This window comes from Saccharothrix syringae (assembly GCF_009498035.1).
GTDB lineage: Bacteria > Actinomycetota > Actinomycetes > Mycobacteriales > Pseudonocardiaceae > Actinosynnema > Actinosynnema syringae.
Genome location: NZ_CP034550.1, coordinates 4003129 through 4464501 on the forward strand (window position 1 = coordinate 4003129; position 461373 = coordinate 4464501).

The following is a 461373-nucleotide window of genomic DNA, read 5'->3' on the forward strand; positions in this document are numbered from 1 at the left end:
TGCTGGCGCGCCCGGACCGGTAGCCCGCCCTCAGCGCGCCAGGAGCGCGAACACCAGCGCGACCGCGGCGGGCACGGCCTGCACGAAGAGGATGCGGCGGCTCGCCGTCACCGCGCCGTACAGGCCGGCCACGATGACGCAGACCAGGGTGAAGGCGGTGAACGCGAACCCGACCGGGTCGGGCGCGACGAGCCCGACGACCAACCCGGCGACCAGGAAGCCGTTGTAGAGGCCCTGGTTCGCCGCCAGGACCTTGGTCTCGGCCGCGAACTCCGCGGTGGTGCCGAACGCGGCCCGGCCGCGCGGCGTGGTCCACAGGAACATCTCCAGCACGACGATGTAGACGTGGACGGCCGCGACGAGCGCGGTCAGGACGTCGGCGATGATCTGCACGCCCGCAACATACAACCGGGTCAGCCGAGCAGGCCGACGACCTTGCGGGCCAGCTCGACGAACAGGTCCTGCTCGTGCTCGGTCAACGCCCGCGTCGACGCCCGCTCCAGCTCCGCCCAGGCCGCCCTGGTCGGCTCCTCCAACGCGCGCCCCGCCGGGGTGAGGGACACGATCCGCACCCTGGCGTCCGTTGGGTCGGCGGTGCGGGTCACCAGGCCCGCGTTCTCCAGCCGCCGGACCGACTTCGCGATCGTCGAGTGGTCCAGCCCCAGCGCCTCGGCGAGCTGCTTCTGCGACCGGCCGTCCCGGGTCCACAGCCGCATCAGGATCAGCTCCTGGCCCGGGAACAGGCCCAGGTCGGCCAGCAGCGAGGCCGCCAGCGCCCGGTGCGAGCGGGCCAGCGCGAAGATCGTCGAGCTGACCGGGTGCTCGCCCGCGACGGGGTCCACCCCCTCGGCGGGCTCCTGCGCGGACGCGGTCATGACGCGACCGTAACCCACCTCAGGGCCGCGGCGCGCCCGATCGCCGCACGTCGGTGGTGACCGCGACCCACCCGCCGACCGCGGCGCGTGATCACCGGACCACGCACCGCAGCCACACCCCGCCCGCGAGCCACAGCCCTCGACCGCCGGACCGCAGGCCACCACCGCGCCCCGCCCGCGAGCGGCGGCCCGACCCCCCGCCCGCCGAAGCTCAGGCCGCGCGGTCGGCGTTGCGCCTGATCCCGCGCACCAGGGTGGGCCAGATGGCCGGCGGCAGGTCGTGCCCCATGCCGTCGACCAGCAGCAGCTCGGCGTCGGGGATGGCCGCGGCGGTGGCGCGGCCGCCGCTGGGCGCGACCAGGGTGTCGGCCATCCCGTGCACGACCAGGGCGGGCAGCCGGAGCCCGCGCAGCCCGGGGGTGCGGTCGGGGGAGGCGACGATCGCGGCGTACTGCCGCAGCCCGCCGGCCGGGCGGAACGCGCGGTCGTAGGCCGCGGCGGCCCTGGCGCGGACCTGCTCCTCGTCCGCCTCCCCGCCGGGCGAGCCGACGACCTTCCACGTCGCCACCGCGGCCTCCACGGCCTCCTCCCGGCTGGTGGGCGGCGGCTGCGCGAGGCGGGCCCGCGCCTCCGGGGTGGCCTGGCCGACCTCGCGGTCGCCGGTGGTCGACATGATCGAGCACAGGCTGAGCACCCGCTCGGGGTGGTCGATCGCGCACTGCTGGACGATCATGCCGCCCATGGACGCGCCCACCAGGTGGGCCCGCTCGACGCCGAGGTGGTCCAGCAGCCCGACCAGGTCCAGCGCCAGGTCGGCGAGCAGGTAGGGCACCGTGGCGCGGTCACCGGCGGCGATCGCCACCGGGTCGGGCGCGGGCAGGTGGTCGAACTGGGTGGACAGCCCGCAGTCGCGGTTGTCGAACCGGACGACGTGGAACCCCTCCGCCGCCAGCAGGTCGCACAGCCGCGGGTCCCACGAGGTCATCTGCGCTCGCAGGCCCATGACCAGGACCAATGTCGGATCGGCCGGATCTCCGAAGGTGTCGTACTCCAGTTCGATGCCGTTGGAGCGCGCACGGGGCATGGACCTGACCTCCTCGTCGACCGTCTCCCACCACGGTAGTGATCACGCGCACCGCCCGCCGTCCGGGTAATCGCCGGTTCCCGCCCCGGTGGCCGGGGAGGAGCCGGCGTTTCCGGGTCACCGCGCCGGTCGAGAGGCCGCTCCCGGCCGGGTGGGCGCGGGCTGCGGCTGCTGCGGGGCGTTCGACGGCACCGACCTGTGCCGGGGCCCGGTCGCGCACGGCGACGTGCTGTCGGTGCCGACCGTCTTCTCCGACGGCCGCGTGACCGACCCGGCCACCCCGCGCGGGGTGCTGCCGGCCACCGCGGAGCTGCTGCTCAAGGCGTGGTCCCGTGGGCCACCACGTTGTCGGTCAGCTGCCGCAGCGAGAGGCGCAGCCGGTCGACCTCGTCCTCCGTCAGCCCCATCGCCTCGCCGATCGCGACGGGGATGTCGGTGGTCGACCCGCGCAGCGCCCGGCCCTCCTCGGTCAGCCCGACCTCCACGGACCGCTCGTCGTCCGCCCGCCGCCGCCGGGTCACCAGCCCCGCCGCCTCCAGCCGCTTGAGCAGCGGCGTCAGGGTGCCGTAGTCCAGTTGGAGGTGGTCGCCCAGCTCCTTGACCGAGATCGCCCCGTGCCGCCACAGCACCTGCATCACCAGGAACTGCGGGTAGGTCAGGCCCAGCTCCTGGAGCAGCGGCCGGTAGGCGGAGGTGACCGCCCGGGACGCGGCGTAGAGGGCGAAGCACAGCATGTCGTCCACGGCCGGGACCGTCTCGTCCGAGTGCATCTGCATGCCAACACCCCTCCGCCGCGCGGCTGTTCCCGGGCCCCCATGGTGACACGTGTGCCATTGATCACGACACAAGTAACTTGTGCACAAGTTAATCGCTCACTAGCTTTAGCCGTACCAACCCACGGAGGAGAGCACGATGAGCAGCGAGAACCCCACCGTCGTCCTGGTGCACGGCGCGTTCGCGGACGGCTCGAGCTGGGCCCGGGTCATCGACCGCCTGCGGGCGCACGGCGTGGACGCGCTCGCGGTGAGCAACCCGCTGCGCGGCCTCGCCCACGACGGCGACTACGTCGCGAGCGTGGTCGACCAGCTCGACGGCCCGGTCGTCCTGGTCGGCCACTCCTACGGCGGCCCGGTCATCACGCACGCCGCCACGCGGGCCCCGAACGCCAAGGCGCTGGTCTACGTGGCCTCGTTCGGCATCGACAAGGGCGAGAGCGCGCTCGGCTCGGTCGAGGGCTTCCCGCCGGTGGAGCTGAACACGTCCCTGGTCCAGCACCGGTTCCCCGACGGCCAGGGCACCGACGTCGAGCTGACCATCCGCCGGGACGCGTTCCCGGGCGTGTTCGCCGCCGACCTGCCCGCCGACTTCACCGCCACCGCCGCGGTCAGCCAGCGCCCGGTCGCGGCCCGCGCCCTGACCGAGCCGCTGTCCGTCGAACCCGCCTGGCGCACCCTGCCCTCGTGGTTCCTCGTCGCCACGGCCGACAACGCCATCCACCCGGACTCGCAGCGCGCCGCCGCCGAGCGCCTGGGCGCCACCGCGGTCGAGGTGGACGGCTCGCACGCGGTCGCGGTGTCCCGCCCCGACGAGGTCGCGGACCTCATCCTCGCCGCGGTCCGGGCCACCGGCTGACGGTCAGAACCCGCCGGTCCGGTGGTTGCCCAGCGCGACCAGCTCCACCGGACCGGGCGTGACCGGCTCGGTGGCGATCACGGCGAGGGTGAGCGCGTTGTGCCGCCCGAGCACGCCGTTCGGCAGCACGAAGTCGCGCTGCGGTGACAGGTCGCCGAGGTACTGGCCCACGTTCCACCCGTTGACGAACACCAGCGCGCGGTAGCCGCGGGCCGGGGCGAAGCGCAGCGCCAGGGACACGTCGTGGTCGCGCGGCAGGTCCAGGGCGAAGGTGGTGCGGTACCAGGACACGCCGGGCTCGACCCGCGACGGCGGGCGCCGCCAGTCGCCGCCGGCGCCGGGCAGGTGCCAGCCGGACAGCTCGCCGTGCAGGCCGCCGGTGTTGAGCGGGCCCCGTTCGTCCATGCCGCGCGAGCCGCTGATGCGCCACGTGACGGGACCCGCGCCCGCCACGGTCGCGCCGATCAGGCCGCGCGGCTGCTTGAACCGGGTGTCGTCGGCCGTCCAGTCGTCGTTGTGGCCCATGTTCTCCACCAGCACCGACAGGGTGGCCGGCGCGCCGGGGACGAGCAGGCCGGGCGGGACGGCGAACTCGCCGCGCCCCGCGTCCGGGTTGACCGGCTCCGCGTCGGCCTCCGTGCCGCCCGCGGCCGACCCCAGGTACCGGCCGTTGAGCCAGACCAGGTAGATGCCGCGCCGCCCGGTGATGGCGTTGAGGGTCACTGTCGTCTCGGCGCCGGTCGCGGTGAACTCGCCCCGGTACCGGACCGCGCCGTTGTGGTGGCCGTACTCGTCGGCGTAGAGCACCGGCAGGTCCCTGGGCTTGATCGGGCTCTCCGTCGTGGTCTTGTCGGCCGTCGTCCAGCCGGTGCCCGCGCCCGGCTGCTCCGGCCGGTACCCCCACGGGCCCGGCTCCGGCAGCCGCACGGGTGCCGGGCCGGCCAGGTGGGCGACCAGCGAACCGGCGGGCGTGCGCCGCGCCGGCACCGCCCGCCCGCCGACCGACAGGCGCGAGACCGGCGCGAACACCTCCACGTCCCCGGCCTCGGCGGTGTCGGCCCGCAGGTGCAGCCGGTCGCCGCGCACCTCCGCCGAGCGGGCCAGGGCCGTGCCGCGCACCAGCACCGGACCGGCGGAGGTGGGCAGCCGCCAGAACTTCGCCGCCTCCTCGTCGGTGCCCAGGAGCAGCAGCGCGGGCCGCCGGCCGCCGCCGGAGACCAGCACGCGCGCCAGGCCGGTGTGCGGGTAGTCCAGGCGCAGGTCGCCGTCCGCGTACGACGACCGCACGTCGCCCGCCAGCACCCGCACGGTCGGCGCGGACGCGTACCGCAGCACCGCGGACCCCTGCTCGCCGGCGCGCCCGTAGAGCACGGCCACGTCCCGGCCGCCGTCGTCGGTGTGGGTCAGCAGCTCCGAGGTCGACCACACCAGCCGCTGCCCGCCCAGGTCGTACCCGGCGAGCAGCACCTTGGCGTCCCGGCCGCGCACCCGGACCGGGACCCGGTAGCGGCCGTCCGGGGTGGCCCAGTCCAGGGTCGTCGCCACGTCGGCGGACGAGCGGTGGTCGGCGTGGCGGACCAGCACGAACTGCGTCCCGGTGTCCGGGTTCGCCCGGGCCCGGGTCGCCACGGCCGGGTCGGCGGGCGCGGGCGCGTCGGAGGCGTCGGTCTTGGTCAGCGGTGCCACCGTGGCGGCGAAGTAGCCCTGCCGCTTGAACTCGTCGTACTTCGGCGTCAGCCCGCGCGACTCGGTGATCGCCGCGCCGTAGTCGTAGGAGGTGTAGACGTCGTTGGGCTGCGGCAGCCAACCCCAGGACGTGCCGCCGAACGTCATGTAGTAGCCGAACATCGTCGCACCGCTGGTGACCAGGTTCGTCTTGTGGAACACCTTCATGTAGTCCGGCCCGGTCAGGTCGCGGCACGCCCCGTAGCCCGCGTCGTGCAGGTCGATCGCGCCCGCCTGGTACTCGGCGGCGTACACCGGGGCGTCCTCGCGCAGCCTGCGCGTCACGCCCTCCGCCTCGCCCCACGCGTCCGGCGCGCGGCAGTCGAACCCGACCGGGTAGTCGTCCACGCCGGGGATCTGTACCGCGCCCCGGCCGGACGACCAGTTCGCCAGGTAGCCGCCGCAGCAGTTGTTGTGCACGATCGGCACGTCCACGCCGGCCGCCCGCGCCCGGTCCTGGAGGTCGACCACGTACTCCGGGTCGACGTTGACCGCGTACTCGTTCTCCACGTTGTAGGCGATCACCGACCCGCCGCGGCTGACCTGGTGCCGGGCGAGGATCGGGTTCACCCGGTCCAGCCACTCGCGGTAGGCGCGGGTGTAGCCGGGGTCGCTCGACCGCGCCCGGCCCGGCACGGTCTTGAGCCACGCCGGGAACCCGCCGCCGGTGGTCTCGGCGTTGATGTAGGGGCCGGGGCGCGCCACCACGTACAGGCCCAGCTCGTCGGCCAGGCGCAGCAGGCGGTCGATGTCGCGCACGCCGGTGAAGTCGTAGACGCCGGGCGCGGGGGAGTGGTAGCCCCAGTGGAAGTACAGGGACACGCCGTTGAACCCGGCGGCGCGGATCTTCTCCAGCACGTCCCGCCACAGGTCGGGGCTGGGCAGCCGGAAGTAGTGGAACTCGCCCGCCCACAGCAGGACGCGCTGCCCGTCGACGGTCAGCGAGTACCGGTCGTAGCCCACCTGGTGCCGGGGTCCGGCGCTCGCGGGGGCGGTGACCACGCCGAGGAGCACCAGCAGAACCGCCAACAGCCTCATGGGACCCCCGCTCGGGAAGCGTTTTCCACGCTCGATGCTGTCGGCTCGCGCGCCGGCCGCGCAAGGGCTGCCGGCCGTTCGACGGCTCCTTCGACCGCCTTCGACGACCTTCGACGGTCTCCGGCGGCGAGCGGGTCCGGCGGGCGTCGGTCCCGGGTCGGGTGGCGTTCGGGGCGGTCCCCGGGCCGAGCGGGAACTCCTCGCCCGAGCAGGCCGGAGCAGGCCGGAGCAGGTTCGAGCAGACTCGGCCCCGGGCGGCGCCTGCGTACGTGGCGAGAAGCCCGTTCCTCGCCGGACCGGCCGGCCTGCCCCTGCGGTCGCCGGGACCCGCCGGCGCACCGCAGCCGTCACGTCCCCGCCGGCGGGCGAGGTGGTGCGCTGCCGGCCGGTGCCCGGCGTCCACGAGCGGGTGACGTCCCGCCTGCGGGATCGGGGCCGCCCACCACCACGGCAGGCGGCCCCGATCCCCGGGAACACCTCACCCGCAGCGGATCCGCAAGGCCGTGGAGTACGGGTCGCCGCCCACGACGCCGTACACGTCACCGCCGTCGGTCAGCAGGCCGTGCCACGAGACCGCGGGCACCGGGTCGACGACCCCCTCCCCGCGCCACACGACCGTCTGCGCCGGCCACGCCACCTGCCCCACCACGTCACCCGCCGCGTTCACGTCGTAGACCTCGGAGGCCGACTCCAGCACGCGCTCGACCCGCCCCGAGGAGTCCCACAGGACGGCCGCCCGCCCCCGCTCACCCGTCGAGTACCCGACCACGTGACCGTTGCGGACGGCCACGACCTCGGTGGAGCGGTGGTCGGGCAGCGGCTCCAGCGCGACGCGCCCGCCCGAGGCGTCCCACAGGTAGGCCGCGGCGCCCTCGGCCGCCTGCTCGTGGGCGGCGACCCGCCCCTCGTCGTCGATGCCGGCCACCGCCCAGTACCCGCCGTCGTCGGTGCCGGGCAGCACGCGCGGCGCGGCCGGCGCGCCGGCGGGCCACACCACGACCGCGCCGGTGTGCTGCCCACCGGACACGCCCACCACGTCGCCGGCGTCGTTGATGCCCTCCGCTCGTGCGTAGTGGTAGCCCGCGCGGGGTGCCAACTGCTCCCAGTTCCCGTCGGCGCCGCGCGCCGCGGCCCGGTCGGTCGAGGCGATCACCACGCCCGAGCCGTTGACGTCGGAGACGTCGGTCTCGTGCCGGAACCACAGGGTCCGGTACTCGCCGCCGTGCCAGACGACCGCGGTGTCACCGGCGGGCGTGCGGCCGTTGCCGACCGCCCAGCCGCCGTCGTCGGAGACGCCGGACACCCCGCCCAGGACCAGCGCCGGCGGCACCGGCAGCTCCTCCTGCGCCCAGTCGCAGTAGTACGGGCCGGCCTGGGCGACCGCCGGTAGCACCACCGCCGCGACCACCGCCACCGCCGCGGCGCCCGCGGTCGGGCGCCATCCCCCCACAGCCATCGGAAGTCCTCCCGTCTCGGATGAGGAGGACGTTAGCGAGACCTACCGACAAACCGCCGCTTCCGCGCGGACGCCCCCGCGGTCCCCCGGCCGACCGACCGGGGAACCGCGAGCACGACGGTGGGCGTGCTCACGCGTGCAGGGCGTCGCGCAGGAAGTCACCGGCCTGCTTGACCGCGGCGCGGGCGGCGTGGGTGTCGCGCAGCGCGTCGAGCAGCACGAAGTCGTGGATGATCCCCTGGTACCGCACGGCGGTGACCGGGACGCCCGCGGCGCGCAGCTTGGCGGCGTAAGCCTCGCCCTCGTCGCGCAGCACGTCGGCCTCGGCGACGATCACCAGCGCGGCGGGCAGCCCGGCCAGGTCCTCGGTGCCGGCCCGCAGCGGCGACGCGGTGATCTCCGCCCGCTGCGCCGGGTCGGTGGTGTACTGGTCCCAGAACCAGCGCATGCCCTCGCGGTGCAGGAAGTAGCCGGTGGCGAACTGCCGGTAGGACGAGGTGTCGAACGAGGCGTCGGTGACCGGGTAGAACAGCACCTGGGCGGCCAGCTCCGGCCCGCCGCGCCGCTTGGCCAGCAGGGTGATCGCCGCGGACATGTTGCCGCCCACGGAGTCGCCGGCCACCGCGATCCGCGACGGGTCCAGGTCGTGCTCCGCGCCGCTCGCCGCGACCCACCGCAGCGCCGCGTAGACCTCCTCGATCGCGGTGGGGTACTTCGCCTCGGGGGAGAGGCTGTACTCGGTGAACACCACCGCGGCCCCGGCGCGCACCGCGATCTCGCGGACCAGCCGGTCGTGCGTGTGGGAGTTGCCGAACACCCAGCCCGCGCCGTGGGTGTAGAGGACCACGGGCAGGGCGCCGGTGCTGCCGGCGGGCCGGACGACGCGGATCGACACCTCGCCCGAGGGGCCGCCGGGGACGGTCAGGTCGGTGATGTCGGCGTCGGGCCGCTCGACGCCCTCGCCCGCCTGCACGGCGTCGACGGTCTTGCGGCCGTCGACCGGGCCGAGCTGGTAGAGGAACGGCGGCACGGCGGTCGCCTCGACGAACTCCTGGGCGGCGGGTTCGAGGACGGGGGTGGGGAAGGGGTGCTCTTCGGTCATGCCACCGACCCTGGCAGCCGCGGGCCGGTCGACGCATCGGTCGATCGACGCAAGTGCTTGGCGCGGCGGAAGTTCGGTCGATCGACTTATGTCGCACGTCACAGACCGGCCGGACGTGGTGGACCGGCTCGGAGGGGGAAAAGGCGTGGTGGAACCAGAAACCGGTGAGTCAGGTCACGCGAGTTCGGCGCGCAGGAACGCGCCGCCCTCGGCCACGGCGGCGCGGGTGGCCGGGATGGCCTCCAGCGGCCGGAGCGAGGCGAAGTCGTGCGTGGTCCCGGCGTACCGGGTGGCGGTGGCCCGCACCCCGGCCTCGCGCAGCCGCTCGGCGTAGCGCTCGCCCTCGTCGCGCACCACGTCCGCCTCGGCGGAGACGACCAGCGTGGCCGGCAGGCCCGCCAGGTCCGCCCGCGACGCGCGCATCGGCACCGCGGTCGGTTCGTCCAGGTCCGCGGGGCGGCTCGCGTACTGCTCCCAGCACCACCGGGCCTGGCCACTGGTCAGCAGGTAGCCCTCGGCGAAGCGCCGGTGCGACGGCGTGTCGCACCGCGCGTCCGTCAGCGGGTAGTAGAGCAGCTGGGCCCGCAGCCGGGGCCCGCCGCGGCGCTTGGCCAGCATGGTCAGCGCGGTCGCCATCGTGGCACCGGCGCAGTCGCCCGCGACGGCGATCCGCGTCCCGTCCACGCCCAGGTCGGCCGCGTGCTCGACGGCCCAGGTGAGCAGGGCGTAGCACTCCTCGACGGCGACCGGGTAGCGCGCCTCGGGGACGCGGGTGTACTCCGGCACCAGGAACGCCGCGCCCGAGGCCAGCGCGAGGTCGCGCACCAGCCGCGAGTGGGTGCGGGCGTCACCGAGCATCCACCGTCCACCGTGGACGTACAGCACGGCGGGCAGCGAGCCGGCGGCGCCGGCGGGGCGGACGTCGTGGAAGCCCACCAGCCCGGACGGGCCGACCGGGGCGACGGAGAACCGGGCCGGCGCGCGGTCGTCGTCGACCGAGTAGCCCTGCGACTCCAGCAGCGCGAGCCGCCCGTCCTCCGGGCCCAGCTCCTGCAGGTGCGGCGGCGCGGCCGAGGCGCGGACCAGCCGCGCCACCGCGGGGTCGAGCACCGGCGGCGGTTCCGGGGGCTGCGCGCCCCACCCGACCTGCTCCGATCCCATCGGCCTCACCTCTGACGCGGATCCTACAAGCGGTGTCGTCGAATCCACTATCGACAGCGTCACGTTTCGTTCCGCCGGCCGGGGACCGTCGGCGAGACTGGCGGGGCACCACCAGTTCCGGCCCGGGAGGACGACCGTGGACCTCATCGGGAGGGACGAGGAGACCCGCCGGGTCGTCGATGCCGTCGACGCCGGCCGGCACGGGCCCCGCTCGCTGCTGCTGCTCGGCGAGGCCGGCGCGGGCAAGACCAGCCTGCTCGACCTGGCCTCCGCCCGCGCCGCCGCGACCGGCCGCACCGTCCTGGCCGCGGGCGGCTGCGCGGCCGAGTCCGAGCTGTCCTTCGCCGTGCTGCACCAGCTGCTGGGCCCGCTGCTGCCCGGCGCGGGCGCCCTGCCGCCGCACCTGGGCGAGGCGGTCGCCGCCGCGTGCGGGCTCGCCGGGGTGCCCGTCGCGCCGGACCCGACCGCGCTGCGCCTGGGCGTGCTGGCCCTGCTGGGCGCCGCCGCCCGGCAGCGGCCCGTGCTGGTCACCGTGGACGACGTGCAGCTGGTCGACCGGGACACCTGCGAGGTGCTGTCGTTCGTGCTGCGCAGGCTCACCGACGAGCGGCTGGTGGTGCTGCTCGCCGCCCGCGCCTCGGTCCGGCCGGCCCGGGTCGAGGCGACCGTGCCCGCGGTGGTGCTCGGCCCGCTGGGCGAGTCCGCCGCCGCCCGCCTGCTCGACGGGCTGCCCGACGCGCCCACCGGCCGGGCCCGGATCGACGTGCTCCAGCAGGCCGCGGGCAACCCGCTGGCGCTGGTCGAGCTGGCCCGCGCGGTCGCCTCCGGCGCCGCCCTGCCGGGCCGGGACCTGCCGCGCGGCGCCCGCCTCCGGGAGATGTTCGCCGACCGGCTCCGCGAGCTGCCCGAGGAGACCCGGCGCCTGCTGGTCTACGCCGCCGCGGCGGAGCAGGAGGACCTGGCCACCACGATGGCCGCGGCCGGCGTCGGCGACGACCTGTCGGGCTGGGCGCCCGCCGAGCGGGCCGGGCTGGTCGTGGTGGTGCGCGGCCGGGTCGGGTTCCGCCACCCGCTGGTCCGGGCCGCCGCCTACGAGGGCGCGCCCGCCGAGCTGCGGGCCCGGGCCCACCGGGACATCGCCGCGGCCGTCGTCGGCGACCCGGCCCGCCGCGCGTGGCACCTCTCCGAGGCCGCCGTCGCGCCGGACGAGGCCGTGGCGCGGGCCCTGGAGGAGACCGTCGCGCTCGCCCAGCTCCGCGGCGGCCGCTACGCCACCGCCCGCGCGCTGGAGCGGGCCGCCGAGTGCACCCCCGACCCCGGGCGGCGGGCGCGGCGCTACGCCCGGGCGGTCACCGCCGCGGACGACTTCGGCGACCCGGCGTGGATCCGCGACCTGTACGCGCAGGTCACGCGCCTGACCACCGACCCGGACGTGCTCGGCGTGGCCGCCGCGGGCGCGGGGCACGGCCTGTCGCTGTCCGGGCACCAGCGGGAGGCGTTCGAGCTGCTGCGCGCGTCGTTGCAGGACCACCGGCCGCGCGACGGCAGCACCGCGCTCGCGCTGACCGGCGTGCTGGCCGCGGTGCGCGTCCAGTCGGGGCTGCCCGGGCACGGCGCGTCGCTGCGGGCGCTGCTCGACCGGCTCGGCGGTGACCCGCCCGGTGACCCGGCGGGCCTGGTCCCGCTGCCCGTGCGGCCCGCGATGCTGGAGAACGTGCTGGTCCAGAGCGACCCGGACGCGCACGCGAGGCGGGTGCTGGAGGACCCGGGCGCGGCCGTGCACCGGCGGCTGGACGGCCCGGTCGACGTCGCCCGCCTGCTGAGCCTGTCGTCCACGGCCTGGTTCGCCGACGAGCCCGAGGCGGCCGTCGAGGCGTTCCGGCAGGCCCGCGGGCGCGGTTCACCCGGCATGATCGTCATGTGCGTCCCGGCCCTGGCGTCCGCGATGCTCGACACGGGCCGCTGGGCGGACGCGGAGCTGCTGCTCGCCGAGGCCGCCGAACTGGCCGTCGTGCACCGGTTCCGCTACCTGGCCGCGGACGTCGCCGCGCTGCGCGGCGAGCTGGCGGCCCTGCGCGGGCAGCCGAGGCCGGTCGAGGTCCGCGCGGCGGTGGACCTCGACGAGAACCGCGCCACGCACGCCCGGCTGCTGCGCGCCGCGGGCCTGGCGGCGGCGGCCGCCGGCGACCACGAGGGCGCCTACCGCCACTTCCGCGCACTGTACGGAGTGGACGGCACGGCGCTGCACTACTTCCTGTCGCCCAGGTCGATCGCGGAGTTCGCGGCCGCCGCCCGCGCCGTGCGCGCCCGGGACGACGCGGCGGCGGTCGTGGCCGCGGTCCGGGCCGCGCAACCCGAGCGCCCCACGGCCCGGCTGCGCCTCCAGCTGCACCACGCCGACGCCCTGGTGGCCGAGCTGGACGACCACGCGCCGCGGGCCCGGGTCGAGCGCAGCTACCGGCTGGCCGTGGTGGACCCGGCGGGGGAGCAGTGGCCGCTGGAGCGGGCGCGGGCCCGCCTGCACTACGCCCGGTGGCTGCGCGGGCAGAGCCGCCCGCTGGACGCCCACCGCGTGCTGGCCGCCGCCCGGGACACCTTCGCCCGGCTGGGTGCCACCGGCCTGGCCGACCGGGCGCGGCTGGAACTGCGCGCCGGTGGCGGCCCGGTGCCGTCGGTGTCGTCGGTGCAGTCGGTGCACGAGGCCGACCCGCTGGCGGAGCTGACCGCGCAGCAGCGGGAGGTCGTGCTGCTGGCCGCGCGCGGGCTGCGCAACCGGGAGATCGCGGAGCGGCTGTTCCTGTCGCCGCGCACGGTCGGCTCGCACCTGCACAACGCCTACCCGAAGCTGGGTGTCAGCGGGCGGCACCAGCTGCGGGAGGTGATCGGGGACCTGCCGCAGGTGTGAGGTGTTCGGTGCCGAAATGAGACGCGCACCCCGTGTCGCGCGCCCACCGAACGGGTAATGGCGGTGGAGGGCGTTCGCGGCCATGGTGGGGTGCGCGGTCGGGTGCGGAGGAGCGTCGTGCTGGAAGACGTCGAGGAGTCGGTGACGGTCGAGGTCGTCGAGGGTGGCGACGCGTTCGTCGCCGCCGTGCACGGTGATGTCGACGTCGACAACTTCCGGCGGGTCCGCGAGGTGCTGTTCACCTGCCTGAACCGCGGCGCCCCGGCCCTGGTGGTCGACCTCGACGACGTGGGGTTCTTCGGCTCGATGGGCATCGCCGTGCTGGTGGAGGCGAGGCAGCGGGCCGACGTGCTGGACGTCGGCTTCGCCGTGGTGGCCGGGCGGCGCGCGGTGGCCCGGCCGATCCGGGTGGCCGACATGGAGGAGCTGCTGGGGCTGCACCGCACCCTGGACGAGGCCCTGGCCGCGGTGCGCGGTGGCGGGTCGGACGGCTTCTCCTGGTGGTCGTCCTGAGCCCGGCGGGCGTCGTGCCGGCTCATCTCCCGGGTCAGCGCCTCGCGCCCGGCCGGGGTGATGCCCACCCGGGAGTGGGCGCTTGCCCTCGTACCCCTTCTCCACCCGGTGGTTCAGGCGGGCATCTCGTACACGACCGCGCACCAGGGGCTCGCGGGTGGCGCGGCGCAGCAGCGCTTCCAGGGCCGCGCGGGCGTAACCGTGCCGCCGGTGCGCCGGGGTGACGCCGGTGACCCAGGCCGCGGCGGCGGGGTCCCGCTCGACCTGCCGGGCCCGCAGCCGCCACACCCCGCGCCAGTCCGGGTCCGCGAAGTACGCGGGCAGCGGCACGGGCGAGGGCTTCGAACGTGGCGCCGTCGAGGTGCACGATGCGCACTCGGGGCGCGGTGTGGTCGATCACCGGGCGAGCCGGCCGTGGCCGGAGATCGTCACGCGTTCACCCGCGCGGATCCGCGTCGCCGCGATCCGGGTCCGCGGTCGTTCAAGGCCGAGCACCCGCCCGGGAACAACGCACGGAGCAACAGCGGCGGTCGTCGCGCCGGCTTTTCCCGAGGTCGTCCACATGGCCGCCTCCCGGACCAGTAGAGCACGCAAACCCCGGCCTGCCCGTGTCTTCCGTTGGGGGGCGCCGAGTTGCCGTTGACACCGGGGGACCGCCGGACCGACCACCAGCCCGTCACCGACACCCCGCCCGCGCCCGCGGTCAGAGCGGGTTGGCGTCCGCGGCCGCGCGGACGAACTCGCGCACCCTGGCGGTCGTGTTGGTCTCCAGCCACACCGGGCCGCGGCGGATGGGCGGCGCGTCGTGGATCGGCACGTAGGCCAGGTCGGGCCGGGAGGAGTACCGGGCGGTCAGCTCCCCGACGGGCAGGACGCCACGACCCAGCGCGACCAGCGACAGCATCTCGGGGACGGTGTTGCCGACCGGCCCCTTGGGCACCGGCCGGCCCGACGGGGTGCGCTCGGGGGTGCGGTCGCGCTTGAACGCGGCTGACGTGACCTCCGGGTACTGCACGACCGGGTGGTCGGCCAGCACTTCGAGCGACACGGACCCGGCCGCGGCGAGCGCGTGCCCCGCCGGCACCGCCAGCACCCGCCGCTCCAGCAGCAGCACCGGGCCGTTGGCCATGCCGTCGAACGGGAACGACGCGATGAGCACGTCGACGGTGCCGTCGAGCAGGCCGGAGCGGGTGTTGGCCAGGTGCGCCTCGGTGACGACCACCTCGCAGTCGGGGTGCCGCTCGGAGAACAGGGTGATCGCGCGCAGCAGCACGGGCGCGGCGGTCTCGCCGACGAACGCCACCCGCAGCCGCCCGGTCACCCCGCGCCCGGCGTCCACGGCCCGCCGCACCGCGGCCTCCACCCCGGCCACCAGCGGGCGCAGGTCGTCGGCCAGCCGCGCGCCGATGGGGGTGAGCCGCACGACCCGGCTGGTGCGCTCGAACAGCGGCGCGCCCACCCGCCGCTCCAGCTTCTTGACCACGTGGCTGATCCGGCCGGTGGTCACGCGCAGGCGCTCGGCGGTGCGCCCGAAGTGCAGCTCCTCGGCGAGGGTCAGGAACGTCTCGACCTCGTGCCGTTCGAGCACCCGCCCCACCCCGATCGTTGAACCCGGTTCAACGATCGTAGTCCGATCACGGCTTGGTCGGCGCCCGCCCGGAGGAGATCGTTGATCCCGTCGAAAGGAGCGAACCCCATGACCGTCACCGACTACCTCGCCGCCCTGGACGCCCCGCTGCGCGACATCGGCGAGGAGCTGCGCGCCGTCATCGACCGGGCCCTGCCCGGCACCACCGCCGCGATGTGGCACGGCCACCCGACCTGGAGCGCCGGCGACAAGCCCGGCCGCGACCCGGTCTGCCTGGTCAAGGCCCACCGCGCCCACGTCACCTTCGGCCTGTGGCGCGGCCAGGACGTCGACGACCCGTCCGGCCGCCTCACCCCGGGCGCCAGGCGGATGGCCTCGGTCCGGCTCACCGGCACCGGGGACGTCGACGCCGCCCTGTTCACCGCCTGGCTCCGGCAGGCCCGCGACCTGGACCGGGGGTGACCGCGGTGCGCGTCACCGGGTTCGACCACCTGGTCCTCAACGTCGCCGACGTCGACCGGGCCCTGGACTTCTACTGCGGCACGCTGGGTCTCGAACCGGTCCGCGTCGACCGCTGGCGGGCCGGCGAGGTCCCGTTCCCCTCCGCCCGGGTCAGCGCGGGCACGATCATCGACTTCGTCGCGAGGCCGCGCGGCAGCACCAACGTCGACCACCTCTGCCTGGTCGTCGAGCCCCTGGACTGGGCGGAGGTGATCCGCGCCGGCACCCTGACCGTGCTGGAGGGCCCGGTGCCGCGCTTCGGCGCCCGCGGCACCGCCACCTCGGTCTACGTCGCCGACCCCGACGGCAACACCGTGGAGCTGCGCTGGTACCCGGAGGACGCCTGACCGGTCCGGCGCGCGGCGACGGCCCGCGTTGGGCATCCTGGGGGCGGCGGAAGGAGCGGCGCGTGGGCGTGGGCAGGCCGGTGAAGCGGGTGGCCGTGCTGGTGGCGGGCGGGCTGCTGCTCGTCGTCGGGGTGGCGCTGCTGGTGCTGCCCGGACCGGGGCTGCTGCTGGTGCTCGCGGGCCTGCTCGTGCTGGCCTCGGAGTTCCCGGCGCTGGAGCGGTACGTGGACCCGGTGCGCGACCGGGCCATGAAAGCGGCGGAGGACAGCGTGGCCTCGCCGCTGCGCATCGCCGGTTCGGTGGCCGCCGGCCTGCTGCTGATCGCGGCGGGCGTGGTGTGGGGCGTGGTGGACTCGCTGCCGATGAGCGGCTGGAGCACCGGGTCGAGCCTGGTCCTGTCCGGCCTGGTCCTGCTCGCGCTGCTGGTCTGGAGCTACCGCCGGACCCGGCGCCCGACCTCGCGGTGACCGGCCCGCCACCCCGGTCGACGTCCGCCGCGACCAGTGGGAGTTCGCCGCGACCGCGGTCCGGGACATCGCGCACGGCCCGTCCGCGCCCCGGCCCGTCCGCGCCCCGACCCGACGGTGCCCCGACCCGACCGCGCCCCGCCCCGACCGCGCTCCGCCCCGACCGCGTCCCGACCCGACCGCGTCCCGACCCGACCCGACCGCGCCCCGACCGCGCCGAGGCCGCCCGGTGCCTGGCCAACCGGAGCGCGACCTGTGCCGGGCCGAAGCCCGGGCCCTGCTCGTCGAACTGGAGCTGAAGTGGTGAACCCGGTCCCCGTGACCCCGTTCCGCATCGACATCCCGGAAGCCGACCTGGCCGACCTGAGGGACCGCCTGCTGCGCACCCGCTGGCCGGACCCCGAACCGGTCCCCGACTGGTCGCAGGGCGTGCCGCTGGCCTACCTGCGCGACCTCTGCCACCACTGGGCCACGGCGCACGACTGGCGCGCCACCGAACGACGGCTGAACGCGCTGCCCCAGTTCCGCACCGCGATCGACGGCGTCCACGTCCACTTCCTGCACGTCCGCTCCCCGCACGAGGACGCCCTGCCGCTGGTGCTCACCCACGGCTGGCCCGGTTCGGTGCTGGAGTTCGAGCGGGTGATCCCGCTGCTGACCGAACCGGACGACCCGGCCGACGCCTTCCACCTGGTGATCCCGTCGCTGCCCGGCTACGGCTTCAGCGACCGCCCCGCCGAACCGGGCTGGACGGTGCAGCGGATCGCGGCCGCGTGGCGGGAGCTGATGGCCCGGCTCGGCTACGACCGCTACGGCGCGCAGGGCAGCGACTGGGGCACCAGCGTCACCACGAGCATGGGGCAGCAGGACACCGGGGAGCTGGTGGGCATCCACGTCATGCCGCCGATCGCCGCGCCGGACCCCGCCACGTTCGACGACCTGACCCCGGCGGAGGAGGCGGCGCTGGCCGACCTGCGCCGCGCCCAGGTCGACGGGTCCGGTTACGCCGAGCAGATGACGACCCGGCCGCAGACGGTCGGGTACGCGCTGACCGACTCCCCGGCCGGGCTGTGCGCGTGGATCGTGGAGAAGTTCGCCGCGTGGACCGACAGCGGCGGCGACCCGGAGTCCGTGCTGGGGCGGGACCGGGTGCTCGACGGCGTCTCGCTGTACTGGCTGACCCGCACGGCGGCCTCGTCGGCCCGCCTGTACTGGGAGAGCTTCCGGCAGGTCGGCGCGTGGTTCGGCGAGGCGACCGACGACGTGGTCGCGGTGCCCACCGGGGCCACGGTGTTCCCGAAGGAGGTGCCCCGCCCGTCGCGGCGCTGGGCGGCCAACCGCTACCCCGACATCCGCCACTGGGGCGAACCCGACCGCGGCGGCCACTTCGCCGCGTGGGAGCAGCCGGACCTGTTCGCCGCGGAGCTGCGCGCGTTCTTCCGCCTGGTCCGCTAAGCGGAGGCGGCGGCGCGCGCGACGACGTCCCGCAGGTAGCGGTGCGCGGGGTCCTCGTCGTGCACGGGGTGCCACCACATCGCCTCCAGCAGCGGCCCGACCTCGAACGGGCAGGGCAGGACGCGCACGCCCAGCTCGTCCGGCAGCCGGTCGGCCAGGCGCCGCTGGAGCAGGGCGACCCGGTCCGTGCCGGCGACCAGGCCCGGCACGGTCAGGAACGTCTCGGTGACCACCTGCACGCGCGGCTCGATGCCGTGCAGCCGCAGCCGGCGCGCGGCGGGCGTGGAGGCGGTCGGGCCGTGGTAGGAGGCGACCCACGGCATGGTGCGCAGCTGCTCGACCGTCAGCGAGGCGCCGACCTCGGCGTTGTCCGCGGACACCAGGCAGGCCCACTCGTCGCGGTAGAGGTCCTGGTGGGGCAGGTCCTGGAGGAAGCCGTGCGGCATCAGCAGCAGGTCGACCGCGGCCAGCGACTGCGGGACGGCGTCGACCACCTGCGGGGTGTTCGGGCTCAGCCGCAGCCGCGTGCCGGGTGCCTCGGCGGCCAGCAGCGCCGCGACGGTCGCGCCGAGCACGGCCACCCCGTAGTCGCTCACCAGCAGCGAGAACTCGCGGGTCGAGGACGCGGGGTCGAAGTCGGCCTCGGCGGCGAAGACGCGCTCGACGCCCTGGAGCGCGGTCCGCGCCAGCTCCTTGAGCTGCGCGGCCAGCGGGGTGAGCCGGTAGGAGTTGCCGACCCTGGTCAGCAGCTCGTCGTCGAAGTGCCGGCGCAGCCTGGCCAGGTGCGCGGACACCGCGGGCTGGCTCAGGCCCATCCGCTCGGCCGCCCGGGTGACGCCGCGCTCCTGGAGCAGCGCGTCCAGCGCCACCAGCAGGTTCAGGTCGAGGCTGGTCAGGTTCACAGCCGCCGAGGGTATCGGCCCCGCTGATGTCCGGCATCACCGATTGCATCTTTGCTGATGATCCAAGACGGTCGACAGTGAGGTGCGTCGCTCGAAGAGGAGGACCGACGTGCCACCACCGCTCGACCGCGCCGACCCCGAGGGCGCCATCGCCGCCGCGGCCCGGCGCTGCTCCAACCGGCACCGCTGGGGTGCCGACGACGTCCTGGGCACGCTGAACTTCCTGGACGCGGCCAAGCGCCGCGAGGGCGCCGCCCTGGTGCGCCGGGGCGAGACCTTCTCGCTGGCCCAGCCGTTCGACGCGCACGGCCCGCAGCAGGGCTGGCGCCGCCGCACCAACCCGGTCCACACCATGCTCGACACGGGCCTGGACGCCGAGCGCGGCACCCAGGGCTTCCCGCACGGCTTCGGCGGTGCCGACGACGTGGTCTTCATGCCGCTCCAGGCGTCGACCCAGTGGGACGGCCTCGGGCACGTCTTCGACCACGGCACCGCCTACAACGGCCGCCGCGCGGGCGACGTGGTGACCAGCGAGGGCGACCGGGTCACCGGCATCGAGACCGCCGCCGCGCACCTCGCCGGCCGCGGCGTGCTGCTGGACGTGGGCCGCGTGCTCGGCGACGACGGCGAGCTGCCCGACGGGTTCGCCATCACCGCCGAGCACCTGGGGGCCACCGCCGCCGCGCACGGGCCCACCGCCCGCGTCGGCCGGGGCGACCTGGTGCTGGTGCGCACCGGCCGGCTCACCCGCGCCCGCCGGGAGGGCTGGGGCGACTACGCGGGCGGCGACTCGCCCGGCCTGTCGTTCACCACCGCGGACTGGCTGCACGGCACCGAGATCGCCGGCATCGCCACCGACACGTGGGGCTTCGAGGTGCGGCCCAACGAGTTCGACCACGCCTTCCAGCCCCTGCACCAGGTCGTCATCCCGCACATCGGCCTGTACGTGGGGGAGCTGTGGGACCTGGACGCCCTGGCCGCCGACTGCGCGGCCGACGGCACGTACGAGTTCTGGCTGACCGCCGCCCCGCTGCCGGTGACGGGGGCGGTCGGCGCCCCGGTCGCGCCCGTCGCCGTGAAGTGACCCGGAGGAGATCCCCGTGCCCGCCGCGCACAACGCCCTGGTGATCGGCGGCGGCCTCGCCGGGACCGCCACCGCGGCCCTGCTCGCCGGGGGCGGCGTCGAGGTGGACCTGGTCGAGGTCAGACCGGACGTCACCACCACCGGCTCCGGCATCACCCTCCAGGGCAACGCCCTGCGCGAGCTGCGCGCCCTGGGCGTGTGGGAGCGGGTCCGGGCCGAGGGGTACGGCTTCGACAGCGTGGGCCTGCGCGCCCCCGACGCCCGCGGCACGCTGCTGGTGGAGTTCCCCGACGCCCGCACCGGCGGCCCGGACCTCCCCGCCGCGATGGGCGTGCCCAGGCCGGCGCTCGCCCGCGTCCTGCACGAGCGGGCGGGCGAGGCGGGCGTGCGGACCCGCTTCGGCGTCACCGCGACGGGCCTGGCGCAGGACGGGTCCGGTGTGGACGTCACCTTCTCCGACGCCTCCACCGGCCGCTACGACCTCGTCGTCGGCGCCGACGGCATCCGCTCGGCCACGCGCCGCGCGCTGGGCGTCGAACTGGAGACCCGCCCCACCGGCATGGGCATCTGGCGCGCGTTCGGCCCGCGCCCGGCCTCGGTCACCCGCACCGACCTCTACTACGGCGGCCCCAGCTACATCGCCGGCTACTGCCCGACCGGCGAGGACTCCCTCTACGCCTACGTCGTCGAGGACGCGCGGGACCGCTCCGCCCTCAGCCCCGAGCAGCGGTTGGCGACCATGCGGGACCTCGCCTCCGCCTACCACGGCCCGTGGGACGACATCCGCGACGCGCTCACCGACCCGGCCCGGATCAACTACACCTGGTTCGAGACGCACGTGCTGCCGCCGCCGTGGCACCGCGGCCGCGTCGTGCTGGTCGGCGACGCCGCCCACGCCTGCCCGCCCACCCTCGCCCAGGGCGGCGCGCAGGCGCTGGAGGACGCCGCCGTGCTCGCCGGGCTGCTGCTCGCCGCCGACGCCCTCGACGACGGGCTGCTGGACGCCTTCGCCGCCCGCCGCTTCCCCCGGGCCAGGGCCGTCGTCGAGGCGTCCAACCAGCTCGGCCGGTGGCTGCTCGACCACGAGCGGGGCGACGTGCCCGGCCTCATGGCCCGCATCGCCGCCCTCGTCTCCGAACCCGCCTGACGTGAGGACCACCGAAGTGACCGACCGCCTGATCACCCACCTGCGCCACGTCGACCTCGCCGTGCCCGACCTCGCCCGCCAGCGGGACTTCTTCACCGGCGCGTGGGGCCTGACCGCCGAGCACGGCGACACCGGCATCTCGTTCCTGGCTGCCGAGGGCTCCCCCGAGCAGTACGTGGTGCGGCTGCGCCGGGCCGCCGAGAAGCGGATCGACCTGATCGCCTTCGGCGCCGCCACCCCCGCCGACGTGGACGCCCTGGCCCTGGGCCTGGCCACCGCCGGCGTTCCCCTCGTCGGCGAACCCGGCGCGCTGCGCACCCCGGGCGGCGGCTACGGGTTCCGGTTCTTCGACAACGAGGGCCGCACCGTCGAGATCAGCGCCGACGTGGCCGTCCGGGACCACCGGAGGATCGAGGAGGGCGAGTCCGTGCCCGTGCGGCTGTCGCACGTGGTCGTCAACTCCGCCGACCCCGAGGGCACCGTGGCGTTCTACCGGCGGCACCTGGGCTTCCGGCTGTCCGACACCCTCGTGCACCCGCGCATGGGGGAGATGATGTGGTTCCTGCGCATCAACTCCTGGCACCACAGCATGGCCGTCGCCCGCGGCCCGCACCCCTCGCTGCACCACGCCTCCTTCGAGCTGCGCGGCCTGGACGAGTACATGCGCGGCACCGGGCGGCTGCTGCGCGCCGGCGTGGAGAAGATCTGGGGCCCCGGCAGGCACCTGGCCGGCAACAACACCTTCAGCTACTTCCTCGACCCGCACGGCAACACCGTCGAGTACACCACCGAGCTGGAGCACGTCGACGAGGACACCTGGCACCCGCACCTCTACGACTTCTCCCGGCCGGAGGTCTCCGACCAGTGGGGTACCGCGAACGCGATGAACGAGTTCGTCGCGGCCAGGTCCTTCAACGACCCCGACGCGGGCCTGTTCACGGCCCCGCCGGTCTGATCGGGGGAACCGTGCGCTTCGCGACGTACGAGCTGGACGGCACCGCGCGGGCCGCGGTCGTCTCCGACGACGGCCTGCACGACCTGCCGACGACCGTGCTCGACCTGGTCCGGACGGGCCTGCCCGCCGCCCTGGAGGCAGGCGGTGCCGCGCTGCGCGGACCGGCCGTGCCACTGGACCGGGTCCGCCTCCTGCCACCGCTGTCCCCGCCGAGCATCCGCGACTTCGTGGCCTTCGAGGAGCACGTGGAGGGGGTGGTGATGAGCGTGTCGGGCGGCAGCGGCGTGCCACCGGAGTGGTACGAGGCGCCCACGTTCTACTTCACCAACCCGCACGCGCTGCTCGGCGCGCACGACGACGTGCCGGTCCCACCGGGCTCGCGACTGTTCGACTTCGAACTGGAGGTGGCCGCCGTGGTGGGCCGCGACGGCGCGTCGCTGACCCCGGAGCAGGCCCGCGACGCCCTCTTCGGCTACACCGTGCTCAACGACTGGTCGGCCCGCGACCTCCAGCGCCGCGAGATGCGGGTCAACCTCGGCCCGGCCAAGGGCAAGGACTCGGCCACCACCCTGGGCCCGTGGCTGGTCACCGCGGACGAGCTGGAACCGTTCCGCGACGACGAGGGCTTCCTGGACCTCGCCATGCGGGTGAGCGTCAACGGGACCGAGGTCGGCCACGACCGGCTGGCCAACATGGGCTGGCCGTTCGAGGAGTTGGTCGCCTACGCCTCGCGCGGCACGTGGGTCCGAGCCGGCGACGTGCTCGGCTCCGGCACCTGCGGCAACGGCGGCTGCCTGGCCGAGCTGTGGGGCCGCCGAGGCGCGCAGGACCCGCCACCGCTGCGCCCCGGCGACGTGGTGGAGATGACCGTCGAGGGCATCGGCACCACCCGCAACACCGTCGTGCCGGGCACCGACCTGCCGCCGGTCCGCCCGGCCCGCCCCCGGCGGCGCACCCGGTGACCCGGTTGGACGGCGAGGTCGTAGTCGTCACCCGGCGAGCCCGCCCGACCGGCCTGGACCCGACCGACCTGACCCGCGCGCACGACGTCAACGTGCGCGGCGCCCCCGGTCGCATTCCTGCCGGGCGACGAAGCCTCGTGCACCACCGGCGCCGAGATCCCCGTGGACGGCGGCGTGAAGTCCATCAGCGAAGCCGCGCGCCGAGCACCACCGAGAGGACAACCGTGTTCGAGTACTTCCCCGGCAACTACGTCTGGAACCTCAGCGTCGTGGCCACCCTCAACAGCGGCGGCCTGATCGACGAGGTCGACCGCGCCTGCCGCCCCCTGCGCGAGGCCGCCACCCGCGGCGAGGACGCGGGCACCGCCGAGTTCCTGCAAGCCTGGACCAACCTGGCCGACACCCTGGTCGCCCAGGCCGACGAGGCCGAGGAGGAAGGCCACCCCCGCACCGCCGGCCGGCTCTACGCCCGCGCCTGCAACTACCTGGCCCAGGCCGAACGGATGCAGAGCGCGTCCGCGCCCAACCGCGTGGCCACCTACCGGCGCTGCCTGGACCTGGCGCAGCGGTCCTTCGACCTGGCCGACCCCCGCACCACCCGGGTCGAGGTCCCGTTCGAGGGCACCGCGCTGCCCGCGTACTTCACCAAGGCGCCCGCCGCCGACCGCGGCCCCGCCCCGGTGCTGATCATGTGGAACGGCCTGGACAGCACCAAGGAGCACATGATCGCCTCCGGCGTGCACACCGAGCTGGCGGCGCGCGGCGTCTCCACGCTCATGGTCGACACCCCGGGGTCGGGCGAGGCGCTGCGCCTGGGCGGGCTGACCGCCCGCATCGAGACCGAGGGCTGGGCGAGCGCGTGCGTGGACCACCTGGAAACGCGCGACGACGTCGACCCCGCCCGGATCGGCCTGGCCGGGTGGTCCCTGGGCGGCTACTACGCGCCGCGCGCGGCCGCGTTCGAGGAGCGCCTCGCGCTGGTCGTGGCGTGGGGCGCGAACCACGACTGGGGCGCGGTGCAGCGGCGGCGCCTGGAGCGCGAGGGCGAGCGCCCGGTGCCGCACTACTGGGAGCACGTGCTGTGGGTCTGGGGTTTCGACGACCTGGACGCGTTCATCGAGCACGCCGACGGCGTGACGCTGGACGGGGTGGTCGAGCGGATCACCGTCCCGTTCCTGATCTGCCACGGCGCCGACGACCGCCAGATCCCGCTGGAGCACGCCCACCGGTCCTACGAGCAGGCGGTCAACAGCCCCAGGCGGGAGCTGCGGGTGTTCACCGCGGAGGAGGGCGGGGCCGAGCACATCGGGCTGGACCACCTGCCGCACGTGCGCGACTTCGTGGCCGACTGGGTGGCCGGGACGCTGGGCGCCACCCCGTGAAGGCCGGTGGCGCGGACCGCGGTCGGTCCGCGCCACCGCGCGTCAGGACCGCACGACCCCGCCCACGACCGTGACCACCATCAGGCGGACCGCCTCGACGTCCGGCGTGCTCTCCCGGTCGGCGAACAGCAGGTGCGCGGCCCCGATCAGCGTGGGCGCGAGCGCCTCGACCACGGCGTGGTCCGCGATGCGCCCCAGGTCGCGCTCCGCCGTGAGGTAGTCCGAGATCAGCTGCACGGCCTCGGTCAGGACCGGCACCCCGGCCGGCCACACCCGGCGCAACCGGGTGCGCAACCCGTCCCGGAAGGTGATGAGCGCGACCACCGCGACGGCGACCGAGGTGAACAGGTCCCGCAGGGCGTCGGCGAGGTTGTCGACCACCGTGCCGCTGCCGGCGGTCGCGCGCAGCTCCTCGACGCGGGCGCTCACCCGCGCGGCGCGGGTGAGGACGAACTCGGCGAGGAAGGCGTCGAAGTCGTCGAAGTGGCGGTGCAGGACGCCTTTGGCGCAGTGCGCCTCGTCGGTGACCGCCCGGCTGGTCAGCGCGCTGGGGCCGTCGCGCAGCAGGACGCGTTCGGCGGCGTCGAACAGCTGCTCGCGCACATCGCGCAGGGCGAGTCCCGTTGGCACCGGCGCATCCTCCTCCCACGTGATGATACGCACCGCTCGATCTTCGTCCGCACCTCGTCGGCCGCCTGGACGCTCCGCTGCTAGCTGGGCTCGCTGTCGCCCGCCCGGCTCGCTGTCGCCACCTGGCTCGCTGTCGCCCGCCCGGCCTGCCGCTGACCGGCCTGCCGTCGTCCGACCCCGCTGCCCGGCCCGCGCTGCCTGCCCGACGTCGCCCGCTCGCCGCCCTGCCGCCGCCTGCTTGCCCGCCGCCCTGCCGCCGCCTGCCTGCCCGCTGCCTGACCACTGCTGCCTGCCCACCGCCCTGGCGCCGCTGCCCGACCCGCCGCCCTGCCGCCTACCAGCCGTTCACCCCGGTTCTCCGCACCCCCCGTCGTCATCAGATTGACGAGTGGGCGCTTGCCCACTCATAGTGGGCAGATGCCCACTCCAATCGCAGCCGCAGGTCCCGGCCAACCTCAAGAACCCCAAGCACCCCAAGAGTCCCACCAGCCCCACCAGCCCCACCAGGCCCGCCAGTCCGACCAGTCAGACCTGTTCCAAGCCCCCCACCGGCAACGACAGGCGGCGGAGTCGTTCGGCGCGGACCCGGCTCGCTACGACCGCGCCCGCCCCGCCTACCCCGAAGCGATGGTCGAAGCCGTCGTCGCCGCGGCTCCCGGTCCCGATGTCCTCGACGTCGGCATCGGCACCGGCATCGCCGCCCGCCAGTTCCGGGCGGCTGGCTGCCGGGTCCTGGGAGTCGATGCTGACCCGCGGATGGCGGAGTTCGCCCGCCGCGACGGCTTCGAGGTGGAGGTGTCCACGTTCGAGTCCTGGGACCCGGCCGGCCGGGCGTTCGACGTGGTCATCGCCGGTCAGACCTGGCACTGGGTCGACCCGGCGGCGGGTGCGGCGCGCGCCGCGGGGGTGCTGCGGCCCGGTGGGCGGCTGGCCGCCTTCTGGAACGTCTTCCAGCCACCACCGGACGTCTCGGCGAACATGGCCGCCATCCACCGGGAGTTCATGCCCAGGCCGATGGCCGAGATGTCGTCCAAGTCCGCCCTGGAGGTGTACTCGCTGATGTTCGCCAAGGCGGTCGACGGGATTCGCGGGTCCGCCGCGTTCGACGAGCCGGAGGAGTGGCGGTTCGAGTGGGAGCGCCACTACACGCGGGACGAGTGGCTGGACATGCTGCCCACGCAGGGCGGCTACACCCACCTGTCGCCGGAGCGGTTCGCCGAGCTGACCGCGGCCATGGGGGACGCCGTCGGTGACGGTTTCACCGCGCAGTACACCGCCGTGGTGGTCACCGCCACGATCAGGTGAATTTCTTCCACTAACAGGCGTCACTCGAGCGTGTGACACACACTATTACTTCAGTGTTGGCTGAAATCAGCCTTGGTCAGCACCTCGGCCAAGGGCGTGGCGGGGTGGCCGGTGAGGCGGGCGACGTCGCCGGTCACGCCGGCCAGCTCGCCGGCCGCGATGGCGGTGTAGGTCGACACCCAGGCGTCGACCTGCCAGTCCGGGACGCCGTGGGACGCGCGCGACCGGTACGCCTCGTCCACGGTCTCCGCGCGGTAGGTGACGGCGCGGCCGGTGACGCGGGTCAGCACCTCGGCGACCTCGGTCAGGGTGAGGGCGTCCGGGCCGGTCAGCTCATAGGTCGCACCAACGTGGTCGGGCGCGTCCAGCAGCACGGCGGTGGCGGCGTCGGCGATGTCGTCCTGGCCGACCACGGCCGCCCGCCCGTCCCCGGCGGGACCGCGGATCACACCGTCCTCACCCACCAGCATCGGCATGAAGTCGGCGTAGAGGTTGTCGCGCAGGAAGGTGTGCGGCAGGCCGCTCGCACGGATGTGCTCCTCCGTGGCGAAGTGGTCGCGCGCCAGGGTGAACGTCGCGTCCGGGGCGGCGCCGCAGAAGGAGACGTAGACGAGGTGCCCGACCCCGGCGTCGGCGGCCGCGTCGACGAACGCCCGGTGCTGGTCGACGCGGTCGGCGCTCTCCGATGCCGAGACCATCAGCACCCGGTCGACCCCGCGCAGGGCGGTGCGCACGGCGTCGCGGTCGGCGAAGGCCGCGCTCAGGGCGGTGGCGCCGGGCAGGCGGGGTGCGCGGGAGGGGTCGCGCACGAGCAGGCGCTGGGCGTGCCCCGCGGCGGCCAGGCGGCGGGCCACGCGCCCGCCGAGGCGCCCGGTGGCGCCGGTGACCGCGATGGCGGTGCCCGGGTGGTGGGTCATGGCCGGGGCTCCCTGTGGTGGGTGTGCTGGTCGGGGCCTACCCGGGGACGCCGACGGGCATGCGCCCCGGACAGGTGACCCCGGCAGTGCTCAGACGCTGCGCAGCACCGAGACCACGACGCCCAGCACGACGGCCCGGTCGCCGTCGATGACGTCGTAGTCGGGGTTGCGCGGCTCCAGGAAGACGTGGCCGTTGCGGCGCTGGTAGACCTTGACGGTGGCCTCGTCGTCGATCATCGCGGCGACGATCTGGCCGGAGTGGGCCTCGGGCTGCTGCTTCACCACGACGATGTCGCCGTCGCAGATGGCGGCGTCGACCATCGAGTCGCCGCGCACCCGCAGGCCGAAGACGGTGCCGCGCCCGGTGAGGTCGCGGGGGAGGGTCAGCACGTCGTCCACGTGCTCCTCGGCCGCGATGGGCACGCCGGCGGCGATGTGGCCGACCACCGGCACGGGCACCGAGTCGCCGCCGGTCGCCGGGGTCGCGGGGGGCAGGAACAGCCGCACGTCGATGGGGCGCGACAGGGTGCTGCCGCGCCGGAGGAACCCCTTGTCCTCCAGGCTCGCCAGGTGCCGGGACACCGTCGAGGGCGACAGGCCGACGGCCTCGCCGATCTCCCGGGTGCCGGGCGAGTACCCGTGGCGGGTCACCCAGTCCCGGATCGCGACCAGGATCCGCTGCTGGCGCGGTGGCAGGGTCGAGGTGTCCAGGTGCTCGAAGGCGTCCGGGTCGTAGGCGGTCACCCGGGCGATCATAGAGGTGCGGCCGCCGGGGGCGGGTCCCGGTGCGGGCCGGGTGGGTCATTCCCCCGGAGTTGGAACCGCCGGCGGTCCTCTTGCGTCATGATCTGGGCGTGTGGACGTGGCGACTGCGAGGGGGAGCGTGCCGGTGACCAGGGCGACGTGGGGCCAGAGCCGAACCAGGGGTGATGGCTGGTGACCGGTCCGAACCCCCTGGTGGCCCAGGCGCCCGCCGAGCCGGGCGGTTTCTTCAACAAGGGCACCGGTGACAACGGCTGGGCGACGGGCATCTCCATCGCCGAGTCCGCGATGGACACCTACAACGGCATCAAGGACGGCAACTGGATCCAGGGCGGCCTGGGCATGGTCGGCCTGGCCGCGGACGCCGCGGCGATGGCCATCGACCCGTTCGGGACGCTGCTGTCCTCGGCGGCGGCGTTCCTGATGGAGCACATGCAGCCGCTCAAGGACATGCTCGACAAGCTGGCCGGCAACCCGCCGGTGATCGAGTCGTACTCCACGACGTGGAACAACGTGGCGACGGAGCTGGGCAAGGTCGCCGAGGAGTACGCCGCAGCGGTGAGCTCGGGCACGCAGGGCTGGACCGGTCCGGCGGCCGAGGCATACCTGGCCAACTCCAAGCAGCACTCGGATGCGTTGTCGGGTGCGGCGTCGGCGGCGGGGACCGTGGGCACGGTGGTCGGGATGATGGGCATGGTGGTGGGGTTCGTGCGCGAGGTGGTGCGCGACCTGATCGCCGATCTGGTGGGCAAGCTGATCGCCTGGGTGTTGGAGGCGGTGTTCAGCCTGGGGTTCGGCACGCCGGTGATCGTGGCGCAGGCGGTGACCGCGATCTCGAAGTGGGCCGCGAAGATCGCGAAGATCGTCCAGGACTTGTTGGACACGATCAAGAAGGTCTCGCCGCTGCTCAAGCGTTTGGTCGAGGTCTTCGAGAAGATCATGAAGGTGGTCGGCAAGCTGGCCGGCAAGGCGACGGGCCTGGACGTGCTCTCACCGAGCAGCATCAAGCACGGCGGTTTCCTGCAAACCGGCCGCACGCGCGTCGACGGCCCCGGTGGCACGCCCGGTGGAAGCTCGTCCCCGGACGGCGGCTCGTCCACTGATGGCGGCTCGTCGTCCTCCCCGGACGGCAACCCTTCGTCCTCTTCGGACCGGCCCGGGACCACGAACACGTCCTCGACCAGCACACCGACGGCTGACCCGGCCACGCGCCCGGGGCGGAGCGAGCCGGGTGACGTGCCCGGCGGTGCGCCGCGCCCTGGGCGGGGTGACGGGCCTGGTGGGTCGGACGGCGACCTGCCGCGCGGTGGTGGCAGCACGCCGAGCGGCCCGGGTAGTCACAACGCTCCGGGAAGCCCCCACTCTCCGAGCAGCCCCGGCACCCCGAATACCCCGAACTCCCCGAACGCGCCCAGTCCGTCGCGGGTGGACCAGACCACGGCGTCAACCGCGGCCACTCCGGAGGCCCCGTCGCGCCCGCGCCAGCCGGACGTGCCGCACCGGGACCCGAACGGCACGCCGCAGGGCAACCAACCGACTCCCTCCGCGGGCCCGGCCCACACCGGCGCGCCCGGTGGCAACGCGTCTGGCAGCAGCGCTCCTCCGCCCGGCGCGCGTCCCGGCAACGGCGGCTGGACGGGAACCCCGGGCAGTAGGGGCGACCTGGGCTCCAGCACCCCGCCCGCTCGCACCCCCGACCAGCCGCGCCCGTCCTCCTACGCGCCGCCCGCCGGTCCCAGCCACACCAACCCGAGTCACGCCGCGCCCGGTCATGCCGGCCCGAGCCCTGCTGCGCCCAGCCACACGAGCCCCAGCCATGCAGGGCCGGGCAACACCAACCCGAGCCACAGCGCACCGGGCAGCACCGGCCCTTCCCACGCCGGTCCTCCTCACGCCAACCCGCGTCCCGCGGGCCCGGGCCCGTCACACCCCAACGCGCCGCACCCCAACACGGCCCTGCCGCATCAGCGGGGCCCGCAGGGTGGCCCGTTCCCGAACACCCACCCCGGCACCCCGCACCCGGACACCCCGCGTCCCCGAGGCGGCGACACCCCCGGCGGCCACTCCGCGCCCCCAACCCGTCCGCGCCCCGACGCCCCCACCCCGCACCGGCCGTCCCAGGACGGCGTGCCCGGCCCGCGTCGTGACCCCGACGCCGCACCCCCGCCCCGCCGCGAGCCGCAGCAGTGGACCCCGCCGCACCGCGACCCCGACGGCGCCCACCCCGACGGCAGCCCGGACCACACCCCGCACCACACCACCGACCAGCCGCACCCCGACCAGCCGAGCATCGACGAGGCCCCCGCCCGCCACGGCGAGACCACCCCCGCCGGCATCTCCCACCACCGCGGCGACCCCACCATGGGCGACCTCCCCCACCGCGTCCCCCACGACCCCCGCTACTTCACCGCCGACGTCCACATCACCCCCGACGGCCACGCCCGCATCGGCAACCACACCTACACCCCCGAGCAATACGGCGACCTGCTGCGCCGCCACGGCTGGGACGGCCGCACCCCCGTCCGCCTCATCGGCTGCGACGCCGCCACCAACGACTTCGCCCACCGCCTCTCCCGCCACACCGGCGCCGACGTCCTCGCCCCCACCAAACCCGCCTGGACCGACACCCACGGCCGCGTCTACACCAGCGACGCCCACACCACCCCCGACGGCACCCGCCACCCCCGCATCCCACCCAACGGCGAATGGCACACCCACCACCCCGACGGCACCACCACCAAAACCAGCCACGACGGCTACGCCCCCAACACCCCCGACAACCACAAAACCGACCACACCACCCCCGACGACGCCCGCGACCGCGCCGACGACGGCACCTCGAACCCCTACGAACGCGACGAGAGGTTCTCCCACCAGCCGGACAGGCTGCCGGACCCGCCGGACCGGCCCCAGGTCCTGGAGGAGTTGCCGATCCACGACCGGCAGCAGTTCGAGTTCGACGAGAACGGCCTCATCACCCACTACCGGGGTCAGCCGATCGAGGACTACCTGCGCGACGTGCTCACCGACCGCGCGAAGATGGTCCAGAGCAAGATCACCTCGGGTGAGTTCAGCCGCCGCTGGGCGGGGGAGAACGTCATCTGCACGTCGGTGTCGGTCGACCGGCGGACCGGCAAGATCTACGAGTCGATCAACGGTCCGGTGGATTCCGTGGTGCGCGACCCGCACCCGCGGCTCGCCGAGCGCGTCGTCATGCCCAACCCCCACCCGGACGCGGTGAACGGGAAGTGGCCGCAGTACGACCGGCACCCCGACCGGGCGGGGCAGGTCGCGGTCGACCCGCACACGGGGCAGCCGGTGTACACCGACACCCCGTTCCCCGACGACCCGCTGCGGCACGCGGAGGTCAAGAACCTCAACCAGATGCTGCGCGACCGCGGCGTGCCGGACGACGTCAGCCCCGAGGAGTTCCGGCGCGTCCTCTCGGAGCTGCGCGTCGACAACGCGCTGCCGCACATGAAGAAGCCGTTCCCGAAGATCGCGCCGTGCTGTGCCAACTGCTGCCGGATGGTCGACGGCGTCAACACGAAGTCGGGTTACCTGCCCTACCCACCCGGGCACCCGCGCTTCGTGGAACTACCTGGAGACTGATCACCATGAGTGTCGACTACGACGAGTTGGACTTCGACGAGTACGGCAGCGTGCTCCACGAGGGCGTGGTGTTCACCGGGGAGGCGCACGAGCCCAACCCGAGAGGGGGCCTGCTCGCCCGCGCCTCCTACCTCAACGGCGTCAAGCACGGCGAGTACCAGGAGTGGCACGCCAACGGGCAGCTCGCCCGCGAGGGCCGGACGCGCTACGGGCGCGCGGTCGGCGTCCACCGGCAGTGGCACCCGAACGGCCGGCCGGCGCGGGAAGCGGTCTTCGACGACGACGGCCGGTTTGTCTCCGAGCGCCGGTGGGACGAGGACGGCAACCCGGTCCGCGATGCGGGCTGAGCCGCGACGACGAGGCCCCGGCCGCCCACCTTCGGGCCACCGCCTCCCGGGCCACCGACCCCGAACCACCGACCCCGGAGCCGACCCCGGAGCCGACCCCCGAACCACCGACCCCCGGTGAACGCCCCGAGGGCGCGCACCGGGGGCCACCCCGCGCTCACTCGTTGCGCAGCACCTCGGCGATCGGCACCCGCCCCGCGGCCCGGGCCGGCAGCAGCGCCCCGACCACGGCGATGACGACCCCGGCCACGGGCAGCAGGACCAGCACCGGCACCCGGTAGACGTCGAGCATCAGATCCGCCACGTCCACGATGTCCACGCCCCCCGCGCTCACCATCGCCGGGACCAGCAGCCGGTGCGCGAGGACCCCGAGCGGCAGCCCGACCAGCCCGCCGACCACCCCCAGCGCGCCCATGGACGTCACCATCATCACCGCGACCTGGCCCGGCGTCATCCCGATCGACTTGAGCATGCCCAGGTCGCGGCGGCGTTCGCGGGTGTTCAACACGACCGTGTTGAACACGCCGAGCGCCGCGACCGCGCCCAGCACCAGCGTCAGGACCGCGGCGGTGCTGAGGATCACCGCGGCCTGGTCCGACCCGCCACCGCCCGCGGGCACGGCCCGCAGGCCCGGGTCGCCCGCCCTGACGGCGTCGAGGAAGGCCGGGGGATCGGTGCCCGGCGCCAACTGGACCTGGTAGCCGGTGGCCCGCGTGCCCGGCGCGAGCCGGTCCAGGGCGTCCCAGTTCGCGTAGACGTCGCCGGCCCGGTTGGCGAGCACGACGCCGACGATCCGCAGCTGCGCGCGCCGACCCTCCAGCTCCACGGTCAGCACGTCGCCGAGCGCGACCCCCCGCTCCCTGAGGAACCGCAGCGGCACGGCCACCTGGTCGGGCGCCTCGGGCCAGTGCCCGCGCGTCACGCGCGGGGCGAACTCGGCGGTGTCGCCGCGGAGGAACACGATCCCGGCGTCGTCCCGCCCGCCGATCACCTGCACCACCTGCAACGTCGTCGCGACCACCCGGACCGCGCCGGGCAGGGAGCGCAGCAGCGCCTCGTCCTCGGCGTCGCCCAGCTCGGCCCTGGCGTCGTCGCCGGGCCTGGCCCGCTGACCGGCGCCCGCGACCAGCTCGACCCGGTCGGTCCGCTCGGGCCTGACCGCCTCGCCGTAGCCGGTGACCGACAGCGTCACGCCGATCGCCAGCGTCACCGTCGTCACGCCGAGGACGACGGCGGCCAGGGTCAGCGCGCTGCGCGCGGGCCGGGCGAAGGGCACCCCGAGGCCGAGGCTGACCGGGCGCGGCAACCGGGTGCCGCCCAGCCACCGCTGCACGACCAGCGCCCGCCCGGTGCGCGGCGCGCTGCCCGCGCTGACCGCCTCCGCGGCCGGCAGCCGGCGCGCCCGCAGCGCCGACAGCAGGGCGGCCAGCGCCACCACGAGCGGCGTGCCCAGCAGCGCCGCGGCGTTGACCCCGGCGTCGATGCCGACGTCGGTGGCGCCGAAGGACTCGAACGCCTCGCTCAGCAGCGGGCGCGCCGCCGCGTTGCCCAGCAGGGTGCCGAGCACGCAGCCGACCGCGGCCGGGGCCAGGACCATCACCAGGTACACCGCCATGACCTGGTTCGGGGTGAAGCCGACCGCCTTGAGCACCCCGATGTGCCGGAACCCGGCGACGACCGCCCCGCTGACCACGTTGGCCACGATCAGCACGGCCACCGCCAGGCCGAGCACCCCGAAGAAGGCCAGGAACGGGATGTAGATCGCCACCTCGGCGCTCACCTGCTCCTTGAGGGCCAGGTAGGACTGCGCGCCGAGCAGCGCGCCGGCAGGCAGCCCGGCGGTCACCGCGTCCCGGCCCGCGTCGACCTCCGCGGCGGTCGCGGCCCGGGTGAAGCGGTAGAGCACCTGGGTGCCGGTCGGCCCCAGCGCCGCCACCTGCTCCGGGGTGACCCAGGCGTCGGCCGACGCGCTCACCGAGTGGGCGTAGCCGACCACGGTGAGCCCGACCCCGCCGCCGACCTCGATCCGCTCGCCCAGGGCCGAGGGCCCGGCCCAGCCGAGCGGCCGGTTGAGCACGACCTCACCCGGGCCGGCGACCCACCGGCCCCGCCACACGGTGAGCCGGTCCACCGGGCCGCCGGGGTCGGCCCGCCCGACGGTGGTGGGCGCGGGTCCCAGCAGCGGGGCCGCGCCGGCCGGCAGCGACAGGGTCAGCTGCCCGAACGGCCCGGCCACCGCCTCCACCTCCGGCCGGTCGGCGGCGGCGGTGAGCTGCGCGTCGGACACGACCCCGCGGTCGAACGCCGCGACCAGGTGCGCGCCGCTGCGCTGGCCGTGGACCCGGTCGAACGGGGCGGAGGTCGACACGAGCAGCCCCAGGGCCAGCACGATGGTCCCGGTGGAGATCGCGACCACCACGCCGATCACGACCGTCTGGAGCAGGCGCCGCCGCACCGCGGCCCGCGCCACCCGCCACACCGCGCTCACGGCGTGCGCTCCAGGCTGTGCTCGCGGGTGATCCGCCCGTCGACGACCTCGACCAGCCGGTTGGCGCAGCGCGTGGCCAACCGCTCGTCGTGGGTGACCAGCAGCAGCGTCTGCCCGATCTGGTTGAGGTCGAGCAGCAGGTCCATCACCTGCTCGCCGGACCGGCTGTCCAGCGCGCCGGTCGGCTCGTCGGCCAGCAGCAGGGCCGGCCGGTTCACCAGTGCCCTGGCCACCGCGACCCGCTGCCGCTCCCCGCCGCTGAGCTGCGCCGGGTAGGTGTTCCGCCGGTCGGCGATGCCCAGCTCGTCCAGCAGCTCCAACGCGCGCTTGCGGGCCCGCGCGGCCGGGGTCCCGGTCAGCTGCGCGGCCAGCGCGACGTTGTCCAGCGCCGGCAGGTCGTCGAGCAGGTTGAAGAACTGGAAGATCATCCCGATCCGCCTGCGGCGGAACAGGGCCAGCCCGGCCTCGCCCAGGCGACCCAGGTCCTCGCCGTTCACCACCACGGACCCCGACGTCGGCCGGTCCAGCCCGGCCACCATGTTCAGCAGCGTCGACTTGCCGCTGCCCGACGGCCCCATCACCGCGACCGCCTCCCCGGCGCGGATCTCCAGCGACACCCCGTCCAGGGCCACCGAATCGCGGTACTCCTTGCGCACGGCGGTCAGTTCCACGACCGCCCTCTCCCCACTGGTCACGGTCGGCCATCCTGCGGCAGCGCGCCGGGCCGGGCATCAGCCCGGGGAGGTAACCGGCCGGGCGGGTCATCCCGGGGATGTAGGCCGTGGTCCCCCGGGACGACCGGACCGGGCGGTGGGTGGTGCGCCCGCCCGGGGCGCCCTGGCACAGTGGCCGCATGTGGGTTGCCGGATCGGGGTGGCCGGTCGTCGCCGCGGTGGCCGGCCTGGCGGTCGCGGTGCTCGCGGCGCGGCTGGTCCGCGCCCGGCGCGCGTTCACCCGGGCGCTGGAGGAACGCGGCTGGCTGCTGGAGCGCGAGCGGGAGGGCGCGGCGCGCGCGGCCGTCGACTCCGAGCGCGCCCGGATCGCCCGGGAGCTGCACGACATCGTCAGCCACAACGTCAGCGTCATGGTGGTGCAGGCCGGCGCGGCCCGCCGGGTGCTCGACGCCGCGCCCGAGCAGGCCGCCGAGGCGCTGCTGGCGGTCGAGGCGGCCGGGCGGGACACCATGACCGAGCTGCGCCACCTGCTGGGCGTGCTCGCCCCGTCCGCCGACGGCGAGGACGGCGGCGACCTGTCGCCGCAACCCGGCCTCGCCAGGCTCGGCTCCCTGGTCGACCGCATCGCGTTCGCCGGGCTGCCGGTGGAGGTGCGCGTGTCCGGCGAACCCCGACCGCTGCCCTCCGGCGTGGACGTGACCGCGTACCGGGTCGTCCAGGAGGCGCTGACCAACGCGCTCAAGCACGGCGACGGCCGGAAGGCGGAGGTGACCGTGCGCTACGCCGAGCACTACCTGCGGGTGGAGGTGCTCAACACCGGCCCCAGCGTGCTGTCCCGCGACCGGTCCGCCCCCGAGCCGGAGCCCGCGGAGCGGGAACCCGCCGGGAGGGGGTCGGCCGGGAGGGGTGCGGCCGAGAAGGGCTGGGTCGGGAGGGGCCCGGCCGAGAAGGGTTCGGCCGAGAAGGACTCGGCCGAGAAGGGCTGGGTCGGGAAGGGGCCGGCCGAAAGAGGGACGGTCGAGCGGGGCGGGACCGGGCGGGGTTCGGTCGAACCAGGCCGCGGCCTGCTGGGCCTGCGGGAGCGCGTGGCCGTCTTCGGCGGCGACCTCGACGCCCGCCGGCGCCTCGGCGGCGGGTTCCGCGTCCGGGCCCGCATCCCGCTGGGCAAGCCGTGACCGCCCCCGCGCCGCGCGTGGTCATCGCCGACGACCAGGCCCTCGTGCGCACCGGCTTCCGGATGATCCTCGCCTCGGGCGGCATCGACGTGGTCGGCGAGGCGGCCGACGGCGCCGAGGCGGTCGCGGCGGTGCGCGAGCTGCGCCCGGACGTCGTGCTCATGGACATCCGCATGCCGAACGTCGACGGCCTGGAGGCCACCCGGCGCGTCCTGGCGCACGTGCCCGGCTGCCGCGTGGTCATCCTCACCACCTTCGACCTCGACCGCTACGTCTACGACGCGCTCGCCGCCGGCGCCAGCGGCTTCCTGCTCAAGGACGTCACACCGGAGCACCTGGTCGCCGCGGTGCGCCTGGTGGACACCGGTGACGCGCTGCTCGCGCCGTCGATCACCCGGCGGCTCGTCGAGCGCTTCGCCGCCGGCGACCGCCCCCGCCCGCCGCGGCCACCGGCCGTGCACCGGGACCTCGCCGCCCTGACGCCCCGCGAGCGGGAGGTGCTGACCCTGATGGGCCGCGGCCGCTCCAACGCCGAGCTGGCCGAGGAGCTGACCCTCAGCGAGGCCACCGTCAAGACCCACGTGGCCAGGATCTTCGCCAAGCTGGCGCTGCGCGACCGCGCCCAGGCCGTCGTCCTGGCCTACGAGACCGGCCTGGTCTCCCCGGGCGACCCCGACGAGTAGCCCGACCGCGCGCCCCCCTGGGACCCGGCTCACTTTGACAGGCGGGCCGGTTTTCGCCACCCTGGAGGTGCGGAGGGGAGTACCCACCCGGCGCGTGATCGCCATTACGGCCGCTCGGCAGCGGCCCGGTCACGCCGCCACCTTCTCGTGGTGGCTGGGGAGACCTCTGGTTCGGCACAGAACCGGAGGTGCGCTCGTGGTCGTCCCGCAGTAGACCCGGTCCGTGACCCCCGGTCACGGCACGCCCGAGGTCCCGCGCCCCGCAGCGAACCCGCAGTGCTCCGGCGGCAACCGGGCAACCAGGCGACCTCGTGCCACGTCCACCGAGTCCCGGCGCACCCAGTTCCGGCGCACACCGCGATGTCCAGGAAGGACAACCCATGCGCTCCGCCACCCGCCTCGCCGCCGTCGCCACCGCCCTCGCCGCCGTCACCGCGCTGAGCGCGTGCGGCACCCTCCAGGACGCGGCCGACACCGCCAACGCCGTCGCCGACACCGCGTCGACCGTCCAGGTCTGCACCGAGGCCCTCGCCCAGGTCTCCGCCGTCCCCTTCGACACCTCCACCCCCGAGCGGGCCGTCGACGAGGCCCACGACGCCGCCTCCAAGCTCGGCGACCTCGCCGCGAACGCCGCCGACACCACGGTCAACGAGGCCATCACCGCCCTCGCCGCCACCATGCGCGACGTGACGCTCCAGGACCTGGTCAGCAGCCCCGCCGAGTGGCTGGCGGCCCAGGCGAACCAGGTGGCGACCCTCACCGCCGCCTGCACGAACTGACCGGCGCGCGGCGCGGCCCGGAACCTCCCCCCTTCCGGGCCGCACCGCCCACCGGCGGGAGCTGCCGGTCGGCACTTCGTCGGACAAACGCAAGCCCCGCGCCCCTTGACTGCGCTACCCCGGATGGGCTAGTCGCGCGCGACCCCTGCTCGGAACCGTTTTGCCTGCTCAGTAACCGTCCCTAGTGGAGAGAGCGGTCACACGTCACCCGGCGTTGATTAGGCCGTTCGGACGCTGCGCGAAACGTGATGAACAGTCATGCTTCCTCCTCGGGTCGGGGGACCAGGCACAACCGCGTGATCCACGCGGTCCGGCGGGGGGCAGTCAGTTCATGCGTTCGCGCGTTCCTGCGCGGGGTTCGACCCTGCGCGCATTCGTGGTGGGGCTCGTCGCGGTGGTCGCGGCGGGCACGGTGGTGCCGCAGACCGCGGCCGCCCGGGCCGAGGTGCCCGATTCGGCACCCGACCAGGCGACCGCGGTCCGGTACGCCGAACAGGGGGACAAGCCGGTGGTGGTGGAGTCGGCCACCACGGAGACCGACGAGCTCAAGGCCAACCCCGACGGCACCATGACCTTCACCCAGCACCTCCAGCCGGTGCGGGTGCGTCGCGGTGACGGGTGGGTGCCGGTGGACCTGTCGTTGGAGCGCAAGCCCGACGGCACGTTCGGCCCCAAGGCGTCCACCGTGGACGTGGCGTTCTCCGACGGCTCCGGGCCGGAACCGCTGGCCGCGGTCGCCCAGGGCGGCCGGGAGGTCGGCCTGGACTGGCAGGGCGACCTGCCCGAACCGGTGGTCGACGGGCCGACCCTGACCTACCGGAACGTGCTGCCCGACGTGGACCTGAAGGTCGAGGCGACCTACGAGGGCTTCACCGAGCTGCTGGTCATCAAGACCCCGGAGGCGGCCGACCACCCGGCGCTGGACCGGGTCGAGTTCCGCACGCACGCCGAGGACGTGGCCCTGGAGCAGGGGCCGCGCCCGGACGGCGACCTGGTGGTCAAGGACGACGCCGGCAAGCCGGTGTTCGTCGGCGACGCCTCGCGGATGTGGGACTCCTCCGGCGGCGAGGCCGCCGAGGGCGTGGACGTGGCGGGGCTGGGCGACCGGCAGGCCGCGATGGACGTCGAGGTCACCGCGGACACCGTGGCGATCACCCCGGACCGGGCGTTCCTGGACGCCCCGACGACCACCTACCCGGTGGTGCTCGACCCCGAGTACAACTGCACCAACTGCGGCAAGGTCCACCACGTCGTGGTGCAGCAGCCCTGGCCCAACGACCGCAACTTCGACGCCACCGGCGGCAACCTCGGCGACCTGAAGGCCGGCTGGCTCACCGCCGCCGACCTCGGCGCGCCGTCGAGCGGCAGCTCGCGCACGTACCTCCAGATGAACACCGAGCCGATCATCGGCAAGTACATCCACTCCGCCTCCCTGCACGTGAACGTGATCCACTCCTACTCGTGCTCGCCGACGTCCACCGAGCTGTACCTGGCCAACTGGATCGACGCCAACACGACGTGGAACAACCAGTCGGGGTGGAGCGGCAACCGGCTCGGTGCGATCAACAAGGCGAACAACGCCAGGTACTGCCCCGGCGACGGCGGAGCCGACTTCGACGTGCTGAGCGCGGTGCGCTCGGCGGCGAACGGGTCCTGGGGCTGGACGACCTTCGTGCTGAAGGCCGAGAACGAGGGCAGCACCAGCGGGTGGCGGCGGTTCGACCTGAACCCGTACCTGGTGGTCAAGTACAACAGCTACCCCAACCAGCCCCGGGACATGAGCATCGGCGGCACCGACCCCTCCACCTACCTGCCGTGCCGGGTCGGCGCCGACCGGTCCGTGGTGGGCACCTTCAGGCCGAGGCTGCGCGCCCGGCTCTCCGACAACGACCCCGGCCGGCTCGACGCCGGGTTCCGCCTGATGCACGGCCCGGCCGACGCCTACTCGTGGAACGGCCAGGACATCTACGCCGGCGACATCGCCAACGGCGAGTTCGCCGAGGTCGACGTGCCCGAGGGCTGGATCACCCGGGACGGCGTCTACACCTGGCACCTGTGGAGCGGTGACTACCAGCTCAGCAGCTGGTCGCCGAACTGCGAGTTCGAGGTGGACGCCACCAAGCCCAACACGCCCGAGGTGACCTCCGAGGAGTACCCCGCCACCGGCGTGCACGGCAGCGTCGGCCGGACCGGCGCGTTCACCTTCAGCCCCAACGGCAACACCGGCCCGGGCGGCAGCATGGACGTGCGCAAGTACGGCTGGTCGTTCAACAACGACACGTCGATCACCGACTCCGTCGACGTGACCTCCGCGGACGGCAGCGTCACCGTGCCGATCACGCCGCCGAGGGCCGGGCTCAACACCCTCTACGTGACCGCGTTCGACCGGGCCGGCAACCGGTCCGTGAAGAGCGCGGAATACCTCTTCGAGGTCGCCGAGCCGGTCGGCCCCACGGGCTCGTGGGCGCTCGACGAGACCACCGGCGCGGTGGCGGCGGACGAGACCACCGCCAACCGCCCGCTGACGCTCAACGGCGGCGCGTCGTTCACCCCCGGCTACTCGGGCAACGGCCTGTCGTTCAACGGCACCACCGGGTTCGCCGCCACCGCCACGCCGGTGCTGGACACCACCCGGGCGTTCACCGTCTCGGCGTGGGCGAAGCTGAACGGCACCGGCGGCTACCACACCGTCGTCGGCCAGGACGGCGACTGGGGCAGCCCGTTCTTCCTCCAGTACAGCGCGGACGTGGGCCGCTGGACGTTCACCACGGGCGTCGACGGCCAGAACTTCAGCCGCCTGGCGTCGACGACCCCGCCGCGCGTGGGCGTGTGGACCCACCTGCTGGGCACCTACGACCCCGCCGCCCACCAGCTCAAGCTGTACGTGGACGGGAAGCTGGAGGGCACCGGCACGGCGACCATCCGTCCCGCCGGCGGGAGCCTGACCGTGGGTGCGAGTTGGTGGGACAACAAGCGCACCGACTTCTTCCCCGGATCGGTCGACCGGGTCCGCACCTGGGACCGGTTGCTCACCCCGGACGAGGTCGCGGCCGAGGCCAACACGGCGGTGCTGCGCGCCCACTACGCGCTGGACGAGCGGACCGGGACGACGACCCGTGACGCGGTGAGCGGACAGCAGGCCACCCTGGCCGGCGGCGCGAACTGGGCCGGTTCCACCGACCCCGACGCGTACGGCGAGGAGAAGTGGCTCAACTACAAGTCGACCCCGGGCAGCGTCACCGGCCCCCGCCCGGCCGAGCTGCGCACCGACCGCTCGTACTCGGTGTCGGCGTGGGTGCGGCTGGGCGACCTCCAGTACGCGCGGTCGGCGGTCAGCCTGGGCGACTCCCAGTACGCGCCGTTCATGCTGATGTACCGGCCGGAGAACAAGCAGTGGGGCTTCCTGATGACCCAGAACCCGGTCAGCAGCGCCTGGTGGGTGGCCCTGTCGAACTCCTCGCTCACGGACCGGGACCTCAACAAGTGGGTGCACCTGGTCGGCACCTATGACGCGGTGACCGGCCGGATCGCCCTGTACGTCAACGGCGCCAAGCAGACCAAGAACTTCTCCGTCACGCCGGACGGCAGCGGCGTCACCGGCTGGAACGGCACGGGCTCCCTGTCGCTGGGCCGGGGCTTCTGGGGCGGTCAGCCGGCCGACCCGTGGCTGGGCGACGTCGACGACGCCCGCGTGTACTCCGGCGTCCTGACCCCCGGTCAGGTGTCGCAGGTGTACTTCGACACTTTCCACTTCTGAGCTTGCTGGTGAAGGGTTCCGTCATGCGTGCTGGGGTGCGTGAATCGCTCCGCAGGGCTGTAGCGGTGGCCGTGGTGCTGGTGATGACCACCTCGTCCGGCCAGGCGTTCGCGGTGGACGAGCCGTTCGACTGGGGTGTCCCGGAGCGGCAGCGGGAGAAGTCGGTCACGACCACGCCCGTGGAGATCGCGCCGGTACCGGCCGATCCGGCGGCCGGTGCGGTGCTGGGGGGCGCCGAGGCGCCGGAGTGGCCCGAGGCCGCCCGCGGCGAGGTCGACTTCGCCGGGCGTGGTTCGGCGGCGCAGGCCGCGGCGCGGGCGGCGGGGACGCCGATCCGCGCCGCGGGTACGCCGGTCGCCGTCGGCCTGGAGCGTGCTCCGGGGCAGGCGCGGCAGGCCGCCGCGACCGGCAAGGTGCGGGTGGAGGTGCGCGACGCCGCCGCCGGCGGGGTGGTGTTCACCCTGGCCGACGCCGGTGGCGCCCGGGACAAGCCGCTGAAGGTCACCTTCGACTACGCGAAGTTCGCCGGTGCTTTCGGCGGCGACTACGCGGCCCGGCTGCGCCTGGTGCGGTTGCCCGGGTGCGCGGCGACGACGCCGGAGAAGGCGGAGTGCCAGGTCGCGACGCCCGTGGAGGGCGCGGCCAACGACACCGGGGCCGAGGTGCTGTCGGGCACGGCGACGCTGCGCTCGGCGGAGCCCGCGGTGTTCGCGGCGGCGGCCGCCCCGGCGAGCACCGGCGGGTCGTACGCGGCGACCTCGCTGGCCCCGGCGGGGTCGTGGAACGCGGGCGGGTCGTCGGGCGACTTCACCTACGGCTACCCGATGCGGGTGCCGCCCGCGATCGGCGGCGGTACGCCGTCGGTGTCGCTGGGGTACTCGGCGCAGAGCCTGGACGGGCGGACGTCGTCGACGAACAACCAGGCGTCCTGGGCGGGTGATGGTTGGGATTTGTCGCCCGCGGGGTTCATCGAGCGGCAGTACAAGCCGTGCTCGTTGGACCTGGGCGGCAACAACGGTCAGACCAAGACCGGTGACCAGTGCTGGGCCACCGACAACGCCACGATCAGCCTGGTCGGGGTGTCGGGCAAGCTGATCCGTCGCGGTGACACGAACGAGTGGCGCACCGAGTCCGATGACGGCGCCCGGATCGAGCGGTTGACCGGTGCCGCCAACGGCGACAACAACGGTGAGCACTGGAAGGTCACCACGACCGACGGAACCCAGTACTTCCTGGGGATGAACCGGCTGCCGGGCTGGAGCGCGGGCAAGCCGGAGACGCAGTCGGCGTGGACCGTGCCGGTGTACGGCAACCACACCGGTGAGGAGTGCAACCAGACCGCGTTCGACGCCTCGTGGTGCCAGCAGGCGTACCGGTGGAACCTGGACTACTCGGTCGACGTGCACGGCAACGTCACCACGTACTACTACAACCGGGAGTTCAACCGGTACGGCCGCAACGGCGACCCGGCCAAGGGCACGGACTACGTGCGCGGCGGCTGGCTGGACCGGATCGACTACGGGCTGCGCAGCGACAACTTCTTCGCCCACCCCGGTGCGCGGGTGAGCTTCGAGACGGCCGAGCGGTGCCTGCCCGGCGGCGCGGTGACGTGCGACCCGTCGCAGCTCAATGCCTCGACCGCGAAGTCGTGGCCGGACGTGCCGTTCGACCAGATCTGCAACGCCGGCGAGTCGTGCACCAACCGGTTGACGCCGTCGTTCTTCACCCGCAAGAAGCTGACCAAGGTCGTCACCCGGGTCGCCAACGGCGCGTCGTCGTTCCAGGACGTCGACTCCTGGACGCTGGAGCACCAGTTCCTGGCCACCGGTGACGGCCTGGCGCCCGCGCTGAACCTGAACAAGGTCACCCACACGGGTCTGGTGGGTGGCAGCGCGTCGTTGCCGCCCACGGTGTTCGGGCACACGGCCATGGACAACCGGGTGGACAGCAGCACCGACGGTCAGCTGCCGCTGACCCGGTACCGGATCACGTCGATCACGAACGAGACCGGCGCCAACACCACGATCACCTACAGCGATCAGGACTGCAAGCCGGGTGCGCGGATGCCGGCCTCGCCGGAGTCCAACACGCTGCGCTGCTACCCGTCGTGGTGGGCCCCCGAGGGGGCGCTGGAACCGCAGTTGCACTGGTTCCACAAGTACGTGGTGGTGTCGGTGATCGACACCGACCGCACCGGCGCCTCCACGCGCATCCCGACCACCTACGAGTACAAGGGCGACCCGGCCTGGCACTTCGACGAGGCCGAGTTCGCCGAGCCCAACCGCCGCACCTGGTCGCAGTGGCGCGGCTACGCGACCGTGCGCACGGTCAAGGGTGACACCACCGGTCCGCAGAGCGTGTCCGAGACCGTCTACGGGCGCGGCATGGACGGCGACAAGCTGCCCGACGGCACGCGGGAAGCCTGGGTCGACACCGAGGACGGCGACCCGGTCCGGGACGTGCAGCGCCTGCGCGGCTTCGTCCTGGAAACCAGGCAGTACCAGGGGAACGACGTCGTCTCGGCGTCGGTCAACGACCCCTACCTGCCCGACACCCCCACGGCGACCGACGCGGCGGGCAACAAGGCGTACGTGACCGGCAACGCCTCGGTGCGCGGCCGCACCAAGCTGGAGAACGGCACCTGGCGGCGCACCCGGGTGGACAAGGAGTTCAACGCCGAGGGCATCGTCACCCGGGTGGAGGACCACGGCGACCTGGCCGTGACCGGTGACGAGTCCTGCACCCGTTCCACCTACGCGCGCAACGAGACCGCGTGGATCCTGACGACGGCGTCGCAGGTGGAGACGGTCAAGGGCACGTGTGCGGTGACCGCGTCGCCGACCACGGTCCTGTCACTGGCACGGTCCTACTACGACAACCAGGACCACGGCGTCGCACCGACGCGGGGCCTGGTGACCAAGGCCGAGGCGCTGGACAAGTGGGACGCCACCGGTCAGACGTGGGTGACCGCGTCGCAGGCCGCCTACGACTCCTACGGCCGCCCGACCGAGGTCGTGGACGGGCGGGGTGAGAAGACCACCACCGCCTACGTCCCGGCCTCCGGCCCGGTCACCGAGATGACCAGCACCAACCCGCTGGGCCACGTCACCCGGGAGTACCTCGCCCCGGCGTGGGGCCTGTCGACGGCGTCGGTGGACGTCAACAACCGGCGCGCCGAGCTGGCGTACGACCCGCTGGGCCGGCTGACCAAGGCGTGGACGCCGGGTCACGCGGGCGCGGCGAACGCGGACGCGGTGTTCGAGTACCAGTACAACACCGACAAGCCCAGCGTCGTGGTGTCCAAGCAGCTGCAGGACAACGGCGGCTACCTGACCGCCTACACCCTGTACGACGGCCTGCTGCGCGAGCGGCAGACGCAGATCCCCGCGCCGGGCAAGGACGGCGGCCGCCAGATCACCGACATCCTCTACGACTCCAGGGGTCTGCCGTACAAGACCAACGGCATCTACTGGAACAAGGAGGCGCCCAGCGGCGAGCTGACCGGCATCCGGGAGAACGAGCTGCCGGCCCAGACGATCACCGAGTACGACGCACTGGGCCGCCCCACCGCGGCGATCTTCAAGAAGTTCGACGTCGAGCAGTGGCGCACCACCACCTCCTACGGTGGCGACCGCGTGCACACCACCCCGCCGTCGGGCGGCACGGCCACCACGGTGATCAGCGACGCGCAGGGGCGGACGCTGGAGAAGCGGCAGTACACCGCCGGCCTGGGCAGCACCTACGACACCACGCGCTACGCCTACAACGCGGCGGGGCTCCTGGAGACCCTGACCGACCCGGCCGGGAACACCTGGCGCTACCACTACGACCTGCGCGGTCGCGTGGTGGCGACCGACGACCCGGACACCGGGCACTCCACGGTCACCTACAACGCGGCCGGTCAGGTCCTGACCACCACCGACTCGCAGAACCGCACCATCGCCAACGCCTACGACAAGCTGGGCCGGACCACCGCCCGCCACCAGGGCTCGCTGACCGGCACGAAGCTGGCGGAGTGGGAGTACGACACCCTCACCGGCGGTGTCGGCATGCTCACCGCGTCACGGCGTTTCGTCGATGGCCAGACCTACGAGCAGCGGGTCAACGGTTATGACGACGCGGGTCGGGCCACCGGCCAGAAGGTGATCATCCCGGCGTCCGAGGGCGTGCTGGGTGCGACCTACGAGCTGCGGCAGAGCTACACGGCCACGGGCAAGCCCAACGTGACCTCCTACTCGGCGGTCACCTCGGGCACCAAGCAGATCTACCCGCGCGAGAACGTGGGCACGGTCTACGACGCCATGGGCCTGCCGATCCAGCTCATCGGCTCCCAGGTCTACGTCGGGTTGACCGAGTACTCCAGCTTCGGCGAGGTGCTCTACACCCAGTACGCCGACGCCACCGACGGCGCCGCGCCCAACGTGGGCATCACCGACTTCTACGAGATCGGCAGCCGGCGGCTGGAGCGCACGGTCGTGAGCCGGGAGACCGCCACGGGCAACCGGGTGGCCGACCGCAACTACACCTACGACGCGGCGGGCAACATCACGAGGATCGCCGACACCCCCGAGGGGCGTGCGGCGGACATCCAGTGCTTCGCCTACGACCACCTGCGCCGCATGAACGAGGCGTGGACCCCGTTGTCGGGCAACTGCTCGACTGCCCGGTCGGCCTCGGCCCTGGGCGGTGCGGCGCCGTACTGGCACTCGTGGACCTTCGACAAGACCGGCAACCGGCTGACGGAGACCCAGCACGCGGCGGCCGGGGACACCGTCCGCACGACCGCCTACCCGGCGGCGGGGGCGGCCCAGCCGCACACCGCCACCTCGGTGACCACGAAGGGCCCGAACGGCACGGCGCTGGACACCTTCACCTACGACACCAGCGGTAGGACCAAGACCCGCAAGGTCAGCGGTGACGAGCAGGTGCTGGACTACGACGCCGAAGGCCGGATCTCCAAGATCACCAACCCGGGCAACAAGGTCTCGACGTACCTCTACGACGCCAACGGCTCGCGGTTGATCAGCCGGGAGCCCTCGGCGACGACGCTGTACGTGTTCGGGCAGGAGATCCGCCTGGAGACCGGGACGTCGACCCCGTCGTGGACGCGCTGGTACGGGCACAACGGCAAGACCGTCGCGGTGCGCAACAGCGTGTCGGGCCTGAAGTGGTTGATCCCCGACCACCAGGGCACCAACCAGGTCTCCCTGTCCACCGACGCGAGCCTGGCCATCACCCAGCGCCGCCAGAGCCCCTACGGCGCACAGCGCGGTGCGGCACCGGCCTCGTGGCCGGACAAGCTCGGGTTCGTCGGTGGTCGGAACGACGAGTCGGGCCTGACCCAGGTCGGGGCGCGGTTGTACGACAACGCGTCGGGCCGGTTCCTGTCCGCCGACCCGGTGATCGACAACAACGATCCGCAGCAGCTCAACGGTTACGCCTACGCCAACAACAGCCCGGTCACGTTCAGCGACCCCACCGGGTTGATCCGCGACTGCGGTCCCGACGGCGTGATGTGCGGGACCAAGGAAAAGAGCATCCAGGGCCCGAACTGGGAGGCCGAGAAGCGCACCTACCAGGCGCGCGAACGGGCGTTGCAGCAGGCCAGGCGCAACGCCGACGCCGAGGTTCGCCAAGTCATGGCCAACCAGGGCATCAGCCAGGAGGACTACGCCCGTGCGCTGGCCGACGCCCACAAGACCAAGTGGGACGTCATCAAGGAGGTGGCCTGGGACGTCCTGAAGGAGATCTCGGGCTGGAACGACATCGTCGACTGCTTCACCAAGGGCGACATCTGGGGCTGCGCCGGCATGGTCGCCGGTCTGGTGCCGTGGGGCAAGGTCGGCAAGATCCTCGAAGCCGGTTGGAACGCCATCAAGGCCGTCGACCGCTTGGCCTCCATCGTCAGCAAGGCCCAGGGCATCCTGCGGCGGGTCCAGTCGATCACGGACAAGGTCCAGGAAGCGGTCACCGACCAGTTCCAGAAGCTGATCTCCCGGGGCAGTGGCGCCGGTGAGAGTTGCGTCAAGCACAGCTTCGTCGGCACCACCCTGGTGCTGATGGCCGACGGCTCGACCAAGCCGATCTCCGAGGTCGAGATCGGCGACAAGGTGAAGGCCACCGACCCCACCACCGGCCAGACCACCGACCGCGAGGTCGTCGCCACCATCGTCCACGACGACGAGGGCGACATGACCAAGCTGACCGTGGTCGGTGAGGACGGCACCACGGGCAGCGTGGACGCCACCTCCTGGCACCCGGTCTGGGTCGACGCCGAAGGCCGCTTCGTCAAGATCGGCGACCTCGAACCCGGACAGCGGCTCACCTCGGCCGACGGCACCTCACCCGGGGTCGCCGACGTCGACCGCTACACGCGCTTCGAGCCGGTCTACGACCTGACCGTCGACGGTGTCCACACCTACTACGTGGCGACCGGCGGGTTCGACTTCCTGGTTCACAACTGCGGTGAGGGCAAGCTCAAGGAAGGCGAGCAGTACATCTACCGCGCGGTGAAGGAACAGGAACTCGACCAGCTCCTGGACACCCGGCGCTTCCAGAACGCGCCGGGCATCGAGTCGAAGTACTTCTCGGCGACCCCGGAGGGAGCTGCCCTCTACGCCCGGACCGCTCATGCGAACTTCCCCGAAGAAGGCCCCTACACCCTGGTGCGGGGTGTCATCAGGACGGAGCACATCCCCGCCGAGAGCAGGATCGACCACCTGGCCGACGGCGGTGGCGGGATCGACGCGTTCGCGCTCTGGGAAGACGCGATGAGTACGATCGGCCGAGTCAGGATCATGCCTTCCATGCCGGTTCCGAGGTGAGTCGATGAAGATCTGCGTGACTTCCCTTCGGCAGTCCACCTTGGACCTCTGGTCCAGGCTCCTCCCCGCCTCGACGGCGATCCGGTTCGTCAACGGGGGCAGCCGGTCGGTCCAGGCGGACGTGCTCGTGATGTCCGGGGTCTGGGCCTTCGACCGCTACGGCGGCAGCCCGGACAGGGAGGCGGCGCAGGTCCTGCCGAACGCGCGGGGCGACGGTCTGCCGGAGTGGATCGTCGTCCCACCGTTCCGCCCGGTCGTCGAACGGGACGGGGAGTTCGTCACCAGGGAGGATTTCGCGGAGGTCAGTCCTGCCTACTACGGGATCCTCCGGTCTCTCCAGGCGGTGAGGGACGGATTCGGGGACTCGGTCAGCGTGGTGCTCGACCTGTCGTTGCTCGGGATGGACGATCCGAACGACGAGTCGACCCCGGCTTCGGTGGCCCGGGCGATCGAGGAGTTCCTGACCGGGTGAGCGGTGGGACCTCACCGGGGCGGTGCCCCGGTGAGGTCCCACCGGCGAACCGGGAACACGTCCCGGCGGGATCGTCCGGCTTTCGACGGCCTTCCGCGTGAAATCCCGGCATCACACCGAAACGCCGCGCGCCCGCAGCTCCGCCAACGCCCCCAGCAACCGGTCCCGCAACTCCGGCCGACAGATCACCAGATCCGGTATCAGCGGATCGCGGTTGCCGTACACCATCGGTCCACCGTCCACTCGGGACGCGTGCGCCCCGGCCGCCAAAGCCACGGCGACCGGCGCCGCGCTGTCCCACTCGTACTGCCCACCGGCGTGCACGTAGGCATCAACCTCCCCGCTGCACACCGCCATCGCCTTGACCCCGGCCGACCCCATGGGCACCAGCTCCACGTCCGCCACCTCGGCCAACCCGTCCACCAACGCCGGCCGGTGGCTGCGGCTCACCGCCACCAGAGGACGCCGCTCCGGGACCGCCGCCAACGGCTCGGGCGCCCCGGTCCACCACGTCTTCCCCGACGACAACGCCACCGCCCCGGCCACCACCCGTCCACCGACCGCCAGGGCGACGTGCACCGCCCAGTCCCCGCGGCCGCGTTCGCAGTACTCCACGGTGCCGTCCAACGGGTCGACGATCCACAACCGCCCGTCACCCCCGGACACCGCACCCCCCTCCTCCGACCGCACCGCGTCCTCGGGCCGGTGCACGCGCAGGGCGGCGACCAGCAGCTCGTGCGCCTGCCGGTCACCCTCCCGCCCCAACTCCCGACCGCTCAACCCGCCCCGCCGCACCTCCACCAACAGGTCACGGGCCGCGGACGCCAGGTCGCGCGCCAGCGCGTGGTCGTCCACCGCTCAACCCCCCACGGTCAGCGCGACCTTGTCACCGACCACCGAGAACCGCACATGCGACAGGTCCGGCACCACCAGGTCGGCATCCAACGACCCGGGCTCGCCCAACCCCAGCGTGGTGCACCCCGCCGCACGCCCCGACGCCAACCCGGACGGCGTGTCCTCCACCGCCAGACACCGCTCCGGCGCCAACCCCAACCGCGAAGCACCCAACAGGTACGGCGTCGGCGACGGCTTCCCCTTGTCCACGTCGTCGGCCGTCACCAACACCTCCGCCACCGGCAACCGCGCCGCGGCGGTACGGGCCGCGGTCACATCCCGCGAACACGACGTCACGATCGCCTTGTGCTCCCCGACCGCCTCCGTCGCCTCCCGCGCCCCCGGTAACACCACCACCCCCTCCAAATCATGGGTGGCGATGTGGGAGTAGTGGGCCAGCCCCTCCTCGTGCCGCTCCGGCGGCAGCAGCATCGCGACGATCTCCTTGGCCGGCTTGCCCGCCGTGCCGTCCAGCAGCGCGGGGTCGACGCCCTCCTCCTCGGCCCACCGGCGCCACGCGCGGCGCACGGCGGCGGTCGAGTCGATGAGCGTGCCGTCCAGGTCGAACAGGACCGCGTCGAACTCGTATCGCAGCATCATCATCCCTTCGAAGCGGAAGTGGTGACGGGCTCCCGGTCGGGAGCCCCGGTACCGCGCCTGCCCGCGTACCGCGCCAGCAGGACCACCAGGCCCAGGGCGACCACGCCGAGCGCACCGCCGAGCACGGCCACGCCGGGCAGCCCGGCGCGGTCCAGGGCGACGCCGCCGAAGCCCGCGCCGGCGACGATGCCGATGTTGAACGCCGACACGGCGAACGACACGGCCAGCTCACCGCCCTCGCCCGCGGCCTGGAACAGCGCGGCCTGCACCGTGGGCACGAACGACCACGCGGCCAGCTGCCACACCGTGACCAGGGCGATGGCCTGCGCCTGGCCGGTGGACAGCGGCAGCACCAGCAGCAGCGAGCCGGCGGTGACGGCCGCGGTGACCAGGAGCGTCAGGCGCGAGTTGGTGTCGGCGCCCTTGCCGCCGATGAGGTTGCCCAGCACGGCGCACACGCCGGCGATGAACAGCACGACGATCACCATCGTGTTGCCCATGCCCGCGCGCTGCTCCAGCAGCGGCACCAGGTAGGTGTAGACCGTGAAGGACGCGCCCCAGAACACGGTGATCGCGGTCAGGCCGATGATCACCGGCCTGGTCCGCAGGGCGCGCATCCGCTCGCCCAGCGACGGCCCGTCGTCGGCGCCGGTGGGCGGCAGCACGGCCGCGATGAACGCCAGCGCGGCCAGCGCCATCGCGCCGATCACCAGCATCGGCACGCGCCAGCCCATGTTCTGGCCCAGCAACGTGCTCACCGGCACGCCCAGCGCGGTCGCGGTGCTCACGCCCGCCACGATGGTGGCCATGGTGGAGGCCCGCCTGGCCGGTTCGGCCAGGCGCCCGGCGGCGCCGATGGCGGTCGCCAGGTAGAGGCCCATCATGCCGCCGGAGAGCACCCGGGAACCCAGCAGCACCGCGTAGTTGGGCGCCAGCCCGGCGGCGGCGTGGCCGAGCGCGAACACGACCAGGCAGCCGAACAGCACCTTGCGCCGGTCGGCCCGGTGGAACACCGCGGCCAGCACCGGGGCGCCCACCGCGAACGCCACCGCGTTCAGCGTCACGAGCTGCCCGGCGACCGCCTCCGACACGTCGAGGTCGGAGGCGATCTGGGGGAGCAGGCCCACCACGACGAATTCGGTGCACGACACCGCGAACGCCCCCGCGAACAGGGCCCATATCCAGATCTTCTTCACCGCACCCTCCAGCGTGCACGGGATCGGGGATCACCATCAGGGTTGACGCGTGGCGCCGCGCTCATGCGGCGGCGGCCGGCGACGGGTACGCGCTCATCGGCGTTCATCGGATCGCGAATTCGCGTATTGCCTGGAAAAGGAATCCCCGCGACACTTGCCCGCACACCGCCGAGGGGCCCGGATTCACCGGATCGGATCAACGCGGCGCGGAGTCCCGAAGCATCGTCCAGACCATTCACGTCGGCTGCGGTACGGAGGGGTACTGCAACCAAGGGCCCGTCGGCGCCACAGGTGTGCCCACTGCAATGACAACTGGGGAGGAATAGTGCTGGACGACGGCATGGAGCCGGTCGGGTCGGGGACACCTGGAGGGCGATTAGCGGGCCACGACGTGCTCGACGCGGCGTTCACCGCGCTCGCCGGGGGACGGGGGCGGGTCCTGGTCGCCGAGCACCCCGGCGTGCTCGGCCGCAACACCGCCGTGGAGCGGGCCCGCGCCGAGGCGGCGCGGCGGGGCGTCCGGGTCGCCCACGGCCGGGCCACCGCCCTGGACCGGGTCGCGCCGCTGTCCACGCTGGTGGCCGCGCTCGGCGGCGGCGGCGCGGTCGGGCGGGCGGACCTCGCCGACCTGGACGGCGACCGGCTCACCGTGCTGGAGCGGTTGCGCTGCGCCCTGGAGGGCGCGGCCGCCGGGTCGGGGCTGCTGGTGTGCCTGGACGACTTCCACCACGCCGACGAGCTGACCGCGCTGGCCCTGCGGGTCCTGGTGCCCGCCCTGGCCGACGAGCCGGTGCTGTGGCTGCTGGCCCTGCACCCGCCGCTGGCCTCGGTCGCGGTCCGCAACGTGATCGACGTGCTGCTGGAGGCGGGCGCCCACCGGGTGCCGCCCGACCGGCTGACCCAGGACGCGGTGCGCGGCATCTGCGAGGGCGTGCTGGGGCACCGGGCGGGCCCCGGCCTGGTGGCCTTCGCCTCGGGCGTCGACGGCGACCCGGCGCTGGTCGCCCGCGTGGTGCGGGCGCTGGACGCGGCCGGGCACGTCGAGGTGCGCGACGACCTGGCCGAGGTGGTCCCGGACGCCGACCGGCGGCCCCTGCCCCGCGCGGTCGTCGACGCGATCCGGGCGCGGCTGGCCGACCTGCCCGAACCGGTCGCGGCGCTGCTGGAGGCGGGCGCGGTGCTGGGTCGGCCCTTCACCGTGCACGAGGCGGCGGGCCTGACCAGGCGTTCGGTGCCCGAGCTGGCCCGCGCCGCGGGCGCCGCGGTCGAGGCGGGTGTGCTGGGGCCGCAGCCGAGCGGGCTGGGCTTCCCGCACGAGCTGGTCCGCCGGGCCGTGTACGCGGGGGTGGCCGAGCCGGTGCGGGTGGCGCTGCACCGGGAGGCCGCCGACGTGGTCGCCGCCGAGGGCCGCGACCCCGAGGAGGTGGTCGGGCACCTGGAACGCGCCGGTCACGTGGGGTCCGCCGCGGTGGTGGACGTGCTGCACCGGGCGGTGCGCGAGCGGGTGCCCCGGGACCCCGGGGCCGCCACCCGCCTGGTGGTGCGGCTGCTGGACCTGCTCGGCGACGCCCACCCGCGCAGCGACGAGCTGACCGTGCTGGCCGTGCACCTGCTGACCGCCACCGACCAGGGGCAGCGGGCCTGGGAGCTGGCCGTGCGGGCGCTGCACCGCGACCTCGACGCGGAGACCGAGACGCTGCTGGTGTGCGCGCTGGCCGAGCTGGCCGACCCGGCGCACGGCCAGGGCGACGACCACGCGGTGGTCGAGTACACCCGCCGGGCGCTGGCCCGCGCCGACCTGGCCGGGCACCACCGCGCGGAGCTGCGGGCAGTGCAGGCGCACCGGCTGGCCGGGACGGGCCAGGCCGCCGCGGCCGAGGAGGCCGCCGACGAGGTGCTGGCCGCGGGCGCCCGGACCGAGCGCGGCGAGGCCCTGATGCTGGCCTGCGCGGCCAAGGGCATCGCGGCGCTGCACCGCGGCGAGTTCGCCCGGGCCCTGGAGCACGGCCGCGCGGCGGTCCGCGAGGCCGACCGGCTGGGCCCGTTCGTCCGGCAGCGCCACGCGCGGCTGTGGCTGTGCCCGCCGCTGCTCGCGCTCGACCGCTTCGACGAGGCCGACTCGGCGTTGCGGCTGGTGGAGCGCGAGTCGCGGCGCCTGGGCACCTCCTGGGTGGCGCCCGAGTGGCACTACCACCGCGCCCGGGTGCGCGCCGCGCGCGGTGACCTGGCCGGGGCCCAGGCGGAGGCCGAGGCGGGGGTGCGCGCGGCGCGGGAGCGGTCGGCGGGCGGCCTGCTGGGCAAGGTCCTGGGCCTGCGCGCGGAGGTCCGCGCCACCCGCGGCGACCTGGCCGGCGCCGAGGGCGACCTGCGCGAGGCCGAACGCCGCGCCGACGCCGCGCGGTCGGCCTGGTGGCGCGTGCGCTGGCTGTGCGCGGCCGACCGGGACGACGAGGCCGCCGAGGTGGCGGGCGGCCTGCTGGCCGCCACCGACCTCGTCGCGTTCATCGCCACCACCGCCGCGTGCGCCGTGCCCCTGCTGGCGGGGCTGGCCCGGCGGTGCGGCGACCTGCGGGCGCTGGACCGGCTGGTGCGCGTCACCGGCGAGCTGGCCGACCGCAACCCCGGCGTGTCGTGGCCCGCCGCCACCGCCGCCCACGTCCGCGGCCTGGCCGAGCGCGACCCGGCCGCCCTCGTCTCGGCCGCCGAGCTGCACCGGATGAGCGGGCGGCGCCCCGCGCGGGCCGCGGCCCTGGCCGACGCGGGCGAGCTGGCCCGCGAGCTGGGCGAGCGGCAGCGGGCCGAGGAGCTGCTGGCCGAGGCGGAACGCCTGTGGCTGGCCTGCGACGCGCTGCCCGCCGCCCGCCGGGCCGGTCGCCGGCTGGCCGGGCTCAAGGCGCGCCCGGGTCCCGCGGTCGACGGCGTGGTCCCCGACCGGGCGCCCGAGCAGTGGGCCGACCTCACCGAAACCGAGGTGCGCGTGGCGCGCCTGGTCGCCCGCGGCCTGACCAACAAGGCCATCGCCACCCGGCTGACCCTCTCGCCCAACACGATCAACACGCACGTGCGCAACGCGTTCACCAAGCTCCGCGTCACCAACCGCGTCGAGCTCGCGTTGCAGGTCATCGCGCACGACGAAGCCCGGCGCGACACCGACCAGCGCTGACACCCCCTCCCCGCGACGCCCGCCGGTGACGCGCCGGCGGGCGTCCGCGCGCCGGGCCGGCCCCTCACCCATTCACGTGAGCCGACCGGTGCGCCGGTGCGGATTCCACCCGGCGCCGCCCCGCGGAGTTCATGGATTTGCGCGAGCGAGAGCCGCGGAAAACGGGGGAACCCGATTAGGGACGGAATCGAGCCCACAACAAGACGTGTCAGGTGCTCGGACCGCGACGCGGACGTCGAAAACCCCCTCGGAATTCCCCGAACGGAGTGGCATGGACATCTGCATCCAGAAGTACGGCGGCAGTTCCCTGGCGCACGACGTCCAGGTCGCCGAGGTCGCGCGCCGGGTGGCGCGCGTCCGCCGCAGCGGCACCGCGGTGGTCGTCGTGGTGTCCGCGCGCGGCGACACCACCGACGAGCTCGTGCGCGCCGCCACCGCGGTCAGCCCGGCGCCGGACCCGCGCGAGACCGACAAGCTGCTCGCCACCGGCGAGCTGGCCTCCGCGGCCCTGCTGGCCATCGCGCTGCGGGAGCTGGGCGTGCCGGCGGTGTCGCTGTCCGGCCCGGAGGCCGGGCTGCGGGCGGTGGGCCGGCCTGGTGCGGGCGTGATCGCCTCGGTCGACGTCGAGCCCGTCCGCTCCTGGCTGGCCCAAGGCCACGTCGTCGTCGTGGCGGGCTTCCAGGCCCTCGACCGCGACGGCGAGGTCGTCACGCTGGGCCGGGGCGGGTCGGACACCTCGGCGGTGGCCCTGGCCGTCGCCCACGGTGCCCGGGTGTGCGAGATCTACACCGACGTGGCGGGCGTGCGGCGCGCGGACCCCAGGGTGGTGCCCGACGCCGGGCTGCTGGGCGGGGTGCCCGCCGGGGTGATGGCCGAGATGGCGTTCTCCGGTGCCCGCGTGCTGCACCCGCGCTCGGTCGAGCTGGCCGCGGCGCACGGCGTCGACATCGTCGTCCGCGACGCGTCCGGGGTGGGCGAGGGAAGCACCATCTTCGGGAGGGAACCAGCCATGCTCGACTCGGACGTGCTGGAAGGGCGCGCCGGTGTGGTCGCGGTGACGCACGACGACCGGGTGACCCAGATCGTCGTCGAGGCGCGGTGCGAGGTGGCCGCGGGCAGCGCGAGGGCGCTGGACGCGGTCGCGCGGCGGGAGATCCCGGTCGACTCGGTGACCTGGTCGGCCGGCGGCGGATCGTCGTTGCGGATGGCGTTCTGCGTGGCCGACGACGCGGTCGCCGGCGCGCGGGCCGCGGTGGTGGAGGAACTGGCCGGGCACGACTGCGCGGTGGTCGAGCGCCGGGACCTGGGCCGGGTGTCCGTGGTGGGCACCGGGCTGCTGAGCCGGCCCGGCCTGACCGCGCTCGCGCTGGACGCCCTGTCGGGCGCCGGCATCGCGGCCGAGTGCGTGCTGTGCAGCCAGGCCAGGACCACGTTCCTGGTGCCGCGCGACCGCGTCCACGACGCGGTGCGGGCGCTGCACGAGCGCTTCTGCCTGGACCGCGAGGACAGCGGCGCGCACGGCGACCCGGCCGCGCCCGCCGTCCCGGCCTGACGACAACACGAGGAGGAAGCCTTGAGCCAGCCACAGTCCTTCGGCGCGTGCCTGCGCCTGGACCGCATCAACCGCAACGGCGACGGGAGGTTGATGATCGTCCCGCTGGACCACTCCGTGGCCGACGGGCCGGTCACCCCGGACGACTCGCTCGACGAGCTGGTCGGCGAGCTGGCCGGCGCCGGCGTGGACGCGGTGGTCCTGCACAAGGGCACCGCCCGCCACCTGGACCCCAAGAGGTTCGTCAACACCTCGCTGATCGTGCACCTGAGCGCCAGCACGTCCCATGCGCCCGACCCGGACGCCAAGTACCTGGTGACCACCGTCGAGGCCGCGCTGCGGCTGGGCGCGGACGCGGTGAGCGTGCACGTGAACATGGGGTCGCGGCAGGAGGCCGCGCAGATCGCCGACCTGGCCCGCACCGCGGAGGAGACCGACCGCTGGGGCGTGCCGCTGCTGGCCATGATGTACGCGCGGGGCCCGCAGATCACCGACTCCACCGACCCCGAGCTGGTCAAGCACTCGGCCACGCTGGCCGCCGACCTGGGCGCGGACATCGTCAAGGTCAGCTACCCCGGTTCGGCCGAGGCGATGGCCGACGTCGCGCGGGCGTGCCCCATCCCCGTCGTGGTGGCCGGCGGTCCGCCGGTGGACGAGAAGAGGGTCCTGCTGGAGCGGGTCGCCTCGGCGGTGCGCGCGGGCGCGGCAGGCGTGGCGATGGGCCGCAACATCTTCCAGCACCCCAAACCGGGCCGGTTGGCCCGCGAGATCGGCGACGTCGTGCACGGCCGCATGGCGCTCGCCGCCTGAACCGGACAACGGTACCGCCCCAGGCGAGGAAGGCAGTGATGACGACCCAGACCAGCTCCCCGATCAACCAGACCCGGCAACTGCTGGCCGACCCGGCGATGACCGAGAGCACCCCGGGCTCGGAGTTCGCGCAGGCCGCCGCGCTCGGCCGCGGAGGCGACGACGTCACCGTGACGTTCCGCGCCTACCTGCCGACCGCGTTCCCGCTGTTCGCCGAACGCCCCCGGTACACCGTGCGCCAGCTGATGAAGATGGCCACCATCCGCGACGGCAACGCCTACTACGTGCACGAGCCGCGGCCCGAGCGCGGTCGGCGCGAGCTGTCCGGCACCACGTTCGACACCACGCCCGAGTCCCAGTTCGAGCTCAAGCTCGGCGAGGCCGCGCTGACCGACATCGGCGTGTCCCTGCCGGTGCCCGCCGGCCTGCTGGAGCACCCGCGGCTGCTGGCGTCGTTCATCGACTACCGGCTGCTCGTGCGGTTCGGCACCACCGAGAACCAGGTGCTGCTGCGCGGCAGCGACGACGGCGCCGTGCCCGGCCTGCTGGAGCTGCCGGACCTGCGCCGGATCACCACCGACCGCGCCCCGGTCGACCTGCTCACCCAGGCGGCCGCGCTGGTGGAGGAGACCGGCGGCTCGTGCGACGGCATCGTGGCCCACACCGCGGTGTACTGGCAGGCGGTGGAGTCCGGGCTGCTCGGCAGGCTCGCCGAGGCGGGCGTGCGGATCTCCCGGACCCGGATGATCCCGAAGAACCAGGTGCTGCTGGGCGACTTCCGCGCGGCCACCACGTTCCTCGACCCGGGCGTGGCCGAGCTGAGGCTGCGCCGCGGTGCCGCGCCCGACGGCGGCGACCTGCTGGAGGCCACCAGCCGCATGGGCCTGGCCGTGCACCTGCCGCAGCACTTCGTCCTGCTGGAGCAGGAGGGGGCCGGCTGATGCGGGTGCTCTACATCACCGGCATGATGCGGTGCGGCAGCACCATGATCGGCAACGTGCTCGGCGAGACCGCGGGCACCCTGCACGTCGGCGAGCTGCACTACCTGTGGCGCAACGGGGTGCTGCGCAGCGGCACCAACTCCAGCTGCGGCTGCGGCGAGCCCGTCACCGCGTGCCCGCTGTGGTCGGGCGTGCTGGGCACGGGCGTCGCGGCGGACCCGCACGCGGCCGCCGCCGTGGAGGCCGTGCAGGCGGCCCGGCTGCGCGCCCGGCACACGCCCGCCCGGCTGGCCGAGGCGCTGGGCGCGCGCCGCACCCCGCCGGACGTCGAGTGGCTGACCGGCGTCACCGCGGACCTGTACCGGGCCGCGGCCGCCGCCGCGGGCGCCGAGGTGCTGGTGGACGGCTCCAAGTACCCGGCCGAGGCCGCGGCCCTGCTCGGCCGCGACGACCTCGACGTGCGCGTGCTGCACGTGGTGCGCGACGCCCGCGCCACCGCGTTCTCCTACCGCAAGGACAAGAGCTACGTCACGCGGATGAGCGCGGGCCGCAGCACCGGCTACTGGACGGCGGTCAACGCCGCCTCCGACCTGCTCGCGCTCGCCGGGCGCGACCGCTACCTGCGGGTGCGGCACGAGGACTTCTCCGCTAGCCCCCGCGAGGTGATCGGGCGGGTCATGGACTTCGCCGGCATCGCCGGGCCCAACCCGGTGGCCGGGGACGGCACCGTCGAGCTGGGCGTCAACCACACCGTCACCGGCAACCCCGACCGGTTCCGCTCCGGCCGCGTGCCCATCCGGTCCGACGGCCGGTGGCGGACCGACCTGGACTGGAAGCCCAAGGCGCTGACCACGGCCGCGGCGGCACCCCAGCTGCTGCGCTACGGCTACCGCGTCCGCGCCGGGAAGGGGAGCTGATGGACCTCGGACTGGACGGCAAGGTCGCCATGGTGGCCTGCGCCAGCAGCGGGCTCGGCCTGGGCGTGGCCCGGGCGCTGGCCGCCGAGGGCGCCGACGTCTCGATCTGCGCCCGCGACGCCGACCGGCTCGCCGAGGCGCACGGCAAGCTGGAGGCCGTCGGCGGCGGCCGGGTGCGCAGCCAGGTCGCCGACGTGGCCGACACCGCCGCCGTGGAGCGGTGGGTGGCCGACACCGCGGCCGAGTTCGGCGGCGTCGACGTCGTCGTCGGCCACACCGGCGGCGTGGTGCAGGGCCCGGTGGACGAGTTCGGGCCCGACGACTACCGCAAGGCCGTCGACACCGCGTTCATCCCGCACGTCGCCCTGGTCACCGCCGCCACGCCGCACCTCAAGCGCGGCGGCTGGGGCCGGGTGCTGCTGATCACCTCCGAGTCGGTGCGCCAGCCGATGCCGCACAACGTGCTCTCCGGCGTCGCCCGCCTGGGCGTGCTGGGGTACGCGCGCAACCTGGTGCACTCCTTCGGCGACAGCGGCGTGACCGTGAACGTGCTGGCGCCCGGCTACCACGACACGCCGGCGCTGCGCGGGCCCTCCGGCGAGGACGCCGCCGCGGCGGCCGCCGAGGTGCCCGTGCGCAAGGTCGGCGACCCGGACGACTTCGGCGCCCTGGCGGCGTTCCTGGCCTCGAAGCAGGCCGCGTTCGTCACCGGGGCGCTCCTGCTGGTCGACGGCGGCAACACCCGAGCCGTGGTCTGACCGCGAGCAAGACGACGACCCACAGGAGATCCACATGTCGGACCAACCCATCGAGATGCACGACCCGGAGGAGTACCTCGCGCAGGGGTGGTGGCGAGCCGAGGAGACGCTGGTCGACGACCTGCGCCGGGCCGCCCGCGAGCACCCGCAGCGCCGGGCGGTCGTGGTGTGGCACACCGACGGCCGGACCAAGGAGACCCTCACCTACGCCGAGCTGGAGCGCAAGGTCGAGCGCATCGCCGCGGGCCTCGCCGGCCTCGGGGTCGCCCGCGGCGACGTGGTGACGCTCCAGCTGCCCAACTCCTGGCAGCTGCTGGCCACCTCGCTGGCGTGCTTCCGGATCGGCGCGGTCGCCGGTCCCGTGCTGCCGATCATGCGCAAGCGCGAGCTGACGTTCATGACCGGCCTGACCGAGAGCAACGTCTACATCGGACCCGTCCGGCACCGCGGCTTCTCGCACGCGGAGCTGAGCGAGGAGGTGGCCCGCGAGGTGCCCACCCTCCGCCACCGGGTCCTGGTCGGCCTGGCCGACGAGCCCGCGGGCACCCCCGGCCTGGACGGCGCGCTGGACTTCGACACCGCGCTGCTGGGCGAGCCCGGCACCGAGGGCGCCCTGGTCGGCGACACCGAGGGCCGCGAGGCGCACCCGGACGACCTGGCCTACGTCATGTTCACCTCGGGCACCACCGGCGAGCCCAAGGGCGTGATGCACAGCCACAACACGCTCCACGCCACCAACCGCATGCAGGTCGACGCGCTGCACCTGACCGGTGACGAGGTCACCGCGATGGGCTCGCCCACCACCCACAACGCCGGGTGGACGTGGAACTTCACCATGCCGCTGCTGATGGGCGCGACCTGCGTGCACATCGACAACTGGGACGCCGACCTGATGCTGCGCGTGCTGGAGGAGGAGAAGGTCACCTTCTTCATGGGCGCGCCGCCGTTCCTGGTCGACCTGATCGACCGGCAGCGCGACCAGGCCCGCGACCTGTCGCACCTGAAGACCTTCGCCACCGGCAGCGCGCCGATCCCGCCGGTGCTCGTCGAGCAGGCCCGCGACGTGCTGGGCTGCCGGCTCTACGCGCTGTGGGGCATGACCGAGAACGGCGCGCCGACCATCACCCGCCCCGAGGACCCGGAGATGCGGGCCGCCGAGAGCGACGGCTCGGCCGTGCCCGGCATGGAGGTCCGCATCGTCGGCGACGACCTGCGCCCGGTGCCCGCGGGCGAGACCGGCCGGCTCCAGGTCCGCGGCGCCACCCAGTGCCTGGGCTACTTCCGCCGGCCCGACGTCTACGCCGACAACGTCACCGACGACGGCTGGTTCGACACCGGCGACCTGGCCCGCGACGACGGCCACGGCGGCATCCGCATCGCCGGCCGGGAGAAGGACGTCATCTCGCGCGGCGGCGAGAAGGTGCCGGTGGTCGAGGTCGAGGCCGCCCTGCTGCGCCACCCCGGGATCAAGGACGTCGCGGTCGTCGGCTACCCGGACGACCGGCTGGGCGAGCGGGCGTGCGCGGTGATCGTGCCGCAGGACGAGCCGCCGCAGCTGCCCGACCTGCGCGAGCACCTCGACTCGCTGGGCATGGCCAAGCAGTACTGGCCGGAGCGGGTCGAGCACACCGCCGAGCTGCCCAAGACGCCCAGCGGCAAGGTCCAGAAGTTCCGGCTGCGCGAGCAGCTGGTCGACAGCTGAGGAGGTGGGACGTGGACTTCGGGTTCACCGACGAGCAGGAGGCCCTGGCGCGCAAGGTGCGCGACTTCGCCGAGGAGCGCATCGCGCCGGGCGCGGCCCGCAACGACCGGGAGCGGACGTTCCCACCGGGGTTCTTCACCGAGCTGGGGCGCGCGGGCCTGACCGGCCTGGGCATCCCCGAGCGGCACGGCGGCCGCGGCCTGGGCGCGGTCGAGGTCGGCATCGCCGTGGAGGAGCTGGCCAAGGCCGAGGTGACCGCGTGCTACCCGGTGCTCAACGCGGCGCTCATCGGCGGCATCATCGACCGCAACGGCACCGAGGAGCAGAAGGCGGCCTGGCTGCCGCCCGTGGCCGCGGGCGAGTCCGTGGTGGCGCTGGTGCTGACCGAGCCGGACCACGGCACCGACGCGGCGGCCATCGAGCTGCGCGCCGAGCGCGCCGGCGACGGCCACGGCTGGGTGCTCACCGGCACCAAGACCTCCATCATGCTGGGCGCCCACGCCACCCACGGCCTGGTCTTCGCCCGCACCGGCGACGACGGCGCGCGCGGCGTCACCGCGTTCTACGTGCCGCTGGACCGCGAGGGCGTGAGCCGGGACCGGCTGCCCGACCTCGGCGCCCGCGCCGGCGGGCGCGCCACCATCACCTTCGACCGCTGCGCGGTGAGCGCGGACGAGGTCGTCGGCGAGGTGGGGGAGGGGTTCGTCGGCGTCATGCGCGGCTTCGACCACTCCCGCGCCCTCATCGCGGTGATGGCCGCGGCCTCCGCGCAGGCCGCCCTGGACGACGCGATGGCCTTCGCCCGCGAGCGCACCGCGTTCGGGCAGCCCATCGGCAAGCACCAGGGCGTGGCCTTCCCGCTGGTCGAGCACGCCACCCGGGTGCGCGCCGCGCGCCTGCTGGCCTACGAGGCGCTGTGGCGCAAGGACGCGGGCCTGGACCACCGGGTCGAGGCGAACATGGCCAAGTGGTGGGCGCCGCGCGTCGGCGTGGAGGCCACCCACCAGGCACTGCTCACCTTCGGCCACCGCGGCTGGCACGACGAGCACCCGATCAGCCGCCGCATGCGCGACGCCATCGGCCCCGAGATCGCCGACGGCACCGAGAACGCCACCAAGCTCGTGGTGGCCCGACAGCTGCTGGGCCGCGAGCACGCCCCGTAGACGGGCCGGAGCGGACACCGAACGGACGAGAGGGAGGAAGACCTGTGACCACCACGCTGTGGTTGACCGGGCTGCCGAGCTCCGGCAAGTCGACGCTGGGGCGGGAGCTGGTGAACCGCTACCAGGGGCAGCGGGCCGTGCAGCACCTGGACGGCGACGTCATCCGCCGGGAGTTCTTCCCGGAGCTCGGTTTCACCAAGGAGGACCGGATCGAGAACGTGCGGCGCATCGGCCGGCTGGCCGCCATGCTCGCCGCCCAGGACGTGCTCGTGGTCGTGTCGGTCATCGCGCCGTTCCGCAGCGCGCGGGCCGAGGTGCGCGAGGCGCACCAGGAGGCGGGCCTGAACTTCGTCGAGGTGCACGTGCACGCCCCCGTGGAGGTGTGCGTGGAGCGCGACGTCAAGGGCCTGTACGCCAAGGCCGAGCGCGGCGAGGTGTCCGGCATGACCGGGCTGAGCGACGTCTACGAGGCGCCGACCACCCCCGAGGTGCGGGTCGACACCTCGGAGTACGGGATCGACGAGTGCCTTGAGCTGATCGACCGAGCCCTGACGCGAGCCGAACAGGACAGCCGGGAGGTGGTGCTGCGATGAGCGCGCCGACGAAGCAACGCCCCACGACCGACGAGCGCGCCGCCACGGGCGTGGCGACGCTGGAGGCCGAGGGCATCCACATCCTGCGGGAGGTCGCGGGCGAGTTCGACCGGCCCGCGCTGCTGTTCTCCGGCGGCAAGGACTCCACCGTGCTGGTGCACCTGGCCGTGCGCGCCTTCGCGCCGCTGCCGCCGCCGTTCACCCTGGTGCACGTCGACACCGGGCACAACTTCCCCGAGGTGCTGCGGTTCCGCGACGAGCTGGTCGAGCGGTACAACCTGAAGCTGCACGTCGCGGAGGTGCAGGACTGGATCGACCGGGGCAAGGTGCAGGAGCGGCCCGACGGCCTGCGCAACCCGCTGCAGACCGTGCCCCTGCTGGACACCATCACCGAGCAGCGCTACGACGCCGTGATCGGCGGCGGCCGGCGCGACGAGGAGCGCTCGCGCGCCAAGGAGCGGGTGTTCAGCGTCCGCGACGCGTTCGGCCGGTGGGACCCCCGCCGCCAGCGCGTGGAGCTGTGGAACCTCTACAACGGCATGCACAAGCCCGGCGAGCACGTCCGGGTGTTCCCGATCTCCAACTGGACCGAGCTGGACGTCTGGCGCTACGTGGCCGAGCGCGACATCGAGCTGCCGTCGCTGTACTTCGCCCACCAGCGCGAGGTCTACCAGCGCGACGGCATGTGGCTCACGCCCGGCCAGTGGGGCGGGCCGGACGACGACGGCGAGCTGGTCGAGAAGACCGTGCGGTACCGCACCGTCGGCGACGGCTCGTGCACCGGCGCGGTCGAGTCCGACGCGGCCACCGTCGAGGACATCATCGAGGAGATCAAGGCCAGCAGGCTCACCGAGCGCGGTGCCAGCCGGGCCGACGACCGGATCTCCGAGGCCGCCATGGAGGACCGCAAGAGGGAGGGGTACTTCTGATGACGACCGACCTGTTGCGGCTGGTGACCGCGGGCAGCGTGGACGACGGCAAGTCCACCCTCGTCGGCCGGCTGCTCTACGACACCAAGTCCGTGCTCAGCGACCAGCTCGACGCGGTGCTGCGCAGCAGCGCCGAGCGGGGCCTGGACAACCCCGACCTGTCGCTGCTGGTCGACGGCCTGCGCGCGGAGCGGGAGCAGGGCATCACCATCGACGTGGCCTACCGGTACTTCGCCACCGCGCGGCGCACGTTCGTGCTGGCCGACACCCCGGGCCACGTCCAGTACCTGCGCAACACCGTCACCGGCGCCTCGACCGCGGACCACGCGGTGCTGCTCACCGACGCCCGCAAGGGCGTGCTGCCGCAGACCCGCAGGCACCTGGCGGTCATGGCGATGCTCGGCGTGCCCGGCATCACCCTGGCGGTGAACAAGCTGGACCTGGTCGACTTCGACCGCGGCACCTTCGAGTCCACCCGCGACGAGTTCGTCGCGCACGCGGTCTCGCTGGGCTACCGGGAGGAGCAGGTCACCGCGATCCCGCTGTCCGCGCTGGCCGGCGACAACGTGGTGACCGAGTCCGAGCACACCCCCTGGTACGACGGGCCGACGCTGCTGGAGCACCTGGAGACCGTGGTGCCCGACCCGCGCGGCAGCGACGTCGGCTTCCGGATGCCCGTGCAGTACGTGCTGCGCGACGGCACCACCGACTACCGCGCCTACGCCGGCCAGGTCGTGGCGGGCGAGGTGGCCCCCGGCGACCACGTCGTGGTGCTGCCCGACGGCACGACCACCACCGTGGTCGAGGTCGGCACGCCCGACGGCCCGGTCGACCGCGCCCACGAGGGCGAGCCGGTGACCCTGGTGCTGGCCGACGAGATCGACATCACCCGCGGCGACCTGATCGCCGCCGCCGACCGCAGGCCGCGGGTGGCCGAGGAGTTCGACGCCACGGTGTGCTGGCTGGCCGAGGAGCCGCTGCGGCCCGGCGCGCGGGTGCTGCTGCGGCACGGCACGCACACCACCGACTGCCGCGTCACGGGCCTGTCCACCAGGTTCGACGAGCAGGAGCTGGCCGTGCTGGACGGGCCGGAGGAGCTGGCGCTCAACGAGATCGGCAAGGTGCGGCTGCACGTGGCCGACCCGCTGCCGGTGGACGACTACCGCGACTGCATCGCCACGGGCGCGTTCCTGCTCATCGAGCCCGGTGACGGCAACACGCTGGCCGCGGGGCTGCTGGGCGACTCGCTGTCGGTGATGGCGCACGGGGCGCGGGATGACTGAGCCGGGCGGGCTGCGGGTGGCCGTCGTCGGCGCCGGCGCGAGCGGGACGCTGGCGGCGGTCCACCTGCTGCGGGCCGCCGCCGACCGGGGCCGGCCGCTGCGGCTGGTCCTGGTCGACCGCAGCGGCGAGTTCGGGCCGGGGCGGGCCTACCGCACCGACGACCCCGCGCACCTGCTCAACACCCCGGCGGCGCGGATGAGCGCGCTGGCCGACGACCCGGACCACTTCGTGCGCTGGAACCGGGAGCTGGGCCGGGACGTGGACGGCGGGGCGTTCCTGCCGCGCGGCGAGTACGGCCGGTACCTGGGGGAGGCGTTGCTGGCCGAGGAGCGCCGGGCGCGCGGGGTCGCGGTGGTCGAGCGGGTCGCGGCCACCGTGACCGGGCTGTCCGACGACGGGTCGGGCGGTGGTGGCCTGGTCGTAGAGCTGGCCGGTCGGGCGCCGGTGCGCGTGGACTTCGCGGTGCTGGCGCCCGGCGTGGGCGGCGGCGACCCGTTCGCCGGGCTGCTGCCCACCGGCTCGCCCCGCTACGTGGCCGACCCGTGGGACGGTCCGGTGGCGATCACCGACGACTCGCCCGTGCTGGTGCTGGGCACCGGTCTGTCCATGATGGACCTGGCCATCTCGGTGACCCGGGCGCACCCGGCCGCGGTGGTGCACGCGGTGTCCCGGCACGGCCTGCTGCCCCGCCCCCACCGCACCGGTCGCGCGCCGGTGGCGCCGCCACCCGGTCCGGGCCTGCCGGAGCACGTCGGCTCGCTGCGCGACCTGCTGGGCTTCGCGCGCCGGGGCGTGGCCGCGGACCCGGACCGGTGGCGCGACTTCGTCGACCGCCTGCGGCCGCACGCCCCGCGCCTGTGGCAGCAGCTCGACCTGACCGACCGGCGGCGCTTCCTGGACCGCGTCAACCGGTACTGGGACGTGCACCGCCACCGCGCCGCACCCGCCACGCACCGGCGCGTGCGGGCCCTGATGGGCACCGGCCGGCTCCACGTGCACCGCGGCCGGGTGGCGTGCCTGCGGCCCGTCGCGGACGGCTTCGAGGCCGACCTGGTCACGCCGGCCGGGCCCCGGTCACTGCGCGTCGGCTGGGTGGTCAACGCCACCGGGTTCCGCGGCGACGTCACCGACCGCCCGGACCCGCTGCTGCGCCGGCTGCTCGACGACGGCACCGCCCGTCCCGACCCGCTGGGCCTGGGCCTGACCACCGGCCGCGACGGGCGCGTGCTCGACCGACGGGGCGCGCCGAGACCGGTGTTCGTGCTCGGCGCGCTGCGCCGGGGCGAGCTGTTCGAGAGCACCGCGGTACCCGAGATCCGAGCCCAGGCCCAGGCCGTCGCCGCGACCGCGATGGCGGTTCCCGGAAGAGAGGTGACGACATGACCACGCGTGAACCCGTGATGTACCCGGCGTACATCGGCGGCAAGGACGTCGAGCACCCCGAGGGGAAGTACGTCCACACGGTCGCCGCCCGCGCCGTGCTGGAGGACACCTTCCCCGCCCTGGCCCTCAAGCGGGACCTGGACGCGGGCCTGGTCGACGCCCGCTCCGCCGGTCCCGCCGTGGTGGGCGGCTGCGCCCTGGCCGACGACGACATGGCCCGGTACGCGCTGGAGTCGGCGGCGCGCGCCGCGCCCGAGTGGGCCCGCGTGCCGTTGCAGGACCGCATCGCCGTCGGCGTGCGCATCGGCGAGCGGCTGCGCGAGCGGCGGGACGACATCGTCGAGCTGCTGGTGGCCGAGGGGCAGCCGCGCGACCTGGCCGGGCCGACCCTGGACGAGTACTGGTACGCGGACTACAGCCTGGAGACGCTGCACTGGTGCGCCGGGCAGATGGCGTGGACCCGCGACCGCGGCGCCGGGCGGGCCGTGGTCCGCCGCGTGCCCGACGGCGTGGTGTGCGTGAACCCGCCGCAGAACGCGTCCACGCCCAACGCGCTGTTCGGCGTGTCGGCGCTGCTGGCGGGCAACGCGGTGGTGGTGCGCGCGCCGCGCGGCGTGCCGCTGGCCACCACGTACGCGCTGCGCGAGGTCGTCGTGCCGGTGCTGGAGGAGGCCGGCGCGCCGGCGGGCGTGCTCAACATCCTGTGCGGCCCGCCGATGACGGACCTGTGGCTGGAGAGCCCGCACGTCAACGACATCGTCTACGTCGGCGGCAGCGCCAAGGGCCTGGAGTTCGAGCGCGCCGCCGTGGCCGCGGGCAAGAAACCGGTGCTGGAGCTGGCCGGCAACGACTGCGTGGTGGTGTGGAAGGACGCCGACCTCGACGGGGCGGTCCGGGCCATCGCGGAGAACTTCCGCCAGTCCGGGCAGATCTGCAACATCCCCAACCACGTGGTGGCGCACCCGGAGATCGCCGACGAGCTGCTCGACCGCCTGGTGGGCGAGGCCGCCGCGACCAGGCCCGGCTACCCCGACGAGCCCGGCGTGGTGCTGACCCCGGTGCTCATGGCGCGGGCGCACTTCGCCAACGTCGCCGACGCGGTCAGCCGGGGCGCGAAGCTCCTGCACGGCGGCCGCCGCCTGGAGGTGGACGGCACGCCGTCCGACACCGGGCTGTTCGTCGAGCCGACCGTGCTGCGGGTCGACGGGCTGCGGGTGGCCGACGGGACGCCCGCGGTGCGCGAGGAGACGTTCTCCCCGCTGGTGCCCGTGGTGGTGCCCGAGCCGGACGACGACGAGGCCGTGTTCGACGAGGTGCTGCGCTTCGTCGGCGGCAACGCCTACGGGCTGCGCAACTCGTTCTGGGTGCGCGACGAGCGGCTGGTGAACCGGATCGCCGCCGAGGTGACCCACGGCGGCGTGGTCAACGTCAACGACTCGCACTCGGCGTTCCGCCCGTTCCTGCCCACGCACGGCGGTACCGGGTTGACCGGCGGCGCGTTCGGCGAGGCGAACTACCTGATGCTGAGGACGACCCGGCTGCAAGGAGTCAACATCGTGCGAGGAGGAGCGTGGCGATGACCGAGCACAGCGTGGTCCTGACGGCCTCGGTGCCCGCGGACGAGGTCTTCGCCCTGCTGCGACGGCAGGAGCGGTTCCCCGACGTGTCGGCCGACATCGAGTCGGTGGCGGCGGAGGGGGAGGACCGGTACCGGTACGCGCTGCGCTTCCGCGGTGGGGTGGCGCACTGGGTGCAGCGGGTCGAGGTCGAGGGGCGGGTGCTGCGGTTCGAGCAGGTCGAAGGCGATTTCGTGGCGCTCGGCGGTGCGTGGGAGGTCGTGCCGGTCGAAGGGGGGAGCGAGGTGACGTACCGGGTGTCGTTCCGGACCAGCGTGCCGCACCTGGCCGGGGCGATCGACCCGATGATCGCGCGGGTGCTGCTGCGGGCCGCGGTGGCCGTGGTGACCGGGCTGGCCGGGCCGGCGCGGGTGGTCGAGGGTGCGGCGGCCCTGCACGACGAGATCTCCGTGGTGGGTTCCTGATCCACCGGGAGCCCAGGGTTCCCGGTCCACCGGGAGTCGTGGGTTCCCGGCCCACGGGTGCTGTGGGCTTCCGGCCCGCGGGGTGCCGTGGGTTCCCGACCCGCCGGGTGAGGGAGCGGCCGCAGGGGTGTGGCCGCTGCTGCCGGGGGGCCGCGTGGGTCCGTCGCCGTCGGGTCGTCCGGTGGCGGGCACGCGTTGGTCCCCCGGCAGATCACTTTCTGCTCAGCACCCGCCAAGCTTCCAGCCCCGCCCTGCCCCACGCTGCCCTGGCCCGCCCTGGCCTGGCCCGCCGCAGCCTGCCCTGCCCCGTCCCGCCTCAGCTCGCCCTACCCGCCCCGCCCTTGTCCCTGCCCGCCCCACCCTCCTGCCTCGAACAATCACCCTCCGCAATCCCAGCCCCACGAAATTCCCACTTTCGTGGCAACACGATGAGGTGTTTGGTCCCCCTCCCGCTGCGAAACCTGGTGGTATGACTCGTTCGCACGAACCCGTCACCGTCAGCCACCGCACCGTCGACGTCGACGGCATCGAGATCTTCTACCGCGAGGCGGGCCCCGAGGACGCGCCGGTCCTCCTCCTCCCGCACGGCTACCCCTCCTCCTCGTTCCAGTTCCGCAACCTCATGCCCGCCCTGGGCGACCGCTGGCGGTGCGTCGCGCCCGACTACCCCGGTTTCGGCTACAGCGCCACCCCCGCCCCCGACCGCTTCTCCTACACCTTCACCGGCTACGCCGACTTCCTGCGCCGCTTCACCGAGGTGCTGGGACTGACCCGCTACGCGATCTACCTCCACGACTACGGCACCCAGTTCGGCCTGAAGCTGGCCATGCACGCCCCCGACCGCGTCACCGCCCTGATCATCCAGAACGGCGACGTCTACGAGGACCAGCACGGCCCGAAGTACAAGCCGCTCAAGGACTACTGGTCCAACCCCACCGACGAGGGCCGCGCCGAGTTGGCCACCGCGGTGACCGAGGAGGGCTTCCGCGACGAGTTCGTCGGCGAGATCCCCGAGCACCTGGTCGACCGGGTCAGCCCCGACCTGTGGCGGCTGTCGTGGTCGCTGATGGACCGGCCGGACCGCCGGGAGAACCTGGTCAACCTCATCGCCGACCAGGCGCGCACCCTGGACTGGTTCGCCGACGAGCAGGCGTACCTGCGCGAGCACCAACCGCCCACCCTCATCGTGTGGGGCCCGCACGACGGGTACATGCCCGAGGGCGCCGCCCGCGCCTACCTGCGCGACCTGCCCGACGCCGAGCTGCACCTGATCGAGGGCGGCCACTGGGCGCTGGAGACCAACCTCGACGAGATCGTCCCGCTGGTCCGCGACTTCCTGGACCGGACCCTGCCCACGCCGTGAGCCACGACCGGTCGCGGGGGCGCGAAGTGGGGGAAGCGGCCCCGTGACCGGTCGTGCCCCGGCGACGGCACCCGGGACCGTTGTCCGACAAGCGGGTCCGCCCGCCCCCTGCGGCCGCGCGAACTCAGGCTCGTCTCAGGAGGCCCGCTCGATCCCGGTCAGCATGGCGACCACGCTGTGGGGCGCGTCGTCACCGAGCATGACCTCGTAGGTGTCGTCCCCTCCCGCAGCGGCCGCACGCGCGAACACGGCCTGTTCGTACCCGGCGAGCGCGGCCTCCACGTCGTCGGGGCGCGCGGCGATGGCCCGGCCGAGTTCGGCGCCGTCCAGCATGGCCAGGTTGGCGCCCTCGCCGTTGGGCGGCATGAGGTGGGCGGCGTCGCCGAGCAGGGTCACCCCGGGGACGCGGTCCCAGCGGTGCCCGGTCGGCAGCGCGTGGAGGCGGCGCAGGACCGGCGGGGTGTCGCTGTCGGTGATCAGGGCGGTGAGTTCGGGGGCCCAGCCGTCGAACTCCTCGACGACCCGCGCCGTCACGGCGGCGTCACCGGCGAGCCAGTCCCGCGGCTTCAGCAGTTGCGCGTACGCGTGGAGCGTCCCGTCCCCCTCCCGGTGGGCCAGGATGCCCCTGCCCGGCGCGAGCGCGAAGAGCGTCCCGGCGCCGACCGCCGCCGCGGCGACCACGCGCCGTCCGCGCCGACGAGCAGGCTCGTGACGACGGTGGTGCCGTCGGCCAGGCCCACCTCGTGGCGGCCCTCGCCCAGTGCCCGCGCACCGGTCACCTCGCGCCCCCACCGGACCGCGCCGCGCGGGAGCGAGTCGAGCAGCAGGTGCCGCAGCTCGCCGCGCTGCACCTCGGGACGCTCGCCGGTGCCGTCGTCGGGTCGGTCGAGCAGGACGGTCCCGTCCGCGTCGAGGACCCGGTAGGACTCGCGGCCTTCGAGGACGAGTGCGCGGAACCCCTCGGTCAGGCCCGCCGCCTCCAGCGCCGACTGGCCGGTCCGGGGGTGGATGTCGAGCATCCCGCCCTGGCGGCGCGAGGTGGGTGAGGGTTCCGCCTCGTAGACGGTGACCGGGATGCCGTGCACGTGCAGGACGCGGGCCAGCACGAGGCCGCCGAGGCCGGCGCCGATGATCGTGACCGGTGTGGCCATGGGGTCCCCCTTGTTGGGCGGACGCGCTGTCCAAGGAGCTGATCGTCGCGGTCGCGACCGAACTCCTCGACGCCGGCGGCGAGGCCGCGCTGACCTTCCGCGCGCTCACCGCCCGGCTGAGCACCGGTTACGGGGCGATCTACCACCACGTCGCGAACAAGAGCGACCTGCTCGCCGCCGCCACCGACGACGTCATCGCCGCCGTCGTGACCGGGGTGGTCGTCGACGCGGAGCCGCGGGAGGCCCTGCGCGCCCTCGCCCTGGGCCTGTTCGACGCGATCGACGCGCACCCCTGGGTCGGCGCCCAGCTCGCCCGGGAACCGTGGCGCCCCGCGCTGCTGGAGGTCTACGAGGGCATCGGCGGGCTGCTCGACGCGCTCGGCGTGCCCGAGCGGGCGCTCCTCGACGCCGCGGGCGCGCTCGTGAACTACGTCCTCGGCGTCGCCGGGCAGAACGCCGCGAACGCCCGGGCCCTGGCCGGCGGCGAGGAGGACCGGGCGGACTTCCTGGCCGGCGTCGCCGCCCGGTGGTCGCGGCTCGACCCCGACAGGTACCCGTTCGCGCACAAGGCCGCGGCGCGGCTGCGCGAGCACGACGACCGCGAGCAGTTCCTCGCCGGTGTCGACATCTTTCTGGCCGGGATCGCGGCGCTCCGGTAGGCGGGGCACGTCGTCGCGGCACAGCGTCCTCGGCAGTCGTTGGGCCGGCCTGCCCGAGGCCGACACCGGCGGGTTGCTGCCCGCCGCGCGGCAACCCGCCGGCGCTGCTGGAGCTGCCCGGGACGGATGGGTTCGACCTGCCGGGGACGTCCTCCGCGTCGAGCCGGGGCGGTGACCCGACCCTGCCGTGGGCCGCCGCCCGCGAGCTGGGCATCGACGTCGGCGCGGGGGCCGCCGCGGGGGCGTCCGGCCCTGTCTCGCCCAGGTGACCTCCGGTGCCGTGCACACCGGCGACTTCGCCACGGCGATGTCGACCATCGCTAAGAGGCGATCGCCGATGCCGCCGGCGCACCACCGATGACGTACCCCCGCCAGCACCTGGCGACCGTGCGCGGCCGCCTGGGCGGCGTGCGAGTCCCCGGCCGAACGCGCCGTGTATCGCGGACGTATCCAAAACCGCATACACCGCCGCAACGGCCCCACCTCTCCAATAAGGCCATGACGCAGAGCGCACCCCCGTCAGCGCCGCCCCGCCGCACGCGCGGGATCGTGCTCGTCTGCCTGGCGGTCCTATGCCTGGCGGCCGTGCTGTTCGTCGTGCGGCGGCCGCTCATGATGTCCGCTCCGGCGTGCCTGGCCGGGCGGTGGCACGGCTGCCTCGACACGGAGAACGGCGTGCTGCTCATGACGCTGGTCACGCTCCCGCCGGCGTTCCTGGTGGCGTGCGCCCTGGCACTGCGCCGGCGTGCCGCCGGGGTCGCCTTCGCGTGGCGGAGGTCGTTGGCCGAGGTGGGCATGGTCCACGGGACGGTGCCGTTCGTGTGGATGACCCTGATGCCGGGCCCGGGTGCCGGCACCGTCCCCGGTCGGGTGAGCCTGGTCCCGCTGCGGGACCTGGTCACCATGGGGCCGCTCGGGATCGGCGGCAACCTGCTGGTCTTCGCGGCGCTCGGGTTCTTCGCCCCGGTGCGGTTCGCGGCGCTGGCGTCCGTGACGCGGGTCCTCGCGCTCGGGGCGGGCTGCTCGGTCCTGGTCGAGACCGCCCAGTACGCCCTGCAGCTCGACCGGGTGTCCTCCGTGGACGACGTGCTGGTCAACGCCGCCGGCGCGGTGCTGGCCGGGCTGGCGTCGCGCCGCTGGTGGCACCCCGGCGGCCCGACCCCGCCCCGCGACCGGGCCGGCGGGTTCAGTGCGACTCGCGGCTGACCCGCGACCCGCTGGAGCCGAGGAGGAAGTCCAGGTCGGCGCCGGTGTCGGCCTGGAGGACGTGGTCGACGTAGAGGCGTTCCCAGCCGCGGCGGGGGGTGGCGAACCCGGCGACGGTGGCGTCGTTGGGCGTGCGGGCGGCCAGCTCCTCGTCGGGCACCTCGACGTCGATGCGGCGGGCTTCGACGTCCAGGCTGATCACGTCGCCGGTGCGCACCAGGGCGAGCGGGCCGCCGGCAGCGGCCTCGGGTGCCACGTGCAGCACGACGGTGCCGTAGGCGGTGCCGGACATGCGGCCGTCGCAGACGCGGACCATGTCGCGCACGCCCTGTTCGAGCAGCTTCTTGGGCAGCGGCATGTTGGCCACCTCGGGCATGCCGGGGTAGCCCCTGGGGCCGCAGCCGCGCAGCACGAGGACGGAGTCGGCGTCCACGTCCAGGTCGGGGTCGTCGACGCGGGCGTGGAAGTCCTCGACGGAGTCGAACACGACGGCGCGGCCCCGGTGCCGCAGCAGGTGCGGTGACGCCGCGGCCGGCTTGACCAGCGCGCCGCGCGGGGCGAGGTTGCCGCGCAGCACCGCGATCCCGCCGCGCTCGACCAGGGGTGCCGCGCGGGGGCGGATGACCTCCGGGTCCCAGGTCGGGGCGTCGTCGAGGTAGGAGACCAGGGGTCTGCCGGTGACGGTCAGCGCGTCGGGGTCGAGCAGGTCGCGGACCTCGCGCAGCACGGCGGGCAGGCCGCCGGCGCGGTGGAGGTCGTCCATGAGGAACCGGCCGGCGGGCAGCAGGTCGACCAGCACCGGCACGTCGGAGCCGATGCGGTCGAAGTCGTCCAGGGTCAGGTCGATCCCGAGGCGGCCGGCGATGGCCAGCAGGTGCACGACGGCGTTGGTCGAGCCGCCGATCGCGGCCAGGGCGACGATGGCGTTGTGGAAGGAAGCCCTGGTCAGGAACGTGCTGGGGCGGCGGTCGGCGGTGACCAGCTCCACGGTCAGCCGACCGGTGCGGTGGGCGGCCTCCAGCAGGCGGCTGTCCGGGGCCGGGGTGCCCGCCACGCCGGGGACGACGGTGCCCAGGGCCTCGGCGACCAGCGCCATGGTCGAGGCGGTGCCCATGGTGTTGCAGTGCCCCCGGCTGCGGATCATCGCCGACTCCGACCGGGTGAACTGCTCGGCGGACAGCGAGCCGGCGCGCACCTCCTCCGACAGCCGCCACACGTCGGTGCCGCACCCGAGCGGCACGCCGCGGAAGGTGCCGGTGAGCATGGGGCCGCCGGGCACGACCACGGCGGGCAGGTCGACCGAGGCGGCGGCCATGAGCAGCGACGGGATGGTCTTGTCGCAGCCGCCCAGCAGCACCACGCCGTCGATCGGGTTGGCGCGCAGCATCTCCTCGGTGGCCATCGCGGCCATGTTGCGCCACAGCATCGCGGTGGGGCGGACCTGCGTCTCGCCCAGCGACACCACCGGCAGCTCCAGCGGGATGCCGCCCGCCTCGTGGATGCCGTCGCGCACCGACGCGGCGACCTCGGTCAGGTGGGCGTTGCACGGGGTGAGGTCGGAGGCGGTGTTGGCGATGGCGATCTGGGGGCGGTCGAAGGCGTCGCCGGGCACGCCCCGCCGCATCCAGGCGCGGTGGATGTAGGCGTTGCGGCCGTCCCCCGCGTACCACTCGGCGCTCCGGAGCGTCACGTGCGACCGCCTTCCACCCGTCGAAACGATGGTCTGACCCGTGGAATGCGAGCAACGATAACCACCTGTCGGCGGAAGCGACAGAGCCCGCGACGTCGGTGCCCGCGGCCGGCGGTCGACGTCCACGTGCTGGCTGGCGCGGCTGACGGTGGATACCGTGGTGACGGGAGGTCGGTTGGTGGAGCCGACGCAGGCGGTGCACCGCACGATCGTCGTGGTGGACGTCGAGGGCTTCGGCGACCCGCGCCGGACCCTGCCCCACCAGCTCGGTACCCGGGCGGGCCTCTACCGGGTGGTCGCCGACGCCGTGCGCGCGGCCGGCGTGCCGTGGGAGGACTGCTACCACGAGGACCGCGGCGACGGCGTGTTCGTGCTGGTCCCGCCGGGCTACGCCAAGGCCCCGCTGGTGGAGGTGCTGCCCGGGGCGCTGGTGGCGGCGCTGCGGGCGCACAACGACGCCGGCCCGGCCGCGCAGCGGGTCCGGCTGCGCGTGGCGGTGCACGCCGGTGAGGTGGCCTTCGACGGGCACGGGACCACGTCCACCGCGGTCACCACGGCGTTCCGGCTGCTGGACGCGCCGGCGGTGCGCGCGGCGCTCGCGGACTCCCCCGGGCTGGTCGTGCTGGTGGTGTCCCGCTGGGTCTTCGACGAGGTGGTCCGCCACTCCGCGGTGCTCGACCCCGCGACGTTCCGGCCGGTGGCGGTGTCGGTGAAGGAGGTCCGCGACACCGCCTGGATCGCCCTGCCCGACCACCCCCACCCCGCCGACCCGGCGGTGCTCGACCGGCCCGCACCCGCCGACGGCGACGCCACGGCGCCCCGGCAGCTGCCCGCGCCGCCGGTCCCGTTCGTCGGCCGCGAGGAGCACCTGGCCGACCTGGACCGCGTCCTGACCGCGGCCGACGACGGATCGGCGGTGCTGATCTCCGCGCTGGGCGGTGCGGGCGGCATCGGCAAGACCTGGCTGGCGCTCCACTGGGCCCACCGCAACGCCCACCGCTTCCCCGACGGGCAGTTGTTCGTCGACCTGCGCGGCTTCAGCCCCGACGGCCAACCCCTGCACCCCGCGGCCGCGGTGCGCGGGTTCCTCGACGCCTTCGGCGTCGACCCCGGCCGGCTGCCCACCGACCTGGACGCGCAGGCGGCGCTGTACCGCGGCCTGGTGGCGGGCAAACGGGTGCTGGTCGTGCTGGACAACGCCGCCACCGCCGACCAGGTCGTCCCGCTGCTGCCCGGCACGCGCACCTGCACCGTGCTGGTCACCGGCCGCACGACGCTGTCCTCCCTGATCGACCGCTACGGCGCCCGCCACCTGCACCTGGACGTCCTCACCCGCGACGAGGCCCGCGCCCTGCTGGCCTCGCGCCTGGGGGACCGGCGGGTCGAGGACGAACGCGCCGTGACCGACGAGCTGGTGGAGCTGTGCGGGCGCCACCCGCTGGCGCTGGCGATCACCGCCCGCCACGCCGCCACCCGCCCGCAGGTGCCGCTGGCCGAGGTCGCCGCCGAGCTGCGCGAGCTGGGCCTGGACATGCTCGACGACGACGATCCCGCGGCCAGCCTGCCCGCGGTGCTGTCGTGGTCCCGGCGCCACCTCGCCGACCGGCAGCAGGAGGTGTTCGCGCTGCTCGGGGTCGCGCCCGGCCCGGACATCGACCTGCCCGCCGCCGCCTCGCTCACCGGCCTGGCCGAGGCGCACGCGCGCAGGGCCCTGCGCGGCCTGGTCGACGCCTCCCTGCTCGACCAGCACCCGCACGGCCGCTACGCGATGCACGACCTGGTCCGCGCCTACGCCGCCACCACGGCCCACGACCTGCCCGAACCGGTGCGGCGGGCGGCGCTGGCCCGGGTCGTCGACCACTACCTGCACACCGCCTTCGCCGCCGAACGCCTCCTGACCCCGCACCGCGAACCGGTCCGGCTCGACCCGCCGAGCCCCGGCGCCCACCCCCACCCGCTGCCCGACGTCCCGACCGCCCTGTCCTGGCTGGACACCCACCACCCGCACCTGCTGGCCGCCCAGCACACCGCCGCCGCCCACCACCGCCACCAGGCCGTGTGGCAGCTGGCCTGGAGCCTGAGCACCTTCCACCAGTGGCGGGGCCACCGCCACGACGTGCTGGTCGTGTGGCAGGCCGCCGCCGACGCCGCCGACCACCTGCCCGACCCGGCCACCCGTCCCCACGCCCACCGGCTCCTCGGCCTCGCCCACGCCGAGCTGGGCAGGCACGACCAGGCCCTCGACCACCTGCACCGGGCCCTCGCCCTGGCCGAGCACCACCACGACCCCGGCCAGCAGGCCCCCACCCACCACGCCCTGGCGTGGGCCTGGGAGCTGCACGGGGACGACCGGCGCGCCCTGGGGTACTCGCGCCGCGCCCTGGACCTCTACCGGGCCCTGGACCAGCCGGTGTGGGAGGCCAACGCGCTCAACACGGTGGCCTGGCTGGCCGCCCACGTGGGCGAGTTCGACACCGCCCGCGACCATTGCCAGGACGCCCTCGCGCTGCACCGCCACCACCGCTACCTCATCGGCGAGGCGCACACCCTGGACACCCTGGGCTACATCGAGCACCACACCGGCCACCACCGCCGGGCCGTCGGGTACTACCAGCAGGCCACCGCCCTGTTCCGCACCCTGGGCGACACCGCGTCGGCCGCCGTGGCCCTCGACTACCTCGGTCACCCCCACGCCGCCCTCGGCCACCACGACCGGGCCCGCGCGGCCTGGCGGGAGGCCCTGGAGCTGTACCGCCGACTGGGCCGCGAGGCCGATGCCGAACGCGTCCAACGGCAGCTCGACGGCCTCCGCGGCACCGTCGACGACGGTGCGGACAGGACTCGTTGACCGCTGGGGGTTGTTCGGCGGGGGAGTTGCGGTTCGGGCAGGACCTGGTGTGGGCGCTGCCGCGGGAGCAGCACCCGGACCTCGCACTCCGGGACGTCGAGGGTGGCCGGGACAACCAGCAGTGGCGCCTCGGGGCGGAGCTGGGCGTGCGCCTGCCGCTGCCCACGCCCCCGCCCTGCCGCGCACCGAGCAGGAGTGGCTGCCCGTGTTGGGCGTGCACCTGCCGCTGCCCACGCCCACCCTGGTACGCGTCGGCGAACCCTCGGCCCTGTTCGGGCACACCTAGACGGTCACGCGCTGGGTCGAGGGCGAGCCGGCGGACCGCGCGCCGGTCACCCGCGCCGACGCGGCCGAGGCCCTCGCCGGTTCCCTCCGGGCCCTGCACCGGCGGGCACCCGCGCACGCCCCGGCCAACCCCGGGCGCGGTGTCCCGCTCGCCGGGGTGCTCGACTTCGGCGAGATGTGCGCGGGCGGTCCGGCGACCGAACCTGTCGGCCGCCCGGGTCCTGCTGCCCGCGGGTGCGGCGAACCGGTTCTTCGACGCCTACGGGGACGTGGACGGGGCCACTGTCGCGCGGGCTCGCGGCCGGGCCGTCCCCGAACGCGCCCTGGCCGCGAACCGACGGCACGGACCCCGGGCCGCTCGGGCATCGCTCGCGCGGGTGGTCACGGGCGCTGCCCGGCCGCGTCGAGCGCGGGTGCCAGCGGTGCCAGTGCGGTGCGGAGCAGGTCGGGCAGCGAGCCGGACGGCACGACCAGCCCGCCGGGCGCGGTACCCGGCCGCACCCAGCCCTGGAGCGCGACCCGGATCGCGGCGGCGACGCTCGCCGCGAGCACGAGGGCGGTGTGCGGGTCGATGCCGTTGACGCGCCGGGTGATCGCGTCGGCGAGGGGGTGTTCGAGCGCACCGGTGGTCGCGATGAACGCCTCGCGCAGCTCGGTGTGGGTGGTGATCAGCAGCAGCGCGTCGCGGTGGTGCTCCCCCGGGTCGGTGTACTGCTCCACGACCGCCTCGACCACGGCGCGGGAGAGGCGGTCGCCGGCGGGGCGGGCGACCACCGCCGCCGCGATCCGCGCCTCCCGCTCGGCGGTGACGGCGGCGACGATCGCCTGCTCGCGGCTGGAGAAGTAGTTGTTGTAGGTCCTGGGTGAGACCCCGGCCGCCTCGGCGATGTCGTCGACGCGCACGTTCGCCGGTCCGCGCGCCAGGGCCAGCCGCAGGGCCGCCTCGCGCAACGCCTCCCTGGTGGCCTGCTTCTTCTGCTCGCGCAGCCCTGCTCGCCGTGTCGTCACGCCCGGAGTGTGCCAGCAGAAGTGCGTGCGCGCAAACTTGCGTGCACGCACTTTTCTGCCTAGCGTCGGCGCCCTCACCTCACGACCGGAAGGGACCAACCCCATGCGCGCCAAGGGCATCGCCTACGACACCGGCTTCGTCCACAACGGCGAGACCTCCCGCGAGGTCTTCGACCCCGACCTGGTGCGGCGGGAGCTGGCCGTCATCCGCGACGACCTGCACTGCAACGCCGTCCACCTCGTCGGCGGCGATCCGGAGCGGCTGGAACTGGCCGCCCGGAGGGCGGCCGAACTCGGGCTGGAGGTCTGGTTCTCGCCCTACCCGCTGAACCTCACGGCCACGGAGATGCTGGCCCTGTTCGACGACTGCGCGCGGCGGGCGGAGCGGGTCCGGCGCGACGGGGCCGAGGTCGTGTTCGTCACCGGCGTCGAGCTGACCCTCATGGCCCGGGGGTTCGTGCCGGGGGACGACATCGCCGAGCGCCTTGACTGGATGCTCGGCCGACCCGACGGACTCGGTGAGCGGATCACCGAGGTCAGTGCGCGCCTCGGCGACTTCCTCGAAGACGCCGTGAGAACGGTCCGCGAGCACTTCCGGGGGAAGATCACGTACGCCTGCATCCCGTTCGAGCGCGTCGACTGGGCGCTTTTCGACATCATGTCGGTCGAACTCATCCGGTCCGCCGAGGTGGCCGACCGGTTCCAGGAGGGCGTGCGGACCCTGGTGGCGCAGGGGAAGCCGGTCGCGATCACCGGCTTCGGCACGGCCACCTGGCGCGGTTCGGGCGACCGGGCCCCGCGCAGCATGGAGATCGTCGAGCGCGACGAGACCGGCCGCCCGGTCCGGCTGAACGGGGACTACGACCGCGACGAGGACGGACAGGCCAAGTACCTGCGCGAGTTGCTGGAGATCTTCGACGCCGAAGGTGTCGACAGCGCCTTCGTGTACCTCTTCGCGCTCCACAACTACCCGCACCGACCCAACGACCCCCGCCACGACCTCGACCTGGCCAGCATCGGCATCGTCAAGGTGCTCGAAGGGCGTAACGGCGACACCTATCCGGACATGCCGTGGGAACCGAAGGCCGCCTTCACCGCGCTGGCCGACCACTACCGCGGCTGACAGCGGAACGCCTTCGCCGCCGGGCACGGCGTCCGGCCGCGAAGGCGTTCCGCGGCTTCGGATCAGGTCGAGGTGGTGAGCGAGATGTCCGAGACGCCCCAGTAGCAGTTGGAGTCGGCGGTGGAGTACCAGGTGCCGCCGCTGTTGTTGTGCTGCCAGTTGCCGTAGTAGGTGAAGCCGAAGCTGCACTTGACCTTGGCCCGCCAGGTGCCCGCCTGGGTGCCGGTGCAGGCCAGCGTGCCGTCACCGCCCGCGGTCTCCCAGGTCTGGCAGTTCAGCGACCAGTACTGGAACCCGGCTCCCGGGGTGACGGCCGAGGCCGCGGGCGCCGCGAGGGTCGTGGCACCGGTCAGCACCGCGGCGACGGCGGCGGCGGTGGCGAAACGGCGTGTGGGGTGCCGCATGGCTTGCTCCTTGATCGGTCGGCGGTGCGGGTGCGCCCCGCTTCGACACCGATCCTGCTGCGGCAGGGCGGCACGTCCCAGGACCACTACGCGATCCCTTGTGGTGCACCACTCCACCGGGGTGGCCTGAGGTCGTGCGCGGTGCCACCGGCGACGGCCCGGAGCTTGTCCGGGTTGGCCACGTTGTGGATCGCGGTGACCCGGCCGTCGGCGTCGAAGTCGAAGGTGACGGTGGCGATCACCCGGTCCGGTCCGCGGAACACCACGCCGGGCCCGCCGTTGACCTCGACGAGTTCGGCGTTCATGTCGGCGGGCTCGACCCCCTGGTAGCTGACGGTGCCGATGGCGGCGAACCAGGAGGCCACCGCGGACGCGCCCACCACCGGGCGCAGCGCCTGGCGGACCTTGCCGCCGCCGTCGGTCCACAGCGCGACGTCCGGGGACAGCAGCTCCATCAAGGCGTTGATGTCGCCACCGGTCGCGGCGGCGAGGAACCGCTCGGTGACCTCCTGCCGGCGCGCGCGGTCCGCGGTGAAGCGCGGGCGCCGGGCCCGCACGTGCTCGCGCGCGCGGTGCGCGGCCTGCCGCACCGCGACCTCGGAGCGCTCCACCGCCTCCGCGATCTCGGCGTGGCTGAAGCCGAAGACCTCCTTCAGCACGAACACCGCGCGCTCCAGCGGGCTCAGCGCCTCCAGCACCACCAGCACCGCCATCGACACCGACTCCGCGTCCGCGGCGGGGTGCTCGTCGGTGAGGACGGGCTCCGGCAGCCACGGCCCCACGTAGGTCTCCCGCCGGTACCGGGCGGAGCGCAGCCGTTCCAGCGCCTGGTTCGACACGATCCGGGTCAGGTACGCCTTGGGGTCGGCCACCCGCGAGCGGTCCGCGGCCGACCACTTGAGCCAGGCGTCCTGCACCGCGTCCTCGGCGTCGGCCGCGGTGCCCAGGACGCGGTAGGCCACCGAGAACAGCAGGTTGCGGTGTTGGTGGAACACCTGCTCGGCGGGGTCCGCGGCGCTCATCGCGCCACCCGGGTGACCCGGCCGCCACGGGGCCAGAACGCGCCCGAGGCGGGCATCTTCTTCATGCGGCCGTAGGTCGGCCAGGGCGAAGCGGTCACCACCTCCTTGTACCTGACCGCCGCGCGGCCGGTCAGGTGGATGCGGCGCGGGCTGTCGTCGGGGTGGGTGAACTGCACCACGGCGTCGTTGCGGCCCAGGCTCACCGGCGTGTGGTAGTAGCCGAAGCGGAACGGCTTGGGCTGCCTGCCCCGCAACGCGCGGAGGATCGACAGCGCGGCGTGCACCCCGGTCGGCATGCCGCTCTGGCAGGTGCCGTGCACGACGCCGTAGCCCTGGCGGATCGCGGCCGCGTCGCCCACGGCGAACACCTCCGGGTGCGACACCGACCGCAGCGCCGCATCGGTGACGATGCGACCGCGCTCGTCGGTGGTGAACCCGGCGGCGGCGGCCAGCGGCGACACCCGCGTGCCACCGGTCCACAGCACCACGTCGGCGGCGACGCCCTCCCCGTCCGCGAGGTCGACCGCGCCGGGGCGCACCCCGACCACCTCGACCCCGGCGCGCACCCGGACGCCCAGCCGGTCGAGCGCGGCCCGCAGGTACGCCCGGGCCCTCGGGTTCAGCTCCGAACCGGGTTCCCGCCGGCCCAGCAGCACGACGTCCAACCCCGGGTGCCGCTCGGCGATCTCCGCGGCCGACTCCACCCCGGTGAGCCCGCTGCCGACGACCACCACCGCGCCGCCGCCCGACCGCGCCAGCCGGTCGGCCAGCACCTCGGCGTCCCGGGTGCTGTCCAGGGTGTGCGCGTGGTCCTCGACCCCCGGCACGGACGCCGTGTCGGTCACGCCGCCCAGCGCGTACACCAGCGTGTCGTAGTGCAGGACCAGGTCGTCGTCGACCCGCACCGCCTTCGCGCCCGCGTCCACCGCCGTGACCCAGCCGCGCACGAACCGCGCGCCCGTGCCCTCCAGCAGCTTCGGGATGTCCAGTTCGGACAGCTCCTGCCCGGTCGCCGCCATGGGGAGCCGCAACCGCTCGGTGAACCGCTCCTGCGCGTTCACCAGGGTCACCCGCACGTCCTCGCGCCGCCTGACCCGGGCCGCGAGCTGGACCGCCGCGGCCATGCCCGCGTAACCCGCTCCCAGGACCACCACGTGGTGCGCGCTCATCGTTCCGCCTTCCTCTTCCCGGTTGCCGACGACCACGAGATGGGAGCGACCCGGCCGTTCGTGACCTGACGTCGTTGTGATGCCCGACACAGGGGGTGGGGCCGCCGCGCGGCCGGGTGGTCCGGTGCCGCGTGGCGGGGGTGTCCCTGTGGTTGTCAAGCCGCGGCCGGGGTGGGAGCGGGTCGGGGTGTCGGTAGTGGGTTTTGGTGCGGAGCATGGCAGGACGTCGTAGCGTCGTCGGGCCAGGCGGATCAGGGCGGCGTAGGCGGCCGGGTGGGCGGAGCCGGCGAAGCCTGTGGCGTCGCCGGCTTCGAGCAGGATGCGGGCGGCGGTCGGAGACCCCGGTGCCGGGTATCGGGGTCAGGACCTCGGCGAGAGGGTGCGCATCAGGCGTCCCTTCGACCTCGTCGGCGATGTTTTTGTGTTGGTGCAGCACGGTTTTGAGGCTGTCGGCGAGCCTGGGCAGCACGGTGTCGGCGGCCGTGGTGCCGGGAACGGTCACGGTCTGTTCGTCCAGGGCTGTCCAGGTCTGCTCGACCAGCCTGGCGTCCATGCGGGGTGTGTGGGCGGTGGCGATGGCGATGGCGGCGACTTTGCGTCGCCCGGCTTTGCGGATGCCGGCGGGCAGGCTGCGGGTGCGGTGGGAGACGTGGGTGGCCTCGGCGGCCGGGGCGTCGTCGAAGCCGACCGGGACGCCGGGTTCGGCCGGGGTGTCGTCGCCGGTGTCGACCTTGGGCAGGGTGTGGGGCAGGGTGCGGGCGGCGTCGGGGATGACGTGGGCGTCGCGGGCGTCGGTCTTGGCGTTGCCGGGGTGGAGGTCGGCGATGCGGCGCATGGCCGGGCCGGGCAGGTAGGCGACCTGGTGCCCGAGGGCGCGGGCGGCCGTGACGGGCAGGGCGCCGATGGTGGCGGGCTGGTCGACCACGACCGGCGCCGTCCCGTGTCGGGCCAGCTTGTCGAACACCGCCCGGAGTTTGGGTTCGCTGTTGGGCAGCGGTGCGTCGTGCAGGCGTTTGCCGGTGGCGTCCAGGGCGACGGCGTGGTGTTCGCCCTTGCCCACGTCCAGGCCGAGGAACACCTGGTAGCCGCTGGTCATGCTGGGGTTCTTCCGTCTCGTGCCGGGTGGTCGCGGGTCGGGCATCGTCGGCCGGCGGCCACGTTACGACGAGACCTGCCCGAAGGTGGCCGTGTCCCTGTCGGCGGTCCGGCGATGCCACCGGGTCTGGTGACACCACCTCCCGGATCATGCGTTCGACCCGGGGGCGCACGTCATGCCGGACCCGGCGACCACAGCTCCTTGATCAGGAACCACGAAGAAGGCAAAGGGGGATCGGCAGCCGGTGGAGGTCGAGATCCGGTCGGTGCCGCCGGGAAAGGCGGCCTGCCTCGCGACCTGACCCCGGCCACCGAGCCGGGCTTCGGCCGAACCCCGTGCTCAGCCCGGAAAGACACGCTGGCAGGACCGAAGACCCATTCCTGCCGAAAGGCTCTTTCCCGCCGCGGTCGGGACTCTGCGTGACAGATCCATCCGCTGTGGCAACGGACATCGGGCCAAGAGCGAGTGACGCACGGATGGGACCACGCACCACGAGGAACTCTCAGTCGCGGCGCTGCTCGCAGAACAGGCGGTCGACGATCCTGTCCGAGGCGGCTGCCAGGGCGGCTATGTCCTCCAAGCTGTTGCCGTGGGCGCCGGTGTAGGCCAGGGCGATGCCGTGCTCGCCATCGGGGGAGACGCCGCCCCGGCTGATGGTGCCGGTGGTGTTGCCGCCGTGGTCCCAGTAGTAGCCCCCGCAGGTCAGGGGTTTGCGGTAGAGGCCGAGGCCGTACTCCAGGCCGTCGTCGGCGGGCCTGGTCCGGAGCATCTCGGCCAGTTCCGCCGGGCGGAGGAGGCGGCCGGACATCAGGGCCCGGAAGAACCGGTCGAGGTCCCTGGTGGTGCTGATGACCTGGCCCGCGGCGTCGCTGGAGCTGGGGTTGAACTCGGTGGTGTCGCTGAGCTCGCCGCCCAGGGTCCACTGCTGGTAGGCCCGGGCGTGCGGTTCGGGCAGGCGGGGGTCGTCGCCCGGCACGCTGGTGCCGGTCAGGCCCAGGGGCCGGATGATGCGCTGCCGCACCTCGTGCGCCCACGGGTGGCCGGTCACCGCCTGGATCACCAGCCCCGCCACCACGTAGCCGGTGTTGGAGTACGACCACGCCTCACCGGGCCGGGAGGTGGGTGGGCGGGCCAGCGCCAGGGCGACCAGTTGCCGCGGCTCGTAGTGGTCGAAGCGGTGCTCCTCGAAGCCCGCGCGGTCCCGGCCCGGTAGCGCGGCGCGGTACTCGGGCAGGCCGCTGGTGTGCTGGAGCAGGTGCCGCACGGTGATCCCGCGGTCGGGGAGCAAGCCGGGCAGGTGCTGCTCCACGGCGTCGTCCAGGCCCAGCCTGCCCTCGCCGACCAGTTGGAGCACGACGGTGGCGACGAAGGTCTTGGTGTAGCTGGCCACGCGGTAGTGGCCCTCGGCCGGCACGGGGCGGCCGGTGGTGACGTCGGCCAGGCCGCTGGTGGCGGTCCAGGTCCTCCGCCCGCTGGTGACGCGGGCCTGGATGCCGATGACGCCCCGCTGCCGGAGCGCGTCCACGTCGCGCTGGAGCTCGGCCCTGGTGTAGCCGGGGCTCGCTTGCGCGGGTGGCGCGGGGGAGAGGAGGGCGAGGCAGAGGGAGGTGACCAGGGCGGTGATGGCGGTGGGTTTCATGGGGATCATGGTCTTGCGGGACGGGGGTGGAGCACATCGGACCGTGGTCCGGACTTCGAGGTCGGACCGTGGTCCGATGGGAGTCGTCACCAAGCGGAATCGACGGGTCACGCGGTGGCGTCACCCGCGCTTTTAAGTCAGTCGCTTGACTCAAAGCAAGCGGGTTCGTTTAGCTGGTCCCAGGCCGCGATGAGCGCTGCCCGGACGACGGCGCACGACGCGCGAAGCAAGACCACGTCGCACGCGAGCCCACCCAGAGAGGCAGGCATGTCCACCACCCAGAGCTCCCCCCGGGTCCCGGCCGACCCGGGTTTCGACCTGGACGCCCTCCGGGCCAGGTACCGGGCCGAGCGCGACCGCCGCGTCCGACCCGACGGCAGCGCCCAGTACCGCCGCGCCGAGGGCGAGTTCGGCTACTACGCCGAGGACCCCCACGTGGAGCCCGGCTTCACCAGGGAACCGCTGCGCGACCGGGTCGAAGTGGTGGTCGTCGGCGGCGGCTTCGGCGGCCTGATCACCGCCGCGCGCCTGCGCCAGGCGGGTGTCGGGGGCATCCGCGTGATCGACAAGGCCGGCGACTTCGGCGGCACCTGGTACTGGAACCGCTACCCCGGCATCCACTGCGACATCGAGTCCTACATCTACCTGCCGCTGCTGGAGGAGGTCGGCTACGTCCCGAAGTGGAAGTACGCGCCGGGCGAGGAGATCCGGCAGCACGCCCGCGCCATCGGCCGCCACTTCGACCTCTACCGCGACGCCTGCTTCCAGACGCAGGTCACCGACCTGCGCTGGGACGAGGACACCACCGAGTGGGTCGTGCGCACCGACCGCGACGACCGGATCCGCGCCCGCTACGTGGTGATCTCCAACGGCACGCTCGACCACCCCAAACTGCCCGGCATCCCCGGCATCGAGGACTTCCGCGGCCACACCTTCCACACCAGCCGCTGGGACTACGGCTACACCGGCGGCGACGCGAACGGCGACCTCACCGGCCTGGCCGACAAGCGCGTCGCCCTGGTCGGCACCGGCGCGACCGGCGTCCAGGTCGTGCCGCACCTGGGCCGCGACGCCCGCCACCTGTTCGTGTTCCAGCGCACCCCCTCCACGGTCGACGTCCGCGGCAACCGCCCCACCGACCCGGCGTGGGCCGCCTCGCTGACCCCGGGCTGGCAGCGCCGCCGCATGGAGAACTTCCTCACCGTCGTCACCGGCGGCCAGGCCGAGGACGCGGTCGCCGACGGCTGGACCGGCAGCGCCCGCCTGCTGGGCAAGCTGATCCCCACCGACGCCTACGGCGACCTCCCGCCCGAGGAGCGGGAGCGCGTCGACGAGATCGTCGACGCGCAGAAGATGAACGAGCTGCGCGCCCGCGTCGACGCCGTCGTCGAGGACCCGGCCACGGCCGAGCTGCTCAAGCCCTGGTACCGCTACATGTGCAAGCGCCCCACCTTCAGCGACCACTACCTGGAGACCTTCAACCGGCCCAACGTCACGCTGGTCGACACCGCCGACCACGGCGGCGTCGAGCGCGTCACCGGGAACGCCGTGGTGGTCGGCGACCGCGAGTACGAGGTCGACTGCGTCGTCTTCGCAACCGGCTTCGAGGTCGGCATGTCCGGCGTGATGACCGGGCGCGTGCCGGTGCGCGGCCGCGGCGGCCTCCCGCTGCTCGCGCACTGGCGCAACGGCCCGCGGACGCTGCACGGCTTCTACAGCCACGGCTTCCCCAACCTCTTCCACCTCGGCCCCCTGCAGAACGCCCCCTCGGTCAACTTCGTGCACGTGCTGGAGGAGCAGGCCGGGCACATCGCCGCGGTGGTCGCCGAGGCCCGCGCCCGCGGCGCCCGGTACGTCGAGCCCGGCGAGGCGGCCGAGGGCGCCTGGGTGGCCACGATCCGCGCGACGGCACCCGACCAGTACGGGTTCTTCGCCGAGTGCACCCCCGGCTACTACAACGACGAGGGCAGGCCGCGGGAGCGCGGCGAGTCCTTCGGAGACGGCCCGGTGGCGTTCCACCGGCTGCTGCGCCGCTGGCGCGCCGAGGGCGGCATGGACGACGTCCTGGTCGGTGCCCGGTGACCGCTACGCCCAGCCGGTTCGACCGCACGGGCCGCCACCGCGCCACGAGCACCCGCGCCGTGGACCTCGCCTCGGGCGACGTCGAGGTGGTGGTGCCGGTGGACGGCCCGGTGCGGTCGCCGGACGACCTGGCCTTCGGCGCGGACGGCTCGATGTACGTCACCGACCTGGTGCCCGGCCAGGTGCGGCGCCGCGACCCCGCCGGCGGGTACGCCTGGTGTCCGACCGGGTGCGGGTGCCCAACGGCATCACCTGCGTGGGCGACCGGCTGTTCGTCAACGAGATGAAGGTGGACGGCCGGGTGCTGGAGCTGTTCCCCGACGGCTGCCTCTACTACCCCCACATGCTCACCGACCAGGTGTTCCGGCTGCCCCTCGACGGCGGCGCGCCGGAGCTGGTCGCCGAGGACGTCCACGAACCGGTGGCGGTGCGCTTCGACCGGGGCGGCGCCCTGGTGGTGCTCTCGCGCGGCGCGGAGGGCATCGTGACCAGGATCGACCTGTTCGGCGGCGGGGGCGGTCGGTGGTGGCCAGCGGCGTGGTGGGGCTGGACAACGCGGCGTTCGACGACGAGAACCGCATGTTCGTGTCGAGCTTCGCCAGCGGGGGCATCGCGGAGGTTCACCCCGACGGGCGAACGAGGGAGGTCGTGCCCGCCGGGTTCGACGGCCCGTACGGGGTGGCGGTCGACCTCGGCGGCACGGTGTACGCGGCCGATCACTACCGCCTGGCGCGGCCGGAGGCCGGTGGCGTGGCCACGCACGAGATGCTGATCTTCGTGCACGGCATCGCCGCCGACCACGGCCTGCTGCACGTCACCTCGCAGTACGGCGACGTGCGCACCTACGACCCGGCCACCCGCACCGCGCGGGTCCGGGCGGTCGGCCTGGACCGGCCCGCGGGCATCGCGGTGCGCGGCGACGGCGCGCTGGTGGTCGCCGAGACGGGCACCGGGCGCGTCCTGGCCATCGGCGGCGACGACGAGGTGACCGTGCTCGCCGAGGGGCTGGACTCGCCCGTCGACGTCGCCTTCGACGCCGAGCAGCGCTGCTACGCCGGCGACGACCGGCGCGCCGCGGCAGTTCGCCGGCCTGGCGGTGGGCCCGGACGGCTCGCTCTACGTCTCGGCCAACGGCGAGGGCAGCGTGCTGCACCTGTCCCCGGCCTGACCACCGGCCCCGGCCGGGGACAGGCGGTCACCACGCCACGGGCAGCTCGTGGACGCCGTAGACGAAGCCGTCGTGCTTGAACGGGACGTCCGCGAAGTCCGCGGCCAGGCGCAGCGTCGGCACCCGGCGGTAGAGCGTGCGGTAGACGATTTCCAGCTCCAGGCGGGCCAGCGGCTGGCCCAGGCACTGGTGGACGCCGAAGCCGAACGCCACGTGGTGGCGCGCCTCGCGGGTGATGTCGAGCCGGTCGGGGTCGGGAAAGGCGTCGGGGTCGCGGTTGGCGACGTCGTTGGGCAGGACCAGCCCTTCGCCCGCCTTCACCGGGCAGCCGGCGACCTCCAGGTCCTCCAGGGCGACCCGGCGGCGGCCGTTGTGGGTGATGGTGAGGTAGCGCAGCATCTCCTCCACGGCGCGGCCGGCGACGGCCGGGTCGTCGGAGTCGCGCAGCAGGGCCAGCTGGTCGGGGTCGCGCAGGAGCAGCAGGGTGCTCAGCGCGATCATGTTCGCGGTGGTCTCGTGGCCGGCGATGAGCAGCAGCACGGCCATTTCGGTGGCCTCGCGGTGGCTCAGCTCGCCGGCCTCGATCCGCGCGCCGAGCCGGGACAGCAGGTCGTCGCCGGGGCGCCCGACCTTCGCCGCGACCAGGCCGCCCAGGTACTCGGCCAGCCGCCGGGACGCCGCGGCCCGCTCCTCCGGGGTGGAGTCGCGGTTGATGACGGCCTTGCTGTTCGCCTGGAAGAAGTCGTGGTCGGCGTAGGGCACGTCGAGCAGGTCGCAGATCACCAGCGACGGCACCGGCAGCGCGAACGCCCCCACCAGGTCGGTGGGGTTGGGCCCGGCGAGCATGGCGTCCAGGGCGTCGTCCACGACCGCCTGCACGGCCGGGCGCATGGCGGCGACGTTCTTGACGGTGAACGCCGAGCCGACCATGCGCCGCAGGCGCGCGTGCTCGGGGTCGTCCACGCCGATGAAGCTCAGCGAGCCGCCGCCGGGCGCGGAACGCGGGTAGGCCGGGTGGGTCATGTCCGCGCTGACCCGGCGGTCGGTCAGCACGGCGCGCTGGTCGGCGTAGCGGGTGACCAGCCACGGCGTGCTGCCGTCCCAGAGCCGGACGCGGGTGAGCGGTGTCCGCCGCTGGAGTTCGCGCAGCTGCGGCGGCGGGTCGAAGGGGCAGCCGGCCGCGCGCGGCATCGGGTACTCGGGGACCTCGGGGGTGCTCGTCATCGCGGGTGTCCTCCCGGTTAACGGATCGGCGCGAGCAGCCGGGCGCGGTGCTGCCGGGTCTGCTTGGGCATGTTCCAGCCCAGGACGCCCACCACCCGGCCGTCGCGCTCGTAGCGGGCCACGAACCGACGTGCCTCGACGTCACCGTCCACAACGGACACGTCCGCGCCGGAGGGCACGCCGTGGACCTGCAGCCGGGCGTCGAACTGGTCGGTCCAGAAGTACGGCACCGGCACGTAGGCGCGGTCGGTGCCCAGGATGTTGTCGGCGACGGCGCCGGCCTGCTCGGTGGCGTTGGTGCGGTTCTCCAGCCGCAGCGCGACGCCCAGGTCCTCGTGGTGCCACCGCGCCACGTCGCCCACCGCGTACACCCCCTCGGCGGCACGGCACCGGGCGTCGCACACCACGCCGTTGTCCAGCTCCAGGCCGCTGCCGGCGAGCCAGTCGGTGTTGGGGATCGAGCCCAGCGCCACCACGACCACGTCGGCGGGCAGCACGTCACCGGCGTCCAGGCGCACCCCGGTGACGCGGCCGTCGCGCGAGGTCAGGCCGAGCACGGCCGAGCCCAGGCGCAGCCGGACGCCGTGCCCGGCGTGCAGGTCGGCCAGCAGGCCCGAAGCGAGCGGGCCGAGCTGCGCGGCCAGGGGCGCGGCCTGCGGGCCGGCGAGCGCGGTCTCCACGCCCAGGCCGCGCGCGGTGGCGGCGACCTCGGCGCCGAGCACGCCGTCGCCGACCACCACCAGCCGCGCCGGCGGGCGCAGGTCGGCGCGCAGCGCGAGGGCGTCGTCGAGGGTGCGCAGCACGTGCACCCCGGCCAACCCGGCCTGGTCGGGCAGGGTCCGCGGGCGCACGCCGGTGGCGAGCACGACGGCGTCCGCCCGCAGGGTGAGCCCGCTCGCCGTGGTCACCGCGCGGTTCGCCACGTCCAGGGCCACCGCCGGGTCGCCCAGGACGAACCGGGCGTCGAGCGCGGCCAGCACCCCGTCGTCGCGCAGCCGGGCGCGTTCGGGTTCCCACGCACCGGAGAGGACCTGCTTGGACAGCGGCGGCCGGTCGTAGGGGTGGTGGGGCTCGTCGCCGAGCAGGGTCAGCCCGCCGGTGTAGCCCTTGCGGCGCAGGGCCTCCGCGGTGGACAGCCCGGCCGCCGCGGCGCCCACGACCAGGACGTGGGAGGTCACGCCGTGCCGCTGAGGGTGATGGCGGCGGCGGGGCACACGTCGGCCGCCTCGCGCACCGCGCCGTGCAGGTGCCCGGCGGGCTCGGGGGCGAGCAGCACCACCACGCCGTCCTCGTCGCGCTGGTCGAAGACGTCGGGCGCGGCCAGCACGCACGAGCCCGCGCCGCAGCACCTGTCCTCGTCCACGGAGACCTTCATCGGTCGAACTCCTTCGTGTGTCGTCGTTCCCGGCGCGCACCGCGACCGGGAGCCCTCACGGACGACGCGAGACCGGCGCCAGCCAGAGGCCGGTGATCGCGTCGACCAGCCCGGTGGCCGCGTCGTCCCACGTGGACCGCACCGCGACGGTCCCGTCGGCCACCGCGCGCTCGCGCTCGGCGCAGACGTGCACCACGAGGTCGCGGACCATGTCGCCGCGCTCGGCCCGCACGTCGTCGGGCAGGTCGGGCAGGCACCGGCGCAGCCCGTCGAGCACCCGGCGCAGCGACGGCGTGGCCAGCGCCTCCTCGGTCATGACCGCGCGGAACCCCGGGTCGGTGATCACCTGGGCGGCGAACCGGGCGAACCACGTCGGGTCGCCCAGCGCGGCCAGGTGCCGGGTCACCGGGCGCACCAGGCAGTCCACCCAGTCCCGGACCTCCACCGACCCCTCGACCGCGGCGACCGCCTCCAGCCGCAGCGGCTCGATGCGCTCGGTGTGCCGGCGCACGATCGTCCGGACCAGGTCGGCCTTGGTGCCGAAGTGGTAGCCGACCGCGGCGTTGTTGCCCTGGCCGGCGGCCGTGCTGATCTGGCGGTTGGACACCGCGTACAGGCCCCGCTCGGCGAACAGCCGCTCCGCGGTGTCCAGGATCTGCCGGCGCGTGGTGCCCACCTGCTCCGCCCTGGGGCCCCTGCCGACGTCGGTCACCACGGTCGCCACCGTACCGGCACCGCGCGGAAGCCCCCGACGACCAGGTCTTCGACCCGCTCGGGCACCGCGGGGTCGGCGTGGGGGTGCCGGTCCGCCTCGTGTCCCACGGAAGCCTCCTGCGCGTCGTATCCGCCGGCCCATAGTGAAACGACGGGAGTATCGCTAAGTCAAGCGATTGATTTAAATTTGCGCCCCTTCGGCATCGACGCCTCCCGGCGGACACCGCGTGGGCGGTCACCGCCGCCCTGCTGCCGCGCGAACTGAGGTCGGTTGACCGCATTCCGGGCGGGGGAGAGCTGTGGCACGCTGACCGGCGGGCGAGCGGAACTTCAACGGAGAGGCGGGAAACCCGTGCGCGGAACCCCACGACGTGTCGCTGTCGGCCTGCTCGCCCTGGCCCTGCTGGGCGTGACCGCCCCGGGCGGCGCGTCCGCCGCGCCCGCCGAACTGGGCCTGGACTACACGTGCGCGACGTCCCTCGGCCCGCGGGTGCCGGTGCGGGTGCAGGTCAGGGCGGGGCTGCCCGACGAGGTGTCCGGGCAGCCGAACACCGTCGCCTACTACGAACCCGCCTACGTCGACGTGGACCTGGCCTTCGGCGGTGCGGCGGCGCTCGGCGCGGCCGCGGTGCGCATCGACGGCGACAGCACCGCGACGCTCGGCGCGACCTTCACCGGTCCCGGCGGGACGCAGGCGGCCGAGGCGGCGCTGACCTTCGCGCCCACCAAGGTCACCGGCGGGGCGGTGCCCCGCGCGGCGGGCGGCTTCCCGGCGCTGTACTTCCACCAGGCGGGCCAGTACGCCGTCCACCTGGGCGACCTCGCGCTGTCCCTGCGGCCGGAACGGGCGGACGGGACGCCCCTGGGCGTGGTCACCGCGACCTGCTCCCACGACCCGGCGGCCGACGACCGGCTGGCCACCCTGACCTCCCACAGCATCATCATCGAGCGGCCGGTGCGCCCGACCCAGCTGCGCGTGACCGCGACGACGCCCACCAGCGCGTCGTTCTCCTGGTACTCGTCCCCGTGGTGGTTCGAGACCGCCGGCTACGAGATCTACCTCGACGACGTGAAGGTCGCCTTCGTCACCGAGAAGCAGGCGACCCTCACCGGGCTGGCGCCGGACAGCCAGCACCGGGTGAAGGTCGTGACCCGCGACGTCGGCGGCTTCTCGTCGACGAAGAGCCAGGGCCTGGTCTTCGCCACGCCGCCGGCGCGCTGACCGCGGACGAGGGCCGGCCTCGTCGTCCGGGACTCCCGCGCCGTCGATCGCGCGGCTGGTCGCGGCGGACGCCGTGCGGGCCGTGGTCCACGACTTCACCGCACGCGGCCTGGCGGCGCTGGACCCCGGGTGGGCGGGGGGGCCGTCGCTCGACGGAACCCGGAAGCCTCCGACGACCCGGACTTCGACGCCGAACCCGACCGCATCGACGAGGTCCTGACCCGCTTCCCACGGCGGTGTTCCGCCTTCGACCGGTTCAGGCCGCTGCCCGTCCGACCGCACCACGGCTGCTACTCCGTCGGCGACGACAGGCCCATGGACGATCCTCGAGCAGCCTGACCAACCCGGCGACCCCATGTGGTCAACGCACCAGGCGCCGCTCTGGACGTCGAAAAGGGGGAACTCCGCCGCGGTGCCGATGGGCAACGGCGGTGCGGCGCCAGACCTTGTTTCTTGACTTCCAATCAAGAGAGATCTAGCGTTCGCGTCACCAGCTCTTGATTGCAAGTCAAGAGCCGCGGGTGAGCTGAACAGGGTGGGCGATGGACACTTCGGCGGCGAAGGACAGCCGCACTGCGTCGGTGCGGCGGGACGTGTGGTTCGAGTCCGAGGGCGTGCGGTGCGCGGCGTGGCTGTACACGCCGACAGCGGGGGGCGGGCCCCGGCCGTTGGTGGTCATGGCGCACGGGTTGGGTGCGGTGCGGGAGTGGCGGTTGGACGCGTTCGCGGAGCGCTTCGCCGCGCAGGGGTGGATGGTGCTGGTGTTCGACTACCGGTACCTGGGGGCCAGCGGGGGATCTCCTCGGCAGTTGCTCGACATCGGCGACCAGCTCGACGACTGGCGGGCGGCACTGGCCTACGGCCGGTCCCTGCCGGAGGTCGACCCGGACCGGATCGCGGTGTGGGGGACCTCGTTCGGCGGCGGGCACGTGCTGCGGGTCGCGAGCGAGGACCACGGCGTGGCCGCCGTGGTGGCCCAGTGCCCGTTCACCGACGGTCCGGCGTCGTTGATCTCCCGGTTCCGGTCCGGCCCGTTGAGCGTGGTCGGGCTCGTCATCGCCGCCGTGCTCGATGTGCTCGGGTCGGTGTTCGGCGCGAAGCCGGTGCTGGCCCCGGTGGTCGGGGTGTGGTGGATGCCCGCCTTCCTGGTGTCGCCGACCGCGATCGCCGCGGCGTCCAGGCTGATACCGGCGGGGTCCCGGCTCTCGCCTCGCACCGCCCGGGTCCTCGCCCGGGTCCCCGCCGTGGGCAAGGGGTTGTCCCCGACCGTCGAGACGGGCGGGCAGCCGTTCCGCCCCGGCGACACCGCTGTCGGCCGCGACACGATCTGGGGTGTCATGACGGGCCCGGACGGTGGCGGCGCCAGCGCCAACGCGATCGCGGCCCGGCTCGCGTTGCGGTTGCCGCTGTACCGGCCGGGCAAGGACCTGCGCAAGATCGCCGCGGCGACCCTGTTGTGCGTGTGCGACGACGACCGCGCCGCCCCCGCGCGCACCACGGCCCGCCTTGCGGCCGGGCAGGACCACGTCCAGGTCAACCACTACGACGGCGACCACTTCGACATCTACGTCGGTGATCTGTTCGAGCGCGCCGTCGCGGACCAGATCCGGTTCCTCGCAGCCCGGTTCACGGCCGCGGCGGGCCGGTAGCCGACCCGCCCCGTCACCCGGGGCCGGGGGAGCCCGGCACGGCGGCGATGCCGCGGGCACTGCGCACCAACGTCTCGACGACGGCGCGATCGCCCACGGCATCGCCCGCGTGCGTCAGCATCCCCTCGACGACGAACACCCCGATCCGGGTCATCGCGTCCTGCTCGGTCTCCGGCACGCCCAACGCCGCCAGGTGCCACCGCAGGATCGCCTCGACCCGCACGTGGAAGCCGTCGTGCCACACCCGCAGTGACTCCGATGCCGCGACCCTGGCGTGCACCGTCGTGATCAGCCGATTGACCCGCCGCAACTCGGTGACCGCCCACAACAACTGCTCGACCGGCGGTTCGGCCGAGCGTTCCGCGACGCCGGCCAGGAACTGCGCGAACAGCGCGTCCAGAACAGCGACCAGCACCTCGTCCTTGTCCTTGAAGTACCAGTAGACGGTGTTGGAGGTCACCCCCGCCTCCCGGCCGATCCGCGCGACCGTCGTGGGGTCGTAGCCCTCTTCCACGAACAACCGCGTGGCCGCGGCGACGATCTCACCGCGCTTCTCCTCCCGGTCCTGCGGGCGTCGGTTACGCGGCATCCCCCACCTGGCCAGATCGGTCACGCTGGAACCCCACTGTAGAGGGACACGGCGCCACGGGCGATCTCGACCCGACACGACCGACCGCACCGGACACCCCGGCAAGGTCGCCCTTCGACGTGCAGCCGCCGCCCCTCTCCCGGCGCCTCCCCACCCAGACCGAACGGCCACCAGCCCTCCGGCGGGCAAGAGCCGTTCCCGGCGACTGGACATCGGTTGGACGCCGGTTGGACGGGGCGCGTCGGCTCCTTGCGGCTTCCCGCAGCGAGCAGGACATTGGGCACCACAGGTGAACCAAGGGGGAAAAGGGATGACGATGAGACGGGTGGTGGCCGTGCTCGCGGCCGGGGCGGCGCTCTCCCTGCCCGGGACCAGGACCGCTGAGGCCGCGCCGCCGGAGTGCACGGCAGGTCCGTGGACCGCCGGGCCGCTGCACCTGGAGGACCCGGGCCTGTGGTCCTACACCTACACGGTGACGTGGTGCGCCAGGGGGACGGAGGTCGTCTGGGTCGAGACGAAGCTGGAGCACCAGGAGTTCTCCGCCACCTGCGCCTGGCAGGGGGTGCTCAAGGACAGCGTGGAGAAGGTGTCGGGCCGGCAGCTGTGGACCGCGTTCAGCATGGGCGAGTTCTCCTGCGGGGGCGACGGCGTCGAGACCGGGGCGGTGAACCCGTGGGCGCTGATCAACCTGCACCCGGACGGGAACCACGACCTGGACTACGGGATCAAGCGGCAGTAGCTCAGGCACCGGGGGAGGTCCGCCGCAGGACGGCCAGGGCGTGCGCCTCGCCGAGGCGGTGGCCGGTCTCCCGGTGGACGGCGAGCGCGCGGCGGGCGTGGTGGGCCGCGTCCCGCGGCTTGCCCAGGGCCAGGCAGACGTCGGCGACGGCCCCCAGGGCCTGGCCCTGCAACGCCCGGTAGCCCGCCCGCTCGGCCAGAAGCAGGGCCTGCCGGGCGGGACCGGCCTCCGAGGTGGCCGTCGCCAGGCCGATCAGGGCCTCCACCTCGGGGTACCGGTCACCGGTGCCGCGGATCAGCTCCAGCGACCGGCGGTAGTGGCGGACCGCCTCGGGGCGGTGACCGAGGCGGAGGTGCGTGGCGGCCAGCGCGGCCAGCGCCTCCGCCTCGGTCCTGGGGTCGCCGATCTCCCGGGCCAGCGCCACGCCCGCCCGGGCGTGGGCCAGGGCCTCGTCACCGCGGCCGAGGTCGCCGTGCACCGCGGCCAGCCTGCCGTGCACCTCGGCCGCGCCGCCGCGGTCCCCGGTCTCGTGGTACAGGTCCAGCGCCCGGCCCAGCAGCTCGGCCGCCTCGGTCGGCCGGCCCAGGGCGCGCCGCACGTGGCCCAGGTTGTTGAGGTTGATCGCCTCGCCGAAACGCGCGCCGATCCGGCGGTACCGGTCCAGCGCCAGCGCGTAGTGCTCGGCCGCCTCCGCCAACCGGCCCAGCTGCCAGTGCACGACGCCGAGGTTGCCCAGCGCGACGGCCTCGCCCGCGGGTTGGCCGATGCCCCGGCTCAGCGCCAGCCCCCGCTCGAACCGGGTCGCGGCGAGGGCCAGCCGCCCGGCCTGGCAGTAGACCAGGCCCAGGTTGCCCAGCACCGCGGCCTGCGCCTCGACCCAGCCGGCCCGCCGGGCCAGCACCAGCGCGTAGGTGTAGTGCCGCACCGCCTCCCGGTACCGGCTCTGCCGGAAGTGCAGGTCGGCCAGGCCCAGCCGGGCCGCGGCCCGCGCGCGGTGGTCACCGGCCGCCTCGGCGGCGGACAGCCCGGCCTCGGCCGCGGCCAGCCACTCCACCTGGCGCATGCACATCCAGAAGTAGCCGCGCATGGCGTCGGCGAGCAGCCACGCCGCCGGTCGCGGCCCGGACCGCGCCGCGTGCCGCACCGCCGCGACGAGGTTGGCGCGTTCGGCGTCCAGCCAGGCCGACGCCCCCGCCGCGCCGGTGAGGCCGTCGGGCGGCCGGGCCGCGGTCGCGGGCACCGGCAGCCGCAGCATGTGCGGGTAGACCAGCCGGGCGGCGCGGTCCACCGCGCCCAGGTACCAGTCGTACAACCGGTCCAGGGCCGCCTCGCGCTCCCGGGCCGGCTCCCGCCGCGCCGCCTGCTCGGTGGCGTAGCGGCGGAGCAGGTCGTGGAAGCGGTGGCGGCCGGGCGCGTGGTGCTCGACGAGGTGCGCGCCGGCCAGCCGGTCCAGCAGCAGGGCCGCCTGCGCCGGGTCCGCGCCGGTGAGCGCGGCCACCGCCCCGGTGCTGACGTCGGCGCCGGGCACCAGGCTCAGCAGGCGGAACGTGCGCCGCGCCGCGGCGGGCAGCGCGGCGTAGGACAGGTCGAAGGCGGTCCGCACCGCGGTCTGCTCGTCACCCCGCACCGCCAGGGCGGCCAGCAGGTTGCCCGCCCGCAGCTCCGCCACGTAGTCCCCGATGCCGCCGCCGGGGCGGTCGGCGAGGTTGGCCGCCGCGATCCGCAGCGCCAGCGGCAGGTGCACGCACAGCCGGGCGAACTCCACCGCGGCCGCGCGCTCGGCGCGGACCCGCTCGGCACCCAGCACGCGCGCCAGCAGCGCCAGCGCGTCCCCGGGGCTCAGCACGCCCAGCGGGAGCCGGTGGGCGCCGTGCACCGCCACCAGCCCGCCCATGCGGTCGCGCCCGGTCACCACCACCACGCACCCCGGGCCGGGCGGCAGCAGCGGCCCGACCTGGTCCGGCCCGGCCACGTTGTCCAGCACCACCAGCGCCCGCCGGTCCGTCATCAGCGTCCGGTACAGGGCCGACGCGGTCTCCAGGTCGACCGGCACGCGCTCGGCGGGCATCCCCAGCGCGGCCAGGAACTGGGCCAGCACCTCGACCGGCGGCGCGGGCGGGCCGTGCGCGTGCCCGCGCAGGTTCGCGTAGAGCTGCCCGTCGGGGAACCGGTCGCGCACGCGGTGCGCCCAGTGCACGGCCAGCGCGGTCTTGCCGACGCCCGCGCTGCCGGAGATCGCCGCGATGGTGACCGCGCCGCCCGAGCGGTCCCCGCCGCGCAGCAGGTGGTCCAGCGCGGACAGCTCGGCGGTGCGGCCGGTGAACCCCTGCGGTTCGGCGGGCAGCTGCTTGGGCACCTGCACCGCGGGCCGGTCGGCCGCCTCCCCGGTCGGGGCGGGCGCGACGTGGTCGTGCAGCAGCGTCCCGTGGGCCGCCCGCAGCTCCGGGCCGGGGTCGACCCCCAGCTCCTCGACGAGCCGGTCGCGGACCTCGTGGTAGACCTGGAACGCCTTGGCCCGCCGGCCGACGGCGTGGTAGGCGCGGATCAGCCGGGCGTGGGCGGGTTCGTCCAGCGGCTGCTCGGCGGCGGCGCCGGCGACCTCGGGCAGCACGTCCGCGGCGGCGCCGGTCGCGATCATCGCGTCGACGTAGCGGGCCAGCACCTCGCGGCGCTCCGCCACCAGCGACACGACCTTGGGGTGCCCGGCCAGCACGGGCACGTCGGCCAGCACCCGCCCGCGCCACGACCGCAGGACCTCGCCCAGCAGCGCGGCGACCCGGGCGGTGTCCCCGGCGCGGTGCGCCTCGTTCGCCTCCGCGATCAGGTGCCGCACGCGCACCAGGTCGACGTCCACCGCGCCCGGGTCGACCGCGTAGCCGCCGCTGACGTGCGGCAGCACCCGGCTGGTCGAGCGCGACGGGCGACCGGGTTCGAGGAGCCGGCGCAGGTGCTTGACGTGCGTCTGCACCACGTTCACCGCGCTGCGCGGCGGCTGCTCGCCCCACAGGGAGTCCACCAGTTCGCGCTTGGTCACCGCCTCGCCGCCGGCGAGCACGAGCAAGCCCAGCACCGCCCGCCGACCGGGCGGGCCGAGGTCGAGCTCCACGCGGTCGTGCCACGCCCGCAACGAGCCGAGCACCTGGATCCGCACAGTTCTCACCGCCACGGCGGACTCCGCAGTCGACTACTCGCGGGAAGGTAGTTCACCCGCCGGCCGCGCACAAGGACGCCGTACGAACGAGTTCCGCCCCCGTCGGAACCTGGTCCACCCGGCCCAGGCCGGGCGACCGGTCGGGCGTCAGCCCAGTGCCGCGACCGCGCCGCAGGCCGCCGCCAGGGCCAGGCACAGCGGCGAGTACACCCGCACGTCCAGGCGGGCGAACTCGGTGCCGCGCCGGGACGACACGGCGAACCCGGCCACGCCGCGCAGCAGCAGCACCGCCGCCACCCCGCCCGCGCCCACCACCGTCAACCACGCCGGCCCGGGCGCGCCGACCACCCCGCCGCGCGCCGCGACGAGGTAGGCGGCCACGCCCAGCAGCAGCGCCACCCCGACCGTCGCGCCCGCCGACGGCGCGCGGTCGACCGCCACCCCGACCACCCGGCGCGCGAAGTCCTCCCGGCTGCGGAACGGCCACGGCGAGAACACCCACACCACGTGCAAAACGCCGACCAGCAGCAGCACCAGGGCCGTGGACGAGGCCAACACCACCATGCGCACCTCCGGGACGCGGACCGTACGGTGCCGTACGGTCGACTGTCCGTACGGTACCGTACGGAACGGGTCGGCCGGCGAATTCCGCTCGCGCCGCTGGGTGATCCCGCCTAGCTTCGACCCGTGGAGCACATCAGCAAGCGCCTCGTGAACTGGGCATCCATCCTGGACCCGGCAACCCGCGACCAGGCCGAGAAGACCTCGCGCCTGCCCTTCATCCACCCGCACGTGGCGCTCATGCCCGACGCGCACCTGGGCAAGGGCGCCACGGTCGGCAGCGTCATCCCCACCCTGGGCGCGATCATCCCGGCGGCCGTCGGCGTCGACATCGGCTGCGGCATGATCGCCGTGCGCACCCAGTTCACCCGGGACGACCTCGGCACGCGCCCGCTGGCCGCGCTGCGCAAGGCGATCGAGAAGGCCGTGCCGCTCTCGGCGGGCAGGTACAACGACCGCCTGACCGACACCGCGCGCGACCGCGTCGAGGTGCTGGCCCGCAAGGCCGCGGACGCCGGCTTCGACCCCGGCGCCTACGCGGGCAACTGGGAGCTCCAGCTCGGCACCCTGGGCAGCGGCAACCACTTCATCGAGGTCACCACCGACGAGACCGGGCAGGTGTGGCTGTTCCTGCACTCCGGGTCGCGCGGGGTGGGCAACAAGATCGCCCAGAAGCACATCCGCGTCGCCCGCGAGCAGTGCGAGCGGCGGTGGATCGACCTGCCCGACCCGGACCTGGCCTACCTGGTCGAGGGCGAGGACGAGTTCTGGCGGTACATCCGGGAGATGCGCTGGGCCCAGGAGTTCGCGTGGCTCAACCGCGAGGAGATGATGGACCGGGTCGTCCGGTGCGTGGCCGACTGGACCGGCCGCGAGGTGGAGCGGCAGGAGACGGTCAACTGCTTCGCCGGTGAGACCGAGGTGCTCACCCGCACCGGCACGCGCCCGATCGAGGCCCTGGCGGGCGCCCACCACGAACTGCTCACCGCGGACGGCCGGTGGGTCAAGGCGCCGGTGCGGTCGTTCGGCAGGCAGGAGGTGCACGAGGTGCTGCTGAGCCGGGGCGGCGTGACCAAGGCGGTCCGGGCGACCGCGGGCCACCGCTGGCTGCTGCACTCGCGCGCCGACGCCACCACGGTCGAGCTGCGGGCGGGCGACCGGCTGCGGTCCACGTTCCCCGGGCGGCCGGACGGGCTCGTGGTGGACCGGCGCGCGGCCGGGCCGGGTGCGGGGCGGCCGTCGCCCGACGCCCCGGTCGACGAGCTGTACCGGTGGCTGGCGGGCCGCTTCGCGGTGGCCGGCGACGTGGACGCGACGGGGCGCCCGACGCTGTCCTCGGCGTCCCGCGACGACCTGGAGTTCGCGCGCCTGGTCTGCCAGGAGGTCGGTGTCGGCACGTTCGGCATCACGTCGTCCCCGCGCGCCGGGGCGGCCGAGTGGTACTCGGTCGACCTCATGCGCGCCGACCTCGACCCGGAGTTCTTCCTGGTCGACGAGCACCGGGCGCGCTTCACCGCCGGGCGGGGCGTGGTCGAGCCGCGCGACTGGCACGTGGTCGCGGTCCGGCCCACCGGCGAGTGGACCGAGGTCTACTGCGCCGTGGTCGAGGGGACGCACTCGTTCGCGCTGGCCGACAACATCCTCACCGGGAACTGCCACCACAACTACACCGAGCAGGAGACCCACTTCGGCAAGCGGGTGTGGCTGTCCCGCAAGGGCGCCATCAACGCGGAGGAGGGCCGCCCCGGCCTGATCCCGGGTTCGATGGGCACCGCGTCGTACGTGGTGGTCGGCAAGGGCAACCCCGTCTCGCTGAACTCCTCGCCGCACGGCGCGGGCCGCGAGTACTCGCGGTCGGCCGCGCGCCGGGCGTTCAACCGGGAGGACCTGCGCAAGGCGATGGTGGGCATCGAGTACCGCGACACGGACGCGTTCATCGACGAGATCCCGGCGGCGTACAAGGACATCGACGTCGTCATGCAGGACGCCCGGGACCTGGTCGACGTGCGCCACACCCTGCGGCAGGTCGTCAACGTGAAGGGGGACTGACCGGCACCCCGCGTTGTTTCGCAAGGTTTCGGCAACCGTTGACCCGGGTTCGCCCCGCGCATGACGATCGTCGGCAACGCGTGAGCCCGCACCGGCGCCCGGCTCCGGCCACCCGTCGGCGTCCGGGCCGCGTCCTCCCCCCTCCGACAGGAAGGACCGTCGAGTGCGCAGGACGTTGTCGAACCTGGTGGCCGCCGTCGTACCCGTGGTCGCCGCGAGCGTGTTGCTCGCGGTGCCCGCGGTCGCGTCGGCGGCCACCCCCGCCGGCACGCTGGCCGAGGCGGCGAACCGCACCGGTCGCTACTTCGGCACGGCCGTGGCCGCCCACAAGCTCTCCGACCCCGTTTACACGGGCATCCTCGACCGCGAGTTCGACGTGGTCACGCCCGAGAACGAGATGAAGCTCGACGCGACCGAGCCGAGGCAGGGCCAGTTCTCCTTCACCGCCGCGGACCGCGTCGTCGACCGCGCCCTGGCCGGGGGCAAGCGGGTGCGCGGCCACACCCTGCTGTGGCACTCGGGCCAGCCCTCGTGGCTGGCGGCGCTGAGCGGTCCTGCGTTACGGCAGGCGATGCTCGACCACGTCACCGGGGTGGTGGCCCACTACCGGGGCAAGGTCTACGCCTGGGACGTGGTGAACGAGGCGTTCGCCGACGGCACCTCCGGCGCGCGGCGCGCCTCGAACTTCCAGCGGACCGGTGACGACTGGATCGAGGCGGCGTTCCGGGCCGCGCGGGCGGCCGACCCGGGCGCGAAGCTGTGCTACAACGACTACAACATCGAGGACTGGTCGCACGCCAAGACCCAGGCGGTGTACCGGATGGTGCGGGACTTCAGGTCCCGGGGCGTGCCGATCGACTGCGTCGGCGTCCAGTCGCACTTCGGCAGCTACAACCCGGTGCCCGCCGACTACCGGACCACGTTGCGCAGCTTCGCCGAGCTGGGGGTGGACGTGCAGGTCACGGAGCTGGACGTGGAGGGCTCGGGTGCGGCGCAGGCCGACGGCTACCGCCGGGTGGTCGAGGCGTGCCTGTCGGTGGCGCGGTGCACCGGGATCACCGTGTGGGGCATCCGCGACCCCGACTCGTGGCGCGCGTCGGGCACGCCGCTGCTGTTCGACGCCAACGGTGACAAGAAGCCCGCCTACCACGCGGTGCGCCAGGTCCTCGCGTACGGGGGGTGAACCGCCTCCGCGACCGGCGACTTCACGACCGGTGCCGTCGTGCCCAGAACGGCTCGCCGGGCCAGCGCTGCTCCAGGGCGTAGCAGGCCCGGCGCGCCTGCCGGTACGACACGAAGTCCGCGAGCGCCCGCGCCCGGTACGCCCGCGCGGGCCCCGGCTCGCCGGCCAGCCAGTCGGCCAGCGCGCGGCCCGCGTCGGCGCCCGTGGTCAGCGCCCGGTGCACGCCGCCGGCCGACAGCGGGTCCACGCCCATGAGCGCGTCACCCGCGGCCAGCCACGCGCCGGGCGCGGACGCCGGGTCGAGGTGGTGCCCGGCCGCCGAGGACACCACCGGGCCCCACAGCGGTTCGCCCCCGGCGGCGGCCGCGCGGACGTGGCGCGTCCCGGCCAGCCGGGCGCGCCACACCTCCGGGCGCGCGTAGCCGTGCCGCCGGCACAGGTCGGCGTCGGTCAGGAACAGCACCGCCAGCCGGTCCGGCGGCACGGGCGCGGCGTACCACCAGCCGCCGGGCACGGCCTCCACCAGCGCCTGGCCGCAGTCGACCGGGCCGGTGCGGTAGTGCGCGGCCACCGCGACCAGGCGGTCGTGCACCCGCCTGCGGGCGCCCAGCGACCGGGCCGGCCGCGCCCGGCGGCCGGTGGCGTCGATGACGCCGCGCGCCTCGAACCGCAGCGGTACCGGGCCCGAGGCGGTCAGGGTGAACGAGCCGCGCCCGTCGGTCTCGCACGACGTGATCCGGGTGCCGGTGACCAGTTCGGCCCCGGCCTCGGCGGACGCGGCGGCCAGGTGGGCGTCGAACCGCCGCCGGTCCACGTGCAGCCCGTGGCCGCACGGGTTGAACAGGAACGACCGCCGGTGCAGCTCGGGCCCGCCCCAGGCGCTCCCGTCGCCCGCGGAGGGCACCCCGGTCGCGGCCGCCACCGCGCCGAAGCCCAGCTCGCTCAACGACATCCGCACCGGTGGCGGCAGCGACTCGCCCAACCGCGGCTCCGCGTACCGCGACGCCTCGACCAGCAGGACCCGGTGGCCGGTCCGGGCCAGGGTGGCCGCCGCGGCCGAGCCGGCCGGACCGCCGCCCGCGACCACGACGTCGTACCGGGACCCGTTCGCCGGTCCGCTCCTGAACGACACGTCGACCACCTTCCCCCTTGATCGGTGAGCGCGGAACGCCTGCCGTGCCGCGATTGTGGACCGTGGATTCGCGGAAGTGTTGCTGTGCTTGGCATTTCGCCTGATCCTGTCGTCTCGTCACACGATCGGGGTCGATGCGCGGTGCCCGGTGGTCACCGAAAAATGCGGGAAAACGCCTGTACGACAAGGAAACTTACTCGGCAGGGTGAACTTCCGCCCACGGCCCCCGAACCGTGCCACACTGGCCTGGACAGCGGATTTCCGATGTGGATTGCGGGGGGGGCGGTCATGACGTCGACGGTCGAGGAGGCGGGGTTCTTCATCCTGCCGGCGTTGTCGTTCGACGTGGAGGAGGTCGTCGACGACGACGTGGTGGTGCGCCTGCGCGAACTGCTCCAGGTCGCGCTCCAGGTGGAGTTCTCCACCATCCCGCCCTACCTCACGGCGCTGTACTCCATCAAGGACAAGAGCTCGCCCGCGTACCAGCTCGTGCGCGGCGTGGTGATGGAGGAGATGGTCCACCTCAACCTGGCGGGCAACCTGCTCAACGCCGTGGGCGGCACGCCGCGGCTGGTGGTCACCCGGGGCGAGGAGGTGGTGTTCCCGCCCAGGTACCCGCAGCACCTGTCCGAGAAGGCGGCGGACGGTGGCCCGTACCTCCAGCTGATGCCCGCCTCGCGCGAGCTGTTCCGCGAGACGTTCATGAGGATCGAGCAGCCCGCCCAGCCGGACGCCCCGGCGCAGGAGGACGAGTTCACCACCATCGGGCAGCTGTACCTGGCCGTGGAGAAGCTGTTCCGGCGCTACGACGAGGTCTGCGGCGAGTACCGGACCGAGTACCAGAGCGACGACTGGAACTTCGGCAACAACGGCGGCACCGTGATCGTCGTCGACAGCCTGCGCACCGCGCTGGAGGCGATCAACGAGGTCGTCGAGCAGGGCGAGGGCGCGGACCTCACCAACCGGCCGGCCGACCAGAAGTACGAGATCAAGCAGCCCTGGGGCCAGTACGAGTACTACGGCCCGCGCGCCGACGGCACGTACGGCCCGGTGCTGGGCACACCGCTGGAGATGTCGCACTACTTCAAGTTCAAGGCCATCGCCGACGGCACCACCCCGCTGCCGCCGGTGTACCCGATGACGCCGAACCCGGGCCGGGTCGGGCAGTACGAGAACCCGGTGGCGCAGCGGCTGAGCGACATGTTCGACCTGTGCTACAGCGAGCTGGTCGACCAGTTGGAGATCGCGCTCGGCGGGCGGCGCGACGAGGGGAGCTGGGACCGGGAGGCGTTCTTCACCCGCGTGGTGCCGCTGATGCGGGTGGCGCTGCCGGTGCTGGCCACCCAGCTGATGCAGACGCCGGTCGTCGCGCCCGCGTACACCACCGTCGACCCAGTGGCGGGTCCCGCCTTCCGCTACGTGCCGGCGCCCCGCGAGCGGTTGGAGGACCTGCGGCAGGGCGTGGTCGGGCTCCAGGGGCTGGTGGCGGACGACCCGTTGGCGGACGGGTCGGACACGCTGGTCGCCGCCCTGCGCAAGGTCGGGGCCGCCTTGGAGGTGGGGTGAGTGCCGAGGTGGACGTGAGGAAGGGCCGGTGGTGGGGCGACTGCTGCGGCTGTGAGGAAGGGCCGGTGGTGGGGCGACTGCTGCGGCTGTGAGGAAGTGCCGGTGGCAGCGCGATCACTGCGGCCGTGAGCAAGGCCGGTGGCAGCGCGACCACTGCGGCCGTGAGCAAGGGCCGGTGGCGGGGCGACCGCTGCGGCCGGTGAGGAAGGGCCGGCGGGCTGACCACCGCAGCGGCTTCGAGAGAGGGCTGACCATGGCCGACCCCAGGTTCCGGATCTTCCCCGCCATCGGCATCGCCAGGCTGGGCGACAGCGACGAGTTCTACCTGCCACCGGAGGAACCCGGCGGCCTGCCGGTGAACCCGGACGGCGCGCCGTTCACGGCCGCCGACTTCCGGGACGCTGCCGGCAGGCTGCGCAAGCAGGCGGCGCTGTTCCGCGTCCACGCCGGCGACACCGCGCTCAGCCCGGGCACCGAGGTCGGCGACGAGGTGGTCGACCGGATCGAGTGGACCGCGTACCCGGCCAACAAGAAGGCGTCCTGGTACGAGTTCCGCACCTCGGCCGGCGAGCGCGGCTACCCGGTCGACCACCCGCTGCGCAACGCCCACCGCACCGGCGCCGACCGCTACGCCCTGGTCATCGACCCGGGCCCGCGCACCGTCGTCAGCGGGCCGGGCGGCGCGGAGACCGCCGAGTTCGACGGCACCCGCGAGCACAGCAGCTTCCCGCCGCCCCTCAAACCGGAGGGCAACGGCATCACGACGCTGGGCCGGGTCGTCGCCGACCCCGGGGGCCGCCTGCTCTTCCTGGGCGGCAACGGCAAGGCGGGCACGTCCCGCGACCGGATCAGCCTGCCGAACTACGCCAACAACGACGACTGGTGGGACGACACCTCCGACGGCCCGGTGACCGCGACCGTGTGGCTGACCGGCCCGACGGGGGAGCAGCGCGCCGTCGAGGTGGACGACCCGGCGTGGGTGATCGTCGCCCCGCCCGCCTACGCGCCCCAGATCGTCAACCTGATCAGCCTCTACGACACGATGTTCGACGTGGCGGTGCGCCACCAGGGCCTGCGCCCGGGCATCTACCGCGACGGCCAGTGGCAGGGCGACTACGAACCCGACTTCGACTCGGAGATCAGGCCGGTGCTGGAGCGGGTGTCGAAGTACCCGTGGGTGGTGGCGATCCCGCCGAAGGTCCACACCTTCGACTGGGAGCGCCTGGGCGACCCCGACCCGCGCTACGACCAGCTCCGCCGGTACTACGTGGAGGTGCTGCGCGCGCCGGAGAAGCAGAACACCCTGGCCTCGCGCACCACCGGCTACCGCACGATGCCCTACCAGCCCGGCGACGACGCACTGGGCTCCAGCCAGCAGGCGGCGAAGTTCCTGACCCTGACCCCGACCCAGTACTTCCTGCTCAGGCAGTGGGGCGAGGGCAGGTTCACCCGCACCGGCCGGGTGGCGGGCCGCAGCGAGCTGGAGCAGCGCCCCGGCCACCGCGCGACCCGCGCCGACCTGGAGAACTGCGCCGGCGGCGCCTTCTCGCCGGGCATCGAGATGACCTGGCTGTGCCGCATCACCGCCATCTACGCCGAACCGTTCCGGATCAGGCACGCCGAGGACATCCCCACCGAACCCGGCCGGCTCGACCTGGGCGCCGACCTGACCCACGGCCTCGGGCCGGGTGACGTCACCAAGTTCATGGCCCTGCCCTGGCACGCAGACTTCAACCTGTGCTCGGTCCAACCGGTCGACGACCACTTCGTCTGGTGGTGGCCCGCGCAACGCCCCATCTTCGTCTACGCCATGCACGAAACCGACCGCAAGTGGCGCCACGTCACCTGGGTGGGCACCGCCCGCGACCAGACCGCCGACGACTTCGTCGGCTACGCGGACAGCGTCCGCATGGTGCACGACTGGAGCAAGCTCGGCTTCGTGCTGGAGAACCCCCAACCAGCCCCGGCCTCCCACGACGGCACCGTGGCGCACCCGGAGTACGTGGAGGTGCAACGCCTCCTGCCCCGCGACGGCTACCTCACCGAGCCGGACCTCCACCCCGGCCCGATCCAGGACCTGCCCGGCCTGGTGCCGCCCCAGGACCGGGCGGAGCCCGGGACGGACCGCGATGCCGGGGCCCGGGACGTGTCGGCCGACAGGTACGGCGGGGGGAGGTGAGCCGATCGACGAGCACAACCAGGGGCGGGCACGGCTAAGCGCGCACGGTCGGAGACGCGCATGGCTGGAGACGCGCATGGCCAAGTGCGCACAGCCAAGTGCGCATGGCCAAGGGCGTCCAGCCAAGCGCGCACGGCCGGACGTGCGGCTCAGCCGGGCTCGGGGCTCCTGCCCGGGAGCCGGTCGAGGGCGTGGCGCAGGAACGCGTCGCGGCGGTGGTTGACGGTTTCCCCGGTCAGGTCGGTGCGGCCTTCCTCGTGCATCAGCGGTAGCCACGCGGCGACGTCGGCCGGGGTGCTCAAGGCGCCGACGAGGTCCCAGTAGGCCACCCAGTGGTCGGCCTGCCGGGTGGCGACTTCGGCTCGGTCGGTGGTTCGGTCCTGCCCGGCGACGTCCTGTCCGGCGACGTCCTGCCCGGCGACTTCTTCCCACCCGGCAAGGACCTGGTCGGCCGCCGACCCGCCGAACAGGATCGTCGCGTCGCAGCGGAGGTTGCCCAGGTCCACCCCGGGGGAACCCACCCCGGCGCAGTCCCAGTCGATGAACCCGGCGAAGGTGTCACCAACCCACATGGTGTTGCCCTGCCACAGGTCGCCGTGCACGAACGCGGTCGGCCCGTCGGGCACCGGCAGCCGGTTCACGCGGTCGACCGCCTCGGCCAACAGCGGCGAGGAGCCGGGCGCGTCCCGCGCCATCAGGACACCGGGGTCCTCGACGTCGATCGCCCACCGGCGTGCGGGCAGGTCCGCCCCCGGCTCGACCACCGCGGTGCGCAGGGACGCCGCCGCGGCGCCCAGCGCCCGCAACCGCTCCCGCGACGCCACGCGCGGTATCCGGCTGGTGCCGGGCACCACCGTGGTGAGCACCGCGACCGCTCCGGTCGCCTCGCCGTCGAGGTCGGCGGCGATCAGCCGGGGCGCGGGCAGGTCGTGGCGCTCCGCCAGCAGCAGGGCCGCGACCTGGGGCGCGTACTCCCCGCGGTTCGGGTCGTCAACCGGGCAGACCCGCAGGACGGCCGCGTCCGCGGCACCGGCGCCCCCGACCCGGACCAGCCACGGGTTCGACCCGGCGCGCAGCCCCCGGACCCCGGTCACCCGCGCGCCGGGTGCCATCGCGCGTTCCGCCCACCGCAGCACCCGCGCCATCGAATCGATCACGACGACACGCTAGTCAACGGTGCCGCGTCGCGGGGCCCGCGGGCCCGAGGCGTTGCGGCGCGGTGCCTAGCCCTTCGCGAGACCGGCCTTGAGCGCCCGGGTGATCTCCACCGCGCGCCGCGCCTGGAAGGACACCGCGTCCAGCTCCACCTGCCCCGGCGGGGTCTGGCCGTTGTTGGACACGTGGCTCGTGCCGTACGGGTTGCCGGCCTGGAACTGGATCGGGTCGGCGTAGCCGGGCGGGACGATGACGCAGCCCCAGTGGTAGAAGGTGTTGTTCAGGGCGGTGATCGTGGTCTCCTGGCCGCCGTGCGCGGTGGCGGCCGAGGTGAACGAGGTCGCCACCTTGTTGACCAGCCTGCCCGCCGCCCACAGGGGGCCGGTGGTGTCCAGGAACTGCTTCAACTGCGCCGCGGGCATGCCGAACCGGGTGGGCGCGCCGAAGATGAGCAGGTCGGCCCACTCCAGGTCCTCCAGCGTCGCCTCCGGCAGGTCCTGGGTCTGCTTGGCGTGGGTGGCCCACCCCTCGTTGCTGGCGATCGCCTCGTCGGGCGCGAGTTCCCGCACCTTCCGCAACCGCACCTCCGAGCCCGCGTGCTCGGCGGCCTTGGCCGCGGCCTGCGCCATGGCGTACACGCTGCCGGTCGCGGAGTAGTACACGACGGCGGTGTTCAGGTCTGACATCGGCTCTCCAGGGTCCGCTCGGTCGAGGTCAGCGGGGGCGTACCCGTTCCCGGCCCGGCATCACGTCCGACGTGGAACTCGCCCTGATCGAGGCACGGGCCACGGCGGGCGTGCCGGGTGCGCCGAGGAACCGGAGGCACGGCAAAAGTTTCGAAACTTTTATCGACATAACCTGCGACACAGGGCCACTTAGAACCCATCGACGAAGGGAAGTGCTGGTCATCGAGGTGAATTGATGCAGTTCAGCGGAGTGATTGTGTTTCGTGGAGATGTCGATACTATCGGCGTCATGTGTCGACTGACGTTGGCGAGGCCCACGACCACCCCGGGACGGTCGGGCGCCGCGGTCTCCAAGGTCGTCAACCGCCAGTGCCACGTCGGCCCGGCGGCCGGGCGCCCACCGGAGCCCTCGGCGCAGCACCACGACCCCACCGGCCCGCTCCGCCCCGTGCCGCTGGTGGAACTCGTCCTCCCCGTGCTCAACAGCGCCTGGGCCATGGAGGTCATGCGCGGCGTGGTGGACTCCGGCCTGGACGTGGTCATGTCCTCGGCGGCCGGCCGCGGCCCGTCGTTCGCCGGTGGGCTCGTCGAGGCCGGTCGGGCCGGTGTGCTGCTGGTGCTGTGCCCGCTCAGCGCCGCCGAGCGGCACGTGTTCGCCCGCGCCGGGATGCCGGTCGTGCTCATCGACCCGGTCGACGCGGCCCACCCCGACCTGCCGAGCGTCGCCGCGGCCAACCGGACCGGCGGCGTCACGGCCGCCAAGCACCTGCTCTCGCTCGGGCACCGCCGGATCGGCGTCGTCGGCGGCCCGCGCCACCTGCTGTGCGGGGACGCCCGCCTGGACGGCTTCCGCACCGCCCTGGGGCGGGCGGGCGTCGCCCTCGACCCCGCGCTGGTGCGCCACGCCGACTTCAGCCGCGAGGGCGCCTACCGGGAGGCGCGCGACCTGCTCACCGCACCCCACCGCCCCACCGCGGTCTTCGCGGCCAACGACGAGCAGGCCCTGGGCGTCCTCGACGCGGCCCGCGCCGCCGGCCTCTCGGTGCCCGGCGACCTGAGCGTCGTCGGCTTCGACGACCTGCCCGCCGCCGAGTGGTCCTCACCGGCCCTGACCACCGTCCGCCAGCCCCTCGCGGAGATGGGCAGGCACGCGGGGTGGGTGCTGGCCGACCTGATCGCGGGCCGCGCGCCCGAGGCCGCCCGCGTCGAGCTGGCCACCGAACTCGTCGTCCGGTCCTCGACCGGGCAGCCGCGCGTCCCGTAGTGGGCGGCTGACGCGGCCGGGAAGAACAAGACTGTTCTTCGGGGCGACCCGCCTGCACGCTCGGTGCCACCGATCGCCGACGTGTGGGGGAGTGCGGGGTTTGAGCACCGGTGAGTTCGAGGTCGAGCAGGAGTACCTGACGGGCCTGTACGCCCGGCTGGACGCCATGCGCGAGGAGGCCGCGGAGCGGTTGGCGGGGGCGGGCGCGGACCCGGCTGCCGCAGCGGTGTGGCGGGCCGAGCTGGTTCGCCTGGACGCGGTCGAGGAGGGGCTGTGCTTCGGGCGGCTGGACCTGCGCGACGGCCGTCGTGTCCACATAGGTCGGTTGAGCTTGTTCCGGGAAGGGCAGGACGACCCCCTGCTGCTGGACTGGCGAGCACCCGCCGCCCGCCCCTTCTACACGGCGACGGCGGTCGTCCCCGAAGGCGTGTGGCGGCGGCGGCACATCACCACGCGCGGGCGCGTCGTCGTGGCGCTGGACGACGAGCTGCTGGACCTCGACCACACCGGCGACCACTTCGGGGGCGACACCCTGGTGGGGGAGGCCGCGCTGCTGGCGGCGGTGACCGCGGGCCGCACCGGGCGGATGCGGGACGTCGTCGCGACCCTCCAGACCGAGCAGGACCGCATCGTGCGGGACGGGTACCGCGGGGTGCTGGTGGTGGAGGGCGGCCCGGGCACGGGCAAGACGGTCGTCGCGCTGCACCGGGTCGCCCACCTGCTGTACGCGCACCCGCACCTGCGCACCCGCGGCGTGCTGGTCGTGGGGCCCAGCAGGCTGTTCCTGGAGCACATCGGGCGGGTCCTGCCCGGGTTGGGCGAGGGCGGGGTGGTGACCTCGACCGTGGTCGACCTGCTCCCGGGCGTCCGCGTCGGTCGGGTGGACCCGCCCGCGACCGCCGAGCGGAAGGGGCGGGCGGACCTGGCCGGGCTGTTGGCGGCCGCGGTGCGCGACCGGGTCCGCGTGCCCGACGAGCCGGTCGAGGTGGAGTTCGAACGGCTGGTGCTGCGGCTCGACCCGGCGACCTGCCGCCGCGCGGTGCGCGCGGCCAGGGCCACCGGGCTGCCGCACGAGCAGGCCGGGCTGGTCTTCCAGCGGGAGGTGGTGGACGCGCTGGCGCGGCAGTTCGCCGACTGCTTGGAGGCGGTCACGCGCACCGACACCGGCGAGGCGATCGACGGCGGCAGCCCGGACGGGCGACTCGGCGAAGCCGACCTGCGCGCCCTCGCGGCGGCGGGTGTCGTGCTCGGCCCCGACGACCTCGACGCGCCCCGCGACCTGCTGGACGAGGTCGACCTGGCCGGCCTGCGGAACTCGCTGCTCGCCGACCCCGGCGTCCGGGCCGCCCTGGACGCGCTGTGGCCGCCGCTGACCCCGGAGCGCGTGGTGGCCGACCTGCTCGCCGGCCCGGCCGCGGGGGATGCCCCGCTCCTCGACGGGCACGGCGCACCGGGCACCGGCGACTGGAGCACCGCCGACTGGAGCACCGGCGACTGGAGCACCGGCGACTGGAGCACCGCCGACTGGAGCACCGCCGACGTCCCGCTCCTCGACGAAGCCGCCGCACTCCTCGGGACCGGCGCGCCGCCGACCTTCGGGCACGTCGTCGTCGACGAGGCCCAGGAACTGTCCGCGATGGCCTGGCGGATGCTGGCACGCCGGTGCCCGGCCAAGTGGATGACCGTCGTCGGCGACCTCGCCCAGACCGGCGACCCGGCGGGCGCGTCCTCGTGGGCGCGGGTGCTGGAACCGCACGTGGGCGACCGCTGGCGGCAGACCCGCCTCACCGTCAACTACCGCGCCCCGGCCGAGGTGGTGGAGGCGACCGCCGACCTGCTCGCCGCGCACCACCCCGGCACCCCGCCACCCCGGTCGGTCCGCTCGACCGGCCAACCGCCGTGGCGGTTGCGCACCACGCGCGCCGCGTTGCCGAGGACCGTCGCCCGGCTCGTCGCGGAGCACGTGGACGGCCGGCCTGCCGCCGACCACGTGGACGGTCGGCTCGCGGTCGTCGTGCCGCGCCGGCACCTCGCCGCCCTGGCCGGGGTCGTCCCGCCCGGCTGCCTGTCGACCCCGGACCAGGTCAAGGGGCTGGAGTTCGACTCGGTCCTGGTGGTCGACCCGGCGGCGATCCTGGCCGACTCGCCGCTGGGCCACAACGACCTGTACGTGGCCATGACCCGCACCACCCGCGAGCTGGGCATCGTGCACCCCGGGCCACCACCGGCGGAGGTCGCGGGGGTGCGGCCGCGGTGAGGTGCCGGGTCAGACCGGGCCGATCTCGTGCAGGTGGTCCTCCACCCAGCCGCGCAGCGCGGCCAGGGGGCGGGCCACGCCGCGGCCCAGCGGGGTCAGCTCGTACTCGACGTGCGGCGGCACGGCCGGGTAGACGGTGCGGCTGACGAAACCGCCGTCCTCCAGCCTGCGCAGCGTGGCGGTCAGCACCTTGGGGCTCACGCCCTCCAGGTGGCGCTGGAGGGCGCCGAAGCGCCGCGGACCGTCCTCCAGCGCGCCGATGGCCAGGGCGGACCACTTGTTGGCCAGCAGGTCGAGCACGTCGCGGCACGGGCACTGGGCGGCGTAGACGTCGTGCTTGTCGTGCTGCCCGGTCGCGCAGGTGGTGGTCACTGGTGCCCTCCGAAGCTCTGAGCTGGATGCTTCCTCGAAGATAGTAGTTGCCCTTGCGGGTTACTACTCCCCCCGGCATAGCGTCGTGGCCGTCGCCGGGCAGAGGGCCCGGCCCGTGGGAGGGAATTCGATGAGCACCATGCGCGCCGTCGTCCAGGACGCGTTCGGCGGTCCGGAGGTGTTGCGGGTCGCGGAGGTGCCGCGGCCGGCGCCGCTGCCGACGGAGGTGCTGGTCCGGGTCGTGTCCGCCGGGGTGAACCCGGTCGACCACAAGACCAGGGCGGGCGGCGGGATGGCCGGTGTGCTGGGCGAGCCGCCGTTCACCGTCGGGTGGGACGTCTCCGGTGTCGTCGAGGAGGTCGGCTTCGGGGTGCACACCCTGGAGGTCGGCGACGAGGTGTACGGGATGCCGTGGTTCCCGCGCGCCGCCGGCGCCTACGCCGAGTACGTCACCGCGCCCGCCCGGCAGTTCGCCCGCAAGCCCGCGCGGATCGACCACGACGCGGCGGCCGCGGTGCCGCTGGCCGCGCTGACCGCCTGGCAGGTCCTGGTGGACGCGGCCGGGGTCCGCGCGGGCCAGCGGGTCCTGGTGCACGCCGCCGCCGGCGGGGTCGGGCACTTCGCCGTGCAGCTCGCCGCCCACCTGGGCGCGCACGTCATCGGCACGGCCCGCGCCGACAAGCACGACTGGCTGCGCGGGCTCGGCGCGGCCGAGGTGGTCGACTACACCGCCACCCGCTTCGAGGACGTGCTCCGGGACGTGGACGTGGTGGTGGACCTGGTCGGCGACGAGGTCGACGACACCAGCACGAGGTCGTTGGGCGTGCTGGCGCCGGGCGGACTGCTGGTCGCCGTGCCCGGCGGGGTCTCGCCCGAGCTGGCCCGGGCCGCGGCCGCGCGGGGGGTGCGGGTCCGCCCGTTCCTGGTCGAGCCCGACGGGACCGCGCTGACCCGGCTGGCCGAGCTGATCGACCAGAAGGTGGTCGACGTCGAGGTGGCCGAGGTGCTGCCGCTGGAGCAGGCCGCGCGGGCGCACGAGCTGCTGGCGGGCGGGCGCGTGCGCGGCAAGCTCGTGCTGCGGGTCGCGCCCTGAGGGCTGCGGGCCATATCGGGGGCGTATCGGAAATCGGATACGCCCCCGCAACGGTCCCCGGTCTTCAGTGGACGCGTGAAGAACAACGCATTCGCAGGTGAGGACGTACGGGGCGGGGGAGGACCGCGGTGGTGAACCCCGATCCCGCACGCGGTGTCGACCGGCGGCGGCTGCTCGGGTGGGGCGGGCTGGCCGCCGCCGGCGTGCCGCTGCTGGGCGCCCGAGCGGCCCAGGCCGCCCCACCCGACGCACCGACCGACCCCGACGCACGACCCGGGCACGACCCGATCCCGCCGGCCACCCGGCCCGGCGGCGCCTACGACCGGTACGTCGCGGAGCTGGCCGCGCGGGACCGGTTCTCCGGCGTGGTGCTGCTGGCGCACCGGGGCCGGACGGTGCTGTCGCGCAGCTACGGCATGGCCGACCGGGAAAGGGGGATACGCAACCACGAGGGCACCGCGTTCACCCTCTCCTCGGCGAGCCAGCCGTTCCTGGCGGTGGCCGTCCTCCAGCTCGTGCAGCAGGGCCGGCTGGCGCTGTCGGACACCGTGGGCACCCACCTCACCGGCTTCGCGCCGGAGATCGCCGAGCGGGTGACCGTCCACCACCTGCTCACCGGCACCTCCGGGCTGGACGCCCCGATGCCGGACTGGCGGCGCGTCTTCCACAGCCGGGAGGAGGTGCGCGAGCACCAGCGGGACTGGACCCGGCGGGCGGAGCTGGTGGCCGCGCCCGGCTCGGGCGACAACGGCCACCGCCCCGGCGGCGGCGCGGCCCTGGCCATCGCCGCGCAGGTCGTGGAAGCCGTGTCCGGCACGACGTTCTGGGACTACCTGCACCGGCACGTCTTCGCGCGCTGCGGCATGACCGGGTCGGCGTACTACACGAGGGAGCAGTGGCTCACCGACGAGCACATCGCCCACCCGTACATGCTCCAGGCCGACGGCAGCAGGGTGGACGCCGTCCGCAACCTGGACAAGGGCAGCCTGAACCAGCACGCGCCCGACCGGAACCCGGGCCGCGCCTTCATCGGCCACGCCTCGGGCGACGGCTTCGCCACCGCGCCGGACCTGGTCCGGTTCGCGAACGCGCTGCGCGACGGCACCCTGCTGTCCAAGCCCTACGCCGACCTGTTCGCCGGGCCCAAGCTCCCCGGCCACGGCCCCACGTCGTACGAGGCGTACACGATGCCGGTCTCGATCGTCGGCGGCCAGTGGGTGATCGGGCGCGGCGGCGGCACCGGCGGCGGCTCCGCCAACTGGAGCGTCTACCCGGACACCGGGTGGGTCGGCGTCGTCCTGAGCAACTACGACGACATCCCGCTGCTGGAGATCTGCGTCCAGGAGGTCCAGGCCGTCACCGGCGTGACCCTCGACCCGCCGGGCGGCGGCTGACGGCGGGCTGCCCGCCCAGCACGGTCACCCGTTCCAGCGCCAACCGCCCACCGGTCAGCCGCACCCCGCTCGGGTGACCAGCCGGCCACCCGAGCGGGGTCGACCGCCGTGCCTAAGGGGACCGCGCGCGGGGCCCGCCACCGGCCCCCGTGCTCGCCCCGGCCGGTCATGGCACCCCCGGTGAACGCGACCGCGAACCGGTCACCCGGCGCCCAGGTCACGCTCGCGCAGCACCCACCGGTGGCCCCGCCCCGGTCCGGCCCGCGACCCGGACGTCGGCGGCCGAGGTGCCGAAGTGGTTGTCGTACCAGGCCAGGACGACGTGCAGGCGCCGGCGCAGCTCCAGCGGCCTGCCCGGGACTGCGCACCGTCGCGGTCACCTCGGTGGCCCGGCCGCACGGGCACTGCCGACCGCGCCGCCGTCCGCGCGGGACGGTTGCACGCGCAGGTCGTCGGTGAGCACCGCCGGGTCGACCAGCACCCGGTTGAGCCGGCCGCGTCGGGGTGCCGGTGGTGTGCGCCGCTGCCCCGGCACGTCGGCCCACCCGCCAGCCGTGGTGTGGTACTGCAGGTCGTAGGCGTCGGGTGCGCGCACGCCCCCGCCGTCGTCGTAGAAGGAGATCCGCACGTCGGACACGCTGGTCGGCGCGCCGAGGTCGACGGCCGGCCAGTCCTGCCGGTTCGGGCTGCCGTGGCTGGTCCACCGGGTAGCCGGTCCCGGCGGCGTTGGCCAGGTCGTCCACCAGCGGTTCGGGGTCGGTCGGCCGCGCCGGGCCCACCCGCACGTCGACGGCGCGCAGGTCGGCCTGCCGGTGCACCAGCGTGCCGTCCACCCACACCCGCAGGCCGGTCCCCCGGTGGCGGGCGTCGCCGTCGCGGTCCCAGGCCACGGTCAGGTCGTGGCCGTGGTAGGGCGCGTTCTCCACGGCGAAGTGGTCCGAGTCGGCCGGGACCAGCGGCGAGATCCGCACAGTCCTCGCTGCGCCCGCGCCCGTCGTAGAGCCGGCGGTCCTCGTCGGGGTGGTGCGCCTCGGCCACGTACGGCCGACCGGCCTCGCGCCGGGTCAGCGCGTAGCCGCGCAGCAGGTCGTAGTAGTCCTGCCGGTCGACGTGGGGCTGGGCCGGGTAGTCGTGGAGCAGGTTCGCCAGCGCGGTCAGCGTCTGGCTCGTGGCGTACGGCCGGCTCGGCCCCGACCACCGGCAGCAGCCCAGAGCGCGTCGTGCACGAACCACGGGCTGCGCCGCTCCACGGTGGTGGGGCCGAACGGCGCGGCGAAGCCCATCGGGTCGGTCAGCTGCGCCCACGCCGCGGCGGCGCTCGGCGGCGCCATGCGGAAGTACCAGGGGATGAAGCCGATCTGCTCCCGGTCGGTGACCTCGGTCCGGCCGTCGCGCGTCACGTGGTGGTAGAACCGGGTCCCCGGGTCCCACAGGTTCCGGTCCACAGTGGACTGCAACGCGCGGGCGCCCGCCTCGTACCGGTCGGGCGGCGGCCAAGTCGCCCGGCCCGCCGCGCAGCCGCAGCAGTTCGGCGATGGCCATGGCGTCGCCGTACTGGTAGGCGTTGAGCGTCGGCCGGAAGCCGGTGCCGCCGCGGTAGGGGTCGTCACCCTGGTACGAGCTCGCCGGGTACTCCATCGCGTCCCACACCGGGACCTGCCGGTACAGGCCCGGGTCGCGGTCGGACCGCGGCGCCCAGGCGGCCCACTGCCGCTCCAGCTCGGGCAGCCGGTCCACGGCGAAGCCCCACCGCCCGTCGACCTCGGCGCGCGCCGGCACCGCGTCGGCCGCCCAGAACGAGTACTGGTGGGCCCAGTCGGTGGTGTTCTCGTCGAGGAGGTCGGTGGCGGGCTTGGGGCCCGCGCCGCCGCGCGGCCAGTAGCCGACCGGGCCGAGGAACTCCGAGACGATCCACCCGTCCTCGGGGCCGGTGTGCTTGAGGGCTTCCTTGTAGGTGTGCCAGCGGTGGTAGTAGGTGTCCTCGACGTCGGCGTCCGGCAGGTCGACGAACGGGACGTTCGCCTCGTACCAGTCCGGTTCGACGAGGTCCGCGAGCTTCGCCGCGTGGTCGGACAGGGACGTGACCGCACCCACCGGCGGCACGGGGGCTCCCCGTCCTCGTCGGAACGCGGTGGCGGCCTGGGGCGCCGGCGCGGTTGTAGCCTAGTTTTTCTAACGTTGTAAATAGAGGTGAGGTCTGGGCGTCACACGTTCGTGTTGTCTTTGTTGGACTGATCGGGTTAAGAAGTGCATCCGATCGTTACGGTTTCCCGGGTCTGTTCGATGGCAGTGATGCGGGTGGGTGAACCACTCGCTGGACCGGATGACTGACCGGGCACGACCGCAGGTCCGGTCGGCGTCCCGCATCGGTGGGAGGCGTGATGAACCCCGATGACCTCGCGGCCGCGGTGGAACGCGTCGTGCGGCGCTGCCAGGGAGCCGGTCTGTCGCGGGCCGAGGCCGAGGACTGCGCGCACGAGGCCGTGCTGGCCCTGCTGGCCTGCGACGCCGCGCCGGGCGAGCCGATCAGGCGCGTCGAGGCGTGGCTGACCGTGGCCGCCCGGCGCAAGCTGGTCGACCACCTCCGGCGGGGCAGGCACGAGCAGGACGCCCTGGCGCGGCTGCACAACGCCGACACCCCGCCGCCGGACCCCGGTGACGTGGTCAGCGACCAGGCGCACGCGGCCTGGCTGACCGAGGCGCTGCACAGGCTGCCCGCCACCACCCAGCTGGTGTGCCGGGAGGTCGCCGGGGGCGCCACCACCACGCAGACCGCGGCCGCCCTGGGGCTGACCCGCCGGGCGGTGGAGTCCCACCTCACCCGGGCCCGCCGGTACCTGCGCTACCTCGCCGCGGGCAGCGCGGCCGCCCTGGGCTGGGTGTTCCTCCAGCTCACCCGGAACGGCGCGGCGGTGGCGACCGCGCTCGCGCCGGCCGCGCTGATCGTCGTCGCGGTGCCACCGGACGCGCCGCCGCCGCGCGTACCGGCACCGCCCGCCGCGATCGCCGCCCCGCCACCGGTCGCGCCGCCACCGGTCGTGCCGCCACCGGTCGTGCCGCCACCGGTCGTGCCGCCACCGGTCGTGCCGCCACCGGTCGTGCCGCCACCGGTCGTGCCGCCACCGGTCGTGCCGCCACCCGTCGTGCCGCCGACCAGTGCGCCGCGACCCGTCGTGGTGCCGACCACTGCGCGGCCACCCGCCGTGCCGCCACCCGCCTCGGTCGCCGCCGCGCCACCGGCCGCGGGCGAACCGGTGGGGACCGTCGAGCCGGCTGCTCCCGGTCCGTCGCCGACGACGTCCGCGCGCACCGCCCAACCCGAACCCGCGCCGCCCCGGTCCAGGGCCGGGACCGAGGACCGACCCGAACGGCTGCCGGACTGGCCCGAACGGGTGACATCGACCCGCGAACCGCGGACGGAGTGCGTGCCGCACCCGATCCGACCGTCTACCAAGCAGAGCACGCGTGACTCCAGCGGGACACCTGGTGCGCAACAGGAGTCCACAGAGGACGAATAGTTGCGGGTCGAAGGAGAAGCCATGTTCCCCCAGCGAAACCTCCACCACGGCGTCCACCGGATCGCGCGACGCGGCGGTGTCGTCGTGGCCGCGGCCGGCGCGCTGCTCGCGGCGCTGCTCGCCCTGCCCGCCCAGGCCGGCGCGGAAGTGGTCGACGGGCTCTGCACCGCCGGCGGGTCCACGCAGGAGTTCTCCCCCGGCCTGACGCTGGAGGAGCGGAACATCACCGTGCACCAGGAGGGCAGGCTCCTCGGGTGCGCGTCCACGGAGCGCCCGGCGATCAAGAGCGGCACGTTCACGTTCAACGGCCACGGCAGGGCCAGCTGCGTCCAGGGCTCGCTCGCCGGTGACTTCATCTTCACCTGGTACGACAGCCCCGTGCCCGGCGAGGGGCACGTGGTGGGCACCAGCAAGGTCGAGCTGGAACTCGCGGTCGTCCTGCGGCCCGTCGGGCAGAACGTCGCCGTGGCCACGGGCAAGGTCAACGCGGGCAACACCTACGTCGGCGACGACATGACCTACACCGAGGCGCTGGTCTCCCCGGAGGCGGCCAAGTGCCTGACCTCCCAGGGCGTGCAGTCGCAGCAGGGCGTTTCGGCGGGGCTGGTGTTCGTCGGGCTGTAACGGTCGGGCGGCCGGCACCCGGTGGGGACCGGCCGAGGGGTGGGTGCGGGGGGCAGCCCGCACCCACCCCTACCTCACGCCGGAGTCGAAGAACACCGTGACGGTGGTGTAGCCGCCGGCGGTGACGTCCACGTCCAGCGGCTGGGCGGCCGGCAGCAGGGACCCGGTGAGGTTGGCCGGGTGGAGGGTGTAGCGGCCGGGCGGCAGGGGGATGCGGAACCGGCCGTCGACGTCGCTGGTCGCCTCCGCGGCGGTGTCGCCCGAACCGGTCCTGGTGACCCGGATGCGGGCGGACAGGGGCTCGTCCGGGCACGGCGGCGCGTCCCTGGCCGGTGGGCAGCCGCCGTCGACCACCGTGCGGCCGTCGACGCCGGAGCCGGGAGGGTCGCCCGACGTGCCGCAGGCGGCGAGCAGCGCCACGAGCAGGACGGGTGCGGTGCGGGTGGTCATGGTGCCGGCCCTCGGGTGCGCGGTGGCGGACCGCCGGGGAGGCGGCCCGCCACCGGTGTGGTCAGGAGAACAGGACGTTGTGCGGTTCGGAGTACGCGCCGGCCGTGCCGCAGTGCGCGCTCATCCGGTAGCCCGCGGCGACCCACCTGCTCTGGTCGGCCTTGTAGGTCCGAACGGTCAGGTAGTCGCCCCAGCGGTAGAGGCCGGCGGCGTTGGCGCAGGTGTTGCCGCCGCCCCACAGGTAGTAGTTGGGGCTGAGGTCGACGCCGTTGTTGGGCGAGTTGTTCACCCCGGCGCCCGGGTAGTAGTGCGTGGTGCCGGTGCCGCCGCCCCAGGCGAACGTGCTGCCGACGCGGCCGGCGTTGTTGGGTGCCATGGACAGGAACTGGAGCGCGCCCCAGCTGCCCCAGAAGTCGCTCGCCCCGAGGTACGCCTTGGTCGACTCGGTGAAGCGGACGATCCTGGTGTAGGGGAACGGGTGCGAGGCGTCCTGCTTGGCGTTGAAGGAGAACCCGAGGGTGCCGCCCGCCCGGTACGCGCCGAGCGTGCGCGAGTCGGAGAACTGGCACCAGTTCTTGACCACGTTGTCGGCGCTGCCGCAGTTCTGGCCGCTGTTGCGGGTGTAGAACGAGTAGGAGGCGACGGTGCGGTCCCACCAGTTGTAGCTGCCGGAGTTCTCCGCCCACGCGTAGACGCGGAACGAGGACCCGTTGGTCTGCCCCCAGTTGCTGCCCCAGAACAGGGTGTCGGTGGAGCCGGGGACCAGCTTGAAGGTGAAGCTGTCGGTGCGGTTGAGGTAGTTGTAGCTGAACGCGCCGCACGTGCTCATCGGCACCTTGGGCAGCCGGACGATCGCGGAGCCCTGCCCGCCGGCCGCGGGGAAGAAGTTCGTGGAGATGTAGACGTTGTTGTTGGCGATGGTGATGTCGTTGTAGTCCAGCGTGGTCCCGGCGGCCAGGCCGAACCACGAGGACGTGATGTTCCAGTAGCACCAGCCGGTGAACGCGCCCGCGCCCGCGGCCGGGGCGTTGGCCAGGACCAGGCGGTCGGAGTACTGGAGCAGCCAGAACTGGCGCCCGGTCGCGGCGTCGTACTGGGTCACCTGGTCGCAGCAGAACCCGCTGCCGAAGAGGGTGAAGGGGTCGAGGTAGGACCAGGTGGAGCCGTTGTCGGTCGACCGGGACGCGTACCAGTTGCCGACCTGGAAGAGGTTGCCGCCGTTGGCGTCGGTGCTGGGCTCCTGGACGTAGGAGGAGTACGACGCCCCGCCGGCGATCCCGCTCGCGGGGATGGTGGAGTCGCGGACCAGGGTGGCGGCCTGCGCCGCGGTGCCGTCGGGCCGCGCGGCCTCGGCGCCGAGGGCGCCGTGCCGGGGCTCCGGCCCCCGGCGGCCCAGCGACACCTCGCGGGCGTCGCGCTCGGCCTGGCGGGCGTTGAGCTCGGTCAGCTCGGCCGCGGTGTAGGCGCGCGGCCGCTCGGACACCGGGGCGGTGATCCGCCGCCCGGCCGCGGTTGCGCCGGTGGAGGCGGTACCGGCGCTCGCCGCGGACGGGGGTTGCGCCTCGGCGGTCGGGGCGCCGAGCACGGCGGCGACCAGCGCGCCGACCGCGAGTACCGACAGCGCCGGTCTGGCGCGGTATTCCCCTGAGCGTGTCATGAATCGCATTGGGCCCTCGCTCCTTTGCGTTCCGGGAAGACGTCAAAGGAGGATGCGCCCCGCCCGGTCGGGGAATCCAGGGGCTGAAGCCCCGGGTCCCCGCTCTCCCGACAAAGGGCTTTTGCGGGCCTGAATCCCCTGGTGGGAGCGGTCCTGGTGGGGATCGTGGGAAAACTGTGGACACGTTATTCTCGCGGAATAGATCTTGAAGTGCAAATTGTTCGGACCAATTTCCCGGGTGGTCCGGACCAGGGGCGGATCACCGCCACTCGGCGTCGAGCACCCGTCCCTGGGCCCGACCGTCCCCGGGCCCGACCGGCCCCGGCGGCGGGCCCGCGGGTGGCCGGGTCGAGCGCGTTCGCGCCGATCGCCGCCCCCACCAGCACCCGGCCGCGCCCGCGGCGAGGTCGGCGTTCTCCGCGGAGCGGACACCGCCGTCCACGTACCGGCGACCGCCGGTGGTGACCGGCGGCCACACGCCCGGCACGGCGGCGCTCGCCGCGACCGCGTCGACCAGGTCCACGCCCGAGTCGTTGTCGAACACCCGGCGCTCGCCGATCCCGGCGTCCACCGCCACGATCCGCAGGGCGCGGGCGGGCCACTTGTGCGAGGGCGACCGCGACTCGACCACCGCCCGCCGCACCGGCTCGGGCACGGTGTCGGCGTCGAGGGCGAACCGGCCCACCGCGCCCGCGTCCGCGGCACCGCCCACCAGGGACGCCAGTCGGGCGCCCAACCGCTCCGGGTCGACCTGGCGCGCGTACAGCTCCGCCAGGTCCAGCCCGCTGCCCGACCGGGCCGCGACGGTCGCGCCCGCCGACGTGCCCACCACCAGGTCCGCTCCGGTGACGTCCCGGCCCGCGTCGGCCAGTCCCGCCAACAGCCCCGTGGTCCACGCGATCCCGGCGACGCCACCGCCGGCGCTCGCGCCGTCGCGGGTGCCGGCCCGCCTACAGTGGTGAGGTGCCGCGCCAGACGCCCCAGGAGCTCGACGACGAGATCATCGACGGCGCCGCGGCGCTGTTCGCCCGGCACGGGTTCCGCGAGACGTCGGTGCAGCGGATCGCGGCGGCGGTCGGGTTCTCCAAGGCCGGGCTGCTGCACCACTACCCGTCGAAGGAGGCGTTGCGCGCCGCGGTGCTGCGGCGGTGCCTCGGCGAGGTGCGGATGATCACCGCCGGGGTGGTGCACCGGGCGGCGGGGCCGGAGCGCGACCGGGCGGCGCTGACCGCGGTCGCGGAGCTGGCGTTGCGGCAGCCCGGTTTCGTGGCGCTGATCCTGGCCGGGCTGTCGAGCGCGCCGGGCGACGACGAGCTGGACGAGGTGGTGGCGGCGCTGGGTGAGGCGTTCGGCCTCGCCCCCGACACCGACTTCACCCGCCGGCTGCGGGTGAGCGGTGCGCTGGGCGCGCTGGCGGTAGCGCGGGTGGCGCTGCGCGCGCACCTGGCCGGTGACGCGATCGGTGACGTGCCCGGTGACGCGGTCGGCCACCTCGTCGACCTCGCCTGCGACACCCTGGGCCACACCGGCTGACCTCGATCCGCACCACCCTCACCCCCGCACCGGGGCGTGCTCCTCCCGTTGCAGCGCGGCGCCCTCCACGTCCAGCTCGGGCAGCCGGTGCAGCGGCCGGGGCAGCCACCACGCCGCCCGGCCCAGCAGCGCCAGCGCGGCGGGCACGGCCACCAGCCGCACCACGATGGCGTCGAACAGGATGCCGACGGCCAGCCCGAAGGCGATCGGCTTGACCGCGCCGTCCCCCTCGGGCACGAACCCGGCGAACACCGAGAACATGATCGCCGCCGCGGCGACCACGACCGGCGCGGCCTGCCGGAACCCGGTCACCACGGCCTGCCGCGGTTCGACGCCGCGGGCGTGCGCCTCGTGCATCCGGGACACCAGGAACACCTGGTAGTCCATCGCCAGGCCGAACAGGATGCCGACCACGATGATCGGCGCCAGGCTCATCAGCGGCCCGGTGCCGCCCATCCGCACCACGTCGGCCAGCCAGCCCCACTGGAACACCGCCGTGGTCGCGCCCAGTGCCGCGCCGATGGTCAGCAGGAACCCCAGCACGCCCACCACCGGCACCGGGATCGACCGGAACACCAGGACCAGCAGCACCAGCGCCAGGCCGACGACCAGCACCAGGTAGATCGGCAGCGCCTCGTCGAGCTGGTGGGACACGTCGATGCTGACCGCGGTGGTGCCGGTGACGTAGACGCGGGCGCCGTCGGTGTCGGCGACCTGGTCGCGCAGCGCGTGCACCAGGTTTTCGGTCGACTCGTCGTCGGGCGCGGACGACGGGATCACGGTGACCAGCGCCGCCGAGCGGTCGGCGTTGAGCCGCGGCGGGGCGGCCAGGGACACGTCGGGCAGCGCGGCGGCCTGTGCGCGGACCTCGGCGGACCGCGCGGCGGCGTCGGGGCCGTCGACCAGCACCAGCAGGGGGCCGGTGAAGCCGGCGCCGAAGTGGTCGGCGACCAGCCGGTCGGCCCGGGCCTGCGTGGTGCCCTCCGCCGGGTGCTGGATCAGCGAGGTGCGCGTGGACAGCACCGGCGCGGCCACGACGGCCAGCGCGACGACCGCCAGCACCAGCGCGGCCCACCGGTGGCGGGTCACCGCGGTGGACCAGCCGCGGTAGAGGCCGCGTTCGGTGAGCTCGCCGGGCGTATCGCGGACCTTGCGCGGCAGGGCGCGGGTGCCGACGAACCCCAGCATCGCCGGGACCAGCGTGATGGCGACCAGCACGGCGATGACGACGGTGCCCGCGGCGGCCAGGCCCATCTCGGCCAGGAACGGGATGCCGGTCACGGCGAGCCCGCACAGCGCGATCACCACGGTCAGCCCGGCGGTGACCACGGCCGACCCGGCGGTGCCGACCGCCAGCGCCGCCGCGCCCGCCACCGGGCGCCCGGCGCGCAGCTCGTGCCGGAACCGGGTGACGATGAACAGCGCGTAGTCGATGCCCACGGCCAGGCCGAGCATCACCGCCAGGATCGGGGTGGTGGACTGGAGCTGCACCAGGCCGGTCAGCGCGGTGATGCCCAGCGCGCCGGTGGCCACGCCGACGACCGCGGTCAGCAGGTTCATGCCCGCCGTGACCAGCGAGCCGTAGGTGACGGCCAGCACCACCAGCGCCACCACCACACCGACGACCTCGGCCGGGCCGCCGACGTTGACCGGTTCTTGGGTGGCCTCGCCACGCGCCTCGGCCACCAGCCCGCCGGTGCGCGCCCGCTCCACCGCGTCGGTCAGCGCGGCGCGCTGCTCGTCGGTGACGTCGGGTGCCCGCGCGGTGTAGGTGACCGTGCTGTAGGCCGCGCGCCGGTCGGCCGAGACCACCGGCGCGGCCGGGTCGAGCGGGTTGGTCGCCGACGCGACGCCGGGCAGCCGCCCCAGCTCGCCGACCAGGGCGGTCACCCGCTCGGCGGTGGCCGGGTCGGTGATCGCGCCGCCGTCGGGGGCCTCCACGACCACCTGCGCCTCGGCACCCGCGGCATCCCCGCCGAACTTCTCGCCCACGACGTCCAGCGCCGTGGTCGACTCCTGGCCGGGGATCTCGAAGGTGCTGACGGTCTTGTCGGACAGGGTCGCCGCGGCCACGCCGATGCCCAGCAGCACCAGCAGCCACGCGACGACGACCGGGCCCCGGTGGCGGACCGAGGCCAGTCCGAGGCGGTGCAGCAGCGTTGCCATGATCAGGTCCGTTCCGGCGTCGGCGGGAGCGTTAGCCCGTTCGGACCAGGGGTTGCCGACCGCGCCGGGGGGAAACCGGCCGTTGTGGTGGTTACGGGGCCTGGGGGCCGAGCAGTGCCGTGGCGGCCCGGACCGCCACCTCGGTGACCTCGCGCATCCGCCTGCCGCCCTCGATGGTCACCGCGCTCAGCTCGCGCAACCCGCCCAGCAGCATGACCACGAGGTCCCGCGGCACCGGCTCGGACCGCAGGTCCCGCCACCGCGGCGTGTCGCACAGCCGGAGCACCATGGCGATGAACGCCTCCATCGCCTCGTGCTGGAGCCGGCGCGCGGTCGGGCCGAGGGCGGGCACGTCGCGGATCCAGCTGACCACCAGGGCGGGCGCGGCGTCGACGCAGCCGGCCCACGCCTCCACCGCCTGCCGGACCTGCGCGCGCCACGGCGCCGAGGGGTCCACCGCGGCGGAGATCCGGCGGACCATCTCCGCGGTGGTGTCGGCCAGCAGGGCGGCGAAGCACGCCTCCTTGTCCGGGAAGTGCTGGTAGAAGGTCCGGCGCGAGGTGCGCGCGTGCCGCACCACGTCCGCGACCGTGGTGGCCCGGTAGCCGTCCCGCTCGATGCCCGCGGCCAGGCCGGCGAGCAGCCGCCTGCGGTAACCCGCGGCCCGCTCGTCGGCCACCACCGTGGTCGCGTCCTGCACGCCGTCCTCCGTCCAGCCCTTGTGAGCGATGGTACGCGGGCGTACCGTCCGCTTGGTACGTTGGCGTACCACGGAGGGCGTTGGCCGATGACGACGACGGTGCTCCCACCAGGTCCCACGGTGCCCCGCGCCGTGCAGGGCGCCTACGCCCTGACCGTGCCCCGGCGCGGCGTGCGGCGGATGCGCGAGCGCTACGGCGACGCCTTCTCGGTGGACGTGCCGATCTTCGGCCGCGCGATGGTGCTGGCCAACGCCGCCGAGATCAAGCAGCTGTTCCTGGCCCGGCCCGAAGTGGTGGAGAACATCGAACCCAACCTCGGCCGCGTGCTCGGCCCCGGCTCGGTGTTCGCGCTGGTCGGTGAGGAGCACCGCAGGCAGCGCAAGCTGCTCGTGCCGCCGTTCCACGGCCGCAGGCTCGCCGCGTTCGAGGGGATCGTCGAGCAGGAGGCGGTGCGCGAGTTCGCGTCGTGGCCGCAGGGCCGGTCGTTCGCCACGCTGCCGTCGATGATGCGCATCACGCTCAACGCCATCCTGCGTGCGGTCTTCGGCGCCGAGGGGGTCGAGCTGGAGCAGTTGCGCCGGCTGCTCCCGCCCATGGTCATCGCCGGGTCCCGGCTGGTCATGCTCCCGCTCGCCCCCGTGGACCTGGGGCGGTGGAGCCCGTGGGGCCGGTTCCGGCTGATGCGCCGCGAGTACGACGCGATCGTCGACCGCCTGGTCGACAAGGCGTTGCGCGACGACCGCCTCGACGAGCGGGACGACGTGCTGGCGCTGCTGCTGCGCAGCCGCTACGACGACGGTTCGGCGATGAGCCGCGGGCAGCTCGCCGACCAGCTCCTCACCCTGCTCAGCGCCGGGCACGAGACCACCGCGACCACCCTCGCCTGGGCGGTGGAGCGCATCCGCCGCCACCCCGACGTGCTGCGCGGGCTCGTCGAGGAGGTGGACGCGGGCGGCCGCGCGCTGCGCGACGCGACCGTGCTGGAGGTCCAGCGCACCCGGCCGGTCATCGACCTGGTGGGGCGCCTGGTCAAGGCCGAGGGCCTGCGGCTGGGGCGGTGGACGCTGCCGCGCGGGCACAAGGTCCTGGTGAGCATCGGGCTGCTGCACGAGGACGAGTCGGTGTTCCCGAACGCCCGCGCGTTCGACCCCGGCCGCTTCCTCGGCGCGCGACCCGACCTCTACGCGTGGATCCCGTTCGGCGGCGGTGCCCGGCGCTGCCTGGGTGCCGCGTTCGCGACCATGGAGCTGGACGTCGTGCTGCGCACCCTGCTGCGGGACTTCGAGCTGGCGCCCACCGGCGAGCGGGACGAGCGGTGGCACTCGCGCGGCGTGGCCAACGCGCCGGGGCGGGGCGGGCTGGCGGTGGTGCGCCGCAGGACCTCCCGAACCGGCTAGGCGGGCAGGTGGTAGCCGTTCCTGGCGTACCGCACCAGCCAGCCGCGCGGGGTCATGACGATGGTCTTGCGCCTGCCGTCGTCGTCCTCGCCCATGAGCGTGGAGACCAGGTTCTGCTGCTCCAGCGCCTTGATGTGCGGCCGCATGGCGGTGGGGGAGTTGAAGCCGAAGTCGGCGTAGTCGCCCGGTGAGCACCAGCCCTTGCGGTCGGCCAGCTCGTCGAACACGCCCCACGCCCGGTTGCCCAGCCGGGTGTCGTGGTTGTGCTTGTCGGCCTGCTCGGTGATCCACACCTTGAACAGGCCCGCGCGGTCGCCCGGTGCCGTCCCGGTCAGGCCCTCCTCGTGGAGCCAGAACGAGAAGTCCTCCGCGAACTTGAACGCGTTGCGCAGGTTCTTGTTGAGGATCTCGTACAGGTAGCCGAACGTGTCCGGGTTCACCGGCGGCACCGCGCGGGGGTCGACCCGGCACGCCTCGATCCGGGTCTGCACGGCCTCCACCGCGCAGCCGTCCGACATGGCGTTGATCTCCACCGGCTCGGCGATGCGGCCCTCCAGCCGGGGCGACGAGACGGACGTGCGCACGATGCCCCGGGAACCGCACAGGATCCAGCGCAGGCCCCGGCGGTTGAGCAGGGGGTCCCGGATCGCCTCCAGCAGGCCGCGCGCCCGCGAGGTCGTCTCCAGCAGCTCCAGGTTGTCGATCACGCAGATGAACCCGCCCGCCTGGCTGCTCGGGAACAGGGTGCGCAGCCAGGTGTCGATGATGACCTTGAAGCCGACCTCGGCGAAGCCCTGGCCGGAGTTGGCCGAGCTGCCCCGGCTGTACCCGCCGCCGACCCCGACGACCGAGGCGTTGGCGCTGTGCGAGTGCAGCAGCGGCGAGTTGATCCAGGACTTCATCTCCCGGACGTCGGGCAGCCGCGAGGCGTGCTTCTTCAGCACGTCGTACTCGTCGACGATGGCCGAGGCGACGGCGAGGTAGACCTTCTTGACGAAATCGTCGACACCGCAGTCCGCGTCGGGCTGGAAGAACTCCGCGAGCGGGATGAACAACTTCGCCGAGCCGCCCTCCTCGGACCGCTTCCGGAGCCGGTAGCAGGCGACCTGGAGCAGGCTCGTCTTGCCGACGCCGTTGTCGCCCTCCAGCGTCGGGTGGTTGCCGCCGGACAGCAGCCGGGCCTCCAGCCTGGCGATCTCCGCCTCCCGGCCGACCAGGAGCCTGGCGCCCGCCTCGGTGGAGGGGACCGGCTCGGTCATGTAAGGACTTTCACGAAAACCGAAGTCTTGCCACATTCGACTACCCCCGAGGTGTTTCCCGCATTGGTTGCATCGTCGCAAGGGCGCGGCTGTTAGCGGGGGCTGTTGGGGATATCCACCGAATTGGTGACACGTGGTCTCGAATATTCACCCCGACGGGAAATCCGCGTAGGCTGGGTCGAGGTCGTCCTCGCGTGGCGAGGTGCTCGGGGGCGCGGCACGGGCCGCCACGGCCGCTCGGTCGGGGCCGCCGACGCGCGTGGGGGGCTTCGACGAGGTGCACGTGGTCGCCTTCGGCGGAACGGGTGGTTTCACCGTCACGCCGCCACTGGATGTGCCGGGCCCGCCGAGGCCATGATGCGGTGGGGCTGGGCGCGGGGCCCGGCGGAGGCGGGTTGGCGATGGACGACGGCGCGCGCCGGGTGATGAGCCGGGACCAGGTCGTGCGGGGTGCCTGCGACTTCTTCCTGCGGCACGGCGGGGTCGACATGGAGCGGCTGGCGACGAGCCTGGCCATCAGCCGGTCGACGCTCTACCGGGTGGTGCGCAGCCGGGACGGGCTGCTCGGCGACGTGCTGTGGCTGCTGGCCGACCGGGTGCTGACCCGGGCCCGGCAGCGCCGCACGCACGGCGGTGCCGAGGGGGTCCTGGAGGTCACCCGCTACTTCGCCGACCGGCTGCGCGCGGCGGGCGCGTTCCGGGCGTTCCTGCGCGGCGAGCCCGAGACGGCCGCCCGGGTGCTGTTCAACGGCTCCGGCGCGCTGCACCGGCGGGCGGTGTCGGCGCAGAAGCAGATCCTGCTGGAGGTCCCGGGCGAGTGGGCCGGCGCGGCCGGGCTGGACCAGGTCGCGTTCCTCTACGTGCGCATCGTGGAGTCCGCGCTCTACGCCGAGCTGCTGGGTGGCGCGCCGCTCGACCCGGACCTGGTGGAGCGGGCCGCCCGGACCGTGCTGCGGGCGGGCTGAGGTCGCCGGACGGCCCGCCGCGACCGCGCCGGGGCCGCCGGACGGCACCGCACGACAGGCCGGGACCGCCCCCGCCCACCCCTGTCACGACCACGCTCCCGCGCCCACCCTGACACCGCCGTCTCACGATCCCGGCGCTCGCTGGTGCGCCGCGTCAGCGGCCGGCTACGTTCGGTGTGCCCTTCCCCCAACGCCGAGGGAGTCGGTATGTCGCCCAGGCGCATCCTCCCGTTCGCGATCCTGCCGGTGCTCGCGCTGGCCGGCGCCCCCGCGGTGTCGGCAACCCCCGCAGCCCCCGCGCCGGTGCCCCGGGTGGTCGGCCCGCTGCCCGGGACCGTGCCGGGCGACCGGCTGGCCGACCGCATCGAGGACACCTACCCGTTCTTCTCCACCCCCGTCGACCTCGCCGCGGCCGGCTACGTCGAGCAGGAGTTCCACCTCTCCGGCACGGCCGACGGCTTCGCGGTCGACGGCACGCGGGTCGCCTCCGGCGTGCCGTACACCACCCGCGTCGTCGTCCGGCGGCCCGCGCGGGCCCGCGACTACAGCGGCACCGCGCTGGTCGAGTGGCAGAACGTCACCGCCGGGTACGACCTGGACGCGCTGTGGAACGCCGAGCAGGTCACCCGCGCGGGCCACGCCTGGGTCGGCGTGTCCGCGCAGCGGGTCGGCGTGGACCAGCTCCGCGGCTGGAGCCCCGCCCGGTACGGCGCCCTGGACGTGACCGGCGGCGGCCTCCACACCGCCGACGAGCTGTCCTACGACGTCTTCACCCAGGCCGGCCGCGCCGTGGGCAACGGCTCGGTCATGGGCGGGCTGCGCACCCGCACGCTGCTGGCCATCGGCGCCTCGCAGTCCGCGGGCCGGATGACCGTGCTCTACGACCGGGTCCTGCCGCAGCAGCGGCCGGTGTTCGACGGCTACGGCTTCATCGTCGGCACCGCGCCGACGCGCGTGGGCGCCGAGCCCGTCTTCCAGGTGCTGTCCGAGACCGACGTCCGGACCCCGCAGCGGCCCGCCGACACCGACCGGTTCCGCCGCTGGGAGGTCGCCGGCGGTGCGCACTCCGGCCACCAGGGGCAGGTCTACCGCGCGCCCATCTCCGAGCGCGACCTCGGCGCCGCGCCGACCTACGACTGCGACCGGCCGCCGTTCAGCCGGGTACCGGTGCACCACGTCACCGCGGCCGCCTACGAGCACCTGCGGCGGTGGGTCGAGCTGGGCGTGCGGCCGCCGACCGCGCGGCCGCTGGAGTTCGAGGCGGACGGCGTCACCAAGAAGCGCGACGCGCTGGGCCTGGCGCTGGGCGGCGTCCGGCTCTCCCAGGTCGCCGTGCCGACCGCGCTGAACACCGGGGACAACTCCGGCGAGACGTTCTGCCGGCTGTTCGGCACGCACGTCCCGTTCGACGCGGAGACCCTGGCGCGGCTCTACCCGACCCGGGCCGGCTACGTGCGGCGCGTGGTGGCCGCCGACGCCGCCAACGTCCACGCGGGCTACCTGCTGCCCGCCGACGCCGAGCAGAACCTGCGCGACGCCCCGGGGGAGGCGCGGTGAAGGGCGCGGTGCTCGTGAGCGCCCTGGCGCTCCTGTTCTCGATGGCGAGTCCCGTCGCCCACGCCGAGGCGCGCACCCCGGTGGTGTTCGTGCACGGCCAGCAGGGCTCGGCGCAGCAGTGGCAGTCCAACGCCAAGCGGTTCTCCGGCAACGGGTACGCCGACCACCTCCTGCACGCCTACGAGTACGACACCAGCGTGCCGACCAACGACCTCGCCGTGGCCGGCCTGGAGTCCTTCATCGCCGCCGTGCGCACCCGCACCGGCGCGTCCACTGTGGACGTCATCGCGCACTCCCGCGGCACCGCGGTCGTGCACGCCTTCCTCGCCGCGCCCGAGCGAGCCGCCCTGGTGCGCAGGTACGTCAACGTCGACGGCCGCTCCGGCGCGGCACCGCCCGGGGGAGTGCCGACCCTGGCGCTGTGGGGCAGCCTCCAGCCCAACGGGTCCATCGGCGGCGCCACCAACGTGTACCTGACCACCCTCGGGCACACCGAGACCACCACCTCGGCCGACGGCTTCGCCCACATCCACCGGTTCCTGCGCGACCGGCCCGCGCTCACCACGCGCGTGCTGCCCGAGCCGCCGGCCGCGGTGCGGATCGCCGGTCGCGCCACGCTGTTCCCGCAGAACACCGGGGTGCGGGCCCTGCTGCAGGTCTGGGAGGTCGACGGCGCGACCGGCGCCCGGCGCGGCCCCGTGCCCCGCTACGCCCTGCGCACCGCGGCCGACGGCTCGTTCGGCCCGCTGCCGGTGACCGGCGGCAGGCACCACGAGCTGGTGCTGCTGCGCGAGGGGCAGCAGACCTACCACTACTACCCGGAACCGTTCGAGCGCAGCGACCGCTTCCTGCGGTTGCAGGTCTCCGCGCCCGGCGGCATCGGCGACCAGGTGGACAAGTGCCCGACGCACACCGCGCTCACCGTGGTGCGCAACCGCGAGTGGTGGGCCGACCAGGGGCCGGCCGACACCGACCGGCTGGAGGTCGACGGCGTCGACCTGCTGTCACCGGCCGTCGCGCCGCGGCTGCGCCAGGTGCTCGCGGCCTTCGCCTTCGACGACGGCTGCGACCTCGCGTCCACGCCGGGCGCGGTGGTGCCGCCGTTCGGCTCGCTGCCGTTCCTGACCGCGACGGACGCCTACGTGCCGGCGCGGGCTGACGCCGGCGGCACGGTGCGCGTCACCCAGGTCGCGCGCGGCACGGGCGGCGGGTCGCGCACGGTCGCGGTGCGCAACTGGCCGTCGGACGCGCACTCGGTCACCGTGCAGTTCAAGGACTACCTGGACGTCCGGGCCGGCTGACCGCCCGTCGACCGCGCGAACTCCCCGTAGTCGGGCGGTTGACGCATCGTGATTTGTTCTACAGGATATAACTATGGGTAACGGGCTGGGCCGGCTGGAGCTGGTCGTGCTCACCGCGGTCGCCCGGCTCGACGAGGACGCCTACGGGCTCAGCGTCCGCCGGGAGGTCGAGCGGCTGAGCGGTCGGGACTACTCCGTCGGCGCGGTCTACACGACGCTGTCGCGCCTGGAGGGCAAGGGCCTGGTGGACACCTGGACCACCGAGCCGCTGCCGACCCGGGGCGGCCGGTCCCGCCGCATGTACCGGATCAACACGGCGGGGCGGCAGGCCGTGCGCGACGCGCGGACCCTCGCGGCGCGCCTGTGGCGCCCCGAACCGGGAGGGAGCTTCGCGTGAACCCCGACCCCAGCAGAGCGGAACGCCTCGTGCGGGCGTTCGTACCGACCGGGGGCATCGGCGACGCCGTCCTGGGCGACCTCGCGCAGGAGTGGTACGAGCGCTCGGTGCGCGACGGCCGCCGGGCCGCCACCACCTGGTACCGGTGGCAGGCCCTGCGCAGCCTGCCCCACCTGCTCGCGCTCACCACCCGGGAGCGCGCCGGGCGCGTGGCCGCGGCGGTGCTGCCCGCCCTGCTGATCACGGCGCTGCTGACGGCCGGCACGTGGGTGGCGCTGCTGGTGGCCACCGAGGGCCCCGCCGGCGTCCAGGTCCAGCGCTCGCCCCAGGTCCTCGCGGCGGCCTTCCTGGTGCTCGGCGGCGCGGTCGCGGTCCTCGGCGGCGGCGTGCTCGCCGGGCTGTCCCGCCACGCACCGCTGGTCAACGTCGCGTGGCTGGCGGTCGCCTGGGTGCCGACCGTGCTGCTGCTCCCCCCGTCGCCGGGCCTGCCGGCGTGGCACCTCGCCGCCCTGCCCGCGGTCCTCGCGACGGGGACGGCGATCGGCGGCCTGTCCGCCGTGCTGCTCAGACCGGTGCGCTGAACCCGGTGCGGCCCGGGTTCCGGTCAGGCGCTGTGCGAGGAGGTGGGCTCCTGGAACAGCAGCGCGGGAGCGCTGACCTGCGGGCGGGGCGCGACGACCTCGGGCACCTGGAAGGCGGGTTCGGCGGAGAACGCGGTCTCGGCGGAGAACGCGGCGTCGGCGGAGAACGCGCCGTCGGCCGGCACCGCGACCTCGGCGGGGAAGCCCAGCTCGGCGGGGAACGCGGCCTCGGCCGGCGCGTCGAGCACGACCTCGGCGGCGGGCGCCTTCTCGGCGACCGGCTCGGCGGTCAGCTGCCGCTGCACGCGGTTGATCCACAGCAGCCACATGGCCTCGTCGCGGTGGCCCCGGTACTCGGCCTTCAACCCGGCCAGTGCACCGCGGACGCGCGCCGCGACCACCGGGTCCTCCCGCACGACGGCCCAGACGGCGCGGGCGACCGCGTCCCCCGCCTTGACCATGCCGCGCACCTGCTCGATCAATTCCGCGGCGGACATCGTCGACCACGCCGCTGCGATCCTCTGGGCCTTCGTCACGTCGCCATCATTACCCGCTGTGCAGCCCGGAGTAGCCGGGACGCAGTGTAATCCACATCTCGTTTGCAGATTGAGATCCCAGGTCGGGCCCGGTGGACAGGGGCGCGTCAGTCCGATCTGGAGGGCCGCGGGCGGGTCCCCGCTCAACCCAGGTGGCCGAACACGACGGTCGCGGCCCGGGCGATCAGGGCGTCGTCGTGCGCGGCGCCTTCGGTCGCACGGCGGGACATGACGGCCAGGACGACGGGTGCGCCCCCGTCGGGAGGCCAGGCCACGGCGATGTCGTTGCGCGTCCCGTAACCGCCGGTGCCCGTCTTGTCACCCACCACCCAGCCCGCGGGCGCGCCCGCGCGGATCAGCCGGTCGCCGGTGGTGTTGCGGCGCAGCAGGTCGACCAGCACCGCGCGCTCCTCCCCGGGCAGGGCGTCGCCGAGCGCGAACGCCCGCAGGCTCCCCGTGACGGCGCGCGGCGTGCTGGTGTCGCGGAGATCACCCGGCGCGGCCTCGTTCAGGTCGGGCTCCACGCGGTCGACGCGGGTGGTGGTGTCGCCGACCTCCCGCAGCGCGGCGGCCAGCCCGGCCGGGCCGCCCAGCTCGCGGAACAGCAGGTTGCCCGCGGTGTTGTCGCTGAAGCGGACCGCCGCGTCGACGGCCTCGCGCAGCGTCACGCCCGTGTCGACGCGGCCCTCGGTGACGGGGGAGTGGGCGATCAGGTCGGCGCGGGTGTAGGTCACCACCTCCTCCAGCTCGGGGAGGGAGTTGCGCAGCAGCACGGCGCCGGCGGCGAGGGCCTTGACCGTCGAGGCGTGGGCGAACCGGTGGTCCGCGCGGTAGGACAGCTCGCGCCCGGTGCCGGTGTCGACCGCGTGGACGCCCAGCGTGGCGCCGAACTCGGCCTCCAGCCGCGCGAACTCGTCGTCCGCGACGGGCGCCGGGGGCGTGGTCGAGGTGGGTGGCGGCGGGGTGGCCGGCGGGCCGGTCGGTGCTGCGCAGGCCGCGACCGCGGCCAGGACGAGCAGGGCGCCGGCGGCGCGGCGGGCGGGTCGGTCGGGCACGGAGCCGCCTTTCTCCTCGGGTCGACGCACGGGCGGTCCTCCTCGGTCGACGCACGGGCGTCCCGGTGCGGTCGCCCGCCGGCGGGCGAATTCCCGCCCCGATGATCCCCGGCTCCCTAGACTCGGGGCGCATGGGGACCTCACCGCACCACAGCGCCGGCGGTTCGGCACCGCGACCCTCGGCGGGGGCCTGAGGTGGCGCTCCGGATCAGGGGCCCCGCCCTGCCGCACGGCGAGCACGTCGACCTCTACGCCGACGGCGACCGGTGGACCACCGACCCGGTCCGCGGCGCCGACCTGGTCGCGGAGGGCTGGCTGCTGCCCGGCCTCGTCGACGCGCACACCCACCCCGGCGCCCTGGCACCCGGCGACCCCCTGGACGGGGAACTGCTGCGCGAGCACCTGCGGGCGCACGTCGACGCGGGCGTCACGGCGATCCGCGCGCCGGGGCTGGCGGGTGAGCCGCCGTCGTGGTTCGGCGTGGCCGAGGACGTGCCGAGGGCCTGGCACGCAGGCCCGTGGCTGGCCCAGCCCGGCCAGTTCTTCGACGGCTGGGGCCGCCGCGTGGACCACGCCGACTTCCCGGCGGTGGCCGCGGCCCAGGCCGCGCGCACCGGGTGGGCGAAGGTCGTGGCGGACTGGGGGATCGACGACGACGCCGTGCCGGTCGACGTGCTGACGGCGGTCGTGGAGGCCGTGCACGCGGTCGGCGGCCGGGTCGCCGTGCACACCCAGCACGCGGCGGGCGGTGCGGCGGCGGTGGCCGCGCGGGTGGACTCCGTCGAGCACGGCATGTGGCTGGACCCCGGGTTGCTGGCGCGGATGGCGGAGCAGGGGACGGCCCTGACCCCGACGCTGTCCCCGTTCTGGTCGTACCTGCCCGACGCGCGGCGGCGACCGGACGGCCCGCGCAAGGAGTGGTTCGTGCGCGGTGCCGAGGCCCACGGACCCCTGGTCGCCGCCGCGGCCGAGGCGGGGGTGCGGGTGCTGGCCGGGACGGATTCCGTGCCGCACGGGCGGGTTTCGGACGAGGTGCGGGCCCTGGCCAAGGCGGGGATGCGGGCCCATGACGCCCTGGGGGCCGCGTCGTGGGACGCGCGGGCCTACCTCGGGTTGCCGGGGCTGGAGCCGGGGGCGCCGGCGGACGCGGTGGTTTACGCGGAGGACCCGCGCGGGGACCTGAACCGGCTCTCCGAGCCGCTGGCGGTGATCCTGAGGGGACGCTGCGTGCGCGGCGGGCGGTGAGGGGGCTCGCGGTGGAGGGGTGTGGGTGAGCGGCTGCGCGGTGAGAACGGCGAACCGCCCGTAACACCCGCACACCCCACCGCGATCGGGTTCTCATACGTGCCGCAATCGCCCCCGGAGGCCCGCATGGTGCGTTCGGGACAGGCGGTGCACCGCACGATCGTCGTGGTCGACGTGGCGGGTTTCGGCGATCCGCGGCGGACGCTGCCGCACCAGCTGGGCACCCGCACGGGGCTGTACCGGGTCGTCGCCGACGCCCTCGCGGCAGCCGACGTGCCGTGGGGTTCGTGCTACCACGAGGACCGCGGTGACGGCCTGTTCGTGCTCGTACCGCCCGAGTACGCCAAGGCGCCCCTGGTGGAGGTGGTGCCGGTGGCGTTGGCGCGGGCGCTGCGCGACCACAACGACGCCGGTCCGCCGGAACAACGGGTCCGGCTGCGGGTGGCCGTGCACGCGGGCGAGGTCGCCTTCGACGACCACGGGGTCACCTCCACCGCGCTGACCACCGCGTTCCGGCTGCTGGACGCGCCGGCGCTGAAGAAGGCCCTCGGGGACTCGCCCGGGCTGGTCGCGCTGATCGTGTCCCGCTGGGTCTTCGAGGAGGTGGTGCGCCACTCCGCGGTGCTCGACCCCGGCACGTTCCGGGCGGCGCAGGTGGAGGTGAAGGAGGTCCGGGACACCGCCTGGATCGCCTTGCCCGACCACCCCTACCCGGTCGAGTCCACCTCACCCACCACCAACAACACCGGCGCCCCGCCCGCCACCGCCATCGGCGCTCCGCTCGCCGCCACCGCCACCGCTGCCGGCGCCATCGCCCCGCCCGCCATCGCCCCGTCCGCCGCCGCCCCGTCCGCCACCGCCTCACCCCCCACACCACCTCGACAACTCCCGGCAGCCCCGGCCCCCTTCGTCGGCCGAGAAGACGAGCTATCGACCCTGGACCAAGCCCTGACCGGCACCAACTCCGCGATCTTCATCTCCGCGATCGGCGGCGCCGGCGGCATCGGCAAGACCTGGCTCGCCCTGCACTGGGCCCACCGCCACGCCGACCGCTTCCCCGACGGCCAGCTGTTCGTCGACCTGCGCGGCTTCAGCCCCGACAGCGGCCCCCTCGCCCCCACCACAGCCCTGCGCAACTTCCTCCACGCCCTCGGCGTCGACCGCATCCCCACCACCCCCGACGCCCAAGCCGCCCTGTACCGCAGCACCGTCGCCGGCAAGCGCCTGCTGGTCGTGCTGGACAACGCCGCCACCGCCGACCAGGTCGTCCCGCTGCTGCCCGGCACCCCCACCTGCACCGTCCTGATCACCGGTCGCCGCAGGCTGGCCGCCCTGGTGGACCGGTACGCGGCCCGCCACCTGCGCCTGGGCACCCCCACCCCCGCCGAGGCCCGCGCCCTGCTGGCCGGGCGCCTCGGCGCCGAGCGGGTCGACGCCGAACCCGACGCCGTCGACGAGCTGGTCGAGCTGTGCGGGTGCTACCCGCTCGCCCTGGCCGTCGCGGCGCGCCACGCCGCCACCCGCCCCATCGCCGAACTGGTCGCCGAGCTGCGGGAACCGGGCCTGGACGTGCTCGACGACGACCCGTCCACCAGCCTGCCCGCCGTGCTGTCGCTGTCCCTGCGCGACCTGACCGCCGACCAGCGGACCGCGTTCGCGCTGCTGGCCATCGCCCCCGGCCCCGACACGGGCCTGCCCGCCGCCGCCGCCCTGACCGGCACGTCCCCGGCGCGGACCCGCCGGACGCTCCGCGCCCTGGAGGACGCCTGCCTGGTCGACCGGCACGCGAACGGCCGCCACGCCATGCACGACCTCGTCCGCGCCTACGCCGCCACCCTCGCGGACGAGCTGCCCGAACCGGTGCGGCACGCGGCGCTGGACCGGGTCGTCGACTTCTACCTGCACACCGCCCACGCGGCCGCCCGCGTGCTGGAGCCCCAGCGCCGGCCGATCGAGTTGGCGCCGCCCACCCCCGGCACGACACCCCTCCCGCTGCCCGCCGACCCGGACGCGCTGGCCTGGCTGGACGCCGAGCACGCGCACGTGCTGGCCGCCCAGCGGGTCGCGGCCGCCCGGCACCGGCACCACGCCGCGTGGCAGTTCGCCTGGGCCCTGACCACCTTCCACGACCGCCGGGGGCACCGCCACGCCGAGCTGGCCGCGTGGCGGGCCGCGCTCGCGGCGACCGACCACCTGCCCGACCCGACCACCCGCGCCCGCACCCACCGGCACCTGGGCACCGCCCACGCCGACCTGGGCCGGCACGAGGAGGCGATCCGGCACCTGCACCACGCCCTCGCGCTGGCCGAGGAGCACGACGACACCACCCAGCAGGCCCACACCCACCAGGACCTCGCGGTGGCCCACGAGCGGCAGGGGGACGACCGGCGGGCGCTGGTCCACGCCGAACGCGCCCTGGACCACTACCGCACCCTCGACGAGCCGCTGTGGGAGGCCAACGCGCTCAACCAGGTGGGCTGGTACGCCGCCCGCCTGGGCGACCACGACACCGCCCGCGACCGCTGCCTGGCCGCCCTGGCCCTGTTCCGGCGCCACCACCACGCGGTCGGCGAGGCGCACACCCTGGACAGCCTCGGCTACGTCGAGCACCGCACCGGGCACCACGAGCGGGCCGTGGGGCACTACCGGCACGCGCTCGCCCTGTTCCGCGACCTGGGCATCAGCACCGCGATCGCCGACACCCTGGACAACATCGGCCACCCCCACCTCGCCCTCGGCCGGCCCGACCTGGCCCGCGCCGCGTGGCGGGAGGCCGGGGAGCTGTACCGGGAGCAGGGCCGCGACCGCGACACCGAGCGGGTGCGGCGGCAGCTCGACGACCTGAACCGCTGAGACGACCGAACGGCGGGGACGACCGAACGGCGGGGACGACCCGAACCGCCGGGACGACCCGAACCGCCGAACGGGCCCCGAAGGCCCGGCCGCCCACCGCGGCTCGGTCAAGATCGTCATTGGTACGGTGCCACCATGGTGGTCAACGCACCCGACAAATGTGTGATCGTCGTCGACGGCGACCTGCCGGTGGGGCTGGCGCTCAACACCGCGGCGATCCTCTCGCTCACCATCGGGCGCCACGTCGACGGCGTGCTGGGGGACGACGTGAAGGACGCCGACGGGTTCGCGCACCGCGGCATCACCAGCCTGCCCGTGCCGATCCTGCGCGGGGACGCGGCGGCGCTGGCGGCGCTGGTGGTGAAGGCGGCGGCGGTGCCGGAGGTGTTCGTCGTGGACTTCACCCGCACCGCGCAGACCTCGCGCACCTACGACGAGTACATCTCGCGCATGGCCGAGATCGGCACCGGCGATCTGCCTTACGTGGGCGTGGGCATCGCCGGGCCGAAGAAGCCCGTCGACAGGCTCGTGGGCAACTTCGCCCTGTACCGCTGAGGAAGACGGGGGGTGGCGGAACCACCCCCCGTCCCGGCGCTCAGGCCCGCACCAGGGCGTCCTCCAGCGCGGTGACCACGCGGGCGTTGGCCTCGGGGGTGCCGACGGTGAGCCGGATGCCCTCGCCGGGGTAGAGGCGGGCCATCAGGCCGGCCGCCTCCAGGGTCGCCGCCACGTGCCCGGCCCGCTGCCCCAGCGGCAGCCACAGGAAGTTGGTCTCGCTGGGCAGCACCGCGATCCCGCGCCCGACCAGCGCCTCCCGCAGCGCGTCCCGGTCGCGGACGATGCCGTCGACGCGGGCGAACAGCTCGTCCTCCACCCGCAGCGACGCCAGCGCCGCGCGCACCGCGATCCCGTTGACCCCGCACGGCACCGCGCACTTGCGCAGCGCCGCGCTGAGCACCGGGTGCGCCACGCCGTAGCCGACGCGCAGCCCCGCCAGCCCGTACGCCTTGGAGAACGTCCGCAGCACCAGCACGTTCGGGTGGCGGCGGTACAGCTCGACGCCGTCCACCGCGCCCGGCCCGCGGGAGAACTCCCGGTAAGCCTCGTCCAGCACCACCAGCACCGACGGCGGCACGGCCGCCAGGAACGCCTCCACGTCGGCCTGCCGCACGGCCGTGCCGGTGGGGTTGTTGGGGTCGCACAGGAACACCGCGCGGGTGCGCGGCGACACCCGCGCCGCCATCGCCTCCAGGTCGTGCACGCCGTCGCGCAGCGGCACCTCGACCGCCCGCGCCGCGGCGATCCGCGCCACGATCGGGTAAGCCTCGAACGACGGCCACGCGTACACGACCTCGTCGCCGGGGTCGAGCATCGCCTGGGCGATCTGCTGGTAGATCCCCACCGTGCCCGGCCCGGTGACCACGTCGGACTCGGGCACGCCCAGGCGCTGCGCCAGCGCGGCCACCAGGTCGCCCGGCATGATCTCCGGGTAGTGGTGGGCCACCAGCGCCGCCCGCGACACCTCCTCCAGCACCGAGGGCAGCGGCGGGTACGGGTTCTCGTTGAGGAACAGCCGGTGCGACGTGCCGTCCGCCCGCGCCACGGGCGGTTTGGGCACGTACAGCGGCACCGTGTCCAGCACGGGGCGCGGTGCGGGGATCATGCCGTCCTCTCCTCCAGTGCGGCGCGGGCCACGTAGAAGCCCGACATGGTGTCCTGCACGGCCAGGCCGAGGGACTTGTAGAGGGTGGTCTCGTCGGCCGAGCCGCGGCCGGGGTGGCGGCCCAGCAGCACCTCGCCCAGCTCCGCCCGCACGTGGTCCGGCCCGATCAGGCCCTCGGCCAGCGGCGCGCGCAGGTCGCCGGACTCCGCGGCCGCCGACTCGCGGCTGTCCACGAACACGGCCGCCTCCGCCACCACCCGCGACGCCAGCTCGCGCGCGTCGGCGAACGAACCGCCGACCACGTTGAGGTGCGCGCCCCGCGCGACCCAGCCCGGTTCGACGATCGGCTCCTTGCTCGCCGTGGTCGTGCAGACCAGGTCGGCGCCGGCCAGGGCGGAGCGCACGTCCGGCGCCACCTCGACGTCGACGTCCAGCTCGCGCGCGGCCCACGCCCGGTAGTCGGCGGCGTGCTCGGGCGTCCGGCTCCACACCCGGACCCGTCGCAGCTTGCGCACCACCGCCATGGCCCGCAGGTGGCTGCGCCCCTGCACGCCGGAGCCCAGCACGGCCAGGTCGCCCGCGTCCACCGGCGCGAGGGCGTCGGTGGCCACCGCGGAGACCGCGGCGGTGCGGGTGGCGGTGATCGCGCCCGCGTCCATCACGGCCAGCGGCCGCCCGGTGTCGGGGTCGAACACCATGACCACGCCGATGTGCAGGTCCAGCCCGCGCGCCGGGTTCTCCGGCTTGAGGACCATCGCCTTGAGCCCGAAACCCGCGTCGCCGCCGCCCGCGACGTGGCACGGCATGGTGCCCAGCAGCCCGGTCTCGGTGGGCGGGCGCAGGATCGTGCGCAGCGGCTGGGTGACCTGGCCCGCGCTGTAGCGGCGCATGGCCTCGGCCATGACGTCGATGGCCGCCTCCACCGGGTAGAGCCGGTGGACCTCGTGCTCGTCGAGGAAGAGCATGTGCCTCCGATCAGGCCGGCGCGGCCGTGAACACCGACCACAGCATCCGGATGGTGCGGGTGCGGGAGATGAACTCCAGGTCGTAGGCCGCGGCCGAGGGCTGGGTGGTCAGCGCCAGGTCGACCTCGCCGTCGCGGACCGCGATCGCGGCGGCGCTGGTCGAGGTGACCTTGACGGTCTCGTGGGCGGTGAAGCGGTCCGGCAGCAGCTGCGCCACCAGCGGCAGGGGAGCCGGGTGGCTGGCGATGCGCGGCCTGGGCGGCACCGCCGCGCCGCGCCGCCGGGCGATGCCGTACATCGGCGTGTCCCGGATGAACGCGCCGGCCAGCGCCAGCCGGGTGTCCATGTAGAAGTCGCTGACGTTGGCGTACGCGCTGGCGACCACCACGTGGCTCACCGCGCCGGAGCGCAGCGCGTCGCCAGCCTCCTCGTAGGTGTCGAACAGCCGCACGTCGGGCGCGCCGACGCCGGCGAAGGTGTGCCAGACGTGCCGCGCGGCCTGTTCGCTGCTCGTGCCCGCCGGGCCCAGGGTGCCCACCGACCGCACCGGCACGTCGCGGCCCGCCAGCACGGACAGCCGCGGTTCGGCCAGCAGCAGGGGTTCCGCCAGTGACATCTCGCTCTCTCCCTCACGCGTTCGGGGGCACGGGCACGCGGGTGAGCCAGTGCTCGCGCCGTTCGTCGCCGCCGCGCACCAGGTCTTGGTAGCGGCGGCGCAGTTCGGTGGTGACCGGGCCGGGTTCGCCGCGGCCGATCGCGCGACCGGCCAGCTCGACCACGGGCGTGATGCCCAGGCCGGTGCCGGTCAGGAAGACCTCGTCGGCCAGCAGCAGGTCGGCCGGCTGGAGGTCGCGCTCGACGGGGGCCAGGCCCAGGTCCACGGCCAGCTCCCGCGCGGTGTCGCGGGTGATGCCCTCCAGGATGTCGGCGCCCGGCGGCGGGGTCAGCACCTCGTCGCCGCGCACCGCGAACACGTTGGCCGTGCTCGCCTCGGCGACCGAACCCCGCTCGTTGAGCAGGATCGCGTCGTCGTAGCCGGCCGCGCGGGCCTCGTCCACGGCCAGCGCGTTGTTCAGGTAGGCGCCGGTCGCCTTGGCCCGCACCGGGACCGACCGGGCGGGCGGGCGCGTCCACGAGCTGAACGCGCACCGCACCCCGCCCGCGGGCGAGTAGTCGCCCAGGGCGAACGCGATGACCGACAGCCCGTCGGAGTTGCCGCGCAGCGACACCCCCGGCGGGGTGCCGGGCAGCAGCCGGTACTTGTAGGCCAGCGGCCGGATGTAGGTGTCCTGCGCCGAACCGTTGCGGGACAACAGCTCCACCACGATCGAGGCCAGCTCGTCCACGCCGTGCGGCAGGTCGATGCGCAGCAGCCGGCACGACCGCTCGAACCGCGCGAGGTGGTCGTGCAGCCGGAACACCGCCAGCTCGGCGCGGCCGGGCACGACGTGCGCCCGGATGCCCTCGAACACGCCCGTGCCGTAGTGCAGGCCCTGCGTGGTGACCGGCAGGGTGGCCTCGGCCACCGGCACGAACCCGTCCAGGTGGTAGGCCCACGCCGCGGTGGCCGGTCGCCCGGTGGCGCGCCGGGGGCTGGAGACGCCGGCGGTCACGTCACGACCTCGCCGAGGCCAGGGCGCGGGCCGCCGCGGTCTCGGCGTCCACCTCCGACCGGTTGTCCACCACGCGCGCGGCCTTCCAGCTGACCATGGCGCCGGTGGAGGTGATGCTGCCGAACCGGTCGTGGTCGACGCCGACCTCCACGCCGAGCACGTCCCGGCAGTGGTCCCGGATCGCCGGGTCCACCCGCGGCGGCTCGTCGTCCGCGGCCTCCAGCTTGAGCACCAGCCGGTCGGCGCCGTCGGCGCCGGTGTCGATGACCACCTGGTAGTCCAGGTAGCCGCGGACGTGGCCGAGCAGCAGGTTCTCCAGGTCGTAGCCGCTGATCCGGCGGCCGCCCACGACCAGCTCGTCGCGGGTGCGGCCCAGCACCTCCAGCCGGTCGGCGGGCAGCGAGGCCGCCGCGTCGCCGGGCGTCAGCCGCACCAGGTCGCCGGTGCGGTAGCGCACCAGCGGCTTCGCGCCCCGGTAGAGCGCGGTGACGACCAGCTCGCCGGTCCGCACCCCGCCGGCCGGCGCCACCGGGTCGCCGGTGGTGGGGTCGACGACCTCGTAGAAGTTGATCAGCGGCGCGGTGTAGAGGCCGCCGTCCTCGCCCGCCGCGCCCAGCACGGACGCCTCCTGCGAGGCGTACAGGGCGTTGTAGGCGCGGGCGCCCCACAGCTCGCCGATGTTGGCCAGCAGCTCCGGCGAGGCCAGTTCGCCGGTCAGCATCAGCACCCGCACCCGCAGGTCGCGCCGCGGGTCCAGGCCCGCCGCGCGCACCCGCTTGGCCAGCGTCAACGCCATGCCCGGGGTGCAGAACAGGCCGGTGACGCCCAGTTCGCGCAGCACCGCGACGGCCCGGTCGAAGCCGACCATGGGCGAGTGCGGCCACATCTTGGCCACCGCCAGGCCGAGGTTGCGGCACACGTCGCCGAACGTGTCGCCGAACGCGTGCAGCTCCGTGGGGCCGGACACGCCGATGACCTGGTCGTCGCCGTGGTGCCGGAAGATCGTGTCGTAGTGCACGGTGAGCACGGTGTTGTTGGCCAGCGAGTCCACGTTGTCGCGCGGGCACGGCGTGGAGGCGCCCGTGGTGCCCGTGGTCTCGTAGAAGATCCACGCCTTGGACAGCGGGCGCGACAGGATGTCGTACCGCGCGGACCGCAGGTCGTCCTTGGTGGTGAACGGCACCGAGGTCCACGCCGCGCCGGTCGACGACGTGATCGCCGCCGGGTCCACGTGCGCCAGGTGCCGCCGGTAGAAGGGCGAGTTCGCCCGCGTGTACTCCACCGCGGACCGCAGGTTGGCGACCCGGTGGGCCTCCAGGCGGTCCGCGCCCCACCCGCCGGCGGCGAACTCCCGGTGGTCGTCGCGGAAGCGCCGGGCGACCTCGGCCAGTTCCTCGTTGAAGATGGTGAACATCGGAATGCGGCTCCCGGGGTCAGCTCGCTGCGGGTACGGGCACGTCGTTGGTCACCACGGTCGCGTCCTGCTCGACGACGTCCGCGACGACCCAGTCGCTGATCTCCCGCCACCGGGCGATGGCGTCCTGGTGGAACGGGTGCGTCATGTAGCGCCCCAGCGCGTCCTCGTCGGCCAGCAGGCCGATGACGACGAAGTCGTAGGCCACGGGCCGGTCGGAGACGTTGCGCCCCGCGTACCAGTGGGCCAGGTCCGGCACCTCGTCACCGACCCGGCGCGCCACCGCCTCCGCGGCCAGCACGGCGTCGTCGTCCCACGACACCCCGGGCTTGAACTTGAACAGCACGATGTGCCGGATCATGCGTCTCCTCCGAAGAAGGTGATGTCGGCGTCCTCGGCCACGTCGCCGTGCCGCGCGGCGAGCTTGGCGAAGTGCCGGATGCCCGCGACCTGCCGCTCGCCCAGCGAGTGGTCGAGCACGCCCAGGTAGCGGGCCAGCTCGTCGCGGTCGAACAGGCCGTCGCCCGCGGGCGACCCGGCGACCTCGGCGAGGTGCCGGCCACCGCGACCGGCGGCGTCGAGCAGGGTGGCGTGCGCGGCCCGCACGTCGTCGGGGCGCCGCGCCGCCGTGGTCCGGCGCACCGCCCACACCGCGAACACCATGGGCAGCCCCGTCCACTCCCGCCACAGCGCGCCCAGGTCGTGCACGCGCAGGCCCGGTCGCGGGTGCAGGGTCTCGGCCAGCGCCGCGTCGCCGATCAGCACCGCGCCGCCCGCCTGCCGCAGCATGTCGGCCAGCACCGGCGGCTCCACCCGGTACTCGGCCTCGACCCCGACCCACTCGGTCAGCAGCACCTTGGCCAGCAGGGCCGCGGTGCGGCTGCTGGAGCCCAGCGCGACCCGGCCGCCCGCCAACCCGGCCAGCGGGCCGCGGGTGAACAGCTGGCACGACATGACCGGCCCGTCGCTGCCGATCGCCAGGCCGGGCAGGGCCAGCAGCTCCCGGTGGTGCCGCAGGTACTCGACGAGGCTGATCGGCGCCACGTCGACCTCACCGGCCAGCAGCGCGGCGGCCACCGCCTCGGGCGTGCCGGTCACGGGCTCGGGCGAGCCGGTGGCCGCCAGGCCCCAGCGCACCGCGGCGCAGTTGGCGAAGGAGAACACGCCCAGCCGCAGCGGCCTGGTCGCGGACTCGGCCTCCACCTCGGGCCGCTCGCGCTCGGCGCCCAGCCTGCCCCGGCAGATCTCCAGCACCGTCGAGCTGAGCACCGCGCCCGCGCTGCCGAACGCGCTGCGGTAGCGGCGGAAGATCTCCCGCTCCCGCGCCATGTCCGTGCGCACCCCGCCGTTGGCCAGCCGGTCGCGCTGGATGCCCGCGGAGATGCGCCGCCGCTCGTGCAGCAGCGCGATCAGCTGCGTGTCGAGGTCGTCGATCCGGCTCCGCGCTGGTGTGGTGCCCGGTTCCGTCCCTACGGACACTGAAAACCCCCAGTAAAGTCGGTGCGGTCTTTTTTCAGAACGAGACGCCGATGCGGTCGGGGTCCTCGTCGTCCACGGTCCGCAGGAATTCCGAGAAGAACTCGTGGACGTGGTCGATGGACCGCCCCGCGAACAACACGTGCTGGTAGTCCGTGATGTCGTACTCGGTGGTCGCCATGCCTTTCAGGTCCAGCGGCCGGATGTCCGCCTCGCGGAAGCGCTCCAGTTCGCCGAACGAGGACAGCAGGCCCGCGCCGTACGCGCGGAACTGGCCGCCCTCCTCGATGACGCCGTACTCCAGGGTGAACCAGAAGATGCGCGAGATCAGCTCGATCGTGCGCGGTTCGGCGACCCGCCGCACGGCCTCGCCGGTCAGCCGGTACAGCTCGGCGACCTTGGGGTTGCCCAGCGCGGGCGCGTGCCCGACCAGCTCGTGCACCACGTCCGCCTCGGGCGAGAACAGCGGCTGCGAGTGGTGCCGGATGAACTGCGCGGCGTAGAACCTCCGATCGGCCTGGACGCCGTAGAACTCCTCGATCGGCACGAAGCCGACCGCGGGCTGGAGGCCGAACCCGGTCATCGCGGTCAGGCGCTCGGTGACCTCGTTGAGCTGCGGCACCCGGTCCGCGGGCAGGGCCAGCTCGGCGGCCCACTTCACCACGTCGGTGGCCGCGTACTCGTCGTGCCGCTCGGCCAGCGACCGCTGGATCACCCGCCAGGTCTCGTGGTCCCGCTCGTGGTAGTCGATCTCGGGCGCGGGCGTGCCGTACACGTGCTGCGCGCCCAGGTGGGCGATGCGGTTGCGGCGCTCCGTGTAGTCCTCGTCGCCGTGCGCCGGGTGGTTCGCCGGGAACGCGTAGCGCGGATAACCCGATTCGTCGTAGGTCATCGGCGCGTACAGGGCGACGTCGTCCATGTGCTCCACCGGTTTTCCGCTAGGGGGCGCCCGGGTGCGTGTAAATCATTTGAACCGGGTACCCGGAATTCAACGACCAGGTCAACGTATGACCGGCCCAATTAGCCGTCAACGTCACCCGGCGGTCGTCACCGGGGTGGACCACCGGGGCCACCGGGGTGGCCCACTTGGTAAAGTTTCCAAAGTTTGGAAACTTTCCGATGTGCCCCGCTCGGGCACCGGTGCGCACTTCGCCGCGCGGCTATCGCCCTGCTGCTATCGTCGGGGCATGTTCGCGACGCTGATCGCATTCGCCGGCGTGTCGTTGCTGGCCACGCTGATCCCGGGACCGGACACGGCGGTGGTGATCAAGAACTCGCTGGGCCGCGGTCGCCGGTCGGCCATCGCCACCGCGGGCGGGTGCAGCACCGGCCAGGTCGGGTGGGGGCTCGCGTCGATCGCGGGCATCGCGGCGCTGCTGGCCACGTCCGTGGTCGCGTTCAGCATCATGAAGTGGGTCGGCGCGCTGTACCTGTGCTACATCGGCATCCGGTCGCTGATCAGCGCGGTCCGCTCGGGCGGCGCGGCGGAGGCGGCCGGGCCGCGGGCGGCCGCACCGGGCGGCGCGGCCGCGTCCTATCGCGACGGTCTGCTCACCAACGCGCTGAACCCCAAGACGGCGTTGTTCATGTCCGCGCTGCTGCCGCAGTTCACCGGACCCGGCGACCCGGCGTGGCTGCCGTTCGCGCTCGTGGCCGTGACCGCGGTGGTCAGCTTCGCCTGCATGGCCGCCTACGCGCTGGTGTTCGCCAAGATCGGGGACGTGCTGCGGCGCCCGGTCGTGCGGCGGACGGTCGACGGCGCCATGGGCGGCGTGCTGGTGAGCTTCGGCGTGGGGCTGGCGTTCAGCCAGGCATGAGCCGGGACGCCCAGCCGTAGAGGTGGCGCGGGCGGCCGGTCTTGCCGTACTGCACGGTCATCACGGCCGAGCCCCGGTCCACCAGCTGCTTGAGGTAGCGGCGACTGGCCACCGAGGACAGGTTGCACCGGCGGCCGACCTCGGTGGCCGACAGCGGGGCGGTGCTGTCGTGCAGCACCATCGCGACCAGGCCGAGCGTGGACGTGGCGGGCGGTCGGCGGTCGCCGGTCGGACCGGGGCCGTGCACCAGGAGGTTGACCTCCTCCTGGTCCAGCGGCGCGTCGGGTTCCTTGCGCCCGGCCAGGCGCCACCGGCCCAGCCACACGCCCAGCAGCTCGCGCAGCGTCCCCGGGTCGACCGGGGCGACCAGGCAGGAGAACACGCCCAGCCTGGCGATGGTCAGCACCACGTCCGGGCGCGGGCGCGTGACGACCAGGAGCGCGTCGCACTGGTGGCGGCCGTGCTCGCGCATCCGCCTCAGCGCGCCCAGCACCTGCTCCTCGTTGCCGGGGTCGCAGCACACCAGGGCGATGTCGGGGCGCAGCGCCTGCACCACGTCCGGCACGCCGGCGTCCGCCCGCACCACGCCGGCGATCTCCAGCTCGCCGAGGGACTGGACGGTCCACAGGACCGGCACGAGGTCGTCGGTATCGCCGACGGCCAGCACGCGGGCGCGGTTCCGCGTGGTGTTCGGGTGCGGGCCGGCGGGGGCCGCGGTGCCGGTCGCCGGGGTGCTGTTCGCCGGGTGATCGGAGCCGACGCGACGGGGGGCGGGGTGGACGGGGCCTGGGTGGACGGGGCCGGGGCGGACGGGGCCGGGGTGGACGGGATAACCGGTCACCGGTGTGCCGGGTCTGAGGTCGACCGCCACGGCGTGATCGGGTCCGGGGCTGCCGGACCTGGGGCCGCCCGATCTGGGGCCGCCGGGTCCGGGGCGGTCGGGTCCGGGGCGGTCGGGTCCGGGGCGGTCGGGTCCGGGGCGGTCGGTCACCGGGGTTGTGGAGCCGGGGTTGCCGGTCGCCGGGCCGGCGGCTATCGCGGTGCCGACCCCCAGGTCGGCGATCTTGCGGTTGGTCACTCCCAAGCTTTCGGCCACTGTCGTGTCCCCCAAGGACGACGGGTCGACTTGCGCGTGCCGGCCGTGCCGGCGTGCTCCGACACCGAGTGGCCGGCGGTTGCGCGGTCACCGTTTCATGGCCCCCCAGTTTCGAGCACTTTCACATTACTGCGGCTTCGCTGCCGTCTCCAGCGGCCGCCGCGCTGCGAGCATCCGAAGGAGGTGTCGGGAAAAACGCTCAAATGGCGTCATCCGGACCGGTTCACCGCTCCCGGGCCGGCCGCGGTCGTGGTAGGCGACGCCCCATCCGGCGTACGCACTGGTAGTCCGACTGACGTGGGGTGCGCGGACTGGCGCGCGACCTGGAGGGGCGGGCGCGGGATGGGCACGGTGTCCCGGATGGTGGGAACGGATCTCACGGTCGGTTGCCATTGCAGCCGCAAATAACGTCGATCGACCCCCCGAACGGCCGAATTATGACTTCGCACTGCTAAGGGCCGCCAGGTGGAATGGAATACTGTGAGATGAGTCACATTAGGGTGTGGACGCGGGTTCGAGCCATACCGAAATCCGGTGCGGTTAATAAGAAAAACCGAAGTCCGCACAAAACATCGCGGTGCGCCCATTAGAACTGCACCGGTTCAGGGCCGGTCGGTCGTGGTGTTCGGCTATCGGGATCACGGGCGGTGGAGCGCGCGGTTCACGTCGTCGTCGGAGAGCTGGTCGAAGTTCGCGTACCAGTGGCCGACCGCGCGGAAGTCGGCGGGGGAGTGCAGGCAGGCGACCGCGTCGGCGTCGGCCAGGTCCCGGGTGGCTCCCGGGGCGCAGACCGGCACGGCCAGCAGCAGCCGGCGCGGGTGCCGCTCGCGCAGCCACCGCAGCGCGGCCCGGGCGGTGATGCCGGTGGCCAGGCCGTCGTCGACCAGGACGACCAGGCGGTCGGTCGGGTCGGGAGGCGGCCGGTCGGGCCGGTAGCGCCGGATGCGGCGGCGGATCTCGGCCCGTTCGCGCTCGACGGCGTAGGCCAGGTCGGCTTCGGCCAGGTTCAGGCGGGTCAGGGCGTGCTGGTTGAACACCGGTCGGCCGTCCTCGGCCAGGGCGCCGATGCCGAATTCCGGGCGGCTGGGTGCGCCGATCTTGCGGGCGACGGTGACGTCCAGGTCGGCGCCGATGGCGGCGGCCACCTCCGCGGCCACGGGGACGCCGCCGCGCGGCAGGGCGAGCACCAGGGGGCGGTTGGTGCCGGTGGTGTGGAGGGCGGTGGTGCCGGTGGGCCGGGGGGTGCCGGTGGCGGGGTGGAGGCGGTCGACCGGCGGCGGGTGGGCGTCGGTGGTGGTCGGCGGGCGGTTGCCGGTGGAGAGCAGTCGGGCGACCTCCCCGGCGAGTGCGCGCCCCGCCTCGGCCCGGTCGGCGAACACCGTCCTCCTCACGGCGACCTCCTCGGCCGGTGCCGGCTCATGTCCCCGTCGGGTAGGTCTCGGGTTCGAGCACGTCCACCCGGCGCGTGTGCAGCGGGTGCAGCGCCCGGCTCTGGTCGACCCAGACGAAGGCGTCGTAGCGATCGCCCGCGGTGGTCGGGACGTAGTTGCCCCACCGCTCCCGCTCCGGGTGGTAGACCACGCCGATGGCGCGGTGGTCGAGCCGGTCGGTGAGCAGGTCCGGGCGGCCGGGCGCGGTGCGGCGGGGGAAGGTCAGCACCGCGCGTTCGGGGGCGGTGCGGTGCAGCACGTCCTCCAGCGAACCCGGTCGGGCCGGCGGGACCGGCAGCTCGCGCGTCGGCGCGCCCCAGGAGCCGGCGGCGACCACGGTGCCGTGGTGGGTGCCGAAACCGACCAGCACGACCTGGTCGTCGCCGTACCGCTCGCGGGCGAGCTGGCCGGTGTTGACCTCGCCCCGGTCGGCCATGGTGGTGGCGCGGGCGTCGCCCACGTGGGTGTTGTGGGCCCAGACCACGGCCTTGGCGCCGGGGCCGTAGTGGGCCAGCAGCCGGGCGAGGGTGTCGTCCATGTGGCGGTCGCGGACGTTCCACGACTCCCGGCCGCCGGCGACCATCGCCCGGTAGTAGCGCTCGGCCCCGGCGACGACCTCGGCGTTCTGCCACGCGCCGAAGGCGCTGCCACGGGCGCTGTCGTGGGCGCTGCCACGGGTGCTGCCACGGGCGCTGCCACGGGCGCTGTCGTGGGCGCTGTCGTGGGCGCTGCCACGGGCGCTGCCACGGGCGCTGTCGTGGGCGCCCCCACGGGTGCTGTCGTGGGCGCTGCCAGGGCCGCTGTCGCGGACGCCCCGCCCGCCCCCGGGCCACTCGCCCGGGGGCAGCCCACCTCCGGTCGTGCCCTGCCCGCCGCCCCGCTCACCCGAGGCCCACCCGGCGGCCGCCCGTTCCCGCAGCCGCACCAGCAGGTCGACCACCTGGTCCTCGCAGCTCGTGGGCACGAACCGGGTCGCCTGGGCGTACTCCCGCGCGCTCTCGCCGTACGGCTCGAAGCACCGGTACGCGGCCAGTGCGGTGGGCACCTCCGCCGGGTCGTGCTCCCGCAGGTGCACCAGGATCTCGCGCAGCGATGCCCACAGCGAGTACACGTCCAGTCCGTGAAAACCCACTCGTTCGTGGACATCTCGGGCGGCGTTGTGCACGCGCAGCCACCGGCAGAAGTCGACGACCTCCTCGTTGGCCCACATCCACGTCGGCCAGCGCTCGAACGCCACCAGCGCCGCCCGGGGGTCCTCCGCGTCCGGCGAGCACCGCACCGCGCGGTCCACCCGGTCGCAGTCGGGCCAGTCGCCCTCCACGGCCACGAACGAGAACCCCAGCTCGGCCACCAGCCGCCGGGTCAGCAGCGCCCGCCACCGGTAGAACTCGTGCGTGCCGTGGCTGGCCTCGCCCAGCATCACCACCCGAGCGTTCCCCGCGCGGTCGAGCAGTTCGTCGAAGTCGCCCGCGTCGGTCAGCGGCGTGGCCAGCGCGGCGACGTCGTCCCGGTAGCGCGTCATCCCCACCTCCCGACCGGTACCCGGCCCACGACCACGCCTACCCCCGCAGGCGCGCCGGAAACCCGTCGGAGCGGGGGGGCTAGCGGGTGGGGACGTCGGCCTGCCACCGGCAGGCCAGCACCACCAGCGGGACGCCGCACAGGGACAGCGCCACCGCCAGGACCATGCCCGTCGCACCGCCGTACAGGGGAGCCAGCCCGCCGAGCACGCCGGTCAACGCGGTCGCCACCACGGCCACCAGGAAACGCCTGCTGAAACGGTTCTTCATGCGCCCAGGGTCCTCGCGCGCGGCGGCCGGCGCGACCACCGAAAGGCGGCGCCCCGGCCGACTTCAGTCGCGGGGCCGGGCCTCCGGGCTGGGCTTGCGGCCGGGCGTGAACGGGACGGTCAGGAAGGCCACCTCGACCGGGTGCTCGTAGCGCTTGCCGTTGACCGGGTCGTGGCGCATGAACCCCGGCGGCTCGATGTGGACCTGCACGTCGTAGTCGCCCGCACCGGGCATCGTGAAGTTGGCCCCGTAGTGGTGCAGGAACGGGTGCCACAGGAACGGCAGGCGGGTGTCCAGCACGTCCTCGCCGTCCCGGGTGACGGTGACCGTCACGTCCAGCTCCGGCACGAACCGCCCGTCGGCCGCGTCGGCGACGGCGATCTCCAGGTGCCCGTTGGCGTCCTCGGGCGCCTCCTGCCAGACCAGGCGGCCGTCCCGGCGGGCGTACATGCCCTCGGCGTCCTCCTGCACCAGCGCGACCAGGAACTCGCCCGCCTGCTTCACCACCGCGCCGGACTCCTCGCGCATCGCCTCCAGGGCGCGGCGGTAGGCGGCCCCCTCGGCGCGGGCCACGTCGAGCTGACCGGGGTCGGCCTCGTTGCTCGCGGCCATCGGCGGGGTCGTGCCGGGTGTGCTCATCGCGCCCTCCTGAGCGTGCGTCCGAGCAGGTCGGCTACCCGCCCGGCGCCGTCCGATGTGCCGGGCCACCCCTTCGGGGGACGGGCCGGGGCGGGAGAACCGTCCACATCGGACCCGAGCGGGCCGGTGGCGGCAACCGGGGGACGGGGCCGCGTTCGTGGTTGACCGCGCCCGCCGGTGCGGGACCATCACCCCGTGCGCGGTGGTTCCCCGCCCGGCGCCCAGGGCCGCCCGGAGGGCGCCGCTCCCGGGCAGCGCGCGCACGCCTCGTCCGCGAGCACGGTCGTGCAGGCCGGGCGCGACGTCACGTTCACCGTCGAGCAGCACGTCCACCACCCGCCGCCGTCGTGGCCGAGGGGCCTCGGGACCACCGCCCTGGTCGTGCTCGGGGGCGGGGTGCTGGTCACGGGTGCCCTGGTGCTGCTGCGCGCGGGCGTGCTGACGAGGGCGGTGCCCGCGTGGACCGCGGTCGTCGCCGTCGCGCTGGGCGCCGCCCCGGCGCTCCTGCTCCGGCGCTCGCGGCGGGGGCGGCGCACCCGGCAGGTCTTCCTGATCACGTCGGCCTTCCGCCAGAAGTACTGGGTCGCCGACTTCCTGCAGCGCCTGCACGGCGTGCTCGACCGCAGCGGCGTCGACCTGGTGCTGAAAGTGCCCGCCCGGGACTACGACGCGGCGGCGCAGGCCCACCACCTGCGGCGGGTCCTGGCCTCGGCCGACCGCTACGCGGGCGGGTTCGTGGTGGCGACCGAGGTGCACCGCATGCAAGCGGACCTGGTGGAGTTCTGCGCCGAGCTGGGGCTGCCGGTGGTGTTCACCGACATCGAGCCGTTCGACGACGTCGACCGCTACCCCGACAACGCGGCCTTCGTCGGCTACCTCAGCCACGAGATCGGGGCGCTGGCCGGCCGCTGGCTGGTGTCCCGGTTGCAGCGCTGGGGGGTGGCGCGTCCGCACGTGCTGGTGGTGGCCAGCCGGGAGCACGCCGACCGGCAGGCGCGGTGCGCGGAGGTCGTGCGGGAGACCTGGCCCGACGCCCGCCTCGTCATCCAGGACGACTGCGCGTTCAGCCGGTCCCGCGCCTATGACGCCGTGCTGGCCGAGGTGCGCCGGGTCGCCGCGCGGGGCGATCGGCTGGACGCCGTGTTCTGCACGAACGACGAGATGGCGCTGGGCGCGGTCGACGCGCTGCGGGTGGCGAACTCGCCGGCCACCGGGGAGGCGGTCGTGATCGGCGTGGACGGGGTCCTCGAAGCCCGGGCCCTGATCGACGCCGGGACGAGCCCCCTGCGCGCCACCGTGGTGCAGGACTCGCACCGGCTCGCCGAGTCCGCCGCGCACGTCCTGGAGCGGATGTGCAAGGGCCGCGCGGTCGCCAGGCGGACCGTGCTGGAACCGGAGGTGCACGAGGCCGGGGCTTGACTACTCCTCGTGCACCCCTAGAAGTCGGCGGGAATAGTTCACCGGGTTACCCAATAAAGGTGTAGACCAGAGCCGCGACCTGCTGGGACGTGGTATGTCCCGACATCGCTGGTGATTCAGGCACATGAACCTCGCCGTAAAAGTTTCGGGTTCGAGTGGGCTGAATCAATTCGCCATTGACTCCGGCGATAAAGGTCTGCATGTTGGTCAGACCCCGTCCCCTCGGTTACAGGAGCACAGCACGTGGTCACCATCGCGGAGGTCGCCCGGCACGCAGGTCTGGCCGTCAGCACGGTGTCCTACGCGCTCAGCGGCAAGCGGTCGGTCTCGCCCGCCACCAGGCGGCGCGTGGAGGAGAGCGCGCGGCAGCTCGGCTACCGCTCACGTCGGCCCGACGGCCTGGTGCTGGGCGTGGTGGTGCCGCCCGACCTCGACGCCGCCGGGAGGTGGCTGGAGGCGTTCGTCGCCGCGGCCGCCGCCCGCGCGCGCCGCGCCGACGCGACCCTGGTGGTCACGTCCCCGGGCGCCGCGACGAGCGGTTGCCACGGCCTGGTCGTGCTGGCCCCGGCGCCCGTGCCGGTCCTGCTCGACGTGCCCGTGGTCCGGGTCGGCCCGGCCGACGACCCCGACCAGGTGCGGGTGGACGTCGACCGGGCGGCGGCCGGCGAGCTGTGCGCCGAGCACCTGGCCGACCTCGGCCACCGCGCGGTGGCGTTCGTGCACCGCGACCCGCTGGCGGAGTTCTTCTGCGGCCTGGCGCGCGGCTGCGACGCGCGGGGCCTGGAGGTCCGGCCGCACCGCTGGCCGGCCCGGGACCTGCTCGGCGACACCGCCCGCCCCACCGCCTACGTGGCCGCCGACGGCGCCGTGCTCGGCGACGTGCTGGCCACCCTGCGCGCGGGGCACGTGCGGGTGCCCGGGGACGCGTCCGTGGTCGCCCTGTGCCCGGACGAGGTCGCCGCGCCCGAGGGGGTCACCTCGATCTCGGTGTGGCCCGCGGAACTCGGTGAGGCGGCCGTCGAGGCGGTGCTGGACGACCGGGCCGGGCGGCTCCTGCGGCCGCACCTGACCGTTCGGGGCGCCGCGCGGCACGACCTCGTCACCCGCCCCTGACCCGCACGGGGCCGCGCCTGAGCCGCCCTGAGCAGGGGCTGAGCCGCCCTGGCCTGCCTCTGAGCCGGGTCCTGGTCGGCGCGGCCTGGTCGGCGTGGCCTGGTCGGCGCGGCCTGCTGGCCGCAGCCCGGTGGCCGCGGCCCGCACCTCCCGCGCCCCCGCTCGAACCACCTCAGGTGGAGTCGCGCACCACCAGCTCGGTCGGCAGGATCGCCGCGGCCGGCGGCTGCCCCGAGGTCAGCTCCAGCAGCAACCGCACCATCTCGCGGGTGATCCGCTCGAACGGCTGCCGCACCGTGGTCAGCGCGGGCCGCGTCGAGCGGGCGGTCACCGAGTCGTCGAAGCCGCCCACCGCGACGTCCTCCGGCACCCGCCTGCCGGAGTCGCGCAGCACGTCCAGCGCCCCGGCGGCCATCAGGTCCGAGGCCACGAAGACCGCGTCCAACCCCGGCTCCCGCTCCAGCAGCCGCGCCATGGCGGCCTCGCCGCCCGCCCGGCTGTAGTCGCCGTGCTCGACCAGCGACGCGGTCGCCCCGGCCCCGAGCACGTCGCGGTACCCGGCCAGCCGCTCGACCCCGCCGGGCGTGTCCGGCGGCCCCGCGATGGTGGCGATCCGCCGCCGGCCGCGCTCCCTCAGGTGCTCCACCAGCCGGCGCGCGCCCGAGCGGTCGTCGGCCGCGGCGTAGGCGACGCGGCCCTCGTGGCCGATGGGCTTGCCGCAGGCCACCACCGGGATGCCGGTGTGCCGCAGGTCCTCCAGCAGCGGGTTCCCGGTGTGCGAGGACACCAGCAGCACGCCGCCGACGTGCCCGGCGGCGATGAACCGGCGGGTGCGCTCGCGTTCCACCTCGTTGCCCGCGGTCATCAGCAGCAGCGGCACGTCGTGCTCGGCCAGCGCCTGGGTGCAGCCCTGGAGCAGGACGCTGAAGTTGGGGTCCTCGAACAGCCGCTGCTGCGGCTCGGTGAGCACGAACGCCACCGACAGCGCCCGCTGGGTGACCAGGCTGCGCGCCGCCGAGTTGGCGACGTAGCCGGTCGTGCGCACGGCCCGGCGGACCGCCTCCAGCGCGCTCGGGCTGACGTTGTGCCCGCCGTTGAGCGCGCGCGACACCGTGCCCCGCGACACGCCGGCCGCGGCGGCCACGTCGTGGATGGTCGCCCGACGCCGTGCCTTGCCGTGGTCGACGGTCATGCCTTCCTCACGCCTTCACCGAACCCGAGAGCAGGTCGACCCGCCAGTACCGCTGCAGCAGCAGGAACAACCCGATCAAGGGTAGAACGGACACCAGGGCCCCGGCGACCACCAGGGTGTAGAGGGCGGGTGTGGTGTTGCCCTGGTTGAGCAGCGTGTAGAGGCCGAGGGTGACCGGGAACTTCCGGTCGTCGCCGAGCATGATGAACGGCAGCAGGAAGTTGTTCCAGATCGACACGAACTGGAACAGGAACACCGTGACCAGGCCCGGCAGCATCATCGGCAGCGCGATCGAGGTCAGGATGCGGGTCTCGCCCGCCCCGTCGGTGCGGGCCGCCTCGACCACGTCGTCCGGCACCGACGCCGCCGCGTGGATGCGCGCCAGGTAGATGCCGTACGGGCTGATCACGCTCGGCAGCAGCACCGACAGGTACGAGTCGGTCAGCCCGACCTCCGACAGCAGCAGGTACTGCGGGATGGCCAGCACCACCGCGGGCACCAGCACGCCCGCGATGAGCGCGTTGAAGAACAGGTCTCGCCCGCGGAAGGAGTACTTGGCCAGCGCGTACCCGGTCACGCCGGACACCGCCGCGGACAGCAGGGCGCCCACCCCCGCGTACACCGCGGAGTTGGCCACCCAGGTCCAGAACAGGCCCTCGCGGTAGCCGAACAGGTCGCCGAGGTTGCCCAGCAGGGACGAGCCCGGCTCGAACGTCGGGGTGGCGAACAGCTCGCCGCTGCCCTTGGTGGCCGCGACCACCACCCACGCCACCGGGAACAGGCAGTACAGCGCGCCGAGCAGCAGGACCAGCGTCGGCAGCAGGGGGCGGCGGCGGGCGGTCACCGCAGGCCCCCGAACCGCCGCGCGACCCGCAGCAGGCCGAACGAGACCAGGCCCGTGCCCAGGCCGATCAACACCGACGTGGCCGCCGCCGAGTGCACGTCACCCCGGGCGAAGGCGTCCTGGTAGACCTTCATCAGCGGGGTCCAGGTGCGGGACAGGGAGTTGGTCAGCGGCGCCAGCGTGGTCGGCTCGGCGAACACCTGGAGGGTCGCGATGACCGAGAACAGCGCGGTCAGCACCAGCGCGGGCGTGAGCAGCGGGAGCTTGACCCGCAGCGCCACCTGCAACGGCGTGCAGCCGTCGATGCGCGCGGCCTCGTGCAGCTCGCGCGGGATGGCGCGCAGCGCCGTGTGGAGGACGATCGTGTTGTAGCCCACGCCGCCCCACACCGCGATGTTGGCCAGCGCGAAGTAGATGCCGGTGGGGGACAGGAAGTCGACCTCCGGCAGCTCCAGCGCGCGCAGCGCCTGGTTGAGCGGGCTGGTGGCGGGCAGGTACAGGAAGCCCCACAGCACGGTGGCGATGACGCCGGGGACCGCGTACGGCAGGAAGATGGCCAGCCGGGCGAACCCGCGGGCCGGTGCCCGCTCCTCGTCCAGCAGGAGCGCGAACACCAGTGCCAGCCCCAGCATGACCGGCACCAGCAGGCCGCCGTAGAGCAGCACCCGCACCACACCCGCGCCCAGCTCGGCGTCGGTGAGGGCGCGCAGGTAGTTGCCCGGGCCGGCGAACACCTCGCGGCGGCTGCCCCGGCCCAGGCCGAGCCCGGAGACCTCGACCCGGAACAGGCTCAGGTACAGCGCGTAGCCGATGGGCAGCAGGAACGTCAGGGCGAACAGCACGACCGCGGGCGCGGCGAAGGCGTACGGCGCCGCGCCGGCGGTCGTGGGCCGGGAACGCGTCCTCATCCGACCGAGAACCCGTTCGCCTTCAGGTCCGCCACGGTCGCTTCCTGCACCTTCACGAGTGCGGGCACGAGGTCCGCGCCGGCCGTGATGGCCTCGCCGAAGGCGTTCTTGTAGGTGGTGTAGGCGACGTTGACGTTGGGGCCCCAGGTGAAGCTCGCCGCGGTGCCCGCGATCTCGGCGGCCAGGGTGTAGAAGTCGGGCTGGTTGGCGAAGAACGCCGGCGGCCCGCTCAGCGCGCCACCGGTCTGCGCGGCGGTCGCCGCGGGGTAGACGCCGCTCTCGGTCACCAGCGCGGCGACGGCACCCGGGTCGGTGTTGAGCCACACCGCGAACTCGGCGGCGACCCGCTGGTGCTTCGAACCCGAGGTCACGGCGGTGGTGGAACCGCCCCAGCTGCCGGTGCGCGGCGTGGCCGGGTCCCACTGCGGCAGGGGCGCCACGGCCCACTTGCCCTTGGTGGACCCGGCGTTGCCCTGGAGCACGCCCGGCGCCCACACGGCGCTGAGCCAGCCGACCTGGACGCCGTCGTTGAGCGCCTTGTTCCACTCGGGGGTGTACATCGGGGACTTGTCCACCGCGCCCTCGGCGACCAGGCCGCTCCAGTACGCGGTGACCTTGCGGGAGGCCGCGTCGTCGACGGCGACCTTCCACTTGTCGCCCTCCACCGACCACCACTGGCCGCCGGCCTGCTGGACCAGGCCCGCGAACCAGCCCGGGTCGTTCGACGAGAAGGTGCCCAGGTACCTGTCCGGTGCCTTGGCGCGCAGGTCGCGGGCCGTCCGCGCGTAGTCGTCCCAGGTCTTCGGCACGGTCAGGCCGTACTGCTCGAACAGGTCGGCCCGGTAGTAGAACATCATCGGGCCGGAGTCCTGGGGCACGGCGTAGACACCGCTGCCGCCGAGGGTGACCTGGTCCCACACACCGGGTGCGAAGGCGTCCTCCGCGCCCCCGGCGGCCGCGGAGATGTCGGCCAGCACGTCGTTGCCCACCAGGGTCGGCAGCGCCTGGTACTCGACCTGGGCGAGGTCCGGCGGGTTGCCCCCCTTGGCGCTGGTCAGCAGCTTGGTCACCAGGTCGTCGCCCGACGCCTGCCTGCTCACCACGACCTTGGCGCCCGGGTGGCCGGCGTTCCACCGCTCGACGACCTTCTCGATGTTGGGCGCCCAGGACCAGAACGACAGCTCGACGGGGCCGTCGGTCTCCTCCGCGCCGCCGCCGCAGCCGGCGAGCAGGACGAGCCCGAGTGCGGCGGCCAGGGACTTCTGCACCAGGTGGAGTCGCATGGGGTCTCTCCGGGGTGTTCGCGTCGCCGACGCCCTTGCCGGCGGGAACCGCGCTGTGAACGTGCACAGTAGTTACGCCCACCGGAACCGTGTCAACCACTTGACACCGGCTTTTTCCACGGGATTAATCGGCACGCAGGACCGTGCACGTTCACAGTCGCAGGAGAGTTCATGACGTTCGGGGTGTTCCGTCCGGGTGCTTCGTCCTGGCCGGTGGGCGTGGACGGCCTGGTCTACGGCGGCGACTACAACCCGGAGCAGTGGCCCGAGCAGGTGTGGGCGGAGGACGTCGAGCTGATGCGCCGGGCCAGGGTGAACCTGGTCAGCGTCGCCATCCACTCCTGGGCGCTGCTGGAACCGCGCCCCGGCGAGTTCGACCTCGGCTGGCTGGACCGCCTGCTCGACCTGCTGCACGGCGCGGGCGTCGCGGTCAACCTCGCCACCCCCACGGTGGTGCCGCCCGCCTGGCTCTACCGGGCCCACCCGGAGATCCGGCCGGTGACCCGCGACGGCGTGGTCCTCGACCGCGGCTCCCGCGCGACGTTCTGCCCCAGCTCACCCGCCTACCGCGAGGCGGCCGCGCGCATCACCCGCACCCTGGCCGCCCGCTACTCCGGCCACCCGGCGCTGGCCCTGTGGCACGTGCACAACGAGTACGGCGCGCCGCTGGGCGCCTGCTACTGCCCGGAGTCGGCCGGGGCGTTCCGCCGCTGGCTGCGCACCCGGTACGGCAGCCCGGACGCGCTCAACGCCGCCTGGGGCACCACCTTCTGGGGCCAGCGCTACGGCGACTGGGACGAGGTCGAGCCGCCCCGCGCCACGGCCACCGCCGGCAACCCCGCGCAGGAGCTGGACTTCCTGCGGTTCTGCTCCGACGAGCTGCTGGCCTGCTACCGGGCCGAGCGCGACGTGCTGCGCGAGCACTCCCACCTGCCGGTGACCACCAACTTCATGACCACCAACTGCCGGTCGATCGACTACTGGCGGTGGGGCGCCGAGGTGGACGTGGTGGCCAACGACCACTACCTGACCGCCGAGGCCGAGCGGCCCCACGTGGACCTGGCCATGTCCGCGGACCTCACCCGCGCGGTCGCCGACGGGCAGCCGTGGATGCTGATGGAGCACTCCACCAGCGCGGTGAACTGGCAGCCGCGCAACCTCGCCAAGCGGCCGGGCGAGATGCGCCGCAACAGCCTGGCCCACGTGGCCAGGGGCGCGGACGCGGTGATGTTCTTCCAGTGGCGGGCCTCCCGGTTCGGCGCCGAGAAGTTCCACTCCGCGATGCTCCCGCACGCGGGCACCGGCAGCCGGATCTGGCGCGAGGTGGTGGACCTGGGCGCGGACCTGGTCGCGCTGCGCGAGGTCCGGGGCAGCCTGGTGCGCGCCAACGTCGCGGTGGTGTGGGACTGGGAGTCGTGGTGGGCGCTGGAGCTGCCCTGGCGGCCCTCGGTCGACCTGGCCTACCGGGAGCGGGTCGAGGCGTTCTACGAGCAGCTGTGGGACGCGCACCTGACCGTCGACTTCGTCCCGCCCGAGGGCGACCTGTCGGACTACCGGCTGGTCGTGGTGCCGTCGCTGTACCTGACCACCGCGGCGGCGGCGAAGGTGCTGGCCGACTACGTGGCGGGTGGCGGCACGCTGGTGGTCTCGTACTTCTCCGGCATCGTCGACGGCAACGACGCGGTGCACCCCGGCGGCCACCCCGGCGCGCTGCGCGACGTGCTGGGCCTGACCGTGGAGGAGTTCCTGCCGCTGCGCCGCGACGAGCGGGTGGCGCTGACCGGCGGGCTGGTCGGCGACGTGTGGGCCGAGGACGTCCGCCCGGCGGGCGCCGAACCGGTCCTGCGCTACGCAGACGGCCCGGCCGCGGGCGGCCCCGCCGTGACCCGCAACCGGTTCGGCGCGGGCAGCGCCTGGTACGTCTCCACCCGGCTGCGCGGCGAGGCGCTGGCCCACGTGCTGCGGGAGGTGTGCGCCGACGCCGGCGTCGACCCGGTCGACCTGCCCCGCGACGTGGAGGTCGTGCACCGCCACGGCGTCGACGCCGACTACGCGTTCGTCGTCAACCACACCGCGTCCGCCGCCGAGGTGGCGCTGCGCGGGGTCGACCTGCTCACCGGCACGGCGTGGCCCGCCGGGGTGACCGTGCCCGCGGGCGGTGCGGCGGTGCTGCGCCTGGAGTGAACCGGGTGGCCCCGGTCACCCGACGGGCGGGTTACACCCCCGAGCAGGTGGGTAGTTCTACCGGGTTACCACGATCGGGGCGCTCCGGACGGGGGAAGGCGATGCAGACGGGCAGCGGTGTGCACTGCGACGTGCGGCCGGTGGACGACTGCCTGGTCGTCCATCCCACGGGGGTGCTGAACCTGGCCAACTACGCCTCGCTGCGGGGCACCCTGCTCAAGTGCGCGGTCGAGCAGCCGCGGGCCCTGGTGGTCGACCTCGCCGACCTGGAGGTCGAGGGGGAGTGCCTGCTCAGCGTGTTCGCCGCGGTCTGGCTGCGGACCTGCGACTGGCCGTCGGTGCCGCTGCTGCTGGCCGGGTCGGCGGAGCGGCTGCCCCGGCGCACGGCCCTGCGCCGGTACGTGTCCGTGCACGACACCCTGGAGGAGGCGCTGGCGCACGTCGACCAGCCCCCGCCGTGCCGCCGCGCGACCCGGGTGCTGCCGGCGGCCCCGGGCAGCCCGCGGCTGGCCCGGGCGTTCGTGCGCCGGGTCTGCGACGACTGGTCGGTGCCGGAGCAGGCGGTCCACACGGCGGTCCAGGTGGCGTCGGAGCTGGTCACCAACACCGTGTCCCACGCGCGCTCGGAGGCGCGGCTGCGGTTGGAGCTGCGCTGCGACATGCTCACCGTGGCCGTCTCCGACGACGACCCGACGCCCGTCGTGCTGCGCGACCCCGGCGCCGCGCCGCAGGAGGGCACCGGGCTGCTCGTGGTGGCGCAGCTCGCCCGCACGTGGGGGTGCGTGCCGGACCGGGGGAAGGGGCGCAAGGTCGTCTGGGCGGTCCTGACCACCTCGGAGTGACCCCCGGGGTCAGTCCGCCTCCGGGCTGGGGTTCTCCGGGTCGTGGTCCTCGGGGCTGGGGTTCTCCGGGCCCGGGTCCTCCGGGTCGTGGTCCTCCGGGTCGTGGTCCTCCGGGTCGTGGTCCTCCGGTCGGGCGTCCTCCGGTCGGGCGTCCGACGGCTCCATGACGAGGATGGCACCCACGGACTCGCCCGCCTGGTTGCGCATCGGGGCCACCACGACCCGGACCGTGGTGTTGCGGCCACGCCGGTTGATGGCGTCGATCAGCAGCACGTCCTCGGTCGTCGAGTCGGACAGCGCCGCCCAGACCGCCGAGCGCAGCTCGCCCACCGGCAGCCCGATGTCCAGGTTGAGCAGGTGCTCGCCCACGGCCTCGTCACTGCGCAGGCCCCACAGGTCCTCGGTGCCGCGGTTCCACACCAGCACCCGCAGGTCGCGGTCGACGACCACCACCCCCAGGCGCAGGGAGGTCAGGATCGTCTCCATGAAGTCGTTGACCTGGTCGAGCTCGGCGCTGCGCTCGCGCAGGGTGTCGTTGATGGCCTGCAGCTCGTCGTTGGTGGACTGGAGCTCCTCGTTCATGGTCTCCAGCTCCTCGTTGGTGGACTGGAGCTCCTCGTTGGTCGTTTCCAGCTCCTCGACGGTCGACTGGAGCTCCTCGTTGGTGGTCTCCAGCTCCTCGTTGGTGGACTGGAGCTCCTCGTAGGCCGACTCCAGCCTGCGGTTGGTGTGCTCCAGCTCCTCCAGGAGCTGGCGCGCCGCGCTCACGTCGTGGAACACGATCGTGATGCCGAGCAGGCCGTTGTCGGTGTGGACCAGCGGGTTGACGTGGATCTCGAACCACACCGAGTCACCGGGCGCCCGGACCCACTCCACGTCCTTGATGCGCAGCGGGCGGCGCTCGACCTTGGCCTGCTCGACGTAGGCGCGCAGCTCCACCGGCCGGTAGGACAGCTCCAGGTCGCGCAGCGGGCGGCCGATGTCCCGGGGCGAGAGCCCGAACAGCGCCTCGGCCTGCTGGTTGATCAGCGCCACGATGTCGTCGCCGGTGATGACGACTTGCGCCACCGGGCCCGCGGAGAACGCGTGCTCGCGCAGCTCGTCCAGACCCCCCACCTCGCCGGCGCGCTCGGGCACCCGCGGGTAGGTGACGAGGCTGCCCAGGCCGGTCGGGACGCCGGGGATGCGGCGGAACGTGCGGCGCTTGAGGTCGACCGGGTCGAATATCCGGCTGTGCGACAGCAGCATCTCGGCCTTGCCGAGGAACAGGATGCCGCGCGGCGCCAGCGCGAAGTGGAAGCGGCCCAGGACCTTGGCCTGGGTCTCGGCGTTGAAGTACATCAGCGTGTTGCGGCACACCAGCAGGTCGATCCGGGAGATCGGGGCGTCCTGCACCAGGTCGTTGCGGCCGAAGATGACCGAGCGGCGCAGGTCCTTGCGGAAGACGTAGTGGCCGCCCTGCTGGTCGAAGTACTGCTGCAACTGCCCTTCGGTCAGGTTCTCCACCTCGGCCGTCGTGTAGGAAGCCTGCCGCGCCTGCGTCAGCGCCTCCTCGTCCACGTCGGTGGCGTAGATCTTCACCCGCTGCCGGAACTGCTCGGGCCCCAGCGCGTCGGCCAGCAGCATGGCCAGGGTGTACGCCTCCTGCCCGGCCGAGCAGCCCGCGCTCCACACGCGCAGCGGCTCGTCGGGATCGCGCTCGGCCAGCAGTGCGGGGATGACGTCGCGGCGGATGTGCTCCCACGCCTCGGCGTCCCGGAAGAAGTCGGTCACGTTGATAAGGATGGTGTTGAACAGCGCGTCGAACTCGTCCGGGTCGACCTGGAGCAGGTCCATGTAGTCGCTGAAGTGGTCCACGCCGACCTGGGCCATCCGCCGCCGGACGCGGCGGGCGAGGCTCGTCCGCTTGTAACCGGTGAAGTCGAACCCGCGTGTCTCCTTCAGGTACGTGAGTACCGCTTCGAACTGGTCGTCCGGCTCGGTGGGGATGGCGTCCACAGATGTGGACGCTACCGCTATTCGCTCTGCTCGCGCGTATCGGTGGCCTATAGGCCGGTCGATTCGACGTCAGAGCTCTCGTCCCGGGACCGGCTCAGGCTGGACAGCAGGAAGTCGCGCAGCACCGTCGCCGCCCGGGTGGACTCCTCGGCCAGGCCGAGGTAGCGGTCGATCCGGCGCTGGTCGCCCCAGCCGCGCGCGGTCTCCACCATCCGGTGGGACAGGCTGGCCTTCTCCTCCAGGGTGCGCAGGGCCGTCCACAGCGCCTTCTCGAAGGCGTCGCCCTGCGCCTGCGCCAGGGCCTCGGCCGACCACGCGTGGCCGATCTGGCAGCGGAAGCGCAGCGAGTCCGGCTCGACCTCGTTGAGCACGCCGTTGCAGTCCGGGCAGCTGTACTCGCTGGCCTCGCCGATCATGTGCGCGTCGACCTCCAAGACTCCCCGCAGGTCCCGGGCGATCCGGTTCTCCTGGGCCAACCTCGCGGGCACGGGTGGCGCGGCGGTCACGCCCACCGGGTCCCGCACCAGCCCGGCCAGCAGCGGCCCCAGCTCGGCGGCGGGCCGCACGTGGGTGGTCTCGACGTGCCGCAACGCATTCTCCGGCATCCCGGCGTACAGGGCGTCGTCCGGGTCCTGGACCACGGCGGTACCGCCGCGGGTGCGGATGGCGACCAGGCCGGCCACGCCGTCGTCGAGGACGCCGGAGAGGATGACGCCGACGACCCGCGGCCCGCCCGCGATGGCGGCGGACCGGAACAGCACGTCGATCGCCGGCCGGTGCCCGTTCTCGGCCGGGCCGTGGGACAGGACGAACCGGTCCTCCACCACGAGCAGGTGGTGGTCGGGTGGCGCCACGTGCACCCGGCCGCGGGTCAGCGGCATCCCGGATCGGGCGGAGACCGCGGGCAGCGGACCGGCGCGGCGGATGATCTGCGGCAGCGCGCTGGTGCCGCCGGCGGGCAGGTGCAGCACCACGGCCACCGCGGCGGGCAGGTCGGGCGGCAGGCCGGCGACCAGGTCGCGCAGCGCTTCCACCCCGCCCGCCGAGGCACCCACCACGATCAGGTCAGCATGTGCCTGTGGCATGGGGGGTCACGTCTCCGTCCGGTCGCGGGTGTGCTGGTCGGGCCGGACCGCTCAGGGGGTGGGCCGGTCGTGGGGAACCCGGTCACGGGCAACCGTAGTGGTCGGACCACGCCACCGCGACCGTCACGTGCCCGTCCTCGGCGTTTCCCCCTCGGTGGTCCTCTCCGGCCGCCCGCTCCCCGCGCCGGCCTGCCCCGCACCCGCCGACCCGGTCAGCCCGTTCTCGACCGCCTGCCGCGCGGCCGCGGCGGCCTGCCGGTGCTCCTCGGCCTGGCGCAGGTGGTCCGTGCCGTCCGTCCCGCTCCGGGCCATCTTCTCGTGCAGCAGGGCGGCCCGCTCGTGGGCCTCGGCGGCGGAGAGGTAGGCGGCCATGGTGCGCTGCAGCCGGTCGGCCGCCCGCGCGGCCGCCTGCTTGGCCCGGCGGTTGGCCTCGCTGACGTGCTCGGGCTTGGAGCCGCGCATCCGCCCCGTCTGCGACGAGAGCTGGTCGTGCAGCTCGCTCGCCCTGGCCGCGGCGTCCTTGGCCGCCTGGCGGGCCAGCTCGGAGGTGTCCCCGGCGTCGATCCCGGTCTCGGCGATGATCTCGGCCAGGCGCCGCACCTTGATGTTCAGCTTCTGCGACGCGGTCGACAGCAGTCGGAACGCCTGCTCGGAGGTGGCGTGGTGCCGCTGCATCAGGATGCCGACGGCCCGGCTGATGGCCTCGCGGCTGGCCACGGCCGTGCGCAGGTCCTCCTCCCGCAGGGCCGTGGCCAGGGCGATCCCCGCGTGCGTCGCGTAGAGCGCCGCCACCGCCCGGCTCCGCTCGTCGAACGCGCGGGGTGCGCGGGCGTAGAGGTTCAGCGACGAGCGCGCGACGCCCCGGCCGGTCAGGTGGCAGGACAGCACGCTGCCCAGGCCCAGCTCGACCGCGCGCGCGGTGAACCGGGGCCACCGCGCGTCACCGGCCAGGTCGTCGACCGCCAGCACCCCGTCGTCGGCCACCGCCCGCAGGCAGGGGCCCTCACCGCAGCCGTACTGGGCGTCGTCGGCGGCGGCGGCCAGCTCGTCGGTGGCCGCCGCCGTCACCAGGGTGCCGGAGCGCGCCAGGGAGACCGACGCGGACCCCACGCCCGGCACCACGGTGACCGCCAGCTCCGCGATCCGGTCGGCCGTCGCGGCGACCGACTCCTGCTCGGCGAAGCGCCGCGCCGCCTCGGTGAGCACCTCGACCAGTTCCATGCCCATGCCTCCCCCCTCCCCTCTGGACCCGTGTCGGGTCGTCAGGCGGAACGCGCGCCGATTGCACGATCGCTATACCCCCTGGTGCGGGGTGAGGAGAAGTCGTACACCCGATCGGACGATAACCGGGCCAGTGGGGCGCGAAGCGGGTGTACCCCGTGCGCACCGCGCGTGAAACCGCGGCCCGAACCGGTCGCGCGCCTCGGCCGCGTGGACCGGTCGCGTGGACCGGCTTCGTGGACCGGTCGCGTGGACCGGCCGCGTGGACCGGTCGTGCGCACCGCGAGTCCACAGCGGACGGTCCGAACCGGCCGGTGGTTTCCGCCGGTGGCCCGGGGGTAACCGGGTTCCGGGCCGCCCGTCGCGCGGGTGGTCGAGCGACCGGTCGAACAGCGCGCCGGCGCCACCGGGTGGTGGTCGCCGCACGACCGGCGGACCTCCGCCGCCCCGGTGCCGAGCGCCCCGAGCAGGGACGGTGGAAGCGATGGGTCAACCACTCTCGTCACCGGGGCACCCGACGGTCGGCGTCGAGGAGGAGTTCCTCCTGGTCGACCCCGCGACCGGTGCCCCGGTGCCCCGGGCGCACGAGGTGGTCGCGGCGGCGCGCGGCGCGTTCGGCCTGGAGCTGGACCACGAGCTGATCACCACGCAGGTGGAGGCCAAGACCACGGTGTGCTGGGACCTGCCGCAGGTCCGGCGGGAGCTGGTGGCCATGCGCGCGGCGGTCGCGCGGGCCGCGGGGGAGGTCGGGTGCCTGGCCCTGGCGGTCGGCGCGCCACCGCTCGGCGAACCGGCCGGGCCCGTCACCGACGTGTCGCGCTACCGGCGGATCGCCCGCGCCTACGGTGCGCTGGCCGAGGAGCAGTCCATCTGCGGGTGCCACGTGCACGTGGCCGTGCCCGACCGCGAGGTCGCCGTCCAGGTGTGCAACCACCTGCGGCCCTGGCTGGCCGTGCTGGGCGCGCTCACCGCGAACTCGCCGCTGGCCCGCGGCCGGGACACCGGCTACGCGAGCTGGCGCTCGCTGGTGTGGGCGCGCTGGCCGGCGGCCGGCCCGCCGCCGTACTTCTCCGACTGGGCGCACTACCGGGCGGTGTGCGACGTGCTGGACGAGTCCGGCGCCGCCATGGACCCGGGGATGGTCTACTGGGACGTCCGCCCGTCGTCGCACCTGCCCACCGTGGAGGTGCGGGTCGCCGACGTCCAGGGCGGCCCCACCGAGGCGCTGCTGCTCACCGCCCTGGTCCGGGCCCTGGTCGGCACCGCCGAGGCCGACGTCGGGCGCGGGGTGACCGCGCCGCCGGTGCCCACCGAGGCGCTGCGGCTGGCCGGCTGGCGCGCCGCCCGCGACGGCCTGGGCGGCTGGACCCTGGACGTGCTGTCCGACCGCCTGGTGCCGGTGCGGCACCTGCTGCGCGCGATGGTGCGCCACGTGCTGCCCGCGCTGTCCGCCAACGGCGACCTGGGGTTCGTCGAGCGGGCGCTGGCCGCGCTCGACCGGGTCGGTGGCGGTGCCGAGCGGCAGCGCCGGGTGCTGGGGCGCACCGGGGCGCCGACCGACCTGCTGGACCTGCTGGCGGTCGACGCGCCCGACCCGCTGGTGGAGGCCGTGGTGCCGAGCCCGGGGACCGGCGCGGCCGACGACCTGGTGCCGACGGGCGCCCGGGCCGACGTGCCGGGGCACGTCTTCTGACGCCCTCTGGCACTCGACCGGGGGGCGGACGCGCCGGTCCTGCGGCCTGGCGGGTGCCGTGGCTCAGCCGGTCCCGCGCACGGGCGCGGTGCTGGCCCGCACGGTCAGGCGCGGCGGGAGGAGGCGGGTGGTCGGGCGGGCGTCGAGCGCCACCTCGACCGCGGCCCGCCCCAGCGCCGCCGGCGACACCGACACCGACGTCACCGGCCACCGGCCGTGCCGCGCGGCCCCGTCCGAGCACAGCGCCAGCACCGACACGTCCTCGGGCACCCGGAGCTGCCTGCGCTGGAGGTCGGCCAGCACCGCGGTCAGCGCCGCGTCGTCCGACGCCACCACGGCGGTCGGCCGGTCCAGCGCGAACACCCGGTCCGCCTCGACCGCCCGGTGCACCCGCACCGACGCGTTCCGCTCCCGCGCGCCGCGGGCGAAGCCGTGGTGGAAGTCGTCCGGCGGGCCGTCCTGCACGAACGCGACCGCGCGGTGGCCCAGGTCGGCCAGGTACTCGGCGGCCCGCGCGCCCGCGGCCACCCGGTCCAGGTCCACCCGCGAGTGCCGGGACACCGGGCCGTCGCCGCCCACGAGCACCACCGGCACCGAGGTGTCCAGCGGGGGAGAGGCCGGGGCGACCACGACGACGCCCGCCGCGCCGCGGTGGTGCGCCGACGGGCTCACCAGCAGGTCGGCGCCCCTGGCGTGGGCGCTCGCGGTGGCCGCGCCCAGGAACGAGCCCAGCCACTCCGCGCCGAGCGCGCCGTGCCCGGGCAGCGCCAGGTGCAGCAGCGCGCCGTGGGCCTGCCTGCGGGGCTGGTAGCCGAGGGCGCGCACGCTCGCCTCGATGCGCCGGCGCGTGCCGACGGAGATGGACCGCTTGCCGCTGAGCGCGTAGGACACCGTGCTGACGGCCACGCCCGCGTGCCGCGCCACCTCCGCGATGGTCACCATGCCGACCCTCCTGAAGGGACCCGGGAAGCGGGGATTCAGAATGCACAGCAATGGCGGACGAGTCAACGAATGCGGGATAGTTGTTTCACTGAACTAATTCCGGGCTGGTGGAGTTGTGTTCGCTTGCGGGCATTCGGCCGCGTGGTGGCGCGGTTTTGTTCACGGATGTGGAGAGGGTCGGCGCCCAGGGGTTTCGCCTGGTGCGACGGCTGCGGTTCATTGATGTGAACCCGCGCCGGTTTCACCACCGTGAATCTCCTTGTGGTCCGGGGGAATTGATTGCTAGGCTTCGTGGGAGCGCTCCCGGGTTGACGCCAGGACGGGTCCGGAAGTGCTCTCGTTCGCGTTCCCGCGCATCTCCCGCGGCGGGCACCCGCGTGGGGGCCGGTCCGCGCGGACCGGCCCCGCGGGCGTCAGAACCGCACCGTCGCGCACGCCAGCCGCGGACCGGCGGTCCCGGCCCGCCCCGGCTCGGTGGCCGTCCGCTCGGCGTGGATCACCACCGACCCGGCCCGCCGGTCGGCGAACCGCCACGGCACCGCGGTGCCGACCACGGCGCGCCCGCGGTCGTCGGTGGTGAAGTCGAGCCAGATCTCGTTCTCCGGGTTGGCGTACGCCGGGTCGACCGACGGCTGCACCGGGTCCACGACGTGCTGGTGGTGCGCGCCCGCGTCGGTGGGCAGGTCGCCGCACGGGCGCTGGTGCGCGTGCGCGCCGTAGGTCCGGTTCGGCACCAGGCCGTGCACGCTGAGCAGGACCTTCGTCGACCTGTGCTTCGGCGTGGCGACCACCAGCACGGCGGCTCCGGCCGGGACCAGCGCGGTGTCGTAGGTGTAGGCACTGGTGGCCTGCCCGGGCGGTGCGAAGCGCGCCGCCGTGACGGCGACGCCCGACGGCGGGGCGGTGACGCCCGGCGGGGCGTCGGCGGTCGCGGTCGGCGCGCCGACCAGGGCGACGGCGAGGGCGCCGACCGGCAGCAGGGCTGAACGACGTGTCACTTCTCCTGCCTCTCGTGGTTCGTGGCGGTGGAGGGGCACCACCCGACGCTAGCGGCGCGCGTGGCCGCACCGATGGCAAAAATCGTGGGTGTCGCGGTGATTGTCCCGTCCACACTGGACCGGTGCTGCTCACCCTGACCACCACGCACCGCCCGGCGACCGACCTGGGCCACCTGCTGCACAAGCACCCGGACCGGGCCCGGTCCTTCCCCACCTCGGCGGGGACGGCGCACGTGTTCTACCCGCGCGCGGACGAGCGGGAGTGCACCGTCGCGCTCCTGCTGGAGGTCGACCCGGTCGCCCTGGTGCGCAAACCCGGCAGCACGCTCACCCAGTACGTCAACGACCGCCCGTACGCGGCCGGTTCGCTGCTCACCGTCGCGCTCGGCTCGGTGTTCCGCACCGCCCTCAACGGCCGCGGCACGAGCCGCGCCGAGCCGGCCGTCACGCCGATCCCGCTGACCGTGCGCGTGCCGGTCCTGCCGCACCGGCTGGTGGAGCGCCTGTTCACCCCGCTCGGCTGGACCGCCGAGGTCCGCCCGCTGCCGCTGGGCGACGGCACGGACTCCCGCTACGCCGACGTCACCCTCACCGGCACGCTGACCGTGTCCGACGCGCTCAAGCACCGGGAGGGCTGGCTCGCCGCGCACCCCGACCGCGAGCTGATCACCACCCGCTACCTGGCGCGCCGCCACCGGCTGGCGGAGGTGGAGGGGGTGGACCCCGAGGAGCTGGACAACGCCCTGGAGGAGCCCAGGGTCTCGCCGGCCGTGCGGCGGCGCGAGGCCGTGGTCGCCGAGCTGAAGGCCGCCGGCGCGCGCCGGGTGCTGGACCTGGGCTGCGGCGGCGGGGCGCTGCTGCGCGCCCTGCTCCGGGAGCCGGAGTTCACCGAGGTCCTGGGCGTGGACGTGTCCGCGCGGGCGCTCGCGGTCGCGGCCCGCGCGCTGCGCCTGGACGAGCTGCCCGAGCGGCAGCGGGCCCGCGTCGCGCTGCGCCAGTCGTGGCTGACCTACGCCGACCCGGCCCTGGCGGGCTACGACGCGGCGGTGCTCATGGAGGTGGTCGAGCACCTCGACCCCGACCGGCTGCCCGCCCTGGAGCACGCGGTGTTCACCGTCGCCCGGCCGCGCGTGGTGCTGGTGACCACGCCGAACGTCGAGTACAACGAGCTGTTCGAGGGGCTGCCGGCCGGGCAGCTCCGCCACGCCGACCACCGCTTCGAGTGGACCCGCGCCGAGTTCCGCGACTGGGCCGCCGGGGTGGCGGACCGGCGCGGCTACGCCGTGCGCCACCTGCCGGTCGGGCCCGAGGACGCCGAGCGCGGCGCGCCCACCCAGCTCGCCGTCTTCACCCTGGGGGACCGCTGATGGACCTGAAGATCCCGGACCCGAGCCTGGTCGTGCTCATCGGCGCGTCCGGCTCGGGCAAGTCCACGTTCGCGCGGGCCCACTTCGCCCCCACGCAGGTGCTGTCCAGCGACTACTTCCGCGGCCTGGTCGCCGACGACGAGAACGACCAGTCCGCCTCCGGCGCGGCGTTCGACGTGCTGCACCACGTCGCGGGCAAGCGCCTGGAGGCGGGCCGCACCACGGTGGTCGACGCCACGAACGTGCAGCGCACCGACCGCGCGCACCTGGTCGAGCTGGCCAAGCGGCACGACGTGCTGCCGGTCGCGATCGTGCTGGACCTGCCCGAGCACGTCTGCGTGGCGCGCAACGCCGAGCGCCCCGACCGGGACTTCGGCGCGCACGTGGTGCGCCGCCACCGGGCCGCGCTGCGCAAGTCGGTGAACACCCTGGGCCGCGAGGGCTTCCGCCGGGTGCACGTGCTGCGCTCCCAGGCCGAGGTGGACGAGGCCGTGGTGGTGCGCGAGCCGCTGCTCAACGACCTGCGCCACGAGACCGGCCCGTTCGACGTGATCGGCGACGTGCACGGCTGCCGTGCGGAGCTGGAGGACCTGCTCACCGACCTCGGGTACGCCCTGGTGCGCGACGAGGCCGGCCGCCCGGTGGACGCGGTGCCCCCGGCGGGCAGGCGGGCGGCGTTCGTCGGCGACCTCGTCGACCGCGGCCCGGACACGCCGGGCGTGCTGCGCCTGGTCATGGGCATGGTCGAGGCGGGCCGCGCGCTCGTGGTGTGCGGCAACCACGAGCAGAAGCTGGTGCGCGCCCTGCGCGGCCGCGACGTGCGGGGCGGGCACGGCCTGGCCGAGTCGCTCGCGCAGCTGGCGAACGAGGACGAGGGGTTCCGCCGCCGCGTCGAGCGGTTCTGCGACGGCCTGGTCGCCCACTACGTGCTCGACGGCGGCGCGCTGGTCATCGCGCACGCCGGCCTGCCCGAGCGCTACCACGGCCGCGCGTCCTCCCGGGTGCGCGGTTTCGCGCTGTACGGCGACACCACCGGCGAGACCGACGAGTACGGCCTGCCGGTGCGCTACCCGTGGGCCAAGGACTACCGGGGCCGGGCGACGGTGCTCTACGGGCACACGCCCACGCCGGAGGTCGAGTGGGTCAACAACACCCTGTGCCTGGACACCGGCGTGGTGTTCGGAGGCAGGCTGACCGCGCTGCGCTACCCGGAGCGCGAGGTGGTGTCCGTGCCCGCGCGGCAGGTCTGGTACGAGCCGGTGCGCCCGCTCGTGGCGCCCGCCGAACCCGCGCGCGAGCCGGACGTGCTGTCCATCGACGACGTCGCCGGCCGGCGCGTGATCGAGACCGCGCGGCACGGCCGGGTCACCGTGCGGCCCGAGCAGGCCGCCTCGGCGCTGGAGGTGATGAGCCGCTTCGCCGTGGACCCGCGCGTGCTGCTGTACCTGCCGCCGACGATGGCGCCGACCGCCACGTCCCGGCGGCCGGACGTGCTGGAGCACCCCGAGGACGCCTTCGCCGAGTACCGGGACGCGGGCGTGCGCGAGGTGATCTGCCAGGAGAAGCACATGGGCTCGCGCGCGGTGCTGCACCTGCGGAGGGACTCCGGCGTGGTGCACACCCGCACCGGCCGCGCGTTCTTCGACCCGCCGCTGGGCGACGAGCTGGTGGCGGCGCTGCGCGAGGAGGTGACCAGGGCCGGCCTGTGGGAGGAGTTCGACACCGACTGGCTGCTGGTCGACGCCGAGCTGATGCCGTGGAACGCCAAGGCCGCCGGGCTGGTCCGGGACCAGTACGCCGCGGTCGGCGCGGCCGCCACCGGCGCGCTGGGCGTCGCGGTGGAGGCGCTGGCGGCGGCGGGCGCGCGGGGCGTCGACGTGGCCGACCTGCTCGACCGCACCACCCGCAGGCTGGGCAACGCCACCGGCTACCGCGACGCCTACCTGCGGTACTGCCGGCCCACCGACGGCCTGGCGGGCGTCTCGGTCGCGCCGTTCCAGCTCCTCGCCGCCCGCGGGCGGACCTTCCACGACCGCGACCACCGGTGGCACCTGGACGTGCTCTCGCGCCTGGGCGGCCTGTTCGCGCCCACCCGGCACCTGGTGGTCGACACGACCGACGAGGCGCAGGTCGCGGCGGGCGTGCGCTGGTGGGAGGAGCTGACCGCGGCCGGTGGCGAGGGCGTGGTGGTCAAGCCGCTGGCCAACCTCGTGCGCGGTCCGCGCGGCCTGGTGCAGCCGGCCCTGAAGGTGCGCGGGCGCGAGTACCTGCGCATCGTCTACGGCCCCGACTACACCGAGCCGGCGAACCTGGAGCGCCTGCGCAAGCGCGGGCTGGGTGCCAAGCGGTCGCTCGCGCTGCGGGAGTACGCGCTGGGGCTGGAGGCCCTGGAGCGCGCCGCCCGCGACGAGCCGCTGTGGCGCGTGCACGAGTGCGTGTTCGCCGTGCTCGCGCTGGAGTCCGAGCCGGTCGACCCGCGGCTCTAGGTCCTGACCGGTACCGCGCCGCGCGCCCGCGAGCGCGCGGCGCGGACCACCGGGTGCACGACCACCACCAGCAGCGACAGCACCGGCGTCGACCGGCCCAGCACCAGTTCGCCCAGCGCGTAGTCCAGCGCGGGCACGGCCAGGCACCCGGCGAACGCCCACCCCGGCGCCGTGCCCGGTTTGCGGCGGCCCGCCCACGGCGTCCGGCCGAACGGCTTGGCCACCGACAGCCACACCTGGCAGGCCAGCGCCGAGAACATCAGCAGCGACCCCGCGCGCATCAGCAGCGGCGAACCGCCCGGGTGCAGGTTCGGGCTCAGCACGAAGATCCCCGCGTACAGCTGGGTGAGGGTGATCCCGAACTTCGCCAGCACCCACCAGTGCCGGAAGTAGCCCCACGGGGTGAGCCCCGACAGCACCAACCCGCTGAACGCGCTCGTGGTGGCCATGAACTGCAGCACGTCCACGTCGACCAGCAGCGCCGCCTCGAACGCCGCCTCGCGGCCCGGCGCCGACAGCGCGTAGTTCACGATCACGAACAGCGCCAGCGCCATGGACATCCACCCGGTCGACGTGACCACGTGCAACCACAGCAGCAGCTTCCGGCTCATCCGCACCCCCGGTAGTAGGCCGCCTATATGTAGACAGACTACTACTAGCCAGGACTGGCCCGCGCCCTCGCCGGCAACCCGCCGTGCACCGGGAATTCGCTTGGCGGGCACCACTTATTCCACTCCGCAAGGCTCGCTTGACAAGCGCGTGCGGCATCGCGAATCCTCCGCACGTCCACCGGGCCGGCGACCTGACGCGAACCCGGGTTCACCCGAGGAAGGGACACCCACCGTGACCCCCACCCGAGTCCTGCGGCTGCTCGGCGCCGGCGCCACCGCGCTGGCGCTCGTCACGGCCTGCGGCGCGCCGCCGACCCAGGACGGCGCCGCGTCCGACGCACCCGCGTCCGGTGCCAGGTCGGCCGCCGACCTGGGCGGCTTCGACAAGCTCGTCGAGGCCGCGAAGAAGGAGGGCAGGCTGAACGTCATCGCGCTGCCCCCGGACTGGGCCAACTACGGCGCGATGATCGAGACCTTCGAGGCGAAGTACGGCATCGAGGTCGACTCCGCGCAGCCCGACGCCTCCAGCCAGGACGAGGTCAACGCCGCCAAGCAGCTCAAGGGCGGCGACCGCGCCCCCGACGTGTTCGACCTCGGCCTCAACGTCGCCCTGGCCAACACCGACCTGTTCGCGCCCTACCAGGTCCTGACCTGGGACGACATCCCCGCGGAGCTGAAGGAGCCGTCCGGGCTCCACTACGGCGACTACGGCGGCTTCATGTCCATCGGCTACGACGCCGCCAAGGTGCCCGCGCCCACCTCGGTCCGGGACCTGCTCAAGCCCGAGTACCAGGGCAAGGTCGCGCTCAACGGCGACCCGACGCAGGCGGGGGCCGCGTTCTCCGGCGTGGTCATGGCCTCCCTGGGCAACGGCGGCTCCGCCGACGACGTCGCGCCCGGCGTCGAGTTCTTCAAGCAGCTCAAGGCCGCGGGCAACTTCCTGCCGGTCGACCCGTCGCCGGCGACCATCGAGTCCGGTCAGACGCCGGTCGTCATCGACTGGGACTACACCAACGCGGCGCAGACCGCGAAGCTCGCGGGCAAGGTCGACTGGAAGGTCGTCGTCCCGTCGGACGCCCAGGTCGGCGCCTACTACAACCAGGCGATCAACAAGGACGCCCCGCACCCGGCCGCGGCGCGGCTGTGGCAGGAGTTCCTGTACTCCGACGAGGGCCAGAACACCTACCTCAAGGGCCTGTCGCGCCCGGTGCGCATGGAGGCGATGACCAAGGCCGGCACGGTCGACGCCGACGCCGCGGCCAAGCTGCCCCGGACCTCGGGCGAGCAGGTGTTCCTGACCCAGCAGCAGGCCGACAAGGCCAAGCAGGTGCTGTCCACGAGCTGGGCCCAGGCGGTGGGCTGACCGGTGGTCGCCCCCGTCGCACCCGTCCCGACCGCGGCCGGGGACCGGCCCGCCCCCGGTCGCGGCCCCGCGCGCCGGGCCTGGCTGGAGTGGCTGGTCGTGGTCCCGTTCCTGGCCTACGTCGGCACGTTCCTGCTCTACCCGACGGCGCTGGTGCTCGCCGGGGCGTTCCAGGACGCCCGGGGCGGGTTCACCCTGGACAACCTCGTCGAGCTGACCCGCGGCGCCTACCTCCAGGCGTTCCTGCGCAGCGTCGAGCTGTCCGCGCTGACCGCCCTGCTGGGCGCGGTGCTCGGCGCGCTGCTGTCGTGGGCGGTGGCCGCGGGCAGGCCGGGCGGTGCGCTGCGCCGCGTGGTGGTGGCCGGCTCGGGCGTGCTGGCGCAGTTCGGCGGTGTGCCGCTGGCGTTCGCGTTCCTGGCCACGATCGGCTTCCAGGGCCTGGTCACCCGCTTCCTGCGCGAGCACCTCGGCGTCGACCTGTTCGCCGGCGGCGCCTGGCTGTTCGAGCTGCCCGGCCTGACCCTGGTCTACACCTTCTTCCAGATCCCGCTGATGGTGATCGTGTTCCTGCCCGCGCTCGACGGCCTGCGCCCGCAGTGGCGCGAGGCGGTGGAGGGCCTGGGCGGCTCGTCGTGGACCTACTGGCGCCACGTCGGCGGCCCGGTCCTGCTGCCCGCGTTCCTCGGCGCGCTGCTGCTGCTGTTCGCCAACGCGTTCTCCGCCTACGCCACGGCCGCGGCCCTGGTGTCGCAGGGCAGCCCGATCGTGCCGCTCCAGATCCGCGGCTTCCTGACCGGCGAGGTGCTGCTGGGCCGGGAGAACCTGGGCAAGGCCCTGGGGCTGGGCATGGTGGTCGTGGTCGCGGTGGCCATGGGCCTGTACGCGGTGGTGCAGCGGAGGTTCGCCCGATGGCGCTGACCAGGCGCGGCGTGCTGCGCACGGTGGTCCTGCTGGTGCTGGGCGCCTACTTCCTGGTGCCGCTGCTGGCGATGCTGGAGTTCTCCACGCGCGGCGCGAACGGCACGCGCGACCTGGCCGCCTGGTCGGGCATCGTCGACGACCCCGACCTGGTCGAGGCGATCCTGGTGTCGGTGCAGCTGGCCGCCACCAGCTCGCTGCTGGTGCTGGTGCTGCTGGTGCCGACCATGACCTGGGTCCGGCTGCGGCTGCCGCGGCTGCGGCGGCTGGTGGAGTTCCTGTGCCTGCTGCCGGTGGCGATCCCGGCCATCGTGCTCGTGGTCGGCATGGCCCCGCTGTACGCGTGGGTGGACTACTTCCTCGGCGACTCGCCGCTCACGCTCACCTTCGCCTACGCGGTGCTGGTGCTGCCGTTCGCCTACCGGGCCATCGACTCGGGCCTGGCCGCGATCGACCTCGCGACGCTCGCGGAGGCCGCCCGCGGGCTCGGCGCGTCCTGGGGCGCGGTGCTGCTGCGGGTCGTCGTGCCCAACATCCGCACCGCGCTGCTCGGGGCCGCCCTGCTGTCGGTGGCGCTCGTGCTGGGGGAGTTCACCATCGCCTCGCTGCTCAACTTCGACACCTTGCAGGTGCGGGTCAACCTGATCGGCAAGCGCGACGCGGGCGTGTCCATCGCGGTGTCGCTGCTGAGCCTGCTGTTCGCGTTCGCCCTGCTGTTCCTGCTCTCGTTCGCCGGCGGGCGCCGGGGCGCCGCCGACGGGGAAGGCTGACATGACCCACCAGCAACCGCCCGAGCCCGGTTCGCGGCCGTCCGGTCTGCAGCTGTCCGGGGTGCGCAAGTCGTTCGGCGGGCACGTGGCGCTCGCCGGGCTCGACCTCGACCTGGCACCGGGTGAGCTGGTCAGCCTGCTGGGCCCCAGCGGCTGCGGCAAGACCACGGCGCTGCGCGTGGTCGCCGGGTTCGAGACCGCCGACGCGGGCTCGGTGCGGGTCGACGGCCGGGACCTGACCGGCGTGCCCGCCAACAAGCGCGACATGGGCATGGTGTTCCAGTCCTACAGCCTGTTCCCCAACCTGACCGCGGCGCAGAACGTCGCGTTCGGCCTGCGGCTGCGCAAGGCGCCCGACCGGGCCGGGCGGGTCGCCGAGCTGCTGGAGCTGGTCGGGCTCGCGCACCTGGGCGGGCGCTACCCGCACCAGCTCTCCGGCGGCCAGCAGCAGCGCGTGGCGCTGGCCCGGGCGCTGGCCATCCGGCCGCGCGTGCTGCTGCTGGACGAGCCGCTGTCCGCGCTGGACGCGAAGGTGCGGGTGAACCTGCGCGACGAGATCCGGCGCATCCAGACCGAGCTGGGCACCACCACCCTGTTCGTCACGCACGACCAGGAGGAGGCGCTGGCCGTGTCCGACCGGGTGGGCGTGATGTCGCAGGGCAGGCTGGAGCAGCTGGGCACGCCCGCCGAGGTCTACCGGGAGCCGGCCACCGCGTTCGTCGCCCGCTTCGTCGGCGTCAGCAACGCGGTGCGCGCCACCGCCGGGCCCGACGGCGTGCGGGTGGGCGCCCACCGGCTGCCCACCGCGGCGGCCGGGGAGCTGACCGGCGACGTCGAGGTGATCGTGCGGCCGGAGGACATCGGCATCTCGCCGCGCGGCGGCCGGGACGACGGCGCGCTGGTGGGCAGCGTGGTCACGCAGAGCTTCCTCGGGCCGGTGACCAGGCTGTCGGTGCGGCTCGACGACGGGCAGGTCCTGCGGGTGGACCAGCCGTCCGGGCGGGCGGCGGAGTTCCCGCCGGGTGCCGCGGTCGCGCTGGACCTCGCCGCCGCCCGGCTGATGGTCGTGAAAGCGTGACGTGGCGGTCCCGGAGTTCGGTCCGGTGGTCCCGGACGTGACCCGGTTTCAGGGGCGGCGCAGTTTCGTCAGTTTGCTCCGCTCGTCGTCGGACAACGCGGAATCGGTCAGCACGCGCAAACCGTGCACGCCGATCGGCTGGCCGTTCACGGAAGTCACCCAGCGGGTCGGCACGTCGGTGAACAGGGTGACTTCCGGCGGACCGGCGAAATGGCCGTACCCCAGTACCGTCGACCGGCCCACTCCGGGTCCGTTGAGCACCACGTAGTCCTCGGTGGCCGCGGTCGGGTCGGTCGCCCACGGCACCTCCTCGCCCGGCGCCCAGCCGCCGACGCCGCAGTAGCGCAGCCGGAACGTGCGGGCGTGGTGGATGGTGACCACGTAGTTGTGGTCGGCGTCCGAGGCCGGTGGCGTGCGGGCGAAGTTCAGGCCGTAGGACACGCCGGTCTCGCGCAGCTCGCGGGACAGCGCCGCCAGGTCGCCGCCGCGGGCGGTGATCGCCCGGGACAGCGCGCACCACGCCCCGGTGGCCGCCTGGTTGGGCAGGCGGGCGCCCGGCCACGGGTCCAGAATCGTCATACCACCCCAGATGAGGCGCACGGCCGGGATCGGCCAGGCATTGTTGCGCTCACCCCGATAAAGGATCATGTCGGGCACCGGAATACTCCTCGGGAGGAATTCGGGAGCCGGTCGGCGGGGTAATGGTACGCGGCGCTGGTCAGCGCGCCGGCGAATTCACCGCGAAGGAGTAGGAACCGCTGGAATGCGGTTTCAGGAGGGGGTGGGTTCAGGCGGTGGAAGGGGGAGCGGGGCTTGCCGCGAACAGCGGAAGGGCCCGCCGGGGCGGGCCCTTCCTGGTGTGCTCGGTGCTCGGGTCGGGTTGACCCGCGGGTCAGGTCACCGGCGCGGGAACAGGTCCCGGTAGGAGCCCTGCGTCTGCACGTTCAGCTCGCCCGTGCGGATGAGCTTGCCGGTCGCCGTCCGCGGGTCGCGGATGTCGAGGACGTCGAAGCCCTTCGAGATGTCGGACGAGTAGATGTAGCCGTTGTAGTAGTAGGTCGACCACGCGCCACCGCTGCCGCCGTTGGGCACCGGGCCGCGCTCGAACCAGGCGATCTCCTTGGGCCGGCTGGAGTCGGTGAAGTCGAACACCGAGATGCCGCCCTGGTACCAAGCCTGCACCATGATGTCCCGACCCTGCACCGGGATCAGCGAGCCGTTGTGCGCCACGCAGTTCTCGGTGTCGGCCTGCACCCGCGGGATCTTGAAGTAGGAGCGGAACTCCAGCTTGCGGCCGTCGCCGCGCCCGGTGATGTCGTAGATGCCGTCCGCGCCGCGGGTGGGGGCGATCGTCTCGTTGCAGGTCGCCGCGCCGCCGCCGCCCAGCTCGTCGGTGAAGATCACCTTGGTGCCGGCGTTGTTGAAGGTCGCCGAGTGCCAGAACGCGAAGTTCACGTTGTCCTGCACGCGGTTGATCTCGCGGGGCTTCTCCCGGTCGGAGATGTCCCACAGCACGCCGTCACCCATGCAGGCGCCCGCCGCCAGGTCCTTCGACGGGTACACGGTGATGTCGTGGCAGCCGGAGGTGGCGGTCACGTAGCCGGTCTCGACGGTGCCCGACCGGCCGGCGTTGCCGCCGTCGGGGAAGACCACGTTCTCGGACAGCACGTGCGCCGAGGTCGGGTCCTTCAGCGGCACCTTGACGACCGAGATCAGGTCGTGCGGCGGCTGGCAGTCCGGGAACGCCGCGTTCGGGCTGTAGGACGAGACGTACAGGTAGACGTCCTTGCCCCGCTTGTCCGGCACGAGCGTGTGGGTGTGCGAGCCGCACTTGGTCTCGACGGCCTTGATGTAGCGCGGGTTGCGGATGTCGCTGATGTCGAAGATCTTGATGCCCTCCCACGCGTCCTTGTTGGTCGCGGGCAGGGAGGTGCTGGCGCAGGAGCTGTCGCTGCGCGAGGAGTCGGTCGACAGGAACAGCAGGTCGCCCTTGACCGACACGTCGTTCTGCGAGCCCGGGCACAGGACCTTGCTCACGATCTCGGGCTTGCGCGGGTTGCGGATGTCGTAGACGACGAAGCCGTCGTAGTTGCCCGCGATGGCGTAGTGGTCCTGGAAGGCCAGGTCCGACCACGTCGACGAGCTGGTGAACGGTGCCGGCTTCGGCAGGTTGGCCAGCAGCTTGATGTTGCGGGTGTGGCGGATCTCGTCGACACCCGGGATGCCGGTGGCGGGCTGCTCCTGGCTGGAGAGCTGTTCCTCCGACAGGCCGGCCAGGTCAGTGTCCTCCGGCGCGGCCATCGCCTGCGGACCCGTGGCCAGTCCGGACAGGCTCAGCGCGAAGGCCCCCATGACCGCGAGCGGCGCCCGGCGGCGCCGTCTGGTCGATTCGCGTGCTTCCACTTCAGGTTCCCCTTCCAACCCAGTGCAGGGATCCGCAAATATTGCCTGTTCGCATGGCTAAGTACCAGACCCGATCGTCGGGAATCTGATACTTCTCGTCCCGCGGGACGGGCGGGTACGTTGGGGCGACCGGGTGGCTAGGGGGTTTGCGGATGCGGGTCGTGTTGATCGCGGTGCTGGCGGCCGTGCTGGTGGGCTGCACGTCGCAGGCGTCGGACGAAGCGCCGGTCATCGTGCCGCAGGGGCCGGGCGAGCCGGCCCGGACGCTCTCGCCCGAGGACGTCGGGACCGACCGGTGGGTCGCGCCCAGCGAGGCCGATGTGACGTATGTCGCGAAGATGATCGTGCACCACCGGCAGGCGCTGGAGATGTCGGCGCTGGCCCCGGAACGCGCCCAGGACGCGACGGTGAAGGGCCTGGCCTCGCGCATCAACGACACCCAGGGGCCGGAGATCGGCGCCATGGAGCAGTGGCAGCGCGAGTACGCCCAGCAGGCGCCGGCCCACGGGCACAGCGGTTCGCAGCCCGAGTTCGACCACGCCGCCATGCCGGGCATGGCCTCGGCGGCGGACCTGGCGGCGTTGGCCGCGGCGCGCGGGGCGGATTTCGACCGGCTTTACGTGCGGTTGATGACCGCGCACCACGAGGGTGCCCTGAAGATGGCGGTCGAGGTGCTGTCCAACGGGTCCGACGTGCGGGTCGAGGAGATGGCCAACGACGTGATTGTCACCCAGACGGATGAAATCGAGCGGATGAAGGCGATCGCCCTGCCTTGATGGCGGGTCGTGCTCGGTGGCGGGTCGTGCTCGGTGGCGGGTCGTGCTCGGTGGCGGGTTGGTCGGTGGCGGGTTGGTCGGTGGCGGGTTGGTCGGTGGCGGGTTGGTCGGCCGGTGGTCGGTTGGTCGGCCGTGGGCTGTTTCGGCCGTCGGTTGGTCGGCCGTGCGGTTGGTCGGTGGATGAGGGCTACCTCGTGATCACGAGGTCTTCCGAGGGGTGGAAGGTTTCCACGGCGTTGCCCGTGACGTGGCGGGCGATGCCGGCGTTGCGCCGGTGCGCCTCCTTGAAGGAGGCCGAGGCGACCCACGCCCGGAAGTCCTCCTCGCTGTCGAACTCGTTGACCGCCACGTAGGGCTGGTCCGGTCGGGTCGGGCGCAGCAGGGTGCTGCGCCGCAGGCCCGGGACGTTCGGCAGGTACTCGCGCATGTTCGCGCGGAAGCGCGCCTCGAACTCCTCGGCGCGGTCGGCGGGTACGAACAGGCGGTTGGTCGCGACGAACACGCGGCACCTCCGGGGTTCCCGACGGGGTGTAGGCAACTATTCCAACGGTGCGTGGGGAACGCAAGGGCTACCATCGGCGCGTGCCCAGGATCAGCGCCGACACGCTCGCGGAGCACCGCGCGAACCGGCTGCGGGACCTGCTGGACGCCGGGCGCGACATCGTCGCGACGGAGGGTGCGGACGCGCTCACCCTGGCGGCCCTCGCCCGCCGCGTCGGGCTCTCGCGGCCCAGCCTGTACGAGTACTTCCGGTCCCGGGAGGAGCTGGTGGCCGCCATCGTGACCGACGAGCTGCCCGGGTGGGTGCGGAAGTTGGCCGAGGCGGTGCGCGCGGCCGACGGGGTGAGTGCGAAGGTGGAAGCCTACGTGCGCGCTGAGCTGGAGATCATCGCCGACGGCAGCCACGGGGCGGTGGTCGCGCTGTCCGCGCACGCGCTGCCCGAGGCGGCTCGCAGTCGCATCCGGGCGGAGCACGACAAGCTGTTGGCGCCGCTGGTGGACGTGCTGGTGGAGGCCGGGGTGCCCGGTCCCGGGCTGCGGGCCCAGCTGATCCACGGTGCGGTCGAGGCCGCCGCGCGGGTGCTCCGGCCCGGGGACGGGGGGCACAACGCGACCGTGGTCGCCGCCCTGGTCGACCAGGTCCTCCACGGCCTGCCCTGACCGCGCGAGTCGAACCCCCGGAGCCCTCGTGTCGAACCTTCCGGGCCCTTGAGTTCTACATTCGGGGGTGGTGGGTTCGGTTGGTGGGGTGAGGTGGGCTGGTGGTTCGGTTGGTGGGGTGAGCTGGGGTGGTGGGCTGAGCTGGGGTGGTGGGTTCGGCTGCTGGGCTGAGCTGGGGTGGTGGGTTGTGGGGTTGCGTCAGACCGGTTGGCCCGGAGGGCCAACCCAGACCCGGATCGTGGTGCCGTTGTCCTGGGTATGAACGCGGACCAGGTCGCAGAGGAGGTTCACCAGCATCACGCCGTAGCCGCCGTTCGCGCTCGCGCCGGGGTTGCGCCTGCCCACCATCGGGTTGGCCAGCCGGCCCGAGTCGCGCACCTCGCACACCACGATGCCCGACTCGCGCCAGATCAGCAGCGTGCCCACGCCGCCGCCGTGCACGACGCTGTTGGTGGTCAGCTCGTTGACGGCCAGCACCAGGTCCTCGACCTGGTCGGGGGTCAGGCCCGTGTCGGTGCCGAACTCGGCCACCAGGCGTCGGACGGAGGACAGCTCGTCCAGGTCGAACCGGCGGGTGATCGCGTCCTCGGGGGGTGGTGGCAGGGGGCGGTTGAACTCCTCCGAGGTCAGGAGCGGTTCGCGGTAGCCGGTGCTGGAGCGGCGGCGGTCGTCCTCGACCACGACGGGGTGGGTGGCCTCCGCGTCGCGGAGGACGTCCGGGGTGAGGGTTCCGGAGTCGTAGGCGCACAGGACCCAGGTGCCGCGCCCCTCGAAGGCGACGTTGACCAGTGCCTCGTGCTGCACGCAGGCGGGGTACTCCAGGGCCGTCCGGCCTGGCCAGATCGGTTCGTCGAGGATGCGGACGCGGGAGGCGGAGGAGGTGTCCGCGAACGCGGTCAGCACGCCGGGGATGATCCGGCCCGGGTTGCGGCCCACGCGCCGCATGTCCAGGAACTCGACGCGGTCGGCGGCCGGGCCCAGGGCGGAGCGCAGCAGGTCGATGCGCTCCTGGGGCACGGCGACGAGCACCGGCTCGCCGGCGGCCAGACCTTCGCACACGAACGGCACCGTGCTCGCGAGGTACTGCTCGTCATCGCGGTAGAGGAGTGCCTCGTGCACGAAATCGACCACCTGGGGAACCTCCGAACGGTTGCTGGCGGGGTCCGCACCGCCAGTATCCCGCAGTATCCCGCGCAAACGCGGCGGTGGGACGGGCGGGCTGGTCGGCCCTACCGGTCAGGCCCGTTCGCTGACCGGTCGGTGCAGGCAGATGCGGTCCTCGGGGCGCAGGCCGCGTTCGGCCTCGGCCGCCAGGACGGCTTGCAGGCCGGGGGACGGGTGCGCTGGTTCTGTGAAACCCAGTCGGCGGTAGTACGGCTCGTTCCACGGTATGCGGCGGAAGGTGGTGAGGGTGAGGGCTGTGAGGTCGTGCTCTGCCGCCCACGCCTGCACGTGGTCCAGGAGCTGCGCGCCGATGCCTTGGCGGGCGTGGGCGGGGTGGACGCTGAGCTGGGCTATGTGGGCTGCGTTGTCCAGGACCTCCACGCCCACCCAGGCGATGGGGGTGTCGTCCTTGTCGGCCACCCAGAGGTGGAGGCGTTGCAGTTCGGTCAGGAGGAGGGGCTCGTCGTCGGCTATCTCGGGCATGCCGTGGGCTCGGAAGGGTTCGCCGGAGGCGCGTTCCACCTCGCGGAGGAGGGGGAGTTCGTGGGGGCGGGCTGGGCGGAGTTCCACCCCGGCATGGTCAGCCGGCGGTCAGGTTCTGTTCAACCTCGTTTGCCAGGGCTTCCAGGAGGCGGGCCGGCAGTTGGTCGTCCGGGCAGTCGTCGACCTGGAGTTCGACGACGCTGGCCGCTACGCCGGAGAGGGAGACTTGGAGGTGGCCTCGGCAGCCGTGGTCGGCCAGGGGTTCCCAGGTCAGGAGGAGGCGGTCGTAGTCGGCGGCCAGGTTCAGCTGACGTGGTTCGCCGTTCTCGTGGAGGATCAGGGTGTCGTTGTTGCGGCCCACTACCTCGTAGGGGGCGGGCAGCCACGCGGCCAGGCGTGAGGGGTCGGCGGCGGCGTTGAACACCAGGTCGGGGAGGGCGGGGACGTCGCGTCGCGCGTGGATGCTCACGGGGGGCGGTTACCCCGTTGGGCGGACCGCACACCGGTGGGGCCGGCCTGGCTGGGCCGACAGTTTTATTGATCCCGCCTGCTGGTGGGTCGGGTTGTCGCCGGTCAACCCCCTGGATTGCGTGGGGCCTCGATTTGACATGGGGCCCTTACGAGCACCGGAGGCTGGCCGCAGCCGGCAGGCACGGCGGGGAAAAGCGTCCCGCCGAGCCTGCCGGCTCCGACCAGCCTATGGCACTCGAACCCATGTCAAATCGGGGCCCGCCGGCCCCACCGGACCCAGCGTCCTCCCGGCGTGTCATGCGTTCAGTCCGGGCGTGTCATGCGTTGGGCACCGGCGTGTCATGCGTTGGAGGTGGGTGTGTCATGCGTTCAAGCCGCGCGAGTCGAACGTTCAGGCCCGTCGTGTCGAACGGTCCGGGCCCCCGAGTTCTACGTTCAGGACCGGCGTGTCCTCCACTGGGACACCGCGTGTCGTCCGCTCGGACACCGCGTGCCCTCCAGTAAGGGGGCTCCTACCTGCTAAGACTTGCCGCTGCCCGGCTCGGTCATGGTGCGCATCGCCTTTGCCTTCACCGGGTCGGGCAGGGCTCGTCCGGCTGCTGCCTGCGCCTTGTTCCGCAGGGACCCGGCCACCACGTGGTCCTTGCCCGCCATCAGGGCCTCGTAGCCTTCCCGGGCCACCTCGGCCGGGTCGTCCCTGGGGCCGGTGGCGACCTTGGTGTCCTCCATGCCTGCTCGGCGGAAGAAGTCGGTGTCGGTGGGGCCCGGCATGAGTGCTGTGACGGTTACGCCGCTGTCCCGCAGCTCTTCGCGCAGCGACTGGGAGAAGGAGGCCAGGAAGGCTTTTGATGCGGCGTACACGGAGTGGAACGGGCCCGGGCCGGTTGCCGCCACCGACGAGGTGAAGAGGACGCGGCCTTCGCCTCGTTCCACCATTCGGGGGATCAGGCGCTTGGCCAGGTGCACTGCCGAGCCGATGTTGAGGTCCACTACCTGGAGGTGGGTGCGGAGGTCGCTGTCGTCCACGAAGTCACCGCCCACGCCTACGCCCGCGTTGATCGCCAGGGCCGCTACCGGCCTGTTCAGGTGCTCGATGACCGCTACCAGGTCTTCGTTGCCCGAGTACGTGGACAGGTCTGCTCGGACCGGGGTTACCTGGGCGTTGTCGGTGGTGAGGTCTTGTGCCGCCTGTTCGATGGTGGGGTTCTCCGCCGCGATGACCAGGTCGAATCCCTGTTCGACGAAGACCCTGGCCAGTTCCAGGCCGATGCCGCTGGAGGCGCCGGTCACGACTGCCAGTGGTCGGGGTGCGTTCTCCGATGCGTTCATGGGGGTCAACTACCCCGAGTCATATCACCCAATCCGGTTTCACTCGATGTACTACTGGGAACACACCGGTACCTGGGGGTGCCACTGAGTGATGGTTGGCGGTGACGGATGTCCGGAAGACGAGGTCAGGTCGGGGTGCTTGACGTCGGCTGCTTCAGTGCCCACCTGCTCGTGGTCGAGGGGTCGCCCCTCAACCCCGTGCTCTCGCACAAGACCAGGCTCCGCCTGGACCGGGCCCTCGACCGGCACAACCGGCTGCGTGCCGAGGGCGTCGACCAGATCGTGAACGCCGTCCGCGTCGCGCGGCGCACCGCCGAGCGCGCCGGGGTGGTGGACTTCGTCCCCTTCGCGACCTCTTCCGTGCGGGACGCGGTCAACGCCGACGAGGTCATCGCCGAGGTCGCCCGGCGCACCGGCACGCGGTTGCGGGTGCTGCCCGGTCACGAGGAGGCCCGGCTGTCCTACCTGGCGGCTCGCCGCTGGTTCGGCTGGCAGGCCGGGCCGCTGCTCGTGCTGGACGTGGGCGGGGGCACCGTCGAGCTCGCCGCCGGGGACGGGGCCACGCCCTCGTTGGCCCGATCACTGCCGTTCGGTGCTCGTACCCTGACCCGGCGGATGGCGCTCAAGGCGGTCCACGACCGCCGGTCGCGTCACCAGCGGCGTGGTGGTGACGAGCACCCCGAGCTGGTGCGGGTGCGTGACGCCGTGCGCGACGCGCTGGCCGACGTGCCCGCTCCGGGTTACCGCGCCGTCGGGTGTTCGAAGGTGTTCCAGCAGCTCGCGCGGCTCACCGGGGCACGGCCCCAGCAGGACGGCCCGTTCGTGGCGCGGTCGCTGCGGTTGGCCGACCTGCGGGAGTGGATACCCCGGCTGGCCGCCATGCCCGCGCCGAAGCGGGCTCGGCTGCCGGGGATCTCGCGGCACCGCGCCGAGCAGTCGCCGGCCGGTGCGCTGGTGGTGGAGGCGCTGATGGTCGCCTCCGGGCACGACCAGGTGGAGATCTGCCCCTGGTCCACCCGGGAGGGGCTGCTGCTCACCCTCGGTGGGCTGGGTGACGACGACGAGTACAGCCAGGTGGCGTGAAGGGATCAACGGGGATGCTCGCGCTGTCGGTCGAGTCCCACCGGACCGGGTGCGCGGTGGTGGTGGCGACCGGTGAGTTGGACCTGGCGGGGGCTCGCCGGGTGCTCGACAAGATGGACCGCCTGATCAGCGAGGGGCGGGACCGGATCGTGCTGGACATGGCCGGGGTCGCCTTCTGCGGCGCGCAGGCGATGAGCGCGCTGGTCCGCACCCGGGCCAGGGCGCAGCGCGCCGGCGGGTGGCTGCGGTTGGCCGCCGTGCCGCCGCACGTGCGCAGGGTGTTCGAGCGCACCGACCTCGACCGGTTGTTCCCGCGTTACCCGGACGTGGGATCAGCGGCCACCGGTCGTGTCGTTTCGGGTCCCGATCACCGGGTAGTCGAGCGGAAACCACCCTCCCAAGCGAGGTGATCCGCAATGAGCACCACCACCACGACGCGCGTGCCGCACCCGGTGCGCGCGGCGGCGATGGCGGTCGGGGTCGTGTTCCTGCTGGTCGGCGTGCTGGGGTTCGTGCCGGGCATCACCGCGCACCTGGACCGGATCTCCTTCGCGGGGCCCGGCTCGGGCGCGCACCTGCTCGGCGTGTTCCACGTGTCCGTGCTGCACAACCTGGTGCACCTGCTGTTCGGCGTCGCCGGCCTGGCCCTGGCGCGCTCGGTGCCCGCCGCCCGGGGGTACCTGATCGGGGGAGGCGCCCTCTACGTGGTGCTGTGGCTGTACGGGCTGCTGGTCGACGAGGGGAGCGCGGCGGACTTCGTGCCGCTCAACGCCGCCGACGACTGGCTGCACCTGGGACTGGGCGCCGGCATGGTCGCGTTGGGGCTGGCCCTCCAGGGCAACCCCAACGCCCGCAGTGCCTGAGCTGGTGGCGTCCGCGTTCCGCGCGCTGGCAGGCGTGCGCGGTGCCCGGGCGTTCCACCCGCGCGGTCGGTGGTTCACCGGCGCGGTGACCACCACGTTCGACGCCGCCCTCCCGCTGCCGACGGGCCGCACCGAGGTCGTCGGCCGGCTGTCCAAGGGCGCGGGCACCCCCGACGGCGTGCCCGACGTGCTCGGCCTGGCCTTCCGCCTGCCCGGCCCCTGGGACGTGCTGCTGTCCACCTCGTTCGCCCGCGTGCTGCCCCGACCGGTGCGGACCTGGTCGAGCGCCCGCTACGGCAGCATCGCCCCGTTCCGGTGGCGGGGCCGCCTGGTGTGGCTGGCCGCGGTGCCCGACCCGGGGCAGACCGGGTCGGCGGCGCTGGAGGACCTGCCCGACGAGCTGCGCTTCACCCTGGAGGTGAGCGGGCCGTGGCGGCCCGTCGGGCGCCTGGTGGCCCGCCCGCTGCCCGTCGACGACGAACGGCCGCCGCTCGACCCGGTCGTGCACCGGCCGCCCGGCCTGGAGCTGGCGCCGGCCCTGCTGACCAGGTTCCGGGAGCGCGCCTACCGCGGCAGCAGACGCGGTCGCCCGGCCGGACAGGACCCGGAGGTTACGTAGCCCTACGTACCACCACCCGGATTGTTCGCGCCACCACATCCCCCGAAGGTGGGTGCCACGTGGCCGCCGGACTTCACCTTCTCCCTGCCAGGCGGCCGAGTGGAACGGAGAACCACGCATGCGACACCACCGCTCGACCCGGCTGCGGGTCGCCACCGCCCTCCCGGTCGCCGCAGCGCTGCTCCTCGCCGGGGTGGGCTACGGCTACGGCGCCGGGCAGCCCGGGGGACAGGTGCTCGGCGCGGGCGCGCCGGGCGCGGTGCCGAACAGCTACATCGCGGTGCTGCGCGACGACACCGTGAGCGCGCAGCAGACCGAGTCCCTGGCGGCCGACCTCGCCCACCGGTACGGCGGCCGGGTCGAGCACACCTACACCGCCACCGTGCGCGGCTTCTCGGCCACCATGGACGAGGCCGGTGCGCGCCGGCTCGCCGCGGACCCGGCCGTGGCCTACGTCGAGCAGGACGCCGTCGCGCGCGCCACCGGCACCCAGGACAAGCCCACCTGGGGCCTGGACCGCGTGGACCAGAAGGACCTGCCGCTGGACTCCAAGTACAACTACGGCAACACCGCCGCCAACGTCACCGCCTACGTCATCGACACCGGCATCCACAAGGAGCACCCCGACTTCGGCGGCCGCGCCGCGGACGGCCGGGACTTCATCGACAACGACTCGGTGGCGCAGGACTGCAACGGCCACGGCACGCACGTCGCGGGCACCATCGGCTCGACCACCTACGGCGTGGCCAAGGACGTGAAGCTGGTCGCCGTCCGGGTGCTCAACTGCCAGGGCTCGGGCCAGTGGTCGCAGGTCATCGCCGGGATCGACTGGGTGGCCGGTAACGCGGTGCAGCCCGCGGTGGCCAACATGAGCCTCGGCGGCTCGGCCTCCACCAGCGTGGACGACGCGGTCAAGCGGCTCGTCGCCGCGGGCGTCACCACCGCGCTGGCCGCCGGCAACGACAACCGCGACGCGTGCAACACCTCGCCCGCCCGCACCCCCGAGGCGATCACGGTCAACGCGACCGACAGCTCGGACAACCGCTCGTCGTTCTCCAACTACGGCACCTGCACCGACATCTTCGCGCCCGGCACCGGCATCACCTCCACCTGGCACACCGGCAGCACCAACTCCATCAGCGGCACGTCGATGGCCTCGCCGCACGTGGCGGGCGCGGCCGCGCTGTACCTGGGCTCGGTCAAGGCGACCGCCACGCCCGCGGAGGTGGCCAAGGCGCTGACCGACAACGCCACCGCAGGCGTGGTGAAGAACGCCGGTGCCGGTTCGCCCGACAAGCTGCTGTTCACCGGGTTCATCGGCGGCGGTGACCCGAACCCGCCCACCTGCACGGGCGGGTCCAACACCGACGACGTGGCCATCCCGGACGCGGGTGCCGCCGTGACCTCGTCCATCACGGTGACCGGCTGCGCGGGTACCGGTGCCGCGGCCACCAAGGTGAAGGTGGACATCGCGCACACCTACGACGCCGACCTCGTAGTCGACCTGCTCGGGCCGAGCGGCACGGCGTACCCGCTGCACAAGTCCGGCGGGATCGGCACGTCGGCAGGCATCCACGAGACCTTCTCGGTGGACACGTCGGCCGAGACCAGGAACGGGACGTGGAAGTTGCAGGTCAAGGACGTCTACACGCACGACACCGGGACGCTGGAGGGCTGGACCCTCACGTTCTGACCCCACCCCGATCAGCACCCGCGGCGCGCGAGATGCCCACGCGCCGCGGGTGCGACCACGTTCGGGGTGGGCGGGGACGGCGTGACCGGGAACGTCCGGGGGCGCCACTGCGCACCGCCGAAGTCCCGAGCCGTCGCGGGCCCGGTCGGCGGTACGGGCCGGCCCCGGTCGGGGGAGAGCATGGTCGCCATGGGCTCCCTGCGCCGAATTCCCGGCCTCCTGCCGGCCGCGGTCCTGCTGATCGGTCTCGTGGCGGTACCCGCGGCGGCCGCCACGCCGTTCAAGGTCCTCCAGATGAACCTGTGCAACAGCGGCGTCGCGGGCTGCTTCGAGGGCGGCCTGGCCGTGGACGAGGCGGTGGCGATGATCGGCCGCCGCGTGCCCGACGTCGTCTCGGTCAACGAGGTGTGCACCTCCGACCTGCCCCGGCTCACCGCCGCGACCGGCGCGAACGCCGCGTACCGGTTCGCGTTCGCGCGCAACCGGTCGACCGGCTCCGACTACCAGTGCACGGCCGGGCGGGGCGCGTACGGCAGCGCGATCATCGTCAAGGAGGGCGTCGCGGCGGGCGGGAACGGCCTCTACGCCAACCAGGACGGCGGCAACGAGGTGCGGGCCTGGGCGTGCGTTCGCGGCGCCGTCCGCGGGTTCGTCGCGTGCACCACGCACCTGTCCACCACGGGCTCGGTCGCGCTGGCGCAGTGCAAGGAGCTGGTGCCCGCCACCGCGCTGTCGTTCGACCCGACCGGGTCGGCCACGACCAGGCACGTCGTGGTCGGCGACCTGAACCTCAAGTACAGCCCCGGTTCGTCGGTCAACGCGCAGAACTGCGTGCCGTCCGGCTGGTTCCGCAAGGGCGACGGCGACGTGCAGCACGTGATCGCGCGGACGCTGACCTTCGTGTCCACCGAGGAGTACGGCATGTCCCGGACGGACCACCCGGCGTTCGTCGTCAACTACACCTTCTGACCGGGCGCGGTAGGTTGCCCGCCATGCCCTCCGCCATGCAGGCCCTGGAACTCGGCACCCGGGAGGTCCACGCCCGCGTGGAGGCGCGGTTGCGGCCGCACCTGGAGCACGTCGCCGCGACCGCGGCGCACACCCGCGTGCTCGCCGTCCTGCTCGGCGTGCACGAACCGCTCGACGCCCGGCTGCGCCCCTGGTCGGCGACCGTGCCCGACTGGGCGCCGCCGGACCGGCCGGCGCTGCTGCGCGCGGACCTCGCGGCCGCGGGGTGGTCGGCCGAGCGGATCGGCGCGGTGCCGCGCTGCGCGCCGGCGGGCCTGCCGGACGTCCGGAGCCTGCCCGAGGCGCTGGGCGCGTCCTACGTCGTGGAGGGCTCCGCCCTCGGCGGCCTGCTGGTCAGCCGCTGGCTGCGCGACAACCTGGGGCTGCGCCCCGACCAGCTCCGCTTCTACCTGGGCGACGGCGAGCCGGCCCGCCGCCGGTTCCGCGCGTTCGGCGGGTGCGTGGAGCGCGTGGTCGACGGGCCGGGGGCGGTGGCGGCCGCCGTGGACGCCGCCCGCCGGACCTTCGACGCCTTCGAGCGGTGGTTCGCGCGGCACGTGCCGCCGGTGTCGGTCGGCTGAGTCAGTCGGCCGGGTCGGTCGGCCGGGTCCGGCGGGTCGGGTCCGGTGGGTCGACCGCCCGGCGCCGGCCGAACGCGGCGCGCAACTGCTCGCGCACCCGGCGACCGGCCAGCCGCACCGGGTCGAGCACCGCGGTCCGCACCCAGCGGACCGGGGCGACCACCGCCGCCCGCCACGCGTGCCGGACCGCCCGACCGACGGGTGCCAGCACCGCCCTGCGGACGAACCGGGCCGGGACGACGACCACGGCCACCAGCAGGCGCCACAGCGGCAGCAGGACCCGGTCGCGCAGCCAGGTGGCGCAGCGGCGGACCAGCCGGCCCAGCGCCGCGAAGAACCGGGCGACGCGGTGGGCCGCCCACTCCAGGGCGGAGCCGAAGACCCGCAGCACCGCCCACACCGCCCGGCCGATCCACCGCAGCACGGCCCAGATCCCGCCGCCGACCCAGCGCAGCACGGCCCAGACCTTGCCGCCGATCCACCGCAGCACGGCCCCCACCGCGTCACCGACCCGCCGCAGCACGCCGCCGACCCACCGCGCACCGCGCACGACCACGGCCACGACCACGGCCCGCCACAACCACCGCAGCGGCCTGACCACCACGTGCTCCAGCACCCGGCCCACGAACCGCGCGGCCCGCCGCAGGTACCCGCCGACGGGGACGCGGGCCAGCCGCCGCAGCAGCGCGCCCAGCGGTGCCCACACCCGTCCCGCACCACGCCCGAGAACCCGCAAACCCCACCTGACCGGTGCGAGCACCACCCGCGCACCCCGACCGACGGCCCGCAGCAAGAAGCGCGCACCGCGGCCGACCGCCGAGAGCCCGCGGCGCAAGCCCGCCCCGACGACCAAGAGCGCCCGACCGGTACCGCGCCCCACCGCCACGACCACGTCCCAGCCGGCCCGCAGCACCACGCGGACACCCCGCCCGAGAGCCCGCAGCCCCCGCCCGACCGGCGCGAGCACCGACCGCACCCAGCGCCCGACGGCGTCCCACAGCCACCGCACCCCGCGCCCCAACGGCCGCAGCACGCGTTGCACCACCACGTCGACCAGCGCCGCCACCCAGCGCCCCACCAGCCGGGCCGCGCCGCGCACCGGCCTGCCGACCCACCGCAGCCCCAGCCACAACGGGTGCAGCACCAGCCGGCGCACACCCCGCCCGACGACCCGGAGCCACTGCCGCACCAGCGCCACCGGCACCACGACCACCACGGCGACGACCCGCGCCACCCACACCGCCCACCGAGGTGGTTGCGGCTCGTCCCCCGTCCCTCCCGCTGTCATGGGGACTCGGACGCGCCGCACCGCGTTCCGGTTGCGCGTCCTCGTCCGCCCTGCCGGGAGACCTGCACCTCATTGCTCCACAAGGGGAAGCGCGCCGTCGCCGGCGGTCGGCGCACAGGGGTGCGCGGCGACCGAACGCGCCGCGCCTGTCACCCGCCGGTGTGCGGGTACCGCCGTGTACCGTGAGCCCGACGACAGGCGCCCGTTCAACCCACGAGCGGGCGCCTGTCTCTGCTCTGCGACGAGTCGCGAGGAACGAGGGTGGCATGGCTGAGACGACGGCCAAGGGGACCGCGGTCGCCAGACGGGGCGCCGGCAAGACCGCACCGGTGGACCAGCCCGAGCTGCGCCAGTTGCTGGCCGGGTTGACCGCGGTCCGCGACGGCGACTTCGGCACCCGCCTGCCCGACGACGCCGACGGCCTGCTCGGTGAGATCGCCACCGTCTTCAACGGCATGGTGGACCAGCTCTCCCTGTTCACCTCCGAGGTCACCCGGGTGGCCCGCGAGGTCGGCACCGACGGCCGGCTGGGCGGCCAGGCCGAGGTGCCCGGCGTGTCCGGCACCTGGAAGGACCTGACCGAGTCGGTCAACGCCATGGCGGGCAACCTGACCAGCCAGGTCCGCGACATCGCGCAGGTGGCCACCGCGGTGGCGCGGGGCGACCTGTCGCAGAAGATCGACGTCGACGCGCGCGGCGAGATCCTGGAGCTGAAGGAAACCGTCAACACGATGGTGGACCAGCTCTCGGCGTTCGCCGACGAGGTCACCCGGGTGGCGCGCGAGGTCGGCAGCGAGGGCAGGCTGGGCGGTCAGGCCCAGGTGCCCGGCGTCGCCGGCACCTGGCGCGACCTGACCGACTCGGTGAACTTCATGGCCGGCAACCTCACCGACCAGGTGCGCAACATCGCGCAGGTGACCACCGCCGTGGCGCGGGGCGACCTGTCGCAGAAGATCACGGTGACCGCGCGCGGCGAGATCCTGGAGCTGAAGAACACCATCAACACGATGGTCGACCAGCTCTCCTCGTTCGCCGACGAGGTCACCCGAATGGCCCGCGAGGTGGGCACCGAGGGCATCCTGGGCGGTCAGGCCGACGTGAAGGGCGTCTCCGGCACGTGGCGCGACCTGACCGACTCGGTGAACTTCATGGCGGGCAACCTGACCTCGCAGGTGCGGTCGATCGCCCAGGTGGCGACGGCGGTGGCGCGGGGCGACCTGTCGCAGAAGATCACGGTCACGGCCCGCGGCGAGATCCTGGAGCTGAAGAACACCATCAACACGATGGTGGACCAGCTCTCCTCGTTCGCGGCCGAGGTGACGCGCGTGGCGCGCGAGGTGGGCACCGAGGGCCGGCTGGGCGGCCAGGCCGACGTCAAGGGCGTGTCGGGCACCTGGAAGGACCTCACCGAGTCGGTGAACGTCATGGGCGACAACCTGACCGCGCAGGTGCGGTCGATCGCCCAGGTGACCACCGCGGTGGCCCGCGGCGACCTGTCCCAGAAGATCCGCGTGGACGCGCGCGGCGAGATCCTGGAGCTCAAGGACACCATCAACACGATGGTCGACCAGCTCTCCGCGTTCGCCGACGAGGTGACCCGCGTGGCGCGCGAGGTCGGCACCGAGGGCAACCTCGGCGGCCAGGCCACCGTGCGCGGCGTGTCGGGCACCTGGAAGGACCTGACCGACAACGTCAACGTGATGGCCTCGAACCTGACCAGCCAGGTGCGGTCCATCGCGCAGGTGGCCACCGCGGTGGCCCGCGGCGACCTGTCCCAGAAGATCACCGTCGAGGCCAAGGGCGAGGTCGCGGCCCTGGCCGGGGTGATCAACACGATGGTCGACACGCTGTCCGCGTTCGCCGACGAGGTGACCCGCGTGGCGCGCGAGGTGGGCACCGAGGGCATCCTGGGCGGTCAGGCGCGGGTGCCCAACGTGGCGGGCACGTGGAAGGACCTGACCGACAACGTCAACTCGATGGCGAACAACCTGACCAACCAGGTCCGCAACATCGCCCAGGTCACCACCGCGGTCGCCAAGGGCGACCTGACCCGCAAGATCGACGTCGACGCGCGCGGCGAGATCCTGGAGCTCAAGACCACCATCAACACCATGGTCGACCAGCTCTCGGCCTTCGCCCAGGAGGTCACCCGGGTCGCCCGGGAGGTGGGCACCGAGGGCAAGCTGGGCGGCCAGGCCGAGGTCGAGGGCGTCTCGGGCACCTGGAAGCGGCTGACCGAGAACGTCAACGAGCTGGCCGGCAACCTCACCCGCCAGGTGCGCGCCATCGCCGAGGTCACCAGCGCCGTCGCCGCGGGCGACCTGACCCGCCAGATCACCGTGGACGCCTCCGGCGAGGTCTCCGAGCTGAAGGACAACATCAACTCGATGGTGGAGTCCCTGCGGGTGTCCACCAGGGCCAACCAGGACCAGGACTGGCTCAAGACCAACCTGGCCGGCATCTCCAGCCTCATGCAGGGCCGGCGCGACCTGGCCGTCGTGGCCGAGCTGATCATGGACGAGCTGGCGCCGCTGGTCTCCGCCCAGTACGGCGCGTTCTACCTGGCCGACGACACCGCCGAGGAGCCGGAGCTGCGCCTGATCGCCTCCTACGGCAGGCCCGACGCCGAGGACGACGTCCACGCCCGGCCCTCCAGCTTCCGGATCGGCCAGTCCCTGGTCGGCCAGGCCGCGCGCAGCCGCCGCACCATCGCCGTGGACGACGTGCCGCCCGGCTACGTCACGGTGTCCTCCGGGCTGGGGCAGACCGCGCCGATCAACCTCGTGGTGCTGCCCATCGTGGTGGAGGAGCAGGTGCTCGGCGTCATCGAGCTGGCCTCGGTGCACCGGTTCACCCCGATCCACCGCGACTTCCTCGAACAGCTGATGGAGACCGTCGGCGTCAACGTCAACACCATCGTCGCCAACGCCCGCACCGACGAGCTGCTGGCGGAGTCCCAGCGCCTGGCCGGCGAGCTGCAGGCCCGCTCCGGCGAGCTGCAGAAGCGGCAGGAGCAGCTGCAGGAGTCCAACGCGGAGCTGGAGGAGAAGGCCGCGCTGCTCGCCCAGCAGAACCGCGACATCGAGACCAAGAACCTGGAGATCGAGCAGGCCAGGCAGGAGCTGGAGACGCGCGCCAAGCAGCTCGCGCTGGCGTCGAAGTACAAGTCGGAGTTCCTGGCCAACATGAGCCACGAGCTGCGCACCCCGCTCAACAGCCTGCTCATCCTGGCCCAGCTGCTGGCGCAGAACCCGACCCGCAACCTGACCCCCAAGCAGGTCGAGTACGCGGGCATCATCCACTCGGCGGGCTCGGACCTGCTCCAGCTGATCAACGACATCCTCGACCTGTCCAAGGTCGAGGCGGGCAAGATGGACGTCACGCCCGAGCGCGTCCCGCTGCGGCGGCTGCTGGACTACGTCGAGGCCACCTTCCGGCCGATGACCACGCAGAAGAGCCTGGGCTTCCGCATCACCACCGCGGCCGGCGTGCCCGCCGAGCTGCTGACCGACGACAGCAGGCTGCGGCAGGTGCTGCGCAACCTGCTGTCCAACGCGGTGAAGTTCACCGAGACCGGCAGCGTGGAGCTGCGCATCGAGCCCGCCGACCCGGCCGAGCTGCCCGCGCCCGTGCGGCGGCACGGCCAGGCCATCGCCTTCCGGGTGGTGGACACCGGCATCGGCATCGCCGAGCAGCAGCTGGAGTCGATCTTCGGCGCGTTCCAGCAGGCCGACGGCACCACGTCGCGCAAGTACGGCGGCACCGGCCTGGGCCTGTCCATCAGCCGCGAGATCGCCTACCTGCTCGGCGGCGTGGTGACCGCGGAGAGCACCCTGGGCCGGGGCAGCACGTTCACCCTCTACATGCCGGTCGCGCGGCCCGAGTTCCAGGAGCTGCCCGTCGACGACGGCACCGAGGTGCCCGCCGCGCTGCCGCCGGCCGAGCAGCCGACCCCGGCCGACAACGGCGGCGCGGGCGCGCCCGCCCACCAGCGCCGGCTGCTGGTGATCGAGGAGCGGCCGCAGGGCCTGCTGTCCCTGGTCGCCCAGAGCGCGGTCACCGACCTGGCCGACAGCAACGACCCGCGCGGCCCGGTCGAGGTGATCACCGTGGCGGGCGCCCAGGAGGCCGCCGCCGTGCTCGCCGCCGAGGCGTGCCACTGCGTCGTGCTGGAGCTGGACATGCCCGACGGCGCGGCGCTGGAGTTCCTCGACGCCATGGACGGCGACGCCGGGCTGGGCAACGTGCCCGTCCTGGCGCACAACAACCGGCGGCTGGCGCCCGACCAGGAGCAGCGGGTCCAGGCCCGCGCCGGCACCCGGCCGCTGGAGCTGCTGTCCAGCCTGGACGAGCTGCGCGAGCGCATCGCCCTGCACCTGACCGCCGAGGTGCCGGGCGCGGTGCTGCCGCTGGTGCGCCACGAGGAGCCGGTGCACCACGCCGAACCGCGGCCGGTCAACGGCAGGCTGTCCGGGCGCACCGTGCTCATCGCCGACGACGACGCGCGCAACCTGTTCGCGCTGAGCAGCATCCTGGAGCTGCACGGGGTGAGCGTGCTGCACGCCGAGAACGGCCGGGAGGCCATCGACGTGCTGGGCGCGAACCCCGAGGTGGACCTGGTGCTGATGGACGTGATGATGCCGGAGATGGACGGCTACGCGGCCACCACGGCGATCCGGGCCATGCCCGAGCACGCCGACCTGCCGATCATCGCGGTCACCGCCAAGGCCATGCCCGGCGACCGGGAGAAGAGCATCGACTCGGGCGCCAACGACTACGTCACCAAGCCCGTGGACTCCGACGACCTCGTCAACTGCGTGCAGCGCTGGTTGCTGGACCGCTGAGTGCCCACCACCCACCGCCCGCGGAACGAGGAGCACGCGCTTGTCGAAGCCTGACGCCACAGACGGACCGCTCTCCGCGGTCCCACCACGCACCGCGGTTGTCGGCACGGGCCTGACCCGGCTGGCCGCCACGGTCGAGCGCCTGTCCCGCGAGGTCCGGGAGGCGCACGCGGTGGCCGACGGCCGCGCGCTGATCGAGCTGGCCAAGGGCGTGCTGGTGGAGCGCCTGGGGTGCGGCCCGGCGGAGGCCGCGCGCCAGCTCGCGCTGCTCGCCGAGCAGGCCGGCCTCGGGCAGCTGGAGCTGGCCGCGGACGTGATCAACCAGGCGGCCCGCGACCAGCTCACCGAGGTGGCGGGCGAGCTGCTGGGCCAGCCGGGCGAGGGCGCGGGGCGGTCCGCGGTGGTCCGGCTGCGCACCGCGGAGAGCGGCGCGCTGGCCGCCGGCGACACCCAGGCCGTGGCCGAGTCGCTGCTGGAGCACGCCCTGGCGCCGCTGGGCGCCACCGCGGTCGCCATCTGGTCGGCGGCGATGGACGCGTCGCTGACCCTGCGCGGCTCCGCCGGGTTCGTCGCCGAGGAGGCCAGGCGGTGGCGCTACGTGCCGCCCGGCATCGCCACCCCGGCCCGGCGGGCGCTCACCGAGCGCGCGGACGTGTGGATCCCCGACCTGGCCGGGTCCGGCCTGCCCTCGATCGGGCGCCACGAGCTGCACGGCACCCGGGTGACCGCGCCCGCGGAGTCCGGCGGTCGCGTGGTGGGCGTGCTGGAGATCTGCTGGCCCGACGAGCTCCCGCCGCAGCCGCCGCAGATCCGGCGGCAGGTCGAGGCGCTGGCCGAGCTGTGCGCGCACACCCTGGAGAGCACCCCGGCGGTCGAGGGCGACCCCGACGGCCCGGTGGCCGACGAGCTGGTCGACCTCGCCGAGGTGCTGCTCGACCCGGCGCTGGTGCTGCGGCCGCACCTGTCGCCGACCGGCGAGCTGCTGGACTTCCGCATCCACCACGTCAACAACAGGTTCGTCGACCTCGCGGGCAGGCCGCGCGCCACCGTGACCGGGATGCTGCTGCTGGAGGCGTACCCGCTGGCCGCCGGAGAGGGCGACCTGTTCGACAAGGTCGAGCACGTGCACGCCACCGGCGAGCCGTTCCGCAGCGAGCGCATGGCGCTCACCGCGCTGGTGGACCAGGTGCCGCTCAGCGTCACCGCGGGCGTGGGCATCAGCAGGCACGGCGACAGCGTCCTGGTCGTGTGGCGCGTGGAGGACGAGACCGCCCGGCTGGCGAACCTGCTGCACCACGCCCAGCGCCTCGGCCGCATCGGCGGCTTCGAGGAGGACGTGGTCGGCGGGCGGATCACCTGGAACAGCCAGCTGTTCACCCTCTACGGCCTGGAGCCGACCGAGGACCCGGTGCCGCTGGCCGCGCTGGCCAAGCACTGCCACCCCGACGACACCGCCACCATCACCCGGTTCCTGCGCACGGTGCTGCACCACCGCCGGGCGGGCTCGACCGCGTTCCGGTTCCAGCGCCAGGACGGCATCGTCCGGCACATCCGGGTGGTCGCCGAACCCGTGCTCGACCCCGACGACCACCTCCTCGCCGTGCGCGGCGCGTACCAGGACGTGTCGGCGCAGCACTGGACCGAGGTGGCGCTGTCGGCCACCCGCGACCAGCTCGCGCACACCGAGCAGCAGGCGGCCGAGCAGAGCAGGTTGGCGCTGCAGCTGCAGCGGGCCATCATGCCGCTCACCCAGCCCTCGATCGAGGCGTTCGAGCTGCAGGTCGCGGTGCGCTACCGGCCGGCCGAGCAGGAGCACCTGGTCGGCGGCGACTGGTACGACGCGGTCGTGCTGCCGTCCAAGCAGATCCTGCTGTCGGTGGGCGACATCACCGGGCACGGGATCAAGGGCGCCACCGGCATGGTCGTGCTGCGCAACGCCCTGCGCGGCCTGGCCGCCACCGGTGCCGGCCCGGGGCAGCTGCTGTGCTGGCTCAACCTCGTGGCGCACCACCTGACCGACAACATCTTCGCCACCGCGGTGTGCGCGCTGTACGACCCGGAGACCCGCGTGCTCCGCTGGGCGAGGGCGGGCCACCCGCCGCCGGTGCTGGTGCGCCGGGGGACGGCCACGGCGCTGACCGGCCCGCGCGGGGTGATGCTCGGCGCGATCTCCGAGGCCGGGTACGACGAGGACGAGCTGGTGCTGGCCCCGGAGGACACGCTGCTGCTCTACACCGACGGGTTGATCGAGCGGCGGGACAGCGACCTGGACGAGTGCCTGAACTGGCTGCTCACCGCCTCGGCCGGGTACGACGGGCCGTTGGAGCGGCGGTTGGACCACCTGCTGGACCGCAGCCCGGCCGACACCGACGACGACACGTGCATCGTCGGGGTCCGGCTGATCTGACCCGGGTCGGTGCCGCGCGGCGTCGGCGGTCGGTGCGGCTCACCGCAGGCAGCGGTCGCAGGCGCGGGCGCCGGGGTAGCGCTGCTCCAGCTCCCGCCGGGTGCCGCAGATCTTCACCCGGTCGCCGATCCAGGTGCCGGTCGGCGGTACGCCGCTGACCTCCCGGCAGGTGGCGCGGTGCAGGACCAGGGTGCCCGGGGCGAGGGTGTGCTCGGCGTCGATGACGAACTGCTCGGGATGAGCGGTCGTCCACCACTCATAGGCGCCGTTGTCCTCGTTGAATTCGAGCATGCACCCATGATCCACCGCGGCATCGGCCCCGGGTACCCCGTCGGGGCGGATCAGCCCGGGCACGGGGGCGTGAAGTCCAGGTCCGGGAAGTGCTCCCGCCACTCGGCGGCGGTGAGCCGAGGGTGGGCCACCGCGCACACCTCGCCGGCGACGCGCTCCGCGTCGAGGTCCCACAGCCGGACCGCGGCGTCGCGGCCGCCGGTGACGACGGTCTGCCCGTCCCGGGTGAACGCGACCGAGTTCACCCGGTCGGTGTGGCCGGTCAGCAGGACCGGCGGTCCGGGGGAGCGGCGGTCCGCGACGGGCCAGATCCGCGCCGTGCGGTCGAACCCGGCGGTGGCCAGGGTGCGCCCGTCCGGGCTGAACGCGACCGAGTTGACCCCGTCGGCGTGGCCCACCAGCACCGCCAGGGCGGCGGGGCGGCCGGGGAGGGCGACGTCCCACAGCCGCGCGGTGCGGTCGAATCCCGCCGTGGCCAGCGTGCGCCCGTCCGGGCTGAACTGCACGTCCGCGACCGCGTTGCCGTGCCCGGTCAGGGTGGTCGGGGCGCCGGGGTGCCGGGGGTCGCTGACGTCCCACAGCCGCGCGGTGCGGTCGGCGGCGGCGCTGGCCAGGGTGCGCCCGTCGGGGCTGAACACCACGGACAGGACGCGGTCGGTGTGGCCGCCGAGCACGACCGGTTGGCCGGGGTGCGCCGGGTCGGTGACGTCCCACAGCCGGATCGCGCTGTCGGCCTCGCCGGTGGCGACCCACCGCCCGTCGGGGCTGACCGCGACGGTGAACAGGTTCTCCGCAGGGGTGGTCAGCACGCCGACGCGGCGCGGCCGGGTGGGGTCGGCGACGTCCCACAGCCGGACGGTCCGGTCCAGGCCCGCGGTGGCCAGGAGCCGGCCGTCCCGGCTGAACGACGCCCTGAGCACCCCGTCGGTGTGCTCGGTGAGCGCGGCCGCCAGGACGGGCCGGCGGCGGTCGCGCACGTCCCACAGCCACGAGGTCCGGTAGCTGTTGGCGACCACCAGCCGGCCGTCCGGGCTGGGTGTGACCGAGTTGACCGGGCCGGTGTGGCCGCCGAGCACCGGGCCGCGCACGTCCCACAGCCGGGTGGTGGTGTCCCGGCCGGCGGTGGCCAGGGTCTCCCCGTCGGAGCTGAAGGCCACCGAGTAGACGACCTCGGCGTGCCCGCTCAGCACGACCGGCTGGCCCCCGAACGCCGGGTCGGTGACGTCCCACAGCCGGACCGTGGCGTCGTAGCTGCCGGTGGCCACGGTGCGGTCGTCGCCGAACGCGATCGCGACGATCCCGTTCTCGTGGCCGGTCAGCGCGGCGAGCGGGTGGGCGCGGGCCGGGTCGGCGACGTCCCACAGCCGCAGCGCGTTGTCGAAGCCGCCGGTGGCCAGCACGCGCCCGTCGGGGCTGAAGGCGGCCGCCAGCACCCGGTCGGTGTGCCCGTCGAGCACCGCCAGTTGGACCGGCGCGCGGGGGTCGGTGATGTCCCACAGGCGCACCGTGGTGTCCGAGCTCGCCGTGGCCAGCGTGCGCCCGTCCGGGCTCGGCACGGCCGCGACCACGGCGTCGGCGTGCCCGGTGAGCACGGCCAGCGGGACCGGGGCGCCCGGGTCGGTGACGTCCCACAGCCGGGCGGTGCGGTCGAAGCCCGCGGTGGCCAGCAGGCGGCCGTCGCGGCTGAACGCCACCCGGCGGACGTCCCCGGTGTGCCCGCCGAGCTCGGTGAGCGCTCGCGGCGCGGCCCGGTCGGTGACGTCCCACAGCCGCACCGAACCGCCGCCGCCGGACGCGGCCAGGGTGCGCCCGTCCGGGCTGAACGCCGCCGAGAGCACCGGGTCGGTGGTCCCGGGCGCGGTGGCCAGCGGGACCGGTCGGTGCCGGTCGGTGACGTCCCACAGCCGGACGGCGTGGTCAACGCCAGCGGTGACCAGGGTCCGCCGGTCAGGGCTGAACTCGGCGGTGTAGACGGCGCCGGTGTGGCCCTCGACGCGGGTGGAGTAGCGGGTCGCGAACGTGCTGAGCAGGCTGCCGCGCGCCTCGGGGGTCGGCGCCAGCCGGTACGCGGCCAGGCCGAGCTGCGCCGCGAGCGCCGGGTTCGTGCCGCGCAGCGCGGTGGCCTTGCCCGACAGCGCCGCGTTGCGCTGGTCGCGGGTGGCCTCCAGGCTCCCCACCGCGGTCGCCGTGGCCACGGCGGCGAGCAGCAGCATCGCCGCCAGCCCCGCGGTCAGTCGCCGCAGCCTGCGGGTGCGCCGGCGGGCCGCGGCCTGGTCGGCCTGCTCCTGCCGGACGGAGGCGTCGAGGAACTCCCGCGACAGCGGGGTCAGCAGGCGGCGGAACGCGGCGCTGCCCGCCCACTCCCGGGCCGCGGCGAGCCGGGTGCCCCGGTACAGGGCGGCGGGGTCGCGCTCCGCGCGGTGCCAGCCCGCCGCGGCCTCGCGGAGCTCGCGGCCGAGCACCAGGCCCGCGCGGTCGTGGTCCAGCCAGGACCGCATCCGCGGCCACGCGGTCAGCAGCGCCTCGTGGCTCAGCTGCACGCCGTGGGCGTCGACGGTGACCAGCCGCTGCGCCACGAACCGGTCGAGCACGTCCTCGAGTTCGGCGGCCTGCTCGTCGGACAGGCCCGCGAACAGGTCCGCGACGGCGACCCGGCGGCGGGTATCGGCGGTGTCGGAGCCGACGTGGACCAGGTCGAGGAACAGCCGGCGGGCCCGTTCCCGCTGGGGTTCGGTCAGGCCCTCGTAGACCTCGGTGGCGGTGGCGGCGACCGCGCCCGAGATGCCGCCCGCCTCCCGGTAGCCGTCGATCGTCAGCCGTCGGCCCTGGCTGCGCTGCCACGTGGTGTACAGGGCGTGGGACAGCAGCGGCAGCACGGCGACGTCCCGGGGGGTGACCTCGCGCAGCAGCAGCTCCACCAGCCCGTCCTCGACGTCGAGGCGGGCTTTGCGGGCCGGGCCGGTGATCACCCGGCGCAGCTCGTCCCCGGTCATCGGCCCCACGGTCACCTGGCCGGTCCGCACGGCGTCGACCAGGTGCGGGTACCGCAGCGCGTGGCCGAAGAAGTCGGCCCGCAGCCCCAGCACGACCAGGGCGCCGCGCGGACCGGCGGCGACCGCGCACAGCGCGGCGGTGAAGCACCGGCGGTCGTCCTCGTCGGCGCACGCGGTGAACACCTCCTCGAACTGGTCGACGACCAGCACCGGCCGCGGGCCGTCGGGCAGGGCGCACCCGTCGGGGGCCGCCCGCAGCGCCTCGGCCACCTCGTCCGGCGGGCGGTCGACGAGCGGGGCGAGCCGCCCCGCGAGCGCGTCGACCGGCGTGGCACCGGGGCTGAACAGGGCCACCGGCCACGCCTGCGAGCCCGGCAGCGCGCCCGCCCGCAGCGCGGGGACCAGGCCCGCGCGCAGCAGCGAGGACTTGCCGGAGCCGGACGCGCCGACCACGACCCGCACCCCGCCGCCGGTGGCGTGCAGGTCGGCCAGGTGGGCGAGCAGCCGGGCGGTCGGCTCCTCCCGGCCGAAGAACCACTCCGCGTCCTCGGGGCCGAACCCCGCCAGTCCCCGGTACGGCTCCGGGCCGCCGGCACGCCTGCCGGGCACCCGCCGCACCCGCAGCCACGCGCGCAGCCACTGGTCCACCTCGTCCGGGTCCCGGACCCCGCAGACCGCCAGCACCCGGACCAGCAGGTCGCGCGAGCCCGGCGACGGCAGGCCCCGGCCGGCGAACCAGTCGCCGACGGTGCTGTGGGCGCCGTGGACGCCGACCTCGGCCGCCACCTGCCGCACGGTCAGGCCGGCCCGCTCGCGCAGGAGCGTCAGCTCCCGGGCGAAGTCGTCCCGGTCCTCGACCCGCTCGGGCACGGCCACCGGCGGAAGCGTAGAGGTCGGCGGCCCGACGGGGTAAGCACTTCCGCGGACAGCGGGCGGACCCCGTCGCCCGCCGGTTCGCGGGGCCCCGGTCCGCCCGGGGGTGGCCCGGCCAGGTGTTCCTGCAACCGGGCGTGCCGGAACTGGTAGACCGACCCGACCTGCCGCAGCACCCCGCGGTCCCGCGCGTCGGCGAGGAACCGCATCAGGTGCGGTGGCAGCCTGCCGCTGAGCCCCAACCACCCGCGCGTGATGGCGAAGAGCCCCCACGCCGTGTCCATGCCGCCCAGGAAGAACGCCCCGGCGAAGGCGACCGCGCCGGCCACCAGCCCGGCCCCGGCGCCGTACGAGCACCCGACCAGGGGGCCGACGCCCACCGCGATCACGGCGCCCTGGGTGGGGCCGCGCACCGCGGACATCGCCCGGTCGCTGCGCAGGACCGCCGCGGGGCTGGGTGCGCGCAGCTCGTCCGCGGGCGCCTTGAGCCAGTCCGCGACGCCCGCGGACAGCAAGGCGCACAGCCCGCTGCCCGCCCCGAGCACCGCACCGCCGCCGAACCCGACCAGCGGGGCGGTCACCAGCGCGATCACCGCGCCCATCAGCGACCCGAACGCCAGCCGGTCCCGGAAGGCGCCCAGGAGCCGCCCGAACCGCCCGCGCACCCGGGCGTCGGCCAGGCCCGGGGTGTCCTGGGTGCGCCAGGCGCGTGCGGTGACCAGCCCCGACACGACCCCGGGCAGCAGGCAGGCGAGGAACCCGACCCGCAGCGCGGCCGACGGCGTCGGGAGCAGTCCCGCCGCGAGCCCGCCGAGCCCGATGCCGGCACCGGTCACCAGCCCCACCACGAACCCGTACACCGAGTTGGTCACCGCCCGCGGCACCTCGCGGTGCAGCTCCCACCAGGCCAGGTCGCGGGTGCCGCGGCGGTCGAGGTGGGCGGCGAGGAACCCGAGCCACCTGCGGGCGTCCGCCGGGTCGTGGCGCGCCGCCGGTCCGCCCGCCCGGTCGGACGGCGCGGGCGGGTGGTGCTCGTACACGGCGGGGACGAGCGCCTCCAGCAGGTGCTCCTCGACGGCGGCGCGGTCGGGGAACCGCCGCGCGTCGAGCAGCTCGACCGGGTCCGCGCCGGGCCCGGCGCAGGCGGTCCGGGCGAGCCAGACCATCAGCGGGGTCGACAGCGCCGCGGCCAGCGGGTGGTCGGGCCGGTCGCGCAGGTGGTCGTGGACCCGGTGCCACCGGTCGTCGCCCGGTCGCGCCTCGGCCAGGTGGGCGACGGCCTCCGCCAGCCCGACCGGTTCGAGCTCGACGACCGCGGCCGACGACAGCACCCGGCCGCCGGAGGCCACCGCGTCCTCGTACTCGGCGCCGCGGCAGGTGACGACGAACGGCCGCCCGCCCGCGGCGGCCCGGTCCAGGGCCGCGATCGCGGCCGGCCGCAGCGCCGGGGACAGCTCGTCGACGCCGTCGAGCACGGGCAGCACCGCGCCGTCCGCGACCAGGCGCTCCACCAGCCGCCGCCCGGCGCAGTCCACCCGGGACAGCGCCGGGTACTCCTCGACCAGCCGGCGGGCGAGCCACGCGTCCACGTTCTCCCGGTGCGGGTGCCACGACGCCGCCGACAGCAGCACCGGCACCGGGCCGCCGTGGACCCGCCGGTGCTCCAGCAGGCCCAGGGTGAGCAGGATCGCCAGCGCCGTCTTGCCCGCGCCGGGCTCGCCGAGGACCACCAGCTGCCGGTGCGGCAGGCTGACGAAGGCGTCCACGACCCGGTCCAGCCGGCCGCGGAACCGCAGCCGCAGCGGTCGGCCGCCGACCGCGCCGCCCAGCACGGCCGCCGGGCGACCGGCGACCGGGCGCGCGGTGGTGGCCCACCGCAGCCGCAGCGGCTCCGGTTCGTGCAGCATCCGGGCCGCGGCCTCGTCGGTCCACTGCCGGCGGATCGCCTCGGCCAGCCCCCGCGCCACGCAGTCCTCGTCGACCGCGGTCGGCGGCGGCCCCACGTGGTCCGGGACGCGCGGCTGGTCGGGCAGGGCGATCCAGGCGACGGCCTGCGTCTCCTTGACCCGCACGGCGACCCGCCGGTAGCCGCCCGGCCCGGCGGCCGGGCAGTGGCGCACGACCTCGTCGAAGAACCAGGACGACGTGATGAGCGCCAGCACGCCGGGCGACCAGGCCAGCGCGGCCTTGAGCTGCGGCGCGTCGAGCAGCCGGAACGCCAGGTTCACCGACGCCGCGGTCGCGCCGTGGTCGTCGTAGTGGACCTCGCCCGCGTGCAGCGCCACCCGCAGCCGGATGCGCTCCTCGGCGGGGTGCGCCCGGTTGTGCTCGTGCAGCGCCCCGACCAGCAGGCCGGGCAGCGCCTCGACGAACAGGCTCTTGACCACCCCCGGCGCCACCAGGACGAACACGCCGTCGCCGCGGTCCTCGTGCTGCCAGTCGGTCCGCGGCACGCCGGCCCGCGCGAGGGCCGACCCCAGCACCCGGTACAGGCCCGCCCGCACCGCGACCTGGTGCGCGTTGGTCCGGCGGTGGTCCCCGAACGCCTCGACGTCGAGCACGAGGATCGTCCGGTGCACCGCCGGGTGGGCCACCGGCTCAGAAGCGGACCAGGTACTCCTCATGCCGCCAAACCCCGTCGAACCTGGACGCCGCCACGTGGTACGGGAAGCCGCTCGGGCGCGACACCGGGCACCGCGTGCTCCCGATGCCGTTGTCGATGAAGAAGAGGGCCGCGCAGTCGATGCAGCGCCGCCACCCGGCCTGCTTGGGGAACGGCGACAGCGGTGAGAACCACGCCGGCTCCACCTTGTGGGCGGGCGCGGTCGAGGTGTGGCCCGCGGAGTTGTTGGGGCAGACCGTGGACTGCTGGTGGAAGTAGACGGCCTTGCAGGTCGCGCACCACTTGAGCCACAACTGGCCGAACACGTCCACCACGCCGTTGACGACGGTGGGCCCATCGGTCGACCAGTAGGCGCCGCTGCCGTCCTGGTAGTGCGAGTGGTCCCACCAGTGGTGGACGGGGCAGTGGCCGTTGTCGCCGGCGCCGGCGCGCCACATCGACTGGCACCGCGAGCACCACCGGAAGCCCGCCTCCACGGCGGCGCCCGCGGTACCCGGGACCGCGGCGGCGCCCGCGCCGGCCAGCAGCGCGGCGCCGCCCGCCAGCCCGGCAGCCCGCAGCAGCCGCCTGCGGCTGAGGTCGTCGGTCATGTCGTGTCCCTCCCTCGGCGTGGCGGGCACCCGTCCCGAACCGGTGCGGGTGGCCGCCGTCCGGTCCGACGATCGACCGGTGCCCGCCCCGGCGGAAGGCCGCGGGCTTCATCCGTACAAAGCCGTACAGGCGCCCGACCTCGCGTTCCCGCCGCGTCCGGACCGGCCCGCCGCGGGCCACGCCCCGGTGTCGCCCGTCCCGCTTGGCGGAACCGCGGGTGGTGAGGCGGGGCGGGGTCGTTCTCGGCGGCTCGTCGCGGCGCCCGACGAGCCGCGTCGAAACACGACCCGGGCCCGTCAGCCCGCTACCGGCACACCTCGGTGTCGGCGTGCTCGCCGACCGCCCGCCCCGCGCCGGAGCGCTCCGCACCCGCCTCACCCCGCCCGAGCTCGCCCGGCACCCCCGCCAACCCGACCAGCATCGGCAGGTACACCTCGTCCACCAGCTCGGCGATCACCCGCTCGTCCGGCGGCGTGCCGCACGTGACGGCCTCGTTGCGGATCAGGTCCAGCGGGACCCGGGCGGCGCGCCGGGGCAGTTCGAACGGCCTCAGCTCGCCCCGCTCCACCGCCCGCCGCACGACCGCGTCCACCGCGTGGAACAGCGGCGAGTCGGTGAGGTACCTGCGCATCAGCTCGGCGATCTCGGGGTGCCGGAACGCCTCGCCCATCACGCCGGCGATCATCTCGTTCATCATCGCGTCCATGCGGCGGGAGACCCTGCCGAACAGCGCCAGCAGGTCGGTGCGCAGCGAGCCGGTGTCGGGCGAACCGCGGTCGACGGGTACCCGGCCCTGCCAGGCGGCCAGGGCCAGCTCGGCGCGGTTGGCCCAGCGCCGGTAGATCACCGGTTTGCTGGTGCCCGCCCGCGCGGCGACCGCCTCGACGGTGAACCGGGCGTAGCCGACCTCGCTCAACTCCGCCCAGGCCGCGTCCAGGATGGCCCGCTCCAGCTCCGCACCGCGGCGGCGCGACTTGCGCTCCGGCACCCTACCCCTTAGATACGTTGCGTTTCTTAAAATTTCGGTCTACCTTGCCCAGGGTAAGACACGAGCAGTTTCTTATGGGGGAATCGTCCTTGTTGACCCGATTGCTGCGCGGCTACCTGCCGCCGTACCGCCGTGAGCTGGGCGCGGTGCTCGTGCTCCAGCTCATCGGCACCATCGCCTCGCTGTACCTGCCCAGCCTCAACGCCGACATCATCGACTCCGGCGTCGCCACCGGTGACACCGGCTACATCCTGAGCACCGGGTGGTGGATGCTGGGGGTCTCGCTGGTGCAGATCGCCTGCTCCGTCGGTGCCGTCTACTACGGCGCCCGCACCGCCATGAGCTTCGGGCGCGACGTCCGGTCCGCGGTCTTCCACCGCGTCGGCGAGTTCTCCGCCCGCGAGGTGTCCGCGTTCGGGCCCTCCTCGCTGATCACCCGCTCCACCAACGACGTGCAGCAGGTCCAGATGCTGGTGGTGATGGGGTGCACCATGCTGGTGTCCGCGCCCATCACCTGTGTGGCGGGCATCGTCATGGCCCTCCAGGAGGACGTGGGGCTGTCCTGGCTGCTGCTGGTCTGCGTGCCGGCGCTGGCACTGGCCATCGGGCTGATCGTGGTGCGGATGGTGCCGCAGTTCCGCCGCATGCAGGAGCGCATCGACGCGGTCAACCGGGTGCTGCGGGAGCAGCTGTCGGGCATCCGGGTGGTCCGCGCCTTCGTCCGCGAGGAGGCCGAGACCCGCCGGTTCGGCGAGGCCAACGCCGCGCTGACCGACACCGCGCTGCGCGTGGGCAGGCTCCAGGCCCTGATCTTCCCCACGGTCATGCTCCTGCTCAACGCGTCCAGCGTCGCCGTGCTGTGGTTCGGCGCGCACCGGGTCGACGCGGGGCAGATGCAGGTCGGCTCGCTGACCGCGTTCGTGAGCTACCTGATGCAGATCCTGGTCTCGGTGATGATGGCGACGTTCATCTCGATGATGATCCCGCGCGCCGCGGTCTGCGCCGAGCGGATCAACGAGGTGCTCGACACCGAGTCGTCCGTGGTGCCGCCCACCGCCGCCGTCACCGTCCTGCCCACGGGGCCCTCGGTGGAGTTCCGCGGCGCCGGGTTCCGCTACCCCGGCGCGGCCGACCCCGTGCTGCGCGGGGTCTCCTTCCGCGCCGAGGCGGGGCAGACCACCGCCGTCATCGGCAGCACCGGCGCGGGCAAGACCACGCTGCTGTCCCTGGTGCCGCGGCTGGTCGACGTCACCGACGGCACCGTGCTGGTCAGCGGCGCGGACGTGCGGGAGGTCGACCCGGACACCCTGTGCGGCCGCATCGGCCTGGTGCCGCAGCGGCCCTACCTGTTCAGCGGGACGGTGGCCAGCAACCTGCGCTACGGCAGGCCCGACGCCACCGACGAGGAGCTGTGGGAGGCGCTGGAGGTCGCGCAGGCCCGCGACTTCGTCGAGCAGATGCCCGGCGGCCTGGACGCGCCGATCTCGCAGGGCGGCACCAACGTCTCGGGCGGCCAGCGGCAGCGGCTGTCCATCGCGCGGGCGCTGGTCCGCAGGCCCGACGTCTACCTGTTCGACGACGCGTTCTCCGCGCTCGACCTGGCCACCGACGCCCGGCTGCGCGCCGCCCTGCGCCCGCACACCCGGCGGGCGGTCGTGCTCGTGGTGGCGCAGCGGGTCTCCACCGTCGTCGACGCCGACCGGATCGTGGTGCTCGACGACGGGTCGGTCGTCGGCGTCGGCACCCACCACGAGCTGCTGGAGACCTGCCCGACCTACGTCGAGATCGTCCGTTCCCAGCTGACCCCGGAGCAGGCCGCATGAGCACCAACACCGAGACCCGGTCGCAGCCCACGCGGATGGGCGGTGGCGGCTTCCCGGGCATGGGCATGCCCATGGGCAAGGCGAAGGACTTCAAGCCCTCGGCCCGCAGGCTGGCCGCCCGCCTGCACCCGGAGCGCCGCGCGTTCGGGGCCGTGGTCGCGCTGGGCGTGGTCAGCGTGGCGCTCGCCGTGGTGGGGCCGAAGATCCTCGGCCACGCCACCGACATCATCTTCGACGGCGTGCTGGCGCGGATGCGCGGCGTGCCCGGCGCGGGCATCGACTTCCCCGCGCTGGGCTGGGTGCTCGCCTGGGTGATGGCCCTGTACCTGGCGTCCTCGCTGTTCGGGTGGGCGCAGGGCAGGCTGCTCAACGGCGTGGTGCAGCGGGTGGTGTTCCAGCTGCGGGCCGACGTCGAGGTGAAGCTGCACCGGCTGCCCCTGCGCTACTTCGACGACAAGCCGCGCGGCGAGCTGCTCTCGCGCGTCACCAACGACATCGACAACGTCGCCATGACCCTCCAGCAGACGCTGAGCCAGCTGCTGACGTCCCTGCTGACCGTGGTCGGCGTGCTGGCGATGATGGTGTCGATCTCACCGCTGCTGGCGGTGATCGCGCTGCTGCTGATCCCCGTGTCGATGGTGGTGACCGGCCGGATCGGCAAGCGCTCGCAGCAGCTGTTCGTGGCGCAGTGGAAGCACACCGGCGCGCTCAACGCGCACATCGAGGAGGCGTTCACCGGGCACCAGCTGGTCAAGGTGTTCGGGCGGCAGCGCGAGTCGGAGGCCGAGTTCCGCCGCCGCAACGACGAGCTGCTGGGCTCGGCGCTGGGCGCCCAGTTCATCTCCGGGCTGATCATGCCGGTGATGATGTTCCTGTCCAACATCAGCTACGTGGTGATCGCGGTGGTCGGCGCGCTGCGGATCACCTCGGGCGCGATGACCCTGGGCGAGGTGCAGGCGTTCATCCAGTACTCGCGCCAGTTCACCCAGCCGCTGACCCAGGTCGCCTCGATGGCCACCCTGATGCAGTCCGGCGTCGCCTCGGCCGAGCGCGTGTTCGAGCTGCTCGACGCCGAGGAGCAGCTGCCCGACCCGGCGGACGCCCCGCTGCCCGAGCGGCGCCGCGGCCGGGTCGAGTTCACCGGCGTCGACTTCTCCTACCGGCCCGAGCAGCCGCTCATCGAGGACCTGTCGCTGGTCGCCGAACCCGGCCAGACGGTGGCCATCGTGGGACCGACCGGCGCGGGCAAGACCACGCTGGTCAACCTGGTGATGCGGTTCTACGAGCTGGACGGCGGCCGGATCACCCTCGACGGGGTGGACATCACCCGGCTGCGCCGCGAGGACCTGCGCTCGCAGGTCGGCATGGTGCTGCAGGACACCTGGCTGTTCGGCGGCACGATCCGTGACAACATCGCCTACGGCAGGCCCGGTGCCACGGAGGAGGAGGTCCTGGCCGCCGCGCGGGCCGCGCACGTCGACCACTTCGTCCGCACCCTGACCGACGGCTACGACACCGTGATCGACGAGGAGGGCACGAACATCAGCGCGGGTGAGAAGCAGTTGCTGACCATCGCCCGCGCGTTCCTGGCCGACCCGCCGCTGCTGATCCTGGACGAGGCGACCAGCTCGGTGGACACGCGGACCGAGGCGCTGGTGCAGCGGGCGATGGCGGCGCTGCGCACGTCGCGCACGAGCTTCGTCATCGCGCACCGGCTGTCCACCATCCGCGACGCCGACCTGATCCTGGTGATGGAGTCGGGGCGGATCGTGGAGCAGGGCACGCACGACGAGCTGATCGCGGCCGGGGGCGCCTACCACCGGCTCTACTCGGCCCAGTTCTCGGCGGCCTGACCGGGGGAGGGAGGTGACCCGCCGGCACGTGCCGGCGGGTCACCTCAGGTCGACGCCACCGGGTCCAGCGCGATCGCGGCCCACAGCACGCGGCCCTCGTCCAGGGTGGGCGTGTTGCCGCAGGCGGTGCTGAGGCGGTGGATGCGGGTGAGGTCGAGGCGGCGGGCGGCGCCCCGCGGCGACGGGCCGGTGTGCCGGACCGCGACGGTCAGCTGGTCGGGGAACCGCTCGATCCGCAGCACCAGGGTCGCGCTGGTGTGGGCCTGCGTGATGTCGACCAGCTCACCGGCCAGCAGCACCGCGCGGGGGCACACCTCGCGCAGCCCCCACCGGGTGCACGTGCGCCGGGCGAAGTCGCGGGCCAGGTGCGGCGCGTCGGTGTCCGCGGGCACCTGCATCTCGTTGCGCTGCCGCCACGTCGGCGAGGTCGTCGCCTCCAGGGCGGCGTCCAGCCGGTCGTGGCACGGCACGAACCGGCTCAGGCCGGTGCGCGCGAGCATCGCGCGGTGGCGCGCGGTGGTGGCCACCAGCAGCAGCGGCACGCAGGGCCAGCGGCAGCAGCGCATCCACACCGCGGCGAAGACGCTCGCCAGGGGGTCGCTGCCCAGTTCGAGCGCCGGGCCGAGCACCACGATGACGGCGCGCGGTTGCTCCGCCACGTGCTTGAGCAGCCCGTCGCGCATGCTCACGTAAGTCGAAAGGTCGAGTCGTCCCGTCGGGGACAACAGCACCACGTCGCCGTGGTTCATCGCCCGCAGCGACAGTCCGGTGTCGGTCACTCAGGTCTCCGCCCCCGACTGGTCGCCGTTCGTCCTGGTCGGTTCCTCCAGAACTGTCATAGCTCTTGGTTCGGACCGTGTCACTCTCAGCATGCCTTTCCGGCGGTGAGTCACCCGTTCGTCGGCATCCATTGAGGAGGAAATACCGGCGGTACTCACCCGTTCGGCGGTGCGGAGCACGTGAATCGAGCCGGGGTGCCGCTGTCCTGATCCATTGCTCCATTCGCCCTTTTTGTGGGAAGATTTCCCGGTTCGGCCACGTCGGTGGTGTTCCCGAAAAGGAGCATATTCACCGCTCCGGGCGCGGGCGAGCGCATTCATGATATTCCACGCGCCGGGGATTTCGCCCCGGGGTCGACCCGGGGTCGAGCACCACCCGCGCCGCGGCGTGCCCGCCGGCGAAGGTGGACCCGCAGGGCACCGCGCCGGAGGGCGGACCGGCCGGGTGTGCCCCGGCGAGAGCAGGTGCGCGGCCACGTCCCGCGCGGCCCGGCGTTCCACCGCTCGGGCTGGGCCGTGCGGCACGGAGGACTCGTCCAGGCACCCTGAAACCGGAGGAGCGCAGTGCGGTCGAACCACAGTGGACGGTCCCGGCGCCGCTACGCCGTCGTCGGCGTCGGCCACCGCGCCGCGATGTACGTGGAGGCGCTGGCGGGGAAGTACGCCGACGACGGCGAGGTGGTGGCCTGGTGCGACCCGAGCCCGACCCGGATGTCCTACTACGACGGGGTGCTGGGCCACGCCCCCGCGCGCTACGCGCCCGACCGGTTCGCCGACCTGCTGCGCGAGCAGCGGCCGGACGCGGTGGTCGTGACCTCGCCGGACGCCACCCACCACCACTACGCGGTCGCCGCGCTGCGCGCCGGGTGCGACGTCGTGGTGGAGAAGCCGCTGACCACCACCGCCGAGGGGGCGCGGGCCATCGCCGACGCCGTCGCCTCGTCGACCGGCCGGCTGGTCGTGACGTTCAACTACCGCTACTCGCCGCGCAACGGCGAGCTGCGCCGGCTCATCGCGGAGGGTGCGATCGGGCGGGTCACCTCCGTGCACTTCGAGTGGGTGCTGGACACCGTGCACGGCGCCGACTACTTCCGGCGCTGGCACAGGGAAAAAGCGCATTCCGGCGGGTTGCTGGTGCACAAGGCGAGCCATCACTTCGATTTGGTCGACTGGTGGCTCGACGACGTGCCGGAAACCGTGTTCGCGTTGGGTGGACTGCGCTTCTACGGCGCGGACAACGCCGCCGCGCGCGGCCTGGGGCCCCGGCCGGAGCGCTCCACCGGTGCGCCGGGCGCGGCGACCGACCCGTTCGCCCTGGACCTCGCCGCCGACGACGTCCTGCGCAGGCTCTACCTGGAGGCCGAAGCCGACGACGGCTACCTGCGCGACCGCGACGTGTTCGGCGCGGGCATCACCACCGAGGACAACCTGTCGGTGGTCGTCGGGTACCGCTCGGGCGCGTCCCTGAGCTACTCGCTCAACGCCCACTCGCCGTGGGAGGGCTACCGGGTCGCGGTGAACGGCACGGCGGGCCGGCTGGAGCTGGACGTGGTGGAGCGCGGCCACGTGCTGCCCGCCGGCGCGGCCGGTGTGGTCGGGCGGCCCGCGGTCGACCCGAGCGCGACGCCGGACCGCCCCGGGGCCGCGTCGGCGGCGAACCCGCGCCCGGCGGGGGAGCGCCTGCTGTGGCAGCGGCACTGGTCGGTGGCGGAGGAGGTGCCGGTGCCGGAGGGGGACGGGCCCCACGGCGGCGGTGACGCCCACCTGCTCGACGACGTGTTCCGGCCCGGTGGTGCCGAGGACCCGCTGGGGCGCCGGGCCGGGGTGCTGGACGGGGTGCGGAGCGCGGGGGTCGGCATCGCGGCGAACCGGTCGCTGGAGGAGGGACGGGCGGTGCGGCTCGCGGACCTGGGGTTGAGCGCGGACTGGTGATCCACCCCGTGGCACCATGCGGCGGTGATCCTGCTCGTACCCGCCGACGTGCTCCACCCCCGCCGAGTGGACGCGCACTTCGCCCCCGAGGCGGACGCCGCCTGCGCGGCCGGGGTGGAGGTCGCCCTGGTCGACCACGACCTGCTCGCCGCCGGCGACGCCGACCGGGCGGTGCGCCGGGTGCCCGGCGGCGACGAGGCGGTCTACCGCGGCTGGATGCTCGACAGCGCCCGGTACGCGGAGTTCGCCCGGGCCCTGGAGCGGCGCGGCGCGACCCCGCGGACCGGCGCCGGGCAGTACCGGCGGGCGCACGAGCTGCCCGGCTGGTACGCCGACCTGGCCGAGGTCACCCCGCCCTCGGCGTGGACCGCCGGCGACGACCGGGAGGCGTTCGAGCGGGCACGCCGCTCGCTCGGCACCGGCCCCGCGGTGCTGCGCGACTACACCAAGTCGATGAAGCACCACTGGCACGAGGCCGCGTTCATCCCGGACCTGGCCGACGCCGACGCCGCCTGGGCGGTCGCGCGGCGGTTCCGCGAGCTGCGGGAGGACGTGGTCGGCGGGTTCGTGCTGCGCCGCTTCGAGCGGTTCGCCTCCGCCGAGGTCCGCACCTGGTGGGTGGACGGCGCGTGCCGGCTGGTCGGCCCGCACCCGGACACGCCGGGCGAACTCCCCGCCGACCCCGACCTGGCCGCGGTGGCACCCCTGGTGGCGGGCTTGGGGCTGCCGTTCGTCACCGCCGACCTGGTGCGGCGCGACGACGGCGCGTGGCGCGTGGTGGAGCTCGGCGACGGGCAGGTCAGCGACCGCCCGGGCACCGTCGCGCCCGAGGTGGTGATCGAGCTGATCACGTCGCGCCGCGTTCCTTGACACTTGTCCGGTAGGCGACACCTGTATATAAACAGGCGGTGACCACCAGTGCACCGCGCGCGCCGGACCGCCGGGTGCTGCGCTCGCGCGCGGCGCTGCTGGCGGCGGCCGTGCGGCTGGTGTCCGAGCGCGGCACGTCCGCCGTGCCCGTCACCGACCTCGCGGAGGCCGCCGACGTCAGCAGGCAGCTCGTCTACCAGCACTTCGGCGACCGCGACGCGCTGCTGGTGGAGGCCGCGCTCGACCTGGTCCGGCACGAGCTGCTGGCACCCCGGGACGGCGCGCCCGGCCGGCTCGCCGTGCTGGCCGCGGTCCGCCACTTCGCCGACCACCGGGCGTTCTACCGGGCCGTGCTCTCCGGCCCGTGCGCCTTCGCCCTCACCCGCGCGCTGGGCGACCTCCTCGCCCCGGTCAACCGGCACGTCGTGCGCGCGGCCGTGGGCGGCGGGGTCCGCCCGGACACCCTGGACGACCTGGCCGCGTTCGTCACGGCGGGCACGGGCGCGGTCATCAACGCCTGGCTGCTGTCGGACCGGCCGCACCTCGACGCCGAGGAGTTCACCGACCGGTTGCTGAGGCTGTGGGGCGGCCTCGGCCTGACGCACCACCGCGAGGACGTGGACCGATGACCAACCCCGCCCTGGAACTGGAACCCGTGGTCCGGCTGGAGGTGCTGGTCGGCGCGCCGGTCGACGCGGGCGTCACGCCCGCGGGCCACCTCCGCGTCATCCCGATCACCGGCGGCACCGCCAAGGGCCCGCTCGTCACCGGCGAGGTGCTGCCGATCGGCGCGGACTGGAACGTGGTGCGCCCCGACGGGGTCGCCACCGTCTCGGCCAAGTACCTGATCCGCACCGGGGACGGCGCGGTCCTCACCGTCACCAACGAGGGCACCCTCGGGCCGCGGGCGGTGACCTCGCCGCGCATCGGGGCGCCCGCCGAGGGTCCCTACGCGTGGCTCAACGACGCGGTCCTGGTCGGCACCCTGGTCCCGCTCCTCGTCAACGGCCGGCTGACCGGGGTGTCGCTGGAGTTCCACCGCGTCCTGAGCGCCTGAGCCACCCGAGCACGGAGGAGCCGACGTGTCGATCCTGTCCCACCCGCGCGTCGCCGACGTCGCGGCGCGCCTGCTCGCGTCGGTCACGGCGGCCAAGGGCCTGGGCCCCGGCCAACCGCGGTTCCCGGAGTGCGCCGCCCGCACCGAGGAGGTCGCCGTGCCGACCCGGCACGGCGAGGTCGCGGCCACGCTCTACCACCCGCCCGCGGGTCCCCCCACCCCGGCGGTCCACGTCAACGCCCACGGCGGCGGGTTCGTCATGGGCCGGCCGGCCGACGACGACCCGTGGTGCCGCTACCTCGCCACCCACGCCGGCGTGGTGGTGGTCAACACCTCGTACGCCCTCGCGCCGCGGCAGCGCTTCCCGGTGCCGGTGGAGCAGGTCTATGACGTGGTCCGGTGGGCGTGCGCGCCGGAGCGCGGCTGGGGCCGGGTGTCCGTGGGCGGGCAGAGCGCCGGCGGCTCCCTGGCGGCCGGCGCGGCGCGGCTGGCCCTGGAGCACGGCGGCCCGGACATCGCGCTCCAGGTGCTGCACTACCCGCCGCTCAACCTCGTGGCCAGGGCCAAGGACAAGCCCTCGGCCGGGCGGCGGCCGGTCGTCGCGCCGTGGCTGTCCGAGGTCTTCGACACCGCCTACATCCCCGACCCCGCGCGCCGCGCCGACCGCCTCGCCTCGCCGGTCTGGGGTGACAACGCCGACCACCTGGAGGGCATCGCGCCCGCCCTGGTGGTCACCGCCGAGCTGGACCGGCTCCACCCCGAGGGCGCGGCCTACGCGGGCCGGCTCGACGCCGTCGGCGCCCTGGTCGAGCACCACGTCGTGCCGGGCGTCGACCACGGCTACAACCTCACCGGCGACCACGAGGAGGTCACCCGGCGGGTGTACGACCTCATGGCCGGGCACGTGGCGCGGGCGACGAGGTCCTGACGTGGAGGAGGGCCGGGGCGACGAGGCCCCGGCCCTCCTCCCGCGCGTGCGCGGTCAGCTCGTCGGGAAGTTGTCCGGCGTGCTGATCCGGCTCTTGATGTACGCACCGGAGTCGGTGAGCACACCGCTGCCGGAGTAGTTGCTGCCGTTACAGGTGCCCGGCCGCAGCGCGGCGCTGCTCTCGTTCGCGTCCGAGTAGGTCCAGTTCGCGTAGCTGATCTTCAGGCTGTCGAGCAGGTCCAGCCAGGCCGCGGTGCTGGCCTGGTCGTAGGTGCCGCCGCCGGTGGCCAGCACCGTGCCGAACTCGGTGACGAACAGCGGCAGGCGCGAGGCCGCCCGGCTCACCGTGGCGCGGTAGTTGTCCTTGTGGGACGCGGCGTAGAAGTGGAACGCGTACATGATGTTGGTGGCGTTCACCGGGTTGTTGATCACCTCGGTCTCGCTGGAGCCCTCCGAGACGCCCAGCGAGGACCACGCGCGGGTGCCGACGATGACGACGGCGTCGGGGTCGGCCGCCCGGATCACCGGGATGACCTGCTCGGCGTAGTTCTTGATGCCCTGCCAGCTCACGCCGTTGGGCTCGTTGGCGATCTCGTAGATCACGTTGCGCTTGTTGGCGTTGCGGGAGGCGACCTGGGAGAAGAAGGTCTTGGCCCGGTCCAGGTTGTAGTTGGGGTCGCCCGGGGTGAGGGTGTGGAAGTCGATCAGGGCGTACAGACCGCGGGACTCGGCCATGTCGACCAGGCTGTTGACCCGGTTGGTGAACCCGGACGGGTTGGTCTCGTAGCCCTGCTCCTGCACGTACATCGCGATGCGGAGCAGGTCGGCCTTCCAGTCGTTGACCAGCGCGTCCAGCGAGGCGTTGTTGTAGCACTTGTCGAACCACTGGATGCCGTGCGTGCTCATGCCGCGCAGCTGGATCGGGCGGTTGTACTGGTTGCACAGGTTGACGCCGCAGACCCGCAGCTGCCCGTTGGCCTCGACCGGCGTGCGCGGCACCGGCGGGTTCGTGGTCGTCGTGGTGGTCGAGGTCGTGCTGGTCGTCGTGGGCGAACCCGTGCACGCTACGCCGTTGAGGGTGAACGACGTGGGTGAGGGGTTGCTGCCGGACCAGGAGCCGACCAGGCCGAGGTCCGTCGACGCACCGGTGCCCAGGGACCGGTTCCAGTCGACGTTGGTCGCGGTGACCGAGGCGCCGGACTGGGACCAGGTGGCGTTCCACCCCTGGCTGACCTTCTGCGCGCTGCTGGGGAACGCGAACCCGAGCGACCACCCGGTGAGCGCGTCACCGAGGTTCGTGACCCGGACGGTGGCCTGGAACCCGCCCTGCCACTGGCTGGTGACGGTGTAGTCGACCCGGCAGCCCTGGGCTGCGGCCGTCGCGTTCGGCAGCGCCACCGCCGCCGAACCGAGGGCCACCGCACAAGCCGCCATGACGGCGGTGGAGCGCTTCACTGAGCCCCTCCTCGTGTAGGCAATTTTCTGGGAGCGCTCCCAGAACTGTGGAGAGCGCTCCCTCGGAAGAGGACCGTACAGGCTGGGGCGCTTGACGTACATAGGGTCGTAGGTCGTTGCTCTGCGTAGTCGTCCTGCGGACCCGGTAGCCCGGTCGGCCCCAGGTCTACGCGGAGTGGAGTCGTCGCTTCTGTGAAAGTCGCCGGCGCGACCGCACTCGTCGGGGATGGACCTGGGACCGCTCCCGGAACTTCCGCCCGGCGCGGCGGGCGGACCGGGTCAGATCCCGCCGTCGCAGCCGGGTTCCGCCACGCCGCCCTTGATCCAGGGCAGGTTGACCTTGCGGAAGGCGATCGAGCGGTGCGACGTCGCGCTGCTCGCCGTGTTCTCGTTGACCTCCACCAGCGCGGCCACGTGGTGGTCGGCGGTCTTGGCGGTGCTGGAGTAGCCGCCCTCCCGGTAGGTGGCGCTCTCGCCGGGCAGCGGCGCGTCGGCGAACGGGCGGCTGTAGCCCCAGGTCCGGCCCTCGTCCTCGCTCACCCGGACGCGCATCTTCGTCCGCGTCCCGGTGCTCGCCGAGTTGACGAACACGATCCGGGCCGGCGCGTCGGTGTTGTACCGCAGGGTCGACGCCTCGTTCTCGGGGTCGAGCAGGCAGTCCGCCGGCGCGAACGGGGTGAAGCCCGACTCGACCGTGCCGCGCGCGACGTAGCGGCGCCTGCCCGTTTCCCACACCGACGAGGTGGCCCGGTCGTTGCGGTACAGCGAGCCGTCGGCCAGCTCCAGGACCGTGGCCTCGCCGGTCTGCTCCATCGCCGCGCCGGAGGTCGTGCGCAGCGGCTGCACCCGCCACGTGGCGCCGTGGTCGTCGCTGTAGATGGTGCGGTGCTGCGCGGGGACGACGAGCCGGCCGGGGTCGCGCACGGTGGTCTGCACGCCCACGCCGGGCCCGACCGCGTCCCAGTTCCAGCTCCCGCCGCCGGCGAGGGTGCGCGGCTTGAGGGTCGCGGACACGTCCACCGGCGCGGACCAGGTCAGCCCGTCGTCGGCGCTGGAGGACACCCACACCTGCCGGTCGTCCCAGGAGTCCACCGGGTCCGCGCCCTCGGGCTGGTGGTTCACGAACAGCCAGACCCGGTTGTTCGAGCGGTCGACCACGGCGGTCGGGTTGCCCCACGTGCCCTGCCCGGCGCCGATCACCTCGCGCAGGCCCGACCAGGTGGCGCCGTTGTCCGTGGAGCGCTTGTAGAGCAGGTTGATGTTGCCGAAGTCGCCGTTGTGGGCGGCCCGGCCCTCGACGAACGCGATCAGGGTGTCGTTGGTCGTGCGGATCAGGGACGGGATGCGGAACGAGTGGTAGGTGATGCCGTTGAAGGTCTCGTCGCCGCCGTTGAACAGGATGCGCTCGGAGTGCGACTCGGCGGCGGCCGCGGCCGGCTCGGGTGCCGGTCGGGCCGCCGCCGGTGCGGTGGTGGACGCGAGGGCGAGGCTCAGGACGAGCCCCGCGGTCGTGGTCGGTCGCATGGTGCCCCGTGTTCGCTCGCAGGGAGGGGTTGCCCGGAACCGGCGGGCTTCCCGGTGGTCCGCCGACCGCCGGCTCCTCCTCCGAGGATCCCCGGCCCGCCTTCCCGACGGCTCCCCGCTCGCTTCCCCGCAGGGCTTCACCGCTCGTTCTCGCGAGGCTCGCCTTGCAGGGCTTCACCGCTCGCTCCCGCGAGCCCCCCCCCCGCAAGACCCCGGCGCGGGGGTTCACCGCCCCGAGGGCCCGGTCCACCCCTGCGGCACGTGCCCGATCCGCACCCGCTGCGGGTGGTCGCCCACCCGCACCGACACCACCTTCCGGCCGGTCGCGAAGTCGATCGCGGTCACCTGGTCGGCGCCGCTCTCGGAGATCACGCAGCTGCGCCCGTCACCGCTGACCGTGGCCCAGTACGGCTTCGACGCCGGCACCAGCGGCCCCTCGCGCAGCGACGCGCGGTCCACCACCACGGCGTAGTCGTCCATCGTCCCGGCCACGCACAGCTTGTCGCCCGCCGGGCTCATCGACAGGCCGTGGTGGCGCGAGTCGTTGACCCAGGTGGTGCGGTCCTCGCTGGTGTTCGGGTTCTTGGGCAGCTCCTTGAGCCGCGTGATCCGGTCGGCGGCCACGTCGTACTCCAGGAACCCGTTGAAGAACGAGAGCTGGAAGTACAGCGTCGACCAGTCCGGGGTGAACGCCACCGGCCGCACCGCGTCGGACAGGTCCGACCGGCCGAAGGCGTCCAGCCGCTGCCGCATGTCGATGACCTCGACCTGCCGGAACGTGGTCGTGTCGACGACGGTGATGCGCCGGTCGCCCTTGGTGAAGTCCCAGCCGGGGTCGTCGAGGTCGGTGTTGACCTCGCCGATGGACATGTTCCACAGCCGGGTGCCGCCGTCGGTGAAGACGTTCTCGTGCGGCTTGTCGCCGGTGGCGAACGAGCCGACCTGCTGCCCGGTGGTGATGTCCAGGACGTGCACGGTGTTCGACGTGGAGGCCGACACCGCGACCCGCCGGCCGTCCGGGGACACGGCCATGTGGTCGGAGCGGAAGCCGGAGACCGGGAACCGCCACTTCACCCGGCCGGTGGCCAGGTCGATCGACACCACGTCGGCGAAGCTGGGCCGCGACACCACCACGGCCGTGCCGTCGGGGGTGGTGTACATGTCGTCGACGAACTGGTCGTGCCCCTCGCCGGGGCCGTTGCGGATGCCCAGGAAGAAGATCAGCTTGATCGGGTTGAGGTAGATCTCCCGCAGCCGCTCCTCCCGGTCCGGGATGACGTTCACCCGCGCGATCCGGGCGAAGTCGCCGCCGGAGGCGATGACGTCCGCGGTGCCGTCCCAGTTGTTGCCGACGAACATCACCTCCCTCAGCGGCGCGGCGGAGGTGGGGGTCGGCACCGCGAGCGCGGCGGTCACCAGACCTGCGCAGACCAGTCCGAGGGAACGCGGGAGGGGTGTCTTCGGCATGGGGGCTCCAAACGGGAACGGCTTCGTCGCGGCGGTGCGGCGGAACGGGGATCGCCCGGTGGGCGGCCGTGCTGTTACCGTGCGGTAGCACCACATAACCAGCGCGTACCACGTCCGTGGTAGGGGCCGCCGGCCAACAACCCGGCCGGCCCGTTGTGGTCCCGCCACAACCGGGAGGTGCCGTGCCCGCAGCGCACCGCAGCGAGCTGCTGCGCCAGGTGCTCGAAGCGATGGCCTCGGACGACCGGGTCCTCGACGAGCTGGTGCTGGCCGCCCGGACCCACTCGCCCGAGGTGGCGCGGCTGCCCGAGGCCGAGAACCGCCGCCACGTGCAGGTGCTGCTCGCCGCCGGGCTGGACTCCCTGGCCCGCCCCGAGCACCCCGACGACCAGGACTTCGCCACCGCCGAGGCGCTGGGCGCCGACCGCGCCGCCCAGGGCGTGCCCATCACCGGCCTGCTGCGCGGCGTCCAGGCCGGGCGCACCCGCGCGGTGCGCATCGCCATCGACCGCAGCCGCGCCGCCGGGGTGCCCGACGACGTCATCCTGGAGGCGGTGCTCGACCTGGACCGCTACACCGGCGCCCTGGAGCGCCACATCGTCAACGGCTACCACCACGCCGAGCTCCAGCTCTCCCGCACCACCCGCGACGTGCGCACCCAGCTGCTGCGCGCGCTGCTCCTGCCCGGCGCCGCCGATCCGCCGGCGGCCGACGACCTCCACCAGGCCGGGCTGCGGCCGGGCGGCCGCTACTACTGCCTGGTCTCCGACGTCACCGACCCGGCCCTGGCCCGCGCCCTGGAACAGCGCCTGCTCGGCCTCGGCGGCGTCTACGGCCTGGTCGAGGGCCGCCTCACCGGCCTGGCCGCCAAGCCGCCCGGCACCGACGACCTCGCACCCGCCGTGCTGCTGATCGCCGCGCCCGCCGTGCCGCTGACCGGGCTGCGCGACGTGCACGCCCTGTGCACCGCCGCCCTGGCCATCGCCGCCCGGCAGGGGCTGCGCGGGGTGCACCACCTCGTCGAGCTGGCCGCGGAGACCGCGCTGGCCGCGCAGCCCCTGCTCGCCGACCTGCTCACCGACGCCCTGCTGACCAGGCTCGACCCCGCCGACGACTTCCACCGCGAGCTGGCCTGCACCGCCCTGGCCTACCTCGACCACGGGCACCGGCTCGGCCACACCGCGGTCGCCCTGCACCTGCACCCCAACACCGTCCGGTACCGCCTCGACCGGCTGGCGGAGATCACCGCCCTGCCGCTGGGCGAGGACGACACCGCCACCCGTTCGACGGTGCCGGACACGCTGCGCTCCTGGTGGGCGCTGCGCACCTGGCTCGCGCGGGCACGGGGATGACTCCCCGTGCCCGCCCTGTCATACCTACGGGGAATGGCACGTCACACCAGCCGGCGGTGAGGATTCGTGAGGTCACCGTCCACTCGCGACCGCGCGCAGGCGCGCCGCCGGGGGCCAGGAGTGCCGATGAACCGTCGCGTGGACCCGGCCGAGCAGGCGGACCGGCACCGGGTGGCGACCGCCCGCGGGTTCACCCGGTGGCGGCAGTCGTGCCCGTTCGCCGCGGGCGTGCTCACCGCCTGCGCCGGCGTGGAGCTGGTCACGGTGGTCACCACGTCCCGCGGTGTGCTGCGGTTCGCCGGTGCGGGCGCGGCGGTCAGCTGGGTGCTCGGCGCCCTGCTGCTCGCCGCCGGGCTGACCCTGCTGTGCCGGCCGGGGCTGCGCTACTTCGCCGGGATGACCGCGGTGGTCGCCGGGGTGGTCAGCCTGGTGCAGGCCAGCCTGGGCGGCTTCCTGGTCGGGTTCGTGCTCGCCGCGCTGGGCGGTGCGCTCGCGGTGGCCTGGGTGCCGGTCGACGAGACCGGCGGGCGGGCGCCGCTGCCCGAGATGGGTGACTGACGCGGGGCCCGGGACCGACGCCGCGCGGGCGGTGCCGGCCACCACCGGCACCGCCCGCGCGGCGTCGGCTCACGTCCCGGCGACGGGTTCGAGCCGCTCGGCGGGCTCGACCCGGTCGACCGCCGCGCGCGGGGCCGGTGCGAGGGCCTTGACCGCGGCCTCGACCTGGTAGCCGATCGCCTCCGGGTAGTCCCGGCGGGACAGGTGGACGTGCACGACGAGCGGGCCGCCCGCGGCGGTGTCGTCCGCCAGGCCGGTCAGCACCGCGTCCAGGTCGGCCAGGGTGCGGACCTCCACGCCGGACATCGGCGCCTCGTCCGTGCCGAACACCGCCGGCAGCGCGCTGTACCGCCACCGGTGCAGGACGTTGTAGTAGTCCTCCTCCTGCGTCGGCGGCTCCCGGTAGTAGCCGGGCGCCACCAGCATCTGCTCGATGCCGTAGAAGCCCTCGTTGTCCAGCACGAAGATCACCGGGGCCAGCCCGTGCCGGACGTGGGTGGACAGCTCCTGCACGGTCTCCTGGAACGAGCCGTCGCCGACGAACACCAGCGGCCGGCGGTCCGGCTTGGCCAGGGCGACGCCGGTGGTCGCCCCCACCGAGTAGCCGATGGACAGCCAGCTGTTCTGGGCCAGGTAGCCGTCCTGCTCGGCGATGTGCAGGCCCATCGAGCCGAGCAGCGCGAACCCGGCGTCGGAGACCACGGTGAACCTGCCCGGCGCGGCCGCCAGCAGGGCGTTGACCGCCCGGAACAGCGCGTCGTAGGTGACCGGGCCGACCTGCTCGGCGGACCGCTGCCGGGCCAGGTGCGCCTCGCGGCTCCGCGGCACCGCGGTGTCCAGCTCGTGCCCGCGGGCGAAGTAGTCGGCGGCGAAGTACCCGGGCCCGAACCGCTCCAGCAGCCGGGCGCGCAACGCCTTGACGAACTCCTCCAGCCGCACGTCGGGGTAGTAGGAGGCGCCGACGCTGACGCCCTCGCGGGCGGCGACGATCCAGTCCGGGCCGATGCTCTTCTCGCCGCCGAGGTTCTTCGACGTCGACCACGAGCCGATGCCGATCCGGACCTTGGCCACGTTCTGGAAGATCTCGTAGACGGTCTTGGTGGACGCCTTGCCGTTGTAGACGCCGACGAACGCCTCGTGGTCCTCGGAGACCACCGCCTTGCCGCCGATGGTGGTGCAGAACCGGATGCCGGTGGACTCGACCAGGTCGAGGAAGGGGTCCGCGAGGTCGAACCGGTCGACCTCCTCGCCAGCCCACAGGATCGGCGTGCCCAGGCGCTCGACCAGCGCCACGGCGTCGGTCACCGCCCGGTCGAGCATGGTCTCGTTGCGCGCGGTGACCGGCCGCCGCCGGGCGACCAGCAGGCCCCGCGGCTCGTCGCACGGCGCCCGCCAGACGTCCTCCATCACCTCCAGGTACACCGGCCGCCGCTCCGACAGGCAGGCCACGATCGCGGAGTCGACCTGCACCGGGGCCAGCCCGGGGTTGCCGATCACCTGGGCGTCGACGGTGACCTGCCGGTACACGTCCAGGTTGCTCTCCCGGCGCTGGCTCATGTGCGAGGTCAGCAGGCCGACGGCCTGGTAGTTCAGCCACTGCTCGTAGGTGGGCGAGGCGTTGATCGCGATGATCGGCACGTACTCCACGTACGCGCCGCCGATCGGGTTGAGCAGGTTGAACGCGCCCACGCCGTAGGTGCAGGCCGCGGCGGCGACCCGGGGGCCGCCGCGCACGCGGGCGTAGGCGTCGGCGGCGTACCCGGCGCCCACCTCGGTCGGGGTGCCGACCCAGGTCGGGCCGGGGCGCTCCGCCAGTGCGGTCAGGAACGGGCCCAGGTGGTTGCCCGGCACGCCGAACACGTGCCCGATGCCCAGTTCGCCGAGCCGCTGGGCCAGGTAGCGGGCCACGGTGGTGCTCACGGCGCGATCACCCCGGCGGTCATGTCCCCGCCCATCGCCGTGCCGATCTCGGCCACCATCTCCGCCTCGACCGGGCGGCGACCGGCAGGCACGGCGGCCGACCGGACCGGCGGCGGCGCCTCGTGCACGGCGATCGCCGCGCGCACCGCGGTCTCGACCGCGCCCTCGATCCAGGCGTGCTTGAGCGAGACGTGCTCGCCCGCGAAGTGCAGCGGCCCCTCGGGCTTGCCCACGTCCAGGTGGAAGCTGGTCATCTGGTGCGGCGTGTAGACCGCGGCCTCGCCGAAGGCGTACGGGTCGCGCAGCCAGCTCTGCGTCTGCCCGTACCCGGTGTAGAAGACCTCGATGCGGCGGCCGTGCACGGCCTGGAGGTTGCGCAGCGCGTAGACGTAGCGCTGGTGGTCGTCCAGGGAGTCCCAGTGCGCGGCGTCGTCGGACCAGCTGTAGCTCGCCAGCACCACGCCGCCCTCGCTGCCGGGCACCGGGTGCGACGGGTAGTACGTGAAGCGGTTCGGGTTGTCCGTGGTGGAGCCGCCGCCGAAGACGTTGGTCGCCGGGCGCACCGCGGGCCCGATCAGCGGCAGGTTCCGGTTGTACTCCAGCTGCGGCGCGGGGATGGCCCGCTCGTCCACGCTCGGGTGCGCGCCCAGCAGCCCGGTGGCCGCGCCGTCCAGCACGCCCGGCACCGAGTGCGCCGCGTCGTCATCGGACTCGTCCAGCGCCTGGTAGAACTCGTGCACGCCGGGGCCGATCGCGGCCAGCTCGCGCTGCCAGTCCGCCTCAGTGAACTCCCACCAGCGCCGCGAGAACTCCAGCAGCACCTTGGTCGCCTGGTCGTAGTGCATCTCGATGACCGCGCGGCGCTTCTTGTAGGACATCGGGGGCGTGACGTCGACGAACCGCAGGCTGGAGAACGGGATCGCGATGATCGCCAGGTCGCCGGTCCACGTGGTGGCGGGCCCGGTCGGGTCGTCCTCGGCGACGGTGCGGATCGCCACGGCGGGGCCGTCGGGGCCGACGACCGAGCCGGGCGGGTCGTCCAGGCGCGGGTCCCAGTACTCGATGTCGACCACGCGGCGCCCCAGCTCCACCCGGGGTGCCAGGTCCTCGTACAGCCGCTCGGGGAGCTGCCAACTGCCGCCGTCGACCTCCCAGTAGGTGGCGTCGGGGTTGATGTCGCTGCGGCCCAGGAAGGTGTGGAAGAACGACAGGTGCAGCCGCGAGGTCATGTTCTCCAGGGTGCCGATGGCCTCGACCGCCTCGTCGCTCAACCCGGCCCGCTCGCGCAGGAACCGGCCCATCGAGTAGCCGTCGAAGTCGTGGATCACCCGCGCCCAGCCGTCCAGCCACTCGGCGAAGGGCTTGTTCACGCGCGTGCCGTCCACGAGGTCGGAGTAGTAGTCGCGGACCTCCTCCAGCGCCTCGTGCACCATGCGCGCGGCGGTGACGCGGACCTCGTCGCCGGTCAGGTGGAAGCCCTCGTTGACCGAGCCCGGGTCGCGCGCGTACTCGGCGCGCCGCACCTGCACCTGGTTGGCGCGGATCCAGGTGTGGAAGCGCTTGGCCGGGGTGGGGAACTCCGGCTGCTCGGCGCCCGGCGGCCACGTCGCGCCGGTGAACGAGCGGTAGAACACCGGTGGCGGGACGACCGGCTGCTCGGTCGCCGGGTCGACGTCCACGTTGTAGAACAGCCTGCGGTCCAGGCCGAGCGAGTCCACCAGGCCGAGGGTGAGCGGGTGGAAGTCCGGCAGCCGCATCGCGCCCGCCTCGCCGTACTGGGCCGGGTCGGCGAACACCGGTTGCCGGGCCGGGTCGGTGCGGGCCGGGTCGGTGCGGAAGGTCTTGATGCGGCCACCGACCCGGTTGCCGTTGGCCTCCAGCACCGTCACCCGGTGCCCGGCGCCGGTGAGCAGCCGGGCGGCCACCAGGCCGGCGACGCCCGCGCCGACGACCAGGACGTCCTTGGGCGCGTCGGTGGCCGGCAGGCCGTCCTTGAGCAGGACGTCCAGGTACTTCAGCTTGAGGTCCTCGTCGTCGGGGCCGACGAGCAGCAGCTCGCGGGCGAGCTGTTGGCAGGTGCGCCAACGGGATCGGTCTCTGGTGGACTGGTCGTTCCCTGATGCGGCAGACATGGGGCCATCGTGGTGGCGCCGCGCGGCACCGGGAACCGCCGCGACCGACGACAACTCGTCGGTGCGCGGGACAACCTGGCCGGGGGAATTCCCGGTCACGCGCCGTGGACGGTCCGGGTGACGCGACCTGGACCGTCCACTGTGGTGCGTTGGTGTCGAACCCCCGCGGATCAGGGGTTGTCGGGGCGGACGCGGGGTGCGTCCCGGATTCGGCCACGCGAGACGATCCGCTTCGCGACATTCGTCCTCCGTTCACCTCGCCGTCACCTCGCGTGGTTAACCGGATCGGGTGAGCAGCGGGCAAGGACGGGGGGAGCGGTGGACCTTTCGACGATCGTCCTCGTGGTCGTGGCGACCGCGCTGGTGTTCGACTTCACCAACGGGTTCCACGACACGGCCAACGCGATGGCCACGTCCATCGCCACCGGTGCGCTGCCGCCGAAGGTCGCGGTGGGCGTGTCGGCCGTGCTGAACCTGGTGGGCGCGTTCCTGTCGGTCGAGGTCGCCCGCACCATCTCCAGCGGCATCGTCGACGAGGCCGGGATCGGGCCGGAGGTGGTCTTCGGCGGCCTGGTCGGCGCCGTGGTGTGGAACCTCGTCACGTGGCTGCTCGGCCTGCCCTCCAGCTCCTCGCACGCGTTGTTCGGCGGGCTGGTCGGCTCGACGTGGGTCGCCGCGGGCGCGGACGCGGTGCGGTTCGGCACGGTGGTGGAGAAGGTGCTGGTGCCCGCGGTCGCCTCGCCGCTGATCGCCGGAGCGGTGGCGGCGGTCGCCACCTACCTCGCGTACGCCATCACGCGCCGCACGTCGGAGTCGGTGCGCACGCGCGGGTTCCGGTTCGGGCAGATCGCCTCGGCCTCGCTGGTGTCGCTGGCGCACGGCACCAACGACGCGCAGAAGACCATGGGCGTGATCACGCTGACGCTCATCACCGCGGGCGCGCTGCCCGCCGGCGCGCGTCCGCCGGTGTGGGTGGTCATCGCCGCGGGCCTCGCCATCGCGCTCGGCACCTACCTGGGCGGCTGGCGCATCATCCGGACCATGGGCCGGGGCATCACCGACATCCGCAGCCCGCAGGGCTTCGCCGCCGAGACCGGTGCCGCGGCGGTGATCCTCACCTCCTCGCAGCTCGGCTTCGCCCTGTCCACCACGCACGTGTGCGCGGGTGGCGTGATCGGGGCGGGCGTGGGCAGGCGGGCCGGCGAGGTGCGGTGGGGCGTGGCGGGCCGGATGGCGCTCGCCTGGTTGCTCACCCTGCCCGCCGCGGCGGTCGTCGGCGCGCTCGCGGGCGAGGTGGCGCGGCAGGGCACCGCGGGGGCGGTCGCGGTGGCGCTGGTGGCCGCCGGGGTCGGCGCGGGCTGCTACGCCGCGTCGCGACGGGCGCCGGTGGGCGCCCACAACGTCAACGAGGTGCCGGCGTGAGGAGCCTGTCGTGAACTGGGGTGCGCTCGGAGGGGTCCTGCTGGTCTCGCTGGCCGTGGTGGTCGGCACGGTCGGCCTGTTCTCGCTGGGCATCGCCGCCGCCGACCGCGGTGGTGCGGTGGCCGGGGCGGGGTCGGCGCTGTGCTTCGCCGGGTGCGCGGTGCTGGTCGGCTGCGGCATCTACCTGGTGGCCGTCGGCTGAACCGCCCGCGCCGATGGGGACCGCCACGGGAGCCCGCGCCCGCGGTGACGTGCACGTCGGGGCCGTTGCGGCAGCAGGCCGGGTGTCCGGGCGACGTGCACCTCGCGTCCCGCCCCGGCCGAGCAGCCGCACCAGCTCGTACCCGCTGCGTTGCCGATCGGGCAACCGGTCGGCCCGCGTTCGGCCGGTGTTCACCCGCGGTCGGCGGGGTCGAACGCGGGCAGCAGCCGGACCAGCTCGTCGGGTGCCGCGACGGTGAGCACGCGGCTGCCCTCGACCCGCCGCACCAGGCCGCGGTCCAGGAGCGCGTCCAGCACCGCCTTGCCCAGCACGCCGCCCAGGTGCGGCAGGCGGTGCGTGCGGTCCAGGCAGGCGGTGGCGAGCTTGCGGCGGCCGGGGACGAGTGCGGCCGGGTCCACGCCCAGCTCGGTGAACGCGCCCGGGTCCGGGCCGAGCGCCAGCTCGTCGCCCAGGCCGTCGGGTGGGCGCAGCGCGCCGCGCTCGACCAGGGTCGCGAAGGCGCTGACGCCGAGCCGGCCCGCCGCGTGGTCGTAGCAGGTGTGCGCGACGTCGGCCGGTGACGGGGCGCGGTGCGGCGGGCCGACCGCGTCGGCGCCCCGCGCGTAGTCCGCCAGGGCGGCCAGCACCCCGCCCAGGCCCGGTGCGGCCCGGTACACCGAGTGCCGCCCGGTCCGCTCGACGGTGACCAGGTTCTTCTCCCGCAGCCGGGCCAGGTGGTTGCCCAGCCGGGACGCGGTGACGCCGATGGCGTCGGCCAGCTGGCTGGAGGTGTGCGGCCCTTCGGCGGCCAGCAGTTGCAGCGCGGTCAGGCGCAGCGGGTCGGCCAGTTCGGCGGCCAGCGCGGTGACCGCGGCGACCACCCGGTTCTCCGGATCGACCCAGCTCGACACACCGCTCACGCTACCACCCTTCAGGTGGACGTGAATCGTGGTTGCACCTACAGTCACCCTTCAGGACTACTTGAAAGGTGTGCGTCATGGTGGAGACCTGGTTGCGCCGGTTGATGTGGGGGCGTGGCGTGTCGGCCGCCGGCGACGGCCTGTGGTTCACCACCTGGGCGCTGTACTTCACCCGGGTGGTGGGCCTGCCCCCGGTGGTGGTCGGTGTGGCGATGGCCGTGGCGGGCGGGGCCGGGCTGGCCGCGGCCGTGCCGCTGGGCGCGCTCGCGGACCGGTTCGACGCCCGCCACGTCGCCGCCGCCACCACGGGCGTGCGCGGCCTGGCCGTGGCCTGCTACCCGTTCGTCGACGCCACCTGGGCGTTCGTGCTGGTCACCGTGGTGTTCGTGGCACCGGCCAACGGCGGCAACGCGGCCCGGACGGCGTTGCTGGCCGGGCTGGTCGTCGACGACGCCGCCCGCGTCGACGCCCTGGCCCGCCAGCGCGTCGCCCAGCACGTCGGGTACGCCGCGGGCGCGGGCGGCGGCGCGCTCGTCCTGGGCCTGGACGACCCCGCCGCCTACCACGCCGCCATCGCTGTGAACGCCGCCGGTTTCGCCGTGCTGGTCGTCGTCCTGCTGCTCGCGCCGCGACCCCGGCGGCTGCCCCGGCCGTCGGCCTCGCCGCTGCGCGACCGCCCCTACCTGGCCGTGGTGGGCACGACCGCCGTGCTGTCGCTGTGCTGGGCGATGCTGTCCACCGGTGTCCCGCTGTGGACCTCGCGCACGCTGCCGCTGTCGCTGAGCGGGGTGCTGGTGGTGGTCAGCTCGGTCGGCATCGCCCTGCTCCAGGTGCCCGCCACGCGCCTGGCCGGCACGACACCGGGTGCGGCGCGCACCGCCGCGGTGTCCGGCGCGGTGCTGGCGGCGGCGTGCCTGCTGCTGGCGCTGTCCGGGTCCCTCGGGCGGCACGTCGGCGTGGCCGTCGTGGTGGTCGCGGGGCTGCTGCACCTGGCCGGGGAGCTGGGGTACGTGGCGGCGAGCTGGCAGCTGTCGCTGTCGCTGATGCGGGAGGAGGCGCGCGGCGCGTACCAGGGGGTTGCCGAGGCCGCCACGGCGACCGTGCAGATGGTCGGCCCGGCGTTCTTCACGGTCGGCCTGACCGCGCTCGGCGCCGGTGGCTGGTTGCTGGCCGCCGGCGTGTTCCTGGCGGCGGGTGCGGCGGTGCCGGGCCTGGTCCGGAGGGCCGACCGTCAGGTGCTCACGAGCTGATCGCCCAGGAGGGTCCGGACCCGCCGGGCGTCCGCCACGAGGTGCTGCGCCCGGTACACCCCCAGCGCCGCGCGCCAGGTGCGGACCGCCTGGTCCGACCGCCCGAGCGCGCGGTAGACCGCCCCCAGGCGCTCCAGCGCGTCGGCCCGGTCGAGCCTGGAGTCGACGGAACCGTAGCCCGCGACGGCCCGCTCGTAGTGCGCCACGGCCCTCTCGTGGTCGCCGGCGAGCTGGGCGACGTGGCCGAGGGTGTCGTGCGCGCAGGCGATGTCGTGGGAGCGGGCCCCGGCCTCGTGGGTCGCGAGCACGGCTTCACCGCGGGCCCTGGCGCGGTCGTGGTCGCCGAGCAGCGCCAGGCACTGCGCGACCAGCAGCTCCGAGTTGGCGGCCCACAGGTCCTCGCCCAGGTCCCGGCACAGCTCCGCGGCCCGGGTCGCGGAGTCGAGGGCCGGTGCCACTTCCCGGGGATCGGCCGTCCGCAGCCGCGCGTTGGCCAGGGCGTAGTGGCCGTTGGCCAGGTCCGGCCGGTCGCCCACCCCCTCGGCCAGGGCCAGCGAGCGGGCGATGTGCTCGACCGCCTCGGAGTGCAGCCCGATGAACGTGCAGGCGCTGCCGAACAAGCGGTGCGCCACGCGCACCGCGTCCGCCGAGCCCCACTGCCGGGCGGCGGCGAGCGCCTTGGACCAGGTGCTGTGCAGGTCGTGCACCCTGCCACTGCGGTGGTGGAACGTGGTGGTGGTCCACGCGTACCGCCACGTGGTGGCGTGCCCGCCCTCGGCCTCGGCGCGGGCGCAGGCGGCCAGCAGGCAGGCGTGCTCGGCGTGGAACCAGCGCATCGCGGCGGCGTGGTCCGCCGGCTCGACCGGCTCGCCGCCGGGTGCGGGCGGGTCGAGCGCGGTCGACGGCCGGTAGGGGTTGAGCAGCCGGTCCGCGCGGAAGGCGCTGTGCAGGTAGTGGTCGTCCAGGCGCCGCAACGCCGCCCGGCGCTCGTCCCCGGGCAGGTGCGCGGTCGCGTGCTCGGCGCCCACCAGCCGGGCCAGGTCGTGCAGGCGGTAGCGCCCCGGCACGTGCTGGGTGACCAGGTGGGCGCCCTCCAGCCGGCGCAGGGCGGTGCGGACGCCCGGATTCCCGTGCAGGGCCGCCGCGGCGGCCAGGCCGATGTCCGGACCCGGTGCCAGGGCGAGCAGGCCGAACAACGCCACGTCGCCCGGTGCCAGGGCGCGCAGCGAGGTGGCGAACACCGTGCGCAGGCCCGCGCCCAGCTCGTCGCCCTCCAGCACGTCCAGCCGGGTCTCGCGCAGCTCGGCGACCAGGGCGGACAGGGGCAGGCGCGGCTGGGTGGCGGCACGACCGGCCGCGATGCCCAGCGCCAGCGGGTGCCCCGCGCACAGGGCCGCCAGCTCGGCCACGGCGCACGGTTCGGCGGCGATCCGCCGCGCGCCCAGCCGGTCGCGCAGCGCCCGGAGGGCCTCGGGGGTGGTGAGCACGTCCAGGGCCAGGTAGTCCGCGCCGGTGGTGGCGACCAGGCCGGGCAGCCGGTTGCGGCTGGTCACGAGCACCGCGCACGACCCGGTGCCGGGCAGCAGCGGCGCCACCTGGGCGGAGTCGCGCGCGTTGTCCAGCACGACGAGCACCCGGCGGTCCGCCACGAGGCTGCGGAACAGCGCGGTGCGGGCGTCCGGGTCGGCCGGGACCGAGCGCTGGTCGACGCCCAGGGCGTCCAGGAAGCCGCGCACCGCGGCGGCGGGGTCGACCGGTGCCGCGGTGGGGCTGAAGCCCTGGAGGTCGACGAACAGCTGGCCGCCCGGGAAGCGGTCGGCGTTGCGGTGGGCCCAGTGCAGCGCCAGCGAGGTCTTGCCCATGCCGCCCGCGCCCGCGATCACCGTCACCGCCGCCTGGTGGCGCGGGACGTCGACCGCGGCGGTGAGCGCGGCCAGCTCGTCCGCGCGGCCGGTGAAGTGCGCGGGTGCCGGGGGCAGTTGCCGCGGCACGGGGAACGCGTCGGCGTGATCGGCGCGGTCGGTGTCGGCGGTGTCGGCGGTGTCGGCGGTCAGGATGCGCCGGTGCAGCTCGCGCAGCGCGGGGGAGGGGTCGGTGCCCAGGTCCTCGGCCAGGCGCCGGCGCAGCCGCTCGTAGTGGGTCAGCGCCTCGGCCTGGCGGTCGCCCCGGTGCAGCGCGAGCATGAGCTGCCCGGCGGCGCGCTCGTCGAGCGGGTCGGCGGCGGTGCGGGCGATCAGCTCGGGCAGCAGCGCGTGGTGCCGGCCGCAGGCCAGCGCCCAGTCGGTCCGGTCGGCCAGCGCGGCGGCGTGCTCCAGGCGCAGCCGCTCCCGCACGGCCCCGGCCCACGGCGTGTCCAGGCCCGCCAGCGGCTCGCCGCGCCACAGCGCCAGCGCCTCGTCCGCCAGCGCCAGGGCGCTGCGGGGGTCGGCCTCGGCCCGCGCGGCGCCCACCAGGCGCTCGAACCGGCGCAGGTCCACCTCGCCGGTGCCGGTGGCGAGCAGGTAGCCGCTGCCCTGCCGGGTGATGGTGAGACCGGTCGACGCGAGCGCCTGCCGCAGGCGGGACAGGTAGGTCCGCAGCGCCGACCGCGCCCGGTGCGGGTCCCGGCCTCCCCACACCCGGTCGAGCAGGGCGTCCACCGGCACCACCCGGTCCGCGTCGACCGCGAGGGCGCCCAGCACCGACCGCTGCCGGGCGTGGCCGACCGGCACCCGGTGCGCACCGCACCGGACCTCCACGTCGCCCAGCACGGACAGGAGTGCCCCCATGTGCCATGGATACCGGGTGGGGTGCCCGGCTTCAACGCACTCCGGGGCGTCAACCCTTGACCCAACCGGCCGGGGCGCCGGACGTGTTGTTCACAGAAGTCGCGGTCCGGACCGGGTGCCGCGGACCGGCCCGCCGACCCCGCCCGACGCGCCCGGCCTGCTAGCGTGCGTCCGTCCGGTCTGCCCGTTCGGGCGCGTCCGGTCCGGCTCGCCGATCGCGGCTGTCGGCCCGGCCTCGCCGCGGGGTGGGAGGCCGGGCCCGACCGGCGTTCAGCAGCGGCGCCAGTCGTTCGGGCGGCCGAGCCGCCAGTCGTTCGGACGGCCGATGCGCCAGTCGTTCGGACGGGAGGTGTTCGCGCTGGTGGTGATGGTGTTCCGCATACCGGTCTCCTTGGGGTGCTCGACTGTGCGTGATCGGCCGGTTACCGTGTCATCATCAGTCGTGGGGTGGTGACACAATGGTCGCCGGGGGTAGTGAACGACGCGCGTCATCGTGGTGGTGGCGGCACTGGTCGTTGTGGCGGTTGCCGCGCGCGGCACTGGGTTACGTGCTCGGTGTCGAGGCCGTGGCGCTCTGCGCGGTCCTGACGAGCGCGGCCGTGCTCCCGGTGACCGGGCGCCACCTGGTGTGGTTCGCGGTGCTGGCCGGTGCCGCGGTGGTGCACTTCGAGGCGGCGCGCGGCCTGGAGCGGGTGCGCGAGGTCGCCGCCGAGGGCAGCCCCTACGCGCACCCGCAGTCGATCTGGCTCTTCGCCGGGGTGCTGGTGCTGCCACCGCCGCTGGTGGCGGCGCTGGTGGCGATCAGCTACGGCTACGGGTGGCTGCGGATCTACCGGCGCAGCCCGCTGCACCGCAAGACCTTCTCCGCCTCGACGGTGCTGCTGGGCTGCTGGGCCGCCGGCGCGATCCTGTACGCCGCGCACCCCGACCAGAGCCTGCCGCACGCCGCGCAGCTCGACGGCCCGGTGGACCTCGGCGCCCTGGTCGCCGCCGGCATCGCGTACTGGCTGGTCAACCTGGCCCTGGTGGTGGGCGCGATCCTGCTCACCTCGCCGACCCGGCCGGGCCGCGAGGTGCTGGGGCCGCTGAGCCAGCAGCTGGTGATCGCCGCGTCCATCGGCCTGGGCACGGGCCTGGCCGTGGTGCTGGTGACGGCGCCGTGGGTGGTGCCGGTGCTGGTGGTGACCATGCTCGGCATGCACCTGGGGCTGCTGCTGCCGGTCTACCGCACCGCGGCCCGCGTCGACGGCAAGACCGGCGCGCTCACCGCCACCGCGTGGCAGGAGCACGCCGCGGCCGAGCTGAACCGAGCCCAGGCCACCGGCTCGCCGATCGCGGTGATCATCGTGGACCTGGACCACTTCAAGGACATCAACGACACGCACGGCCACCTGGCCGGTGACCACGCGCTGTGCGCGGTGGCCGCCGAGCTGCGCCGCCAGGTCCGCGACGGCGACCTGGTGGGCCGGCTGGGCGGGGAGGAGTTCGTGGTGCTGCTGCCCGGCGCGGGCCTGGCCGCCGCCCGGCAGGTCGCCGAGCGCGTCCGGCAGGCCGTGCGGGTGCCGCTGACCGAGGTGCCCACCACCGGGCCGGAGCGCACGCTGCGGTTCACCGCCTCGCTGGGCGTGGCCGCCCACCCGTGGCACGGCGACACCGTCGACGGCCTGCTGCTGGCCGCCGACACCGCCCTGTACCAGGCCAAGCACCACGGCCGGGACCGGGTGGAGGTCGCCGCGGCCGGTGCGGCCGGACCGGTGCTCTGACCGTCCATGGGTGAGCCGACCCGCGAACCCACGCTGTACCGGGCGGTGTTCGCCCACGTCGAGTTCCGGGCCCTGTTCGCCGCGCACACCGTGTCCACCGCGGGCGACCAGTTCGCCCGGGTCGCGCTCACCGTGCTGGTCTACCGGGACACCGGCTCCCCGGCGTGGGCGGCGGTGGCCTACGCGCTGACGTTCCTGCCCGACCTGGTCGGCGGGCCGCTGCTGGCGGGCCTGGCGGACCGCTACCCGCGCCGCGCGGTCATGATCTGCTCGGACCTGGCCCGCGCCCTGCTGGTCGCGGCCATGGCCGTGCCCGGCCTGCCGTGGCCGGCGGTGTGCGCCCTGGTGGTGCTGCTGCAACTGGCGGGCGCCCCGGCCGTACCGGCCCGCACCGCGCTGCTGCCGCACATCCTGCCCGGACCCGCCTTCCGCGCGGGCGCCGCCGCCCTGTCGACGGTCAGCCAGGCCGCCCAGGTCGCCGGCTTCGCCGCGGGCGGCCTCCTGGTCGTGCTGGTGGGCACCAGCGGGGTCCTGCTGCTCGACGCCGCGTCGTTCGCCGTCTCGGCCGCGCTGGTGGCCCGCTGGGTGCGCGACCGCCCGGTACCGGCCGCGACCGGCGGCGCGACGGCGCGGCCGGGCTGGTGGACCTCGCTGGTCGCCGGCGCCGGCCTGGTCCGCCGCGACCGGCGGCTGCTGGCCCTGCTCGGCTTCGCCGCGCTGTCGGCGTTCCACATCTCCGGCGAGGCGCTGGCCGTGCCGCTGGCCGACCAGCAGGGCGGCGGTCCGGTCGCGGCCGGGTTGCTGTTCGCCGCCTACCCGGCGGGCTGCGCCCTGGCCTCGCTGGTGGTGGCGACCCGGCCCGAGCGCACCCAGCTGCGCGCCCTGCCCGTGCTGGCCGCGGTCACCAGCCTGCCGCTGATCGCCTGCGCGCCGAGACCCGGCCTGGCCGCCCTGGTGGTGCTGTTCGCCCTGGCCGGTGCCGCCAGTGCCTATCACGCCATCGCCTCGCCGACGTTCGCGCTGTGGACGCCCGACGCGTGCCGGGGGCAGGTCTACGGGCTGGCCATCACCACGTTGAAGCTGGCGCAGGGGTTGGGCGTGGCGGCGGCGGGGCTGGCCGCCGAACGCCTCGCCGCGCACCAGGTCGTGGCGGTGGCGGGGGTGCTGGGGTTGCTGGCCGCCGCGGGGGTTACCGCGTTGTGGCGGCACAGCGGCGCTGTCGCGCCGGCTTCGGGGGCGGCGGGGGCCGCGGATTCGGGGGCTGCGGATTCGGGGGCGGCTGGTTCGGGGGCGGCGGGTTCCTGAGAGCCCTGGAGGGGCCGCCGCAAGCCCAGGGAGGCCACTGCAAGCCCGGGAAGGCCACCGCAAGCCCAGGAGGCCGCCGCGTCGTGACCCGCCGGGAGCCCGGCTCTCAGCCCGCCGCCACGTGCTCGCGCAGCGCGTCCGCGAACGCGGCGGCGGGCACCCAGCCGTCGGCCTCTCGCGCCGCGGCGGGCACCTCCACCGCCAGCAGCGGCTCACCGGTGACCTCGACGCGCTCCCCGGCCGGGTAGGCGTGCAGCCGCGGGACGCCCGGCCACACCGGCACGTCCGCCTCGGCACCGTCAACGAGGGTGACCCGCAGGGCCATGACCTGCTCGTCCCCGTCGGCGCGCGGGTCGACCCGCACCTGGTGCACCCGCACCGCCCGGTCCGCCAACAGCCCCGCCACCGCCTGGGCCAGGCCGTCGCTGGCCGCGATCAGCCGCGCCCGCCGCTCGATCTCGCGCAGCCGGTCGCTCGGCGGCAGCTCGCGGGACCGGCCCTTCTCGTCGCGGATCGCGACCGGGGCGGGTGCCGGCCGGACGAACCACTCCCGCGCCCCGGCCTCCACGTCCGTCCTGCTCGCCACGACGACCTCCCGCGCATAGGTGAGCAACGCTCGGGTGAGCGGTGCTCGCGAATCCTAGGTCGCGTGGAATCGGCGGTCGCCGGGACGGGCCGCCCCCGATCCGGTGATCGGGTGGACCGCGCCGGGCGCCGACGGGCACCCAATAGGCTGGCACCGCCGCCGTGACCGCACCGGAAGCCCGCCCTGAGGAGCGACGTCGTGAAGCTGACCCGGGTCAACGACCAGGTGCACGTGGTCACCGGAACCAACGTGAACTGGGCCCTGGTGAGCGACGGCTCCGCGCTGACCCTGGTCGACGCCGGCTACCCGAACGACAGCGGGGCCCTGCTGGAGTCCATCACCGCGATCGGCCACCGCCCCGAGGACGTCACCGCGATCCTGCTCACCCACGCCCACCTCGACCACATGGGCGGCGTCCCCGCCATGACCGGGCGGTACGGCACGCCGGTGATGACCGGCGCCGAGGAGGCCCGGCACGCCCGCCGCGAGTACCTGGAGCAGATCACGCCCGCCCAGATGCTGCGCCAGTGCACGCGGCCGGCCGGGCTGCGGTGGGTCGCCGCGACCGTGCGCGCGGTCGGGCCGGCCAACGTCAAGATGGCGTTGGACGAGGTCGTCGCGGTCGAGCCGAACACGCCGCTGGACGTGCCGGGCGGCCTGGTGGCCGTGCCCACGCCGGGGCACACCAGGGGCCACACCGCCTACCTGATGCCGTCGACCGGGGTGCTGTTCAGCGGCGACACCCTGGTCACCGGTCACCCGCTGTCCCGGCTGGGCACCGGCGCGCAGCGGCTGCCGGAGGTGTTCAACGAGTCCGAGGACGGGGTCACCGAGGCCATCGAGAGCCTGCGGGGGCTGCCCGCGGACGTGCTGGTGCCCGGCCACGGCGAGCCGGTGCGCGCGCCCGTCGCCACGCTGGTCGACCGGGCGCTGAACCGCTGAACCGCTGAACCGGCCGGGCGCTGCCGAGCCTGCCGCGCCGCCGTTCACCCCGCCGGGGTGCCTCGTCGCCACGCCGGACCGCCACGCCGGACCGCCACGCCGGACCGCCACGCCGGACCGCCACGCCGGACCGCCACGCCGGACCGCCACGCCGGACCGCCACGCCGGACCGCCACGCCGGACCGCCACGCCGGACCGCCACGCCGGCCCGTCACACCAGCCGGCTGGGCGCTGAACAGCTGAGCCGACCGGGCGCTGAACAGCTGAGCCGACCGGGCGCTGAACCGCCGAGGTTCACCCCTCCGGGTGGTTGCGGGGCCGCGTCACCCTGACGCGCGAACCGAAGGCCGGTGGTCCCGCCCTCCGCTGCCCGACCATCTGCCGCGTGACCTCTACGCCGATCTTCGACGAACTCGTCGCGTTCTACCTGTCGGACGACCTCCCGCCGGAGCCGCCGCGCCCGCCGTGCACCACCGAGGGCACCGGGACCGCGACGGGTGTGCTGGCCCAGTGGTGGTCGCACTGCGAGCGAACCGCAGGCTGACCGGTGGTCGAACGATTCACCACAACCCCGGGGAATCCGGGCCACGTGGAATTCCAGGGGTCGGGGGAAAGCGGTGAAACCGGGGTGCCGCGCCTCACCCCTCCCGGCTTTCGTGCGCCTCGCGGAACTCCTCCACGACGTGCGCGGGCAGCCGGCCGCGATCGGCCAGGTCGTGGCCGTTGCGCCGGGCCCACTCGCGGATGGCCTTGGAGGTCTCGCTCGACCTCCTCGGACCCCTCCGGGTGGTCGCGGCGCCGCGTCGCGACCGCTTGCCCACCTTGTCCGCGTGGGCGATGAACTGGGCCAACGCGTCGTGGAGCCGACGCGCGTTGCCGGCGGAGAGATCTATCTCGTACGACACGCCGTCCAGGCCGAACGAGACCGTCGCGACGTCCTCCGACGAGCTCCCGTCGAGGTCGTCGACCAACCGCACCAGCACTTGCCGTGCCATTCCGAACCTCCCGCGCCATTCCTCCCCGGACCAGGATAACCCCTTCGAGATCGACCAAATCGGCACCGTCGAAGACGAATGCAGTTCATCTTGACCGAATGCATCCCGCCGGCCAAGAAGTTCACGACGCAAATTCACGTTGTTCACCGGCGACGGCCGCCGCGCCTGCGGTAACGTCGGGCGCCCGCGGACCGGGGAGGTACGGCATGCGCAACCACCGCAGCCGCGTGTTGTTCGAGGGCCGCGACCGGGCCCCGGCGCGGTCGTTCGTCCGCGGCATGGGCCTGACCGACGAGGACATCGCCAAGCCCCAGGTCGGGGTGGTGCACTGCTGGGTGGGCACCATGCCGTGCAACCTCAACCACCGGGTGCTGGCCGGGCGGGTCGCCGAGGGCGTGCGCGCGGCGGGCGGCAACCCGGTCGAGGTCAACACGATCGCGGTGTCCGACGGCATCACCATGGGCACCGAGGGCATGCGCATGTCGCTGGTGAGCCGCGAGGTCATCGCCGACTCCATCGAGCTGGTCGGCCGCGCCCACATGTTCGACGCCCTGGTGACCATCGTGGGCTGCGACAAGACGGTCCCGGCGGCCGCGATGGCGCACGTCCGGCTCGACCTGCCCGGCGTGGTCCTCTACTCCGGGTCGATCCGGCCGGGCCGGTTCCGCGGCCGGGACGTCACCGTCATGGACGTCTTCGAGGCCGTCGGCGCCAACGCGGCGGGCGAGCTCGACGACGCCGGCCTGCGCGAGCTGGAGGAGAACGCGTGCCCCGCGCCCGGCGCGTGCGGCGGCCAGTACACGGCCAACACCATGGCCACCGCGCTGGAGTTCCTGGGCCTGTCGCCGATGGGCTCGGCCAGTCCGCCGGCCGCGGACGCCCGCAAGGACGAGGTGGCGCGCGAGGCCGGGCGGCTGGTGCTGCGGCTGCTCGACCAGGACCTCACGCCCGGCAGGCTGCTGGGCCCGGCGTCGTTCGAGAACGCCGTCGCGGCCGGTGCGGCCACCGGCGGCTCCACGAACCTGGTGCTGCACCTGCTGGCGATCGCCCGCGAGGCGGGCGTGCCGCTGGACCTGGCGGCCATCGACGGGATCAGCCGCCGCACGCCGCTGCTGGCCGACCTCAAGCCCGGCGGCCGGTACACCGCGGTGGACCTGGACCGCGCCGGCGGCACCCGGCTGGTCGGCAGGCGCATGCTGGAGGCGGGCGCCCTGCGCGGCGAGGCGTTGACCGTCACCGGGCGCACCATCGCCGAGGAGGTGCGCGACGCCCCGGCCGCACCGGGCCAGGACGTCGTCGCCGACGCCGGCCGACCGCTCTCGCCCACCGGCGGCCTGGTCGTGCTCACCGGCAACCTCGCCCCGGACGGCGGCGTGCTCAAGGTCGCCGGGCACACCCGGACCACCCACGTCGGCCCGGCCCGCGTGTTCGACTCCGAGGAGGCCGCGATGGCCGCCGTGCAGGCGCGGCAGGTGGTCGCCGGGGACGTGGTGGTGATCCGGTACGAGGGGCCCAAGGGCGGTCCCGGGATGCGCGAGATGCTCGGCGTCACCGCCGCCCTGGTGGGCCAGGGGCTGGGCGAGCGGGTCGCGCTGCTGACCGACGGCCGGTTCTCCGGGGCGACCAGGGGCCTGATGATCGGCCACGTCGCGCCCGAGGCGGCCGAGGCCGGGCCGATCGCCGCCCTGCGGGACGGGGACGTGGTCACCGTCGACGTCGGGCGGCGGCTGCTGCGGGTCGACCTCACCGACGAGGAGCTGGGGCGGCGCCTGGCCGACTGGGTGCCGCCCGAACCGCGCTACCCCGGCGGGGTGATGGCGAAGTACCGCAAGCTGGTCTCTTCGGCCGCCCTGGGTGCCGTCACGGGCTGAGCGCCGGCACCGCCGGCATGAACTGCCCGCCGATTGGGTAGTTTCCGCGCTGGTGTGGCGTCTTCAGCAGGGAGGGCGTGAGGTGGGATGACGGCGTTGGAGCCCGACCTGAGGACGCGGGTCGACGTGGCCGACGGGGGGCGCGCGGTCCTGCTGCACGTCCGCGGCGAGGTCGACCAGGGTGCTGTCGAGCGCCTGGACTGGGCGTTCACCGAGGCGGTCGGCACGGCGACGCGGGTCGGTGCCCGGCTGCTCCTCGTCGAGCTGGGTGAGGTGGAGTACTTCGCCTCGGTGGGCATGACGGCGCTGCTGCACGCCCAGGAGCGGGCCGACCGGTGCGGGGTCGAGCTGGTGGTGGTCGCCCCCGCCAGGCACCTGGTCACCACCCTGCTGGCGATGACGGGCCTGGACACGGTGATCCGCGTGGTCCACTCCGCTGACGACGCGCTCGCCGAGGTCGACCCCGGGACGCCGGAGCGGTAGTCCCGGCTCGGGAGCGGTGGCCTCGGGCTTCACGGGACCGGTGTTCCGGTTCAGGGCCGGGCCGGCCCTGAGCCGGGCGCCGGGGCGTGCGTACCGCCGGCACCGGCGGGCATCACGTGGCGCGACACCGCCGGTGGGACGTCGGTGGCCCCGGTCGGGTTCCTCCCGCCGTGAGGAACCCGACCGGGGCCGGTCCGGGAGCCCGGCTGGTGCGCGGGGCCCAGTCGGGGCTGGTCGGTGCCGGCGATCGGTGCCGGCGGCCGGGGTCAGCGGGTGGTGCAGTGGGTGCCGTTGAGCCGGAACACCGACGGCGGCACGTTCGGGCCCTGGTAGGAGGCGACGAAACCGGTGGCCACCGCCGCGCCGGGCGCGATCACCCGGTTCGAGTCGCCGCCGACGACCTGGACGGTGGTGCCGGTCTGCGCCCACGTCCCGTTCCAGCCGCTGTCGACCCGCTGCCAGGTGGTGGGCCAGTCGAAGGTGAGGGTCCAGCCGTCGACCGGGCGGGTGCCGGTGTTGACGACCTCGACGTTGCCCACGTAGCCGTTGCCCCAGTCGCTGACGTCGGTGAAGGTGACCGCGCACGTCGACGTCGCCGGGGTGGCGGTGGTGAAGGTCAGCGGCGGCGAGGACCAGGAGACGCGGCCGGCGCCGTCGCGGGCGATGACGTTGACCTGGTAGCGGGTGCTCGGGACCAGGTTGTGGGCGGTGAACGAGGTGCCGGTGGTCTCGCCCCACTGCTCGGTGTTCGCGCCGACGCGGCGGTGGACCTCGTACTTCACGCCCGGTGCGCCGGCCGGCCAGCTGATGGTGGCCGTGCGGTCGGTGACCGCGCTCGCGGCGGGGCGGCCGGGTGCGGCGGGGCCGGTGACCGGCGCCGAGGGCCGCAGCACCAGCGTGGTGATCGAGTACGGTGGGAGCGTGGCCGACGTGGCGCTGCCGGTGCCGGTGGTGATGGCCGCGTCGCCGTTGCCGTGGGTGAGGACCTTCGCCTCGCCGGCGGGGGAGTAGCCGGCGTAGCGGAGGCTGACCGGCTTGGCGGCGTCGGGGTCCTGGTTGATCAGCATGACGGACAGGCCGCCGTCGGTGCGGCGGGCCGCGTGGACCTTGACCAGCGGGTCGGTCGAGGCGGTGGCCAGGAGCTGGTCGCCGGGCCCGGCGAAGCGGGAGGTCATCGCCAACGCGTGGTACGGCGCGAACGGCGTGTTCAGCGGCGGCTGGCAGACCGTGCCGTCGGCGGTGCAGTTGGCGCTGGAGAGCAGGCCGAAGTCGTGGAAGTCGGTGTGCCCGGCGATGGTGGAGACGCGGTCGATTCCGTTGTGGACGTTCCACCAGTCGATGGTGAACACGCCGTTGGCCATCAGGGTGGCGTAGGCGTCCGCGGCGAACAGCGCGCCGGGCTGGGTGTTGCGGCCGTAGGAGGTGTTCAGCTCGGTCATGGCGATGCCGAGCTCCTTGCCGGCGTACCGGCGGGACTGCTCGCGCACCAGCCGGATCGCGTCGGTGATGCGGTCGGTCCGCGCCATGGCGTCGGCCGCCGTGTCGCCGCCGGGGTACCAGTGCACGATGCCGAAGTCGACCTCCGGCCCGGCGGTGGAGAGCACGACCTGGTTCCAGGTGCCCGCGTCACCGGCGGCGGTGATGCCGTCCGGCCACTCGCCCGGCGTGGTGAGCACCGCGCCGACGTGGATCGTCGGGTCGACGGCCTTCATGGCCCGCGCGAATTCCACGACCAGGCTCGCGTATTGGGCGGGGCTCTTGTCGGGGTGGTCGTCGGCCTCCCAGTTCGCCCCGTAGTGGCCGTTGCCGTACAACTCGTTGCCGATTTCCCAGTACTTGACGCCGTAGCCCTTTTCGACGTTGGCGTAGCGCACCCACTCGGCGGCTTCCTGCGGTGTGCCGGTGCCGTAGTTGGCGGCCACGATCGCCTGGCCGCCGGCGCGCCGGACGCCGGCCATGAAGGTGTCGAAGTCGGTGTTGGGCGCGACGTAACCGCCGGGCGCGGTGTGGTCGCGCCAGTGGTAGATGTCGGAGTAGGAGCCGCCGGGGTAGCGCATGGCGCGCACGCCCGCGTCCTTGAGCAGGTCCGAAACCTGGGTGGTGCCCAGCTGGGCGTCCCAGATGGCGTGGTTCACGCCGAGCGCCGCGTCGCCGACGGTCTCCAGGGCGGCGCGGGTGTTGACGATGACGAGGGTCCCGGGGTCGTCCTGCGCGCGCACGGCGGGGGCGGTGAGCGGGGAGGCGATCAGCGGGGAGGCGGCCAGGGCGAGGGTCAGCAGGGCGGCCAAGCGGGGTCTCATCGGCGGTGTCCACTTCGACGACGGTGTCTGGGAGCGCTCCCAGGTTGGGGTTGGCGGGCACCGTTGTCAATCATTGGTGTGGATTACCGCGGCGCGATCGAAAGAATTCGACGCGTTCGACTGGCGCGGTGGACTTTTTGGAGTATTCGGAGGGGTGGGCGGCGGTTCCCGGGCGCGGTTCCCGGAACCCCCGGGGCGCCGCCGTGGAACCGCCGTCCTGGGGTGGCGGCTGTGGGGGCTTGAGCGCCGCAGCGGAACCGCCGTTCTGGGGGCGGCGGCTTCTGGGGGTTCGAGCGCCGCCGCCGGCACGGCCGTCCCGGGGGGCGGCGGCTGTGGGGGCTTGAGCGCCGCCGCGGAACCGTCGCCCCCGGGGTGGCGGCTCTGAGGGCTTGAGCGCCGCAGGCACGGCCGTCCCGGCGCACCCCCTAGAACCGGATCACCACCCGCCCGCGCAGCCCGCCCGCGTCCATCCTGCGATGCGCCTCGGCCGCCTCCTCCGGCGGGTACTCGCCGGCCACCCGCAACCGCAGCCGACCGTCCGCGGCCAGGTCCCGCAGCTCCTCCAACCAGTCCGTGCGGGTCAGGGCCTCACCGACCATCACCTGGTGCACGGTGATCCCGCGCTCGGTCTGCTCCGGCCGCCAACCGCGGACCACCACCATGTCGCCGCCGTCCCGGATCGCGCCGAACACGCGCTCGTGCAGCAGCGCGGTGTCGTAGAGCCCGGCGACGCCGTCGGGTGCGTGCTCGCGCACCGCGCCGACGAACCCGTCACCGCGCGGGACCACGTGGTCGGCGCCGAAACCGCGGACCAGCTCGGCGTCCTCGGCCTTGGCGTCGGCCACGACCACCAGGTCCGCCTCCTTGGCCAGCGGGATCACGTAGGACGCGAGCAGGCCCGCGCCGCCGGTCACCGCCAGCACCTCGCCCGGGCGCAGCCCGAGCAGCGACAGGCCCAACTTGGCCGTCAGCCCGTTCATCGGCAGCGTCGCGGCCTCCGCCAACGACGCGCCCACCGGGATCGGCACGGCCGAGGACTCCGGCACGACCAGCAGCTCCGCCTGCGCACCGCCCTCCGGCCGCCGGGGCGAGACCGCGGCCATGACCTCGTCGCCGACCCGCAGCCGCCGGGCGCCCGGGCCGACGGCCTCCACCACCCCCGCCGCGTCCATGCCGGGCACCCACGGCGGCGGCAGGTCGGCGCCCACCTCCCGCAGCCCGATGTCGGTCGGGTTGACCGCCGCGGCCCGCACCGCGATGCGCACCTCGCCCTCGCCCGGCTCGCGCACGTCGCGGTCGACGACGGCCAGGACCTCCGGGCCGCCCCGCTCGGTGATGCCCACTGCCCGCACCATGGTGGCTCCTCTCGCGTTCCCGGCAGGGGGATCGCCCGCCGCGGGCCGGTCAACCGCGAGGTGACCGATTCGTCGCACGAACGTGTGAGAAGTCGCGGACTGTCGCCGGTCGTCGAAAAGATTTTTCGGGGCGCACCGGGACGGCCAATCGAGATGAATGCGCCCGATTGGCTCCGAGGTGGCCGACCGAATGGTCAGAAAATTGCGAAACATTTCGTAAAAATTGACCCCGGTAATGTTCGTGAATGAACATCGGTGGCAACGCGTGAGCCCGCACCGACGCCAGGCTCCGGTCACCCGTCGGTGCGGCGTGCACATTTCCCGCATCCCGGAAAGGACCAGTCGCGTGCGAAGACTACTACCGGCTCTCCTGGCCGCGGCCGTCGTGCCGCTGGTCGTCGCGAGCGTGCTGCTCGCCGCCCGGCCGGCCTCCGCGGCCACGCTCACCCAGGTCACCAACTTCGGCACCAACCCCAGCAACCTCCGGATGTACACCTACGTGCCGGACCGGGTCGCGTCCCGCCCGGCGCTGCTGGTGGCCATGCACTACTGCACGGGCACGGCGTCGGCGATCTTCAACGGGTACGCCCGCGACTACGTCACCGCCGCCGACCAGTACGGCTACGTCATCGTGTTCCCGGAGGCCACCCGCAGCGGCCAGTGCTTCGACGTGTCGTCGCAGCAGGCGCTGACCCGGGGCGGCGGCAGCGACCCGGTGGGCATCCTCTCGATGGTCAACTGGGCCAAGCAGCGCTACAACGTCGACCCGGCCCGCGTCTTCCTCACCGGGTTCTCCTCCGGCGCCATGATGACCAACGTGCTCGCCGCGGAGTACCCGGACGTGTTCGCCGGCGCGTCGTCGTTCATGGGCGTGCCCGCGGGCTGCTTCGCCACCACCGACGGGTCGAGCTGGAACAGCCAGTGCGCCAACGGCCAGCTGATCAAGACCGCCCAGCAGTGGGGCGACCAGGCGCGGCAGATGAGCGGCGGCTACACCGGCCGGTTCCCGCGGGTCCAGCTGTGGCACGGCACCGCCGACGACACGCTGCGCTACCCGAACTTCGGCGAGGCGATCAAGCAGTGGACCAACGTCCACGGCGTCAGCCAGACCCCGGTGTCGACCGACCAGCCGCAGAGCGGCTGGACCCGCACCCGCTACGGCAGCAGCGGCGCGCAGCCGCCGGTCGAGGGGATCAGCGTCCAGGGCGCCGGCCACTCCCTCCCGCAGAACGGCATGGTGTCGTACGCCATCTCGTTCCTCGGCCTCAACACCAGCACCACCACGACGACCACAACTACGACCACGACGACCACCACCACCACGACCACAACGGACACGACGCCGACCAGCACCACCACCACGACGACCACCACGCAGCCGCCGGGCCCCGGCACCACCCTGGCCACCGCGGCGAACCGGACCGGTAGGTACTTCGGCACGGCGGTCGCGGCGAGCAGGCTGGGCGACTCGACCTACGCGGGCATCCTGAACCGCGAGTTCGACATGGTCACGGCCGAGAACGAGATGAAGATCGACGCGACCGAGCCGAACCAGAACCAGTTCAGCTACGCCAACGCGGACCGGATCGTCAACCTGGCCACCAGCCAGGGCAAGCGGGTGCGCGGGCACACGCTGGCGTGGCACTCGCAGCAGCCGCCGTGGATGCAGAACATGAGCGGCACGGCGCTGCGCCAGGCGATGGTCAACCACGTCACCCAGGTCGCCACGTACTACCGGGGCAAGGTCTACGCCTGGGACGTGGTCAACGAGGCGTTCGCCGACGGCAGCGGCGGTGGCCGGCGTGACTCGAACCTCCAGCGCACCGGTGACGACTGGATCGAGGTCGCCTTCCGGGCGGCGCGGGCGGCCGACCCGAACGCCAAGCTCTGCTACAACGACTACAACACCGACGACTGGTCGCAAGCCAAGACCCAGGGCGTCTACCGGATGGTCCAGGACTTCAAGCAGCGCGGCGTGCCCATCGACTGCGTCGGCTTCCAGTCCCACTTCAACCCGCAGTCCCCGGTGCCGTCGAACTACCAGACGACCCTGCAGAACTTCGCCGACCTCGGCGTGGACGTGCAGATCACCGAGCTGGACATCGAGGGCTCCGGCACCGCGCAGGCGCAGAACTACGAGCGCGTGGTCAAGGCGTGCCTGGCGGTGGCCCGCTGCACCGGCATCACCGTGTGGGGCATCCGCGACAGCGACTCGTGGCGCTCCTCGGGCACCCCGCTGCTGTTCGACGGCTCGGGCAACAAGAAGGCCGCCTACACCGCGGTCCTCAACGCCCTCAACGGTGACTCGCAGACCACCACCCCGACCACGCCCACGACCCCGACGACGGGTCCGGCCGGCTGCACCGCGTCGGCCTCGGTGAACTCCTGGGCCGAAGGCTTCGTCGCCACCATCCGGGTCACCGCCGGCTCCACCCCCCTCAACGGCTGGACCGTCACCCTCACCCTGCCCTCCGGCTCCACCGTCACCGGCTCCTGGAACGCCAACCGCAGCGGCAACACCGGCACCATCCAGTGGACCAACGTCAGCTACAACGGCAACGTCGCAGCCGGCCAGTCCACCGAGTTCGGCTTCCAGGGCACCGGCGTCGGCACCGGCCTCTCCCCGACCTGCTCCGCCCGATAACCCACCCCGCCACCACGCGGCCCGTGGTGCGGCACCCGCCGCACCACGGGCCGTTCTTTCGCTCGATGGGGTGACGGCACGCGCTCGCCGCGCGGGAAGCCCGGTTTGGCGCCCCCGGCTCGTGGCACCCCGTCCGGAGCACCGAGCGGGAACGGGAGGAGTGGAATGGGCGAGGGCGGCTGGGCGTTCGACGGCGAGCCCGTCGCGCTGTCCCCGAGCACGGTGACGCTCGTGCACGGGACCTCGTTCTGCGTCTGCGGCAGCGGCGGCGACATCGAGGGCGCCGCCGCGCAGGGCGCGTTCTTCCAGGACACCCGCATCCTGTCCGGCTGGCGGCTGCGCGTCGACGGCAGCCCGGTCGAGCACATCGCGACCACCACCCCGGACCCGTTCCGGGCCAGGTTCGTCGGTCGCGGGCGGTCCCGGGTGCCGCAGACCGAGAGCACCCTGTTCGTGCGCCGCGAGCGGTACGTCGGCGCGGGCATGCGCGAGGACGTCGTGCTGCGCAACTACGGCCGGGAGACCGTCGCGCACGAGCTGACGATCCACGTGGAGGCCGACTTCGCCGACCTGTTCGAGGTCAAGGAGAGCCGCGTCCGCCCGCGCGGCGAGCACGTCTCCGAGGTCGCCGAGGACGGGTTGCGCCTGACCCGGCGACTGCCCGGCAGCAGCCGCGGCACGCGGGTGTGGGCCGCGGACGCGGAGTGCTCGCCCGCCACGCTGACCTTCCGCGCGGTGATCCCGCCGAAGGGCGAGTGGAGCACGTGCGTGACCGTGCAGCCGGTCGTGGACGGCGAGGCCGTGGAGACGCTGTTCCCGGCCGGGCGCCCGATCGAGCAGTCCGTGCCCGCGCGGCGCGAGCAGCAGTGGCGCCAGGCCGTGCCGGTGCTGCGCCGCTCGGGCAACCGGGCGCTGGCCGCCACCCTGCTGCGCAGCAGGCAGGACCTGGGCGCGTTGCGCATCTTCGACCCGGAGCGCCCGGAGGACACCGCGATCGCGGCGGGCGCGCCGTGGTTCATGACGCTGTTCGGCCGCGACTCGATCCTGGCCTCCTACCTGAGCCTGGCCATCGACCCGGGCCTGGCGCTGGGCACCGTGCGGACCCTGGCCCACCACCAGGGCACCAGGGTGGACCCGGGCAGCGAGGAGGAGCCGGGCCGCATCCTGCACGAGATGCGCTTCGGCGCGGACGCCTCGCTGGCCCTGGGCGGCGGCAACGTCTACTACGGCACCGCGGACGCCACGCCCCTGTTCGTCGTGCTGGTGGGCGAGCTGTCGCGGTGGGGCATCGGGCGCGACCGGGTCGAGGCGGTCCTGCCGCACGTCGACCGCGCGCTGGAGTGGGTCGAGCGGTACGGCGACCGGGACGGCGACGGGTTCGTCGAGTACGCCCGGGCCACCGACCGCGGCCTGGTCAACCAGGGCTGGAAGGACTCCTGGGACGGGGTCAACTTCGCCGACGGCCGCATCGCCCGGGCGCCCATCGCGCTGTGCGAGGTGCAGGGCTACGCCTACTCCGCCTACCTGGCGCGGGCGTGCCTGTGCGAGGACTTCGGCGACCCGGGGGGCGCCCGGCACTGGCGGGAGCGCGCCGCGCGGTTGAAGGAGCGGTTCAACGAGCGCTTCTGGCTGCCCGACCTGGGCCGCTACGCGGTGGCGCTGGACGCGGACAAGCAGCCGGTGGACGCGCTCGCCTCCAACGTCGGCCACTGCCTGTGGACCGGCATCGTGGACGACGACAAGGCCGCGCTGGTCGCCGACGACCTGCTCTCGCCGCGGATGTTCACCGGCTGGGGCGTGCGCACGCTGGCCACCGACATGGGCGCCTACAACCCCATGAGCTACCACAACGGTTCGGTGTGGCCGCACGACAGCGCGCTGGTCGCGACCGGGCTCATGCGCTACGGGTTCGTCGAGCACGCGCAGCGGGTGGCCACCGCCGTGCTGGACGCGGCCGAGGCGTTCGGCGGGCGGCTGCCCGAGCTGCTGTGCGGTTTCGACCGCGCCGACCACCCGGAGCCCGTCCCGTACCCGACGTCGTGCTCACCGCAGGCGTGGGCCTCGGCCACGCCGATCCACCTGCTGCGGGTGCTGCTGCGCGTGGAGCCCTCCGTGCCGCACCGCAAGGTGTGGCTGGCGCCCGTCCTGCCGGGGGCGTTCACGCCGCTGGCGCTCGACGGCATCCCGCTGGCCGGCGCCCGCGTCTCCCTGGAGGTCGACCGCGACGGCGTCCGGGTCATCGGCCTGCCCGACGACGTCGAGCCCGTCCACGACGTCGTCCGCCGCCACCCCGGCGCGGTGCGGGGCGTCGGGTGAGCGGCCTGCGCATCGCCATGGTCGCCCCGCCGTGGTTCGAGCTGCCGCCCAACGCCTACGGGGGCATCGAGACGGTGTGCGCCGACCTGGTCGACCGGCTGACGGCCTCCGGCAACGAGGTGGTCCTCGTCGGCGTGGGGCGCAACGGCACGGCCGCCGCCGGGTTCGTCGCCACGTCGGCCGTGCCGCAGGCCGAGCGCATGGGCCAGAACCTGCCGGAGGTGGTGCACGCCGCGGTGCTGCCGGACCTGCTGGCCGACCTGGACGTGGACGTGGTGCACGACCACAGCCTGGCCGGCCCCCTGCTGGCGCGCGGCCGCCCGGAACCGACCGTGGTGACCGCGCACCACCCGGTCGTCGGGGAGATGGGCCGCTACTACCGGGGTCTGGGGGACAGCGTGCGCCTGGTGGCCATCTCCCACGCGCAGCGCGTGGCGGCGGCCGACCTCGACTGGACGGGCACGGTCCACAACGCCGTGCCCGTCCGGGACTTCCCCTTCCGGCGGGACAAGGAGGACTTCGCGCTGTTCCTGGGCCGGGTCACGCCGGAGAAGGGCATCGCGGAGGCGATCGCCGCCGCCCGCGACGCGGGGGTGTGCCTGCGCGTCGCCGCCAAGTGCCGCGAGCCCGAGGAGCACGAGTACTTCCGCGAGGTGGTCGAACCGCTGCTCGGCGGCGACGTCGAGTGGCTGGGCGAGGTCGACCGGCCGGGCAAGCTGGCGCTGCTCGGCGCCGCGCGCTGCCTGCTGTTCCCCGTCCAGTGGGACGAGCCGTTCGGGATGGTGATGGTGGAGGCGATGGCGTGCGGCACCCCGGTGGTGGCGCTGCGGCGCGGGTCCGTGTCGGAGGTGGTGGCGCACGGCGAGACCGGGTTCGCGTGCGAGGACCACGACGAGCTGGTCGCCGCGCTGCGCCGGGTCGGGGAGCTGTCGCCCGACCGCTGCCGCGCCGAGGTGGAGCGGCGCTTCGACGTACCCCTGATGGCGTGGCGCTACGAGCAGGTGTACCGGTCCGCGCTGGACGCGCGGACCTGGACGGGGCGGGCGGGGTGACCGGACCGGGAACCGGGATCGGCGCGGGCGGGCACCGGGGCTGGTGAGCCCGGGGCCGGCGCGCCTGCGCGCTGTTCGGGCGCAGCGTCGAGTGGGGCGCCGAGATCACCGGCGAGGAGCCCGGCGTGCGGATCGGCCGACGCTCGACCGGGGACGCGGACGTGCCCAACGCCGGCGAGGTGCGGTTCGTGCCCGCCCCGTACTTCGGCGAGGGACCGCACCAGCGGCTTGACGACGACCTACGACCGAACCGGTCGCTGACGCTGCGGAACGGGCGCGTGGTGGCCGGTCCGGATCGGCCACCACGCGGGTCCTGCTCCGGAACGCGCTCGGGCGCCCCGTCCACTTCGGACGGTTCGTCCGAGCGCGTTCCGGGTGCCCACCAGCACCACCGCCACCACACCCGGCCCGGCACGTACTTGCCCGGCATCCCGAGGAAGTGGACGCGCGCGGCCACGACCGGGCGCAGCGGGTGGCCCAGGTCGGCCAGGACGCCGCGCCACGACAGCACCGTGCACCGTCCTACCCCGACTGTCGGTCCCGCGGGGGATGCCGACGAGCGCTGTCAAGACTTGCTGAAACTTGTTGCAAGCTCTTTCATGTGTCCTGACCTGCGACATCGGCTCGGTGGAGGGATCGGAATGGCTCGGGAGTGGTGGCAGGACGCGGTCGTGCAGCGCGTCCGCGGGCCCGTGGACGCCGACGACGCCTCGCTGCGGCGGCTGGCGGGCTGCGGTGTCGACGCGGTGTCGATCCCGGCCTGCGGTACCTCGCCGGAGGCCGTCGCCGCCGTGGCGCGCCGGGCGCACGCGCTCGGCCTGAAGGTGCTCGTGGACACCGACCACCCCGGTGACCTGCGCCTGCTCGCGCTCCCGGGCGGCAAGGGGGCCGTGGCGGAGACCTGGTTCGCCCGGGGCGTGGACGGTGTCCGCGACCGGCGCCGACCGCCGGAGGCGGCCCGAACGCGGTGGGCGGCACCGGTGGGCGGCGCGCTGCCGTCCCCTTCGGGGCACCGCGGTCGGCTGGTGGAAACGAGTTTGGTCCGGTACTCGGCGGGGACGGGGGCGCGTCCGGCCGTCGAGGTGGAATTGGCGGTGGACCTGCCCGCCGCCGCGGTGCGCGAACTCGTCGAGGGGGCGGCGGGCGGCGCGGCCACCACGTGGGTGCTGCCCCCGGTCGGCGGTGGCGCGGTCGGTCGGCGGCGGGCCGCCGCGGCGGCCGTGCTCGCGCTGGCGCTGCCCGGTGCCGTCGAACTTCCCGCGGGCGTCGAGCCCGGCGCGGCGCACCGCGCGGCCCTGCGCGCCCGGCGGGGGCTCGGCGCGGCGCCGGAGTGGTGCCCCGCGCCGCCGGGTGTCCTGACGTTCGTCCGCCGCGACCCGGTCGGCGGGCGCGGGGTGGGGTGCGCGGTCAACCGGGGCGCGGAGGTCGTGCGGCTGCCCGACCCGGGGCGGGTGCTGGTGGCTTCCTCCTACTACGGCCTGCGTGACGGGGTGCTGCTGCTGCCGCCGGACACCGTGGTGTGGTGGCGGCTCTGAGTGCTGTGCGGGTGGTCGATCAGGACCGATCGAGGTCCTGTGTGGATCGTGCCGTGCCCGGTCGTCGGCTTGTGAGGCCCGACTACTCCCTGTGCCCTGGAGTCGCCCAAAGTTATGGGCAACCCGCCCCGGACGGCCGGCGTATAGGGGGGCACTGGTGGAGGGAGGTGTCGGGTGCACGATCGGGACGCGGAGTTCCGGGCGTACTTCGAGGCGCGGGCGGCCGTCGTCAGGCGGACCGCCTTCCTGCTGTGCGGTGATTGGCACCGGGCCGAGGACCTGGCGCAGACGGCGCTGGCCAAGGTGTACGCGCACTGGGGGCGGTTGGACCGGGACGGTCGGGTGGACGCGTACGTGCGCAAGGTGCTCGTGCGCGCCGTGATCGACGACGCCCGGCGGCGCGGGAGGCGGCCCGAGACCGTCGTGGACGCGGTGCCCGAGGTCGCCCAGGCCGCCACGGGCGTCGAGGAGGCCATGGACGTGCGGCGGGCGCTGGCCGACCTGCCGCCCCGGCAGCGGGCCGCGGTCGTGCTCCGGTACTGGGAGGACCTGCCGGTCGCGGAGACGGCGGCCGCGCTGGGGTGCAGCGAGGGAACGGTGAAGAGCCAGGTGGCCAAGGGGCTGGGCAGCCTCCGGCGCGCGTTGGCGCCGAAGCGGACCGTGCTGCGGGAGGGGTCGTGAGCGACGAGGTGCGGGACATGATCCGGACGGCGCTGGCGGACGAGCCCGCGCTCGGGTTGTCGTTCGAGCAGGTCGTGACCGACGGGCGCAGGCGCCGGGCGCGGCGGCGGGCGGGCGCGTTCGCCGGTGCGGCGGCCGGCGTGACCGCGGTCGTCGCCGCGGCCGTGGTGACCGGCGCGGTGACCGGCGGGAGGAACGGGTCCGAGCCCGCCGCGTCGGTGTCGTCGGCGACGCCGGTGCAGGTCACGACCTCGTCGGCCGTGCCGCAGGCGCAGGGGTGCGCGGCGGGCGTGATGACGGGCGGGTTCCCCGACCTGCCCGACGGCGAGGCGAGCGCGGAGGAGCTGGCCGAGTCGGCGCGGCTCACCGAGGCGTTCGGGCAGGTCGCCCTGCCGCTGCCGGAGGGCGTGACCGCGACCCCGCTGCGGCTGTGCGCGCTGGACGAGAGCTGGGGCGGCACCTTCACCCTCACCGGGCAGCGCGTCGTCTTCGTGTACGTCCGGGCGCGCGGCGGCCAGCCGCCGGGGGAGTGCGTGATCCACGCGCCCACCGCGCGGTGCTCGGTCCGGACCCTGCCGGACGGGTCGGTGGCGCGGATCACCGCGGAGAACGGGCCGACGGTGCTGGTCAGCGCCGACGTGTGGCGTGCCGACGGCACGTACGCGAGCGTGATGGAGACCGGTGGCGACAACTCGACCAACCGCGTCCTCGACGACGACGGGCTCGTCGCCATCGCCACCGCACCGCAGCTGCGGGTCCACCGGCCCGGCCCGCAACGGCCCGCGGCGCCGTCGGACCGGCGGGCCGCCGAGCTGGACGCCGTCGTGGCGGGTGCGCTGCCCGCGGGCCTGCGGGTGGAGCCGGCGCCCGGTGCCCCGGCCGACCGGGCGTGGAGGTTCCGGGTGGCCCAGGGCGGTTACCGGGCCGTGGCGACCCTGGCCGACGACACCGGCCGCGGGTGGGTGATGGTGAACCTCGGCGCGCCCGGCGAGGGCTCGGTGACGTGCGGCGGCCAACCCGGTTGCGAGCTGGTCACCCTGTCCGACGGGCGGGCGGCGGCGGTGACCACCCGCACCGAGGGCGGTCGGACGGTCGTGGTGCTGGGCACGCGGGCCGCGGACGGCACGCAGGTCGAGGTCCACACCTCCAACTCCGCCGAGGAGGGCGGCGCGGGAGGCGCCCCGACCCGGCCGGCGCCCCCGCTGGCGGTGGCGGACCTGGTGCGGATCGCGGAGCTGCCGGACCTGCACTGGTGAGCCGACCCGGGGGGTGCCGCGGGGCCCGGTGGACTCCACCGGGCCCCGCGGCGCGGGTCAGCTCCGCGGGCGGTCCAAACCGGTGAGCCGGACCACGGCGGCGAAGCCGTCCTCGGTGCCCGGCCAGTGCGCCCGCACGGCGTCGAGGCCGGCGCGGCGCACCACGGACCGGAGCACGGCCGTGACGATGATGGCGTCGTCGGCGTAGCCCAGGACCGGGATGAAGTCCGGGATCAGGTCGACGGGGAGGGCCAGGTAGGCCAACAGGAGGCCCAGGCGGACGCGGACGCCGCGCGGCAGGGTCCGGTCGGCGGCGAGGCGGCGGACCAGGCGCAGCACGTCGGGCAGCAGGCGCAGGGCCTCGCGCAGCAGGTTGCCGCGCGGGCGGGCCACGACCAGGGCGAGGAGCAGGACGAGCCACGCCGCGAGCAGGGCGGCGGCCAGGCCCAGGGCCAGGTCCCACCAGGGTGAGCCGGTCACGGGTGGCTCGCCGGGTGATGCGGGGGTTGGCGGGGTCGCGCGTTCAGTTCGGTCTCCTGTGCCCGGTGCTGCGTGTCGGCGCCACCCTAATGTCCGCCGGCTCCGGCTCCGGCGTTATGTCGGCCACGCCTTCAGCGCCAGCTCGGCGGTCCGGCGCAGCTCGTCCGGTGTCGCCCCGGCGGCGGCGCGGACGGCGATGCCGTCGGTCAGCGTGAGCAGGAACCGGGCCAGGTCGGCGGGGTCGGCGCCGGGTGGCAGGTCGCCCGCCGCCCGCGCCGCCTCCAGACGGGCGCGCAGGGCGAGTTCGGCGGCGTCGCGGTGCGTGGCGGCCGCGCTCCGGGCCTCCTCGGCGCGGGACTGGGCGCACCGCACGCTCAGGCAGCCGCGCGGGGTGTCGGGGCCCGTGGTGAGCGTGATGGCGCCCTCGACCAGCCGGTGCGCGACCTCCCGGGCGGTGGGCTCGGTCAGGGCGCGCGACGTGACGGAGCCCGGGCCGTCCGCGTAGCGCCGGAGCGCGGCGGCCAGCAACCGCTCCTTCGAGCCGAACGCGGCGTAGAGACTGGGCTTGGCGATGCCCATCGCCTCGGTCAGGTCGGTGACGGACGTGCCCTCGTAGCCGTGGCGCCAGAACACGCGCATCGCGGCGTCGAGGGCCTGGTCGAGGTCGAACCCGCGGGGGCGGCCACCCGGCACGTGGCTCCCTCCTCGCGCGTTGGTCGGGTAGATTGTATACCGTTCGGTACACAACTTGGGGGATGACGTGGACATCAGGGTCGGCATCGTCGGTGCGAGCCCCGACGGCGGTTGGGCGGCGGGGGCGCACGTGCCCGCCGTCGCGGCCACGGCGGGGGTGCGGCTGACGGCCGTGGCCACGTCGCGGCCGGAGAGCGCGCGGCGCGCGGGCGAGGCGTTCGGGGTGGCGCACGCCTTCTCGGACTGGCGGGAGCTGGTCGGGCACCCCGAGGTCGACCTGGTCGTGGTGTCGGTGCGGGTCGCCCGGCACGCCGAGGTGCTGCGGGCCGCGTTGGCGCACGGCAAGCACGTGCTGTCGGAGTGGCCGCTCGCGCTGGACGCGGCCGAGGCCGCCGAACTGGCCGGGCTGGCCGAGCGGGCCGGCGTCGTGCACGCGGTCAACCTCCAGGGTTACCACTCGCCGTGGGCGAGGTTCGCGGGGGACCTGGTGGCCGACGGGCGCATCGGGCGGCTGGACGCGGTGCACGTGATCGCGCCCGGTGACCCGTTCGGCGGGCCGGTGGTCTACCCGGACCTGGCCTGGTCCACCGACCCGGCGGCGGGCAACCACCTGCTCAGCATCATGCTCGGGCACACCCTGGGCACGCTGGACCGCCTGGTCCCGCCACTGGCCGAGGTGTCCGCGGTGGTGGTCAACCGGCACCCCGAGGTCGAGGTCGTGGGCACCGGGGAGCGCATCGCCAACACCGCGCCCGACCAGGTGGCGGTGCTGGGGAGGCTGCGCGGGGGCGCGGTCGCCTCGATCGGCGTGCCCGGGGGTTTCCTGGGCGGGCCCGACCGGTTCTGGGCCAAGTTCGTCGGCACCACCGGGACGCTCACGGTCACCGGCGTCGACCAGGGCGCCTACGCGCACTGGACCGCTTGGGAGGCGGTGCTGCGCACCCGCGAGGCCGAGACCGCGCTGACGCTGCCCGAGCACTACGGCGCGCCCGGTCGGGTCGAGCACATCGCGGCCGTCTACGCCGAGGTCGCGGGGGCCATCGCGGAGGGGCGGGCCGCCGAGCCGGGCTTCCACACGGCCCTGCGGCACCACCGGACCCTGGAGGCCGTTCGGCGCGCGTCGGACACCGGCAACCGGCAGGTGGTCGCGGACGGGCCGGTGCGGGACTGAGCTTCGGGCGCATCCCCTGCGCCGCAAGAACTTCCGGGTCGAATGGAGGTCGGTGCGCCGGTCGGCGAATTGCGCCGGACGGCGGGCGGCGGACCTCGTCGGGCGGAGGATGCTCGGTGCACCCGGCCGGGAGGTGGGCGTGGGAAGACGCGTTGTGGTCAACGGAGTGGTGGGGCTCGCCGTCGTGGCGTTCGGCGTGGTGCGGGCCTGGGGCATCCCGTTCCCGGCGGCGCGTGCCGCGGCGTTGGCGATGGTGGTCGTCCTGGCGGTGACGGCGTGGCTCGCCGTTGCCGAACGGGGGTTCGGCCCCGCCGGCCCGGGGTGGTTCGCCCGGCTGGTGCGGGTGGCCGGGTTCGCGGTGGTGGCGGGCTCGGTGCTGCTGTTCCTGGAAACCCCGCGGGCGCCGCGTGGCGCGGACGCCACGACGCAGGTGGTGGTGTGGACGCTGATCCACGGCAGCTACCTCGCCGCCGTCGCCGCCCTGACCGCTCGTCGTTCCGGGGTTCCCCGCCGGGTGCTGGTGGCGGGGCTGGGCGCGGGGCTGGCCGGGGCCGTCGGGTGGTTCGTCGTGGTGCTGGTGTGGCCGGGCCTGCCGACGACGTCCGGCCCGGCGCTGATCGCCGCGGTCCTGGCGGCCCTGGCGGCCGTCGCGTGGAGCGCGAGCCGCGAGGTCGTGGTCGAGCGCCCCGAGGGCGTGGGCGCCGGCCGTGCGGTGCTGACCGCCGCCCTGAGCGCGGGCGCGACCGCCGCGTTGCTGATCGACCTGCTCACCGACGACCTGCTGCCCGGCTTCGCCCGCTGGGTGGCCCACAACGCCCCGCCGCTCGCCGCCACCGACCACGTGCAGCGGCTCGCCGACCCGGTCGTCGTGCTGCTGGTGGGCGCCCTGCTCGCGGTCGGCAGCGCGGTGTCCCGACCGGGGGCCGCGCCGTCCCGGGCCTGATCCCGCGTCAGTCCACGAGGTCGGCGAAGCCGTCCAGCAGGGCGGTGAGGCCGAGGTCGAAGTGGTCTCCCCGGCCCGCGTCGTCGGCGCCGCGGGCGAGCAGGTTGTAGTCCGGCGAGTCCGGTGCCGGCTTCCTGCTGCGGCGCTCGCCGCCGAGCCGGAGGACGGCCAGGGCGAGGGCGTGGCCGACGGTGAACTCCCGCAGGCAGCGCAGGACCCGCAGGGCCAGGCCGGGGGTGAAGCCCGCGCCGGTCATGAGCTCGACCATGCGGTTGCCGGTGTCGATCGCCTCCGGTGAGCGGACCGGGCGGGTGGCGAAGATGGGCACCGCGTGCGGGTGGGCGAGCAGGGTGTCCCGCAGCCGGCGGGCGTACTGCTCGGCCAGGTCGCGCCAGGGGCCGAGCCAGGGCAGCGACCGGGCGTCCAGCTCGGTGAACAGCGCCTCGGCGATGCCGTCGAACAGCTCCTCCTGGTCGGTGAAGTACCGGTAGACCGCCATCGGGTCCACGCCCAACTCGGCGCCGAGCTTGCGCATGGAGAACCTGTCGCGCCCGATGTCGTCGACGAGCACGAGGGCCGTGGCGGCGATGTACTCGCGGCTCAGCGCCGGTTTCGTCGGCGCCACCGGTCGCGCCCGGCGCGGTCGTTCGTTCACGGGGTCAGCAGCTCGATCAGGCAACGGGCGAAGTCCTCGGCGTGTCGCTGGTAGGCGGTGTGCCCGCCGGGGAACTCCACGACGGGCACGCCGAGTCTCCCACCGAGGACGTGCGCGGGTCGGTGGTAGGGGCGCCCGGCGCTGTCCCGGCCGGTGGCGAGCCACCAGGGCGGGTGCGCCGACCGCAGCGCGTCGAGGTCGGGCCGGTAGTCGTGGCAGAAGGCGGGCAGCTCGCGGCGCATGAGGACGCCCGTGTTGCCGACCAGGCGCGCCATCCCGCCCGGCGCCCGCCCGGTCACCCGCCGCCACGCCGTCCCGGTGGCCCGCACCAGCCACAGCGCCGCCGCGACCAGCGCCCGGCCGGCGCGGTGCCGGAACAGCCGCGGCGGGGTGGGCATGGTCATGGTCGCGAAGGCGACGAACCCCCGCAGCGGCCCCTCGGTGTCGGCGATCCGGCGCAGCCGGTCCAGTTCGCGCTGTTCCGGGCTGCCGGGCAGGAGCTGCACCAGGGGCGGCTCGTGGACCACGGCGCCCAGCAGGCGGTCGCGGTGGCCCGCCAGGAGCTCCAGCGCGATGATCGCGCCGCCGCTGCTGCCGAAGACGTGGGCCCGGTCGACCCGGTGGTGGTCGAGCACGGCGACCACGTCGGCCGCCTGCTCCGGGACCCCGACCGGCGTGGAGCCGCCGTCGAGCGGGCTGCGGGAGTTCCCCCGCCGGTCGAACGTGATCACGGTGAACCGGCCGGCCAGCAGCGGGACGACCTCGGCGTACAGCCCGGCGTCACCGCCGCCGCCGGGGATCAGCACCAGCGCCGGGCCCGTGCCGGTGGTCTCCACGTGCAGGGTGGCGCCGGCGACCCGCACTCTGTCTACGGTGTAGTCCATGTCTACACCGTAGACGACGATGCGCGGTCACCCGCGGGTGGCCACCACGGGGGCGGGAGGGCGTATCGGTGGGCCCCCGCGCGCAACGACCCCGGGCCGGCGCACCGGCCCCGGTCAGAGCCGCGTGGCCAGCAGGCCGCCGTCCACCGGCAGGACCGTGCCCGTCACGTAGGAGGACCGGTCGCTGAGCAGCCACGCCGCGGCCTCGGCGACCTCCTCCGGCGCGCCCGGCCGGCGCAGCGGGGTGTGGCGCTCGAACGCCTCCCGCGCCCGCGGCAGCGCGGCGAAGTCGCTGCGCACCTTCTCGGTCAGGATCGCGCCGGGCGCGATGGCGTTGACCCGCACCCCGCGCGGCGAGAACTCCGCCACCGCCGCCCGCACCAGGCCGATCACCCCGTGCTTGGCCGCCTGGTAGCCGGCGTCGCCGATGCCGCCGGTCAGGCTCGCCACGCTGCCCGCCACCACGACCGAACCGCGGCCGCGGTCGAGCATGGGCGGCAAAACGGCGCGCAGGGCCAGCCACACGCCCTTCAACGTCGTGCCGTGCACCTCGTCCCACAGGGCCTCGGTCAGCTCGACCAGGGTGCCCGCGTCGGCGTGGCCGACGGCGGCGTTGAGGTACGCCCCGTCGATGCGGCCGTGCCTGCCCAGCGCCTCGCCGACCAGCCGGTCCACGCCCGCCGCGGTGCTCAGGTCGGCGGGCACGGCCAGCGCGCCGTCGATGCCGTCCGCGACCTCGGCCAGCCGGTCCGCGCCGCGGGCGCCCAGCACGACGTGCGCGCCCTCGGCGGCGAACAGCCGGGCGGCGGCGGCCCCGATGCCCCGGCTGGCCCCGGTCACCAGGACCACCTTGCCCGCCAGCAGGCTCACCGGGCGGCCCCCGCGGTGAACCCGTCGATCAGCAGCTCGATCAGCCGCGTCCCGTGGTCGTGCCCTGGCGGCGAGTTCTCCCGCGCCCACGCGGCCGAGGTGATCGCGGCGAACAGCTCCTCGGCGGTCAGGTCGGGCCGCACCCGGCCGGCCCCCTGCGCGCGCGCCAGCAGCTCCCCGCCGGCGGCGTGCATCTCCACGCACGACCGGTGCAGGGGCGTGCCCTCGTCGTAGGTGCTGGCGGCCAGGAAGCCGACCAGGCCGCGGAACGTGCTGCAGTGCGCCACGGTCTGGTGCACCCACGTCGTCAGCGCGCCCACCGGGTCGTCGGCGGCGTTGCGGGTCAGCTCCTCGGCGCTGGCGCGCAGCGCGTCCAGGCCCTCGCGCACGGACGCCTCGATCAGCGTCTCCCGGGTGGGGAAGTGGCCGTAGAGGGTGCCGATGGCCACCCCCGCGGCGCGGGCGATGTCCTCCAGCGCCGCGTCCGTGCCGTGCGCGTCGAACGCCGCGCGGGCGGCGGCGAGGATGTTGTCGTAGTTGCGCCGCCCGTCCGCTCGCTTCGGTCGCTGGGCGAGGTAGGCCGTCACCAGTGCCTCCAGTGGTTCGGTGGCGCCGTCGGGTCAGGTTACCCAACGGCGCCGGGGCGGGACGTCCTCAGGCGGCCTTGCGGGCACCCGGTCCGAACCAGAACACCAGCGAGACGAGCAGGCCGAGCAGCGCGATCCCGGTGCTCCAGCGGAACACCCCGGAGATCGTCTCGGCGATCTGCCCGCCGCCGGAGGTGAACGGCAGCAGCAGCACGGCCAGCCCGATGGAGCCGCCGACGGTCAGCGAGCTCTGCAGGATGCCCGCGGTGACGCCGGTGTCGGCCGGGTCGGAGGTGGACAGCACGATCATGTTGAACGGGATGATCGCCAGGCCGACGCCGATGCCGAGCACCACGACCGGGGGCAGCACGTCGGTGGCGTAGGAGCTGCCGCCGTCGAGCAGCGACAGCCAGCCGAACGCGGCGGCCACCAGCACCAGGCCGATCAGCGCGCGCACCGGCAGGGCCAGCTTGGCCACGAACCGGGTCAGGAACTGGGTGGTGACCAGCAGCGCCAGGCCGAACGGCAGGATCGCCAGGCCGGTGCGCAGCGCGTCGTAGCCCAGCGCCACGCCCAGGTACTGGCTGACGTAGAACAGGAAGCCGGTCAGCACCATGGCCAGCAGCAGGAGGTTGAGGAAACCGCCGATCCGCGCCCGGTTGGCGAACACGCGCCGCGGCAGCAGCGGTTCGGCGGCCCGCGCGTCGACCACCACCAGGACGGCGATCAGCACCACGGCGGCGACGAGCGGCACCAGTGCCCAGGTGTTGCCCCAGCCGTGCTCGGCGGCCCGGACCAGGCCGAACACGCCCGCGGTCAGGGCGGCGGTGACCAGCACCGCGCTGGGCGCGCCCAGCGAGCGGGCGCGGGTGCCCTCGTCGCGGGTGCCGACGGCGCGCAGCGCCAGCGCGATGATCAGCAGGCCGATGGGCACGTTGATCAGCAGCGTCCACCGCCAGTCGCCCGCCGAGGTCAGCAGGCCGCCCAGGATCATGCCCGAGGCCGCGCCCAGGCCGGTGACGGTGGAGTACAGGCCGAACGCCTTGGCCTGCCGCTCGCCCTGGAACAGGATCGCCAGCAGCGCGAGGCCCGTCGGACCGGCGATCGCCGCGCCGGCGCCCTGGAGCACCCGGCCGACCACCAGGACCTCGAAGCTCGGCGCCAGGCCCGCGACCAGCGAGGCGATGGTGACCAGGCCGATGCCGGCCAGGAACACCCGGCGGTGCCCCAGCACGTCGCCGAGGCGGCCGGCCAGCAGCAGGAGCCCGCCGAAGGCCACGAAGAACGCGTTGAGCACCCAGGACGCCGCCGCGACGTCCACGCCCAGGTCGGCGCGCAGCGAGGGCAGCGCCACGTTGATGATCGTGCCGTCCAGTTGCAGCAGGAACTCGGCTCCGACGATGGCGGCCAGGGCGAGCCCCCACGGCGATGCGGACGCGACACGCGCGCCGCCGCTGTCGGCGTGGGCCTTGGTGGTCATGACAGGGACTCCTCATGTCGAGACTGCCTCGATTTGCGGCCCCCATCAAATCGAGGCGACCTCGACCTGTCAAACCCGTCCACCCCGTGAACGCGCAAGAGCGGCTTTAGCGGCCTCTGCCAGGGTCACCGGCACATCAGTGCTGGGACCTCCCACGAGCGACAAGAGGGGATGAGGCCGTGCCCGCGGAGTCGAGCCGACCGGACGACCGGGAGCTGCACCTCAACGTGCACCCGGTGGGAGCGGGCAACCACCCGGGCGCCTGGCGGTGGCCGGGCGCGGACCCGGTCGCCTTCGCCCGCATCGAGGGCTACCTGGAGGTGGCGCGCGTCGCCGAGCGCGGCAAGCTCGACGCGATCTTCCTCGCCGACGTGCCCGGCCTGCACGCCGACCTCACCGACTACCCGATCGTCAACGGCCTGGAGCCCACGCTCATCCTCACCGCGATGGCCGTGGTCACCGAGCGGATCGGCCTGGTGGGCACCGCCTCCACCACCTTCAACGAGCCCTACAACATCGCCCGCCGGTTCCGCGCGCTCGACCTGATCAGCCACGGCCGCGCGGGCTGGAACGCGGTCACCACCTCCGGCCCGCGGGTGGCCGCCAACTTCGTCGCCACCGAGCCCGACAGCCGGTCCCGCTACGAGCGCGCCGAGGAGTTCGTGGCCGTGGTCCGCGCGCTGTGGGACAGCTGGGGCCCGGACGGGCTGGTGCTCGACGCCGAGGCCGGCGTGTACGCCGACATGGCCGCGATCGCGCCGATCGACCACCACGGCCGGCACTTCGACGTGCGCGGCCCGATCACCCTGCCGCCGTCCGAGCAGGGGCACCCGGTGATCTACCACGCGGGCGTGTCCGACCAGGTGTGGACGCTGACCGCGCGCACCGCCGAGGCGATGTTCACCGCCGCGGTCGACGCCGAGGCCGCCGCCGCGGACGCCGCGCGGATCCGGGCCCGCGCCGCCGGCTTCGGCCGCGCGCCCGACTCGTTCCTGTTCCTGCCCGGCTTCGTCACCACCCTCGGCGGCACCGAGGAGGAGGCGCTGCGCCGCCGCCGGGAGCTGGACGAGCTGGCCGACGTCGAGTCCTCCGTGCACTGGGTCGCCCGCGGCCTCGGCCTGCCGCCCGACGCGCTGGAGCTGGACCGGCCGGTGCCCGCGCCGCTGCGCGAGGCGCTGCCCGTGCCCACCGGCCACGGCCGCCACGCGGTGCTGCTGGCCAAGGCCGGCCACACCGTGCGCGACATCATCGCCCGCGGCGGCGCCAGTGGCCACGTCCTGGGCGTCGGCGCGCCCGAGCAGGTCGCCGACCAGATCGAGACGTGGTTCCGCGCCGGCGCCGTCGACGGCTTCACCGTCATGCCCGACGTCACCTTCGACGGCCTGCCGGCCTTCGTCGACCACGTCGTGCCGATCCTCCAACGCCGCGGGATCTTCCGCACCGACTACCGGGGCCGCACCTTGCGCGAACACCACGGACTGCCCTTGCCCGCGTCGGCCGCCCGGCGCTCCCGCGACGCGGTGGGGGTGTGACGTGACCGCGCTGTCGCTGGTCGACCAGGGCCCCGTCTCCGCCGAGACGCCGCCGTCGCAGACCCTGCTGCACACCGTCGCGCTGGCCCAGCTCGCCGACGAGGTCGGGCTGACCCGCTACTGGCTCGCCGAGCACCACGGCGTGCGCAACATGGGCGTGGCCGCCCCGGAGATCCTGATCGGGCACATCGCGAGCCGCACCACCCGGCTGCGCGTCGGCGCCGGCGGCATCATGCTGCCCAACCACGCGCCGCTGCACGTGGCCGAGCAGTTCCGCACCCTGGAGGCGCTGCACCCGGGCCGGATCGACCTCGGCATCGGCCGCTCCACCGGCACCGGCGACGAGGCCACCAGGAACGCCCTGCTGCGCACCCCCGACGGCCTGGAGCGGTTCGGGCACCACCTGACCCAGCTGCTCGGCGTGGGCGGCCGGGGCGGGCTGGACCCCGCCGACCCCTACGCCGGCCTGGTCGCCTCGCCCTGGGACGTGCCGCTGCCCGCCGTGTTCCTGCTCGGCTCCAGCACCGGCAGCGCCGAGGCCGCCGCCCGCGCCGGGCTCGGTTACGCCTACTTCAGCGTCTACCAGGCACCCGAGGCCGCGGCGACCGCGCTGCGCCGCTACCGCGAGCTGTTCACCCCGCACCGGCCCGAGGACCGGCCGCACGCCATCGTGGCGGCCCGGATCTGGGTCGGCGAGGACGCCGAGCACGCCCACGCGCTGGCCTCGTCCGAGCGGCTGGCCGTGCTGGACTTCCTGACCGGCACGCCCGCGCCGCTGGAGCCGATGGAACGCGCCCTGGCCCGGCCGCTCACCGAGGCCCAGCTCGCCGTGCGCGACCGGCTGGACACCCGATCCGACGTCGTCGGCGACGTCGACCACGTCGCCGCCCGGCTGGCCGACCTCGTCGCCGCCACCGGTGCCGACGAGGTGATGGCCGTGTCGAACATCCACGACCCGCTGGAACGCCGGAACTCGCTGCGCCGCCTCGCCGCGGCCGTCGAACCGCACCCCGTGCCGGTCGGCTGAGCACCACCGCCCGTCGACCCGGCACCCCGGAGCCGAACCCTCCCCAGAACTGAACCCCCCAGAGCCGAACCCCCAGACCCGGGCAGCGCCGACCGGGTACCGCCGCACACCCGGCCCACCCCCCAGGGCCGCCAGAACGGAGCACCATGCGATCCCCCAGACGTTCCCCGGGGCTCACCGCCCGCCTGACCGCGGCCCTCGTCTCGGCCGCGCTGCTGCTGGCCGGCTGCGCCGCGGGCGAGGCCGGTCAGGGGCCGGCCGACCAGGCACCCCGGCGCGGCGGCACGCTCACCCTGGGCACCACCGGGGAACCGGACAGCTGGGACGTGCACGTGTCGGTGTCCAGCCTGTCCGCGCTCGTGCTGCGCGCGGTCCACGACTCGCTGGTCCACCAGAAGCCCGACGGCACGTTCGAGCCGTGGCTGGCGAAGTCCTGGCAGATCTCCGACGACGGCCTGCGCTACACCTTCGAGCTGCGCGAGGACGTCACCTTCAGCGACGGCACCCGGTTCGACGCCGAGGCGGTCAAGGCCAACTTCGACCACGTGGTCGACCCGGCCACCAAGTCCCGCAACGCCAAGACCATCATCGGCCCCTACGCGGGCACCGAGGTCGCCGGCCCGTTCACCGCCGTGGTCACCTTCAAGTCGCCGTACTCGCCGTTCCTGGCCGCCGCGTCGACGCCCTACCTCGGCTTCCACTCGCCGAAGGTGCTCGCGGACCACCGCGGCGACATCGCCTCGGGCGGCGAGTACGTGGTGGGCACCGGCCCGTTCGTGTTCTCCTCGCTCACCGCGGGCCAGGAGGCGGTGTTCACCCGCAGGCCGGGCTACGCCTGGGCGCCGAAGTCCGCGCCGAACCAGGGCGAGGCACACCTGGACGGCTACAAGGTCCAGTTCCTGTCCGACGACGCCGCCCGGGTGGGCGCGCTGTCGTCCGGGCAGCTCGACGTCGCCGACCAGGTGCCCTCGACGCGGCTGGCCGAGCTGCGCGGCCAGGGCCGGGTGGAGCTGCAGGACCGCGACAACCTCGGCGCGCCGTTCACCTACAACCTCAACGTGACCAGGGCGCCGCTGGACGAGAAGGACGTCCGGCTGGCCGTGCAGGCCGCGGTGGACACCGAGTCCATCACCAAGGGCCTGTTCCAGGGCGCCTACAACCGGGCCTGGTCCGTGCTCACCGCCCCCACCCCCGGCTACGCCAAGGAGGTCGAGGGCACCTGGGGCTATGACAAGGGCCGCGCGGAGAAGTTGCTGTCCGGCGCCGGGTACACCGCCACCGACGCCGAGGGCTACCGCACCCGCGACGGCAGGCGGCTGGCCCTCGACCTGGTCTACGCCTCCGAGTTCACCTCCAAGGAGCAGCTGAACTACCACACCGCGCTCAAGGACGCGCTCAAGCAGGTCGGCGTCGAGCTGGTGCTCAAGCCGCTGGACACCGCGGCCGTCGTGCGGGCCTTCGGCGGCGGCGACTACCACCTGGGCGCGTTCTCGTTCACCTCCCCGGACGGCTCGCTGCTGCGCACCGCGTTCCACTCCGCCAGCCTGCCCGGCAACGGCGGCTCGAACGTCTCGCGGGTGGCCGACCCGGAGATCGACGGGTGGCTCGACGAGGCCCTGCGCACCGGTGACGTGGCCGGGCAGCAGGCCCTGTACGGCAAGGTGCAGCGGAAGGTCCTGGCCGAGGGCCTGGTCCTGCCGACCTACGTGGGCAAGCGGGTGTTCGGCATCCAGCACCGGGTGCGCGGCTTCGAGCTGGACGTGCAGAACCTGCCCACCCTCGAACGGGTCTGGGTGAGCTGAGCGTGGCGCGGTTGATCCTGCGCCGGGCCGTGGCGGGCGTGGCCGTGCTGTGGGGCGCGGTCACGCTCACCTTCCTCGCCGTCGCGCTGACCGGCGGGAACCAGGTGGACTCGATCCTCGGACCGGACTCCGCGACCGTGCCGGGGCTGCGCGAGCAGGTCGCCGCCCAGTACGGCCTGGACCGGCCCCTGGTGGTGCAGTACCTGGACCGGCTGGGTTCGCTGCTCACCGGCGACCTCGGCTGGTCCTACCAGCGCAACCAGCCGGTGACGCGGCTGCTGGCCGACCAGGTGCTGCCGACGCTGACCCTGGCGGCGAGCGCCGCGGTGGTCGGCGCGGCCCTCGCCGTGCTGCTCGCGGTGGCCACCGCCGGGCGGGGCGGGCTGGTGCGGCGGGTGGTGTCGCTGCTGGAGGCGCTGGTGGTGGCGCTGCCGCCGTTCTGGCTGGGCATCGTGCTGCTGTCGGTGTTCTCCTTCGGGCTGCGCTGGTTCCCCGCGTTCGGCGCGGACGGCGTGGCCGGCCTCGTGCTGCCCACCGTCGCCCTGGCGCTGCCCATCGCGGGCGTGCTGGCGCAGGTGGCGCGGCAGGAGCTGGAGGTCGCCGAGGGGCGGCCCTTCGCGCTCAGCGCCCGCGCCCGCGGCCTGAGCGAGCGGCAACTGCTGCTGCGCCACACCCTGCGGCACGCGCTGCTGCCGGTGACCACCCTGTCGGCGTGGGCGGTCGGCGCCCTGGTCGGCGGCGCGGTCCTGGTGGAGCAGGTGTTCTCCCGGCCCGGCCTGGGCCGGGTGCTGGTGGAGGCGGTCAAGCACCGCGACACGCCCGTGGTCACCGCGGTGGTCGTCCTGGCCGCGCTGGTGTTCGTGGTGACCAGCGCGCTCGCCGACGTGCTCTACCCGGTGATCGACGCCCGACTGCGCACGGAGGTCCGATGACCGCGCTCCCCGTGGCGGCGCCCCCGGCGCGCCGCGCCTCCTCCCGGTTCGCGGTCGTGGCGGGCGGTGCGGCGGTCGCGCTGGTCGCCGCGGTGCTGCTGTTCCCCACCTGGTTCGCCCGCTACCCGCCGGAGGCCACCGACGTGCTCAACGCGTTCGCCCCGCCCGGCGCGGACCACCCGTTCGGCACCGACCAGCTCGGCCGGGACGTGTTCTCGCGGCTGGTGCACGGCGCACGCGTGTCGGTGACCATCGGCCTGGTGGCCACCGTCATCGGCGTCGCGCTCGGCTCGGTGCTCGGCCTGGTCGCCGCCGCGGGCGGCCGGTGGGCCGACGTGCTGGTCATGCGGTTGACCGACGTGTGGCTGGCGTTCCCGGAGATCCTGCTGGCCCTGCTGGTCATCGCGCTGATCGGGCCGGGCGCCGCGAACGTCGCGGTGGCCATCGGCGTCGCCGCGACCCCGTACTACGGGCGCCTGGTGCGCGGGCAGGCGCTGGCCGTGATCCGGGCCGAGTACGTGGAGGCCGCGCGGGTGCTCGGCATCGGCCCGGTGCGCACCGCGCTGCGGCACGTGCTGCCCAACATCGGCGGCCCGGTGGTCGTGCTGGCCTCGCTGGGCGCGGGCAGCGCGATCGTCGCCGCGGCCGGGCTGAGCCTGCTCGGCCTCGGACCGCTGCCGCCGACCCCGGAGTGGGGCGCGATGCTCGCCGAGGGGCAGGGCTACCTGGCCTCGGCCTGGTGGATCGCGGTGTTCCCGGGCGCGGCGATCGTGGTGGTGGTGCTGGCGGTCAACGCGCTCGGGCGCGCGGCGCAGTCGAGGGGGCTGAGGTGAACCTGGTCGAGGTCGAGGGGCTGGACGTCGCGTTCGGCCCGACGAAGGTCGTGCGGGACGTGTCGCTGCACGTGGCCGCGGGCGAGTGCCTGGCGCTGGTCGGCGAGTCCGGCTCCGGCAAGAGCGTGACCGCGCGGGCGCTGCTGGGCCTGAACCGGGCGACGGTCACCGCGCGGGCGCTGAGGATCGGTGGCCGCGACGCCCGCGGCTTCGGCGAGCGCCAGTGGCGCGAGGTGCGCGGCGCCGCGGTCGGCCTGGTCTCCCAGGACGCCCTGGTGTCGCTGGACCCGCTGCGCCGCGTCGGCGACGAGGTCGTGGAACCGCTGCGCCTGCACCGGCGCGGCGAACGCGCGCGGTGGCCGCGCCGGGTGGTCGAGGCGCTGGCCGAGGCCGGCGTCCCCGAACCGGAGACGCGCGCCCGCCAGTACCCGCACCAGCTCTCCGGCGGCCTGCGCCAACGCGCCCTGATCGCCGCCGCGCTGGCCGCCCACCCGTCCCTGCTCATCGCCGACGAACCGACCACCGCGCTGGACGTGGTGGTGCAGCGGCAGGTCCTGCGGCTGCTCGGCGAGCTGACCGCCGCCGGCCGCGGCCTGCTGCTGATCAGCCACGACCTGGCCGTGGTCGCCTCGCTGGCCCACCGGGTCGCGGTCATGCGCGACGGCGAGGTGGTGGAGACCGGGCCCACCGACCGGGTGCTGCGGCACCCGGAGCACCCGTACACGAGGGTGCTGGTCGACGCCGCCCGCGGGGTGCGGGTGGACCGGGCGCCGGTGGTCGACGGGCCGGCGCTGGTCGAGGTGGACCGGGTCGACAAGTCGTTCGGCGCGCGCCGGGCGGTGAACTCGGTGTCGCTGACCGTCCGCGCGGGCGAGACCGTCGGCGTGGTGGGGGAGTCCGGGTCGGGCAAGACGACCGTGGCGCGCATGGTGATGGGCCTGGCAGAGCCGGACGGCGGTGCGGTGCGGCTGCGCGGCGAGCCGTGGTCGGGGGTGCCGGAGCGGGCGCGCCGGGCGCGTCGGCGCGACGTCCAGCTGATCAGCCAGAACCCGCTGGCGGCGTTCGACCCGAGGTGGACCGTCGAGCGCATCGTGGGCGAGGGCCTGCCGCGCGGGCGAGGGCGGAAGCAGCGGGTGCGCGAGCTGCTGGGGTCGGTGGGGCTCGGGCCGGAGCTGGCCGCGCGCAAGCCGCACCAGTTGTCGGGCGGGCAGCGGCAGCGGGTGGCGATCGCCCGTGCGCTGGGGCCCGACCCGGCGGTGCTGGTGTGCGACGAGCCGGTGTCGGCGCTGGACGTGTCGGTGCAGGCCCAGGTGCTGGACCTGCTGGCCGGTGTCCAGCGGCGCACCGGGGTGGCCCTGCTGTTCATCACGCACGACCTCGGGGTGGTGCGGGGGATCAGCGACCGGTTGGTGATCATGAAGGACGGGGTGGTGGTGGAGGAGGGGGCGACCGCGGAGGTGTTCCGGGCGCCGCGCCACCCCTACACGCGGGAGCTGCTGGCGGCGGTGCCGCGGTTGGACGAGGCGGTCGCGCGGGCTTCGGGGTGAGCGGGTGCCGCTAGTCAGGCATTCCGGATCGGAGTGCCAGGACCAGCACCAGCATCGGGCTGCACAGGAGGGTCGTCAGGACGCCGACCGCGGTGAGCCTGATCCGCTGGCCGGTCGCCCCGGTGACGCTCCCGCCGACCACGAGCCGCCACCCGAGCGCCAGGCGGGCGGGCAGCAGCACGGAGTGCGGGACGAGCAGGGAGTACCAGGAGAACGCCGCACCGTCCCACGGGGCCACGACCAGCGTTACCGGGAAGGAGAACGTCCAGTACACCGCGAACGTCACCAGCGCCCGCGCGACCAGTCCCAGCGCGAACGGCAACCACGGGCCGTTGAACAGCCACGCCCACCACGGGTACCGGTCGCGGACCTGTTCGGCGGCCGGTTCCGGGACGGTCAGCGAGTCCAGGCGCACCCGGTGCGAGCCGGGGCCGTAGTCGAACGTGCGGGTGCAGGCGGTGGTTCTCGCGTCGTAGGTCGCGGTGCACGACAGCCACGCGCCCGGTGAGGTGTCCAGCCGGACTTCGAGCACCTTCCCGTCGACGGTGGTGGTGCAGGTGGCCACCCGGGCGGCGTCCTTGGCGCAGTCGATGTCGCGGTGGCTGATCGAGAACTGCGTGGTGGTGATCTCGTAGAGGCCGCCGGTGGCGCGTGCGGGTGAGACGGGCGCGACGGCCAGTGCGACGAGCCGTCGTCCCCGGTGCTCCGGCCGGCCACCCCAGAGCAGGTGAGCAACCACCTGGCGTCCGGCGGTGGAGCGTGGCGGGTGGGTGTTCGAACGGCTGCGGTGCGGCGGGAGGGGCGACCGCGGGGACGGGCGGTCGCCCCTCTTCGCGCGGGCGGGGGAACTCACCCGCGCGGGCCCCGGCCCGCGGTGAGCTGACGCCACAGCGCGCGTTCGACGCGGCTGGGCGGCAGGTGCGGGTCGAGGCGTTCCGGGTGGCCGGGGAGAGGGGGCCTGCCACCCGGGAGCAGGTCGGCGCAGCCGGACAGGGCGGTGCCCAGTGCGATCAGCCAGCGCAGCGCGGTCAGCCGGAGCCGGCCGAACGGGGTCGGTCGGGGGAAATCCAGCCCGGGCGAGTCCGGCCCGAGCGGATTCGGCCCGAGCGCACTCGGCCCTGGTCGGTTCGGTGGGGGAGGGGGTGGTCCGGGCTGGCGTGGCGTGGGTGAGGTCGGTGTGGACCGGTGGTCTCCGGCCCGCCCACGCGACGAGCCCGCCGTGTTCGAGCCCACCCCCTCGGAGCCCGCCACCTCACACCGCCGGGTGGAAGCGCCCGTAAGCGCCTCGGTAGAACACCAGCGGTCCGCTTTCGTGGGCGTGGTCCAGGTGCTCCACGCGCCCCACCACGATGTCGTGGTCGCCGGCCGCGTGCTCCGCGACGACCGACACCTCCAGCCAGGCCGGTGTGCCGTCCACGATCAGCGCGCCGCCCGCCGACCGGCTGAAGCCGATGTCGGCGAACTTGTCGCCCGACCTGGCCGCCAGCCTCGCGCACACGTGCCGCTGGTCCTCGCCCAGGATGTTCAACCCCAGCCTCGGCGCCGTGCGCAGCAGCGGCCACGTCGTGCTGGTGTGGGCCACGCAGAACGCCACCAGCGGCGGGTCCAGGGACACCGAGGTGAACGAGTTGACCGCGATGCCGACCGGTTTCCCGTCGGCGAAGCCGGTGACCGCCACGACGCCCGTGGCGTAGCGGCCGAACAGGTCGCGCAGCCGGCGGGTGCCCAGGTCGGCCGGCGGGTTGTCGAGCCGGGTCACCGCTGCTCCTCGTCGAGTGGTGGTGCGCACGCGGTCACGCCCCCACGGCCAGGGCGTAGATGCGCTCCAGGCTGGTCGCCTCCAGCACGTCCGCGAATGGCACCCGCCGCCCCGTCTCCCGCTCCAGCGCGGTCAGCAGGCCCAGCAGCAGCACCGAGTCCCAGCCCGCCACCTCGTCGAGGTGGCGGCCCACGTCCTCGCGGTCGATCACCAAGCCCAGTTCGTCGCCGACCAGGGCCACGAAGTCGTCGATGGTCTTCACCTGCGGTTCCAATCCACGGTCAGGCCCACGTGCGCGGGTGGCGGGGCGATGTCGGTCAGGTCGTGCCGGAAGGTCACCACGTCGCCGTCGTCGGCCACGGTGGCGAAGCCGACGCCCGGCAGGAAGTCGCGGACCTTGCCGTTCTTCGCGGTCGGCCGGTACTCGCCGAGCACGGCGGTGGCGCCGGTGTCGCGGGCGTGCGCCAGCAGCGCCGACAGCGCGGCCTGCTCCACGCCCCGGGCGAACACCCGGCAGCTCAGCAGCACGTTGTCCAGCCGCAGCACGTCGGCCTCGCGGCGGCCCAGCAGCACGCCCACCAGCCCGTTGTCGCCGAACCGGTCCGCGGTGTGCACCGCGACCACGTAGCCGTCGGGGTCCTCGGCCAGCGCCCGCACGTCGGCCGGCTGGAGCCGCCGCGTGGTCAGGTTGAACTGGTTGGTGCGCAACGTGACCTGCGAGACCCGCGCCAGCTCCTCGGGCCGGGCCCGGGCGACGCGCACCCGCACGCCCAGCTCGTCCAGGTAGTCCTGGACGGAGTCGAACGAGCGCAGGAAGTCCTGGCGCCCCAGCTCCTCCTGGTAGCGCGCGGGCCGGGCCACGTCCTCCGCGGTCAGGTCCGGCACGTCGAACCAGCCCTGCGCCAGCAGGCGGTCCACGTGCAGCGCGGGTTCCTCGTCGACGGCCACCACCGCCACCCCGGGCAGCTCCCGGCGCACCAGGCCCCGCTCGTAGGGGCTGTCGTCGACGAACACGAAGCTGTCCACGCCCAGGTTGAGCACGTCGGCCAGCTCGCGGAGGTTGTCGTGCTTGGGCCGCCAGTTCGCGACCACCCGGACGAAGTCCTCCTCGCGCACGGCCAGCCGCGGGTGGCCGCCCAGCGCCTCGCGCACCGGCCCCGGGTCGTTCTTGCTCAGCGCGGCCAGCAGCACGCCCTGGGAGGCGAGCTGGCGCAGGGTGGCCTGGAAGGCGCGGAACGCCTCGCCCCGGTAGGTGTCGGCGACCTCGATGCCCTCCACGCCGTCGTCGCCGAGGATGCCGCCCCACGTGGTGCCGTCCAGGTCGACCGCGAGGACCTTCTTGGCCCGCCCGGTCGAGGCCCGCGCCAGGTGCGCGACCTCGCGCGCGTAGGCGTGCAGCAGCTCGGGGGACAGGTGGGCCTTGGTGTAGGCGGCGAGCCGGGGCTCCAGCACGGCGATCCCGTCGGAGAGCAGGGCGTCGCTGTCGAGCACCACGAGTGCCGGGTGGTCCTCGGTCAGCCGCAGCAGCCGCGCGTTCGCCTCGCGCCACACCGCGCCCAGCCGCGCCCGCGACCGGTGGTCGACCAGCTGCGCCGGGTACCGCCGGGGCAGCGGGACGGTGTTGAGCACCAGCGTGCCGCGGCCGGCCGAGGTGAACCGGATGACCAGCTTCTCCAGCAGCGCCACCCGCTCCGCCAGCACGGCGGCCACGTCGTCGGCCCGCCACGGCGACGGCGCCTCGGCGAACACCGACGCCGCGTCCAGCAGGACGAGCGTGAGGTCCGCGGGCGGGCCGGCCGGGTCGGACAGCTCGGTGACGTAGCCGCCGAAGTCGCCGACCCGCACCCGGGCCAGCAGCCCGTGCCGGGCCAGCTCGCCGGTCAGCGGCGCGACGATCCCGTCCAGCGTGCCGGTCCCGGTCACCGCCACGCGGAAGCCGGGTGTGCCGGGGTGGGCGCGCAGCACCTCGTCGGGGTCCAGGCGCGACAGCAGTTGCCCGGCGCGGCGCAGCACGTCGGGGTCGGCGTCGGCCAGCAGGTCGCGCACCCGCGGGTAGCGCTCGACCAGGGAGCCCGACCGGGCCAGGGCGCGCAGTTCGTCCGCTGCGGTGTCCATGGGGCGATGGTGTCCGGTTCCGCTGAAGCCGCACTAAGCCCGCTGGTCGGCGGTGCGTCCCGGATCGTGGACGTATGTAGTTCCTCCGATGTGCGCGCCCGGGCCGCCGACCAGACTCCGTGGCCGGACCGTTCCCGCGCCGGGGCCGGTACCGAGGCCGATCATGGGGGTTTTCCGTTGCCGTTCCAGATCCTGGGCACGCTCCGCGTAGTGGGCGACGACGTCGCCGACGCGCCGAGCGCCCACAAGGTCAAGACACTGCTGGCCACCCTGCTCATCCGGGCGAACCAGGTCGTCTCGGCGGACCAGTTGCTGGCGGAGCTCTGGGGCGACGACCCGCCGCGCCGCGCGCTGGCCGGCCTGCACGTCTACGTCTCGCAGCTGCGCAAGTTCCTGGCGGGCGTGCTGCCCGGCCCCGACCGCGTGGTGACCCGCGCGCCGGGCTACCTGATCAGGGTCGACGCCGACGAGGTCGACCTGCTGGTCTTCCGCAGGCTGGTGCACCAGGGCCGCAACTACGTGCGGGCGGGGCGGCACGAGGAGGCGGCGGGCGCCTTCGCCGAGGCGCTGGAGCTGTCCCGCGAGTCGGTGCTCGACGACCTGCGCGAGGGTGCCATCGTCACCCGCTTCGCCACGTGGGTGGAGGAGCTGCGCCTGGAGTGCACCGAGATGTTCGTGGAGTGCAACTTCACCCTCGGCAGGCACCGGGAGCTGGTCGGGTTCCTGCACGAGCTGGTGGCCGAGCACCCGCTCCACGAGGCGTTCCACCGGCAGCTGATGCTGGCGCTGTACCGGTCCGACCGCCGGGCCGACGCCCTGGGCGTCTACCAGGCGGCCCGCGACACCATCACCAGCGAGCTGGGCCTGGAGCCCTGCCGGGCCATGCGCGAGCTGCACCACGCCATCCTGCTCGGCGAGGACGAGCGGCTGGCGGTCTAGGGCCGAGCAACCCGATCAGCCCGACCACGTCGCGAAACCCGGTCCGTGCCGCAACGGCGCGCCACGGCACCGGGCCAATCCGCGTCCCGGACCGGCGAAGGGCTGGACCGGGCGAAACCGGCAGTCCACCAAAACCGACAGCCCGTCGAAACCGGAAATCCGTGGAACTCCCGCCCCGGCGCACCCCTCACCCCAGCGAGGCCAGCAGCCGGACCAGCTCCGCCCGGGAGCTGACCCCCAGCTTGCGGTACACCCGGGTCAGGTGCAGGTCCACCGTCCGCGGGCTCATCACCAGCTCCTCGGCGATGTCCCGGCTCCGCTTCCCGGTCGCCGCGATCCGCGCGATCTGCGCCTCCCGCCTGGTCAGCACCGACAGGTCCACCGCGTCCGCCCGCCGCGGCGTGAGCCGGTGGCGCTGCTGGTCGGCGCTCTCGTAGACCACCGTCGCACCCACCTGGCGCGCCAGCTCCCGCGCCAGCAGCAGGTCGGCGCCCGCCTGCTCGGCCCGCCCGGCCGCCTGGGAGCTGCCCGCCGCGTGGTTGAGGGCCCGGATGCGCGACCCGGTCATCCCCAGCGTCGCGAACGACTCCGCCGCCTCCCGGTACAGCTCCGCGGCCTGGCAGTGCTCACCGCCCGCGCGCAGCGCGTGCGCCCGCGCCAGCAGCGCGAACCCCACGTGGTTGGGCTGCCCGACGAACTCGGCGGCCTCCGCCGCGCGCCGCGCCCACTCCTCCGCGCCCCCGGTGTCGCCGTTGTCCGCCGCGATCGACGACAGCGTCTCGTAGCACCAGGGCCTGGTCATCGGCGAGACGAACGCCAGGTCCGGCCCGCCGCCCGCGCCGAGGATCACCGCGGTGGCGCGGTCGGTGTCGCCGTCCATGTGCAGCGCCGAGGCGAGCAGCAGCAGGCCGTTGGTGCCGAACCACCAGTTGCGCGGCAGCTTGGCCCGCGCGGCGCGCTCGGCCCGGTCGACCGCGAGCCTGCTGCCGCCGCGCCCGTTGGTCCACGCCAGGTAGGCCGCCTCCAGCATCTCCGCCAGGTTGGCCACGTGCGGCGAGCCCAGGCGCTGCGCGACCCGCTTGGCCTCGGCCGCGCTCTCCCGCGTCTCCTCCAGCCTGGCCACGCAGTGGTGGACCCAGCTCAACCCCATCAGCACGATCGGCAGCAGGCACGAGGTCGGCTGCCTGCGCAGCAGCGCCAACTGGCGGCCCAGGTGGCGCAGGGCGTCGTCGAACCGGGCCACGATGGTCTCGGCCCAGCCGAGCACGGTCAGGTGGTCGGGGTGGTCGGCCAGCTCCGCGTCGGGCAGCGCGTCGGCCAGCGCGGCGCACCCGGTGATCAGCTCGTGCGCGGCGTTGACGTCGCCGGTGTGCGCGGCGCGCAGGGCCTGCACGGCCAGGGCGCCCATCGCCGCCACCCGCTGCCCCGCCCCGCCGGTGTCCACCCCGGCCACGCGCTCGATCTCGGCGTCGTCGGGCAGGTCGCCGTCGAACAGGCCGACCATCACCCGCCGCGCCACCAGCCGGACCAGGGCGTCCGGGTCGGTGGTGCCCGCCAGCTCCGCGGACAGCAGGTTGCCCGCGCCCGGGTAGTCGCCCAGGAAGCACTCCAGGAGCGCCTGCTCGGCCACCAGCGCGGCCCGGTCGCCGTTCCCGTCGGCGATCGCGGCGGCCAGCACGTCCCGTGCCTCGGTGAGCCCGCCGTCGGCGACCAGCGCCCTGGCCAGCAGGTCGGCCGCGGGCGGTAAGCGGTCCGGGGAGACCTCGCCGGCCAGGCGCAGCCAGCGCACCGCGTCGCCGGGCGCGTCCACGGCGGCCTCGCGGGCGGCGGCCACCAGCAGCGGCACGTCGTCGGGGCGGGGCGCGGACTCGACGTGCGGCACGCGCTCCCGCGCGGGTCGGTCGGCCAGCACCTCCAGCGCGCGGCGGTGCGCCGCCTCCCGGACGCACCAGTCGATCCGCCGGTACACCACGTCGCGCAGCACCTCGTGCCGGAACCGCAGCACACCGGGCTGGGGCACCTCGCGCAGCAGGTCGCGGCGCAGCAGGCCGGCCACGGCCGCGCAGGTCGCGTCGGGTGCCAGGTCGGCGACGCGCGCGGCGGCGACCGCGACGAAGCTCGTGCCCAGCACCGCGCCCGCGTGCAGCACGGCCGCCTCGTCCGGGGCGAGGCCGGCCAGCTCGCCGGCGAGCAGCACGCCGAGCCGGTCGCCGACCTCGGCGCGGGACAGGGCCAGCAGGTACAGCGGGTTGCCCTCGGCGCGCCGGTGCAGGTCGAGCAGCGCCTCGTCGGCCGGGTCGGCGCCGACGAGCAGCGCCGCCTGCGCCGCGGTCAGCGGTGCCAGGGTGAGCCGGTCGCCGGTGCCCGCGTCGACGGCCTGGGTGATCGCGTTGCGCAGCGCCCGGCACGCCTCGCGGGGCCGCTGGGCGACCACCACGAGCACCGGCGCGGACACCGGGTAGCGGGTCAGGTACTCGACGAAGCGCGCCGACGCACCGTCGGCCAGGTGGAAGTCGTCCAGCAGGAGCAGCACCGGTTCGGTGGCCAGGGCGGTCAGCGCCGACCGCAGGGCCGGGTGGACCTGCTCGGGGTCGGCGGCCGGGTCGAGCCCGGCGACCGCACCGGGTCCCAGCGGCTCGGTGACGGCGTGGAACGGGACCTCGCGGTCGGCGCGCCCGCTGCGACCGCGCAGCACGCGGATGCCGAGCGCGTGGGCCCGGGCCGCTACGTGGCCCAGCAGCCGGGTCTTGCCGGTGCCCGGGTCGCCTTCGAGCTCGACCACGCCTCCCCAGCCGCCGGCCAGCGCCTCCAGCGCGGAGTCCAGCCACCGCGCCTCCGCGACGCGTACGACGGGTTCCCGGGGTTCCCGGGGTTCCCGGCCACCGGGGTTCGGTCCGCTACGCACGGGAGCCGACGGTACCGTGAACATTTGCCTTCCCGAGCCCCCTGACCAGTGGGTGGACACCCGCGTCCACGCGCTTGACGCGGCACCCGACGGGTTAAGCCGCGCTTTGGCGCCGCCGCGCACGATCGACCGCGTCGCAGCCGCTTCGCAGGGGAGTGCCCGTGGACCCGATCTCGCGCCTGACCCGCTTCGTCGACCACGACTCGCTGACCCCGCTGCACGACCGCGACGGCGTGGCCGCGGTGGTCGCGCGGGCCCGGGTGGACGGTGGCAAGGTCGTCGTGTTCTGCACCGACGCCACCGTCAAGGGCGGTGCGTTCGGCCGCGCCGAGTGCGAGCGCATCGCCGACGCCATCGACCTCGCGCACGCCGAGGGCATCCCGGTCATCGGCCTGTGGCACTCCGGCGGCGCCAAGCTGGGCGACGGCGTGGAGTCGATGGACGGCATCGGCCGCGTCTTCGCCGCCTCGGTCCGCGCGTCGGGCCGGGTGCCGCAGCTGTCGGTGATCCTGGGCCCGGCGGCGGGTGGCGCGGCCTACGGGCCCGCGCTGACCGACGTCGTGGTGACCGCGCCCGAGGCCCGGGTGTTCGTCACCGGTCCCGAGGTGGTGCGCAGCGTCACCGGCGAGCGGATCGACATGGCGGGCCTGGGCGGGCCCGAGGCGCACAGCCGCAAGTCCGGCGTGGTGCACGTGGCGGCCGACTCGGAGGCCGACGCCTTCGCCCGCACCCGCAACCTGGTGCGGCTGCTGGTGTCGCCGGGCGAGTTCGCCGCCGACCTGCCCGCCGCCGACCTCGACGACGTGCTGCCCGCCTCGCCGCGGCGCGCCTACGACGTCAAGCCGCTGCTGCACCGGGTGCTCGACCCGGGCTCGTTCGAGGAGCTGCAGGCCAAGTGGGCGCCCAACGTGGTGGTGGGCCTGGGCCGGCTCGGCGGCGGCGCGGTCGGGGTGGTGGCGAACAACCCGCTGCGCAAGGGCGGCTGCCTGGACTCGCTGAGCGCGGAGAAGGCTTCGCGGTTCGTGCGGATGTGCGACGCGTTCGGCGTGCCGCTGCTGGTGGTCGTGGACGTGCCCGGCTACCTGCCCGGGGTCGGCCAGGAGTGGGGCGGTGTGGTGCGGCGCGGCGCGAAGCTGCTGCACGCCTTCGCGGAGGCCGTGGTGCCGCGGGTGACGCTGGTGACCCGCAAGTCCTACGGTGGCGCGTACATCGCGATGAACTCGCGGTCCCTGGGCGCGACGGCGGTGTTCGCCTGGCCCGGCGCGGAGGTCGCGGTGATGGGCGCGGAGGCGGCGGTCGGCGTGCTGCACCGCAAGAAGCTGGCCGCGGTGGAGGACGAGGCGGAGCGCGAGAAGCTGCGCGCGCGGCTGGTGGTGGAGCAGCAGGCGACGGCGGGCGGGGTGGACCGGGCGCTGGCGCTGGGCGTGGTGGACGAGGTGGTCGAGCGGGCCGACACGCGGGCCCGGCTGGTGCGGGCGTTCCGGGATGCGGTCTCCGAGCCGCGGCGGCGGGGCGCGCACGGCAACATCCCGCTGTGAGGCGGGGACCTCGCACAGCAGGACGACGGCGCCGGCCCACGCGGGACCGGCGCCGTCGTCGTCTTCACGATCTCAGCGGTCGACGAACTGGAGGCTGAAGTCGGTCAGCTTCCTGCCGCGCACCTCACCCGCGGGCAACGCCTCCTCGATGCGCCGGAGGTCCCCTTCGGACAGTTCGACCCCCGCCGCGCCCAGGTTCTCCTCCAGGTGCTCCACCCGCCGGGTGCCCGGGATCGGCACCACGTCCGGCCCCTGGTGCAGCAGCCACGCCAGGGCGAGCTGACCGGCGGTCACGCCGAACTCGGCGGCCACCGCCTCGAAGCGGGTCACCAGCGCCAGGTTGTGGTCGAAGTTCTCCTCGCTCAACCTCGGCTGGGCCACGAACCGGAAGTCCGTCGGGTCGAACACGTCGCGGGAGCGGTACCTGCCGGTCAGGAAACCCCGGCCCAGCGGCGCGTTCGGCACCAGCGCGATGCCCAGCTCCCGCGCGGTCGGCGCGATCTCCGGCTCGATCTCGCGCGACCACACCGACCACTCCGTCTGCAACGCGGTGATCGGGTGCACGGCGTGGGCGCGCCGGATCGTGGCGGCGGACGCCTCGGACAGGCCGAGGTGGCGGACCTTGCCCTCGGCCACCAGCTCGGCCAGCGCGCCGACGGTCTCCTCGATCGGCACCGAGGTGTCCACCCTGGCCTGGTAGTACAGGTCGACGTGGTCGACGCCGAGCCTGCGCAGCGACGCCTCCAGCGCCTCCCGCACGTACGCCCGGTCGCCGCGGACCTCCTGGCCGATGCCGTTGTCGGCCCGGCGGACGCCGAACTTGGTGGCGATCAGCACCTCGTCGCGCCGGTCGGCCAGGGCCTTGCCCAGCAGCTCCTCGCCGGTGCCGTGGCCGTAGACGTCGGCGGTGTCGAACAACGTCACGCCCAGGTCGACGGCACGCCTGATGGTGGCGGTGGACTGCGCGTCGTCGGTGGGGCCGTAGAACTCGGCGACGCCGAGCCCGCCCAGGCCCAGCGCGCCGACCTCCGCTCCACCGAGCGTGCGGGTGGGCAGCTTGCTCATCGGGACTCCGTTCTCGCGGACCGGGATTCTCGACCGCAGCGTGGCGGTCGCGGCTAAAGAGCCGCTGAACGCGACCGGTTCAGAGCCGCTCAAGGTGCGGTTCAGCCCGCCTGCCTACGGTCGCGGTGAAGCTTTCACGAAGACCAGCGAGGGGACCGTCGATGTCGGTTAAGACCAAGTTGTCCACGTGGGCGATCACCCGGTTCGCGACACCGCCGTTCGCCCCCGACCCCAAGGACCCGAGGGTGGCCGACCCGGGGAACTCGTTGCAGCTGTTCGACCTGAGCGAGAAGGTGCTCAAGTACGAGTCCAACAACGACGACCCCGAGGGCGAGAACCCCACCCTCGACGACGAGGCGTCCGTGGCCTACGAGCTGTTCGACGGCGACGGCAGGCGGGTGGGGCGGACCAAGGGCGTCGGCCGGATGCTGTACCAGCGCGAGGACGGCGGTTTCGTCGCCTACTTCTCCGAGGAGATCACCCTCCACGACGGCACCGTGGTGCGCACCGGCGGCCTGGTGGACGACACCCGGCTCACCAGGGGCGAGCAGGCGACGATCCAGGCGGTCGCGGTCGCCGGGCCGTTCAAGGGCGCGGTGGGCTTCCGCCAGTTCCGCCCCGTGGTGCCGCACAAGGAGTACCAGTCGAACATCGTGCTCTACCGCCGCTGAGCCGACACCGAGGAGGGGGCGCCGGAATTCCGGCGCCCCCTTCCGTCATGCGCTCAGGTCCACGGTCCAGTCCGCCGCGGACAGCTCCGCCCGCAGGTAGCGCGCCAGCGCCCGCGGCGTCGGGTGCTCGTAGATGGCCACCGGCGGCAGCAGCACCCCGGCCACGGTCTTGAGCCGGTTGCTCAGCTCCAGGGCCGTGAACGAGGAGAACCCGACCTCCAGCAGGCTCGCCTCCGAGCCCACCAGCTCCGGCGAGTCGTGCCCGAGCACCACCGCGGCCTGCGTGCGCAGCAGGTCCAGCACCAGCTCCTCCTGCTCCTCGGCGGGCGCGTCGGCCACCCGGCGCAGCCAGGACCGGGTGGGCGCGGGCGGCGCGACCCCCTCGAACAGCGGGCCCGTCGTGGTGGACCAGTCGAAGTCGGCGACGACCAGGTGCCCGGCCGCGGGTGCCTGCGCCAGGGCCGCCACGGCGAAGCGCAGGGCCGTGGCCGACGCGGGCCACGGGCCGAACGCCACCGACGCGCCGGGCAGGCCCAGCGCCCGCCGGTGCCTGGCCAGGGCGGCGGCCGGGCCGTCCGCGCCGAACCGGGTCACCACCACGAACGCCGCCAGGTCCAGGCCGCGCGTCGCGGCGTCCAGCGCTTCGGCGGACTCGTCGTCCACCACCACGGCGGTCACCGAGGACGGGTCGTCGGTCCCGCGCACCACCTCCGCGCCCGACCGCGCCACCCACCGGGCGACCAGGTCGGCCAACTCGCCCCGCCCGGCGACCAGCACCCGGCCCGCCGGCCGCCACGCCGGGCCGGCGGCGGAACGGGTCAGGCGCCGGGCGGTCAGCACGCCGTCGCGCAGCGCCAGCCGGTCGACCGGGCCGCCGACCGCCGAGCCGACCAGGGCCAGGTCGGTGTCGGCGGCGACGTCCAGCACGCCCACCACCGGGGGGACCGCGCCCCACAGGCGTGCCTGCTCGGGGTCGCCGGCCGCGTCGCGGGTCACCACCCACAGCGGCGCGGACGTGCGGCGGGCCAGCAGCGCCTCGGTGGCCGCCACCGGGTCGGGGCCGAACGCCAGCAGCGAGACCACGCCGTCGTAGCCGGTCAGGTCCGCGGTGGGGCCGACCGGCTCGCCGAACCCGCCGACCGGGACCGGGACGCCGTCCGGCACCACGACCGCCCACCGCCCGGTCGCGGCCCGCCCGGGAACCGCCGACCAGGTCTCGGCGTACCGCCAGGAGTGCTGCTCGCGCGCCGCCTCCAGCGCGGGCCGCAGCACCTCCAGGGCGGCGCGCTCGGTGTCGTCGGCGTGCTCCAGCAGCTGGGCGAGGTCCGGCTCGGCGTCCCGGGCGCGCCCCGGCGGCAGCCAGTACCGGTCGCCCTGGAACGCGTAGGTCGGCACGGCCAGGTCGGGCGCCGGCGCCGGGCGGCCCCACCCCACGTCCGCGCCCGCCGCGTGCAGCCTGCCCAGCGCCTCGCGCACCGAGCGGTCCTCGGGCACGTCCCGGCGCAGCGCGGGTTCGAACGTCGCCTCGCCGGTCACGCAGTTCGCGGCGAGCGCGCTGAGCGTGGCGTCGGGCCCGATCTCCAGGAAGTGCCGCACGCCCAGCGACTCCAGGGTGCGGACGCCGTCGAGGAACCGGACCGCGCCGCGCAGGTGGTCGGCCCAGTAGTCGGCGGTGGTGGCGCGGGCGTCGGCCAGCCGGCCCGTCACGTTGGACACCAGCGGGATGCGCGGCCGCGCGAACACCAGCTTGCCCGCCACCCGCCGGAAGATGTCCAGGATCGGTTCCATGTGCGGCGAGTGGAACGCGTGGCTGACCCGGAGCTTGCGGGTCTTCACCCCGTCCGCGCGGAACCGGGCGGCGAGCGCGGTGACCGCGTCCCGGTCGCCGGACACCACGGTCGAGCGGGGCCCGTTGACCGCGGCGACGCTCACCAGGTCCTCCTGGCCTGCCAGCGCGGCGACGACCACGGCCTCCGGCGCGGCCACCGACACCATCAGACCGCCCTCGGGCGCGGCCTGCATCAGCTTGCCGCGCGCGGCCACCAGCGCGCACGCCTCCCGCAGCGGCAGCATCCCCGCGACGTGGGCCGCGGACAGCTCGCCGATCGAGTGCCCGATCAGGTAGTCGGGGGTGAAGCCGCGCGAGGCGACCAGCCGGTACAGCGCCACCTCGAACGCGAACAGCGCGGCCTGGGTGAACGCCGTCTGGTCCAGCAGGGCGGCGTCCGCGTCGCCGGGCGAGGCGAACACCACGTCCTTGATCGGCCGGTCCAGCAGCGGGTCGAGCACCGCGCACACCTCGTCCAGCGCGGCGGCGAACACCGGCTCCGACCGGTAGAGGTCGCGGCCCATGCCCAGCCGCTGGCTGCCCTGGCCGGTGAACAGCACGGCCGTGCGGCCCTTGGCGGCGGTGCCGGTCACCACGTCCGGCGACGCCTCGCCCGCGGCCAGCCGGTCCAGCGCGGCGACCACGTCGGTCCGCCCCTCGGCCAGCACGACCGCGCGCAGCGGCAGGCGCGGCTTGGCCGCCAGGCAGCCCGCGAGGTCGGCCGGCGGCACGTCGGCGTTGTCCCGCAGGAAGTCGGCCAGCCGGCGCGCCTGCGCCCGCAGGGCCTCGTCGGTGCGGGCGGTCACGACCAGCGGCACGTCCGCGGCGGGCGCGGCCGGCCGCCCGACCTCGTCGGCCTGCTCGATGACGACGTGGGCGTTGGTGCCGCTGATGCCGAAGGACGACACCGCCGCGCGGCGCGGCCGGTCCACCGCGGGCCACGGGCGCTGCTCGGTCAGCAGCTCGACCGCGCCGGCCGACCAGTCCACGTTCGGGCTGGGCCGGTCCACGTGCAGGGTGCGGGGCAGCACGCCGTCGCGCAGGGCACCGATGACCTTGATGATGCCCGCGACCCCCGCCGCGGCCTGGGTGTGGCCGATGTTGGACTTGACCGACCCCAGGTACAGGGGCGTGTCGCGGTCCGGGCCGTAGGTCGCCAGCAGCGCCTGGGCCTCGATCGGGTCGCCCAGGGTGGTGCCGGTGCCGTGCGCCTCCACCAGGTCCACCTCGGACGGTGCCAGGCCCGCGTCGGCGAGCGCGGCGCGGATGACCCGCTGCTGGGACGGCCCGTTCGGCGCGGTGAGGCCGTTGGACGCGCCGTCGGAGTTCACCGCCGACCCGCGGACCACCGCGAGCACCCGGTGCCCGTTGCGGCGCGCGTCGGACAGCCGCTCCAGGACGAGCTGGCCGACGCCCTCGGCGAAACCGGTGCCGTCGGCCGCGGCGGCGAACGCCTTGCACCGGCCGTCCGCCGAGAGCCCGCGCTGGCGGCTGAACTCGACGAAGGTCGCCGGGTTGGCCATCACGGTCGCGCCGCCGGCGACCGCGAGGTCGCACTCGCCGTCGCGCAGCGCCCGGGCCGCCAGGTGCAGGGCGACCAGGGAGGAGGAGCACGCGGTGTCCACGGTGAGCGCGGGGCCCTCGAACCCGAAGGTGTAGGCGATGCGGCCGGACGCCACGCTGTTGGCGTTGCCGGTCATCAGGTAGCCGTCCAGGCCGTCGGGCAGCCCGGCGGAGAACGAGACGTACTCCTGGCCGATGAGCCCGGTGAACACGCCGGTGCGGCCGCCGCGCAGGGACTCGGGGTCGATGCCGGCGCGTTCCAGTGCCTCCCAGGTGACCTCCAGCAGCAGCCGGTGCTGCGGGTCCATCGCCACCGCCTCGCGCGGCGAGATGCCGAAGAACTCCGCGTCGAAGCGGGACGGGTCGGCCAGGAAGCCGCCCTCGCGGGTGTAGACGCGGCCGGGGGCGTCCGGGTCCGGGTCGTACAGGTCGTCCCAGCCGCGGTCGGTCGGGAAGGGGCCGACCGCGTCACGACCCGCGGCCACCAGGCGCCACAGGTCCTCCGGTGACTCGACGCCGCCGGGGAACCGGCAGGCCGCGCCGACGATGGCGATCGGCTCGTGCCGGTCGGCGTCCCGCCCGACCCGGTGTTCGGTTCCGCGGCCCGGTCTCGGGTCCTCGGCCATGGTGCTTCCTCCCCAGCGTTGTCGTTCAGTGCTCGGTGCCGGTCGGTACTCAGCGTCGGTCAGTGCTCGGAGAGCCGTCCCAGCTCGGTGTCGATGAGGTCGAAGATCTCCTCGGTGCTCGCCGACTCCAGCGGGCGCCCGGGTGCCCAGCGCGCGGCCAGCTCCGCCAGCCGCGCCCCGACCTCGGCGCGCACCTCCTCGGAGCCCGCCGCGGCCAGCGCCTCCTCCAGCCGGTCGAGCGCGGCCACGTGGTCGCCCGCCGCGGTCACCGGGCCGAGGCCGTCCACCAGGTGCCTGGCCAGCGCGGCCGGGGTCGGGAAGTCGAACACCGCGGTCGGGGACAGCCCCAGCCCGGTGTCGGCGGTGAGCCGGTTGCGCAGCTCGACCGCGGTCAGCGAGTCGAACCCCAGCTCCTTGAACGCCCGGTCGGCCTCCACCGCGTCACGGCCCCGGTGCCCCAGCACGACCGCCGCGTGCGACCGCACCAGGTCGAGCACCACCAGTTCGCGCTGCTCGTCCGGCAACCCGGCCAGCCGCTGCGCCAGCGACGCCCGCTCGACCGCGCCACCGGCGGTCGGCCGGGCCACCGGCCGCCCGACCAGGTCGCGCAGCACCACGGGCACCTCACCGCCGCCCGGTGCCAGGCCGGTGGCCACGAACGCGGCCCGGTCCGCCCGGACCGCCTCGTCGAACAGGGCCAGCGCCTGCCCGGTGGGCAGCGGCACCAGGCCGCCGCGGGCCAGGCGCGCCCGGTCGGCCGCGCCGAGGTGGTCGGTCATGCCGCTGGCCCGCTCCCACAGGCCCCAGGCCACGGACGTCGCGACGAGCCCGTGCGACCGCCGGTGCGCGGCCAGCCCGTCGAGGAACGCGTTGGCCGCCGCGTAGGCGGCCTGGCCCGCACCGCCGAACACGCCGGCCGCGGAGGAGAACAGCACGAACGCGGCCAGGTCGTGCCCGCGCGTCGCCTCGTGCAGCGCCCACGCCGCGTCGACCTTGGGCCGCAGCACGGCGGCCAGCCGGTCCGGGGTGAGCGAGGCGAGCACGCCGTCGTCCAGCACGCCCGCCGCGTGCACCACGGCGGTCAGCTCGACGCCCGCCAGCAGCGCGTCCAGCGCGTCCCGGTCGGCCACGTCGGCGGCGACGACCCGCACCGACGCGCCCAGCCCGGTCAGCTCCGCGACCAGCTCGGCCGCGCCCGGCGCGTCCGGGCCGCGCCTGCTGACCAGCAGCAGGTCCCGCGCGCCGTGGTGGGTGACCAGGCGGCGCGCCACCAGGCCGCCGAGGGTGCCGGTGCCGCCGGTGACCAGCGCGGTGCGCGCCGGGTCCAGCGCGGTCGGCACGGTGAGCAGCACCTTGCCGACGTGCCGGGCCTGGCCCAGGTGCCGGAACGCCTCGGGTGCGCGCCGGACGTCCCACGCGGTGACCGGGGTGGGCCGGGCCGCGCCGCGCTCGAACAGGTCGACGACCGCGGCGAGCATCTCGGCGATGCGCGCGTGCCCGGCGTCGAGCAGTTCGAACGCCCGGTAGGTCACGCCGGGCGGCAGCGTCGCCGCGTCGCGCAGGTCCGCCTTGCCCATCTCGACGAACCGCCCGCCGCGCGGCAGCAGCCGCAGCGAGGCGTCGATGAACTCGCCGGTGAGCGAGTTGAGCACCACGTCGACGCCCCGGCCGCCGGTCGCGGCGAGGAACGCGTCGGCGAAGTCGGTGGTCCGCGACGAGGCGACGTGGTCGGCCGGGAGGCCCTGCGCGCGCAGGACGCCCTGCTTGGCCGGGCTCGCCGTGCCGAACACCTCCAGCCCGAGGTGGCGGGCCAGTTGCACGGCGGCGAAGCCGACGCCGCCGGTGGCCGCGTGCACCAGGATCGACTCGCCGGGCCGCACGCGCGCCAGGTCGACCAGGGCGTGGTAGGCGGTCAGCCACACCGCGGGCACCACCGCGGCCTCCGCGTGCGACCAGCCGCGCGGCGTGCGCGCCACCAGGTCGCGCTCGGTGACCGCGAGCGGTCCGGCCGAGCCGGGGAACAGGCCGAACACCCGGTCGCCCGGCCGCAGGTCGGTGACCGCCGAACCGACTTCGACGACCACGCCCGCGCCCTCGCTGCCGATCCGCGCCTCGCCGGGGTACATGCCCAGCGCGTAGAGCACGTCGCGGAAGTTCAGCCCGGCCGCGCGGACCGCGACGCGCACCTGCGCCGGCTCCAGCGCGGCGGCCGCGTCGCGCGCGGGCACCAGGGCGAGGTGGTCCAGCGTGCCCTGCGCGGTGACGTCGAGCCGCCACGGTTCGCCGTCGGCCGCCAGGGCGCCGGAAGGCCGGGCCAGCCTGGGCACCCGCAGCGCGCCCGACCGCACCGCCACCTGCGGTTCACCACCGGCCACCGCCACCGGCAGCAGGGCCGGGTCGTCGACGTCGACCAGGGTGATCCGGCCGGGGTGCTCGGCCTGCGCGGAGCGCACCAGGCCCCACACGGCCGCCGCGCCGAGGTCGGTCACGTGGTCGCCGGGCGCCGCGGCCACGGCGTCGCGGGTGACCACGACGAGCCGGGTGCCGGCCAGCCGGTCGTCGGCGGACCAGCGCCGCAGCACGTCGAGCACCCGCGCGGTGGCCTCGTGCGCGGCCCGCGCGCCCGTCCCGCCCCCGACCGCCAGCACGAGGTGGTCGGCGGGTTCCGGGTCGGGCACCACGCGGGCCAGCGGCCGCAGCAGGTCCACCAGCTCGCCGTCGCCGTCGAGCAGGGTCAGCGCGGCGGGCGCCGCGTCGGCGGGGGTGGTCGTCGGCCAGGTCAGGTCGTAGGTGGCGTCACCCGCGCCGGACGCGAGCGCGGCCAGCTCCTCGGCGGCCACCGGCCGGATGGTCAGCGACTCGGCGGTCAGCACGGGCGCGCCCGTCGGGTCCGCCAGGGTGAGCGAGACCGCGTCCGGCCCGGTGCGCCGCACGTGGGCGCGCACGGCCGTGGCGCCGGTGGCGTGCACCGAGACGCCGGTCCAGGAGAACGGCAGGCCGGCGTCGAGCGGGGTCAGCCCGGCGGCCTGGACCACCGCGTCGAGCAGCGCCGGGTGCACCGCGAAGCCCGAGACGTCCAGCTCGCCGGGCGCCCGCACCTCGGCCAGCACGTCGTCGCCGGACACCCGCGCGGCGGTCAGGCCGGCGAAGGCCGGGCCGTAGCGCAGGCCCGCGGCGTCGAGCCGGGCGCGCAGGTCGGTCAGGTCGGCGTCGAGCGCGGCGGGCCACGCCGGCAGGCGGGCGGGTGCGACGGGCTCGGTGCCCAGCACGCCGGTCGCGTGCAGGGTCCACGGGCCGTCCGCGCGGCGCGAGTGGATGGTCACCTCGCGCCCGCCGGTCACCCGGACCTGCACCTCCACCGCGTCCCGCGCGGGCAGCGGCAGCGGGGCGCGCAGCACCAGCTCCTCCAGCCGCGCCGCGCCGACCTCGTCGCCCGCGCGCACGGCCAGTTCGACGAACGCGGTGCCCGGCAGCAGCGCCGTGCCCGCCACCACGTGGTCGGCCAGCCAGGGGTGCGTGCGGGTGGACAGCCGGCCGGTCAGCACCACGTCGCCGTCGGCCAGCGGGACCGCCGCGCCGAGCAGCGGGTGGTCCGCGGCGGCGAGCCCGAGCCCGGCCGGGTCGGTCGAGGGCGCGGGGTCCAGCCAGTAGCGCTCGCGCTGGAACGGGTAGGTGGGCAGGTCGGTGCGCGGCCGGCCGGCGGTGAAGGCGGCGGCCCAGCGGACCGCCGCGCCGCGGGTGTGCGCGGTGGCCAGCGAGGTGAGGAACCGGGGCCAGCCGCCGTCGTCGCGGCGCAGCGAGCCGACCGCGACGCCGCCGACCTCGTCCAGCGCCTCCTGCACGCCGAAGGTGAGCACGGGGTGCGCGCTGGACTCGACGAACACCCGGTGCCCGGCCTCGGCCAGCGCGGCCACCGCCGGTCCGAAGTGGACGGTCTGGCGGAGGTTGCGGTACCAGTACCCGGCGTCCAGCGGCTCGTCCTCGACGAACGCGTCGGTCACGGTGGACCGGAACGGCAGCTCCGGCCGGCGCGGCGCGAGGTCGGCCAGCGCGGTCAGCACCTCGTCGCGGATGCGCTCGACGTGCGGCGAGTGCGAGGCGTAGTCGACGGGGACGAGCTTGGCCCGCACCCCCTCGGCCACGTACTGCTCCACCAGCAGGCGCAGGTCCTCCGCGTCGCCGGACACCACCGTGGTCGCCGGGCCGTTGACCGCGGCCACGCCCAGCGAGCCGGGCAGCCGGGCGGCGACCTCGTCGGCGGGCAGCGGGATCGAGGCCATGCCGCCGTCGCCCGCGATGGCGCGGATGGCCTTGCTGCGCAGCGCCACGACCTTGGCGGCGTCCTCCAGGGACAGCGCGCCGGCGACGTGCGCGGCGGCGATCTCGCCCTGCGAGTGCCCGACCACGGCGGCCGGCCGCACGCCGAACGACTCCCACAGCCGGGTCAGCGACACCATCACCGCGAACAGCGCGGGCTGCACCACGTCGACCCGGTCGAACGGCGGCGCGCCGGGCGCGCCCTCGACCACGTCGACCAGGGACCAGTCGGTGTGCGGCGCGAGCGCGGCGGCGCACGCCAGCAGCGCCTCGCGGAACACCGGCGAGTCGCGGAACAGCTCGCGCGCCATGCCGACCCACTGCGAGCCCTGGCCCGGGTAGACGAACACCGGCCCGGCGTGCTCGCCGGCCGTGCCGACCACCACGTCCGCCGAGGTCACACCGTCCACCAGGTCCGACAGGGCGCGGACGGCGGTCTCCCGGTCGGCGGCGACCACCGCGGCGCGGTGCTCGAACACCGCGCGCGTGGTGGCCAGCGCGTGACCGACCCCGGCCAGGTCCAGGTCGCCGTCGGCGAGGCGGTCGCGCAGCCGGGCGGCCTGGGCGCGCAGCGCGTCGGCGGAGCGCGCCGACAGCACCAGCGGCACCACGCCACCGGTCGTGGAACCGGGCGCCGGTGCGGGCGCGACGCGCGGCGCCTCCTCGATGATCACGTGGGCGTTGGTGCCGCTGATGCCGAACGCGGACACCCCGGCCCGGCGCGGCCGGTCCCCGGGCCGCCACGGCGCGGGCTCGGTGAGCAGCGAGATCGCGCCCGCCGACCAGTCCACCCGCGCGCTCGGCTCGTCCACGTGCAGGGTGCGGGGCAGCTCGCCGTGCTGGAGCGCCAGCACCATTTTGATCACGCCGCCGACCGCGGCCGCGGCCTGCGCGTGGCCGATGTTGGACTTCAGCGAGCCCAGTCGCAGCGGTTCGGCGCGGTCCTGGCCGTAGGTGGCGAGCAGGGCCTGGGCCTCGATCGGGTCGCCGAGGCGGGTGCCGGTGCCGTGCGCCTCGACGGCGTCCACGTCGGCGGGCTTGAGGCCCGCGTTGGCCAGCGCCGCCCGGATGACGCGCTGCTGGGACGGTCCGTTGGGTGCGGTGAGGCCGTTGGAGGCGCCGTCCTGGTTGACCGCGCTGCCGCGCAGCACCGCCAGGACCGGGTGCCCGTTGCGGCGGGCGTCGGACAGCCGCTCGACCAGCAGGATGCCCGCGCCCTCGGCGAACCCGGTGCCGTCGGCGCCCTCGGCGAACGCGCGGCACCGCCCGTCCGGGGACAGGCCGCGCTGCCTGCTGAAGTCCAGCAGCAGGTAGGGGCTGGCCATCACGGTGACGCCGCCGGCCAGCGCGAGGTCGCACTCGCCGTTGCGCAGCGCCTGCGCGGCCAGGTGCAGCGCCACGATCGACGACGAGCACGCGGTGTCGACCGTGACGGCCGGTCCCTCCAGGCCCAGCGCGTAGGACACCCGGCCGGAGACGACGCTGGCCGCGTTGCCGGTGCCCAGGTAGCCCTCGAACTCGGCGGGCGCGCCGCTGTGCAGGCGGGCGCCGTAGTCGCCGAGGTTGACCCCGGCGAACACCCCGGTGCGGCTGCCGCGCAGCGACGTGGCGTCGATGCCGGCCCGCTCCACCGCCTCCCACGCGACCTCCAGCAGCAGCCGCTGCTGCGGGTCGGTGGCCAGCGCCTCGCGCGGGCTGATGCCGAAGAACGCCGGGTCGAACAGGTCGGCGTCGTGCAGGAACCCGCCGCCGCGCGCGTACACCGTGCCGGCGCGCTCCGGGTCGTCGCCGACCAGGCCGTCGAGGTCCCAGCCGCGGTTGGTCGGGAACGGCCCGATGGCGTCGCCGCCGCGCGCCAGCAGGTCCCACAGCTCCTCGGGCGTGGTCACCCCGCCGGGGTAGCGGCAGGCCATGGCCACGATCGCGATCGGCTCGTCGGACCGGCGCGCGCGCCCGGCGGTCGCCACCGCGCCCGCCCCGGTCAGCCCGGCGCGCAGGAACTCGGCGAGCCCGGCGGGCGTGGGGTGGTCGAACACCACCGTGGCGGGCAGCTTCACGCCCGTGGCCGCGGCGAGCCGGTTGCGCAGCTCGACCGAGGTCAGCGAGTCGAAGCCCAGCTCCTTGAACGCCTGGCCGGAGGCGATCGCGGCGGGGGAGGAGTGCTTGAGCACGGCCGCCGCCTGCGCCCGGACCAGCTCGACGAGCACGCGCCGCTGGTCCTCCTCGGACCGCCCGGCCAGCCGACCGGCGAGCGGGGAGGCGCCCGACGCGGCCTTGCGCTCCACCACCTGGCGTTCGACCCCTTCGGCTCGGCGGGGCGCGGGCGCGGTGACCAGGTCGGCCAGGTCGACCGGGCGGGTGGTGACGGCCTCGGCGGTGAGCACCGGCGCGCCGGTCGGGTCCTCGACGCGGAGCGCGCCGCCGGACAGCCGCACGCGCAGCGTCGTCGCGCCGGTGGCGTGCAGCTCGACGCCGGACCAGGAGAACGGCAACCGCACCTCCCGCTCGCCCCGGGCCAGCGCGGCGGCGACCACCGGCCGCACCGCGGCGTCCAGCAGCACCGGGTGCAGGCCGTGGCCCGCCACGTCCAGCCCGTCCGGGGCGACGACCTCGGCGTGCAGGTCGTCGCCGTCCCGCCACACCGCCCGCAGGCCCAGGTAGCCGCCCCCGTAACCGACGCCGGTCGCGGCCAGCGCCTCGTCGAAGCCGGTCAGGTCCAGCGGTTCGCCCTCCGGTGGCCAGGTCAGCCCCGGCTCGTCGTCGCCCTCGGCCTCGGCGAGCCGCGCGGTGGCGTGGTGCACCCACCCGGAGGTGTCGGTGCGGGCGTGCACGGTCACCTCGTCGTCGGCCGCGATGACCTGGAACAGCACCGGCCCGGTCACGGCCAGCGGCGCGTGCAGGACCAGTTCCTCGACCCGGCCCCGGCCGAGCCGGTCGGCCGCGGCCAGCACCAGGTCCAGGTGGCCGGTGCCGGGGAACAGCGGGGTGCCCGCCACGGTGTGCCCGGTGACCCACGGGTGGCTGCGCGGCGTGATCCGGCCGGTCAGCAGCGTGGTGCGGCCGTCGGCCAGCTCCGTCGCCGCGGTGAGCACGGCGTGGTCGACCGGGGTGCCGCCGGCGCGGTCGCCGGTCCGGGCGGGCGCGTCCAGCCAGTAGCGCTCGCGGGCGAACGGGTAGGTCGGCAGGTCGACGGGCGCGGGCCGGCCGGTGCCGAACACGGCCGACCAGTCCACCTCGACGCCGTGGGCGTGCGCCTCGCCCAGCGCGGTGCGGAACCGGTCGAGCCCGCCGTCGTCGCGGCGCAGCGTGCCCAGCGCGACGGCGGGCGGCTCGGCCTCGTCCAGCGTCTCCCGCAGGCCCGGCACGAGCACGGGGTGCGGGCTGGACTCGACGAACACGCGGTGCCCGTCGGCGAGCAGCACCCGCGCGGTCCGGTCGAACAGCACGGTCTGCCGCAGGTTGCGGTACCAGTACCCGGCGTCCAGCCCGGTCGTGTCGAGCAGGCCGCCGGTGACGGTCGAGTAGAAGGCTACGGAGGAGGCGCGGGGCTCGATGTCGGCCAGCGCGGTCAGCAGCTCGTCGCGGATGCGCTCGACGTGCGGCGAGTGCGAGGCGTAGTCGACCGGGACGAGCTTGGCCCGCACGCCCTCGGCCTCCAGCGCGGCCACGAACGCCCGCAGCTCCCCGGCGTCGCCGGAGACCACGGTGGAGGTCGCGCCGTTGACCGCGGCGACGCCCAGCGAGCCGGGCAGCCGGGCGGCCACCACGTCGGCGGGCAGCGCCACCGAGGCCATGCCGCCGTCACCCGCGATGGCGCGGATGGCCTTGCTGCGCAACGCGACGACCTTGGCCGCGTCCTCCAGGGACAGCGCGCCCGCCACGTGCGCGGCGGCGATCTCGCCCTGCGAGTGCCCGATCACCGCGTCCGGGCGCACGCCGTGGGCCCGCCACAGCGCGGCCAGCGACACCAGCACCGCGAACAGCGCGGGCTGCACCACGTCCACGCGCTCCAGGTCGCCGCCACCGCGCAGCACCTCGGTCAGCGACCAGTCCACGTGCGGCGCCAGCGCGGCCTCCACCTCCGCGACGCGCTCGGCGAACACGGGGGAGGAGTCCAGCAGCGCGGCGGCCATGCCCGGCCACTGCGAGCCCTGGCCGGGGAACACCAGCACGGTGCCGCCCGCGCCCGCCACGCCCTCGACGGCGGAGCGCGCCGGTTCACCGGCGGCCAGCGCGGCGAGCCCGGACAGCAGCTCGTCCCGGTCGCCGACGACCACCGCGCGGTGCTCGAAGCGGGTGCGGGTGGCCACCAGCGCGTGGCCCACGGCGGTGGGGTCGTGCCGCGCCACCACCTCGGCCACCCGGCCGGCCAGCTCGCGCAGCGCGTCGGCGCTGCGGGCGGACAGCACGATCGGGGTGGCGCCGTCCGGGGCCGGGGCCTCTGACACCGGCCCCTCCGGCACCGGGCTCTCCGGTGCCTGCTCGACGATCACGTGCGCGTTGGTGCCGCTCACGCCGAACGACGACACCGCCGCCCGGCGCGGCCGGTCCACCCCGGGCCACGGCCGCGCCTCGGTCAGCAGCTCCACCGCGCCCGACGACCAGTCGACCTCGGGCGTGGGCTCGTCCACGTGCAGCGTCTTCGGCAGCAGGCCGTGCCGGATCGCCTCGACGACCTTGATCACCCCGCCGACGCCCGCGGCCGCCTGGGTGTGCCCGATGTTGGACTTCAGCGACCCCAGGTACAGCGGTTCGGCGCGGTCGCGGCCGTAGGCGGCCAGCAGCGCGCCCGCCTCGATCGGGTCGCCGAGCCGGGTGCCGGTGCCGTGCGCCTCCACCAGGTCCACGTCGGACGGCGACAGGCCCGCGGCGTCCAGCGCGGCGCGGATCACCCGCTGCTGCGACGGCCCGTTGGGCGCGGTCAGCTGGCTGCTGCGCCCGTCCTGGTTGACCGCGCTGCCGCGGATCACGGCCAGCACGCGCCTGCCGTCGCGCAGCGCGTCCGACAGCCGCGCCAGCAGCAGCACGCCCGCGCCCTCGGCCCAGCCGGTGCCGTCCGCGGCGGCCGCGAACGCCTTGCACCGGCCGTCCGCGGCCAGCCCGCGCTGCCTGCTGAACTCCAGGAACGTGTTGGGCGTGGCCATCACGGTCACGCCGCCCGCCAGCGCCAGGTCGCTCTCGCCGCCGCGCAGCGACCGGGCGGCCAGGTGGATCGCCACCAGCGACGACGAGCACGCGGTGTCCACGCTGACCGCCGGGCCCTCCAGGCCCAGGGTGTAGGACACCCGGCCGGAGGCGACGCTGCCCGCGCTGCCCGTGCCCAGGTAGCCCTCGAACCCCTCGGGCGTGCGGTCGAGCAGCCGCAGCGCGTAGTCGTCGTACATCACGCCGGTGAACACGCCGGTGCGGCTGCCGTGCAGCGACGCCGGGTCGATGCCCGCCCGCTCGACCGCCTCCCAGGAGGTCTCCAGCAGCAGCCGCTGCTGCGGGTCGATCGCCAGCGCCTCGCGCGGGCTGATCCCGAAGAACGCCGGGTCGAACTCGTCGGCGTCGTGCAGGAACCCGCCGCGGGTGCTGTAGACCGTGCCCGGCCGGTCCGGGTCGGGGTCGAACAGGCCGTCGAGGTCCCAGCCGCGGTTGACCGGGAACTCCGAGACGGCGTCGCCGCCGGACTCCACCAGCCGCCACAGGTCCTCGGGCGTGCGCACCCCGCCGGGGTAGCGGCAGGCCATGCCGACGACCGCGATCGGCTCGTGGAGGCCCGATTCGACCTCCTCCAGCCGCGCACGGGTCCGGCGCAGGTCTTCGGTCACCTTCTTGAGGTAGTGCCGGAGCTTGTCTTCGTTCGCCACGCGTCGCGCCCCTTGCCCGGTCAGGAGATGCCCAGCTCGTTGTCGATGATCGAGAAGATGTCCTCGTCGGAGGCCACCCCGAGGTCGTCGTCCGCCGCGCCGTCGACCTCGCGCAGCAGCTCCCGCAATCGTGCGGCGACGAGCTTGCGCGCCTCTTGGCTGCCGTTAAGGCCGGCCACCGAGGCGGCCACCCGGTCCAGCTCCGCCAGCACCGGCGGCGGCGCGGCGGCGGTGCGCGCGGCCAGCTCCGACCGCAGGTGCTCGGCCAGCGCGCCGGGCGTCGGGTGGTCGAACACCACCGTGCTCGGCAGCTTCAGGCCGGTGTCCGCGCCGAGCCGGTTGCGCAGCTCCACCGCGGTCAGCGAGTCCAGGCCCAGCTCCAGCAGCCCGCGCCGCGGGTCCAGCGGCGTGCCGGGTCGGTGGTTGAGCACCTCGGCGACCCGGCCGCGCACCAGCTCCCACGTGGCGGTGGCCCGCTCCTCCTCCGGCAGCTCGGCGAACCGCTCCGCGAAGCCCCGCCCGGTCGGCCGGTCGGGTGCGGCCTGCGGCGCGGGCACCAGGTCCCGCAGCACCGCCGGTGCCCGCTCGCCCAGCGCCCGCAGGGCGGCGGTGTCGAACGCGGCGGGCACCAGCACCGGCCGGTCCGACCGCAGCGCCGCGTCGAACAGCGCCAGGCCGTCGGCCTCGGACAGCGCGGCCACGCCGGTGTTCGCGCGGGTCCGGTCGGCGTCGACCTCGCCGCCCATGCCGTCGCCCGCCCACAGGCCCCACGCCAGCGAGGTGGCCGGCAGGCCCAGGGCGCGCCGGTGCTCGGCCAGCGCGTCCAGGGCGGTGTTGGCCGCCGCGTAGTTGGCCTGCCCGGCGTTGCCGATGAGCCCGGCGACGCTGGAGAACAGCACGAACGCGGCCAGGTCGGCGTCACGGGTGGCCTCGTGCAGCGCCCGCGCGGTGTCGGCCTTGACCCGCAGCACCGCGTCGAACCGCTCCGGGGTCAGGCTCTCCAGCACCCCGTCGTCGAGCACGCCCGCCGAGTGCACCACGGCGGTCAGCGGGTGCTCCGCCGGGACCGCCGCCAGGGCCTCGGCCACGCCGTCGGGCAGCTCGGCCCGCACGAACACCGCCTCCGCGCCCAGCCCGGCCAGCTCGGCGCGCAGCGCGTCGGCGTCGCGCCTGCCGACCAGCACCAGGTGCCGCACGCCGTGCTCCACCACCAGCCGGCGGGCCACCAGCGCGCCCAGCCGCCCGGTCGCGCCGGTGACCAGGACCGTGCCGTCGGGGTCCAGGGTGCGGCCGGCGTCCGGGGTGCGGCCGGGGTCCGGGGGCGCGATCCGCACGACCCGGGGCGCGTACGCCCGGTCGCCGCGCACCGCGACCTCCGGCAGGCCGGCGGACAGGCCCCGGCCCGGGTCGCCCTCGACCAGCCGGAACCGGCCCGGGTGCTCGGTCCGCGCGGTGCGCACCAGCCCGCGCACCGCGGCGTGCTCCAGGCCGTCGTCGATCGCCACGGCCAGCACCACGTCGTCGAACCGGTCGTCCGCCGCCCACTCGCGCAGCGCGGCCGCGGTGGCGTGCACCGCGTCGGCGGCCGGGGCCCGGAACACCACGGTGTCGCCGGGCAGGGCGCGGTCGCGCTCCTCGTGCGGCAGCCACGCCACCGGCGCGCCCGTCGGCACCTCGGCCCACTCCAGCGCGTGCAGCGGGGGAGCGGCGGCGGTGAACGGCCGCACCGCCAGCGACCCGACCGACAGCACGACCTCGCCCGCGTCGTCCACGGCGGTCAGCTCGTAGGACTCCGGACCCACCGGGGCGAGCCGGGCCCGCAGCCGCGTGGCGCCCGAGGCGCGGCGGCGCACGTCGGACCAGGTGAACGGCAGCCGCACCGGGCCGCCGTCGAGCAGCAGCGCGTGCAGCAGCGAGTCCACCAGCGGCGGGAAGCCGCCGTCCAGCTCCACCTCGGCGTGCACCACGTCCCCGTCGACCCAGGCGGCCCGCAGGCCCCGGAACGCCGGTCCGTAGCCGTACCCCGCGTCGGTCAGCCGGTCGTACAGGCCGGTCAGGTCCACCGGGTCGCCCGCGGGCGGCCACGGCAGCGGGTCGCCGGTGCCGGTGTCCTCGGCGAGGGTGCCCGAGGCGTGCAGGTGCCAGCCGTCGTCGGTGCGGCTGTGCACCTCCACCCGCCCGTCGGCGACCCGGACCTGCACCGCCACCCCGCCCGGCGGCACCGGCAGCGGCGCGGACAGCACCAGCTCCGCCACCGCGGGCAGGCCCGCGCGGGCACCGGCGTGCAGCGCCAGGTCGAGCAGCGCGGTGCCGGGCACGACCGGCGTGCCGTGCAGGGCGTGGTCGGCCAGCCACGGGTGCGACCGGGCGGACAGCGTGCCGGTGAGCACCAGGCCGCCGTCGGGCAGCTCGACCTCGGCGGCCAGCAGCGGGTGCCCGGCCTCGGCCAGGCCCGCCGCGCGCACGTCGCCGCCGACCGGCGCGTCCAGCCAGAACCGCTCCCGCTGGAACGGGTAGGTCGGCAGCACCACCCGGTTGCGCCGGGCGCCCAGCAGCGGCGCCCAGTCCACGCCGTCGAGCCCGGCCAGCGCGGTGACGAACGCCCGCGGTTCCGGCCGGTCGCGCCGCAGCACCGGCACCGCGCCCTCCACCAGCGCGGACAGCGCGCCGTCCGGGCCGACCTCGACGAACCTGGTCGCGCCGAGCCCGCGGGCCGCGGTCACCGCGTCGGCGAACCGGACGGTGGCCGCCACGTGCCGCACCCAGTACTCGGCGGTGGGCGCCTCGGTCAGCGGCTCACCGGTCACCGTGGACACGACGGTCAGCCGCGGTTCGTGGAACTCCAGGCGTTCCACCACGGCGCGGAACTCGTCGAGCACCGGCTCCACCAGCGGCGAGTGGAACGCGTGGCTCACCCGCAGCCGGGTCGCCTTCACGCCGAGCGCGGCCACGACCGCCTCCACCGCGTCCGCCGCTCCGGACAGCACCACCGAGCCCGGCCCGTTGACCGCGGCGATGCCCACCGGGCCGGACAGCAGCGGCGCCACGTCGGCCTCGTCGGCCCGCACCGCCACCATCACCCCGCCCGGCGGCAGCGCCTGCATGAGCCTGCCCCGCGCGGCCACCAGGGTGGCGGCGTCGGCCAGGGACAGCACCCCGGCGACGTGCGCGGCGGCGATCTCGCCGATCGAGTGGCCCACCAGCAGGTCCGGCCGCACGCCGAAGGACTCCAGCAACCGGAACAGCGCGACCTCGACCGCGAACAGCGCGGGCTGCGTCCACTCGGTGCGCGCCAGCGCCTCCGCGTCGTCGAACAGCCCCTCGGGGAGGTCGAACGCGGCGACGGCCTCGGCGAAGGCGTCCGCGAACACCGGGAACGCCGCGGCCAGCTCCCGGCCCATGCCCGCGCGCTGGCTGCCCTGCCCGGAGAACAACAACGCCAGGGCACCGGGTTCGGCGCGGTCGGTGGCGCCGCCCCCGGCGAGCTTCGCCAGCCCGGCCAGCAGCTCGTCGCGGTCGCCGCCCACCACGGTCGCCCGGTGCTCGAACCGGGCCCGGTCCAGGAGGGCCCACGCCACGTCCGCGGGGTCGGCGTCGGCCACCGCGCCCAGCAGCCGCCGCGCCTGCTCGCGCACCGCCTCCGCGGTGCGCGCCGAGAGCGTCCACGGCACCACCGCGGGAGCCGGGCCGGAGACCGGCGCCGGTTCCCCGACGCCCTCGATGATCACGTGGGCGTTGGTGCCGCTGATGCCGAAGGACGACACGGCGGCACGGCGGGGTCGGCCCACCGCGGGCCACTCGCGCTGTTCGGTGAGCAGCTCCACCGCGCCCGCCGACCAGTCCACCTCGGGCGTGGGCTCGTCCACGTGCAGCGTGCGCGGCAGCACCCCGGCGCGGATGGCCTGCACCACCTTGATCACGCCCGCCACCCCGGCGGCGGCCTGGGTGTGCCCGATGTTGGACTTGATCGAGCCCAGCCGCAGCGGTTCGGCGCGGTCCTGGCCGTAGGTGGCCAGCAGGGCCTGCGCCTCGATCGGGTCGCCGAGGCGGGTGCCCGTGCCGTGCGCCTCCACCAGGTCCACTTCGGACGGTCGCAGGCCCGCGACCGCCAGCGCCTGCCGGATCACCCGCTGCTGGGACGGTCCGTTGGGTGCGGTGAGGCCGTTGGAGGCGCCGTCCTGGTTGACCGCGCTGCCGCGCAGCACCGCCAGGACCGGGTGGCCGTTGCGGCGGGCGTCGGACAGCCGCTCGACCAGCAGCACGCCCGCGCCCTCGGCCCAGCCGGTGCCGTCGGCGGCCGCCGCGAAGGACTTGCACCGGCCGTCCGGCGAGAGCCCGCGCTGGCGGCTGAACTCCACGAACGTCGCCGGGCTGGCCATCACGGTCACGCCGCCGGCCACGGCCAGGTCGCACTCGCCGTTGCGCAGCGCCTGCGCGGCCAGGTGCAGCGCGACCAGCGACGAGGAGCACGCCGTGTCCACGGTGACCGCCGGGCCCTCGAAGCCGAGGGTGTAGGCGACCCGACCGGAGGCCACGCTGCCCGCGCTGCCGCTGACCAGGTACCCCTCCACCCCCGCCGGCGCGGAGGGCGCCTGGTGCACGCGGGCGCCGTAGTCGTTGTACATCACCCCGGCGAACACCCCGGTGCGGCTGCCGCGCAGCGACGCCGGGTCGATGCCCGCCCGCTCCAGGCCCTCCCAGGTGGTCTCCAGCAGCAGGCGGTGCTGCGGGTCGGTGGTCAGCGCCTCGCGCGGCGAGAGCCCGAAGAACTCCGGGTCGAAGTCGGCGGCGTCGTGCAGGAAGCCGCCGTGCCGGGCGTAGGAGGTGCCGGGCCGGTCCGGGTCGGGGTCGTGCAGCCGGTCGAGGTCCCAGCCGCGGTCGGTCGGGAACCCGGTGATCGCGTCCCGGCCCTCCACCACGAGCCGCCACAGCTCCTCGGGGGTGGTCACGCCGCCGGGGTAGCGGCAGGCCATCGCCACGATCGCGATCGGCTCGTCGGCGCGGGCGGCGGCCACCGGCTCGTCGGGCGCGACGTCGTCCTGCCCGAACAGCTCGGTGCGCAGCAGCTCCGCGACGGCGGCCGGGCTCGGGTGGTCGAACACCAGCGTGGCGGGCAGCCGGACGCCGGTGGCCGCGGTGAGCCGGTTGCGCAGCTCCACCCCGGTCAACGAGTCGAACCCGAGGTCGTTGAACGTGCGCGCGGGGTCGACCGCGGCGGCCGAGGAGTGCCCGAGCACGTCCGCCACGGCGGCGCGGACCAGGCCGGCCAGCGCCGCCGGGTCCACCGCCCGCGGCTCGGTCACGGCCGTCGCCGCCCGCCGCTTCGGGCGCACCAGGCCGCGCAGCACCGCGGGCGGGTCCCGCAGCTCGGCCAGGTCGAGCCGGGCGGGCACCAGCACGGCGTGCTCACCGGCCAGCGCGGCGTCGAACAGCGCCAGCCCCGCGTCCACCGCCAGCGGTGCCACGCCGGTCCGCGCCAGCCGGGCCCGGTCGGTGTCGCCCAGCGCGTCGCCCATGCCCTCGCCGGCCCACAGGCCCCAGGCCAGCGAGGTGGCGGGCAGGCCGAGGGAGCGCCGGTGCCCGGCCAGCGCGTCGAGGAAGGCGTTGGCGGCCGCGTAGTTGGCCTGCCCCGCCGTGCCGAGCAGGCCGGTGATCGAGGAGAACAGCACGAACGCGGCCAGGTCCCGGTCGCGGGTCAGCTCGTGCAGCACCCACGCCGCGTCGACCTTGGGCCGCAGCACGGCGGCCAGCCGCTCGGGCGTCAGCGACTCCACCGTGCCGTCGTCCAGCACACCCGCCGTGTGCACGACCGCGCCCAGGTCCACGTCGGCCAGCAGCGCCGCCACGGCCTCCCGGTCGGCCACGTCGGCGGCGACCAGCTCGACCTCCGCACCCGCCCCGCGCAGCTCGGCGACCAGCTCGGCGGCGCCCGCCGCGGCCGGTCCGCGCCTGCTCACCAGCAGCAGACTGCGCACGCCGTGGTGGGTCACCAGGCGGCGGGCCACCAGCGCGCCGAGCACCCCGGTCGCGCCGGTCACCAGCACCGTCCCGGTCAGCGCGACCGGGTCGCCCGCGGTCGTGCGCACCAGCCGGGGCGCCAGCGCGGCCCCGTCGCGCAGCAGCACCTGCGGTTCGTCGGTGTCCGGCAGCTCGTCGCCGTCGACCAGCAGGAACCGGCCGGGGTGCTCCTGCTGCGCGGTGCGCACCAGGCCCCAGGCGGTCGCCACCGCCGGGTCGTCCGGGCCGCCGCGGGTGCGGAACGCCAGCCGCGCGCCCACCGGGGCCTCCGCGACCCACCGCCGCACCAGCCGCAGGGCGTCGCGGGCGGCGGCGTGCGCTGCGGCCACCACGTCGTCGCCACCGCCGGTGAAGTCCACGACGGCGTCGCCGCCGGGCAGCTCGTCGGCCGCCCGGTCGAGCACCGGCCAGTTCCGCCTGCCGGTCACCGGCACCGGCGTCCACGCGAGCCGGAACAGCGAGTCGGCGGGCAGGGCGGACACCTCGCCCACCGGCCGCAGCGCCAGCGACGCCACCGAGGCGACCGGCGCGCCGGTCGAGTCGGCCAGCTCCAGCGACACCGCGCCCGGCCCGGCCGGGGTGATGCGCACCCGCAGCTCCCGCGCCCCGGTCGCGTGCAGCCGCACCCCGCTCCACGCGAACGGCAGCTCGACGCCGGTCGCGGCCAGCGCCAGCGGGTGCAGCGCGGCGTCCAGCAGCGCCGGGTGCAGCGCGAAACCGGCCGGGTCGTCGGGGAGGCGGACCACGGCGAACAGCTCCTCGCCGGACCGCCACAGCGCGGTCAGCCCCCGGAACAGCGGCCCGTAGCCGTACCCGGCGTCGGCCAGCCGCTCGTAGGCGCCGGCCAGGTCGACCGGTTCACCGGCGGGCGGCCACTCGGTCAGCGGCGTGCCCGGCGCGGTGCCGGCGGCCAGCGCGCCGGAGGCGTTGCGGGTCCACGTCCCGCCGCCCTGGCGCGAGTGGACGGTGAACGGCCGGACGCCGGAGGCGTCCGGCGCGGCGACCGCCACCTGGAGGTCCACCGACCCGCTGCCCGGCACGGCCAGCGGCGCGTGCAGGGTCAGCTCGGCCAGGGTGTCCGCGCCGACCTCGTCGCCCGCGGCCAGGGCCAGCTCGACCAGCGCCGCGGCCGGCACCAGCGCGGTGCCCCGGACGGCGTGGTCGACCAGCCACGGGTGGGTCGCGGCGGAGAACCGGCCGGTGAAGGTGACCTCGTCCCGGTCGGCGTGCTCCACCGCCCGCCCCAGCAGCGACCGGCCGCCGGCGGCCAGCCAGTACCGGCTGCGGCGGAACTCGTAGGGCGGCAGCTCCACCGGCGCCGCGCCGGGGAACACCCGCTCCCAGGCCAGGGCCGTGCCGCGGACGTGCCGCAGCGCCAGCGCCGCCGCCACCGATTCCGGCTCCGGGCGGTCCGCGCGCAGCAGCGGCGCCGCCGACCGGCCGTCCACCAGGGCGGTGAGCACGCCGTCCGGGCCCAGCTCCAGGAACTCGGTGACGCCCGCCTCCGCCAGGTGCCGCACGCCGTCGAGGAAGCGGACCGCGCCGCGCAGGTGGTCGACCCAGTAGTCGGGCGAGGTCAGCTGCTCCGGGGTCGCCTCGACCCCGGTCACGTTCGACACCACCGGGATGGCCGGCGCGCGGAGGTCCAGGCCGGCCGCGACCGCGCGGAACTCGTCGAGCACGGGGTCCATGTGGGCGGAGTGGAAGGCGTGGCCGACCTTGAGCCGGGTGGCCCGCCGCCCGGCGGCCTTCCAGTGCGCCACGGCGGCGTCCACGCCCGCCTCGTCACCGGACACCACGGTCGAGCGCGGCCCGTTCACGCCCGCGACCTCGACGCCCGCGGGCAGCGCCGCGCGCACCTCGTCCTCGGTCGCCTCGACCGCGGCCATCGCGCCGCCGGAGCGGGCGGCCTGCATGAGCCTGCCGCGCGCGGTGACCAGCACGGCGGCGTCGGGCAGCGACAGCACCCCGGCGACGTGCGCGGCGGCCAGCTCGCCGACCGAGTGCCCGAGCAGCGCGTCCGGTCGCACGCCGTGGTGCTCCAGCAGCCGGAACAGCGCCACTTCCAGCGCGAACAGCGCGGGCTGGGCGTACTCGGTGCGTGCCAGGGCGTCCGCGCCGTGCTCGCCCGCGACCACCTCGCGCAGCGGCAGGGCCAGGTGCCGGTCCAGTTCGCCGGCCACCTCGTCGTACGCGGCGGCGAACACCGGGTCGGCGGCGCGCAGCTCCAGGCCCATGCCGACGCGCTGGCTGCCCTGGCCGGTGAACAGGAACGCGAGCCGGCCCGCGCCCTCGGCGGTGCCGTGGACGGCCGGGCCGCCCGCGCCGAACGCGGTCAGGTTGGCCAGCAGCTCGTCCCGGTCGCGGCCGGTCACCGCGGCCCGGTGCGGCAGCGCCGCCCGCGTGGTGGCCAGCGAGAAGCCGATGTCGCCCGCGCCCAGCTCCGGGTGCGCGGCGACGAACCCGGCCAGCCTGCGGGCCTGCGCGCGGGTGGCCTCCTCGTCCCGCCCGGACAGCACCCACGGGCCGGTGCCCGCGGCGGGTTCCCGGGCCGGCTCGGGTTCGGGCTGCTCGATGATGACGTGGGCGTTGGTGCCGCTGATGCCGAAGGAGGACACGGCGGCGCGGCGGGGTCGGTCGAGGGTGGGCCACTCGCGCTGCTCGGTGAGCAGTTCGACGGCGCCGGAGGTCCAGTCGACGTGGGGGGAGGGTTCGTCGACGTGGAGGGTGCGGGGCATGACGCCGTGGCGCATGGCCTCGATCACCTTGATCACGCCGCCGACGCCGGCCGCCGCCTGCGCGTGGCCGATGTTGGACTTCAGCGAGCCCAGCCGCAGCGGCTCCGACCGGTCCTGGCCGTAGGTGGCCAGCACCGCCTGCGCCTCGATCGGGTCACCGAGGGTGGTGCCGGTGCCGTGCGCCTCGACCAGGTCCACGTCGGACGGTCGCAGGCCCGCGTTGGCCAGTGCCTGCCGGATCACCCGCTCCTGCGCCGGCCCGTTGGGCGCGGTGAGGCCGTTGGACGCGCCGTCCTGGTTGACCGCGCTGCCCCGCACCACGGCGAGCACCCGGTGCCCGTTGCGGCGCGCGTCGGACAGCCGCTCCACCAGCAGCAGGCCCACGCCCTCGCTCCAGCCGGTGCCGTTCGCGGACGCCGCGAAGGACTTGCACCGGCCGTCCGGGGACAGCCCGCGCTGGCGGCTGAACTCCACGAACGTGGACGGGCCGGACATGACCGTCACGCCGCCCGCCAGCGCCAGGTCGCACTCGCCGCCGCGCAGCGCCTGCGCGGCCAGGTGCAGGGCGACCAGCGACGAGGAGCAGGCCGTGTCGACGGTGACCGCCGGGCCCTCCAGCCCGAAGGTGTAGGCCAGCCGGCCGGACACCACGCTGGAGGTGTTGCCGGTCAGCACGTGCCCCTCCACCTCGGTGGGCACCGCGGCCAGCCGGGAGACGTAGTCGTCGTACATGACGCCGACGAACGTGCCGGTCGCGCTGCCCCGCACCGACGACGGGTCGATCGAGGCGTGCTCGAAGACCTGCCAGGCGGTCTCCAGCAGCAGCCGCTGCTGCGGGTCGGTCGCGGTCGCCTCGCGCGGCGACATGCCGAAGAAGTCCGCGTCGAACAGGTCGGCGTCGTGCAGGAAGCCGCCCTCGCGGGTGTAGGACGTGCCGGTGTGCGCCGGGTCGGGGTGGTAGAGCGCGTCGAGGTCCCAGCCGCGGTTGACCGGGAAGCCGCCGACCGCGTCGACCCCGCCCGCCACCAGCTCCCACAGGTCCTCGGGCGAGGCGACGCCGCCGGGGTAGCGGCAGGCCACGCCGATGATCGCGATGGGCTCGTCGTCGGCGCGGTGCGCCGCGACCGCCTTGGCCGTCGACGTGCCCGCGGCCAGGCCGACCAGGAACTCCGCCAGCGCGAGCGGGGTCGGGTGGTCGAACACGGCCGTCGCGGGCAGCCGCAGCCCGGTGGCCGCGCCGAGCCGGTTGCGCAGCTCCACGCTCGCCAGCGAGTCGAAGCCCTGCTCCCGGAACGCCCGGTCGGGCGCGACGGCGGCCGCGTCCTCGTGGCCCAGGGCCGCCGCGGCCGTGGCCCGCACCAGCGCCAGCAGCGCCTCCGGCGAGGTGTCGAGGCGGGGCGCGGCGGCGCGCTTGCGCGGCGCGGCCCGCCGGTGCGCGGGCACCACCAGCGCCTGGTCGGCGGCGGTGGCCGCGTCGAACAGCGCCAGGCCCTCGGCGGGGGCGATCGGGCGGAACCCGGCGCGGGCCCACCGCTCGACGTCGGCCTCCGCCAGCGTCGCGCCCATGCCCGCGTCCCACAGGCCCCACGCCAGCGACACGGCGGGCAGCCCGGCCGCGCGGCGGTGCGCGGCGAGCGCGTCGAGGAAGCTGTTCGCGGCGGCGTAGCCGGCCTGCCCGGCGGTGCCGACGACCCCGGACACCGAGGAGAACAGCACGAACGCGGCCAGGTCGCCGGTCAGCTCGTGCAGGTGCCAGGCGGCGTCGACCTTGGGCCGCAGCACCGCCGCCAACCGCTCTTCGGTGAGCGACTGCACGGTGGCGTCGGCCAGCACGCCCGCCGCGTGGACCACGGCGGTCAGGTCGGGGATGCCGGCCACCAGGTCGGCCACCGCGGCGCGGTCGGCGACGTCGCACGCCGCCACCCGGACCCGGGCACCCAGCCCGGTCAGCCGCTCCGCCAGCTCCGGCGCGTGACCCCGCCTGCTCACCAGCACCAGGTCCCGCACGCCGTGCGCGGTGACCAGGTGCTCGGCCACCAGCGCGCCCAGCCCCGAGGTGCCGCCGGTGACGAGCGCGGTGCCCGTGCCGAACGACGGCGCGCCGACCGGGACGGCCAGCGGCGCGAGCGCGGGCGTGAGCGCCACGCCACCGCGCACCGCGACCTGCGGTTCGCCCAGGTCGAGCAGCGCGGCCGGCACGTCCTCGCCGTCCAGGTCGAGCACGGCGACCCGGCCCGGGTGCTCGGACTCGACCGTGCGGACCAGGCCCCACACGGCGGCGTTCGCCAGGTCGGGTACGGGATCGCCCGGCGCGGCCGCGACCGCGCCGCGGGTCAGGAACACCAGCCGCGAGGCGGCGAACCGCTCGTCGGCCAGCCACCGCTGCACCAGCCCGAGCGCGCGGCGGGTCGCCGCGTGCACGGCCTCGGGTCCCGTGCCGTCCCAGGGGGAGACGACCACGACGTCGGCCGGTTCGGCGGGCAGGTCGTCGACCAGCTCCCACACCGGTTCGGCCGCCGGTCGGACCGGCGACCACCGCACCTCGTGCAGCGACCGGGGTCCGCCGCCGATCGCACCGCGCGCCACCGGGCGCAGCACCAGCGAGTCCACCGACAGCACGGTCTCGCCCGCGTCGTCGGAGACCAGCAGGGACACCGAGTCGGTGCCGGTGGCGCGCAGCCGCGCCCGCAGCCCGCCCGCCCCGGCGCGGTGCAGCCGGGCACCGGACCAGCCGAACGGCAGCCGGACGCGGGCCGGGTCGTCGGCCAGGGCGAGCACCAGCGGGTGCAGCACCGCGTCCAGCAGCGCCGGGTGCACGCCCCAGCCGGTGACGTCGTGGTCGAGCGACACCTCGGCGTACAGGTCGTCGCCGGACCGCCAGGCCGCGACCAGGCCCTGGAACGCGGGACCGTACTCGTAGCCGAGGTCGGCCAGCCGGTCGTAGGCGTCGGCCAGGTCCACCGGTTCGCCCGGCGGCGGCCACGGCAGCCGCTCGGGCGGGACCCCAGGGCCGTCGTGGAGCCGGCCGTCGTCGAGCTGGCCGGAGGCGTGCCGGGTCCACTCGCCGTCGCGCCGCGCGTACAGGGCGAACGACCCGCCGTCCACGCGCAGCTGCACGGGCAGCGGCTGGTCGCCCACGGGCAGCGGCGCCTCCAGCGCCAGCTCCGCCACCGGCCCGGCGCTCAGCGCGAGGTCCAGCACGGCGGTCGCGGGCGCGATCACCGCGCCGGCGATGGCGTGGTCGGCCAGCCACGGGTGGGTCCGCGCCGACAGCACGCCGGTCAGCACGGTGCCCGCGTCGCCCGCCAGGTCGACCGCCGCGCCCAGCAGCGGGTGCGCGGCGGGCTCCAGGCCCAGGCCGCGCGCGTCGCCCGCGGCGGCGGGCTCGGCCAGCCAGAAGTGCCCGCGCCGGAACGGGTAGGTCGGCAGGTCGACCCGCCGCCCGCCCGCGGCCAGCGGCGAGAAGTCGACCTCCACCCCGGCGACGTGCGCGGCGGCCAGGCCGGCGGTGAACGCCTCCACCTCGGACCGGCCCCGGCGCTGCAACGCGGTGGTCGCCGCGTCCCCGCCCAGGGTCTCGGCGGCCATGCCGGCGAGCACCGCGTCGGGCCCGACCTCCAGGAAGGCCGTCACGCCCAGCGCGGTCAGGCGGGTCACGGCGTCGGCGAAGCGCACGGCCGCGCGCACGTGGCGGGTCCAGTGGTCGGCGTCCGGGCGGCCCAGCGGCTCACCGGTCAGCGCCGACACGATGGGGATTCCCGGTTCGCGGTGGTCGAGCCCTTCGGCGACCGCGCGGAACTCGTCCAGCACGTCGTCCATGTGCGCCGAGTGGAACGCGTGGCTGACCACCAGGCGCCGGGTGCGCCGGTCGCGCCAGCGCTCGGCCACCGCGTCGACCGCGTCCCGGTCCCCGGCGACCACGACCGACGACGGCCCGTTGACCGCGGCGACCTCCACGCCGTCGGGCAGGGTGGGCAGGACCTCGGCCTCGGTCGCCTGGATCGCCAGCATCGCGCCGCCGGGGCGGGCGGCCTGCATGAGCCTGCCGCGCGCGGTGACCAGGGTGGCGGCGTCGGCCAGGGACAGCGCGCCGGCGACGTGCGCGGCGGTGATCTCGCCGATCGAGTGGCCCGCGACGAAGTCGGGGCGCACGCCGAAGGACTCCAGCAGCCGGAACAGCGCGACCTCGACCGCGAACAGGGCCGGTTGCGTGTAGCGGGTCTCGTCCAGGCCGGGCACCGCGCCGCCGACCACGTCGGCCAGCGGCACGTCCAGGTGCCGGTCCAGCTCGGCGGCGACCTCGTCGAACGCGGCGGCGAACACCGGGAACGCCGCGCGCAGCTCCACGCCCATGCCCACCCGCTGCGCGCCCTGGCCGGTGAACAGCGCGGCCGTGCGGCGGGGACGGGCGACACCGGTGGTGCCGCGCCCGGCGGCGACCGCGTCCAGCCCGGCCAGCAGGGCGTCCCGGTCGCCGCCGAGCACGACGGCCCGGTGGTCGTGCCGGGAGCGCGCGACCAGCGAGGCGGCGACGTCGAGCGGGGCGAGGTCGGCGGCGTGCCGGCGCAGGTCGCCGGCCAGGTCGCGCAGCGCCTCGTCGTCGCGCGCGGACAGCACCCACGGCACCACGGCGTGCGGCGCGTCCACCGGCGTTGGCTCGGGCTCGGGTTCGGCCTGCTCGACGATGACGTGGGCGTTGGTGCCGCTGATGCCGAAGGAGGACACGGCGGCGCGGCGGGGTCGGTCGAGGGCGGGCCACTCCTGGGCCTCGGTGAGCAGTTCGACGGCGCCGGAGGCCCAGTCGACGTGCGGGGAGGGCGCATCGACGTGGAGGGTGCGGGGCATGACGCCGTGGCGCATGGCCTCGATCACCTTGATCACGCCGCCCACGCCCGCGGCGGCCTGCGCGTGGCCGATGTTCGACTTGAGCGACCCCAACCGCACCGGCTCGACGCGGTCACGGCCGTAGGTGGCCAGGATCGCCCCGGCCTCGATCGGGTCACCGAGCGCCGTGCCGGTGCCGTGCGCCTCGACCAGGTCCACGTCGGACGGTCGCAGGCCCGCGTCGGCCAGCGCCTGCCGGATCACCCGCTCCTGGGCGGGGCCGTTGGGCGCGGTCAGGCCGTTGGACGCGCCGTCGGAGTTGATCGCCGAGCCGCGCAGCACGGCGAGCACCCGGTGCCCGTTGCGGCGCGCGTCGGACAGCCGCTCCAGCACCAGCACGCCGACGCCCTCGGCCCAGGCGGTGCCGTCGGCCCCGGCGGCGAACGCCTTGCAGCGCCCGTCCGGCGACAGCCCGCGCTGGCGGCTGAACTCGATGAACATGCCGGGCGTCGCCATCACCGCCGCGCCGCCCGCCAGGGCCAGCCCGCTCTCGCCGCTGCGCAGCGACCGGATGGCCAGGTGCAGCGCGACCAGGGAGGACGAGCACGCGGTGTCCACGGTGACCGCCGGGCCGCGCAGCCCGAGCGTGTAGGCGATGCGGCCGGACGCCACGCTGATCGTGCCGCCGGTGAGCAGGTAGCCCTCCGCGCCGTCGGCGGGCTGGTGCAGCCGCGGGCCGTAGTCCTGGGCGGTCAGGCCGACGAACACGCCGGTGGCGCTGCCGTGCAGCCCGGCCGGGTCGACGCCCGCGCGTTCCAGGGCCTCCCACGAGGTCTCCAGCAGCAGCCGCTGCTGCGGGTCCATCGCGGTCGCCTCGCGCGGGCCGACGCCGAAGAACGCCGCGTCGAACTCGCCCGCGCCGGTCAGGAAGCCGCCCCGCCGCGCGTACGTGCGGCCGGGCGTGCCGGGGGTCGGGTCGTAGAGCGCGTCGAGGTCCCAGCCGCGGTCGGTGGGGAACTCGCCCACCGCGTCGCCGCCGGTCGCCACCAGCCGCCACAGGTCCTCGGGGGAGCGGACGTCGCCGGGGTAGCGGCAGGCCATGCCGACCACCGCGATCGGCTCGGTCGGGTCGGTGGTGGTGGCGATCGGCTCGTGGTCGGTGTCGGCGAGCAGGTGCGCGACCAGGGCGTCCGGCGTGGGGTGGTCGTAGGTCAGGCCGCCGGCCAGGGGCAGGCCGGTGGCGTCGGCGAGGAGGTCGCGGAACTCGACCGCGGTCAGGGAGTCGAAGCCCAGGTCCTTGAAGGTGCGCCGGGTGTCGACGGTGGCCGGGTCGGCGTGGCCCTGGACGGCCGCGACGGTGGTGCGCACGAGGTCGAGCAGGGCCGCGCGGTCGAGTGCGGGACGGCGCGGGGCGGCCGAACCCGCCCCGGCTTCACTTGCCGCGCCTTGGCCTGCCGCGCTTTGCACTGCCGCGCCCTGTCCCGTCGGGCCTTGGCCGGCCGAGCCTTGGCTGGCCGAGCCCTGCCCCGCCAGCCCGCCTCCCGCGCCCGCGGCAACCCGCCGGGCAGCGGTCGGCTCGGCCGGCCAGTAGCGCTGCCTCTGGAAGGCGTAGGTCGGCAGCTCGACCGTCCCCACCCCGGGGAACACCGCGTCCCAGTCCACCGCCACCCCGGCCGTGAACGCGGCACCCAGCGCCGCGGCCACCGAGACCGGCTCGGCCCGGTCCCGCCGCAGCACCGGCACCAGCCGCGCGTCCGGCGCGACCTCCCGGGCCATCGCGGTCAGCACCGCGTCCGGCCCGACCTCCACGAACACCCCGGCACCCAGCCCGACCGCGGCCCGCACCCCGTCGGCGAACCGCACGGCGGCGCGCACGTGCTCGACCCAGTAGTCGGCCGAGGCGACGTCCGCCAGGGCACCGGTCACGTTGGACACCACCGGGATCACCGGCGCGGCGTAGGCCAGCCCCCGCGCCACCTCGGCGAACTCCGCCAGCATCGGCTCCATCCGGGCCGAGTGGAACGCGTGGCTCACCGCCAGCCGGCGGGTCCGGCGCCCGGCGAAGCCCGCCGCGTACGCCACCACCGCGTCCTCGTCCCCGGACAGCACGACCGCGCGCGGCCCGTTGACCGCGGCCAGGTCCACCCCGGCCGGCCGGTCCCGCACCTCCTCCTCCGTCGCCTCGACCGCGACCATGGCCCCGCCCGCGGGCAGCGCCTGCATCAGCCGCCCGCGCGCGGCCACGAGCCTGGCGGCGTCGGGCAGCGACAGCACCCCGGCGACGTGCGCGGCGGCCAGCTCGCCGACCGAGTGCCCGAGCAGCACGTCCGGTCGCACGCCCCGGTGCTCCAGCAGCCGGAACAGCGCCACCTCCAGCGCGAACAGCGCGGGCTGGGTGAACTCGGTGCGGTCCAGGTCGCCGGGGGAACCGGAGAACACCAGGTCCCGCAGCGACCGGCCCAGCAGCGGGTCCAGGTGGGCGGCCACCTCGTCGAAGGCCGCCGCGAACACCGGCTCGGCCGCGTGCAGCCCGCGCCCCATGCCGACGCGCTGGCTGCCCTGCCCGGTGAACAGGAACGCGACCCGCCCGCCGGTCGGCGTGCCCCGCACCACGGCGGGGGAGGGGGTGCCGTCGGCGAGCGCGCGCAGCCCGCGCCGGAACCCCTCGACGTCCTCGGCCACCACGGCGGCCCGGTCCTCGAAGGCGGTGCGGGTGGTGGCCAGCGACCGGCCCAGCTCGGCCGGGTGCGCGGAGCCCAGCAGCGGCAGCAGGCGTTCGGCCTGGGCGCGCAGGGCGTCCTCGCCGCGGGCGGAGAGCACCAGCGGCAGCGGGCCGGTGACCCGCGGTGCGGCGTGAGGTGCGGGCGCGGGCGCGTCGGTGACCACGACGTGGCAGTTGGTGCCGCCCATGCCGAAGGAGCTGACGCCGGCCACGAACGCGCCCTCGGGCAGCGGCGACCGACCGGTCTGCACCCGCAACCGCAGCTCGTCGAGCGGGATGGCGGGGTTGGGGGTGCTGAAGTTGAGGCTGGGCGGCAGTTCGCGGTGCCGCAGGCTCAGCGCGACCTTGATCAGGCCGACGATCCCGGCCGCGCCCTCCAGGTGGCCGACGTTGGTCTTGGCCGACCCGACCGGCAGCGGGGTGTCCCGGACCGCGCCCAGCACCGCGCCCAGCGCGGCCGCCTCCACCGGGTCGCCCACCCGGGTGCCGGTGCCGTGCAGCTCGACGTAGCCGACCCGGGCCGGGTCGACGCCGGCGCGCTCGTAGGCGGCGCGCAGCACGGCTTCCTGGCCCTCGCGGCCGGGCACGGTCAGCCCGTCGGTGGTGCCGTCGTTGGTGACCGCGCTGCCCCGGATCACGCAGTACACCGGGTCGCCGTCGGCCAGCGCGGCGGCCAGCGGCTTGAGCACCACCACGCCGCCGCCCTCGCCGCGCACGTACCCGTCGGCCCGCGCGTCGAAGGTGTGGCACCGCCCGGTGGGCGACAGGCCGCCGAACCGGGCCGCCGCGATGGTGGACTCGCCGATCAGGTTCAGGTTGACGCCGCCCGCCAGGGCCACCGCCGACTCGCCGCGCCGCAGGCTCTCCACCGCGGCGTGCACGGCGACCAGCGCCGAGGACTGCCCGGAGTCCACCGCGAGGCTCGGGCCGCGCAGCCCCAGCAGGTAGGACACCCGGTTTGCCAGGACGCCGCGGTTGGTGCCGGTCAGGGTCGCCGGGCCGATGGCCCCCGGGCCGCCGCGCGCGAGCAGTGCCGCGTAGTCGTCCCAGATGGCGCCGATGAACACGCCGGTGTCGCTGTCCCGGAGGGAGGCGGGGAGGATGCGCGCGTCCTCCAGCGCCTCCCACGCCAGCTCCAGCACCAGCCGCTGCTGCGGGTCCACCGCGACCGCCTCGCGCGGCGAGATCCCGAAGAACGCCGGGTCGAAGGCGTCCACCCGGTCCAGGAAGCCGCCGCGGGTGATGCCGTGCGCCCGCGGGTCGGCCGCGCCGCCCAGGTCCCAGCGGTCGTCGGGCACCTCCGTGACGGCGTCCACGCCGTCACGGAGCAGTGCCCAGAACGCCGCCGGGTCGGGCGCCTGCGGCAGTCGGCACGCCAGGCCGACCACCGCGATCGCGTTCGCTTCTTCGTCCCGGGTCTGCCGCTCGTTGGCCATCACGCTGCTCGACTGCCCTTCTGGGGTGGAGAACTCTCAGGGAGTGCGCCGACTCCACCCAGCCTGCCGAGCAGGTCTAACCACGGACTTGCCGCGCGCTAAAGCGGAACCTCCACAGAGGACCGGACGGCGTCGATCAGCCACTCGCGCGTCCGCGCCGCGTGCCGGGGCGCGCCGTGCACGTCGTCGTGCGCCAGCACGTCCAGGTCGCGCACGTGCTCGCGCAGCAGCGCCAGGTCGCCCGGGGCGATGATCTCGTCCCGCAGGCTCGCCACGTACCGCACCGGGATGTCCAGCGCCCGCAGGTGGTCCGCGGACAGCGCCCACGTCGGCAGCACCGACGGCAGGGCGCCCGGCGGCACGCCGACCAAGTGCGCCAGCGTGTCCGCGGTGACCTTGGGCAGCCCGGACACCCAGTCGGCGTCGGCGAAGGTGTGCCGGATCGGCGCGCCCGCCGTGGCCACGGTCCGGATGCGCCGGTCCTCGACGGCGGCGCGCAGCGCGGCGTGCCCGCTGAAGCTCAGCGCCAGCGCCGCGGTCCGGGTCACGTCCGCCCGGTCGGCCAGCGCGTCCAGGATCGCGGGGATGAGCCGCCAGCTCTCCGCGTTGTAGCGCAACGTGTTCTCGCCGACGCCGGGCAGCTCGGTGACCACGGCCGCGAACCCCAGCCGCGCACCCGCGAGCAGCACCGGTGCCCACTGCTCCTTGGTGCTGACGATGCCGCCGCTGATCAGCAGCAGCGGCTTGGGGTCCGAAGTGGACAGGCCGTGGGTCCAGAAGCCGACCTCGCCGCCGAGCAGCGGCAGGTCCAGCCGCTCGATGCCCGGCACGGTGACCCGCCACTCGTCGGTGACGCGCACCGAGTTCTCCAGGGCGTCCAGCCGGGCGTTGCCGTCCACGAACGGGAAGCGCGCGAAGTTGTAGCGCTGGGCGGCGGCGAGCAGCTCGCCCTCGGCCTCCAGCTCCTCCGCGCGCCGCGACCACTCGTAGACCCACGAACCCGGCCCGACGCCGTCGTGGGTGACGCGGTCGAGCACCGCCCGGTAGTCCTCGGGCGGTATCGCCAGCGACTCCGCGTGCGCGGCGACGTACCGCTTCAGCTCCTCGACGTCGTTCACGGCTCCTCCTCGACGGTTTCCAGCGCTTCCTTGACCTCGGTCAGCACGTCGGCCGCCTCGGCGCCGTCGATCACGCGGTGGTCGAAGGCGAGGCTGAGCCGCATCACCGGCGCGACCACGACCCGGCCGGCGCGCACCACGGGCCGGTCCACGACCCGGCCCAGGCCGAGGGTGATCGTGGTGCCGCCGACGGAGTGGAACGAGTCGACCGCCCGGTGGCCCAGCGAGGTGACCGCGAACGTGCCCCACACCGCCGAGCGGGTCGCCAGCGGCTTGACCACGTCCCGGAACGCGCGGGCGGCGACCCGCCACGACGGCTCGGCGTGCAGCCTGCGCACGCCCTCGAACTCGGGCGCGGTGGCCGGGTCGGCGTCCCGCAGGTGCTCGACGCGGTCCTGCACCTCGTGCAGGCTCGCCCGGTCCAGGTCGCGCAGCACGCCCGCGAGCACCACCCGGTGCCCGTCGACCACCTTGTCCAGGGTGACCTTGCCGTGCACGCCCGCGTGCCGGGCGACGCGGGGCACGATGCCGTCCAGGATCGCGGAGTTGGCCTCGGGGTGCTCGGCCAGCACGCGCGCGGCGGCGTGCAGGACGTGCGTGACGGGGGACACGCGCCTGCCCCGGAACGCCCGGACGGCGGTCATGTCGACCTCGGTGTCCAGGAAGACCGGGGCGAAGTCGCGGGTGGCGCGCAGGAAGAACAGCGTGTGCCTGCGCTGCCGGGGGATGTCGACGACCTCCGGCTCGTGGCCGGCGGTGCCGCTCACACCCGCTCCAGCGCGAACCCGGCCTTGATCCACTTGCTGGACTCGACCGCGATGCCCAGCACCCGGTCGCCGTCCTCCAGCAGCGGCAGCACCCGTTCCAACTGCTGGAACGGCAGCGCGTTGGCGTTGTTGCCGGTCTCGGTGACGCAGGTGACCTCGCGCATGGTCGGCACGTCCAGCTCGCGCATGATCCGCGCGGTCATCCGCTGCGACAGCTGCGGCGGCAGGATGTAGTCGACCTCGGTGTCGGTCCAGTTGAGCCCGTCCAGCAGCTCCTTGAGGATCTCCACCGACATGGCCGGCACGGACTCCTCGATGGCCTTGTAGTCCTCGCGCGAGCCGGTGCGCCCCGGCACGTGGTCGACCGGGCCGAACCACTCCAGGACCTGACCGGGCTCGCGGCCCAGGCCGGTCAGCCGGGTGAGCACCTTGCGCAGCACCGGGCCCTCCCGGTCGGGGTCGGTGGTCAGCACCGCCGCGCCCGCGCCGTCGCCGAACAGCGCCACGTTGACCATCTCGCCGGGCGGCAGCGACCGCAGGTCCAGGCCCAGGTCGTAGTGCTTGGCGATGACGTCGCCGCCGACCACCAGGGCGTGCCGGTAGCGGCCGGTCAGCAGCATCTGCTGGGCGACGTCGAGCGCCTGGAACGCCCCGGCGCAGCCGGACTGGAGCTGGTAGGTGGGCACGTTGTCGATGCCGAGCCGGTCGGCGACGACGTTGACGGTGGCGGGCATCAGCCGGTCCGGCGTGGCGGTGCCCATGACCAGCAGGTCGACCTCGTCGGCCCGCACGCCGGCGGCGTCGAGCGCCCTGCGGCCGGCGGCCTCGCCCAGGTCGGCCAGGGAGTACCGGACCTCGCCGGAGTCGAGGTCGACGGCGAGGTGGCGGGTGCGGGTGCCGATGAACGCGTCGACCCACTGCACCCACAGCTCGTCCATGCCGAACCGGCGGGCCAGGTCGGCGTTGCTGACCGGCGGGCCGGGCAGGGCCGTGCCGACCGACAGCAGGCGGATCTCAGGCGGGGGCGTGCTCATCGGGCTCCTTCGGTGGCGACCGCCCGGGACGGGGCGGTGCGGTCGGTCAGCGGCGGTCCGGTCAGCGGCTCGCCGAACCAGCGCCGCAGCGCCCGCTCGGGGCTGCCCGCGCCGGCCCAGGCGACGTGCCCGTCCGGGCGCAGCAGCAACGCCGGCGCGCCCTCGACGGCGCCCCGGGCGGCAACGGTGTCCACGCGGTCGCGCCACGGCGCCGCGGCGTCGGCGTGCCGCCCGTCGAGGTCGACCAGCACGCCGCGGCCGCGGCGCAGCAGCGCGGAGGTGGTGGTCGGCGTCCCGTCGGGCGCGGTCAGCTCGCGGTGCGGGACCAGCCGGCCCGGCAGCGGGCCGTCCTCGCCGACGTCGTGGCGCAGGGTCAGGCCGGTCACCTCGGCGGCCAGCCGCCGGTTCGCCTCGGGCAGCGCGGCCAGGTCGGCGACGAAGTCCCGCAGGCTGGCCACGCCCGCGCCGCCCTGCATCAGCGCGTCCTGGGCCCGGGTCAGCGCCAGCACCCGGGCCGCGGCGGGCCCGCGCTCGGCGTCGTAGCTGTTCAGCAGGTCCGGCGGCGCCCAGCCGCGCACCCGCGCGGCCAGCTTCCAGCCGAGGTTCACCGCGTCGGCGATGCCCAGCCCGATGCCCTGCCCGCCGAACGGCGGGTGCACGTGCGCCGCGTCGCCCGCGAGCAGCACGCGGCCCCGCCGCAGGGCGTCGACCTGGCGGGTGGTGTTGCCGAACCGGCTCACCCACAGCGGCGTGCCGGCCGAGATGTCCACCCCGGACAGGTCGCGCACGGCGGCGGCGACCTCGGCGAAGCTCGGCGGGCCGGCGCCGCGCACCGGCGGCCGGGCGAAGTCGCAGGCGAACAGCCGCACGCTGCCCGGCGCCACCACCGACAGGCCCACCCAGCCGCGCTCGGTGCGCAGGAACGGGAACGGGTCGCGCGGCAGCGGCACGTCCTCCGGGGCCAGGCCGGCCACGTCGGCCAGCAGCACGTCCACCGTGGCGGGCGTGCCGGGGAAGGCGAACCCGGCCAGGTCGCGGACCGCGCTGCGCCCGCCGTCGCACCCGACCACGTGGGAGGCGCGCAGGGCGTACGGGCCGTCCGGGCCGGACACGGCCAGCTCCACGCCGTCCGGGCCGGCGTCGAGGCCGGTGACCTCGTGGCCGCGCCGCACCACCGCGCCCAGGTCGCGCGCCCACCGCAGCAGCACCTCCTCCACGGTGGCCTGCGGCACCAGCGCCGCCGCCCGGGGCGTGTCGAGCACGCCCAGGTCCAGGCCGCCGGGCAGCAGGGCGAAGTGGCCGTGGGCGCCGACCCGCAGGCGGTCGCCGAAGCGGCGCAGCAGGTCGCGCTGGTCCCAGTAGCGCAGGGTGCCCGCGTACACGCCGGGTGCGCGGGACTGCCCGGTGGGCTCGGGCAGCCGCTCCAGCACGGTCACCCCGACCCCGGCCAGCGCCAGCTCACCGGCGAGCATCAGGCCGGTCGGGCCGGCCCCGACCACGACGACCGGGGTCACGGTGCCGCGACGGTGGCGACCCGGCCGCCCAGCTCCGCGACGGCGGGCAGCACGTGGTCGGCGAACAGCCGCGCAGACGCGTTCGCCACGTCGTCGGGCAGCGCGCCGTACTGGAACCCGGCGTTGACGTGGGTGACGCCCGCGTCGGCGATCTCGTGCAGCTGCTCGACGATCTCGTCCGGCGTGCCGGCCAGCAGCCGCTGGTAGGCCAGCTCCTCGTCGGCGGGGTCGATCGCGGCCGGGTGGGGCGCGATGCCCAGCACCGGCTCGGTGCCCTGCGCCAGGGTGCGGGAGAGCTGGATCTGGCGGGCCACCTCGCGCGCGGCCGCGCGCCGCCCCTCCGGGTCGGTGGAGCAGTAGACGAACCGGTTGGCGCCGAACTCGACGCCCTCGGTGGAGCGGCCGACCTCCGCGCCCAGCTCCCCGATGCGCCGCCACTGGGCGGCCAGCTCGGCGGGCGTGGACAGGGCCAGGCCGAGGTGGTGGAACCCGCGCTCGACCGCGAACCTGGTGGACTCCTCGCTGACCGCGGCCAGCCAGATCGGCGGGTGCGGGGTCTGCACGGGCCGCGGCAGCACGGTCACCGGCGCGTCCACCGAGTAGAACTCGCCCCGGAAGGTGGTGTCGGTCTCGGTGAACAGCCTGGTGATCAGGTCCACGTGCTCGGTGAACGCGGCCCGGCTGTCGGCCAGCTCCCGGCCGAAGCCCAGGAACTCGTGCGGCTGGTAGCCGCGGCCGATGCCGAGGTCGAAGCGGCCTTCCGAGAGCACGTCGAGCGTGCTCACGTCGGCCACGAGCCGGCGCGGGTCCCACAGCGGCAGGACCAGGATGCCGGTGCCGATGCGCAGGTCCGGCGCGATGGCGGCGGCCTTGGCCAGCAGCACCAGCGGCGACGCGCTCAGGCTGTAGGTGGAGAAGTGGTGCTCGGTGATCCAGATGCCGGAGAAGCCGCGGCCGTTGGCCCACTCGACCTGGTCGAAGAAGTCGCGGTACTTCGCCGCCGTCGTGGCGCGGTCGACGTCCGAGGACGGGCTGAGGTAGGTGATCCCGACGCGCACTGGTCTGTCCCCTGTTCACTCCGGCGATGCTGGCGTCCCCGGACTCTGACAACGGCGGCTAGCGCGCCGCTTGTCGGCTTCTAAAGCACTTGGGCGGTGCTAAAGCCCTGGTGAAGGCAGGGTTTTGGGCCATTGTCAGGCCGTCGGGCGTGGCTCTACCTTCGGGCTCTCCCAAGGCATTCCCTCCCAGGAGGTCCCGTGTCGCCCGACCTCGCCGAGGCTCCGTCCTTTCCGGAGCGTCGCACCTGCCCGTACCACCCGCCGGAGTCCTACAAGCAGATCGCCGAGCGCGGACCGCTCAACAAGGTCACGCTGTGGAACGGCCGCCAGGTGTGGCTCGTCACCGGCTACGCCGAGGGCCGCAAGCTGCTCGCCGACCCGCGGCTGTCCGCCGACCGGCAGCAGGAGCAGTACCCGACGATGGCGCGGCACCTCCAGGCGCAGGCCGCGCGCAAGCTGGTGCTCGTCGGCGAGGACCCGCCGCTGCACGACAAGCACCGGCGGCTGCTCAACCCCGAGTTCAGCCTCAAGCGCGCCCGCGCCATGCACGAGGGCATCCAGGCGATCATCGACGAGCTGATCGACAACATCCTGGCCATCGGTCCCGGCGCGGACCTGGTCACCGAGTACGCGCTGCCCATCCCGTCCCGGGTGATGTCGCAGCTCGTGGGCGTGCCCTACGAGGACCGCGAGTTCTTCCAGTCCGCCACCGCGGGCGTGATGCAGGCCCGCGACGAGCACCAGTCGCAGCAGGCGGGCACGGAACTCGCGCAGTACCTCGCCAAGCTCGTGGACGTCAACCTGGTGCGGCCCGGCGAGGGGGTGATCGGCAGGCTCGCCGAGCACGTCCACTCGGGCGAGCTGACCCGCGACGAGCTGGCGCAGCTGGCCATGGTGCTCATGATCGCGGGACTGGAGACCACCTCGTCGATGATCCCGCTCGGCGTGATCACGCTGCTGGAGCACCCCGACCAGCTGGAGGCGCTGACCTCGGGCGCGGTGCCGGTGCCGACGGCGGTGGAGGAGCTGCTGAGGTTCCTGGCGGTCACCGACTTCGCCGCGGTGCGGTGGGTGACCGACGACATCGAGATCGCCGGCCACACGATCCGGGCGAAGGACGGCATCGTGGTGTCGTCCACGATGGTCAACCGCGACCCGGCGGTGCACGACGACCCGCACGCCTTCGACATCGCCCGCGGCAACCGCCAGCACCTGACGTTCGGCTACGGCATCCACCAGTGCCTGGGCCAGAACCTGGCGCGCCTCCAGCTGCAACTGGCGTACCAGACGCTGTTCCGCCGCATCCCGGGGTTGGGGTTGGGCATCCCCAGCGAGGAGATCCGGATGCGCACCACGGGCACCATGCAGGGCGTCGAGCGACTTCCGGTGGTGTGGTGATGGGCCTCCACGTGTCCGCCGAGCGCGGCCGGTGCATCGGTGCGGGGCTGTGCGTGCTGACCGCGCCCGACGTGTTCGAGCACGACGACGACGAGGGCCTGGTCAGCGTCCTGGACGCCACCCCGCCCGCCGAGCACCACGAGGACGTGCGGCTGGCGCAGGAGCTGTGCCCGGCCAACGCGATCGCCCTCGCGGTGCCCCGGTGACCGGTCCGGCCACCGCCGGGTTTCCGGGAACGAGTGCCCGGGCGTGGTGTTGATCGGCATACTGGCCCGATGGGGGAACAGACGCACGACATCACCTTCCCGGGTGCCGGGGTGACCCTGGCGGGTTCGCTCACCGTGCCCGACCGCGACGGCCCGGTGCCCGGCGTGCTCCTGGTCGGCGGGTCGGGACCGTCGGACCGGCACAACGACACGCACTTCCCGCCGATCCGCGCGCACCTGGTGGCCGCCGGGTTCGCGGTGCTGTCCTACGACAAGCGCGGCGTGGGCGGCTCGTCGGGGGCCTGGCAGGACGGCGGCCTGGACGACCTGGCCGCCGACGCCCTCGCCGCCTGGGAGCACCTGCGCGCGCGGCCCGGCGTGCTGGCCGGGGCGACCGGGCTGTTCGGCCACAGCGAGGGCGGCTGGGTGGTGCTGCGCGCCGCGACCGGCCGGGACGACGTGCCCTGGCTGGTGGTCAACGGGTGCCCCGGCATGACACCCGCCGAGCAGGACCGGTACGCCTTCGAGAACTTCACCCGCCGCGCCGGTGGTGACGTCGAGGCCGTGCTGGCGGTGTACGACCGGGTGGTCGAGGCCGCGCGCCGCGGCGCGGACTTCGCCGAGGCGACCCGCCTGGCCACCGCTCCCGGGGTGCCGCCGGAGTTCACCGAGAACTGGGACGACGTGGACGAGCGCCTCTGGGGGTTCCTGAAGCGCAAGCAGGACCACGACCCGGTGCCCGACATCGCCGGCCTGCGCTGCCCGCTGCTGGCGGTGTTCGGCGGTGCGGACGAGCTGGTGCCGGTGGTCGACAGCGCCCGGCTGTTCACCGCCGCCGCCACCCGCCCCGACCGGCCGCGGGGGGCGACCCTGGCCACGGCGGTGTTCCCGGGGGCGAACCACCGCGTGCAGGTCGACGGGCCCGACCACCTGGCGCCCGGCTACCTGGACGCCCTGACCGCCTGGATACGAGACCGCGCGGAGTCGTTTCACGGCGGCGTCCCCGGGTAGTCGTCGGGCGACCGGTCCTGGAAGGGGCCGGTTCTGGAAGGGGAACGATGAGCGACACCACCACCGTGGACCGCCTGCGCACCGCCCTGTCGGACGTGGCGTACCCGGCGGCCCAGGAGCAGTTGGCCGACCACGCCTCGCGCAACAACGCCGACGAGGACACGCTGCACGCGGTGCGGTCGATCCCGAAGGGCGTCTACGAGTCCTTCGACCAGGTCGTCGACTCGGTCCAGCTCGACGAGAGCCGCGACGCCTGACAGTGATGATGTGCGTGGTGACGTCGTTGGCGGGGCTGACCCATCGCTGACTGACGCCCGGGCTGTCCTGTCCGGGATTTGTCGGCCTGTCGGCGGCGTCACCACGCCCTCGGCCGGGCACCTGGCCGACCGACCGCACCGGCGCCTACGGCGCCGCCACCGCCGTGCTGTCCGGTCGGGCCACTGGAACCCCCAAAAGCCACGACGGCCTGGTCGAGGCCGTCCGGGTACTGCGCATCGCCCGCCGCGGCGCGGTCAAGGCCCGCACCCAGACCGTCAACCAGATCCACGCCCTGCCGGTCACCGCGCCCGCGCCGCTGCGCGAGCGGTTCACCGGCCTGGACCGGTCCGCCCTGGCCACGACGCCGGCCAGAACCCGTCCCGGCTACTGACCTCGGCCGGGGACAACCCCGAGCGGATGCGCTCGGAAACGGCGTTCGCCCACCTGGCCGGAGTCGCCCCGATCCCGGCCTCCTCCGGCCGCACCCACCGCCACCGGCTCAACCCCGGCGGCGACCGCGCCGCCGACAACGCCCTGCACACCATCGCCCTGGTCCGCATGCGCCACGACCCACGCACCCGTGCCTAAGTCCACCCCGATCGGGACGCCTGATCGGGCACCGCTCGCGTCAGGGGTCGACCAGCCCGGCCTCGTAGCCCGCGATCACCAGTTGGGCCCGGTCGCGGGCGGCCAGCTTGGCCATCAGGTGACCGATGTGCGTCTTGACCGTGTGCTGGCTCAGGTGCAGCCGCTCCTGGATCTCGGCGTTGGACAGGCCCCGGGTGACCAGGGTCAGCACCTCCCGTTCGCGCGCGGTCACCCCGTGCAGCGGTCGTGGGCCCGTACGCGGTGCGCGGACGAGGGTGTCGATGAGGCGCCGCGTCACGCTGGGTGCCAGCAGGGGGTCGCCGGCGGCGATCGTGCGGACCGCCTCGACCAGCCGGGTCGGCGGGACGTCCTTCAGCAGGAAGCCGCCGGCGCCCGCGCGCAGGGTCTCGTGGACGGCCTCGTCCAGGTCGAAGGTGGTCAGGACCAGCACCTTCGGCGCGTGCGGCAGCGCGGTGAGGTGCCTGGTGGCGGCCACGCCGTCCAGGTCGGGCATCCGCACGTCGACCACCGCGACGTCGACCGGCGACCGCCTGGCCAGCGCGCACGCCTCCCGGCCCGTGCCCGCCTCGGCCACCACCTCCAGGTCGGGTTCCGCGTCCAGCAGCGCCCGTACGGTGCCGCGGTACAGCGGTTCGTCGTCGGCGAGCAGGATGCGGGTCGGCTCGGCTGTCACGGCGCACCGCCGGAGGGCGCACCGCCGGAGGGCGCACCGCCGGAGGGCGGGGTGCTTGACGGCGGGGTGCCGAACGGCAGCGTGGCGTGCACGGCGAACCCACCGCCGGGAGCCGCGCCGGCGTGCAGCGCGCCACCGTGCAGGGCGACGCGTTCCCGCATGCCGAGCAGGCCGTACCCGGGTAAGCCGTGCTGGGGTGAGCCGTGCTGGGATGAGCCGTACTGGGGTGAGCCGGGCGGTGCCGTGCCCTCGTCCACCACGGAGACCACCAACCGGTCGGGTTCGACGGTCGTGCTCAGGCTGCAGCGGGGCGGGTCGCTGTGGCGCCGCACGTTGGTCAGCGCCTCCTGGACGATGCGGTAGGCCGAGACGCGCACCGCCGCCGGCACCTCCGCCAGGTCGATCCGGTCGGCGACGACGGTGACACCGGCGGTTCGGGCCTGGTCGACCAGCACGTCCAGGCCGCCGCGGGCTGCGGGATCGGCCGGCGGCTCGGGGAGTGGGGGCGGTCCGAGGTCGGTCGTGGGGGTGCGCAGCTCGCCCAGCACGGTTCGGACGTCGGCCAGGGCGGCTCGGCTGACCTGTTCGATGGTCCGCAGGGCCGACTCGCGCTCCTCGGGCCGGTTCGCGGCCAGGTGGTTGGCCACGGCGGCCTTCATGGCGATCAGGCCGAGGTTGTGCCCGACCACGTCGTGGATGTCGCGCGCGATGCGCAACCGCTCCTCGGCCACGGCCCGCCCCGTGCGCGCCTCGGCCAGTTCGGCGGCCTGGTGCCGGCGGTGGCGGACCACTGTGGACGCCACCCAGGAGCCGGCGATCAGCACCGCGCTGAACAGCAGGGCGCTCACCGGTGTCGTGTCGAACGACTCGCCCTCCGGGGCCGGCACCACCGGCAGCCCGGGGACGGCCGCCACCGCCGAACCCGCCGCCGCGACGACAGCCAGCGAGCCGACCGCTCCGGCAACCCCCGACCGGCCGGAGGACAGCCCGACCGGGTAGAGCGCCCACGCCACCGCGACCGGCACCACCTCCTGCCCGCTGCCGAGGACGACGGCCACCGCGCCCACCACCGCCACGGCGACCAGGACGGCCACCGGCCGGTACCGGCGCACCGCCAGCGGCCCGCCCAGCGCCGCGGCGGAGAACCAGGCGAGCACACCCGCGTCGGGTGCCCGGAGCACGGTCAGCACGGCCACCGCGAGCGCCACCAGCACGTCGCCCGCGAACAGCCACCTCGGTCCGAGTTCCACGGGCTCCAAGGTATTTGCCCGGACGGGTCGGGGCATCGGACCGCGGTCCTATTTTCGAGCGCTCCGAACATCGGACCACGGTCCGATGCCCACCCCGTTGGGGCGTCACAGACTTCGAGCCGTGCTCAGCGTGATCCTCTCTGGCCTGCTCGTACTCCCCGCCGCCCCCACCACCACCCCCACCCCTGCCACGATCGACGCCGTGGTCGAGCAGTACCGGGAGCGGACCGGCCTGCCGGGGGTCGCGGTGGCCGTCACCCGCGGCACCACCGTGGTGCACGCCGCCGGCTACGGCCACGCGCCCGGCGGCGAGCCGATCTCGGCGCACACCCCCATGGCCGTCGCGTCGGTGAGCAAGTCCTTCACCGCCCTGGCCGTGATGCAACTGGTGGAACGCGGCCGCATCCGGCTCGACGACCCGGTCCGGGCGCACCTGCCCGAGTTCACCATGGCCGACCCGCGCGCCGACCGGATCACGATCCGCCGGCTGCTCGACCAGACCTCCGGCATGTCGGACACCACCCACCGCTCGTTCAGCGGCCCGCGGGTCCACACCCTGCGAGAAGCCGTGGCGGCGATGCGCGGTTCGACCCTCGCCGCCGACCCCGGCACCCGCTGGGAGTACCACAACCCGAACTTCCAGCTCGCCGCGCGCCTGGTCGAGGTCGTCGGCGGCGTCCCGTTCGCCGAGCACCTGCGGCGGGAGGTGTTCGCGCCGCTCGGCATGCGCGACAGCAGCACCGCCGACACCGAGCGCGACCTCCCGCCGACCGCCCGGGGCCACCTGGTGGTCCTCGGCGTGCCCGTCGCGCTGCCCGAACCACCCGCGTTCGGCAACGGCTCCGGCGGCGTGCTCAGCTCCGCCCACGACATGGCGGCGTGGCTGGTCATGCAGAACAGCGGCGGCACGCCGGTCGCCACCCCGGAGACCATCGCGGCGACCCACTCCGCCGCGCCCGGCTCGTACGCCCTGGGCTGGTTCGTGGGCACGACACCCGCCGGTGCCCGGCTGGTCGACCACGGCGGCGACCTGTTCACCTCGACCGCGTACCAGGCGCTGCTGCCGGAATCCGGCCACGGCATCGCGGTCATGGCCAACACCGGCACGCGGCACGGCGACGCCGAAGCCCTCGGCCGACGCCTCGTCGACCTGCTGGAGGGCAGGCAGCCGGCACCCGCGAACGACCCGTACCGCGTCGTGGACGCGGTGCTGCTCGGCTCGGCGGTCGCCGTCGCGGTGCTCTCGGTCCGGGGCGTGGCGCGGGCCCGGCGCTGGGCGGCCCGCCGACCGAGGTGGGCCACCGCCCGCCTGCTCCTCCTGCCGCTGCCGCTGGTGCTCGCCGCGACCGTTCACCGGGTCGTGGGCTACCTCTACCGGGGGCGTGACGTGGCGTGGCTCCAGGTCGCCTACCTCTACCCGACGTTCGTGGTCGCGCTGCTGGTGGCGGCCGTCGGTGGCGTCGCCGTGCTCGCCGCCCGGCTGCTCGCGCGCCGGGGTCAGCGCGGTGCGTCGACCACCACCGAGTGAACCGTCCAGGCGCGGGCCTGCTCGCTCAGCGCGATGCCCAGGCCGGGGCGGTCGGACAGGTGCACGCGGCCGCCGCTGATCTCCAGGCGCTCGTTGAACAGCGGGTGCAGCCAGTCGAAGTGCTCGACCCACGGCTCGCGCGGGTAGGCGGCGGCCAGGTGGACGTGGACCTCCATGGCGAAGTGGGGCGCGAGCTGGAGGTGGTGGTGGTCGGCCAGGGTGGCGAGCTTCAGGAACTGGGTGATCCCGCCGACGCGGGGCGCGTCGGGCTGGAGGACGTCGACCGCGCCCGCGCGGATCAGCTCCCAGTGCTCGGCGACGCTGGTCAGCATCTCCCCGGAGGCCACCGGGGTGGCCAGCGCGCGGGCCAGCTCGGCGTGGCCCTCCGCGTCGTGGGCGTCCAGCGGCTCCTCGACCCAGACCAGGTCGAACTCCTCCAGGGCCCGGCAGGCGCGCGTGGCGGTGGGCCGGTCCCACTGCTGGTTGGCGTCCACCATCAGCGGCACGCCGTCGCCCAGGTGCTCGCGGACGGCGGCCACGCGGCGCAGGTCCTCGGCGGTGTCGGGCAGGCCGACCTTGACCTTGACGCCGCCCACGCCCGACTCCAGCGCGCGCGTGGCGTTGTCGCGGATCCGCTCGACCGGCTCGTGCAGGAACCCGCCGGACGTGTCGTAGCAGCGCACCGAGTCGCGGTGGGCGCCGAGCAGCTTGGCCAGCGGCAGGCCCGCGCGCTTGGCCTTGAGATCCCACAGGGCCACGTCGAACGCGGCCAGCGCCTGGGTCGCCGCCCCGCTCCGGCCGACCGACGCGCCCGCCCAGACCAGCTTGGTCCACAGCCTGCCGATGTCGCTGGGGTCCTCGCCGACCAGGTCGGGCGCCACCTCGCGGGCGTGCGCGAACTGCGCCGGCCCGCCCGCGCGCTTCGAGTAGGAGAACCCGATCCCCGCCAGTCCGGCCTCGGTGCGGATCTCGGCGAACAGCACCGCCACCTCGGTCATCGGCCGCTGCCTGCCGGTGAACACCTTGGCGTCGCTGATGCCGGTCGGCAGCGGCAGGGTGACCGAGGACAGGGCCACCGAGGAGATCCGGTCGAGGACGGCTGGACTGGTCATCGGGCTCCTCCGCAACGGATTCACATATGCGAATACACGTGACCGCGATCTTCCGGAGAAGATCGGAAACCGGTTGCCGGAGACCCTAGCACGCGGGTTGACCAGGCCGGATACCGGAAGTCAACGCCGGGCGCCGACCGCCACCCCGCGCACCAGCACCGTGATGGCCACGCCGATCAGCAGGTTCAGCACCGCGGTGAACACCTTGCCCTCGGTGCTGACGTCCAGGCTGAGCGGCAGCACCACGGCGATCGCGGTGAGCAGGGCCATGATCCAGCCGAAGAACCTCGTCGCGCTGGGCGTGGTGGCCAGCAGCAACTGCGCCATGCCCGTCGCGAGCAACGCGCACGCCGCCGAGACCAGCGCGTAGGTGAGCGTGTTCGCGTTGCCCCAGGCGCCCTCGCCCTTGGGCGCCAGCACGGCCACGCCGAGCAGGCCGCGGGCCACCAGGATGCCGACCACCGCCAGCAGGCCCGCCACCAGCGCGGTGGCCGCACCACCCGCCCACAGCCGGGCGGCGTCGAAGCGGCGCCCGGTCCCGTCGACGGCGTTCCCGGCGGCGTCGAACCGCAGCCCGGACCGGCCCTCCGGCCAGGCGAGGGTCTCCTCGGGGTCCCGGCGCACCGGGTCGATCCGGGTCTTGCGCACGTCGGCCATTGCCGCGCCTCCTCCAGCTCTGGGCTACCGGTCCGCCCTGACGGGTACCCGGTAACCGCGCACCGCCACCGGTCCGGGCGAACGTCGCGAGGAGCGCACCAGGACCGCCAGCCACAGCAGCCCGACCAGCGAGATCAGCGCGAGGCCCAGCCAGGTGAACGCGGTGAACAGGCGCACCTGGGCCGCGGTCGGCTGCGGCAGGTACCCGACCTCCAGCAGGCGCTGCTGCCACGGCTGGTCGGTCAGCACCAGCGTGATCAGGACCGCGATGCTGTTCATCGAGTCCCACAGCGCGTGCAGCAGCGAGATGCCCAGGTACGCGGCCAGCAGCCGGCCGGTGAGCACGAAGTGGTCGCGGGTGCTGCGGGAGAACAGCACGCCGCCCAGCACCGCCGTCCACAGGCCGTGGCCGAACGGGGCCATCAGGCCGCGCAGCAGCTCGGTGCTCACCAGGTCCACCAGCGACAGGCCGTTCGCGGTGATCATCGCGGTCAGCGCGTAGCCGGCGGACTCGAAGGCGGCGAACCCGAACCCGACGCTCGCGCCGAGCACCAGCCCGTCCCGGGTGGACTTGGCCACCAGGTGCCGGGTGAGCAGCGCCAGCGCGCCGAGCTTGACGGCCTCCTCGATCAACCCGACGCCGACGAACAGCAGCGGCGACGGGTGCAGCAGGTAGGTCTCCAGCAGCGAGGCCGCGAGCACACCCAGCACGCCGCCCACGGTGAAGGTCCGGAACACCAGCTCGGCGGTCACCTCGCCGGAGTGGCGGTGCCCGAACGCCCAGGAGACGAACGTGGCCGGCACCAGGAAGCTGCCCAGCAGCACCAGGGTCGGCACCAGGTTGGCGTTCCCGGTGACGTAGGTGATCACCACCGCGGCCACCCACAGCGCCAACCCGGTCAGGAACACCCGCGGCCACGGCCGCCCGGCCCGTCCCGCCACGACCATCGACGCCCTCCGCTCCGCCCGGGTCCGCCCCGGCTTCCCGATCCGGCGCGCCCTAACCCCGGTACCACCCCGATGGGGGTGTCCGCGCACGCCCCCATCGGGGTAACTCCCGGGGTGTTCGGGAGGAGTGACGCACGTCGACACGCGAGGAGGACGCGCCCATGCTGATGCGCACCGACCCGTTCCGCCAGCTGGAGCGGTTGACCCAGCAGTTGTTCGGCAGCGAGGGCACGACCGCGCGCCCCGCGCCCATGCCGATGGACGCCTACCGCAGGGGTGACGAGCTGGTGGTCAGCTTCGACCTGCCGGGCGTCGCGCCCGACTCGATCGACCTCAACGTCGAGCGCAACGTGCTCACCGTCAGCGCCGAGCGCGCCGCCGAGACGGACGAGCAGGTGCAGTGGCAGGTCACCGAGCGGCCGCGCGGGGTCTTCTCCCGCCAGGTGTTCCTGGGCGACACCCTCGACACCGACCGCATCGAGGCGACCTACGACGCCGGGGTGCTCACGGTCCGCGTCCCGGTCGCCGAGAAGGCGCAACCCCGCCGGATCACGGTCAACCCCGGCGGCCAGGCCCGGACGATCGACACCTGAGCGCAGGAGGGGCCGGTGCGGCGGCCGGTCCGCCGACCGCCGCACCCCTCGCGCCGACGCGTCCGGCGGCCCCGGTGGTACTAGACTCGGCCATCCCTGATGGTGGCGCCCGCCTGGACCGTCCGGGACCGCCTCGTCCGGGACCGCCTCGTGGGGGAGCGCAGCATGACGGCTCGGCAGGACCAGCACCGGATCCCCGGCCAGCGCACCGAGCCGGACCCGCCGGCGCGCACCGAGCCGGACCTGCCCGCGCCTACGCGCACCGAGCCGGACCTCCCCGCGCGCACCGCCGTGCTGTTCGCGTCCCTGTCCGGCCCCGCGCACCTGCTGGAGGCGGTCAACCCCGCGTTCGCCGAGGTCGTCGGCGGCCCGGAGCGCGCCCGGCCCGGGACACCGCTGGCCGCCGCCGCGCCCGACCTGGTCGAGCAGGGCGTGGTGGCGCTCCTGGACCGCGTCCACCGCACCGGCGAACCCCACGTCGCCCGCGACACCAGGCTGTCGCCGGGGTGGCCGGGCGCCCGCCGCGAGGCGTTGTTCGACATCACCTGCGAACCGCGGTGCGACGGGGACGGCGCCGTGGTCGGGGTGCGCCTGATCGGCGTGGAGACCGCCCGGCTCCGGCACACCCGGCGGCTGGCCGCCCAGCAGCGGGCCCTGCTGGAGCAGGTCGCCCGCGAGGCACCGCTGGAGCAGGTGCTCGACGGCATGGTCCGCGCCATCGAGGAGCTGGCGCCGGGCGTCGTGGCCTCGGTGCTGCTGGCCGACGAGGACGGCGGGCACCTGCGGCACGGCGCGGCACCCGGCCTGCCCGACTTCTACAACGAGGCCGTCGACGGCATCGCCACCGGCGAGGGCGTCGGCTCCTGCGGCACCGCGGCGCACCGGCGGCGGCCCGTGGTCGTCACCGACATCGCCGGCCACCCGTACTGGGACGACTTCCGCGACCTGGCGCGGCGGGCGTCGCTGGCGGCCTGCTGGTCCACCCCGATCCTGGCGGGCGACGGCCGGCTGCTGGGCACCTTCGCCCTGTACCACCGCACGCCGTGCGCGCCGCGCGAGAGCGACCTGGCGCTGTGCGGGCTGTTCGCCGGGATCGCCGCGCTGGCCATCGAGCGCCACCGGAAGGAGCAGGCCCACCGCGAGGCCGAGGCCCGCGCCCGGGCGGCCCGCGACGACCTGGCCTTCCTGCTGGAGGCGGGCACCGCGCTGGCCGAGCGCCTGGACCACACGAGCACGCTGCGCCGGCTGGCCGAGCTGTGCGCGCCCGCCCTGGCCCCGCTGTGCGCGGTGGACGTGCTGGAGCACGGCGTGGTCCGGCGCGTCGCCACGGCCGCGCCCACCGCGGCGCAGCGGCGGCTGCTGGCCGACCACCTGCCCGACCCCGACGACCCCGACGACGCGGTCGCCCGGGTGCTGGCGTCCGGGCTGACCGAGGCCGCCCGCCGCGCGCCCGCCCGGCCGGGGCCGTGGGCCGAGCTGGGCGTGACCGGCTACCTCTGCGTGCCGCTGGTCGACGAGGGCCGGGCGTTCGCCACCGTCACCCTGCTCGGCACCGGCGACCACGCCTTCGACGGCCGTGGCGTGGCCCTGGCCGAGGAGCTGGCCCGCCGCGCCGCCTCCGCGGCCCGCAACGCCCACCAGTACACCCAGCGCGTCGCGCTGGCCCGCGACCTCCAGGCCGGGCTGCTGCTGCCCGACCCGCCCGACGTGCCCGGCGCCGCGCTGGCCACCTACTACCGCCCGGCGGGCGAGGGGCTGGACGTCGGCGGCGACTTCTACGACGTCTTCCCGCTGCCCGGCGGCGAGTGGGCGTTCCTGGTGGGCGACGTCTGCGGCCGCGGCGCGCGGGCCGCGGGCAGCACCGCCCTGGTCCGCCACACCGCCCGCGCGGTGGCGCGCCTGCTGCCCGACCCGGTCTCGGTCGTCCACGCGGTCAACCGGGCCCTGCTGGAGCGCCCCGACAGCCACGGCACCGGCTTCGTCACCCTGGTCTACGGCCACCTCCGCCGCACCGGCACCGGGCTGACCGCCGACCTGGTCCGCGCCGGGCACACCACGCCGCTGCTGCTCGCCGGCGCCGGCCGGGTCGAGCCCGTGCACGCCAACGGCACCCTGCTGGGCGTCTTCCCGGACCACGAGCTGGCCCTGGAGCCCCGGCGGCTGCACCTGGCGCCGGGGCAGGGCCTGGTCCTGGTCACCGACGGCATCACCGAGGCCCGCGACGCGGCCGGCGACCAGTTCGGCGAGGAGCGCCTGACCGGGGCGCTGACCCGGCTCCCACCGCACCCCTCGCCGCGGGCCGTGGTGGACGCCGTGGCCGGGGCGGTGCGCGCGTTCACCGGCAACGCCGACAACGACGACGACCGGGCCGCCCTCGTCCTCATCGCGACCGACACGGCGACCGACACGGCGACCGACACCGACGGGTGACCGGCTCGCCGGATCGGGTGACGGCCGGGTTGGCGCCGGCGCCGCGGGGAACCTCGCGGACGGCGCCCGCGAGCCGGCGCGCAGCACGGCAACCAGGGCGAAGGTCGGTGACGCCGCGGTGGACCTCAACCGGTACGAGCGGCGACAGCTCAGGAGGATCCGGCGCTGGTTCGAGCGCACCGACCCGGTGCTGGTCGCGGTGCTGTCCGGCCGCCCGCCCGGTCACCGCGGCGCCCGGCGCAAGTGCCTCCGGCTCCTCGTGGACGCGGTCGGCGCGGCCTGCCTGGTCGCCGGGGTGCTGGTCCACCTCCCGCTGCTGCCGGTCGGCTTCCTGCTGGTGATGGCGGGTGCCTGCCTGCACACGGCGGCCTGCCGGCACGACGCGCTGCTGCGGCGGGCACCGGACGACTGAAATTCCCGACATTCCCAAAATTCCCGAAAAAACCGTCGGTCACCGAGGTGACCTGCGGTGATGGCCCTTTTAACACCCCCGGGGGTCGTACGATCACCGCAAGTCTGGCAGGCTGGGGTGCGGACCGTGTCGGTGTTGCGGTGCGCCGCAGGACTGGCGCCTGATGCGACCGGTGGCGATTGTCGAGGTGAAGGGCCCCGGAACGGGTGCCCGTGCGTGTGGAGCAGAGCGGCCGCGTGGTGCAGCAGATCGGTGTCGACGACGGCACCGGTTGGTTGAGCGCGCCCACGCCCGCCCTGGTGGCCGAGGCCGACGGTTCGGTCCGGGCCCTCAACGACGCCGCCCGCTCCCTGTTCCCCACCGCCGCCGTCGGCGGGTCGCTGGCCGCGGGCTTCCCCTCCTGGCTGGCCCACGCGCACACCGAGTTCACCGTGCGGTCGGGCCCGGCCGCCCAGCCGGTGCAGGGCCCGGTGGAGCGGCGCTCCTTCGAGGCGCACCCGGTCGGCCGCGACCGCGGCGCGGTGATGTGGTGGCTGGTCGAGGACACCGACGTGCGGGTGGCCCGCGAGGCGCTGGGCGTGGAGCGGGAGCGCACGGCGCTGCTGGCCCGGATGTCCTCGGCGCTGTCGACCTCGCTGCACCCCGAGCGCTGCATGGAGGTCACCGCGCGGCTGGCCGCCGACCACCTGGCCGACGCCGCGGTGGTCATCGCGCCCGGCAGGCAGGACGAGTACCCCGTGGCGCACTGCGTGCGCGACGGCGCGGTGGCGCACGCGCGGCTGGCCTTCGACCCGTACGACGTGCCGGGGCTGGGCGAGGCGTTGCAGGGCTTCCCGCCGGTGCCGTCGCACTGGCTCGACCCGTCCTCCGCGCCCACCTGGCTGCTGCCCGCCGACTTCGGCGAGGTGGCGTCGATCGTGGTGACCCCGCTGCCCGGGCACGGCGTCCCGGCCGGCGCGCTGGTGCTGCTGCGCGGTCCCGGGCGGCAGAGCTTCACCGAGCACGAGGAGACCTTCGCGCGGCTGTTCGCGGCCCGCGCGGGCGCGGCGATCTCGGCGGCGCGGATGTTCGCCCAGCAGGGCGCGATCACCGACGTGCTGGTCCGCGACCTGCTGCCGCCGACGCTGCGCCAGTTGGGCGGGGTCGAGTACGCGGGCCGCTACCGGGCGTCGGTGGACACCGAGCGGATCGGCGGCGACTTCTACGACGTCCACCCCGTGCCCGGCGGGGAGGACGAGGCGCTGGCCGTGCTCGGCGACGTGTGCGGCAAGGGCCTGGAGGCGGCCGTGCTGACCGGCAAGGTGCGCACCACCCTCCAGGCGCTGCTGCCGCTGGCCGCCGACCACCAGCGGGTGCTGCGCCTGCTCAACAACGCGCTGCTGTCCACCCACGACAGCCGGTTCGTGACCCTGGTGCTGGCGTCGGTCCGGCGGGTCGGTGCCCACGTGCGGCTGCGGCTGACCAGCGGTGGCCACCTGCCGCCGCTGGTGGTCCGGGCGACCGGCGAGGTGCACGAGGTGGCCACGTCCGGCACCCTGGTGGGGGTGCTGCCCGAGATCACCTCGACCACGGCGGAGGTCGTCCTGGCACCCGGTGAGACGTGCCTGCTCTACACCGACGGGATCACCGAGGCGCTGGGGGGCCCGATGGGCGACGAGATGTTCGGCGAGGAGCGGCTGCGCGCCGCGCTGGCCGACTGCGCGGGCATGCCCGCCGACGCGATCGTCGAGCACGTGCACATGCTCGCCTCGCAGTGGGTCGGCTCGGGCGAGCACGACGACATCGCCGTGCTGGCCGTCACCGCGCCGCGCGGCAGGCACCTGACCGCGGTGGACGGCCACGGCCGGGGCCGGTACACGGCATGACGACCGCGGAGCTGACCGACGCCTCGTGCGCCGACCTGCTGTGGCAGGCGGTGCGCGTCGGCGACGAGCAGGCCGCGGTGGAGCTGGTGCTGGACGCCTTCGCCCGCGGCCTCGACCCCGAGGTGCTGCTGCTGGACGTCATCGGCGGGGTGCAGCGCAAGGTCGGCGTCGAGTGGGCCGCCAACCGCCTCAGCGTCGCCGACGAGCACGCGGCCACCGCGATCGACGAGCGCGCCGTCGCGGCCCTGACCCGCGTGCTGCCGCGCCGGGAACCGCACCGCCACCGGGTCGTGGTGGCGTGCGTGGACGGCGAGTGGCACGGCCTGCCCGCGCGGCTGCTGGCCGAGGTGCTGCGGCTGCGCGGCTTCCGCGTCGACTACCTGGGCGCCCAGGTGCCCACCCCGCACCTGATCACGCACCTGCACCGCACCGGCCCGGACGCGGTGGCGCTGTCCGGTTCGATCGCCACGCGGCTGCCGACCGCGCACGCCACCATCACCGCCTGCCAGGCGGCCGGCGTGCCCGTCCTGGTCGGCGGCAGCGCCTTCGGCCCCGACGGCCGCTACGCGCGCATGCTCGGCGCCGACCTGTGGGCACCCGACGCCCGCACCGCCGCCGACCTGCTCGGCGACGCGCCCCTGCCGCGCCCGCGCGACGTCCACCAGCCCATCGACGACCTGCCGCACCTGGGCGACCAGGAGTACACGATGGTGTCGCGCACCAGCAGGCAGCTGGTCAAGGCCGTCTACACCGGCCTGGAGGAGCTGCTGCCGGTCATGCGCACCTACACCGACGCGCAGCGCCACCACACCGCCGAGGACCTGGCGCACATCGTCGACTTCCTGGCCACCGCCCTCTACACCGACGACCGCGCCCTGTTCACCGGCTTCACCGCGTGGACGGCCGACGTGCTGCGGGCCCGCGGCGTCCCGGCCCGCTTCCTGGTGCCCGCCCTGGACCTGCTGGCCGGTGAGCTGCGCGACTTCCCCCGCGCCACCGACCTGCTCGGGGCGGCCCGCGCCGAACTCCTCGCCACGTCCGACAACCCCGATCCCGGATCGACCACATGAACCCAGCGCGCACCCTGACCTGCACCACGACCGTCGACGGGGACACCGCCCGCATCGAGGTCGACGGGGACATCACCTACACCAACGGAGACCGGCTGCCCACCGCGGTCGGCGAGCTGTTCGCCGCGCACCCCGTGCGGCGCCTGCACCTCGACCTGGCCGGCCTCGGGTTCTGCGACTCCTCGGGCCTGGGCGCGCTGCTCGGCGTGCTGCGCATCGCCACCGCCACCGGCGCGGAGCTGCACCTGGAGAACCGGCCGCCGTCGCTGGACCGGCTGCTGCGGCGCACGCGGACCTTCGACCACCTGACCCGCTCGGCGGACCGCGAGCGCAAGGAGCGGCTGGACCACTGAGGTCCGGGCCCGCGCCAGGGCTCGGACGACCGGGGCCCGAATCGCCGGGGGCCGGGGCGCCGGGGCCTGGACCGCCGAAGCCTGAACCGCCGGGGCTCGAACGACCGGGGCCCGAACCGCCGGGGCCCGAACCGCCGGGGCGCGGTCACGACCCGCGCGCCTGCCGGTCCTCCGGCCGCGCCCACCGGCTGTCGCGGCGGTCGACCAGCACCCGCAGGCGCCCGGCCAGGTCCACCAGGGCGGGGTGGTGCCGCTGCTCGCACTCGCGCAGCAGGGGGCGCATCCGGTCCGCGACCCGGGTGGAGGTCAGCTCCTCGGCCAGGTGCACGGCCCGCACGCCGACGCGGGCGCCGCGCACCGGGTCCCCGTCGAGCACGTGGTCCAGCGCCAGGGCGGTCAGCGAGAACGCCGCGCTGCGGCGCATCCCGGCGCCGTAGCCCTCCACGGCGGCGGTCAGCGCGGGGATCGCGAAGCGCGTGCACATCCGGTCGCCGGCCGCGGCGAGTTCGGTGTGGACGGTGCCGGTCATCGCCTGGAGGTCGGTGGGGTCGAAGAACGCCGACCACGGCCGCGGCGCGCCACCACCGGCGGCGGCCAGCTCCTCCTCGCCGCGGGCCAGCAGCGACAGCGCCTCCACCCGATCGCCGCGCATGGCGTGGGCCCACGCCTGGTTCACCGAGATGATCGCCGAGGTGCGGGCGGAGGCGCCGCGGTCGGCGGCGGCCCGGGCGTGCTCCAGCTCCCGCAGCGCGCCGGTGGGGTCGTGGCGGTGCAGGTGCGCCCGGCTCGAGCGGTAGCGGACGTTGGCCACCAGGTCCTGCTGCCGGTGCCCCTCCAGCAGCGCCAGCGCGGAGCGGTAGTGCGCGCGGGCGGCCCGCGGGTGGCCGGTGTCGAAGGCGGTCCAGCCGGCGAGGTTGTGCAGGTCGGCCACGGCCACCAGCAGCCGGTCGCGCACCTGCTCGCGGGCCTGGGCGCGCAGCAGCCTGCGGCCGTGGGCGATCTGGGCCCGCAGCGCCGTGCGGCAGGCGCCGCCGCCGTCGCGGTAGTCCTGCTCGCGCAGGACGCGGGTGGCGGACTCCAGGCGCCGCACGTCGGTCGTCCCGATCCGGGCCGGTTCCTGGTGGTCTGCGCTGATCGGCGACATCGTCGGCTCCGTTCGGGGTTTGGGCGGCACCCGCGCCGGGTGGGGTTCGCGCCACCGGCGGGGCCGCGCGTGCACCGGGGAGCACGGCCCGGTCGCGGCTCAGGGCGGAAGCGGGTGGCGAGCGCACCGGAATCGCTTGAGTGCGGGGGGGTTCGCGCGCCTCACGGCAGCACCACGCGCACGGCCCGGTCGCGGGCGCGAGCGCGCCCCGGGCAACCGGACGGGCTGTCTGCATAACCCTGGCCGTGGTGGTGTACTGCCCCCAGAATAGAGGTTGCGGAACGACCGGAAACCGGAAGTCAGCCGATCGAGGCAGCGGCACGGCGGTGTGTCACGGTCGGTTGCCGACAAGGCCGTGCGGCTCGCGAGGGGTGCACCCACACGGCCGATCACCGGGTCACCCGGCTGGTCAACCGAGCCGGCCGGCACCGCGGCGTTCGGGAGGGCGGCGCGCATGGAACCCGCTCGCGCGTTGGCCGACGCCGCCCGGGAGCTGGCGGCGCAGGCCACGCTGAGCGCGACGCTGGACCGCATCGTCGCCCTGGCCAAGACCCTCGTGCCCGGCGCGGACTCGGTCGGGTTGGTGCTGGCCAGGTCGGGCGGGCTGCGGTCGGTGGCGGCCACCGACCGGCTCGCCGCCGACTGCGACACCGCCCAGCTGGAGGCGGGCGAGGGCCCGTGCCTGGGTGCGGCGGGGGAGGAGGGGACGCTGCTCGTGGTCGACCTCGCCGACGGGCGCTGGCCCGGGTTCGCGGCCGGCGCGGTGCGGCGGGGCGTGCACGAGGTGCTGGCCTGCCCCCTGGTCGGCGGGGAGTGGACCGGGGCGGCCCTGTCCCTCTACGCCGTCGCGCCCGGCGCGTTCGACCACCGCGCGCAGGACCTGGCCGACCTCTACGCCGTGCACGCCGCGGTCGCGATGCAGTCCGCCCTGCGCGCGGACGACCTGCGCCTGGCCGTGGTCAGCCGGGAGACCATCGGCCGCGCGGTGGGCATCCTGATGCAGCGGCACCACCTCACCGCCCGGCAGGCGTTCGTGCTGCTGAGCCGCGCGTCGCAGCGGGTGAACATCAAGGTCCGCCACGTCGCGGACCTGGTCGTCACCACCGGTGTCGACCCCGACGACACCGCCGAGCTGGTCCGCCTGGCCGAGCGGGTGGCCGGCCCCCGCCGAGGGGTGCGGTCGCGCGCCTCGACCGCCGAACAGGTCGAGGCGGCCAGGCTGCGCGCCGAGAGCGCCGCGTCCCGCGCCGCCGACGCCCTGCACCGCTCGGTCACCACCCTGCTGTCGGTCGCCCGGGCGCACGAGCGGGCGGCCGCGGTGCACCTCCGGGCGGCCGCCGCGGGCGGCGCCGACGCCGGGTACCACCGCCGGCGGGCGGCCGAGCACCAGCGGGCCGCGGCGGCGGCGCGGCGGACGTTGCGGGCCCGGCGGGACGGCAGCGGGACTGGTTGACCCGAGGGCCGGTAGCGGGACCGGCTGTCCCAAACCCGTTGCGACACCGGCAAAACCTGCTGCCTGGTAGGCCGTCCCGCTCGGTGCACCGTCCGAACGGGACAGTCCGTCCCGGGCGGCAGTGGTCCGGGGAGCCGCCCGCGCTCCCCGGACCACTTCGGCCGGAGCGCCCTCAGCCGAGGTTCTTCCGCATCGGGTCCCACTCGGTAGGGCCACGGTGGTGAGCAGGGGGTCGCCGGTCACCTCGTGGGTCTCGATGCCGCCGCAGGACTGGCCCATCACGGCGACCTTGGTGGTGTCGATCCTGCCGCGGTACTTGCCGCCGACCCGGCTGTTCTCCGCGACGGCCCGGTCGATGGACTCCAGGAGCATGTCGGAGTCGGTCTGCCCGAACCCGTTGGGCCGCCCGTTGGCGATGACCGGGAAGCCGCAACCGGGCGGAGGTCTCGTACCCGGCGGAGCAGGGGCCGGACCCGTCCATCGCCGCGGGAGGTGACGCCGCGGTGGTGGGGGTGGTCGCGGGCGCCCGGCCCCTCAGCGGAGCTGGAGCCGGCGCTCCAGTTCGACCAGGTGCACCTCGACGCGCGCGGCCAGGTGGTCGCGCTGCTGCGCCCGGTACATGTCGATGGCCTCCAGCCACGCGGCGCGGGCCTCCTCCGGCCGACCCAGCGCGGCCAGCGGGTGACCCATGCCCTCCAGGGACTCCACCGCGCCGTAGGTGTGCTCCAGGTCGCGGAAGATGCCCAGCGCCTCCTGGTACATCGCCAGGGACTGCGCGGACCGGCCGGTGCGGTGCGCGATGTAGGCGAGGCTGTCGAGGGTGGCGGCGATGCCGTTGCGGTCCTCGTTGCGCCGGTGCAGGACCAGGGCCGCCTCGCAGTACTCCTGCGCGTGGTCGTACTGCTCCATCTTGGCGCTGTACCAGCCCGCCATGTTCAGCGCGACGGCCTCGCGCGCGGAGCTGCCCTCCATGGTGCGCAGCACCTCCAGCGCTTTCAGCGAGTGCTCCAGGGCACGCGCCCACTCGTCGTCCAGCTCCCACGCCCACGCCAGCGCGATGTGGGTGTGCGCGAGCAGGAAGCTGTCGCCGCTCTCCCGGGCAAGGGCGATGGCCCGCTCCAGGTGCGCCATGGCCTCGTCGTGCCTGGTCAGCTTGGCGTAGGCGAAGCCGATGTTGCGCAGCACCAGCACCCGGGTCGCCGGGTCGGCCGCGCGGTCGGCGGCCACCAGCGCCTCCTGCCACAGCCGCAGGTTGTCGTTGAGGTGGCCGCGCCGGACGTGGAACGACGTCATGACCAGCGCCAGCCGCCACACCGGCGGCGACCAGTCGATCGCCGCGGCCGCGTGCTGCGCGGCCAGCAGGCAGCCGTGCTCGGCCTGGAACCACTCCATCGCCGCCGGGTCGTCCTCCAGCGGCAGCGGCCGGCAGCCCGGCACGGGCGGGTCCATCTTCACCGGCGTGGCGTGCGGGTCGAGCAGGCGGTGGCCGGTGTGCGCGGTCTGCACGTAAAAGTCGATCACGCGGCGCAGCGCGGCGTCCCGGTCGGCCTCGGGCAGGTCGCGGCGGGCCGCCTCGCCCGCGTAGCGGCGAACCAGGTCGTGCATCCGGTACCGGCCGCGCGCGTCCCGGCCGACCAGCGACGCCTGCTCCAGCTCGCGCAGCACCGACCTGGTGGCGCCGGGGGACAGCCCGGTGAGGTTGGCGGCGGCGTGCAGGCCGATGTCGGGGCCCGGCGCGATGCCGAGCAGCGCGAACACCGCCGCCTGCTCGCGGGTCAGCGCGCGGTGCGACCAGGACAGCACGGTGGAGATGCCCGCGGCGGGGTCCTCGTCCAGCGCCTGGAGGCCGAGGTCGCGCAGCTCGGCGGCGAAGGCGCCCAGCGGCACGCCGGGCCGCATGCCCGCCCGCGCCGCGATCACGCTCAGCGCCAGCGGCAGGCCGCCGCACAGCCGGATCAGCTCCTCCACCGCCTGCGGCTCGGTGTTCACCCTGGCGCGCCCGAGCCGGGCCGCCAGCAGCGCCCGCGCCTCGTCGTCGGGCAGCGCGTCGAGCATCAGGTGCGCCGCGCCGTGCGCCGAGATCAGGCCGCTGAGCTGGTTGCGGCTGGTCACCAGCACCAGGCACGAGTCGGTGCCCGGCAGCAGCGGCACCACCTGGGCGGTGTCGGCGGCGTTGTCCAGCACCAGCAGCACCCGCTTGTCCGCGATGAGCGAGCGGAACAGCGCGGCCTGGGCGTGCGGCGCCACCGGCACCCGGCTGGGCTCCACGCCCAGGGCGTCGAGGAACCCGCGCACGGCCACCGCCGGGTTCATCGGCTCCCGGTCCGGGCTGAACCCGCGCAGGTCCACGAACAGCTGGCCGTCGGGGAACCGGTCGGCGTAGCGGTGCGCCCAGTGCAGCGCCAGCCACGTCTTGCCCATGCCGCCCGACCCGGCGATGGCCGAGATCACCATGGTCCGGGACGTGCGCGACGCGCCTTCCAGCGCCGCGTCCAGCCGCGCCAGCTCGTCGTGCCTGCCGACGAACGACGCCGGGGCAGCGGGCAGCTGGCGCGGTGTCACGACCTGCTCGGCGGCCGGGGCGGGCGCCTCGCGGCCGGGCGCGAGCAGCGAGGCGTCGGAGTTGAGGATGCGCCGGTGCAGCTCGCGCAGCGCGGCGCCGGGGTCCGCGCCCAGCTCGGCCACCAGGTGCGTGCGGAACCGCTGGTAGTGCTCCAGCGCGTCGGCGGCGCGGCGGCCCCGGTACAGGGCGAGCATGTACTGGCCCGCGACCCGCTCGTCCAGCGGGTGCTCCACGGCCAGCCGCGACAGCTCGGCCACCAGCTGCTCGCCCTGGCCCAGCCGGAGCCGGCAGTCGACGAGGTCCAGCTCCACGCCGAACCGCTCCTGGTGCAGCCGGTCGCGCTCGGTGCCCGCCCACGCGCTGTCGACGCCGGTCAGCGCCTCACCGCGCCACAGCTCCAGGGCCGCCGCCAGCAGCCGCTCGACCCGGGCGTCGTCCCCGGCGGCGGCCGCCGCCCGCGCGCGCAGGTCGCGGAAGCGGTGCAGGTCCACGGCCGACCGCTCGACCAGCAGCACGTAGCCGCCGGAGCGCCGGACCAGGCTCGCGGACGCGTCGGCCGACAGCGCGTGCCGGAGCCGGGAGACGTAGCTGGACAGCGTCGCGTGCGCCCGGCGCGGCGGCTCGACGCCCCACACGCGCTCGACCAGCCGCTCGGCGGGCACGACGTGGTTGACGTCGACCGCCAGCGCGGCCAGCACGCAGCGCTGGCGCGCCGGACCCAGGTCCACCGGCCGCCCACCGACCCCGGCCGCCACCTCACCGAGCAGGCCGATCTCGACCGCCATCCCACCCCCACGCGCGCATTCCCGGTCAACGGGCCTGACCAGCACATTCCAACATCGTGCAAACGGTTCACAGGATCGACCGCGAATAGTTCACACCGAGGCGGCCCGTTGTCCTGGGGGAGCGGGTCGCCTCCCAAAGCCTCCCACAACCGACTTCCGCCCTCACTCGATCGGGGGAGTCGGGCGCTCCCGCGCGTCCCGGTGGGGCCTCCCCGGGTACCCCCTCCGCGGTGTCCACCCGGGACACCCCCGAGGAGGTTCGAACGCACATGGGCATCGGTGACAAGTTCGACGAGCTCAAGGAGAAGGCCAAGGACGCGCTGGGCCAGCACGGCGACAAGGTCGACCAGGGGGTCGACCGGGCCGGGCAGTTCGTCGACGAGCGGACCGGCGGGCAGCACACCGAGCACATCCAGCAGGGGACGGAGAAGGCCAAGGAGGGGTTGGACCGGTTCGGGCAGCAGTGATCACCCGGCGGTGGCCGGGCAACCACCTGTCCACGGCCGGCTGACCACTCGTCCGCGGCCACTGGCGGTGACCGCCTGGATCGCCAGGCCGTGGCCGCGTGATCACTCGACCGTGATCACCCGTTCGTAGCAGCGGGTGACCCCGGTCCGTTCCCGGCCCCGGGTCCTCGGGGTTCTCGGAGTCCCCGGAGTCCCCGAGCGAGCAGGAGGGCCGCCCCAGCGCGGGGCGGCCCTCCTCGCGCGCCCCGGCGGTCCTCCCCGGGGCCCCGCTCGGCTCAGGAGCCCAGCCGCGACGCCAGCAGCTGCTTGCCCTGCTCGGCGCCCTTGCGGCTCTCGGCCTGCGCGCGGCGGAAGAAGTCCGCCAGCTCGGCGTCACCCGCGCGCTCGGCGTCGGCGATGTAGCCCTCCAGGCGCAGCGCGTTGCTCAGGCACGCCTCGACGAACCAGATGATGTTGTAGTCCTTGTCCCGGGTACCGGTCACCTGACCGGATTCGGTGGTGGACACGTGACCTCCTCACTGGGTTGCGTGGTGCTACCCGAATGGTGCCCCCCGGATACCCGGGCCGAACGCCCCGGACACGTGCATAAGTGCCGTACCCCTACGGATCGCTTCCCCGATTGTTCCCCGTCGGGCGTCACCCGACAGTGGGTGTGCCGCCTCACCCCTGCCGAGGCGGCTGAAGGGGAAGCACAGTGAAACGACCACGTCCCGGCGCCGCGTCCCTGGCCGCAGCGGCGGTCCTGCTCCCGCTGCTGGTGGCGGCCGCACCAGGGCACGCCCCCGCCGCGAACTACGAGGGCGGGACGGTGCCCGCCGGCGCCGACGCCGGCCCGTCCTTCCACAACGGCCAACCCGCGACGGTGGACGAGTTCCCCGCCGTCATCGCCGGCCTGCGCGAGGGCGGCACCCGTCCCCGGGGCCAGTCCTGCACCGGCTCGGTCATCGCGCCCCGGAAGGTCCTCATCGCCGCCCACTGCGCCGACGCGGCCGGTGAGAAGAGCTTCCTGTACGGGCTGGACGACCTCGACGCGGGCGGCGGGTTCCGCACCGCGGTCGTGGAGTACGCCAAGCACCCCCGGTACGTCAACTTCGACCAGGGTTACGACGTGGCCGTGGTGACGGTCGCCGACGACATCCCGGTGCCCGGCGGCCGGTACGCCCGGTTCGCCACCTCCGCCGACGCCGGCCTGGTCACCCCCGGCGACAACGGCCTCGGCTTCGGCTACGGCAAGAAGGAGTTCGACGACAGCAGCCGCGACGTCACCCTGGCCAAGGCCACCCTGCCGGTCGTCGACGGCGACCGGGTCTGCCAGGGCGTCGGCGCCGGCTTCAAGTCGGCCACCATGATCTGCGCCGGCTACGCCGACGGCCGCACCGCCATCCTGCCCGGTGACAGCGGCGGCCCGCTCGTCGTGGCCGGCAAGGTCGTCGGCGTCGCGTCGTGGAGCCGGTCGGACTTCAAGTGGTACAGCGTCTACGCCCGGCTGACCAACGACATGGGCGACTGGGTCGCGCGGCAGGTCGGGGACTCCACCGTGGGCGTGTCCCCGGCCGGCGTCACCGCGCCGGCGGGCGGCCACGTCTCGACCACCGTCACCACCGCGGCGGGCCCGACCGGCCCCGAGCAGGCGACCCTGTCGGCGTCGGGCCTGCCGGCGGGCGTGCGGGCGCTGTTCCAGCCGGCGGCGGTGCGGACCGGCTCGAACGCGAAGCTGACCTTCGAGGTGGCGGCGACCGCGCCGAGCGGCACCCACCCGATCACCGTCACCGCCACCACCGCGTCCGGGCGGACCGGCACCGCGCCGGTGACGCTCACCGTGCGGGGGCAGAACCCCGGTGACGTCGCGGTGACCGCCAACCCGTCGTCGGCGTCGGTGTCGCAGGGCTTCTTCGCCCGGTTCACCGTCGGCGCGTCGGGCGGGGCGGGCGACCTGGCGCTGTCCGCCACCGGCCTGCCGGCGGGCGCGACGATCCGGTTCAGCCCGCCGGCGGTCACGCCGGGCGGCAGCGGCACGGCGCTGCTGTGGACGGGCTTCCAGACCCCGCCGGGGACCTACCCCGTGGTGATCAGGGCGACCGCGGCGGACGGGCGGACCGGGACGGCGACGTTCACGCTCACCGTCACCGGGTGGGGGACGTCGGGGCGCGGGGTGGCCTGACGTCCGGTCGGGAGCGGGGGTCCCCAGCGAGGGCGGGGACCCCCGCTTCCGGCGTGTCCGGCGAGGACGAAGCCCCTGTTCGCGCCGTGTCCGGTGAGGGCTGGAAGCCCCCGCTTCCGGCGTGCCCGCCGAGGGCGAAGCCCTCCGCTCCCGGCGTGCCGGGCGAAGGCGGAACCCCACTTCGGGCGTGCCCGCGGGTCTTCGCGGTCTCAGCCCGCCAGTTCGGCCCAGACGACCTTGCCGCCGTCCCGCTCCTCCGTGCCCCACGAAGCGCTCAGCGCCTCCACGATGATCAACCCGCGCCCGCGGGCAGAGTCGACCTGGACCGGTCTCGGCTGGGGCAGGGCGGGGGAGTTGTCGGCCACCTCGATCCGCACCCCCGTCGCCGTCCGCGAGACGGTCAGCCCCACCGGCCCCTCCGCGTGGTCCACCGCGTTGGACACCAGCTCGGTCACCACCAGCGCGGCGTCGTCGGTGACGTCCGGCGACAGGCCCCACGTCGAGGCGGCCTCCGCCAGCACCTGCCGCGCGCGTGCCGATGAGCCCGCTGAGGCGGGCAGCGTCACGGCCACCGGCGCCGCTGGCTCGTTGCGCACATCCGCTCCCGTTGATCGGCTGTCACCGCATCGTCGCACATCCGCCGCGCGGACCACCGAGTGGTCGTGCCCAAAGCGGCGTGCCGCACGTTCAGTGGCGGCGCTCGGGGCGACGGGTGGCTAGGCTCGGGCCCCATGGAGTTGCGGGTGCGCAGTGAGGTGCGGGGCGGCTGGACGGTCGTCGCGGTGTCGGGTGAGCTGGACGCGGACACCGTCCCCCTGCTCTCCGACCACCTCGAGGAGAGCACGGGCGACCAGGTGGTGGTCGACCTGAGCGGGGTGCCGTTCATGGACACCACCGGCCTGTCCCTGATGCTCGACTGGCACCGGCGCCTGGACGGTGCGGGCGGCGAGTTCCGGATGGCGTCCCTGCAACCCTCGGTGCACAAGCTGTTCCGCCTGACCGAGCTGACCGAGGTCATGCACATCCACGACACCGTCGAGGCGGCCACCGCCGCCCGGTGACGCCCGCGAGCGGAGGACTCGCGGTGCCGGGGTGGAGGACTCGCGGTGTCCCGGTGGAGGACACGCGCGGGGTCAGTCCTGTTCGACGCCCAGGTAGAACGCGATCAGGCGCAGCAGGTGGTCGGTGTCCACGGGCTTGGTCACGTAGTCCGTGGCCCCCGACGCCAGCGACTTCTCCCGGTCGCCCTTCATCGCCTTCGCCGTCACCGCGATCACCGGCAGGTCGGCGTAGCGGGACATGGCCCGGATCGCCGCCATGGTCGCGTTGCCGTCCAGCTCGGGCATCATGATGTCCATCAGCACCAGCGCCACGTCGTCGTACTGCTCCAGCGCCCGCACCCCGGTGATCCCGTTGTCCGCGTAGATCACGTTCAGCCCGTGCAGCTCCAGCACCGAGGTCAGGGCGAACACGTTGCGCAGGTCGTCGTCGACGATCAGCACCTTCTCGCCGTGGAAGCGCATCGGCGGCGGGGGCAGCTCCTCCGGCGCCACCACGGGCTCGGCGGCGGGCTCGGCGGGCGTGAGCAGTTCCGGCAGCTCCTGCGCCTCGACCACGACCTGCGGCAGCAGGCCCTGCTCGCCCAGCGGCAGGTACAGGGTGAACGTCGAGCCGAAGCCCGGCTCCGAGCGCACGTCCAGCCGCCCGTCCAGCAGGGTCGACAGCTCCCGGCTGATCGACAGGCCCAGGCCGGTGCCGCCGTACTTGCGGGACGTGGTGCCGTCGGCCTGCTGGAACGCCTCGAAGATCACCGACAGCTTCTCGGCCGGGATGCCGATGCCGGTGTCCTGCACGTCGAACGCCACCGAGTCGCCGACGACCCGGATCCGCAGCTTGATCTCACCGTCGTGGGTGAACTTCACCGCGTTGGACAGCAGGTTGCGCAGGATCTGCTGGACCCGGTGCTCGTCGGTGTGCAGGGTGGACGGCACGTCCGGGTCCACCACGACGTCGAAGGCCAGGCCCTTCTCCGCGGCCAGCGGTGAGGTCAGCGCCTCCACGTAGGCCACCAGGTCCGACACCCGCACCGGGTCGGTCTGCACCTGCATGTGCCCGGCCTCGACCTTGGTCAGGTCGAGGATGTCGTCGATCAGCTGGAGCAGGTCGGTGCCCGAGGAGTGGATGGTCCGGGCGAACTCCACCTGCTTGGGGTTGAGGTTGCCGTCGAGGTTGTCGGCCAGCAGCTTCGCCAGGATCAGCAGGCTGTTCAGCGGCGTGCGCAGCTCGTGCGACATGTTCGCCATGAACTCCGACTTGTACTTCGACGCCGACGACAGCTGCCGCGCCCGCGCCTCCAGCTCCACCGAACCGGCCCGCAGCTCCTCGGTCAGCCGCTGGGACTCGGCCAGCAGGCTGTCGGTCCGCGCGTTGGCGAGCATGGTGTTCACGTTGACGCCGATGTTCTCCTTCAGCTGGTCGAGCAGGTCCAGGTGGACCTCGGTGAACTCGCCGAACGACCCCAGCTCGATCACGCCCAGCGTCTCGCCCTGGAACACGATCGGCAGGATCACCAGGTTCGCCGGCGGCGCGGCGCCCAGCCCCGAGGTGACCTGGAGGTACCCCGGCGGCACGTCGGTGACCAGGACCGTCTTCTTCTCCACGGCGACCTGGCCGATCAGGCCCTCGCCGCGCTTGAACCGCCAGGGCCGCCCGCCGCGCGGCGACCAGCCGTAGGCGGCGGTCAGCTCCAGCACCTCGGACTCGTTGTCGACCAGGAAGAACGCGCCGTGCTGGGCGGAGACCAGCGGCGTCAGCTCGCTCATCACCAGCGACGCCATCGCCTTGAGGTCGCGGTGGCCCTGCATCTGGCCCGACAGCCGGGCCAGGTTGGTCTTGAGCCAGTCCTGCTCCTGGTTGGCGCGGGTCGACGCCCTCAGGTTGCTGATCATCCGGTTGATGTTGTCCTTGAGGTCCGCGACCTCGCCAGAGGCGTCCACGGTGATCTGCCTGGTCAGGTCGCCCGCGGTCACCGCGGTGGCCACCACGGCGATGGCGCGCACCTGGCGGGTGAGGTTGCCGGCCAGCTCGTTGACGTTCTCGGTCAGCCGCTTCCAGGTGCCCGAGACGCCCTCGACCTCGGCCTGGCCGCCCAGCTTGCCCTCGGTGCCCACCTCCCGGGCGACCCGGGTGACCTCCTGCGCGAACGAGGAGAGCTGGTCGACCATGGTGTTGATGGTGGTCTTGAGCTCCAGGATCTCGCCGCGCGCGTCCACGTCGATCTTCTTCGACAGGTCGCCGAGCGCCACGGCGGTGGTGACCTGGGCGATGTTGCGGACCTGGTTGGTCAGGTTGTTCGCCATCGAGTTGACGTTGTCGGTCAGGTCCTTCCACGTGCCCGCCACGTTGGGCACCCGCGCCTGGCCGCCCAGGATGCCCTCGGTGCCTACCTCGCGCGCCACGCGGGTCACCTCGTCGGCGAACGCGCGCAGGGTGTCCACCATGCCGTTGATGGTCTCCGCCAGCGCGGCGACCTCGCCCTTGGCCTCGACGGTGATCTTCTGGGACAGGTCGCCGCGGGCCACCGCGGTGGCCACCTCGGCGATCGACCGGACCTGCGTGGACAGGTTGTCGGCCATGACGTTGACGTTGTCGGTCAGGTTCTTCCAGGTGCCCGCCACGCCAGGCACCCGCGCCTGGCCGCCCAGCCGCCCGTCGGTGCCCACCTCGCGGGCCACGCGCGTCACCTCGTCGGCGAAGGCCGAGAGCTGGTCGACCATGGTGTTGATGGTCGACTTCAGCTCCAGGATCTCGCCGCGCGCGTCCACGGTGATCTTCTGGGACAGGTCGCCGAGCGCGACCGCCGTGGTGACCTGGGCGATCGACCGCACCTGGGCGGTCAGGTTGTTCGCCATGAAGTTGACCGAGTCGGTGAGGTCGCGCCAGGTGCCGGCCACGCCGGGCACCTGGGCCTGGCCGCCTAGCCTGCCGTCGGTGCCCACCTCGCGCGCGACGCGGGTGACCTCGTCGGCGAAGGCGGAGAGCTGGTCGACCATCGTGTTGATGGTGTCCTTCAGCTCCAGGATCTCGCCGCGCGCGGTCACCGTGATCTTCTGGGACAGGTCGCCGCGGGCCACCGCGGTCGCGACCTGGGCGATGTTGCGGACCTGCGAAGTCAGGTTGCCCGCCATGAAGTTCACCGAGTCGGTCAGGTCGCGCCAGGTGCCGGCCACGCCGGGCACCTGGGCCTGGCCGCCCAGCCGCCCGTCGCTGCCGACCTCGCGCGCCACGCGCGTCACCTCGGCCGCGAACGAGGAGAGCTGGTCCACCATCGTGTTGATGGTGGTCTTGAGCTGGAGGATCTCGCCGCGCGCGTCGACGTCGATCTTCTGGGACAGGTCGCCCTGCGCCACCGCCGTGGTGACCTGGGCGATGTTGCGGACCTGCGAAGTCAGGTTGCCGGCCATGAAGTTGACCGAGTCGGTGAGGTCGCGCCAGGTGCCGGCGACGCCGGGCACCTGGGCCTGGCCGCCCAGCCTGCCGTCGGTGCCCACCTCGCGGGCCACCCGGGTGACCTCCTGGGCGAAGGCCGAGAGCTGGTCGACCATGGTGTTGATGGTGGTCTTGAGCTCCAGGATCTCGCCGCGGGCGTCCACGGTGATCTTCTGGGACAGGTCGCCCTGGGCCACCGCGGTCGCGACCTGGGCGATGTTGCGGACCTGCGAGGTCAGGTTGTTCGCCATGAAGTTCACGTTGTCGGTGAGGTCGCGCCAGGTGCCCGCGACCCCGGTGACCTGGGCCTGGCCGCCCAGCCTGCCGTCGGTGCCCACCTCGCGCGCGACGCGGGTGACCTCGTCGGCGAACGAGGAGAGCTGGTCGACCATCGTGTTGACGGTCTCCTTCAGCTCCAGCATCTCGCCCGCGACCGTCACGGTGATCTTCTGCGTCAGGTCGCCCTGGGCCACCGCGGTCGCGACCTGGGCGATGTCGCGGACCTGCTTGGTCAGGTTGTCCGCCATGAAGTTGACCGAGTCGGTGAGGTCGCGCCAGGTGCCGGCCACGCCGGGCACCTGGGCCTGGCCGCCCAGCCGCCCCTCGGTGCCGACCTCGCGCGCCACCCGGGTGACCTCGCCCGCGAACGTCCGCAGCGTCGCGGTCATCGAGTTGAAGCTCTCCACCAGCGCCGCGACCTCGCCGCGCGCGTCCACCACGATCTCCTGCGACAGGTCGCCCTCGGCGACCGCGGCGAGCACGCGGCTCAGCTCGGCGGTCGGCCGGGTCAGGTCGTCGATCAGCCCGTTCACCGCTCCCGCGGCCAGCTCCCAGCCGCCGGTGCCGGTGCTGGGCGCCAGCCGCTCGCCCAGGATGCCCTCCTGGCCCACCGACTGCCGCACCCGGGTCAGCTCGCCGACCAGCCACTGGTTGCGCTCGGCGATCTCGTTGAACGCCTCGGCCAGCTCGGCGCCCACCCCGCCGCGCGGCACGACGAGGCGGCGGCGGAAGTTGCCGTCCCTCATCTCCCGCATGGCGGACAGGAGCCGGGCCAGGGTCACGTCCGCGTCGTCCTGAACGGTCGTCACGAGAGCCTCCGATGTCAGCGGAACTGCGCCAAGCCTGCCACTGTTGGGGGCGACTTGTCCGATAGGTTGGGTCGAACCCGACACACAGGAGCCGAGATGGCCCAGGGCTACCGGCAAGGCGCCGAGACGGGCCTCGACCTCGACTCGTGGCACCGTCTCGTCGACGGCTTCCACGAGGCCGTGGTCGTGCTCGACCCGGACGCCGTCGTCCGCCTGGTCAACCCGCTCGCGGCCGTGCTGTTCCCGGACGCGCGGCCGGGTGCCGTGCTGCCGCAGCCGGGGGGCCGCAGGCAGGACCTGGGCGGCGGCTGGACCGCGTGGTACCGGGCCGCCGACGACTTCCTGGACCGGGCGGGCCGGCGGTTCGCCCTGTTCAGCGACCGGGCGGAAGCGCTGCGCGCGGTGGTCGAGCTGGCGCCCGCCCGGTGCGCGGTGGCGGTGCTGCCGGGGCTGCGCGGGCGGCTGGAGTGGTGGCGGCGCACCGCCGGCGGCGAGGTCGCGGTGACCCGCACGCCCCGGCAGGCCGCCACGGGCGCGGCGGGGCTGGCCGCCGTGCTCGACGGCGAGACCGGGCAGGCCGAAGTCACCACTTCGGGTGAGGGGCCGTGGGGCGTGTCGGGCACGGGCGTGGCGGTGCCCCTGACGGAGGGCGGCGCGCTGCTGTGCTTCGGCGGCGTGCGGGACACCGACCTGCTCCGGCGCTACGCCGAGCGGGCCTCGGTCGCGGTGGCCGCGGGCACCCGGTTCGCCGAGCAGGAGCGGGTGGTGTCGGCGCTGCGGGCGAACCTGCTGCCCGCGCCGCTGCCGGAGGTGCCCGGCGTGCGGCTGGCCCGCGTCTACGAGCCGGCGCACGCGGAGGCGCTGGTCGGCGGCGACTTCTACGACGTGCACCCGCGCGAGGACGGCAGCGCCGCGTTCGTGCTGGGCGACGTGGCGGGCAACGGGGTGGAGGCGGCCGCGCAGAGCGGCCGGGTCCGGCAGAGCCTGCACACCCTGCTGCTGGTCGAGCAGCGACCCGCGCAGCTGCTGCACCTGCTCAACGCCGCGCTGCGGGCCGCGGGCAGCAGGCTGTTCACCACCCTCGTGGTCGGCACGATGGTCGCGGTGCAGGCGGGCGGCCTGCGCCTGACCCTGGCCGCGGGCGGGCACCCCGCGCCGCTGGTGCTGCGCACCGACGGCCGGGTGGACGAGGTCGCGGTGCACGGCGGCATCGTCGGCGTGCTGCCGGAGGTGCGGTTCCACCAGACCACGGTCGTGCTCGCGCCGGGTGAGACGCTGCTGCTCTACAGCGACGGGGTGACCGAGGCGCGCAAGGACGGCGACCGGCAGGAGCTGTTCGGCGACCTGCGGCTCAAGGCGGCGCTGTCGGACTGCGCCGGCATGCCCGCCGAGCGGGTGGCCGACCACCTGCGGCGGCTCGTGTTCGGCTGGCTGGGCACGGCCGAGCACGACGACCTGACCCTGATGGTGGTGCAGGCCACCGGCTGACGCCGCCGCGACGGTCCACACAGGACCGCCGGCACCCCGGCTCCCGCTGGGCGGAAGATCCGTTGAACCGCCCGCGGCGGGCCCGGTACCGTCCGGACGCGCGACCGGGCGCGGACCGTACCGCGCAGCGCAAGCCGCTGAACGGGGGAGGCCCGCGACCGCACCGGGTTCACCCACCCCGACCACCCGCGCGGCCCGGCGCGGTGGAAGGATTTCCGGGGGTTCCGCCGGAGCGCCTCCAGAACAGCGGGGCCACAGCTTCGACACCCAGTCAAGGGGAGCATGAAACCGTCTTTGACCTCTGAGCACGGCGCCCGCTCACTGTGGGGTCCGCTGTTCACGGACCCGGACGTGGAGGCCGAGATCTGCGACCGGGCGTGGCTGCGGGCCATGCTCGACTTCGAGCGCGCGCTGGCGATCGTGCAGGCCCGTGCGGGCCTGGTGCCCGAGGAGGCGGCCCGGATGGTGGTCACCGCCATCGACGTCGGGCACTACGACCCGGTCGTCCTCGGCGAGGACGCGCCGGCCTCGGGCACGCCGGTGGTGCCGCTGGTGCGGGCGATCGCCGCGCACGTCACCCCCGAGGGCCGTGCCGCCGTGCACAACGGCGCCACCAGCCAGGACGTGCTGGACACGGCGTTGTCGCTGGTCGCGCACCGGGCCCTGGGGCCGGTGCTGGTCGGGTTGCGCGCGGTGGCCGCGGAGTGCGAGCGGCTCGCCGAGCGCCACCGGGACACCCTGATCGCGGGCCGCACCCTGGCCCAGCACGCGCTGCCCACCACGTTCGGCCTCAAGTGCGCCGGGTGGCTGGTCGCGGTCGACGAGGCCGAGACCGCGCTGGCCCGGGTGCGCGCCCACCGGCTGGCGGTGCAGTTCGGCGGCGCGGCGGGCACGCTGGCCGCGGTGGCCGACCCCGGTGCCGCGCTGACCGACCAGCTGGCCGCCGAGCTGGGCCTGGCCGCGCCGCTGATCCCCTGGCACACCAACCGGACCAGGGTCGTGGAGCTGGCCGGCGCGCTGGGCGAGGTGGCGGGCGTGCTGGGCAAGATCGCGCAGGACGTGGTGCTGCTCGCGCAGACCGAGGTGGCCGAGGTCGCCGAGGCCGAGGGCGGCACGTCGTCGGCCATGCCGCACAAGCGCAACCCGGTGCGGGCGGTGCTGGTGGCGGCGGGCACGCGGCGGGTGCCGGGCCTGGTGTCCACCCTGCTGGGCTCGATGGTGCAGGAGCACGAGCGGGCGGCGGGCGCGTGGCACAGCGAGTGGCAGACCGTGACCGAGCTGCTGCGGCTGGTCGGCGGCGCGGTGCGCGGCACGCGCGAGCTGCTGTCGCGGCTGCGGGTGGACACCGAGCGGATGCGGCGCAACCTGGAGCTGACCGGGGGCCTGCTGATGGCGGAGAACGTGGCCGTGCGGCTGTCCGCCGCGATCGGCCGCGCCGAGGCGCAGGACCTGGTCGCCGAGGTGTGCCGGACCGCGGTGGCCTCGGGCCGGCCGCTGCGCGACGCGCTGATCGCCGACCTGCGGATCGGGCTGACCGAGAAGGAGGTCGACGACGCCCTGGACCCCGCCTGCTACGTCGGCAGCGCGGGCGAGTTCGTCGACCGGGCGCTGGCCGCGCACCGGGGGAGGGGCAGACCGTGAAGCTGCACCACGAGTTGAGCGGGCCGCCGGGCGCGCCGGTCGTCGTGCTGGGCAACTCGCTGGGCACCACCACCGCGCTGTGGGACGCGCAGCTGCCGGCGCTGCACGAGCGGTTCCGGGTGCTGCGCTACGACCACCGCGGGCACGGCGGCAGCCCGTCCGCGCCGGGGTCCTACCGGCTCGACGACCTCGCCGACGACGTGCTGGAGCTGCTGGACGCCCTGGAGCTGCCCAGGGTGTCCTACTGCGGGGCGTCCATGGGCGCCATGGTCGGGATGTGGCTGGCCGGGCACGCGCCCGAGCGCATCGAGCGGCTGGTGCTGTGCTGCACGGTCTCCACGTTCACCGCGGCCCGGCCGTGGCACGACCGCGCGGCCCGGGTCCGCGCGGCGGGTACCGCGGCCATCGCCCGCGAGGTGGTGGGGCGCTGGTTCACGCCGGAGTTCGCGGGGCGGTTCCCGGAGCTGGTGGGCGCGTTCGAGGCGGACCTGTCCGCAGTGGACGACGACGGGTACGCGGGCTGCTGCGACGCGCTGGCCGCGCTGGACCTGAGGTCGGTGCTGACCGCGATCGAGGCGCCCACCGCGGTGATCTCGGGTGCCTTCGACGAGGCCACGCCCGCGCGGTGCGGCCGGGCGGTGGCCGAGGCCATCCCCGGCGCGACGTTCCACGTGGTGCCCGCGGCGCACCTGGTGAACGTGGAGGCCGCGGAGGAGGTCTCGGCGATCATGCTCAAGCACCTCTGAGCGGACCGTCCGACGCCGACACGTCCGCCGGCGGAACGACCGCGCACCTCTTCCGCCGGCGCGCCCCACCGTCGGCAGGTCGGAAAAGCCCCGAGGGGTGGCGCCGGAGCGCCACCCCTCGCACCTGCACCGCTCGTTACCGGTCGTGGGCTTCCTGCTTGACCTGCCGGCCGGACTCGCGGGCGTGCTCGCCGACCTCCTGGGCCGAGCCCTTGGCGTGCTCGGCGGTGGCCTGCGCGGCCTGCTGCGCGGTCTGCTTGACCTGGTCGGCTGCCTCGCCCGCGGTCGACGCGACGTCGTCCTTGAGCTTCTGCGCCGACTCGGTGAGGGCCTGCTTCACCGGCTCCACCACGTCGCCCGCGCGCTCGCCGAGCCGGTTGACCGCGTCCTCCTCGGCCCGCGTCGCGGGCAGCAGCGCCGCCACGACCGCACCCGCGCCGAACGCGATCAGGCCCGCCGCCAGCGGGTTGCCCTGCGCCTGCCGCCGCGCCCGCTCGGGCGCCTGCTGCACGGCGTGACCCGCCTGCTGGGCGGTCTGCGCCACGGCGTGCGCGGCCTCCTGGGCCTTGTCGCCGACGGTGGACGCCGCGTCCTTGGTCCGGTCACCGACCGTCGAGGCCATGTCCGAGGTCCGGTACTGCACGGCCGTGGTGTCGGGCATCGTGCCCATCACTCGCTCCCTCAGGGTCGTCAGACCGCGCCGGACCCGGTTGACCCGGCGCTGCGCGATGTTGCGCGGCCTGGTGTGGTCGACGATGCGGTTGGCGTCGGCGACCAGTTCGGCGCGGGTTCGGTCGATGTCGTGCCTTATTTGGTCGGGTGTCGGGCCCATTCCGCATCCTCCTTGAGGGTTTCGATGGTGCGCTCCGGCTTCGGCGACACGCGGCGCAGTCGCGCGCGGCCGGTGGAGAACAGGGCGAACCCGGCGATGCCCCACAGCGCGGCGACGATGAGCGCCGCCCAGCCCAGGGGCATGACCGCGCCGAGGGCGAAGACCAGGGCGAGGCTCAGCAGGACCGCGGTCATGTAGCCCGCGAACCCGGCGGCGCCGAGCATCCCGGCGGCCTTGCCCGCCTTCGACGCCTCCTCCCGGATCTCGGCCTTGGCCAGCTCCAGCTCCTGCCGCATCAGCTTGGACAGGTCCTGGGTCAGCTCGCCGATCAGCTCGCCCAGCGACGTGCGGTCGTCCTCGGGGCCCACGTCGGTGCGCGGGTAGGGCACCTCGGAGGCCGCGCCGGGGACCGCTCCGGGCATCGCGCCCGGCATCGCGCCCGGTACCGCTCCCGGTACCGCTCCCGGCGCCGCGCCGGGCACGGTCCCGGCGGTGCGCCCGGTGGTCTCAGCGCTGGACATACGAGCTGCCCTCCGACTGGTAGGCAGTACCCGGCTGACCGGTGCCCTGGCCGTACTGGCCGGTGGCGTACCCGCCGCCGGCGGGGTAGCCGGTGCCCGCCGGGTAACCGGTGCCCGGTGCCTCCGCGCCGGTGCGCGGGGCGGGGGTGCTGAACTCGGGCTCCTGCGGCAGCTGCGCGGTGGTCGGCAGCGGCGTGGTCTCGTCGGTCAGGTAGCCCTGCCGCGAGGTGAGGTCGCGCTGCTGGGGCTGCTGCTGGCCGGACCCGCTCATGCTCTTCGCGACGCGGGTGACCAGGAACCCGGCCACGGCCGCGCCGATGAGGAAGGTGCCCGGCTTGCGCCGCGCGAAGTCCTGGGCGGACTCCAGCAGGCCCTGGGCACCCCGCTCGTCGAGGAACCGGGCCGCCTGCCGGCCGGACTCGGCGACCTGGCGCAGCGCCGGGGCCGTCATCGAGTCGGGACCCGAGTTCTCCGCCATCGAGTGCAGCTCGTCGGCGATGCGGTTGATCTGCTGCGACACGCGCTGCGCCTGCTGCTCGGCCTCGCCGGCGACGCGCTGCCGCACGTCGTGCACGACGTGCTTGGCCTGGCCCTTGGCCTCCTGGGCCACCTGGGCGGCCTGTTCGCGTGCGGTGGCACCCACCTCTCCGGCGGCCTGCCTGGCGTGCCGCGCCACGGCGGTGCCTTCCTGTTCGGCGGTCTCGCGGACCGCGCCCACCTGGTTCTCGGCCACGACTGACTCCTCACGGTCGGCGTGTTCTCGCCAAGGGACCTACCCAGGGCACGCCGGGCTAATCAACTTCGCCATGGCAAAGATCTTTTGCCGGAATGTGGGCCGGCCCCGCCGCCTGGGTAGGGCGCGCGGGGCCGGGCAATTCGTGTTCGGGTGTCAGAACGAGAAAACCGTACCGGTCTCGTTTTCCATCACGCAGCGGTTGGGGAATTCCTCCGTGTAGCGGACCTGCTCGCCGCGGTAAGAGCCGAGCGCGACCACCGTCACCGGGTCGTACTCGAAGGTGCAGATACCCGGTTCACCGGTGCCGAGCCGGGTGAAATCACCGCCGGCGGCCTCCAGCTCGCCGCACGCCGCCTGGGCGCGGGCGTGGTCGCCGGCCGCCGGGTCGCAGGTGAGCCGAGTGCTCTGCACACCGCTTTCCTGCTGGTAGACGGCGAGCACGAGGTCGGTCTCCGGCGGGGCGGCGGACGCGCTGCCCGCAGTGACCAGCGGGGCGGCCAGCAGGCCCGACGCGAACAGGGACGCCATGAGGGTTCGAGTTCGTCGCATGGCGGTTGGGTGACCTGATCGGGTGGTTCGTATTCGGGCCGGATTGATGTGTCACCGAAACGTCGTAACGTCTGCGGTCATCTCGCGCGGGCCCTGTCCGGGCGATGTCCTGCGAATACCCGGGAAAATTCCCGGCGGCCCCGAATAAGGCGCTCGACGGGTTTTCCGACGGGTGCTCACCAGGTGGGGCGGGCGGAGATCCCGCCGTCCACCACCAGGTCGTGCCCGGTGATCCACCGGGCCATCGGTGAGGCCAGGAACACACACGCGTCGCCGACGTCCTCGGGCGCGCCGAGTCGGCCCAGCGGCGCCGCCCGCGTCCACCGGGTCACCCCGTCGGGCCACTCCTGCTCGATGCCGGGCCGGGAGACCAGTCCGGGCGAGACGGTGTTGACCCGGACGCCGCGCCCGCCGTACTCCAGCGCGGCGGCGCGGGCGTGCATGACCAGCGCCGCCTTGGAGGCGCTGTAGTGCGCGTGGCCGGGCGCGGGCCGGGAGCCCTCCACCGAGGCGACGTGCGTGATCGAGCCGCCGGGCCGCATCACCTCCACCGCCGCCTGCGTGCAGGAGAACGCGCTGGTCAGGTTCAGGTCGACCACCGCGCGCCACTCGGCGGCGCGCATCCCGGCCAGCGCCTGCACCGGCTGCACCCCGGCGTTGTTGACCAGGGCGTCCAGCCGCCCGCCCCACTCCACGGCCTCCCGGACCACCCGGCGGCACGCGGACTCGTCGGTGAGGTCGGCCGCGACCGCGAGCGCCCGGCCGCCCAGTTCGTCGACCAGGTCCCCGACCGGTTTCCGGTGGCCGTGCAGCACCAGCGCCGCCCCCGCCGCCGCGAACCGCCGCGCGATGCCGTGCCCGATCAGACCGCTTGCCCCCGTGACCAGGGCGACGGTGCCGCTGAGGAGTTCCACGACTGCGGAGAGTAGCGGTTCGTGGCCCCTCTTGGTCAGCGCCAAGTGGGGAACCGTGCCGGTCCCGGCGTTAGACCGGTCGGAGCGGCGCGTGCGGACCGTCGGGCAGCTCGACCACGATCCCGTCGCCGGGGCGCACCTCGCCGCCCGCCAGCACGACGGACATGACGCCCGCGCGGCGCACCACCTCGCCCCGCTCGTCGCGGCCGACGACCTCCTTGAGCAGGCCCGGTCGGAACGCCTCGATCTGCGGGCACGGGTTGCGCAGGCCGGTCACCTCGACCACGGCGTGCGCGCCCAGGCGCAGCCTCGTGCCGGTGGGCAGGCCCAGCAGGTCCACGCCCCGCGTGGTGACGTTCTCCCCGAGCTGCCCGGCGGCCACGTCGAACCCCTTGGCGTTCAGCTCGTCGTGCAGCTCGGCGTGCATCAGGTGCACCTGGCGCAGGTTGGGCTGGGACGGGTCGCGCGCGACCCGCGACCGGTGCTTCACGGTGACGCCCCGGTGCACGTCACCCGCCACGCCGAGACCGGCCACCAGGGTGATGGTCTCGTGGTTGGGCTTGGTGAACGTGTACTCCCCGCTCCGGCTCACGGCCGCGATGATCCCCATGCCGCCGACCCTAACCGGTAAGACTTTTCGCGGTCGTGCCGATAAACGCGGTGCACAACCCCCTCTGCCGAGGACGAGCCATGGACGACCACCTGAACCACCGGGCCCTGGCGATGCTGCGCGCCGTCGCCGCCGGGCGTGCCGAGGTGACCACCAGCCGACAGCCGGACCTGCGCGTGGACGGCCTGCTGTGCTGCGACCAGGCGGCGGCGCGGGAACTGGCCCGGGCCGGGCTGCTCCGTCCGGCCGAGCGCGACGCGCCCGGCTCCTGGGTGCCGGCCGAGCTGACCCCCGCCGGGCGCGCCGCACTCGCGTGACGGGCTCTTGACGCTGTGTTCGCACACCGGTTGACTGCGTGGCTGTAACCGGTTTCGGTACCGGTTCCGACACCGCAGTCGAGGAGTGAGCCGTGCGAGTCACGATCGCCGAGGTCGCGCAACGAGCCCAGGTGAGCAAGGCGACCGTGTCCCGCGTGCTCAACGGCAAACCGGACGTGGACGCGGCCACGGCGGCGCGGGTGCGGCAGGTGATCGCCGACGTCGGCTACGTGCCCAGCGCGCGGGCCGTCGGCCTGGCGCGCGGCCGGGCCCGCACCGTCGGGATGCTGGTGCCGTCGCTGACCTGGCCGTGGACCGGCGAGGTCGTGCAGGGCGCGGTGGACGAGCTGGAGTCCGACGGCTACGGCCTGCTGCTCTACACGGTCAACCGGGGCGCGGAGTCGCTGGCGCAGTTCGCCAGCCACGTGTCGGCCAAGGCGTTCGACGGGTTGCTGGTGATCGAGCCGCCGGACACCCTCAGCTACATCGAGACCCTGCACGACCAGGGCCTGCCGGTGGTGATGATCGACGACCGGGGGAGCAGGCCCGGGTTCCCGTCGGTGATCACGACCAACCGGGAGGGCGCGCGGGCCGCGGCCCGGCACCTGGTGGCCGCCGGGCGGCGGCACTTCGCCGTGGTGACGGGGCCCGCCGACTTCGGCTGCGTGCGCGAGCGCCTCGACGGGTTCCTGGACGCCCTGGGTGAGCTGGGTGTGCACGTCGACCCGAGGTTGGTGGTGGAGGGCGACTTCACTACCGAGCGGGGTGCGGTGGCGACGGAGAAGCTGATGGCGGCGGGGTTGCCGTTCGACGCGGTGTTCGCGCACAACGACCTGTCGGCGCTGGGGGTGACCAAGGCGCTGGCCGCGGCGGGGCGGGTGGTGCCCGACGACGTGGCCGTGGTGGGCTTCGACGACATACCGATCGCGGGGCACGCCGACCTGACCACCGTGCGGCAGCCCATGCGGGAGATGGGCGAGGCCGCTGCCCGGCTGTTGCTGTCCCGGTTGGAGGGGGCCACGCCGCCGGTCGACCCGGTGGTCCTGCCCACGACGCTGGTGGTGCGGCGGACCGGGTGAGTCGGTCGTTCGCCGGGGCGGGTGGGTTTGGGTGAGTCGGTTGTCCGCCGGGGTGGGTGGGTCGGTTGTCCGCCGGGGTGGGTGGGTCGGCTGTTCGCCGGGGTGGGTGGACTGACCCACAACCCGCTGGGGCGGACGGGTTCCGGTTCTTCCGGGACTGCCTTGTCCGTCCGGACTGCCTTGTCTTCCCGGTCCTCCCGGCGTCTTCCCGGTCCTTCCGGCGGGCGCGGTCTTCCCGGGCACCTCGGCCCGTCCGGTTCTTTCGACGGGCGCGATCATCCCCGGTCCTGTGGCGCGGTGCGGGAAGGCGAGGTCACACGTCTCACCAACCCGCACCGCCACCAGACCGGCGCGACCGCTGTTTGTTCAACGCATCGCGTCGAACCTGGCATGACCACCAGAGTGGTCCGGCCATGCTCCGCGCGGGCACTGGCAAGCCTCTGGTACCCAAAATGAAGCCCCGGCACTCAACTTGATGTTACTCCGAACAGAGCAGCTTCAAGGGGATCGCCCGACACCAATGTCAACATTCGACATTTGACATTCGTCGGTCCAGGACACCAGCGCGCCGCCGTGGCTCACGCACAGCACCCGCGCCCCACCGCCGAAATCCCCCTCGTCCACCTCGACGTCCGCCGGGCAGGGCGGCGCCACCGGCACCCCGGCGAGACCCGGTCGAACAGCTCCCGCTCCTCGGGCGGGATCACGGGCGGGGAGCGGGCGCGTCACCCCGGACCACCGGCGCCTCCAGCACGCGCGCGACCACCGGCGCCCCGGTCAACGCCCGCGGCTCCGCCGCCGAACCGGTGTGGTCGTGGTGGAAGTGCGTCAGCACGATGCGCGCCACCGGCCCCGGGGCCGCGATGCCGGCCGCGTACCCGGCGGTGCCCGGGTCGACGACGGTCAGGCCGTCGGCACCCTCCCACGCGCACGCCTGCCCGACCGGGAAGCACAGCACCCGCGGGCCCGGCACCACGTCGATGATCCCCATGCCGGCCACCCGCACCCGCCGCGGTTTCGCCGAGGGCGGACCGGTCACTGGCAGAGCTGGTGGTGCGACCCGTCGGGGTTGACGCACGGGATGTAGCCGGCCGCCTGGATCAGGGTGCTCCCGGCCCGGCCGGTCAGGTAGGCGAGGAAGTTCGCCAGCCGGGTGCCCGCCGCCGGCTCACCCCTGGTGTAGACGTGCTCGATGGTCCAGAACTGGTAGCCCTCGTCCTGGTCGGGCTGGATGTTGCTGATGTCGGGGTACACGTCGTCGAGCTGGACCGGCACCACGCTGCGGCTCTTGCGCTGCGGGTTGGTCGGCGGGATGTCGACGTAGCCGATCGCGCCCGGCGTGGTGCTGATCTCCGCGATGGCGGTGCCGTTGTCGTCGCGCTCGCAGCGCACCGCGCTGGTCCCGGGCACGCCGGTCTTGCGGTTCTCGCAGTCGTCGGAGGTCAGGCCGCCCTCGGCGGTGCCGAGGACCCGGTCCTCGAAGATCCCGCGACTGCCGGACTCCGCGCCGCGGCTGACGATGCGGATCGGCAGCCCGGCCGCGCCCGGCGGGGTCCGGCCGGTCAGGTCGTCCCAGTACCGGACCTCGCCGCTCCAGATCCGGCGCAGGTCGCCGGTGCTCAACCCCTTCACGCCGCGCGCGGACACCGACTCGTTGACCGCGATGCTGTAGATCGCCACGGCGATCGGGTGCGCCTCCAGGTCGCTCCCGGCCGGGTACGGGCCGTCGTGGACGACCGCCAGCTCCTCGGGCTTCGGCGCGGCACCCGCGGGCTCGACCAGCTCCAGCATGCCCTTCTTGCTGCCGGTGGCGTCGGTGGTGATCGCCGGACCGTCGTCGCACGCCGCCGAGTACTGCGCGGCCACCGGTTCGACCACCGGCATGAACACGCTGGACCCCGCGAGCCGCAGCGGTCCGGGGGCGCACCGGATGCTCGGGTCGCGGGTCGGCGGACCGACCAGCAGGGACGCGATCACCGCGACGAACAGCACCACGGCCAGGCCGCCCGCGACCCTGGGCAGGGTCACCCGGGACTGCTTCTTCTCGTCGATGATCTCGCCGTTGGACAGGTGCCCGCGCTGCACGACCTTCTTGTCGATCGCGACCTGGTCGGGTGCCGCGGCGTCGTCCTCGACCGGCTCGTGCAGCACGACGACGAGCTTGAACTTCTCCCTGCGCTTGAGGTCGACCTTGTTCAGCTGCACGCCGTGGTGCGACGGTTCGACCTCGGGCGGTTCCGCCGGGCTCGCCACCGGCTGCTGGGGGCGCAGCAGGCCCAGGATGAGCTGCGGCAGCCGGGCCTCGCGCACGGTGGCGCTCTCCCGGGACACCACCTGGGGCTGGCCCGGTCCGGTGGCGGCGCCGAAGAAGTCCATGTTGTCGCTGACGACCTCGCGGACGCGGTCGCTCGCCTCGGAGATGCGGGCGTTCCACACGATGCGCTTGCCGAAGGTGAACGACAGCGGCTCGACGAAGTCGGTGGGGACGATCGGGAAGCTGCTGCGGTTCTCGATCCGGATCACCACGATGCTCATCCGGTCCAGCAGCCGGATGACCTGCAACGCCTGCCGGTCGGCCGTGGACAGGCCGCCGCTCAACCGGATCTGCCTGGTCGAGTCGTCCGCGCTGATGCCGATCCGCGAGTTGTAGAGCACCCGGTACACGACCCGCTTGGGCGTGATCAGGTAGTGCTTGACCAGGGGGACCAGGCCCAGGGCCAGCCCGACCAGGCCGAGGACGAGCTGCCCGCGGCCGCTGCTGAAGAAGTCGACGAGGGACGTGCCGCTCACGCCCGAATGATGGGCCGGGCCGGTCGGGAGGGTTCCCGGATCACCACCTGTTCAGCCACCGGACGGCTGTGGTTCAGGCCGGTGACGCGCTGCCGTGACCGGGGGCCTTGCGGGGGCGCGTGCGGGGCTGGGCCGCTGTGGCTCGCGGGCGCGAGTCGTGACCGCAAGCGCGTGCGGGGGCCGGGTTGGCCTGGAGGGCGAGTGGTAGCCGCGTGCGGGGGCCGGGCTCGACCCGCGAGCGTCACGACCGCGTGCCGGACCAGGCCGCCCACAGCTCGGCGTACCGACCACCGGCCGCCAGCAGCTCCTCGTGCGCCCCGCTCTCCACCACCCGGCCGGCCTCCAGCACGACCACCCGGTCGGCCGTCGCGGCCTGGGTGAGCCGGTGCGCGACCACCAGGCCCGTCCGCCCGTCGAGCGCCCGCGCCGCGGCCTCCTCCAGCTCCCGGGCCCCGGCGCTGCCCGCGTCCGCGGTCGCCTCGTCCAGCACCGCCACGGGCGGGTCGAGCAGCACCAGCCTGGCCAGCGCCAACTGCTGCGCCTGCGCCACGGTCAGCCGGTGCCCGCCCTCGCCGACGACGGTGCCCAGCCCCGCCGGCAGCGCCCGCACCCAGCCGAGGGCGCCGACCCGGTCGAGGGCGGCCAGCAACTCGTCCTCACCCGCCTCGGGACGGGCCAGGCGCAGGTCGTCGGCCAGCGTCCCGGCGAACACGTGCACCTCCTGGGTGATCAACGCGACCGAGCCCGGCTCCACACCGCCGATGCTGCCCTCGGTCGGCTCGTGCACGCCCGCGACCAGCTTGGCCAGCGTCGTCTTGCCCGCGCCGGACGCGCCGACCAGCGCCACCCGCTCACCCGCGCCCAGCTCCAGGTCGACGTCGGCCAGCACGGGGTGGCCGGGCAGGTAGGAGTACCCGACGCCGGACAGCTTGACCGCGGCGCCCGCCGACCGCACCCGCTCCCCGGTCGGCGGCACCGGCTCGTCGGTCACGCCCACCAGCCGCGCCAGGGACGCGGTGGCGGCCTGCACGTCGTCGGCCAGCGCGAGCGCCGCGTTGACCGGGTTGAACAGGCTGTGCAGGTACAGCGCGGCGGCCGTCGCCGTGCCCACCGACGCCGCGCCCGCGCCCACGAGCAGGAAACCGGTCACCAGCACGCCCGCCAGGCCGATGAACTCCGCCAGGTTGAGCCGCCCGTAGAACGAGGTCAGCAGCCGGGTGCCGCGCAGCGCCAGGTCCACCGCCTCGCGCGACCGCGACCGCACCCGCCCGACGTGCGACCCGGCCAACCCGAACGCCCGCACGGTCGCCGCGCCGCCGATGGAGTCCAGCAGTTGCTGCTGCTGCGCGCCGACGGCGACCCGCTGCGCGGCGTACAGCCGTGCCGCGCGCCCGCCGTACCAGCGCACGGTGTGCACGTGGACCGGCAGCGCCAGCAGCACCGGGACCAGGAAGCGCCAGTCCAGCACGGCGATGCCGGCCACGGTCAGCGCGATGGTCAGCGCCGAGCGGGCCATCACCGGCAGCGCGTTGCGCACCGCGTCCGCGACCATCTGCACGTCCCGGGTGACCCGCGAGGTCAGGTCGCCCGCGCCGGCCTCCTCCACCCGTGCCAGGGGCAGGTGCAGGGCGCGGGTGACGAACTCCTCGCGCAGGTCGGCGAGCACCCCCTCGCCCAGCCGCGCCACCAGGGACGTGCCCCACGCCGCGGACGCGCCCTGCACCAGCGCCACCAGCGCCAGCACCACCACGAGCCAGGTGATGTCGGCGGACCCGGCGCCGACCACGTCGACGATCCGGCCCAGCACCGGAGCGGTGAGCAGGCCGACCGCGGTGCCCACGACCAGCACCAGCGCCGCCGCCCACGCCAGGCCGCGCCGCGGCCGCACCAGCGCGCCGACCGCGGCCCGGGTACGAGCACCGGAGGCGACGGCCAGCAGCTCACGCATCGGCACGACCGGTCGTGGACGGCCGGGTTCGCGCACCGGGAGCGACCGCCGGAAGCTCGCGCGCCAGGACCACCGGCCGGACGGCCGAGGGCGCACCGGGAACCAGCGCCGGAAGCTCGCGCATCAGCTCAACACCGCCAGCCGGTAGTCCTCATCGGCCACCAGGTCCGCGTGCGCCCCGGAAGCGACCACGACCCCGTCGGCCAGGAACACCACCCGGTCCGCCGCCGCCGGCAGCGCGGGGCTGGTCGCCACCACGATCGTGGTGCTCCCGGCCCGCACCCGCCTGATCCCGGCGGCCAGCGACACCTCCGTCACCGCGTCCACCGCGGTCGTCGGGTCGTGCACGACCAGCACCGGGGGCGCGGCGGCCAGCGCGCGGGCCAGCGCGACCCGCTGCCGCTGCCCGCCGGACAGGGACCGGCCGCGCGCCGAGACCGCCGTGTCCAGCCCGTCGGGCAGGGCGCGTGCCACGTCGTCGATGCGCGCAGCGGCCATCGCCTCCGCCACCAGCGGACCGCCGGCGGCCACGTTCTCGCGCACGGTGCCCTCGAACAGGTCCGCGTCGTGCGCGGCGACCAGCACCGCCGAGCGCCGCGCCGCCCCCTCCAGCCCGGCCAGCGGCACGCCGTCCAGGGTGACCGACCCGGCGACGGGGTCGACGTCGCGCGCCAGCACGGCCAGCAGCGACACCGCGTCGGCCGGGTCGCGGGCCACCACGCCCAGCAGCTCACCGGCCTCGGCGGTCAGCGAGACCCCGCGCAGCGTCCCGGACACCACGTCCACCAGCTCCACCCGACCGCGCACCGGGTCGGGCGGCGGGGCGGAGCCGGGCGGCACGGCGGGCGGCGCGGCCAGCACCTCGCCGATCCGGGCGGCCGAGGCGCGGCCCTGGGCGAGCAGCCCGGTGACCCAGGAGAAGACCGACAGCGGCCACAGCAGGAACTGCGCCAGCCCGACCGCGGCCACCAGCTGGCCGACGGTGATCGAGCCCGCGGCGGCCAGCCGGCCGCCGACCAGGGCGACGACCGCGAGGAAGGTGCCGGTCAGCGCGAGCACCGAGCCGTCCAGCCAGGCGCGCGACCGGGCGGCCCGGATCGCGGCGGCCGTGGACGACCGGCTGGTGCGCCGGTAGCGGTGGGCGGCGGTGGCCTCGGCGCCGATGCCCTTGAGCGCCCGCAGCCCGGCGACCAGGTCGGCGGCGACGCCCGAGGCGAGCGCGGCCCGGTCCTGCTCGGCGTCGCTGCGCCGTTCGAGCGGTTTGCCGAGCAGGTGGGTCGCCAGCAGCAGCACCGGCGCGGCCACCAGCACGAGCAGGCCGAGCACGAGCGACACCCGCAGCAGCGCCACCGCGCCCACCAGCAGGCCCACCACCGCGGCGAACGCGGTCGGCAGCGCCAGGTTCACCTGGCCCACGCGCTGGGCGTCGCCGGTGGCGATGGCGGCCAGCTCGCCGGACAGCCTGCCGCCGACCCCGCCGTCGGCGGCCAGCACGCGGGTGGCCAGCCGGGTGCGCAGGTCGTGGGCCGCGCGGTGCGAGGCGGCTTCGCTGAACCGCAGGCAGAGCCGGAAGCTCAGGGACAGCACGAGGAACACGGCGGCCAGCACGCCGATCCACAGCGCGAGCCGCCCGCCCGCGCCGGTGCGCACGGCCTCGTCGACCACCACGCCGATGATCAGCGGGACGGCGGCCTCGCCCGCCTGGTAGGCCGCACCCAGCAGCGAAGCGGCGATCACCGACCTCCGTTGACCGGTCACGGCCTCTTCGAGGATGGTTTTCACCCCTGCGCCCACCTTCCGCTATTTCTCAGGTGAGGCTAGCCTAACGAGCGAAGAGGTCTGGATCACTCCCGCCGCGCGCGAACTTAGGTTAGGGTAACCAAAGTTCGATCATCCCTGTTGTCGCACCGATGGGACAGCCATGCCACAACCACCGGTCTTCGACCTCCTCGGCGTCGGCTTCGGGCCCTCCAACCTGGCCCTCGCGATCGCCGTCACCGAGCACAACGCGTCCGCTGGGGTCGGAGACGTGGTGACCGCCCACTTCCTGGAACGGCAGCCCCGGTTCGGCTGGCACCGCGGGATGCTCCTGGACGACGCGACCATGCAGGTGTCGTTCCTCAAGGACCTGGTGACGCTGCGCAACCCCAGCAGCAGCTTCTCCTTCCTCAACTACCTGCACGGCAAGGGCAGGCTGGTCGACTTCATCAACCACAAGAACCTCTTCCCGCTGCGCGTGGAGTTCCACGACTACTTCGAGTGGGCCGCCGGCCGGGTGGACGACCTGGTGTCCTACGGCCACGACGTGGTGGCCGTGCGACCGGTGACCGAGGGCGGCGTGGTGACGCACTTCGACGTCACCTCCCGCACCGCCACCGGCGAGGTGGAGGTGCGCCGGGCCCGCAACCTGGTGCTGGCCACCGGCCTGCGGCCCGCGCTGCCCGACGGCGTGCTGCCCTCCGACCGGGTGTGGCACACCCGCGACTTCCTGCACCGGGTGGAGTCGCTGGTCGACCCCAAGCGCCTGGTGGTCGTCGGCGCCGGGCAGAGCGGCGCGGAGGTCACCGCCCACCTGCACGAGCGGTTCCCCGGCGCCGAGGTGTGCGCGGTGTTCGCCCGCTACGGCTACAGCCCGGCCGACGACAGCTCGTTCGCCAACCGGATCTTCGACCCCGCCGCGGTCGACGACTACTTCGCCGCGCCCGAGCCGGTCAAGCGGATGCTGATGGACTACCACGCCAACACCAACTACGCGGTGGTCGACAACGACCTGATCGCCGAGCTGTACCGGCGCGTGTACCGGGAGAAGGTGCTCGGCGCGCCGCGGCTGCGGCTGTTCAACCTGTCCCGCGTCGCCGAGCTGCACGACGACGAGCCGGGCCTGCGGGTCACCGTGGAGTCGCTGTCCAGCGGGCAGCGGGAGGTGCTGGAGGCCGACGCGGTCGTCTACGCCACCGGCTACCGCGAGGCCGACCCGACCGCGCTGCTGGGCGAGCTGGCCGACCGCTGCGACCGGGACGAGGCGGGCCGGCCGGTCGTGGACCGCGACTACCGCATGCGGACCGACCCGGCCGTGTCCGCCGGCCTGTACCTCCAGGGCGGCACCGAGCACACCCACGGCATCTCGTCGTCGCTGCTGTCCAACACCTCGGTGCGGGTGGGGGAGATCCTCCGGTCCGTGCTCGACCACCGACCCGCGGTCGTCCCCGCGCACCCCGAGTTCGCGATCAGCCTGCCCGGCCTGGGCTGAACCGCCCGCGGTGGAGTGAACGCAGCAGACCGACCGCAGTGGACCGAACCGCCCGACCCCGACCGGAGGACCCGACCGTGACCAACCCCTTCGACGACCCCGAGGGCAGCTTCCACGTCCTGGTCAACGACGAGGAGCAGCACTCGCTGTGGCCGTCGTTCGCCGAGGTCCCGGCCGGCTGGACCAGCCGGTTCGGCCCGGACACCCGCGAGGCGTGCCTGGCCTACGTGGAGGAGCACTGGACCGACCTGAGGCCGCTCGGCCTGCGCGGCTGAGCGGGGCGCGCGTCACGCCCGCGAGACGGTGGGACCCGCGGGCGGGGGTGCTGCGGGCCCGGATCCTGCGGGCGCGGGTGCCGCGGGCGTGGGGCGCAGCACCAGGAGCACGAAGCCCAGCACGCCGCGGTAGCCGCCGAGCCAGGTCTCGCGGTGTGCCGCCGCCCTGCGCAGGGCCTGGTCGCGGTCCGGGTGCCCGGGGTGGTCCAGCGCCCACCGGTTCAGCGAACCGACCCAGGACCACTCGTACTCGTCCCACTCCGCCAGGGTGCTGACGTGCCCGTGCACCGGCGTCCACCCGTCGTCGACCACGTGCGACACCGTGGTGGGCAGGTCGGCGTAGCGCTGCGGCCCGCTCTCCATCTCCGCCCGGACGGCCGGGTCGGGCTCGCGCTCCCAGAAGCAGTCGCCCAGCACGAGCACGCCGTCCTCGGCGAGGTGGCGCCGGGCGGCGGCGAGCGTGGGCGCCAGGCCGCCGAAGGCGTAGGCCGCGCCGATGCTGAGCACCACGTCGGCCGGCCGCGGCGACTCGTACGCCGCCACGTCCTGCCGGCGCAGCTCCAGCCGGTCCGCCACACCCGCCCGCGCGGCCAGTTCCCGGGTGCGGTCGAACCCCTCGTCGGAGACGTCCACGCCCACGGCCGTGACACCGGGGTTGGCCTCCAGCGCGCGCAGCAGCCACGCGCCCTCGCCGCAGCCCAGGTCCAGCACGTGCGCGTCCGGGCGGCGGATCGCGTGGTGCAGCAGCCGTTGCGCGGTGCCCTCGCCGACCGGCGCGGCTATCGGGTGGTCGGCGTGCGCCAGGGCGCTGAGTTGGATTCGTTCCACGGTCGACTGCTACCACGGTTCGGCCGGGTTGGATAACCGATCGACCCGCCGGCGGGCGGCCACTACCTTCCGCCCCTGCACGACGCCCGGTACGGCTGGTCCCGCGACGACGACTTCCTCCGCTCGGCGGGCGACTCGGCGAGTTCCTGGTCGTCGCGCACCGGAACCGCCCCTGAAGCGACCTTCAGGATCCGCCGCGCCGACCGTGCGCAGTGCGGCCATGCTGGAACACCGGTCACGTTCGCCGCGGAGGCAGGTCACGCTGATCGCCGCCGTGCCGGTGACCGCGGTGGCGGTGCTCGCCGCGGTGTTCCTGGAAAACCAGGGCACGAGGCTGGAGGCCGCGCCGCTGCGGGAGACGATCATGCGCGTCACCGCGCACGTCGAACCGGGCGGTGCGACCGGGGCGCACGTGCCGGACCCGGTGCGCCGGCGGCACTGCGTCAACGAGGCCAGCCGCGTCGAGTCGGGTCTCCTCAGGACCGAGGACCTCGTCCTGGGCCCGGAGGAGGTGATCCGCCTCGGCGCCGCGTACCACTCCGTCTCGTACGTGCCCGAGTTGTCGCTGTGGCCCTTCACCGACCCCTACGGCATCCGGCACACCCGCGTGTTCGCCTCGGACGGGGAGCTCGGCCCGCTGCCGATGCCGCAGGAGAGCAGGAGGGTCGACCCGAAGGCCCTCGACGAGGTGGTCGTGAGCGCCGGCGACAACGCGGCGGAGGTGCGGAACCGGCTCGCCCAGGCACAGCGGTCCCTCAACCAGCGGGTGCTGCTGCTGATCGGGTTGTTCGCGGTGGTGGTGTGGGTGGCGACGGGGCGGGTGTTGCGCCCGGTGGAGGCGATCCGCCGCGAGATGGCCGACATCACCGAGCACGACCTGTCCCGGCGTGTTCCGGTGCCCCGCACGCGCAATGAAATCGCGGAGCTGGCGGGCACGGTCAACGCGACCCTGGACCGGTTGGAAACGGCGCTGCTGGGCAACCTGCTCGACAACGCCCGCACCCGGGACACCGGCGGCACCCTCCGCGCCACCCCGGACGGCCCCGGCGCGCGACTGGTCGCGACCCTCCCCCTGGCCCCGCAGGACCGGGCACAACCGATCCACAACAGGCACCCCCTACCAATGTCCGCGCAAGGTGAGCAGACCGAGGGGGACAGGACCGATGATGCGTTGGGCAGTGGTGGGGACCGTGTCGGCCGCGGTGGCGCTGGGGGTCGCGCCCGCGGCCGTGGCCGGCGGTGCGTGCGAGGTGGGGATCGCCGACACGAAGGTCTACGAGGGGACCAAGGAGGGCGCCAAGGTCAAGATGGTGTTCACGGTGACCGCGACGCCGGGCTGCACCGGCGCGGTCGGGTTCCGGACCGTCGACGCGGGCGGTGAGGGCTGGGCGAGCACCCCGGCGGACTACGAGGCCGTCGACACCGTGCTCCAGGTCGTCGACGGGAAGGCCGAGCAGGCGCAGGTGTGGGTGGTGCCGGACCAGGCGACCGAACCGGACGAGAAGGTGCAGGTCCAGCTGCACGACGGGAAGGGGCTGACCGTCGCCCGCCCGGACGCCGTCGGCACGATCCTCGACGACGAGGGCCTGGTCCTCGAACCGCACGGCGGGAGGATCTACTGGGACGTCGACCGGCAGTACGTCGAGGTGCCCGCGGGGATCAACGCGATCGCCCGGGTCCCGATCACCGCCCGCTTCCGCACCGCGGACGGCACGGCCGTGGGCGGGACGCACTACGTGCCCGTGCCGGACGGCGTGATCACCTTCGCGGAGGGGGCGGACGGCGCGGTCGTCCGGGTCCCGCTGCTGCCGGGGGCCGCGGCGGACCCGGGCGCGTACTTCGTCGTCGAGGTGTTCGACCCCTCGGCGGGCACCGTCGGCACGCCCCGGGTGGTCGTGCCGGTGACGCCCTGAACGGGAAGCCGGAAAGAAGTTCCGCCGGCGATGTCGAGAACCCCGGTGCGGCTCCGTCCCCGTGGTGAACGCGACCACAATGGGCCGCGCACCGGCACCGAGGAGAACCACGATGGCCAAGTACCTGCTGCTCAAGCACTACCGCGGCGCCCCGGCGGCGGTCAACGACGTGCCCATGGAGCAGTGGACGCCCGAGGAGGTCTCGGCCCACGTGCGGTACATGCGCGAGTTCGCGGCCAGGCTGGAGGCGACCGGCGAGTTCGTCGACGGCCAGGCGCTCGCCCCGGAGGGCACGTTCGTCCGGTACGACGGCGAGGGGCGGCCGCCGGTGACCGACGGGCCGTTCGCCGAGACCAAGGACCTCATCGCCGGCTGGATGGTGATCGACGTCGACAGCTACGAGCGCGCCGTCGAGCTGGCCGGTGAGCTGTCGGCCGCGCCGGGCGCGGGCGGGAAGCCGATCCACGAGTGGCTGGAGCTGCGCCCGTTCTACGCCGCGCCGCCCACCATCACGGAGTGACGACCCGAATGGACGAGGCCCTGGTCCGGAGCCTCACGCCGAGCGTGCTCGGCATCCTCGTCCGCCGCGGAGCCGACTTCGCGGCGGCCGAGGACGCCGTGCAGGACGCGCTGGTCGAGGCGGTCCGCACCTGGCCCGCCGACCCGCCGCGCGACCCGAAGGGCTGGCTGGTCGCGGTGGCCTGGCGCCGGTTCCTCGACGCGACCCGGGCGGACACCGCCCGCCGCAGGCGCGAGGACTCCCTCGACGGGGAACCGGCGCCCGGTCCCGCGCCCGGCGTGGACGACACGCTCCAGCTCTACTTCCTGTGCGCCCACCCGTCGCTGACGCCGTCGTCCGCGGTCGCGCTCACCCTGCGCGCCGTCGGCGGGCTGACCACCGGCCAGATCGCCCGGGCCTACCTGGTGCCCGAGGCGACCATGGCGCAGCGCATCAGCCGGGCCAAGCGCACCGTCTCCGGCGTGCGGTTCGACCGGCCCGGGGACGTCGCCACCGTGCTGCGCGTCCTCTACCTGGTGTTCAACGAGGGCTACTCCGGCGACGTCGACCTGGCCGCCGAGGCCATCCGGCTCACCCGGCAGCTCGCGGCCGCGATCGACCACCCGGAGCCCGCGGGGCTGCTCGCCCTCATGCTGCTCCACCACGCCCGGCGCGCGGCCCGGACCGCCCCCGACGGCAGCCTGGTGCCGCTGGCCGAGCAGGACCGCGGCCGGTGGGACACCGGGGCCATCGCCGAGGGCGTCGCGATCCTCCAGGCGGCCCTGGCCCGCGACCGGCTCGGCGAGTTCCAGGCCCAGGCCGCCATCGCGGCGCTCCACGCCGACGCGCCCACCGCCGAGGAGACCGACTGGGTGCAGGTCGTCGAGTGGTACGACGAGCTGGTGCGCCTGACCGGCAGCCCGGTCGTCCGGCTCAACCGCGCGGTGGCCGTGGGGGAGGCCGACGGCCCGCGCGCCGGCCTGGCCGCGCTCGCGGCGCTGGACGACTCGCTGCCCCGGTACGCCGCGGTGGCGGCGCACCTCCACGAACGCGACGGTGACCTGGCGACGGCGGCACGGCTGTACGTCGAGGCGGCCCACAAGGCGCCCAACCTGGCCGAGCGCGCCCACCTGACGCGCCAGGCGGCGCGGCTCAACGGGCGCTCGGGGAGGTGACGCGAACCGGGCTGAAGCGCTCTTCAGGGTTTCCCGCGCCGCTGCTGCATAGTGGGCCCCATGCGGGTACCGGTGGTGGGGACCGATCGTCGGTTGCGGACGAAGGTGACGCTGGTGGCCACCGCCACGCTCGCGCTGCCCGTCCTGGTCCTCGCGGTCGTGATCGCCTCCTACCTGCGCGACGAGGCGATGCGGTCCAGCGCCGCCACGGAAGGCGCCGGCACGCTCTGCGTCCACGGGATGGTGACGAGCGAGTCACCCCCGGGGCACCTGCGGGTGGACACCGCGGCGGACTGGGACGTGGAGTGCTCCAGGGTCCGCCACGTCGACATGCAGGCCGAGGTGACCGACCTCGCCGCCCTCGGGAACACCGCCGACGAGGACCGGGACGTCGTCTGCGCCGCCGACTACGAACTGGTCAGCCAGGTGCCGCTGCTGTCGCTGTGGCCCTTCACCGACCCGACGACCGTCGGGTACGCCCAGGTCGACTCGCCGGGGCAGGAGGAGCACGCGCGCCTCTACAAGCTGATGCCCGTCCAGCGCGAGAGGTTCACCGCGATGCAGCGCGACCTCAACCGGCAGGTCTTCCTCCTGGCCGGCGGGGCGTTGTCGCTGATCGGGTTGTTCGCGGTGGTGGTGTGGGTGGCGACGGGGCGGGTGTTGCGCCCCGTCGAAGCGATCCGGCGGGAGATGGCCGACATCACCGAGCACGACCTGTCCCGGCGTGTTCCGGTGCCCCGCACGCGCAATGAAATCGCGGAGCTGGCGGGCACGGTCAACGCGACCCTGGACCGGTTGGAAACGGCGATGGAGGACAACCGGCGCTTCGTCGCGGACGCCTCGCACGAGTTGCGCAGCCCCATCGCCGCGTTGCGCGCGGAGTTGGAGATCGCCAGCGCGCACCCCGGCCAGGCCGACTGGCCGGCGGTGGTCGACGCGGCCCTGGCCGACACCCACCGCCTCCAGCAGTTGGCCACCGACCTGCTCCTGCTGGCCCGCCTGGACCACGCCACCGGTCACGACGACGCCGTCGACCTGACCGAACTCGTGCACGACCACACCGACCGCCGCCGCACCCACCACACCCTCAGCGTCGACCTGCCCGACCACCCGGTACCCGTGCGCGGCAGCCACGTCCTGCTGGACCGCCTGCTGGGCAACCTCCTGGACAACGCCGAACGCCACGCCACCACCACCGTCACCGTCCGCCTGGGCACCGAGAACGACCACGCGGTGCTGGAGGTCCTCGACAACGGCCCCGGCATCCCGCCCGAGGACCGCGAACGGGTCTTCGACCGCTTCACCCGCCTCGACGACGCCCGCACCCGCGACACCGGCGGCACCGGCCTGGGCCTGCCCATCGCCCGCCGCATCGCCACCAACCACCGCGGCACCCTCCGCGCCGACCCCGGCGGCACCGGCGCACGCCTCGTCGCGACCCTGCCCCTGGCGAGGTGACGGGAGCCCGCATCAGGCCGGTTCCACCACGACCTCCGCGACCTCCCCGACCCCCGCCCGCGCGCGAAGACGCGCCGCCGCCGCCCGGTGCCGGTCCGCCGCGACCGGGTCGCCGCGCCGCAGCCACAGCTCGCCCAGGTCCCGGTGCAGGTGCGCCTCCTCGTGCCGGTCGGGGACGCGCTCCCGGATCGCCAGGGCCGCCTCCAGGTGCTCGCGGGCGGCGTCCAGGTCGCCCGCCAGCAGGTGCCCGCGCCCCAGGTGGCCCAGCGTGCAAGCCTCGCCGTGGCGGTCGCCGACCTCGCGGCTGACGGCCAGCGCGCGCTCGAAGCAGGCCAGGGCCAGGTCGGGGCGGCCGAGGTCGAGGTGGGCGATGCCGATGTCCAGCCTCGTCTCCTGCTCCAGCCAGCGGTCCCCGATGTCGAGGCTGATGGCCAGGGCCCGGTCGAAGTGGACGAGCGCCCGCTCGGGGTCGCCGACGCCCAGGCACGCCTCGCCCAGGGTGTCCAGGGTGCCCGCCTCCAGCCGGGCGTGGCCCAGCTCGCGGAACCGGGCCAGGGCCTGCGCCAGCGGGGCGAAGGCCGACCCGGCGCGGCCCATCCGGACATAGGTGTTGCCCAGGTTCCGCTGGGACAGCGCCGTGCCCAGCGCGTGCCCGGCGGCCGCGCAGCGCGCCACGGCCAGGTGGTGGGCGGCCACCGCCTCGTCGAAGCGGCGCAGCTCGGTGTAGATGTTGGCCACGTTGTTGTGGACGTGCCCCTGCCCCGGCACGTCGTCGACGGCGCGGGCCAGCTCCAGCGCCCGCTCGTTGGCGGCCAGCGCCTCGGGCAGCCTGCGGGTCATGGAGTAGGCCACGCCCAGGGCGCGCAGCATCTCCGCCTCGGCGGCCGGGTCGCCCAGCTCGGCCGCCGCGCCGGCGCCCTCCCGGCACAGCTCGACCCGCTCCTGCCAGTGGCCGGTGGCGTCGTAGAAGCTGGTGAGCAGGTAGGTCAGCTGCCAGGTGGCGGTGAGGTGACCGGCCGCCCTGGCCTGCCGCACCACCGGCACCAGGTTGGCCCGCTCGGCCTCCAGGAACGCCAGCGCGGCCTGCTTGCGGCCCGCGAACGGCAGCTCGGCCGGCGGGTGGCGCACGGTCGGGGTGACCAGGCCGCGGGCCGGGTCGAGCAGCCGGTTGGCCGCGTCCGCCACGGCCAGGTACCAGTCCACCAGGCGGTCGGCGGTGTCGCCGGGGTCGCCGGCGCGCAGCCGCCCGCGGGCGAACTCGCGGATGAGGTCGTGGAACCGGTAGCGGTCCGCGCCCGCGGCGGTGACCAGGTGCGAGGCCGCCAGCTCGCCCACCGCGCGCCTGCCCTCGCCGGGCGGCAGCCCGCACAGCGCCGCGCCGAGGTGGGTGCTGAACGTGGGGCCCGGGTGCAGCCCGAGCCGGTCGAACACCCGCCCTGTCCGCTCGGCCAGCGGTGCGCACGCCCCGGCCAGCACGGTCCGCACCGTGCGCGAGTCGCCGTCGACGACCAGGCCGTCCAGCCGGCCCGCCCCGGTCAGCTCGGCGGCGAACTCGGCGATCGCGTGGGCGGGCTCCCCGACCAGCCGGGCCGCGGCGATGCGCAGGGCCAGGGGCATCCCGCCGCACAACCGCGCCAGCCGGGCCGCCGCGTCGGCCTCCCGGCCCACCCGGTCGTCGCCGACCACGCCGCGCAGCAGGGCCAGCGCCTCCTCCTCGCCCAGCGCGTCGACCACGACCACGCGGGTGGCGTGCCGGGCGGCCAGCCCGGCCATGGTCCGGCGGCTGGTGACCACCAGCAGGTTCCCGTCGCCGCCGGGCACCAGCCGGGCGACGTCCTCGACGCCGCCCGCGTTGTCCAGCACCACCAGGCACCGCCTGCCGTGCAGCAGCGAGCGGTACAGCGCGGCCCGCTCGTCCGTGCCGCCGGGGATGCGGTCGTCGGGCACGTCCAGGCCGCGCAGCAGGTGCGCCAGCGCGTCGTGCGCGCCCACCGCCCGCTCCGGGTCGTGCCCGCGCAGGTCCAGGAACAGCTGCCCGTCGGGGAAGCGGTCGACCACCCGGTGGGCCCACTGCACGACCAGCGACGTCTTGCCCATGCCCGCGGGACCGGTGACCACCAGGACCGGGGGTTCGTCGGGTGCGCCCAGGGCCGCGTCCAGGGCGGCCAGCTCCCCGGCGCGGCCGGTGAAGTGCCCGACCCGGGCCGGCAGCTGCCGGGGCAGCACGACGGGTGCGGCGGCGGGTGCGGTGGTGGCGGGTGGCGGGTCCAGGTCGGGGTCGCGGCGCAGGATCGCGGTGTGCAGCCCGGCCACCTCGGGACCGGGGTCCACGCCGAACTCCTCGGCCAGGGTGTGCCGCAGCCGCCCGTACGCCTCCAGCGCGTCGGTGTGCCTGCCGCAGCGGTACAGGGCCAGCATGTGCAGGCGGACCAGGCGCTCCCGGGTGGGGTGCCCGGCCAGCAGCCGCGGCAGCTCCAGCACGGCCGCCTCGTGCCCGCCGGAGCCGAGTTCGGCGTCCCACAGGTCCTCGACCGCGGTCAGCCGCAGCTCGTGCAGGCGCTCGACCTCCCGCTCACCCCACCCCACCAGCCCGGTGCCCGCGAACGGCTCGCCGCGCCACAGCTCCAGCGCCGACCGCAGCGTGCGCGCGGCGAGGCCGGGCGCACCCGCGGCCAGGTCGCGCCGGGCGGAGGCGACCAGGTCGGCGAAGCGGTGCGCGTCGACCCGGTCGGCGGGCAGGTCGAGCACGTAGCCGGGCTCGCTGGTGCGCAGCACCGGCGGCGCGCCGCACGCGGCCAGCGCCTGCCGGATGCGGGCGACGTGGCTGTGCAGCGTGCGCAGCGCGGTGCGCGGCGGGTCCTCGCCCCACAGCACGTCCACCAGGCGGTTGGCGGGCAGCACCACGCCCGCGTGCAGCGCGAGCACCCCCAGCACGGCCCGCTGCCGGGCGCCCGACAGCGCGGCGGGGCCGACCGGTCCGACCGCGGTCACCGGGCCCAGCACGCCCACCTCGCACGCCGCGGGCGAGCCCGTCACGTCATCCCCTCCTCCGGCCCCCGCGAGGGCCACAACCGCGGCACAACAGGCCGACAACGCCGTCTCCGTAGACCTGTGGCAGTCCGGCGGGGCAGCCCCGCCGGCCGACCGGGAGAGGAACTCCGATGAGAACACACCTGCGTCCTCGTTCGAACCCCCTCTGGCGCTACTTCCTGCCCGTGCTGACCGCCGTCGCCATGGCCGCGTCGACGGTGCCGGGCCAGGCCGTCGCCGACACCGCCGCGGTGCCCGAGGACGCCGACCACGGCGCACCGGAGGTGCCGGACCCGCTGCGGGGCGAACCGCAGGCGCTGGCCCTGGCCCAGGACGTCGACCAGGCGTTCCGGTACTCGCTGGCGGTCGTGGCCGCCGACCCGACCCGGGTGTTCCCGGAGGGCACCGTGGAGGCCGACCTCCAGCGCGGCCTGGGCACCCTGCCCGCCGACCGGCTGGCGACCACCAGCCGCGGCGCCCAGGCCGTGCTCGCCGACCCGGCCACCCGGGTGGCCGAGTTCGGCCGCTACGGCCGGATCGACCCGCGGGAGTACGCGCGGCTCGGCTTCCGGGGCGCGTTCGACCCGCGCACCGCCCCCGTGGACTGGGCCGCGCTCAGCCGCGGCCTCCAGGCCCAGGCCGCGCAGGTCGAGGCCGACAGCGAGGTGGCGCACGAGCGGGCCATGGCCGTGGCCGCCGCCGAGGGCGTCGACCCCACCGCCGCCACGTCCCTGGTCAAGTCGGTGACCCTGCGGATCAGCTCGGTCAAGGCCGTGCAGGAGACCTCCTGGGAGCCGGGACCGGACGAGATCGCCATGGGCGGGGTCAACGTCGACCACGGGGGCGCGTCGAAGAAGGTCGACCAGTTCTGGGTGAGCCAGCACTTCAACACCGGTGAGATCGTGGTCTACGACGCGCCCGGCCTGGCGTTCGCCAAGCACGACGTCAGCGGCACCGACCCGTCCGCGCCGCTGACGTTCACCAGCACCGTCATGATCGCCGAGAAGGACTTCGGCGGGTTCGGCGACGCCATCGACGCCGCGTGGGCGAAGGTCGCCGACATCGTGGCCGACGCCATCGCGCAGGGCGTCGGGCTCGTGCTCACGCCCTACCTGGGCAAGCTGATCGCGTCCCTGATCGGCAAGGCCGTGGCCTGGCTGTTCAAGGTCTTCGTCGAGTGGTTCGTCAAGCTGGTCAAGGACGAGGTGTTCAAGCCCGTCGTGCTGACCAAGACGATCCCGCACCGCTACGCGTACATGTTCGACAACGACAAGGTCGCCGGCTGGGACGACCTGCGCACCGACACGGTGTCGCTGTGGTTCAACGCCTTCGGCGGCAGCTACCGGGTGAACGCGCACTGGCGCCTGCACGTCTGACCCCCGGTGCTCCCGACGCGCCGGCCGCCTCCCGCGGCCGGCGCGTCAGCCGCGCGCGGTGAGCAGGAACGCGGGGGACGACCAGTAGTCGTGCAGCGGGGTGGTCCGCACGTCGGTGAAGCCCGCGCGCCGGACCTGCTCCGCCCACCGGGACGCGGGCTGCTCCCAGGTGGCGCGGGTCGCGCCGGGCACCAGCTGACCGGTCAGCACCGGCATCAGGAAGCCCTGCGCGACCAGCCGGCGGTCGGCGCCGTACTCGGCCAGGCCGCGCTCGTAGGTCTCGGCGAGGAACCGGCGGTGCGCGGGCCCCGCGTGCGGCACGTCCGGCACGTCGAACTCGACCACCGCGAGCACCCGGACGTGCGGCGCCAGCTCGGCGAGCACGCCGTCGCGCGCCTCGTGCGGCAGGGTGTGCAGGGCGAACGTGGACTGGGCGACGTCGAACACCGCGCCGTCCGGGAGCCCGGCCGCGAACTCCTCGACCCCGGTGCGGTGGGCGGTGGCCCCGGGCAGGTCGCGCAGCGCCGCGTCGAGCAGCGCGGCGGAGGGCTCGACCAGGGTGACGGCCGTCGGGGCGTGGGGGCGGGCGAGGGCGGGGCGCAGCGCCCGGCCGTCACCGCACCCGATGTCGAGCAGGGTCGTCGGGCGGGCCTCGGCGTAGACCTCGCCCAGGGCCGCCACGACCGCCTCGTACAGGGCGGTGTTGCCGCCGCCGTTGACGAACGCCGCGAACGCCGCCGGCTGGTCGTAGACCGATCCGGGGCCCCGGTCGGCCGCCAGGTGCTCGGCCAGCGCCTCGGCCAGCGGCGAACCGCCGCCGTCGGCGATCTCCCGGGCCCGGGCGACGTCCCCGGCGGCCAGCGCGTCGAGCGCGTCGCTGATGTGCACGGGCCGATCCTGCCAGGTCCGGTCAGGCGGGCTGCGGGTGTTTCCGCGGGGCCGGCAGCAGCCACCGGATCGCGCCGGTGATGCCGTGACCGGCCAGGCGCACCGCGGTCCGCTCGGTCACCGGCAGGAGCGGCAGGCGCAGCGGCAGCCGGGTCCACGCGGGCAGCGACGCGACGGCGGCCGCGGCGAGGGCGGCGTAGGGGACCCGCGCGGCGATCGGGACCGGTGGGGTGAGCAGGAGGAAGCGGGCGGCGTCGCGGGCCTCCGGCGTGCCCCGCAGCTCCGGCCGGAACGCGTCGAGCCGGGCCTTGAGCTGTGCTGTGGTGGTCGGGGGGTTGCGCACGCCCAGCTCGGTGGCCACGCGGGCGGTGTCGGCGACGTAGCCGTCCTGGTCGGCGGGGGAGAGCTTGGCCGAGCCGTAGCGCTGGTGGCAGTGCAGGAAGCTGTCGACCTCGGCGAGGTGGACCCACTCCAGCAGGTGCGGGTCGTCGGCGCGGTAGGGCGTGCCGTCGCGGGCGGTGCCGCGGACGTGGGCGTGGATCCTGCGGACCCGGGCGACCGCGGCGGCGGCGTCGGTGGCGGTGCCGAAGGTGGTGACGGCCAGGAAGCCGCTGGTCCGCTGCAGGCGGCCCCACGGGTCGGCGCGGTAGTCGGAGTGGCCGGCGACGGCGGCCATGGCGAGCGGGTGGAGGGATTGGAGGAGGAGGGCGCGGAGGCCGCCGACGAACATGGCGGCGTCGCCGTGCACCCGGCGGATCGGGCGGTCGGGGGTGAACCAGCGGGGGCCGGGGGTGAGGTGGATGCGGTCCCGGACGGCCGGGCCGTCCGGCCCGGCGACCCGGCTGAAGACGACGGCGCCCAGGCGGCGGCGTACTTCGTCGGGGTTGAGCAGCTGGCGCAGGTCGTCCACGTCCACCGCCTTGTCCACCGCCTTCGGTTCGCACGTAGGGGTGAACTTTCCACACGTTCGTGTGATTCGTCGAGTGTTGGGGACGGTGGGGGTGTCGTGCGGGGGGCGGGGTCGGGTTGGTGGGGTCGGGTTGGTGGGGTCGGGCCGACCTTCGCGGCCCTGCTCGGTGCTGGCCCTGCTCGGTGCTGGCCCTGCTCGGTGCTGGCCCGACCCGACCCGACCCGCCCGGCCCGACCCGACCCGGCCCGCCCGGCCCGACCCGCCCGGCCCGGCCCAACTCACCCGGCCCGACCCACCCGGCTCGTCTGGCCCACTCGTCCGGCTCGTCTGGCCCGCTCGTCCGGCGCGACCCACCTGGCTCGCCTCTGACCAGGCTCATCTGGCCCGGCGCGAACCGGTTCGGGTTGGATGGGAGCGTGACCACGTTCGCGATCGTCGGCTCCGGCTGGCGTGCCGAGTACTTCTGGCGCCTGGCCGCCGCCCTCGACGACCTGACCTGCGTCGGTGTGGTGTCGCGCGCGCCCAAGGACCTGCCGGTGCCCGTGCACCTCTCCCTCGACGACTGCCTGCGCGCCAAGCCGGACTTCGTGGTCACCGCCGTGCCGTGGTCGGTCACGCCGGGCCTGGTCGTCGAGCTGGTCGAGCGCCGCGTCCCCGTCCTCGCCGAGACCCCGCCCGCCCCCGACCTCGACGGCCTGCGCGCCCTGTGGACCCGGGTCGGCGCCGGCGGTCTGGTGCAGGTCGCCGAGCAGTACACCCGGATGCCCGCCCACGCCGCCCGCATCGCCCTGGTCCGCGACGGCGTGATCGGCGAACCGACCCGCGTCGACGTCTCCTCGACCCACCAGTACCACGCCGTGTCGTTGATCCGGACCCTGCTGGGCACCGGGCGCGGCCCGGTCGAGGTCCGGGCCACCCGCCACACCGCGCCGCTCGCCGACCCGATCACCCGCTCGGGCTGGGCCGACCCGGTCGAGGTCAAGCAGGCCACCACGACCCTCGCCACGATCTCTTTCACCGGGCACGGCAAGCTCGGGGTCTACGACTTCACCGACAACCAGTGGCACAACCAGCTGCTCATGCGCCGCCTCCTGGTCCGGGGCACCACGGGGGAGCTGCGCGACCAGGAAGTCGTCCACCTGGCCGCCGACCGCACCATCACCCGCAACCCGCTGGTGCGCCGGCAGACCGGCTACGACCTCGACCTGGACGGCTTCGACACCGACCACATCACGTTCAACTCCCGGGTCCTCTACCGCAACCCCTACCAGGGGCAGCGGTGGAACGACGAGGAGATCGCCATCGCCACGCTCCTCCAGGACACCGCCGCCTGGGTCGCCGACGCCGGCCCCGAGCCGTACCCGCTGGCGGAGGGCATCCACGACCACCGCGTCGCCCTGGCCATCGCCGAGGCGGCCGATCGGGGCACGACGGTGGCGGTCACCGCCGAGCCCTGGTTCTGACCGCCTGATGACGAGGGCGTCGGGGCGGCCCCGGGGTTGCGCCCGGCCTCGGCCGACGGCTCCGGCCGGGCGCGTTCCGGTCAGCGCCTGGCAACCCGGGCCTCGGCCGCCTCGACCGCCTCCTCCACCGCGTCGTGCATCGGCAGCAGGCGGTCCATGGCGGTCAGCTCCAGCGACCGGCGAACGCTGCGGCCGGCCACCACGTGCACGGGCAGCCCACCGCGCTGCGCGCTGTACTCCCGGACGTGCGCGAGCGCCGCGATGCCGGACGAGGCGAAGAAGCTCACCTCGGAGAAGTCGAGCACGAGCGCGTCGACACCGCTGTCCAGCAGTTCGACGCAGCGCACGCGCAGGGTGTCGCTGTTGGCCAGGTCGATGTCGCCGACCAGCCGCAGCACGGTGACGGTGCCGCGGACATCGGTGCTGATCGTCGAGGAAGACGGGTTCGATTCGTTCACGTGCACATGATGCATCGTTACGGTTGGTCTTACCTGATGAACTGCCCGTAACTCTCCGTGCGTGTCGACTTGACCCTTGTCACGGAAAGTTTCTAGTGGTGGCAGGTTTAAAATTGTTTTACGCCTCTGAGCTGCGGCGAAAGATGTTTCTCTCTCCTGGGTGAACCGGTCCGGACGGGTGATGCGAATGTCCGGTCAGGAGGGAGGTCGTGCCGTGGTCGTACCGAGTCCGACTTCGGCCGAACTGCTTTGCCGACCGCTGTGGCGCATTTCGCCCGCCATCGGTTTGGGCCCGCCCCCGGACCGGTACCTGACCAGTGTCGGGCAGTTCGCGGGCACGACCCCCTGATCTCCGCACCAGCGGAGGCCGCCCGCGAGCAGCGGGTGTCAACCCGGTCACGGGCGCGGGCCGCGCCCGGCACGACCGGTGTGGTCTCCGCCGGCGGCGGTGGGACCGGCACCGGGCAGGCGGATCTGCCCGGTGCCCGGTTCTCCGGTCCGGGATGAGCGGCGGGCGGCGGGCCCGAGCGGCGAGCGGCGACCGGCGAACCCGAGCCCGCCCAACCAGCCACCGGCAACCGCCAGTGACCGCCAGCCGCCAGCAACCGACAGCCACCTCCAGCCACCTCCAGCCACCGGCAACCGACAGCCACCTCCAGCCGCTGGCAACCAACAGCCAACCGCAGCCCCGCGCGACCGGCGGTGAACCGCCACCCACCACCAGCCGTATCCGCAGTTGCCGGCCACCCACCCGCCGCTCACCGGCCCCGAAGCCCATTCCGCACGCGGAGGTGCACGTTGCGCATCACCCCGACGAGCACCACCCCGACCCGCCGGTGAGGCAGCGCCTCGGCACGGGCCTGGGCATCGCCGCCTTCCTGCTCGGCCTCTGGCAGTTGATGTCCCCGGTCGCCCTCGGCTACGGCCTCACCCCGGGCCCCGGCCCGGCCCCGCGCACCCTGGTCCGCGACGCCGTGCTGGCCGGCGCCGTCGTCGTGGTGGTCGCCCTGATCGGCATGATGGCCCCGCTGGACGGCCGGTGGCCGGGCCCGGTGCTGGTGCTGGCGGGCTGGTGGATCGCCGCCACCCCCTGGCTGTCCGGCGCCCGCACCACCGCCGCCACCCTCGTCAACGCCCTGGTCGTCGGCTGCGCGCTGACCCTCCTCGGCATCGCCCTGGCCCAGGTCGCCCGCCGGGCGGTCACACGGTCAGCACGAGCTTCCCCCGCACGTGCCCGGCGCCGCTGACCCGGTGCGCCTCCGCCGCGTCGGCCAGCGGGAACGTCGCGGCGATCGCGACGACCAGCCCGCCCCGCGCGGCCAGCTCCGCCAGCTCGGCCAACCGCCCGGCGTCCCGCTGCGACTCCCCGCTGAACGGGATGCCCCACTGCCCGGCGGCCGGGTCGGCGATGGTGACGATGCGGTCCGTGCCGCCGCGCAGCTCGATCGAGTCCGGCAGCGCGCCCCGGCCCGCGACGTCGAACACCGCGTCCACGCCCTCAGGTGCCAGCTCCCGCACCCGCTCGACCAGGCCGGGCCCGTAGGTGGTCGGCGTGGCGCCGAGCGCGGCCACGTGCTCCTGGTTGTCCGGCCCGGCGGTGCCGACGACCCGCGCGCCCGCCGCGACGGCCAGCTGCACGGCGATCGTGCCCACCGCGCCCGCCGCGCCGTGGACCAGCAGGGTCTCGCCCGCGCGCACGCCCAGTTGGCGCAGCACGCGGTCCGCGGTCTCGCCGGCGAGGGGCAGCGCGACGGCCTGCTCCCAGCCCAACCCCTCCGGCTTGGGCGCGAACGTGCTCAGCAGGGCCTGCTCGGCGTACCCGCCACCGTCCGCGAAGCCGAACACCGCGTCGCCCTCGGCCACGCCGGTGACGCCGGGGCCGACCGCGTCGACCTCGCCCGCGACCTCCAGGCCGAGGACGGTGGGCAGCTCCGTGGTGAACAGCGCCTCCATGGCGCCGGACCGCACCTTGCCGTCGAACGGGTTGACGCCCGCCGCGCGCACCCGCACCCGGACCTGGCCGGGACCCGGTTCCGGTGCGTCCACATCGGACAGCCGAAGCTCCTCCGGGCCGCCGAACCGCTCCAGCACTACCGCCTTCATCGTGACGTGCCTCCGTCGTGTGGCGTGCGTTCCCGATCTGCCACCCGAACGTAGCACGGGTATGTGGCCGACCATCTATCTTCCCGGGGCCGGGGTCAGACCCGCCACCGGTCCCGGCCGGGCGGCTCGGGCTCCAGCTCGTCCTCGAACGCCCGCGCGATGTCCTCCACCTCCCACCTCTCGCGCACCAGCACCGGCCGCTTCGCCGCGTACTGCGAGATCAGGTGCAGCTTGTCCGGCAGGAACCGCACCAGCTGCCCGGTGACCCCGGCGGCCAGGTCGCTGAGCAGGTACGTGACCAGCGGCGCCATCCGGTCCGGCGGCCCCGCCGCCGAGCCCACCTCGTGCCGGCCCGGGTCGGCGTCCATCATCGGCGTCCACGCCAGCGGCGCGACCCCGTTGACCCGCACCCCGCGCGGCGCCAGGGACGAGGCCCAGGACGCCGTCAGCGACGCCACCGCGCCCTTGGACGCCGAGTACGCGGCGGCGCCGGCGCGGCCGAGCATGGCGCCGGAGACGACGTTGACGATCGATCCGCCCCGCATGGCGCGCGCGGCCGCCGTGCCGCAGTACATCGTGCCCAGCACGTTGACCTCGATCACCTCGCGCACCGCGGCCGGGTCGTCGTCCCACGGCTCGGCGAAGCACGTGACGCCCGCGTTGTTGACCAGGCCGTCGATCCGGCCGAACTCGGCCACGCACAGCTCCACCAGCGCCGCGGCCTGCTCCGGGTCGGCCACCGAGCCGGTGTGCGCCACCGCGCCCCCGATGCCCGCCGCGACCCGCTCGGCACCCGCCACGTCGTTGACCACCACCCGCGCGCCCGCGGCGGCGGCGTGCCGCGCGTAGGACTCGCCCAGCCCGCGCCCCGCGCCGGTCACGACCACGGCCTTGCCGTCCAGGATCCCCATGCGCGGATGCTCCCACGAAAGGGGGCGGGAAATGTGGTAAGAATGAAGGTCGACCAAGTCCGGAAGATTTCCGGATAGACACACCCAGTATAGCACAGGGGGCAAGCGTGACAACAGGGGAATTGTCCGCGGAACAGGAGAGGATCTCGTTCCTGCACGCCCGGCTCGACCGCGAGCGGGCCGCCGCGCGGGCCGGGCTGGACGCCGCGCTGCGCGACCGGCACGAGCAGCGCTGGCAGCGCGAAGTGGCGGTGCGCACGCTGTCCGAGCGGGTCAGCCGCCTGGAGGTGGCCGACGAGGGGCTGTGCTTCGGCCGCATCGACGACGCCGGGGGCGGGCGCACCTACGTCGGCCGGGTCGGCCTGTTCGACGAGGAGGACGATTACGAACCGCTGCTCACCGACTGGCGCGCGCCCGCCGCCCGCCCCTTTTACACGGCGACCGCGGCGAACCCGGAGGGAATCACCCGGAGGCGTCATTTCCGCGTCCGCGGTCGGGTGCTGGAGGGCATCCACGACGACGACCTGCACGTCACCTCGGAAACCCTGCTCGCCGCGCTGGACGCGCCCCGCTCGGGCGCCATGCGCGACATCGTGGCCACCATCCAGGCCGAGCAGGACGAGGTGATCCGCCTGCCGCACCGCGGCATCCTGGTGATCGAGGGCGGCCCCGGCACCGGCAAGACCGCGGTGGCCCTGCACCGGGTCGCCTACCTGCTCTACACCCGGCGCGAGCGGCTGTCCCGGCAGGGCGTGCTGGTGGTCGGCCCGAACCCGGGTTTCCTGCGCTACATCGGCGAGGTGCTGCCGTCGCTGGGGGAGACCGACGTGGTGTTCGCGACGCCCGGCGAGCTGTTCCCGGGCGTGCGGACCGACCGCGAGGACAGCCCGGAGCTCCAGGCCCTCAAGGGCGACCTGGCGGCCGTCGACCTGCTGCGCGCGGCCGTCGCCGACCGGGAGGAGCTGCCCGCCGAACCCGTCCCGGTCGAGCTGACCGACGTCACGGTGCCGCTGACCGCCCCGCTGGTCGCGCGGGCCCGGCAGGTCGCGCGCGACTCGGGCCTGCGGCACAACGAGGCCGGGTCCGTCTTCCACCGCGCCCTGGTCGACGTGCTGGTGCGGCCCGCGGTGGACCTGATCGGCGAGGACCTGCCCGGCCTGGCCGAGGACGTGCGCCACGAGCTGGTGCGCAGCCCCGACCTGGCCCGCGCCGCCGCCGCGCTCTGGCCCGTGCTCACGCCGGAGCAGCTGCTGGCCGACCTGTACGGGGGCCGCTGCCTGGCCCTGGGCCGGCCCGAGCTGCTGCGCGCCGACCCGCGGGCGTGGACGGTCTCGGACGTGCCGCTGCTCGACGAGGCCGCCGAGCTGCTGGGCACCGACGGGGAGCGGGAGCGCCGCGCGGCCCGGGAGCGGCGCGAGGCCGTCGAGTACGCGCAGGGCGTCCTGCACGTCGTGGACACCGACGCGGAGATCGACGAGGAGGAGCTGCGCGCGGTCGACCTGGTGAACGCGGAGTGGCTGGCCGACCGGCACACCCCGCCGGATTACCGGGTGACGGCCGAGCGCGCCGCCGCCGACCGGGAGTGGACCTACGGGCACGTGGTGGTCGACGAGGCGCAGGAGCTGTCCGCGATGGACTGGCGGGTGCTGGCCCGCCGCAGCCCCAACCGCTCCATGACCGTCGTCGGCGACCTCGCCCAGCGCCAGGCGGCGGCGGGTGCCCGCAGCTGGCACGAGGTGCTGGACCGCTACGCGCCCGACCGGTGGCGCTACCGGCGGCTGACGGTCAACTACCGGACGCCCGCGCCGATCATGGCCTGCGCCGCGCGGGCGCTGGCCGAGGTCGACCCGGGCGCGGTACCGCCGACCTCGGTGCGCGACGGTGAGCCGCCGGTCGAGGTCACCGGCGCCGACCCGGAGTCCTTCCGACCCGACGAGGGCACGTTCGCGGTGATCGGCGTGGACGGGCCGCTCACCCCGCGCGCCGCCAAGGGCCTGGAGTTCGACGTGGTCGTGGTGCTCGACCCGGAGCGGATGGACCCGGCCGAGCGGTACGTCGCGCTCACCCGCGCCACCCGCCGGCTGGTGGTGGTCCGGACGTGACGGCGGTGTCCGGCACGTCCGGGTTGCCCGAACCGCTGGTGTAGCGTGCGCGCCTGCGGAGCCGGGGAGCGCGGGGGGATTCGACGTGTCGGTCGTGGACGGGGACCCGGTGGTGGACGGAACGGCGGCGTCGGCCGCCCCGCGGTCGCGCGCGTTCGCCGAGGCGGTGCTGCCGCAGGCGCCGCCGAGCGCGCTGCCGCGCGGGCGGCTCGCCGCGGGCTACGGCGCGGCGTTCGCGGCCGCGATGGCGTTCCAGCTGCTCATGCCGGCGGGCTGGTCCCGCCTGGAGCGCGTCTGGGCCGAGGACGGCGCGCGCTTCCTGCTCGACGGCATCACCCAGCCGTTCACGGCGAACCTGGTCGCCCCCTACGGCGGCTATCTGCACGTGCTGCCGCGCCTGGCCGCGGAACTGGTGTCGGTGCTGCCGCTGGAGTGGGCCGCGGTGGCGTTCACGGTGCTGGCCGCGGTGCCGCGGGCCCTGGTCGCGCTGCTGGTGTTCACCGCCTCCGGCGGGTACCTGCGCCCGCTGCCGGTGCGGTTCGCGCACGCCGCGCTGGTGGTCGTGCTGCCCGCGGGCAACTCCGAGCCGCTGGACAACGTCGCCAACCTGCACTGGTTCCTGCTCTACGGGGTGTTCTGGGCGCTGCTGTGGCGGTCCGGGCCGCGCGTGCCCGTGACCGCCTTCGTGGTGCTGGCCGCCCTGTCCAGCCCGCTGGTGTTCGTGCTGGTGCCGGTCGCGCTGCTGCGCCTGGCGGTGCCGCGCGGCCGGGTCGTCCCGCTGGCCTTCCTCGCCGCGGCGGCGGTGCAGGGCCTGGTGATGGTGTTCGCCGAGCGGACCCCGTACTCGCACGACCCGGCGGACCCGGTCCAGGTGCTGCTCGCCGGGCTGCTGCGGGTGCCGGTGGTCGCGTTCCTCGGGTCCGAGCAGGTCGAGCGGTACTACCCGGTCCACGGCAACCTGCCGGTGCTCGGCGCCCTGCTGCTGGCCGGGCTGCCGGTGCTGGCCGGGCTGCGGTGGGGCGACCGGGCGGGCCGGCTGCTGGTGGTGCTCGGCGTCGGGTACGGCGCGCTGGTGATCGCGGGGACGCTGGTCGCCAACTGGACCCGCGTGCTCCAGGTGCAGCAGCCGGGCGTGGTCACCACCGGGCAGCGCTACAGCGTGGCGCCGTGCCTGTTCCTGTTCAGCGCGGTGGCGGTCGGGCTGGCCCTGGTGCCGCGCGAGCGGTGGGCACGCCTGGCGGTGGGTGCGGGGCGGGTCGTGGTCGCCGTGGTGGTGCTGTACAGCGTCGTGCAGCACGTGCGGGTCGACGGCGGTGTGCTGGACGGCGTCCCGTGGGGTGAGAGCGTCGCGCGGGGGCGGGGTCAGTGCGCGGCGGGTGCCCCGGTCGCGCGGTTCGAGCACGAGCCGGAGAACTGGTTCTTCGAGGTGCCCTGCCACCACCTGGACCGCTGAGGTCCGGTCGCGCGGGAGGCGGGCCGTTCGGCGCCCGGGTGGAGTGGCCGAGCCCGGTGGCGCGGTCGGGGCGGGCAACAGGACCGAGCGCGGCCTGAGGCGTGGTCCCCGCGACGAGCGCCGTCCCCACGAGAGGTCGCGGCATCCGCCGGCGGGACACGCTGCGCGGGTGAGGCCGGCGACGGACCCGCGCCGGACCTGCGTCGGGAGCCGCACCGCGGTGCCCGGTAACCGGGTGGCGCGGCCCCCGAACAGCCCGCGCCACCGGGTTACCGCGCCCCGGGGCAACCGCCCGGCGCGGCGGCTGCGCAGCGTGGCGATCCCGGCCCCGCCACCCGGCCGGACCGCGAGCACCCGGTCCGGTCGGGGGTGGCGCTCGTCACGCCGCACGGGGCGGATCAGGCCGATTCCACCGCCCGCGGCGGCTGTTCGTGACCGGATCGTTCAAGCCCGTTGAACCGTTCGATGTAGTCGGCCAGCTCCAGGGCGCGGTCGGTTCCGCGTGCGCGGAACGCGGCGGCCTGGGCGACCATGTCGGCGGGCGACTTGTTCTGCCCGAGTTTGAATATTCCTTCGATCCGGGCGATCGGCACCTCGAAAGCCATGATGAGCTTCAGGTACTCGTCGAACAACGCGCTGGACTTCCGGGGCAGCAGCCAGGGGCGCTTCGGCGCCAGTTTCCCCTCCTGGTCGGCGATGAGGTCGGTGAGCTGCCGCACGCACCTCGCGTCGTCGAGCACGCGCGGCCTGCCGGTTACGTGCACGGCGGCATAGGCCCAGGTCGGGAAGTGCGGTTCGGTGGCGTAGTCGTCCGGTGAGAGGTACGAACTGGGACCGGTGAACGCCACCAGCACCTCGACATTCGCGTGCAGCAACCGGGCTATCGGGTTGCCGCGCGACAGGTGACCGCGCAAACGCCCGTAGGGGAACGAATCGCGGTCGAGCACGAAGGGCAGGTGGACGCCCGTGGGGCGGCCGTCGACGGCCAGCGTCATGAGCCCGAAGGGGTGTTCCTCGACCAGGTCGTGCTGCGCGGCCAGGTCCGGCGGGCCGAAGTAATCGGGTCGGTACATCGTCTTTCCTCCGATTCTACCGGTTCGGGCGGTCGGTCTCGCGCGACAAACCGGACAAGTAATCGTGAACGGCGGCGAAGTCGTCCGGAGCGCCGACGAGCCCGACGTGGCCGTCGGGGCGGACGAGCACCAGCGCGTCCCCGGTCAGGCCGTAGGCGGGCGGGTGGTCCGGCACCAGGTGGGCGCGCAGGTCCGCCACCCCGGCGTCCGCCGCGGCGCGCACGGCCGCGGCGGACCCCGGCCCGAACCCGAAGAGCGTGAAGTGCGGGCCGCGCTGCGCGTCGAACAGCCGGAGCGGGCGGCCCGCCGGGTCCAGGCACGGGGAATCGGGTGCGCGGTCGCCCGCCCGCACCGCGCCGGCCTCGACCAGTTGCGCGCTCAGCGGGCCGTCCCGGTAGCCCAGTCCGAGCTGCAGCGTCTCCTCGGTGAGGCCGGCCTCCGCGCCGCCGGTCCCGGCCAGCATCGCCGCCAGGACCAGGTCGCGGCTGGCCACGCTGGTCTTGAGGGTCCACTCGGCCACGGGCAGCCGCTCGCGCTCGTAGCTGTCCAGCGCGAGGCAGTCCGGGCCGTCGCGCAGCGCGCGGGCGAGCTTCCAGCCCAGGTTGTAGGCGTCCTGGATGCCGGTGTTGGCCCCGAGCGCCCCCAGCACCGGGTGGACGTGCGCGGCGTCCCCGGCCAGCAGCACCCGGCCGACCCGCATCCGGTCGACCATCCGCACGTTCACCCGGGTCGTGGACAGCCAGGTGGCGTTGCTCAGCCGGATCGGCATCCCGGTCACGTGGTCCACCGCGGCCTGGAACGCCTCGACGGAGGGACCGCGCTCGTTGCCGTCCGCGTCGCGCGGCGGGGTGACCTGCACCTGCCACGACCGGGTGCCGCTCAGCGGGCACAGCATGACCACGCCGCGGTCGAGGTCGAGCCACTGGTACCAGGCGTCGGGTTCGAGGCCGTCCACCTCCACGTCGCCGACCAGCAGCCGCCGGTCGGTCTCGGTGTGGCCGCGGAACGGCAGGTCGAGCGCCTTGCGCACGGTGCTGCGCCCGCCGTCGCAGCCGACCAGGTAGTCGGCGGTCACCGAGCGGAGGCCGGTCGGGGTGGAGAGGGTCGCGGTCACCGCGTCGGCGCCCCGGGTGAACCCGACCAGCTCGACGCCGGCCTCCACCGCCCCGCCCAGGGCGGCGAGCCGGTCGCGCAGGACCTGCTCGACCCGCGACTGGGGCAGGAACAGCAGCCTGCGGTAGGGCAGGTCGTGCGTCGGCGCGTGGTGGAGGTACGGGATCGCCTCGCCGACCAGCCGGTCCCGGGTGAACCGGCGGAACGGCAGGCGCTGGGTGCCCGCCGCCACCACCTCGTCGACGACGCCCAGGTCGTCGAACACCTCCAGGCTGCGCGGCTGGATGCCCGCCTTGCCGCGGGACGCGGTCGAGGGTTTCGAGTCCTTGTCGATGATCAGCGCCGGAATACCGCGCCGGGCCAGGTCGATGGCCAGCGTCAAACCGGTCGGGCCGGCCCCGGCAATGAGCACGGGCACTTTGTCGGCAATGTTCCCCATGGTGGGGATGTTGTCGTGCCGGTAGATCGCTGTCGACCCCAGAGCGTACCCCTGTCGAGCTGGGTTGAAACTATTCTGGAGAATTTTGTGGAATCTTGTAGCAGTGCTCCCGGTGTTACTTGGGCGGTGTACTGTGCACGCCTGCGCGACCTATTCGAATAGGGGCCGGGCGGTCCTCGGTCGGGGTGTGCCGACCGATCGCGATCTTTTGCCTTCCTTATGTGGCGAGTGTCGGTGGGGGAGTCCGGTAACCCCTACCGGCAGCCGGAAAACCCCTATGATCGCTGGTCGGGCGGATGTCGGCGTCACTTTGGGTAGACACAACTCGACCGTTCGAGTGATGCTCAATTGCGGATGACGTGATGATGAGTTCTGGTACAGTCCGAAGACGTGTACTGATGGGGTGGGCACGTTCCTGGATCATGTGGCAGTGCGACCGCGTCGGCGCGGTCGGTCGGTGCGCGCAGATCCGATTTGCCGATCGTTCAGTTTATCGCCATGGGGGATCGATTGTTCGCGCTGGTTGAGCGGAACCACCAACTGGACGTCCTTAAAGGAATGTTGAGAAATAGTGCCGGGAAGGGCTGCGTCGTCCTCGTCCGCGGCCCGGTGGGCGGTGGCAAGACCGCCCTGCTGCACGCGTTCTCCGAGCACGCCGCCGACGTGGGCGCCCACTGGGTCGAGGTCGCGGCGGGCTCCTCGGCGACCGGGTGCCCCGGGCTGCTCGACCAGCTCGCCGCCGCCGTCGGCCTGCCCGGCGGGGGCCCGGCCGCCGCGGTCGAGGCCCTGCGCGAGGCGGCCGGGCGGGTGCCGCTGGTCGTCGCGGTGGACGACCTGCACCGGGCCGACGAGGACTTCCTCGCGCCCGTGCCCGAGCTGGCGGGCCGGCTGAGCGCGGCGGGCGTCCTGCTGGTCCTGGTGTGCGCCACCGCGCCGGGCAACCGGTGGGGAGCGGTGCACGCGGAACTGCTCCGCCAGCCCCGGTTCCGCTCGGTGCGGGTCTCCCCCCTGTCGCCGGCCGGGGTCGGCGACCTGCTGCACCGGTACCTCAAGGCCGGCGCGCCCGGTTCCCGGGACGTGCCCGAGTCGCTGGCCGCCACCTGCCACGCGGTCACCGGCGGCAACCCGCTGCTGGTGCGCGCCGTGGCCGAGGACCTGCGCGCCGCCGACCGGCCCGACCGGGCGGCCCCGTGGAAGGGCGAGGCGTTCACCGAGGCGGTGCTGGCCTGCCTGCGCCGCTGCGGCCCCGACACCACCCGGGTGGCCCGCGGGCTGGCCGTGCTCGGCGCCGCGGCGTCGCCCGGCGTGCTGGCCCGGATGCTCGACCTGGACGAGGCGCTGACCGGCCGCCACCTCGACGCCCTGGCCGAGATGGGCCTGCTCGTGGACGACGGCGCACCGGCGTTCCGGCACCCGGCCGGGTGGGGCGCCGTGCTCTCCTCGGTCGACCCGGGTACCAGGGCCGGGCTGCACGCCCGTGCCGCGACGGCCCGGCACGAGCTGGGCGCCCCCTCGGTCGACGTGGCCGCGCACCTGCTCGCCGCCGGGCGCGCGCCGGGCCCGTGGGCCGTGGCGGTGCTGCGCGACGCCGCCGGGCAGGCGGTCAACGACGACCTGGTGCTGGCCGTCCGCTGCCTGGAGCTGGCGCGCGAGCTGTGCGCCGACGAGCGGGAACGCGCCGAGGTCACCGCGCGCCTGGTCGAGGTGGGCTGGTGGCTGGACCCCGCCAAGGCGGCCGGGCGCCTGCCCTGCCTGACCGAGGCGCTGGCGGACGGCCGGATCGACGACCACGACGCCGTGGTCCTGGGCGGCCAGCTGTTCTGGCACGGCCGCATCGACGAGGCGGTCGAGGTGTTCGACCGGCTGGTGCGCGATCACGACATCGACCCGGGCGCGGACGCGGAGTTGCGCGTCATGCGCCTGTGGATGGGCTTCTCCTGCCCGGCGCTGCTGCCGCACGTGCCCGAGGCCAGGTCGTCGCGCCCGGCGACCGCGCCGGCGGTGACGACCGCGAGCGAGGCCGGCCTGCGCGCGCTGGAGGTGCTGAACGAGCTGTTCGTCGAGGGGCCGCGGGACGACCTGGTGGAGGAGGCGACCCGCATCCTGGAGGTCTGCAGCCTGCGCCACATGTCGCTGGGGCCGAGCAGGTTCGCCCTCCAGGTGCTCGTCCACGCCGACCGGCTGGAGGAGGCCGGCCAGTGGTGCGACACGCTGCTGGACGGCGCCGACGAGCGGGGCGCGCCGTCCTGGCAGGCGATCTTCGTCGACATCCGCGCCCGGATCGCGCTGCTGGAGGGCCGCCTGCCCGACGCCGAGCGGTACGCCCGCGAGGCCCTGGACCTCATCACCCCGCGCGGCTGGGGCGTGGTGGTGGGCGCGCCGCTGAGCACCCTGGTGCAGGCCCTGGTGGCGATGGGGCGGTACGCCGAGGCGGCCGTCGAGCTGGACCGGCCGGTGCCGCCGGCGATGTTCCGGACCCGGTGGGGCGTGGAGTACCTGCACACCCGCGGCCACTACTACCTCGGCACCCGGCGGCTGCGCGCCGCGCTGGGCGACTTCCTCTCGGCCGGCGAGACGCTGGCGCGCTGGGGCCTGGACAGCCCGGCGCTGCTGCCGTGGCGCTCCGGCGCGGCCGAGGCGTACCTGCGCGCCGGCGAGCCCGAGCAGGCGCTCCGGCTGCTGGCGGAGCAGGCCGGCCGCCCCGGCGGGCGCGGCAGGCGCCTGCTGGGCGTCGCCGGGCGCATCCGCGCCGGCGCCACGCCCCTGGCGGAGCGGGCGCGGGTGGCCAGGGCCGCGGTGGAGGACCTGGAGGCGTGCGGTGCCCAGCTGGAGCTGGCTCGGGCGCTGGCCTGCCTGGCGGAGTCCCACCGGGTGCTCGGCGACTCGCGGCGCGCGCGCATGGTCGTCCGCCGCGCCCTGCACATCGCCGACGTGTGCGGTGCCGAGCCGCTGGTGGCCGAGCTGACCGCGAACAGCTCCGGGCACATCGCCCCGGCGGGCGAACCCGCGGAAGCCGGTCGCGACGCCCACGGGATCGCCGCGCTCAGCGAAGCCGAGCGCAGGGTCGCCGAGCTGGCCTTCAAGGGGCACACCAACAAGGAGATCGCCCGGACCCTGCACGTCACGATCAGCACGGTCGAGCAGCACCTCACCAGGGTGTACCGCAAGCTCAACGTGCGCAGGCGCACCGACCTGCCGGTGGACCTGGAACTGCCCACGCCGAGATCGTCGTCCTGGTCGGACGGTGCGCAGGTCGAGCCGGACGACCGGCGGTCGTACAAGATGTGACGCAGGCCGAACGGAAAGTCCTGCGCAAGTCCACTGAGGACTGAAACGCGACCGTTGCGGTGTAACGTCATCGGCGCGCGGTGATGGCGGTGCACGGCTGTCGTGCGCCGTCGCGCCGCACTTCGCCGCGCTCTGCGGGAGCCTGCCGCGCGAGTCCAGAACGCCCTGGTGGCAAGGGATTCCGATAGGGGCCGTAGGGGCTTGGCCGGTCATCCGGTGCGCCATAGCCTGGCCCGGGCGGGGTGGCCGGTGCCGGCCGCCCGCACGGCCGGCGACGCCGGTGCGCCCGCCACTCCCGACACCTCACCCCGGGGACACCCATGACCGAAACCGCCACCTCCACCGCCCCGGCCTACCCGATGGCCAGGCGATGCCCGCTGCACCCACCCGCCGAGTACGCCGAGATGCGCGAGCGCGAACCGGTGCGCCAAGCGGTGCTGCCCTCCGGCCGCCCGGTGTGGCTCGTCACGCGGCACCACCTCGCCCGGCAGGTGCTAACCGACCCCCGGATCAGCGCCGACCGGTTCCACCCCGGCTTCCCGCACCTGTTCCGGAACGTGGCCTCGGCCCGGCAGATGTCCGAGCAGGCGCGCTACAGCTCCTCGCTGATCGGGCGCGCGTTCGCCGTGGACGGTCCCGAGCACGTGGCCCGCAAGCGGCTGGTGGTGCCCGACTTCACGGTCCGCCGCGTGCAGGAGCTGCGGCCCGGCGTCCAGCGGGTCGTGGACGACTGCCTGGACCGGATGCTGGCCGGCGACAACCCGACCGACCTCGTCCAGGCCCTGTCGCTGCCGGTGCCCTCGCAGGTGATCAGCGAGCTGCTGGCCGTGCCGCTGGAGGACCGGCCGTTCTTCCTGGACCGCACCCGGGTCATGGTCGACCACGCCAGCACGGTCGAGCAGCGCCGGCAGGCCAACCTGGACGTGCTCGGCAAGCTCGACGCCCTGGTCACCGCCAGGGAGGCCGAGCCCGGCGAGGACCTGCTGAGCAAGCTGGTCCGGCGCAACGCCGAGGCGGGCACGCTGGAGCACGACGAGGTTGTCGGCATGGCGGCGTTCCTGCTCATCTCCGGGTTCGAGACCACGGCGAACATGATCTCGATGGGCACCATCGGGCTGCTGGAGAACCCCGACCAGCTGGCCCTGCTGCGGGAGGACCCGGCGCGCGCTGCGGGGGCGGTGGAGGAGCTGTTGCGCTACTTCAGCGTCTCCGACCCGGCCGGCTCGCGGGTGGCCCTGGAGGACGTCGCGATCGGCGGCACCGTCATCCCGGCCGGCTCCGGCGTCATCGCGCTGGCCGGCGCGGCCAACTGGGACGAGCGGGTGTTCCCCGAGCCGGAGCGGTTGGACATCACCCGGGACGCCCGCGCCCACCTGGCGTTCGGCCACGGCGCGCACCAGTGCATCGGGCTGCACCTGGCGCGCCTGGAGCTGGAGGTCGTGTTCGGCACGCTGTTCCGCCGGGTGCCCACCCTGCGGCTGACCACCCCGGCGGAGGACCTGCGGTACAAGGAGCACGCGAACATCTACGGGGTGTTCGAGGTGCCGGTCGCGTGGTGAGCACCGATCGAGGCGTGGTCTTCGACCGCCTGGCGGGGATCTACGACGCCACGGGCGTCGAGTTCTTCCGCCCCGTCGCCCGCAGGCTGCTCGACCTGGTCGACCCCCGGCCGGGCGTCGACCTGCTGGACGTGGGCTGCGGCCGCGGGGCTGTGTTGTTCCCGGCCGCCGAGCGCGTCGGTCCGGGAGGGACGGTCGTCGGCATCGACATCGCCGAGCCGATGGTCCGGGCCACCGCCGCCGAGGCCGCCGAGCGCGGGCTGGGCACCGTCTCGGTCCGGCTGGGCGACGGTGCCGACCCGGCCTTCCCGGCGGGGTCCTTCGACGTCGTCACCGCGAGCATGAGCGCCGCGCTGTTCCCCGACCTGCCCGCTGTGGCGGCCCGCTACGCCCGGCTGCTGCGCCCCGACGGCCGCATCGGGCTCACCGGCCCGGTGCCGCCGCCGAGCCTGCGGGAGTGGGCGCTGGGCCCACTGCGGGTCGGCGCCGTGGTCGACGCGATCGCCCCGGAGGCGGTCGCCGCCACCCACCCGAGGATCGCCGCCCTGCTCGGCGCGCACCCGTTCGGCGCGCCGGGCGCGGTGGCGGACGCGCTGCGCGCCGCCGGGTTCGTCGAGGTCCGGGAGCTGCACGAGGACCTGGAGCTGCGCGCTCCCAGCGCGGAGGCGCTGGTGGGGTGGACGTGGTCCAACGGGCTGCGCGTGTACTGGGAGCTGGTCGAACCCGACCGGCGCGCCGCCGTCGCCGCGGAACTCGTCCGGGACCTCACCGCCCACGCGGCGGGCGGCCCGATCACCGCGACCTACCCGGTCGCCTACGTCACGGGGCGACTGCGCCCGGCTGGAGGGACACCATGACCGCACCGCGCGCCTGGCGACCGATCGCGGGCGGCCCGCCGGCCGGACCGCTCGTGCTGGCCGTCGACTTCGCCGCCACCGGCAGGCCCGAGGCGGCCTTCGCCGACCTCGTCGCCCGGCTGGACCCCGGCACCGAGGTGTGGGAGAGCCTGCAGCCGCCGCTGGGCACCGAGACCGGCATGGTCGCCGAGGACTACGTGACCCGCTGGGAGGAGGAGGTGCGCGCGTCCGGCCGTCGGATCGGGGCGGTGCTCGGGTTCTGCGCCGGCAGCGCGTTCGCGGGCGAGCTGGCCGTGCGGCTGGCGCGATCGCAGCCCCGCTCGCCCCGGCTGGTCGTGTTCGACCCGGAGTCGCCGACCACCTCGACCCTCTACTACCAGTTCCGCAAGGTGGTGGAGAGCCTGGCCGGGGTGCTGGGCGAGCAGGCGGCCCGCGAGGCGCTCGCCGAGGGCACCGCGGCCGCGGACCGGATCGGCGACGTCGAGGGGCTCGGCGCCGAGCTGGTGCGCGTGTTCACCGCCGCCGGCCGGGCCGCCTGCGCCGCCGCCGACCTGGACGACGAGTTCGCCGACGAGCTCACCGCCACCTACCGCTCGTTCGTCTCCTACCTCGTCGCCGCCGCCGCGGTCGACCACGTCAAGTGCTGGTCGGGCGCCGTCGCGGTCAGCTCGGCCACGCCGACCAGCGGCCTGAACCCGCTCGACCCGGCCGCGCGGGCCGCGCTGGTCGAGCGCGAGCTGACCTTCGACGTCCACCACGCCGACCTGCTGCGCGACCCCGGTGTCGCGCGGGCGGTCGCCCGGCTGCTCGCCTGAGGAGACCACCGTGTCGATCGCGTCCACGTCCACCGGGGTGGCCGCCGCGCGCAAGGAGGAGGCGCTCTGGCTGCTGGAGCGGCTCGTCCCCGGCAGCGGGGTCAACAACCTCCACCTGGCCTTCCGCGTCGCGGGCGGCCTCGACCGGACCGCGCTGCGGCGGGCCCTGGACTTCCTGGTCGGTCGCCACGAGGTGCTGCGCCGCACCTACCTGGCCGCCGACACCGGGTTGACCCGCCTGACCGCCGCGGACCCCGTGGTGCCGCTCGACGACGCCGACTGCCCGCCCGGTGAGGTCGCCGACCGGCTGGCGGCGTTCGTCACCGCGCCCTTCGCCCTGGACGGCGGGCCGCTGCTGCGCGCCCTGCGGCTGCGCTGCGGCGCCGACGACGTCTTCTGCCTGGTGGTGCACCACCTGATCTTCGACACCGCGTCGGCGGGCGTCCTGGCGGCCGAGCTGGCGGAGGTCTACACCGCCTTCGCGGCGGACCACCCGGTGCCCGCCGCCCTGGCCGGGCCGGTGCCCGCGCTCGCCGAGGCCCCCGCCACGGCGGCCAGCCGGGAGTACTGGCGGCAGCGGCTGCGCGGGGTGCGGCCGGACCGGCTGGGCCTGGCCTGCGCCGAACCGCCCGCGCCCGCCTCGCCCGTCGCCGGCGGGCAGGTCGAGACCGCGCTGTCCGCGGAGGCGGTCCGGGCGGTCGCCGAGCTGCGCCGCGCGCTGCGCGTGCCCGAGGCCGTCGTGCTGCTGGCCGCGTACGTGCTGCTGCTGGAGGCGCACGGCGCGGGGCCCGACATCGTCGTCGGCACCCCGTTGAACGTGCGCGGCCCGGACGCGCCCGGCGCGATCGGCTACCACGTGAACGTGGCGCCGCTGCGGATCGCGGTCGACCGCGACGCCGGGTTCGCCGACCTGGTGCGCGCCGCCCGGGACGCGTTCTTCGGGGCCCTCGCGCACGCCGACGTGCCGGTGGACGACCTGCTGGACCAGGTACCGCGGGCCGGCGGCTCCTGGCGGCACACCGTGTTCCGGCACGTGTTCAACTACGTGCCCGGCACCGACACCGCCCGGGTGCGCCTGGCGGGCGTCCCGGCCGAACCCGTCCCGGTGCGCACCGGGTTCTCGAAGTTCGACCTGGAGTTCTTCCTGCTGCCCGGCGCCGACGGCGTGCGGCTGAGGGCGGCCTACAACGCTGGCGCGCTCGCCGAGGCCGACGTCCGGGCGGTGGTCGCCCGCTACGACGCCCTGCTGACCGCGCTCGCCGGCGACCCGGCGCGACCGGTGGGCGCGTTCCCGGTGTGGCACCGCGGTGACCACGAGGTCATCGACACCGCCAACCGGACCGCCGGGCCGCGCCCGGTGTACACGGTGCCGGCCGCGGTGGCCGCGGCGGCGACCGCGACCCCGCGGGCGGTCGCGCTGGTCGACGGCGACCGCCGGGTGTCCTACGCGGTGCTGTGGGCGGCGGCGGTCGGCGTGCGCGACCGGCTGGTGGCCGCCGGGGTCGGCCGCGGCGACGTGGTGGCCCTGCTCGCCGACCGCGGCGCCGAACTGGCCGCCGCGGTGCTGGGGGTGTGGCTCGCGGGCGCCGTCTACCTGCCGCTCGACCCCGAGCACCCGGAGCAGCGCCTGACCCACCAGCTCGCCGACTCCGGCGCCGCGGCCGTGCTGGCGGGCCCCGGCGCCCGCCTGCCCGCGGGGCACCGGGGCCCGGTGCTGCCCATCAGCGAGCCCGCCGGCGGTGTCGGGGCCGGCGGCACGCGGAGCGGTGGCACCGAGGGCGGCGGCTTTGAAGGCGGCGGTGTCGGGAGTGGCGGCTTCGGGGCTGGCGGCGTCGGGAGTGGCGGCGTCGGGGCCGGCGGCATCGGGAGCGGTGGTACCGAGGGCGGCGGCTTCGGAGGCGGCGGCACAGGAAGCGGTGGTACCGGGGCCGATTCCGCCGAGACCGGTTCCACCAAGGCTGGTTCCGCCGGGCCCGGCGCACCACCCGAGGTGTCGGTGGTCGGCTCCGACCCCGCCTACCTCATCTACACCTCAGGTTCGACCGGCCGTCCGAAGGGGACGGTCATCGACCACGGCGCGCTGGCCAACCTGATCGGGCACTTCAGCGCGGAACTGGGCGCCGCCGCGTCGACGGCGCTGTGGTCGACCACGTTCTCCTTCGACATCTCCGCGCTGGAGCTGTTCACCCCGCTGGTCACCGGTGGCCTGGTCGTGGCCGCGCCGGACGAGGCCAGGGTGGACGGCCGGGTGCTGGCCGACCTGCTGGACCGGCACGGGGTCACCCTGGTGCAGGGCACGCCGACCACCTGGCGCCTCGTCCTGGACGAGGTCGGCGGGCACCTGGCCGGTCGCTCGGTGCTGTGCGGTGGCGAGCCGCTGCCGCCGCCGCTGGCGCACCGGCTGCTCGCCACCGGCTGCGAGCTGCGCAACGTCTACGGGCCGACGGAGACCACGATCTGGTCCACGGGCGGTCGTGTCGAACGGGTGGGCGACCGGGTACCGGTGGGCGCGCCGATCGCCAACACCGAGGTGTTCGTCATCGACGACCACGGGCGGGAACTGCCCGTCGGCGTCACCGGGGAGCTGTGCATCGCCGGTGCCGGGGTGGCCGTCGGCTACCACGCCCGGCCCGACCTGACCGCCGAGCGGTTCCGCGAGCACCCCCGCCACGGCCGGCACTACCGCACCGGCGACCTGGCCCGCTGGCTGCCCGACGGCACGCTGGAGCTGGTGGGCCGGGCCGACCGGCAGGTCAAGCTGCGCGGCCACCGGATCGAGCTCGGCGAGGTCGAGGCGGTCCTGCTCGCGCACCCGGCCGTGCGCGGTGCGGCGGTGCTGGTCCTCGACGGCTCGGGTGGGGACGGGACGCTGGTGGCCGCGGTCGAGGCCGACGAGGCGCCGGGGCTGGCCGACGAGCTGCGCGCGCACGCGCTGGCCGAGCTGCCCAAGGCGGCGGTGCCGCAGGACTTCGCGTTCCTGGACCGCCTGCCCAGCACCGGCAACGACAAGCTCGACTACCCGGCGCTGGCCCGCGACCTGGCCGGGCGGCGGGTGGTCGACGTCGGGGTCGACCACGCCGACCCGCTCGTCGCGACCGTGCTCGGCCTGTTCGCCGAACTGCTGGGCCGCGGGGACGTCACCCCGGCGACCAACTTCTTCGCCCACGGCGGGCACTCGCTGCTCGGCGCGAAGCTCGCGCAGCGGCTCAAGGGCGCCACCGGGGTGCGGGTCAGGCTGGCCGACGTGTTCGAGCACCCCACGCCGAGGGGTCTCGCCGAGCACGTGCGCTCGGCCGAGACCCCCGGCGGGAGCCCGCCCGGCTAGTCGGTCGGCGCGGCGAGCACCGCCTCGAAGTCGGCGCGCAGCACGTCCAGGAAGTCACCCGCGTTGGGCAGGACGTAGAACCGGTTCTCCCGCACGGCGTCGAGGGTCGCCGCGGCCACCGCGCCGGGCGTGGCGCCCTGGTCCTTGTCGGCGCGGACGTGCTCGGCCAGCGCCGCGGCACCGGGCGGCAGGTCCTCGGGCCCGCCGCCCGGCCGGGGGGTGTTCGGGTCCATCGCGGTCGCCACCGCGCCGGGGCACAGCAGCGTGACCCCGACGTGCGGTGCGGTGCCGGCCAGCTCCAGGCGCAGCGACCTGGACAGGCCGACCACGGCGTGCTTGGACGCGGTGTAGGGCGCGATGAACGGCGCGGGCATCAGCCCGCCCATGGAGGAGGTGTTCACCACGTGCGCCTCGGGCTGGGCGACGAGGTGCGGCACGAAGCTGCGCAGCCCGTGCACCACGCCCCACAGGTTCACGTCCAGCACCCAGCGCCAGTCCTCGACGGACATCTCCCACGAGTTGCCCATCCTGGACACACCCGCGTTGTTGCACAGCACGTGCACGCCGCCGAACGCGGCCAGCGCCCGCGCGGCCAGCCGGTCGACGGCGTCGGCGTCGCGCACGTCGGTCGGCACGGCCAGCACCTCGGCCCCCAGCGCGCGCACGAGTTCCGCGGTGGCGCCCAACCCGGTCTCGTCGACGTCGGCGATCACCACTCGGGCGCCCTCGGCCGCGAACGCCTCGGCGAGCGCGCGGCCGATCCCGCTGCCCGCGCCGGTCACGACCGCCACCCGGTCGGTCAACTCGCGCATGGTCCTCCTGTCGTCGATCTCCTTGTCCCACAACGATCCTGTCAGCTCCGGGGCACGGGCGGAAGGGCGCCCGGCCCGGCACCGGAAGGAAGAGCACATGATCAGCAAGGTCGGTTCGGTCGCGGTCCCGGTGTCCGACCAGGACGAGGCGGAGCGCTTCTTCGTCGACGTCCTGGGGTTCGAGAAGCGCACCGACGTCGTCATCGGCACGCGCCGGTTCCTCGAAGTGGCACCGCCCGGCGCGGACACGGTGATCGCCCCGTACACCTGGGTGGAGCACCACGACGACCGCGTGGGCGGGTTCAGCCGGGTGGTGCTGGAGTGCGCGGACGTCGTTGCGGTGCAACGGGAACTGGTCGCGCGCGGGGTGCGGTTCGAGGTGGTGCCCGAGGAGGCGGGGTACGCGCAGTTCCTCGACCCGTTCGGCAACGTGTTCGTGCTCGCGCCCACCCCGGGGTAGGGGGAACGAGGCAGGCGTTCTGGGGTGCTGCGGAGAGGAATTCCCGTCCTAGGCTCGGTTCGTGACGAAACACGCAGCCGGATCGCCCGAACCGATCGCCGTGGTGGGACTGGCGTGCAGGCTGCCGGGCGCGGCCGACCCGGCCGCGTTCTGGCGGCTGCTGCGCACCGGCACCGACGCGATCACCGACGCACCCGCGGACCGCTGGCCCGCGCCCGGCACGGCCGGTGTGCCGGCCCGCGGTGGTTTCCTCGACGCGGTGGACCTCTTCGACGCCGGGTTCTTCGGGATCTCGCCGCGCGAGGCGGCCGCGATGGACCCGCAGCAGCGGTTGATGTTGGAACTGGCCTGGGAGGCCCTGGAGGACGCCGGGGTGGTGCCCGCCGCGCTGGCGGGCGAGCCGGTCGGCGTGTTCGTCGGCGCGATCGGCGACGACTACGCCACCCTGGCCCGCCGGCAGGGCGCCGAGCACGTCGGCGCGCACACGCTCACGGGCCTGGAGCGCGGCATCATCGCCAACCGGGTGTCCTATGTGCTCGGTCTGACCGGTCCCAGCATGACCGTCGACACCGCCCAGTCCTCGGCCCTGGTCGCCGTCCACCTGGCGTGCGAGGCCATCCGGCGGGGCGAGGTGCCGCTCGCCGTCGCGGGCGGGGTGAACCTGAACCTGGCGCCGGAGTCCACGCTCGCCGCGGCCCGGTTCGGCGCGCTGTCGCCAGGTGGCGCCTGCCGCGTGTTCGACGCCGGGGCCGACGGGTACGTGCGCGGCGAGGGCGGTGGCGCCGTGCTGCTCAAGCCGCTGGGCGCGGCCGTCGCGGACGGCGACGAGGTGTACTGCGTGATCCGGGGCGGTGCGGTCAACAGCGACGGCGCCTCCCCGGGGCTCACCGTGCCCGACGCGGGAGCGCAGGAGGCCGTGCTGCGCGCCGCCCGGGAGCGGTCCGGTGTGGACGCCGCCGCGGTGCAGTACGTGGAGCTGCACGGCACCGGCACCCGCGTCGGCGACCCGGTGGAGGCCCGCGCGCTGGGCGCCGCGCTCGGCGCGGACCGGTCCGTGCCGCTGGCCGTCGGGTCGGCCAAGACCAACGTCGGCCACCTGGAGGGCGCGGCCGGGATCGTCGGCCTGATCAAGGTCGCGCTGAGCCTGCGGCACCGCGAACTGCCGCCCAGCCTCAACTTCAGCACCCCCAACCCCGCCATCCCGCTCGACGAGCTGCGGTTGCGGGTGCGCGTGGACCACGGAGCGTGGCCCCGGCCCGACCGGCCGCTGATCGCTGGCGTGTCGTCGTTCGGCATGGGCGGGACCAACTGCCACCTCGTGCTGGCCGAGGCGCCGGCCCGACGGGACCCGCCCCGGCGGGTCCCGTCCGGACCGGTGCCGCTGGTGCTGTCGGCGCGCGACGAGGCGGCGCTGCGCGCCCAGGCCACCGCGCTGGCCGTGCTCGACGCGGACCCGGTCGACGCGGCCTTCTCGCTGGCCACCACCAGGACCGCGTTCGGGCACCGCGCGGTCGTCCTGGACGGGTCGGCCGACGGGCTCGCCGCGGTCGCCGCCGGCACCAGGTCCGCGGCGGTGGTGCGCGGGGTGGCCCGGCCCGACCGCCGCGTGGCCTTCCTGTGCACCGGGCAGGGCGCGCAGCGACCGGGCATGGGCCGCGACCTCGCCGCCCGGTTCCCGGTCTTCGCGGCGGCGCTGGACCGGGTGCGGGCGGCGTTCACCGACGTCGTGGGAACCGACCCGTGGGAGGCCGTGTGGTCGCCCGGCGCCGACGTCGACCGCACCGGCACCGCCCAGCCCGCCCTGTTCGCCTTCGAGGTCGCCTGCGCGGAGCTGCTGCGCTCCTGGGGCGTCGTGCCGGACGTCGTGCTCGGCCACTCCGTCGGCGAGATCGCCGCGGCCCACCTGGCCGGGGTCTTCGCGCTGGAGGACGCCTGCCGGGTCGTCGCCGCCCGCGGCGCGCTGATGCAGGCCCTGCCGCCGGGCGGCGCGATGGTCGCGGTGCGGGCCACCGAGCGCGAGGTGCGGGAGGTGCTGGTCGACGGCGCCGAGGTCGCCGCGGTCAACGGACCCGACGCGGTCGTGCTGTCCGGCACCGAGGACGCGGTGGCCCGGGTCGCCGCCGTGCTCGCCGGGATGGGGCGGCGGACCCGGCCGCTGCGGGTGAGCCACGCCTTCCACTCGGCGGCGGTGGACCCGGTGCTGGCCGATTTCGCCGAGGTGCTGGCCGGGGTGCGGTTCCACGAGCCGCGGACGGTCCTGGTCTCCACGCTGACCGGCGCGCCGGCCGGGCCGGAGGTGCGCACCGCGGACTACTGGGTGCGGCACGCCCGCGAGGCCGTGCGCTTCGCCGACGGGGTGCGCGCCGCCGTGGGGCTCGGCGTCACCGACTTCGTCGAGATCGGCCCCGACAGCGCGCTGGCCGCGCCCGCCCGCGAGGTGCTGGCGGGCGGCGACCGGGTGGTGCACGCGGGGGTGCGCGCCGACCGGCCGGAGGTGGCCGGGTTCGTGGCGGGGGTGGCCGGGCTGCACGTGCGCGGGGTCGGGGTGGACTGGGAGCCGCTGTTCGACGGGACCGGGGCCCGGCGGCTGCGGTTGCCGACCTACCCGTTCCAGCGGGAGCGCCACTGGCTGGACACGGCGTCGCCGGGCCGGGCCGGGGCGCGGGCCGACGAAGCCGGGGAACCGGTCGGGAGCACGGCCACCGGGGCGGACGGGGGAGGTTCCGCCGGGCGGGTCCTCGGCGAGCGGGTGCCTGGCGGGGAGGTGTCCGGCGAGCGGTCACCTGTCGAACAGGTTCCCGTCGACGCCCACCCGGTCGACTTCGCCGCCCTCGTCCGCGACACCGCCGCCGAGGTGCTGGGCCACCGGTCGGCGGCGGCCGTCGACCCGGACCTGACGTTCCGCGAGCTCGGGTTCGACTCGCTGACCGCGGTCGAGTTCCGTGACGCGCTGGCCGAGGCCACCGGGCGCCGCCTGGCCGCCGGGCTGCTCTACGACCACCCCACGCCCGCCGCCCTCGCCGTCCACCTGGCCGGGGGCGCCGCGGCCGACCGGCCCACCGCCGCGGCCGACCCGGACGAGCCGATCGCGATCGTCGGCATGGGCTGCCGCTTCCCCGGCGGCGTCACCACGCCGGACCAGCTGTGGCGGCTGGTCGCCGCCGGCGAGGACGCCATCGGCGGGTTCCCCACCGACCGGGGCTGGGACCTCGCCGCCCTGTTCCACCCCGATCCCGAGCACAGCGGCACCTCCTACGTCCGCGAGGGCGGCTTCGTCTACGACGCCGACCGCTTCGACGCCGCGTTCTTCGGCATCAACCCGCGCGAGGCGGCGGCCATGGACCCGCAGCAGCGGTTGCTGCTGGAGACCTCGTGGGAGGCGGTCGAGGGTGCGGGGCTCGACCCGCTGGCGCTGCGCGGCACCGACACCGGCGTGTTCGTCGGCGCCATGGCCCAGGACTACGGTCCCCGGCTCGACGAGGGCCTGCCCGGCTACGAGGGGTACGCGCTCACCGGCAGCAGCGTCAGCGTGGCATCGGGTCGGGTGGCGTACGCGCTGGGGTTGCAGGGTCCTGCGTTGACGGTGGACACGGCGTGTTCGTCGTCGTTGGTGGCGTTGCACCTGGCGGCGCGGGCGTTGCGGTCGGGTGAGTGCGGCCTGGCCCTCGCGGGCGGTGTCGCGGTGCTCGCGTCGCCCGGGATGTTCGTGGAGTTCAGCCGCCAGCGCGGGTTGGCGCGGGACGGCCGGGCCAAGGCGTTCGCCGCCTCGGCGGACGGGACCGCCTGGGCCGAGGGCGCGGGCGTGCTGGTGCTGGAGCGGCTGTCGGACGCCCGTCGCAACGGCCACCGGGTGCTGGCGCTGCTGCGCGGGTCGGCGGTCAACCAGGACGGCGCGTCCAACGGCCTGACCGCGCCCAACGGCCCGGCGCAGGAGCGGGTGATCCGGGCGGCGCTGGCGGACGCGGGTCTGTCGGCCGCGGACGTGGACGTGGTGGAGGCGCACGGTACGGGTACCGCGCTGGGCGACCCGATCGAGGCCGAGGCGCTGCTGGCCACCTACGGGCGGGACCGGTCCGGTCCGCTGTGGTTGGGGTCGTTGAAGTCGAACATCGGTCACGCGCAGGCGGCGGCGGGTGTCGGTGGTGTGATCAAGGTGGTGCAGGCGTTGCGGCACGGGGTGCTGCCCAGGACCCTGCACGTGGACGAGCCCACGCCCCACGTCGACTGGGCGGCGGGGTCGGTGTCGCTGCTGACCGAACCGGTCGAGTGGCCGCGGGGCGACCGGCCGCGGCGGGCCGGCGTGTCGTCCTTCGGCATCAGCGGCACCAACGCGCACGTGATCGTCGAGGAGGCTCCGGCCGACCACGACCCCGCCGCTCCCGGTGCCGAGGTTGTCGACCCCGCCGCTCCTGGTGCCGCCGCCTTCGCAGCCTCCGCCGCCCTCGCCCAGCCCGCCCCTGCGGACCACCGGTCCGAGGGCCGCCGGCCCGGCGCGCACCAGCTCCCGGCGCCTGCTCCCGAGGCGGCCGGTTCCGCGGCGCCCGACCTCGCAACGCCCGGTTCCGCGGCGCCCGACCTCGCGGCCCCCGTGGCGTGGCCGCTGTCGGCCAAGGGCGAGCCCGCGTTGCGGGCCCAGGCCCGGCGCCTGGCCGAGCGGATCGGCGACGACGTCCACCCGACCGACGTCGCGGTGTCGCTGGCGGCCCGCTCGACCTTCGACACCCGCGCCGTCGTGGTGGCGCGCGAGCCGGCGGGGTTCACCGCGGCGCTGCGGGCCCTCGCCGAGGGGGAGCAGGCGCCGGGGCTCGTGGTCGGCACGGCCCGGCGGCGCGGCAGGCCGGTGTTCGTCTTCCCCGGCCAGGGGTCGCAGTGGCCGGGCATGGCCACCGGCCTGCTCGACACCGAACCGGTGTTCGCCGAGTCGGTGCGCGCGTGCGCCGCCGCGTTCGAGCCGCACGTGGACTGGGACCTGCTGGACGTGCTGCGGTCCGCCCCGGGCGCGCCCTCACCGGAGCGGGTCGACGTGGTGCAGCCCGCGCTGTTCGCGGTGATGGTCTCGCTGGCCCGGCTGTGGCGCTCGGCGGGCGTCGAGCCCGCCGCGGTGGTCGGGCACTCGCAGGGCGAGATCGCCGCGGCGCACGTCGCGGGCGCCCTGTCGCTGGCGGACGCCGCCCGGGTGGTGACCCTGCGCAGCCGGGCCCTCGGCGCGATCGCCGGGCGCGGCGGCATGGTGTCCGTGCCGCTCCCGGTCGACGCGGTGCTGGCCCGCCTCGCCGCGCACGGCGACCGCATCGGCGTGGCCACGGTCAACGGCCCCGCCGCCACGGTGGTGGCCGGCGACGCGGACGCGCTGGAGGAGTTCCTCGCCGAGTGCGACCGGGACGACGTGCGCGCCCGGCGCGTCCCGGTGGACTACGCCTCGCACTCGCCCCACGTCGACGCCATCCGGGACGAGCTGGCCACCCTGCTGGCCGGTATCACCCCGCGCGCCGCGCGGATCCCGTTCTGCTCGACGGTGACCGGCGACCTGCTGGACACCACCGGTCTGAACGCCGACTACTGGTTCCGCAACCTGCGGCAGACGGTCCACTTCGACCGCGCCGTGCGCACGCTGCTCGACCGCGGCCACGACGCGTTCGTCGAGGTCAGTCCGCACCCGGTGCTCACCATCGGCGTCCAGGGCACCGTCGACGACCACGGTGCCGACGCGGCCGTGGTCGGCTCGCTGCGCCGGGACGAGGGCGACCGCGCCCGGTTCCTGCTCTCCGCCGCCGAGGCCCACGCCGCGGGCGTCCCGGTCGACTGGTCCGCCGTGCTCGCGGGCACCGGCGGCCGGCGGATCCCGCTGCCCACCTACCCGTTCCAGCGCGAGCGGTTCTGGCTGGACCGCCCGGAGCCGGTGGCCGCCGACCCGGAGCAGGAGCGCCTGTGGTCGGCGGTGGACGCCGCCGACGCGGCCGCGCTGGCGGACGTGCTCGGCCAGGACGCCGACGCGACCGCGGCCGCCCTGCCGGTGCTGGCCGCGTGGCGCGGGCGGGTGCGCGGCCACCGGGACCTGGACCGCTGGTGCTACCGGGTCGAGTGGAAGCCGCTGCCGGAGCCCGCGGCGCCGCCCACCGCGGCGACCTGGCTCGTCGTGGTCCCGGCCGGCTCCCCGGACCACCCGCTGCCCGCCGACGCCGTCGTCGTGCCGGTCGAGCCGGGGCTGGGCCGGCGGGAGCTGGCCGCCCGCCTCACCGCGACCCTGGACCGGCCGCCTGCCGGGGTGTTCTCGATGCTCGGCGCGCACGACGACGCCGAGGTGGCCGACACGCTCGCCCTGGTCCAGGCGCTCGGTGATGCCGGGATCGCCGCCCCGCTGTGGTGCGCCACCAGGGGCGCGGTCGGGCCCGACGAGCCCACCGCCGCGCCGCGGCAGGCCAGGCTCTGGGGCCTGGGCCAGGTCGTGGCGCAGGAGCACGCCGAGCGCTGGGGCGGCCTGGTCGACCTGCCCGCCGAGGTCGACGCGCGGACCGCGCGCCGGCTGTGGGCCGTGGTGACCGGTTCGGCCGGGGAACGGCAGGTCGCGCTGCGCCGCAGCGGCGTGTTCGGCCGCCGGCTGGTGCCGGCACCGCCGCGCGCCGCCACCCCGTGGACCCCGCGCGGCACCGTGCTGGTGACCGGTGGCACCGGCGCCCTGGGCGCGCGGGTCGCCCGCCTGCTCGCCGCGGCGGGCGCCGAGCACCTGGTGCTGGTCGGCCGCCGGGGACCGGACGCGCCGGGCGCCGCCGACCTGCGCGCCGAACTGGAGGACGCGGGCGCCCGCGTGACGCTGGCCGCGTGCGACGTGGCGGACCGGGCCGCGCTGGCCGCGCTCCTGGCCGAGCACCCGCCGAACGCCGTGGTGCACACCGCGGGCGTCCTGGACGACGGCGTGCTGGACAGCACGACCCCCGAGCAGCTCGAACGCGTCCTCGCCGCCAAGGCCGACGCCGCGGACGCGCTGCACGAGCTGACCGCGGACCTCGACGCGTTCGTGCTGTTCTCCTCCGTCGTCGGGGTCGTCGGCAACGCCGGGCAAGGCGCCTACGCCGCCGCCAACGCCCACCTCGACGCCCTGGCCCGCCACCGCGCCGCGCGCGGCCTGCCCGCCCTCGCCGTGGCCTGGGGCGTCTGGGCGGGCGGCGGCATGGCGGACGCCGGGATCGCCGAGCGCATGGCGCGCCGCGGCGTGGTCGCCATGGACCCGCGGGTCGCGATCGGGGCGCTGCGCACCGCCGTCGGCGGCGCCGAACCCGCGCTCGTGGTGGCCGACCTGCGGTGGGACCGGCTCGCCCCGGTGCTGACCGCGGCCGGCCCGAACCCGCTGATCGCCGACCTGCCCGAGGTTCGGGAACTCGCGCGGACGGGCGGCACCGGACCGCGCGGCGGTTTCGCCGAGCGGCTCGCCGGGCTCGCCGGGCCCGAGCGCGGGCAGGCGGCCGTGGACGCCGTCCGCGCGCACGCCGCCGCCGTGCTCGGGCACGCCGACCCCGCCGCGGTCGACCCCGCCCGCGCGTTCCGCGAGCAGGGCTTCGACTCGCTCACCGCGGTCGAGCTGCGCAACCGGTTGGCCGGCGCCACCGGCCTGCGCCTGCCCTCGACCCTGCTGTTCGACCACCCCACCGCCACCGCCGTCGCCCGCTTCCTGCTCGGCGAGCTGTTCGGCGGTGACGAGCGCGACGGCGCGACCCCGCGCGCCGAGACCCCGCGGGCGACCGCCGCCACCGACGACGAGCCCATCGCGATCGTGGCCATGGGCTGCCGCTTCCCCGGCGGCGTCAGCACGCCCGAGCAGCTGTGGGACCTGCTCGTCGCCGAGCGCGACGTGGTCTCCGACCTGCCCGCCGACCGCGGCTGGGACCTGGCGAACCTGTACCACCCGGACCCCGACCACCACGGCACCTCCTACGTCCGGGAGGGCGGGTTCCTGCACGACGCCGCCGACTTCGACGCGGACTTCTTCGGCATCCCGCCGCGCGAGGCGCTGGCCATGGACCCGCAGCAGCGGCTGCTGCTGGAGACCTCCTGGGAGGCCGTGGAGCGGGCGGGCATCGACCCCAGGTCGCTGCGCGGCAGCCGGACCGGCGTGTTCGCGGGCATGGTCTACCAGGACTACGGCTCCCGCCTGCACGAGGCGCCCGAGGGCCTCGGCGGCTTCTTGGTCACCGGCAAGTCCTCCAGCGTCGTCTCCGGCCGGATCGCCTACGTCCTGGGGCTGGAGGGACCCGCGGTGACCGTCGACACGGCGTGCTCGTCGTCCCTGGTCGCCCTGCACCTCGCCGGCCAGGCGCTGCGCGCCGGGGACTGCGACCTCGCCCTGGCCGGCGGCACCACCGTGATGGCCGCGCCCGGCATGTTCGTCGAGTTCAGCCGGCAGCGCGGGCTGGCCCCGGACGGCCGCTGCAAGCCCTTCGCCGCAGCCGCCGACGGCACCTCGTGGGGCGAGGGCGCGGGTGTGCTGGTGCTGGAGCGGTTGTCGGACGCGCGGCGCAACGGGCACCCCGTGCTGGCGCTGGTGCGCGGCACGGCGGTGAACCAGGACGGCGCGTCCAACGGCCTGACCGCGCCGAGCGGCCCCTCGCAGCAGCGGGTGATCCGCGCCGCGCTCGACGCGGCCGGGCTGGCGCCGCGGGACGTGGACGCGGTGGAGGCGCACGGGACCGGGACGACGTTGGGCGACCCGATCGAGGCGCAGGCCCTGCTGGCGACCTACGGGCAGGACCGCGAGGAACCCCTGTGGCTGGGGTCGCTCAAGTCCAACATCGCCCACCCCCAGGCCGCCGCCGGCGTGGCCGGGGTGATCAAGGCGGTGCTGTCCCTGCGGCACGGCGTGCTGCCCAGGACCCTGCACGTGGACGAGCCGACCCCGCACGTGGACTGGTCCGCGGGTGCGGTGCGGCTGCTGACCGAGCGGCGCGACTGGCCCGCCGTGGACCGGCCGCGACGGGTGGGCGTCTCGGCCTTCGGCGTCAGCGGCACCAACGCCCACGCGATCGTCGAACAGGCCCCCCAGGCGCCCGCGCCCGAGACCGGCGCCGGGGACCGGCTGGTGCCGTGGCTGCTGTCCGCTCGCGACGCCGACGCGCTCGCCGCGCAGGCGGCCCGGCTGGCCGACCACCTCGCCGACGACCCCGCCGCGCGGGCCCTCGACGTCGGCGCCACCCTGGCGGGCGCGCGCAGCCGGTTCGACCACCGCGCCGCCGTCGTGGCCACCGACCCGGCCGCGCGGATCGACGTGCTGCGCGCGCTGGCCCACGGCGCGACCGCGCCCGGACTGGTCGAAGGCATTGCGAAGCCGGTGGGGAAGACGGTGTTCGTGTTCCCGGGTCAGGGTTCGCAGTGGGTGGGTATGGGTGTGGGGTTGTTGGCGGACAACGTGGTGTTCGCCGAGCGTTTTGGTGAGTGTGCTGCGGCGTTGGCGGGGTTGGTGGATTGGTCTCCGCACGGGGCTTTGGGTGACGCCGGTTTGTTGGGTCGGGTTGATGTTGTGCAGCCGTTGTTGTGGGCGGTGATGGTGTCGTTGGCGGCGGTGTGGGAGTCGTTTGGTGTCGTGCCGTCGGCGGTGGTGGGTCATTCGCAGGGTGAGATTGCTGCGGCGTGTGTGTCGGGTGCTTTGTCGCTTGGGGATGGTGCTCGGGTGGTTGTGCTGCGCAGCAGGGCGATTCTTGCTCTGGCTGGTCGTGGCGGGATGGTGTCGGTGGGCGAGTCGGCCGATGCGGTGCGTGGTCGGATCGTGCGGTGGGGTGGCCGGGTCTCGGTGGCTGCGGTGAATGGCCCGGCGGTCACTGTGGTGTCCGGTGAGCCGGAGGCGTTGGACGAGTTGGTGGCCGTGTGTGAGGCGGATGGGGTTCGGGTTCGTCGTGTGCCGGTGGATTACGCGTCGCATTCGGTTCAGGTGGAGGCGATCGCCGGGGAGATCCGGTCGGTGTTGGCCCCGATTTGTCCCCGCCCCGGCCGGGTGCCGTTGGTGTCGACGCTCACCGGGGAGACGACCGACGGTTCGGGGATGGATGCGGACTACTGGTACCGGAATCTGCGTGGCACGGTGGAGTTCCAGGGCGCCGTCGAAACGCTGACCGACACCGGTCACGGGTTGTTCGTGGAGTGCAGCCCGCACCCGGTTCTGGTCATGGCGATCCAGCAGACCGCGGAAGAGGCCGCCTGCGTGGGCACGCTGCGCCGCGACGACGGCGGGCACGACCGGCTGCTGCTGTCCGTCGCCGAGGCGCACGCCCGCGGGGCCGAGGTCGACTGGGCCGGCACCTTCGCGGGCGGCGTCCACGTCGACCTGCCCACCTACCCGTTCCAACGGCAGCGGTTCTGGCTGAACACCTCCGGCGGCTCCGCGACCACCACCGACGTGGTCGTGCCCCGGCCCGCGCCCGTGGCGCGGCCCGCCGGTACCCCGGAGGAGCTGCTGCGCCTGGTGCGCGCCGAGACGGCCGCGGTGCTGGGCCACCCCGGTCCGGACGCGATCCGGCCGACGCGCACCTTCGCCGACCTCGGCGTCGACTCGCTGACCGGCCTGGAGCTGCGGAACCGGCTCGGCGCGGCGACCGGGCTGCGGCTGCCCGCCGCGGTGGTCTTCGACCACCCGACGCCGACCGCGCTCGCCGACCTGCTGCTCGCCGAGTCGGCCGGTCGGGCGGGAACCGCGCCGGCCGCGTCGCGCACCCGGGCCGAGGAACCGGTGGCGATCATCGGCATGGCCTGCCGCTACCCGGGCGGGGTGCGCTCGCCCGAGGAGCTGTGGCGGCTCGTGCTCGACGGCGTCGACGCGATCACCGGCTTCCCGACCGACCGCGGCTGGGACGTCGACGGGCTCTACCACCCCGACCCGGACCGGCCCGGCACCACCTACGTCCGCGAGGGCGGGTTCCTGCACGACGCCGCGGAGTTCGACGCGGAGTTCTTCGGGATCAGCCCGCGCGAGGCGCTGGCCATGGACCCGCAGCAGCGGTTGCTGCTGGAGACCTCGTGGGAGGCGGTCGAGGGTGCGGGGCTCGACCCGCTGGCCCTGCGCGGCACCGACACCGGCGTGTTCGTCGGCGTCATCGACCAGGGCTACGGCGGCCGGGACCAGGTCCCGCCCGACGGCGTCGAGGGCTACCTGATGACCGGCACGCTGCCCGCCGTCGCGTCCGGTCGGGTGGCGTACGCGCTGGGGTTGCAGGGTCCTGCGTTGACGGTGGACACGGCGTGTTCGTCGTCGTTGGTGGCGTTGCACCTGGCGGCGCGGGCGTTGCGGTCGGGTGAGTGCGGCCTGGCCCTCGCGGGCGGCGCGTCGGTGATGGCCACCCCGGAGGTCTTCGTCGAGTTCAGCCGCCAGCGCGGCCTGTCGGTCGGCGGTCGGTGCCGCTCGTTCGCCGCCTCGGCGGACGGGACCGCCTGGGCCGAGGGCGCGGGCGTGCTGGTGCTGGAGCGGCTGTCGGACGCCCGCCGCAACGGCCACCGGGTGCTCGCGGTCGTGCGCGGCAGCGCGGTCAACTCCGACGGCGCGTCCAACGGCCTCACCGCGCCCAACGGCACCGCCCAGCGGCGGGTGATCCGGGCGGCGCTGGCGGACGCGGGTCTGTCGGCCGCGGACGTGGACGTGGTGGAGGCGCACGGTACGGGTACCGCGCTGGGCGACCCGATCGAGGCCGAGGCGGTCTCGGCGACCTACGGCGCGGCGCACGACGCCGAGCGGCCGCTGTGGTTGGGGTCGTTGAAGTCGAACATCGGTCACGCGCAGGCGGCGGCGGGTGTCGGTGGTGTGATCAAGGTGGTGCAGGCGTTGCGGCACGGGGTGCTGCCCAGGACCCTGCACGTGGACGAGCCCACGCCCCACGTCGACTGGACCGGCGGCGTGCGGCTGCTCACCGAGCCGCGCGACTGGCCCGAGGCCGACCGCCCCCGGCGGGCCGGCGTGTCGTCCTTCGGCGTCAGCGGCACCAACGCGCACGTGGTCGTCGAGGCCGGCGACGTCGAAGACCCCGCCCCGGAGCGGGCGGAGGTGTGGCCGGTGCCCGTGCCGCTGGCCGCGACCGCGGCCCCCGCACTCGCGGGGCAGGCCGCCCGGCTGCTGGCCCACCTCGACGCCGAACCGGGTGTCCGGGCGGTCGACGTGGCGTTCTCCGCGGCCACCACGCGGTCCGCGCTGCCGCACCGGGCCGTGGTCGTGGCCGAGGACGCCGAGCGGCTCCGGTCCGCCCTGCGCGCCCTGGCCGAGGACCGCTCGCACCCCGCGGTGGTGCCCGGCACCGCGTCCGACGACGGGCACCGCGTGGCCCTGCTGTTCGCGGGCCAGGGCTCCCAGCGGGTCGGCATGGGCGCCGGGCTCGCCGCCCGGTTCCCCGCGTTCGCCGCCGCCCACGCCGAGGTGTGCGCCGAGCTGGCCGCCCACGGCGTGCCCGACCCGCGCACCGCGACCGACCTCGACCGCACCGACCTCGCCCAGCCGGCGCTGTTCGCGTTCGAGGTGGCGCTGGCGGCGCTGCTGCGCTCCTGGGGCATCGTCCCGGCCGCTGTGCTGGGCCACTCGGTCGGCGAGCTGGCCGCGGCGCACGTGGCCGGGGTGTTCACCCTGGCCGACGCGTGCCGCGTGGTCGCCGCCCGCGGCCGGCTCATGCACGCCCTGCCCCCGGGCGGGGGCATGCTCGCGCTGCGCACCGACCCCGACGAGGCGGTCGCGCTGGCCCGCGGGCGGGTGGACCTCGCCGCGGTCAACGGCCCCGAGTCGGTCGTCCTGTCCGGCGCCGCGACCGAGCTGGACGCGGTGGCCGCCGAGGTCGTCGCGCGCGGTGGCAGGGCGCGGCGGCTGCGGGTGGGCCACGCCTTCCACTCCGGGCTGATGACGCCGGCGCTGGCGGACTTCCGCGCCGTGCTGTCGGAGGTGGCGTTCTCGGCCCCCTCGGTGCCCTTCGTCTCCGCGCTGACCGGCACCCCGGTGACCGACGAGGTCGCCGGCCCGGACTACTGGGTGCGGCACGCCCGCGAGGCGGTCCGCTTCGCCGACGCCGTCACCGCCGCCGAGGCCGCGGGCACGACGGTCTTCCTGGAGGTCGGGCCGGACGGCGTGCTCAGCGGCATGGCGCGGGACCTGGTCGAGCGGGCCGCCGTGGTGCCCACCACGCGCGCCGACCGGCCGGAGGCCCGCGAGGTCCTGACCGCGCTGGGCGAGCTGCACACCCGCGGCGTCCCGGTGGACTGGACCGGGGTCTTCGCCGACACCGGCGCCCGTCGGGTGGACCTGCCGACCCATGCCTTCCGGCGCACCCGGTTCTGGCTGACCGCGCCGTGGCGCGACCGGGGCGCGCGACCGGCCCCGGAGGACTCCTGGACCTGCACCGCGACCTGGCGCCCCCTGGCCGACCCCGCACCGGCCGTGCTCGGCGGCACCTGGCTGCTCGTCGCGACCGCGGACCAGGACGCCACCGCCGAGCGGGCCCTGGTCGAGGGCGGCGCGGTGGTCCGCCGGGTGCTGCTGGACCCCGGGCGCCCCGACCGGGCCGAGGTGGCCGAACGCCTCGCCGCCGCCCTGGCCGACGGCACCGTGCCGGCCGGTGTGCTGTCGCTGGTCGGCGCGGTCGGGGGCAGGCTCGCCCGGCACCCGGCGGTGCCGGTCGGGCTCGCCCTGACCGCGGCGCTGGTGCAGGCCATGGGCGACGTGCCCGTCGACGCGCCGCTGTGGTGCGCCACCCGGGCCGCGACCACGGCGCACGACCCCGACCAGGCCGCGGTGTGGGGCCTGGGGCGCGTGGTGGCCCTGGAGCAGCCGGAGCGCTGGGGCGGCCTGGTCGACCTGCCCGCCGAGCCGGACGAGCGCACGTGGCACCTGCTGCGCGCGGTCCTCGCCGGGATCGGCGAGGACGAGGTGGCGCTCGGGGCGGCGGGCGCGTCCGCGCGCCGGCTCGTGCCCGCGCCGCCGGTCGACCGGCCCGCGTGGCGGCCGCACGGCACCGTGCTGGTCACCGGCGGCACCGGGGCGCTGGGCGCGCACGTGGCCCGCGCCCTGGCCACCGCGGGCGCCGAGCACCTGCTGCTGACCAGCCGCCGCGGTCCGGACGCGCCGGGCGCCGCCGAGCTGGCGGCCGAGCTGACCGGGCTGGGCACCGAGGTCACCCTCGCCGCTTGCGACGTGACCGACCGGGACGCGCTGGCCCGCCTGCTGGCCGGGATCGGCGCCGACCGGCCGCTCACCGCCGTCGTGCACACCGCCGGCGTGGTGGACGACGGCGTGGTCGACGCGCTGACCCCCGACCGGCTCGCCGGCGTCCTCGCGCCCAAGCTCGACGCGGCGCAGGCGCTGCACGAGCTGGCCGGCGACGTGGAGGCGTTCGTGCTGTTCTCCTCCGCCGCCGGCACCCTCGGCAACGCGGGCCAGGGCAACTACGCCGCCGCCAACGCCGCGCTCGACGCGCTGGCCCGGCGCCGCCACGCCCTGGGCCTGCCCGCCACCTCGGTGGCCTGGGGCGCGTGGGCCGGGGCCGGCATGGCCACCAACCCCGCCGCCGCCGAACGCCTGCGCCGCGACGGGGTGACCCCGATGGACCCGGTGTCGGCGGTCGCGGCCCTGGGTCGGGCGGTCGCCTCCGGGCGGCCCGCGCTGGTCGTCGCCGACATCGACTGGCCCCGGCTGGCCTCCGCGTTCGCCGAGGTCCGGCCGACACCGCTGCTGGCCGACCTGCCCGCGGCGCGCACCGCGCCCGCGGACCGGCCGGCCGCCGCCGACGGGCTGGCGTTCCCCCTGCGGCTGGCCGCCGCCGCGCCCGCCGACCGCGAGCACCTGCTCGTCGAGCTGGTCACCGCGAGCGCGGCCGCGGTGCTCGGCCACGACGGCACCGCCGCGGTCCCCGCCGACCGGGCCTTCACCGACCTCGGCTTCGACTCGCTGACCTCGGTCGAGCTGCGCAACCGGCTGGCCGCCGCCACCGGGGTCCGGCTGCCCGCGACGCTGGTGTTCGACCACCCGACCCCGGCGGCCATGGCCGCGCGGCTGCTCGCCCTGCTCGTCCCGGAGGAGCGGGCACCCGACCCGCTGGCCGAGCTCGACCGGCTGGCCGGTGTCTTCGCCGGGGTCACCGACCCCGAGCTGCGCGCCGGGATCGGCCGGCGCCTGCGCGCCCTGGCCGACGGGTGGGCGGGTGGTGGCACCGCGCCGGTCGACGTCCGGTCCGCCTCGCGCGACGAGCTGTTCGACCTCATCGACAACGACCTGGGGGTGTCCGACTGATGGCTGACGACGCCGACGACAAGGTCCTGGAGTACCTGCGGCGGGTCACCGCCGAGCTGCACCGGACCAAGGACCGGCTGCGGGCGGCCGAGCACGCCGACCGCGAACCGGTCGCGGTGGTCGCGATGGCCTGCCGCTTCCCCGGCGGGGCGACCACGCCCGAGGCGCTGTGGGAGCTGGTCGGGCGGGGCGTCGACGCGGTCGGGCCGTTCCCGGTCGACCGGGGCTGGGACCTCGACGCCCTGCTCGACCCGGACCCCGACCGGCGCGGCACCTCCCACGTCGGCGAGGGCGGCTTCCTGACCGACGTGGCAGGCTTCGACGCCGCGTTCTTCGGCATCTCCCCGCGCGAGGCGCTGGCCGTGGACCCGCAGCAGCGGCTGGTGCTGGAGACCGGCTGGGAGCTGTTCGAGCGGGCCGGCGTCGACCCGCACTCGGTGCGCGGCAGCCGCACCGGCGTGTTCCTGGGCACCAACGGCCAGGACTACCCCGAACTGCTGCGGCACGCCCCCGACGACGTCGAGGGCTACGCCGGGATCGGCAACGCGGCCAGCGTCTTCTCCGGCAGGCTCGCCTACGTGCTCGGCCTGGAGGGGCCCGCGCTGAGCGTCGACACCGCGTGCTCCTCCTCGCTGGTCGCCCTGCACCTGGCGGTGCAGTCGCTGCGGCGCGGCGAGTGCGCGCTCGCCGTGGCCGGCGGGGCGACCGTGATGGCCACGCCCGCCGTGTTCGTCGAGTTCAGCCGGCAGCGCGGGCTGGCCCCGGACGGCCGCTGCAAGGCGTTCGCCGCAGCCGCCGACGGCACCGCGTGGGGCGAGGGCGTGGGGTTGCTGCTGCTGGAGCGGTTGTCGGACGCGCGGCGCAACGGGCATCCGGTGTTGGCGGTGGTGCGGGGTTCGGCGGTGAACCAGGACGGTGCGTCGAATGGTTTGACGGCGCCGAATGGTCCGTCGCAGGAGCGGGTGATCCGCGCCGCGCTCGACGCGGCCGGGCTGGTGCCGCGGGACGTGGACGCGGTGGAGGCGCATGGGACCGGGACGACGTTGGGCGACCCGATCGAGGCGCAGGCCCTGCTGGCGACCTACGGGCAGGACCGCGAGGAACCCCTGTGGCTGGGGTCGGTGAAGTCGAACCTGGGTCACACGCAGGCCGCGGCGGGTGTGGCGGGCGTGATGAAGATGGTCTTGGCGATGCGGCACGGGGTGTTGCCGAGGACGTTGCACGTGGATGAGCCGACCCCGCACGTGGATTGGTCCGCGGGTGCGGTGGAGCTGTTGACGGAGCGGCGTGGGTGGCCGGTGGTGGACCGTCCTCGGCGGGCGGGGGTGTCCTCGTTCGGGGTCAGCGGCACCAACGCCCACGTGATCCTGGAATCCGCCGAAGAAGTCGTTGTGGACCAAGGGCCGGAGCCCGCGGTCGTTCCCTGGGTGGTGTCGGCGAAGACGGCCGAGGCGCTGGGGGAGCAGGCCGCGCGGCTGCGGGACGGGTGCGCGGCGGTCCGGCCGGTCGACGCCGCCCACACCCTGCACGCGGGTCGGGCCGCGCTGGAGCACCGGGCCGTGGTGGTGGGCGCCGACCGGGACGAGCTGGTCGCCGGGCTGGACGCGCTGGTGCGGAACGAGCCCGCGGCCACCGTGGTGACCGGTGTGGTCGGGGCGGTGGGGAAGACGGTGTTCGTGTTCCCGGGTCAGGGTTCGCAGTGGGTGGGTATGGGTGTGGGGTTGTTGGCGGACAACGTGGTGTTCGCCGAGCGGTTCGGTGAGTGTGCTGCGGCGTTGGCGGGGTTGGTGGATTGGTCTCCGCACGGGGCTTTGAGTGATGCCGCTCTGTTGGGGCGGGTTGATGTTGTGCAGCCGTTGTTGTGGGCGGTGATGGTGTCGTTGGCGGCGGTGTGGGAGTCGTTCGGTGTCGTGCCGTCGGCGGTGGTGGGTCATTCGCAGGGTGAGATTGCTGCGGCGTGTGTGTCGGGTGCTTTGTCGCTTGGGGATGGTGCTCGGGTGGTTGTGCTGCGCAGCAGGGCGATTCTGGCTCTGGCTGGTCGTGGCGGGATGGTGTCGGTGGGCGAGGCCGTGGGCCGGGTGCGGGACAGGATCGCGCGGTGGGGCGGCCGGGTCTCGGTGGCGGCGGTGAATGGCCCGGCGGTCACCGTGGTGTCCGGTGAGCCGGAGGCGTTGGACGAGTTGGTGGCCGTGTGTGAGGCCGACGGGGTCCGGGTCCGCCGTGTACCCGTGGATTACGCGTCGCACTCGGCCCAGGTGGAGGCGATCGCCGGGGAGATCCGGTCGGTGTTGGCGTCGGTGAGGCCGCGTGCGGGTCGGGTGCCGTTGGTGTCGACGCTCACGGGCGAGATCACGGACGGTTCGGGGATGGACGCGGACTACTGGTACCGGAATCTGCGTGGCACGGTGGAGTTCCAGGGCGCCGTCGAAACGCTGACCGGGCGCGGGCACCGGCTGTTCGTCGAGTGCAGCCCGCACCCCGTGCTCGTCCCGGGACTCGGACAGGACGTCGTCGCCGTCGGCACGCTGCGCCGCGACGACGGGGGGCCGCGCCGCGTGCTGCTGTCGGTCGCGGAGGCCCACGTGCGCGGCGCGAGCGTCGACTGGTCGGTCGCCACCGCCGGCGGCCGTCACGCGGACCTGCCCACCTACGGCTTCCAGCGCCGCCGCTACTGGCCCGCGCCCGCCCACGGGGCGGCCGACCTGCGGGCCGCGGGCGTCGACCCGGCCGGCCACCCGCTGCTGGGCGCGGCGGTCGAGCAGGCCGACGGCGGCCTGCTGGTGACCGGCGCCCTGTCCCCCGCGGCCCACCCGTGGCTGGCCCAGCACACCGTCAACGGGATCGCGCTGCTGCCGGGCTCGGTGTTCCTGGACCTGGCCCGGCACGCTGGGGACCTGGTCGGCTGCTCCCGGGTCGACGAGCTGGCGATCGGCGTCCCCCTCCCGGTTCCGGCCGGCGGGGTCCGCGTCCGGCTGACCGTCGGCCCGGCCGACGCGGCGGGCGCCCGACCGCTGGCCGTGCACGCGCGGGCAGCCGACGGCACCTGGACCCGGCATGCCACCGGCAGCCTCGCCCCGGCGTCCGGCGTCGAACCCGAGCCGGTCGACTGGCCGCCCGCGGGTGCCGAGCCCGTCGACCTCGACGGCTTCCACGACCGGCTCGCCGCCGCGGGCGTCGACTGCAGTCCGGCGTTCCGGGGCCTGCGCGCGGTCTGGCGGCGGGGCGACGACGTGTTCGCCGAGGCGGAACTGGGCCAGGCCGAGCGGGACGACCGGTTCGCCCTGCACCCGGCGCTGCTCGACGCCGCGACCCAGGCCACGGCGGCGGTCGACCCGACCCCGCGCAGGCCGTTCCTGTGGAGCGGCTTCGAACTGCACGCGACCGGCGCGGCGGCGGTCCGCGTCCGGCTCGCGCGGCTGGCCGACGACCGCCTCTCGCTGCACGTCGCCGACGAGACCGGCGCGCCGGTCGCCACCGCGGAGTCGCTGGTGTCCCGACCGGTGGAGGCGCCGCCGACGGCACCCCGTGCGGGAGCCCTGTACGCCGTCGACTGGGTCGCCCGGGACGTCGACCCGGCCTCGGGTTCGACCGGTCGCTGGGTGGTGGTCGGCGACGACGACCTCAAGGTGGCTGCCGTGCTCGGCGCGGCGGGGGTGCGGGTCGACGCGACCGCGGACCTCGCCGGCGCCGCGGCCGCCGACGGCGCCTGCGCGTCGGTCACCCCGGCGGAGGGCGACCCCGACCCGGCGACCGCGGTCCGGACCACCGCGGGGGCGGTGCTCCGCCTGGTGCGGGACTGGTTGGCCGAGGACCGGGCCGCGGCCCGGCTCGTGGTGCTGACCAGGGGCGCGGTCGCCGTCGACGGCGAGGTGCCGGACCCGGTGGGCGCCGCGGTGTGGGGCCTGGTGCGCTCCGCCCAGCGCGAGCACCCCGGCCGGTTCGCCCTGCTCGACCTCGACGACCACGACGCCTCCGCCCGGCTGCTGCCCGCAGCGCTCGCCGCCGGCGAGCCGCAGGCCGCGCTGCGGGCCGGTGGGCTGCGCGTGCCCGAGCTGGTCCGGCTGCCACCGCCGGGTGGTGCGGCGGAGCGCGCGGTGCGGGGGCCGGTGCTGGTCACCGGTGCGGCCGACGGGCTGGGCGGGCTGGTGGCCCGGCACCTGGTCACCGCGCACGAGGTGCGCTCGCTGCTCTTCGCCTCCCGGCGCGGCCCGGCCGCCCCCGGCGCGGACCGCCTGCGCGACGACCTCGTCGCGGCCGGTGCCGACGTCGAGGTCGTCGCGGTGGACGTGGCCGACCGGGACGCCCTGGCCGCGCTGGTGGCGCGCCGCCCGCCCCGGCTGGTGGTGCACACCGCGGCCGTGCTGGCCGACGGGATCGTCACCGGGATCGACGACGACCGGTTCGACCGGGTGCTGCGGCCCAAGGCCGACGCCGCGCTGGCCCTGGACGAGGTGGTGGGTGACGCCGAGCTGGTGCTGTTCTCCTCGGCCTCGGGCACGCTCGGCGGACCGGGCATGGCCAACTACGCGGCCGCCAACGCGTTCCTCGACGCCTTCGCCGCGCGCCGCGACGCGAGCGGGCGGCCCACCCGGGCCCTCGGCTGGGGTCTGTGGGCGCCGGTCGGCGGCATGACCGGCAGGCTCGACCGGGGCGCGGTGGAGCGGATGGTCCGCGCGGGCGTCGCCCCGCTGTCCCCGGAGGACGGCCTCGCCCTGTTCGACGCGGCCCTGGCCGAGCCCGACCGCCCCGCGGTGCTGCCCCTGCGGCTGGACGGCGCGCCGCGCGGGGCGGCCGAGGACGTCGCGCCGCTGCTGGCGCGGTTCGTCCGGGCGCCGGTCCGCCGCGCCGCGGCCCGCACCGCCGGGGCGGACCCGCTCGCCGGACTCGCCGCGCTGGCCGAACCCGTGCGGACCGCGGCCGTGCTCGACCTCGTCCGCGGCCACGCCGCGGCCGTGCTCGGCCACCGCGGCGCGGCGGCGGTCCCGCCCGACCAGCCGCTGCGCGAGCTGGGCCTGGACTCGCTCACCGCGGTGGAGCTGCGCAACCGCCTCGCCGCGGCCACCGGCCTGCGGCTCCCGGCGACCCTCGCCTTCGACCACCCCACCGCCACGGCCGCGGCCGCGTTCGTGCGCGACGCCCTGCTGGGCACCGCCCCGTCCGGCGCCCGGGCCGTCCTCGACCACGTCGACCGGCTCGCCGCCGCGCTGGGCACCGCCCGCCTCGACGCCGGGGAACTGGCCGACGTCACCGCACGGCTGCGCGCCCTGGCCGCCGAGTGGGCACCCGCCGCCGAACCGGCCGGCGTGTCGGTCGCCGCGGCGACCGACGACGAGCTGTTCGCCTACCTCGACCGCAAGCTCACCGACGACCCCACCGGGATGCAGTGATGGCCACCGAAGACCGGCTGCGCGCCTACCTCAAGCGCGTCACCAGCGAGCTGGACGAGACCCAGGCCCGGTTGCGGGCCACCGAGGCCAGGGCCGCCGAGCCCATCGCGGTCGTGGCCGCGGGCTGCCGGTTCCCCGGCGGGGTCGCCTCGCCGGAGGACCTGTGGCGGCTGCTGCTGGCCGAGACCGACGCGGTCGGCGAGTTCCCGACCGACCGCGGCTGGGACCTCGCGGCCATCCACGGCCCCGACCCGGACGCGCCGGGCGCCTGCCACGCCCGGCAGGGCGCCTTCCTCGCCGACGCCGGTTCCTTCGACGCCGCGTTCTTCGGCATCTCCCCGCGCGAGGCGCTGGCCATGGACCCGCAGCACCGGCTGCTGCTGGAGACCTGCTGGGAGACCGTCGAGCGGGCCGGCATCGACCCGCACTCGCTGCGGGGCAGCCGGACCGGCGTCTACGCGGGCGGCAACGGCGGGGACTACGCCGGGCTGCTGCACGACGTGCCCGAAGGCGTCGAGGGCTACCTGGGCATCGGCAACGCCGCCAGCGTCGCCTCCGGCCGGATCGCCTACACCCTGGGCCTGGAGGGCCCGGCCATCACCGTCGACACGGCCTGCTCCGCGTCCCTGGTCGCGCTGCACCTGGCCTGCCAGGGGCTGCGCAACGGCGACTGCTCCCTGGCGCTGGCCGGTGGCGTGACCGTCATGTCGACGCCCGCCTTCCTGGTGGAGTTCAGCCGGCAGCGGGGCCTGTCCCGGGACGGCCGGTGCAAGGCGTTCGCCGCGGGCGCCGATGGCACCGGGCTGGCCGAAGGGGTCGGTGTCCTGCTGCTGGAGCGGTTGTCGGACGCGCGGCGCAACGGGCATCCGGTGTTGGCGGTGGTGCGGGGTTCGGCGGTGAACCAGGACGGTGCGTCGAACGGTTTGACGGCGCCGAATGGTCCGTCGCAGGAGCGGGTGATCCGCGCCGCTCTGGCGGCGGCGGGGTTGTCGCCGTCCGAGGTGGACGCGGTGGAGGCGCACGGGACCGGGACGACGTTGGGCGACCCGATCGAGGCGCAGGCGCTGCTGGCGACCTACGGGCGCAACCGTCCGGCTGACCGCCCGCTGTGGTTGGGGTCGGTGAAGTCGAACCTGGGTCACACGCAGGCCGCGGCGGGTGTGGCCGGGGTGATCAAGATGGTCTTGGCGATGCGGTACGGGGTGTTGCCGAGGACGTTGCACGTGGATGAGCCGTCTCCGCACCTGGATTGGTCCGCGGGTGCGGTGGAGCTGTTGACGGAGCGGCGTGGGTGGCCGGTGGTGGACCGTCCTCGGCGGGCGGGGGTGTCCTCGTTCGGGGTCAGCGGCACCAACGCCCACGTGATCCTCGAAGCGGTGCCCGACCAGCCGCGCACGCCCGGCACCGATCCGGGCCGGGCCGTGCCGTGGGTGCTCTCGGCCAGGTCGCCGGAAGCGCTGCGGGCGTGGGCCGGGCAGGTCCGTGCCGGCGCTGACGCGCCGCTCGTCGACATCGGGCTGGCCCTGGCCACCACGCGGGCGCACTTCGAGCACCGGGCCGTCGTCGTCGCGCGTGACCGGACCGCCGCCGACCACGGGCTCACCGCGGTGGCCGACGGCGTCGAGGTCCTGCCGCCGCACGTCCGCGCCGGTGTGGTCGGGGCGGTGGGGAAGACGGTGTTCGTGTTCCCGGGTCAGGGTTCGCAGTGGGTGGGTATGGGTGTGGGGTTGTTGGCGGACAACGTGGTGTTCGCCGAGCGTTTTGGTGAGTGTGCTGCGGCGTTGGGCAAGTTGGTGGACTGGTCTCCGCGTGAGGCTTTGGATGACGCCGGTTTGTTGGGGCGGGTTGATGTTGTGCAGCCGTTGTTGTGGGCGGTGATGGTGTCGTTGGCGGCGGTGTGGGAGTCGTTTGGTGTCGTGCCTTCCGCCGTGGTGGGTCATTCGCAGGGTGAGATTGCGGCGGCGTGTGTGTCGGGTGCTTTGTCGCTTGGGGATGGTGCTCGGGTGGTTGTGCTGCGCAGCAGGGCGATTCTTGCTCTGGCTGGTCGTGGCGGGATGGTGTCGGTGGGCGAGTCGGCCGATGCGGTGCGTGGTCGGATCGCGCGGTGGGGCGGCCGGGTCTCGGTAGCGGCGGTGAATGGCCCGGCGGTCACCGTGGTGTCCGGTGAGCCGGAGGCCCTGGACGAGCTGGTAGTTGCTTGTGAGGCCGACGGGGTCCGGGCTCGTCGTGTGCCGGTGGATTACGCGTCGCATTCGGTTCAGGTGGAGCGCATCCGCGACGAGATCGTCACCGCGCTGGCCCCGATTCGTTCCCGCCCCGGCCGGGTGCCGCTGGTGTCGACGCTCACGGGCGAGATCACGGACGGTTCGGGGATGGATGCGGACTACTGGTACCGGAATCTGCGCGGCACGGTGGAGTTCCAGGGCGCCGTCGAGACGCTGACCGACACCGGTCACGGGTTGTTCGTGGAGTGCAGCCCGCACCCGGTTCTGGTCATGGCGATCCAGCAGACCGCAGAAGAGGCCGCCTGCGTGGGCACGCTGCGCCGCGACGACGGTGGGCACGACCGGCTGCTGCTGTCCGTCGCCGAGGCGTACACCGGCGGCGCGGACGTCGACTGGTCGGCCGCCCTCGACGGCGGGCGCCCGGTCGAGCTGCCCACCTACCCGTTCCAGCGGCAGCGGTTCTGGCTGTCGGCCGGGGTGCGGCCCGCCCACCGCGCCGACCCGGTCGACGCGCTGCGCTACCGGATCGGCTGGAAGCCGCTCGGCGCCCGGCCGACCGCGCTCACCGGGCGCTGGCTGGTCGTCACCGGACCGGTGCCCGACGCCGCCGTCGACCTCGTCGTCGAAGCGTTGCGCGCCCACGGCGCCGAACCGGTACCGGTCGTCGGCGGAGGGGACCGCACGCCGTGGGCGGAGGTCGCGGGCGGTTGCGCCGGCGTGGTGTCGCTGCTCGCCCTGGACGACACCGCGCACCCCGCGCACCCGGCGCTGAGCCGGGGCCACGCCGACACGCTGGCCCTGGTGCGGGCACTGGGCGACGCGGGGGTCGCCGCGCCGCTGTGGGTGGTCACCCGCGGCGCGGTCGGCACGCCCGGCGAGCCACCGACCAGCCCGGCCCAGGCCGCGGTCTGGGGCTTGGGCCGCGTGGTCGGCCTGGAGCACCCCGAGCGCTGGGGCGGCCTGGTCGACCTGCCCGCCGTGCCCGACGCCGCGACCGGGGCGCACCTGGCCGCCGCGTTCGCCGGCGGTGAGGACCAGCTCGCGGTGCGGGCCGCCGGGCTGCTCGCGCGCCGGCTCACCCGCGCACCCCGACCGCCCCGGCCTCGCCGGGAGTGGCGGCCCCGGGGCACCGTGCTGGTCACCGGCGGCACCGGCGTCCTCGGCCCGCACCTGGTGCGCCGGCTGGCCGCCGAGGGGGCCGAGCACGTCGTGCTGCCCGGTCGGCGCGGTCCCGACGCGCCCGGCATCGCCGAGCTGACCGCCGAGCTGGCCGGGCGGGGGGTGCGGCTGACCGCGGCGCGGTGCGACGTGGCCGACCGCGCCGCCCTGGCCGAGCTGGTCGCCGGGCTCGACGGCCCGCCGGTGCGCGCGGTGGTGCACGCCGCGGCCCACATCGGCCTCGGGGCGATCGCCGACAGCGACCTGGCCGACTACGCCGAGGTGGTGGCGGCCAAGGTCGCGGGCGCGCAGCACCTCGACGAGCTGTTCGCCGACGCCGACCTCGACGCGTTCGTGCTGTTCTCCTCCATCGCGGGCGTCTGGGGCAGCGGGGACCACGCCGCCTACGCCGCGGCCAACGCCCACCTCGACGCGCTCGCCGAGCACCGGCGGGCCCGCGGGCTGCCCGCGACCAGCATCGCCTGGGGCGTGTGGGGCGCGACGAACCCGTGGGACGCCGACCGCGTCGTCGACGGCATCGACAACGACCAGCTGCGCGCCCGCGGCCTGCCGCTGATGGCGCCCGACCTCGCGCTGGAAGCCCTGCGGCAGGTCCTGGACGACGACGAGACCGCGCTGGTCGTGGCCGACGTCGACTGGGCCAGGTTCGTCCCGGTGTTCACCTCGGCCGGCGCCCGGCCCCTGCTCGACGAGCTGCCCGAGGCCCGGGCCGCCGCCGGGGGCGACGACGACCGCCCCGGCGCCGACGGCCTGGCCGCGCGCCTGGCGTCGGTGCCGCCCGCCGAGGCCGAGCGGGTCGTGCTCGGCCTGGTCCGCGCGCACGCCGCCGCGGTGCTCGGGCACGCGGGCCCGGACGCGGTCGAGCCCACCCGGCCGTTCCGCGAGCTGGGCTTCGACTCGCTCACCGCGGTCGAGCTGCGCGGCCGGCTGGCCGCGGCCACCGGGCTGCGCTTGCCCGCGACGCTGGTCTTCGACCACCCCACGCCGCGCGACGTGGCCAGGTTCCTGCGCGGCCGCCTCGCACCCGCCACCGCCCGGGGCGACGCCGTCGACCAGGTGGAGGAGCTGCTGTTCGGCCCGGACGGGGAGGCGGAGCGCGAGCGGACCGCGGCGCGCCTGCGGGCGCTGCTGTGGCGGTGGGACGGGCTGCCCGGTGCCGGCGAGGTCGACGACGACCTCGCCGGGGCCGACGACGACGAGATCTTCGACCTGATCGACGCCGAACTCGGCAGCGCCGAAGGGGGACGGCTCCATGGCTGACGAACAGCGGCTCCGCGACTACCTCAAGCGGGTCACCGCCGAACTGCGGCAGACCCGCCGCGCGCTGGACGAGGCCCGTGACCGGGCGGCCGAACCCGTCGCCGTGGTCGGCATGGCCTGCCGGTTCCCCGGTGGGGTCGCCTCGCCGGAGGACCTGTGGCGGCTGCTGGTCGACGGGCGCGACGCCGTCACCGGGTTCCCCACCGACCGCGGCTGGGACCTCGACGAGCTCTACGACCCCGACCCGGACCGGCCCGGCCGCACCTACGTCCGGCACGGCGGCTTCCTCGACGCGGTGGACCACTTCGACGCCGAGTTCTTCGGCCTCTCGCCGCGCGAGGCCGCCGCCACCGACCCCCAGCAGCGGCTGCTGCTGGAAACCGCGTGGGAGGCGTTCGAGCGCGGCGGGATCGACCCGCTGTCCCTGCACGGCAGCCGCACCGGCGTCTTCGTCGGCTGCCACTACCAGGACCACGGCACGCTGCTCAAGACCGCGCCCGACGGCTACGAGGGCTACGTGGTCACCGCCAGCAACACCAGCGTGGTGTCCGGCCGCATCTCCTACGTGCTGGGCCTGCGCGGGCCCGCGATCACCGTGGACACCGCGTGCTCGTCGTCGCTGACCGCCCTGCACCTGGCGTGCCGGTCGCTGCGCGACGGGGAGAGCGGCCTGGCCCTCGCCGGCGGCGTGGCGGTGATGGCCACCCCGGCCTCGTTCACCGGGTTCAGCCGGCAGCGCGGCCTGGCCCGGGACGGCCGGTGCAAGGCGTTCGCGGGCGCCGCGGACGGCATGGGGCTGGCCGAGGGGGTCGGGCTGCTGGTGCTGGAACGGCTGTCCGACGCCCGCCGCAACGGCCACCCGGTGCTCGCCGTGGTCCGCGGCTCGGCCCTCAACCAGGACGGCGCGTCCAACGGGCTGACCGCGCCCAGCGGCCCGGCCCAGGAGGCGGTGATCCGGCAGGCGCTCGCCGACGCCCGGCTGACCCCGGCCGACGTGGACGCGGTGGAGGCGCACGGCACCGGGACGACGCTCGGTGATCCGATCGAGGCGCAGGCCCTGCTGGCGACCTACGGGCAGGACCGCCGGGAACCGCTGTGGCTCGGGTCGGTCAAGTCCAACATCGGGCACACGCAGACCGCCGCGGGGATCGCCGGCGTGATCAAGGTGGTCATGGCGATGCGGTACGGGGTGTTGCCGAGGACGTTGCACGTGGATGAGCCGACCCCGCACGTGGATTGGTCCGCGGGTGCGGTGGAGCTGTTGACGGAGCGGCGTGGGTGGCCGGTGGTGGACCGTCCTCGCCGGGCGGGGGTGTCCTCGTTCGGGGTCAGCGGCACCAACGCCCACGTGATCCTCGAAGCCGCGCCGGAACCGGAGCCGGTGCCGGCCCCCGCCACCGGGGTGCTGCCCTGGGTGCTGTCCGCCCGCACGCCCGAGGCCCTGCGCGACCAAGCCGCCCGGCTGTCGGACTGGCTCGCCGACCGCCCCTCGGCCGACCCGGGCGCGGTCGCCGCCGCGCTCGCCGGGCGCTCGGTGTTCACCCACCGCGCCGTCGTGGTCGGCCGCACCCGGGACGACCTGGTGAGCGGGCTCGCCGGGATCACGACCGGCGAACCCGGCCGGGACGTCGTCACCGACGTGGCCACCGACCCGGGCGGCACCGCGTTCGTGTTCCCGGGTCAGGGTTCGCAGTGGGTGGGTATGGGTGTGGAGTTGTTGGCGGACAACGTGGTGTTCGCCGAGCGGTTCGGCGAGTGTGCTGCGGCGTTGGGCAAGTTCGTGGACTGGTCTCCGCACGAGGCTTTGAGCGACGCCGGTTTGTTGGGGCGGGTTGATGTTGTGCAGCCGTTGTTGTGGGCGGTGATGGTGTCGTTGGCGGCGGTGTGGGAGTCGTTCGGTGTTACGCCGTCGGCGGTGGTGGGTCATTCGCAGGGTGAGATTGCGGCGGCGTGTGTGTCGGGTGCTTTGTCGCTTGGGGATGGTGCTCGGGTGGTTGTGCTGCGCAGCAGGGCGATTCTTGCTCTGGCTGGTCGTGGCGGGATGGTGTCGGTGGCGGAGGCCGCAGACCACGTGCGGGACAGGATCGCGCGGTGGGGTGGCCGGGTCTCAGTAGCGGCGGTCAACGGTCCTGAGGTCACTGTGGTGTCCGGTGAGCCGGAGGCGTTGGACGAGCTGGTGGCCGTGTGTGAGGCCGACGGGGTCCGGGTCCGCCGTGTACCCGTGGACTACGCGTCGCATTCGGCTCAGGTGGAGCGCATCCGCGACGAGATCGTCACCGCGCTGGCCCCGATTCGTTCCCGCCCCGGCCGGGTGCCGCTGGTGTCGACGCTCACCGGTGAGACGACCGACGGTTCGGGGATGGACGCGGACTACTGGTACCGCAACCTGCGCGGCACGGTGGAGTTCCAGGGCGCCGTCGAGACGCTAACCGATACCGGTCACGGGTTGTTCGTGGAGTGCAGTCCGCACCCGGTTCTGGTCATGGCGATCCAGCAGACCGCGGAGGACGCCGTCGCGATCGGCACGCTGCGCCGCGACGAGGGCGGTGCGCGGCGGTTGCTGCTGTCGGTCGCCGAGGCCCACGCCAGGGGTGCCTCGGTCGACTGGCGGGCGGTCACCGGTCCCGCGGCGCACCTCGACCTGCCCACCTACGCGTTCCAGCGCCGCAGGCACCGGCTCCCGGCCACGCGCGGCGCCGGGGACGTCGCCGCCGCGGGCCTCACCGCACCCGGGCACCCCCTGCTGGGCGCGGTCGTCGAGCGCGCGGACGGCGACGGGCTCGTGGTGACCGGCCGGCTGTCCCGCACCGCGCACCCGTGGCTCGCTGAGCACTCCGTGCACGGCAGCGTGCTGCTGCCCGGAACGGCGTTCCTCGACGTGGTGCTGCACGTGGCCGGCCTGGTCGGGGCCGGGCGGGTGGACGAGCTGACCCTGGCCGCGCCGCTGGTGCTGCCCGAGCGGGACGGCGTGCGGGTGCAGGTGGTCGTCGGCGCCGCCGACGACACCGGGGCGCGGGCCGTCGAGGTGCACTCGCGCCCGGACGCGGGGGAGTGGACCCGGCACGCGACCGGGGTGCTGGCCGCGGCGCCGGCACCGGCGGACCCGGGCGACCTGGCCGGGGTGTGGCCGCCCGCGGGCGCGCTGCCGCTGGCGGTCGACGACTTCTACGCGGGGTTCGCCGAGCGCGGCTACGGCCACGGGCCCAGCTTCCAGGGGCTGCGGGCGGCCTGGCGGCGCGGGGACGAGGTGTTCGCCGAGGTGCGGCTGCCGGAGGAGCGGGTCGGCGAGGCCGCCGCCTACGGCGTGCACCCCGCCCTGCTCGACGCCGCCTCGCACACCCTGGCGCTGCTCGGCGACCGCGCCGACCAGGGCTCGGCGCACCTGCCGTTCGCCTGGACCGGGGTCACCCTGCACGCCTCCGGCGCCACCGCGCTGCGCGTCCGGGTCGCGCCCGCCGGCGGTGACGCGGTGGCGCTCGCCGTCGCCGACACCGCAGGCACCCCGGTCGCCGAGGTGGAGGCGCTGGTGGTCCGGCCGGTCACGGCGGACCGCGTGCGCGTTCCCGAGCCCCTGCACGCCGTCGCGTGGCGCCCGCTGCGACCCGCCGGCACGCCGGCGGCGCCGCCCACCGCGGTCCTGCCCGCGGGCGGTGACCTCGCCGACCTGGCGGACCCGGTACCGGAGGTCGTCGTCGCCGAGGTCGCCCCGCCGGGCGCCGGCCTGCCCGCCGACGCGCACGCCACCGCGCACCGGGCCCTGGGGCTGGTGCGCGGGTGGCTGGCCGACGACCGGTTCGCCGACGCCAGGCTGGTCGTCGTCACCAGGGGCGCGGTGGCGACCGGGAGCGGGGCCGCCCCGGACCCGGCCGTCGCGCCCGTCTGGGGCCTGGTGCGCACCGCGCAGACCGAGCACCCGGACCGGTTCGTGCTCCTGGACGTCGACGGGGACCTGCCCCCCGCCGCGCCGGCCGCGGCCGTGCGCTCGGGCGAGCCGCAGCTGGCCCTGCGGGCCGGGGAGTGGTTCGCGCCCAGGCTGACCAGGGCCACGCCCGGCGAGCGGGTCGTCCTCGGCGCCGGGGGAGCGGTCCTGGTCACCGGGGCGATGGGCACGCTCGGCGGGCACGTCGCCCGCCACCTGGTCACCGCCCACGGCGTCCGGGACCTCGTGCTGGCCGGTCGGCGCGGGGCGGACGGCGCCGCGGGCCTGGTCGACGAGCTGACCGGGTTGGGCGCCCGCGTCCGGGTCGCCCGCTGCGACGTGGGCGACCGCGCCGAGGTCGCCGCCCTGTTGGCCGGGATTCCGGACTTGGTTGCGGTGGTGCACGTGGCGGGTGTGGTGGATGACGGTGTGGTGGAGGGGTTGTCGGTTGGTCAGGTCGATGCGGTGATGCGGCCGAAGGTGGATGCGGTGGTGTACCTGGATGAGTTGACGCGGGGTCGGGGGCTTGGGGCGTTCGTGGTGTTCTCGTCGGCGGCGGGGACGTTCGGCAGTGCGGGTCAGGCCAATTACGCGGCGGCCAACGCGTTCCTGGACGCCTTCGCCCAGCACCGCCGCGCCCTCGGCCTGCCCGCCACGTCCTTGGCCTGGGCGCTGTGGGCGGACCGCAGCGGCATGACCGGCCACCTCGGCGACACCGACGTGGCCAGGATGACCCGCGGCGGCATGGTGCCGCTGGAGACCCCCGAGGCGCTCGCCCTGTTCGACGCCGCCCTCGCCGCCGCCGAACCGGCCGTGGTGCCGGTGCGCCTGGACACCGCCCGGCTGCGGGAGCAGCGCGCCGACGCGGTGCCGCCGCTGCTGCGCGACCTCGTCCGGGCACCGGCGCGCGGACGGGCCGCCGCACCCGCCGAGCAGGCCGGCAGCCCGGCCGAGCGGCTGGCCGCGCTGGGCGCCGCGGACCGGGAGCGGGCCGTGCTGGACCTGGTGCGGGCGCAGGTGGCGGCCGTGCTCGGGCACGCCTCGCCCGCGGGCATCGCCTCGTCGACCCCGTTCAAGGACCTGGGGTTCGAGTCGCTGACCGCCGTCGAGCTGCGCAACCGGCTCGCCGCCGCGACGGGGCTGCGGCTGCGCGCCACCCTGGTGTTCGACCACCCGACCCCGGCCGCGCTCGCCCGCCACCTCGACGGGCGCCTGGCCCCGGCGGCGCCGCCGCCCGCGCCGGACGTGGACGAGGCGGTGCTGCGCCGGGTGCTGGCCTCGGTGCCGCTCGACCGGTTCCGCGCCGCCGGCGTCCTGGACGCCCTGCTCCGGCTGGCCGACGAGGGCCCGGCGACCCCGACCGGTGCCACCGACCTCGACGACCTCGACGTCGACGACCTCGTCCGACTCGCCCTCGACGGCTCCGGGAGCTGAGATGACCACCCCGAACGACAGGGTCGTGACCGCGCTGCGCGCCTCGCTCAAGGAGAACGAGCGGCTGCGCAGGCACGTCGACGCGCTCACCGAGCCCATCGCCGTGGTCGGCGCGGCCTGCCGGTTCCCCGGTGGGGTCGCCTCGCCGGAGGACCTGTGGCGGCTGCTGCTGGCCGAGGGCGACGCGGTCGGCGGTTTCCCCACCGACCGCGGCTGGGACCTCGACGCCCTCACCGCCGACCCGGCCGCGCCCGGGGCCGTGCGCACCGCCCTCGGCGGGTTCCTCGCCGACGCGGCATCCTTCGACGCCGCCCTGTTCGGCATCTCGCCGCGCGAGGCCCTGGCCATGGACCCCCAGCAGCGGCTGCTGCTGGAGACCACCTGGGAGGCCGTGGAGCGGGCCCGGCTCGACCCGCGCTCGCTGCGCGGCACCCGCACCGGCGTGTTCGCCGGCGTCATGACCAACGAGTACGGCTCGCGGCTGGGCGAGCTGCCCGCGGACGTGCTGGGCTACGTCGGCAACGGCACCGCGGGCAGCGTCGCCTCCGGCCGGGTGGCCTACGCGCTGGGGCTGGAGGGTCCCGCGGTCACCGTGGACACCGCGTGCTCGTCGTCCCTGGTCGCCCTGCACCTGGCGGTCCGGGCGCTGCGCGGCGGCGAGTGCGACCTGGCCGTGGCCGCCGGGGTGACCGTGATGGCGACCCCCGGCACCTTCCAGGAGTTCAGCCGGCAGGGTGCGCTGGCCGCGGACGGCCGGTGCAAGGCGTTCGCGGACGCCGCCGACGGCACCGCCCTGGCCGAGGGCTCGGCCGCCGTGCTGCTGGCGCGGCTGTCGGACGCGCGCCGCGACGGGCTGCCGGTGCTGGCCGTGGTCCGGGGCACCGCGGTGAACCAGGACGGCGCGTCCAACGGCCTGACCGCGCCCAGCGGGCCCGCGCAGGAGCGGATGATCCGGGCCACCCTGGACGCGGCCGGCCTCACCGCGGCCGACGTGGACCTGGTGGAGGCGCACGGCACCGGGACGACGCTGGGCGACCCGATCGAGGCGCAGGCCCTGCTGGCCACCTACGGGCAGGACCGCCGGGAGCCGCTGTGGTTGGGGTCGGTGAAGTCGAACCTGGGCCACACCCAGGCCGCCGCGGGCCTGGCGGGCGTGCTCAAGGTGGTCATGGCCCTGCGGCACGGGGTGATGCCCAGGACCCTGCACGTGGACGCGCCCTCCTCCCACGTCGACTGGGACGAGGGCGACGTGCGGCTGCTCACCGAGGCCCGCCCCTGGCCGGGCACCGGGCGGCCCCGCCGGGCGGGGGTGTCCTCGTTCGGGGTCAGCGGCACCAACGCGCACGTGATCGTCGAGGAGGCCCCCGACGCGCCGGTGGGGTGCGAGCCCGCGCCGGGCGGCACCGGGCTCGCCGCGCCGCCGGTCGTGCTCTCGGGCCGGGGTGAGGCCGCGGTGCGGGCCCGGGCCGCGGCGCTGGCCGCGCACGTGGCCGCCCACCCCGGGCAGCGCCCGGTCGACGTCGCCTTCGCCGCGGCCACCACCCGCGCCGCGCTCGACCAGCGGGTCGCGGTGCGCGCCGACGACCCGGCCGACCTGGTCGCCCGGCTCACCGCGGTCGCCGAGGGGCGGACGCCGGTGCACACCGCGGACGAGGACGTCCGGCTGGGCCTGCTGTTCGCGGGCCAGGGCTCCCAGCACGCCGGCATGGGCGAGGCGCTGGCCCGGCGGTTCCCGGTGTTCGCCGACTCGCTGGCCGCGTCCGAGGCCGAGTTCGACCGGCTCGGCGTCGCGATCCGCGGCGCCGACGTCGACCGCACGGAGGTCGCCCAGCCGGCGCTGTTCGCGTTCGAGGTGGCGCTGGCGGCGTTGCTGCGCTCGTGGGGGATCGTGCCGGCGGTCGTGCTGGGCCACTCGGTCGGCGAGCTGGCCGCGGCGCACGTGGCGGGGGTGTTCACCCTGGCCGACGCGTGCCGCGTGGTCGCCGCCCGCGGCCGGCTGATGGGCGCGCTGCCCCCGGGCGGCGCGATGCTCGCCGTGCGGGCGGGCGAGGAGGCGGTGCGGGCCGCGCTGCCCGCGGGGCTGGACGTCGCCGCGGTCAACGGCCCCGAGTCGGTGGTGGTCTCCGGCCCGGAGGACGCGGTGGCCGCGTTCGCCGCGTCGGTGACCGCCGACACCCGCCGCCTGCGGGTGAGCCACGCCTTCCACTCCTCGCTGGTGGACCCGGTGCTCGACGAGTTCGCCGCGGTCCTGGCGACCGCGGAGTTCGGCGCGCCGCGCCTGCCGGTCGTGTCCGCGTTGACCGGGCGGGTGGCCGGCCCCGAGATCCGCACCGCCGGGTACTGGGTGCGGCACGCCCGCGAGGCGGTCCGCTTCGCCGACGCCGCCACCGCCGCCCGCGACCTCGGCGCGACCCTGTTCGCCGAGGTCGGCCCGGACGGCGTGCTCACCGGCCTGGTCGCCGCCGCGGTGGACGTCCCGGCCGTGCCGCTGGTCCGCCGCGACCAGCCGGAGGAGTCGTCGGTGCTGTCCGCGCTGGGCGAGCTGCACTCCCGGGGCGTGGCACCGGACTGGCCCGCGGTCTTCGCCGGCCTGTCCGCGTCCGCCGTGGACCTGCCGACCTACCCGTTCCAGCGGCGGCGGTACTGGCTGCGCGGCGCGGGGCACCCCGTCCTCACCGGGTCGGTCGAGCTCGCCGAGACCGGCGGCCGGGTGCTGACCGGCACCCTGTCGCGGGCCGGTCACCCCTGGCTGGCCGAGCACGTGGTGGCGGGCACCGCCCTCGTGCCCGGCACCGCCCTGGTCGAGCTGGCGGTCCAGGCGGCCCACCGGGTCGGCCTCGACCGGGTCGCCGACCTCACCCTGCGCACCCCACTCGTGGTGCCGGACCGCGGCGCGCTGCGGGTCCAGGTCACCGTCGGGCCGCCCGACGCCGGCGGGCACCGGCCGATCGCGGTGCACAGCAGGCCCGCGGACGACGAGACGTGGACCCGGCACGCCGAGGGCAGCCTGGCCGCCGGGCCCGCCGCCCCCGGCACCTTCGCCTGGCCACCCGCCGGCGCGACCCCGGTCGACCCCGCCGAGGTCTACCGGCGGCTGGCCGACGCGGGTGTCGACCACGGGCCGGCCTTCCGCGCGGTCGAGGCGGTGCTGGTCCGCGGCGACGAGGTGTTCGCCGAGGTCCGCACCACCCTGGACGGCGGCTACGCCGTGCACCCCGCCCTGTTCGACGCCGCGCTGCACGCCGCCGCGCTCAGCCCCGCGGCGGGCGCCGGCCTGCCGTTCACCTGGGCCGGGGTCGCCGTCCACGCGTCCGGGGCCACCGCCTTGCGGGTGCGCATCGCCCCCGCCGGGACCGGCGGCGTCGCGGTGACCGCGGTGGACGGGTCGGGTGCGCCGGTGTTCACCGTCGAGTCCCTGACCTCACGCCCGTGGCAGGGCGCGGCGCCGCCGCGCCTGATGCGGGTGGACTGGAAGCGCGTCGAACCCGCCGCCGGCCCCGCGACCGGGTTCGTGCCGGAGCGGATCGCGGTCCGGCCCGGTCCGGCGGGCGCGCGGGCGGCCACCCTGGCCGCCGTCGAGCTGGTCCGCTCCTGGCTGGCGGACCCGCGGTCGCGAACCGACCGGCTGGTCGTGGTCACCGGCGGCGACCTGGCCGGCCCCGCCCCCGACCCGGTCGCCGCCGCCGTCTGGGGCGCGGTGCGCACCGCGCAGGCCGAGCACCCGGACCGGTTCGTCCTCCTCGACACCGACGACGACCCCGGGTCCGCGGCCCTGTTCGACGCGGCGCTGGCGACCGGTGAACCGCAGCTGGCGCTGCGCGGGGGCGAAGTGCTCGTGCCCAGGCTGACCCGGCTCGCCCCCGGTGCGCCGGCCAGGCTCGACGCCGGCGGCACCGTCCTGGTCACCGGCGGCACGCGCGGCCTCGGCGCGCTGGTGGCCCGCCACCTGGTCGCCGAGCACGGCGTGCGCGACCTGGTGCTGCTCGGCCGCCACGGCGGACCGGCGCCGGACCTCGACGCCCGCGTCCGGGTGGTGCCCTGCGACGTCGCGGACCGGGACGCCCTGGCCGCCCTGTTGGCCGGGATTCCGGATTTGGTTGCGGTGGTGCACGTGGCGGGTGTGGTGGATGACGGTGTGGTGGAGGGGTTGTCGGTTGGTCAGGTCGATGCGGTGATGCGGCCGAAGGTGGATGCGGTGGTGTACCTGGATGAGTTGACGCGGGGTCGGGGGCTTGGGGCGTTCGTGGTGTTCTCGTCGGCGGCGGGGACGTTCGGCAGTGCGGGTCAGGCCAATTACGCGGCGGCCAACGCGTTCCTGGACGCCTTCGCCCAGCACCGCCGCGCCCTCGGCCTGCCCGCCACCTCGGTGGCGTGGGGCCTGTGGGACGTGGGCACCGGGATGACCGAGGCCCTGGGCGAGGCCGACCGGGCCCGACTGGCCGCCGGCGGCACCAGGGCGCTCGACCCGGCAACCGGCCTCGCCCTGCTCGACGTGGCGCTCGCCGGCGACGACCCGGCCGTCGTCGCCGTCGACCTGGACCTGGCCGCCCTCCGCACGGCCCCGGACCCGCACCCGCTGCTGCGCGACCTGCTGCGGCCACCCGGGACCGACCGCGCCGGCGCCCGACCCGCGGTCGGTCCCGGGGCCGAGGACCCCCTCGCCGACCGGATCGCCGCCCTGCCGGCGCCCGAGCGCGCGGCCGCGGTGCTCGCCCTGGTCACCGCGGAGGCCGCCGCCGTCCTCGGTCACCACGACACCGCCGCGGTCGGGCCGCACGTCGCCTTCCGCGACCTGGGCTTCGACTCGCTCGCCGCGGTCGACCTGCGCAACCGGCTGGCCGGGCTGACCGGCCTGCGCCTGCCCGCGACGCTGGTGTTCGACCACCCGAACCCGGTCGCGCTCGCCGACCGCCTGCTCGCCGACCTGATCGGCGCGCCCGAACCGGAGGCGGAGACCCGGCGCGCCGACGCCGGTGGCGACGAGGTCGCCATCGTCGCCATGAGCTGCCGCTACCCCGGCGGGGTCGACAGCCCCGAGGGGCTGTGGGAGCTGGTCGCCGAGGGCCGCGACGCCATCACCGGCTTCCCCGACGACCGCGGCTGGGACCTGGCCGCGATCCACCACCCGGACCCCGACCACCGCGGCACCTCCTACGTCACCGAGGGCGGGTTCCTCGCCGACGCGGCCGGGTTCGACGCCGAGTTCTTCGGCATCTCCCCGCGCGAGGCCGCCGCCATGGACCCCCAGCAGCGGCTGCTGCTGGAGACCTCGTGGGAGGCGGTGGAGCGGGCCGGGATCGACCCGCGCTCGCTGCGCGGCACCCGCACCGGCGTGTTCGTCGGCGTCATGCACCACGACTACGCCGCGCGCCTGCACACCGTGCCGGAGGAGGCCGAGGGCCACCTGGGCAGCGGGAACGCGGCCAGCGTCGCGTCCGGCCGCATCGCCTACACCCTCGGGCTGGAGGGCCCGGCCATCACCGTCGACACCGCGTGCTCCTCCTCGCTGGTGGCCGTGCACCTGGCCGCCCAGTCGCTGCGGCGCGGCGAGTGCGCGATGGCCGTGGCCGGCGGGGTGACCGTGATGGCCACCCCCGGTGCGTTCGTCGACTTCAGCCGCCAGCGCGGGCTGGCACCCGACGGCCGGTGCAAGAGCTTCGCCGACGCGGCCGACGGCACCGCGTGGGGCGAGGGCGTCGGCCTGGTGCTGCTGGAGCGGCTGTCCGACGCCCGCCGCCACGGCCACCCGGTGCTGGCCGTGCTCCGGGGCACCGCGGTGAACCAGGACGGCGCGTCCAACGGCCTGACCGCGCCCAACGGCCCGGCCCAGCGGCGGGTGATCCGCGACGCGCTCGCCGACGCGGGCCTCGAACCGCCCGACGTGGACCTGGTGGAGGCGCACGGCACGGGCACCTCGCTGGGCGACCCGATCGAGGCGCAGGCGCTGCTGGCCACCTACGGGCAGGACCGTCGGGAGCCGCTGTGGCTGGGCTCGGTGAAGTCGAACCTCGGGCACACCCAGGCCGCCGCCGGTGTCGCCGGGATCATCAAGGTGGTGCAGGCCATGCGGCACGGTGTGATGCCCCGGACCCTGCACGTGGACGCGCCCTCGTCCCGCGTCGACTGGACCGAGGGCGACGTGCGGCTGCTGACCGAGGCCCGGCCCTGGCCGGACACCGGCCGGCCCCGCCGGGCGGCGGTGTCCTCGTTCGGCATCAGCGGCACCAACGCGCACGTCGTCGTCGAGGCCGTCGACCGGGCCGAGCCGCCGCCCGAGGTCGACCTCGCCGTGCCCGTGGTGCTCTCCGCGCGCACCGATGACGCCCTGCGCGAGTACGCCTCCCGGCTGGCCGGGACGACCGGGCGCACCGCGGACGTGGCGCACGCCCTGGCCACCGCCCGCACCCCGTTCGACCGGCGCGCGGTCGTCGTCGCCCGCGACCGGGACGAGCTGCTGCGCGGGCTCGACGCGCTGGCCGCCGGCCTGCCGTCGGCGGCGGTCGTGCGCGGCACGGCGCGGGCGGGCCGCCGCGTCGGGTTCCTGTTCTCCGGGCAGGGCGCGCAGCGCCCCGGCATGGGCCGGGAGCTCGCCGACCGCTTCCCCGCGTTCGCCGCCGCGCTCGACCGGGTCTGCGCCGCGTTCGCCGGCGTCGGGCTGCCGGGGCTCGCCGACGCCGTCCGGTCCGGCGTCGGGGTCGACCGCACGGACCTGGCCCAGCCCGCGCTGGTCGCGGTGGAGCTGGCGCTGGCCGAGCTGCTGGGCTCCTGGGGCGTGCGACCCGACGTCGTCGTCGGGCACTCGGTCGGCGAGGTCGCGGCCGCCCACCTGGCCGGGGTGCTGTCGCTGACCGACGCCTGCCGCCTGGTGGCCGCCCGGGCCGCGCTGATGGCCGAGCTGCCGGGGGGCGGGGCGATGGTGGCGGTGCGCGCGGCCGAGGACGAGGTGCTGCCCGTGCTGCCCGACGGGGTGGCCGTCGCCGCGGTCAACGCCCCCGACGCCGTGGTGCTGTCCGGCGCCGAGGCCCCGGTGCTCGCGTTCGCGGAGCAGTGGGCCGCCAGGGGGCGCCGGACCCGGCGGCTGCGCGTCAGCCACGCCTTCCACTCCGCGCTGGTCGAACCCGTGCTCGACCGGTTCCGCGCGGCGCTGGGGGAGGTGGTGTTCCGCGCACCCGCCACGCCGCTGGTGTCCACCGTCACCGGCCGCCTCGCCGGACCCGAGGTGGCCGAGGCCGAGTACTGGGTGCGGCACGCCAGGGCGACGGTCCGGTTCGCCGACGCCGTGCGCGCGGCCGAGGCGCTGGGCGTCACCGACTTCCTGGAGGTCGGGCCGGACAGCGTGCTCGCCGCGCCCGCCCGCGCGACCGCCTCGGGCGACACGGCCGTCCACTCGGGACTGCGCGCCGACCGCGCCGAACCGGTGGCGCTGCTCACCGCGGTCGCGGGCCTGCACACCCGCGGCGTGGCCGTGGACTGGGCCGCGACGTTCGCCGACGTGGAGGTGCACCACGCCGACGTGCCCACCTACCCGTTCCGGCACCGCAGGCACTGGCTCGACGCGACCGGCCCGGCGCTGCCGGACGGCCCGCTGTGGCGGGCGCTGCTGACCGGCGACGCCGACGCCGTGGCGGACGTCCTCGGCCTGCGCCCCGACGAGCCGTGGGGTGCGCTGCTGGCCAAGCTCGCCGACGGGCTCGGCGCGCGGCCCGACCCGGCCGCGGCCGACGAGCCCGCCGCCGAACCGGGCGGGCCGCGGGCGCGGCTGGCGGGGCTGACCGGGCCGGAGCTGGAAAGGGCGGTGCTGGACCACCTGCTGGCCGACATCGCCGCGGTGCTCGGCCACGACTCGCCCGACGGCATCGAGCCCGATGCCGACCTGCTCGACCTCGGCTTCGCCTCGCTCACCGCGGTGGAGCTGCGCAACCGCCTCGCCGAGGCCACCGGCGCGGACCTGCCGCCGACGCTGGTGTTCGACCACGCCACCCCGGCCGACCTGGCCCGCCACCTGTGCGCCGAGCTGGTGGGCGCGCGCACCGCACCCTGACCCGCACGCACCGCACCCCGGCCCGCCACCCGCGGACCCGACCCGCGCCGAACCGCACCGAACCGTTCCGGACGAGACCGACGAGAGGGACCATGCAGACACTCGACTCACCCGCCCTGGCACCGACCTCCCCGGACTGGCGGGTGGTGTGGTCGGACGACTTCACCGGCCCGGAGGGCGCCCCGCTCGACCACGACAAGTGGCGCGTCGTCACCGGCAAGCCGTGGGGCGCGGGCCTGGAGACCTACGCCGACGACACCACCCGGCTCAGCCTCGACGGCCGCGGCCGGCTGCGGATGACCGCCACCCACACGCCCGAGGACGGCTACGTCTCGGCGTGGATCGAAACCCTCCGCGAGGACTTCCTCCCCGAGCCCGGCGGCGCGCTGCGCGTGCGGGCCCGCGTGCGCACGGCCCCCGGCCTCGGCCTGGACTGCGCCATGTTCGCGTGGGCCGAGCACATGCGGCACCTGGGCGACACCGAGCCGCTGCAGGGCTGGTACCGCTCCGGCGAGATCGACGTGTTCGAGGTGGTCAACACCGCGCCCGCCGACGTGTACGGCGTCGTGCACTCCCCGGAGTGCCACCAGTTGCCGTCGCTGGGCATGGGCACGGCGTTCGCGAACCCGACCGGCGCGCCGCTGAGCGACGGCTTCCACACCTACACCCTGGTGTGGACCCGCGAGCCGGACTCGCTGACCTGGTACCTGGACGACACCCGGTACCTGCGGCTCACCCCCGAGGACACCACCCCGAAGGGCTGGCTGTTCGACCAGCGGGTGTTCTTCGGGCTGCTGATCGTGATCGGCAGCCCCGGCGGCCCGGTCCTGCCCGGCGAACCCGACCCCGCCGCGTTCCCCACCACGATGCTCGTCGACGAGGTCAGCATCGCCGAGCAGGGGCCGGGCCGGTGACCGGGGTGGCGGTACCGGCCACCGCCGTCGACGCCGCAGTGGCCGACCTGGTCGCGGACCCGTCCGGAGGGCTGTACGCGTCGACCTACGAGACCGGCAGGCTGGTCGCCCTCGTGCCCTGGCTGGCGGGCCACGACCGGCGGGTGGCGCACCTGCTCGACACCCAGCACCCCGACGGCTCGTGGGACGGGCCGGGCGGCTTCGCGCTGGTGCCGACGCTCAGCGCGGTCGAGGCGCTGCTGTCGCTGGGGCGCGCCGACGTCGACGCCGCGGTGCGCCGCGGCCTGGGCGCCCTCGACCGCCTGCTGGCCGCCGCCGACCGCGACGGCCTGGCGGGCACGCTCATCCCGTTCCTGATCGTCCCGGCCCTGGTGGCCGACATCAACGCGCGGCTCGGCCGGGAACGGCTCGCCCAGCCCGCGGGCGCCGACACCGCCGCGCTGGCCGCCCTGCGCGACGGCGGCTGGCGCAACCCGGTGTCCGCGTTCTACCTGGAGATCGTGGGACCGGCCGCGGCCGGCTCGCCGGACGTGCCCCGGGCGGACGGGGTGGTGGGCTGCTCGGCCGCGGCCACCGCCGCCTGGCTCGGACCGGTCGAGCCCGCGCCGGGCGGACCCGGCGCCGGGTCCGCCCGGTTCCTCGCCGCCGCGCAGGCGATCCTCGGCGGCCCGGTCGCCGGCCTGACCTCGATGACCTTCTTCGAGCGGGCCTGGGCGCACCGGGCGCTGTCCTGGGCGGGCGTGCCGGCCGAGCGCACGGCCGCGCTGCTGGCCGGCCTGCCCGCCGACCCCGGCGCGGGCGACGTGCCCGCCGCGCCCGGCTTCGCCCCGGACTCCGAGTCGTCGGCGCTGCTGCTGCTGGCCGCCGCGGACCGGGACGGCGCCATCGCCGAACCCGCCGGCCTGTGGGCCTACGACCGCGGCACCCACTTCCTCACCACGGTCCCGGTCGGCGCCCCGTCGGTGATCACCAACGCCCGGGTGCTGGAGGCGCTGGACCGCTACCGCCGGCAGGGCCCGGCCGACGCGGACCGCTACGCCGACGCGGTCGGGCGGCTCACCCGCCACCTGCTGGACCAGCAGGCGCCCGACGGCTCGTGGCAGGACCGCTGGCACGTGTCGCCGCACTACGCCACCACCTCCTGCGCCCTGGCGCTGCACGCCGCCGGGGTGGCCGGGCCGGTGGCCCGCGCGGCGGACTGGACGCGTGCCGCGCAGCGCCCGGACGGCTCCTGGGGGCGGTGGACCGGGACGGCCGAGGAGACGGCCTACGCGCTGATGCTGCTGATGTCGGTGCCCGGCGACCCGGAGCCGGTCGCCCGGGGCCTGGCGTTCCTGCGCGGCGCGGACCCGACCGACCCGCACCCGCCGCTGTGGGTGGGCAAGGACCTCTACGCGCCGGTGAACCTCGTCCGCGCCGCCGTGCTCGCCGTGCTCGCGAAGGGGGAGGGGCGCCCGTGACGGCCGTGTCCACCGCGACGCCATACCCGTTCGGCCCGACCGAGGCCCTCGACGTGGACCCGCGCTGCCCGGTCCTGCGCCGGGAGGCGCCGGTCAGCCGGATCAGCCTGCCCTACGGCGGGCAGGCGTGGCTCGCCGTGCGGCACGCCGAGGTCCGGCAGGTGCTGTCGGACCCGCGGTTCAGCCGCGCCGCCCTGCTGGGCGCCGACGTGCCGCGCACCACGCCGCGGGTGCTGACCGACCCGACGATCCTGACCACGGACCCGCCGCGGCACACCAGGCTGCGCCGGCTGGTGTCCGGCGCGTTCACCCCGCGCCGGGTGGAGGCGCTGCGCCCCGCGGCCGCGCGGCTGGCGGACGGGCTGGTGGCGGCGCTGGCGGAGGCCGGGCCGCCGGCCGACCTGGTGGCCGGGCTGGCCCGACCGCTGCCGAGCAGGATCATGTCGGACCTGCTCGGCGTGCCGTACGAGGACCACGACCGCTTCTTCGGCTGGGCGGACGTCGTCGTCGGCGGACCGGGCGTCGACCCGGCGGAGATCGCGTCCGCCTTCGCCGGGCTCAAGGACTACCTGGCCGGCCTGGTCGCCGCCCGGCGGGCCGCCCCGTCGGACGACCTCATCGGCGTGCTGGTGGCCGCGCGCGACGAGGGCGACGAGCGGCTGACCGAGGAGGAGCTGGTCGTCTTCGGCGTCACCCTGCTGCTGGCCGGGCTGGAGACCACGGCCAACCAGATCGGCAACTTCGCCTACCACCTGCTGGTGCGGCCGGGGCGGTACGCCGCGCTGGCCGCCGACCCGGCCGGGGTGCCCGCCGCGGTCGAGGAGCTGCTGCGCTACACCCCGATCGCGACCACCGCGGGGTTCACCCGGGTGGCCACCGAGGACGTGGAGCTGGGCGGGGTCGCGGTGCGGGCGGGCGAGGCCGTGCTGGTCGACCTGGACTCGGCCAACCGCGACGAGGACGTGTTCGCCGGGGCGGAGGAGCTGCGCCTGGACCGCGCGGACAACCCGCACCTGGCGTTCGGGCACGGGCCGCACTACTGCCTGGGCGCCGGGCTGGCCCGGCTGGAGCTCGACGTGGCGCTGCGGGCCCTGCTGGGCGGGTTCCCGACCCTGCGGCTCGCGGTACCGGCGGCGGACCTGCGGTGGCACACCGCCAAGGTCGTCCGCGGGCTGGTGGAGCTGCCGGTCGCCTGGTGAGGTGCCACCGGGTCCCCGGGTCCGGTGAGCTGGTGGCCCGGTGAGCTGGTGGCCCGGTGGGACGGGGCCTGATGTCCCGGTGGCCGGTGGCCCGGTGAGCCCCAGCTCACCGGGCCACCGGTGCCCGCGGCGCGGTGGGGGGTCCGGGCTCGCGGGCCTCCCGGGGGCCCGGTGGCGAACGGAGGCCGACGTCCCACCGCGGGCCCCGTCCGCCGTTCCGGGGCGTTCCCCCGGACGTCGCGCGCCTAACCGACCTCGGCCCCCACCGGCTGCCCGGCCCGCGCGGGGGCCGGTGCCGACTTGCCCCTGGCGAACAGGCAGCACACGGCGCCCAGCAGCACCGCGGTGATCGGCAGGACCATCGACGAGTGCATGGCCCCGACGAAGCCGTCGGCGAAGACCGCCCGGGCCGCGGCCGCGACCTGCTCGGCCACGGCGGGGGAGGCGCCGCTCGGCACCGGCACCGCGGTGCCCGCCTGGAGCTCGGCGAACTCCACGCCCCGGTCCGCCGCCCGGCGCACCCCGTCGACGAACTCGTCGCGCACCCCGGCGGGCAGGTCCGCGGCGGCGGTGGCCGCCCGCGCGCCGAGGTCGGCGACCAACTGGTTCTGCAGCAGCACGCCGAAGCCCGCGGTGCCCAGCACCGCCCCGACCTGCCGGGTCGCGTTGAGCACGCCCGAGGCGGCGCCCGCCATCACCGGCCGCACCCCGTGCATCGCGACCGTGGTCAGCGGTGCGAACGTCAGGCCGAGGCCGACGCCCATCACCACCATGCTCGGCAGCAGGGCCCACACGGAGCTGTCCGGCCGGGTGGTCAGCGCGAACAGCAGCAGGCCCAGGCCGAACACCAGCAGGCCGGTGAACACGATCGGCTTGCCGCCGACGCGGTCGCTCAGCCGGCCCGCCCACGGGCCGATGACCACCGAGATCGCCGACATCGGCGCGCTCACCAGGCCGGCGACCAGCGCGGACAGGCCCAGCACCGACTGCGCGTAGAGCTGGAAGCCGATCGCCATGCTCATGATGCCGATCGACAGCGCGATCGCGCCGAGGTTCATCAGGGCGAAGTCGCGGGTCCGCAGCAGGTCGAACGGCACCATCGGCGCCCGCCCGCCGGGCCTGCGCTGCGCCAGTGCGAACGCCACCAGCAGGACCACCCCGACCACCAGCAGCAGGGGGATGCTGACGAAGGACCACACGGACCCCCAGTCGTAGCGCTGCCCCTCCTGCAGGCCGAAGGTCAGCAGCGCCAGGCCGGCGGTCACCAGCACCGCACCGCGCACGTCGAACCGGCCCGTGCGCGGTGGTTTCGCCCCGGCCGGGATGATCATCGGGGCGAACACCAGCACCAGCAGGCCCAGCGGCACGTTGATGGTGAAGATCCACCGCCAGTCCAGCGCGCTGACCAGCAGGCCGCCCAGCGGCGGCCCGGTGACCGTGGCGACACCGGCCACCGCGCCCCACACGCCCAGCGCCGCACCGCGCCGCTCCGGCGGGAACACCGCGATGACGATGGCCATGGTCTGCGGGACCAGCAGGGCGGCCCCCAGGCCCTGCACGACGCGCGCCGCGATCAGCTGCCCGGCGTCCTGCGACAGCCCGCACGCCAGCGAGGCGGCGGTGAAGACCGCGACGCCGGCGAGGTAGGTGTTGCGCTTGCCCAGCAGGTCGCCGAGCCTGCCCCCGGTGATCAGGAAGACGGCCAGCACCAGCACGTAGGCGTTGCTGACCCACAGCACCTCGTTGTAGGTCACGCCCAGGCCGGTCACGATGTCCGGGATCGCGACCCCGACCACCGTCGTGTCCAGCAGGGTCATGAAGAAGCCGGCGCACAGGGCGACCAGCACGGCCCACGGGTTGCCCCGCAGTTTGCTCATCGATCCACTTCCTGCTCGGTGCCGCCGGGGACGGGCTGCCAGCGCAGCCGCCCGGCGCGGATGTCGTCGACCAGCGAGCGGGTCAGGTCCAGGTCCGCGCGCAGGTGGGCCTGCATGTACCGCATCTCGACCAGGGCGACCGGCGGCAGCCCGCGCTTGACCAGGGCGTCGTACCCCGTTTGCGACGCCGCCAGCTCGGCCTCCAGCAGCACGCAGCGCTGCTCCAGCTGCCCTGCCGCGTCCTCCATGGGCAGCAGCGACATGAAGGCCAGTGCCGCGCAGTACCCCGGGTACTCCGGTGCCGGGGTGGACAGCAGCCCGCGCAGCCGGTCCAGGGCCACCTCGCGGCCCGCGTCGGTGATCGCGTAGACGGTGCGCTCCGGTCGCCTGCCCTCCTTGGTGGTCTCCACGCCGCGGACGTACTCGGCTTTCGTCAGCGCCTCCACCGTGTGGTACAGGGCGCCGTGCGTGACCTTGATGATCCGGTCGAGCCCCTCCTCGCGCATCCGCTGCCGCATTTCGTAGGGGTGTTGCGGTCGTTCGGCCAGCAGCCTCAGCACCGCGAGCCCCAGTGACGTGATGCCGCGCATCCCTCTCCTCTCGCTAGCCCGGTTAGAATAGTCCATGTGAACTATTCTGTTTTCACTGGGAGTCGCGAGGGTTCGGGTAGCAGCGCTGAACTGCGCGTTCAGGCGTGACGTCGCTTCGGCGGGCCGCTCGGGGAGCGGTGGGTCAGACCAGGGCGGGTTGCTGCGCCAGGGGAGCGGGCAGCGGTTCGGAGTGGACGACGTGGAGTTCGCTGACGGCCCGGGTCAGGGCGACGTAGAGGCGTTGGAGGCCGCGCTCCTCGGCCGCCACGATCGCCATCGGCTCGACGACGACCACGGTGTCGAACTCCAGGCCCTTGCCGAGGCTGACCGGGACGAGGTTGAGGCGTTCGGCCTCCATGTCCACGTCGTCGTCGCCCAGCACGACGTGGGGCACGTCGTGGTCGGCCAGGGCCCGGTGCAGGGCGGGGACGTGCTCGTCGGCGGCGATGAGGCCGATCGAGCCCTCCCCCTCCAGGGCGGTGAGGCAGATCCCGACGACGGTGGCGGTCCGGTCGCGGGGTGTGGTCCCGGTGACGTGGAGGGCGTCGGCGGTGTGGCGGAACGAGGCCGGCCCGGCCAGGCCCGGCGCGATGTGGGGCAGGATGCGGGCGGCGAAGTCGATGATCTGGGCGGGCACGCGGTAGCCGCGGGTCAGCTCCTCGACGTGGCCGTCCGGGCGGCCGAGGTGCGCCAGGACCTCAGTCCAGTCCCGCACCGCGGACGGGCTGGTGGCCTGGGCCAGGTCGCCGAGGACGGTGCCGGAGCCCGCCAGCCGCCGGGCGATGGCGCGGAACTGCATGGGGCTGAGGTCCTGGGCCTCGTCGACGACGACGTGCCCGAGTCGGGCGGGGCGCTCGACCAGCGACCGGACCTCGTCGAGGAGGGCGAGGTCGAGGCTGGTCCACCGCATCGCCCTGGCGTTGCGCGGGCGGGGCGTGACCAGGACGGCGCGCTGCTCGTCGGGGGACAGTACGCCGTCCGCGGCGCGGGCCAGCTGCTCCTCGTCGGTGAGCAGCTCGAAGACCGCGCGGGCGGCGTCGATCGCGGGCCACATCCGCCCGACGGCGCGGTTGATCGCCCCGTTGCGGCGCAGCTGCGCCGAGGTGACGCTCGAATTGCCGGCCCGCTCCATCTGGCGCAGCACGAGGTGCGCCAGGCGCGCGGCCAGCACCTCGCGGCCGGTGCCGTAATCGGTGCCGCGGTCGACGACGGCCGCCACCTCGTCGGCCAGCTCGTCGGGGAACAGCCGCCACGTCCGGTGCTGGTGCTTGACCTCGACGGCCTCCTCCAGCGGTCGGATGCGCGCCCACAGGTGGCGGCGGAGGACCTCGGCCATCCGGACGTCGCCCTTCACCCGGGCCGCCGCCGGGTCGTCGACGCGCCCGACCGCGACGCCCGGGTCGATCAGCTCGTCGATGGTGGTCTGGGCGACCTGCACCTCGCCGAGCGCGGGCAGCACGTTGCGGATGTAGGACAGGAAGGACCGGTTGGGGCCGATGACGGCGACACCGCCGTCCTTGCGCAGCCGGTCCCGCTCGGCGTAGAGCAGGTAGGCCAGGCGGTGCAGGCCCACCGCGGTCTTGCCGGTGCCGGGTGCGCCCTGGACGCACAGCGTGCGGTCCAGCGGCGCGCGGACCAGGCTCATCTGCTCGGGCTGGATGGTGGCGACGATGTCGCGCATGGGGCCCTTGCGCGGCCGCTCGATCTCCGCGGCCAGCAGGCCGCCCGCGCCGTCGGTGCCGACGGCGCCGTCCGTCCCGGCCGGGCGGTCGACCGGCTCGTCCTCGAACGCGGTGAGGACGCCGTCGTGGTCGAAGCCGTAGCGGCGGCGGACCCGCACGCCCATCGGGTTGCGGCGGTCGGCCTCGTAGAAGGCGCGCGACAGGGCGGCGCGCCAGTCGATGACCATGGGCTCGCCGTCGTCGTCGCGCACACCGCGGCGGCCGACGTAGACGCGGTCCTCGGTGGGCGTGTGCGTGGGGCGGCCCTGGCGCCGGACCTCGTCGCCGGCGTCGTCGTAGATCTCGCGGGCCGGGTACTCCAGGCGGCCGAAGAACAGCGGCACGCCCTTCAGGTCGACCAACTCCTCCACGACCTGCCTGCGGAACTGGCGCAGCACGTGGTTGAAGTACTTGTCCACCACGTCCTCGCCCTCGCCCGCACCCGTGTCCAGCATGGTGCGGACCTCGTCGCGCATGCGGGCGAGCTGGGCGCGGCAGGCGTCCATGTAGTCGCGTTCGGCGCGGATCTCGGGCTCGACCTGGCCCTCGTCGGACTCGTGCATGGGCTGGTGGACCTCACAGGAAGACAGAAGTCTTAACTCGGTCAAGTATACGACCGGGTCAACTTGTTTACCGCGTAAGGCTCCACTACGCTGCTGACATGGCAGAACTCGGCCTGCGGGAGCGCAAGAAGCGCCGCATGCGCGAGGCGATCGCGGAAGCGGCCTTCGCGCTGTTCGAGGAGTCGGGGTTCGACGACGTGCCGGTGGCCGCCATCGCCGCCGCGGCCGAGGTGTCCAAGCCGACCCTGTTCGCCTACTTCCCGGCCAAGGAGGACCTGGTGCTGCGCCGGTTCCTCGACGACGCCGAGCGCCTGGAGCACACCGTGCGGACCCGCCCGCCGGGCGTGTCCGCCCTGGGCGCCCTGCGCCGCAGCTTCCTCGACCGCCTGGTCGAGCGCGACCCGCTGACCGGCCTGAACGACACCCGGCCCGCCATCACCTTCCACCGGCTGCTGCACTCGACGCCGTCCCTGGCGTCCCGCCTGACCGCCTACATGCTCGACCAGGAGCGGGAGCTGTCCGCCGAGCTGCTGGCCGCGGGCGAACCGGGCGACGAGTTCCTGTCCCGCGTCGTGGCCGCCCAGGTCGTGGGCGCGTACCGGGTGCTGGCCAACGGCAACGCCGAGGAGATCCGCTCCGGTCGCCGGGCCGACGACGCCCACCCGGCGGCCGTCCGCCGCGCGGAGATGGCTTTCGACGTCCTGGAGCACGGCCTGGCGAAGGTGTGGCCGCCGCGGTAGCGGCTCCCCGCCAGATCCGCACGTCAGTCCGCAGGTCGACGGGGTTCACCCCGCGGTGGCTCCTGCCCGGACCGCACGCCGGTGGGCGGGCTTCGGTGGGCGGGCTTCGGTCGGCGGGCTCGGGCAGGCGGGCTGTGGCGGGCGGGCTGTGGCGGGCGGCTCCGGGACGGACGGGTCGCGGTGACCGGACCCGGGCCCGCGGTCGGTCACCCCACGGCGACCGGCCACCCACCCACCAGCGGCGCGTGCGAGACGGCCAGGTCCACCAGGTCCTGCCGCCGCGCCTCGGGCACGTTCGGCAGCTCCACCTTCAACCGCGCGTCCACGTCGTACTTCTCCGCGCCCTCGTGCCGCAGCGACACCCCGGCGCTCACCACGCAGCCGGAGGTGTCGTCGCCGGCCGACGACGCGATGAGCACGATGCTCTGGTGCAGGCACGTCGCCAGCGAGGCCGCGTACAGCTGCTCGGAGTTCCAGCCGCCACCCGGACCTCCCAGCTCGGTCGGCGCGGCCACGGGCAGGTCGGCCGCGTCGTCCACGCGGACTGAGCCGGAGCTGGACACGGCGGTGGTCGAGTAGAGGTTCGTCGCAGTCGTCACCGCCGCCGAGTACCCGCTCCCGGCCGAAATCCACGGGCGGCTCCGTCATGCGAACGGTGGAAGCCGGCCCTACCGTGACCACCGGAGGTGCTCGATGCCCACACTGGCGGTCCGGGCGGTGCCGGACGCGTTCGACGAGGCCGCGCCGGGCTACGACCTGCTGGTCGGCGCGAACCCCGACTACCACCGCGAGCTGCGCCGCTCGGCCACCGCGCTGCGGGTCGCCGGCGACGGCGCGGGCCTGCGGCTGCTGGACCTGGGCTGCGGCACGGGCGCGTCCACCGCCGCGCTGCTCGCGGTCGCGCCGCGGGCGGAGGTCGTGGCCGTCGACGCCTCGCGGGGCATGCTCGACCGGGCGCGGCGCAAGTCGTGGCCGCCGAACGTGTCCTTCGTGCACGCCCGCGCCGAGGACCTGGCCGTGCACGGGCCGTTCGACGGGGTGTTCGCCGCCTACCTGGTGCGCAACCTGCCGGACCCGGACCCGGTGCTGACCGCGGTGCGCGGGCTGCTCAGGCCGGGTGCGCGGCTGGTGGCGCACGAGTACTCGGTGCGCGACTCGTGGGCGGCCACCGCGCTGTGGACGGCGGTGTGCTGGTCGGTGATCATCCCGAGCGGGGCGGTGGTCACCCGGTCGGCCCGGCTCTACACCTACCTGTGGCGCAGCGTGCTGGACTTCGACGGCGCGAGCGCGCTGCGGGACCGGTTGCGGCGCAACGGTTTCACCGGGGTTCGCACGTTGCCGGCCGCCGGGTGGCAGCGCGGCATCGTTCACACGTTCGTGGGACAGGCGTGAGGCGCGGCCGCCGAGCCGTCCGAATGCCCGGCCCCACCGGCGCGCCGGCGGGCACCGCGAGGGCTTCGCCGGCCCGCCGGTTCGGCCGCACGCCTGCCTGACCGCAGCACCGACCGCACGAACGCCTCTCGCCGACCCGCACCCCACACCCCGCACGACCCCGACCAGACCACCGGGGCCGGCGGCACTCACCCCGGGAAGCGCCCAACCCGGCGCAAGGCATAACGCCGTTCCGCGTAAGCCAGGTCGTCGCGCCACAGCCGGGCCGCCGCCCACCTCATCAACGGCCGGATCACCGGCGCCACCGGCAGCGCCTTCCCGAACCCCGGCCGGTCGGAGTAGGCGATGGTCGCCTCGACCACGGCGGTGCGGGCGGAGCCGTCCGGGCCCGGCGCCAGCGGCGTCGCGTGGGTCTCCACCACGCTGCCCGCGCCTTCCCCCGCCACGACGTGCATGACGACCGTGCGCGGCTCCGGGCAGGTGAAGGCGGCGACCACCGGCACCCCGATCCGGCCCACCAGCTTGAACGTCACCTCCACCAGGAAGCGGTCGTCCTGCTCGGTCGGGGTCTCCAGCACCGCCAGGTTCGCGAACGAGTACGGGTGGAACCACGCCCCGTGCCAGGGGTCCAGCCGGTTGGCGACCACGTCCTCCGGCTCGCACCGCCCGACCACCGTCGCCACCGCGTCCAGCGACCCCGCCGGCGGCCGCTCGGGCAGCACCGGCGCGTCCAGCGGCTCCTCGCCGCCCACCTCGTCCAACCGGACCCAGACCAGCACGCCGTCGTCGTGCGCGGGGTACGGGCTCCACCCGCCGAACTTCCGGCCGCCCAGCGCCAGGCCGTGCCACCGGCACACCAGCTCGCCGCGGTGCACCGCGCCGTCGCACAGGGGCGCGCCCAGGTGCGGGCACGAGCCCGGCCCGGCCAGCACCGACGACCCCGACCGCCATGCCACCACCTCGACGCCGGCCACGGTCCGCCCGAACGGCCGGTCCGCGGTCACCTCGCGGCTGGCGGCCAGCACGAACCAGTTGCCCGACGGCCGGGCCACGGCCCGCTTCAACGCCGCCTCGATCAGCGCGGGCCTGGCGTCCCGCCAGGTGGGTTCCTGCTCCGGCCACGGCTTCGCGGCGAACCGGCGCAACGGGATGGACATGCGGATCTCCTCGTGGACGCGGGTGTTCACGCCGACAGCGCGGCGCGGGCCAGGGCGGGCAGGGCCATCACCAGCCGCCGCCCGCCGGACACGGTGACGCGCCTGGACAGGACGTCGTAGTCGGCCCGCTCGACCAGGTCGAGGATGCGGCCGTACAGCCGGTACGCGGTGGCGACGCACGGGCGCGACTGCGGGGCCAGCATGGGGATGCCCGGCGCCGCGTCCCGGTAGACCGAGCGCGTCCGGGCGACCTGGAACTCCAGCGCGCGCTTGATCCGCGGGTCGGTGCGCCCGGTGCGGCGGGCCCACCCCAGCAGCTCGCGGTCCACCCCGAACCCGGCCAGCTCCTCGGTCGGCAGGTACACCCGGCCCCGGTCCAGGTCCTCGCCCACGTCGCGCAGGAAGTTGGTGAGCTGGAACGCCACGCCCAACGCCGCGGCCGGGCCCTCGGCCTCCTCGCGCGGCACGCACGTGCCCAGCACCGGCAGCACCTGCAGCCCGATCACCGCCGCCGAGCCGTGCACGTACCGGGCCAGGTCGGCGTAGGTGGCGTAGGAGGTGACCGTCAGGTCCATCCGCATCGACGCCATGAAGTCGGTGAACAGCGAGCGCTCGATGCCGTACCGGCGCGCGGTGTCCACGACCGCGGCGATGACGGGGTGGTCGCTGCCGCCGGCGGCCAGGCCCTCGGCCAGCCGCTCATCCACAGTGGACAGCTGGGCGGCGCGCTCGGCGGGCGTGCGGCCGTCGTGCACCTCGTCGACGATGTCGTCGGCCCACCGGGCGAACCCGTACAGGGCGTGGATCGCGGGACGCCGCGCGCGCGGCAGCAGGCGCGTGGCCAGGTAGTAGGTGCGGCCGTGCTCGGCGTTCAGCTCACGGCAGCGCTGGTACGCCCGCCGCAGCACCGGATCGGTGACGGCGGCGGCGTCGAGTTCGCTTTCGACCGACATGGGGGCGGGGAGTCCTTCCGGAGGCTTCGCGCACCACGCTAGGACCGGGCGCCGCGCTCCGCATGACAGATCAAGCCGCCTTCCACGCGACAGATCAACCTGTCGTGCAGGCGCCCCGGTGTCCTGTTTAGCTCATCCCAACGCCACGCAGTCGGGAGGCACGATGACGCTGGTTTCCAGGGCACCCCACGCCGCGCCGCCGGCGGTCGGCGACGAGCTGCTGCCCCGGCTGCACCGCGAGCTGGAGGACTTCCTCGCGCGGGCACCCGACACCGCGCCCGAGCTGGCCGGGGCACTGGCCGACCTGGTCCTGGCCGGTGGCAAGCGGGTGCGGCCCACGTTCGCCTGGTGGGGCTGGCGCGCGGCGGGCGGCGAGGCCGAGGGACCCCGCGCCGACGCGGCGGTGCGGGCGCTGGTCGCGCTGGAACTGCTCCAGGGCTGCGCGCTGGTGCACGACGACGTGATGGACCGCTCGGCCACCAGGCGCGGCAGGCCGACCGCGCACGTGGCGTTCGCCACCCGCCACCACCGCGGCCGCTGGGCGGGCGACTCCCGGCACTACGGCGACAGCGCCGCCGTCCTGGTCGGCGACCTGGCCCTGGCGTGGGCGGACGACGCGCTGGTCACCGCCGGCCTCGACCCCGCCGCGCTGGCCCGCGCGTGGGTGCCGTGGCGGGCGATGCGCACCGAGATGATCGCCGGGCAGCACCTGGACCTGCTGGCGGGCGCCCGGCGCGAGGAGTCGCTGGAGCGGGCGCTGCGCGTGGCCCGGTTCAAGACCGCCGCCTACACCGTGGAGCGGCCGCTGCACCTCGGCGCGGCGCTGGCGGACGCGCCGCCGCACCTGGTGGACGCCCTGCGCTCCTACGGCCGGGACGTCGGGGTGGCGTTCCAGCTGCGGGACGACCTGCTCGGCGTGTTCGGCGACACCGCGGTCACCGGCAAGCCCGTCGGCGACGACCTGCGCGAGGGCAAGCGCACCGCGCTGATGGCGCTCGCGCTCGGCCTGGCGCGCACCGCCGACCGCCCGCACGCGGCGCGGCTGCTGCGGGACTGCCTGGAGGGGCAGGGCGTCACCGAGCGGACCGTGGCCGAGGTGCGCGAGCTGCTGCGGGACCTGGGCGCCGTCGCCGCGGTGGAGGAGCGGATCGACGCCCTGGTCGCGAGCGCCGGGCAGGCGATCGACCGGGTGGACCTGGCCGGGCAGGCGGGCCCCGCGCTGACCGCGCTGGCCGCCGGGGCGACCGGGAGGCACCGGTGAGCGCGCGTGTGGTGAGGGGGCGGACCGACTCGGTCGTGGTGGTCGGCGCCGGGCTGGCGGGGCTGTCCGCCGCGCTGCACCTGAGGGGCGCCGGGCACGAGGTGACCGTGGTGGAGCGGCTGCCGCACCCCGGTGGGCTGGCCGGGCGGCTGGACGTGGCCGGGCACCGGATCGACACCGGTCCGACCGTGCTGACCATGCCCGAGCTGGTGGACGAGGCCCTGGCCGCGGTGGGCGACCGGCTGGCCGACCGGCTGGAGCTGCTGCCGCTGCACCCGGCCTACCGGGCGTGCTTCGCCGACGGCAGCGCGCTGGACGTGCACACGTCGGCCGAGCAGATGGAGGAGGCGGTCCGCGAGTTCGCCGGCGGGCGGGAGGCCGCCGGGTACCGGGAGCTGCGGGCGTGGCTGACCCGGCTGTACGAGGTGGAGCGCGAGCGGTTCATCGGCGCGAACTTCGACAGCCCGCTCGACCTGCTCGGGCTCGACCTGGCCGCGCTGGTCCGCCTGGGCGGGTTCGGGTCGCTGGACCGCGCCGTGGGCCGGTTCCTGCGCGACCCGCGCCTGCGGCGGGTGTTCACCTTCCAGGCCCTGTACGCGGGGGTGGCGCCGCGCGGCGCCCTGGCCGCCTACGCGGTGATCGCCTACATGGACACGGTGGCGGGCGTGTGGTTCCCGCGCGGCGGGATGCGCGCCGTGCCGCAGGCCATGGCCGACGCCGCCGCGGACGCGGGCGTGCGGTTCGCCCACGGGTGCGAGGCCACCTCGCTGGAGGTGCGCGGCGACCGGGTGCGGGCCGTGGTCACCGACCGGGAGCGGTTCGCCTGCGACGCGGTCGTGCTGGCCGGCGGGCCCGCGCAGACCACCCGCCTGCTGCACCGCCGGCCGCGCCGCCCGGTGCCGCTGCGCTGGTCGCCGTCGGCGGTGGTGGTGCACCTGAGCGGGCCGCGCGTCGACGGGTACGCGCACCACACCATCTCCTTCGGCGACGCGTGGGACCGCACGTTCGACGAGATCATCGACCGGGGCGAGCTGATGACCGACCCGTCGCTGCTGCTCACCACGCCCACCGCGACCGACCCGGGGCTGGCACCGGCGGACCGGCACCTGCACTACCTGCTGGCGCCGTGCCCGAACCTGGACGCGGGCCCGCTGGACTGGGACCGGCTGGGGGAGGGCTACGCCGACCGGCTGGTGGGCGAGCTGGTGCACCGCAAGCTCATCGCCTCGGCGGACGACGTGACGCGCCTGTCGCTGACCACGCCGGACGACTGGGCCCGCGCCGGGCAGGCCGCCGGCACCCCCTTCTCGGCGGCGCACACCTTCGCCCAGACCGGCCCGTTCCGGCCCCGGAACCTGCCCTTCCGCGACGGCAACGTGGTGCTGGCGGGCAGCGGGACCACGCCGGGCGTGGGCATCCCGCCGGTGCTGATCTCGGGCCGGCTGGCCGCCGCCCGCCTGCACCGGCGGCCCTGACGGGGCACCCGCCTCCGACGGGCCGTCACAGCCCGGACAGGAACTCCAGCAGCGCGCCGTTGACCTCCCGCGGCCGCTCCTGCTGCGTCCAGTGCCCGCACCCGGCCAGGTGGTGCACCGACCGCAGGTTCGGCACCAGCCGCGGCAGGGCGTCCGCCGGCATGAAGCCCCGCACCACGTCCTGGTCTCCGTCGATGAACATGCCGGGCGGGGTGATCACCGCGCCGTCCCACGGCGCGGTGAGCTCCCAGTTGCGGTCGATGTTGCGGTACCAGTTCAGGCCGCCGGTGAAGCCGTTGCGGCGGTACTGGTCCACGAAGGCGTCCACGTCGGCCTCGGTGAGCCAGGGCGGCAGCACCCTGGGCTCGGCGAACCGGTCCAGGAAGCCCGTGGCGGGGGAGTCCGGCGCGGTCCCGCCGTCCGGTGCCCGGCCCAGCACCCGGCGGAACGTCGCGCGCGGGTCGCGGCCCAGCTCGGCGTCGGCGACCCCCGGCCGCTGGAAGTACAGCTGGTAGAAGTCGTCGCCGAACTGCTCGCGCAGCAGTCGCAGCGGGGGTCGGGACGCGCGCGGCACCGCCGGGACGCTCAACCCGACCACGCCGCGCACCAGGTCGGGGCGCATCAGCGCGGTGTGCCAGGCGACCGGGGCGCCCCAGTCGTGCCCGACCACCACGGCCTCGCGCTCGCCCAGCGCCGCGATCAGCCCGACCACGTCGCCGACCAGGTGCAGGATCGTGTAGGCGTCGACGTCCTCCGGCCGGTCCGTGCCGCCGTAACCGCGCTGGTCGGGCGCGACCACCCGGTACCCGGCCTCGGCGAGCGGCCCGAACTGGTGGCGCCAGGAGTACCAGCTCTCCGGGAAGCCGTGCAGCAGCAGGACCAGCGGGCCCCGGCCCTGCTCGGCGACGTGCATCGTGATGCCGTTGACGGATAACTCGCGGTGCTGCGGCAACGTCGTCCCCCTCGGTGTCGCCACGAGCGTATCGCCGGCGGAACGCGGTGGGCCGGACTCGCGCCGGCCCACCGCGTGTCACTCCGAGCGCGGCGTCACCTCGGCGTGGGCGGCTCGGGCGTGGGCGGCACCGGCGGCTCCGTGCCCGGCCCCGGTTCGGGCCGGGGCGTGTCGGGAATCGGCTCGGGCACGGGCACGGGCGGCGGCTCGGGCGGTTCCGGATGGACCATGACGACCTCCCTTCGCCGCGGGGCTACCCGGCCGGCGGACCACTCAGACGTGCACCGCCGCACGGCACCGGAGCAATCCCGCAACACCTTCGGGTGACCCCCGTCCGGGGCGGCCCGCGATCCCGCTACCGTCCCGCGGAGGAGGGAACATGCCTGCCGCCGAGCACGAACCGGGCACGGTGCTCGACCACCGCCGCCTGCCCGCGGAGCTGTGGCCCGACCACGCCGCCGAAGCCCTCCAGGTCCTCTACCAGGGCCTGGGCTACGACGGCTCCGGTCGCGCGGTCAGCGGCTCGGTCTTCCTCCCGGCCGACCCGGCCCCGGGCCGCCCCGTCGTCAGCTACGCCCACGGCACCACCGGCCTGGCCGACCGCTGCGCCCCCTCCACCGCCGGCCTGACCAGGCTCGAACGCGCCCACGTCGCCCGCTGGCTCGCCGCCGGCTACGCGGTGGCCGCCACCGACTACGAGGGCCTGGCCACCCCGGGCCCGCACCCGTACTTCAACGGCGAGGCCGTGGCCGACGACGTGGTCGACATCGTGCGCGCCACCCGCCGGCTGGACCCCGGCCTCGGCCGCACCTGGCTCGTCGTCGGCTTCTCCCAGGGCGGCCACGCGGCCCTGTTCACCGGCCTGATCGCCGCCGGCCACGCGCCCGAGCTGGACTTCCGCGGCACCGTCGCCCTGGCCCCGCCGGTGCACCTGCCGCGGCTGGTCGCCCTGGTCACCGCCGACGGCGCGCGGCCGCTGTCGGTGCTGCTGCCGTTCCTCCTGGCGGGCCTGCGCACGTCCCACCCGCGCTTCGACGCCCGGGCCCTGCTCACCGACGCGGGCGGCCGGCTGCTCGACGTGGCCGCGAGCGCCACCCTGGTCGACATGTTCCACGCCGTCGCGGGCCTGACCAACGACGACATGGGCACCACCGGCCTGCCCACCCGCCCGGGCGTCGCCGAGGTCCTGCACGCCTGCCGCGTGCCCGTCACGCGCATGGACCGCCCCGTGCTCATCACGGCGGGCACGGCGGACGAGGTCGTGCCCCTGCCCGTGGTGGAGGGCTTCGCCGCCGACCTGGCGGGCACCGGCACGAGCGTCCGCTTCGACCGGCACGAGGGCGCCACGCACGCGGGCGTCCTCTCGGCGGGGTACGACCCGGCCGGGCGCGACGACCTGGTCGCCTGGGCCGACGCGCTCGTCGCGGAGCACCCGGAACCGGGGTTCGACCTGCTCGACGCGGACGGCGACGGCACGCTCACGCGTGACGATGTCGACGTGCTGGCCCTGCGCCGGGCCCAGGGGCTCGGCGAGCCGCCCGGTTCGCCGCGGGCGCGGGCGCTGCGCGCGGAGTACCGGGGCCGGTGGGACGACCTGGCGCGCCGGGCCGACGCCGACCGGGACGGCCGGATCAGCCGGGACGAGTTCCGCCGCCTGCTCGGCTGAAAAACCCGCATTTCCGCCACCCCCGGATAAGTGCAACGACGGTGTTCCGGAACGCTTCTCACCGGTGTCGTTCGGGTGCCCGAACCCATTACCGGGGTAATGACCGCACCAGGTCCGTCGCTCGCCCCAATTCGATGCCCCGAACAGGCGAATTTCCCCTCGTCGGCCCTCTTCCTCCGGCGAACGGAGGATGGCGGCCTTTGCCGCCCTGCCCGAACCTTGACGCGTCGGTGACCCAACCGGCGTTTTGTCGAGTTCCTTCTCCCGGTAGATCCCCGGAGGTATTCATGCCCTTATCCCGGCTGGTCGGCAGGCGTGCCCTGGTCGCCAGAGCCGTCGTCGCCCTTTTCGTCGCGGTCGCCGCGGCCGTCACCCTGGCGCCGAGCGCGAATGCCGCGTCGCTCTACGAGCCGTTCTACCGGCTCTACAACCCGCAGACCGGCGACAACTACAACACGACCAAC

At 75.0% G+C, this 461373-nt stretch carries 330 protein-coding genes and 10 pseudogenes (2 of these 340 cut by a window edge); 181 read left to right on the top strand and 159 right to left on the bottom strand.

The features are described from left to right. On the top strand, positions 1-23 hold the 3' end of the coding sequence (locus tag EKG83_RS17635; RefSeq protein ID WP_033433734.1) for a GNAT family N-acetyltransferase. Its footprint begins 511 nt before the window's first position; the window shows 23 of its 534 coding nt (coding positions 512-534); its start codon lies beyond the left edge, outside the window; it ends in the stop codon at positions 21-23. Positions 24-30: 7 nt separating this feature from the next. Here EKG83_RS17635 and EKG83_RS17640 read toward each other — a convergent pair whose 3' ends face one another. The 5 genes from EKG83_RS17640 to EKG83_RS17660 form a co-directional block, all read right to left on the bottom strand. Beyond that, positions 31-393: a DUF1304 domain-containing protein gene (locus EKG83_RS17640; protein ID WP_033433735.1), complete on the bottom strand. Its 363-nt coding sequence runs from the start codon at positions 391-393 to the stop codon at positions 31-33. 20 nt (positions 394-413) lie between these two features. Continuing rightward, complete coding sequence (locus EKG83_RS17645; protein ID WP_051766547.1) at positions 414-875, bottom strand: MarR family winged helix-turn-helix transcriptional regulator; 462 nt, start codon at positions 873-875, stop codon at positions 414-416. A 211-nt stretch (positions 876-1086) separates the two neighbouring features. After that, a complete protein-coding gene (locus EKG83_RS17650; protein ID WP_033433736.1) occupies positions 1087-1959 on the bottom strand; it encodes an alpha/beta fold hydrolase in 873 nt (290 codons plus the stop codon). Positions 1960-2076: 117 nt separating this feature from the next. Further along, entirely contained in the window at positions 2077-2280 is a 204-nt protein-coding gene (locus EKG83_RS17655) for a hypothetical protein (protein ID WP_033433737.1), read from the bottom strand. Further along, positions 2277-2729 (bottom strand): MarR family winged helix-turn-helix transcriptional regulator, encoded by a 453-nt coding sequence (locus EKG83_RS17660; protein WP_084716884.1) that lies wholly within the window; start codon positions 2727-2729, stop codon positions 2277-2279. Before EKG83_RS17660 ends, EKG83_RS17655 begins: the two co-directional genes overlap by 4 nt. A gap of 142 nt (positions 2730-2871) precedes the next feature. On the opposite strand from EKG83_RS17660, the gene EKG83_RS17665 reads away from it, so the two are divergent. Further along, positions 2872-3591 (top strand): alpha/beta fold hydrolase, encoded by a 720-nt coding sequence (locus EKG83_RS17665; RefSeq protein WP_033433739.1) that lies wholly within the window; start codon positions 2872-2874, stop codon positions 3589-3591. A gap of 3 nt (positions 3592-3594) precedes the next feature. Here the strand turns inward: EKG83_RS17665 and EKG83_RS17670 are convergent, their stop codons facing one another. The 4 genes from EKG83_RS17670 to EKG83_RS17685 form a co-directional block, all read right to left on the bottom strand. Next, complete coding sequence (locus tag EKG83_RS17670) at positions 3595-6354, bottom strand: beta-galactosidase (RefSeq protein ID WP_051766548.1); 2760 nt, start codon at positions 6352-6354, stop codon at positions 3595-3597. 478 nt (positions 6355-6832) lie between these two features. Beyond that, positions 6833-7810: a hypothetical protein gene (locus EKG83_RS17675; protein ID WP_153278186.1), complete on the bottom strand. Its 978-nt coding sequence runs from the start codon at positions 7808-7810 to the stop codon at positions 6833-6835. A gap of 130 nt (positions 7811-7940) precedes the next feature. Next, the gene (locus EKG83_RS17680) at positions 7941-8912 is read right to left on the bottom strand and encodes an alpha/beta hydrolase (RefSeq protein ID WP_033433741.1); all 972 of its coding nucleotides are present in this window, start codon (positions 8910-8912) and stop codon (positions 7941-7943) included. Positions 8913-9086: 174 nt separating this feature from the next. Continuing rightward, entirely contained in the window at positions 9087-10073 is a 987-nt protein-coding gene (locus EKG83_RS17685) for an alpha/beta hydrolase (protein ID WP_051766549.1), read from the bottom strand. Positions 10074-10209: 136 nt separating this feature from the next. Between EKG83_RS17685 and EKG83_RS17690 the strand changes: the two genes are divergently transcribed. Together EKG83_RS17690 and EKG83_RS17695 are read left to right on the top strand one after the other, a co-directional pair. Then, on the top strand, positions 10210-12978 hold the full coding sequence (locus EKG83_RS17690; RefSeq protein WP_051766550.1) for a helix-turn-helix transcriptional regulator: 2769 nt from the start codon (positions 10210-10212) through the stop codon (positions 12976-12978). Positions 12979-13095: 117 nt separating this feature from the next. Beyond that, positions 13096-13491: an STAS domain-containing protein gene (locus tag EKG83_RS17695; RefSeq protein WP_051766551.1), complete on the top strand. Its 396-nt coding sequence runs from the start codon at positions 13096-13098 to the stop codon at positions 13489-13491. 703 nt (positions 13492-14194) lie between these two features. Here EKG83_RS17695 and EKG83_RS17700 read toward each other — a convergent pair. Beyond that, on the bottom strand, positions 14195-15079 hold the full coding sequence (locus EKG83_RS17700; protein ID WP_033433770.1) for a LysR family transcriptional regulator: 885 nt from the start codon (positions 15077-15079) through the stop codon (positions 14195-14197). A gap of 108 nt (positions 15080-15187) precedes the next feature. Between EKG83_RS17700 and EKG83_RS17705 the strand changes: the two genes are divergently transcribed. The 4 genes from EKG83_RS17705 to EKG83_RS17720 all read left to right on the top strand — a co-directional run bounded on the left by EKG83_RS17705 (position 15188) and on the right by EKG83_RS17720 (position 17849). Then, positions 15188-15541 (top strand): DUF1801 domain-containing protein, encoded by a 354-nt coding sequence (locus EKG83_RS17705; protein WP_033433742.1) that lies wholly within the window; start codon positions 15188-15190, stop codon positions 15539-15541. Next, complete coding sequence (locus tag EKG83_RS17710; protein WP_211269198.1) at positions 15538-15927, top strand: VOC family protein; 390 nt, start codon at positions 15538-15540, stop codon at positions 15925-15927. The genes EKG83_RS17705 and EKG83_RS17710 overlap by 4 nt, the downstream gene beginning before the upstream one ends. 62 nt (positions 15928-15989) lie before the next feature. Beyond that, positions 15990-16394: a PGPGW domain-containing protein gene (locus EKG83_RS17715; RefSeq protein ID WP_033433743.1), complete on the top strand. Its 405-nt coding sequence runs from the start codon at positions 15990-15992 to the stop codon at positions 16392-16394. 303 nt (positions 16395-16697) lie between these two features. Beyond that, a complete protein-coding gene (locus tag EKG83_RS17720) occupies positions 16698-17849 on the top strand; it encodes an epoxide hydrolase family protein (protein WP_228122656.1) in 1152 nt (383 codons plus the stop codon). Here EKG83_RS17720 and EKG83_RS17725 read toward each other — a convergent pair. Further along, entirely contained in the window at positions 17846-18751 is a 906-nt protein-coding gene (locus tag EKG83_RS17725) for a LysR family transcriptional regulator (RefSeq protein WP_033433744.1), read from the bottom strand. The two genes, EKG83_RS17720 and EKG83_RS17725, sit on opposite strands and share 4 nt — an antisense overlap. Before the next feature lie 109 nt (positions 18752-18860). Here EKG83_RS17725 and EKG83_RS17730 point away from each other — a divergent pair, with 109 nt between their 5' ends. The 5 genes from EKG83_RS17730 (at position 18861) to EKG83_RS17755 (ending at position 24281) form a co-directional block, all read left to right on the top strand. Then, on the top strand, positions 18861-19835 hold the full coding sequence (locus EKG83_RS17730; protein ID WP_033433745.1) for a cyclase family protein: 975 nt from the start codon (positions 18861-18863) through the stop codon (positions 19833-19835). Positions 19836-19851: 16 nt separating this feature from the next. Then, positions 19852-20982: an FAD-dependent monooxygenase gene (locus EKG83_RS17735; RefSeq protein WP_033433746.1), complete on the top strand. Its 1131-nt coding sequence runs from the start codon at positions 19852-19854 to the stop codon at positions 20980-20982. A gap of 1 nt (position 20983) precedes the next feature. Continuing rightward, the gene (locus EKG83_RS17740) at positions 20984-21937 is read left to right on the top strand and encodes a VOC family protein (protein WP_228122657.1); all 954 of its coding nucleotides are present in this window, start codon (positions 20984-20986) and stop codon (positions 21935-21937) included. Between the two features lie 11 nt (positions 21938-21948). Continuing rightward, positions 21949-22899 carry a fumarylacetoacetate hydrolase family protein gene (locus EKG83_RS17745; protein WP_033433748.1) on the top strand — a complete coding sequence of 317 codons (951 nt, stop codon included), beginning with the start codon at positions 21949-21951 and terminating at the stop codon, positions 22897-22899. 224 nt (positions 22900-23123) lie between these two features. Then, positions 23124-24281: an alpha/beta hydrolase family protein gene (locus EKG83_RS17755; RefSeq protein ID WP_033433749.1), complete on the top strand. Its 1158-nt coding sequence runs from the start codon at positions 23124-23126 to the stop codon at positions 24279-24281. Between the two features lie 42 nt (positions 24282-24323). Here the strand turns inward: EKG83_RS17755 and EKG83_RS17760 are convergent, their stop codons facing one another. Beyond that, complete coding sequence (locus EKG83_RS17760) at positions 24324-24911, bottom strand: TetR/AcrR family transcriptional regulator (RefSeq protein ID WP_033433750.1); 588 nt, start codon at positions 24909-24911, stop codon at positions 24324-24326. 627 nt (positions 24912-25538) lie between these two features. Here EKG83_RS17760 and EKG83_RS17765 point away from each other — a divergent pair. After that, a complete protein-coding gene (locus tag EKG83_RS17765) occupies positions 25539-26216 on the top strand; it encodes a class I SAM-dependent methyltransferase (RefSeq protein WP_248782431.1) in 678 nt (225 codons plus the stop codon). A gap of 50 nt (positions 26217-26266) precedes the next feature. Here the strand turns inward: EKG83_RS17765 and EKG83_RS17770 are convergent, their stop codons facing one another. Both EKG83_RS17770 and lexA read right to left on the bottom strand, forming a co-directional pair. Then, positions 26267-27133, bottom strand: a complete 867-nt coding sequence (locus EKG83_RS17770) for an SDR family oxidoreductase (RefSeq protein WP_033433751.1) — start codon at positions 27131-27133, stop codon at positions 26267-26269. A 90-nt stretch (positions 27134-27223) separates the two neighbouring features. Beyond that, entirely contained in the window at positions 27224-27877 is a 654-nt protein-coding gene (gene lexA / locus EKG83_RS17775) for a transcriptional repressor LexA (protein ID WP_033433774.1), read from the bottom strand. Between the two features lie 192 nt (positions 27878-28069). Between lexA and EKG83_RS17780 the strand changes: the two genes are divergently transcribed. Both EKG83_RS17780 and EKG83_RS17785 read left to right on the top strand, forming a co-directional pair. After that, positions 28070-31507, top strand: coding sequence for a PPE domain-containing protein (locus tag EKG83_RS17780; protein WP_153278187.1), 3438 nt, complete (start codon positions 28070-28072; stop codon positions 31505-31507). A 5-nt stretch (positions 31508-31512) separates the two neighbouring features. Beyond that, entirely contained in the window at positions 31513-31854 is a 342-nt protein-coding gene (locus tag EKG83_RS17785; RefSeq protein WP_033435495.1) for a toxin-antitoxin system YwqK family antitoxin, read from the top strand. A 157-nt stretch (positions 31855-32011) separates the two neighbouring features. Here the strand turns inward: EKG83_RS17785 and EKG83_RS17790 are convergent, their stop codons facing one another. After that, the gene (locus EKG83_RS17790; RefSeq protein ID WP_051766982.1) at positions 32012-34342 is read right to left on the bottom strand and encodes an ABC transporter permease; all 2331 of its coding nucleotides are present in this window, start codon (positions 34340-34342) and stop codon (positions 32012-32014) included. Continuing rightward, the gene (locus EKG83_RS17795; RefSeq protein ID WP_033435494.1) at positions 34339-35037 is read right to left on the bottom strand and encodes an ABC transporter ATP-binding protein; all 699 of its coding nucleotides are present in this window, start codon (positions 35035-35037) and stop codon (positions 34339-34341) included. The genes EKG83_RS17790 and EKG83_RS17795 overlap by 4 nt, the downstream gene beginning before the upstream one ends. Positions 35038-35195: 158 nt before the next feature. Here EKG83_RS17795 and EKG83_RS17800 point away from each other — a divergent pair, with 158 nt between their 5' ends. From EKG83_RS17800 to EKG83_RS17825, 6 genes are all read left to right on the top strand, one after another. Further along, positions 35196-36191: a sensor histidine kinase gene (locus EKG83_RS17800; protein ID WP_033435507.1), complete on the top strand. Its 996-nt coding sequence runs from the start codon at positions 35196-35198 to the stop codon at positions 36189-36191. Then, positions 36188-36874 carry a response regulator transcription factor gene (locus tag EKG83_RS17805; protein ID WP_033435493.1) on the top strand — a complete coding sequence of 229 codons (687 nt, stop codon included), beginning with the start codon at positions 36188-36190 and terminating at the stop codon, positions 36872-36874. Before EKG83_RS17800 ends, EKG83_RS17805 begins: the two co-directional genes overlap by 4 nt. 380 nt (positions 36875-37254) lie before the next feature. Further along, the gene (locus EKG83_RS17810; RefSeq protein ID WP_033435492.1) at positions 37255-37653 is read left to right on the top strand and encodes a bacteriophage spanin2 family protein; all 399 of its coding nucleotides are present in this window, start codon (positions 37255-37257) and stop codon (positions 37651-37653) included. A gap of 376 nt (positions 37654-38029) precedes the next feature. Then, positions 38030-41410 carry a LamG-like jellyroll fold domain-containing protein gene (locus tag EKG83_RS17815; protein ID WP_051766981.1) on the top strand — a complete coding sequence of 1127 codons (3381 nt, stop codon included), beginning with the start codon at positions 38030-38032 and terminating at the stop codon, positions 41408-41410. Between the two features lie 35 nt (positions 41411-41445). Then, positions 41446-48234 (top strand): RHS repeat-associated core domain-containing protein, encoded by a 6789-nt coding sequence (locus tag EKG83_RS17820; RefSeq protein WP_153278188.1) that lies wholly within the window; start codon positions 41446-41448, stop codon positions 48232-48234. A 4-nt stretch (positions 48235-48238) separates the two neighbouring features. Next, positions 48239-48706, top strand: a complete 468-nt coding sequence (locus tag EKG83_RS17825; protein WP_033435491.1) for a hypothetical protein — start codon at positions 48239-48241, stop codon at positions 48704-48706. A gap of 111 nt (positions 48707-48817) precedes the next feature. On the opposite strand, the gene EKG83_RS17830 is transcribed toward EKG83_RS17825, so the two are convergent. The 3 genes from EKG83_RS17830 to EKG83_RS17840 are packed head-to-tail and all read right to left on the bottom strand — an operon-like array spanning position 48818 to position 51396. Next, positions 48818-49561 carry an inositol monophosphatase family protein gene (locus EKG83_RS17830; RefSeq protein ID WP_153278189.1) on the bottom strand — a complete coding sequence of 248 codons (744 nt, stop codon included), beginning with the start codon at positions 49559-49561 and terminating at the stop codon, positions 48818-48820. A 3-nt stretch (positions 49562-49564) separates the two neighbouring features. After that, positions 49565-50203, bottom strand: coding sequence for an HAD-IA family hydrolase (locus EKG83_RS17835; protein WP_033435490.1), 639 nt, complete (start codon positions 50201-50203; stop codon positions 49565-49567). Beyond that, on the bottom strand, positions 50200-51396 hold the full coding sequence (locus tag EKG83_RS17840) for an MFS transporter (protein ID WP_033435489.1): 1197 nt from the start codon (positions 51394-51396) through the stop codon (positions 50200-50202). The genes EKG83_RS17835 and EKG83_RS17840 overlap by 4 nt, the downstream gene beginning before the upstream one ends. 325 nt (positions 51397-51721) lie before the next feature. On the opposite strand from EKG83_RS17840, the gene EKG83_RS17845 reads away from it, so the two are divergent. The 15 genes from EKG83_RS17845 (at position 51722) to EKG83_RS17915 (ending at position 69995) form a co-directional block, all read left to right on the top strand. Continuing rightward, the gene (locus EKG83_RS17845; RefSeq protein ID WP_153278190.1) at positions 51722-54559 is read left to right on the top strand and encodes a LuxR C-terminal-related transcriptional regulator; all 2838 of its coding nucleotides are present in this window, start codon (positions 51722-51724) and stop codon (positions 54557-54559) included. Positions 54560-54830: 271 nt separating this feature from the next. Beyond that, on the top strand, positions 54831-56111 hold the full coding sequence (locus EKG83_RS17850) for an aspartate kinase (protein ID WP_051766978.1): 1281 nt from the start codon (positions 54831-54833) through the stop codon (positions 56109-56111). 21 nt (positions 56112-56132) lie between these two features. Beyond that, positions 56133-56921, top strand: a complete 789-nt coding sequence (locus EKG83_RS17855; protein ID WP_033435487.1) for a 2-amino-3,7-dideoxy-D-threo-hept-6-ulosonate synthase — start codon at positions 56133-56135, stop codon at positions 56919-56921. Between the two features lie 38 nt (positions 56922-56959). Beyond that, positions 56960-57862 carry a family 3 encapsulin nanocompartment shell protein gene (locus EKG83_RS17860; protein WP_033435486.1) on the top strand — a complete coding sequence of 301 codons (903 nt, stop codon included), beginning with the start codon at positions 56960-56962 and terminating at the stop codon, positions 57860-57862. Further along, positions 57862-58779 (top strand): sulfotransferase, encoded by a 918-nt coding sequence (locus EKG83_RS17865; protein ID WP_033435485.1) that lies wholly within the window; start codon positions 57862-57864, stop codon positions 58777-58779. Before EKG83_RS17860 ends, EKG83_RS17865 begins: the two co-directional genes overlap by 1 nt. Next, a complete protein-coding gene (locus tag EKG83_RS17870; RefSeq protein WP_033435484.1) occupies positions 58779-59537 on the top strand; it encodes an SDR family oxidoreductase in 759 nt (252 codons plus the stop codon). The genes EKG83_RS17865 and EKG83_RS17870 overlap by 1 nt, the downstream gene beginning before the upstream one ends. 34 nt (positions 59538-59571) lie before the next feature. Next, positions 59572-61239: an AMP-binding protein gene (locus tag EKG83_RS17875; RefSeq protein ID WP_051766977.1), complete on the top strand. Its 1668-nt coding sequence runs from the start codon at positions 59572-59574 to the stop codon at positions 61237-61239. 11 nt (positions 61240-61250) lie between these two features. After that, positions 61251-62402 (top strand): acyl-CoA dehydrogenase family protein, encoded by a 1152-nt coding sequence (locus EKG83_RS17880; RefSeq protein ID WP_033435483.1) that lies wholly within the window; start codon positions 61251-61253, stop codon positions 62400-62402. A 44-nt stretch (positions 62403-62446) separates the two neighbouring features. After that, on the top strand, positions 62447-62995 hold the full coding sequence (gene cysC, locus EKG83_RS17885) for an adenylyl-sulfate kinase (RefSeq protein WP_051766976.1): 549 nt from the start codon (positions 62447-62449) through the stop codon (positions 62993-62995). Beyond that, positions 62992-63924 (top strand): sulfate adenylyltransferase subunit CysD, encoded by a 933-nt coding sequence (gene cysD / locus EKG83_RS17890; RefSeq protein WP_084717146.1) that lies wholly within the window; start codon positions 62992-62994, stop codon positions 63922-63924. Before cysC ends, cysD begins: the two co-directional genes overlap by 4 nt. Continuing rightward, positions 63924-65207, top strand: a complete 1284-nt coding sequence (locus tag EKG83_RS17895; protein ID WP_033435482.1) for a sulfate adenylyltransferase subunit 1 — start codon at positions 63924-63926, stop codon at positions 65205-65207. Before cysD ends, EKG83_RS17895 begins: the two co-directional genes overlap by 1 nt. After that, positions 65200-66591, top strand: coding sequence for an FAD/NAD(P)-binding protein (locus EKG83_RS17900; RefSeq protein ID WP_033435481.1), 1392 nt, complete (start codon positions 65200-65202; stop codon positions 66589-66591). Before EKG83_RS17895 ends, EKG83_RS17900 begins: the two co-directional genes overlap by 8 nt. Next, positions 66588-68171, top strand: coding sequence for an aldehyde dehydrogenase family protein (locus EKG83_RS17905; protein WP_033435480.1), 1584 nt, complete (start codon positions 66588-66590; stop codon positions 68169-68171). The genes EKG83_RS17900 and EKG83_RS17905 overlap by 4 nt, the downstream gene beginning before the upstream one ends. After that, on the top strand, positions 68168-68632 hold the full coding sequence (locus EKG83_RS17910) for a type II toxin-antitoxin system RatA family toxin (protein WP_153278191.1): 465 nt from the start codon (positions 68168-68170) through the stop codon (positions 68630-68632). Before EKG83_RS17905 ends, EKG83_RS17910 begins: the two co-directional genes overlap by 4 nt. A gap of 469 nt (positions 68633-69101) precedes the next feature. Further along, positions 69102-69995: an alpha/beta fold hydrolase gene (locus tag EKG83_RS17915; RefSeq protein WP_033435478.1), complete on the top strand. Its 894-nt coding sequence runs from the start codon at positions 69102-69104 to the stop codon at positions 69993-69995. 135 nt (positions 69996-70130) lie between these two features. Here EKG83_RS17915 and EKG83_RS17920 read toward each other — a convergent pair. Continuing rightward, positions 70131-71146: pseudogene (locus EKG83_RS17920) on the bottom strand (FAD-dependent oxidoreductase). Between EKG83_RS17920 and EKG83_RS17925 the strand changes: the two are divergent. Further along, entirely contained in the window at positions 71137-71805 is a 669-nt protein-coding gene (locus EKG83_RS17925; RefSeq protein ID WP_033435500.1) for a TetR/AcrR family transcriptional regulator, read from the top strand. The pseudogene EKG83_RS17920 and the gene EKG83_RS17925 sit on opposite strands and share 10 nt — an antisense overlap. A gap of 498 nt (positions 71806-72303) precedes the next feature. Next, on the top strand, positions 72304-73011 hold the full coding sequence (locus tag EKG83_RS17930; RefSeq protein WP_084717145.1) for a VanZ family protein: 708 nt from the start codon (positions 72304-72306) through the stop codon (positions 73009-73011). On the opposite strand, the gene EKG83_RS17935 is transcribed toward EKG83_RS17930, so the two are convergent. Further along, positions 72992-74701: an IlvD/Edd family dehydratase gene (locus tag EKG83_RS17935; RefSeq protein ID WP_033435477.1), complete on the bottom strand. Its 1710-nt coding sequence runs from the start codon at positions 74699-74701 to the stop codon at positions 72992-72994. The two genes, EKG83_RS17930 and EKG83_RS17935, sit on opposite strands and share 20 nt — an antisense overlap. Before the next feature lie 178 nt (positions 74702-74879). Here EKG83_RS17935 and EKG83_RS17940 point away from each other — a divergent pair, with 178 nt between their 5' ends. Further along, complete coding sequence (locus EKG83_RS17940) at positions 74880-77549, top strand: ATP-binding protein (RefSeq protein ID WP_407690763.1); 2670 nt, start codon at positions 74880-74882, stop codon at positions 77547-77549. 666 nt (positions 77550-78215) lie between these two features. Here the strand turns inward: EKG83_RS17940 and EKG83_RS17945 are convergent. Continuing rightward, positions 78216-78842, bottom strand: a complete 627-nt coding sequence (locus EKG83_RS17945) for a TetR/AcrR family transcriptional regulator (RefSeq protein ID WP_033435476.1) — start codon at positions 78840-78842, stop codon at positions 78216-78218. 103 nt (positions 78843-78945) lie between these two features. Between EKG83_RS17945 and EKG83_RS17950 the strand changes: the two genes are divergently transcribed. After that, on the top strand, positions 78946-79965 hold the full coding sequence (locus tag EKG83_RS17950; RefSeq protein ID WP_033435475.1) for a hypothetical protein: 1020 nt from the start codon (positions 78946-78948) through the stop codon (positions 79963-79965). Between the two features lie 62 nt (positions 79966-80027). Here the strand turns inward: EKG83_RS17950 and EKG83_RS17955 are convergent, their stop codons facing one another. The 5 genes and pseudogenes from EKG83_RS17955 to EKG83_RS17975 form a co-directional block, all read right to left on the bottom strand. Beyond that, positions 80028-80369, bottom strand: coding sequence for a hypothetical protein (locus EKG83_RS17955; protein WP_033435474.1), 342 nt, complete (start codon positions 80367-80369; stop codon positions 80028-80030). A gap of 86 nt (positions 80370-80455) precedes the next feature. Next, on the bottom strand, positions 80456-81391 hold the full coding sequence (locus tag EKG83_RS17960) for an RNA polymerase sigma-70 factor (protein ID WP_033435473.1): 936 nt from the start codon (positions 81389-81391) through the stop codon (positions 80456-80458). Continuing rightward, positions 81388-82560, bottom strand: a complete 1173-nt coding sequence (locus tag EKG83_RS17965) for an NAD(P)/FAD-dependent oxidoreductase (RefSeq protein WP_033435472.1) — start codon at positions 82558-82560, stop codon at positions 81388-81390. The genes EKG83_RS17960 and EKG83_RS17965 overlap by 4 nt, the downstream gene beginning before the upstream one ends. Positions 82561-82794: 234 nt before the next feature. Further along, positions 82795-83656: pseudogene (locus tag EKG83_RS17970) on the bottom strand (IS110 family transposase); the annotation flags it as partial. A gap of 502 nt (positions 83657-84158) precedes the next feature. Continuing rightward, positions 84159-85295, bottom strand: coding sequence for a serine hydrolase domain-containing protein (locus EKG83_RS17975; RefSeq protein WP_051766632.1), 1137 nt, complete (start codon positions 85293-85295; stop codon positions 84159-84161). 267 nt (positions 85296-85562) lie between these two features. Between EKG83_RS17975 and EKG83_RS17980 the strand changes: the two genes are divergently transcribed. Next, complete coding sequence (locus EKG83_RS17980) at positions 85563-87377, top strand: flavin-containing monooxygenase (RefSeq protein WP_033434085.1); 1815 nt, start codon at positions 85563-85565, stop codon at positions 87375-87377. Next, on the top strand, positions 87374-87664 hold the full coding sequence (locus EKG83_RS47875; RefSeq protein WP_051766633.1) for a hypothetical protein: 291 nt from the start codon (positions 87374-87376) through the stop codon (positions 87662-87664). The genes EKG83_RS17980 and EKG83_RS47875 overlap by 4 nt, the downstream gene beginning before the upstream one ends. A gap of 46 nt (positions 87665-87710) precedes the next feature. Here EKG83_RS47875 and EKG83_RS47880 read toward each other — a convergent pair whose 3' ends face one another. Continuing rightward, positions 87711-87860: a hypothetical protein gene (locus EKG83_RS47880; protein ID WP_228122659.1), complete on the bottom strand. Its 150-nt coding sequence runs from the start codon at positions 87858-87860 to the stop codon at positions 87711-87713. 54 nt (positions 87861-87914) lie between these two features. On the opposite strand from EKG83_RS47880, the gene EKG83_RS47885 reads away from it, so the two are divergent. Then, on the top strand, positions 87915-88625 hold the full coding sequence (locus tag EKG83_RS47885) for an NHL repeat-containing protein (protein ID WP_228122661.1): 711 nt from the start codon (positions 87915-87917) through the stop codon (positions 88623-88625). On the opposite strand, the gene EKG83_RS17990 is transcribed toward EKG83_RS47885, so the two are convergent. Genes EKG83_RS17990 through EKG83_RS18005 form a run of 4 tightly spaced genes read right to left on the bottom strand, consistent with a single transcriptional unit; the run spans position 88573 to position 91859 of the window. Continuing rightward, complete coding sequence (locus tag EKG83_RS17990) at positions 88573-89769, bottom strand: cytochrome P450 (RefSeq protein ID WP_033434086.1); 1197 nt, start codon at positions 89767-89769, stop codon at positions 88573-88575. The two genes, EKG83_RS47885 and EKG83_RS17990, sit on opposite strands and share 53 nt — an antisense overlap. Positions 89770-89786: 17 nt before the next feature. Continuing rightward, positions 89787-90947 carry an NAD(P)/FAD-dependent oxidoreductase gene (locus EKG83_RS17995; protein WP_033434087.1) on the bottom strand — a complete coding sequence of 387 codons (1161 nt, stop codon included), beginning with the start codon at positions 90945-90947 and terminating at the stop codon, positions 89787-89789. Next, positions 90944-91144, bottom strand: coding sequence for a ferredoxin (locus EKG83_RS18000; RefSeq protein WP_033434088.1), 201 nt, complete (start codon positions 91142-91144; stop codon positions 90944-90946). The genes EKG83_RS17995 and EKG83_RS18000 overlap by 4 nt, the downstream gene beginning before the upstream one ends. A 55-nt stretch (positions 91145-91199) precedes the next feature. Beyond that, on the bottom strand, positions 91200-91859 hold the full coding sequence (locus EKG83_RS18005) for a TetR/AcrR family transcriptional regulator (protein ID WP_228122662.1): 660 nt from the start codon (positions 91857-91859) through the stop codon (positions 91200-91202). Between the two features lie 351 nt (positions 91860-92210). On the opposite strand from EKG83_RS18005, the gene EKG83_RS18010 reads away from it, so the two are divergent. Then, entirely contained in the window at positions 92211-93080 is an 870-nt protein-coding gene (locus EKG83_RS18010) for a fibronectin type III domain-containing protein (protein WP_153278194.1), read from the top strand. 542 nt (positions 93081-93622) lie between these two features. Continuing rightward, entirely contained in the window at positions 93623-94729 is a 1107-nt protein-coding gene (locus EKG83_RS18015; protein ID WP_051766635.1) for an alpha/beta hydrolase, read from the top strand. A gap of 13 nt (positions 94730-94742) precedes the next feature. On the opposite strand, the gene EKG83_RS18020 is transcribed toward EKG83_RS18015, so the two are convergent. Next, complete coding sequence (locus EKG83_RS18020) at positions 94743-95318, bottom strand: TetR/AcrR family transcriptional regulator (protein ID WP_033434091.1); 576 nt, start codon at positions 95316-95318, stop codon at positions 94743-94745. A 310-nt stretch (positions 95319-95628) separates the two neighbouring features. On the opposite strand from EKG83_RS18020, the gene EKG83_RS18025 reads away from it, so the two are divergent. Further along, a complete protein-coding gene (locus tag EKG83_RS18025) occupies positions 95629-96057 on the top strand; it encodes a hypothetical protein (RefSeq protein WP_033434092.1) in 429 nt (142 codons plus the stop codon). A 1-nt stretch (position 96058) separates the two neighbouring features. Here the strand turns inward: EKG83_RS18025 and EKG83_RS49030 are convergent, their stop codons facing one another. Then, positions 96059-99223: an AfsR/SARP family transcriptional regulator gene (locus EKG83_RS49030; RefSeq protein WP_265590339.1), complete on the bottom strand. Its 3165-nt coding sequence runs from the start codon at positions 99221-99223 to the stop codon at positions 96059-96061. A gap of 132 nt (positions 99224-99355) precedes the next feature. Continuing rightward, positions 99356-99772 carry a DUF3995 domain-containing protein gene (locus tag EKG83_RS18035; protein WP_033434093.1) on the bottom strand — a complete coding sequence of 139 codons (417 nt, stop codon included), beginning with the start codon at positions 99770-99772 and terminating at the stop codon, positions 99356-99358. 123 nt (positions 99773-99895) lie between these two features. Here EKG83_RS18035 and EKG83_RS47900 point away from each other — a divergent pair, with 123 nt between their 5' ends. Continuing rightward, positions 99896-101818, top strand: coding sequence for an RtcB family protein (locus EKG83_RS47900; protein WP_211269215.1), 1923 nt, complete (start codon positions 99896-99898; stop codon positions 101816-101818). A 163-nt stretch (positions 101819-101981) separates the two neighbouring features. Then, positions 101982-103001, top strand: a complete 1020-nt coding sequence (locus tag EKG83_RS18050) for an endo-1,4-beta-xylanase (RefSeq protein WP_084716946.1) — start codon at positions 101982-101984, stop codon at positions 102999-103001. 22 nt (positions 103002-103023) lie between these two features. Here the strand turns inward: EKG83_RS18050 and EKG83_RS18055 are convergent, their stop codons facing one another. Further along, the gene (locus EKG83_RS18055) at positions 103024-104133 is read right to left on the bottom strand and encodes a tryptophan 7-halogenase (RefSeq protein WP_033434179.1); all 1110 of its coding nucleotides are present in this window, start codon (positions 104131-104133) and stop codon (positions 103024-103026) included. Between the two features lie 288 nt (positions 104134-104421). Between EKG83_RS18055 and EKG83_RS18060 the strand changes: the two genes are divergently transcribed. Together EKG83_RS18060 and EKG83_RS18065 are read left to right on the top strand one after the other, a co-directional pair. Next, positions 104422-105699, top strand: coding sequence for a ferritin-like domain-containing protein (locus EKG83_RS18060; protein WP_051766638.1), 1278 nt, complete (start codon positions 104422-104424; stop codon positions 105697-105699). Positions 105700-105952: 253 nt separating this feature from the next. Further along, positions 105953-107878, top strand: a complete 1926-nt coding sequence (locus EKG83_RS18065) for a LodA/GoxA family CTQ-dependent oxidase (protein WP_033434094.1) — start codon at positions 105953-105955, stop codon at positions 107876-107878. A gap of 149 nt (positions 107879-108027) precedes the next feature. Here EKG83_RS18065 and EKG83_RS18070 read toward each other — a convergent pair whose 3' ends face one another. Then, positions 108028-109035, bottom strand: coding sequence for a phosphotransferase family protein (locus EKG83_RS18070; protein WP_228122664.1), 1008 nt, complete (start codon positions 109033-109035; stop codon positions 108028-108030). 66 nt (positions 109036-109101) lie between these two features. After that, a complete protein-coding gene (wrbA, locus tag EKG83_RS18075) occupies positions 109102-109719 on the bottom strand; it encodes an NAD(P)H:quinone oxidoreductase (protein ID WP_033434095.1) in 618 nt (205 codons plus the stop codon). A 289-nt stretch (positions 109720-110008) separates the two neighbouring features. On the opposite strand from wrbA, the gene EKG83_RS18080 reads away from it, so the two are divergent. Then, positions 110009-110983, top strand: a complete 975-nt coding sequence (locus EKG83_RS18080; protein ID WP_084716949.1) for a substrate-binding domain-containing protein — start codon at positions 110009-110011, stop codon at positions 110981-110983. Positions 110984-111149: 166 nt separating this feature from the next. After that, positions 111150-113240 carry a HelD family protein gene (locus tag EKG83_RS18085; protein WP_084716955.1) on the top strand — a complete coding sequence of 697 codons (2091 nt, stop codon included), beginning with the start codon at positions 111150-111152 and terminating at the stop codon, positions 113238-113240. A gap of 9 nt (positions 113241-113249) precedes the next feature. On the opposite strand, the gene EKG83_RS18090 is transcribed toward EKG83_RS18085, so the two are convergent. Further along, complete coding sequence (locus EKG83_RS18090; protein WP_033434097.1) at positions 113250-113612, bottom strand: winged helix-turn-helix transcriptional regulator; 363 nt, start codon at positions 113610-113612, stop codon at positions 113250-113252. A 139-nt stretch (positions 113613-113751) separates the two neighbouring features. On the opposite strand from EKG83_RS18090, the gene EKG83_RS18095 reads away from it, so the two are divergent. Beyond that, entirely contained in the window at positions 113752-114705 is a 954-nt protein-coding gene (locus EKG83_RS18095; RefSeq protein WP_033434098.1) for an NADP-dependent oxidoreductase, read from the top strand. Positions 114706-114836: 131 nt separating this feature from the next. Next, on the top strand, positions 114837-116099 hold the full coding sequence (locus tag EKG83_RS18100) for a serine hydrolase domain-containing protein (RefSeq protein WP_033434183.1): 1263 nt from the start codon (positions 114837-114839) through the stop codon (positions 116097-116099). 376 nt (positions 116100-116475) lie between these two features. Here EKG83_RS18100 and EKG83_RS47905 read toward each other — a convergent pair. Both EKG83_RS47905 and EKG83_RS47910 read right to left on the bottom strand, forming a co-directional pair. Further along, positions 116476-116754, bottom strand: a pseudogene (locus tag EKG83_RS47905) (MGH1-like glycoside hydrolase domain-containing protein); the annotation flags it as partial. Between the two features lie 499 nt (positions 116755-117253). Beyond that, a complete protein-coding gene (locus EKG83_RS47910) occupies positions 117254-117544 on the bottom strand; it encodes an MGH1-like glycoside hydrolase domain-containing protein (RefSeq protein WP_051766641.1) in 291 nt (96 codons plus the stop codon). Positions 117545-118480: 936 nt separating this feature from the next. On the opposite strand from EKG83_RS47910, the gene EKG83_RS49035 reads away from it, so the two are divergent. Together EKG83_RS49035 and EKG83_RS18115 are read left to right on the top strand one after the other, a co-directional pair. Beyond that, positions 118481-119617 (top strand): sigma-70 family RNA polymerase sigma factor, encoded by a 1137-nt coding sequence (locus tag EKG83_RS49035; protein ID WP_153278196.1) that lies wholly within the window; start codon positions 118481-118483, stop codon positions 119615-119617. Between the two features lie 21 nt (positions 119618-119638). Further along, the gene (locus EKG83_RS18115; protein ID WP_033434100.1) at positions 119639-120241 is read left to right on the top strand and encodes a hypothetical protein; all 603 of its coding nucleotides are present in this window, start codon (positions 119639-119641) and stop codon (positions 120239-120241) included. A gap of 69 nt (positions 120242-120310) precedes the next feature. On the opposite strand, the gene EKG83_RS18120 is transcribed toward EKG83_RS18115, so the two are convergent. The 3 genes from EKG83_RS18120 to EKG83_RS18130 all read right to left on the bottom strand — a co-directional run bounded on the left by EKG83_RS18120 (position 120311) and on the right by EKG83_RS18130 (position 123228). Next, complete coding sequence (locus EKG83_RS18120) at positions 120311-120691, bottom strand: carboxypeptidase-like regulatory domain-containing protein (protein ID WP_033434101.1); 381 nt, start codon at positions 120689-120691, stop codon at positions 120311-120313. A 61-nt stretch (positions 120692-120752) separates the two neighbouring features. After that, on the bottom strand, positions 120753-122348 hold the full coding sequence (locus EKG83_RS18125; RefSeq protein ID WP_033434102.1) for a hypothetical protein: 1596 nt from the start codon (positions 122346-122348) through the stop codon (positions 120753-120755). 259 nt (positions 122349-122607) lie between these two features. After that, entirely contained in the window at positions 122608-123228 is a 621-nt protein-coding gene (locus tag EKG83_RS18130) for a patatin-like phospholipase family protein (RefSeq protein ID WP_063741440.1), read from the bottom strand. Positions 123229-123311: 83 nt separating this feature from the next. On the opposite strand from EKG83_RS18130, the gene EKG83_RS18135 reads away from it, so the two are divergent. Next, positions 123312-123881, top strand: coding sequence for a TetR/AcrR family transcriptional regulator (locus EKG83_RS18135; RefSeq protein WP_033434103.1), 570 nt, complete (start codon positions 123312-123314; stop codon positions 123879-123881). A gap of 18 nt (positions 123882-123899) precedes the next feature. On the opposite strand, the gene EKG83_RS18140 is transcribed toward EKG83_RS18135, so the two are convergent. After that, entirely contained in the window at positions 123900-126047 is a 2148-nt protein-coding gene (locus tag EKG83_RS18140) for an MMPL family transporter (protein ID WP_033434104.1), read from the bottom strand. Between the two features lie 91 nt (positions 126048-126138). Then, complete coding sequence (locus EKG83_RS18145; protein ID WP_051766642.1) at positions 126139-126747, bottom strand: TetR/AcrR family transcriptional regulator; 609 nt, start codon at positions 126745-126747, stop codon at positions 126139-126141. An 87-nt stretch (positions 126748-126834) separates the two neighbouring features. Between EKG83_RS18145 and EKG83_RS18150 the strand changes: the two genes are divergently transcribed. Continuing rightward, on the top strand, positions 126835-128145 hold the full coding sequence (locus EKG83_RS18150; protein ID WP_033434105.1) for a cytochrome P450: 1311 nt from the start codon (positions 126835-126837) through the stop codon (positions 128143-128145). On the opposite strand, the gene EKG83_RS18155 is transcribed toward EKG83_RS18150, so the two are convergent. Then, on the bottom strand, positions 128142-129404 hold the full coding sequence (locus tag EKG83_RS18155; protein WP_033434106.1) for a hypothetical protein: 1263 nt from the start codon (positions 129402-129404) through the stop codon (positions 128142-128144). The two genes, EKG83_RS18150 and EKG83_RS18155, sit on opposite strands and share 4 nt — an antisense overlap. 401 nt (positions 129405-129805) lie before the next feature. Here EKG83_RS18155 and EKG83_RS18160 point away from each other — a divergent pair, with 401 nt between their 5' ends. The 5 genes from EKG83_RS18160 to EKG83_RS18180 all read left to right on the top strand — a co-directional run bounded on the left by EKG83_RS18160 (position 129806) and on the right by EKG83_RS18180 (position 134205). Continuing rightward, positions 129806-130369 carry a QsdR family transcriptional regulator gene (locus EKG83_RS18160; RefSeq protein ID WP_033434107.1) on the top strand — a complete coding sequence of 188 codons (564 nt, stop codon included), beginning with the start codon at positions 129806-129808 and terminating at the stop codon, positions 130367-130369. Between the two features lie 207 nt (positions 130370-130576). Continuing rightward, positions 130577-131926, top strand: a complete 1350-nt coding sequence (locus EKG83_RS18165) for an alpha/beta hydrolase domain-containing protein (RefSeq protein ID WP_228122666.1) — start codon at positions 130577-130579, stop codon at positions 131924-131926. Then, the gene (locus EKG83_RS18170; RefSeq protein ID WP_033434108.1) at positions 131923-133227 is read left to right on the top strand and encodes an alpha/beta hydrolase; all 1305 of its coding nucleotides are present in this window, start codon (positions 131923-131925) and stop codon (positions 133225-133227) included. The genes EKG83_RS18165 and EKG83_RS18170 overlap by 4 nt, the downstream gene beginning before the upstream one ends. Before the next feature lie 73 nt (positions 133228-133300). Then, complete coding sequence (locus EKG83_RS18175; RefSeq protein ID WP_033434109.1) at positions 133301-133624, top strand: PadR family transcriptional regulator; 324 nt, start codon at positions 133301-133303, stop codon at positions 133622-133624. Next, positions 133621-134205 carry a hypothetical protein gene (locus EKG83_RS18180; RefSeq protein WP_153278197.1) on the top strand — a complete coding sequence of 195 codons (585 nt, stop codon included), beginning with the start codon at positions 133621-133623 and terminating at the stop codon, positions 134203-134205. The genes EKG83_RS18175 and EKG83_RS18180 overlap by 4 nt, the downstream gene beginning before the upstream one ends. Before the next feature lie 23 nt (positions 134206-134228). Here the strand turns inward: EKG83_RS18180 and EKG83_RS18185 are convergent, their stop codons facing one another. Further along, positions 134229-134741: a hypothetical protein gene (locus EKG83_RS18185; protein WP_153278198.1), complete on the bottom strand. Its 513-nt coding sequence runs from the start codon at positions 134739-134741 to the stop codon at positions 134229-134231. Positions 134742-134884: 143 nt separating this feature from the next. Beyond that, positions 134885-135796, bottom strand: a complete 912-nt coding sequence (gene bla / locus EKG83_RS18190) for a class A beta-lactamase (RefSeq protein ID WP_033434112.1) — start codon at positions 135794-135796, stop codon at positions 134885-134887. A 195-nt stretch (positions 135797-135991) separates the two neighbouring features. Here bla and EKG83_RS18195 point away from each other — a divergent pair, with 195 nt between their 5' ends. From EKG83_RS18195 to EKG83_RS18205, 3 genes are all read left to right on the top strand, one after another. Continuing rightward, positions 135992-137041 carry an amidohydrolase family protein gene (locus tag EKG83_RS18195; protein WP_033434113.1) on the top strand — a complete coding sequence of 350 codons (1050 nt, stop codon included), beginning with the start codon at positions 135992-135994 and terminating at the stop codon, positions 137039-137041. A gap of 126 nt (positions 137042-137167) precedes the next feature. Next, positions 137168-139894: an ATP-binding protein gene (locus tag EKG83_RS18200; protein WP_033434114.1), complete on the top strand. Its 2727-nt coding sequence runs from the start codon at positions 137168-137170 to the stop codon at positions 139892-139894. A 135-nt stretch (positions 139895-140029) separates the two neighbouring features. Then, entirely contained in the window at positions 140030-140449 is a 420-nt protein-coding gene (locus EKG83_RS18205; protein WP_033434115.1) for a DUF2000 domain-containing protein, read from the top strand. 40 nt (positions 140450-140489) lie between these two features. Here the strand turns inward: EKG83_RS18205 and EKG83_RS18210 are convergent, their stop codons facing one another. From EKG83_RS18210 to EKG83_RS18245, 8 genes are read right to left on the bottom strand one after another with little or no spacing between them, the layout of a single operon-like run. Continuing rightward, positions 140490-141557 (bottom strand): histidinol-phosphate transaminase, encoded by a 1068-nt coding sequence (locus tag EKG83_RS18210; RefSeq protein ID WP_033434116.1) that lies wholly within the window; start codon positions 141555-141557, stop codon positions 140490-140492. Further along, positions 141554-142522, bottom strand: a complete 969-nt coding sequence (locus EKG83_RS18215) for an ornithine cyclodeaminase family protein (RefSeq protein WP_033434117.1) — start codon at positions 142520-142522, stop codon at positions 141554-141556. Before EKG83_RS18215 ends, EKG83_RS18210 begins: the two co-directional genes overlap by 4 nt. Before the next feature lie 10 nt (positions 142523-142532). Further along, positions 142533-143138 carry a type 2 periplasmic-binding domain-containing protein gene (locus EKG83_RS47920; protein WP_051766643.1) on the bottom strand — a complete coding sequence of 202 codons (606 nt, stop codon included), beginning with the start codon at positions 143136-143138 and terminating at the stop codon, positions 142533-142535. A 13-nt stretch (positions 143139-143151) separates the two neighbouring features. Further along, positions 143152-144135 (bottom strand): branched-chain amino acid transaminase, encoded by a 984-nt coding sequence (locus tag EKG83_RS18225; protein WP_033434118.1) that lies wholly within the window; start codon positions 144133-144135, stop codon positions 143152-143154. A gap of 1 nt (position 144136) precedes the next feature. Then, entirely contained in the window at positions 144137-145549 is a 1413-nt protein-coding gene (locus EKG83_RS18230) for a phenylacetate--CoA ligase family protein (protein ID WP_033434119.1), read from the bottom strand. Between the two features lie 19 nt (positions 145550-145568). Continuing rightward, entirely contained in the window at positions 145569-145910 is a 342-nt protein-coding gene (locus EKG83_RS18235) for a Dabb family protein (RefSeq protein WP_051766644.1), read from the bottom strand. Beyond that, positions 145907-147028 carry an MqnA/MqnD/SBP family protein gene (locus EKG83_RS18240; protein WP_211269217.1) on the bottom strand — a complete coding sequence of 374 codons (1122 nt, stop codon included), beginning with the start codon at positions 147026-147028 and terminating at the stop codon, positions 145907-145909. Before EKG83_RS18240 ends, EKG83_RS18235 begins: the two co-directional genes overlap by 4 nt. Positions 147029-147062: 34 nt before the next feature. Further along, positions 147063-147944, bottom strand: coding sequence for a phenylalanine 4-monooxygenase (locus EKG83_RS18245; RefSeq protein WP_033434189.1), 882 nt, complete (start codon positions 147942-147944; stop codon positions 147063-147065). Between the two features lie 268 nt (positions 147945-148212). Between EKG83_RS18245 and EKG83_RS18250 the strand changes: the two genes are divergently transcribed. Then, positions 148213-148842, top strand: a complete 630-nt coding sequence (locus EKG83_RS18250; protein ID WP_033434120.1) for a LysE family translocator — start codon at positions 148213-148215, stop codon at positions 148840-148842. Here the strand turns inward: EKG83_RS18250 and EKG83_RS18255 are convergent. From EKG83_RS18255 to EKG83_RS18275, 5 genes are all read right to left on the bottom strand, one after another. Continuing rightward, a complete protein-coding gene (locus tag EKG83_RS18255; RefSeq protein ID WP_153278199.1) occupies positions 148829-149479 on the bottom strand; it encodes a response regulator in 651 nt (216 codons plus the stop codon). The genes EKG83_RS18250 and EKG83_RS18255 overlap by 14 nt on opposite strands. Before the next feature lie 1097 nt (positions 149480-150576). Then, entirely contained in the window at positions 150577-151329 is a 753-nt protein-coding gene (locus EKG83_RS18260) for a phosphoribosyltransferase (RefSeq protein ID WP_211269218.1), read from the bottom strand. Positions 151330-151354: 25 nt separating this feature from the next. Next, positions 151355-152890 carry an erythromycin esterase family protein gene (locus EKG83_RS18265; protein WP_051766647.1) on the bottom strand — a complete coding sequence of 512 codons (1536 nt, stop codon included), beginning with the start codon at positions 152888-152890 and terminating at the stop codon, positions 151355-151357. Between the two features lie 79 nt (positions 152891-152969). After that, complete coding sequence (locus tag EKG83_RS18270) at positions 152970-153158, bottom strand: hypothetical protein (RefSeq protein ID WP_033434121.1); 189 nt, start codon at positions 153156-153158, stop codon at positions 152970-152972. A gap of 63 nt (positions 153159-153221) precedes the next feature. Then, positions 153222-153797: an iron transporter gene (locus EKG83_RS18275; protein ID WP_033434122.1), complete on the bottom strand. Its 576-nt coding sequence runs from the start codon at positions 153795-153797 to the stop codon at positions 153222-153224. A gap of 195 nt (positions 153798-153992) precedes the next feature. Here EKG83_RS18275 and EKG83_RS18280 point away from each other — a divergent pair, with 195 nt between their 5' ends. Further along, positions 153993-155216, top strand: a complete 1224-nt coding sequence (locus EKG83_RS18280; protein WP_228122668.1) for a sugar ABC transporter substrate-binding protein — start codon at positions 153993-153995, stop codon at positions 155214-155216. Between the two features lie 243 nt (positions 155217-155459). Next, positions 155460-156329, top strand: coding sequence for a substrate-binding domain-containing protein (locus tag EKG83_RS18285; RefSeq protein ID WP_033434123.1), 870 nt, complete (start codon positions 155460-155462; stop codon positions 156327-156329). 172 nt (positions 156330-156501) lie between these two features. Here the strand turns inward: EKG83_RS18285 and EKG83_RS18290 are convergent, their stop codons facing one another. Genes EKG83_RS18290 through EKG83_RS18305 form a run of 4 tightly spaced genes read right to left on the bottom strand, consistent with a single transcriptional unit; the run spans position 156502 to position 160556 of the window. Further along, complete coding sequence (locus EKG83_RS18290; RefSeq protein WP_033434124.1) at positions 156502-157521, bottom strand: LacI family DNA-binding transcriptional regulator; 1020 nt, start codon at positions 157519-157521, stop codon at positions 156502-156504. 7 nt (positions 157522-157528) lie between these two features. Further along, complete coding sequence (locus tag EKG83_RS18295; protein WP_033434125.1) at positions 157529-158365, bottom strand: carbohydrate ABC transporter permease; 837 nt, start codon at positions 158363-158365, stop codon at positions 157529-157531. Next, on the bottom strand, positions 158362-159273 hold the full coding sequence (locus EKG83_RS18300; RefSeq protein WP_033434126.1) for a carbohydrate ABC transporter permease: 912 nt from the start codon (positions 159271-159273) through the stop codon (positions 158362-158364). Before EKG83_RS18300 ends, EKG83_RS18295 begins: the two co-directional genes overlap by 4 nt. After that, positions 159270-160556, bottom strand: coding sequence for an ABC transporter substrate-binding protein (locus EKG83_RS18305; RefSeq protein WP_033434127.1), 1287 nt, complete (start codon positions 160554-160556; stop codon positions 159270-159272). Before EKG83_RS18305 ends, EKG83_RS18300 begins: the two co-directional genes overlap by 4 nt. Before the next feature lie 171 nt (positions 160557-160727). Here EKG83_RS18305 and EKG83_RS18310 point away from each other — a divergent pair, with 171 nt between their 5' ends. Further along, positions 160728-162740: a beta-galactosidase gene (locus tag EKG83_RS18310; RefSeq protein WP_033434128.1), complete on the top strand. Its 2013-nt coding sequence runs from the start codon at positions 160728-160730 to the stop codon at positions 162738-162740. A 101-nt stretch (positions 162741-162841) separates the two neighbouring features. Further along, on the top strand, positions 162842-163582 hold the full coding sequence (locus tag EKG83_RS18315; protein ID WP_033434129.1) for an ATP-binding protein: 741 nt from the start codon (positions 162842-162844) through the stop codon (positions 163580-163582). A gap of 9 nt (positions 163583-163591) precedes the next feature. Here EKG83_RS18315 and EKG83_RS18320 read toward each other — a convergent pair whose 3' ends face one another. The 3 genes from EKG83_RS18320 to EKG83_RS18330 form a co-directional block, all read right to left on the bottom strand. Further along, positions 163592-165580: a CheR family methyltransferase gene (locus EKG83_RS18320; protein ID WP_228122669.1), complete on the bottom strand. Its 1989-nt coding sequence runs from the start codon at positions 165578-165580 to the stop codon at positions 163592-163594. 47 nt (positions 165581-165627) lie between these two features. Continuing rightward, the gene (locus tag EKG83_RS18325; RefSeq protein ID WP_033434130.1) at positions 165628-166665 is read right to left on the bottom strand and encodes a chemotaxis protein CheB; all 1038 of its coding nucleotides are present in this window, start codon (positions 166663-166665) and stop codon (positions 165628-165630) included. A gap of 123 nt (positions 166666-166788) precedes the next feature. After that, complete coding sequence (locus EKG83_RS18330) at positions 166789-167892, bottom strand: GAF and ANTAR domain-containing protein (protein WP_051766648.1); 1104 nt, start codon at positions 167890-167892, stop codon at positions 166789-166791. A 478-nt stretch (positions 167893-168370) separates the two neighbouring features. Here EKG83_RS18330 and EKG83_RS18335 point away from each other — a divergent pair, with 478 nt between their 5' ends. After that, on the top strand, positions 168371-169579 hold the full coding sequence (locus EKG83_RS18335) for a carboxylate-amine ligase (RefSeq protein ID WP_063741441.1): 1209 nt from the start codon (positions 168371-168373) through the stop codon (positions 169577-169579). A 63-nt stretch (positions 169580-169642) separates the two neighbouring features. Here the strand turns inward: EKG83_RS18335 and EKG83_RS18340 are convergent, their stop codons facing one another. Both EKG83_RS18340 and EKG83_RS18345 read right to left on the bottom strand, forming a co-directional pair. Then, positions 169643-170521 (bottom strand): LacI family DNA-binding transcriptional regulator, encoded by an 879-nt coding sequence (locus tag EKG83_RS18340; protein ID WP_033434131.1) that lies wholly within the window; start codon positions 170519-170521, stop codon positions 169643-169645. A 413-nt stretch (positions 170522-170934) separates the two neighbouring features. Next, positions 170935-171519, bottom strand: coding sequence for a superoxide dismutase (locus EKG83_RS18345; RefSeq protein WP_033434132.1), 585 nt, complete (start codon positions 171517-171519; stop codon positions 170935-170937). A gap of 122 nt (positions 171520-171641) precedes the next feature. Between EKG83_RS18345 and EKG83_RS18350 the strand changes: the two genes are divergently transcribed. After that, positions 171642-172886, top strand: a complete 1245-nt coding sequence (locus EKG83_RS18350; RefSeq protein WP_033434133.1) for a methyltransferase — start codon at positions 171642-171644, stop codon at positions 172884-172886. Beyond that, on the top strand, positions 172886-175372 hold the full coding sequence (locus EKG83_RS18355; protein WP_033434134.1) for a polynucleotide kinase-phosphatase: 2487 nt from the start codon (positions 172886-172888) through the stop codon (positions 175370-175372). Before EKG83_RS18350 ends, EKG83_RS18355 begins: the two co-directional genes overlap by 1 nt. Here EKG83_RS18355 and EKG83_RS18360 read toward each other — a convergent pair. Beyond that, complete coding sequence (locus EKG83_RS18360; protein ID WP_033434135.1) at positions 175369-175983, bottom strand: hypothetical protein; 615 nt, start codon at positions 175981-175983, stop codon at positions 175369-175371. The genes EKG83_RS18355 and EKG83_RS18360 overlap by 4 nt on opposite strands. 232 nt (positions 175984-176215) lie before the next feature. Between EKG83_RS18360 and EKG83_RS18365 the strand changes: the two genes are divergently transcribed. The 4 genes from EKG83_RS18365 to EKG83_RS18380 are packed head-to-tail and all read left to right on the top strand — an operon-like array spanning position 176216 to position 180112. Beyond that, positions 176216-177346 carry an ABC transporter substrate-binding protein gene (locus EKG83_RS18365; RefSeq protein WP_033434136.1) on the top strand — a complete coding sequence of 377 codons (1131 nt, stop codon included), beginning with the start codon at positions 176216-176218 and terminating at the stop codon, positions 177344-177346. Positions 177347-177349: 3 nt separating this feature from the next. Beyond that, complete coding sequence (locus EKG83_RS18370) at positions 177350-178264, top strand: ABC transporter permease (RefSeq protein WP_033434137.1); 915 nt, start codon at positions 177350-177352, stop codon at positions 178262-178264. Continuing rightward, positions 178255-179034 (top strand): ABC transporter permease, encoded by a 780-nt coding sequence (locus EKG83_RS18375; protein WP_033434138.1) that lies wholly within the window; start codon positions 178255-178257, stop codon positions 179032-179034. The genes EKG83_RS18370 and EKG83_RS18375 overlap by 10 nt, the downstream gene beginning before the upstream one ends. Position 179035: 1 nt before the next feature. Further along, positions 179036-180112, top strand: coding sequence for an ABC transporter ATP-binding protein (locus EKG83_RS18380; protein ID WP_033434139.1), 1077 nt, complete (start codon positions 179036-179038; stop codon positions 180110-180112). Positions 180113-180160: 48 nt separating this feature from the next. On the opposite strand, the gene EKG83_RS18385 is transcribed toward EKG83_RS18380, so the two are convergent. After that, the gene (locus EKG83_RS18385; protein ID WP_033434140.1) at positions 180161-180691 is read right to left on the bottom strand and encodes a hypothetical protein; all 531 of its coding nucleotides are present in this window, start codon (positions 180689-180691) and stop codon (positions 180161-180163) included. A 318-nt stretch (positions 180692-181009) separates the two neighbouring features. Beyond that, positions 181010-182464, bottom strand: a complete 1455-nt coding sequence (locus EKG83_RS18390) for an LVIVD repeat-containing protein (RefSeq protein WP_084716951.1) — start codon at positions 182462-182464, stop codon at positions 181010-181012. Between the two features lie 203 nt (positions 182465-182667). Between EKG83_RS18390 and EKG83_RS18395 the strand changes: the two genes are divergently transcribed. Next, positions 182668-183291 (top strand): DUF305 domain-containing protein, encoded by a 624-nt coding sequence (locus EKG83_RS18395; RefSeq protein ID WP_033434142.1) that lies wholly within the window; start codon positions 182668-182670, stop codon positions 183289-183291. A 187-nt stretch (positions 183292-183478) separates the two neighbouring features. Here EKG83_RS18395 and EKG83_RS18400 read toward each other — a convergent pair whose 3' ends face one another. Then, on the bottom strand, positions 183479-183793 hold the full coding sequence (locus tag EKG83_RS18400; RefSeq protein ID WP_033434143.1) for an antibiotic biosynthesis monooxygenase family protein: 315 nt from the start codon (positions 183791-183793) through the stop codon (positions 183479-183481). Positions 183794-183873: 80 nt separating this feature from the next. Here EKG83_RS18400 and EKG83_RS18405 point away from each other — a divergent pair, with 80 nt between their 5' ends. Continuing rightward, positions 183874-184452: a TetR/AcrR family transcriptional regulator gene (locus tag EKG83_RS18405; protein ID WP_033434144.1), complete on the top strand. Its 579-nt coding sequence runs from the start codon at positions 183874-183876 to the stop codon at positions 184450-184452. A gap of 198 nt (positions 184453-184650) precedes the next feature. Here EKG83_RS18405 and EKG83_RS18410 read toward each other — a convergent pair whose 3' ends face one another. The 4 genes from EKG83_RS18410 to EKG83_RS18425 form a co-directional block, all read right to left on the bottom strand. Next, entirely contained in the window at positions 184651-185583 is a 933-nt protein-coding gene (locus tag EKG83_RS18410) for a sensor histidine kinase (RefSeq protein WP_211269219.1), read from the bottom strand. A gap of 105 nt (positions 185584-185688) precedes the next feature. Beyond that, positions 185689-186186, bottom strand: a complete 498-nt coding sequence (locus tag EKG83_RS18415; RefSeq protein WP_033434145.1) for a GNAT family N-acetyltransferase — start codon at positions 186184-186186, stop codon at positions 185689-185691. 10 nt (positions 186187-186196) lie between these two features. Next, the gene (locus EKG83_RS18420) at positions 186197-186568 is read right to left on the bottom strand and encodes an SRPBCC family protein (protein ID WP_033434146.1); all 372 of its coding nucleotides are present in this window, start codon (positions 186566-186568) and stop codon (positions 186197-186199) included. Positions 186569-187089: 521 nt separating this feature from the next. Beyond that, positions 187090-187899, bottom strand: coding sequence for an SDR family NAD(P)-dependent oxidoreductase (locus EKG83_RS18425; protein ID WP_033434147.1), 810 nt, complete (start codon positions 187897-187899; stop codon positions 187090-187092). Between the two features lie 108 nt (positions 187900-188007). Between EKG83_RS18425 and EKG83_RS18430 the strand changes: the two genes are divergently transcribed. The 7 genes from EKG83_RS18430 to EKG83_RS18460 all read left to right on the top strand — a co-directional run bounded on the left by EKG83_RS18430 (position 188008) and on the right by EKG83_RS18460 (position 193746). Continuing rightward, the gene (locus EKG83_RS18430) at positions 188008-188982 is read left to right on the top strand and encodes a Ppx/GppA phosphatase family protein (protein ID WP_033434148.1); all 975 of its coding nucleotides are present in this window, start codon (positions 188008-188010) and stop codon (positions 188980-188982) included. Continuing rightward, a complete protein-coding gene (locus EKG83_RS18435; protein WP_228122671.1) occupies positions 188979-189392 on the top strand; it encodes an STAS domain-containing protein in 414 nt (137 codons plus the stop codon). The genes EKG83_RS18430 and EKG83_RS18435 overlap by 4 nt, the downstream gene beginning before the upstream one ends. Positions 189393-189398: 6 nt before the next feature. Then, positions 189399-189845 carry a DUF4383 domain-containing protein gene (locus tag EKG83_RS18440; RefSeq protein WP_033434150.1) on the top strand — a complete coding sequence of 149 codons (447 nt, stop codon included), beginning with the start codon at positions 189399-189401 and terminating at the stop codon, positions 189843-189845. Continuing rightward, positions 189838-190464, top strand: coding sequence for a hypothetical protein (locus tag EKG83_RS18445; protein WP_033434151.1), 627 nt, complete (start codon positions 189838-189840; stop codon positions 190462-190464). The genes EKG83_RS18440 and EKG83_RS18445 overlap by 8 nt, the downstream gene beginning before the upstream one ends. Positions 190465-190582: 118 nt before the next feature. Further along, positions 190583-192157: a S8 family peptidase gene (locus EKG83_RS18450; RefSeq protein ID WP_051766650.1), complete on the top strand. Its 1575-nt coding sequence runs from the start codon at positions 190583-190585 to the stop codon at positions 192155-192157. A gap of 189 nt (positions 192158-192346) precedes the next feature. Then, positions 192347-193126, top strand: a complete 780-nt coding sequence (locus EKG83_RS18455; protein WP_153278201.1) for an endonuclease/exonuclease/phosphatase family protein — start codon at positions 192347-192349, stop codon at positions 193124-193126. A 23-nt stretch (positions 193127-193149) separates the two neighbouring features. Next, on the top strand, positions 193150-193746 hold the full coding sequence (locus EKG83_RS18460; protein ID WP_051766652.1) for a biliverdin-producing heme oxygenase: 597 nt from the start codon (positions 193150-193152) through the stop codon (positions 193744-193746). Position 193747: 1 nt separating this feature from the next. Here the strand turns inward: EKG83_RS18460 and EKG83_RS18465 are convergent, their stop codons facing one another. Then, on the bottom strand, positions 193748-194980 hold the full coding sequence (locus EKG83_RS18465) for a hypothetical protein (RefSeq protein ID WP_153278202.1): 1233 nt from the start codon (positions 194978-194980) through the stop codon (positions 193748-193750). A gap of 320 nt (positions 194981-195300) precedes the next feature. Here EKG83_RS18465 and EKG83_RS18470 point away from each other — a divergent pair, with 320 nt between their 5' ends. Both EKG83_RS18470 and EKG83_RS18475 read left to right on the top strand, forming a co-directional pair. Then, positions 195301-199878: a HAMP domain-containing protein gene (locus EKG83_RS18470; RefSeq protein WP_153278203.1), complete on the top strand. Its 4578-nt coding sequence runs from the start codon at positions 195301-195303 to the stop codon at positions 199876-199878. 40 nt (positions 199879-199918) lie between these two features. Beyond that, positions 199919-202285, top strand: a complete 2367-nt coding sequence (locus tag EKG83_RS18475; RefSeq protein WP_051766653.1) for a SpoIIE family protein phosphatase — start codon at positions 199919-199921, stop codon at positions 202283-202285. A 39-nt stretch (positions 202286-202324) separates the two neighbouring features. On the opposite strand, the gene EKG83_RS18480 is transcribed toward EKG83_RS18475, so the two are convergent. The 5 genes from EKG83_RS18480 to EKG83_RS18500 form a co-directional block, all read right to left on the bottom strand. Then, on the bottom strand, positions 202325-202576 hold the full coding sequence (locus tag EKG83_RS18480; RefSeq protein WP_051766654.1) for a hypothetical protein: 252 nt from the start codon (positions 202574-202576) through the stop codon (positions 202325-202327). 50 nt (positions 202577-202626) lie between these two features. After that, positions 202627-206445, bottom strand: a complete 3819-nt coding sequence (locus EKG83_RS18485) for an nSTAND1 domain-containing NTPase (RefSeq protein WP_051766655.1) — start codon at positions 206443-206445, stop codon at positions 202627-202629. Then, positions 206394-209066, bottom strand: coding sequence for an NACHT domain-containing protein (locus tag EKG83_RS18490; protein WP_153278204.1), 2673 nt, complete (start codon positions 209064-209066; stop codon positions 206394-206396). Before EKG83_RS18490 ends, EKG83_RS18485 begins: the two co-directional genes overlap by 52 nt. Next, on the bottom strand, positions 209041-209655 hold the full coding sequence (locus EKG83_RS18495) for a hypothetical protein (protein ID WP_033434154.1): 615 nt from the start codon (positions 209653-209655) through the stop codon (positions 209041-209043). The genes EKG83_RS18490 and EKG83_RS18495 overlap by 26 nt, the downstream gene beginning before the upstream one ends. Positions 209656-209960: 305 nt before the next feature. Further along, positions 209961-210644, bottom strand: a complete 684-nt coding sequence (locus tag EKG83_RS18500; RefSeq protein WP_063741442.1) for a TetR/AcrR family transcriptional regulator — start codon at positions 210642-210644, stop codon at positions 209961-209963. 89 nt (positions 210645-210733) lie between these two features. Here EKG83_RS18500 and EKG83_RS18505 point away from each other — a divergent pair, with 89 nt between their 5' ends. Together EKG83_RS18505 and EKG83_RS18510 are read left to right on the top strand one after the other, a co-directional pair. Next, the gene (locus tag EKG83_RS18505; protein ID WP_033434155.1) at positions 210734-212467 is read left to right on the top strand and encodes an ABC transporter ATP-binding protein; all 1734 of its coding nucleotides are present in this window, start codon (positions 210734-210736) and stop codon (positions 212465-212467) included. Further along, the gene (locus tag EKG83_RS18510; RefSeq protein ID WP_033434156.1) at positions 212464-214320 is read left to right on the top strand and encodes an ABC transporter ATP-binding protein; all 1857 of its coding nucleotides are present in this window, start codon (positions 212464-212466) and stop codon (positions 214318-214320) included. The genes EKG83_RS18505 and EKG83_RS18510 overlap by 4 nt, the downstream gene beginning before the upstream one ends. A gap of 44 nt (positions 214321-214364) precedes the next feature. On the opposite strand, the gene EKG83_RS18515 is transcribed toward EKG83_RS18510, so the two are convergent. Next, the gene (locus EKG83_RS18515) at positions 214365-215099 is read right to left on the bottom strand and encodes an STAS domain-containing protein (protein WP_051766657.1); all 735 of its coding nucleotides are present in this window, start codon (positions 215097-215099) and stop codon (positions 214365-214367) included. Between the two features lie 564 nt (positions 215100-215663). On the opposite strand from EKG83_RS18515, the gene EKG83_RS18520 reads away from it, so the two are divergent. From EKG83_RS18520 to EKG83_RS18540, 5 genes are read left to right on the top strand one after another with little or no spacing between them, the layout of a single operon-like run. Next, positions 215664-217031, top strand: a complete 1368-nt coding sequence (locus EKG83_RS18520) for a Gfo/Idh/MocA family protein (RefSeq protein ID WP_033434157.1) — start codon at positions 215664-215666, stop codon at positions 217029-217031. Positions 217032-217055: 24 nt separating this feature from the next. Beyond that, the gene (locus EKG83_RS18525; RefSeq protein WP_033434158.1) at positions 217056-217901 is read left to right on the top strand and encodes an ATP-grasp domain-containing protein; all 846 of its coding nucleotides are present in this window, start codon (positions 217056-217058) and stop codon (positions 217899-217901) included. A gap of 38 nt (positions 217902-217939) precedes the next feature. Then, positions 217940-218530: a TetR/AcrR family transcriptional regulator gene (locus EKG83_RS18530; protein WP_051766658.1), complete on the top strand. Its 591-nt coding sequence runs from the start codon at positions 217940-217942 to the stop codon at positions 218528-218530. Continuing rightward, positions 218527-218958 (top strand): DUF3237 family protein, encoded by a 432-nt coding sequence (locus EKG83_RS18535; protein WP_033434159.1) that lies wholly within the window; start codon positions 218527-218529, stop codon positions 218956-218958. Before EKG83_RS18530 ends, EKG83_RS18535 begins: the two co-directional genes overlap by 4 nt. A gap of 25 nt (positions 218959-218983) precedes the next feature. After that, on the top strand, positions 218984-219886 hold the full coding sequence (locus EKG83_RS18540) for an alpha/beta hydrolase fold domain-containing protein (protein ID WP_033434160.1): 903 nt from the start codon (positions 218984-218986) through the stop codon (positions 219884-219886). Between the two features lie 54 nt (positions 219887-219940). Here EKG83_RS18540 and EKG83_RS18545 read toward each other — a convergent pair whose 3' ends face one another. The 3 genes from EKG83_RS18545 to EKG83_RS18555 form a co-directional block, all read right to left on the bottom strand. Further along, positions 219941-221341, bottom strand: a complete 1401-nt coding sequence (locus tag EKG83_RS18545; RefSeq protein WP_033434161.1) for a cellulase family glycosylhydrolase — start codon at positions 221339-221341, stop codon at positions 219941-219943. Positions 221342-221620: 279 nt separating this feature from the next. After that, positions 221621-222865 (bottom strand): sialidase family protein, encoded by a 1245-nt coding sequence (locus EKG83_RS18550; RefSeq protein WP_051766659.1) that lies wholly within the window; start codon positions 222863-222865, stop codon positions 221621-221623. Between the two features lie 225 nt (positions 222866-223090). Continuing rightward, complete coding sequence (locus tag EKG83_RS18555; protein ID WP_033434162.1) at positions 223091-224332, bottom strand: YncE family protein; 1242 nt, start codon at positions 224330-224332, stop codon at positions 223091-223093. 182 nt (positions 224333-224514) lie between these two features. On the opposite strand from EKG83_RS18555, the gene EKG83_RS18560 reads away from it, so the two are divergent. After that, entirely contained in the window at positions 224515-225684 is a 1170-nt protein-coding gene (locus EKG83_RS18560; protein WP_033434163.1) for a helix-turn-helix domain-containing protein, read from the top strand. Between the two features lie 126 nt (positions 225685-225810). Further along, on the top strand, positions 225811-226242 hold the full coding sequence (locus EKG83_RS18565; protein ID WP_153278205.1) for a DUF6114 domain-containing protein: 432 nt from the start codon (positions 225811-225813) through the stop codon (positions 226240-226242). Positions 226243-226311: 69 nt separating this feature from the next. Here EKG83_RS18565 and EKG83_RS18570 read toward each other — a convergent pair whose 3' ends face one another. Next, entirely contained in the window at positions 226312-228162 is a 1851-nt protein-coding gene (locus EKG83_RS18570; RefSeq protein WP_063741443.1) for an alpha-keto acid decarboxylase family protein, read from the bottom strand. Next, complete coding sequence (locus tag EKG83_RS18575; protein WP_063741444.1) at positions 228159-230294, bottom strand: flavin monoamine oxidase family protein; 2136 nt, start codon at positions 230292-230294, stop codon at positions 228159-228161. Before EKG83_RS18575 ends, EKG83_RS18570 begins: the two co-directional genes overlap by 4 nt. Positions 230295-230612: 318 nt before the next feature. Here EKG83_RS18575 and EKG83_RS18580 point away from each other — a divergent pair, with 318 nt between their 5' ends. Together EKG83_RS18580 and EKG83_RS18585 are read left to right on the top strand one after the other, a co-directional pair. Further along, entirely contained in the window at positions 230613-231716 is a 1104-nt protein-coding gene (locus EKG83_RS18580) for an inorganic phosphate transporter (protein ID WP_033434164.1), read from the top strand. 10 nt (positions 231717-231726) lie between these two features. Then, positions 231727-231918 carry a hypothetical protein gene (locus EKG83_RS18585; RefSeq protein ID WP_033434165.1) on the top strand — a complete coding sequence of 64 codons (192 nt, stop codon included), beginning with the start codon at positions 231727-231729 and terminating at the stop codon, positions 231916-231918. A gap of 191 nt (positions 231919-232109) precedes the next feature. Here the strand turns inward: EKG83_RS18585 and EKG83_RS18590 are convergent, their stop codons facing one another. Further along, entirely contained in the window at positions 232110-232838 is a 729-nt protein-coding gene (locus tag EKG83_RS18590) for an ArsR/SmtB family transcription factor (RefSeq protein WP_228122672.1), read from the bottom strand. A gap of 77 nt (positions 232839-232915) precedes the next feature. Between EKG83_RS18590 and EKG83_RS18595 the strand changes: the two genes are divergently transcribed. Beyond that, positions 232916-234088 (top strand): MFS transporter, encoded by a 1173-nt coding sequence (locus EKG83_RS18595; RefSeq protein WP_033434166.1) that lies wholly within the window; start codon positions 232916-232918, stop codon positions 234086-234088. Here EKG83_RS18595 and EKG83_RS18600 read toward each other — a convergent pair. After that, positions 234070-236856: an AfsR/SARP family transcriptional regulator gene (locus tag EKG83_RS18600; protein ID WP_033434167.1), complete on the bottom strand. Its 2787-nt coding sequence runs from the start codon at positions 236854-236856 to the stop codon at positions 234070-234072. The two genes, EKG83_RS18595 and EKG83_RS18600, sit on opposite strands and share 19 nt — an antisense overlap. Positions 236857-237404: 548 nt before the next feature. Here EKG83_RS18600 and EKG83_RS18605 point away from each other — a divergent pair. Further along, positions 237405-238619 (top strand): GGDEF domain-containing protein, encoded by a 1215-nt coding sequence (locus EKG83_RS18605; RefSeq protein WP_228122674.1) that lies wholly within the window; start codon positions 237405-237407, stop codon positions 238617-238619. Positions 238620-238625: 6 nt separating this feature from the next. Next, on the top strand, positions 238626-239924 hold the full coding sequence (locus tag EKG83_RS18610; protein ID WP_033434169.1) for an MFS transporter: 1299 nt from the start codon (positions 238626-238628) through the stop codon (positions 239922-239924). 106 nt (positions 239925-240030) lie between these two features. Here EKG83_RS18610 and EKG83_RS18615 read toward each other — a convergent pair whose 3' ends face one another. Then, a complete protein-coding gene (locus EKG83_RS18615; protein ID WP_153278206.1) occupies positions 240031-240510 on the bottom strand; it encodes a hypothetical protein in 480 nt (159 codons plus the stop codon). 198 nt (positions 240511-240708) lie between these two features. Here EKG83_RS18615 and EKG83_RS18620 point away from each other — a divergent pair, with 198 nt between their 5' ends. Together EKG83_RS18620 and EKG83_RS18625 are read left to right on the top strand one after the other, a co-directional pair. Then, positions 240709-241452 (top strand): MBL fold metallo-hydrolase, encoded by a 744-nt coding sequence (locus tag EKG83_RS18620; protein WP_153278207.1) that lies wholly within the window; start codon positions 240709-240711, stop codon positions 241450-241452. A gap of 385 nt (positions 241453-241837) precedes the next feature. Next, a complete protein-coding gene (locus tag EKG83_RS18625) occupies positions 241838-241996 on the top strand; it encodes a hypothetical protein (RefSeq protein ID WP_153278208.1) in 159 nt (52 codons plus the stop codon). Between the two features lie 94 nt (positions 241997-242090). Here EKG83_RS18625 and EKG83_RS18630 read toward each other — a convergent pair whose 3' ends face one another. Next, positions 242091-242447 (bottom strand): histone-like nucleoid-structuring protein Lsr2, encoded by a 357-nt coding sequence (locus EKG83_RS18630; RefSeq protein WP_033434172.1) that lies wholly within the window; start codon positions 242445-242447, stop codon positions 242091-242093. A gap of 206 nt (positions 242448-242653) precedes the next feature. On the opposite strand from EKG83_RS18630, the gene ilvD reads away from it, so the two are divergent. Next, positions 242654-244318, top strand: a complete 1665-nt coding sequence (gene ilvD / locus EKG83_RS18635; protein WP_033434173.1) for a dihydroxy-acid dehydratase — start codon at positions 242654-242656, stop codon at positions 244316-244318. Between the two features lie 87 nt (positions 244319-244405). Continuing rightward, positions 244406-244801 carry an STAS domain-containing protein gene (locus EKG83_RS18640; RefSeq protein ID WP_051766662.1) on the top strand — a complete coding sequence of 132 codons (396 nt, stop codon included), beginning with the start codon at positions 244406-244408 and terminating at the stop codon, positions 244799-244801. Between the two features lie 266 nt (positions 244802-245067). Here EKG83_RS18640 and EKG83_RS18645 read toward each other — a convergent pair whose 3' ends face one another. Together EKG83_RS18645 and EKG83_RS18650 are read right to left on the bottom strand one after the other, a co-directional pair. Beyond that, positions 245068-247101 (bottom strand): cellulose binding domain-containing protein, encoded by a 2034-nt coding sequence (locus EKG83_RS18645; protein WP_033434174.1) that lies wholly within the window; start codon positions 247099-247101, stop codon positions 245068-245070. 425 nt (positions 247102-247526) lie between these two features. Beyond that, complete coding sequence (locus EKG83_RS18650; protein ID WP_211269220.1) at positions 247527-248456, bottom strand: quinone oxidoreductase family protein; 930 nt, start codon at positions 248454-248456, stop codon at positions 247527-247529. A gap of 385 nt (positions 248457-248841) precedes the next feature. Here EKG83_RS18650 and EKG83_RS18655 point away from each other — a divergent pair, with 385 nt between their 5' ends. The 6 genes from EKG83_RS18655 to EKG83_RS18680 all read left to right on the top strand — a co-directional run bounded on the left by EKG83_RS18655 (position 248842) and on the right by EKG83_RS18680 (position 257940). Continuing rightward, positions 248842-251100, top strand: coding sequence for an extracellular catalytic domain type 1 short-chain-length polyhydroxyalkanoate depolymerase (locus tag EKG83_RS18655; RefSeq protein ID WP_228122680.1), 2259 nt, complete (start codon positions 248842-248844; stop codon positions 251098-251100). A 165-nt stretch (positions 251101-251265) separates the two neighbouring features. Further along, on the top strand, positions 251266-253416 hold the full coding sequence (locus EKG83_RS18660; RefSeq protein ID WP_051766709.1) for an amylo-alpha-1,6-glucosidase: 2151 nt from the start codon (positions 251266-251268) through the stop codon (positions 253414-253416). Continuing rightward, complete coding sequence (locus tag EKG83_RS18665; RefSeq protein WP_033434353.1) at positions 253413-254468, top strand: glycosyltransferase family 4 protein; 1056 nt, start codon at positions 253413-253415, stop codon at positions 254466-254468. Before EKG83_RS18660 ends, EKG83_RS18665 begins: the two co-directional genes overlap by 4 nt. A gap of 641 nt (positions 254469-255109) precedes the next feature. Beyond that, positions 255110-256003, top strand: a complete 894-nt coding sequence (locus tag EKG83_RS18670) for a hypothetical protein (protein WP_033434354.1) — start codon at positions 255110-255112, stop codon at positions 256001-256003. A gap of 174 nt (positions 256004-256177) precedes the next feature. Continuing rightward, on the top strand, positions 256178-256684 hold the full coding sequence (locus EKG83_RS18675) for a SigE family RNA polymerase sigma factor (protein ID WP_033434355.1): 507 nt from the start codon (positions 256178-256180) through the stop codon (positions 256682-256684). Next, the gene (locus EKG83_RS18680; protein WP_033434356.1) at positions 256681-257940 is read left to right on the top strand and encodes a hypothetical protein; all 1260 of its coding nucleotides are present in this window, start codon (positions 256681-256683) and stop codon (positions 257938-257940) included. The genes EKG83_RS18675 and EKG83_RS18680 overlap by 4 nt, the downstream gene beginning before the upstream one ends. A gap of 57 nt (positions 257941-257997) precedes the next feature. On the opposite strand, the gene EKG83_RS18685 is transcribed toward EKG83_RS18680, so the two are convergent. Beyond that, positions 257998-258420, bottom strand: coding sequence for a YkvA family protein (locus tag EKG83_RS18685; protein ID WP_033434357.1), 423 nt, complete (start codon positions 258418-258420; stop codon positions 257998-258000). A gap of 114 nt (positions 258421-258534) precedes the next feature. Then, complete coding sequence (locus EKG83_RS18690) at positions 258535-259113, bottom strand: TetR/AcrR family transcriptional regulator (protein ID WP_033434358.1); 579 nt, start codon at positions 259111-259113, stop codon at positions 258535-258537. Between the two features lie 67 nt (positions 259114-259180). Here EKG83_RS18690 and EKG83_RS18695 point away from each other — a divergent pair, with 67 nt between their 5' ends. Both EKG83_RS18695 and EKG83_RS18700 read left to right on the top strand, forming a co-directional pair. Beyond that, positions 259181-260284: a Gfo/Idh/MocA family protein gene (locus tag EKG83_RS18695; RefSeq protein WP_211269233.1), complete on the top strand. Its 1104-nt coding sequence runs from the start codon at positions 259181-259183 to the stop codon at positions 260282-260284. A 139-nt stretch (positions 260285-260423) separates the two neighbouring features. Continuing rightward, on the top strand, positions 260424-261227 hold the full coding sequence (locus tag EKG83_RS18700; RefSeq protein WP_153278210.1) for a hypothetical protein: 804 nt from the start codon (positions 260424-260426) through the stop codon (positions 261225-261227). Positions 261228-261234: 7 nt separating this feature from the next. Here the strand turns inward: EKG83_RS18700 and EKG83_RS18705 are convergent, their stop codons facing one another. The 5 genes from EKG83_RS18705 to EKG83_RS18725 form a co-directional block, all read right to left on the bottom strand. Next, positions 261235-261882 (bottom strand): TetR/AcrR family transcriptional regulator, encoded by a 648-nt coding sequence (locus EKG83_RS18705; protein ID WP_051766710.1) that lies wholly within the window; start codon positions 261880-261882, stop codon positions 261235-261237. Continuing rightward, positions 261879-262766, bottom strand: a complete 888-nt coding sequence (locus EKG83_RS18710; protein WP_084716979.1) for an alpha/beta fold hydrolase — start codon at positions 262764-262766, stop codon at positions 261879-261881. The genes EKG83_RS18705 and EKG83_RS18710 overlap by 4 nt, the downstream gene beginning before the upstream one ends. 114 nt (positions 262767-262880) lie before the next feature. Further along, positions 262881-263636 (bottom strand): SDR family NAD(P)-dependent oxidoreductase, encoded by a 756-nt coding sequence (locus EKG83_RS18715; RefSeq protein ID WP_033434360.1) that lies wholly within the window; start codon positions 263634-263636, stop codon positions 262881-262883. Next, the gene (locus EKG83_RS18720; protein ID WP_228122682.1) at positions 263633-264223 is read right to left on the bottom strand and encodes a TetR/AcrR family transcriptional regulator; all 591 of its coding nucleotides are present in this window, start codon (positions 264221-264223) and stop codon (positions 263633-263635) included. Before EKG83_RS18720 ends, EKG83_RS18715 begins: the two co-directional genes overlap by 4 nt. Before the next feature lie 67 nt (positions 264224-264290). Beyond that, the gene (locus tag EKG83_RS18725; RefSeq protein ID WP_033434362.1) at positions 264291-265703 is read right to left on the bottom strand and encodes an MFS transporter; all 1413 of its coding nucleotides are present in this window, start codon (positions 265701-265703) and stop codon (positions 264291-264293) included. 179 nt (positions 265704-265882) lie between these two features. On the opposite strand from EKG83_RS18725, the gene EKG83_RS18730 reads away from it, so the two are divergent. The 6 genes from EKG83_RS18730 to EKG83_RS18755 all read left to right on the top strand — a co-directional run bounded on the left by EKG83_RS18730 (position 265883) and on the right by EKG83_RS18755 (position 273376). Beyond that, positions 265883-267235, top strand: a complete 1353-nt coding sequence (locus EKG83_RS18730; protein ID WP_051766712.1) for an NtaA/DmoA family FMN-dependent monooxygenase — start codon at positions 265883-265885, stop codon at positions 267233-267235. A 1-nt stretch (position 267236) separates the two neighbouring features. After that, the gene (locus EKG83_RS18735) at positions 267237-268262 is read left to right on the top strand and encodes an LLM class flavin-dependent oxidoreductase (protein WP_033434363.1); all 1026 of its coding nucleotides are present in this window, start codon (positions 267237-267239) and stop codon (positions 268260-268262) included. Between the two features lie 146 nt (positions 268263-268408). Beyond that, entirely contained in the window at positions 268409-270064 is a 1656-nt protein-coding gene (locus tag EKG83_RS18740) for an ABC transporter substrate-binding protein (protein WP_051766713.1), read from the top strand. 2 nt (positions 270065-270066) lie between these two features. Further along, a complete protein-coding gene (locus tag EKG83_RS18745; protein ID WP_063741452.1) occupies positions 270067-270996 on the top strand; it encodes an ABC transporter permease in 930 nt (309 codons plus the stop codon). Continuing rightward, the gene (locus tag EKG83_RS18750; protein WP_033434364.1) at positions 270993-271829 is read left to right on the top strand and encodes an ABC transporter permease; all 837 of its coding nucleotides are present in this window, start codon (positions 270993-270995) and stop codon (positions 271827-271829) included. The genes EKG83_RS18745 and EKG83_RS18750 overlap by 4 nt, the downstream gene beginning before the upstream one ends. After that, a complete protein-coding gene (locus EKG83_RS18755; RefSeq protein WP_033434365.1) occupies positions 271826-273376 on the top strand; it encodes a dipeptide ABC transporter ATP-binding protein in 1551 nt (516 codons plus the stop codon). Before EKG83_RS18750 ends, EKG83_RS18755 begins: the two co-directional genes overlap by 4 nt. 10 nt (positions 273377-273386) lie before the next feature. Here EKG83_RS18755 and EKG83_RS18760 read toward each other — a convergent pair whose 3' ends face one another. From EKG83_RS18760 to EKG83_RS18775, 5 genes are all read right to left on the bottom strand, one after another. Next, the gene (locus EKG83_RS18760; protein WP_033434366.1) at positions 273387-274115 is read right to left on the bottom strand and encodes a hypothetical protein; all 729 of its coding nucleotides are present in this window, start codon (positions 274113-274115) and stop codon (positions 273387-273389) included. 110 nt (positions 274116-274225) lie between these two features. Continuing rightward, a complete protein-coding gene (locus EKG83_RS49640) occupies positions 274226-274627 on the bottom strand; it encodes a DUF6059 family protein (protein ID WP_407690764.1) in 402 nt (133 codons plus the stop codon). A gap of 1 nt (position 274628) precedes the next feature. Then, positions 274629-275135: a flavin reductase family protein gene (locus EKG83_RS18765; RefSeq protein WP_033434367.1), complete on the bottom strand. Its 507-nt coding sequence runs from the start codon at positions 275133-275135 to the stop codon at positions 274629-274631. Positions 275136-275169: 34 nt separating this feature from the next. Then, the gene (locus EKG83_RS18770) at positions 275170-275397 is read right to left on the bottom strand and encodes a phosphopantetheine-binding protein (RefSeq protein ID WP_033434368.1); all 228 of its coding nucleotides are present in this window, start codon (positions 275395-275397) and stop codon (positions 275170-275172) included. Beyond that, a complete protein-coding gene (locus EKG83_RS18775) occupies positions 275394-277250 on the bottom strand; it encodes an HAD-IIIC family phosphatase (RefSeq protein WP_033434369.1) in 1857 nt (618 codons plus the stop codon). Before EKG83_RS18775 ends, EKG83_RS18770 begins: the two co-directional genes overlap by 4 nt. A gap of 177 nt (positions 277251-277427) precedes the next feature. Here EKG83_RS18775 and EKG83_RS18780 point away from each other — a divergent pair, with 177 nt between their 5' ends. Continuing rightward, entirely contained in the window at positions 277428-278189 is a 762-nt protein-coding gene (locus EKG83_RS18780; protein WP_033434370.1) for an AfsR/SARP family transcriptional regulator, read from the top strand. Positions 278190-278376: 187 nt separating this feature from the next. On the opposite strand, the gene EKG83_RS18785 is transcribed toward EKG83_RS18780, so the two are convergent. Continuing rightward, entirely contained in the window at positions 278377-281094 is a 2718-nt protein-coding gene (locus EKG83_RS18785; RefSeq protein WP_033434371.1) for a LuxR C-terminal-related transcriptional regulator, read from the bottom strand. A gap of 161 nt (positions 281095-281255) precedes the next feature. Here EKG83_RS18785 and EKG83_RS18790 point away from each other — a divergent pair, with 161 nt between their 5' ends. Further along, positions 281256-282632, top strand: a complete 1377-nt coding sequence (locus tag EKG83_RS18790; protein ID WP_248782445.1) for an acyl-CoA carboxylase subunit beta — start codon at positions 281256-281258, stop codon at positions 282630-282632. Positions 282633-282704: 72 nt separating this feature from the next. Here EKG83_RS18790 and EKG83_RS18795 read toward each other — a convergent pair whose 3' ends face one another. Beyond that, the gene (locus EKG83_RS18795; RefSeq protein WP_033434372.1) at positions 282705-283697 is read right to left on the bottom strand and encodes an aldo/keto reductase; all 993 of its coding nucleotides are present in this window, start codon (positions 283695-283697) and stop codon (positions 282705-282707) included. 161 nt (positions 283698-283858) lie between these two features. Here EKG83_RS18795 and EKG83_RS18800 point away from each other — a divergent pair, with 161 nt between their 5' ends. Then, positions 283859-284368, top strand: a complete 510-nt coding sequence (locus EKG83_RS18800) for an allene oxide cyclase barrel-like domain-containing protein (protein WP_211269235.1) — start codon at positions 283859-283861, stop codon at positions 284366-284368. Positions 284369-284413: 45 nt separating this feature from the next. Here EKG83_RS18800 and EKG83_RS18805 read toward each other — a convergent pair whose 3' ends face one another. From EKG83_RS18805 to EKG83_RS18840, 9 genes and pseudogenes are all read right to left on the bottom strand, one after another. Continuing rightward, entirely contained in the window at positions 284414-287554 is a 3141-nt protein-coding gene (locus EKG83_RS18805; RefSeq protein ID WP_428829936.1) for a type I polyketide synthase, read from the bottom strand. Between the two features lie 30 nt (positions 287555-287584). Further along, positions 287585-288385, bottom strand: a pseudogene (locus EKG83_RS49990) (beta-ketoacyl synthase N-terminal-like domain-containing protein); the annotation flags it as partial. 59 nt (positions 288386-288444) lie between these two features. Next, positions 288445-298554, bottom strand: a complete 10110-nt coding sequence (locus EKG83_RS18810) for a type I polyketide synthase (RefSeq protein ID WP_033434373.1) — start codon at positions 298552-298554, stop codon at positions 288445-288447. 20 nt (positions 298555-298574) lie between these two features. Beyond that, entirely contained in the window at positions 298575-316292 is a 17718-nt protein-coding gene (locus tag EKG83_RS18815) for a type I polyketide synthase (RefSeq protein WP_153278211.1), read from the bottom strand. A gap of 98 nt (positions 316293-316390) precedes the next feature. Next, positions 316391-317410: an alpha/beta hydrolase gene (locus EKG83_RS18820; RefSeq protein WP_033434374.1), complete on the bottom strand. Its 1020-nt coding sequence runs from the start codon at positions 317408-317410 to the stop codon at positions 316391-316393. Next, on the bottom strand, positions 317407-318177 hold the full coding sequence (locus EKG83_RS18825; protein WP_211269236.1) for a 2-oxo acid dehydrogenase subunit E2: 771 nt from the start codon (positions 318175-318177) through the stop codon (positions 317407-317409). Before EKG83_RS18825 ends, EKG83_RS18820 begins: the two co-directional genes overlap by 4 nt. Next, the gene (locus EKG83_RS18830; protein ID WP_033434375.1) at positions 318174-319211 is read right to left on the bottom strand and encodes a 3-oxoacyl-ACP synthase III family protein; all 1038 of its coding nucleotides are present in this window, start codon (positions 319209-319211) and stop codon (positions 318174-318176) included. Before EKG83_RS18830 ends, EKG83_RS18825 begins: the two co-directional genes overlap by 4 nt. Next, on the bottom strand, positions 319208-320725 hold the full coding sequence (locus EKG83_RS18835; RefSeq protein ID WP_033434376.1) for an FAD-dependent monooxygenase: 1518 nt from the start codon (positions 320723-320725) through the stop codon (positions 319208-319210). Before EKG83_RS18835 ends, EKG83_RS18830 begins: the two co-directional genes overlap by 4 nt. After that, positions 320722-321783 carry an LLM class flavin-dependent oxidoreductase gene (locus EKG83_RS18840; protein WP_033434377.1) on the bottom strand — a complete coding sequence of 354 codons (1062 nt, stop codon included), beginning with the start codon at positions 321781-321783 and terminating at the stop codon, positions 320722-320724. Before EKG83_RS18840 ends, EKG83_RS18835 begins: the two co-directional genes overlap by 4 nt. A gap of 198 nt (positions 321784-321981) precedes the next feature. Here EKG83_RS18840 and EKG83_RS18845 point away from each other — a divergent pair, with 198 nt between their 5' ends. The 6 genes and pseudogenes from EKG83_RS18845 to EKG83_RS18865 form a co-directional block, all read left to right on the top strand. Then, complete coding sequence (locus tag EKG83_RS18845; protein WP_033434378.1) at positions 321982-323181, top strand: cytochrome P450; 1200 nt, start codon at positions 321982-321984, stop codon at positions 323179-323181. Then, on the top strand, positions 323181-323387 hold the full coding sequence (locus EKG83_RS18850; RefSeq protein ID WP_033434422.1) for a ferredoxin: 207 nt from the start codon (positions 323181-323183) through the stop codon (positions 323385-323387). The genes EKG83_RS18845 and EKG83_RS18850 overlap by 1 nt, the downstream gene beginning before the upstream one ends. Positions 323388-323456: 69 nt before the next feature. Beyond that, entirely contained in the window at positions 323457-324398 is a 942-nt protein-coding gene (locus EKG83_RS18855; protein ID WP_063741453.1) for an alpha/beta hydrolase family protein, read from the top strand. Between the two features lie 47 nt (positions 324399-324445). Continuing rightward, entirely contained in the window at positions 324446-324655 is a 210-nt protein-coding gene (locus tag EKG83_RS18860; protein WP_051766718.1) for a DUF2795 domain-containing protein, read from the top strand. Positions 324656-324819: 164 nt separating this feature from the next. Then, positions 324820-325047, top strand: coding sequence for a hypothetical protein (locus tag EKG83_RS46925; protein WP_051766719.1), 228 nt, complete (start codon positions 324820-324822; stop codon positions 325045-325047). A 23-nt stretch (positions 325048-325070) separates the two neighbouring features. Further along, a pseudogene (locus EKG83_RS18865) lies at positions 325071-325241 on the top strand (transposase); the annotation flags it as partial. A gap of 43 nt (positions 325242-325284) precedes the next feature. On the opposite strand, the gene EKG83_RS18870 reads toward EKG83_RS18865, so the two are convergent. Both EKG83_RS18870 and EKG83_RS18875 read right to left on the bottom strand, forming a co-directional pair. Further along, complete coding sequence (locus EKG83_RS18870) at positions 325285-325938, bottom strand: response regulator (protein WP_033434379.1); 654 nt, start codon at positions 325936-325938, stop codon at positions 325285-325287. Next, the gene (locus EKG83_RS18875) at positions 325935-327188 is read right to left on the bottom strand and encodes a sensor histidine kinase (protein ID WP_153278212.1); all 1254 of its coding nucleotides are present in this window, start codon (positions 327186-327188) and stop codon (positions 325935-325937) included. The genes EKG83_RS18870 and EKG83_RS18875 overlap by 4 nt, the downstream gene beginning before the upstream one ends. A 121-nt stretch (positions 327189-327309) precedes the next feature. Here EKG83_RS18875 and EKG83_RS18880 point away from each other — a divergent pair, with 121 nt between their 5' ends. Further along, complete coding sequence (locus tag EKG83_RS18880) at positions 327310-328716, top strand: serine hydrolase domain-containing protein (RefSeq protein WP_033434380.1); 1407 nt, start codon at positions 327310-327312, stop codon at positions 328714-328716. On the opposite strand, the gene EKG83_RS18885 is transcribed toward EKG83_RS18880, so the two are convergent. The 3 genes from EKG83_RS18885 to EKG83_RS18895 form a co-directional block, all read right to left on the bottom strand. Next, entirely contained in the window at positions 328686-329828 is a 1143-nt protein-coding gene (locus EKG83_RS18885) for an L-talarate/galactarate dehydratase (RefSeq protein WP_033434381.1), read from the bottom strand. The genes EKG83_RS18880 and EKG83_RS18885 overlap by 31 nt on opposite strands. A gap of 120 nt (positions 329829-329948) precedes the next feature. Then, complete coding sequence (locus EKG83_RS18890) at positions 329949-330485, bottom strand: DUF6069 family protein (protein WP_407690765.1); 537 nt, start codon at positions 330483-330485, stop codon at positions 329949-329951. 24 nt (positions 330486-330509) lie between these two features. Continuing rightward, a complete protein-coding gene (locus EKG83_RS18895) occupies positions 330510-331433 on the bottom strand; it encodes a PrsW family intramembrane metalloprotease (RefSeq protein WP_033434382.1) in 924 nt (307 codons plus the stop codon). A 161-nt stretch (positions 331434-331594) separates the two neighbouring features. Between EKG83_RS18895 and EKG83_RS18900 the strand changes: the two genes are divergently transcribed. From EKG83_RS18900 to EKG83_RS18925, 6 genes are all read left to right on the top strand, one after another. Next, positions 331595-332026, top strand: a complete 432-nt coding sequence (locus EKG83_RS18900) for an Hsp20/alpha crystallin family protein (protein WP_033434383.1) — start codon at positions 331595-331597, stop codon at positions 332024-332026. A 165-nt stretch (positions 332027-332191) separates the two neighbouring features. After that, positions 332192-334456 carry a GAF domain-containing SpoIIE family protein phosphatase gene (locus EKG83_RS18905; RefSeq protein WP_084716992.1) on the top strand — a complete coding sequence of 755 codons (2265 nt, stop codon included), beginning with the start codon at positions 332192-332194 and terminating at the stop codon, positions 334454-334456. A gap of 118 nt (positions 334457-334574) precedes the next feature. Beyond that, the gene (locus EKG83_RS18910; RefSeq protein ID WP_033434384.1) at positions 334575-334868 is read left to right on the top strand and encodes a DUF3040 domain-containing protein; all 294 of its coding nucleotides are present in this window, start codon (positions 334575-334577) and stop codon (positions 334866-334868) included. 212 nt (positions 334869-335080) lie between these two features. Then, positions 335081-336733, top strand: a complete 1653-nt coding sequence (locus EKG83_RS18915; RefSeq protein WP_228122684.1) for a PP2C family protein-serine/threonine phosphatase — start codon at positions 335081-335083, stop codon at positions 336731-336733. Continuing rightward, positions 336730-337803, top strand: coding sequence for a cobalamin B12-binding domain-containing protein (locus EKG83_RS18920; RefSeq protein WP_033434385.1), 1074 nt, complete (start codon positions 336730-336732; stop codon positions 337801-337803). The genes EKG83_RS18915 and EKG83_RS18920 overlap by 4 nt, the downstream gene beginning before the upstream one ends. Then, positions 337800-338156, top strand: a complete 357-nt coding sequence (locus EKG83_RS18925; protein ID WP_033434386.1) for an STAS domain-containing protein — start codon at positions 337800-337802, stop codon at positions 338154-338156. The genes EKG83_RS18920 and EKG83_RS18925 overlap by 4 nt, the downstream gene beginning before the upstream one ends. Positions 338157-338301: 145 nt before the next feature. On the opposite strand, the gene EKG83_RS18930 is transcribed toward EKG83_RS18925, so the two are convergent. Beyond that, on the bottom strand, positions 338302-339300 hold the full coding sequence (locus EKG83_RS18930; RefSeq protein WP_051766722.1) for a hypothetical protein: 999 nt from the start codon (positions 339298-339300) through the stop codon (positions 338302-338304). Between the two features lie 454 nt (positions 339301-339754). Between EKG83_RS18930 and EKG83_RS18935 the strand changes: the two genes are divergently transcribed. Continuing rightward, complete coding sequence (locus EKG83_RS18935; RefSeq protein WP_084716984.1) at positions 339755-340753, top strand: GAF and ANTAR domain-containing protein; 999 nt, start codon at positions 339755-339757, stop codon at positions 340751-340753. A 534-nt stretch (positions 340754-341287) separates the two neighbouring features. Here EKG83_RS18935 and EKG83_RS18940 read toward each other — a convergent pair. After that, complete coding sequence (locus tag EKG83_RS18940) at positions 341288-344101, bottom strand: AfsR/SARP family transcriptional regulator (RefSeq protein WP_033434388.1); 2814 nt, start codon at positions 344099-344101, stop codon at positions 341288-341290. A gap of 230 nt (positions 344102-344331) precedes the next feature. Here EKG83_RS18940 and EKG83_RS18945 point away from each other — a divergent pair, with 230 nt between their 5' ends. Next, a complete protein-coding gene (locus EKG83_RS18945) occupies positions 344332-344568 on the top strand; it encodes an antitoxin (RefSeq protein ID WP_228122686.1) in 237 nt (78 codons plus the stop codon). A 275-nt stretch (positions 344569-344843) separates the two neighbouring features. Here EKG83_RS18945 and EKG83_RS18950 read toward each other — a convergent pair whose 3' ends face one another. After that, on the bottom strand, positions 344844-345074 hold the full coding sequence (locus EKG83_RS18950; RefSeq protein ID WP_033434390.1) for a ferritin family protein: 231 nt from the start codon (positions 345072-345074) through the stop codon (positions 344844-344846). Between the two features lie 188 nt (positions 345075-345262). Here EKG83_RS18950 and EKG83_RS18955 point away from each other — a divergent pair, with 188 nt between their 5' ends. Continuing rightward, on the top strand, positions 345263-346729 hold the full coding sequence (locus tag EKG83_RS18955) for a trypsin-like serine protease (RefSeq protein ID WP_033434391.1): 1467 nt from the start codon (positions 345263-345265) through the stop codon (positions 346727-346729). Between the two features lie 209 nt (positions 346730-346938). Here EKG83_RS18955 and EKG83_RS18960 read toward each other — a convergent pair whose 3' ends face one another. Next, entirely contained in the window at positions 346939-347325 is a 387-nt protein-coding gene (locus EKG83_RS18960) for an ATP-binding protein (RefSeq protein ID WP_033434392.1), read from the bottom strand. A gap of 147 nt (positions 347326-347472) precedes the next feature. Between EKG83_RS18960 and EKG83_RS18965 the strand changes: the two genes are divergently transcribed. After that, positions 347473-347790: an STAS domain-containing protein gene (locus tag EKG83_RS18965; RefSeq protein ID WP_248782446.1), complete on the top strand. Its 318-nt coding sequence runs from the start codon at positions 347473-347475 to the stop codon at positions 347788-347790. 72 nt (positions 347791-347862) lie between these two features. On the opposite strand, the gene EKG83_RS18970 is transcribed toward EKG83_RS18965, so the two are convergent. Further along, the gene (locus EKG83_RS18970; protein WP_153278213.1) at positions 347863-352305 is read right to left on the bottom strand and encodes a HAMP domain-containing protein; all 4443 of its coding nucleotides are present in this window, start codon (positions 352303-352305) and stop codon (positions 347863-347865) included. A gap of 96 nt (positions 352306-352401) precedes the next feature. Here EKG83_RS18970 and EKG83_RS18975 point away from each other — a divergent pair, with 96 nt between their 5' ends. The 3 genes from EKG83_RS18975 to pcaD all read left to right on the top strand — a co-directional run bounded on the left by EKG83_RS18975 (position 352402) and on the right by pcaD (position 356180). After that, positions 352402-353793, top strand: a complete 1392-nt coding sequence (locus tag EKG83_RS18975; protein WP_033434394.1) for a PP2C family protein-serine/threonine phosphatase — start codon at positions 352402-352404, stop codon at positions 353791-353793. A gap of 294 nt (positions 353794-354087) precedes the next feature. Then, a complete protein-coding gene (gene pcaB, locus EKG83_RS18980) occupies positions 354088-355434 on the top strand; it encodes a 3-carboxy-cis,cis-muconate cycloisomerase (RefSeq protein ID WP_228122688.1) in 1347 nt (448 codons plus the stop codon). Beyond that, a complete protein-coding gene (pcaD, locus tag EKG83_RS18985; RefSeq protein ID WP_033434395.1) occupies positions 355431-356180 on the top strand; it encodes a 3-oxoadipate enol-lactonase in 750 nt (249 codons plus the stop codon). The genes pcaB and pcaD overlap by 4 nt, the downstream gene beginning before the upstream one ends. A gap of 136 nt (positions 356181-356316) precedes the next feature. On the opposite strand, the gene EKG83_RS18990 is transcribed toward pcaD, so the two are convergent. The 7 genes and pseudogenes from EKG83_RS18990 to EKG83_RS19015 all read right to left on the bottom strand — a co-directional run bounded on the left by EKG83_RS18990 (position 356317) and on the right by EKG83_RS19015 (position 360342). Beyond that, complete coding sequence (locus EKG83_RS18990) at positions 356317-356850, bottom strand: hypothetical protein (RefSeq protein ID WP_228122690.1); 534 nt, start codon at positions 356848-356850, stop codon at positions 356317-356319. A gap of 87 nt (positions 356851-356937) precedes the next feature. Further along, positions 356938-357012 (bottom strand): annotated as a pseudogene (locus EKG83_RS49645) (hypothetical protein); the annotation flags it as partial. Continuing rightward, entirely contained in the window at positions 356988-357533 is a 546-nt protein-coding gene (locus tag EKG83_RS18995; RefSeq protein ID WP_228122691.1) for a phage holin family protein, read from the bottom strand. The pseudogene EKG83_RS49645 and the gene EKG83_RS18995, both read right to left, overlap by 25 nt. Next, the gene (locus EKG83_RS19000) at positions 357520-358266 is read right to left on the bottom strand and encodes a hypothetical protein (RefSeq protein ID WP_051766724.1); all 747 of its coding nucleotides are present in this window, start codon (positions 358264-358266) and stop codon (positions 357520-357522) included. Before EKG83_RS19000 ends, EKG83_RS18995 begins: the two co-directional genes overlap by 14 nt. Positions 358267-358422: 156 nt before the next feature. Beyond that, on the bottom strand, positions 358423-358797 hold the full coding sequence (locus tag EKG83_RS19005; RefSeq protein WP_033434397.1) for an SSI family serine proteinase inhibitor: 375 nt from the start codon (positions 358795-358797) through the stop codon (positions 358423-358425). A 197-nt stretch (positions 358798-358994) separates the two neighbouring features. Then, positions 358995-359732: an SDR family NAD(P)-dependent oxidoreductase gene (locus EKG83_RS19010; protein WP_033434398.1), complete on the bottom strand. Its 738-nt coding sequence runs from the start codon at positions 359730-359732 to the stop codon at positions 358995-358997. Positions 359733-359802: 70 nt separating this feature from the next. Then, on the bottom strand, positions 359803-360342 hold the full coding sequence (locus EKG83_RS19015) for an MOSC domain-containing protein (protein WP_194283036.1): 540 nt from the start codon (positions 360340-360342) through the stop codon (positions 359803-359805). Positions 360343-360422: 80 nt separating this feature from the next. On the opposite strand from EKG83_RS19015, the gene EKG83_RS19020 reads away from it, so the two are divergent. Both EKG83_RS19020 and EKG83_RS19025 read left to right on the top strand, forming a co-directional pair. Next, the gene (locus tag EKG83_RS19020; protein WP_033434399.1) at positions 360423-360659 is read left to right on the top strand and encodes a hypothetical protein; all 237 of its coding nucleotides are present in this window, start codon (positions 360423-360425) and stop codon (positions 360657-360659) included. A 92-nt stretch (positions 360660-360751) separates the two neighbouring features. Beyond that, the gene (locus EKG83_RS19025) at positions 360752-361738 is read left to right on the top strand and encodes a LacI family DNA-binding transcriptional regulator (protein WP_033434400.1); all 987 of its coding nucleotides are present in this window, start codon (positions 360752-360754) and stop codon (positions 361736-361738) included. A gap of 703 nt (positions 361739-362441) precedes the next feature. On the opposite strand, the gene EKG83_RS19030 is transcribed toward EKG83_RS19025, so the two are convergent. The 4 genes from EKG83_RS19030 to EKG83_RS19045 form a co-directional block, all read right to left on the bottom strand. After that, a complete protein-coding gene (locus EKG83_RS19030) occupies positions 362442-362729 on the bottom strand; it encodes an MBL fold metallo-hydrolase (protein WP_153278214.1) in 288 nt (95 codons plus the stop codon). Positions 362730-362773: 44 nt separating this feature from the next. Further along, positions 362774-364528 carry a PstS family phosphate ABC transporter substrate-binding protein gene (locus EKG83_RS19035; protein WP_033434401.1) on the bottom strand — a complete coding sequence of 585 codons (1755 nt, stop codon included), beginning with the start codon at positions 364526-364528 and terminating at the stop codon, positions 362774-362776. A 241-nt stretch (positions 364529-364769) separates the two neighbouring features. Next, a complete protein-coding gene (locus EKG83_RS19040) occupies positions 364770-366476 on the bottom strand; it encodes an ABC transporter ATP-binding protein (protein ID WP_033434435.1) in 1707 nt (568 codons plus the stop codon). Positions 366477-366599: 123 nt separating this feature from the next. Then, positions 366600-368258 carry an ABC transporter ATP-binding protein gene (locus EKG83_RS19045; RefSeq protein WP_084716986.1) on the bottom strand — a complete coding sequence of 553 codons (1659 nt, stop codon included), beginning with the start codon at positions 368256-368258 and terminating at the stop codon, positions 366600-366602. A 139-nt stretch (positions 368259-368397) separates the two neighbouring features. Between EKG83_RS19045 and EKG83_RS19050 the strand changes: the two genes are divergently transcribed. Together EKG83_RS19050 and EKG83_RS19055 are read left to right on the top strand one after the other, a co-directional pair. After that, positions 368398-369726 (top strand): lysine N(6)-hydroxylase/L-ornithine N(5)-oxygenase family protein, encoded by a 1329-nt coding sequence (locus EKG83_RS19050; protein ID WP_033434403.1) that lies wholly within the window; start codon positions 368398-368400, stop codon positions 369724-369726. A 77-nt stretch (positions 369727-369803) separates the two neighbouring features. Continuing rightward, on the top strand, positions 369804-370001 hold the full coding sequence (locus EKG83_RS19055) for an MbtH family protein (protein ID WP_033434436.1): 198 nt from the start codon (positions 369804-369806) through the stop codon (positions 369999-370001). Between the two features lie 12 nt (positions 370002-370013). Here EKG83_RS19055 and EKG83_RS19060 read toward each other — a convergent pair whose 3' ends face one another. Next, the gene (locus EKG83_RS19060) at positions 370014-370829 is read right to left on the bottom strand and encodes an SAM-dependent methyltransferase (RefSeq protein ID WP_063741454.1); all 816 of its coding nucleotides are present in this window, start codon (positions 370827-370829) and stop codon (positions 370014-370016) included. Positions 370830-371049: 220 nt separating this feature from the next. On the opposite strand from EKG83_RS19060, the gene EKG83_RS47925 reads away from it, so the two are divergent. The 5 genes from EKG83_RS47925 to EKG83_RS19085 all read left to right on the top strand — a co-directional run bounded on the left by EKG83_RS47925 (position 371050) and on the right by EKG83_RS19085 (position 375874). Then, on the top strand, positions 371050-372210 hold the full coding sequence (locus EKG83_RS47925; protein ID WP_228122693.1) for a HAMP domain-containing protein: 1161 nt from the start codon (positions 371050-371052) through the stop codon (positions 372208-372210). After that, the gene (locus EKG83_RS46930; protein WP_194283037.1) at positions 372137-372742 is read left to right on the top strand and encodes a Calx-beta domain-containing protein; all 606 of its coding nucleotides are present in this window, start codon (positions 372137-372139) and stop codon (positions 372740-372742) included. Before EKG83_RS47925 ends, EKG83_RS46930 begins: the two co-directional genes overlap by 74 nt. Before the next feature lie 112 nt (positions 372743-372854). Continuing rightward, on the top strand, positions 372855-373262 hold the full coding sequence (locus tag EKG83_RS19075; protein WP_033434406.1) for a YciI family protein: 408 nt from the start codon (positions 372855-372857) through the stop codon (positions 373260-373262). 8 nt (positions 373263-373270) lie between these two features. Continuing rightward, entirely contained in the window at positions 373271-374416 is a 1146-nt protein-coding gene (locus tag EKG83_RS19080) for an RNA polymerase sigma factor (protein ID WP_033434407.1), read from the top strand. Between the two features lie 114 nt (positions 374417-374530). Next, a complete protein-coding gene (locus EKG83_RS19085; RefSeq protein ID WP_228122695.1) occupies positions 374531-375874 on the top strand; it encodes a sensor histidine kinase in 1344 nt (447 codons plus the stop codon). 12 nt (positions 375875-375886) lie between these two features. On the opposite strand, the gene EKG83_RS19090 is transcribed toward EKG83_RS19085, so the two are convergent. Further along, complete coding sequence (locus EKG83_RS19090) at positions 375887-378910, bottom strand: AfsR/SARP family transcriptional regulator (protein ID WP_228122696.1); 3024 nt, start codon at positions 378908-378910, stop codon at positions 375887-375889. 125 nt (positions 378911-379035) lie between these two features. Here EKG83_RS19090 and EKG83_RS19095 point away from each other — a divergent pair, with 125 nt between their 5' ends. Beyond that, the gene (locus tag EKG83_RS19095) at positions 379036-380280 is read left to right on the top strand and encodes a hypothetical protein (protein ID WP_153278216.1); all 1245 of its coding nucleotides are present in this window, start codon (positions 379036-379038) and stop codon (positions 380278-380280) included. A gap of 45 nt (positions 380281-380325) precedes the next feature. Here EKG83_RS19095 and EKG83_RS19100 read toward each other — a convergent pair whose 3' ends face one another. Together EKG83_RS19100 and EKG83_RS19105 are read right to left on the bottom strand one after the other, a co-directional pair. Further along, complete coding sequence (locus EKG83_RS19100) at positions 380326-381168, bottom strand: class I SAM-dependent methyltransferase (RefSeq protein WP_033434410.1); 843 nt, start codon at positions 381166-381168, stop codon at positions 380326-380328. A gap of 22 nt (positions 381169-381190) precedes the next feature. After that, entirely contained in the window at positions 381191-382096 is a 906-nt protein-coding gene (locus tag EKG83_RS19105; protein WP_228122698.1) for an oxygenase MpaB family protein, read from the bottom strand. 398 nt (positions 382097-382494) lie between these two features. Here EKG83_RS19105 and EKG83_RS19110 point away from each other — a divergent pair, with 398 nt between their 5' ends. Next, entirely contained in the window at positions 382495-383541 is a 1047-nt protein-coding gene (locus EKG83_RS19110) for a Gfo/Idh/MocA family protein (protein ID WP_033435877.1), read from the top strand. Between the two features lie 80 nt (positions 383542-383621). Here EKG83_RS19110 and EKG83_RS19115 read toward each other — a convergent pair whose 3' ends face one another. Then, a complete protein-coding gene (locus tag EKG83_RS19115) occupies positions 383622-383999 on the bottom strand; it encodes an STAS domain-containing protein (protein ID WP_033435888.1) in 378 nt (125 codons plus the stop codon). Positions 384000-384790: 791 nt separating this feature from the next. Here EKG83_RS19115 and EKG83_RS19120 point away from each other — a divergent pair. Continuing rightward, entirely contained in the window at positions 384791-385246 is a 456-nt protein-coding gene (locus EKG83_RS19120) for an SPW repeat protein (RefSeq protein ID WP_153278217.1), read from the top strand. On the opposite strand, the gene EKG83_RS19125 is transcribed toward EKG83_RS19120, so the two are convergent. Beyond that, positions 385200-386102: an NADP-dependent oxidoreductase gene (locus tag EKG83_RS19125; RefSeq protein ID WP_033435879.1), complete on the bottom strand. Its 903-nt coding sequence runs from the start codon at positions 386100-386102 to the stop codon at positions 385200-385202. The genes EKG83_RS19120 and EKG83_RS19125 overlap by 47 nt on opposite strands. Before the next feature lie 95 nt (positions 386103-386197). Continuing rightward, on the bottom strand, positions 386198-387013 hold the full coding sequence (locus EKG83_RS19130; RefSeq protein ID WP_033435880.1) for an SDR family NAD(P)-dependent oxidoreductase: 816 nt from the start codon (positions 387011-387013) through the stop codon (positions 386198-386200). Between the two features lie 107 nt (positions 387014-387120). Here EKG83_RS19130 and EKG83_RS19135 point away from each other — a divergent pair, with 107 nt between their 5' ends. Both EKG83_RS19135 and EKG83_RS19140 read left to right on the top strand, forming a co-directional pair. Beyond that, a complete protein-coding gene (locus EKG83_RS19135) occupies positions 387121-389115 on the top strand; it encodes a UvrD-helicase domain-containing protein (RefSeq protein WP_051767067.1) in 1995 nt (664 codons plus the stop codon). An 85-nt stretch (positions 389116-389200) separates the two neighbouring features. Beyond that, the gene (locus EKG83_RS19140; protein WP_033435881.1) at positions 389201-390568 is read left to right on the top strand and encodes a hypothetical protein; all 1368 of its coding nucleotides are present in this window, start codon (positions 389201-389203) and stop codon (positions 390566-390568) included. A 398-nt stretch (positions 390569-390966) separates the two neighbouring features. Here EKG83_RS19140 and EKG83_RS19145 read toward each other — a convergent pair whose 3' ends face one another. After that, positions 390967-391641 carry an FMN-binding negative transcriptional regulator gene (locus EKG83_RS19145; RefSeq protein WP_051767068.1) on the bottom strand — a complete coding sequence of 225 codons (675 nt, stop codon included), beginning with the start codon at positions 391639-391641 and terminating at the stop codon, positions 390967-390969. A 16-nt stretch (positions 391642-391657) separates the two neighbouring features. After that, positions 391658-393193: an FAD-dependent monooxygenase gene (locus tag EKG83_RS19150; protein WP_033435882.1), complete on the bottom strand. Its 1536-nt coding sequence runs from the start codon at positions 393191-393193 to the stop codon at positions 391658-391660. Positions 393194-393691: 498 nt separating this feature from the next. Here EKG83_RS19150 and EKG83_RS49040 point away from each other — a divergent pair, with 498 nt between their 5' ends. The 5 genes from EKG83_RS49040 (at position 393692) to EKG83_RS19170 (ending at position 403037) form a co-directional block, all read left to right on the top strand. Beyond that, positions 393692-396481, top strand: coding sequence for a helix-turn-helix transcriptional regulator (locus EKG83_RS49040; protein ID WP_157591579.1), 2790 nt, complete (start codon positions 393692-393694; stop codon positions 396479-396481). Between the two features lie 491 nt (positions 396482-396972). Beyond that, entirely contained in the window at positions 396973-398040 is a 1068-nt protein-coding gene (locus EKG83_RS46935) for a cytochrome P450 (protein WP_194283039.1), read from the top strand. Further along, positions 398037-398897, top strand: a complete 861-nt coding sequence (locus tag EKG83_RS46940) for a class I SAM-dependent methyltransferase (protein WP_170191989.1) — start codon at positions 398037-398039, stop codon at positions 398895-398897. The genes EKG83_RS46935 and EKG83_RS46940 overlap by 4 nt, the downstream gene beginning before the upstream one ends. Further along, the gene (locus tag EKG83_RS19165) at positions 398894-399712 is read left to right on the top strand and encodes a hypothetical protein (protein WP_033435885.1); all 819 of its coding nucleotides are present in this window, start codon (positions 398894-398896) and stop codon (positions 399710-399712) included. Before EKG83_RS46940 ends, EKG83_RS19165 begins: the two co-directional genes overlap by 4 nt. Positions 399713-399722: 10 nt before the next feature. After that, complete coding sequence (locus EKG83_RS19170; protein WP_170191990.1) at positions 399723-403037, top strand: non-ribosomal peptide synthetase; 3315 nt, start codon at positions 399723-399725, stop codon at positions 403035-403037. On the opposite strand, the gene EKG83_RS19175 is transcribed toward EKG83_RS19170, so the two are convergent. After that, the gene (locus tag EKG83_RS19175) at positions 403034-403849 is read right to left on the bottom strand and encodes an SDR family NAD(P)-dependent oxidoreductase (protein ID WP_033435892.1); all 816 of its coding nucleotides are present in this window, start codon (positions 403847-403849) and stop codon (positions 403034-403036) included. The genes EKG83_RS19170 and EKG83_RS19175 overlap by 4 nt on opposite strands. A gap of 97 nt (positions 403850-403946) precedes the next feature. Between EKG83_RS19175 and EKG83_RS19180 the strand changes: the two genes are divergently transcribed. The 11 genes and pseudogenes from EKG83_RS19180 to EKG83_RS19245 all read left to right on the top strand — a co-directional run bounded on the left by EKG83_RS19180 (position 403947) and on the right by EKG83_RS19245 (position 446562). Then, the gene (locus EKG83_RS19180; RefSeq protein ID WP_033435887.1) at positions 403947-404309 is read left to right on the top strand and encodes a VOC family protein; all 363 of its coding nucleotides are present in this window, start codon (positions 403947-403949) and stop codon (positions 404307-404309) included. A 61-nt stretch (positions 404310-404370) separates the two neighbouring features. Continuing rightward, entirely contained in the window at positions 404371-419544 is a 15174-nt protein-coding gene (locus tag EKG83_RS19185; protein WP_153278220.1) for a type I polyketide synthase, read from the top strand. Beyond that, the gene (locus tag EKG83_RS19190; protein ID WP_407690766.1) at positions 419448-424931 is read left to right on the top strand and encodes a type I polyketide synthase; all 5484 of its coding nucleotides are present in this window, start codon (positions 419448-419450) and stop codon (positions 424929-424931) included. Before EKG83_RS19185 ends, EKG83_RS19190 begins: the two co-directional genes overlap by 97 nt. After that, complete coding sequence (locus tag EKG83_RS49415) at positions 424928-429595, top strand: type I polyketide synthase (RefSeq protein WP_407690767.1); 4668 nt, start codon at positions 424928-424930, stop codon at positions 429593-429595. The genes EKG83_RS19190 and EKG83_RS49415 overlap by 4 nt, the downstream gene beginning before the upstream one ends. Next, positions 429592-437595, top strand: a pseudogene (locus tag EKG83_RS19200) (SDR family NAD(P)-dependent oxidoreductase); the annotation flags it as partial. The gene EKG83_RS49415 and the pseudogene EKG83_RS19200, both read left to right, overlap by 4 nt. A gap of 27 nt (positions 437596-437622) precedes the next feature. After that, a pseudogene (locus tag EKG83_RS49995) lies at positions 437623-438384 on the top strand (polyketide synthase dehydratase domain-containing protein); the annotation flags it as partial. A gap of 147 nt (positions 438385-438531) precedes the next feature. Beyond that, positions 438532-442488, top strand: a pseudogene (locus tag EKG83_RS50000) (type I polyketide synthase); the annotation flags it as partial. A gap of 279 nt (positions 442489-442767) precedes the next feature. Then, positions 442768-442989, top strand: a pseudogene (locus tag EKG83_RS50005) (acyl carrier protein); the annotation flags it as partial. Between the two features lie 92 nt (positions 442990-443081). Beyond that, on the top strand, positions 443082-443903 hold the full coding sequence (locus EKG83_RS19235; RefSeq protein WP_033434619.1) for a glycoside hydrolase family 16 protein: 822 nt from the start codon (positions 443082-443084) through the stop codon (positions 443901-443903). After that, the gene (locus EKG83_RS19240) at positions 443900-445363 is read left to right on the top strand and encodes a prenyltransferase/squalene oxidase repeat-containing protein (protein ID WP_033434618.1); all 1464 of its coding nucleotides are present in this window, start codon (positions 443900-443902) and stop codon (positions 445361-445363) included. Before EKG83_RS19235 ends, EKG83_RS19240 begins: the two co-directional genes overlap by 4 nt. Further along, the gene (locus EKG83_RS19245) at positions 445360-446562 is read left to right on the top strand and encodes a cytochrome P450 (RefSeq protein WP_051766774.1); all 1203 of its coding nucleotides are present in this window, start codon (positions 445360-445362) and stop codon (positions 446560-446562) included. Before EKG83_RS19240 ends, EKG83_RS19245 begins: the two co-directional genes overlap by 4 nt. 245 nt (positions 446563-446807) lie before the next feature. On the opposite strand, the gene EKG83_RS19250 is transcribed toward EKG83_RS19245, so the two are convergent. The 3 genes from EKG83_RS19250 to EKG83_RS19260 all read right to left on the bottom strand — a co-directional run bounded on the left by EKG83_RS19250 (position 446808) and on the right by EKG83_RS19260 (position 451313). After that, positions 446808-448439: a DHA2 family efflux MFS transporter permease subunit gene (locus EKG83_RS19250; protein ID WP_033434617.1), complete on the bottom strand. Its 1632-nt coding sequence runs from the start codon at positions 448437-448439 to the stop codon at positions 446808-446810. Continuing rightward, entirely contained in the window at positions 448436-449029 is a 594-nt protein-coding gene (locus EKG83_RS19255; protein ID WP_033434616.1) for a PadR family transcriptional regulator, read from the bottom strand. Before EKG83_RS19255 ends, EKG83_RS19250 begins: the two co-directional genes overlap by 4 nt. 142 nt (positions 449030-449171) lie before the next feature. Then, a complete protein-coding gene (locus tag EKG83_RS19260; protein WP_033434615.1) occupies positions 449172-451313 on the bottom strand; it encodes a HelD family protein in 2142 nt (713 codons plus the stop codon). Positions 451314-451411: 98 nt separating this feature from the next. On the opposite strand from EKG83_RS19260, the gene EKG83_RS19265 reads away from it, so the two are divergent. Further along, positions 451412-452053, top strand: a complete 642-nt coding sequence (locus EKG83_RS19265; RefSeq protein WP_033434614.1) for a TetR family transcriptional regulator — start codon at positions 451412-451414, stop codon at positions 452051-452053. Between the two features lie 206 nt (positions 452054-452259). Here EKG83_RS19265 and EKG83_RS19270 read toward each other — a convergent pair whose 3' ends face one another. Continuing rightward, complete coding sequence (locus EKG83_RS19270) at positions 452260-452652, bottom strand: OsmC family protein (protein ID WP_051766773.1); 393 nt, start codon at positions 452650-452652, stop codon at positions 452260-452262. 94 nt (positions 452653-452746) lie between these two features. Between EKG83_RS19270 and EKG83_RS19275 the strand changes: the two genes are divergently transcribed. Then, positions 452747-453445 carry a class I SAM-dependent methyltransferase gene (locus EKG83_RS19275; RefSeq protein WP_033434613.1) on the top strand — a complete coding sequence of 233 codons (699 nt, stop codon included), beginning with the start codon at positions 452747-452749 and terminating at the stop codon, positions 453443-453445. 188 nt (positions 453446-453633) lie between these two features. Here EKG83_RS19275 and EKG83_RS19280 read toward each other — a convergent pair whose 3' ends face one another. Further along, entirely contained in the window at positions 453634-454602 is a 969-nt protein-coding gene (locus EKG83_RS19280) for a DUF5914 domain-containing protein (RefSeq protein WP_033434635.1), read from the bottom strand. A 26-nt stretch (positions 454603-454628) separates the two neighbouring features. Continuing rightward, positions 454629-455555, bottom strand: a complete 927-nt coding sequence (locus EKG83_RS19285) for a phytoene/squalene synthase family protein (protein WP_033434612.1) — start codon at positions 455553-455555, stop codon at positions 454629-454631. Positions 455556-455718: 163 nt separating this feature from the next. Between EKG83_RS19285 and EKG83_RS19290 the strand changes: the two genes are divergently transcribed. Together EKG83_RS19290 and crtI are read left to right on the top strand one after the other, a co-directional pair. Further along, positions 455719-456816, top strand: coding sequence for a polyprenyl synthetase family protein (locus EKG83_RS19290; RefSeq protein ID WP_033434611.1), 1098 nt, complete (start codon positions 455719-455721; stop codon positions 456814-456816). Then, a complete protein-coding gene (crtI, locus tag EKG83_RS19295) occupies positions 456813-458291 on the top strand; it encodes a phytoene desaturase family protein (RefSeq protein ID WP_033434610.1) in 1479 nt (492 codons plus the stop codon). Before EKG83_RS19290 ends, crtI begins: the two co-directional genes overlap by 4 nt. A 25-nt stretch (positions 458292-458316) precedes the next feature. On the opposite strand, the gene EKG83_RS19300 is transcribed toward crtI, so the two are convergent. Both EKG83_RS19300 and EKG83_RS49050 read right to left on the bottom strand, forming a co-directional pair. Then, positions 458317-459267, bottom strand: a complete 951-nt coding sequence (locus EKG83_RS19300) for an alpha/beta fold hydrolase (RefSeq protein ID WP_282916596.1) — start codon at positions 459265-459267, stop codon at positions 458317-458319. A 71-nt stretch (positions 459268-459338) separates the two neighbouring features. After that, complete coding sequence (locus EKG83_RS49050) at positions 459339-459473, bottom strand: hypothetical protein (protein WP_265590341.1); 135 nt, start codon at positions 459471-459473, stop codon at positions 459339-459341. Between the two features lie 149 nt (positions 459474-459622). Here EKG83_RS49050 and EKG83_RS19305 point away from each other — a divergent pair, with 149 nt between their 5' ends. Further along, complete coding sequence (locus tag EKG83_RS19305) at positions 459623-460909, top strand: lipase family protein (RefSeq protein ID WP_051766772.1); 1287 nt, start codon at positions 459623-459625, stop codon at positions 460907-460909. 287 nt (positions 460910-461196) lie between these two features. Further along, a protein-coding gene (locus EKG83_RS19310; RefSeq protein WP_033434608.1) for a hypothetical protein crosses the window boundary here: on the top strand, positions 461197-461373 show its beginning. Its footprint extends 357 nt past the window's final position; the window shows 177 of its 534 coding nt (coding positions 1-177); the start codon lies at positions 461197-461199; its stop codon lies off the right edge, out of view.

Coding starts and splice junctions, on each gene's coding strand:
- EKG83_RS17645 (WP_051766547.1), bottom strand. CDS start 875: ATGACCGCGTCCGCGCAGGAGCCCGCCGAGGGGGTGGACCCCGTCGCG.
- EKG83_RS17650 (WP_033433736.1), bottom strand. CDS start 1,959: ATGCCCCGTGCGCGCTCCAACGGCATCGAACTGGAGTACGACACCTTC.
- EKG83_RS17660 (WP_084716884.1), bottom strand. CDS start 2,729: ATGCACTCGGACGAGACGGTCCCGGCCGTGGACGACATGCTGTGCTTC.
- EKG83_RS17665 (WP_033433739.1), top strand. CDS start 2,872: ATGAGCAGCGAGAACCCCACCGTCGTCCTGGTGCACGGCGCGTTCGCG.
- EKG83_RS17670 (WP_051766548.1), bottom strand. CDS start 6,354: ATGAGGCTGTTGGCGGTTCTGCTGGTGCTCCTCGGCGTGGTCACCGCC.
- EKG83_RS17675 (WP_153278186.1), bottom strand. CDS start 7,810: ATGGCTGTGGGGGGATGGCGCCCGACCGCGGGCGCCGCGGCGGTGGCG.
- EKG83_RS17680 (WP_033433741.1), bottom strand. CDS start 8,912: ATGACCGAAGAGCACCCCTTCCCCACCCCCGTCCTCGAACCCGCCGCC.
- EKG83_RS17685 (WP_051766549.1), bottom strand. CDS start 10,073: ATGGGATCGGAGCAGGTCGGGTGGGGCGCGCAGCCCCCGGAACCGCCG.
- EKG83_RS17705 (WP_033433742.1), top strand. CDS start 15,188: ATGACCGTCACCGACTACCTCGCCGCCCTGGACGCCCCGCTGCGCGAC.
- EKG83_RS17765 (WP_248782431.1), top strand. CDS start 25,539: ATGGTCGAAGCCGTCGTCGCCGCGGCTCCCGGTCCCGATGTCCTCGAC.
- EKG83_RS17770 (WP_033433751.1), bottom strand. CDS start 27,133: ATGACCCACCACCCGGGCACCGCCATCGCGGTCACCGGCGCCACCGGG.
- EKG83_RS17785 (WP_033435495.1), top strand. CDS start 31,513: ATGAGTGTCGACTACGACGAGTTGGACTTCGACGAGTACGGCAGCGTG.
- EKG83_RS17800 (WP_033435507.1), top strand. CDS start 35,196: ATGTGGGTTGCCGGATCGGGGTGGCCGGTCGTCGCCGCGGTGGCCGGC.
- EKG83_RS17810 (WP_033435492.1), top strand. CDS start 37,255: ATGCGCTCCGCCACCCGCCTCGCCGCCGTCGCCACCGCCCTCGCCGCC.
- EKG83_RS17825 (WP_033435491.1), top strand. CDS start 48,239: ATGAAGATCTGCGTGACTTCCCTTCGGCAGTCCACCTTGGACCTCTGG.
- EKG83_RS17835 (WP_033435490.1), bottom strand. CDS start 50,203: ATGATGATGCTGCGATACGAGTTCGACGCGGTCCTGTTCGACCTGGAC.
- EKG83_RS17850 (WP_051766978.1), top strand. CDS start 54,831: ATGGACATCTGCATCCAGAAGTACGGCGGCAGTTCCCTGGCGCACGAC.
- EKG83_RS17860 (WP_033435486.1), top strand. CDS start 56,960: ATGACGACCCAGACCAGCTCCCCGATCAACCAGACCCGGCAACTGCTG.
- EKG83_RS17865 (WP_033435485.1), top strand. CDS start 57,862: ATGCGGGTGCTCTACATCACCGGCATGATGCGGTGCGGCAGCACCATG.
- EKG83_RS17870 (WP_033435484.1), top strand. CDS start 58,779: ATGGACCTCGGACTGGACGGCAAGGTCGCCATGGTGGCCTGCGCCAGC.
- EKG83_RS17875 (WP_051766977.1), top strand. CDS start 59,572: ATGTCGGACCAACCCATCGAGATGCACGACCCGGAGGAGTACCTCGCG.
- cysD (WP_084717146.1), top strand. CDS start 62,992: ATGAGCGCGCCGACGAAGCAACGCCCCACGACCGACGAGCGCGCCGCC.
- EKG83_RS17895 (WP_033435482.1), top strand. CDS start 63,924: ATGACGACCGACCTGTTGCGGCTGGTGACCGCGGGCAGCGTGGACGAC.
- EKG83_RS17900 (WP_033435481.1), top strand. CDS start 65,200: ATGACTGAGCCGGGCGGGCTGCGGGTGGCCGTCGTCGGCGCCGGCGCG.
- EKG83_RS17905 (WP_033435480.1), top strand. CDS start 66,588: ATGACCACGCGTGAACCCGTGATGTACCCGGCGTACATCGGCGGCAAG.
- EKG83_RS17910 (WP_153278191.1), top strand. CDS start 68,168: ATGACCGAGCACAGCGTGGTCCTGACGGCCTCGGTGCCCGCGGACGAG.
- EKG83_RS17915 (WP_033435478.1), top strand. CDS start 69,102: ATGACTCGTTCGCACGAACCCGTCACCGTCAGCCACCGCACCGTCGAC.
- EKG83_RS17930 (WP_084717145.1), top strand. CDS start 72,304: ATGACGCAGAGCGCACCCCCGTCAGCGCCGCCCCGCCGCACGCGCGGG.
- EKG83_RS17950 (WP_033435475.1), top strand. CDS start 78,946: ATGCGCGCCAAGGGCATCGCCTACGACACCGGCTTCGTCCACAACGGC.
- EKG83_RS17955 (WP_033435474.1), bottom strand. CDS start 80,369: ATGCGGCACCCCACACGCCGTTTCGCCACCGCCGCCGCCGTCGCCGCG.
- EKG83_RS17960 (WP_033435473.1), bottom strand. CDS start 81,391: ATGAGCGCCGCGGACCCCGCCGAGCAGGTGTTCCACCAACACCGCAAC.
- EKG83_RS17965 (WP_033435472.1), bottom strand. CDS start 82,560: ATGAGCGCGCACCACGTGGTGGTCCTGGGAGCGGGTTACGCGGGCATG.
- EKG83_RS17975 (WP_051766632.1), bottom strand. CDS start 85,295: ATGAAACCCACCGCCATCACCGCCCTGGTCACCTCCCTCTGCCTCGCC.
- EKG83_RS17980 (WP_033434085.1), top strand. CDS start 85,563: ATGTCCACCACCCAGAGCTCCCCCCGGGTCCCGGCCGACCCGGGTTTC.
- EKG83_RS47880 (WP_228122659.1), bottom strand. CDS start 87,860: ATGCCCTCCGCGCCGCGCGAGAGCACCACCAGGGCGCCGCCCCGGTCG.
- EKG83_RS17990 (WP_033434086.1), bottom strand. CDS start 89,769: ATGACGAGCACCCCCGAGGTCCCCGAGTACCCGATGCCGCGCGCGGCC.
- EKG83_RS18000 (WP_033434088.1), bottom strand. CDS start 91,144: ATGAAGGTCTCCGTGGACGAGGACAGGTGCTGCGGCGCGGGCTCGTGC.
- EKG83_RS18015 (WP_051766635.1), top strand. CDS start 93,623: ATGGACACTTCGGCGGCGAAGGACAGCCGCACTGCGTCGGTGCGGCGG.
- EKG83_RS18020 (WP_033434091.1), bottom strand. CDS start 95,318: ATGCCGCGTAACCGACGCCCGCAGGACCGGGAGGAGAAGCGCGGTGAG.
- EKG83_RS18025 (WP_033434092.1), top strand. CDS start 95,629: ATGACGATGAGACGGGTGGTGGCCGTGCTCGCGGCCGGGGCGGCGCTC.
- EKG83_RS18035 (WP_033434093.1), bottom strand. CDS start 99,772: ATGGTGGTGTTGGCCTCGTCCACGGCCCTGGTGCTGCTGCTGGTCGGC.
- EKG83_RS18060 (WP_051766638.1), top strand. CDS start 104,422: ATGACGTCGACGGTCGAGGAGGCGGGGTTCTTCATCCTGCCGGCGTTG.
- EKG83_RS18065 (WP_033434094.1), top strand. CDS start 105,953: ATGGCCGACCCCAGGTTCCGGATCTTCCCCGCCATCGGCATCGCCAGG.
- wrbA (WP_033434095.1), bottom strand. CDS start 109,719: ATGTCAGACCTGAACACCGCCGTCGTGTACTACTCCGCGACCGGCAGC.
- EKG83_RS18080 (WP_084716949.1), top strand. CDS start 110,009: ATGTGTCGACTGACGTTGGCGAGGCCCACGACCACCCCGGGACGGTCG.
- EKG83_RS18085 (WP_084716955.1), top strand. CDS start 111,150: ATGCGCGAGGAGGCCGCGGAGCGGTTGGCGGGGGCGGGCGCGGACCCG.
- EKG83_RS18095 (WP_033434098.1), top strand. CDS start 113,752: ATGCGCGCCGTCGTCCAGGACGCGTTCGGCGGTCCGGAGGTGTTGCGG.
- EKG83_RS49035 (WP_153278196.1), top strand. CDS start 118,481: ATGAACCCCGATGACCTCGCGGCCGCGGTGGAACGCGTCGTGCGGCGC.
- EKG83_RS18115 (WP_033434100.1), top strand. CDS start 119,639: ATGTTCCCCCAGCGAAACCTCCACCACGGCGTCCACCGGATCGCGCGA.
- EKG83_RS18120 (WP_033434101.1), bottom strand. CDS start 120,691: ATGACCACCCGCACCGCACCCGTCCTGCTCGTGGCGCTGCTCGCCGCC.
- EKG83_RS18125 (WP_033434102.1), bottom strand. CDS start 122,348: ATGACACGCTCAGGGGAATACCGCGCCAGACCGGCGCTGTCGGTACTC.
- EKG83_RS18140 (WP_033434104.1), bottom strand. CDS start 126,047: ATGGCAACGCTGCTGCACCGCCTCGGACTGGCCTCGGTCCGCCACCGG.
- EKG83_RS18150 (WP_033434105.1), top strand. CDS start 126,835: ATGACGACGACGGTGCTCCCACCAGGTCCCACGGTGCCCCGCGCCGTG.
- EKG83_RS18155 (WP_033434106.1), bottom strand. CDS start 129,404: ATGACCGAGCCGGTCCCCTCCACCGAGGCGGGCGCCAGGCTCCTGGTC.
- EKG83_RS18160 (WP_033434107.1), top strand. CDS start 129,806: ATGGACGACGGCGCGCGCCGGGTGATGAGCCGGGACCAGGTCGTGCGG.
- EKG83_RS18165 (WP_228122666.1), top strand. CDS start 130,577: ATGTCGCCCAGGCGCATCCTCCCGTTCGCGATCCTGCCGGTGCTCGCG.
- EKG83_RS18175 (WP_033434109.1), top strand. CDS start 133,301: ATGGGTAACGGGCTGGGCCGGCTGGAGCTGGTCGTGCTCACCGCGGTC.
- EKG83_RS18200 (WP_033434114.1), top strand. CDS start 137,168: ATGGTGCGTTCGGGACAGGCGGTGCACCGCACGATCGTCGTGGTCGAC.
- EKG83_RS18205 (WP_033434115.1), top strand. CDS start 140,030: ATGGTGGTCAACGCACCCGACAAATGTGTGATCGTCGTCGACGGCGAC.
- EKG83_RS18210 (WP_033434116.1), bottom strand. CDS start 141,557: ATGATCCCCGCACCGCGCCCCGTGCTGGACACGGTGCCGCTGTACGTG.
- EKG83_RS18215 (WP_033434117.1), bottom strand. CDS start 142,522: ATGCTCTTCCTCGACGAGCACGAGGTCCACCGGCTCTACCCGGTGGAG.
- EKG83_RS47920 (WP_051766643.1), bottom strand. CDS start 143,138: ATGTCACTGGCGGAACCCCTGCTGCTGGCCGAACCGCGGCTGTCCGTG.
- EKG83_RS18230 (WP_033434119.1), bottom strand. CDS start 145,549: ATGTTCACCATCTTCAACGAGGAACTGGCCGAGGTCGCCCGGCGCTTC.
- EKG83_RS18235 (WP_051766644.1), bottom strand. CDS start 145,910: ATGATCCGGCACATCGTGCTGTTCAAGTTCAAGCCCGGGGTGTCGTGG.
- EKG83_RS18245 (WP_033434189.1), bottom strand. CDS start 147,944: ATGGACGACGTCGCCCTGTACGCGCCGATGACCTACGACGAATCGGGT.
- EKG83_RS18250 (WP_033434120.1), top strand. CDS start 148,213: ATGTTCGCGACGCTGATCGCATTCGCCGGCGTGTCGTTGCTGGCCACG.
- EKG83_RS18265 (WP_051766647.1), bottom strand. CDS start 152,890: ATGACGCGCTACCGGGACGACGTCGCCGCGCTGGCCACGCCGCTGACC.
- EKG83_RS18270 (WP_033434121.1), bottom strand. CDS start 153,158: ATGAAGAACCGTTTCAGCAGGCGTTTCCTGGTGGCCGTGGTGGCGACC.
- EKG83_RS18275 (WP_033434122.1), bottom strand. CDS start 153,797: ATGAGCACACCCGGCACGACCCCGCCGATGGCCGCGAGCAACGAGGCC.
- EKG83_RS18290 (WP_033434124.1), bottom strand. CDS start 157,521: ATGACCGTCGACCACGGCAAGGCACGGCGTCGGGCGACCATCCACGAC.
- EKG83_RS18300 (WP_033434126.1), bottom strand. CDS start 159,273: ATGAGGACGCGTTCCCGGCCCACGACCGCCGGCGCGGCGCCGTACGCC.
- EKG83_RS18305 (WP_033434127.1), bottom strand. CDS start 160,556: ATGCGACTCCACCTGGTGCAGAAGTCCCTGGCCGCCGCACTCGGGCTC.
- EKG83_RS18310 (WP_033434128.1), top strand. CDS start 160,728: ATGACGTTCGGGGTGTTCCGTCCGGGTGCTTCGTCCTGGCCGGTGGGC.
- EKG83_RS18315 (WP_033434129.1), top strand. CDS start 162,842: ATGCAGACGGGCAGCGGTGTGCACTGCGACGTGCGGCCGGTGGACGAC.
- EKG83_RS18325 (WP_033434130.1), bottom strand. CDS start 166,665: ATGCCACAGGCACATGCTGACCTGATCGTGGTGGGTGCCTCGGCGGGC.
- EKG83_RS18330 (WP_051766648.1), bottom strand. CDS start 167,892: ATGGGCATGGAACTGGTCGAGGTGCTCACCGAGGCGGCGCGGCGCTTC.
- EKG83_RS18335 (WP_063741441.1), top strand. CDS start 168,371: ATGGGTCAACCACTCTCGTCACCGGGGCACCCGACGGTCGGCGTCGAG.
- EKG83_RS18340 (WP_033434131.1), bottom strand. CDS start 170,521: ATGGTGACCATCGCGGAGGTGGCGCGGCACGCGGGCGTGGCCGTCAGC.
- EKG83_RS18355 (WP_033434134.1), top strand. CDS start 172,886: ATGGACCTGAAGATCCCGGACCCGAGCCTGGTCGTGCTCATCGGCGCG.
- EKG83_RS18360 (WP_033434135.1), bottom strand. CDS start 175,983: ATGAGCCGGAAGCTGCTGCTGTGGTTGCACGTGGTCACGTCGACCGGG.
- EKG83_RS18375 (WP_033434138.1), top strand. CDS start 178,255: ATGGCGCTGACCAGGCGCGGCGTGCTGCGCACGGTGGTCCTGCTGGTG.
- EKG83_RS18380 (WP_033434139.1), top strand. CDS start 179,036: ATGACCCACCAGCAACCGCCCGAGCCCGGTTCGCGGCCGTCCGGTCTG.
- EKG83_RS18385 (WP_033434140.1), bottom strand. CDS start 180,691: ATGACGATTCTGGACCCGTGGCCGGGCGCCCGCCTGCCCAACCAGGCG.
- EKG83_RS18390 (WP_084716951.1), bottom strand. CDS start 182,464: ATGGGGGCCTTCGCGCTGAGCCTGTCCGGACTGGCCACGGGTCCGCAG.
- EKG83_RS18395 (WP_033434142.1), top strand. CDS start 182,668: ATGCGGGTCGTGTTGATCGCGGTGCTGGCGGCCGTGCTGGTGGGCTGC.
- EKG83_RS18425 (WP_033434147.1), bottom strand. CDS start 187,899: ATGAACGCATCGGAGAACGCACCCCGACCACTGGCAGTCGTGACCGGC.
- EKG83_RS18430 (WP_033434148.1), top strand. CDS start 188,008: ATGTCCGGAAGACGAGGTCAGGTCGGGGTGCTTGACGTCGGCTGCTTC.
- EKG83_RS18440 (WP_033434150.1), top strand. CDS start 189,399: ATGAGCACCACCACCACGACGCGCGTGCCGCACCCGGTGCGCGCGGCG.
- EKG83_RS18450 (WP_051766650.1), top strand. CDS start 190,583: ATGCGACACCACCGCTCGACCCGGCTGCGGGTCGCCACCGCCCTCCCG.
- EKG83_RS18455 (WP_153278201.1), top strand. CDS start 192,347: ATGGGCTCCCTGCGCCGAATTCCCGGCCTCCTGCCGGCCGCGGTCCTG.
- EKG83_RS18460 (WP_051766652.1), top strand. CDS start 193,150: ATGCCCTCCGCCATGCAGGCCCTGGAACTCGGCACCCGGGAGGTCCAC.
- EKG83_RS18470 (WP_153278203.1), top strand. CDS start 195,301: ATGGCTGAGACGACGGCCAAGGGGACCGCGGTCGCCAGACGGGGCGCC.
- EKG83_RS18480 (WP_051766654.1), bottom strand. CDS start 202,576: ATGCTCGAATTCAACGAGGACAACGGCGCCTATGAGTGGTGGACGACC.
- EKG83_RS18490 (WP_153278204.1), bottom strand. CDS start 209,066: ATGAGGAGTACCTGGTCCGCTTCTGAGCCGGTGGCCCACCCGGCGGTG.
- EKG83_RS18495 (WP_033434154.1), bottom strand. CDS start 209,655: ATGACCGACGACCTCAGCCGCAGGCGGCTGCTGCGGGCTGCCGGGCTG.
- EKG83_RS18510 (WP_033434156.1), top strand. CDS start 212,464: ATGAGCACCAACACCGAGACCCGGTCGCAGCCCACGCGGATGGGCGGT.
- EKG83_RS18535 (WP_033434159.1), top strand. CDS start 218,527: ATGACCAACCCCGCCCTGGAACTGGAACCCGTGGTCCGGCTGGAGGTG.
- EKG83_RS18550 (WP_051766659.1), bottom strand. CDS start 222,865: ATGCGACCGACCACGACCGCGGGGCTCGTCCTGAGCCTCGCCCTCGCG.
- EKG83_RS18555 (WP_033434162.1), bottom strand. CDS start 224,332: ATGCCGAAGACACCCCTCCCGCGTTCCCTCGGACTGGTCTGCGCAGGT.
- EKG83_RS18565 (WP_153278205.1), top strand. CDS start 225,811: ATGAACCGTCGCGTGGACCCGGCCGAGCAGGCGGACCGGCACCGGGTG.
- EKG83_RS18575 (WP_063741444.1), bottom strand. CDS start 230,294: ATGTCTGCCGCATCAGGGAACGACCAGTCCACCAGAGACCGATCCCGT.
- EKG83_RS18595 (WP_033434166.1), top strand. CDS start 232,916: ATGGTGGAGACCTGGTTGCGCCGGTTGATGTGGGGGCGTGGCGTGTCG.
- EKG83_RS18600 (WP_033434167.1), bottom strand. CDS start 236,856: ATGGGGGCACTCCTGTCCGTGCTGGGCGACGTGGAGGTCCGGTGCGGT.
- EKG83_RS18610 (WP_033434169.1), top strand. CDS start 238,626: ATGGGTGAGCCGACCCGCGAACCCACGCTGTACCGGGCGGTGTTCGCC.
- EKG83_RS18630 (WP_033434172.1), bottom strand. CDS start 242,447: ATGGCACGGCAAGTGCTGGTGCGGTTGGTCGACGACCTCGACGGGAGC.
- ilvD (WP_033434173.1), top strand. CDS start 242,654: ATGCGCAACCACCGCAGCCGCGTGTTGTTCGAGGGCCGCGACCGGGCC.
- EKG83_RS18640 (WP_051766662.1), top strand. CDS start 244,406: ATGACGGCGTTGGAGCCCGACCTGAGGACGCGGGTCGACGTGGCCGAC.
- EKG83_RS18645 (WP_033434174.1), bottom strand. CDS start 247,101: ATGAGACCCCGCTTGGCCGCCCTGCTGACCCTCGCCCTGGCCGCCTCC.
- EKG83_RS18650 (WP_211269220.1), bottom strand. CDS start 248,456: ATGGTGCGGGCAGTGGGCATCACCGAGCGGGGCGGCCCGGAGGTCCTG.
- EKG83_RS18660 (WP_051766709.1), top strand. CDS start 251,266: ATGGGCGAGGGCGGCTGGGCGTTCGACGGCGAGCCCGTCGCGCTGTCC.
- EKG83_RS18670 (WP_033434354.1), top strand. CDS start 255,110: ATGGCTCGGGAGTGGTGGCAGGACGCGGTCGTGCAGCGCGTCCGCGGG.
- EKG83_RS18710 (WP_084716979.1), bottom strand. CDS start 262,766: ATGGACTACACCGTAGACAGAGTGCGGGTCGCCGGCGCCACCCTGCAC.
- EKG83_RS18725 (WP_033434362.1), bottom strand. CDS start 265,703: ATGACCACCAAGGCCCACGCCGACAGCGGCGGCGCGCGTGTCGCGTCC.
- EKG83_RS18740 (WP_051766713.1), top strand. CDS start 268,409: ATGCGATCCCCCAGACGTTCCCCGGGGCTCACCGCCCGCCTGACCGCG.
- EKG83_RS18750 (WP_033434364.1), top strand. CDS start 270,993: ATGACCGCGCTCCCCGTGGCGGCGCCCCCGGCGCGCCGCGCCTCCTCC.
- EKG83_RS18775 (WP_033434369.1), bottom strand. CDS start 277,250: ATGGACACCGCAGCGGACGAACTGCGCGCCCTGGCCCGGTCGGGCTCC.
- EKG83_RS18795 (WP_033434372.1), bottom strand. CDS start 283,697: ATGAGCAAGCTGCCCACCCGCACGCTCGGTGGAGCGGAGGTCGGCGCG.
- EKG83_RS18800 (WP_211269235.1), top strand. CDS start 283,859: ATGTCGGTTAAGACCAAGTTGTCCACGTGGGCGATCACCCGGTTCGCG.
- EKG83_RS18815 (WP_153278211.1), bottom strand. CDS start 316,292: ATGGCCAACGAGCGGCAGACCCGGGACGAAGAAGCGAACGCGATCGCG.
- EKG83_RS18830 (WP_033434375.1), bottom strand. CDS start 319,211: ATGAGCACGCCCCCGCCTGAGATCCGCCTGCTGTCGGTCGGCACGGCC.
- EKG83_RS18850 (WP_033434422.1), top strand. CDS start 323,181: ATGGGCCTCCACGTGTCCGCCGAGCGCGGCCGGTGCATCGGTGCGGGG.
- EKG83_RS18855 (WP_063741453.1), top strand. CDS start 323,457: ATGGGGGAACAGACGCACGACATCACCTTCCCGGGTGCCGGGGTGACC.
- EKG83_RS18860 (WP_051766718.1), top strand. CDS start 324,446: ATGAGCGACACCACCACCGTGGACCGCCTGCGCACCGCCCTGTCGGAC.
- EKG83_RS18885 (WP_033434381.1), bottom strand. CDS start 329,828: ATGACCAGTCCAGCCGTCCTCGACCGGATCTCCTCGGTGGCCCTGTCC.
- EKG83_RS18890 (WP_407690765.1), bottom strand. CDS start 330,485: ATGGCCGACGTGCGCAAGACCCGGATCGACCCGGTGCGCCGGGACCCC.
- EKG83_RS18895 (WP_033434382.1), bottom strand. CDS start 331,433: ATGGTCGTGGCGGGACGGGCCGGGCGGCCGTGGCCGCGGGTGTTCCTG.
- EKG83_RS18900 (WP_033434383.1), top strand. CDS start 331,595: ATGCTGATGCGCACCGACCCGTTCCGCCAGCTGGAGCGGTTGACCCAG.
- EKG83_RS18905 (WP_084716992.1), top strand. CDS start 332,192: ATGACGGCTCGGCAGGACCAGCACCGGATCCCCGGCCAGCGCACCGAG.
- EKG83_RS18920 (WP_033434385.1), top strand. CDS start 336,730: ATGACGACCGCGGAGCTGACCGACGCCTCGTGCGCCGACCTGCTGTGG.
- EKG83_RS18925 (WP_033434386.1), top strand. CDS start 337,800: ATGAACCCAGCGCGCACCCTGACCTGCACCACGACCGTCGACGGGGAC.
- EKG83_RS18930 (WP_051766722.1), bottom strand. CDS start 339,300: ATGTCGCCGATCAGCGCAGACCACCAGGAACCGGCCCGGATCGGGACG.
- EKG83_RS18935 (WP_084716984.1), top strand. CDS start 339,755: ATGGAACCCGCTCGCGCGTTGGCCGACGCCGCCCGGGAGCTGGCGGCG.
- EKG83_RS18940 (WP_033434388.1), bottom strand. CDS start 344,101: ATGGCGGTCGAGATCGGCCTGCTCGGTGAGGTGGCGGCCGGGGTCGGT.
- EKG83_RS18975 (WP_033434394.1), top strand. CDS start 352,402: ATGGCCCAGGGCTACCGGCAAGGCGCCGAGACGGGCCTCGACCTCGAC.
- EKG83_RS18990 (WP_228122690.1), bottom strand. CDS start 356,850: ATGGGCACGATGCCCGACACCACGGCCGTGCAGTACCGGACCTCGGAC.
- EKG83_RS18995 (WP_228122691.1), bottom strand. CDS start 357,533: ATGTCCAGCGCTGAGACCACCGGGCGCACCGCCGGGACCGTGCCCGGC.
- EKG83_RS19005 (WP_033434397.1), bottom strand. CDS start 358,797: ATGGCGTCCCTGTTCGCGTCGGGCCTGCTGGCCGCCCCGCTGGTCACT.
- EKG83_RS19015 (WP_194283036.1), bottom strand. CDS start 360,342: ATGGGGATCATCGCGGCCGTGAGCCGGAGCGGGGAGTACACGTTCACC.
- EKG83_RS19020 (WP_033434399.1), top strand. CDS start 360,423: ATGGACGACCACCTGAACCACCGGGCCCTGGCGATGCTGCGCGCCGTC.
- EKG83_RS19030 (WP_153278214.1), bottom strand. CDS start 362,729: ATGGGGATCATCGACGTGGTGCCGGGCCCGCGGGTGCTGTGCTTCCCG.
- EKG83_RS19040 (WP_033434435.1), bottom strand. CDS start 366,476: ATGCGTGAGCTGCTGGCCGTCGCCTCCGGTGCTCGTACCCGGGCCGCG.
- EKG83_RS19050 (WP_033434403.1), top strand. CDS start 368,398: ATGCCACAACCACCGGTCTTCGACCTCCTCGGCGTCGGCTTCGGGCCC.
- EKG83_RS47925 (WP_228122693.1), top strand. CDS start 371,050: ATGCTGGAACACCGGTCACGTTCGCCGCGGAGGCAGGTCACGCTGATC.
- EKG83_RS46930 (WP_194283037.1), top strand. CDS start 372,137: ATGGTGTTCACGGTGACCGCGACGCCGGGCTGCACCGGCGCGGTCGGG.
- EKG83_RS19075 (WP_033434406.1), top strand. CDS start 372,855: ATGGCCAAGTACCTGCTGCTCAAGCACTACCGCGGCGCCCCGGCGGCG.
- EKG83_RS19080 (WP_033434407.1), top strand. CDS start 373,271: ATGGACGAGGCCCTGGTCCGGAGCCTCACGCCGAGCGTGCTCGGCATC.
- EKG83_RS19095 (WP_153278216.1), top strand. CDS start 379,036: ATGAGAACACACCTGCGTCCTCGTTCGAACCCCCTCTGGCGCTACTTC.
- EKG83_RS19125 (WP_033435879.1), bottom strand. CDS start 386,102: ATGAAGGCGGTAGTGCTGGAGCGGTTCGGCGGCCCGGAGGAGCTTCGG.
- EKG83_RS19130 (WP_033435880.1), bottom strand. CDS start 387,013: ATGGGGATCCTGGACGGCAAGGCCGTGGTCGTGACCGGCGCGGGGCGC.
- EKG83_RS19145 (WP_051767068.1), bottom strand. CDS start 391,641: ATGTACCGACCCGATTACTTCGGCCCGCCGGACCTGGCCGCGCAGCAC.
- EKG83_RS19150 (WP_033435882.1), bottom strand. CDS start 393,193: ATGGGGAACATTGCCGACAAAGTGCCCGTGCTCATTGCCGGGGCCGGC.
- EKG83_RS49040 (WP_157591579.1), top strand. CDS start 393,692: ATGGGGGATCGATTGTTCGCGCTGGTTGAGCGGAACCACCAACTGGAC.
- EKG83_RS19165 (WP_033435885.1), top strand. CDS start 398,894: ATGACCGCACCGCGCGCCTGGCGACCGATCGCGGGCGGCCCGCCGGCC.
- EKG83_RS19175 (WP_033435892.1), bottom strand. CDS start 403,849: ATGCGCGAGTTGACCGACCGGGTGGCGGTCGTGACCGGCGCGGGCAGC.
- EKG83_RS19180 (WP_033435887.1), top strand. CDS start 403,947: ATGATCAGCAAGGTCGGTTCGGTCGCGGTCCCGGTGTCCGACCAGGAC.
- EKG83_RS19235 (WP_033434619.1), top strand. CDS start 443,082: ATGCAGACACTCGACTCACCCGCCCTGGCACCGACCTCCCCGGACTGG.
- EKG83_RS19250 (WP_033434617.1), bottom strand. CDS start 448,439: ATGAGCAAACTGCGGGGCAACCCGTGGGCCGTGCTGGTCGCCCTGTGC.
- EKG83_RS19255 (WP_033434616.1), bottom strand. CDS start 449,029: ATGCGCGGCATCACGTCACTGGGGCTCGCGGTGCTGAGGCTGCTGGCC.
- EKG83_RS19260 (WP_033434615.1), bottom strand. CDS start 451,313: ATGCACGAGTCCGACGAGGGCCAGGTCGAGCCCGAGATCCGCGCCGAA.
- EKG83_RS19265 (WP_033434614.1), top strand. CDS start 451,412: ATGGCAGAACTCGGCCTGCGGGAGCGCAAGAAGCGCCGCATGCGCGAG.
- EKG83_RS19275 (WP_033434613.1), top strand. CDS start 452,747: ATGCCCACACTGGCGGTCCGGGCGGTGCCGGACGCGTTCGACGAGGCC.
- EKG83_RS19280 (WP_033434635.1), bottom strand. CDS start 454,602: ATGTCCATCCCGTTGCGCCGGTTCGCCGCGAAGCCGTGGCCGGAGCAG.
- EKG83_RS19285 (WP_033434612.1), bottom strand. CDS start 455,555: ATGTCGGTCGAAAGCGAACTCGACGCCGCCGCCGTCACCGATCCGGTG.
- EKG83_RS19290 (WP_033434611.1), top strand. CDS start 455,719: ATGACGCTGGTTTCCAGGGCACCCCACGCCGCGCCGCCGGCGGTCGGC.
- EKG83_RS49050 (WP_265590341.1), bottom strand. CDS start 459,473: ATGGTCCATCCGGAACCGCCCGAGCCGCCGCCCGTGCCCGTGCCCGAG.
- EKG83_RS19305 (WP_051766772.1), top strand. CDS start 459,623: ATGCCTGCCGCCGAGCACGAACCGGGCACGGTGCTCGACCACCGCCGC.